The 454,393-nt window shown below is 72.0% G+C and carries 394 protein-coding genes, 3 tRNA genes, 12 pseudogenes and 1 riboswitch (2 of these 410 only partly in view); of the genes and pseudogenes, 176 read left to right on the top strand and 233 right to left on the bottom strand.

All coding sequences use genetic code 11. The features are described from left to right. Both AC0665_RS11530 and AC0665_RS11525 read right to left on the bottom strand, forming a co-directional pair. On the bottom strand, nt 1-819 hold the 5' portion of the coding sequence (locus AC0665_RS11530) for an ABC transporter permease (protein WP_468404147.1). The gene continues 258 nt to the left of window position 1, outside the view; the window shows 819 of its 1,077 coding nt (coding positions 1-819); its start codon is at nt 817-819; its stop codon lies beyond the left edge, outside the window. Then, nucleotides 819-1,838 carry a sugar ABC transporter substrate-binding protein gene (locus AC0665_RS11525; protein ID WP_468404145.1) on the bottom strand — a complete coding sequence of 340 codons (1,020 nt, stop codon included), beginning with the start codon at nt 1,836-1,838 and terminating at the stop codon, nt 819-821. The genes AC0665_RS11530 and AC0665_RS11525 overlap by 1 nt, the downstream gene beginning before the upstream one ends. Nucleotides 1,839-2,160: 322 nt before the next feature. Here AC0665_RS11525 and iolC point away from each other — a divergent pair, with 322 nt between their 5' ends. The 8 genes from iolC to AC0665_RS11485 all read left to right on the top strand — a co-directional run bounded on the left by iolC (nt 2,161) and on the right by AC0665_RS11485 (nt 13,541). After that, nucleotides 2,161-3,138 carry a 5-dehydro-2-deoxygluconokinase gene (gene iolC / locus AC0665_RS11520; RefSeq protein WP_478704886.1) on the top strand — a complete coding sequence of 326 codons (978 nt, stop codon included), beginning with the start codon at nt 2,161-2,163 and terminating at the stop codon, nt 3,136-3,138. 39 nt (nt 3,139-3,177) lie between these two features. Then, on the top strand, nt 3,178-4,056 hold the full coding sequence (locus AC0665_RS11515; protein WP_366049683.1) for a Cgl0159 family (beta/alpha)8-fold protein: 879 nt from the start codon (nt 3,178-3,180) through the stop codon (nt 4,054-4,056). A gap of 13 nt (nt 4,057-4,069) precedes the next feature. After that, complete coding sequence (gene iolB / locus AC0665_RS11510; RefSeq protein WP_363116716.1) at nt 4,070-4,963, top strand: 5-deoxy-glucuronate isomerase; 894 nt, start codon at nt 4,070-4,072, stop codon at nt 4,961-4,963. After that, nucleotides 4,960-6,834, top strand: a complete 1,875-nt coding sequence (gene iolD, locus AC0665_RS11505) for a 3D-(3,5/4)-trihydroxycyclohexane-1,2-dione acylhydrolase (decyclizing) (protein WP_478704885.1) — start codon at nt 4,960-4,962, stop codon at nt 6,832-6,834. The genes iolB and iolD overlap by 4 nt, the downstream gene beginning before the upstream one ends. Before the next feature lie 43 nt (nt 6,835-6,877). Next, complete coding sequence (locus AC0665_RS11500) at nt 6,878-8,371, top strand: CoA-acylating methylmalonate-semialdehyde dehydrogenase (RefSeq protein WP_468632577.1); 1,494 nt, start codon at nt 6,878-6,880, stop codon at nt 8,369-8,371. A gap of 21 nt (nt 8,372-8,392) precedes the next feature. Further along, the gene (locus AC0665_RS11495; RefSeq protein ID WP_478605939.1) at nt 8,393-9,181 is read left to right on the top strand and encodes a GntR family transcriptional regulator; all 789 of its coding nucleotides are present in this window, start codon (nt 8,393-8,395) and stop codon (nt 9,179-9,181) included. Nucleotides 9,182-9,258: 77 nt separating this feature from the next. Further along, nucleotides 9,259-10,359: a UDP-glucose 4-epimerase GalE gene (gene galE / locus AC0665_RS11490; RefSeq protein WP_478605942.1), complete on the top strand. Its 1,101-nt coding sequence runs from the start codon at nt 9,259-9,261 to the stop codon at nt 10,357-10,359. A 5-nt stretch (nt 10,360-10,364) separates the two neighbouring features. Further along, nucleotides 10,365-13,541 carry a putative bifunctional diguanylate cyclase/phosphodiesterase gene (locus AC0665_RS11485; protein WP_478704884.1) on the top strand — a complete coding sequence of 1,059 codons (3,177 nt, stop codon included), beginning with the start codon at nt 10,365-10,367 and terminating at the stop codon, nt 13,539-13,541. An 18-nt stretch (nt 13,542-13,559) separates the two neighbouring features. Here AC0665_RS11485 and AC0665_RS11480 read toward each other — a convergent pair whose 3' ends face one another. Beyond that, nucleotides 13,560-15,368, bottom strand: a complete 1,809-nt coding sequence (locus AC0665_RS11480; protein WP_478605947.1) for a glycoside hydrolase family 15 protein — start codon at nt 15,366-15,368, stop codon at nt 13,560-13,562. A gap of 187 nt (nt 15,369-15,555) precedes the next feature. Between AC0665_RS11480 and AC0665_RS11475 the strand changes: the two genes are divergently transcribed. Genes AC0665_RS11475 through AC0665_RS11455 form a run of 5 tightly spaced genes read left to right on the top strand, consistent with a single transcriptional unit; the run spans nt 15,556 to nt 20,847 of the window. Continuing rightward, nucleotides 15,556-16,380 (top strand): glycosyltransferase family 2 protein, encoded by an 825-nt coding sequence (locus AC0665_RS11475; RefSeq protein WP_478605950.1) that lies wholly within the window; start codon nt 15,556-15,558, stop codon nt 16,378-16,380. Further along, on the top strand, nt 16,377-17,663 hold the full coding sequence (locus AC0665_RS11470) for a glycosyltransferase family 2 protein (RefSeq protein ID WP_478605952.1): 1,287 nt from the start codon (nt 16,377-16,379) through the stop codon (nt 17,661-17,663). Before AC0665_RS11475 ends, AC0665_RS11470 begins: the two co-directional genes overlap by 4 nt. 30 nt (nt 17,664-17,693) lie before the next feature. After that, nucleotides 17,694-19,058: a lipopolysaccharide biosynthesis protein gene (locus tag AC0665_RS11465; RefSeq protein ID WP_478704883.1), complete on the top strand. Its 1,365-nt coding sequence runs from the start codon at nt 17,694-17,696 to the stop codon at nt 19,056-19,058. Next, a complete protein-coding gene (locus AC0665_RS11460; RefSeq protein ID WP_478605956.1) occupies nt 19,055-20,026 on the top strand; it encodes a glycosyltransferase family 2 protein in 972 nt (323 codons plus the stop codon). Before AC0665_RS11465 ends, AC0665_RS11460 begins: the two co-directional genes overlap by 4 nt. After that, nucleotides 20,023-20,847, top strand: coding sequence for a polysaccharide deacetylase family protein (locus AC0665_RS11455; RefSeq protein ID WP_478605958.1), 825 nt, complete (start codon nt 20,023-20,025; stop codon nt 20,845-20,847). Before AC0665_RS11460 ends, AC0665_RS11455 begins: the two co-directional genes overlap by 4 nt. Nucleotides 20,848-20,854: 7 nt before the next feature. Here AC0665_RS11455 and AC0665_RS11450 read toward each other — a convergent pair whose 3' ends face one another. The 3 genes from AC0665_RS11450 to AC0665_RS11440 are packed head-to-tail and all read right to left on the bottom strand — an operon-like array spanning nt 20,855 to nt 25,231. After that, nucleotides 20,855-21,670, bottom strand: a complete 816-nt coding sequence (locus tag AC0665_RS11450; protein WP_478704882.1) for a glycoside hydrolase family 16 protein — start codon at nt 21,668-21,670, stop codon at nt 20,855-20,857. A gap of 4 nt (nt 21,671-21,674) precedes the next feature. Further along, on the bottom strand, nt 21,675-23,405 hold the full coding sequence (locus AC0665_RS11445; protein WP_478704881.1) for an FAD-dependent oxidoreductase: 1,731 nt from the start codon (nt 23,403-23,405) through the stop codon (nt 21,675-21,677). Beyond that, a complete protein-coding gene (locus AC0665_RS11440) occupies nt 23,402-25,231 on the bottom strand; it encodes a glycosyltransferase (protein ID WP_478704880.1) in 1,830 nt (609 codons plus the stop codon). Before AC0665_RS11440 ends, AC0665_RS11445 begins: the two co-directional genes overlap by 4 nt. Nucleotides 25,232-25,452: 221 nt before the next feature. Between AC0665_RS11440 and AC0665_RS11435 the strand changes: the two genes are divergently transcribed. After that, the gene (locus tag AC0665_RS11435) at nt 25,453-26,298 is read left to right on the top strand and encodes an alkaline phosphatase family protein (protein WP_478704879.1); all 846 of its coding nucleotides are present in this window, start codon (nt 25,453-25,455) and stop codon (nt 26,296-26,298) included. Between the two features lie 9 nt (nt 26,299-26,307). On the opposite strand, the gene AC0665_RS11430 is transcribed toward AC0665_RS11435, so the two are convergent. Both AC0665_RS11430 and AC0665_RS11425 read right to left on the bottom strand, forming a co-directional pair. Continuing rightward, entirely contained in the window at nt 26,308-27,393 is a 1,086-nt protein-coding gene (locus tag AC0665_RS11430; protein WP_468632552.1) for a GNAT family N-acetyltransferase, read from the bottom strand. Next, nucleotides 27,377-28,498 carry a phosphotransferase family protein gene (locus AC0665_RS11425; protein ID WP_468632550.1) on the bottom strand — a complete coding sequence of 374 codons (1,122 nt, stop codon included), beginning with the start codon at nt 28,496-28,498 and terminating at the stop codon, nt 27,377-27,379. Before AC0665_RS11425 ends, AC0665_RS11430 begins: the two co-directional genes overlap by 17 nt. 161 nt (nt 28,499-28,659) lie before the next feature. Here AC0665_RS11425 and AC0665_RS11420 point away from each other — a divergent pair, with 161 nt between their 5' ends. Then, a complete protein-coding gene (locus tag AC0665_RS11420) occupies nt 28,660-29,388 on the top strand; it encodes a TetR/AcrR family transcriptional regulator (RefSeq protein ID WP_478605972.1) in 729 nt (242 codons plus the stop codon). 27 nt (nt 29,389-29,415) lie between these two features. Here AC0665_RS11420 and AC0665_RS11415 read toward each other — a convergent pair. The 5 genes and pseudogenes from AC0665_RS11415 to AC0665_RS11395 form a co-directional block, all read right to left on the bottom strand. Then, nucleotides 29,416-30,398 (bottom strand): annotated as a pseudogene (locus AC0665_RS11415) (aldo/keto reductase). Between the two features lie 108 nt (nt 30,399-30,506). Next, on the bottom strand, nt 30,507-31,349 hold the full coding sequence (locus AC0665_RS11410; protein ID WP_468632544.1) for an RNA polymerase sigma factor SigF: 843 nt from the start codon (nt 31,347-31,349) through the stop codon (nt 30,507-30,509). A gap of 114 nt (nt 31,350-31,463) precedes the next feature. Then, nucleotides 31,464-33,227 carry a thiamine pyrophosphate-dependent enzyme gene (locus AC0665_RS11405; protein WP_478605974.1) on the bottom strand — a complete coding sequence of 588 codons (1,764 nt, stop codon included), beginning with the start codon at nt 33,225-33,227 and terminating at the stop codon, nt 31,464-31,466. A gap of 14 nt (nt 33,228-33,241) precedes the next feature. Beyond that, nucleotides 33,242-34,825: an FMN-binding glutamate synthase family protein gene (locus AC0665_RS11400; protein ID WP_478704878.1), complete on the bottom strand. Its 1,584-nt coding sequence runs from the start codon at nt 34,823-34,825 to the stop codon at nt 33,242-33,244. 164 nt (nt 34,826-34,989) lie between these two features. After that, nucleotides 34,990-35,063, bottom strand: a tRNA-Pro gene (locus tag AC0665_RS11395). Between the two features lie 98 nt (nt 35,064-35,161). Here AC0665_RS11395 and AC0665_RS11390 point away from each other — a divergent pair. The 3 genes and pseudogenes from AC0665_RS11390 to AC0665_RS11380 all read left to right on the top strand — a co-directional run. Continuing rightward, nucleotides 35,162-35,701, top strand: a complete 540-nt coding sequence (locus AC0665_RS11390) for a DUF309 domain-containing protein (protein ID WP_478605979.1) — start codon at nt 35,162-35,164, stop codon at nt 35,699-35,701. A gap of 111 nt (nt 35,702-35,812) precedes the next feature. After that, nucleotides 35,813-36,583, top strand: a complete 771-nt coding sequence (gene cobF / locus AC0665_RS11385; protein WP_478605982.1) for a precorrin-6A synthase (deacetylating) — start codon at nt 35,813-35,815, stop codon at nt 36,581-36,583. Between the two features lie 232 nt (nt 36,584-36,815). After that, nucleotides 36,816-38,276, top strand: a pseudogene (locus AC0665_RS11380) (MFS transporter); the annotation flags it as partial. Nucleotides 38,277-38,281: 5 nt separating this feature from the next. Here the strand turns inward: AC0665_RS11380 and AC0665_RS11375 are convergent. After that, nucleotides 38,282-39,022: a cobalt-precorrin-6A reductase gene (locus AC0665_RS11375; protein WP_478704877.1), complete on the bottom strand. Its 741-nt coding sequence runs from the start codon at nt 39,020-39,022 to the stop codon at nt 38,282-38,284. A gap of 86 nt (nt 39,023-39,108) precedes the next feature. Between AC0665_RS11375 and AC0665_RS11370 the strand changes: the two genes are divergently transcribed. Continuing rightward, nucleotides 39,109-39,909 carry an HAD-IIA family hydrolase gene (locus AC0665_RS11370; RefSeq protein WP_478605990.1) on the top strand — a complete coding sequence of 267 codons (801 nt, stop codon included), beginning with the start codon at nt 39,109-39,111 and terminating at the stop codon, nt 39,907-39,909. 2 nt (nt 39,910-39,911) lie between these two features. Here the strand turns inward: AC0665_RS11370 and AC0665_RS11365 are convergent, their stop codons facing one another. Next, nucleotides 39,912-40,685, bottom strand: a complete 774-nt coding sequence (locus AC0665_RS11365; RefSeq protein ID WP_478704876.1) for a sulfite exporter TauE/SafE family protein — start codon at nt 40,683-40,685, stop codon at nt 39,912-39,914. A 77-nt stretch (nt 40,686-40,762) separates the two neighbouring features. Further along, nucleotides 40,763-41,950, bottom strand: a complete 1,188-nt coding sequence (locus AC0665_RS11360) for a thiolase family protein (RefSeq protein ID WP_468632532.1) — start codon at nt 41,948-41,950, stop codon at nt 40,763-40,765. A 173-nt stretch (nt 41,951-42,123) separates the two neighbouring features. On the opposite strand from AC0665_RS11360, the gene AC0665_RS11355 reads away from it, so the two are divergent. Genes AC0665_RS11355 through AC0665_RS11340 form a run of 4 tightly spaced genes read left to right on the top strand, consistent with a single transcriptional unit; the run spans nt 42,124 to nt 43,901 of the window. Then, nucleotides 42,124-42,381: a WhiB family transcriptional regulator gene (locus AC0665_RS11355; RefSeq protein ID WP_468404084.1), complete on the top strand. Its 258-nt coding sequence runs from the start codon at nt 42,124-42,126 to the stop codon at nt 42,379-42,381. Next, complete coding sequence (locus tag AC0665_RS11350; protein ID WP_478704875.1) at nt 42,378-42,854, top strand: Dps family protein; 477 nt, start codon at nt 42,378-42,380, stop codon at nt 42,852-42,854. The genes AC0665_RS11355 and AC0665_RS11350 overlap by 4 nt, the downstream gene beginning before the upstream one ends. Nucleotides 42,855-42,905: 51 nt before the next feature. Continuing rightward, nucleotides 42,906-43,250, top strand: coding sequence for a DUF3140 domain-containing protein (locus AC0665_RS11345; protein WP_363116748.1), 345 nt, complete (start codon nt 42,906-42,908; stop codon nt 43,248-43,250). Between the two features lie 3 nt (nt 43,251-43,253). Then, nucleotides 43,254-43,901 (top strand): endonuclease, encoded by a 648-nt coding sequence (locus AC0665_RS11340; protein ID WP_478704874.1) that lies wholly within the window; start codon nt 43,254-43,256, stop codon nt 43,899-43,901. Nucleotides 43,902-43,929: 28 nt separating this feature from the next. Here AC0665_RS11340 and AC0665_RS11335 read toward each other — a convergent pair whose 3' ends face one another. Genes AC0665_RS11335 through AC0665_RS11305 form a run of 7 tightly spaced genes read right to left on the bottom strand, consistent with a single transcriptional unit; the run spans nt 43,930 to nt 50,963 of the window. Next, nucleotides 43,930-44,619 (bottom strand): SDR family oxidoreductase, encoded by a 690-nt coding sequence (locus AC0665_RS11335; RefSeq protein WP_468404078.1) that lies wholly within the window; start codon nt 44,617-44,619, stop codon nt 43,930-43,932. Further along, nucleotides 44,616-45,497: a cupin domain-containing protein gene (locus tag AC0665_RS11330; protein ID WP_478704873.1), complete on the bottom strand. Its 882-nt coding sequence runs from the start codon at nt 45,495-45,497 to the stop codon at nt 44,616-44,618. Before AC0665_RS11330 ends, AC0665_RS11335 begins: the two co-directional genes overlap by 4 nt. Beyond that, on the bottom strand, nt 45,494-46,864 hold the full coding sequence (locus tag AC0665_RS11325; RefSeq protein WP_478704872.1) for an amidohydrolase family protein: 1,371 nt from the start codon (nt 46,862-46,864) through the stop codon (nt 45,494-45,496). The genes AC0665_RS11330 and AC0665_RS11325 overlap by 4 nt, the downstream gene beginning before the upstream one ends. A 41-nt stretch (nt 46,865-46,905) precedes the next feature. Then, nucleotides 46,906-47,886 carry an alpha-ketoacid dehydrogenase subunit beta gene (locus AC0665_RS11320; protein ID WP_468632524.1) on the bottom strand — a complete coding sequence of 327 codons (981 nt, stop codon included), beginning with the start codon at nt 47,884-47,886 and terminating at the stop codon, nt 46,906-46,908. After that, nucleotides 47,874-48,851 carry a thiamine pyrophosphate-dependent dehydrogenase E1 component subunit alpha gene (locus AC0665_RS11315; protein ID WP_478606008.1) on the bottom strand — a complete coding sequence of 326 codons (978 nt, stop codon included), beginning with the start codon at nt 48,849-48,851 and terminating at the stop codon, nt 47,874-47,876. The genes AC0665_RS11320 and AC0665_RS11315 overlap by 13 nt, the downstream gene beginning before the upstream one ends. Further along, a complete protein-coding gene (locus AC0665_RS11310) occupies nt 48,851-50,176 on the bottom strand; it encodes a M24 family metallopeptidase (protein WP_478606011.1) in 1,326 nt (441 codons plus the stop codon). The genes AC0665_RS11315 and AC0665_RS11310 overlap by 1 nt, the downstream gene beginning before the upstream one ends. A 52-nt stretch (nt 50,177-50,228) precedes the next feature. Beyond that, nucleotides 50,229-50,963, bottom strand: coding sequence for a helix-turn-helix domain-containing protein (locus tag AC0665_RS11305; protein WP_478606015.1), 735 nt, complete (start codon nt 50,961-50,963; stop codon nt 50,229-50,231). A gap of 182 nt (nt 50,964-51,145) precedes the next feature. Between AC0665_RS11305 and AC0665_RS11300 the strand changes: the two genes are divergently transcribed. The 5 genes from AC0665_RS11300 (at nt 51,146) to AC0665_RS11280 (ending at nt 56,120) form a co-directional block, all read left to right on the top strand. Further along, entirely contained in the window at nt 51,146-51,964 is an 819-nt protein-coding gene (locus tag AC0665_RS11300) for a hypothetical protein (RefSeq protein WP_478704871.1), read from the top strand. Nucleotides 51,965-52,115: 151 nt separating this feature from the next. Continuing rightward, complete coding sequence (locus AC0665_RS11295) at nt 52,116-52,928, top strand: SAM-dependent methyltransferase (RefSeq protein WP_366049715.1); 813 nt, start codon at nt 52,116-52,118, stop codon at nt 52,926-52,928. A gap of 46 nt (nt 52,929-52,974) precedes the next feature. After that, on the top strand, nt 52,975-54,378 hold the full coding sequence (locus AC0665_RS11290; RefSeq protein ID WP_478704870.1) for a glutamine synthetase family protein: 1,404 nt from the start codon (nt 52,975-52,977) through the stop codon (nt 54,376-54,378). Between the two features lies 1 nt (nt 54,379). After that, nucleotides 54,380-55,507 carry an amidohydrolase family protein gene (locus AC0665_RS11285; RefSeq protein ID WP_478704869.1) on the top strand — a complete coding sequence of 376 codons (1,128 nt, stop codon included), beginning with the start codon at nt 54,380-54,382 and terminating at the stop codon, nt 55,505-55,507. 85 nt (nt 55,508-55,592) lie between these two features. Then, complete coding sequence (locus tag AC0665_RS11280; RefSeq protein ID WP_363117016.1) at nt 55,593-56,120, top strand: NUDIX hydrolase family protein; 528 nt, start codon at nt 55,593-55,595, stop codon at nt 56,118-56,120. A 134-nt stretch (nt 56,121-56,254) separates the two neighbouring features. Here the strand turns inward: AC0665_RS11280 and AC0665_RS11275 are convergent. The 13 genes from AC0665_RS11275 to AC0665_RS11215 all read right to left on the bottom strand — a co-directional run bounded on the left by AC0665_RS11275 (nt 56,255) and on the right by AC0665_RS11215 (nt 67,800). After that, nucleotides 56,255-56,328, bottom strand: a tRNA-Pro gene (locus AC0665_RS11275). A 159-nt stretch (nt 56,329-56,487) separates the two neighbouring features. Beyond that, nucleotides 56,488-56,844: an MmcQ/YjbR family DNA-binding protein gene (locus tag AC0665_RS11270; RefSeq protein ID WP_366049718.1), complete on the bottom strand. Its 357-nt coding sequence runs from the start codon at nt 56,842-56,844 to the stop codon at nt 56,488-56,490. 30 nt (nt 56,845-56,874) lie between these two features. Then, the gene (locus tag AC0665_RS11265; protein ID WP_468404062.1) at nt 56,875-57,402 is read right to left on the bottom strand and encodes a GNAT family N-acetyltransferase; all 528 of its coding nucleotides are present in this window, start codon (nt 57,400-57,402) and stop codon (nt 56,875-56,877) included. Beyond that, a complete protein-coding gene (locus AC0665_RS11260; RefSeq protein ID WP_478606025.1) occupies nt 57,399-57,971 on the bottom strand; it encodes a helix-turn-helix domain-containing protein in 573 nt (190 codons plus the stop codon). Before AC0665_RS11260 ends, AC0665_RS11265 begins: the two co-directional genes overlap by 4 nt. A 46-nt stretch (nt 57,972-58,017) precedes the next feature. After that, nucleotides 58,018-58,920 carry a LysR family transcriptional regulator gene (locus AC0665_RS11255; RefSeq protein ID WP_468404058.1) on the bottom strand — a complete coding sequence of 301 codons (903 nt, stop codon included), beginning with the start codon at nt 58,918-58,920 and terminating at the stop codon, nt 58,018-58,020. A gap of 35 nt (nt 58,921-58,955) precedes the next feature. Further along, nucleotides 58,956-60,149, bottom strand: a complete 1,194-nt coding sequence (locus tag AC0665_RS11250; protein ID WP_363116767.1) for a glycine C-acetyltransferase — start codon at nt 60,147-60,149, stop codon at nt 58,956-58,958. A gap of 36 nt (nt 60,150-60,185) precedes the next feature. Further along, the gene (tdh, locus tag AC0665_RS11245; RefSeq protein WP_468404056.1) at nt 60,186-61,214 is read right to left on the bottom strand and encodes an L-threonine 3-dehydrogenase; all 1,029 of its coding nucleotides are present in this window, start codon (nt 61,212-61,214) and stop codon (nt 60,186-60,188) included. A gap of 179 nt (nt 61,215-61,393) precedes the next feature. Continuing rightward, a complete protein-coding gene (locus AC0665_RS11240) occupies nt 61,394-61,966 on the bottom strand; it encodes a GAF domain-containing protein (RefSeq protein ID WP_468632511.1) in 573 nt (190 codons plus the stop codon). Between the two features lie 61 nt (nt 61,967-62,027). Continuing rightward, complete coding sequence (locus AC0665_RS11235) at nt 62,028-62,657, bottom strand: GTP-binding protein (protein ID WP_468404052.1); 630 nt, start codon at nt 62,655-62,657, stop codon at nt 62,028-62,030. Next, nucleotides 62,635-63,006 carry a DUF742 domain-containing protein gene (locus AC0665_RS11230; protein WP_062930368.1) on the bottom strand — a complete coding sequence of 124 codons (372 nt, stop codon included), beginning with the start codon at nt 63,004-63,006 and terminating at the stop codon, nt 62,635-62,637. Before AC0665_RS11230 ends, AC0665_RS11235 begins: the two co-directional genes overlap by 23 nt. Before the next feature lie 2 nt (nt 63,007-63,008). Further along, nucleotides 63,009-63,440 (bottom strand): roadblock/LC7 domain-containing protein, encoded by a 432-nt coding sequence (locus tag AC0665_RS11225; protein ID WP_053671618.1) that lies wholly within the window; start codon nt 63,438-63,440, stop codon nt 63,009-63,011. Nucleotides 63,441-63,508: 68 nt separating this feature from the next. Further along, complete coding sequence (locus AC0665_RS11220; protein ID WP_478704868.1) at nt 63,509-65,845, bottom strand: sensor histidine kinase; 2,337 nt, start codon at nt 65,843-65,845, stop codon at nt 63,509-63,511. Between the two features lie 689 nt (nt 65,846-66,534). Next, nucleotides 66,535-67,800, bottom strand: coding sequence for an MBL fold metallo-hydrolase (locus AC0665_RS11215; protein WP_478704867.1), 1,266 nt, complete (start codon nt 67,798-67,800; stop codon nt 66,535-66,537). A gap of 128 nt (nt 67,801-67,928) precedes the next feature. Here AC0665_RS11215 and AC0665_RS11210 point away from each other — a divergent pair, with 128 nt between their 5' ends. Together AC0665_RS11210 and AC0665_RS11205 are read left to right on the top strand one after the other, a co-directional pair. After that, entirely contained in the window at nt 67,929-69,107 is a 1,179-nt protein-coding gene (locus AC0665_RS11210) for a glutamate dehydrogenase (protein WP_478704866.1), read from the top strand. 97 nt (nt 69,108-69,204) lie between these two features. Beyond that, entirely contained in the window at nt 69,205-69,819 is a 615-nt protein-coding gene (locus AC0665_RS11205) for a TetR/AcrR family transcriptional regulator (protein WP_468404044.1), read from the top strand. Between the two features lie 132 nt (nt 69,820-69,951). On the opposite strand, the gene AC0665_RS11200 is transcribed toward AC0665_RS11205, so the two are convergent. The 4 genes from AC0665_RS11200 to AC0665_RS11185 form a co-directional block, all read right to left on the bottom strand. Beyond that, the gene (locus AC0665_RS11200; protein ID WP_468404851.1) at nt 69,952-70,737 is read right to left on the bottom strand and encodes an SGNH/GDSL hydrolase family protein; all 786 of its coding nucleotides are present in this window, start codon (nt 70,735-70,737) and stop codon (nt 69,952-69,954) included. 145 nt (nt 70,738-70,882) lie between these two features. Further along, nucleotides 70,883-71,596 (bottom strand): DUF6250 domain-containing protein, encoded by a 714-nt coding sequence (locus AC0665_RS11195; RefSeq protein WP_478606035.1) that lies wholly within the window; start codon nt 71,594-71,596, stop codon nt 70,883-70,885. A 194-nt stretch (nt 71,597-71,790) separates the two neighbouring features. Beyond that, nucleotides 71,791-72,705, bottom strand: coding sequence for a M23 family metallopeptidase (locus tag AC0665_RS11190; RefSeq protein WP_478606037.1), 915 nt, complete (start codon nt 72,703-72,705; stop codon nt 71,791-71,793). Nucleotides 72,706-72,709: 4 nt separating this feature from the next. Next, a riboswitch (cyclic di-AMP (ydaO/yuaA leader) is annotated at nt 72,710-72,864 on the bottom strand. Between the two features lie 317 nt (nt 72,865-73,181). Beyond that, entirely contained in the window at nt 73,182-75,257 is a 2,076-nt protein-coding gene (locus AC0665_RS11185) for an alpha-galactosidase (protein WP_468404849.1), read from the bottom strand. A 179-nt stretch (nt 75,258-75,436) separates the two neighbouring features. On the opposite strand from AC0665_RS11185, the gene AC0665_RS11180 reads away from it, so the two are divergent. Next, nucleotides 75,437-76,234, top strand: a complete 798-nt coding sequence (locus AC0665_RS11180) for a tyrosine-protein phosphatase (protein WP_478606040.1) — start codon at nt 75,437-75,439, stop codon at nt 76,232-76,234. A gap of 21 nt (nt 76,235-76,255) precedes the next feature. Here AC0665_RS11180 and AC0665_RS11175 read toward each other — a convergent pair whose 3' ends face one another. From AC0665_RS11175 to AC0665_RS11080, 20 genes are all read right to left on the bottom strand, one after another. Next, entirely contained in the window at nt 76,256-76,375 is a 120-nt protein-coding gene (locus AC0665_RS11175) for a DUF6126 family protein (protein WP_361300521.1), read from the bottom strand. Then, nucleotides 76,372-77,016: a helix-turn-helix domain-containing protein gene (locus AC0665_RS11170; protein WP_478606043.1), complete on the bottom strand. Its 645-nt coding sequence runs from the start codon at nt 77,014-77,016 to the stop codon at nt 76,372-76,374. Before AC0665_RS11170 ends, AC0665_RS11175 begins: the two co-directional genes overlap by 4 nt. A 67-nt stretch (nt 77,017-77,083) precedes the next feature. Beyond that, on the bottom strand, nt 77,084-78,499 hold the full coding sequence (locus AC0665_RS11165) for an aspartate aminotransferase family protein (protein WP_478704865.1): 1,416 nt from the start codon (nt 78,497-78,499) through the stop codon (nt 77,084-77,086). Continuing rightward, the gene (gene dxs / locus AC0665_RS11160; protein WP_478704864.1) at nt 78,496-80,391 is read right to left on the bottom strand and encodes a 1-deoxy-D-xylulose-5-phosphate synthase; all 1,896 of its coding nucleotides are present in this window, start codon (nt 80,389-80,391) and stop codon (nt 78,496-78,498) included. Before dxs ends, AC0665_RS11165 begins: the two co-directional genes overlap by 4 nt. A 29-nt stretch (nt 80,392-80,420) precedes the next feature. Continuing rightward, the gene (gene ispG, locus AC0665_RS11155) at nt 80,421-81,578 is read right to left on the bottom strand and encodes a flavodoxin-dependent (E)-4-hydroxy-3-methylbut-2-enyl-diphosphate synthase (RefSeq protein ID WP_468632491.1); all 1,158 of its coding nucleotides are present in this window, start codon (nt 81,576-81,578) and stop codon (nt 80,421-80,423) included. Nucleotides 81,579-81,582: 4 nt separating this feature from the next. Continuing rightward, a complete protein-coding gene (gene hpnH, locus AC0665_RS11150; RefSeq protein ID WP_468632489.1) occupies nt 81,583-82,605 on the bottom strand; it encodes an adenosyl-hopene transferase HpnH in 1,023 nt (340 codons plus the stop codon). 5 nt (nt 82,606-82,610) lie between these two features. Continuing rightward, nucleotides 82,611-83,252: a phosphorylase family protein gene (locus AC0665_RS11145; RefSeq protein ID WP_478606051.1), complete on the bottom strand. Its 642-nt coding sequence runs from the start codon at nt 83,250-83,252 to the stop codon at nt 82,611-82,613. Then, nucleotides 83,249-85,393: a squalene--hopene cyclase gene (gene shc, locus AC0665_RS11140; protein ID WP_478606053.1), complete on the bottom strand. Its 2,145-nt coding sequence runs from the start codon at nt 85,391-85,393 to the stop codon at nt 83,249-83,251. Before shc ends, AC0665_RS11145 begins: the two co-directional genes overlap by 4 nt. Nucleotides 85,394-85,515: 122 nt before the next feature. Next, nucleotides 85,516-86,583, bottom strand: coding sequence for a polyprenyl synthetase family protein (locus tag AC0665_RS11135; protein WP_478606055.1), 1,068 nt, complete (start codon nt 86,581-86,583; stop codon nt 85,516-85,518). Between the two features lie 65 nt (nt 86,584-86,648). Then, entirely contained in the window at nt 86,649-88,061 is a 1,413-nt protein-coding gene (hpnE, locus tag AC0665_RS11130; protein ID WP_478704863.1) for a hydroxysqualene dehydroxylase HpnE, read from the bottom strand. Next, nucleotides 88,058-88,276 carry a DUF6380 family protein gene (locus AC0665_RS11125; protein WP_478705034.1) on the bottom strand — a complete coding sequence of 73 codons (219 nt, stop codon included), beginning with the start codon at nt 88,274-88,276 and terminating at the stop codon, nt 88,058-88,060. The genes hpnE and AC0665_RS11125 overlap by 4 nt, the downstream gene beginning before the upstream one ends. A gap of 89 nt (nt 88,277-88,365) precedes the next feature. Continuing rightward, complete coding sequence (gene hpnD / locus AC0665_RS11120; protein ID WP_468632481.1) at nt 88,366-89,316, bottom strand: presqualene diphosphate synthase HpnD; 951 nt, start codon at nt 89,314-89,316, stop codon at nt 88,366-88,368. Continuing rightward, the gene (gene hpnC, locus AC0665_RS11115; protein WP_468404015.1) at nt 89,313-90,215 is read right to left on the bottom strand and encodes a squalene synthase HpnC; all 903 of its coding nucleotides are present in this window, start codon (nt 90,213-90,215) and stop codon (nt 89,313-89,315) included. The genes hpnD and hpnC overlap by 4 nt, the downstream gene beginning before the upstream one ends. 360 nt (nt 90,216-90,575) lie before the next feature. Continuing rightward, the gene (locus tag AC0665_RS11110) at nt 90,576-91,364 is read right to left on the bottom strand and encodes an ABC transporter ATP-binding protein (RefSeq protein ID WP_363116791.1); all 789 of its coding nucleotides are present in this window, start codon (nt 91,362-91,364) and stop codon (nt 90,576-90,578) included. Further along, on the bottom strand, nt 91,357-92,286 hold the full coding sequence (locus tag AC0665_RS11105) for an ABC transporter permease (RefSeq protein ID WP_363116792.1): 930 nt from the start codon (nt 92,284-92,286) through the stop codon (nt 91,357-91,359). Before AC0665_RS11105 ends, AC0665_RS11110 begins: the two co-directional genes overlap by 8 nt. Nucleotides 92,287-92,392: 106 nt before the next feature. Beyond that, on the bottom strand, nt 92,393-93,265 hold the full coding sequence (locus AC0665_RS11100) for a glycosyltransferase family 2 protein (RefSeq protein WP_468404845.1): 873 nt from the start codon (nt 93,263-93,265) through the stop codon (nt 92,393-92,395). 5 nt (nt 93,266-93,270) lie between these two features. Further along, nucleotides 93,271-94,050, bottom strand: a complete 780-nt coding sequence (locus AC0665_RS11095) for a CDP-alcohol phosphatidyltransferase family protein (RefSeq protein WP_478606068.1) — start codon at nt 94,048-94,050, stop codon at nt 93,271-93,273. Beyond that, a complete protein-coding gene (locus AC0665_RS11090) occupies nt 94,028-95,089 on the bottom strand; it encodes an iron-containing alcohol dehydrogenase family protein (RefSeq protein WP_468404010.1) in 1,062 nt (353 codons plus the stop codon). The genes AC0665_RS11095 and AC0665_RS11090 overlap by 23 nt, the downstream gene beginning before the upstream one ends. After that, nucleotides 95,077-95,829: a phosphocholine cytidylyltransferase family protein gene (locus tag AC0665_RS11085; RefSeq protein WP_363116795.1), complete on the bottom strand. Its 753-nt coding sequence runs from the start codon at nt 95,827-95,829 to the stop codon at nt 95,077-95,079. Before AC0665_RS11085 ends, AC0665_RS11090 begins: the two co-directional genes overlap by 13 nt. Further along, the gene (locus AC0665_RS11080) at nt 95,826-97,640 is read right to left on the bottom strand and encodes a DUF5941 domain-containing protein (protein WP_478606071.1); all 1,815 of its coding nucleotides are present in this window, start codon (nt 97,638-97,640) and stop codon (nt 95,826-95,828) included. The genes AC0665_RS11085 and AC0665_RS11080 overlap by 4 nt, the downstream gene beginning before the upstream one ends. 277 nt (nt 97,641-97,917) lie before the next feature. Between AC0665_RS11080 and galE (AC0665_RS11075) the strand changes: the two genes are divergently transcribed. The 3 genes from galE (AC0665_RS11075) (at nt 97,918) to idi (ending at nt 100,832) form a co-directional block, all read left to right on the top strand. Next, entirely contained in the window at nt 97,918-98,889 is a 972-nt protein-coding gene (gene galE, locus AC0665_RS11075) for a UDP-glucose 4-epimerase GalE (RefSeq protein ID WP_468404006.1), read from the top strand. 148 nt (nt 98,890-99,037) lie between these two features. Beyond that, on the top strand, nt 99,038-99,973 hold the full coding sequence (locus tag AC0665_RS11070; protein WP_478704862.1) for a cation diffusion facilitator family transporter: 936 nt from the start codon (nt 99,038-99,040) through the stop codon (nt 99,971-99,973). 265 nt (nt 99,974-100,238) lie between these two features. After that, a complete protein-coding gene (gene idi / locus AC0665_RS11065) occupies nt 100,239-100,832 on the top strand; it encodes an isopentenyl-diphosphate Delta-isomerase (protein ID WP_363116799.1) in 594 nt (197 codons plus the stop codon). Nucleotides 100,833-100,853: 21 nt separating this feature from the next. On the opposite strand, the gene AC0665_RS11060 is transcribed toward idi, so the two are convergent. Next, nucleotides 100,854-101,357, bottom strand: coding sequence for an ATP-binding protein (locus AC0665_RS11060; protein ID WP_468404843.1), 504 nt, complete (start codon nt 101,355-101,357; stop codon nt 100,854-100,856). Nucleotides 101,358-101,575: 218 nt separating this feature from the next. Here AC0665_RS11060 and AC0665_RS11055 point away from each other — a divergent pair, with 218 nt between their 5' ends. Next, a complete protein-coding gene (locus tag AC0665_RS11055; RefSeq protein ID WP_478704861.1) occupies nt 101,576-102,331 on the top strand; it encodes an enoyl-CoA hydratase/isomerase family protein in 756 nt (251 codons plus the stop codon). On the opposite strand, the gene AC0665_RS11050 is transcribed toward AC0665_RS11055, so the two are convergent. Further along, the gene (locus AC0665_RS11050; protein ID WP_478704860.1) at nt 102,318-102,953 is read right to left on the bottom strand and encodes a DJ-1/PfpI family protein; all 636 of its coding nucleotides are present in this window, start codon (nt 102,951-102,953) and stop codon (nt 102,318-102,320) included. The two genes, AC0665_RS11055 and AC0665_RS11050, sit on opposite strands and share 14 nt — an antisense overlap. 33 nt (nt 102,954-102,986) lie before the next feature. Next, nucleotides 102,987-103,946, bottom strand: coding sequence for a GlxA family transcriptional regulator (locus AC0665_RS11045; RefSeq protein WP_478704859.1), 960 nt, complete (start codon nt 103,944-103,946; stop codon nt 102,987-102,989). Between the two features lie 114 nt (nt 103,947-104,060). Here AC0665_RS11045 and AC0665_RS11040 point away from each other — a divergent pair, with 114 nt between their 5' ends. The 4 genes from AC0665_RS11040 to AC0665_RS11025 all read left to right on the top strand — a co-directional run bounded on the left by AC0665_RS11040 (nt 104,061) and on the right by AC0665_RS11025 (nt 108,264). Beyond that, nucleotides 104,061-104,936 (top strand): SCO6745 family protein, encoded by an 876-nt coding sequence (locus tag AC0665_RS11040; protein ID WP_478508826.1) that lies wholly within the window; start codon nt 104,061-104,063, stop codon nt 104,934-104,936. Nucleotides 104,937-105,002: 66 nt separating this feature from the next. Continuing rightward, entirely contained in the window at nt 105,003-105,128 is a 126-nt protein-coding gene (locus AC0665_RS11035) for an LPFR motif small protein (RefSeq protein ID WP_346010761.1), read from the top strand. Nucleotides 105,129-105,225: 97 nt separating this feature from the next. After that, nucleotides 105,226-107,634 carry a Tex family protein gene (locus tag AC0665_RS11030; protein WP_478606085.1) on the top strand — a complete coding sequence of 803 codons (2,409 nt, stop codon included), beginning with the start codon at nt 105,226-105,228 and terminating at the stop codon, nt 107,632-107,634. Between the two features lie 81 nt (nt 107,635-107,715). Continuing rightward, nucleotides 107,716-108,264 (top strand): putative glycolipid-binding domain-containing protein, encoded by a 549-nt coding sequence (locus AC0665_RS11025; RefSeq protein ID WP_468403992.1) that lies wholly within the window; start codon nt 107,716-107,718, stop codon nt 108,262-108,264. Here AC0665_RS11025 and AC0665_RS11020 read toward each other — a convergent pair. Beyond that, on the bottom strand, nt 108,261-109,901 hold the full coding sequence (locus AC0665_RS11020; RefSeq protein ID WP_478704858.1) for an ABC-F family ATP-binding cassette domain-containing protein: 1,641 nt from the start codon (nt 109,899-109,901) through the stop codon (nt 108,261-108,263). The genes AC0665_RS11025 and AC0665_RS11020 overlap by 4 nt on opposite strands. A gap of 28 nt (nt 109,902-109,929) precedes the next feature. Beyond that, nucleotides 109,930-110,952, bottom strand: a complete 1,023-nt coding sequence (locus AC0665_RS11015; RefSeq protein WP_478704857.1) for an oxidoreductase — start codon at nt 110,950-110,952, stop codon at nt 109,930-109,932. Nucleotides 110,953-111,018: 66 nt separating this feature from the next. On the opposite strand from AC0665_RS11015, the gene AC0665_RS11010 reads away from it, so the two are divergent. Next, on the top strand, nt 111,019-111,969 hold the full coding sequence (locus AC0665_RS11010) for an FAD-dependent oxidoreductase (protein ID WP_478704856.1): 951 nt from the start codon (nt 111,019-111,021) through the stop codon (nt 111,967-111,969). Between the two features lie 110 nt (nt 111,970-112,079). Here AC0665_RS11010 and AC0665_RS11005 read toward each other — a convergent pair whose 3' ends face one another. From AC0665_RS11005 to AC0665_RS10995, 3 genes are all read right to left on the bottom strand, one after another. Beyond that, nucleotides 112,080-113,804: a BCCT family transporter gene (locus AC0665_RS11005; protein ID WP_478704855.1), complete on the bottom strand. Its 1,725-nt coding sequence runs from the start codon at nt 113,802-113,804 to the stop codon at nt 112,080-112,082. 84 nt (nt 113,805-113,888) lie between these two features. Then, nucleotides 113,889-115,163, bottom strand: a complete 1,275-nt coding sequence (locus tag AC0665_RS11000; protein WP_478704854.1) for a M14 family metallopeptidase — start codon at nt 115,161-115,163, stop codon at nt 113,889-113,891. Next, the gene (locus tag AC0665_RS10995; protein WP_478606101.1) at nt 115,160-117,115 is read right to left on the bottom strand and encodes a Xaa-Pro dipeptidyl-peptidase; all 1,956 of its coding nucleotides are present in this window, start codon (nt 117,113-117,115) and stop codon (nt 115,160-115,162) included. The genes AC0665_RS11000 and AC0665_RS10995 overlap by 4 nt, the downstream gene beginning before the upstream one ends. Nucleotides 117,116-117,326: 211 nt before the next feature. Between AC0665_RS10995 and AC0665_RS10990 the strand changes: the two genes are divergently transcribed. Together AC0665_RS10990 and AC0665_RS10985 are read left to right on the top strand one after the other, a co-directional pair. Next, complete coding sequence (locus AC0665_RS10990) at nt 117,327-118,841, top strand: M1 family metallopeptidase (RefSeq protein ID WP_478606103.1); 1,515 nt, start codon at nt 117,327-117,329, stop codon at nt 118,839-118,841. A 144-nt stretch (nt 118,842-118,985) separates the two neighbouring features. After that, entirely contained in the window at nt 118,986-119,927 is a 942-nt protein-coding gene (locus tag AC0665_RS10985) for an arginase family protein (protein ID WP_478508835.1), read from the top strand. 118 nt (nt 119,928-120,045) lie between these two features. Here AC0665_RS10985 and AC0665_RS10980 read toward each other — a convergent pair. Both AC0665_RS10980 and AC0665_RS10975 read right to left on the bottom strand, forming a co-directional pair. Continuing rightward, a pseudogene (locus AC0665_RS10980) lies at nt 120,046-120,117 on the bottom strand (Appr-1-p processing protein); the annotation flags it as partial. A gap of 44 nt (nt 120,118-120,161) precedes the next feature. Then, the gene (locus AC0665_RS10975) at nt 120,162-121,628 is read right to left on the bottom strand and encodes an amino acid permease (protein WP_468403972.1); all 1,467 of its coding nucleotides are present in this window, start codon (nt 121,626-121,628) and stop codon (nt 120,162-120,164) included. A gap of 272 nt (nt 121,629-121,900) precedes the next feature. On the opposite strand from AC0665_RS10975, the gene AC0665_RS10970 reads away from it, so the two are divergent. Beyond that, nucleotides 121,901-122,623, top strand: coding sequence for a MerR family transcriptional regulator (locus AC0665_RS10970; protein WP_468632446.1), 723 nt, complete (start codon nt 121,901-121,903; stop codon nt 122,621-122,623). Here AC0665_RS10970 and AC0665_RS10965 read toward each other — a convergent pair. The 4 genes from AC0665_RS10965 to AC0665_RS10950 form a co-directional block, all read right to left on the bottom strand. Beyond that, nucleotides 122,609-124,795 carry a 3-hydroxyacyl-CoA dehydrogenase NAD-binding domain-containing protein gene (locus AC0665_RS10965; protein WP_478704853.1) on the bottom strand — a complete coding sequence of 729 codons (2,187 nt, stop codon included), beginning with the start codon at nt 124,793-124,795 and terminating at the stop codon, nt 122,609-122,611. The genes AC0665_RS10970 and AC0665_RS10965 overlap by 15 nt on opposite strands. Before the next feature lie 35 nt (nt 124,796-124,830). Then, nucleotides 124,831-126,045 (bottom strand): acetyl-CoA C-acetyltransferase, encoded by a 1,215-nt coding sequence (locus tag AC0665_RS10960; protein WP_478704852.1) that lies wholly within the window; start codon nt 126,043-126,045, stop codon nt 124,831-124,833. Between the two features lie 11 nt (nt 126,046-126,056). Then, nucleotides 126,057-127,202, bottom strand: a complete 1,146-nt coding sequence (locus tag AC0665_RS10955) for a CaiB/BaiF CoA transferase family protein (RefSeq protein WP_478606111.1) — start codon at nt 127,200-127,202, stop codon at nt 126,057-126,059. A gap of 109 nt (nt 127,203-127,311) precedes the next feature. Then, nucleotides 127,312-127,692 carry an MmcQ/YjbR family DNA-binding protein gene (locus tag AC0665_RS10950; RefSeq protein WP_478704851.1) on the bottom strand — a complete coding sequence of 127 codons (381 nt, stop codon included), beginning with the start codon at nt 127,690-127,692 and terminating at the stop codon, nt 127,312-127,314. 91 nt (nt 127,693-127,783) lie between these two features. On the opposite strand from AC0665_RS10950, the gene AC0665_RS10945 reads away from it, so the two are divergent. Further along, a complete protein-coding gene (locus AC0665_RS10945; RefSeq protein WP_478704850.1) occupies nt 127,784-128,962 on the top strand; it encodes a saccharopine dehydrogenase family protein in 1,179 nt (392 codons plus the stop codon). A 17-nt stretch (nt 128,963-128,979) separates the two neighbouring features. Here the strand turns inward: AC0665_RS10945 and mmpA are convergent, their stop codons facing one another. Next, complete coding sequence (mmpA, locus tag AC0665_RS10940) at nt 128,980-129,126, bottom strand: morphogenic membrane protein MmpA (protein WP_478606115.1); 147 nt, start codon at nt 129,124-129,126, stop codon at nt 128,980-128,982. A gap of 180 nt (nt 129,127-129,306) precedes the next feature. On the opposite strand from mmpA, the gene AC0665_RS10935 reads away from it, so the two are divergent. Next, the gene (locus AC0665_RS10935; protein WP_478704849.1) at nt 129,307-129,501 is read left to right on the top strand and encodes a hypothetical protein; all 195 of its coding nucleotides are present in this window, start codon (nt 129,307-129,309) and stop codon (nt 129,499-129,501) included. Here the strand turns inward: AC0665_RS10935 and AC0665_RS10930 are convergent. Next, nucleotides 129,489-130,181: an endonuclease V gene (locus tag AC0665_RS10930; RefSeq protein WP_468632434.1), complete on the bottom strand. Its 693-nt coding sequence runs from the start codon at nt 130,179-130,181 to the stop codon at nt 129,489-129,491. The genes AC0665_RS10935 and AC0665_RS10930 overlap by 13 nt on opposite strands. A 60-nt stretch (nt 130,182-130,241) precedes the next feature. Here AC0665_RS10930 and AC0665_RS10925 point away from each other — a divergent pair, with 60 nt between their 5' ends. Continuing rightward, nucleotides 130,242-130,535: a YciI family protein gene (locus AC0665_RS10925; protein WP_366049765.1), complete on the top strand. Its 294-nt coding sequence runs from the start codon at nt 130,242-130,244 to the stop codon at nt 130,533-130,535. 10 nt (nt 130,536-130,545) lie between these two features. On the opposite strand, the gene AC0665_RS10920 is transcribed toward AC0665_RS10925, so the two are convergent. Both AC0665_RS10920 and AC0665_RS10915 read right to left on the bottom strand, forming a co-directional pair. Then, nucleotides 130,546-130,869, bottom strand: a complete 324-nt coding sequence (locus AC0665_RS10920) for a plasmid stabilization protein (RefSeq protein WP_366049766.1) — start codon at nt 130,867-130,869, stop codon at nt 130,546-130,548. 70 nt (nt 130,870-130,939) lie between these two features. Beyond that, nucleotides 130,940-131,986, bottom strand: coding sequence for a WD40/YVTN/BNR-like repeat-containing protein (locus tag AC0665_RS10915; protein WP_478606123.1), 1,047 nt, complete (start codon nt 131,984-131,986; stop codon nt 130,940-130,942). A gap of 306 nt (nt 131,987-132,292) precedes the next feature. Between AC0665_RS10915 and ssgD the strand changes: the two genes are divergently transcribed. Next, nucleotides 132,293-132,709 carry a spore wall synthesis regulator SsgD gene (ssgD, locus tag AC0665_RS10910; RefSeq protein ID WP_104780339.1) on the top strand — a complete coding sequence of 139 codons (417 nt, stop codon included), beginning with the start codon at nt 132,293-132,295 and terminating at the stop codon, nt 132,707-132,709. 1 nt (nt 132,710) lies between these two features. Here ssgD and AC0665_RS10905 read toward each other — a convergent pair whose 3' ends face one another. Then, the gene (locus AC0665_RS10905) at nt 132,711-133,541 is read right to left on the bottom strand and encodes an isocitrate lyase/PEP mutase family protein (protein WP_478704848.1); all 831 of its coding nucleotides are present in this window, start codon (nt 133,539-133,541) and stop codon (nt 132,711-132,713) included. Between the two features lie 176 nt (nt 133,542-133,717). After that, complete coding sequence (locus tag AC0665_RS10900; protein ID WP_478704847.1) at nt 133,718-134,377, bottom strand: GOLPH3/VPS74 family protein; 660 nt, start codon at nt 134,375-134,377, stop codon at nt 133,718-133,720. Nucleotides 134,378-134,681: 304 nt separating this feature from the next. Here AC0665_RS10900 and AC0665_RS10895 point away from each other — a divergent pair, with 304 nt between their 5' ends. Together AC0665_RS10895 and AC0665_RS10890 are read left to right on the top strand one after the other, a co-directional pair. Then, entirely contained in the window at nt 134,682-136,307 is a 1,626-nt protein-coding gene (locus AC0665_RS10895; protein ID WP_478508845.1) for an ABC-F family ATP-binding cassette domain-containing protein, read from the top strand. A 10-nt stretch (nt 136,308-136,317) separates the two neighbouring features. Next, nucleotides 136,318-138,606, top strand: a complete 2,289-nt coding sequence (locus AC0665_RS10890; RefSeq protein ID WP_478704846.1) for an ATP-binding cassette domain-containing protein — start codon at nt 136,318-136,320, stop codon at nt 138,604-138,606. On the opposite strand, the gene AC0665_RS10885 is transcribed toward AC0665_RS10890, so the two are convergent. Beyond that, complete coding sequence (locus AC0665_RS10885) at nt 138,590-139,786, bottom strand: ABC transporter substrate-binding protein (protein ID WP_478704845.1); 1,197 nt, start codon at nt 139,784-139,786, stop codon at nt 138,590-138,592. The genes AC0665_RS10890 and AC0665_RS10885 overlap by 17 nt on opposite strands. Nucleotides 139,787-139,817: 31 nt before the next feature. After that, nucleotides 139,818-140,195 (bottom strand): hypothetical protein, encoded by a 378-nt coding sequence (locus AC0665_RS10880; protein ID WP_468632420.1) that lies wholly within the window; start codon nt 140,193-140,195, stop codon nt 139,818-139,820. 285 nt (nt 140,196-140,480) lie between these two features. On the opposite strand from AC0665_RS10880, the gene AC0665_RS10875 reads away from it, so the two are divergent. The 3 genes from AC0665_RS10875 to AC0665_RS10865 all read left to right on the top strand — a co-directional run bounded on the left by AC0665_RS10875 (nt 140,481) and on the right by AC0665_RS10865 (nt 145,090). Further along, on the top strand, nt 140,481-142,862 hold the full coding sequence (locus AC0665_RS10875; protein ID WP_478704844.1) for an Orn/Lys/Arg family decarboxylase: 2,382 nt from the start codon (nt 140,481-140,483) through the stop codon (nt 142,860-142,862). Between the two features lie 288 nt (nt 142,863-143,150). Beyond that, nucleotides 143,151-143,927 carry a dimethylargininase gene (gene ddaH, locus AC0665_RS10870; RefSeq protein WP_468403936.1) on the top strand — a complete coding sequence of 259 codons (777 nt, stop codon included), beginning with the start codon at nt 143,151-143,153 and terminating at the stop codon, nt 143,925-143,927. A 191-nt stretch (nt 143,928-144,118) separates the two neighbouring features. Further along, nucleotides 144,119-145,090: an acyl-ACP desaturase gene (locus AC0665_RS10865; protein ID WP_468403934.1), complete on the top strand. Its 972-nt coding sequence runs from the start codon at nt 144,119-144,121 to the stop codon at nt 145,088-145,090. A gap of 129 nt (nt 145,091-145,219) precedes the next feature. On the opposite strand, the gene AC0665_RS10860 is transcribed toward AC0665_RS10865, so the two are convergent. Next, the gene (locus AC0665_RS10860) at nt 145,220-145,465 is read right to left on the bottom strand and encodes a WhiB family transcriptional regulator (protein ID WP_468403932.1); all 246 of its coding nucleotides are present in this window, start codon (nt 145,463-145,465) and stop codon (nt 145,220-145,222) included. A gap of 221 nt (nt 145,466-145,686) precedes the next feature. Between AC0665_RS10860 and AC0665_RS10855 the strand changes: the two genes are divergently transcribed. Then, nucleotides 145,687-146,472: a VOC family protein gene (locus tag AC0665_RS10855; protein WP_478704843.1), complete on the top strand. Its 786-nt coding sequence runs from the start codon at nt 145,687-145,689 to the stop codon at nt 146,470-146,472. 253 nt (nt 146,473-146,725) lie between these two features. On the opposite strand, the gene AC0665_RS10850 is transcribed toward AC0665_RS10855, so the two are convergent. Continuing rightward, nucleotides 146,726-147,763 carry a LacI family DNA-binding transcriptional regulator gene (locus AC0665_RS10850; protein WP_478704842.1) on the bottom strand — a complete coding sequence of 346 codons (1,038 nt, stop codon included), beginning with the start codon at nt 147,761-147,763 and terminating at the stop codon, nt 146,726-146,728. A 96-nt stretch (nt 147,764-147,859) separates the two neighbouring features. Further along, a complete protein-coding gene (locus tag AC0665_RS10845) occupies nt 147,860-148,837 on the bottom strand; it encodes a multicopper oxidase domain-containing protein (RefSeq protein WP_478704841.1) in 978 nt (325 codons plus the stop codon). A 189-nt stretch (nt 148,838-149,026) separates the two neighbouring features. Between AC0665_RS10845 and AC0665_RS10840 the strand changes: the two genes are divergently transcribed. Both AC0665_RS10840 and AC0665_RS10835 read left to right on the top strand, forming a co-directional pair. Then, nucleotides 149,027-151,507 (top strand): ThuA domain-containing protein, encoded by a 2,481-nt coding sequence (locus AC0665_RS10840; RefSeq protein WP_478704840.1) that lies wholly within the window; start codon nt 149,027-149,029, stop codon nt 151,505-151,507. A gap of 56 nt (nt 151,508-151,563) precedes the next feature. Further along, nucleotides 151,564-153,705: an OmpL47-type beta-barrel domain-containing protein gene (locus AC0665_RS10835; RefSeq protein ID WP_478705033.1), complete on the top strand. Its 2,142-nt coding sequence runs from the start codon at nt 151,564-151,566 to the stop codon at nt 153,703-153,705. On the opposite strand, the gene ligD (AC0665_RS10830) is transcribed toward AC0665_RS10835, so the two are convergent. Both ligD (AC0665_RS10830) and AC0665_RS10825 read right to left on the bottom strand, forming a co-directional pair. Next, entirely contained in the window at nt 153,692-154,720 is a 1,029-nt protein-coding gene (gene ligD, locus AC0665_RS10830) for a non-homologous end-joining DNA ligase (RefSeq protein WP_478508851.1), read from the bottom strand. The two genes, AC0665_RS10835 and ligD (AC0665_RS10830), sit on opposite strands and share 14 nt — an antisense overlap. Before the next feature lie 523 nt (nt 154,721-155,243). Beyond that, nucleotides 155,244-155,636: a peptidoglycan-binding domain-containing protein gene (locus AC0665_RS10825; RefSeq protein ID WP_478705032.1), complete on the bottom strand. Its 393-nt coding sequence runs from the start codon at nt 155,634-155,636 to the stop codon at nt 155,244-155,246. A 180-nt stretch (nt 155,637-155,816) separates the two neighbouring features. On the opposite strand from AC0665_RS10825, the gene AC0665_RS10820 reads away from it, so the two are divergent. After that, complete coding sequence (locus AC0665_RS10820; RefSeq protein ID WP_478606149.1) at nt 155,817-156,881, top strand: ATP-dependent DNA ligase; 1,065 nt, start codon at nt 155,817-155,819, stop codon at nt 156,879-156,881. A gap of 6 nt (nt 156,882-156,887) precedes the next feature. On the opposite strand, the gene AC0665_RS10815 is transcribed toward AC0665_RS10820, so the two are convergent. After that, entirely contained in the window at nt 156,888-158,078 is a 1,191-nt protein-coding gene (locus AC0665_RS10815; RefSeq protein ID WP_468403916.1) for a zinc-dependent alcohol dehydrogenase, read from the bottom strand. Nucleotides 158,079-158,299: 221 nt separating this feature from the next. Between AC0665_RS10815 and AC0665_RS10810 the strand changes: the two genes are divergently transcribed. Then, nucleotides 158,300-159,292 (top strand): DUF3048 domain-containing protein, encoded by a 993-nt coding sequence (locus AC0665_RS10810; protein ID WP_478704839.1) that lies wholly within the window; start codon nt 158,300-158,302, stop codon nt 159,290-159,292. A 19-nt stretch (nt 159,293-159,311) separates the two neighbouring features. On the opposite strand, the gene AC0665_RS10805 is transcribed toward AC0665_RS10810, so the two are convergent. Further along, on the bottom strand, nt 159,312-159,776 hold the full coding sequence (locus AC0665_RS10805; RefSeq protein WP_478606154.1) for a MarR family winged helix-turn-helix transcriptional regulator: 465 nt from the start codon (nt 159,774-159,776) through the stop codon (nt 159,312-159,314). A 207-nt stretch (nt 159,777-159,983) separates the two neighbouring features. Here AC0665_RS10805 and AC0665_RS10800 point away from each other — a divergent pair, with 207 nt between their 5' ends. From AC0665_RS10800 to pcaDC, 7 genes are read left to right on the top strand one after another with little or no spacing between them, the layout of a single operon-like run. Further along, entirely contained in the window at nt 159,984-160,739 is a 756-nt protein-coding gene (locus AC0665_RS10800) for a CoA transferase subunit A (RefSeq protein WP_363116845.1), read from the top strand. Then, nucleotides 160,739-161,383 carry a 3-oxoacid CoA-transferase subunit B gene (locus AC0665_RS10795; RefSeq protein ID WP_478508853.1) on the top strand — a complete coding sequence of 215 codons (645 nt, stop codon included), beginning with the start codon at nt 160,739-160,741 and terminating at the stop codon, nt 161,381-161,383. The genes AC0665_RS10800 and AC0665_RS10795 overlap by 1 nt, the downstream gene beginning before the upstream one ends. After that, nucleotides 161,380-162,582 (top strand): thiolase family protein, encoded by a 1,203-nt coding sequence (locus AC0665_RS10790; protein ID WP_478704838.1) that lies wholly within the window; start codon nt 161,380-161,382, stop codon nt 162,580-162,582. Before AC0665_RS10795 ends, AC0665_RS10790 begins: the two co-directional genes overlap by 4 nt. 16 nt (nt 162,583-162,598) lie before the next feature. Beyond that, a complete protein-coding gene (gene pcaH / locus AC0665_RS10785; RefSeq protein ID WP_468403905.1) occupies nt 162,599-163,372 on the top strand; it encodes a protocatechuate 3,4-dioxygenase subunit beta in 774 nt (257 codons plus the stop codon). Nucleotides 163,373-163,378: 6 nt separating this feature from the next. Then, on the top strand, nt 163,379-163,984 hold the full coding sequence (gene pcaG / locus AC0665_RS10780) for a protocatechuate 3,4-dioxygenase subunit alpha (protein WP_468632393.1): 606 nt from the start codon (nt 163,379-163,381) through the stop codon (nt 163,982-163,984). Continuing rightward, nucleotides 163,981-165,276, top strand: a complete 1,296-nt coding sequence (pcaB, locus tag AC0665_RS10775) for a 3-carboxy-cis,cis-muconate cycloisomerase (RefSeq protein WP_478704837.1) — start codon at nt 163,981-163,983, stop codon at nt 165,274-165,276. The genes pcaG and pcaB overlap by 4 nt, the downstream gene beginning before the upstream one ends. After that, nucleotides 165,273-166,391: a bifunctional 3-oxoadipate enol-lactonase/4-carboxymuconolactone decarboxylase PcaDC gene (gene pcaDC, locus AC0665_RS10770; protein WP_478606171.1), complete on the top strand. Its 1,119-nt coding sequence runs from the start codon at nt 165,273-165,275 to the stop codon at nt 166,389-166,391. The genes pcaB and pcaDC overlap by 4 nt, the downstream gene beginning before the upstream one ends. Before the next feature lie 43 nt (nt 166,392-166,434). Here the strand turns inward: pcaDC and AC0665_RS10765 are convergent, their stop codons facing one another. Further along, entirely contained in the window at nt 166,435-169,119 is a 2,685-nt protein-coding gene (locus AC0665_RS10765) for an ATP-binding protein (protein WP_478606173.1), read from the bottom strand. Between the two features lie 631 nt (nt 169,120-169,750). Between AC0665_RS10765 and AC0665_RS10760 the strand changes: the two are divergent. Beyond that, nucleotides 169,751-169,867, top strand: a pseudogene (locus tag AC0665_RS10760) (DUF2510 domain-containing protein); the annotation flags it as partial. 375 nt (nt 169,868-170,242) lie between these two features. Further along, a pseudogene (locus tag AC0665_RS10755) lies at nt 170,243-171,247 on the top strand (hypothetical protein); the annotation flags it as partial. Nucleotides 171,248-171,400: 153 nt separating this feature from the next. Here the strand turns inward: AC0665_RS10755 and AC0665_RS10750 are convergent. After that, nucleotides 171,401-172,009 carry a TetR/AcrR family transcriptional regulator gene (locus tag AC0665_RS10750; RefSeq protein ID WP_468632385.1) on the bottom strand — a complete coding sequence of 203 codons (609 nt, stop codon included), beginning with the start codon at nt 172,007-172,009 and terminating at the stop codon, nt 171,401-171,403. 167 nt (nt 172,010-172,176) lie between these two features. Here AC0665_RS10750 and AC0665_RS10745 point away from each other — a divergent pair, with 167 nt between their 5' ends. Then, nucleotides 172,177-172,980 carry a phosphatase PAP2 family protein gene (locus AC0665_RS10745; protein WP_478704836.1) on the top strand — a complete coding sequence of 268 codons (804 nt, stop codon included), beginning with the start codon at nt 172,177-172,179 and terminating at the stop codon, nt 172,978-172,980. Then, nucleotides 172,977-173,924: a DMT family protein gene (locus AC0665_RS10740; RefSeq protein WP_478606180.1), complete on the top strand. Its 948-nt coding sequence runs from the start codon at nt 172,977-172,979 to the stop codon at nt 173,922-173,924. Before AC0665_RS10745 ends, AC0665_RS10740 begins: the two co-directional genes overlap by 4 nt. On the opposite strand, the gene AC0665_RS10735 is transcribed toward AC0665_RS10740, so the two are convergent. Beyond that, on the bottom strand, nt 173,914-175,965 hold the full coding sequence (locus AC0665_RS10735; RefSeq protein ID WP_478704835.1) for a phosphocholine-specific phospholipase C: 2,052 nt from the start codon (nt 175,963-175,965) through the stop codon (nt 173,914-173,916). The two genes, AC0665_RS10740 and AC0665_RS10735, sit on opposite strands and share 11 nt — an antisense overlap. 169 nt (nt 175,966-176,134) lie before the next feature. Here AC0665_RS10735 and AC0665_RS10730 point away from each other — a divergent pair, with 169 nt between their 5' ends. After that, complete coding sequence (locus tag AC0665_RS10730; RefSeq protein ID WP_478508863.1) at nt 176,135-177,418, top strand: MFS transporter; 1,284 nt, start codon at nt 176,135-176,137, stop codon at nt 177,416-177,418. A 20-nt stretch (nt 177,419-177,438) separates the two neighbouring features. Here AC0665_RS10730 and AC0665_RS10725 read toward each other — a convergent pair whose 3' ends face one another. From AC0665_RS10725 to AC0665_RS10715, 3 genes are all read right to left on the bottom strand, one after another. Then, nucleotides 177,439-178,476, bottom strand: coding sequence for a hypothetical protein (locus AC0665_RS10725; protein ID WP_478606184.1), 1,038 nt, complete (start codon nt 178,474-178,476; stop codon nt 177,439-177,441). A gap of 137 nt (nt 178,477-178,613) precedes the next feature. Beyond that, nucleotides 178,614-179,042 carry a peptidoglycan-binding protein gene (locus tag AC0665_RS10720; protein WP_478606186.1) on the bottom strand — a complete coding sequence of 143 codons (429 nt, stop codon included), beginning with the start codon at nt 179,040-179,042 and terminating at the stop codon, nt 178,614-178,616. 180 nt (nt 179,043-179,222) lie between these two features. Next, on the bottom strand, nt 179,223-179,429 hold the full coding sequence (locus tag AC0665_RS10715) for a LysM peptidoglycan-binding domain-containing protein (RefSeq protein WP_478606188.1): 207 nt from the start codon (nt 179,427-179,429) through the stop codon (nt 179,223-179,225). A gap of 178 nt (nt 179,430-179,607) precedes the next feature. On the opposite strand from AC0665_RS10715, the gene AC0665_RS10710 reads away from it, so the two are divergent. From AC0665_RS10710 to AC0665_RS10700, 3 genes are read left to right on the top strand one after another with little or no spacing between them, the layout of a single operon-like run. Then, nucleotides 179,608-180,678 (top strand): Rieske 2Fe-2S domain-containing protein, encoded by a 1,071-nt coding sequence (locus AC0665_RS10710; RefSeq protein WP_478704834.1) that lies wholly within the window; start codon nt 179,608-179,610, stop codon nt 180,676-180,678. After that, complete coding sequence (locus AC0665_RS10705) at nt 180,675-180,854, top strand: hypothetical protein (protein WP_381211823.1); 180 nt, start codon at nt 180,675-180,677, stop codon at nt 180,852-180,854. The genes AC0665_RS10710 and AC0665_RS10705 overlap by 4 nt, the downstream gene beginning before the upstream one ends. Next, a complete protein-coding gene (locus tag AC0665_RS10700; RefSeq protein WP_478704833.1) occupies nt 180,851-181,786 on the top strand; it encodes a PDR/VanB family oxidoreductase in 936 nt (311 codons plus the stop codon). Before AC0665_RS10705 ends, AC0665_RS10700 begins: the two co-directional genes overlap by 4 nt. A gap of 27 nt (nt 181,787-181,813) precedes the next feature. Here the strand turns inward: AC0665_RS10700 and AC0665_RS10695 are convergent, their stop codons facing one another. The 7 genes from AC0665_RS10695 to AC0665_RS10665 all read right to left on the bottom strand — a co-directional run bounded on the left by AC0665_RS10695 (nt 181,814) and on the right by AC0665_RS10665 (nt 187,989). Further along, nucleotides 181,814-182,485, bottom strand: a complete 672-nt coding sequence (locus AC0665_RS10695) for a GntR family transcriptional regulator (RefSeq protein WP_363116863.1) — start codon at nt 182,483-182,485, stop codon at nt 181,814-181,816. 58 nt (nt 182,486-182,543) lie between these two features. Further along, nucleotides 182,544-183,545, bottom strand: a complete 1,002-nt coding sequence (locus tag AC0665_RS10690; RefSeq protein ID WP_468632364.1) for a proline racemase family protein — start codon at nt 183,543-183,545, stop codon at nt 182,544-182,546. Between the two features lie 5 nt (nt 183,546-183,550). Next, nucleotides 183,551-184,441: a dihydrodipicolinate synthase family protein gene (locus tag AC0665_RS10685; protein ID WP_478704832.1), complete on the bottom strand. Its 891-nt coding sequence runs from the start codon at nt 184,439-184,441 to the stop codon at nt 183,551-183,553. Next, nucleotides 184,438-185,802: an FAD/NAD(P)-dependent oxidoreductase gene (locus tag AC0665_RS10680; RefSeq protein ID WP_478704831.1), complete on the bottom strand. Its 1,365-nt coding sequence runs from the start codon at nt 185,800-185,802 to the stop codon at nt 184,438-184,440. Before AC0665_RS10680 ends, AC0665_RS10685 begins: the two co-directional genes overlap by 4 nt. Next, the gene (locus AC0665_RS10675) at nt 185,792-186,106 is read right to left on the bottom strand and encodes a (2Fe-2S)-binding protein (protein WP_478704830.1); all 315 of its coding nucleotides are present in this window, start codon (nt 186,104-186,106) and stop codon (nt 185,792-185,794) included. The genes AC0665_RS10680 and AC0665_RS10675 overlap by 11 nt, the downstream gene beginning before the upstream one ends. Further along, complete coding sequence (locus tag AC0665_RS10670) at nt 186,103-187,257, bottom strand: NAD(P)/FAD-dependent oxidoreductase (protein WP_478704829.1); 1,155 nt, start codon at nt 187,255-187,257, stop codon at nt 186,103-186,105. Before AC0665_RS10670 ends, AC0665_RS10675 begins: the two co-directional genes overlap by 4 nt. 72 nt (nt 187,258-187,329) lie before the next feature. Then, nucleotides 187,330-187,989 (bottom strand): MmyB family transcriptional regulator, encoded by a 660-nt coding sequence (locus tag AC0665_RS10665; RefSeq protein ID WP_468403864.1) that lies wholly within the window; start codon nt 187,987-187,989, stop codon nt 187,330-187,332. A gap of 238 nt (nt 187,990-188,227) precedes the next feature. On the opposite strand from AC0665_RS10665, the gene AC0665_RS10660 reads away from it, so the two are divergent. The 3 genes from AC0665_RS10660 to AC0665_RS10650 all read left to right on the top strand — a co-directional run bounded on the left by AC0665_RS10660 (nt 188,228) and on the right by AC0665_RS10650 (nt 189,837). Then, nucleotides 188,228-188,887, top strand: a complete 660-nt coding sequence (locus AC0665_RS10660) for a helix-turn-helix domain-containing protein (RefSeq protein ID WP_363116870.1) — start codon at nt 188,228-188,230, stop codon at nt 188,885-188,887. Between the two features lie 32 nt (nt 188,888-188,919). Next, nucleotides 188,920-189,450 (top strand): toxin-antitoxin system, toxin component, encoded by a 531-nt coding sequence (locus AC0665_RS10655; protein WP_363117023.1) that lies wholly within the window; start codon nt 188,920-188,922, stop codon nt 189,448-189,450. A 162-nt stretch (nt 189,451-189,612) separates the two neighbouring features. After that, on the top strand, nt 189,613-189,837 hold the full coding sequence (locus AC0665_RS10650) for a hypothetical protein (protein WP_478704828.1): 225 nt from the start codon (nt 189,613-189,615) through the stop codon (nt 189,835-189,837). A 419-nt stretch (nt 189,838-190,256) separates the two neighbouring features. On the opposite strand, the gene AC0665_RS10645 is transcribed toward AC0665_RS10650, so the two are convergent. Next, nucleotides 190,257-190,916, bottom strand: coding sequence for a 4'-phosphopantetheinyl transferase family protein (locus tag AC0665_RS10645; RefSeq protein ID WP_478704827.1), 660 nt, complete (start codon nt 190,914-190,916; stop codon nt 190,257-190,259). Further along, nucleotides 190,913-191,773, bottom strand: a complete 861-nt coding sequence (locus AC0665_RS10640; RefSeq protein ID WP_478704826.1) for a metallophosphoesterase family protein — start codon at nt 191,771-191,773, stop codon at nt 190,913-190,915. The genes AC0665_RS10645 and AC0665_RS10640 overlap by 4 nt, the downstream gene beginning before the upstream one ends. A 255-nt stretch (nt 191,774-192,028) precedes the next feature. Here AC0665_RS10640 and AC0665_RS10635 point away from each other — a divergent pair, with 255 nt between their 5' ends. After that, on the top strand, nt 192,029-193,168 hold the full coding sequence (locus AC0665_RS10635; protein ID WP_468403856.1) for an ATP-grasp domain-containing protein: 1,140 nt from the start codon (nt 192,029-192,031) through the stop codon (nt 193,166-193,168). 4 nt (nt 193,169-193,172) lie between these two features. On the opposite strand, the gene AC0665_RS10630 is transcribed toward AC0665_RS10635, so the two are convergent. The 5 genes and pseudogenes from AC0665_RS10630 to AC0665_RS10610 all read right to left on the bottom strand — a co-directional run bounded on the left by AC0665_RS10630 (nt 193,173) and on the right by AC0665_RS10610 (nt 199,412). Further along, nucleotides 193,173-193,691, bottom strand: coding sequence for a cupin domain-containing protein (locus tag AC0665_RS10630; protein WP_478606280.1), 519 nt, complete (start codon nt 193,689-193,691; stop codon nt 193,173-193,175). A 100-nt stretch (nt 193,692-193,791) separates the two neighbouring features. Then, a pseudogene (locus tag AC0665_RS10625) lies at nt 193,792-194,004 on the bottom strand (alpha-L-fucosidase); the annotation flags it as partial. Then, nucleotides 194,005-197,046, bottom strand: coding sequence for an alpha-mannosidase (locus tag AC0665_RS10620; protein WP_478704825.1), 3,042 nt, complete (start codon nt 197,044-197,046; stop codon nt 194,005-194,007). Between the two features lie 70 nt (nt 197,047-197,116). Beyond that, nucleotides 197,117-198,457, bottom strand: a complete 1,341-nt coding sequence (locus AC0665_RS10615) for a 6-phospho-beta-glucosidase (RefSeq protein ID WP_468632345.1) — start codon at nt 198,455-198,457, stop codon at nt 197,117-197,119. A 190-nt stretch (nt 198,458-198,647) separates the two neighbouring features. Next, on the bottom strand, nt 198,648-199,412 hold the full coding sequence (locus tag AC0665_RS10610; protein ID WP_478606281.1) for a DeoR/GlpR family DNA-binding transcription regulator: 765 nt from the start codon (nt 199,410-199,412) through the stop codon (nt 198,648-198,650). 149 nt (nt 199,413-199,561) lie between these two features. On the opposite strand from AC0665_RS10610, the gene AC0665_RS10605 reads away from it, so the two are divergent. The 9 genes and pseudogenes from AC0665_RS10605 to AC0665_RS10565 all read left to right on the top strand — a co-directional run bounded on the left by AC0665_RS10605 (nt 199,562) and on the right by AC0665_RS10565 (nt 210,984). Beyond that, nucleotides 199,562-200,614, top strand: a complete 1,053-nt coding sequence (locus tag AC0665_RS10605) for a carbohydrate kinase family protein (RefSeq protein WP_478606221.1) — start codon at nt 199,562-199,564, stop codon at nt 200,612-200,614. A gap of 45 nt (nt 200,615-200,659) precedes the next feature. Beyond that, complete coding sequence (locus AC0665_RS10600; protein WP_478704824.1) at nt 200,660-201,937, top strand: ABC transporter substrate-binding protein; 1,278 nt, start codon at nt 200,660-200,662, stop codon at nt 201,935-201,937. Between the two features lie 126 nt (nt 201,938-202,063). Next, nucleotides 202,064-202,948, top strand: coding sequence for a carbohydrate ABC transporter permease (locus AC0665_RS10595; protein WP_468633137.1), 885 nt, complete (start codon nt 202,064-202,066; stop codon nt 202,946-202,948). After that, entirely contained in the window at nt 202,945-203,793 is an 849-nt protein-coding gene (locus AC0665_RS10590) for a carbohydrate ABC transporter permease (protein WP_468632339.1), read from the top strand. The genes AC0665_RS10595 and AC0665_RS10590 overlap by 4 nt, the downstream gene beginning before the upstream one ends. Nucleotides 203,794-203,972: 179 nt before the next feature. After that, nucleotides 203,973-204,842 carry an alkaline phosphatase family protein gene (locus AC0665_RS10585; RefSeq protein ID WP_478705031.1) on the top strand — a complete coding sequence of 290 codons (870 nt, stop codon included), beginning with the start codon at nt 203,973-203,975 and terminating at the stop codon, nt 204,840-204,842. Beyond that, nucleotides 204,839-207,811, top strand: coding sequence for a glycoside hydrolase family 2 TIM barrel-domain containing protein (locus AC0665_RS10580; RefSeq protein WP_478704823.1), 2,973 nt, complete (start codon nt 204,839-204,841; stop codon nt 207,809-207,811). The genes AC0665_RS10585 and AC0665_RS10580 overlap by 4 nt, the downstream gene beginning before the upstream one ends. 34 nt (nt 207,812-207,845) lie before the next feature. Continuing rightward, nucleotides 207,846-209,669: a LamG-like jellyroll fold domain-containing protein gene (locus AC0665_RS10575; RefSeq protein WP_478704822.1), complete on the top strand. Its 1,824-nt coding sequence runs from the start codon at nt 207,846-207,848 to the stop codon at nt 209,667-209,669. Between the two features lie 106 nt (nt 209,670-209,775). Continuing rightward, nucleotides 209,776-210,099 (top strand): annotated as a pseudogene (locus tag AC0665_RS10570) (histidinol-phosphatase); the annotation flags it as partial. Between the two features lie 93 nt (nt 210,100-210,192). Further along, nucleotides 210,193-210,984, top strand: a complete 792-nt coding sequence (locus AC0665_RS10565; protein ID WP_478508944.1) for a PaaX family transcriptional regulator — start codon at nt 210,193-210,195, stop codon at nt 210,982-210,984. Here AC0665_RS10565 and AC0665_RS10560 read toward each other — a convergent pair. Genes AC0665_RS10560 through AC0665_RS10545 form a run of 4 tightly spaced genes read right to left on the bottom strand, consistent with a single transcriptional unit; the run spans nt 210,975 to nt 214,757 of the window. Next, nucleotides 210,975-211,430, bottom strand: a complete 456-nt coding sequence (locus AC0665_RS10560) for a MaoC family dehydratase (protein WP_363116884.1) — start codon at nt 211,428-211,430, stop codon at nt 210,975-210,977. The genes AC0665_RS10565 and AC0665_RS10560 overlap by 10 nt on opposite strands. A 9-nt stretch (nt 211,431-211,439) precedes the next feature. Further along, nucleotides 211,440-212,942 carry an acyl-CoA synthetase gene (locus AC0665_RS10555; protein ID WP_478704821.1) on the bottom strand — a complete coding sequence of 501 codons (1,503 nt, stop codon included), beginning with the start codon at nt 212,940-212,942 and terminating at the stop codon, nt 211,440-211,442. Between the two features lie 10 nt (nt 212,943-212,952). Then, complete coding sequence (locus AC0665_RS10550) at nt 212,953-213,828, bottom strand: amidohydrolase family protein (RefSeq protein ID WP_478606234.1); 876 nt, start codon at nt 213,826-213,828, stop codon at nt 212,953-212,955. An 11-nt stretch (nt 213,829-213,839) separates the two neighbouring features. Beyond that, nucleotides 213,840-214,757 carry an SDR family NAD(P)-dependent oxidoreductase gene (locus AC0665_RS10545; RefSeq protein WP_478606236.1) on the bottom strand — a complete coding sequence of 306 codons (918 nt, stop codon included), beginning with the start codon at nt 214,755-214,757 and terminating at the stop codon, nt 213,840-213,842. Between the two features lie 215 nt (nt 214,758-214,972). On the opposite strand from AC0665_RS10545, the gene AC0665_RS10540 reads away from it, so the two are divergent. From AC0665_RS10540 to AC0665_RS10525, 4 genes are all read left to right on the top strand, one after another. Beyond that, the gene (locus AC0665_RS10540; protein WP_366049904.1) at nt 214,973-215,398 is read left to right on the top strand and encodes a MarR family transcriptional regulator; all 426 of its coding nucleotides are present in this window, start codon (nt 214,973-214,975) and stop codon (nt 215,396-215,398) included. Nucleotides 215,399-215,478: 80 nt separating this feature from the next. Further along, entirely contained in the window at nt 215,479-216,825 is a 1,347-nt protein-coding gene (locus tag AC0665_RS10535) for an MFS transporter (protein ID WP_478704820.1), read from the top strand. Beyond that, nucleotides 216,822-218,192, top strand: coding sequence for a DUF6351 family protein (locus AC0665_RS10530; protein WP_478704819.1), 1,371 nt, complete (start codon nt 216,822-216,824; stop codon nt 218,190-218,192). Before AC0665_RS10535 ends, AC0665_RS10530 begins: the two co-directional genes overlap by 4 nt. Further along, nucleotides 218,189-218,932: an IclR family transcriptional regulator gene (locus tag AC0665_RS10525; RefSeq protein WP_478606243.1), complete on the top strand. Its 744-nt coding sequence runs from the start codon at nt 218,189-218,191 to the stop codon at nt 218,930-218,932. The genes AC0665_RS10530 and AC0665_RS10525 overlap by 4 nt, the downstream gene beginning before the upstream one ends. A gap of 446 nt (nt 218,933-219,378) precedes the next feature. Here the strand turns inward: AC0665_RS10525 and AC0665_RS10520 are convergent, their stop codons facing one another. The 4 genes from AC0665_RS10520 to AC0665_RS10505 form a co-directional block, all read right to left on the bottom strand. Further along, nucleotides 219,379-220,230 (bottom strand): oxygenase MpaB family protein, encoded by an 852-nt coding sequence (locus AC0665_RS10520; protein ID WP_478704818.1) that lies wholly within the window; start codon nt 220,228-220,230, stop codon nt 219,379-219,381. Between the two features lie 74 nt (nt 220,231-220,304). Further along, nucleotides 220,305-221,186: an SDR family oxidoreductase gene (locus tag AC0665_RS10515; protein WP_478704817.1), complete on the bottom strand. Its 882-nt coding sequence runs from the start codon at nt 221,184-221,186 to the stop codon at nt 220,305-220,307. Between the two features lie 45 nt (nt 221,187-221,231). Next, nucleotides 221,232-222,851, bottom strand: a complete 1,620-nt coding sequence (locus tag AC0665_RS10510; protein WP_478609205.1) for a phytoene desaturase family protein — start codon at nt 222,849-222,851, stop codon at nt 221,232-221,234. Next, complete coding sequence (locus tag AC0665_RS10505; protein WP_468632320.1) at nt 222,844-223,353, bottom strand: SRPBCC family protein; 510 nt, start codon at nt 223,351-223,353, stop codon at nt 222,844-222,846. Before AC0665_RS10505 ends, AC0665_RS10510 begins: the two co-directional genes overlap by 8 nt. 175 nt (nt 223,354-223,528) lie before the next feature. Here AC0665_RS10505 and AC0665_RS10500 point away from each other — a divergent pair, with 175 nt between their 5' ends. Next, the gene (locus AC0665_RS10500; protein WP_478704816.1) at nt 223,529-223,804 is read left to right on the top strand and encodes a hypothetical protein; all 276 of its coding nucleotides are present in this window, start codon (nt 223,529-223,531) and stop codon (nt 223,802-223,804) included. 141 nt (nt 223,805-223,945) lie between these two features. Further along, nucleotides 223,946-225,340, top strand: a complete 1,395-nt coding sequence (locus tag AC0665_RS10495; protein WP_478704815.1) for a glycoside hydrolase family 16 protein — start codon at nt 223,946-223,948, stop codon at nt 225,338-225,340. A gap of 52 nt (nt 225,341-225,392) precedes the next feature. Here the strand turns inward: AC0665_RS10495 and AC0665_RS10490 are convergent, their stop codons facing one another. Continuing rightward, the gene (locus AC0665_RS10490; RefSeq protein ID WP_478704814.1) at nt 225,393-226,280 is read right to left on the bottom strand and encodes a helix-turn-helix domain-containing protein; all 888 of its coding nucleotides are present in this window, start codon (nt 226,278-226,280) and stop codon (nt 225,393-225,395) included. 157 nt (nt 226,281-226,437) lie between these two features. Between AC0665_RS10490 and tkt the strand changes: the two genes are divergently transcribed. From tkt to AC0665_RS10440, 10 genes are all read left to right on the top strand, one after another. After that, nucleotides 226,438-228,513 carry a transketolase gene (gene tkt / locus AC0665_RS10485; RefSeq protein WP_478704813.1) on the top strand — a complete coding sequence of 692 codons (2,076 nt, stop codon included), beginning with the start codon at nt 226,438-226,440 and terminating at the stop codon, nt 228,511-228,513. Between the two features lie 19 nt (nt 228,514-228,532). After that, complete coding sequence (tal, locus tag AC0665_RS10480) at nt 228,533-229,678, top strand: transaldolase (protein WP_468403813.1); 1,146 nt, start codon at nt 228,533-228,535, stop codon at nt 229,676-229,678. Continuing rightward, the gene (gene zwf / locus AC0665_RS10475) at nt 229,675-231,357 is read left to right on the top strand and encodes a glucose-6-phosphate dehydrogenase (protein ID WP_478704812.1); all 1,683 of its coding nucleotides are present in this window, start codon (nt 229,675-229,677) and stop codon (nt 231,355-231,357) included. Before tal ends, zwf begins: the two co-directional genes overlap by 4 nt. Beyond that, complete coding sequence (gene opcA, locus AC0665_RS10470; RefSeq protein ID WP_468403809.1) at nt 231,354-232,289, top strand: glucose-6-phosphate dehydrogenase assembly protein OpcA; 936 nt, start codon at nt 231,354-231,356, stop codon at nt 232,287-232,289. Before zwf ends, opcA begins: the two co-directional genes overlap by 4 nt. Then, nucleotides 232,282-233,946, top strand: coding sequence for a glucose-6-phosphate isomerase (pgi, locus tag AC0665_RS10465; RefSeq protein WP_478609226.1), 1,665 nt, complete (start codon nt 232,282-232,284; stop codon nt 233,944-233,946). The genes opcA and pgi overlap by 8 nt, the downstream gene beginning before the upstream one ends. 1 nt (nt 233,947) lies before the next feature. Further along, on the top strand, nt 233,948-234,832 hold the full coding sequence (gene gnd, locus AC0665_RS10460; protein ID WP_478704811.1) for a phosphogluconate dehydrogenase (NAD(+)-dependent, decarboxylating): 885 nt from the start codon (nt 233,948-233,950) through the stop codon (nt 234,830-234,832). A 3-nt stretch (nt 234,833-234,835) separates the two neighbouring features. Beyond that, nucleotides 234,836-235,423: a histidine phosphatase family protein gene (locus AC0665_RS10455; protein ID WP_478508895.1), complete on the top strand. Its 588-nt coding sequence runs from the start codon at nt 234,836-234,838 to the stop codon at nt 235,421-235,423. A 59-nt stretch (nt 235,424-235,482) separates the two neighbouring features. Further along, entirely contained in the window at nt 235,483-236,949 is a 1,467-nt protein-coding gene (locus tag AC0665_RS10450; RefSeq protein ID WP_478704810.1) for a membrane-associated oxidoreductase, read from the top strand. A 145-nt stretch (nt 236,950-237,094) separates the two neighbouring features. Further along, a complete protein-coding gene (locus tag AC0665_RS10445) occupies nt 237,095-237,757 on the top strand; it encodes a TetR family transcriptional regulator (protein WP_478609230.1) in 663 nt (220 codons plus the stop codon). A gap of 250 nt (nt 237,758-238,007) precedes the next feature. Then, nucleotides 238,008-239,240 (top strand): serine hydrolase domain-containing protein, encoded by a 1,233-nt coding sequence (locus tag AC0665_RS10440; protein ID WP_478704809.1) that lies wholly within the window; start codon nt 238,008-238,010, stop codon nt 239,238-239,240. Between the two features lie 117 nt (nt 239,241-239,357). On the opposite strand, the gene AC0665_RS10435 is transcribed toward AC0665_RS10440, so the two are convergent. Both AC0665_RS10435 and ribA read right to left on the bottom strand, forming a co-directional pair. Beyond that, nucleotides 239,358-240,425 (bottom strand): saccharopine dehydrogenase, encoded by a 1,068-nt coding sequence (locus AC0665_RS10435; protein WP_478704808.1) that lies wholly within the window; start codon nt 240,423-240,425, stop codon nt 239,358-239,360. A 77-nt stretch (nt 240,426-240,502) separates the two neighbouring features. After that, nucleotides 240,503-241,162: a GTP cyclohydrolase II gene (gene ribA, locus AC0665_RS10430; RefSeq protein WP_468403796.1), complete on the bottom strand. Its 660-nt coding sequence runs from the start codon at nt 241,160-241,162 to the stop codon at nt 240,503-240,505. A gap of 41 nt (nt 241,163-241,203) precedes the next feature. Here ribA and AC0665_RS10425 point away from each other — a divergent pair, with 41 nt between their 5' ends. Beyond that, the gene (locus tag AC0665_RS10425) at nt 241,204-241,932 is read left to right on the top strand and encodes a creatininase family protein (RefSeq protein WP_363116912.1); all 729 of its coding nucleotides are present in this window, start codon (nt 241,204-241,206) and stop codon (nt 241,930-241,932) included. A 146-nt stretch (nt 241,933-242,078) separates the two neighbouring features. On the opposite strand, the pseudogene AC0665_RS10420 reads toward AC0665_RS10425, so the two are convergent. From AC0665_RS10420 to AC0665_RS10400, 5 genes and pseudogenes are all read right to left on the bottom strand, one after another. Next, a pseudogene (locus AC0665_RS10420) lies at nt 242,079-243,011 on the bottom strand (lysylphosphatidylglycerol synthase transmembrane domain-containing protein); the annotation flags it as partial. 221 nt (nt 243,012-243,232) lie between these two features. Further along, nucleotides 243,233-244,426, bottom strand: coding sequence for a methyltransferase domain-containing protein (locus AC0665_RS10415; protein WP_478704807.1), 1,194 nt, complete (start codon nt 244,424-244,426; stop codon nt 243,233-243,235). Next, on the bottom strand, nt 244,423-245,628 hold the full coding sequence (locus AC0665_RS10410; RefSeq protein WP_478704806.1) for a glycosyltransferase family 4 protein: 1,206 nt from the start codon (nt 245,626-245,628) through the stop codon (nt 244,423-244,425). The genes AC0665_RS10415 and AC0665_RS10410 overlap by 4 nt, the downstream gene beginning before the upstream one ends. Continuing rightward, entirely contained in the window at nt 245,625-246,023 is a 399-nt protein-coding gene (locus tag AC0665_RS10405) for a 6-pyruvoyl trahydropterin synthase family protein (protein ID WP_062930213.1), read from the bottom strand. Before AC0665_RS10405 ends, AC0665_RS10410 begins: the two co-directional genes overlap by 4 nt. 112 nt (nt 246,024-246,135) lie before the next feature. Beyond that, entirely contained in the window at nt 246,136-247,116 is a 981-nt protein-coding gene (locus tag AC0665_RS10400) for a zinc-dependent alcohol dehydrogenase (RefSeq protein ID WP_478704805.1), read from the bottom strand. A 108-nt stretch (nt 247,117-247,224) separates the two neighbouring features. Here AC0665_RS10400 and AC0665_RS10395 point away from each other — a divergent pair, with 108 nt between their 5' ends. Further along, nucleotides 247,225-247,986, top strand: coding sequence for a CDP-alcohol phosphatidyltransferase family protein (locus tag AC0665_RS10395; RefSeq protein WP_478704804.1), 762 nt, complete (start codon nt 247,225-247,227; stop codon nt 247,984-247,986). Nucleotides 247,987-248,105: 119 nt separating this feature from the next. On the opposite strand, the pseudogene AC0665_RS10390 reads toward AC0665_RS10395, so the two are convergent. Further along, a pseudogene (locus AC0665_RS10390) lies at nt 248,106-248,346 on the bottom strand (ABC transporter substrate-binding protein); the annotation flags it as partial. Between the two features lie 70 nt (nt 248,347-248,416). Here AC0665_RS10390 and AC0665_RS10385 point away from each other — a divergent pair. Then, the gene (locus AC0665_RS10385) at nt 248,417-249,376 is read left to right on the top strand and encodes an ATP-binding protein (RefSeq protein WP_478609247.1); all 960 of its coding nucleotides are present in this window, start codon (nt 248,417-248,419) and stop codon (nt 249,374-249,376) included. Here the strand turns inward: AC0665_RS10385 and AC0665_RS10380 are convergent. Together AC0665_RS10380 and AC0665_RS10375 are read right to left on the bottom strand one after the other, a co-directional pair. Then, a complete protein-coding gene (locus AC0665_RS10380) occupies nt 249,346-250,212 on the bottom strand; it encodes an alpha/beta fold hydrolase (RefSeq protein ID WP_478609250.1) in 867 nt (288 codons plus the stop codon). The genes AC0665_RS10385 and AC0665_RS10380 overlap by 31 nt on opposite strands. Nucleotides 250,213-250,289: 77 nt before the next feature. Beyond that, a complete protein-coding gene (locus tag AC0665_RS10375) occupies nt 250,290-250,832 on the bottom strand; it encodes a hypothetical protein (protein WP_468403781.1) in 543 nt (180 codons plus the stop codon). Nucleotides 250,833-251,006: 174 nt separating this feature from the next. Between AC0665_RS10375 and AC0665_RS10370 the strand changes: the two genes are divergently transcribed. Then, entirely contained in the window at nt 251,007-251,630 is a 624-nt protein-coding gene (locus AC0665_RS10370) for an HD domain-containing protein (RefSeq protein WP_478704803.1), read from the top strand. A 249-nt stretch (nt 251,631-251,879) separates the two neighbouring features. Here the strand turns inward: AC0665_RS10370 and AC0665_RS10365 are convergent, their stop codons facing one another. After that, nucleotides 251,880-253,805, bottom strand: a complete 1,926-nt coding sequence (locus tag AC0665_RS10365) for a GmrSD restriction endonuclease domain-containing protein (RefSeq protein ID WP_478609253.1) — start codon at nt 253,803-253,805, stop codon at nt 251,880-251,882. 257 nt (nt 253,806-254,062) lie between these two features. On the opposite strand from AC0665_RS10365, the gene AC0665_RS10360 reads away from it, so the two are divergent. Both AC0665_RS10360 and AC0665_RS10355 read left to right on the top strand, forming a co-directional pair. Then, nucleotides 254,063-254,704 (top strand): hypothetical protein, encoded by a 642-nt coding sequence (locus AC0665_RS10360; RefSeq protein ID WP_478704802.1) that lies wholly within the window; start codon nt 254,063-254,065, stop codon nt 254,702-254,704. Nucleotides 254,705-254,732: 28 nt separating this feature from the next. Beyond that, nucleotides 254,733-255,119 (top strand): hypothetical protein, encoded by a 387-nt coding sequence (locus tag AC0665_RS10355; protein ID WP_468403773.1) that lies wholly within the window; start codon nt 254,733-254,735, stop codon nt 255,117-255,119. A gap of 74 nt (nt 255,120-255,193) precedes the next feature. On the opposite strand, the gene AC0665_RS10350 is transcribed toward AC0665_RS10355, so the two are convergent. From AC0665_RS10350 to AC0665_RS10335, 4 genes are read right to left on the bottom strand one after another with little or no spacing between them, the layout of a single operon-like run. Continuing rightward, nucleotides 255,194-256,552: a GH1 family beta-glucosidase gene (locus tag AC0665_RS10350; RefSeq protein ID WP_478704801.1), complete on the bottom strand. Its 1,359-nt coding sequence runs from the start codon at nt 256,550-256,552 to the stop codon at nt 255,194-255,196. Between the two features lie 29 nt (nt 256,553-256,581). Next, nucleotides 256,582-257,421, bottom strand: a complete 840-nt coding sequence (locus AC0665_RS10345; RefSeq protein ID WP_363117029.1) for a carbohydrate ABC transporter permease — start codon at nt 257,419-257,421, stop codon at nt 256,582-256,584. Nucleotides 257,422-257,462: 41 nt separating this feature from the next. Then, nucleotides 257,463-258,452 (bottom strand): carbohydrate ABC transporter permease, encoded by a 990-nt coding sequence (locus AC0665_RS10340; protein ID WP_468403768.1) that lies wholly within the window; start codon nt 258,450-258,452, stop codon nt 257,463-257,465. Nucleotides 258,453-258,457: 5 nt separating this feature from the next. Next, nucleotides 258,458-259,774, bottom strand: coding sequence for an ABC transporter substrate-binding protein (locus tag AC0665_RS10335; protein WP_478704800.1), 1,317 nt, complete (start codon nt 259,772-259,774; stop codon nt 258,458-258,460). A gap of 241 nt (nt 259,775-260,015) precedes the next feature. On the opposite strand from AC0665_RS10335, the gene AC0665_RS10330 reads away from it, so the two are divergent. Then, nucleotides 260,016-261,845 (top strand): coagulation factor 5/8 type domain-containing protein, encoded by a 1,830-nt coding sequence (locus tag AC0665_RS10330; protein WP_478609262.1) that lies wholly within the window; start codon nt 260,016-260,018, stop codon nt 261,843-261,845. Nucleotides 261,846-262,141: 296 nt separating this feature from the next. Here AC0665_RS10330 and fusA read toward each other — a convergent pair whose 3' ends face one another. Continuing rightward, on the bottom strand, nt 262,142-264,184 hold the full coding sequence (fusA, locus tag AC0665_RS10325; protein ID WP_478704799.1) for an elongation factor G: 2,043 nt from the start codon (nt 264,182-264,184) through the stop codon (nt 262,142-262,144). Nucleotides 264,185-264,592: 408 nt separating this feature from the next. On the opposite strand from fusA, the gene AC0665_RS10320 reads away from it, so the two are divergent. Then, entirely contained in the window at nt 264,593-264,739 is a 147-nt protein-coding gene (locus tag AC0665_RS10320; protein ID WP_478609266.1) for a DUF6083 domain-containing protein, read from the top strand. A 33-nt stretch (nt 264,740-264,772) separates the two neighbouring features. Here the strand turns inward: AC0665_RS10320 and AC0665_RS10315 are convergent, their stop codons facing one another. The 8 genes from AC0665_RS10315 to AC0665_RS10280 all read right to left on the bottom strand — a co-directional run bounded on the left by AC0665_RS10315 (nt 264,773) and on the right by AC0665_RS10280 (nt 274,980). Continuing rightward, nucleotides 264,773-265,687: a YceI family protein gene (locus tag AC0665_RS10315; RefSeq protein ID WP_478609268.1), complete on the bottom strand. Its 915-nt coding sequence runs from the start codon at nt 265,685-265,687 to the stop codon at nt 264,773-264,775. A 139-nt stretch (nt 265,688-265,826) separates the two neighbouring features. Continuing rightward, nucleotides 265,827-266,669, bottom strand: a complete 843-nt coding sequence (locus tag AC0665_RS10310) for an NmrA family NAD(P)-binding protein (protein WP_478609270.1) — start codon at nt 266,667-266,669, stop codon at nt 265,827-265,829. 87 nt (nt 266,670-266,756) lie between these two features. Further along, nucleotides 266,757-268,037, bottom strand: a complete 1,281-nt coding sequence (locus AC0665_RS10305) for a patatin-like phospholipase family protein (protein ID WP_478609272.1) — start codon at nt 268,035-268,037, stop codon at nt 266,757-266,759. Then, nucleotides 268,034-269,113: a ComEC/Rec2 family competence protein gene (locus AC0665_RS10300; protein WP_478609274.1), complete on the bottom strand. Its 1,080-nt coding sequence runs from the start codon at nt 269,111-269,113 to the stop codon at nt 268,034-268,036. Before AC0665_RS10300 ends, AC0665_RS10305 begins: the two co-directional genes overlap by 4 nt. 28 nt (nt 269,114-269,141) lie before the next feature. Then, nucleotides 269,142-270,935: a S8 family serine peptidase gene (locus AC0665_RS10295; protein ID WP_468403752.1), complete on the bottom strand. Its 1,794-nt coding sequence runs from the start codon at nt 270,933-270,935 to the stop codon at nt 269,142-269,144. Between the two features lie 290 nt (nt 270,936-271,225). Further along, nucleotides 271,226-272,302: a maleylacetate reductase gene (locus AC0665_RS10290; RefSeq protein ID WP_478609278.1), complete on the bottom strand. Its 1,077-nt coding sequence runs from the start codon at nt 272,300-272,302 to the stop codon at nt 271,226-271,228. Next, complete coding sequence (locus AC0665_RS10285; RefSeq protein WP_478609280.1) at nt 272,299-273,168, bottom strand: dioxygenase family protein; 870 nt, start codon at nt 273,166-273,168, stop codon at nt 272,299-272,301. The genes AC0665_RS10290 and AC0665_RS10285 overlap by 4 nt, the downstream gene beginning before the upstream one ends. A 63-nt stretch (nt 273,169-273,231) precedes the next feature. After that, nucleotides 273,232-274,980: an FAD-dependent oxidoreductase gene (locus AC0665_RS10280; protein WP_478609283.1), complete on the bottom strand. Its 1,749-nt coding sequence runs from the start codon at nt 274,978-274,980 to the stop codon at nt 273,232-273,234. A gap of 268 nt (nt 274,981-275,248) precedes the next feature. On the opposite strand from AC0665_RS10280, the gene AC0665_RS10275 reads away from it, so the two are divergent. Then, nucleotides 275,249-276,967, top strand: a complete 1,719-nt coding sequence (locus AC0665_RS10275) for a sigma-54-dependent Fis family transcriptional regulator (protein ID WP_478609285.1) — start codon at nt 275,249-275,251, stop codon at nt 276,965-276,967. A 64-nt stretch (nt 276,968-277,031) separates the two neighbouring features. Here AC0665_RS10275 and AC0665_RS10270 read toward each other — a convergent pair. Further along, a tRNA-Leu gene (locus AC0665_RS10270) sits at nt 277,032-277,116 on the bottom strand. A 142-nt stretch (nt 277,117-277,258) separates the two neighbouring features. On the opposite strand from AC0665_RS10270, the gene AC0665_RS10265 reads away from it, so the two are divergent. Next, a complete protein-coding gene (locus AC0665_RS10265) occupies nt 277,259-278,590 on the top strand; it encodes a DUF2254 domain-containing protein (protein WP_478609287.1) in 1,332 nt (443 codons plus the stop codon). A gap of 206 nt (nt 278,591-278,796) precedes the next feature. On the opposite strand, the gene AC0665_RS10260 is transcribed toward AC0665_RS10265, so the two are convergent. The 3 genes from AC0665_RS10260 to sucC all read right to left on the bottom strand — a co-directional run bounded on the left by AC0665_RS10260 (nt 278,797) and on the right by sucC (nt 282,556). Next, on the bottom strand, nt 278,797-280,338 hold the full coding sequence (locus AC0665_RS10260; RefSeq protein ID WP_478704798.1) for an aldehyde dehydrogenase family protein: 1,542 nt from the start codon (nt 280,336-280,338) through the stop codon (nt 278,797-278,799). Between the two features lie 192 nt (nt 280,339-280,530). Next, a complete protein-coding gene (gene sucD, locus AC0665_RS10255; protein WP_478704797.1) occupies nt 280,531-281,412 on the bottom strand; it encodes a succinate--CoA ligase subunit alpha in 882 nt (293 codons plus the stop codon). 13 nt (nt 281,413-281,425) lie between these two features. Further along, nucleotides 281,426-282,556 carry an ADP-forming succinate--CoA ligase subunit beta gene (gene sucC, locus AC0665_RS10250; protein WP_478704796.1) on the bottom strand — a complete coding sequence of 377 codons (1,131 nt, stop codon included), beginning with the start codon at nt 282,554-282,556 and terminating at the stop codon, nt 281,426-281,428. Between the two features lie 142 nt (nt 282,557-282,698). Here sucC and AC0665_RS10245 point away from each other — a divergent pair, with 142 nt between their 5' ends. From AC0665_RS10245 to AC0665_RS10225, 5 genes are all read left to right on the top strand, one after another. Then, nucleotides 282,699-284,381, top strand: coding sequence for a thiamine pyrophosphate-binding protein (locus AC0665_RS10245; RefSeq protein ID WP_468403733.1), 1,683 nt, complete (start codon nt 282,699-282,701; stop codon nt 284,379-284,381). 10 nt (nt 284,382-284,391) lie between these two features. After that, complete coding sequence (gene frc, locus AC0665_RS10240) at nt 284,392-285,633, top strand: formyl-CoA transferase (RefSeq protein ID WP_468403730.1); 1,242 nt, start codon at nt 284,392-284,394, stop codon at nt 285,631-285,633. Between the two features lie 4 nt (nt 285,634-285,637). Continuing rightward, nucleotides 285,638-287,782, top strand: coding sequence for an acetate--CoA ligase family protein (locus tag AC0665_RS10235; RefSeq protein WP_478705030.1), 2,145 nt, complete (start codon nt 285,638-285,640; stop codon nt 287,780-287,782). Nucleotides 287,783-287,904: 122 nt separating this feature from the next. Beyond that, nucleotides 287,905-289,293 carry an OFA family MFS transporter gene (locus tag AC0665_RS10230; RefSeq protein WP_478609294.1) on the top strand — a complete coding sequence of 463 codons (1,389 nt, stop codon included), beginning with the start codon at nt 287,905-287,907 and terminating at the stop codon, nt 289,291-289,293. Between the two features lies 1 nt (nt 289,294). After that, a complete protein-coding gene (locus AC0665_RS10225) occupies nt 289,295-290,686 on the top strand; it encodes an OFA family MFS transporter (protein ID WP_478704795.1) in 1,392 nt (463 codons plus the stop codon). Between the two features lie 67 nt (nt 290,687-290,753). On the opposite strand, the gene AC0665_RS10220 is transcribed toward AC0665_RS10225, so the two are convergent. The 20 genes from AC0665_RS10220 to AC0665_RS10125 form a co-directional block, all read right to left on the bottom strand. Beyond that, entirely contained in the window at nt 290,754-291,827 is a 1,074-nt protein-coding gene (locus AC0665_RS10220; RefSeq protein WP_478704794.1) for a sugar phosphate isomerase/epimerase family protein, read from the bottom strand. A gap of 80 nt (nt 291,828-291,907) precedes the next feature. Further along, complete coding sequence (locus AC0665_RS10215) at nt 291,908-293,356, bottom strand: alkaline phosphatase family protein (protein WP_478704793.1); 1,449 nt, start codon at nt 293,354-293,356, stop codon at nt 291,908-291,910. Next, nucleotides 293,353-294,522, bottom strand: a complete 1,170-nt coding sequence (gene eboE / locus AC0665_RS10210) for a metabolite traffic protein EboE (protein WP_478704792.1) — start codon at nt 294,520-294,522, stop codon at nt 293,353-293,355. The genes AC0665_RS10215 and eboE overlap by 4 nt, the downstream gene beginning before the upstream one ends. Before the next feature lie 3 nt (nt 294,523-294,525). Continuing rightward, nucleotides 294,526-295,437, bottom strand: a complete 912-nt coding sequence (locus AC0665_RS10205) for a TatD family hydrolase (RefSeq protein WP_478609317.1) — start codon at nt 295,435-295,437, stop codon at nt 294,526-294,528. Then, nucleotides 295,437-296,225 carry an EboA domain-containing protein gene (locus AC0665_RS10200; RefSeq protein WP_478704791.1) on the bottom strand — a complete coding sequence of 263 codons (789 nt, stop codon included), beginning with the start codon at nt 296,223-296,225 and terminating at the stop codon, nt 295,437-295,439. Before AC0665_RS10200 ends, AC0665_RS10205 begins: the two co-directional genes overlap by 1 nt. Further along, complete coding sequence (locus AC0665_RS10195) at nt 296,222-297,283, bottom strand: sugar phosphate isomerase/epimerase family protein (RefSeq protein ID WP_478704790.1); 1,062 nt, start codon at nt 297,281-297,283, stop codon at nt 296,222-296,224. Before AC0665_RS10195 ends, AC0665_RS10200 begins: the two co-directional genes overlap by 4 nt. Next, nucleotides 297,280-298,311: an SCO3242 family prenyltransferase gene (locus AC0665_RS10190; protein WP_478609584.1), complete on the bottom strand. Its 1,032-nt coding sequence runs from the start codon at nt 298,309-298,311 to the stop codon at nt 297,280-297,282. Before AC0665_RS10190 ends, AC0665_RS10195 begins: the two co-directional genes overlap by 4 nt. A 2-nt stretch (nt 298,312-298,313) precedes the next feature. Beyond that, nucleotides 298,314-299,666: an inositol-3-phosphate synthase gene (locus AC0665_RS10185; protein WP_478609322.1), complete on the bottom strand. Its 1,353-nt coding sequence runs from the start codon at nt 299,664-299,666 to the stop codon at nt 298,314-298,316. Nucleotides 299,667-299,748: 82 nt separating this feature from the next. Then, nucleotides 299,749-303,471, bottom strand: a complete 3,723-nt coding sequence (locus AC0665_RS10180) for a ThuA domain-containing protein (protein ID WP_478704789.1) — start codon at nt 303,469-303,471, stop codon at nt 299,749-299,751. A gap of 142 nt (nt 303,472-303,613) precedes the next feature. Beyond that, nucleotides 303,614-304,612, bottom strand: coding sequence for a sugar phosphate isomerase/epimerase family protein (locus tag AC0665_RS10175; protein ID WP_478609327.1), 999 nt, complete (start codon nt 304,610-304,612; stop codon nt 303,614-303,616). A gap of 13 nt (nt 304,613-304,625) precedes the next feature. Beyond that, complete coding sequence (locus AC0665_RS10170; protein WP_478609330.1) at nt 304,626-305,837, bottom strand: Gfo/Idh/MocA family protein; 1,212 nt, start codon at nt 305,835-305,837, stop codon at nt 304,626-304,628. 55 nt (nt 305,838-305,892) lie between these two features. After that, the gene (locus AC0665_RS10165; protein WP_478609333.1) at nt 305,893-306,939 is read right to left on the bottom strand and encodes a substrate-binding domain-containing protein; all 1,047 of its coding nucleotides are present in this window, start codon (nt 306,937-306,939) and stop codon (nt 305,893-305,895) included. Between the two features lie 17 nt (nt 306,940-306,956). Beyond that, nucleotides 306,957-307,973 carry an ABC transporter permease gene (locus tag AC0665_RS10160; protein ID WP_366054053.1) on the bottom strand — a complete coding sequence of 339 codons (1,017 nt, stop codon included), beginning with the start codon at nt 307,971-307,973 and terminating at the stop codon, nt 306,957-306,959. Next, a complete protein-coding gene (locus AC0665_RS10155) occupies nt 307,970-309,487 on the bottom strand; it encodes a sugar ABC transporter ATP-binding protein (protein WP_478704788.1) in 1,518 nt (505 codons plus the stop codon). The genes AC0665_RS10160 and AC0665_RS10155 overlap by 4 nt, the downstream gene beginning before the upstream one ends. A gap of 85 nt (nt 309,488-309,572) precedes the next feature. After that, entirely contained in the window at nt 309,573-310,754 is a 1,182-nt protein-coding gene (locus AC0665_RS10150; protein WP_468403698.1) for an ROK family transcriptional regulator, read from the bottom strand. Between the two features lie 228 nt (nt 310,755-310,982). Continuing rightward, nucleotides 310,983-311,900 (bottom strand): DUF6891 domain-containing protein, encoded by a 918-nt coding sequence (locus AC0665_RS10145; protein WP_478609340.1) that lies wholly within the window; start codon nt 311,898-311,900, stop codon nt 310,983-310,985. Nucleotides 311,901-312,021: 121 nt separating this feature from the next. Beyond that, nucleotides 312,022-312,699, bottom strand: coding sequence for a GntR family transcriptional regulator (locus tag AC0665_RS10140; protein ID WP_363116962.1), 678 nt, complete (start codon nt 312,697-312,699; stop codon nt 312,022-312,024). A gap of 147 nt (nt 312,700-312,846) precedes the next feature. Continuing rightward, a complete protein-coding gene (locus AC0665_RS10135; protein ID WP_478704787.1) occupies nt 312,847-313,785 on the bottom strand; it encodes a beta-ketoacyl-ACP synthase III in 939 nt (312 codons plus the stop codon). A 168-nt stretch (nt 313,786-313,953) separates the two neighbouring features. Then, nucleotides 313,954-314,094 (bottom strand): MFS transporter small subunit, encoded by a 141-nt coding sequence (locus AC0665_RS10130; RefSeq protein ID WP_478609346.1) that lies wholly within the window; start codon nt 314,092-314,094, stop codon nt 313,954-313,956. After that, complete coding sequence (locus AC0665_RS10125; protein ID WP_478704786.1) at nt 314,063-315,394, bottom strand: OFA family MFS transporter; 1,332 nt, start codon at nt 315,392-315,394, stop codon at nt 314,063-314,065. The genes AC0665_RS10130 and AC0665_RS10125 overlap by 32 nt, the downstream gene beginning before the upstream one ends. A gap of 233 nt (nt 315,395-315,627) precedes the next feature. Here AC0665_RS10125 and AC0665_RS10120 point away from each other — a divergent pair, with 233 nt between their 5' ends. Genes AC0665_RS10120 through fdhD form a run of 5 tightly spaced genes read left to right on the top strand, consistent with a single transcriptional unit; the run spans nt 315,628 to nt 322,073 of the window. After that, nucleotides 315,628-316,599, top strand: coding sequence for a 2-dehydropantoate 2-reductase (locus tag AC0665_RS10120; RefSeq protein ID WP_468632226.1), 972 nt, complete (start codon nt 315,628-315,630; stop codon nt 316,597-316,599). Continuing rightward, entirely contained in the window at nt 316,596-318,521 is a 1,926-nt protein-coding gene (locus AC0665_RS10115; RefSeq protein WP_478704785.1) for a molybdopterin oxidoreductase family protein, read from the top strand. Before AC0665_RS10120 ends, AC0665_RS10115 begins: the two co-directional genes overlap by 4 nt. Before the next feature lie 6 nt (nt 318,522-318,527). Next, complete coding sequence (locus tag AC0665_RS10110; RefSeq protein ID WP_478704784.1) at nt 318,528-320,360, top strand: NAD(P)H-dependent oxidoreductase subunit E; 1,833 nt, start codon at nt 318,528-318,530, stop codon at nt 320,358-320,360. Further along, nucleotides 320,357-321,217, top strand: a complete 861-nt coding sequence (locus AC0665_RS10105; protein ID WP_468632220.1) for a 2Fe-2S iron-sulfur cluster-binding protein — start codon at nt 320,357-320,359, stop codon at nt 321,215-321,217. Before AC0665_RS10110 ends, AC0665_RS10105 begins: the two co-directional genes overlap by 4 nt. Nucleotides 321,218-321,224: 7 nt before the next feature. Continuing rightward, nucleotides 321,225-322,073: a formate dehydrogenase accessory sulfurtransferase FdhD gene (fdhD, locus tag AC0665_RS10100; protein ID WP_478704783.1), complete on the top strand. Its 849-nt coding sequence runs from the start codon at nt 321,225-321,227 to the stop codon at nt 322,071-322,073. 111 nt (nt 322,074-322,184) lie between these two features. On the opposite strand, the gene AC0665_RS10095 is transcribed toward fdhD, so the two are convergent. Further along, nucleotides 322,185-322,622, bottom strand: coding sequence for a MarR family winged helix-turn-helix transcriptional regulator (locus tag AC0665_RS10095; protein ID WP_468403677.1), 438 nt, complete (start codon nt 322,620-322,622; stop codon nt 322,185-322,187). 103 nt (nt 322,623-322,725) lie between these two features. Between AC0665_RS10095 and AC0665_RS10090 the strand changes: the two genes are divergently transcribed. From AC0665_RS10090 to AC0665_RS10080, 3 genes are all read left to right on the top strand, one after another. After that, nucleotides 322,726-323,643 carry a quinone oxidoreductase family protein gene (locus tag AC0665_RS10090; RefSeq protein ID WP_478704782.1) on the top strand — a complete coding sequence of 306 codons (918 nt, stop codon included), beginning with the start codon at nt 322,726-322,728 and terminating at the stop codon, nt 323,641-323,643. 141 nt (nt 323,644-323,784) lie between these two features. Next, entirely contained in the window at nt 323,785-325,656 is a 1,872-nt protein-coding gene (locus AC0665_RS10085) for an exo-alpha-sialidase (protein ID WP_478704781.1), read from the top strand. Between the two features lie 11 nt (nt 325,657-325,667). Then, on the top strand, nt 325,668-326,903 hold the full coding sequence (locus AC0665_RS10080; protein WP_478704780.1) for a DUF4185 domain-containing protein: 1,236 nt from the start codon (nt 325,668-325,670) through the stop codon (nt 326,901-326,903). On the opposite strand, the gene AC0665_RS10075 is transcribed toward AC0665_RS10080, so the two are convergent. Then, a complete protein-coding gene (locus AC0665_RS10075; protein ID WP_478705029.1) occupies nt 326,839-327,846 on the bottom strand; it encodes a bile acid:sodium symporter family protein in 1,008 nt (335 codons plus the stop codon). The genes AC0665_RS10080 and AC0665_RS10075 overlap by 65 nt on opposite strands. A gap of 161 nt (nt 327,847-328,007) precedes the next feature. Between AC0665_RS10075 and AC0665_RS10070 the strand changes: the two genes are divergently transcribed. The 3 genes from AC0665_RS10070 to AC0665_RS10060 all read left to right on the top strand — a co-directional run bounded on the left by AC0665_RS10070 (nt 328,008) and on the right by AC0665_RS10060 (nt 331,996). Beyond that, nucleotides 328,008-328,886, top strand: a complete 879-nt coding sequence (locus AC0665_RS10070) for a LysR substrate-binding domain-containing protein (RefSeq protein WP_468403669.1) — start codon at nt 328,008-328,010, stop codon at nt 328,884-328,886. Between the two features lie 335 nt (nt 328,887-329,221). After that, nucleotides 329,222-331,048 (top strand): AMP-dependent synthetase/ligase, encoded by a 1,827-nt coding sequence (locus AC0665_RS10065; protein WP_468403667.1) that lies wholly within the window; start codon nt 329,222-329,224, stop codon nt 331,046-331,048. A gap of 156 nt (nt 331,049-331,204) precedes the next feature. Continuing rightward, a complete protein-coding gene (locus tag AC0665_RS10060) occupies nt 331,205-331,996 on the top strand; it encodes an aldo/keto reductase (protein ID WP_468404821.1) in 792 nt (263 codons plus the stop codon). Between the two features lie 150 nt (nt 331,997-332,146). On the opposite strand, the gene AC0665_RS10055 is transcribed toward AC0665_RS10060, so the two are convergent. Next, nucleotides 332,147-333,040 (bottom strand): class I SAM-dependent methyltransferase, encoded by an 894-nt coding sequence (locus AC0665_RS10055; RefSeq protein ID WP_478704779.1) that lies wholly within the window; start codon nt 333,038-333,040, stop codon nt 332,147-332,149. Between the two features lie 130 nt (nt 333,041-333,170). After that, nucleotides 333,171-334,889, bottom strand: coding sequence for a glycoside hydrolase family 6 protein (locus AC0665_RS10050; RefSeq protein WP_478609366.1), 1,719 nt, complete (start codon nt 334,887-334,889; stop codon nt 333,171-333,173). Between the two features lie 451 nt (nt 334,890-335,340). On the opposite strand from AC0665_RS10050, the gene AC0665_RS10045 reads away from it, so the two are divergent. From AC0665_RS10045 to AC0665_RS10035, 3 genes are all read left to right on the top strand, one after another. Next, nucleotides 335,341-338,259 (top strand): glycoside hydrolase family 48 protein, encoded by a 2,919-nt coding sequence (locus AC0665_RS10045; protein ID WP_478704778.1) that lies wholly within the window; start codon nt 335,341-335,343, stop codon nt 338,257-338,259. Between the two features lie 214 nt (nt 338,260-338,473). Continuing rightward, a complete protein-coding gene (locus AC0665_RS10040; protein WP_478704777.1) occupies nt 338,474-341,125 on the top strand; it encodes a cellulose binding domain-containing protein in 2,652 nt (883 codons plus the stop codon). A 77-nt stretch (nt 341,126-341,202) separates the two neighbouring features. After that, nucleotides 341,203-341,583, top strand: coding sequence for a hypothetical protein (locus tag AC0665_RS10035; RefSeq protein ID WP_478704776.1), 381 nt, complete (start codon nt 341,203-341,205; stop codon nt 341,581-341,583). A 24-nt stretch (nt 341,584-341,607) separates the two neighbouring features. Here AC0665_RS10035 and AC0665_RS10030 read toward each other — a convergent pair whose 3' ends face one another. Further along, nucleotides 341,608-341,826, bottom strand: coding sequence for a WCX domain-containing protein (locus AC0665_RS10030; protein WP_478704775.1), 219 nt, complete (start codon nt 341,824-341,826; stop codon nt 341,608-341,610). A 27-nt stretch (nt 341,827-341,853) separates the two neighbouring features. After that, nucleotides 341,854-341,998 (bottom strand): annotated as a pseudogene (locus AC0665_RS10025) (helix-turn-helix transcriptional regulator); the annotation flags it as partial. A 39-nt stretch (nt 341,999-342,037) separates the two neighbouring features. Here AC0665_RS10025 and AC0665_RS10020 point away from each other — a divergent pair. Further along, nucleotides 342,038-342,517 carry a hypothetical protein gene (locus AC0665_RS10020; RefSeq protein WP_478704774.1) on the top strand — a complete coding sequence of 160 codons (480 nt, stop codon included), beginning with the start codon at nt 342,038-342,040 and terminating at the stop codon, nt 342,515-342,517. 94 nt (nt 342,518-342,611) lie between these two features. Here the strand turns inward: AC0665_RS10020 and AC0665_RS10015 are convergent, their stop codons facing one another. Together AC0665_RS10015 and AC0665_RS10010 are read right to left on the bottom strand one after the other, a co-directional pair. After that, nucleotides 342,612-343,355, bottom strand: a complete 744-nt coding sequence (locus AC0665_RS10015; RefSeq protein WP_478609374.1) for a class I SAM-dependent methyltransferase — start codon at nt 343,353-343,355, stop codon at nt 342,612-342,614. Between the two features lie 4 nt (nt 343,356-343,359). Then, nucleotides 343,360-343,665, bottom strand: coding sequence for a 4a-hydroxytetrahydrobiopterin dehydratase (locus tag AC0665_RS10010; RefSeq protein ID WP_478510109.1), 306 nt, complete (start codon nt 343,663-343,665; stop codon nt 343,360-343,362). A gap of 154 nt (nt 343,666-343,819) precedes the next feature. On the opposite strand from AC0665_RS10010, the gene AC0665_RS10005 reads away from it, so the two are divergent. Next, complete coding sequence (locus tag AC0665_RS10005) at nt 343,820-344,626, top strand: helix-turn-helix domain-containing protein (RefSeq protein WP_478609377.1); 807 nt, start codon at nt 343,820-343,822, stop codon at nt 344,624-344,626. Here the strand turns inward: AC0665_RS10005 and AC0665_RS10000 are convergent. Further along, complete coding sequence (locus AC0665_RS10000) at nt 344,608-345,033, bottom strand: hypothetical protein (protein ID WP_468403653.1); 426 nt, start codon at nt 345,031-345,033, stop codon at nt 344,608-344,610. The two genes, AC0665_RS10005 and AC0665_RS10000, sit on opposite strands and share 19 nt — an antisense overlap. Before the next feature lie 242 nt (nt 345,034-345,275). Here AC0665_RS10000 and AC0665_RS09995 point away from each other — a divergent pair, with 242 nt between their 5' ends. Then, a complete protein-coding gene (locus AC0665_RS09995; RefSeq protein ID WP_468403649.1) occupies nt 345,276-346,139 on the top strand; it encodes a helix-turn-helix domain-containing protein in 864 nt (287 codons plus the stop codon). Nucleotides 346,140-346,270: 131 nt separating this feature from the next. Beyond that, nucleotides 346,271-346,738, top strand: coding sequence for a nitrate reductase molybdenum cofactor assembly chaperone (locus AC0665_RS09990; protein ID WP_478704773.1), 468 nt, complete (start codon nt 346,271-346,273; stop codon nt 346,736-346,738). An 18-nt stretch (nt 346,739-346,756) separates the two neighbouring features. On the opposite strand, the gene dnaK is transcribed toward AC0665_RS09990, so the two are convergent. The 5 genes from dnaK to AC0665_RS09965 form a co-directional block, all read right to left on the bottom strand. After that, entirely contained in the window at nt 346,757-348,637 is a 1,881-nt protein-coding gene (dnaK, locus tag AC0665_RS09985; protein WP_468632193.1) for a molecular chaperone DnaK, read from the bottom strand. A gap of 63 nt (nt 348,638-348,700) precedes the next feature. Next, entirely contained in the window at nt 348,701-349,441 is a 741-nt protein-coding gene (locus AC0665_RS09980; protein WP_468403643.1) for a glycerophosphodiester phosphodiesterase family protein, read from the bottom strand. 217 nt (nt 349,442-349,658) lie between these two features. Then, nucleotides 349,659-350,087, bottom strand: coding sequence for an OsmC family peroxiredoxin (locus AC0665_RS09975; RefSeq protein WP_363116990.1), 429 nt, complete (start codon nt 350,085-350,087; stop codon nt 349,659-349,661). Nucleotides 350,088-350,235: 148 nt separating this feature from the next. After that, nucleotides 350,236-352,314, bottom strand: a complete 2,079-nt coding sequence (locus AC0665_RS09970; RefSeq protein ID WP_478704772.1) for a phage holin family protein — start codon at nt 352,312-352,314, stop codon at nt 350,236-350,238. Nucleotides 352,315-352,413: 99 nt separating this feature from the next. After that, a complete protein-coding gene (locus AC0665_RS09965; RefSeq protein WP_468403638.1) occupies nt 352,414-352,815 on the bottom strand; it encodes a hypothetical protein in 402 nt (133 codons plus the stop codon). Between the two features lie 83 nt (nt 352,816-352,898). Here AC0665_RS09965 and AC0665_RS09960 point away from each other — a divergent pair, with 83 nt between their 5' ends. Continuing rightward, nucleotides 352,899-353,672, top strand: coding sequence for an MBL fold metallo-hydrolase (locus AC0665_RS09960; RefSeq protein WP_468403636.1), 774 nt, complete (start codon nt 352,899-352,901; stop codon nt 353,670-353,672). Nucleotides 353,673-353,701: 29 nt separating this feature from the next. Next, on the top strand, nt 353,702-354,316 hold the full coding sequence (locus AC0665_RS09955; RefSeq protein ID WP_468404819.1) for a DedA family protein: 615 nt from the start codon (nt 353,702-353,704) through the stop codon (nt 354,314-354,316). Nucleotides 354,317-354,395: 79 nt separating this feature from the next. Here the strand turns inward: AC0665_RS09955 and AC0665_RS09950 are convergent, their stop codons facing one another. The 5 genes from AC0665_RS09950 to AC0665_RS09930 all read right to left on the bottom strand — a co-directional run bounded on the left by AC0665_RS09950 (nt 354,396) and on the right by AC0665_RS09930 (nt 358,866). After that, nucleotides 354,396-355,448 (bottom strand): MBL fold metallo-hydrolase, encoded by a 1,053-nt coding sequence (locus AC0665_RS09950; protein ID WP_468403634.1) that lies wholly within the window; start codon nt 355,446-355,448, stop codon nt 354,396-354,398. Beyond that, complete coding sequence (locus AC0665_RS09945) at nt 355,445-356,692, bottom strand: aminotransferase class I/II-fold pyridoxal phosphate-dependent enzyme (protein WP_478609382.1); 1,248 nt, start codon at nt 356,690-356,692, stop codon at nt 355,445-355,447. Before AC0665_RS09945 ends, AC0665_RS09950 begins: the two co-directional genes overlap by 4 nt. 194 nt (nt 356,693-356,886) lie before the next feature. Beyond that, nucleotides 356,887-357,564: a hypothetical protein gene (locus tag AC0665_RS09940; RefSeq protein ID WP_478609384.1), complete on the bottom strand. Its 678-nt coding sequence runs from the start codon at nt 357,562-357,564 to the stop codon at nt 356,887-356,889. A gap of 128 nt (nt 357,565-357,692) precedes the next feature. Beyond that, nucleotides 357,693-358,487, bottom strand: coding sequence for an RNA polymerase sigma factor SigF (locus tag AC0665_RS09935; RefSeq protein WP_478609386.1), 795 nt, complete (start codon nt 358,485-358,487; stop codon nt 357,693-357,695). A gap of 196 nt (nt 358,488-358,683) precedes the next feature. Continuing rightward, complete coding sequence (locus AC0665_RS09930) at nt 358,684-358,866, bottom strand: hypothetical protein (protein ID WP_478704771.1); 183 nt, start codon at nt 358,864-358,866, stop codon at nt 358,684-358,686. Nucleotides 358,867-359,023: 157 nt separating this feature from the next. On the opposite strand from AC0665_RS09930, the gene AC0665_RS09925 reads away from it, so the two are divergent. From AC0665_RS09925 to AC0665_RS09915, 3 genes are all read left to right on the top strand, one after another. After that, the gene (locus tag AC0665_RS09925) at nt 359,024-359,425 is read left to right on the top strand and encodes a DUF2795 domain-containing protein (protein ID WP_468403624.1); all 402 of its coding nucleotides are present in this window, start codon (nt 359,024-359,026) and stop codon (nt 359,423-359,425) included. A gap of 73 nt (nt 359,426-359,498) precedes the next feature. Next, nucleotides 359,499-359,927, top strand: a complete 429-nt coding sequence (locus tag AC0665_RS09920) for a CBS domain-containing protein (protein ID WP_478609388.1) — start codon at nt 359,499-359,501, stop codon at nt 359,925-359,927. A 124-nt stretch (nt 359,928-360,051) separates the two neighbouring features. Further along, nucleotides 360,052-360,594: a type 1 glutamine amidotransferase domain-containing protein gene (locus AC0665_RS09915; RefSeq protein WP_478704770.1), complete on the top strand. Its 543-nt coding sequence runs from the start codon at nt 360,052-360,054 to the stop codon at nt 360,592-360,594. Nucleotides 360,595-360,645: 51 nt separating this feature from the next. On the opposite strand, the gene AC0665_RS09910 is transcribed toward AC0665_RS09915, so the two are convergent. Next, nucleotides 360,646-360,933, bottom strand: coding sequence for a DUF6158 family protein (locus tag AC0665_RS09910; protein WP_468403620.1), 288 nt, complete (start codon nt 360,931-360,933; stop codon nt 360,646-360,648). A gap of 63 nt (nt 360,934-360,996) precedes the next feature. On the opposite strand from AC0665_RS09910, the gene AC0665_RS09905 reads away from it, so the two are divergent. Next, a complete protein-coding gene (locus AC0665_RS09905; RefSeq protein WP_478609393.1) occupies nt 360,997-362,097 on the top strand; it encodes a baeRF2 domain-containing protein in 1,101 nt (366 codons plus the stop codon). A gap of 124 nt (nt 362,098-362,221) precedes the next feature. Here the strand turns inward: AC0665_RS09905 and AC0665_RS09900 are convergent, their stop codons facing one another. Next, nucleotides 362,222-363,841, bottom strand: coding sequence for an ATP-binding cassette domain-containing protein (locus tag AC0665_RS09900; RefSeq protein WP_468403616.1), 1,620 nt, complete (start codon nt 363,839-363,841; stop codon nt 362,222-362,224). 63 nt (nt 363,842-363,904) lie between these two features. After that, complete coding sequence (locus AC0665_RS09895) at nt 363,905-364,447, bottom strand: MOSC domain-containing protein (protein ID WP_468403614.1); 543 nt, start codon at nt 364,445-364,447, stop codon at nt 363,905-363,907. A gap of 242 nt (nt 364,448-364,689) precedes the next feature. On the opposite strand from AC0665_RS09895, the gene AC0665_RS09890 reads away from it, so the two are divergent. Together AC0665_RS09890 and AC0665_RS09885 are read left to right on the top strand one after the other, a co-directional pair. Further along, entirely contained in the window at nt 364,690-365,511 is an 822-nt protein-coding gene (locus AC0665_RS09890) for a methyltransferase domain-containing protein (protein WP_478704769.1), read from the top strand. A 41-nt stretch (nt 365,512-365,552) separates the two neighbouring features. Further along, the gene (locus AC0665_RS09885) at nt 365,553-365,723 is read left to right on the top strand and encodes a hydrophobic protein (protein ID WP_363122702.1); all 171 of its coding nucleotides are present in this window, start codon (nt 365,553-365,555) and stop codon (nt 365,721-365,723) included. Between the two features lie 74 nt (nt 365,724-365,797). Here AC0665_RS09885 and AC0665_RS09880 read toward each other — a convergent pair whose 3' ends face one another. From AC0665_RS09880 to AC0665_RS09820, 13 genes are all read right to left on the bottom strand, one after another. Further along, nucleotides 365,798-366,061 carry a gas vesicle protein K gene (locus tag AC0665_RS09880; protein WP_468633121.1) on the bottom strand — a complete coding sequence of 88 codons (264 nt, stop codon included), beginning with the start codon at nt 366,059-366,061 and terminating at the stop codon, nt 365,798-365,800. Nucleotides 366,062-366,096: 35 nt separating this feature from the next. Then, nucleotides 366,097-366,285 (bottom strand): gas vesicle protein, encoded by a 189-nt coding sequence (locus AC0665_RS09875; RefSeq protein WP_003994122.1) that lies wholly within the window; start codon nt 366,283-366,285, stop codon nt 366,097-366,099. Between the two features lie 16 nt (nt 366,286-366,301). Continuing rightward, nucleotides 366,302-367,057, bottom strand: coding sequence for a GvpL/GvpF family gas vesicle protein (locus tag AC0665_RS09870; protein ID WP_478609397.1), 756 nt, complete (start codon nt 367,055-367,057; stop codon nt 366,302-366,304). After that, nucleotides 367,054-367,392, bottom strand: coding sequence for a gas vesicle protein (locus tag AC0665_RS09865; RefSeq protein ID WP_031108661.1), 339 nt, complete (start codon nt 367,390-367,392; stop codon nt 367,054-367,056). Before AC0665_RS09865 ends, AC0665_RS09870 begins: the two co-directional genes overlap by 4 nt. After that, complete coding sequence (locus AC0665_RS09860; RefSeq protein WP_478609400.1) at nt 367,389-368,576, bottom strand: SRPBCC family protein; 1,188 nt, start codon at nt 368,574-368,576, stop codon at nt 367,389-367,391. The genes AC0665_RS09865 and AC0665_RS09860 overlap by 4 nt, the downstream gene beginning before the upstream one ends. Continuing rightward, on the bottom strand, nt 368,573-369,397 hold the full coding sequence (locus AC0665_RS09855; protein WP_478704768.1) for a DNA primase: 825 nt from the start codon (nt 369,395-369,397) through the stop codon (nt 368,573-368,575). Before AC0665_RS09855 ends, AC0665_RS09860 begins: the two co-directional genes overlap by 4 nt. Then, entirely contained in the window at nt 369,394-369,657 is a 264-nt protein-coding gene (locus AC0665_RS09850; RefSeq protein WP_478704767.1) for a gas vesicle protein GvpG, read from the bottom strand. Before AC0665_RS09850 ends, AC0665_RS09855 begins: the two co-directional genes overlap by 4 nt. 4 nt (nt 369,658-369,661) lie before the next feature. Beyond that, nucleotides 369,662-370,435: a GvpL/GvpF family gas vesicle protein gene (locus AC0665_RS09845; protein WP_478704766.1), complete on the bottom strand. Its 774-nt coding sequence runs from the start codon at nt 370,433-370,435 to the stop codon at nt 369,662-369,664. Further along, nucleotides 370,432-370,857 carry a gas vesicle structural protein GvpA gene (locus AC0665_RS09840; RefSeq protein WP_234850331.1) on the bottom strand — a complete coding sequence of 142 codons (426 nt, stop codon included), beginning with the start codon at nt 370,855-370,857 and terminating at the stop codon, nt 370,432-370,434. The genes AC0665_RS09845 and AC0665_RS09840 overlap by 4 nt, the downstream gene beginning before the upstream one ends. 46 nt (nt 370,858-370,903) lie before the next feature. Further along, a complete protein-coding gene (locus tag AC0665_RS09835) occupies nt 370,904-371,272 on the bottom strand; it encodes a gas vesicle protein GvpO (RefSeq protein ID WP_468403602.1) in 369 nt (122 codons plus the stop codon). 93 nt (nt 371,273-371,365) lie between these two features. Further along, a complete protein-coding gene (gene ligD, locus AC0665_RS09830; protein WP_478704765.1) occupies nt 371,366-372,316 on the bottom strand; it encodes a non-homologous end-joining DNA ligase in 951 nt (316 codons plus the stop codon). Further along, entirely contained in the window at nt 372,313-374,160 is a 1,848-nt protein-coding gene (locus AC0665_RS09825; RefSeq protein ID WP_478704764.1) for a transketolase, read from the bottom strand. The genes ligD (AC0665_RS09830) and AC0665_RS09825 overlap by 4 nt, the downstream gene beginning before the upstream one ends. Continuing rightward, entirely contained in the window at nt 374,157-376,256 is a 2,100-nt protein-coding gene (locus tag AC0665_RS09820; protein ID WP_478704763.1) for an NAD(P)/FAD-dependent oxidoreductase, read from the bottom strand. Before AC0665_RS09820 ends, AC0665_RS09825 begins: the two co-directional genes overlap by 4 nt. 170 nt (nt 376,257-376,426) lie before the next feature. Here AC0665_RS09820 and AC0665_RS09815 point away from each other — a divergent pair, with 170 nt between their 5' ends. Both AC0665_RS09815 and AC0665_RS09810 read left to right on the top strand, forming a co-directional pair. Further along, nucleotides 376,427-377,380, top strand: coding sequence for an LLM class F420-dependent oxidoreductase (locus AC0665_RS09815; RefSeq protein WP_366054016.1), 954 nt, complete (start codon nt 376,427-376,429; stop codon nt 377,378-377,380). 195 nt (nt 377,381-377,575) lie between these two features. After that, nucleotides 377,576-377,965, top strand: a complete 390-nt coding sequence (locus AC0665_RS09810; RefSeq protein WP_478705028.1) for a GatB/YqeY domain-containing protein — start codon at nt 377,576-377,578, stop codon at nt 377,963-377,965. On the opposite strand, the gene AC0665_RS09805 is transcribed toward AC0665_RS09810, so the two are convergent. Further along, complete coding sequence (locus tag AC0665_RS09805) at nt 377,962-378,993, bottom strand: SDR family oxidoreductase (RefSeq protein ID WP_478704762.1); 1,032 nt, start codon at nt 378,991-378,993, stop codon at nt 377,962-377,964. The two genes, AC0665_RS09810 and AC0665_RS09805, sit on opposite strands and share 4 nt — an antisense overlap. 6 nt (nt 378,994-378,999) lie before the next feature. Further along, nucleotides 379,000-379,479, bottom strand: a complete 480-nt coding sequence (locus tag AC0665_RS09800; RefSeq protein ID WP_478609418.1) for a phage holin family protein — start codon at nt 379,477-379,479, stop codon at nt 379,000-379,002. A 48-nt stretch (nt 379,480-379,527) separates the two neighbouring features. On the opposite strand from AC0665_RS09800, the gene AC0665_RS09795 reads away from it, so the two are divergent. Continuing rightward, nucleotides 379,528-379,875, top strand: a complete 348-nt coding sequence (locus tag AC0665_RS09795) for a VOC family protein (RefSeq protein WP_363122171.1) — start codon at nt 379,528-379,530, stop codon at nt 379,873-379,875. A 14-nt stretch (nt 379,876-379,889) separates the two neighbouring features. Here the strand turns inward: AC0665_RS09795 and AC0665_RS09790 are convergent, their stop codons facing one another. The 11 genes from AC0665_RS09790 to AC0665_RS09740 form a co-directional block, all read right to left on the bottom strand. Further along, nucleotides 379,890-380,450, bottom strand: coding sequence for a GNAT family N-acetyltransferase (locus tag AC0665_RS09790; RefSeq protein WP_478609424.1), 561 nt, complete (start codon nt 380,448-380,450; stop codon nt 379,890-379,892). A 31-nt stretch (nt 380,451-380,481) separates the two neighbouring features. Then, a complete protein-coding gene (locus tag AC0665_RS09785; RefSeq protein WP_478704761.1) occupies nt 380,482-382,260 on the bottom strand; it encodes a CocE/NonD family hydrolase in 1,779 nt (592 codons plus the stop codon). Nucleotides 382,261-382,408: 148 nt separating this feature from the next. Further along, nucleotides 382,409-383,341, bottom strand: a complete 933-nt coding sequence (locus AC0665_RS09780) for a S66 peptidase family protein (protein ID WP_478609426.1) — start codon at nt 383,339-383,341, stop codon at nt 382,409-382,411. Further along, a complete protein-coding gene (locus tag AC0665_RS09775) occupies nt 383,338-385,302 on the bottom strand; it encodes a S9 family peptidase (protein ID WP_478704760.1) in 1,965 nt (654 codons plus the stop codon). Before AC0665_RS09775 ends, AC0665_RS09780 begins: the two co-directional genes overlap by 4 nt. 4 nt (nt 385,303-385,306) lie before the next feature. After that, complete coding sequence (locus AC0665_RS09770) at nt 385,307-386,620, bottom strand: M20/M25/M40 family metallo-hydrolase (protein WP_478704759.1); 1,314 nt, start codon at nt 386,618-386,620, stop codon at nt 385,307-385,309. Beyond that, the gene (locus AC0665_RS09765; protein ID WP_468403578.1) at nt 386,613-387,446 is read right to left on the bottom strand and encodes a M55 family metallopeptidase; all 834 of its coding nucleotides are present in this window, start codon (nt 387,444-387,446) and stop codon (nt 386,613-386,615) included. The genes AC0665_RS09770 and AC0665_RS09765 overlap by 8 nt, the downstream gene beginning before the upstream one ends. Nucleotides 387,447-387,520: 74 nt before the next feature. Further along, the gene (locus tag AC0665_RS09760; RefSeq protein WP_478609432.1) at nt 387,521-388,618 is read right to left on the bottom strand and encodes an SGNH/GDSL hydrolase family protein; all 1,098 of its coding nucleotides are present in this window, start codon (nt 388,616-388,618) and stop codon (nt 387,521-387,523) included. Between the two features lie 131 nt (nt 388,619-388,749). Further along, nucleotides 388,750-389,475 (bottom strand): class I SAM-dependent methyltransferase, encoded by a 726-nt coding sequence (locus AC0665_RS09755; RefSeq protein ID WP_478704758.1) that lies wholly within the window; start codon nt 389,473-389,475, stop codon nt 388,750-388,752. Nucleotides 389,476-389,597: 122 nt separating this feature from the next. Next, a complete protein-coding gene (locus AC0665_RS09750; RefSeq protein ID WP_478609437.1) occupies nt 389,598-392,036 on the bottom strand; it encodes an ATP-binding SpoIIE family protein phosphatase in 2,439 nt (812 codons plus the stop codon). Between the two features lie 136 nt (nt 392,037-392,172). Continuing rightward, nucleotides 392,173-394,557, bottom strand: a complete 2,385-nt coding sequence (locus AC0665_RS09745) for an MFS transporter (RefSeq protein WP_478609439.1) — start codon at nt 394,555-394,557, stop codon at nt 392,173-392,175. A 156-nt stretch (nt 394,558-394,713) separates the two neighbouring features. Continuing rightward, nucleotides 394,714-395,157, bottom strand: coding sequence for an SRPBCC family protein (locus AC0665_RS09740; RefSeq protein WP_363122161.1), 444 nt, complete (start codon nt 395,155-395,157; stop codon nt 394,714-394,716). A 170-nt stretch (nt 395,158-395,327) separates the two neighbouring features. On the opposite strand from AC0665_RS09740, the gene AC0665_RS09735 reads away from it, so the two are divergent. The 4 genes from AC0665_RS09735 (at nt 395,328) to AC0665_RS09720 (ending at nt 399,132) form a co-directional block, all read left to right on the top strand. Continuing rightward, nucleotides 395,328-396,371: an Rv2578c family radical SAM protein gene (locus tag AC0665_RS09735; RefSeq protein ID WP_478704757.1), complete on the top strand. Its 1,044-nt coding sequence runs from the start codon at nt 395,328-395,330 to the stop codon at nt 396,369-396,371. A 181-nt stretch (nt 396,372-396,552) separates the two neighbouring features. After that, nucleotides 396,553-398,151: an alpha/beta hydrolase gene (locus AC0665_RS09730; protein WP_478704756.1), complete on the top strand. Its 1,599-nt coding sequence runs from the start codon at nt 396,553-396,555 to the stop codon at nt 398,149-398,151. Between the two features lie 58 nt (nt 398,152-398,209). Beyond that, on the top strand, nt 398,210-398,608 hold the full coding sequence (locus AC0665_RS09725) for a RidA family protein (protein WP_478704755.1): 399 nt from the start codon (nt 398,210-398,212) through the stop codon (nt 398,606-398,608). A gap of 20 nt (nt 398,609-398,628) precedes the next feature. Beyond that, the gene (locus AC0665_RS09720; RefSeq protein WP_478609450.1) at nt 398,629-399,132 is read left to right on the top strand and encodes an N-acetyltransferase family protein; all 504 of its coding nucleotides are present in this window, start codon (nt 398,629-398,631) and stop codon (nt 399,130-399,132) included. 122 nt (nt 399,133-399,254) lie between these two features. On the opposite strand, the gene AC0665_RS09715 is transcribed toward AC0665_RS09720, so the two are convergent. Continuing rightward, a complete protein-coding gene (locus AC0665_RS09715; protein WP_363122156.1) occupies nt 399,255-399,830 on the bottom strand; it encodes an adenylosuccinate lyase in 576 nt (191 codons plus the stop codon). A gap of 394 nt (nt 399,831-400,224) precedes the next feature. Here AC0665_RS09715 and AC0665_RS09710 point away from each other — a divergent pair, with 394 nt between their 5' ends. The 10 genes from AC0665_RS09710 to AC0665_RS09665 all read left to right on the top strand — a co-directional run bounded on the left by AC0665_RS09710 (nt 400,225) and on the right by AC0665_RS09665 (nt 412,546). Beyond that, the gene (locus AC0665_RS09710; protein WP_468403562.1) at nt 400,225-402,030 is read left to right on the top strand and encodes a 3-hydroxyacyl-CoA dehydrogenase family protein; all 1,806 of its coding nucleotides are present in this window, start codon (nt 400,225-400,227) and stop codon (nt 402,028-402,030) included. Between the two features lie 142 nt (nt 402,031-402,172). Next, entirely contained in the window at nt 402,173-403,000 is an 828-nt protein-coding gene (locus AC0665_RS09705) for a TetR family transcriptional regulator (protein ID WP_366050264.1), read from the top strand. Nucleotides 403,001-403,382: 382 nt separating this feature from the next. Further along, nucleotides 403,383-404,726: a crotonyl-CoA carboxylase/reductase gene (ccrA, locus tag AC0665_RS09700; protein ID WP_468403559.1), complete on the top strand. Its 1,344-nt coding sequence runs from the start codon at nt 403,383-403,385 to the stop codon at nt 404,724-404,726. 17 nt (nt 404,727-404,743) lie between these two features. Next, a complete protein-coding gene (locus AC0665_RS09695; RefSeq protein ID WP_478704754.1) occupies nt 404,744-406,771 on the top strand; it encodes a protein meaA in 2,028 nt (675 codons plus the stop codon). Further along, a complete protein-coding gene (locus AC0665_RS09690) occupies nt 406,768-407,730 on the top strand; it encodes an HpcH/HpaI aldolase/citrate lyase family protein (protein WP_133930709.1) in 963 nt (320 codons plus the stop codon). Before AC0665_RS09695 ends, AC0665_RS09690 begins: the two co-directional genes overlap by 4 nt. A gap of 5 nt (nt 407,731-407,735) precedes the next feature. Further along, the gene (locus AC0665_RS09685; protein WP_062930087.1) at nt 407,736-408,248 is read left to right on the top strand and encodes a MaoC family dehydratase; all 513 of its coding nucleotides are present in this window, start codon (nt 407,736-407,738) and stop codon (nt 408,246-408,248) included. 2 nt (nt 408,249-408,250) lie between these two features. Next, the gene (locus AC0665_RS09680; RefSeq protein ID WP_468632126.1) at nt 408,251-409,456 is read left to right on the top strand and encodes an acyl-CoA dehydrogenase family protein; all 1,206 of its coding nucleotides are present in this window, start codon (nt 408,251-408,253) and stop codon (nt 409,454-409,456) included. A gap of 170 nt (nt 409,457-409,626) precedes the next feature. After that, nucleotides 409,627-410,283 carry a phosphatidylserine decarboxylase gene (locus AC0665_RS09675; protein WP_363122180.1) on the top strand — a complete coding sequence of 219 codons (657 nt, stop codon included), beginning with the start codon at nt 409,627-409,629 and terminating at the stop codon, nt 410,281-410,283. A gap of 58 nt (nt 410,284-410,341) precedes the next feature. Next, a complete protein-coding gene (gene pssA / locus AC0665_RS09670) occupies nt 410,342-411,124 on the top strand; it encodes a CDP-diacylglycerol--serine O-phosphatidyltransferase (RefSeq protein ID WP_363122179.1) in 783 nt (260 codons plus the stop codon). A gap of 201 nt (nt 411,125-411,325) precedes the next feature. After that, entirely contained in the window at nt 411,326-412,546 is a 1,221-nt protein-coding gene (locus AC0665_RS09665; RefSeq protein WP_478510143.1) for an alpha/beta fold hydrolase, read from the top strand. A gap of 4 nt (nt 412,547-412,550) precedes the next feature. Here the strand turns inward: AC0665_RS09665 and AC0665_RS09660 are convergent, their stop codons facing one another. Next, complete coding sequence (locus AC0665_RS09660; protein ID WP_478609591.1) at nt 412,551-413,669, bottom strand: glycerate kinase; 1,119 nt, start codon at nt 413,667-413,669, stop codon at nt 412,551-412,553. Nucleotides 413,670-413,873: 204 nt separating this feature from the next. Here AC0665_RS09660 and AC0665_RS09655 point away from each other — a divergent pair, with 204 nt between their 5' ends. From AC0665_RS09655 to AC0665_RS09645, 3 genes are all read left to right on the top strand, one after another. Then, nucleotides 413,874-414,959, top strand: a complete 1,086-nt coding sequence (locus AC0665_RS09655; RefSeq protein ID WP_478704753.1) for an ADP-ribosylglycohydrolase family protein — start codon at nt 413,874-413,876, stop codon at nt 414,957-414,959. 28 nt (nt 414,960-414,987) lie between these two features. Continuing rightward, nucleotides 414,988-415,482, top strand: a complete 495-nt coding sequence (locus AC0665_RS09650; protein WP_468403548.1) for an NUDIX domain-containing protein — start codon at nt 414,988-414,990, stop codon at nt 415,480-415,482. Between the two features lie 79 nt (nt 415,483-415,561). Next, the gene (locus AC0665_RS09645; protein WP_478704752.1) at nt 415,562-416,317 is read left to right on the top strand and encodes an SIR2 family NAD-dependent protein deacylase; all 756 of its coding nucleotides are present in this window, start codon (nt 415,562-415,564) and stop codon (nt 416,315-416,317) included. On the opposite strand, the pseudogene AC0665_RS09640 reads toward AC0665_RS09645, so the two are convergent. The 3 genes and pseudogenes from AC0665_RS09640 to AC0665_RS09630 all read right to left on the bottom strand — a co-directional run. Further along, nucleotides 416,277-416,598 (bottom strand): annotated as a pseudogene (locus AC0665_RS09640) (VOC family protein); the annotation flags it as partial. The gene AC0665_RS09645 and the pseudogene AC0665_RS09640 sit on opposite strands and share 41 nt — an antisense overlap. A gap of 13 nt (nt 416,599-416,611) precedes the next feature. Beyond that, the gene (locus tag AC0665_RS09635) at nt 416,612-417,094 is read right to left on the bottom strand and encodes a methylated-DNA--[protein]-cysteine S-methyltransferase (RefSeq protein ID WP_468403543.1); all 483 of its coding nucleotides are present in this window, start codon (nt 417,092-417,094) and stop codon (nt 416,612-416,614) included. Nucleotides 417,095-417,103: 9 nt separating this feature from the next. After that, complete coding sequence (locus AC0665_RS09630; RefSeq protein WP_478705027.1) at nt 417,104-418,573, bottom strand: AlkA N-terminal domain-containing protein; 1,470 nt, start codon at nt 418,571-418,573, stop codon at nt 417,104-417,106. A 143-nt stretch (nt 418,574-418,716) separates the two neighbouring features. Between AC0665_RS09630 and AC0665_RS09625 the strand changes: the two genes are divergently transcribed. Beyond that, a complete protein-coding gene (locus AC0665_RS09625) occupies nt 418,717-419,079 on the top strand; it encodes an ArsR/SmtB family transcription factor (protein ID WP_478609465.1) in 363 nt (120 codons plus the stop codon). A 27-nt stretch (nt 419,080-419,106) separates the two neighbouring features. Here the strand turns inward: AC0665_RS09625 and AC0665_RS09620 are convergent, their stop codons facing one another. Further along, the gene (locus AC0665_RS09620) at nt 419,107-423,009 is read right to left on the bottom strand and encodes a glycoside hydrolase family 2 TIM barrel-domain containing protein (RefSeq protein ID WP_478704751.1); all 3,903 of its coding nucleotides are present in this window, start codon (nt 423,007-423,009) and stop codon (nt 419,107-419,109) included. Nucleotides 423,010-423,645: 636 nt separating this feature from the next. On the opposite strand from AC0665_RS09620, the gene AC0665_RS09615 reads away from it, so the two are divergent. Beyond that, complete coding sequence (locus AC0665_RS09615; RefSeq protein ID WP_478609471.1) at nt 423,646-425,691, top strand: SpoIIE family protein phosphatase; 2,046 nt, start codon at nt 423,646-423,648, stop codon at nt 425,689-425,691. A gap of 11 nt (nt 425,692-425,702) precedes the next feature. Here AC0665_RS09615 and AC0665_RS09610 read toward each other — a convergent pair whose 3' ends face one another. Both AC0665_RS09610 and AC0665_RS09605 read right to left on the bottom strand, forming a co-directional pair. After that, nucleotides 425,703-426,119: a DUF7144 family membrane protein gene (locus tag AC0665_RS09610; protein WP_363122142.1), complete on the bottom strand. Its 417-nt coding sequence runs from the start codon at nt 426,117-426,119 to the stop codon at nt 425,703-425,705. A 32-nt stretch (nt 426,120-426,151) separates the two neighbouring features. Then, a complete protein-coding gene (locus AC0665_RS09605) occupies nt 426,152-426,622 on the bottom strand; it encodes an SHOCT domain-containing protein (RefSeq protein WP_478609474.1) in 471 nt (156 codons plus the stop codon). 185 nt (nt 426,623-426,807) lie between these two features. Between AC0665_RS09605 and AC0665_RS09600 the strand changes: the two genes are divergently transcribed. From AC0665_RS09600 to AC0665_RS09590, 3 genes are all read left to right on the top strand, one after another. Further along, complete coding sequence (locus AC0665_RS09600) at nt 426,808-427,383, top strand: potassium channel family protein (protein WP_478609477.1); 576 nt, start codon at nt 426,808-426,810, stop codon at nt 427,381-427,383. 3 nt (nt 427,384-427,386) lie between these two features. Continuing rightward, nucleotides 427,387-428,796, top strand: a complete 1,410-nt coding sequence (locus AC0665_RS09595) for a DUF2252 domain-containing protein (protein WP_478704750.1) — start codon at nt 427,387-427,389, stop codon at nt 428,794-428,796. A 977-nt stretch (nt 428,797-429,773) separates the two neighbouring features. Further along, entirely contained in the window at nt 429,774-430,607 is an 834-nt protein-coding gene (locus AC0665_RS09590) for a class II glutamine amidotransferase (RefSeq protein ID WP_363122138.1), read from the top strand. Nucleotides 430,608-430,625: 18 nt separating this feature from the next. Here AC0665_RS09590 and AC0665_RS09585 read toward each other — a convergent pair whose 3' ends face one another. From AC0665_RS09585 to AC0665_RS09570, 4 genes are all read right to left on the bottom strand, one after another. Beyond that, entirely contained in the window at nt 430,626-431,135 is a 510-nt protein-coding gene (locus AC0665_RS09585; RefSeq protein ID WP_478510158.1) for an O-acetyl-ADP-ribose deacetylase, read from the bottom strand. After that, nucleotides 431,132-432,541: a phytoene desaturase family protein gene (locus AC0665_RS09580; protein ID WP_478704749.1), complete on the bottom strand. Its 1,410-nt coding sequence runs from the start codon at nt 432,539-432,541 to the stop codon at nt 431,132-431,134. The genes AC0665_RS09585 and AC0665_RS09580 overlap by 4 nt, the downstream gene beginning before the upstream one ends. Nucleotides 432,542-432,721: 180 nt before the next feature. Further along, nucleotides 432,722-433,567 carry an inositol monophosphatase family protein gene (locus tag AC0665_RS09575; RefSeq protein ID WP_478705026.1) on the bottom strand — a complete coding sequence of 282 codons (846 nt, stop codon included), beginning with the start codon at nt 433,565-433,567 and terminating at the stop codon, nt 432,722-432,724. 86 nt (nt 433,568-433,653) lie between these two features. After that, nucleotides 433,654-435,480 carry a gamma-glutamyltransferase family protein gene (locus AC0665_RS09570; RefSeq protein ID WP_478510159.1) on the bottom strand — a complete coding sequence of 609 codons (1,827 nt, stop codon included), beginning with the start codon at nt 435,478-435,480 and terminating at the stop codon, nt 433,654-433,656. A 472-nt stretch (nt 435,481-435,952) separates the two neighbouring features. Between AC0665_RS09570 and AC0665_RS09565 the strand changes: the two genes are divergently transcribed. The 4 genes and pseudogenes from AC0665_RS09565 to AC0665_RS09550 all read left to right on the top strand — a co-directional run. Further along, nucleotides 435,953-436,624, top strand: a complete 672-nt coding sequence (locus AC0665_RS09565) for a lytic polysaccharide monooxygenase auxiliary activity family 9 protein (protein ID WP_468403520.1) — start codon at nt 435,953-435,955, stop codon at nt 436,622-436,624. Between the two features lie 446 nt (nt 436,625-437,070). After that, nucleotides 437,071-438,009, top strand: coding sequence for a MerR family transcriptional regulator (locus tag AC0665_RS09560; RefSeq protein ID WP_468403518.1), 939 nt, complete (start codon nt 437,071-437,073; stop codon nt 438,007-438,009). A 74-nt stretch (nt 438,010-438,083) separates the two neighbouring features. Beyond that, complete coding sequence (locus AC0665_RS09555; protein WP_478704748.1) at nt 438,084-438,650, top strand: GNAT family N-acetyltransferase; 567 nt, start codon at nt 438,084-438,086, stop codon at nt 438,648-438,650. Between the two features lie 98 nt (nt 438,651-438,748). Continuing rightward, nucleotides 438,749-439,121 (top strand): annotated as a pseudogene (locus AC0665_RS09550) (transposase family protein); the annotation flags it as partial. Nucleotides 439,122-439,193: 72 nt separating this feature from the next. Here AC0665_RS09550 and AC0665_RS09545 read toward each other — a convergent pair. Further along, complete coding sequence (locus AC0665_RS09545) at nt 439,194-439,766, bottom strand: dihydrofolate reductase family protein (RefSeq protein WP_468403514.1); 573 nt, start codon at nt 439,764-439,766, stop codon at nt 439,194-439,196. 536 nt (nt 439,767-440,302) lie between these two features. Here AC0665_RS09545 and AC0665_RS09540 point away from each other — a divergent pair. From AC0665_RS09540 to AC0665_RS09520, 5 genes are all read left to right on the top strand, one after another. Further along, nucleotides 440,303-442,006, top strand: a complete 1,704-nt coding sequence (locus AC0665_RS09540; RefSeq protein ID WP_478609491.1) for an NAD-dependent malic enzyme — start codon at nt 440,303-440,305, stop codon at nt 442,004-442,006. Between the two features lie 125 nt (nt 442,007-442,131). Then, nucleotides 442,132-443,190, top strand: coding sequence for an AEC family transporter (locus AC0665_RS09535; RefSeq protein WP_478609494.1), 1,059 nt, complete (start codon nt 442,132-442,134; stop codon nt 443,188-443,190). A gap of 86 nt (nt 443,191-443,276) precedes the next feature. Beyond that, complete coding sequence (locus tag AC0665_RS09530; protein WP_478609496.1) at nt 443,277-445,016, top strand: FUSC family protein; 1,740 nt, start codon at nt 443,277-443,279, stop codon at nt 445,014-445,016. 231 nt (nt 445,017-445,247) lie between these two features. After that, nucleotides 445,248-446,138: a LysR family transcriptional regulator gene (locus tag AC0665_RS09525; protein WP_468632094.1), complete on the top strand. Its 891-nt coding sequence runs from the start codon at nt 445,248-445,250 to the stop codon at nt 446,136-446,138. Nucleotides 446,139-446,358: 220 nt separating this feature from the next. Further along, nucleotides 446,359-447,027 carry a hypothetical protein gene (locus tag AC0665_RS09520; RefSeq protein ID WP_478704747.1) on the top strand — a complete coding sequence of 223 codons (669 nt, stop codon included), beginning with the start codon at nt 446,359-446,361 and terminating at the stop codon, nt 447,025-447,027. Nucleotides 447,028-447,057: 30 nt separating this feature from the next. On the opposite strand, the gene AC0665_RS09515 is transcribed toward AC0665_RS09520, so the two are convergent. From AC0665_RS09515 to AC0665_RS09490, 6 genes are all read right to left on the bottom strand, one after another. Beyond that, nucleotides 447,058-448,584, bottom strand: a complete 1,527-nt coding sequence (locus AC0665_RS09515) for an NCS1 family nucleobase:cation symporter-1 (protein ID WP_478609502.1) — start codon at nt 448,582-448,584, stop codon at nt 447,058-447,060. 146 nt (nt 448,585-448,730) lie between these two features. After that, on the bottom strand, nt 448,731-449,750 hold the full coding sequence (locus AC0665_RS09510; RefSeq protein ID WP_478704746.1) for a TIGR03842 family LLM class F420-dependent oxidoreductase: 1,020 nt from the start codon (nt 449,748-449,750) through the stop codon (nt 448,731-448,733). An 11-nt stretch (nt 449,751-449,761) separates the two neighbouring features. Then, complete coding sequence (gene hydA / locus AC0665_RS09505) at nt 449,762-451,165, bottom strand: dihydropyrimidinase (protein ID WP_478704745.1); 1,404 nt, start codon at nt 451,163-451,165, stop codon at nt 449,762-449,764. Between the two features lie 106 nt (nt 451,166-451,271). Then, a complete protein-coding gene (locus tag AC0665_RS09500) occupies nt 451,272-452,114 on the bottom strand; it encodes a nitrilase-related carbon-nitrogen hydrolase (RefSeq protein ID WP_468632084.1) in 843 nt (280 codons plus the stop codon). Nucleotides 452,115-452,269: 155 nt separating this feature from the next. Beyond that, nucleotides 452,270-453,835, bottom strand: a complete 1,566-nt coding sequence (locus tag AC0665_RS09495; RefSeq protein WP_468403494.1) for a PucR family transcriptional regulator — start codon at nt 453,833-453,835, stop codon at nt 452,270-452,272. A 62-nt stretch (nt 453,836-453,897) separates the two neighbouring features. Next, on the bottom strand, nt 453,898-454,393 hold the 3' end of the coding sequence (locus tag AC0665_RS09490) for an aspartate aminotransferase family protein (protein ID WP_478609510.1). Its footprint extends 794 nt past the window's final position; only the last 496 of its 1,290 coding nucleotides appear in the window; its start codon lies off the right edge, out of view — the gene reads right to left on this strand; it ends in the stop codon at nt 453,898-453,900.

Genomic DNA, 454,393 nt, shown 5'->3' with positions numbered 1-454,393 from the left:
GAAGGAGAACAGCTGGTGCATGCCGACGAACCAGGCGCCGAAGCCGACCAGCATGAACAGGGAGATCTTCGTGAAGGTCACGGGCACGCCGACGGCCCGCGCGGAGTCCTTGTTGCCGCCGACGGCGAAGATCCAGTTGCCGTACTTGGTGCGCAGCAGCACCCAGGTCGCCAGGGCCGCGAAGACCAGCCACCACACGACGGTGATCTTGACGTTGACCCCGCCGACGGTGAAGGTCGAGGCGAAGAGCTTCTGCGCCTGTGTGAAGCCGTCCATGTCGCTGATGTCGTCGGTGGCGACGTTGCCCGTGACCAGCTTGGTGATCGCGAGGTTGACACCCTGGAGGATCAGGAAGGTACCCAGGGTGACCAGGAAGCTCGGCAGGCCGGTCTTGACCAGCAGCCAGCCGTTGAAGGCGCCGATCGCGAGCGAGACGAGCAGGGCGACGATCACGCCGACCCAGACGTTCATGGTCAGCTGGTAGCTGAGCATCGACGCGGTCAGCGCCGAGGTGACCACGGCGACACCGGCGGACAGGTCGAACTCGCCGCCGATCATCAGCAGGGCCACGGGCAGCGCCATGATCCCGATGGTCGACGACTGGTACAGGATGTTCGCCATCGAGCTGCCGTCGCGTACCGGCGGCGCGGCGAACAGGAAGAACACGAGGACGGCGACGGCACCGAGGAAGACGCCGACCTCGGGCCGGGCGAGCAGCCGCAGCGCCAGCGGGCGCTGCCGCGTCCGGCCGTCGGACTGCTTCGGGCCGGGGGCCGGCGGTGTTCCCACCGCCGGCGTGGCCTGCTGGGTCATGCTCATCACCGGGTGCCCTTCGCGGCGAACTCCCCGATCTTGTCGACGTTGGCCTTGTCGACGAAGGCCGGGCCGGTCAGCACGGGCTGCTCGCCGCCGCCGCTGTAGTTGCCGTTGTTCTTGTAGAGCCACAGGCCGTCGACGGCCAGGTAGCCCTGCAGGTACGGCTGCTGGTCCACGGCGAACTGGATGTCGCCGCCCTTGATGGCCTTGATGAGGTCCTTGTTGAGGTCGAACGTGGCGACCTTCGCCTTGCTGCCGGCGTCGCCGACCGACTGCACCGCGGTCAGCGCGAAGGGCGCGCCGAGCGTGACGACGTAGTCGATGGACGGGTCCTGCTTCAGCTTGGCGGTGATCGTCGACTTCACGGACGGCATGTCGGTGCCGTTGACGTTCTGCGGGTCGACCTTGCCGTCGAAGGTCTTGGCGACGCCGTCGCAGCGCTGGGTGAGTCCGACGTTGCCCTGCTCCTGCATGACGCACAGGACGTGCTTGGCGCCGACGTCGTTGAGCTTCTTGCCGAAGGCCTCGCCCGCGACGGACTCGTCCTGGCCGAAGAACTCCAGCAGGTTGAGCTTCTTCCAGTCGCTCAGGCCGGAGTTGAGGCCGACCACGGGTATGCCGGACTTCTCGGCCTTGCCTATGACGCCCTTGAGCGCGTCCGGCTTGGCGAGGGTGACGGCGATGCCGTCGACCTTCTGGTCGATCGCGTTCTGGACCAGGTTGGCCTGGTTGCCCGCGTTCGGGTCGGCGGAGTAGATGAGCTTGATGTTGTCCTTGGCGGCCGCGGCCTCGGCACCCTTGCGGACGGTGTCCCAGAAGGTGTCGCCGGGTGCCTGGTGGGTGACCAGGGCGACGGTCATGCGGGGAGTGGTCGCCTTGCCGGCGGAGGCGTTCGCGGCGCCTTCCTCGGACTTCTTGCCTCCGGAACTGCTGGAGCAGCCGGCGAGGGTCAGGGCCGCTGCCGCGGCCACGGCGACGACGGGCGCGAACCTGCGAGAGCGGGGGTGAGAAGAGCGGTCCATCTTTCCTGGCACCTCACTGTGCTACTGCGGGGGAAAGGAAGGGATCACGAAGGGATCCGTGGTCCCGGAGCCTTACGGAGTCCGGATCATGATGCCGCAAACCGACTGTTGCGATGGCACGGGATACAAGTCCCTGCCGGGCCCGCTGTCAATACTTTGTTAAGACATCATTTCACGTGCAGGTCCGAATGTAAGTACAAACTATTGACAGCACCGGCCTCCGCGACCTACACCTGTGAGGCGGCAGGTCCCGTCCCTTCACGCCCCCACCGTGTCAGGGCGCCTGGGGACCCGCATCCCCAGCTTCCCGAGGAGGTCGCGCATGGCCGAGCCAGCCCAGTATTTCGATGTGATCACGATGGGCCGCATCGGGGTCGACCTCTATCCCCTCCAGACCGGCGTCCCCCTGGCCCAGGTGGAGACCTTCGGGAAGTTTCTGGGAGGTTCGGCGGCCAATGTGGCGGTCGCGGCGGCCCGCCTGGGACGCCGCACGGCGGTGATCACACGCACCGGCGACGACCCCTTCGGCATCTACCTGCACCAGGAGCTGAAGGGCTTCGGCGTCGACGACCGCTGGGTCACCCCGGTCGCGGCCCACCCGACGCCGATCACCTTCTGCGAGATCTTCCCGCCGGACGACTTCCCGCTGTACTTCTACCGCCGGCCCAAGGCCCCCGACCTGGAGATCCACACCGACGAGCTGGACTTCTTCGCGATCCGCGGGGCCCGCGTCTTCTGGATCACCGGCACCGGCCTGAGCGAGGAACCCAGCCGCTCCGCCACGCTCGCCGCCCTCAAGGCCCGCGACAAGTCCGGCGTCACCGTCTTCGACCTCGACTGGCGCCCGATGTTCTGGCGCGACCCCGAGGAGGCCCGCCCGTACTACCGCGAGGCCCTGCGCCACGCCACGGTCGCGGTCGGCAACCTCGACGAGTGCGAGATCGCCACCGGCGTGCGCGAGCCGCGGGCCTGCGCCGACGCGCTGCTGGAGGCGGGCGTGGAACTGGCCGTGGTCAAGCAGGGCCCGAAGGGCGTCCTGGCCGTGCACCGCGACGGCAGCCGGGCCGAGGTGCCGCCCGTGCCGGTCGAGGTGGTCAACGGCCTGGGCGCGGGCGACGCCTTCGGCGGCTCGCTCTGCCACGGTCTGCTCGCCGGCTGGGACCTGGAACGGACCATGCGTCACGCCAACGCCGCCGGCGCCCTCGTCGCCTCGCGCCTGGCCTGCTCCTCCGCGATGCCCACCGAGTCCGAGGTCGCCGACCTCCTCGCCGTGGCCCCGTCGCCGAGCACGAGCCACTGACGCCGTCGCCGAGCACGAGCCACTGAAACGGAGCCTTCCTTGAACATCGGCATCCCCGACCTCACCACGGTCAGAGCCCGCACCCCCGAGGCCGTCGCCGAGGCGGCGGCCCGCCGGGTGCGTCGCCCGCTGATCGGCGACAGCGGCCGGCTGATGATCGTGGCCGCCGACCACCCGGCGCGCGGCGCCCTCGGGGTCGGCGACCGGCGCCTGGCCATGGCCGACCGCGCGGACCTGCTGGAGCGGCTGTGCACCGCGCTGTCGCGGCCCGGCGTCGACGGGGTGCTCGCCACCGCCGACATCCTGGAGGACCTGCTCCTGCTCGGGGTGCTGGAGAACAAGGTCGTCATGGGCTCGATGAACCGCGGGGGCCTCGCCGGCGCCTCCTTCGAGATGGACGACCGCTTCACCGGCCACCGGGCCGAGGACATCGCCCGGCTCCGCTTCGACGCCGGCAAGCTCCTGGTCCGCATCGACTACGACGACCCGGGCTCGCTGACCACCCTGGAGTCCACCGCGCGGGCGATCGACGCCATGGCCGCCCACCGGCTGCCCCTGTTCGTCGAGCCGTTCCTGTCCCGGCGCGTGGAGGGCAAGGTCCGCAACGACCTGTCCGCCGAGGCCGTCACCAAGTCGATCGCGATCGCCTCGGGTCTGGGCGGCACCTCCGCCTACACCTGGCTGAAGCTCCCCGTCACCGACGACCCGGACGACATGGCCGAGGTCCTGGAGACCTCCACGCTGCCGGTGGTGCTGCTCGGCGGCGAGGTCGGCGACGATCAGGAGGGCGCCTACGAACGCTGGCGCAAAGCCCTGCGACTGCCCACCGTGCAGGGCATGGTCGTGGGGAGGTCGCTGCTCTACCCGGCCGGGGGCAGCGTGGAAGAGGCCGTGGACACGGCCGTCGGTCTGCTGTGATCCGGAGGACGCAATGACGTACCACCTTCCCGCCGGCAAGGCCCTCGGCGGCCCCTACACCGTCGACATCACGCCCGAGAAGGCCGGCTGGGGCCACTCCGCCCTGCGGGTCCTGGAGCTGCCGCCGGGCGGCGCGCACTCCTTCGACAGCGGCGACAGCGAGTGGATCGTCGTCCCGCTGAGCGGCGGCTGCGCGGTCGCCGTGACGGACGACTTCGGCCAGGACACCTTCGAACTGCGGGGACGGCCCGACGTGTTCAGCGGGGTCAGCGACTTCGCGTACGTCCCGCGCGACGCCCGCGCGAGCGTGACGTCCGCCGGCGGCGGCCGGTTCGCGCTGACCGGCGCGCGCTGCACCCGCCGGCTGCCCGCGCGCTACGGGCCGGCCTCCGAGGTGCCGGTGGAGCTGCGGGGCACCGGCTCCTGCTCCCGGCAGGTGAACAACTTCGGCGCGGCCGGGGTCTTCGAGTGCGACAAGCTCATCGCGGTCGAGGTGATCACCCCGGGCGGCAACTGGTCGTCGTTCCCGCCGCACAAGCACGACGAGCACCGGCCGGGCGAGGAGTCCGTGCTGGAGGAGATCTACTACTTCGAGTTCGCCGGGCACGACGGCGTCCCCGGCCTCGGCTACCAGCGCGTCTCCCCGTCCGGCCCCGGCCGCGACACCGACGTGCTCGCCGAGGTCCGTGACGGTGACGTCGTCCTCATCCCGGACGGCTGGCACGGGCCGTCGATGGCCACGCCCGGCCACCACATGTACTACCTCAACGTCATGGCGGGCCCGGAGGCCGAGCGCGCCTGGCTGATCTGCGACCACCCCGACCACGCCTGGATCCGCGACACCTGGCCGGACCAGCCGGTCGACCCCCGCCTCCCCCTCTACACCGCCCCGGAGACGTCCCGATGAGCGCCCCGACCCGCCGACTGACGACCGCCCAGGCCCTGGTGCGGTTCCTGTCCGCCCAGTACACCGAGCGGGACGGCGTGCGCCGCCGGCTCATCGCCGGGACCTGGGGCATCTTCGGCCACGGCAACGTCGCCGGGATCGGCCAGGCCCTCCTGGAGGCGGGCGAGGAGGCCATGCCGTTCCACCAGGGCCGCAACGAGCAGTCCATGGTGCACGCCGCGGTCGGGTACGCCCGGCAGCTCAACCGCCTGTCCGCGCAGGCGGTGACGACCTCCATCGGCCCGGGCGCCACCAACCTGGTCACCGGCGCGGCCCTGGCGACGATCAACCGGCTGCCGGTGCTGCTCCTGCCCGGCGACTACTTCGCCTCGCACGCCCCCGACCCGCTCCTCCAGCAGCTGGAGCACCCGGTCGAGGCCGACGTCTCGGTCAACGACACGCTGCGTCCGGTGTCGAGGTACTTCGACCGGATCACCCGCCCCGAGGCGCTGATCCCGTCGGCGCTGAACGCGATGCGCGTGCTGGCCGACCCGGCCGAGACCGGCGCCGTCACCCTGGCCCTGCCGCAGGACGTGCAGGCGGAGGCGTACGACTGGCCGGAGGAGTTCTTCGCCGAGCGCGTCTGGTCCGTACGCCGTCCCGCGCCGGACCCGGTGGAGCTGGCCGCCGCGATCGAGGCGATCCGGGCGGCCGGGCGGCCGCTGATCGTGGCGGGCGGCGGCGTCCACCACAGCGAGGCCGAGGCGGCGCTGAAGGCATTCGTGGAGGCCACGGGCATCCCGGTCGCCTCCACCCAGGCCGGCAAGGGCTCGCTGCGCCACGACCACCCCGCCGACCTCGGCGGCATCGGCCACACCGGCACGGCCGTCAGCGACGACCTCGCCCGCACCGCCGACCTGGTGATCGGCGTCGGCACCCGCTACACGGACTTCACCACCGCCTCCGGCACGCTCTTCCAGAACCCGGACGTGCGGTTCCTCAACCTCAACATCACCGGCTTCGACGCGCACAAGCTGGCCGCCCGAACGCTGGTGTGCGACGCGCGGTCCGGTCTGGAGAAGCTGGCCGAGGGCCTGGCCGGGCACCGCGTCGCGGAGGCCTACGAGACCGAGTACCGCGCCGGCAAGCAGCGCTGGGACGAGGTCGTCGAGGCCGCCTACCGGGCCGACGACGACAGCGCTGTCCCGACCCAGACCCAGGTGCTCGGCGCGCTCGACGCGGCCGTCGGCGACGACGACGTGGTCATCAACGCGGCCGGATCGCTCCCCGGCGACCTGCACAAGCTGTGGCGCTCGCGCAGCCCGCGCCAGTACCACCTGGAGTACGGCTACTCCTGCATGGGCTACGAGATCCCGGCCGCCATCGGCGTCCAGCAGGCCGCCCCGGGCACCCCGGTGTGGGCGCTCGTCGGCGACGGCACCTACCTGATGATGCCGACGGAGATCGTCACGGCCGTCCAGGAGGGACTGCCGGTCAACCTGGTCCTGATCCAGAACCACGGCTACGCCTCCATCGGCGGACTGTCGGAGGAGACCGGCGGCGAGCGCTTCGGCACCGCGTATCGCCACCGCGCCGCCGACGGCGCCTTCACCGGCGCCCCGCTGCCGGTCGACCTCGCCGCCAACGCGGCCAGCCTCGGCATGGAGGTGCTGCGCGCCAAGACCGTGCGCGAGCTGCGCGACGCCCTCGCCGCGGCCCGCGCCGGCGACCGGCCGACGTGCGTCTACGTCGAGACCGATCCGGCCCCGACCGCTCCCCCGGCCGAGGCCTGGTGGGACGTGCCGGTGGCCGAGACCGCCTCCCGGGAGGCGGCCGTCGCGGCCCGCGAGCGCTACGACCGCCAGGTGGCCGGACGCCGCCGCCACCTCTGACCCCCGCCGCTGCCCCAGGCTCCACGAAAGGCCCTTGCGCACCATGAAGACCATCACCCACTGGATCGACGGCAAGCCCGTCGAGGGCACCTCCGGCCGGTTCGGCCCCGTCTACAACCCGGCGACCGGCGCCCAGGAGAAGCAGGTCGCGTTCGCCACCGTCGACGAGGTCGACGCCGCGGTCGCCTCCGCCAGGGCCGCCTTCGACAGCTGGGGCGAGTCCTCCCTGGCCAAGCGCACGGCGATCCTGTTCAAGTACCGCGAGCTGCTGGACGCCCACCGCGACGAGATCGCCGAGCTGATCACGGCCGAGCACGGCAAGGTGCACTCCGACGCGCTCGGCGAGGTCGCGCGCGGCATGGAGATCGTGGAGCTCGCCTGCGGGATCTCCGTCCAGCTCAAGGGCGAGCTGTCCACCCAGGTCTCCACGCGGGTCGACGTCGCCTCGATCCGCCAGCCGCTGGGCGTCGTCGCGGGCATCACGCCGTTCAACTTCCCGGCCATGGTGCCGATGTGGATGTTCCCGCTGGCCATCGCGTGCGGCAACACCTTCGTGCTGAAGCCGTCCGAGAAGGACCCGTCGGCGTCCCTCCGGCTCGCCGAACTGGCCACCGAGGCCGGTCTGCCCGAGGGCGTCCTGAACATCGTGCAGGGCGACAAGACGGCCGTGGACCGCCTCCTGGAGCACCCGGACGTCGAGGCGGTGTCCTTCGTCGGCTCGACGCCGATCGCCAAGTACATCCAGTTGAAGGCCGTCGAGCACGGCAAGCGGGTGCAGGCCCTGGGCGGCGCCAAGAACCACATGCTGGTGCTGCCCGACGCCGACCTGGAACTCGCCGCCGACCAGGCCATCAACGCCGCGTACGGCTCGGCCGGCGAGCGCTGCATGGCCGTGTCGGTGGTCGTGGCCGTCGGTGACATCGGCGACGAGCTGGTCGGCAAGATCGCCGAGCGCGCGAGGAACCTCAAGATCGGTCCGGGCGACGACCCGGCCTCCGAGATGGGTCCGTTGATCACCCGCGAGCACCGCGACAAGGTGGCCTCCTACGTGGCGTCGGCCGCCGAGCAGGGCGCCGAGGTCGTGGTCGACGGCACCGGCCTGTCGGTCGACGGGCACGAGAACGGCTTCTTCCTCGGCGTCTGTCTGCTGGACCGGGTGCCGGTGACGGCGGACGCGTACCGGGACGAGATCTTCGGCCCGGTGCTGGCGGTCGTACGGGCGCAGACGTACGAGGAGGCCATCCAGCTGATCAACTCCTCCCGCTGGGGCAACGGCACCGCGATCTTCACCCGGGACGGCGGCGCGGCCCGCCGCTTCCAGCTGGAGGTCAAGGCGGGCATGGTCGGCGTCAACGTGCCGATCCCGGTCCCGGTCGGCTACCACTCCTTCGGCGGCTGGAAGGACTCCCTCTTCGGCGACCTGCACGTCTACGGCAACGACGGCATCGCCTTCTACACCCAGGGCAAGGTCATCACCACCCGCTGGCCGGACCCCTCCGACGGCGGTATCAACCTCGGTTTCCCGAGCAACTCCTGACATCGAGAGGGGGGTTCATCCATGGCGAGGACCGGTGACCGGGCCCGCACCACGGCGGCCGCCTCCGCGCTCGGTTCGCTGGACTTCGCCCTGGACCGGGGCAGTCCCGTGCCGCTGTACCACCAGCTCGCGCGGCAGCTGGAGGCGGCGATCGAGCACGGGGCCCTCGCCCCGGGCGACCTCCTGGGCAACGAGGTCGACCTGTCCGCGCGCCTGGGCCTGTCCCGCCCCACGGTCCGTCAGGCCCTCCAGTCGCTGGTCGACAAGGGCCTGCTGGTCCGGCGGCGCGGGGTGGGCACGCAGGTGGTGCACAGCCAGGTCAGGCGCCCCCTGGAACTGAGCAGTCTCTACGACGACCTGGAGACGGCCGGGCAGGCGCCGACCACGGAGGTCGTGCGCCACGAGGTCGTCCCGGCGTCCTGCGAGGTCGCCGCCGCCCTCGGGGTGCCTGAGGGCAGCGAGGTGACGGTCCTGGAACGGGTGCGCCGGACCCACGGCACGCCCGTGGCGCTGCTGTGCAACCATCTGCCCGCGGCCCTGCTGGACCTCGACAGCGCCCGCCTGGAGTCGACCGGCCTGTACAGGATGATGCGCTCGGCGGGCATCACCCTGCACAGCGCCCGCCAGACGATCGGCGCCCGCGCGGCCACGGCCCAGGAGGCGACCCGCCTGGACGAGCGGGAGGGTGCGGCGCTGCTCACCATGCAGCGCACGGCGTACGACGACACGGGGCGCCCGGTCGAGTACGGGACGCACATCTACCGGGCTTCGCGCTATTCGTTTGACTTCCAGCTGCTGGTGAGACCTTGACCCGACCCCGACCTCGGGTGCAAGGTCGTACATATACACCGTAAACATACGGTGCCACCCGACGCGAGAGTGCTGGTATGGCTCGCAGGAGACAGTCGACGACCGCACGAGGAGCCGGCTCCTCGTGGGCGCCCTCGACTGTCCTCGTCACCGGCGGGGCCGGTTTCATCGGCAGCCACACCTGCGTGGAACTGCTGGACCACGGCTACGAAGTGATCGCGGTCGACAACTACTCCAACAGCACACCGCAGGTCTTCGCCCGGGTGGAACGGATCGCCGGCCGCTTCGTCGGTGCCGTCTACGAGCTGGACATCCGTGATCGGCGCGCCCTCTCGGCCGTCTTCGACCGACACTCCGTGGACGCCGTCGTGCACTTTGCCTCGCACAAGGCCGGGGGCCTGTCGACACGGATGCCCGTTTCGTACTACGACACCAACGTCGGCGGCACCACCGCCCTGCTGCGGACCATGCACGAGCACGGGGTGCACCGGCTGCTCTACGCGTCCTCCTGCTCGCTCTACGGAGACGCCGGTGGCGGCCCGCTCGACGAGAGCACCCCGATCCGGCCCGGGACGCCGTACGCGTCCTCGAAGTGGATCTGCGAACAGATCCTCGCGGACGTGTGCCGCCGCCATCCCGAGTACTCCGTGCTGTGCCTGCGCTACCCCGTCCCGGCCGGGGCCCATCCCAGTGGACTCATCGGCGAGGACCCGCGCCACACGCCCCAGAACCTGCTGCCGTACCTGGCCCAGGTGGCCGTGGGCCGGCGCGACAAGCTCTCCGTCTACGGTGACGACTACCCCACCCGCGACGGCACCGGAATCCGGGACTACCTGCACGTCATGGACGCCGTCGAGGCGCACCGCGTCGCGCTGGAGCACTTGGCCGGCCCGCCAGGCATGGAGGTGTACAACCTGGGTGCGGGTGCGGGGAGTTCGGTTCTCGAGGTCATCACGGCGTTCTCCCGGGCCAGCGGCAGGTCGATTCCGTACGACATCGCGCCGCGCCGGCCCGGAGACGTCGCCGAGCTGGTCGCCGACGCGACGGCCGTGGGACGTGCCTGGGGCTGGCATCCCACCCGGGACCTCTCCGACGTGTGCCTGGACGCCTGGCGTTTCCAGCGGCTCAACCCGCACGGTTACGAGGACACCGCGCGGGGGCCGGAGAAGAAGGAGTAGCCGCCATGCGGCCCCCGGCTTTCCGCGCGACCCGTACGGTGAGCCGCATCCGGCGTCCGAGGACGTCATCGGCCCGCAGGCTGATGGCCGCCCACCTCGTGCCGGTCGGCATCCTCACCGTGCTCGGTATGAGCGTCCCGGTGCTGCGGACGCCGCTGTGGGCCCTCATCGGTCTGTCGGGGGTGACCGCCGTCGTCGTCGGGGTGCGGGTCCACCGGCCCCCGCACCGCCGGCCGTGGCTGGTGCTCGCCGCCGGGCTGCTGGCCTTCACCGCGGGCGCCACCTACTGCGACGTACAGCAGGCGTACCTCTCCGCGCCGCTCCCGTTCCCCTCCCCGGCGGACGCCGGCTACCTCGTCGCGTACGGCCTTTTCGCCGTGGGCCTGTCAGGTCTGGTGCGCCGGAGGGGCCGTGACCTGCCCGCTCTTCTCGACGCCCTGGTCATCACGGCCGGCCTCGCACTGCCGGTGTGGGTGTACCTGCTGCAGCCGCTGGCCCGGCAGGAGGGACTCACGTGGCAGCAGCGTCTGGTCAGCGTCGCCTCCCCGCTCGGGGACATCCTGCTGCTCGCCCTCCTCACCCGGCTCCTCGCCCGCGGCGGCCCCGGGCCGGGCACCCGGCCGTCCGTCCAGCTGCTCGTCCTGGGCTTCTGCGCCCTGTTCGGCTTCGACACCGCCCGCGGCGTCCTCCAGCTGAACGGCACCTGGCAGGCGGGCACGCCGCTCGACGTCGGCCGGATCGTGTTCTGTACGGCGTGCGGCCTCGCCGCGCTGCATCCCTCCATGGCGCGGCTGACCGCCCCGGCCTCCCTGTCGCCGTCCCTGCTGCCACCCCGGTGGCGGCTGATGCTGCTCGCCGCCGCGACCCTGATCCCGCCCGCGATCCTCGTTCATGAGGAGAGCCTGGGTCTGGGCTACGACGCCACCGTGCTGGCCGCGTTCTCCGGGGCGCTGTTCCTTCTGGTGATCCTCCGGCTCGCCCTGATGGTCGTCGCGCACCGCCGGGCCATGACGCGAGAGCTGGCCCTGCGCACCGCGGCCGCGTCCCTGGTCGGGGCCTTCTGGCCGACGGAGGTCGAGCGGGTGTGCGATGACGCGGTCACCGCCCTCTTCGGGCCGCAGGGCCGGCACGTGACCCTGCTGCTGTCGGCCGGGGAGGCCCGGGACCTCTGCGCGCGCCTGGCGCGCCGCCCCGCCTGGGAGGACGGCCCCGGTGCCATGCGAGACGGGGCTGCTGAGGTGGCCCTGGGCCGCACCGTCATGGTTACGGTCGACGCACTCGGGCCCGAGATCGCCGCCCGGCTCGGCGCGCTGCCGACCGCCCTGCTCTGCCCCATGGTCCCGTCCGAGCGGCCGGCCGGCAGCGAGCTCCCGGGCGCGCTGCTGGCGGCCGGGTCCGAACGCGAGCTCAGCGAGATGCGCGGCTCGCTGGAGCTGCTCGCCTCGCATGTGGGGCTCGCGACAGAACGCATCGCTCTGCGGCGGGAGGTGATCCGCAAGGAGAACGAGGCGTACTTCCGCACGCTCGTGCACAACGCCTCGGACGTCATCCTCATCGTCGACGACGACACCACCGTCCGCTACGCCAGTCCGTCCGCGCCGAGCGTGTTCGGCAGCACCGAACTCACCGGCATCCGGCTGCCGGACCTGGTGGACCCCCGGGAACAGGACCGGGTCGTCCGGAGCCTGGCGGCCACGAGCGACATCGGCCCGCAGGAAGTGCAGGACAGCTGGTGGGTGCTCCGGGACACGGACCGCATCGAGGTGGAGGTGCGCTGTCGCGACCTGCGCCGGGACCCGACCGTGGGCGGCCTGGTCGTCACCCTGCGGGACGTCACCGAGCAGCGGCAGCTGGAGCACGAACTGACCCGGAGGGCCTTCCACGACTCCCTGACCGGCCTGCCCAACCGCGCCCTGCTGCTGGAGCGGACCGAACGCGCGCTGCGCCGGGGCCATCGGGAGTCGACGACCACCTGCCTGCTCTTCGTCGACCTGGACGACTTCAAGATCGTCAACGACACGCTCGGCCATTCGGTCGGCGACCGGCTGCTGTGCGCCGTGGCCGAGCGCCTGTCGGGGACGCTGCGCCGTACCGACACCGCGGCGCGGCTGGGCGGCGATGAGTTCGCCGTGCTGGTCGAGGACGCGGAGCAGCCCCTCGACGCCGAAGTACTGGCCGCCCACGTCGTCCGGGCGCTGAGCCGGCCGTTCCATCTCGATGTGGAGACGGTGAGCGTCTCGGCCAGCGTGGGCGTGGCCACGACGGAGGACAGCACGGACGCCGGGGACCTGCTGGCACTGGCCGACCTGGCCCTCTACGCGGCCAAGACGTCCGGCAAGCGCACCTGGCGCCGGTTCCGGCCCCAGCAGCGGATTCGTGTGGTGGAGCGGCACGACCTGCAGGCACGGCTCGACCAGGCTGTGAGGAAGGAGCAGTTCGGCATGCGCTATCAGCCGGTGGTGGACATCGTGGGGGGCGATGTCGTGGGCTTCGAGGCTCTCGTCCGCTGGCCGGAACTCGGGCCCGATCCGGTCCCACCGGGGCAGTTCATCCCGCTCGCCGAGGAGACCGGGCACATCTCGGCGCTGGGCGCCTGGGTGCTGCGCAGGGCCACGGCCGACCTCGCCCGGCTCCAGCACCGCACGCCGGGGTTCGATCCGCCGTACCTCAGCGTCAATGTGTCCGCCCGGCAGTGGCGGGACACCACCTTCCTGAACGAGGTGTGCAGCGCCCTGGACACCACCGGCCTCGCCGCGGGCACGCTGCAGCTGGAACTCACCGAGTCGGTGCTCATGCGGCGGACCGCGCAGATCGATGCGCAGATCCAGGCACTGAAGGACCGCGGGGTGCGCATCGCGGTCGACGACTTCGGCACCGGGTTCTCCTCGCTGCGCTATCTCCGGGACTTCCCCATCGACGTACTGAAGATCGACAAGTCGTTCATCGACGGTATCCCGCACGATCCCCGGCAGGTCGCCCTGGTCGAGGGCATCGTCCATCTCGCCGACACCCTGGGCCTCCAGGTGATCGCCGAGGGCATCGAGGAGGAGCCGCAGCAGGAACTGCTGGCGGGCATCGGATGCCGGTACGGGCAGGGCTTCCTGTTCGCCCGGCCCCTGACGCTGGAACAGGGCGAGGCCGTGCTGCGGCAGCGCAACGACGGTCACCGGGTGGCCGGTTGAGGGCGAGGACCGCCGGCTTCACCACCGGGCCCGCGGATTTCGCCGGCTCCACGGGGACGCCGGTGACAGTCCGAACGCCGTCTCCACCAGCGCGATGTGACTGAACGCCTTCGGCGCGTTGCCCAGTTGGCGGCCCGCGACCGGGTCCCACTGCTCGGCCAGCAGACCGACGTCATTACGGGTGGCGAGGACCCGTTCGAAAGCTTCTTGGGCCTGCCTGCGGTGCCCTGTGGCGGCGAGGGCGTCGGCGTACCAGAGGGAGCAGGAGACGAAAGTGCCCTCGGTGTCGTCCGGTTCATCCGGCCCGGCGCCCTGCGTGTACCGCCGGACGAACCCGCCGTGATCGAGCCGGCTCAGGGCGCGCACGGTGGCGCACACCCGCTCGTCGCCGGCGGGCAGGAACCCCACCCGGGGGATGAGCAGCGCCGAGGCGTCCAGGCCGGGTGCTCCGTAGGACTGCACGAAGGACTGCTGGGTGGCGTCCCAACCCTCCCGGCAGACCTCCCGGTGCACCTCCTCGCGCATGGCCCGCCACTGCCCGGAGGAGCCATTGCGCCCGAGCAACTCGCCCATGCGCACGGCGCGGTCGGCGGCCACCCACGTCATGACCTTGGAGTGCACGAACTGGCGTCGCCGGCCGCCGACCTGCCACAGGCCCTGGTCCGGTTCGCGCCAGTGCCGCAGCAGGAAACCCATGAGCGACTCGACCAGCTCCCACACATGGGCCGGCATCGGGATCCCCGCGCGCAGCGACAGCCACAGCGTGTCCATGACTTCGCCGTAAAGGTCCAGTTGGAAGCAGCTGACCGCCGAGGTCCCGAACCGCACGGGCTGGGAGCCCTCGTAACCGGGCAGCCAGGGCGCCTCGGTCTCGGGCAGCAGCCGCTGCCCCTTGACGCCGTAGACCGTCTGCAGGTCGGCGGGGTCCCCCGCGATGGCCCGCACCAGCCAGTCGAGCCAGGCCGTGGCCTCGTCCCGGTATCCGCTGCGCAGCAGGCAGGACAGGGTCCGGCTGGAGTCGCGCAGCCAGCAGAACCGGTAGTCCCAGTTGCTCTCGCCGCCGATGCGTCCGGGCAGCGAGGTGGTGGGGGCGGCGACGATGCCGCCCGTGGGGGCGTAGGTGAGGGCCTTGAGGGTGATGAGGGAACGCACCACGGCGTCCCGCCACGGTCCCTGGTAGCGGCACCGGGCGGCCCAGCGACGCCAGAAGTCGGCGGTCTCCTTCAGGGCGGTCTCCGCGGGGACGGACATGGGCGTCGGAGGGGCGGGGCGGTGCGAGGGGGTCCATCCCAGGGTGAGGGCCAGCCGGCGCCCGGCCGTGACGGTGAATTCCCAGACCGTGGCGTCCTGGTCGCCCCGGTCCCGCACATGGCCGTCGGCGCCGAGCCAGACGGCGTCCGGGCCGGCGACCGCGACGGTGCAGTGGCCGACCTCCCGGACCCAGGGCACGACCCGGCCCTGGTGGAAGCGGAGCCGCAGGTCGCTGCGCAGGTCCACGGTGCCCGAGAGGCCCTCGACGAGCCGGACGATGCACGGCACGTCGGCCCGCGGAGGCATCAGGTCGGTCACGCGCACCGTCCCCGTGGGGGTTTCCCATACGGAGTCGAGGATCAGCGTGTCGGCGCGATAGGAGCGGCGGGCGCAGAGGCCACCGGAGACCGGGGCCAGGCGCCAGTGTCCGTTGTCCTCGGTGCCCAGCAGGGCCGCCAGGCAGGCCGGGGAGTCGAAACGGGGCAGGCAGAGCCAGTCGACCGACCCGTCCCGGCCGACCATGGCGGCCGTCTCCAGATCGCTGATGAGGGCGTAATCCTCGATGGGTGAGTTCATGATCGGGGGCTACGCCGTCGTGCACTTCGCCGCTTTCCACGATACGCCGCACAAAGCGCCCGGCACAGGCGTTCTCAGCTGCGGAAAACACACCACCCTTGACCTCTGGAACAAAAGGGGCAAGATGTACGTATACGACGTAAATATATGGCGTCCTCGGGGGCGCCTGACCGGGAGATCCGGCATCATGAACAACACGCATCGTCTGACCGAACACCCCTCCTTCACCCAGGCCGACGGCAACGGTTCGCTCCACCCGGACCGCGCCGCCCACCCGCTGCGCCGGGCCGGGGACCGTCCCCCACCCCGCGCCACCGTGAGCCTGGTCGTCCCCGCCCGCAACGAGGCGCGCAACATCCCCTGGGTCTTCGAGCAGATCCCGGACTGCGTCGACGAGGTCATCCTGGTCGACGGAGACTCCGCCGACTGCACGGTGCACATGGCGACCCGGTGCCTGCCGACCGTCCGCCACGTCGAGCAGAGCGGCCCGGGCAAGGGCAACGCCCTGCGCACCGGCTTCCTCTCGGCGACCGGCGACCACATCGTGATGATGGACGCCGACGGCAGCATGCTCCCCGGGGAGATCCCGCACTACCTGCACTTCCTCGACAACGGCTTCGACTTCGTCAAGGGCTCGCGGTTCATCGCGGGCGGCGGCTCCCTCGACATCACCCGCATCCGGCGGCTCGGCAACCAGGTCCTGCTGGCCGCCCTGAACCACCTCTACGACGCCAAGCTGACGGACCTCTGCTACGGGTTCTGCGCCTTCCGCCGTGCCTTCCTCGACGACCTCGACCTGCACTCCTCCGGGTTCGAGATCGAGACCGAGATGATCGCCCACGCCCTGCGCTCAGGGCTGCGCATCGCCGAGGTCCCGAGCCTCGAACTGCCCCGCCGCAGCGGGCGTTCCAACCTGCACGCCGTATCCGACGGCCGTCGGGTGCTGCATACGCTGCTGTCAGAACGGCCCGGCGCTCGCTCCCCCGGGCGTGCCGGAGGGAGCGCGGCATGAGCGCCACCCGGCGACCTGCGGTCGTTTTCCGTTCCCCGGCGACGGATCCCGGTCCGGCCGAGTCCGTGTACACGCCGGTCCGGGTCGTCGACGTCGATCTGACACGGCCGTACGACTTCCGTCCGCCCGCAGGCCCGGGCCCGGTCCGTCCGGTGACGCCGGTGCTGGCCCTGGTACGACTGCGCGGCCGCCCTCTGGGTCTGGTCGCGGCGGACGGCCGCCAGGAAGGCACGCCCGAGGAGCTGTGGCGGTCCGTGGCCGACACGGCCCGGCGGCGATTCCTGCTTCCGCGCACGGGAAACCCCGCCCGGGCCACCTCGCTCGTCCCGCCGCCCATCAGCGTGATCATCGCGACGCACAACCGGCCGGAGATGCTCCGGGCGTGCCTGGACTCCCTCCTGCGGGTCGAGTACCAGGACTTCGAAGTGATCGTCGTGGACAACGCCCCGGCCGACGACGGGGCCGAGCGGCTGGTCCGCGACGCGTACGGGGGCCGGGTGCGCTACGTCCGGGAGCCGACGGCGGGCCTGGCCCACGCGCACAACCGGGGCCTGGCCGCCGCCCGTGGCGAGATCGCCGCCTTCACCGACGACGACACCCTGGTCGACCCGGGCTGGCTCACCGCGATCGCGGAGGGCTTCGCCCAGGATCCCGGTGTCGGCTGTGTCACCGGACTCATAGTCCCGGCCGAGTTGGAGACCGCTGCCCAGGCGGCGCTGGAGCACCATGGCGGTTTCGCCAAGGGGTACGCACCGCGCACCTGGTCCCTGCGCGACCCGCCGAAGGACCCCCTGTTCCCGTTCACGGCGGGGCGCTTCGGCTCCGGCACCAACATGGCCTTCCGCATGTCCGCGCTGCGGGCGCTGGGCGGCTTCGACCCGGCCACGGGCACCGGGACCCCGGCCCACGGCGGTGACGACCTGCTCGCCTTCTTCCGGGTCCTGACGGCCGGTCACACCCTGGCCTACCAGCCGGACGCGATCGTCTGGCACCGCCACCGCCGCACGCACGACGCCCTGGCTGCCCAGGCATTCGGCTACGGGGCCGGTCTCGGCGCGTACCTCACCGGCGCCCTGGTGAACGAGCCCCGCATGCTTCCGGCTTTGCTGCGCAGGCTGCCCCGGGGCATCCGGTACGCCCTGGCACACGCGCACCGCGCAGCGCACGCGGACGACACCCGGACACGACGGCTCGCCCACCTGGAACTGCGCGGCCTGCTGTACGGGCCGGTCGGCTATCTGCGCAGCCGCCGCCGGAACCACACCTGCGGCGCCGGGGCCTGAGGAGAGATTGTGTACACGACGCCGGACACCATGCCCGAGGAGACAACCGACGGACCCGAGGCCACGAACATCCCCGGCCCGGGGCGGTCTCTGGCCACGGCGGTGCGCGCCGGGATCGCCCGCGTCCTGCCCAGTGAGCCGCTGGTGCGCAATGGGCATCTGCTGGCGATCAGTTCCCTGGTCAACGCGGGAGTCGGCGCGATCTTCTGGCTGTTCGCCACCCACTGGTACGACGACGAGGTCGTGGGCGTGAGTTACTCCGCCCTGTCCGCGTCCCTGCTCCTGGCCAACATCGGCCAGCTCAACCTCAACGACTTCCTGATCCGGTTCCTGCCGTGCTCCGGACGCCAGACCCGCAGACTGCTGCTCACCTGCTACGCGGTGACTGCCTCGTGGAGCGCCGTGGTCTGCCTCGTCTTCGTCCTCCTCGTGCCCGCCCTCTCGCCCGAACTGGCCTTTCTGCGGGACCCCTTGGTCGCGGTCTGGTTCGTGGCGGCGACCGCCGCGTACACCATCTTCGTGCTGCAGGACGGGGCGCTGACGGCGATGCGCCGCCCTGGCTGGGTGGTGGCGGAGAACATGGTCTTCGCGTTCGTAAAGATCGCGCTGCTCGCCGGTGGCGCGCTCCTGGTCCTGAAGACCGGGATCCTGCTGTCCTGGGCGGGAGCCCTGCTCGTCTCCCTTATCGTGGCCAACTACCTCCTGCTGCGACGGGCGGTGCCGCGCCACGAACGGGAGAACCCGGACGCCGTGCGCCCGCCGCGGCTGCTCAGCTACGCCGCGGCCGACTACACGGGCTCCCTGTTCCGCATGGCCGCCTACACGCTCGTGCCCCTGATGGTGCTGAGCGCCCTCGGGGCGGCGCAGAGCGCCTACTTCTCACTCGCGTGGATCATCGGCTACGTGCTGTTCCTGGTGGTGCGCAACATGGGCAGCTCGCTGGTCGTCGAGGCGGTGCGCCGCCCCGAACGGCTGGCGGAACACGGGCTGCGGGTGCTGCGCCACTCCGGGATGATGCTGGCCGCCGGTGTCGCCGTGATCGTCGCGGCTGCCCCGTGGATCCTGAAGCTGTTCGGGCCCGGATACGCCGAGAACGGCACCACCCTGCTGCGTCTGCTCGCCCTCTCCGCACTGCCCAACCTGGTGTTCAGCGTGGCCGTGGACGTGTTGCGTGCCCGGCGGCGCATGCGCCTGGTGGTCGGGCTGCAGATCGCCCTGTGCGTGCTGGTGCTGGGGCTGGTGCATCTGCTGCTGCCGGTGCTCGGGGTGACGGGCGCGGGTGTCGCCTGGCTGATGGCGGAGTGCCTCATCGCAACGCCCTTGCTGATCTGGCGGTCCCGCTGGCTGACGGCCCCTTCCCGGCAGGACGCCATGAGCTCCGGGAGTACCTCATGAACGCCGCACCGAGCCTCTCCGTCATCGTGTGCGCCTACACGCTCGGCCGCTGGGAGGACATCCAGGCCGCCATCGCCTCGGTCCAGTCCCAGCGCCGTCCGCCGGACGAGGTCCTGCTGGTCGTCGACCACTGCCCGGAACTCCACCGCCTCGCCACCCGCATGCTGCACGACGTCCGGGTGTTGCCCAACCGGCAGCACAAGGGCCTGTCCGGCGCCAGGAACACCGGCGTCGAGGCGGCCGTCGGAGACGTGGTGGCCTTCCTCGACGACGACGCCACCGCACATCCGTCATGGACGGCCCGCCTCCTCGCGAACCACCGCGATCCGCGGGTCGCCGGGGTCGGCGGGCTCGTCGTGCCCTGGTGGGAGACGGACCGGCCGCCCTGGTTCCCCCCGGAGTTCGACTGGGTGGTGGGCTGCTCGTACCGCGGACTGCCCGAAGAGCCCGCACCGATCCGCAACTTCATCGGGGCCAACATGTCCTTCCGCAGGGATGTGCTCCGCGCGGCCGGCGGCTTCCGCACGGACCTGGGCCGGGTGGGGACGCGGCCCCTCGGGTGCGAGGAGACCGAACTGTGCCTGCGCATCAGGTCCCGCCGCCCGGACGCCGTGCTGCTCTACGACCCCTCGGCCGCCGTCCGCCACCGCGTCCCCGCCGCACGCGCCACATGGTCGTACTTCCGGGCGCGCTGCTACGCCGAGGGGCTCTCCAAAGCACTGGTGGCGAGGTACAGCGAAGGCGCCGCCGCCCTGTCCAGCGAGCGCGCCTACCTCGCGTCGACCATCCCCCACGCCTACCGCGAGGCCCTCCGCCGCGCCCGGCCCGCCCCGGCGCGGACGGTCCTCGCCCTGACCCTCGGTGTCGGCGCCACCGCCGCGGGGTACGCCGTGGGCTCGGTGCGCACCCGGCGCTCTACGCCCGCTGAACCGGCCCACCGCGTTCCGGCGAGGGAGCGGGCGGCATGACACACCAGCCCGTCCCCGTCTTCCTGTACCACTCGGTGTCCGCCGACCCTCCGTCGTGGATCGCCCCGTTCACGGTGCGCCCGCGGGTCTTCGCCGAGCAACTCGATCTCCTCACGGACACCGGTCTCGAGATCGTCCCGCTGCGGCGTCTGGTCGCGGCGCTGCGCGGCGGTCCGCCGCTGCCGCCCCGCTCTGCCGTGCTGACCTTCGACGACGGGTTCGCGGACTTCCACTCCACCGTGGCACCACTGCTCGCCGCTCGGGGGCTGCCGGCGACCCTCTACGTCACGACGGGCGCGCTGGGTGGACCGTCCTGGCCGCCGGAGAGGGGCAGTCTCCTCCCGCCCGCACCGATGCTGACCTGGCGTCAGGTGCAGGAACTGGACCCGCTCGTCGAGATCGGGGGGCACACCCGGAGCCACCCGCAGCTGGACACTCTCCTGCGGCAGGACGCCCGAGAGGAGGTCGAGGGCTGCAAGGCCCGTCTGGAAGACACCCTCGGGCATCGTGTCGACGCCTTCGCCTACCCCCATGGCTACTCCAGCCGCTCGGTCCGCCGGCTGGTGGACGAGGCGGGCTGGACCTCGGCCACGGCCGTCCGGTACGGCTTCAGCTCCGGCGCGGACGAACGCTTGCGCATCGCCCGGCTGATGGTGCGCGCCGACACCACACGGGACCGCTTCCTGGCCTGGGCACACGGCGCGGGCGCGCCCGTGGCCCCGTTCCCCGAGCGGGCCAGGACCAAGGCCTGGCGCGGCTACCGGCGCCTGCTGGCCGGCATCGACCACCCCTACCGGTCGCTGCCCACGCTCGCCGGGTGAGGATCCTTCACTCCTGCCAGACGCGCACCCAGTCCACCGTCATCCGGGCGGAGTCCACCGAAGGGGGCGGCGACCGCGGCACTCCGACCGCGAGGTTGACCAGGACCTCCATCGGCACGTGCGGGATCCGCTCGGGCTCGGTCACCCGGAAGCGCCGGATCCCGTCGACGTACCAGCTCACCTCCTCGGGGGTCCAGAGCATGCCGAAGACGTGGTACTTGTCCGGGAAGGGAACGGGCCCGTAGGTGCCACGTGCCCGCTGGTCGCCCTCCGGGCTGCGCCAGTGCGCGTACATGAAGACCTGCTCGGTGCCTCCGAGGAACTCCATGATGTCGAGTTCGGGGGGCGTGAACTTGGACGCCGGCATCATCCAGAACGCCGGGAACATGCCCGCCTCCTCGGGGATGCGGATGGAGGCCTCGAAGTATCCGTAGGTGAAGACGTGCCGGGGGTCGCCGTACCAGTCGTCCCTGCCGGTCGAGATCATGCCGGACCGCCAGGGGTACGTCTTGTCGTCACTGCCGCGCGTGCTGCGCCGCTCGGCGTCCAGGCTCAGCTCACCGTCCCCGACGGAAACCTGGCCGGGCAGGTACCACTGCTCCTCGTCGTTGCCGCTGTTCGTGCACCCGTCCTTGTTCCAGTCGTAGCAGGTCGCCCAGCGGTCGGTATCGAGGTCCGAGCCGTCGAACTCGTCGTGGAACGTCAGTTCCCAGTCCTGCGGCACGGGCTTCGGCCGGGCCACGTCCGGCTCGGTGGCACCGCAGCCGAAGGCCAGCACCAGTGCCAGCGCGGCCAGGGCGGGGCGCAGCCGTCGCGCGCGCACGGGGCTACCGCCGTTTCCCGGCCGTCACGGCGGCGGTGAGGCGGCGGGCGGCGAAGCCGGTGCCGGTGACGAACCGCAGCAGTGGCCCGAAGCTCGGGGCCGCACCGAGCCCGGTGAAGTACAGGCCGGGCGTCGACGACTCGAACCCGGAGGTCAGCACCGGCGCTCCGGCGAAGACGCGCAGCGACTGCCGCAGGTCCGGATCGAGAAGGTCCAGGCGACGAAGATCGACCCGGTAGCCCGTGGCGGCCAGGACGTGGTCGACCACGATGTCCTCCGGCCAGCCGTGCTCGTCGAGCAGCCGCAGCCGGACGACCCCGTCCCTCGGTTCGGCGGCGAGCAGGGTACGGCCGCACAGCACCGGGAACCGGCCCGCGGCCCGCTCCTTCAGCCACCAGGCGCCGGACGGTCGCGGTACGGCGCGCAGCAACTCCATGCGCAGCGGTGCGGGGAGGCGGCGGTAGGCCGCCCCGCTCCGGCAGACGGCGCCCAGCACCGGGCGCCCGCTGCCGAGGGGTGAGCCTGGCCCCGGCGGCCGGGAACGGTCGCCCGCGCCGTTCGGCGGCGGGGGGTCGAAGACCACGGCCGGCGTGCGGGCGACGACGGTGGGGTGGGCCTGCGCCTCGTGCAGCAGGGTCGCGCACTCGAGGGCGGACTGCCCGGCCCCCAGGACGGCCACACGCTCCCCTGTGAAGCGGCGCAGATCTCGGTGCCGGCTGGTGTGTGAGGCGAGCCCTTCCTCGGCGCACGCCCGCAACGCCCGGGGGACGTAGGCGTAGGGCACCGCGCCGGTGGCGAGCACCACGGAGGCGGCGAGCGGTTCCTCACCTGTGTCGAGGAGCAGCCGGAAGCCGCCCTCGGCGGAGCGGATCCGGCGCACCCGGCGCGGCTCCAGTTCGGGCACCAGGTGCTCCTGGAACCAGCGTCCGTTGTCGATGTACTCGGCGAGCGGCACCGGGCGGTGATCGTCGGCCCCGTCGGGGCCCCGTGCGGCGCGGAAGTCCGCGAGGGCGTAACCGTGCCGTGGGGCGGCGATCGCCGAGGCGGCCGGGACCGTCCGCAGGAGCATGCCGTCGGGCATGTGGGCACGCCACGACTCCATGGTCTGCCCGAAGACCCGCAGCCGTACGCGGGCCGCTCGCAAGTGGCAGGCGGTGGCCAGGCCGTAGGGTCCGGCTCCGACGACGGCGATGCCGACCCGGTCGCTCGGCGGGCCGGGGCCCCGTGGCCGCGCGGGCCGTTCGCCGGGTGTCGTCGGTGCCGTGGCGCCCGGCTCGTGCGGTGTGGCCGGCGCGGGCCGGGCGCCGGGGGACGGCGGTGCGTCGTGCGGGGCGGTGGGCCGCGGTCGGGGTCGTCGGCCGCCCGGTGAGGGCAGCAGGGCCAAGAGCGACGTCATGGCCGCGAGGGTGACGATCACACGTGTGGTGGTGAAGGATTCGCTGAGGTAGAACGGCTCCACCGCGAGGACACCCAGGCACAGGCTGAGCGCCACGGCCAGGAACGCGGTCTCCACGGCCAACGGCCATCCACGCTCGTGCCAGGGCGTGGGCCTGGCCCACCGCGTGGCCGCGGACCCCGGGCACAGCAGCAGGAACACACAGATGATCAGAAGCCGCGGGACGCTCCCGTCCGGCAGGGCCAGGGTCGCTGCGAGGGCGAGCCAGCCGGACAGCGCGAGCGCGATGCGCAGCGGCCATCTCCAGCGCGGCGGAAGCGTCGTGGAGAGGGTGGTCATGACGCCTCTCCCGCGTCGGGGTTCTGGTAGCGGAAGACCACGGCGTCCTGGTTGCGGAACACACGTACGAATCCCCAGGTGTCCGACATCGCCCGGTCCATGCGCTGCATGGTGTCGGCGGGCAGGCTGCCATTGAGGTAGCACTCCGCGGCTTGGGCGCGGCTCAGCACGATGTACGCCGGTTCGCGCACGGTGGCACCGTCGATGAACGGCTCCAGCCCCTCGATCGGGTCCTCCACCAACCGTTGCCGGACCTTCAGGTCCTGTTCGTTGAGCTGGATCCGCGGATGCTTGTCGTAGTTCATCTCCAGGCCCGGCACGTCCGACGTGAGGGAGACGATGAGGGACCCGGGAGGCGTGGTGGCCGTGACGAAGTGGGTGGCCGCCACCTCCTCCTCGGTGAAGTAGTTGGCCGACTCCTTGCCGTAGTAGCCGAAGAGCAGCCCTCCGAGCATCGCCAGCAGCAGTGGGGCGACCAGGAAGACGCGCAGCCGCGGATGTCGTCGTGACTCGAACAGCAGGGCCGAGATCAGCAGGGCGGCGGCGGGCAGCGCGAACAGATAGGCCCGGAAGATCATCTCGCCGCCGTAGGAGTTGGCGATCAGGACGGGCAGCGGGGCCAGGACGAGCAGCGGCAAACCGGTACGGCGGGTCCAGCGGCGCCTGACGAAGGCGAGGGCCGCCAGCAGGAAGACCGCGGCGGACAGGCTCCGGTCGATCCAGGAGACCTGCACCTGCCCGGGAGCGGCGCTGCCCAGGGTCGCCAGCCCGGAGACCACGTTGGAGTCCGGCTCCAGCAGCGCGCTGACGAACTCGCTCAGATTGGCCGAAACGAAGGGGCGCGCGACGGTGAAGTCCCAGATCACGGTCAGCAGCACCCCGGCACCCAGCACCGGCAGCAGCACACGCCGGTTGCGGCGGGGAAGCGACAGTGCGACCAGGGCGCTGACCATCATCAGCGGGCTCAGTGGGTGCGAGCAGACGATCACGGCCATGACCAGTACGACGAGCAGGTATCGGCCGACGGGCCACGCCCTGGCCCTGTCACCCGGTGGCCGCTCGGCGGAGGCCCGCAGCTGCCCCATCACGAGAGCGATGAGCGTGACGAAGAGCAGGAACGCGAACGCCTGGGGCGCGAAGTAGTCCTGCCCGACCCACGAGCACGAGTAGAAGATCCAGACGGCTCCCCAGACGAGCCTACGGTTCGTGGTCACGGCCCGGTAGATCAGGAGCAGTGGGGCGAGCAGCAGGACGTTGTTGACGGGCGGAGCCCACACCGCGTAGCCCAGCGACGACTCCAGGCCGGTGGCCTGCACCACCAGGGCGTTGAGGTGGAAGAAGCCCGGCCACTGGTCGTAGACGTCGAGTTTCTCCGCGCCGGGAACACTGCCGCCGTTGCGGATCATGGCGTCCACGACCGCGACGTGCTTCCACGCCCAGCCGTAGCGCAGGGTGGGGTACAGCAACGCGGGAGAGGCGTGCAGGATCGCGATCAGGCCGAGGACATAGGCGGCGAACCAGCCGCCCCGGGTCCGCCGGTCGGACAGGGCCACGCAGAAGCCGGCGGCGAGCAGACCGAGAGCGACCCAGAAGAGCACCGGAAGCACCTGGAGCAGACCCAGGTCCGTCATGGCGTTCAGGTTCACGTGGCGCAGGGAGAGCAGCCACAGGACGAGCGCGACGGGCAGGGCCGTACGCGCCACCCACCGCCATGCCGTGGTGTGCCGGCGCCCGGGCGGCGGCATCGGTGTCCCGCCGGGCCGCCGCGTCTCCAGGGGAGCACGCGGCGCCCACTGACCCATCGTCAGCGGCGAACGCTTGCCCATGGATATGCCTCCCGCACACCGGGTGCGACGACCAGGCCGGGGAGCGCCGTCTGCGGCGCTCCCTCCATCGGCACACCAGCGATCCATACCGACCAAAACGCGGCATAAATGCTAAAAATTACGTTACTGCCCTTTACTGCGACCGGCAGCGCGGATGGACCGACCGTCAGGGGAAAGCAGTGACACCACGAGTGATGAGGCCGTCCAGCCCGGTGGACCGCATGCGGACGTCGCTCGTCGCCGCGTCCACCGCCCTGGGGGTGCTCCTGCCGGTCGCGGGCTGCGGCTCCCCCGACAAGGGCAGCGGCGTCCCCCGGCCGGACCACGTCGTGGTGGTCGTCGAGGAGAACCGGGGCTACGAGGACATCATCGGCTCGCCCGAGGCCCCGTTCATCAACGAACTGGCCCGCGAGGGCGCCAATCTCACCCAGTTCTTCGCCATCACCTATCCGAGCCAGCCGAACTATCTGGCCCTGTTCTCCGGTTCCACGCAGGGCGTCGACAACGACTGCCCGAACGACTTCTCGTCCCGCAACCTCGCCTCCCAGCTGATACAGGACGACCTGACGTTCGCCGGCTACGCGGAGAGCCTGCCGAGCGTCGGCTTCAAGGGCTGCACCAGCGGCCCCTACGTACGCCGGCACACGCCGTGGGTGAACTTCACCAACCTGCCGGACTCCGTCAACCGCCCCTGGACGGACTTCCCGAAGGACTACTCGGACCTGCCGGACGTGTCCTTCGTCATCCCCAACCTGGACAACGACATGCACGACGGGGGCATCAAGCAGGGCGACGCCTGGCTCCGGGAGAACCTCGGGGACTACGCGAAGTGGGCGATGACCAACAACAGCCTCCTCGTCGTCACATGGGACGAGGACGAGGGCGGCGAGGACGAGGACAACCACATCCCGACGGTCGTCGTCGGAGAGCGGGTGAAGCCGGGCGACCACGACCAGCCCAACAACCTGTACGGACTGTTGCGCACCATCCTGGACGCCTACGGTCTGGATCCGCTCGGCCACAGCGCCGAGGCCGAGCCCCTGGACATCTGGAAGGGCGACGGCTGACCCGTGCCGTCAGGCGTCCTGGAACCGGATCACGCGTTTGACGGCCGTACGCAGTGCGCGCTCGGCCGAGGAGACGGGCAGCCGTTCCCGCCAGTAGCGGGGGGAGGGGCGTCCCACCGCTCCGAAGCCGGCCTTGAAGTGCTCCAGCGAGGAGCCCGGGGCCGACTCCCCCAGGTCGAAGATCCGGCAGCCCTGCTCGCACGCCTCCTCCATGGCCAGCCGGTACAGCAGCGGGGTGGCCCGGACGGGATGGGCGACCTCCCGGTTCATGGCCGCGCGCCAGAACTTGGCGTGCGGGCCGTGCCGCAGGACGACGATGGCGGCGGCCGGCTCTCCGGCATTCCAGGCCACCCAGATCGCGCAGGCCGCGCCGAACCGGGCGGCCACCGCGGCAAGCCGCCCGGGGGGGAACTCCCGCCTCCTGCGCCACCGGGCCAGCGCCAGCGGTTCGTGCTGTTGTGCGGCCCAGCGCTCGATGGACTGGTCGTACAGCTCCTGGAAGACGGGCACGAGGCGGCCGGAGTGGTCCACCTCCACGTCGAGCTGCGCCTTCTCGGCGCGCTTGACGTCCCGCCTGACCCGCGCGTGGAAGCGGTCGCGCCACACGGCGCCGAAGCCGCCGGCGAGATTCACCGCCTGCGTCATGTGGGGTTCCATCCGGAAGGCTCCCGGGGCGGCCCGCTGCCACAGCTCGGCACCCTGCGGCCGGAAGCGCACACCGACGCGCAGGGCCGGCCGGCACGCCATGTCGTCGAAGACCGCCCGAGCCTGTTCGGGCCCCACCCTCCCGGGTGTCACCGGGCCGCCGATCCCCCAGCCGGCCGGCCAGGACTCCTCCGCGTCGAGCCGGTGGGGACGCCTCACCCTGCCGACGAGCGGCAGCACGATCCGGCTGCCGTCGGGAAACCGGTACAGCCGGCTGGCGTCTCGGTACGGTCCGGTCGCACACAGGCAGTCGAGCCAGGTGGGCGTCTGGGTGACGCACAGGTCCGGGTCCCGCGCGGCCAGTTCCCACCAGCCGGCGCGCGGAGCCGGGGTGGTGACGAGCGCGGGACCGGCCGCGGTGTCGATCAGGAGCTCAGCGGGCGCGTGCACGGCGTTCTCCCGTGGAGGCGGTGTCCTGCGCGGTCGTGCCCGCCGCCCCTCGGCTGACGCGGGTCTGCGCCTCTCCCTCGTGCGCGAGCACCTCTCCGAGCACGGACACGACGTTGTCGGCGACCCATCGGTTGCTGCGCGCGTAGCGGGCCGACTTCTCCAGGTTCCCCGCGACATGCCACAACCAGGTCAGCAGCGTCACCGCCGTCTCCGCCCCGGGGCCGGGGAGCAGCGCCCGCGCCCCGGCGAGCAGGCGCCGGTCCTCGGGCATGAGGGAGGCACCTCGCACCGCGTCGGCGACGACACTCCCGAACTCCCGTCCGGTGAGCTGGTGCCGCACGGTCAGCACGAAGGTGTGGCAGTCGAGCAAGGAGGGGCCGTCCGGCACCGCGCCCGCCCAGTCGATCACCCCGGAGAGGTCTGCCCGGCCCTCCGCCAGCAGCACGTTGCCGGGGTGGAAGTCTCCGTGGGTCCAGCCCACCAGCAGCCGGCGCCCGGCCAGCTCGCGTTCCAGCAGGTCTCGCACGGCCGCCAAGGCCCGTGCGCCCTCCCCGTGGCGGCACCAGCGGACCTCTTCGGCGAGGACGGCCAGCCGGGGTTCCACCCAACCGGCCAGCCGGGCCGTCGCCTCCTCCGTCCGCCCGGTGGCGCGGTGCAGTTCACGGATCGCCGCGAGGGCGGACTCGGTGACCTCGCGGGCCAGTCGCGGGGAGCGCCGGAGCACCGCATCGGCCTCGGCGCCGGGCAGGCAGTTCTCCACCACCAGCGGCGACGGCCCCTCCAGGCGGCGCTCCTCCACCACCGGAAGCAGTCGCCGCCAGGCGCCGAGCCGCTCGTCGCGGGCCAGTCGCCGCACGGCCTCGCACTCGTGCGCCAGCGAGGCGGTCGCGCGTGCGCTGCGGGGATGCTTGACGACGGCGTGCCGGTCGCCGTCGTCGAGCTGGAAGACCAGGAGATCGGAGAAGGTCCGCCGGGGCCGGTGCGGGGGGCCGTCGGCGCCGAGCGAGTCCGTGAGCCTGCGTGCCGCCCGCGCGTCGGCGGGACGCGTCAGGAAACCGGCCGGCCGCAGCGGCAGGAGACCTCTCAGCTCCTCTGTGAACGTCATCCGGCACTCCCTTCCGCCAGATGCTCACAAATGCCTCATATCGTCTCTTTTCATCTTCGATGCACCTCGGCTGAGGTGCGACTCGGCATCGATCGTGTATGTGTACGTCGTAGAAGAGCCGGTTCCACCGGCTCCGACCATCCGCACGACGAGGAGGCGGCATGGCGAACGGCCGTGAGCCGAGCGAGGCCCGGCGCGCCAGCGACCGCGGCCGGTACGGCCGGCTGAACCGGGAACGCGTGCTCGCCAGCGCCCTGGAGCTGGTGGATCGTGAGGGGCTGTCGGCGCTCAGCATGCGCCGCCTCGGCACGGAGCTCGGTGTGGAGGCCATGGCGCTCTACCGGTACGCGTCGAGCAAGGACTCCCTGCTCGACGGGCTGGTGGAGGCCCTGTACCTGGAGTTGGAGGAGCGGCTGGCCGCCGACGCGGACGAGGATCCCGACTGGCGGGCCGGGCTGCACCGGATCGCCCGCGAGACCTACACCGTGTGTCTCACGCACCCGCAGGCGGTGCCGCTGATCGCCACACGTCTGCTGGCGGTCCCGCTGGTCCGGCGGCCCCCCGCGGTGCTGCGCGATCACGAGCGGGTGCTCGTCCTGCTGCGGAAGGCCGGTTTCGACGAGGCGGTCGCGGCCGATGTGTTCCGCGCCTTCACCTCCTGGCTGCTGGGCTATGTCTCCGTGGAGCTGCGCCCGGTGGTGGACAACCCGGACGAGACGGATCCGGCCTTCCGTCTCGGGCTGCACCGGCTGTCCGCGAAGGAGCTGCCGACGCTGCGGGAGACGGCGTCCGCGCTCGCCGAGCGGGGCGGTCCGCAGGGCCTGGCGGCCGGTCTGGACGCCCTGCTCGACAGCTTCACGAGCCGGTCCGCCTCCGCGCCATCCGGCTGAAGGGCGTCTGCGGGCGGTCGCCCGGTGTCAGTGCGCCGCGTCCAGCCGGGCCCGCTGCTCCGGAGTGAGCTCCAGTTCCACCGCCGCCAGGTTCTCCTCCAGCTGCGCCACCGAGGAGACACCGGCCAGCGGTACGACGGGCAGTTCGCCGCCGATCTGCCATGCGAGCACGACCTGGTTGACGCTCGCGCCGGTTTCGCGGGCCACGTCACCCAGTGCCGCCAGCCGGGCCGGGGTGCCGGGGTGGTCGAAGTCGGCCGGCAGCCGCTCCGGCCGGCCGTAGGCGCCCTTCAGCAGGGGCGAGTAGGCGACGAGGGTCAGGCCGGGCTCGGTCCTCAGGTAGTCGAGCAGGTCGGGACCCGCGTGGCCGAGGCTGCCGTACGGGAACAGGGCGTCGGGGACGTCGGTGCGGGGGCGCAGGTGGGTGTGCGCGTACTGGAGGATCTCGTAACCGGGGAGTCCGGCGCGGGCGGCGAGGGCCCGGGCCCGCTCGACGCGCCAGACGGCGTGGTTGCTCACGCCGAGCAGTCCGACGGTGCCCTCGGCGACCAGTTCCGCGAAGGCCTCGACCGTCTCCTGGAGCGGGACGGTCCGGTCCTCTATGTGCGCGTACAGCAGGTCCAGCTTCTCCAGGCCGAGCCGCTCGCGGCTGCGCTCCGCGGACTCGCGGATCACCTTCGCGGATAGGCCCTCGGCGTTGTCCACGTAGCCGGTGCCGGGGGCGAGGGGGCGGGCCCCCAGCTTGGTCGCGATGACGATCTCGTCCCCGATGCCGCGACTGCGCCGCCAGCGGCCGAGGAGCTCCTCGCTCTGGCCGCCCTGACCGCCGTCGGCCCAGAAGGCGTAGTTGTCGGAGGTGTCGATGAAGTTGCCGCCGGCTTCGACGTAGCGGTCGAGCACCGCGAAGGAGGTCTCCTCGTCCGTCACGGAGCCGACAGCATCGCGCCGAGCGCGAGGACGCTCACGTCGCGGCGGGTGGTGGGGTCGGTGCCGATCGTGCGGTACTTCATGGGTCTCGCTCCCTCCTTGGCCCCGGGATTCGGGGTACGGAGGGAGTCTTCAGCCTGGAGTGCTCTCGAAGGCAAGGGCGCACCCTGCCGGCCGGAGGCTCCGGGGCTTCACTGGGTGGTGAGCATTCCTTCGCGCAGGCGGGTCAGGAGGCGGGTGATCAGGCGGGAGACATGCATCTGGGAGACCCCGAGGTGTTCGGCGATCTGGGCCTGGGTCAGCTCCTCGACGAAGCGCCAGTGAATGATCTTGCGGTCGCGCTCGTCGAGTTCGGCGATCATCGGCGCGAGGGCGTGGAAGTCCTCGACCAGGTCGAGCGCCGCGTCCTCGCCTCCGATGAAGTCCGCGAGGGCGGCCTCACCGTCCTCGCTGCCACTGATCGTGGCGTCGAGGGAGGCGGACGTGTAGCCGTTGGAGGCGAGCTGGGCCTCGACGATCTCCCTCTCGGGCAGGCTCATGAGCTCGGACAGTTCCTTGGTGGTCGGTGTCCGGCCCAGACGGCTGCGCAGTTCCTCGTTGGCCCGGGCCAGCTGGACGCGGGCCTCCTGAAGCCGCCGGGGGACGTGCACGGCCCAGGACGTGTCGCGGAAGAACCGCTTGATCTCCCCCACGATGTAGGGGACGGCGAAGGAGGTGAACTCCACCTCGCGCGACAGCTCGAACCGGTCGATGGCCTTGATCAGGCCGATCATGCCGACCTGGACGATGTCCTCCATCTCCTCCGGCCCCCGGCTGCGGAACCGGCCGGCCGCGTAGCGGACCAGGGACATGTTCATCTCGATCAGCGTGTTGCGCGCGTACTGGTACTCGGGCGTCCCCTCCTCCAGCATCGTGAGCTGCTGGAAGAACAGCTTCGACAGCTCCCGCGCGTCCCTGGGCGCGACCTGGGAAGGGTCGGCGATCTCCGGCACGTCCACTGCCTGCGCGGCGTTCCGCACGGTCGTCGTCCCCATGATGCGCCCCTCCCCTTGGCCGCCCTCCTGCCGGGCGGCTCACTCACCGACGTCCGCCCGCTTACCCCGGCCCACGGCATACATGCCTGGGCTTGGAAAATCTGTGCGACTGCGTCACGGCGTGCTGTCGTCCCCGTGGCTGCGCACGATCTCCTTGACCTTGGCCACGGCGAACCCCCACCCCTGCTCGACGGTCGGCTTGGCCGGCACCGCGATCTCGTCCGGGTTCGTGAGCACGTCGAGCAGGACCGGCCCGGGGGTGTCGAAGGCGCGCCGTACGGCCTGCTCCACGTCGGCGGGATCGGTCACGCGGATCCCGGTGATGCCCATGGCCGTGGCGACCGCCGCGAAGTCGGGGTTGTCCAGGACCGTGCCGAACTCCGGGAGCCCGGCCTGTTCCTGTTCCAGCTTGACCATGCCCAGCCGGCGGTTGTCGAAGACGACGAGTTTCACGGGGAGGCGATGCGTCTTCAGGGTCATGAGGTCGCCGAGGAGCATGCTCAGCCCGCCGTCCCCGCAGAAGGCCACGACCTGCCGCTCGCGATCCAGGCACTGGGCGCCCAGCGCCTGCGGCATGGCGTTGGCCATGGAGCCGAGGTTGTAGGAGCCGATGAGCCGCCGCTCGCCGCGCATCTCGACGAATCGCGAGAGCCACACCGTCGCCATGCCCGTGTCGGAGGTGAAGACGGCGTCGTCGTCGGCCAGCCGGTCCACCACGGCGGCCAGGGCCTCCGGCCGGATGTCGTGGGTGCGGTTGTCCAGCGAGGAGCGCACGCGGCCGATCAGGCCCTTGTCGTGGGCCGGGTCGGCCAGCCGCGCCTGGCCCTCGCGCCACTGCTCGAAGCGCTCGCGTGCCTTCTCCAGGTGCGAGCGGTCACGGCCGCCCTCCGTTTCACCGGGCGCGGCGGCGAGGTGGGTGAGGAGGTCGCGGACGGTCACTCCCGTGTCACCGACGAGGCCGACGTCGACGGGTACCCGCCGCCCGATGTGGGCGGCCTCGGTGTCGACCTGGATGACGGTCTTCCCCTGCGGATACCAGTCCCGGTAGGGGAAGTCGGTCCCCAGGAGCAGCAAGGTGTCCGCGTCGTGCAGGGCGGACGCGGCGGCCGGGTTGCCGATCAGCCCGGTCTGGCCGACCTGGAACGGGTTGCCGTCGCCTTCGAAGCCTTCCTTGGCCTTGAGCGTGAGCACCATGGGCGCGGCAAGCCGGTCGGCCAGGGCCAGCACGTCCTCGCGCGCCCCGCGTGCGCCTCGTCCGACGAGCAGCGTGACCCGCTCGGACCGGTCCAGGAGCCCGGCGGCCCGCCGCACGGCGGATTCCTCCGGCCGACTGAGCGGCGCGTTCAGGGAGAACCGGGCCGGGCGGTCCGGCTCCAGTTCGCGCTCACCCAGGTCGCCGGGCACGGTCAGGACGGCGACGCCCTTGCGGCCCAGGGCGTGGCGCACGGCCGTCTCGAGCATCTGCGGCAGCTGGCCGGGAGAGGTGACGGTCGCGCGGAACACGGCCACGTCGTGGAAGAGGGCGTCGTTGTCGACTTCCTGGAAGTAGTCGGTGCCGAGTTCGGCGAGCGGTACCTGACCGGCGATGGCCAGGACGGGGGTGTGACTCTTGGCGGCGTCGTACAGCCCGTTGAGCAGGTGGACGGAACCGGGTCCGACCGTGCCCATGCAGACGCCGAGGGTGTCGGAGAGCTGCGACTGGGCGCTCGCGGCGAACGCCGCCGCCTCTTCGTGCCGGCAGCCCACCCACTCCAGGCCCTCGGTGGTGCGGATGGCGTCCGTCAGGGGATTCAGCGCGTCTCCCACCACGCCGAACACCTGGCGCACGCCGAGTTCGCTGAGTGCGTCCACGATGACGCGGGCGACGGTGCGGGCCACTTGAGTCCTCCAGGTCAGACGGTGAATCGGTCGGGGTCGGCGGCCTGCCAGTCGGCCGCCCAGGCAGCGGGTGGTTCAGCGAGCAATTGTCCCGGTTCGAGCCATTCGTACAACTCCTCGTAGGAACGCTCGGTGTGCGGATCGATGCGTCGGCGGAGCATGTGCGGGCGCAGCCCGGCGGGGTCGGTGACACCCATGGACGCCATGATCTGCAGGGCGCTGGCCACGGTCGCCTCCTGGAAGCGCTGGACGCGCGGCGTCTTGTCGCGGACGTCGAGGGCGCGGGCACGCCGGGGGTCCTGGGTGGTCACGCCGGTGGGGCAGGTGTTCGTGTGGCACCGCTGAGCCTGGATGCAGCCGACGGCGAACATCATCGCCCGCGCCGCGTTGCCGTAGTCGGCGCCCTGCGCCAGGCGTTTCACCAGATCGGTCCCGGTGGCGATCTTGCCGCTCGCCCCGATCCTGACGTGGTCGCGCAGGCCCGCGCCGACGAGGGCGTTGTGCACGGTGAGCAGGCCCTCGGTCAGCGGGGCCCCCACGTGGTCGGCGAACTCCAGCGGGGCGGCTCCGGTGCCGCCCTCCCCGCCGTCCACCACGATGAAGTCGGGGGCCGTGCCCTCCGCCAGCATGGCCTTGCACACGGCGAGGAACTGCCGGCGCGAGCCCACGCACAGTTTGAATCCGGTGGGCTTGCCGCCGGACAGCTCCCGCATCCGGGCGATGAAGCGGACCAGTTCGCGCGGGGTGGAGAAGACCCTGTGATACGGCGGTGAGATCACCGTCCGGCCCTCGGGCACCTCTCGCACCTTCGCTATCTCGGCATTGACCTTCGCACCGGGCAGGACACCGCCGATGCCCGGTTTGGCCCCCTGGGAGAGCTTCAGGGACACGCACTTGACGTGATCGTGCGCCGCCTTGTCGGCGAACTCGGCAGGGTCGAAGTCGCCGTCCCGGGTGCGGCAGCCGAAGTATCCGGTGCCGATCTCCCAGATCAGGTCCCCTCCGGGCCTCAGGTGGTACTCCGAAAGGCCGCCCTCACCGGTGTCGTGGGCGAAGCCACCGGCCGCCGCTCCGCCGTTGAGCGCCAGAATCGCGTTGGCCGACAGGGAGCCGAAGCTCATCGCCGATACGTTGAGCAGCGCCATGTCGTACGGGCGGCGGCAGTCGGGGCCGCCGACGGGCACCCGCGGAGGTGTCTTCGGTACCGGGCACGGCGCCATCGAGGGCACCAGGAACTCGTAGCCGGGCTCGTACACGTCCCGTTCGGTGCCGTAGGGCTGCTCGGCGTCCGTGCCCTTCGCCCGTTCGTAGACGATGGTGCGGACATCCCGGTCGAAGGGGCGCCCGTCGTAGTTCCGCTCGATGAAGTACTGCTGGAGCTCAGGGCGGATCTTCTCCAGAAGAAAGCGCGCGTGCCCCAGAACGGGATAGTTGCGCAGCACCGAATGCCGGCGCTGGATCAGGTCCGCCGCACCCAGCAGACCCAGCAGGACGAGCGGTACGGCGGCCAGGCACCACCAGGGCGACGCAGCGGCCGCGGCACAGGCCGCCAGGATGCCGGCCGCCAGAGTCAGGGCGACGATCACCATACGAGTCACCTCTGGCGCATTGCCCCGAGGTGGTCTTCCACTCCCGCGCTTTCGTCAAGAAAGCGCAAGGTGCGGCAGGGTGCCGGGACGCCGATCGCCCTTCGTCCCGCGAAACGCCGAAGGCCGGTCCCGGACGTGTCCGAGACCGGCCTCGATCTGCCGACTGTCTCCAGTCGGGACGACAGGATTTGAACCTGCGACCCCTTGACCCCCAGTCAAGTGCGCTACCAAGCTGCGCCACGTCCCGGTGCGCGCCACCGGCGGTGAGCCGTGTGATCGCGCGAACAGCACTTTACCCCACACCCCTGGCCAAGCCGAAAGCGGGCCGGGCGGGACAATCGGCGTATGGGCAGCACAGGAGAGACGCACTCGGACCGGGCGGGCGGCGCACGTGACCGCGACAGCGAGGGACGGGCCCGCAACGCCCGGCCCCGGGACGGCCTCGGGCGGCCCCTGCCGTACGGCAGTGACGGGGTGCCCCGGCAGCCCGAGGGCGTGATCCGCCGCCCCGAGGAGACCGTCACCGAGGCGCAGCGGCTGCTGGACGAGGGCAAGCCGTTCCACGCGCACGAGGTCTTCGAGGACGCGTGGAAGTCGGGTCCCGACCAGGAGCGCGGGCTGTGGCGCGGACTCGCCCAGCTCGCCGTGGGGCTCACGCACGCAGCCCGGGGGAACCTGACCGGCGGGGCCCGGCTGCTGAGGCGCGGGGCGGGCGCGGCCGAGGAGTGGGTGACCGGCTCCGGGCAGGCGCTGCCGCACGGGATCGACGTCGCGGGCGTGGCGGCGTGGGCGCGGGAGCTGGCGGGGGACGTGGAGCGCACCGGCCGCCCGGTGGACGCGGCGACCCGGGCCCCCCGGCTGCGGGGCGCGGCAGTCGGCCGCTGAGGGCGACGCCGCCCAGCACGGTCCGGGCCCCTGACGGCCCCTCGAAGGCCGCCGGCCCCCGACCCCGACCGCGGTGAAGCCGCCCCCAGTGCCGTGCGGCACACTCGGGGCGTGCGAAAGATTCATGTCATCGGTATCGGCGCGGGCGACCCCGACCAGCTCACCCTCCAGGCCGTCAAGGCGCTGCGCGGCACGGACGTGTTCTTCATCCTGGAGAAGGGCGAGGTGAAGGCGGACCTCACGGGGCTGCGCCGGGACATGCTCGACGCGCACGTACCCCAGGGGACGTACCGCGTGGTCGAGGCGCGTGACCCGGAGCGGGACCGCAGCGCCGGGGGCGCGGCCTACTCCCCCGCCGTCGGCGACTGGCGCAGCGCCCGGGCCGACATCTACGAGCGGCTGATCGCCGAGGAACTCGGCGAGGAGGAGACCGGGGCGTTCCTGGTGTGGGGGGACCCGTCGCTGTACGACAGCACGCTGGGGATCCTGGAAGAGGTGCTGGAGCGGGGCGCCGTGACGTTCGCGTACGACGTCGTGCCCGGCATCAGCAGTGTCTCGGCGCTCGTCGCGCGGCACCGCACGGGCCTCAACCGGGTCGCCCGGCCGGTGCAGATCACCACCGGCCGACGGCTGGCGGAGGGTTTCCCGGAGGGCGTGGACGACGTCGTGGTGATGCTCGACGCCCACCAGACCTTCCAGCGGTACGCGCGGGAGGACATGGACATCTACTGGGGCGCCTACATCGGCACCCCGGACGAGATCCTCGTCTCCGGCCCGATCGCCGAGGCCGCTCCCCGCATCGAGCGGTTGCGGGCCGAGGCCCGTGAGCGCAAGGGCTGGATCATGGACACGTATCTGCTGCGCCGCAACCCCCGCGACTGACGTGACCGGCGGGCGCGGCACCGGGCACCCGTGCGGACGTTCTGGCATGCGCACGTAGCCCACAGCTGTGAAGGTGACGACGTGACCGTCGTGGAGGAAACCGCACCGCCCGCCTCCCAGCCGCCGGTGCTGGACACCCGTCGACGCAATGTCGTCTTCGTGACGATCATGCTGGGGATGCTGCTCGCGGCCCTCGACCAGACCATCGTCGGCACGGCCCTGCCGACGACCCCGGCCCGTCGTCGACTACCTGGGCATCGCGCTCGTCGCGGTCGGTGCCGGCGCCCTGATCCTGGCGACGAGTTGGGGCGGCAACGAGTACGCGTGGGGCTCGGGCGTGATCATCGGGCTGTTCGTGGGCGGCGTCCTCGCCCTCGCCCTGTTCTGCCGTGTGGAGACGCGGGCGCGCGAACCGATGCTGCCCATGCGGCTGTTCACGAACCCGGTGTTCACCGTCTGCTCGGTGCTGAGCTTCGTCGTCGGCTTCGCGATGCTCGGCGCGCTGACGTACCTGCCGACCTACCTCCAGTACGTCGACGGTGACTCGGCCACGATCTCGGGCGTGCGGACGCTGCCGATGGTGGCGGGACTGCTCATCGCGTCGGTCTTCAGCGGCAACGTGGTCAGCAAGACGGGGCGGTACCGCATCTTCCCGATCGTCGGCGCGCTGGTCATGGGCGTCGGCCTGTTCCTGATGTCGCTCATGGGACCGGGCACGGGCTCGGGGCTGGAGTCCCTGTACATGTTCGTGCTGGGCAGCGGCATCGGTCTGTGCATGCAGGTGCTGACGATCGCGGTGCAGAACACCGTCGACTACGCCGACCTGGGCACCGCGACCTCCGGCGTGACCTTCTTCCGCACGCTGGGCAGCTCGTTCGGCACGGCTGTCTTCGGCACGATCTACACCAACGCGCTGGCGCCCAACCTCCGCGACGGCGTGGCACAGGCGGCCCGGGCCGGTGACCTGGATCCGGCCGTCCTGAGCCGGGCGGCCACCAGCCCGGAAGGCGTGCACGAGCTGCCGTCGGCCGCGGCCGCCCCGATCGTCGGTGCCTACGCCGACACGCTCCAGACCGTGTTCCTGTGGACGGTGCCGGTCGCCGCACTGGGCTTCCTGGTCGCCCTGTTCCTCAAGGAGGTCCGGCTGCGGGACACGGCACGCACGGGGTCGACCGACCTGGGCGAGGGGTTCGGATCGCCGAGCGGCGCGGACTCCCGGCGGGTGCTGGAGACCGCCGTCGGCAAGATCATCGGCAGTACCGACCTGGACACCGCGCGGCGGATCGTCCAGGAGTCCGACACCCGGCTCGACGTGGCCGGGGCGTGGGCGGTGATGCAGGTCGAGCTGTTCACCCGCATGGTGGGCCACGCTAGTCTGGGGCTGATCGCCGCGCGGCGCCGGCTGCCGCCGGAGGTGCTGCTGCCGGTGTTCGAGCGGATGGTCGAGGAGGGCTTCCTGACCCGCGCGGGTTCCCTGCTGTCCCACACCGAGGCGGGCGCGCGCGAGGCCGCCGTCCTCACCCGGGCCTGGGCCGACTGGCTGGAGGAGCGGCTGGGGCGGGACATCGGCCGCCCCTCGGACAGCGACCTGCGCGTCGCCGTCGACGCGATCGCGAAACGACTGCTGGTGGAGGACCTGAGCCACGGACTGCCGGGCAGCCCCGAGAAGTCCCTCACGGCCCACTCGGTCTGACCGGGCTACGCCAGTCCGAGCCGTTCCACCACACCCTCCACGTCGGGTACGGCCGTCACACCGTCCGGCAGCGGCGGCCGCCGTACGACCACGACCGGCACCCCGAGGTCCCGGGCCGCCGTCAGTTTGGCCGCCGTCGCCGCTCCCCCGCTGTCCTTGGTCACCACGACGTCGACGCGGTGCTCGCGCAGCAGGGCCGTCTCACCCGCGACGGTGAACGGACCGCGGGCCAGGAGCACGTGGGTGTCGGGCGGCATCGGCGGCTCGGGGGGATCCACGGACCGTACGACGAAGTGGAGTCCCGCCAGGTGCGCGAAGGAGGCCAGGCCCAGGCGTCCGGTGGTGAGCAGCACCCGGCGGCCCAGCCGCGGAAGCAGGTCGGCGGCCGCGTCCAGTGAGGGGACCTGGTGCCATCGGTCCCCCGGTCCCGGCCGCCACCCGGGGCGGCGGAGCACCACCGCGGGTACGCCGGTCTCGGCCGCGGCGCGGGCCGCGTTGGCCGTGATCGACTCGGCGAAGGGGTGCGTGGCGTCGACGAGCGCGTCCACGCCCTCGGCCCGCAGCCACCCGGCCAGTCCCCGGGCCCCGCCGAAGCCCCCGACGCGCACCTCCCCGTCGAGCGACCCCGGTTCGGCGACACGCCCCGCGAGGGAGGTCGTGACGCGGACGCCGGGGCGGGACGCCAGCACGGCGGCCAGCGCACGGGCCTCGGTCGTGCCGCCGAGGATCAGGACGTGAGGGGACACGGCGTCGAGCGTACGAGGTCCCGTTCCGCCGGGGTCCTGCCGGGTGCCGACCGGCGATCACGCCCCCCGGTCGTTATCGTCCTGCCATGGAGTCCGTGCGTGCCGTGCTCGTGGACATCGACGGGGTGCTGACCGTGTCCTGGCGGCCGTTGCCCGGGGCCGTCGAGGCGTTGCGGGAGATCCGGGAAGCCGGGCTCGGCGTCCTGCTGGTCACCAACACCACCTCCCGCACCCGGGCGTCGATCGCCGAGGCGCTGGCGGACGCGGGGTTCGCGGTGTCCGCCGAGGACATCCTCACCGCGCCCGCCGCCACCGCCGCGTACCTCGCCGAGCACTGCCCCGGCGCCCGGTGCGCGCTGCTGAACAGCGGTGACATCGCGGAGGACCTCGACGGTGTCACCGTCGTCGGGGCAGGCGACACCGGCAGCGCGCCGGACGTCGTCCTGGTCGGCGGGGCAGGTCCCGAGTTCGGTTACGAGGCGCTCGACCGGGTCTTCGGGCATCTCCAGCGCGGCGCCCGGCTGGTGGCGATGCACCGCAACCTGTACTGGCGTACGGCGGAGGGTCTGCGGCTGGACTCCGGGGCGTTCCTGGCCGGGCTGGAGCGTGCCGCCCGGGTGGAGGCGGAGATCACCGGCAAACCCGCGCGGGCGTTCTTCGCGTCGGCGCTCACCCGGCTGGGTACGGACGCGGACCGGACGGTGATGGTGGGGGACGACGTGGAGTCCGATGTGCTGGCGGCGCAGCGGGCCGGCATCACCGGGGTGCTCGTGCGGACCGGGAAGTTCCAGCCGGAGACGCTGCGGGCCGCCGACGGCACGCCCGACCACGTGATCGACTCCTTCGCGGACCTTCCGGCGCTGCTGCGGGAGTCGGCGCGGCGGTAGTTTCAGCGCAGCAGCAGTTGCAGACCGCCCACGACGGTCGCCGCGATGACGAGCTGCTCGAACAGCCGCTGGTTGATCCGGTGCACCGCCCATGTGCCGAGCAGCGCGCCGGGCACGACGAAGATCACCAGGGCCAGGTCCAGGAGCAGCGAGCGGCCGTCGATCAGGCCGAGGCCCGCGCTGAAGGGCAGCTTGGAGACGTTGACGATCAGGAAGAAGAAGGCCGAGGTGCCGAGGAAGCCGAGCTTGCGGAAGCCCGCGGAGAGCAGGTACATCGACATCACGGGGCCGCCCGCGTTGGCGACCATGGTGGTGAAGCCGCCCAGGACGCCGTAGGAGCGGGCCTTGAGCCGGCCCGAGCGGGTGGTGACCGACTCCGGCTCCTGTTCCTTGCCGTCGGTGCGGCGGCGCCACACCGTCACGGCCGCCATCAGCAGCAGGATCGCGCCGATCGAGGTCCGCACGACGGCGTCGTCCGCCCAGAGCAGGAACACCGTGCCGACGACGACGCCCGCGGCGACCGCCGGGAACAGCCGCCACAGCGTCGGCCAGTGGGCGTGCCGCCGGTAGGTGGCGACGGCCAGGAGGTCCCCGGCGATCAGGATGGGCAGCAGGACGCCGGTGGAGGCGCGGGCGGGCAGCACCGCGGCGAAGACGGCGAGGCTGACCGTGTTGGCCCCGCTCACGGCGGTCTTCGAGAAGCCGACGAGCAGGGCCGCGAAGGCGAGGGCGGCGAACTCCCAGCCGGTGATGTGCCAGAGCGTCATGGTGTTCATGCGAACACCGATGCTATGTGCGACGAACATGGCCCGTGAGCGCTGTCTCGCCTGGTGGGCGGCCGCGCCCGGTTCCGCTAGGGCCGTTCGACGAGGATCGCGCTCCCCTGTCCCACTCCCACGCACATGGTGGCGAGTCCCCGTCCCGCTCCGGTACGCCGCATCCGGTGGAGCAGTGTCGTCAGGATGCGGGCGCCCGAGCAGCCCAGGGGGTGGCCGAGGGCGATGGCGCCCCCGCTGGGGTTGACCAGGTCGGGGTCGATGCCGAGCTGGTCCACGCAGGCCAGGGCCTGGGCGGCGAAGGCCTCGTTGAACTCGGCCTCCTCCAGGTCGCCGACACTCCAGCCGGCGCGGGCCAGGACCTTGCGGGTGGCGGGGACCGGGCCGATGCCCATGACGTCGGGGTGGACTCCGGCCGAGGCCCCGGCGACGTAGCGGCCCAGGGACTCCAGCCCCAGTTCGTTCAGGGCCTCCTCGCTGACCAGGAGCAGGCCGGCGGCCCCGTCGTTCATCGGCGAGGCGTTGCCGGCGGTGACCGTGCCGCCGTCGCGGAAGACCGGCTTCAGCCGGGCCAGCTTCTCGTAGGAGGTGTCCTCGCGGACGCATTCGTCGGTGTCGACGACCATGCCGTCGGGGCGTTCCACGGGGAGGAGTTCGTCGTCGAAGTGGCCGTTCTTGCGGGCCAGGGCGGCTCGCCGGTGGCTGCGCAGTGCGAAGTCGTCCTGCCGTTCACGCGGGATGCCGTACCGCGTGGCGACCTCCTCGGCCGTCTCGCCCATGGCCAGCAGGCCGTGCAGTTCGCGCATCGCCGGGTTGACCAGGCGCCAGCCGAGGCGGGTGTCGACGGTCTCCATGCGGTGCGGGAGGGCCTCGTCGGGGCGGGGCAGGACGAAAGGGGCGCGGCTCATCGACTCGGAGCCGCCCGCGATCACGACGTCGGCCTCGCCGGCGGCGATGGTGCGGGCCGCCGTGGTCACGGCCTCGAGACCCGAGGCGCACAGGCGGTTGACGGTGGCGCCGGGCACGGAGTCGGGCAGGCCCGCGAGCAGGGCGGCCATGCGGGCCACGTTGCGGTTGTCCTCACCGGCCTGGTTGGCGGCGCCCCAGTAGACGTCGTCGATGCGGGCCGGGTCGAGCGCGGGCACTCCGGTGACCAGGGCGCGGACGACGGTGGCGGCCAGGTCGTCGGGCCGTACCGGGGAGAGGGATCCCCGCAGCTTGCCGATGGGGGTGCGGCGGGCGGCCGCGAAGTGGACGGGACGCACGAGAGGCTCCTCACACGGCGCATTAATTAGCACTGCTAGTTTCGGACTATAGACCCTCGACCCGCCGCCTGTGAAGATTCTGCGCCTTACGGCGCTCCCGGCGGATCGAATCGCAGGCCGGACGACCTCATGCGTCGCGTTTGCACCAGTGCGCCCGGGGCACCCGCGCGTTCATGGAGTGGTTGCGGAGCGCCGCCTGCGTGGACGAGGACCCCGAGCTGTTCTTTCCCGTCGGCAGCGCGGGCCCCGCCCTGCGCGACGTGAGCGCCGCCAAGCGCATCTGCGCGCGCTGCCCGGTGACCGACCCGTGCCTGAGCTTCGCGCTGGGCAGCGGTCAGGCCTCGGGCGTGTGGGGCGGCACCTGCGAGGAGGAGCGCGACGCACTGCTCCGGACGACCAGGAACGACGCGAGAAGGAGAAGTGCCCCATGACGGCTGTGAGGAGCACACTGCCCGACGACGCCCGCAAGGTCTCCTGCGAGGCGCTCCAGGACACCCTGGTGGATCTGCTCGGGCTCTCGCTCGTCGGGAAGCAGGCGCACTGGAACGTCGTCGGACCCCGGTTCCGGTCCATCCACCTCCAGCTCGACGAGGTGGTGACCACGGCGCGGGACTTCGCCGACACCGTGGCGGAGCGGTCCGCCGCGCTGGGCGTCCCGCCGGACGGCCGCCCGGAGACCGTCGCCAAGGCCTTCACGCTGCCCGCCCCTCAGGAGGGCTGGGTGCGCGACTCGGACGCCGTGCAGGTCATGGTGGACGCGTTGCGGGAGGCCGTGGGCCGGCTGCGTGAGCGCATCGACACGACCGAGAAGGCGGACCCGGTCACCCAGGATCTGCTGATCGGCATCACCGCGGAGCTGGAGAAGCAGCGGTGGATGTTCGACGCCGAAAACTTCCCCCGCTGACCGGCGGGAGAACGGCACCGAGCATCGACCTACGCACGGAAGGGGCAGACGATGACCGACGCCCTCGAACTCGACGCGCTGTGGGAGGACTTCCACCGCGTGGTGAACATGACCTCGCAGGAGCTCGCGGCCTGGCTGCGGGTGCGTGACGCCGGCGAGGCCACCGAGCCGCTGCCGGACCAGGCGGGTTCGGCCACCGGGCAGCATGTGCTGGCCATCCTCCAGAAGCGGCGCACCGACCTGACCGAGGACGACCTGCGCGTGATGCGGAAGGTCGTGGACACGGTCACCGACCAGGTGGACCTGGAGAACGAGCCCGAGCCCGAGGTGACGGCCGAGGACACCCGCCGCCGGCACCGGCTGATGACGGTCGGGCACGACCCGCTCAAGGGATAGGCGTTGGGCCGCCAGGAGCGCGTGGTACGGGAACTCGTCGGCGCGCACGGCCGGACCTACGCCGCCGAGGCCGGCATCGAGCTGAAGGACACCCCGCAGCCGTTGTACCGGCTGCTGGTGCTGTCCCAGCTGCTCGGTGCCCGCATCCGCGGCTCGATCGCGCTGGCCACCGCCCGTGCCCTGCACGAGGCGGGGCTGCGCGATCCGCGGCGCATGGCGCGATCCGGGCGGCGGGAACGGATCGACGCGCTGGGCCGGGGCGGCTACCGGCGCTACGACGAACGCACGGCCACCCAACTCGGGGACGGCGCCGTGCTCTTGAACGAGCGGTGGGCCGGCGACCTGCGGCGGCTGCGCCGCGAGGCGGACGGCGAGGTCTCCGAACTGCTCCGCCTGCTCCAGGAGTTCCCCGGCGTGGGGCCGGCCGGAGCCGGCATCTTCCTGCGCGAGGCACAGGGCGTCTGGCCGGAGGTGGCGCCCTACCTGGACGCCAAGGCCCTCGACGGCGCCGAACGGCTGAATCTGCCGAGGGACCCCGAGCGCCTGACCCAACTGGCCGGGGACACCGGCCCGGCCGTCCTCGCCGCCGCGTTGGTGCGGGCGGCGATGGACGGGAAAGTCGTGGAAGACACTCTGCGGCGCGCCGGGTGACAGCCGGCTTCCCCGCACCGGCAGGCCCTCACCCGAGCAACCACCCCCCGTCCACCGTCAGTTCCACCGCGTTGACCGACCGGTTGCGCAGCAGGAAGTCCACCGCGTCGACCACGTCCGCCATCGCGGCGAGCCGCCCCGTCGGTGTCTCGGTGCGCAGCGCGGCGAGCACCTTCTCCGGCTTGGCCTGCCAGTACGGGCTGTCGCCCACGACACCGGGGTGCACGGCGTTGACCCGGAGGGGAGCGAGTTCCACGGCCAGGGAGTTCATCAGCCCCCGCACCCCCGCGTTGACCGTCGCCACCGTCGTCGCGCCCGGGTAGGGGCGCTCCTTGGCCTGGCCGCCGAACAGCACGATGGCGCTGTCCTCGTGCAGCCGGCCGCGCAGCGTGTGCACGACCTCGGTGTAGCCGACGAGTTTGAGGGTGACCAGGCGCAGGGCGGCGTCGATGTCGTACTCGCTCACCTTGTTGTCGTCGCGGGAGACGCCCGCGATGACCAGATGGTCCACGCGCCCCAGGCCGGCCAGGGCCGCCGCGATCTCCAGCGGCCGGGCCAGGTCGAGGGCGAGTCCACGGGCGCCCACCTCTTCGGCGACCGCTTCGGCCCGCCGGGTGTCGCGGCCGGTGAGGACGACGTCGTCTCCGTTTCCGGCCCGCGACCGGGCGAACTCCAGCCCGATCCCGGACGTTCCGCCGACGACCAGCACACTGCTCATGATGTCTCCTCCAGTGCCGCGCGCAGGTAGTCCCAGTCCCGCGTGAACCGGTACGAGTGCCGGGCCGGAGGTTGCGGCGCCTGGGTTTCCAGCCAGCGCAGCGGCCCCTGCCCCGCGTTGACGAAACCGTGCACACATCCGGCGCCCGCCCAGGCCAGATCGCCGGGCTCCAGCCGATACCGTTCTTCGTCGAGACTCGCCTCGGCCACACCCTCCAGGATCAGATAGGTCTCCTCGAAGGGGTGGTCGTGGGTGCCGATGACCCCGTCGGACGCGTACTGCACCATGAACATCGTCGAGGCGACCGCGCCCAGATCGCCGTCGATCATCATCTTCACCGTGATCCCGCTGTAGACCAGCAGCGCGGTCCGCATGCTCGCCGTGACGGCCAGCAGGTCCTGCGACTGCTTGCCGGGGTCCATCTGGGCGGGTTCGAAATGGCCGAAGGAACGGGTGCGCGGGTCGCGGACGTCCACCCGGACCGGCTCGCGCGCGGGCAGGTCCGGCACGGCCTGGGTGTCGTGTCCGTAGCGGGCGCGCGGCACCGGCGCCAGCATGTCGGCCCAGCGGCCGCCGGTGCCCCCGGCCCCGCGCCAGGAGTGCGGAACACCCGTCGGCAGCAGGCCGTAGTCGCCTTCCACCAGCAGGTACGAGCCCTCGGGCACATCGAGGACCACGGCCCCGTCGAGAACGAGGAAGGTCTCCTCGTAGGAGTGCACATGGGCGGGTATCCGGCCGTCCGGGAGCAGCTCGCACAGGCCGAAGCCGGTGTGGACGCTGCCGTCCTCCTCGCCGACCAGGGCCCGGCGCCGGTGTCCCAGGCCGTCGTGGGGCGTCTCCGGCAGCTCGGCGGCGCGGCGCACCAGGTGATGCGTCATGCCGGTGCCTTCGCCCCCTCGGCCCCCTTGGCCTCCTTCGCCGCGAGGAGCCGGTCGCGGGACTCGCCGACGAGCCGCAGGGCGCGTGCGGTGTCACCGAGGAGCCTGCCGTCGCGCTTGCGGAGGACGCCGTCGACGAGGACGGTGTCCACGTTGGACACATCGGCGCACAGGGTCACGGCGGCCGTCGCGTCGTGCACGGGGGTGACGTTCGGGGCGGTGGCGTCGATCGCGACGACGTCGGCGCGCTTGCCGGGGGTCAGGGAGCCGGTGACGTCCTCGAGACCGGCGACGTGGGCGCCGTTGACCGTGGCCATCTCCAGCATCTGACGCGCCGTCAGCATGGTGTCGGGGGCCGGCATGTTGGCCTGCCAGCAGTCGGCGTTGACACGGGCGCGTTCGGCGCCGAAGGCCGCGCGGATCTGGGTGAACATGTCGCCGGGCACCGTGGTGACGACATCGACGCTGAGCGAGGGCCGCAGACCGTGCTCGATCGCCTGCATCACGGGCGGCCAGCCGTGCCCCATCTGGAGTTCCACCTGCGGCGCCACCGACACCGTGCCACCGCTGTCGGCGACCATCCGCCACTCCTCGCCGCTGAGGTAGCAGCTGTGGACGTAGGTGGTGTCCGGTCCGAGCAGCCCCAGGTCGTGCAGTCGCCGCACCATGCCGAAGCGGCCGGCCAGCCGTCCCATGGCCACGTGCACGGTGATCGGCAGGCCCAGTTCGCGCGCCATGGCCCACTCCGCCGTGACGACCTCGTCGACGCAGAAGCCGGGGCCGCGGGTGGCCAGCCCCATGGTCAGCAGGCCGTCGTCGGAGGCGAAGTGCGCCGACCGGATCCGCCGTACGTCGTCCGCCGGAAGGGCGATCGTGCTGTCGAACCAGTAGTCCGCCAGGGAGGTGTTGGCGCTGCCGTACGCGTACCGCGCCCGGATGCCGGACTCCGCCAGGCCCTGGATCGCCGCGTCGGGGTGTTCGGGGGTGTTGTTGATGTGCGACCAGTCGACGAGGGTGGTGATGCCGGCGTTCAGGCACTCCAGCGCGCCCGCGAGGTTGCCGGCGTAGACGTCCTCGGGCGTGTACAGCGGGGCGAAGGTGTCGAGGATGTCGACGAAGTAGTCGTCGAGGGTGGCGTCGGGGGCGACGCCCCGGATGGGGGCCTCCCAGGTGTGGCGGTGGGTGTCGACGAAGCCGGGGATCACGATGCGGCCGGTCATGTCGAGGATCTCGGCGTCGGCGCTGATCTCGGGCTCGACGGCCGCGATCCTGCCGTCCTCGACGAGGACGTCCCCCTGGGGCATGTCCCCGATGTCCGGGTCCATCGAGATCACGTGACCGGAGCGCAGCAGTGTCCTGGTGGTCATCGCGCTTCCTCCCATGGGGTGTGCGGTGGCGGATGTGCAGCTCAGTAGGCGGCGAGGCGGCGGACCTCCGTGACGAGCTTGTCGACGGTGGGGACCACCTGCTCCTCCAGCGCGTCGGCGAAGGGCAGCGGGACGCACTCCCCCGCCACCCGCCGCACGGGTGCGTCCAGCAGGCCGAATCCCTCGTCGGCGGCGATCGAGACGACGGTGGCGCCCCAGCCGCCCTGGTACGGGTTCTCCTCGACGGTGACGAGCCGGGACGTCCTGCGCAGCGAGCCGAGGACGGTCGCGGCGTCCAACGGGACCAGACAGCGCAGGTCGACCACCTCCGCCTCGATGCCCTCCTGCGCCAGCACCCCGGCGGCCGACAGGGCCAGGGGCACCGTCGAGGCGAGCGCGACGAGCGTGACGTCGGCGCCCTCGCGGACGACCGCGGCCCGGCCCAGATCGACGAGGTGACCGGGCGGCGGCGGTGGGCCCTTGGTCGCGAGCAGTGCCTTGTGCTCGAAGAAGACCACCGGGTCGTCGCTGCGGATCGCCGCCGCCATCATGCCGATGACGTCGGCGGGTGTCGCCGGCGCCGCGATCTTCAGCCCCGGGACGGTCAGCGCCCAGTTCTCGGTGGCCTGACTGTGCTGCGCACCGAAGCCGAGCCCGCCGCCGTTGGCGGTGCGTACGACGAGGGGCACGGTCACCTGACCACCGGTCATGTAGCGGACCTTGGGGATCTCGTTGGCGAGGTAGTCCCAGCAGCAGGCCAGGAAGTCGGAGAACATGATCTCGACGACGGGCCGCATGCCGGTCATGGCGGCGCCCATCGCGGCGCCCATGATGGCCTGTTCGGAGATGGGCGTGTCCCGGACGCGCTCGGGACCGAACTCCTCCCACAGCCCGGTCGTCGTCTTGAACACCCCGCCGGCCGCCCCGATGTCCTCGCCCAGGCACACCACCGACGCGTCCCGGCGCATCTCGCGCGCGATGCCCTCGGCGACCGCTTCCCGGTAGGTGATCACGTCCGCCATGTGGCACCTCCGTCCGCCCACACGTCGGTCAGTGCCGAGCGCGGATCCGGCGGCGGCGCCGCCTTCGCCGCCTCCACGGCCCGCTCCACCACGGCCCGGGCCCGCTCGTCGGCCTCGGCGAGCGTCTCCTCGGCCACGCCCAGTTCGGCCAGGCGTCCCCGCGCGAGGTCCAGCGGGTCGTGCTTGAGCCACCGTTCGACCTCCTCGGCCGGACGGTAGGCCGCCGGGTCGGCGCGGCTGTGCCCGAAGTGCCGGTAGGTCTCGGCCTCCAGCACGGCGGGCCCGTCTCCCGCCCTGGCCCGCCGCGCGAGCCGCCCCACCGCCTCCTCGACCGCCACGACGTCGTTGCCGTCGACGACCTCGCCCGGGATGCCGTGGGCGGGGGCCCGGTCGGCCGCGGGACGGGGCACGGAGGTGACGTCGGCGATCGGCGTGTATTCCATGTACAGGTTGTTCTCGCACACGAACAGCACCGGCAGTCTCCACACGGCGGCCAGGTTGAGCGACTCGTGGAAGACGCCGATGTTGGTCGCGCCGTCACCGAAGAAGGCCACCGCGAGTTGCCCGGTGCCGCGCAGCCGGGCCGACCAGGCCGCTCCCACCGCCATCGGCAGGTGGGAGCCGACGATGGCGTACGAGCCGAGCATGTGGGTCGTCGCCTTGGTCAGGTGCATGGAGCCGCCCTTGGCCTTGCACAGGCCGGTCGCCCGGCTCATCAGCTCGGCGAGGCACTCCTCGGGCGTGGCGCCCCGGGCCAGGGCGTGGTGGTGGCCCCTGTAGGTGGCGAACACATAGTCGTCCGGGCACAGCGCGGCACTCGCGCCCACGGCGATCGCCTCCTGCCCGGCGGCCAGATGCGTGGTGCCCTTCACCAGACCTCGCAGGAACAGGTCGTGGGCGGCCTTTTCCGTCCGGCGGATGACGTTCATCCGCTCGTACCGGTCGAGAAGGGCGGTGGCGTCCATCAGCGTTCCTTGGTGTTGAGGTGGGACTGCGCTTCGCGCCGCGTGTTCAGCTCGCCGCCCACGGTCCAGTACTTGCGGCCCGCGACGAGCAGTTCCTCCGCCGGGAACTTGGTGATGACCTCGCACCCGTCGGCGGTGACGACCAGCTCCTCCTCGATGCGGGCGGCGGACCAGCCGTCGGCGGCCGGCCAGTACGTCTCCAGGGCGAACACCATGCCCTCTTCGAGGACTTCGGGGTGGTCGAGGGAGACCAGGCGGCTGAAGATCGGCTTCTCCCAGATGGACAGGCCGACGCCGTGGCCGTACTGGAGGGCGAAGGCGGCGGTCTCGTCGGCGAAGCCGAACTCCTCGGCGCGCGGCCAGACCCGCACGATGTCGGCGGTGGTGGCGCCCGGCCGGACCAGGGCGATCGCCTCGTCCATGTACTCCCGGCAGCGCACGTAGGCGTCCCGCTGCGCGGGCGAGGCGCTGCCCACGGCGAAGGTGCGGTAGTAGCAGGTGCGGTAGCCGAGGTGGCTGTGCAGGATGTCGAAGAAGGCCGGGTCGCCGGGGCGGATCAACCGGTCGCTGTAGACATGCGGGTGCGGTGAACAGCGCTCGCCCGAGATGGCGTTGACGCCTTCGACGTACTCGCTGCCGAGGTCGTACAGCACCTTGCTGACCAGGCCGACGCACTCGTTCTCACGCACCCCCGGGCGCAGATGCCCGTACAGCTCCTCGTAGGCCGCGTCGACCATGGCGCAGGCCTGGGTGAGCAGGGCGATCTCGTCGCCGGTCTTGACGCGGCGGGCTTCCAGGAAGACCTGCTGCCCGTCGACGACGTCGATGCCCTCGGCGCGCAGCGCTGCCAGGACCGGCATCTCGGCGACATCGACCCCGAGGGGTTCGTCCGCCAGGCCGTGGTCGCGCAGCTCGGCGGCGATCCTGGCGGCCACGTCCTCGGCGATGCCCGCCTCCGGGTGGAAGGCCCCGCGCAGGGTGGAGATGCCGGCGCGGGCGCCGGTGGGCGGGCCGCCCTTGCCGTCGCTGTAGTCGAGCCACGGGTTGTACAGCTGGTGGTGGCGGGCGGCGGAGCCGAAGTCCCAGACGACCGGTTCGCCGTCGCGTACCAGCAGGGCGAAGCGGATCAGCTTGTCCATCGCCCAGGTGCCGATGTGCGTGGCCGTCATGTAGCGGATGTTGGCGAAGTCGAAGCCGAGCACCGCGCCGAGCTCCGAACGGTTCAGCGACTCGTGCAGCCGGGCCAGCCGCTGTCCGCGCAGCCGGTCCAGGTCGACGCGCTCTTCCCAGTCGACGGCGTTGGGGCCATATGTGCGGATCGCCATGGCGACCACCCCCACTTCGGAGTGAACGCCCGAGTGCGGTGGGTGTCAAGTGTCACTGAACATCATGGGAGACGAACCAGACGCCCACGGCCGGTACCTCTCCATCGTTGCGGTAGCGGTGGGGGGTCGTCGACTCGAAGCAGACGGCGTCGCCCGGCCGCAGCGTGTACTCCTCGAAGGCGAGGGTGAGGATCAGCTCGCCGGAGGTCAGATAGCCGTACTCGGTACCGGGGTGCCGCATCAGCGCGCCCGAGCCGGAGGACGAGCCGCCGGGCCGGTACGTCACCAGCAGGAAGTCGGCCTCCGCGCCCGGGACCCGCCCGAGCCGCTCCCACACGACCCCCGAGTCCAGCTCCAGCGTCTCGCGCCCGCCGGCGCCGACCAGGGGCCCGATCCGCCGCCCCGGATCGGCGGCGAAGGCGGCCAGGGCGTGCGGCACGGCGGCGGGGACGCGCCGCAGGACGGCGGGGGACGTGTCGGCGGGAGAGGCCCCGGCTCCCGCCCGGACCGGCTCGGCGGCCCTCCGGCCCGCTCGCTCACCGGCCGCCTGGCCGAGACCCTCCCCGGCATCCTCGCGCGCGTCGAAGAGCGACTCCACGGAGATCCCCAGCGCCGTGGTGATCCCATACAGCGTGCTGACGGACGGCTGGCTCTTGCCGGTCTCGATCTGCGACACCAGACTCGCCGACACACCGACCTCCCGGGCCAGCGCGCGCAGACTCGTGCCGCGCTCCAGGCGCGCCTGCCGGATGCGCGCGCCGACGGGCGGCACGACGGCGGATGACACGGGCGGCTCCTCGGCTCGGGCGACTGTGCAGCTCCATTGAACAGCGCGTGTGAGCGCTCGCGCCAGGAGCCGGTGGGGTCCGTGCCGTGGCGACCTCACCCGAACGGTCCGACGCCGGTGGTGGGCCATGGGCGGCGGTGATGCCCTGAGGGCACGCGTCACGCTCTCAGGAGGCACTCCCGATGACCCGTCGTCCGGCCAGGCTCGTCCGCGTTCTCTCCTCCACCCTGGCGGCGGGCACGCTGCTCTCCACCGCCGCCTGCTCGGACGACGCAGGGACGGAGGGCACGCGCGTCCAGGGCGTCACCGCGTCCCGGGCCGCAGCGCAACGGCAGACCCCCTCCCCCACCGCCACGCTCTCCACGGACGGCGCCCGGACCGCGCTGATCACCGAGGCGGACATCGAGGACGACTGGACCCAGGTGAAGGACACGGAGGCGAAGAGCTGGCACGACAGCCTGCTCATCGGCACGGTCGACGTCTCCGACTTCCTCACCGCCAAGGCCCAGGCGTCCGACTGCCGGCGGCTCCTCGACTCCCTGTTCGACGACGATCTGCTGGGCAGGCCGTCGGGCGCGTCCGAGCTGCGCGGCTTCCGGCAGGGCGACTCGCGCCTGCTGTACCAGGTGGCCTCCTACGACCGGACCGACCCGCAGGACTCCCTGAACTGGATGGCGACCCTGCCGGAGAAGTGCGACCAGTTCACCGTGACCGACGGCAAGGAGCGGCGCACCGTCCAGGTCGTCGAGATCTCGCTGCCCCAGGTGGGCGACGCCCGTCAGGGCCTGCGCGTGACGGTGCAGGGCTCGACCGGTGGTGAGGAGGCCACGCTGACCCTGGACGTCGCGGCCGTCCGGGTCGGCGACGACGCGATCACCGTCACGGCGGGCGGACTCGACGGCGACGAGAACGACTCGGCCCAGCAGGCGGTGCGGCAGGGCACCCAGCGTCTGAAGGACGTCCTGGCCGGGAAGTCGCCCGCCGCGAGCCCCACCGACTGACGCGGCTGGAACGGCAATCCACCGTTCCCGCACCCGCACCGACCTCCGGGTCCGCTCCGCCGATTCGCGGGACAGCGTGATCAATGGAGCGGCACAATGGCGGCGATGACCGGTTTCGGTCGTTCGTGCGAGTGCGAGGAGAGGACGAGTCGTGAGTGATGGCCACACCCCTTCAGGCGGGTCGGCGAGGCTGAACACCGGTGTGGCGCACAACGCGCGCGTGTGGAACTACTGGATCGGCGGCAAGGACAACTACGAGGTCGACCAGCGGGTCGGCGAGCAGGTCGCCGGCATGTTCCCGATCATCCGGGACATCGCCCGCGCCGACCGGGACTTCCTCGGCCGGGCCGTGTCGTTCCTCGCCGGTGAGCGCGGTGTGCGGCAGTTCCTCGACATCGGCACGGGACTGCCGACGGCGGACAACACCCACGAGATCGCCCAGCGCCTCGCCCCCGACTCGCGCATCGTCTACGTGGACAACGACCCGATCGTGCTGGTGCACGCCCGCACCCTGCTGACCGGCACCCACGACGGCGTCACCTCCTACATCGACGCCGATGTGCACGACCCCGAAGCCATCCTCGAACGGGCGGGAAAGACCCTCGACTTCACGCAGCCCGTCGCCGTGATGATGCTGGGCATCCTCAACTTCGTCCTGGACGCCGACAAGGCCCGGGACATCGTGCGCCGGTTGATGGCCGCGGTGCCCTCCGGCAGCTTCCTGGTCCTGACCCATCCGACCTTCGACGACGAGCTGGGCGGCGCGGGCCAGATCCCGGCCATGAAGTTCTGGAACGAGAACGCCACTCCCCCGATCACCGCCCGCTCCGGCACGGACATCGCCGCCTTCTTCGAGGGGCTGGAGGTGCTGGAGCCGGGCATGGTGTCGTGCGGGCAGTGGCGCGCCGAGCCCGGTTCGGCCGTGCTGGTGCCGCAGTACGGAGCGGTGGCCGTGAAGCCCTGACGCACGCCGCCCCCACCGCAGGAACCACGAGAACCGCGGAGGACGCATGACGACCCTGGCCGATCCCGTGCCCGGCGGCAGGCCCGGCGACGTCGAGCGTGCCACCGCGCTCGGCGGCGAACTGGCCGGCCGGGGTGTGCACGGCGTCGTCCTGGCCTACGTCGACACCGCGGGCATCTCCCGGGTGAAGACCGTCCCGACGGCCCGGCTGGCCTCCGCCGCGGCCTGGGGCGTCGGCATGTCACCGGTGTTCGACACCTTCCTGGCGAACGACTTGGTCGTCACCACCGACGTCCTCGGCTCTCCCGACGGCGACCTGCGCCTCTACCCGGACCTGGACCGGCTCGTCGTCCTGGCCGGGCAGCCCGGCTGGGCGTGGGCGCCGGTGGACCGGATCACCCAGGACGGCGCGCGGCACCCCGGCTGCACCCGCACGTTCCTGCGCCGGATCGTCACCGAGGCGGCCGAGCGGCACGGGCTCACCTTCAAGGCGGCCGTCGAGATCGAGTGGACCGTGGCCCGGGGCGACGCCCCCGGCGACACGTTCGTGCCCGCCACGACCGGACCCGCGTACGGGGCGGCCCGGCAGATCGAGCTCGGCGACTTCACCGCCGGCCTGCTGGCGGCGTGCGCGGCCCAGGGCATCGACGTCGAGCAGGTCCATCCCGAGTACGCGGCCGGGCAGTTCGAGATCTCGGTGGGTGCCCTCGATCCGGTGGCGGCGGCCGACCTCAGCGTGCTGGTCCGGCAGACCGTCCGGGCGGTCGCGGGCCGGCACGGGCTGAAGGTCTCCTTCGCCCCGGCCGTCGTGGACCAAGGCGTCGGGAACGGCGGGCACGTCCACCTGTCCGCCTGGCGCGACGGGGTCAATCTGCACTCCGGCGGCGCGGGCCGGCACGGCATGACGGCCCGGGCGGAGTCGTTCACGGCCGGCGTCCTCGCCCACCTGCCCGCCCTCACCGCCGTCACCGCCCCGAGCCCCGCCAGCTACCTGCGGCTCAGGCCCTCGCAGTGGGCCGGGGTGTTCACCGCCTGGGGCCTGGAGACGCGGGAGACCGCGCTGCGCGTCGTCAAGGGCACCACGGGCCTGCGCGACCGGGCGGCCAACCTGGAGATCAAGCCCGTCGACCTGGCCGCCAACCCCTATCTCGCCATCGGCTCACTGATCGCCGCCGGGCTGGACGGCCTGACGTCGTCCGCCGCCCTGCCCGAGGAGACCACCGGGGACCCGGCGCGCCTGGGTGAGGCGGAGGCGGCGGCCCGGGGCGTGCGGCGGCTGCCGGACTCCCTGGAGCGGGCCGTCGAGGAGTTCCGCGCGGACGACGTCCTGCGGACGGCCCTCGGCCCGGTCCTGGCCGACGCGGTGATCGCCGTCCGCCTCGCGGAAGCGGCGTCCGTCGCCGGGCTGGACGACGACCGGGTGGCGGCGGCGTACCGCTGGAAGTACTGAGATGAGTACCGTCCGCGAGGCGCTCGACTCGCTGCGGCTGGTCGACCACCACTGCCACGGCACGGTGACGGCCGACCTCGGCCGGGAGGCCTTCGAGTCCCTCCTCACGGAGGGCGAGGCGTGGCCGGGCGTCTCGCCCTTCGACAGCCCCGTGGGGGTGGCCGTGCGCCGCCACTGCGCTCCCCTGCTGGACCTGCCCCGGCACGCCCCCGCCGAGGAGTACCTCGCCCGGCGCCGGGACCTCGGCTGGCGCGAGGTGCAGCGCCGCTTCCTGCGGGCCTCGGGCACGGGCGTCTTCTGCGTCGACACGGGCTACGCCCCCGAGCACATCACCACGCCGCGGGAGATCTCCGAGGCGGCGGGCGGGACGTCGTACGAGGTCGTACGGCTGGAAGGCGTCGCGGAGTCGGTGCGGGCCGCGGGCGTCGAACCGGACGCGTACGCGGAGGTGTTCCGTGCGGCCGCGCAGGACGCCGTGCGGCGGCCCGGCGTGGTGGCCGTGAAGTCGGTGGCGGCCTACCGCACCGGCTTCGACCTGGACCCGGCCCGTCCTTCGCGGGCGGAGGTCGCCGGGGCGGCGCGGTCCTGGCTCGCGCGCGGCGGCCGCCTGGACGACCCGGTCCTCATGCGGCACCTGCTGTGGACCGCCGTCGACCTCGGCCTGCCGCTCCAGCTGCACACCGGGTTCGGCGACAACGACATCCGGCTGCACCGGGTCGACCCGGCCCACCTCACGGACTGGCTGCACCTCACCGCCGGCACGATCCCGGTCCTGCTCCTGCACTGCTGGCCCTACCAGCGGCAGGCGGCCTATCTCGCGGCGGTCTTCGAGCAGGTGTACCTCGACGTCGGCCTCACCCTCCACCACGTGGGCCCCGCCCGGGCCGGTGCGGTCCTCGCCGAGGCCCTGGAGATCACACCGTTCCGCAAACTCCTGTACAGCTCCGACGCCTACGGTGTGCCCGAGTTCCACCACCTCGGGGCGCTCGCGTTCCGGCAGGGGCTGGCCGAGCTGCTCCAGCAGCGGGTGGACGCCGACGAGCTGGCCCCGGCCGACGCGCTGCGGATCGTGCGCTGGACCGGGCGGGAGAACGCCCTGCGGCTCTACGGACTGCCGGAGGACGATTGAACGGGCGTGTGGCCGGTCACAGTTCTCCTGAAGCGGCTACCCAGGAAGTCCGAACGGCTGAAAGTATGATCAAGCAATGTCAGACATGACCGAAACCACGCCCGGCTGGCTGTCCTCCGACGAACTGGAGATGACACGCGCCCGCATGCCGATCCTGTACGTCGAGGCCGTCCCGGTCCGCGTCGACGACAGCGGCGAAGTCACCAGCGTCGGCCTGCTGCTGCGCATCGGCCCCGACGGCACGGTCAGCCGGACACTCGTCTCCGGCCGTGTGCTGCACCACGAACGCGTCCGCGACGCCCTCCTGCGCCACCTGGAGAAGGACCTCGGCCCGGTCGCGCTGCCCCGCGTCCCGGCGTCGCTCCAGCCGTTCACGGTCGCGGAGTACTTCCCGACGCAGGGCATCACGCCCTACCACGACCCGCGCCAGCACGCGGTGTCCCTCGCCTACATCGTGCCGGTCACGGGCGACTGCCGGCCCCGGCAGGACGCGCTCGACCTGGTGTGGTTCAGCCCGCAGGAAGCCGTCTCGGAAGCGGTGCAGAGCGAGATGCCGGGCGGGCACGGAGTCCTGCTGAAGCAGGCGCTGGCGCACGCGGGCTGCGTGGGCTGACCCGCCGCACCTGACGCTGATCGTCCACCGACCCTTCGGCGACACCCGGGGCCGGCTGGACGAGATGCGGCTCGAGCGCCCCGGAACGCGACCAGCGGGTCTGCCGATATCGGCAGACCCGCTGGTCGACTCTGTCGGGACGACAGGATTTGAACCTGCGACCCCTTGACCCCCAGTCAAGTGCGCTACCAAGCTGCGCCACGTCCCGTTGCCCGTCTGACCTGGGGATTCCCCCGGCCCAACGTGCAGGGAAACAATACCGCACTCGCGCCGGTGATCGCGCACCCGTTTTCCGGCGGCGCCGACCGGCTGCACACCGTCGTCGTCGACAACGCCTCGGCGGCCCGGGGGTGAGCGCGCGAAGGCGTCACCGGGCCGGCACGCCGAGCCGGGGATGGGCCTCCAGGAGCCGGGTCGGGGCCGCCTGACGCCAGGAGTCGGCGAGGATGTCGCGCAGTTCGGCCTCGTCCTCGATGGCGTCGATCCGGGCCCGCACCCAGGCGAACTGCGACTCATGGTCGGCGATCCAGAACTTGTCCGGCTCGGCGAGCACCAGTTCGTTCCGCTCCTCCTTGGGACAGCGCACGGCGAGGGAGGTCTCGTCCTCCGGCAGCGTGGCGAACATCTTGCCCGCGACCCGGAACGTGGGCATGTTCCAGGCGATCTTCTCCGTGGTGTCCGGCAGGGACAGGGCGATCCGTCGTACGTCTTCGGCATCCGGCATGGCAGGCACCGTATCGGCTCCCGCTGACATTCACCTGGTGGGAGCGGTCGCCGGGAGGCGCTTGTAGTAGATCGTCGTGGGCCGCAGCTCCCCGTGGGGCGTCGACGCGTAGTCGGGGATCGCGCCGATCGGGGTCCAGCCGGTGGAGCGGTACAGACGCTCGGCGGGGCTGCCGGTCTCGGTGTCCAGGTGCAGGAGGGTGATCCCGGCCGCCGCCGCCGCGGCCTCAGCCGTGGCCAGCAGCTCGCGGGCCAGACCGCGTCCACGGGCGTCCGGGTGGACCATCAGCTTCACGAGCTCGGCGCGGTGCCGGCTGTTGGCCTTGCCGGGGAAGGCCAGGCTCACGGTGCCGAGCACGCGCTCCCCGTCGTGGGCCGCCCATACGGCGAGCCGGCCCGCGGCGACGTCGGCGGCCCGCTCCTCCCACCAGGCCAGGGCCTGCGCATGGCCGAGCGGGGCGAGGAAACCGACGGAGGCGCCCGCGTCGACGGTGGCGACCAGCAGCTCCGCCAACCCGGACGCGCACGCCGGCAGCCGGGCGGCGTCAAGGCGGATCACGGCCGCACCACCGCCAGCAGATACCGGACGCCCTCGGCGGCCGTGCACCTGAACCGGGTCGGCCCCCACACCCGCATCCGCAGGCAGTCACCGGCGTCCAGACGGTGCCGGGTGTCCTGCGACGTCACCTCCAGGGCACCCTCCAGGACCCAGATGTGCTGTTCCAGGCCGGTCACGGGTGGACGGTCGTAGGCCAGGTCGGCGCCGGACGGCAGACGGGCCTCGACGAGCTCGCCGCGCAGGGCGGGGTGCGGAGGCGACACGGACCGGCGTACGAAGCCGGAGGACCGGTCCTGCCAGACGGGCTGGGCGGCGGAGCGGACGACGGCCTCCGGTTCGGCCTCGACCTCGCTGAGGAGCTGGGACATCGTGCGCCCGTAGACGGCGCACAGGCGGTTCATCAGGGCCGCCGTGGGGCTGATCTCGGCCCGCTCGGCCCGGGAGAGGGTGGACCGGCTCACCCCGCTGCGGTCGGCCAACTCGCCCAGGGACCAGCCGTGTTCGGCCCGCAGCTCGGCCAGGCGCGCGCCCAGCCGGGCGTCGACCGGGTCCACCTCGTCGCGTCTCATATGCGGGACGCTATCCCGGATATGAGACGACCGTGTTACCGACCGCTCACACCCGGGCCGCCACGGCGAGTGCCTCCAGCACCGGGCGGATCAAGGGGTGCTCCTCGGCGCCCCGCCGTACGGCGGCGAAGACCCGGCGGGTGGGCGCCGTCCCGTCCACCGGGCGGACGACCACCCCGGTGAGGTCCATGCCACGCAGCGCCGAGCGCGGCACCAGGGCGACGCCCGCGTCGGCCGAGGCGAGGGCGACGACCGCGCGGAAGTCGTCCGAGGAGTGCTCCACGCGGGGCTGGAAACCGGCGCTCTCGCAGGCCAGGACCACCACGTCGTGGCAGGGGTTGCCGGGGTACGGGCCGATCCACACGTCCTTGGCCAGTTCGGCGAGCGGCACCTCGGCGGCGTCGGCCAGACGGTGGGTGACCGGGACGACCGCGTCGAAGGGCTCGGCGTACAGCGGTACGTGGGCCAGACGGGGATCATCGGCGGGCGGCGCCCCGCGGTACTCGACGGCGACCGCGACATCGACCTGCCGGTCCAGGACCATCGGCAGGCTGGCGTCGCCCTCGGCGTCCTGGACGCGGATGCGGATCCCGGGCGAGGACCGGGCCAGACCGGCCACGGCCGGCGCCACGACCAGGGCGATACCGGTCGCGAAGGAGGCGACCGTGACGGTGCCGGCCGCTCCCGAGCTGTACGCGGCGAGTTCTGCCTCCGCCCGCTCCAGCTGGGCGAGGACCGCGTTGGTGTGGTTCAGCAGAATCTCGCCGGCGGGGGTGAGCCGTACCCCCTTGGCACCACGCTCGACGAGCCGGTGTCCGGTCTCCTGCTCCAGGGCGGCGAGCTGCTGGGAGACGGCCGACGGGGTGAGGTACAGCGCGGCGGCAGCCGCCGTCACCGTACGGTGGTCGGCCACCGCCCGGAGGATGTGGAGCCGCCGCGCTTCGATCATGCGATCGATTGTCTCAAATGCGCCGGTGCCCGCGGTCAGCCTTCCAGCTCGGCCCGTGCCGCGACGAAGGCGTCGACCGCGCGGTTGACGTCGTCCGTGGAGTGCGCGGCCGACAGCTGGACGCGGATCCGGGCCTGGCCCTGCGGCACCACCGGGTACGAGAAGCCGATGACGTAGACGCCGCGCTCCAGCAGCAGCTCCGCCATGCGGCCGGCGACCGCCGCGTCGCCGATCATCACGGGGGCGATGGCGTGGTCGCCGGGGAGGACGTCGAAGCCCTCCTCGGTCATCCGGCCGCGGAAGAGGGCGGTGTTCTCGGCCAGCCGGATCCGCAGGTCGTCCGCCGACTCCAGCAGGTCGAGGACCTTGAGCGAGGCCGCCGCGATCACCGGGGCGAGCGTGTTCGAGAACAGGTACGGCCGGGAGCGCTGGCGCAGCAGGGCGACGATCTCGGCGCGGGCCGCCACATAGCCGCCGGACGCGCCACCGAGGGCCTTGCCGAGGGTGCCGGTGATGATGTCGACGCGGTCCATCACGCCGTGCAGCTCGGGCGTGCCGCGGCCGCCGGGGCCGACGAAGCCGACCGCGTGGGAGTCGTCGACCATGACCATCGCGTCGTACCGGTCCGCCAGGTCGCAGATCTCGCGCAGCGGGGCGACGTAGCCGTCCATGGAGAAGACGCCGTCGGTGACGATCAGACGGCGGCGTGCGTCGGAGGCCTCCTTGAGCCGGGCCTCCAGCTCGGCCAGGTCGCGGTTGGCGTAGCGCAGGCGGCGGGCCTTGGACAGCCGGATGCCGTCGATGATCGACGCGTGGTTGAGCGCGTCGGAGATGACCGCGTCCTCCGGGCCGAGCAGTGTCTCGAACACGCCGCCGTTGGCGTCGAAGCAGGAGGAGTAGAGGATCGTGTCCTCCTGGCCGAGGAACGCGGACAGGCGTGCCTCCAGCTCCTTGTGGACTTCCTGGGTGCCGCAGATGAAACGGACGGAGGCCATGCCGTAGCCCCAGCGGTCCAGGGCCTCGTGGGCGGCCGCGACGACCTCGGGGTGGTCGGCGAGGCCGAGGTAGTTGTTGGCGCAGAAGTTGAGGACCTCGCCGGGGCGGCCGCCCGCGGTGACGTTCACGGTGGCGGACTGCGGGGTGCCGATCACGCGCTCGGGCTTGTGCAGACCGGCGGCGCGGATCTCGTCGAGGGTGACGCGCAGGTCGTCGCGCACGGAGTCGAACATCGGGAAAGCTCCTAAGGTGCTCGCGGAGAAGGGGGGTTACGCGGTCCAGTCGAGGATGACCTTGCCGCCGCGGCCGCTCGCCGCGTCCTCGAACGCCGCCTCGAAGTCGCGGTGGCCGTACCGGCCGGTGATGACGGGCGCGAGGTCGAGGCCGGCCTCCAGCAGGACCGACATGGCGTACCAGGTCTCGAACATCTCGCGGCCGTAGATGCCCTTGATGGTGATCATCGAGGTGACGACGCGGGCCCAGTCGACGGGGAACTCCTGCGCGGGCAGGCCGAGCATCGCGATCCGGCCGCCGTGCGTCATGTTGGCGATCATGTCGCGCATGGCCTCGGGGCGGCCGGACATCTCCAGACCGATGTCGAAGCCCTCGCGCAGTCCGAGGGTGCGCTGGCCTTCGGCGATGGTGGCGCCGGAGACGTTCAGCGCCAGGCTGACACCGATCTTGCGGGCCAGTTCCAGCCGCTCCTCGCTGACGTCGGTGATCACGACGTTGCGGGCGCCTGCGTGCTTGGCCACGGCGGCGGCCATCAGGCCGATCGGGCCGGCGCCGGTGATCAGGACGTCCTCGCCGACCAGCGGGAACGACAGGGCGGTGTGCACGGCGTTGCCGAACGGGTCGAAGATCGCGGCCACGTCGAGGTCGACGGGGACCCGGTGCACCCAGACGTTGGCCGCGGGCAGCGCGACGTACTCGGCGAACGCCCCGTCCCGGCCCACCCCGAGTCCCACGGTGGCCCGGCACAGGTGGCGGCGGCCGGCCAGACAGTTGCGGCACTTGCCGCACACCAGGTGGCCCTCGCCGCTGACCCGGTCGCCGATGGCGATGTCGGTGACGTCGCGCCCGGTCTCGACGACCTCGCCGACGAACTCGTGCCCGAGCACGAGCGGGGCGCTGATCGCCTGCTGCGCCCAGCCGTCCCAGGCCCGGATGTGCAGGTCGGTGCCGCAGATCCCGGTGCGCAGCACCTTGATGAGCACATCGCCGGGCCCGACGGTGGGCTCGGGGACGTCCGCGAGCCACAGCCCGGGTTCCGCCTTCTGCTTGACCAGCGCCTTCACCGCTACGGCTCCTGAGGATGAGTCCCGGCTCCGGGCATGCCGAAGGAACCCCTGGACCGGGAGAGGAGTGGGATCGCACTGCAATCTGCCGTACGACGGGCGGGCCGGTCCATCGAGGTTTTCTTAAGCGCCGCCTCAGCTTTCCTTCACGCCCTCGGGGTCCGAAGCGATCCGGGGCGTCAGTAGGGCGGCAGGCCGTCCCGGGACTCCAGCTCGATGACGAGCCGCGCGGCGTGCTCCTTGATCGCCGTCAGGCCGGGCTTCCCCCACGGCCGCGGCCGGACGTCGGCGACACTGACGGTGCCCAGCACCAGTCCCGTGCCGTCGATGAGCGGTGCCCCCAGGTAGGAGCGGATGCCGAACTCGTCGACCACCGGGTTGCCCGCGAACCGCGGGTAGTCGCCGACGTCCTCCAGGGCGAGGGCCTTACGACGTGCCACCACATGGGGGCAGAAGCCGTGGTCGCGGGGCAGGACACGGCCGAGGCGCGGGCTGGTGCCGTCGCTGCGCACGACCGGGGCGACCGCCGGCACATACAGGCCCGCGTAGAACTGCCCCTGCTCGTCCGGGAGGTTGACCATGGCGTACGGCGTCCCGGTGAGCTCGGCGAGGCGGTGTGCGAAGGCGTCGAGTCCGGGTTCGGGGCGCTCCCCCAGGCCCAGCCGGCGCAGTCGGCGGGTTCGGGCGGGTGCCTCCTTGTCCTCGGGTGTGAGCAGCAGACGACCGGCCGGACGCGGCGGGTCGTAGGTCATGGGCATGCTCCTGTGCTGTGGACTCGCGTCATATACGGGCTCCCGGGCGGGTGTGAGGGGGTCACATGTGGGCGCCGTACCCCGTCGCGGGGGCCGGCGTGTGGGCGATGAGATGACGCACCAGGGTCAGCAGGGTCTGGACTCCGGAGCTGGAGATCCGCGCGTCGCAGCGCACGACGGGGACGTCGTCGGACAGGTCGAGTGCCCCTCGCACCTCCTCGGGGGCGTAACGGTAGGCGCCGTCGAACTCGTTGACGGCGATGATGAATCCGAGGCCGCGCTGTTCGAAGAAGTCGACGGCGGCGAAACACTCCTGGAGCCTGCGGGTGTCGGCGAGGATGACCGCGCCGAGCGCGCCCTCGCACAACTCGTCCCACATGAACCAGAACCGCTCCTGTCCGGGCGTGCCGAACAGGTACAACACGTGTTCCGGGTCGAGGGTGATGCGGCCGAAGTCCATGGCCACGGTCGTCTCGACCTTGTTCTCGATGCCGTCGAGGTTGTCGGTCGCCGCGCTCACGGTGGTGAGCAGCTCCTCCGTGCTGAGCGGGGCGATCTCGCTGACCGCGCCGACGAAGGTGGTCTTGCCCACGCCGAACCCGCCCGCGACCAGGATCTTGAGCGCGGTGGGGAACGGGTCGGCGCCGAGGCCCGGTCCGTCGGTGTAGTCAGAGCTGTCGTCGTAGTCCATCGAGCACTGCCTCCAGAAGGGCCCGGTCCGTCGGGTTGTGGTGGAACGCGGGGGGCTTGGTGGTCAGCGCCCCGCAGTCGACGAGGTCCGCCAGCAGCACCTTGGTGACGGCCACCGGCAGTTTGAGATGGGCGGCGACCTCGGCGACGGCGACGGGCACCCGGCACCGCTCGAGTGCCTGCGCGTGTTCGGGGCCGAGATAGCCGAGGGGGGTCGCCCCGGTGGCCATCACCTGCGACACGAGGTCGAGCGCGACGGTGGGACGGGTGCGGCCGTTGCTGACCGTGAACGGCCGCACCAGCCGCCCGGCCGCGTCGTCGAGCCAGGGCCCGTCACCGGCCGCCGTCACGCTCAAGGCCTCATCGCCGGGGAATCGACGGACTGCCGGGGAGCGGTGACCAGGTAGGGGCGGACACTCTTGACCAGCATCGCCATCTCGTAGCCCAGTACGGCCGCGTCGGCCTCCCGGCCGGCCAGCACGGCCAGGCAGGTGCCGGAGCCCGCGGTGGTGACGAACAGCAGGGTGGAGGCGAGTTCGACGACGACCTGCCGCACGTCGCCGCCGTCACCGAAGCGGACACCGGCGCTGCGGCCGAGGGAGTACAGGCCGGAGGCCAGGGCGGCCATGTGGTCGGCGCTGTCCGGGTCGAGGCCGTGCACGGATTTCACGAGCCCGTCGCAGGACAGCAGCACCGCGGCGGTCGTGTGCGGCACACGTTGCACGAGGCCGCTCATCAGCCAGTCGAGGTCGGAAACATGGGCGGTCGGCGCATCGCTCGCCATGGTGGATCGACTCCTTGGGGTACGAAGGTCTGCGGGAGCGCTGGGGGTGGGGGTGGAAAGGGGGGTGGTCATCCGGCGGGTGCGCTCCCGTCCTGCCGGGTGGTGGGGTGGTCGGTGGAGGCCGGGGGCCCCGAGGGGCCCGTGTGGCCTGGTTCGGAGGAAGGGGAGGGCCCGGTGGAGAACGAGTCGAGGTGCACCGGCCGCATGGCGGTGGGGCCCGGGTAGGCGGACTCCATGGGGGCTGACTCTGTGTGAGCCGACCCCATGTGAGGGCTGTGCGGCGGCTCCATGGATGTCACGTCCGTGTGCCACGGCTCCATGGGTCGTGGCTCCATGGGGCGTGGGTCCATAGGAGCTGACCCCATGTGAGCCCTGTCCGGGGGCTCCATGGATGTCGCGTCCGTGTGCCGCGGCTCCATGTGCCGTGGCTCCACGTGCCGGGCTTCCATGCGCTGCGGCCTCATGGCCAACGGCTCCATGCGAGCCGCCTCCTCCGTGGGGGCCGCCTCCCTATGGGCCGCCTCCGTGTCGTCCCACTCCGTGGTGTCCGCCTCCAGGTGCTGTTGGGCCTCGGCGAGGCTGATGCCGCGCTGGAAGGCCGCCATCAGACCGGGGTCGTGGCCCACGAGGTGCTCGGAATCCTGGCGCGGCGCCGGGCCGTCGCGCAGCTGGGGGGCGATGTGCTCCTGCGCGCGGCGGCGGGGCAGTTGGGGCTTGCCCATGGTGCCGCGCACGGCGCCGTTGCGGGGGGTGGGCGGCGCGGTCCCGTTCTCGGCCAGGACGCGCCGGTCTTCGGGAGTGATACCGGGCCGCGCCTCGGCCGGGGTGGGCCGCTCCCTTCGTGCCCCGCGCACGGGCAGGGGCGCGGGTCGGCCGCTCTGCGGGCTCCCGTCCGAAGCCGTTCGGGCTTCCTGCCCATGCCCTTGAGCCGTGGCCTCGTGCCCCTGAGGCGCGGCGGCTGGGGTGAGCGGCGGGGCCGACGGCCCTGATCCGGACGCGGGCAGCGGCACGGAGGAGACCCCGAACGCACCGTCCGCGACCGAGGAACGCCCCACCGCCACGCCGTCGACACCAACACCGGCGATGGCACCACCGGCACCGGCACCGGCACCGGCACCGGGGCCAACCTGTCCGTGCTGCCCGGTCGCGCCCTCCGCCTGCCCCGCGCCACCGGGCGCCCCGGCCCCCGGCTCCGCTCCCAGCAGCGCCTGCGGCACGACGAGCACCGCCTGCACTCCGCCGTAGATGTTGGACTGGAGGCGGACGGTGATGCCGTGCCGCCGAGCCAGCTGGGAGACGACGAACAGGCCGATCCGGCCGTCCGCGAGAAGACGGGCGACGTTCACCTGGTCGGGGTCGGCGAGCAGGGCGTTCATCCGCGTCTGCTCCTCCAGGGGCATGCCGAGTCCGCGGTCCTCGACCTCGACGGCGAGCCCGGAGGTGACGAGGTTGGCGCGCAGCAGCACCTGGGTGTGCGGGGCGGAGAAGACCGTGGCGTTCTCGACGAGTTCGGCCAGGAGGTGGATGACGTCGGCGACGGCGTGGCCGCGCAGTTGCCCGTCGATCGGCGGCACGAGCTTGACCCGTGAGTACTGCTCGACCTCGGCGATGGCCGAGCGCAGTACCTCGGTCATGGAGACCGGGTTGCTCCACTGGCGGCGGGAGACGGCCCCGCCGAGCACGGCGAGGTTCTCGGCGTGACGGCGGATGCGGGTGGCGAGGTGGTCGACGTGGAAGAGCCCCTTGAGCAGGTCGGGGTCCTCCATCTCGTTCTCCAGCTCGTCGAGGATGGAGATCTCGCGGTGCACCAGGGACTGCAGACGCCGGGCGAGGTTGACGAACACCTCGAGCTTCTGTTCGCTCCCGGCCTGGCTGGACAGCTGGGAGGCCTGCACGACGGCGGTGACGGCGCCGTCGTGCGCGCGGGACAGGTCGGCGGCCAGGAGGTCGAAGTCGTCGGCGCCCTCGGCGGGGCCGCCGGCCCGGCTCTGCGGGGCGAGCTGCGGCGGGCCGTCGCCACGGCGCAGTGTCTCGACGAGGGTGCGCAGGTCGGCCTCGCGCCGCGCTGTGCTGCGGCGCAGCATGCCGATGCGGTTGTTCACCGACCGGGCGGCCCGGCCGGCGGCGATCGCGGCGACGGCGATGCCGACGAGCGCCACGAAGACCGCGCCTCCGAGCACGGCCCACAGGGTGGGGCCCGGCCGCGCTCCGGTGGAGCGGACGGTGAAGAGGACGGCGGCGCAGCCGCTGAGGGCGACGGCGACGGGCGGCAGCACCGCGATGCGCAGCAGCTGGGGCCGTATGTGGGTCTCGGGCAACGCGGGTGCGGTGCGGACGGCGGGCCGTCCGTGCCGCCCGCCCTCACGGCGGTCTGCGCGTGCGGCCGGGACGCGGAGGTGAGACATCGGTGTCCTCGTGCTGGTCCGTCGGGCCTGGGTTCCGGGGGCGCTTGCGGGGGTGCGACCGGGTTCGCGTGGCCGCTTGTGCGCGCTCCGGCTCGCGCGCCCGGCCGCCGCCGGATCGCGCACGCCCCCGCCGGGACCCGCGTGCCGGGCGGGGCCGGACACCCCGGCGGCACCGGCACCGTCACCCGCACGGGCGCCTTCACCGGCACCGGCATGCGCACCCGCACCCGACCCGGGACGCGAACCCGCACGTGCACTCGGATTCGAAACCGGACTCGAAGCCGGACTCGAAGCCGAGCTCGAAACCGGACGCGAGCCCGCCCGGGCGTCCGCCCCCGGGCCGGCGTCGGTGGTGCGCGGGCAGCGGGGATCCCCGTCGCGTCGACTCCCTCGTCCGCCCTGCGCCTGCACGTCCCGGTCCCCCGCTCCCCTGATCCGTCGTGTTTCCCGACGGCCACTGACAGTAGTCGTCAGCGCATCATGTGCGGTGGGCAGTTGACAAACTCATACGGTGAGCGTCCCGCTCTGGTATGAGGTCTCGTACGACAGACCGATAACCCCCCTCCGCATCCGGCCATGAACGACAAGACTTCGATCCGACCTGGTCAGAAGCGGTCACACACAGACGGCGAGGGCCGGGGGAGCCTCTCGCTCCCCCGGCCCTCGCCGTCCGTCCGCGTACTCCCCGATCAGCCCGCCGGGAGCGTCTCGGGGTCCTCGGTGCCCTTGCCGGCCCGACGGTCGCCGTCACTCACCGTGTCAGCCTGGGCCACGGCTGCGGCGTCCGACGCCACCTTGATGCCGGCTCCGGTGAGGGCCTCCGCAGCCGGACGGCCGCCCCTCGGAGCGAGCGCCACCCCACGCCACCACGGCTCGGACGGGACGCTCTCGGCCGTGGGCTCGAAGGGCTCCCCGGGCCGGGGCAGGGCGACACCGGCGCCCACGGCGCGGGCGGCCGCGAGTGTCCCCTCGCCGGGGTCCTCCCACGGGTGGGTCGCCAGATTGAAGGTCGCCCAGTGGATCGGCAGCATCGGGCCGTGCTCCGGGCCGCCCTGAAGATCGAGGTGGGCTCGCACGCCTTCCTCGGGGGTCATGTGGATGTCGGGCCAGAAGTCGGAGTACGCCCCGATCTGGATCATCGTGGCGTCGAACGGCCCGTGCCCGGCGCCGATCTCCTTGAAGCCGTCGAAGTAACCGGTGTCACCGCTGTGGTAGATCCGGTGCTCCTCGCCGGCGACGACCCAGGAGGCCCACAGCGTGTGCTGGGTGTTGCGCAGACCGCGGCCGCAGAAGTGCCGGGCGGGGGTGGCGGTCAGGGTCAGGCCGCCGACCTCGGTGGACTCGTGCCAGTCCAGCTCGCGCAGGCGGCCGGGGGACACACCCCAGTGCTCCAGGTGCGCGCCGACACCGAGGGGCACCGCGAACAGCGTGTCCGTACCGGCGAGCGCCTTGATGGTGGGCATGTCGAGATGGTCGTAGTGGTCGTGCGAGATGACCACGACGTCGACCGGGCCGAGCGCGGCCAGCGGCACGGGCACGGGGTGCAGCCGCTTGGGGCCGGCGAAGGGAAAGGGGGAGCAGCGCTCGCCCCACACCGGGTCGAACAGGACACGCCGGCCGCCGATCTCGGCGAGCACACTGGAGTGCCCCATCCAGGTCAGCCGCAGCCCGGTGGCCGGGGGCCGGGCGATGTCGGCCAGGGTCGTGGCGTGCACCGGGACGGTGCCCCCCGGGGCGCGGCGGGGCCGGGTGTCCTTGTCGAAGAAGACCTTCGCGAAATCCAGGGCCGAACCCGAGGGCCGGGTCCGCGCGGGGCCACCGGGATTCCGGAACACCCCGTCCTCGAAGTGCGGGGATCTGCGGATGCGCGCCATGCGCTCACCGCTCGGGTCCGCGCCGAACGCCCCGGGCCGCAGCGCGCGGAGCCCGGAGCTGAGGGTACGGAAACCGGCCACGGTACCTCCAGGTGGAGTCGGTCAGGCTTTCCATTATGGTCGGCCCCTCCGGCATCACCGGGCCACAGGGGCCCCATCGAAGGGGATACTGACCGATGATTCAGTAACCCTCCGGTGAAGGAGCCCGTATGGCCACCCCCCTGCTGTCCCTGACCTGGACCGATCACCTCACGGGTCGGCAGGGCTTCCTGGTCGTCGACCGGCTGGTGCGCGGGGTCGCCAGCGGCGGACTGCGGATGCGCGCGGGCTGCACCCTGGAGGAGGTCGAGGGCCTCGCCCGCGGCATGACCATGAAGGAGGCCCTGCACTACGACCCCGAGAGCCGCTACGTCCCGCTCGGCGGCGCCAAGGGCGGCATCGACTGCGACCCGCGGGACCCGGAGGCGTACCCGCTGCTGGTGCGGTACCTGCGCGCCATGCGGCCGTACATAGAGAGCTGCTGGACGACGGGCGAGGATCTGGGGCTCACCCAGGACCTGGTGGACCGGGCCGTCGTCGAGGCGGGGCTGGTCTCCTCGATCCAGGCCGTGTATCCGCTGCTGGACGACGAGGCCGGGGCACGCCGGCGGCTGCGGGACGCGTTCGCGGTCGAGGTCGACGGCATCGGGCTGGACGAGCTGACCGGCGGCTGCGGCGTGGCGGAGGCGACCCTGACCGCCCTGGACCGGGCCGGTGTGCCGTACGCGGGAACGCGGGTCGCGCTCCAGGGACTGGGCACCATGGGCGGGGCCACCGCGCGGTTCCTGGCGCGCGCGGGGTGCACGGTCGTGGCCGTCGCCGACCTCAAGGGCACGATCGTCAACCCGTCGGGCCTCGACGTCGAAGCACTGCTCGTCGCGCGGGACACCCACGGCACGGTGGACCGCACGGCGCTGCGGCCCGGCGACCGCGAACTGCCGGGCGACGCCTGGCTGTCGGCCGACGCGGACGTCCTGGTGCCGGCGGCGGTGTCGTACGCGATCGACACCGGCAACCAGGAGCGGATCACCGCCCGCTGGGTCGTCGAGGCGGCCAACATGCCCGTACGGCCCGAGGCGGAGCTGCTGCTGGCCGAGCGCGGGGTGAGCGTGCTGCCGGACGTCGTGGTCAACTCGGGCACGAACGCCTGGTGGTGGTGGACGCTGTTCGGGGACATCGGCGCCGACGCCGAGGAGGCGTTCGCGTACACACGCCGCTCGATGCGGGCACTGGTCGAGCGGATGCTGTCCCGCGCGCAGGCGGACGGGACGACTCCGCGGGCCGCCGCCCACGCGATCGCGGCCGACCGGCTGCCGCTGATCGCCGAGCGATTCGGCTGGTACCGGTGAGGCGGCCACCGGCCCCTCGGCGGCCGTCTCCCGGCCCGGACCGGACAGGCCGAAAGGCGACGTCGAGGGGGCACGGGCGCCTGGGTAGGGTGACGGCGTGACGAGAGTCCGGTTGAGCGTGGCGGAGCGGCGCGGGGATCTGCTGCGGGCGGCCATCGAGCAGATCGAGGCACGGGGCGTGGCGGCGGTCAGGATCGCCGACGTCGCCTCGGCGCTCGGCGTGAGCAACGCCCTGGTCCTCTACCACTTCTCCTCGAAGGAACAGTTGGTCGCCGCCGCGTTCCGGCACGCGGCGGAGGGCGACCTCGCGCATCTGCGCAAACTGACCGGCCGCCGCTCCCCCGCGCTGCGCCGGCTGCGGTCGGCCGTACGGTGGTACGCCCCGACCGGGCAGGCCAAGGGCTGGCGGCTGTGGATCGAGGGCTGGGCGGCGGCGCTGCGCGACCCGGTGCTGCGGGAGGTCGCCCAGGATCTCGACCGGCAGTGGAAGGCGGCCCTCGTCGAGGTCATCGCCGAGGGCGTGGCGGCCGGTGAGTTCCGCTGCCCGGACCCGCAGGGCACGGCCCTGCGCCTCACCGCCCTCCTCGACGGCCTGGCCGTCCAGCTGACGTCGTACGCCGGCGCGGTGCCGCGGGTCCGGGCCCAGGAGTGGGTGGAGGAGGCGCTGGCCCGCGAGTTGGGCTTGGCGGAGGTGGAGCGGACGGCGCCCTGACGCCTGCCCCCGACACCCCCCGACGACGGCCCACCGCACCTACGCCCGCTCAACCGCCCGATCGCTCCCACGAACGCGTGCGGGCCGCGCCGGTGTTCCACCCGGCACGGCCCGCACGCGCAGGAGCCGCTCTCACGCCACCGGGGCGATCCGCATCCTGATGTCGTCCGGCGACAGCGCCCCCTTGGCCGTCACATGGTCGCCCGAGGACTCCCCGCGCAACCGGCGCCCGATCCACGGCACCAGGAACTCGCGCGCCCAGGCGACGTTGTCCCGCCGCACATCGAGCACGCCGCGCGGGGGCAGCGGAGGCCACGGCTGCTCGGGGTCGGCCGGCACGTCGAGGCCGAGCACCTGGCCGGCGCGCAGCGCCACGCGCGTGTGGCCCTCCGGAGACAGGTGCAGCCGGTCGGCGTCCCAGGCCCTGCGGTCCTGCACACTGCGCAGGGACCACAGGTCGAGCACCGGGCAGCCGTACCGGTCGGCGATGGCCCGGACATGGCCGTTGTAGGTGGCGATCTTGCCGCGCAGGTGCTTGAGCACCGGCACGCCACGGGTGTCGAACCCGGTCGTCACCATCACCGTGCCGGACACGGCGATGAGCTGGACCAGGGCACGCTCGAAACGCTCGGCCACCTCGTCGGGATCGGTGCCGGGCCGGATGATGTCATTTCCCCCGGCACAGAACGAGACGAGGTCCGGGGCCATGTCGACGGCCCGCGGAACCTGGTCCGCCACGATCTGGTCGAGGAGCTTCCCGCGTACGGCGAGATTGGTGTACCGGAAGTCGCCCTCGGGCCTGCGGTCGGCGAGCAGGACGGCGAACCGGTCGGCCCAGCCGACGAATGCCCCGTCGGGGCCGGGATCGCCGACGCCCTCGGTGAAGCTGTCCCCCAGCGCCACGTACGACCCGATCACTGCTCTGCTGTCACTCTTCGAATCGTCTGCCACAACGGTCCATGATTCACCCTTGAATGTGACTTACGCGACCGTAGGAAGGGGTTGACTGGCGGTGAGATAAGCCACTCCCAAAGTGTTCGCCAACTCCGGAATACACCGCTTGTCAGGGATGTTTCGGGGTGAACCGCCAGACCCGGAATCCGCTGATCCGGAAATGGCTCCAGACGGTCCGGAAGGCGAAGTGCCCGCCCGTGTAGGGCTGCGGGTCGGTGTGGTCGAAGACGAGCCGCCCGTTGTTCCACCATTGGACCGTGGAGCCGTCGGAGACGATCCGGACCCGGTTCGGCTCGTTCGCGGCCAGCAGCGGCTCGGTGTAGTCGAGGACCAGGGGCCGCACGCCGGGCTCGCCGACGTAACGGCGCAGCCGGGTCGTGGTGTTGTAGTTGGCGCCGTAGCCCGCGTAGTAGGTCGTGAGGTGGTCGTACTCGTCGAGGGCGCCGCCGCGCCGGGTCGCGAAGAGGTCGTGCGGGGAGCGGACGTCGGTCGCGTTCCAGAAGTTGTTGAGGTCCGAGACCCGGTCGTTGGCCCCGCCCTCGGAGACCGGGGTCGCGGTGTACTCGAGCAGGTACGGCCCTTCGAGCCGCCGCCTGAACCACACGGTGGCACCGCTCGGCACGTCGATCTCCAGGACGCCGCGGGAGGCGGTGACCGTGCCGCCGTCCTGGAGTTCGGTCACCCACTGCCCGAGGCCGTGGCAGAAGTCGTCGCGGGCGACGAGGCGGCGGCGGGGCGCGGCCTGCGCGGGCGCCGTCGGCGAGAGGGCCGCGTATGCGGCTCCGGCCGCCAGGGCCGCGAACGCTCTGCGGGTGGTCGGCACGGGACACAGCTCCTCGGGATCCGCCGGGAAGGCTCTGGAAAGCGCTTGCACTCCGGATGGGATCACTCTGTCCCAACTGCCGCCGTCTGTCGATCCCTTGATGCGACGTCGGCCCGCGCACACCGAAGGCCGGACCCGGGATCGATCGGGGTCCGGCCTTCGGAGGCGTGTCAGGCAGGTGGTCGTGCGGTCGGTCAGCCGACGGAGACGCCGTGCGAGCGCAGGTAGGCGACCGGGTCCACGTCCGAGCCGTAGTCCGGCGTGGTGCGGATCTCGAAGTGCAGGTGCGGTCCGGTGACGTTGCCGGTCGCGCCCGACAGGCCGACCTGCTGCCCGGCGGTCACGGTCTGGCCGGCCGAGACGGACAGCTGGGACAGGTGGGCGTACTGGGCGTAGAAGCCGTCGGCGAGCTTGATGACGACCTGGTTGCCGTAGGCGCCGCCCCAGCCGGCGGAGACGACCGTGCCCGCGCCGACGGCCTTCAGGGAGGTGCCGGTCGGGACGACGAAGTCGACACCGGTGTGGTAGCCGCTGGACCACATGCTGCCGGACATGTGGTACGGGGTGCCGATGGTGGCGCCGTCCACCGGGAGGGTGTAGCCGCTGGAGTTGCTCTGCGCGGCGGGCTGGGCGGCGGCCGGCTTGGCGGCGGTCTCCGCCTTCGGCGCCGGGTCGGCGGCGGACTGCTCGGGGGCCGAGGCCTTGGGCGTCGCGGGGGCGGACGGCTTCGGCGCGCTCGCCGCCTTCTTGCCGATCGACAGCTTCAGGCCCGGGTGGATCAGCGACGGGTCGGAACCGACGGCGTCACGGTTGTCGGCGTAGAGCTTCTTCCAGCCGCCGCTGACGTGCTGGTCGGCCGCGATCTTCGCGAGGTAGTCGCCGGCCTTCACGGTGTAGACGCGGGAGCCGGTGGCGTTTTCGGCGGCCTTCTTCTGAGCGGCCGGGGCCGACTGGACGGCCTTTTCCGGAGCCGACTGCGGGGTGGCGGCGTGGGCGCCGGCGGCCCCCATGAGCGGGAGGGCGAGGGCGGCCCCGCCGGTTCCGGCGACGGCGATGGAGCGGGTGAAACGCTGAGTCTTGGGGCGGCGGTGCTTACCCTTCGCGGGCATGACGAATTCCTCTCCGTCGCCTGCGAGGTGAGCTGTCGGGTGCGAGCTGGAGATGCCCGGCCGCGCCGAGGCGTGGCTTAACCCCAAGCCGTTCCGGGAACCGGAACAGGCGTCTTACCTGTGGGTCCCCCGCTCCTGCCGTACGTCGGGTCAGTGTGTGGGGCTCCGGGCGGCGGCAGGATTAGGCGTCCGTCCGGATTGGTGTGGAACGTAAGCGACCAAGACGCAATAGGACAAGCTTGCGGTTGCCCGCGACGGTGTTTCCCTCACCGCGTCGACACATTCCGCCGTCACCGAGCGTGGATTACCGATCTCCCGCTTTGCTCAATAACCCTGCGCATTGCCGGAATTACGTGAACATGGCAACAACACATCGTCACGAATATGACGATGGTCACGCGCCCCGACCTCATCTCCTTTACGATCGGGGCACGTTATCCCCTTAACTATCTAAGCGCCCTATTCGGACAGAAGGGCTACTTCCGCTTAAGACGGACGACGGTGGCGTCGAGATCCCCGCCCAGGCCGACCCGCAGTCCGTGATGGAGCAGCAGGGCACCTCGGTGAACTTCGCCCGTTTCGAGGCATTCGTACTCCGCCGCCGGGTCGAGGCCGCGCAGCCGGAGTGCCGGGACGGGCTCGCCGTAGCGCTGCGCCTGGAGCCAGGCGAGTACGACGGTCTCCTCGCCGAGGACGTACTGCACGGCGCTCAGCCCGCCCTCCGGGGGGCGCAGCCGGTACAGGTCGCCGCGCTGCACCACGGGCCGGATCTCCTTGTAGAGCCCGACCCACTCCGCCGCCTCGGCCAGCTCCTCGGCCGTCCACTTCGTGAGGTCGCCGCCGACCCCGAGCACCCCGGCCATGGCACTGACGAACCGGAACCGCAGCGAGCTGGCCCGGTGGTTGAGCATGGCGTTCGGACTGTCGGTGACCCAGGCGGCCATGACCCGGGCCGGATGGATCTGGCTGAAGCCGTGCTGGATGGCGAGCCGGTCCAGGGGGTCGGTGTTGTCGGAGGTCCACACCTGGTCCGTGCGGCTCAGTACGCCGAGGTCGATCCGGCCGCCGCCGCCCGAGCAGGACTCGAAGGCCACGCCCGGGTGGGCGGCCCGCAGCCGGTCCAGCAGGGCGTACAGGCCGCGCACGTGGTCGACCCACAGCCGCTGCGGATAGGGGTCGTCGGGCCAGCCGGCATCGGTGAAGCAGCGGTTGAAGTCCCACTTCACGTAGTCGATCGGCGCGCTGGACAGGAGCCCGTCGAGCTGCTCCCACAGATACTCCCGGACATCCTCACGCGCGAGGTTGAGGACGAGCTGATTGCGGAACTCCGTCCGCTTTCGTCCTGTTTGGTACTGCACCCAGTCGGGGTGCGCGCGGTACAGATCGCTGTCCGGGTTGACCATCTCGGGCTCGACCCAGATGCCGAACCGCATGCCGAGTCCGCGCACATGATCGGCGAGCGGCTTCAGCCCGCCCGGGAAGCGGTCGGGGTTGGGAGTCCAGTCGCCGAGCCCGGCCCGGTCGCTGGTGCGCGCCCCGAACCAGCCGTCGTCGACCACGAACAGCTCGACGCCCATGGCGGCGGCCCGCTCGGCGAGCGCCCGCTGCTGCTCCTCGGAGATGTCGAACTCGGTGGCCTCCCAGGAGTTGAACAGCACCGGCCGGTCCTGCCCGGCGTCCGGGATCACGTACGCGCGCTGGTAGGCGTGCCAGGCCCGGCTCGCCCCGCCGAAGCCGCCGTCGCTCCAGAGCCCGGCGAAGACGGGGGTGGTGTACGACTCACCCGCGTCCAGCGTCAGCAGGCCCGAGTCGTCGTAGCCGGCGCCGCCGGTGATCTGCACGCGCGCGTCGGGGAGCTGGGCGACGGCGATCCGCCAGGAGCCGGACCAGCCCAGGGCGCAGCCGTACACCTCGCCGTGCTCCTCGGTGGCGTCGGTGTCGAGGGCGACCCAGGGCAGGTGCTGGTGGGAGGTGTGGCCGCGGCGGCTGCCGATGACCTTCTCGCCGTGGGTGAGGGGCGAGCGCGTCAGCCGGGACTCGGCACCCCATCGGCCGTGCAGCTGGGAGAGCCGCCAGGCGTCACGGTCGGGCAGCGTCCAGGTCGCGGAGTCGGCGCGCAGCAGCTCCAGTGCCGGTCCCCGGTTGTCCAGGGTCACCCAGCGCTCGACGACGTCCGTCGAGGCACGCATGCGGTAGTGCAGCGTCACGGTCAGGCCGTCGTCGCGGAACCGGAGCCGCAGCTCGTCGTCCTGGGTGTCGTGTCCCTCGAAGGTCCACTCGGTGCCGCGGCGCCCGGCCGTGCGCACGGACAGGGCGGGGCGCGCGAAACGGGGGCCGCCCTCGACCGGGTACTCCTCCCGTCCGTCGAGCGGGGACTCGAAGGGCCAGTACTCGGGCAGCGGCCGCACGGTGAGGGCCTCGGCGTCGGCGAGGCCGATCCTGGGGCCCCAGTGCAGGTGCAGCAGCTCGTCCCGTTCGGTGACATGGACGGCATAGCTGCTGGCCGGCCCGGAGAGTACCCATGTACGACCGTCTTCGGAGATGTCCAGCATCATGGCCTCACAGATTCGAACAAGCCCGACCAGGGGCGACCAGGCGGCAACATCATCGAGTGCCGCGGGGGCTCCGGGCAACGCCTGTGGACAACTCATTGCCCCAGGCAGGCATGTCGTATCGTCGAGTGACGCCCGTCGACGAGCCGCGCCGGCGGCGCCGAAGGGGAGGAGCCCTCGTGACACAGCAGGTCCCGTCGACCGAGCCCGAGCTGGCCGGAGTGCGCAACTTCCGTGATCTGGGCGGTCTTCCGACCGTGGACGGCCGGCGGGTACGGCAGGGCGTGCTGTTCCGCAGCGGCCATCTCGCCCACGCGACCGGGCAGGACGCCGCCTTCCTGGCCACTCTGGGCCTGCACACGATCTTCGACTTCCGCAACGCCGCCGACCAGAAGCTCGAGGGGCCGGACGTCGAACTGCCCGGCGTGCGCAATGTGAACCTGCCGCTGAGCGACCCGGCCGACGGCGCCGAGTTCTGGAAGATGGTCCGCGACGGCGACCTGGAGCAGCTGCGCGCGATCCTCGCGGACGGCAAGGGCGCGGACCGGATGATCGCCTCGTACCGCATGATCATCAAGGAGCGTACGGGCGAGCACGCGCAGGTTTTGCACGCGCTCGCGCGGGACAGCGTGCCCGCGCTGATGCACTGCGCGGCCGGCAAGGACCGCGCGGGTCTGTCCGTCGCGGTGACGCTGCTGGCGGTGGGCGTGGAGCGCGAGGCGATCGTCGACGACTACCTGAAGTCGAACGCCAAGCACCGCCGCTACAAGGTGCACCGCAGCAGCTCCGCCGCCTCGGCCTACTCCCCCGAGGTCATGGAGCTGCTCAGCCCCCTCTTCGACGCGCGCGCCGAGTATCTGACGGCGGCCTTCGACACCATCGAGGAGACCTGGGGCGGTGTCGACGCCTATCTGGAGAAGGGGCTGAGCCTCACCCCGGAGCTCCGGGAGCGGCTGCGCGAGCGGCTCCTCGACTGAGGCGCCCCGCCCGGCCCGGGGCTACTTCGCCCCGACCTCGAACAGCAGGTACACGAAGGCGGCGAAGATGTGGCCGGCGATGAGGTAGACGAACAGCCTCACCCACAGGGCACGGGGGAACTTCTCCTCCATGTCGCTCATGACGCCTCTCCAGGGGTGGGGCCCAGGCACAGGGCGGCCGTGGGGCTCTGCAGCAGGGTGTGGACGAAGAGCAGGTCGACGCCGTCGTGGTCCTCGGCGGCGATCCGGTGCGGGGTGAGCGAGTCGAAGTGGGCGCTGTCGCCGGCGGCCAGCCGGTGGGTGGTGTCGCCGAGACGCAGCCGCAGCCGGCCGCGCAGCACGTGCAGCCATTCCTCACCGGGGTGGACGCGCACGACGTCGCCCTGGGATCCGTGCGGCACGTGCACCCGCAGGGCCTGCATCCCGCGGCCGGGGGCACCGGCCTGCCAGTACGTCCAGCCGCCCGCCGCGGTCGCTTCCATGTCGGCCGCGCGGATGACGGAGTCCCGTTCGGCGACCGTCTCGCCGAGCAGTTCGGAGACCGTCGTACCGTAGATGCGGGCGAGGGCCAGCAGCATCGGCAGCGAGGGCTGGCGCTGCCCGGTCTCCAATCGGGAGAGGTGGGCCGGCGACAGCCCGGCGGAGCGGGCCGCGGCCTCCAGGGTGAGCGAGGCCCGGCGCCTCAGGGCCCGCAACTGGGGGGCGACGGCGGGCAGCGCTTCGGCCGCCGGTTCGCCCGGCGAGCCGGCCCCGTGGGGCCGCTCGGTCTCGGAGGAGCTCATGCCTCCATTCAGCCGGAGCTTTGCCTCAGCGGCAAATTTCTTGCCTCTGAGGCAAAAAGCTTCGGTGTCAGCGGTTGGCGACCGCCTGCTTGACAAGAGTCTTGCCGAAGTCCCACACCAGTCCGCCCTCGTGCGCGTCGTCCATCACGGCCGTGAAGGCGTCGACGAACCGGTCCACCTCCCGCTCGCCGACGATCAGCGGCGGGATCAGCTTGATCACTTCCATGTGGTCGCCGGAGACCTGGGTGAGGATCCGGTGCTTTCGGAGCAGCGGCACGACGACCATCTGCGCGAAGAGTCCCTTGCGCGCGGCCTGGAGCATGGTCCAGCGGCTGCGCAGTTTCAGCGACTTCGGCCGGCCGAACTCGATGCCGATCATCAGCCCCCGGCCGCGCACGTCGGCGAGCATCTCGTACCGGTCCGTCAGCGCCGCGAGCCGGGAGCGGAGCTGTTCCCCGGTGGCCCGGACGTTCGCGACGATCTGCTCGTTCTCCATGACCGACAGCACCGCGAGCCCCGCCGCCATGGCTTGGGCGTTGGACCCGAAGCTCGCCGAGTGGACCAGCACCCGGTCCATGGACGAGTAGACCTTCTTGAAGATCCAGTCCTTGCCGATCGTGGCGCCGACGGGCACGTAGCCGCCCGAGAGCGCCTTGGCGACGCACACCAGGTCGGGCTCCACACCGTCCTCGTGCTGGTAGCCGTAGAAGTCGCCGGTGCGGCCGAGGCCCGTCTGCACCTCGTCGGCGATGAGCAGGGCCTTGTGCCGGTGCAGCAGGTCCTGCGCGGCCCCCATCCAGCCGGGCGGCCCCTCCAGCACGCCCTTGCCCTGGATCGGCTCCACGATCAGGGCGGCGACATCGCCCTTCTTCAGCTCCTTCTCCAGCGCGTCGAGGTCACCGAGCGGGACGGCCGTGTCGGGCAGCAGCGGGGCGAAGCCGTCGCGGAAGGCGGGCTCGCCGTTCACGGACAGGGAGCCGGTGGTCAGTCCGTGGAAGGCGTGCGCGCAGTACAGGACCCTGGGCCTGCCGGTGACGAACCGGGCGAACTTCAGCGCCCCTTCGACCGCCTCGGTGCCGCTGTTGCCGAAGAACACCCGGTCCAGGTGCGGGCTGTGCGCGAGCAGCTTCTCGGCCAGCAGCCCGGGCAGTGGCTGGCAGTCGAAGCGGGTGAGGTCGGCGAGGGAGGCGTCCATCACGTCGTGCAGCGCCTTGCGGACCACGGGGTGGTGGCGGCCCAGGCCCATCACCCCGAACCCGGCGAGCATGTCCAGGTAGTCGTTGCCGTCCTCGTCCCAGAAGTAGGCGCCCTCGGCGCGCTCGTAGACCTTGTCGAAGCCGATGGTGTGCAGCATGCGCGGGAGCTGGTGGTTGAGGTACCGGGTGTGCAGCTCGTAGCGCTCGGCCCCGCGCTCGGCCAGCAGCTTGCCGAGGTCGAACTCCCCGGCCTGCGACGACTCCGGCGCGGACTCGGCGGTTGTCATTCCTGTGGCTCCTTGGACAGCTCTTCCTTGACGGTCAGACTCGCGCTGATCCGTCCGGCGATCTCGACGGGCGTCAGGCCGATGTCGGCGAGCACCTCGGCGCGCTTGCCGTGTGCGAGGAACTGCTCGGGGATGCCGAACCGCCGCACCGGTACGTCGACCTCGGCGTCACCCAGGGCGAGCGCCACGGCCGATCCGACCCCGGCGGCGCGGCTGTTGTCCTCGACGACGGCGACCAGGCGGTGCTCGGCGGCGAGAGCGGGCAGCGCCGGGTCGACGGGCTTGACCCAGCGGGGGTCGACGACGGTGCAGCCGATGCCGCGCGCTTCGAGCAGCTCGGCGGCCTGGAGGCAGACCGGCGCCATCACGCCGACGGCCACCAGGAGAACCCGCGGCCGCGGGGACCGGTGCAGCACGTCGAGTCCGCCCACCCGGTCCACGGCCGGGATCGCCGGGCCGACGGACTCCTTCGGGAATCGCAGCAGCGTCGGCGCGTCGTCGACGGCGACCGCCTCGCGCAGCTGGGCGCGCAGCTGGTCGGCGTCCCGGGGCGCGGCGATCCTGAGCCCGGGCACGACCTGGAGGACGGACAGGTCCCACATGCCGTTGTGGGAGGCCCCGTCGACCCCGGTGACACCGGCCCGGTCCAGGACGAAGGTCACCCCGCAGCGGTGCAGGGCCACGTCCATGAGGAGCTGGTCGAAGGCGCGGTTGAGGAAGGTGGCGTAGACGGCGACGACCGGGTGCAGGCCGCCCGTCGCCAGTCCCGCGGCTGACACGGCCGCGTGCTGCTCGGCGATGCCGACGTCCCACACCCGGTCCGGGAACCGCTCGGCGAAGGCACCGAGGCCGACCGGGTGCAGCATGGCGGCGGTGATCGCCACCACGTCGTCGCGTTCCTCGCCGATACGCACGATCTCCTCGCCGAACACGGAGGTCCAGGAGGGTCCGCCCGCCGGGGACAGCGGTGCGCAGGTCAGCGGGTCCATGACGCCGACGGTGTGGAAGTGGTCCTCCTCGTGGGCGAGGGCGGGTTCGTAGCCGCGGCCCTTCTCCGTGAGGCAGTGCACGAGGACCGGCCCGTGGAAGCGTTTCGCGCGCCGCAGCGCGGACTCCACGGCCCCGATGTCGTGCCCGTCGATCGGGCCGACGTACTTCAGGCCCAGGTCTTCGAAGAGCCCCTGCGGGGCGAACGCGTCCTTGAAGCCCTTCTTGGCGCCGTGCAGGGCCTCGTAGAGGGTGTTGCCGACCAGGGGCGTGCCCTGGAGCAGGTCCTTGCCCCAGGCCAGGACCCGCTCGTAGCCGTCGGTCGTGCGCAGCGTGGCGAGGTGGTTGGCGAGGCCGCCGATGGTGGGGGCGTAGGAGCGTTCGTTGTCGTTGACGACGATGATCAGCGGCCGGTCCTTGGCGGCGGCGATGTTGTTCAGGGCCTCCCAGGCCATGCCGCCGGTGAGGGCGCCGTCGCCGATGACCGCGACGACGTGGCCCTTCTCCCCCTGCACCTGGCGGGCCTTGGCGAGCCCGTCGGCCCAGCCGAGCGCCGTGGAGGCGTGGCTGTTCTCGATGACGTCGTGCTCGGACTCCTCACGTGAGGGGTAGCCCGACAGGCCGCCCTTGCCGCGCAGCTTGGAGAAGTCCTGGCGTCCGGTCAGCAGTTTGTGGACGTAGCTCTGGTGGCCGGTGTCCCACAGGATGCGGTCGGCCGGCGACTCGAAGACCCGGTGCAGGGCGACGGTCAGCTCCACCACGCCCAGGTTGGGTCCCAGATGGCCCCCGGTCCTGGCGACCGCGTGCACCAGGAACTCCCGAATCTCTTCGGACAGTTCCCCCAGTTCCGTCTCGGACAGCGCCTTCAGGTCACGTGGTCCCCGGATGCTCTCCAGAATCGTCACGCTCGGGCCCCCTTCGCATTGCGTGCTGCTCAGCTCACGGTGACGGCGGGCTCCCCCGGCCCCACGCCGTCCTGCTCCATCTGCTCGGCGATCTTCATCGCCTCTTCGATCAGCGTCTCGACGATCCTGGACTCGGGGACGGTCTTGACGACCTCGCCCTTGACGAAGATCTGGCCCTTGCCGTTGCCCGAGGCGACCCCCAGGTCGGCCTCCCGTGCCTCGCCGGGGCCGTTGACCACGCACCCCATGACGGCGACCCGCAGCGGCACCTCCATGCCCTCCAGACCCGCCGTGACCTCCTCGGCCAGCTTGTAGACATCGACCTGGGCGCGACCGCAGGACGGACACGACACGATCTCCAGCCGGCGTTCCTTGAGCCCGAGGGCCTGGAGGATCTGGATGCCGACCTTGACCTCCTCGGCGGGCGGCGCGGAGAGCGAGACGCGGATCGTGTCGCCGATGCCCTGGGAGAGGAGCGCCCCGAACGCCACCGCCGACTTGATCGTGCCCTGGAAGGCCGGGCCCGCCTCCGTCACGCCCAGGTGCAGCGGGTAGTCGCACTGCTCGGCAAGCTGCCGGTAGGCCTCGATCATCACGACCGGGTCGTTGTGCTTGACGGAGATCTTGATGTCGCGGAAACCGTGCTCCTCGAACAGGGACGCCTCCCACAGCGCGCTCTCCACGAGCGCCTCCGGGGTGGCCCTGCCGTACTTCTGGAGCAGGCGCCGGTCCAGCGACCCCGCGTTGACGCCGATGCGGATCGGGGTGCCGTGGTCCTTCGCCGCCCGGGCGATCTCCTTGACCCGGTCGTCGAACTGCTTGATGTTGCCGGGGTTGACGCGGACGGCCGCACAGCCCGCCTCAATCGCGGCGAACACGTACTTGGGCTGGAAGTGGATGTCCGCGATCACCGGGATCTGCGACTTGCGGGCGATGGTCGCGAGCGCGTCCGCGTCGTCCTGCGTGGGGCAGGCGACCCGGACGATCTGGCAGCCGGACGCGGTCAGCTCCGCGATCTGCTGCAAGGTGGCGCCGATGTCCGACGTGCGGGTCGTCGTCATCGACTGCACCGACACCGGGGCCCCGCCCCCGACCGCCACCGGACCGACCTGGATCCGGCGCGAGACGCGCCGCTCGGCGATCGGCCGGACCGGCACCTCGGGGACACCCAGTGAGACAGCCGTCATGACCTCACTCCCGGTTCCCGGAGACCGTCTCGCGCATGGCGCGCAGCGACTCCTTCAGCGATCCCATGGTGGCGAGGACGGCGGTGGGCTCGTAGCCGCAGTGCGCCATGCAGTTGGCACAGCGCGGGTCCTTGCCGCGGCCGTACTTGTCCCAGTCGGTGTCCTCGACGAGCTCCCGGTACGTCGGCACGTACCCGTCGCTCATCAGGTAGCAGGGGCGCTGCCAGCCGAAGAGCGAGTAGTTCGGGATCGCCCACGCCGTGCAGGGGAAGTCGACCTTGCCCTCCAGGAAGTCCAGGAAGAGCGGGGAGTGGTTGAGCCGCCAGCGCCGCCGGTTGCCGCCCGCGAAGGCCTTCTTGAACAGCTCGCGGGTCTGCTCGACGCCGAGGAAGTGCTCCTGGTCGGGGGCCTTCTCGTAGGCGTAGGCGGGCGAGATCATCATCTCGTCGACCTCGAGGTCGTCGTTGAGGAAGTTCAGCACCTCGATGATGGTCTGCGGGGTGTCGGTGTTGAAGAAGGTCGAGTTGGTGGTGACGCGGAAGCCGCGCCGCTTGGCCTCCTTGATCGCCTCCACGGCCTCGTCGAACACGCCCTCCTTGGCCACCGACTCGTCGTGCCGCTCACGCAGTCCGTCGATGTGCACCGCGAAGGCGAAGTAGGGCGACGGCGTGAACTTTTCCATCTTCTTGCGCAGCAGCATGGCGTTGGTGCAGAGGAAGACGTATTTGCGCTTGGCCACGAGCTGACGCACGATCTCGTCGATCTGCGGGTGCATCAGCGGCTCGCCGCCGGCGATGGACACCATCGGGGCGCCGGACTCCATGACGGCGCCCACGGCCTGGGCGACCGGCATCCGCTGCTTGAGCACTCCGGCCGGATGCTGGATCTTGCCGCACCCCTCGCACTTGAGGTTGCAGGCGAACAGCGGCTCCAGCTCGACGATCAGCGGGAACTTGTCGCGACGGCGGATCTTCTGTTCGGCCAAGTATGTAGCGACCTTGATGGACTGTCGGAGCGGCATGGCCATCTGGCTCACCTCCTGGGGAGCAGCAAGGAACGGTGCCATTCGAAAAAAGCGGGAAGGACGGAACGAAGAACACGGAAAGCTGATATTCCACCGCGCACCGTGCCGATCCGGACGAGTTCATGTTCAGGAGCGTCCACGACCACCCGGACGGCCGCAACCGGGCGCTCGCCCGCACGCACGGCGCTCAGGAGCGTGACGGCGGACTCCATGTCGACCGCGATCGCGCCGGTGGCGCGCAGGGCGGTCCGCTCGGGACCGCGTACGACGTGGTCGGAGCCGGTCAGCGGCCCGGTGTGCACGGTCCGGCCGGGCAGCGCGCGGGCCAGCTCCTCGACCAGCAGTTCGGTCCCGACGCACGGTGTCGTGCCGCGCGGGTCGCGGGTCTCCTCGGCGACGACCAGATCGCCGGGGTGCATGCCCGGCGCGAGCCCGGCGCAGAAGCCGGTGGCCAGCACGGCCGCGTCGCGCAGGGCCGGGTCGGCGAGCACGCGCGTGACGGCCCGCTCGGCCGCCGCCGGCCCCATGCCCGTCCGCAGCACCGTGACCGGCCCGTCGGCCCCGCCCCGGCCGCCCGCGCGCAGGGCGAACTGCTCGATGCCGAGCGCGCAGGCGATCAGCAGCGGGGCGGGGACGGGCTGTGCGCTCATCCGCTCCCCTTGGCCCCGGCGAGCGGCTCGCCGCCCCCGCTCCCCGCAAGCCCGGCGGCCTCGCCGGTGCCCCGCGGCTGTCCGGCCTGTGCGCTCCCCGGACGGTTCTCCGCCTCTCCGCGGCCCCGGAGCCCATCGGCCGTCCCGCTCCCGTGCAGTTTTTCGGCGAAGGGCTCCCCGTGCAGATACCTGCCGAGCGCGGTGAGCGGGAACACCTGCCGGTAGAGGTGGTAGTTGATCGAGAAGTCCCACGGGAAGCCCGTCCCCGTGAAGTACGGCTCGTCCCAGGAGCCGTCCTCCCGCTGCGTCGCGGCGAGCCACTCGACCCCGCGTTCGACGGCCTTGGAGTCCCGTTCCCCCGCGGCGAGCAGGGCCATCAGCGCCCATGCCGTCTGCGAGGCGGTCGAGGCGCCCCGGCCGCTCCATCGCCTGACGTACTTGTAGGAGCGCAGGTCCTCGCCCCAGCCGCCGTCGTCGTTCTGGACCGACTCCAGCCAGGCCACGGCCCGCCGGATCGCCGGGTGCGCGGCGGGGATGCCGGCGGCGGTCAGGGCGGGCACCACGGACCCGGTGCCGTACACGTAGTTGACGCCCCAGCGCCCGAACCACGAGCCGTCCGGCTCCTGCTCGGCGAGCAGCCACTCGATGCCGCGCCGGGTGCGCGGGTCGTGCGCGAGCCCCTCGACGGCCAGCATCTCCACGACATGCGCGGTGACGTCGGCGGAGGGCGGGTCGATGACCTCGCCGAAGTCGCAGAACGGCAGCCGGTTCGGGAAGGGGCTGGTGTTGTCGACGTCGAAGGCGGCCCAGGCGCCGTTCTTCGACTGCATGCCGAGGGTCCAGCGGACACCGCGCCCGATGGCCCCCTCGACCCGCTCCGGGTCGTGATGGGCGATCCGGCGCAGGGCCAGGATCACCTCGGCGGTGTCGTCGATGTCGGGGTAGTTGTCGTTGTGGAACTCGAACGCCCATCCCCCGGGCGGAAGTTGGGGCCGCTTCACGGACCAGTCACCGGGCCGGACGATCTCCTCGCCCAGCATCCAGTCGGCCGCCTTCACCAACTGCGGGTGATCGGCGGGCAGTCCGGCGTCGACGAGGGCGATGGCGGCCAGGCAGGTGTCCCACACCGGCGACTGGCAGGCCTCGATCATCCGGGCCCCGTCCTCGCGCCACACGGCGAACCGGTCCAGGGACGCAAGTCCCTCGCGCATCACGGGGTGTTCCAGGTCGTAGCCGAGCAGGTGCAGGGCGATGATCGAGTACACGGCCGGGGGCTGGATGCCGCCCCAGCAGCCGTCGTTCTCCTGCCGTTCGATGATCCAGCGGGCGGCGCTGTTCATGGCGGCTCTGCGCAGTGCGCGCGGGGCGACCTTCCGCAGGGCGTGCAGGCCCTTGTCCATCCGCTGGAAGGCCCCGTCCCAACTGAACGGCGGCGCGAGGGGCTTGGCCGGGTTCGGATCGGCGGGGTCGGTGTGCAGCTCGTCGAGAGGGAAGGGCGCGGGGCGTACCGGCCGCTTCGCGGAGACGATCGTCAGCGGGACGATGGTCTGCCGCGCCCAGCAGCCGAAGTCGTAGATGTTGAGCGGCACCCACTTCGGGAGGAACACGAGCTCCGGCGGGAGTTCGGGCAGGTCCTCCCACTTCCACCAGCCGAACAGGGCCAGCCAGATCCGGGTGAAGACCCGGGCGGCGGCGATGCCGCCCTGCGCGCGGATCCAGGCGGAGGCCTTCGCCATGTGCGGGGCGTCGGGCGCATCACCGGCCAGGCGCAGGGCGACGTACGCCTCGATGGTGGCGGACAGTTCGCTCGGCCCGCCGTAGAAGGTGGCCCACGTGCCGTCCTCGCCCTGTTCGCCGCGGATGAAGAGGGCGGCTGCCCGGGTGGTCTTCTCGTCGCGGATGCCGAGGAACTGACGGAGCAGCAGGTCCTCGGCGTCCATCGTGACGTTGGTCTCGAGGTCGCCCTTCCACCAGCCCTGGGCGTCCTGGCGGGAGAGCAGGTAGTCGGTGGCGCGCCGGGCGGCGCGGGCGGCGGCTTGCGGTACCCCGGCCGCCGCCGCGGGGTTGTCGGTGTCGGTGTCGCTGGCCGCGGCGGCCCGGGGTGACAGGGCCCCGGTGCTTCCGTCGGTCGTCGCTGTCATGGCTTCCCCTTCGTGCAGTGGTGCAAGGTGTGCAGCTGCTGTGGGTCCGCCGTCGGCCGGTGCTCCGTGCTGGCTCGCGGCACCGGCCGGCGACTACGCGAGGGTTATTCGGCCGATAGTGATCATCTCTTTCGTACGACGACGAAGTCCGCGAGCGCCGTGAACTGCTCCCGCACCCGGTCGGGCATGTCGACGGAGTCGAGGGCTTCGATGGCGATGGTGTGCTGACGGCGTGCCTCGTCGGCGGTCCACTCGCGGCCGCCGGCCTGTTCGATGAGGGCGGCGCGGGCGGCGAACTCCTCCTCCGAGAAGTTCTCCACGTCGCTGCTCTTGGCGTCGGCCGCGAGGATCTCGCCGAGCCGCTCGGAGGCGGAGCCGCCCGCGGCGAGGGCGGCCACGACCGGCAGGGACTTCTTGCGCTGGCGCAGGTCGCTCCAGGTCTGCTTGCCGGTGGAGACCGGGTCGCCCCAGATGCCGAGCAGGTCGTCGACCGCCTGGAAGGCCAGACCCAGGTGGTAGCCGTACTTCTCCAGGGTGTCGGCGGTGCGGTCGTCGGCGCCGCCGAGCACCGCGCCGATGGAGCTGGCGCAGGCGAGCAGCGCGCCGGTCTTGTTGCCCTCCATCTCCAGGCACTCCTCCACGCTGACGCGGTCGCGGTGCTCGTAGGAGATGTCCTGGGCCTGGCCGTCGATCAGGGCGCGGCTGGCGGTGGTCAGACGGCGGGTGGCACGGCCGGCCTCTACGGTGCCGAGTTCGAGGAGCACCTCGTTGGCGAGAGCGAACAGGGCGTCCCCGACCAGGATGGCCTGGGCGGGGCCGTGCACTTTCCAGACGGTGTCACGGTGACGGCGCTGCTCGTCGCCGTCCATGAGGTCGTCGTGCAGGAGGGAGAAGTTGTGGACGAGTTCCACGGCGACGGCGCCGGGGACGCCGATCTCGGGGGCGGCGGACATCACCTCGGCGGACATGACCGCGAGGGCGGGGCGCACGGCCTTGCCGCCGTCGCCCTCCGCGGGCCTGCCCTGGGCGTCGATCCAGCCGAAGTGGTAGGCGGCAACAGTGTCCATGGGAGGTGCCAGGCGGTCGATCGCCGCCCGCAGTACCGGTGTGGCCAGGGTTCGGCCGCGCTCCAGCAGCGCGGTCACGTCCACCGCCTCGGCAGTCTTAGAGGCCGGGGGCACAGTGGGCACAGTCTCTCCTCTTGTCGCGGTACCGGGGGTGCGGGGGCCGTCTGCCGCTTCGGCCTGAGCAGGCATCATGCCGCCTCCTCGAAGACGAAGAGGTGCTGCGGACGGGGCCGGCCCAGGGCGCCCAGCACGGCGTCCGCCGCGCTCACACCACTGCGGACCGCACTCTCCATGGTCGCGGGCCACCCGGTGGCGGTCCACGCTCCGGCCAGGTAGAGGCCGGATGCCTTGGTGCGGGCGCCGGGCCTGAGGCGCCCGACGCCGGGGGTGGGAGCGAACGTCGCGGTGCGCTCCCGGGTGACGAAGAAGTCCTTCACTTCGGCGCCGCGGGCCGGCGGCAGCAGCCGCTCCAGCTCGGGCAGGTACCGCTCGCGCAGCACGGCCACGGGCGCGTCGATCTCGTCCTGCGCGACCGACTGCGACAGGGCGAGGTACTGGCCCTCGCGCAGCCCGGAGGCGTCGGTGCGGTCGAAGACCCACTGCACGGGGCTGCCCAGGGCGGCGAAGAACGGCCGTGCGAGGACCTTGCGGTCGTACACCACATGGACGTTGAGGATCGGCGCGGTGCCGATCTCCAGGAGCCGGTCGGGTGCGTCGAGGGCGCCCGCCGGCAGCAGGGCGTGCGCCTCGCGCTGGGGTACGGCGAGAACCACCGCGTCGGCCTCCAGCGTCTCGCCGGGGACCTCGACGCTCCACCGCCCGTCCCCCCGCGGGGAGACGGAGGTGACGCGGGTGCGGACCTCGGTGCGCACGCCCGCGGAGTCGAGGGCCGTGCGGGCCAGCCGGTCGTGCAGATCGCCCAGCGGGACGCGGGCCCAGCCGATGTCGGCCGCGCCCGGCTCGGACAGCAGACCGGTCTTGAACACCATCGCGGCGAGTGCCAGGGAGGCGTCCGAGGCGACCGCGTTGAGGGTGGCGATCCCGACGAGGTCCCACAGCGCCTCGACGGCGCGTGCCGACTGGCCGTGCGCGGCGAGCCAGCTGCCGAAGTCCTGCGTGTCCAGCGCCGGGTCGGCGAGATCGAGTCCCTTGAGCGCGAGTGCGGCGCGGCCGACCTTGGCACGGTCGGCGAGCGACAGGTGCGGATAGGTGGCGAGGCTGCGCCCCAGGTGCAGCGGCACGGGCAGGGCGTCCCGCCGCAGCCTGCCCAGCCGGCGTCCCTCGGGCCGCGCGAGGTCCACCACGGGTACGTCGAGCCGGTCCTGGAGCGGGGCGAGCGCCGCGCCCTCGATGCGGTCGAGGAACCAGCGGTAGGCGGTGCAGCACCGCAGGTAGACGTGCTGGCCGTTGTCGACGGTGAGGTCACCGCGCCGGAAGGAGAAGGCGAGACCGCCGAGCCGCGGCCTGCCCTCCAGCAGGGTGACGCGCACCCCGGCGTCGGCGAGCGCGAGCGCGGTGGTGACACCGGCGAGCCCGCCGCCCACCACGACGGCGTGCCGCCCCGGTGTGACCGGTCCCCTGGACCGTGTGCCGTGGGTCATCGCGCACCCTCCCCTGCGGCCGGGTCCCGGTGCTCGAACGGTGTACGGCCGGCCGTCTGTGTCAGGGACGCGACGGTGGGCCGCGGGGTTGCTCGCCGGTGGTCCGCGACGGTCCGTCCGGCTGGGGCGTCGTGGCCGCGCCCGGCCGTCGAGATGGTGTGAGTGCGGTGGCCGGGCCGTCCGCCGGCGACCGCGGCCCGCCCGCGTCGGAGCACGGGAGTACGCACCGGCTCGGTGGCACGGCAGGCCTGCGCGGCGCGCGCCGCTGCGCCCCGCACCGCACCGCGTCCGTCCGGCCGGGCCGTCACGCACGCCTCCTGACGGTCCGTCGGCTCACGTGCCGGGCGTCGAGGCCGGACAGGCCGCGCACGGCGACGTAGGCCTTCTCACGGCCGGGCAGGGAGACCCGGCCGCGCAGCACGGCCTCCGGGTCGCGTTCGATGCGGTCGAGGAGGCGGCGGTAGATGCCGGCCATGGCGGCGACGCAGGCACCGCTGCGCCGGTCGAGCATGGGCAGCAGCCGGTAGCCCTCGGCGAACAGAGCGCGGGCTCGTCGCACTTCGAAGTGCACGAGGCCCGCGAAGTCGGAGCCCTCCGGTGGCCGTGGCCCGCTGAAGCCGGCCGAGCAGCCGAACTTGGCGAGGTCGTCGGCCGGCAGATAGGTCCGGCCGCCCACGGCGTCCTCGCGGACGTCTCTGAGGATGTTGGTCAACTGGAGCGCGAGACCGAGTGTGTCCGCATACTCCGGCGCGCGGTCGACGCCGCGCGCCCCGGGTTCCGTGCCGAACACGCCCAGCGAGAGACGCCCGATCGCCCCCGCGACACAGCGGCAGTAGACCTTCAGGTCGTCCCAGGTCTCGTAGGTCTCGCCGCGCACGTCCATCTGGACGCCGTCGATCAGTTCGTCCAGGCCGCCGAGCGGGATCGGGAAGTGCCCGGCCGCGTGCGAGAGGGCGACGGCGACCGGGTCCGTGTCGTCCTCGTCGACCCCGTCCCGGCGGATACGGGTGAGCAGCGAGCGGGTCTCCTCCAGCCGGGCCACCTTGACGTCGTCGGCCAGCGCGCCGTCGCCGATGTCGTCGACCCGCCGCGAGAACGCGTACAGCGCCGACATCGCACGGCGCTGCGGCGTCGGCAGCAGCCGGATGCCGTAGGCGAAGTTGCGCGCCTGCCGCCCGGTGACGGCCTCGCAGTAGCTGTAGGCGGCGAGTACCGGTGGGGACGCGTGTGGTTCCGGCTCCACGGTCCGGATCACCCCTCTCCTCGCAGAGTCACGCCCGCCTCACGCAGCAACCGGACCTTGCCGGGCTTGGGCGGACCGGGAAGTACGTCGAATTCGGCGGCGGCGATCGCGTGGAGGGCCGCCCTTCCCCCCGCCACGAACCCTGCGAGCAGCAGCTTCAGCCTGCCGTGGACGCTACCCACCAAAGGGGCGCCTTCATTCAGCAGATCCCGGGCCCTTTGCGCTTCGTATGCGATCAGCGCGCGGACCGACGCCCCGGCCGACTCAGCGGCGAGATCGGCTTCCTGGACGTGGAAGCGCTTCATGTCGGCCGCGGGCAGGTACACCCGGTCGCGGGCGAGGTCCTCCGCCACGTCCTGGAGATGCTCGACGATCTGCAGGGCCGTGCAGATCATGTCGGAGCGGCGGACGCGCTCGGGCGTCGAGGCGCCGGTGACGGCGAGGACGAGACGGCCGACGGGGTTGGCGGACAGCTCGCAGTACGCGAGCAGGTCCTCGTAGGTCTCGTAGCGGCCGACGAGCTGGTCCTGGCGGTTGGCGGCGATCAGGCCGAGGAACGGCTCGGGGGTCAGCGAGCGGCGGCGCACGGTCGGCTGGAGACGGCGCAGCAGGGGGTGGCGCGGCGTCGAGTCGAAGACCCGGCGCAGGTCGGCCTCGAAGGCGTCCAGCAGGACCAGCCGGTCCTCGGCTTCCTCCGGGGACAGCCCGAGCAGGCGGGCGTCGGCGCCGCCGGGGGCCAGGTCGCCGTCGCCGATGTCGTCGACCAGGCGGGCGAAGCCGTAGACGGCCATGAGGTCGGTGCGCCAGGCGCGGGGCAGGAAGAAGGGAGCCACCGGGAAGTTCTCGCCGGCGGCCTTGTCGAGCGTGCCGCGCTCCGGATCGAGGGCGCGCGCCGTGCCGGTTCCCGTCACCGCCGGCTGCCCTGCGCGGGGACGGCACGTGCTGCGTGGAGCTGGGGGATTTCCGTAGCCATCGCCGTCACATCTCCCGTTCTACACTGCCGACCCAATACACACTATTTCGGACACGCCGCCCGGCCGTCCGCACGGTGGTCCGACGGGCGGTGTCGCGCATTATCGCCCTGATTGCCGTGTTTCGGGACCGGTACAGCTTACGTTGTACAACGCGACACGGTTCGTCAGGGTGTCCCGCGCATCACGAGAACGCACCGATTGGCCCCAAGATTCCTGCCACGGGCCGGAGTTGACGCTTCCTTTGCAGACGCCGGGCCCCGCCGGAACAGTTCCGCCGGGGCCCGGTCCGCTGTGGTGCTACTTGCCCGTGAACTTCTCGTACTCCTTGAGCACCTCGTCGGTCGGGCCGTCCATGCGCAGCTCGCCGCGTTCCAGCCACAGGACGCGGTTGCAGGTGTCGCGGATGGACTTGTTGTTGTGGCTGACCAGAAACACCGTGCCGGCTTCCTTGCGCAGCTCCCGGATGCGGTCCTCGGAGCGCTTCTGGAACTTGCGGTCGCCGGTGGCGAGGGCCTCGTCGATCATCAGGACGTCGTGGTCCTTGGCCGCGGCGATGGAGAAGCGGAGCCGGGCCGCCATGCCGGAGGAGTAGGTGCGCATGGGCAGGGTGATGAAGTCGCCCTTCTCGTTGATGCCGGAGAAGTCGACGATGTCCTGGTAGCGCTCCTTGATCTCCTCGCGGGACATGCCCATGGCGAGCCCGCCCAATATGACGTTCCGTTCGCCCGTGAGGTCGTTCATCAGGGCCGCGTTGACGCCGAGGAGCGAGGGCTGGCCGTCGGTGTAGACCTTGCCCTGCTCGGCGGGGAGCAGGCCGGCGATGGCGCGCAGCAGGGTCGACTTGCCGGAGCCGTTGGAGCCGATCAGGCCGACGGCCTCGCCGCGGTAGGCGACGAAGGAGACGCCGCGCACCGCGTGCACCTTGCGCACACCGCGCTCCGCGTCGTCGGAGCCCCTCTTGAGGATGCGGCTGAGGGCGGCGGTGGCGCTGCCCTTGCCGGACTTGGCGCCGTTGACGCGGTAGACGATGTGCAGGTCGTCCGCGATGACGGTCGGGATCCGCTCGTCCTGCTTCTGCTCAGCCACGGCCGTACCTCTCCTCCGCCTTCCAGAAGTACACGAAACCGCCGATGGCGAACAGCACGGCCCAGGCGCCCGCGGCCGCCCAGACGTGGTCGGGCAGGTACTTCGCGTCGTACTCGTCGATGAGCGAGAAGCGCATCAGGTCCATGTAGATCGCGGCCGGGTTCCACTGCAGGACGTTCGCGATCCAGGACGGCTTGTCCGCCAGGAAGATCGGGATGGAGAACATCACGCCCGACGCGTACATCCAGGTCCGCATCACGAACGGCATCAGCTGCGCGAGGTCCGGGGTCTTGGCGCCCGCCCGGGCCATGATCATCGCCAGGCCGGTGTTGAAGCAGAACTGCAGGGCGAGCACCGGCACGATCAGCAGCCAGGACAGATCCGGGTAGTGGCCGAAGCCGATCGTGACCGCGAACAGCACGATCATCGAGAAGAGCAGCTGCTGGAGCTGCTGGAGCGCGAAGGAGATCGGCAGCGAGGCGCGCGGGAAGTGCAGGGCGCGCACCAGGCCGAGGTTGCCGGAGATCGCGCGCACGCCCGCCATCACCGAGCTCTGCGTGAAGGTGAACACGAACACGCCGGTGACCAGGAACGGGATGTACACCTCGCGGGGCAGACCGCGGTCGGCCTCCAGGAGCAGGCCGAAGATGAAGAAGTACACGGCCGCGTTCAGCAGCGGTGTGGCCACCTGCCACAGCTGGCCGAGCTTGGCCTGGCTGTACTGGGCGGTCAGCTTCGCCCGGGAGAAGGCGAGGATGAAGTGCCGCCGGTCCCAGAGCTGACGGACGTACTCGATGAGGGACGGCCGGGCGCCGCTCACGCTCAGCCCGTGCTTGGCGGCGAGTTCACTCGCCGTGAGGCCCTCGTCGGGCGCCGCGGGCGCGCTCACCGCGACCGTGGCGTCGTGCGTTGTCTCACTCACTAGTGGAAACTTTCGTCTTCGAGATGCGCGGCCTGTGCCGGCCTGGCATGAACCGGGGCCAGGGTACGGCCCGGAGGGCTCCCGGGGGTTCCCGGATACGAGCTTGTCAGATGACGGGGGGCCGGCCCAGCCGGGTCAGCCGCCACACGGTACGCCACTTCATGGGCCGGCGAGGTCCGCAGGAGGTGGTCCAGCCCTCGCGGAATCCGCCGAACCAGGCCCGCAGCGCGCTGCGGGAGGGGCGGCGCAGGAGAGTGAGCAGCAGCCACACGCCGAGGTAGACGGGCACGAGCGGCATGGGCAGGTTGCGGCGGGCCAGCCAGACGCGGTTGCGGGCGACCATGCGGTGGTAGACCGCGTGCCGCGAGGGGGCGGTCGTCGGGTGGTGGAGCACCATGTCGGACCGGTAGTCGATCATCCAGCCCGCGTCGAGGGCCCGCCAGGCCAGGTCGGTCTCCTCGTGGGCGTAGAAGAACTCGTCGGGGAGTCCGCCGACGTCGGCGAAGACGCGGGTGCGCACGGCGTTGGCGCCGCCGAGGAAGGTGGTGACGCGGGAGGAGCGCATCGGGTCGGCGGCGCGCAGCCGGGGGACGTGGCGGCGCTGGGTGACGCCCGTCTCGGGGTCGGCTATGCGGAAACTCACGATGCCGAGCTTCGGATCGGCCTCGAACGCCTCGCGGCACAGCTCGGCGGTGTCGTGGCCCGCGAGCAGCCCGTCGTCGTCCAGGAAGAGCAGGATGTCGACGTCCCGGCCGGCCGGTCCGAAGGCCTCGATGCCGACGTTGCGGCCACCGGGGATGCCGAGGTTCTCGGGCAGCTCGATGGTGCGGACGCCCTCGGGGACGTCCGGGACGGGCGAGCCGTTGCCGACGACGACCACCTCGACCGGGTCGCCGTCCTGCTTGGCGACGGAGTCGAGCAGGGCCCGCAGCTCCTCGGGCCGGTTGCCCATGGTGATGATGACGGCGCCGACCTTCATGCCGCTCACTTGAGCCTGCTCGACGCGAGGATGGACACGAGGTGCAGCAGGGTCTGCACCAGGGCGATGCCGGCCATCACCGCCACGCCGAGCCGGGAGAAGAACAGGTCGCCGCGGGCCTGGTCGACGATCGCCAGCACCAGGATCACCAGGGACGCCTCGATGCCGAGGATCAGCCGGTGGAACTTCAGGGCGGCGGCGGCCTTGCGGGCCAGCGCCATGCCGGAGGAGCGCATCTCGGCGGCGGCCTCCTTGACCGGCGGCTTGCCGGCCTGGTGCCGGGCGACGCCGACGAGGTCGGTCTCCGCCTTGATCAGGATGGCGCCGAGGGCGGCCAGGGTGCCGAGGAAGGCCCACAGCCAGTCGATCCGGCCGCTGCCCCACAGGTCGGCGGCGCGCAGGCCGAAGCCGGTGAGCACCGCGGCGTCGGTGAGGTAGGCACCGACCCGGTCCAGGTAGACGCCGTTGAGGGAGTACTGCTTCTTCCAGCGCGCGATCTCGCCGTCGACGCAGTCCAGCAGCAGGTACATCTGGACGCACACCACGCCCAGCACGGCGCCCGCGATCCCCGGCACGAGCAGTGCCGGGGCCGCGAGCACACCGAAGACGGTCATCAGGTACGTGAGCTGGTTGGGCGTGACCCTGGTGTTGACCAGGTAGCGGTCGACCCGCAGGGACACCTCGCGCATGTAGAGGCGTCCCATCCAGTGCTCACCGCTGCGCCGGTCCTTCACCCCTGCGGGGTGAACGACGGGGCGTAGTTCAGCTACCGATGGCCTTGACATAGTCGGTGTAGGTGTCCTTGATCTGTTCGGTGTTCAGGTCGAGGTGTTCGAGGATGGTGTAGCGACCGGGCCGGGTCTCCGGGGCGAACTCGACGGCCTTGACGAACTCGTCCGTCGTGAAGCCGATCTCGTCCGGCAGCACGGGCAGGCCGTGCCGGCGCAGCACCTCGGCCATGTACGCCGATTCCTCGTGTGCTCCGCGCAGCCACATCGCGAAGGCCGCGCCGAGACCGCACTGTTCGCCGTGGGCGGCGGCGCGCTTGGGGTAGAGCAGGTCGAAGGCGTGGTTGATCTCGTGGCACGCCCCGGAGGACGGCCGCGAGTCACCCGACACCGACATGGCGATGCCGCTGAGGACCAGCGCCTCGGCCAGCACCTGGAGGAAGTCGTTGTCCCCGATGCCGCCCGGGTGGCGCAGCACGGCCTCGCCCGCCTGGCGGGCCATGGCCGCGGCGAGGCCGTCGATCCGCTCGCCCTTGACGCGGTTGGCCAGCTCCCAGTCCGCGATCGCGGAGATGTTGGAGACGGCGTCGCCGATGCCGGCGCGGACGTACCGGACCGGGGCCTCACGGATGACGTCCAGGTCGATGACGACCGCGATCGGGTTCGGCACACCGTAGGAGCCGCGGCCCGCGTCGTTGTCGAGGGTGGCGACCGGCGAGCACAGGCCGTCGTGCGCGAGGTTCGTGGGCACGGCGACCAGGGGCAGGCCGACGCGCGCCGCGGCGAACTTGGCGCAGTCGATGATCTTGCCGCCGCCGAGGCCGACGACCGCGTCGAAGTGGCCGGCCTTTATGTCGCTCGCCAGCCGGACCGCGTCGTCGAGGGTGCCGCCGCCGACCTCGTACCAGGTGGCGCCGGGCATGCTCGGCGTGATGCGCTCGCGCAGCTTGGCGCCCGAGCCGCCGCTGACGGCGACGGCGAGGCGGCCGGAGTGCGAGATGCGCTCGTCGGCCAGGACGCACGCCAGGTCGTCGAGGGCACCCGGGCGGATGTCGACGACGAGCGGCGAGGGGATGAGCCGGGTCAGTACTGGCACGCGATCTCCCGTCCACGGGCGAGGTCGTCGTGGTTGTCGATCTCCACCCACTTGACGTCGCCGATCGGCGCCACGTCGATGCGGAAGCCGCGGTTGACCAGCTCCTGGTAGCCGTGCTCGTAGAACTGCTGCGGGTCGGTCTCCCACACGGCCTTGAGCGCGTCGGCCAGCTCGGGGGCGGCGTCGCCCTCGATCAGGGTGACGCCGATGTACTCGCCGGTGGCCTCGGCGGGGTCCATCAGCTTGGTGATCTTCGTCATGCCCTTCTCGGGGTCGACGACGACCTTCATCTCCTCGTCCGCGAGCTGCTTGACCGTGTCGAGGGCGAGGATGATCTTCTTGCCCTCGCCGCGGGCGGCGAGCAGGGTCTTCTCGACGGAGACCGGGTGGACGGTGTCGCCGTTGGCGAGGATCACCCCGTCCTTGAGGGCGTCACGCCCGCACCACAGGGAGTAGGCGTTGTTCCACTCCTCGGCCTTGTCGTTGTCGATGAGGGTGAGCTTGAGGCCGTACTTCTGCTCAAGGGCTTCCTTGCGCGCGTACACGGCCTCCTTGCGGTAGCCGACGATGACCGCGACCTCGGTCAGACCGATCTCGGCGAAGTTGCCGAGGGTCAGGTCGAGAACCGTGGGCTCGCCTTCTATGCCCGCGGGACCCACCGGAACCAGCGCCTTGGGGAGGCTGTCGGTGTAGGGGCGCAGACGCCGTCCGGCGCCGGCCGCGAGCACGAGGCCGATCATGCGGTTTCTCCTTCATCGTGTACGGCGGGTGCGCCGCCCTGATGGGCGCCGACCCAGAAGCGGATGCTCTCGACGAGCACCACCAGGGCCACGACCACGGCCAGTGCCGTGAGCGCGACCTTGAACTGCGAGGCGGTGAGCAGCGCGGCGAGGACGGTGACGAGCAGCGTCCGCCCCTCGTGCCCCCCGATGGAGCGCACGAGCCAGGCCGGAGGCGCTCCGGCGTCGCCGCGGATGCGGTAGACCGTGTCGTAGTGATGGTAGGCGACCGCGGCCACCAGCCCGAAGGCCGCGGGAAGGGCCCCGTGCACGTCCGCTTTCGCCGCCAGGACCAGGACGGTGCCGTACTCGGCGGCCCGCAGGAACGGGGGGACGAGCCAGTCGAGGGCGCCCTTGAGGGGGCGGGCGACGGCGAGGCCGGAGGTCAGGGCGTAGCCGAGAGCCGCGACGACCGGCCAGGGGCCGCCGAAGTCCGTCAGGGCCGCGGTGAGGACGACGGCGAGACCGCCGAGCAGGGCGACGGCGGGAGCGGTGAAGCCCGGCAGCTTGCGGGCGGCCTTCTTGAACGCCTCGGCGATGCCCTGCACGAGCGGGCCGCTGTCGGCGAGGTCGGCCAGGGCACCGGCCGCGCGGTCGGTCCGCTTGGCCTTGCGCGTCAGCGACCGCAGCACCCGTCCGGCCGTCGTGTAGGTCGCGGCGAAGGCGCAGCCGATGAGTAGCGCGTAGAAGGTGATGCGGGGCGTGGTGAGCGCCGTGAGCACCGCGATCATCGCCCAGCGCTCACCGATGGGCAGGACGATCATCCGCCGGACCCAGACCGTCCAGCCGACGCTGTCGAGCTTGTCGGAGAGGGCGGCGGTGGGGCTGGTGTTGGCGGTGGCGTCGTGGTTGGCCTCGTTGAAGGAGAAGTCCACGACGTGCCGGCAGGTCTGCAGGACCATGGCGCCGAGCGCGAGGGCCCAGACGTCGTCCCCGCCGCGGGCGGCGCCCAGGGCGAGGCCGGCGTAGTAGGCGTACTCCTTGGCCCGGTCGAAGGTGGCGTCCAGCCAGGCGCCGAGCGTGGAGTACTGGAGGGAGTAGCGGGCGAGCTGGCCGTCGGTGCAGTCCAGCACGAAGGACGCGATCAGCAGGACGCCGGCCGCGACGAAGCCGCCGCGGGTGCCGGTGGCCGCGCAGGCCGCCGCTATGAGGGCGGTCAGCAGGGAGGCGGTGGTGACCTGGTTCGGGGTCAGCCCCCGGCGGGCGCACCAGCGGGCGATGTAGCGGGAGTAGGGGCTGATGCAGTACGTGGTGAAGAAGCCGTCGCGGGCCTTCACGGCGGACTTCAGGCGGATGGCCTCGTCGTCGATGTCGGCCACCGCCTGCCGTGCCTCGTTGCGGGCCTGCGGGTCGGCGGGGACGGCGGCGACGAGGCTGCCCAGCTCGGGGCGGTGCACGGCGGTGCCGTCGGCGTCGAGGGCGGTGAGGATGCGGTCGGCGAGGCTGCCGACCAGGGTGGTGCCGCCGCCGGCGGAGTTCTCGCGGGCCATGGCCCGGGTCAGGGCCTGGCGCCCGGCGGGCTGTGCCGTGACGGCGCCGGGGATCGCCGCGAGCGGGAAGCGGGGGTCGGTGAGGCCGAGGCGCAGCGCGTGCACGTGGCCCACGAACCGGGCGTCGACCAGGGCGACCCGCTCGTCGCCCGGCACCTCGGCGAGCAGCGTCTCGGCCTCGGCGGCGTCACTCGCGGTCCGCAGGTCGAACCCGAGGGATCGCAGGTCGGCCTCGATCGACGATCCGGGGACCGGCTGGCCGGTGAGGATGGCGGTCGACAACCGAATTCACTCCCTGGGTACCGACGCGTCCGCGCGGTGACGTACATGATGGGGGCGCCCTCTCCGGTGGCTCCCGGGCGGCGTGTCGGCAGAGGCTATCGGATGCCGGGAAGGCCGCGTTCACCGCCCGTTCGGCGGATGGATCGACGCGGTTCGCCCAGGCCCCTGCCTCGATCATCATCGTGGATCCGGGGCCCGCCCCACAAACCGCCCATGCCAGAGCGGACATCGGGGACATTGCGCTGGGCGCGGCCGGGTCCGCATAGGGTGGGCGACCATGACGTGGCTGATCACCGGCGGTGCCGGCTATATCGGAGCACATGTGGCCAGGGCCATGACCGAGGCCGGGGAACGCGTCCTCGCCCTGGACGACCTCTCGGCCGGAGTGCCCGCCCGGCTCCCGGCGGGCGTCCCGCTGGTGCGGGGCTCCTCGCTGGACGGGGACCTGCTGAAGCGGGTCCTCGCCGAGCACGAGGTGACCGGGGTGGTGCATCTCGCGGCGCGCAAGCAGGTCGCCGAGTCCGTGGCGCAGCCCACGCGCTACTACCGGGAGAACGTCGGCGGTCTGGTGACCTTGCTGGACGCGGTCGCCGAAGCCGGGATCGGGCGTTTCGTGTTCTCCTCGTCGGCCGCCGTCTACGGTGACCCGGGGGTGGACCTGATCACCGAGGACACCCCGTGCGCGCCGGTGAACCCGTACGGCGAGACCAAGCTCGCCGGTGAGTGGCTGGTGCGGGCGGCGGGACGGGCCCACGGGATCTCCACCGTATGTCTGCGCTATTTCAACGTGGCGGGCGCCGCCGCGCCGGAGCTGGCGGACACCGGTGTCTTCAACATCGTCCCGATGGTCTTCGACCGGCTGACGCGCGACGAGGCGCCCAGGATCTTCGGCGACGACTACCCGACCCCGGACGGCACCTGCGTCCGGGACTACATCCACGTGGCCGACCTGGCCGAGGCCCATCTGGCGGCGGCCCGGCGGCTGGCCGAGGGCGGCATCACCGGCGACCTGACGGTCAACATCGGCCGCGGCGAGGGTGTCTCGGTGCGTGAACTCATCACGGTCATCGGTGAGGTCACCGGCGACCGCCGGCCCCCTCTCGTGGAGGACCGCCGTCCCGGAGACGCCCCGCGGGCGGTGGCGTCGGCCGCCCGGGCGGCCGACGAACTCGGCTGGCGGGCCCGGCGCGGAGTGCGCGAGATGACCGAGTCGGCCTGGCGGGGCTGGCAGCTGCACCACGGCTCCTGAGCGAGACGGCACGCCCCTGACCTGCGTATCGTTTGCGCAGGTCAGGGCACATGACAACGGTGTTCAGTGCCGCGTTGCGCATACCCCCTCCCCGTAGTTCACTGGGGTGCCCGAGCACGATCGGACGGACACGGGAGGCTGACTTCTCATGGGGGCTGGGCACGATCACGGCCACGCGCACGGCGCGGTCGGCGGTACGGCGACCTCGGCGTACCGCGGCAGGCTGCGCATCGCGCTGGGCATCACGCTCGGCATCGTGGTCGTGCAGATCGTCGGGGGCGCCCTGGCCGACTCGCTCGCCCTGGTCGCGGACTCGGCGCACATGGCGACGGACGCCCTCGGCCTCGGCATGGCGCTGCTCGCGATCCACTTCGCCAACCGCCCGCCCAGCGAGCGGGCCACCTTCGGCTACGCCCGGGCCGAGATCCTCGCCGCCCTGGCCAACTGCCTGCTCCTGCTCGGGGCCGGCGGGTACGTGGTGTACGAGTCGGTCCAGCGCTTCCTGACGCCGGCGCAGACCGAGGGCCGGCTGGCGCTGCTGTTCGGTGTGATCGGCCTGGTCGCGAATCTGGTGTCGCTGTCCCTGCTGATGCGCGGGCAGAAGGAGAGCCTGAACGTGCGCGGCGCGTTCCTGGAGGTGGCCGCGGACGCCCTGGGGTCGGTCACGGTGATCGTCTCCTCCGTGGTGATCATGCTCACGGGCTGGCAGGCCGCCGACCCGATCGCCTCGCTCGTCATCGCGCTGATGATCGCGCCCCGGACGTGGAAGCTGCTGAGCGAGACGCTCTCGGTGCTGCTGGAGGCCGCTCCCAAGGGCGTCGACATGGCGGAGGTGCGGTCGCACATCCTGGCGACGGAGGGTGTGGAGGACGTCCACGACCTGCACGCGTGGACGATCACGTCCGGCATGCCGGTGCTGTCGGCGCACGTGGTCGTCAGCTCGGAGGCGCTGAACGCGATAGGGCACGAGAAGATGCTGCACGAGCTCCAGGGCTGCCTCGGTGACCACTTCGACGTGGAGCACTGCACCTTCCAGCTGGAACCCGTCGGGCACGCGGAACACGAGGCGCGGCTCTGCCACTGAGAGGGGCGCGTTCCGCCGCGAGCGCGCTGGGGGACGCAACCCCGCGCCACCTGGCCGCGTCCTGAGCCCCATATCGGGCAGAGGGACGATTTTCCGTCTGCCTGTCCGGGCACGATCATCTACCGGGTCCCTTTTCCCCGGCGTCCGACCGGTGCCGGTCGCGGTCCGCGCCGCCGCGCGGGACATGCGGGCGTGCCGCGAAGTGCCGGGAGTGCCGGATTCGTACGGCAGACTTGGGGCGCGAAGACCGATGTGAAGGATGGGTATGCCGATCACACCTGCCACCGCGACGCACACCCCGTCGAACGGCACCGCAGACGCGATTTTGCTGGAACTGGTCGACGAGGACGGCGTGACGATCGGCACCGCGGAGAAGCTCGCCGCCCACCAGCCGCCCGGCCGGCTGCACCGGGCGTTCTCGGTGTTCCTCTTCGACGAGTACGGGCGGCTGCTGCTCCAGCAGCGCGCCCTGGGCAAGTACCACTCCCCCGGTGTGTGGTCCAACACCTGCTGCGGCCACCCCTACCCCGGTGAGGCGCCCTTCGCGGCGGCTGCGCGGCGCACCTTCGAGGAGCTCGGCGCCTCCCCGTCCCTGCTGGCCGAGGCGGGCACGGTCCGCTACAACCACCCCGACCCGGAGTCCGGGCTGGTGGAGCAGGAGTACAACCACCTCTTCGTCGGCATGGTGCAGGCCGTGGTGCGGCCCGACCCGCAGGAGGTGGCGTCGACGGTCTTCGTGACCCCGCCGGAGCTGGCGGAGCGGCACGCCAAGGACACCTTCTCGGCCTGGTTCATGACCGTCCTGGACGCGGCCCGGCCCGCCATCAGGGAACTGACGGGCCCGTCGGCCGGCTGGTGACCGGGGCCCCGGCGACGGGGCCTAGAAGCGCGCGGGTTTGAGCGGCAGGGCGACCCAGATCACCTTGCCGCCGCTCGCCGTGTGGTCCACCTCGCACACCCCGCCCGCCTCCCGGGTCACCTCACGCACCAGAAGCAGCCCACGCCCGCCGGTGCGGCCGTGGTCGGTCTCCAGGGCGGTGGGCCGGTAGGGGTGGTTGTCCTCCACGGACACCCGGAGCCATTCGGCGCCGACGGCCAGCTCGACGGCGATCGTCGGCGACAGCACCGCCGCGTGCTTCACGGCGTTCGTCACCAGCTCCGAGACGATCAGCAGCAGTCCCTGGGCCAGGTCGTCCGAGACGGGCACCCCCTGACGCAGCAGCAGGTCCCGTACGGCGTGCCGCGCCTGGGGGACCGAGGCCTCGACCGCCGGTGCGGTGAACCTCCAGACCCCTTCGTACGGCAGCGGATCCGCGGGCCCGGGGCCGAGGGGCGCCGCGCCGCCCTCTGGGCGCGGACCGAACCCACGCCCGTCGTTGTCCATCGTCCGGTCGCCACCCTCGCGCTCGATTGTCGCCACACCCCGAGTGTTGGTAACGCTGCGCCTCCTACCCCGGGACTGAACACAAGTCAGCAACTATCGAGCACTTCTGACCGTTGGCGTATGACACGGTCAGTTGTGGGACTGGTCCTGTCCCTGTTGTGCCGTCTCGGCGAACTATTCGGGTTGTACGGGTTTGCTCTCCGGATAGCATCCGGCGCATGGAGCCGCAGCTGGAGCACCGCGTGACCGACTCGGTCGCGACGGTCGTCATCCGTCATCCCGAGAAGCGCAACGCCATGACGGCCGCGATGTGGCGCTCCGTGCCCATCCTGCTGGAGGGGCTCGCGGGGGACCCCGCGGTGCGGGCGCTGGTGCTGACCGGCGAGGGCGGGACGTTCTGCGCCGGGGCCGACATCTCGACGCTGCGGGGTTCCGCCGAGGAGGCGCAGGGGCTGGCCGTGCGGGCCGAGGAGGCGCTGGCCGCGTTCCCGAAGCCGACGCTGGCCGTGATCCGGGGGCACTGCGTGGGCGGCGGGGCCCAGCTGGCGGCCGCCTGTGATCTGCGGTTCGCCGAGGACGGGGCGCTGTTCGGTGTGACGCCCGCGAAGCTCGGCATCGTCTACCCGGCGTCCTCGACCCGGCGGCTGGTGTCGCTGGTCGGGCCGGCCACCGCCAAGTACCTGTTGTTCTCCGGTGAGTTGATCGACGCGTCGCGGGCGCTGCGCACCGGGCTGGTGGACGAGGTGCTGCCCGGAGGCGAACTCGGCCGGCGGGTCACCGAGTTCACCCGGATCCTGGCGTCCCGTTCGCAGCTGACCCAGGCGGCGGCCAAGGAGTTCGCGGACGGGCGCACGGACCGGGACGCGCACTGGGCCGGGCAGGCGCGCGGGAGCGGCGACACCGCGGAGGGCGTCGCCGCGTTCCTGGAGCGCCGCCCGCCGCACTTCGGCTGGAGCGTGCCTACGTCAGGATGACGCCGGAGTGCGCGCGGACGAGTTCGACGAGGTGGGCGGGGGCCTTCTCGGGCGATCCGGCGTCGTAGGGCGGCTGCGGGTCGTACTCGGTGGCGAGCTGGACGATCCGGGCGTGGTCGTCGCCCGCGATCCGGCCGAGCAGGGTCAGTCCCATGTCGATGCCGGAGGAGACGCCGGCCGCGGTGACGTACTTGCCGTCGGTGACGACCCGCTCCCCCGTCGGCTCGGCGCCGTGGCGCTTCAGCTCCTCGAGGGCCAGCCAGTGGGACGTGGCGCGGCGTCCCTTGAGGAGTCCGGCGGCGGCGAGCAGCAGGGAGCCGGTGCACACGGACGTGGTCCAGGTGCTGGTCTCGTCGGCGGTGCGCAGCCAGGTGAGCAGGGGGCCGTCCGGCTCCAGCGGGAGGGGGCCCGGACCGCCCGGGACCACGATGATGTCCGGGTGGGGCACGTCGGCCAGCGCGCGGTCGGCGGTGATCGCGAGGTTCCCCGAGTCGTTCCGTAAGGGGCCGGGTTGCGCCGCGACGAAGACGGTCTCCGCGTCCGGGAGCCGGCCGAGGGTCTCGTAGGGGCCGACGGCGTCGAGGGCGGTGAAGCGGTCGTAGAGGACGATGGCGATCTGCATGGGGTCCCTTCGGTCGGCTGATGTGCGGGTCGGTCAGGGTGTGGTGGCGGGGCGGAAGCGGCGGCGGTACTCGGCCGGGGGCGTTCCCAGGGTCCTGACGAAGGCCCGGCGCATGGCCTCGGGCGTGCCGTAGCCGCTGGCGCGGGCGATCTCCTCGATGCCGTCGGCGGTCTCCTCCAGGAGGCGCCGGGCGTGCTCCAGGCGGACGCGGTCCACGTAGCGGCCCGGTGTCATGCCGGTCTCGGCGCGGAAGGCGCGGGCGAAGTGGCGGGGCGAGAGACGGGCGCGGGCGGCGAGGGTGCCGACGCAGAGGTCCGCGTCCGGGTGGTCGGTGATCCAGCGCTGGACGTCCCGCAGCGGCTCACGGTGTGCGGTCTGGGCGGCGAGCTGGGCGCTGAACTGGGCCTGGTTGCCCGGGCGGCGCAGGAACACCACCAGATGCCGGGCGACGGTCAGGGCGGCGTCCCGGCCGAGGTCCTCCTCGACCAGGGCGAGGGCGAGGTCGATGCCGGCGGTGACACCGGCCGAGGTGGCGATGTGCCCGTCGCGTACGTAGACGGGGTCGGGGTCGATCTCGACGGCCGGGTGCTCGCGGGCGAGCCGGTCGCAGTACGCCCAGTGGGTCGTGGCGCGGCGGCCGTCCAGGAGACCGGCCCGGGCGAGCACGGCCGCGCCGGTGCAGACCGAGACCAGGCGCCCGGCGCGCGGTCCGTGCTCGCGCACCCAGTCGACCAGCCGGGCATCCGGGCGCAGGCTGCCTGTCCCGCCGGGGACCAGCAGGATGTCCGGGTCGGAGGCGGTGGCCAGGGACTCGTCGGGGACGAGGGCCAGGCCGCTGGTGCTCCGCACGGGAGCGCCGTCCAGGGACGCGGTGCGGATGCGGTACGCGCCCGGGGAGAGCAGCTCCGCGCCCGCGAAGACCTCCACGGGCCCGGTTACGTCGAGACTCTGCAGGCCGTCGAAGAGGACGACGAGAACCGTGCGCTGGGCCATGCCGTCGATTGTTCTCGGGGCCGAGGCAGGGCCACAAGGTCGAGTACCCCACCTTTCCTGCCATGAGGCGCAGGACCGTGGAGGGCATACCAAGCGGTTGGTAACCTGCCGGGCATGACGACTGCCGCCCTGGAGCCGCGCGCCGGCCGACGCTGCCACAACATGCTCAACTCCCTGCACGCCACGCACTACTTCTCCCCCGACCTCGGGCGCGAACTGGGCGCCGTCGGGGTCACCGATCCGCGAGCCGTGAACTTCGCCGTGCGCTCCGCCGCACTCGGAGCCGTCGGGGCCGGGGTCGTGACGGCCGCCTTCTACAACTACAAGCACGAGCTCGTCGCCCGGCACGTGCCGGGCGTGTGGGAGACCGCCTCCCCCGGGCAGGTCCTGGCCGCACGCGCGCGTGCCGTCGACGCGACGCTGCGCCGTCTGCTCGGCGAGGAGGTCTGCGCCTCCGCCGAGATGGCCGAGGCCGCTCGCCTCGCCCTGCGCGCCGCCGAGGCCTGCTCGCGCGAGGCACGGCCGCTGTACGCGGCCCACGCCGACCTGCCCGTCCCCGAGGAGCCGCACCTCGCCTACTGGCACGCGGCGACCCTGCTGCGCGAGCACCGGGGCGACGGGCACCTGGCCGTCCTGATGTCCGCGGGTCTGAACGGGCTGGAGGCGTTGGTGACCCACACCGCGACGGGCAAGGGCATGAGCCCGAAGTGGGTGTTCGGCACCCGGGGCTGGAACCGGGAGGAGTGGGACGCGGCCGCGCAGCGGCTGCGCGAGCGCGGGCTGCTGGAGGCGTCCGGCGACCTCACCGAGCAGGGTGTCGCGCTGCGCCGGGAGATCGAGCACGAGACGGACCGTCTGGACCGCGCCCCCTACGCGCACCTGGGCCCGGAGGGAGTGGCCCGTCTGACGGAGCTGGGCGGGGCGTTCGCGCACGCGGCGCTCGTGGCCGGGGCGTTCCCGGCGGACCTGATCGGCAAGGGTGACGCATAGTGACGCGTCGATGAGGTACCCGCTCTCCACCGGCCGGCGCGGCCGGGAGTGAGAAAGGGGAATTCCGTGTTCCGTGCTATCGCAGACGTGTTGCGCCAGATCGGCGGGGCCATCGCCACCGTCGTGACGCTGCCCTTCCGGGCACTCGCCCGGCTCTTCGGCGGCGCCTCGTCCTCCGCCCGCAGGGCCTGACCGGAATTCCGGCCCGCCGGGCCGACCTGATCCCCAGGAGTCCGTGCCACCTGCCACAATTGCCGCGCAACCTCAGCGGAGAAGGCGGTACGGGATCGTGACGACACCCGGGTCCAACGGGTCCATCAGCCCAGGGTCCATCGAAGGCAGGATCGCCGAGGAACTCGGCGTACGGGAGCGGCAGGTCAGGGCCGCCGTGGAACTGCTCGACGGCGGTTCCACGGTGCCCTTCATCGCCCGCTACCGCAAGGAAGCGACCGAGATGCTCGACGACGCGCAGCTGCGCACCGTCGAGGAGCGGCTGCGCTATCTGCGGGAGCTGGAGGAGCGCCGCACGGCGATCCTGGAGTCGGTGCGCGAGCAGGGCAAGCTCACCGAGGAGCTCGAGGCGAGCATCCGGGGCGCCGAGACGAAGGCGCGCCTGGAGGACATCTACCTCCCGTACAAGCCCAAGCGGCGCACCAAGGCGCAGATCGCCCGCGAGGCGGGCCTGGAGCCGCTGGCGGAGGGGCTGCTCGGCGATCCTTCCGTCGAGCCCCTCGCCGCCGCGGCCGCGTTCGTCGACGCCGACAAGGGCGTCGCCGATCCGCAGGCCGCCCTGGACGGTGCCCGCGCCATCCTCACCGAGCGTTTCGCGGAGGACGCCGACCTGATCGGCGAACTGCGCGAGCGTATGTGGGTGCGTGGGCGGCTCGCCGCCAAGGTGCGGGAGGGCAAGGAGGAGGCGGGCGCGAAGTTCGCCGACTACTTCGACTTCGCCGAGCCGTTCACGGAGCTGCCCTCGCACCGCGTCCTCGCGATGCTGCGCGGCGAGAAGGAGGAGGTCCTCGACCTCGTCCTGGAGCCCGAGGAGCAGACGGACGGCCCCTCCTCCTACGAGGGGATCGTCGCCCACAGGTTCGGCATCGCCGACCGGGGCCGCCCCGGTGACAAGTGGCTGAAGGACACGGTCCGCTGGGCGTGGCGCACCCGCATCCTCGTCCACCTCGGTATCGACCTCAGGCTGCGGCTGCGCACGGCCGCCGAGGACGAGGCGGTGCGGGTCTTCGCGGCGAACCTGCGCGACCTGCTGCTCGCCGCCCCGGCGGGCACGCGCGCGACGCTCGGCCTGGACCCCGGCTTCCGTACGGGCGTGAAGGTCGCCGTGGTCGACGCCACCGGCAAGGTCGTCGCCACGGACGTCATCCACCCGCACGTCCCGGCCAACCGCTGGGACGAGGCCATCGCGAAGCTCGCCCGGCTGGCGAAGGAGCACGCGGTCGAGCTGATCGCCATCGGCAACGGCACGGCCTCCCGCGAGACGGACAAGCTCGCCGGGGAACTCATCGCCAAGCACCCGGAGTTGAACCTCACCAAGGTGATGGTCTCCGAGGCCGGCGCTTCCGTGTACTCGGCGTCCGCTTTCGCCTCGCAGGAGCTGCCCGACATGGACGTGTCGCTGCGCGGCGCCGTGTCGATCGCCCGGCGGCTCCAGGACCCGCTGGCCGAGCTGGTCAAGATCGACCCGAAGTCGATCGGCGTCGGCCAGTATCAGCACGACCTGTCCGAGGTGAAGCTGTCGCGTTCGCTGGACGCGGTGGTGGAGGACTGTGTGAACGGCGTGGGCGTGGACGTCAACACGGCCTCGGCCCCGCTGCTGGCCCGGGTCTCCGGCATCACCTCCGGGCTCGCCGAGAACATCGTGGCGCACCGCGACCAGAACGGGCCGTTCAAGGCCCGTGGCGAGCTGAAGAAGGTGGCGCGGCTCGGGCCGAAGGCGTACGAGCAGTGCGCGGGCTTCCTGCGCATCCGCGGCGGCGACGACCCGCTGGACGCCTCCAGCGTGCACCCCGAGGCGTACCCGGTGGTGCGGCGCATGGTGAAGACCGCCGGGCAGGAGGTCGCCTCGCTCATCGGCAACACCGCGGTGCTGCGCTCGCTGAGGCCGCAGGACTTCGTGGACGAGACGTTCGGTCTGCCGACGGTCACCGACATCCTGAAGGAGCTGGAGAAGCCCGGCCGCGACCCGCGGCCCGCCTTCAAGACGGCCGCCTTCAAGGAGGGCGTGGAGAAGATCTCCGACCTGTCGTCCGGCATGATCCTGGAGGGCGTGGTCACCAACGTCGCCGCGTTCGGGGCGTTCGTGGACATCGGTGTCCACCAGGACGGCCTGGTGCACGTCTCCGCGATGTCGAAGACGTTCGTCAAGGACCCGCGGGAGGTCGTCAAGCCCGGCGACATCGTGAAGGTGAAGGTCCTCGACATCGACATCCCGCGCAAGCGGATCTCGCTGACGCTGCGGCTGGACGACGAGGCGGCCCGGCCGGGCCAGCAGGGCGGCGGCCAGGGTGAGCGCCGGCAGCGTGGTGGGCGTCCGCCGCAGCAGCGCCAGGGTGGTGGCCGTGGGGGCCAGGGCGGCGGCGGTCGCGGCGGTCAGCAGCGGCAGGCTCCGGCACCGGCCAACAGCGCGATGGCCGACGCCTTGCGTCGGGCGGGGCTGGCCGATCCGAAGAACGGGCGCCGCTGACGGCCCGTGTCGTGGGGAGCTGCGGGTCCGTTGTGGCCGGTCGCGCAGTTCCCCGCGTCCCTTCGGACCTACAGTGAGGGTATGTCCGCCATCACCTGGGAAGTGTGCGCAAGCCGGGGGTTCGAGACCGTCTGGCCCGAGCGCGGGGAAGGCGTGTTGCGGGCCCGCGGACGGGCCGTCGGGACCGAACCCGAGCCGTACTGGGTCACGTACGAACTCGACACGGCCGACGGGTTCGTGACCCGTGGGCTGCGGGTGACGACCGAGACCGGGGCCGGGACCCGCACCCTCGACCTGCGGCACGACGGCCACGGCCGGTGGACCGCGGACGGCGAGCCGCTGCCCGCGGTCGACGGAGCGCTCGACTGCGATCTCGGGCTGTGCCCGCTCACCAACACCATGCCGGTGCTCCGGCACGGGCTGCACCGGACGCCCGGTGAGCGGGACTTCCTGATGGCCTGGGTGTCGGTGCCGGACCTGACGGTGCGGCCGTCGCGGCAGACGTACACGCATCTGCGGCCCGGACACGTCCGCTACTCCTCCGGCGACTTCCGCAGCGACCTGGAGTTCGACGAGGACGGGTACGTCCTCGACTACCCGCGACTCGCCTCGCGCCTGACGGGCCGTTAGCGCTCGGTCACCTTGCCGTCCGTCACCTCCAGGCGGCGGGTGACGTGCACGGCGTCGAGCATGCGGCGGTCGTGGGTGACCAGCAGCAGGGTGCCCTCGTAGGCGTCGAGGGCCGACTCCAACTGCTCGATGGCCGGCAGGTCGAGGTGGTTGGTCGGCTCGTCGAGGACCAGCAGGTTGACGCCCCGGCCCTGGAGCAGCGCCAGGGCGGCCCGGGTGCGCTCGCCCGGGGAGAGGCTCCCCGCGGGGCGCAGGACATGGTGCCCCTTGAGTCCGAACTTGGCCAGCAGGGTACGGATCTCGACCGGTTCGGTGTCCGGGACGGCGGTGCGGAAGGCGTCGAGCAGGGGCTCCTCGCCGTGGAACAGCTTGCGGGCCTGGTCGACCTCGCCGAGCAGGACGCCGGAGCCGAGCGTGGCGTGCCCGGCGTCCAGCGGGACACGGCCGAGGAGGGCGGCGAGCAGCGTGGACTTCCCGGCGCCGTTCGCGCCCGTCACGGCCACCCGGTCCGCCCAGTCGATCTGGAGGGACACCGGGCCGAGGACGAAGCCGCCGCGGCGCACCTCGGCGTCCCGCAGGGTCGCGACGACGGCACCCGAGCGCGGGGCCGACGCGATCTCCATGCGCAGTTCCCACTCCTTGCGGGGCTCCTCCACGACGTCCAGGCGCTCGATCATGCGCTGGGTCTGGCGGGCCTTCGCCGCCTGTTTCTCGCTGGCCTCGCTGCGGAACTTGCGGCCGATCTTGTCGTTGTCGTTGTTCGCCTTGCGGCGCGCGTTCTTCACGCCCTTGTCCATCCAGGAGCGCTGCATCTGCGCGCGGTCCTGGAGGGCCGCCTTCTTGTCGGCGTACTCCTCGAAATCGTCGCGGGCGTGCCGGCGGGCGACCTCGCGTTCCTCCAGGTAGGCCTCGTAGCCGCCGCCGAAGAGGTTGATCTGCCGCTGGGCGAGGTCGAGTTCGAGGACCTTGGTGACGGTGCGGGTGAGGAACTCGCGGTCGTGGCTGACGACCACCGTCCCGGCGCGCAGACCGCCGACGAAGCGTTCGAGGCGCTCCAGGCCGTCCAGGTCGAGGTCGTTGGTCGGCTCGTCGAGGAGGAAGACGTCGTAGCGGGACAGCAGCAGGGAGGCGAGTCCGGCGCGGGCGGCCTGGCCGCCGGACAGGGACGTCATCGGCTGGTCCAGGTCGACCGTGAGGCCGAGGGAGTCGGCGACCTCCTCGGCGCGCTCGTCGAGGTCGGCGCCGCCGAGGCCGAGCCAGCGCTCCAGGCCGGTGGCGTAGGCGTCGTCGGCACCGGGTGCCGCGTCGACCAGGGCCTGGGTCGCCTCGTCCATGGCGCGCTGGGCCTCGGCGACGCCGGTGCGGCGGGCGAGGAACTCCCGCACGGTCTCGCCGGGGCGGCGGTCCGGCTCCTGCGGGAGGTGGCCGACGGTGGCGGTCGGCGGGGACAGGCGCAGTTCGCCCTGCTCGGGTGCGGTCAGTCCGGCGAGCATCCTGAGCAGGGTGGACTTGCCGGCGCCGTTGGCGCCGACCAGACCGATCACGTCGCCGGGCGCGACGACGAGGTCGAGGCCGGTGAACAGGGAGCGGTCGCCGTGGCCGGCGGCGAGGTTCTTGGCGACGAGGGTGGCAGTCATCAGAGCGCCGATCCTAACGGCGGGCCGCTCAGTGGTGCACGGCCGTCACCAGGACGCTTCCGGAGGTGCGTGCCACGACGAACGACCGGCCCCTGACCGCTTTCGGGTCGAGGGCGACGCGGTGGCGGCCCGTTTCGAGGACGCCGTCGAAGATCTCACGGGTGTGGGGGCGGGAGAGCCGGTCGAGGCGGTAGGCGGTGAGGGTGACGCGGCAGGCGGAGGTGACCTCGACGTCGGCCCCTTCGCCGGTGGCGGCGAGGCCGGTGAGGCGGCGCTGTTCGACGGGGCTGCGGTCGAGGGCGTGTTCGATCTGGGCGACGAGGAGCGGCACGATCGGGGCGAGGCCGTCGACGTGGGCGACCGGGACCCCGGCCTGCGCGAAGGCGCGGCGGACGGCGGCACATTCCTGCTCGGTCGCCGCGTGGCCGAGGACGACGGCGCCGTAGCCGCGCAGTTCGTCGGGAGGGACACCGTGGACGTCGTGGGCGATGTCGGCGCCCACGCCGATGGTGCGCAGGGCCGCGGCCAGTCGGGCGAGGACGGCGACGCGGGCGCCGATCAGCAGGACGCGGCGGCGGGGGCCGGGCGCGCGGCCCTCGAGCAGGGCGTTCAGCGCCGTCCGGTACTCGGCGCCGCGGAAGCGGAACGGGCCGATGCCGTGATAGCCGTTGAGCTCCAGGTCGGCGTGTTCGTCGGTCTGCCAGGCGAAGTCCTGCCAGATGAAGTCCTCGCCGTCGCCGCGGATGACCGCGGTGACGGCGCCGCAGGCCAGGTCCTGGCACTCGGGGCAGCCGTAGACGACGTACCGGCCGCCGGGTAACGGGGCCGCGCTCTCCAGGAGCAGGCTGCGCACCTGTGCGGTGAAGATCGCGGGTGGGACGTCGGAGGCGAGCGGGGAGACCGCGTCGAGGTCGGAGAGCCGGAACAGCAGGGGGCGTCCGTCGACGATGAAGTCCACGAAGTCCCGGTGAACCTGGTAACCGCCGTCGTTGAGGACTCCCCCGGCCCGCATCGCGGGTGCCAGGCCGAAGGTCGCGTACTCGGCACACATACGGTGAGTATCCCCACACTGCGCGTGATGTGAGCACGGCATGGCGCATTCCGCTACGGTCCGGGCATGGTGAGCGAGTCGAGTGGCGAAGTCGTGGTGGTCGGCGGCGGAGTGGTGGGGCTGACGACCGCACTGGTTCTCGCGGAGCGGGGCCGCCGGGTGCGGGTGTGGACGCGGGACCCCGTGGAGGCGACCACCTCGGTCGTCGCGGGGGCCCTGTGGTGGCCGTACCGGATCGAGCCGGTCGCGACGGCGCGCGTGTGGGCGCTGCGGTCGCTGGAGGTGTACGAGGAGCTCGCGGCGCGAGCCGAGCACACGGGCGTACGCATGGTCGAAGGGGTACAGGGCGAGACCCCGCTCGACGAGGCCGAGGGGTGGCTGGCGGGCCGGGTGCCGGGGCTGCGGGCGGCCACGGCCCGGGAGTACGCGGGCACGGGCGTCGTGGCACGGCTGCCGCTCATCGACATGCCGGCTCATCTGCCGTGGCTGCGGGAGCGGTTCCTTGCGGCGGGCGGCGTGATCGAGACGCGTACGGTGTCCGCCTTCGCGGAGGCGGACGCGCCGGTCGTGGTCAACTGCACCGGGCTCGCCGCGCGGGAGCTCGTGCCGGACCCCTCCGTACGGCCGGTGCGCGGGCAGCTGGTCGTCGTGGAGAACCCGGGGATCGATACCTGGCTGGTCTCCACCGACGCGGCGGGCGAGCACACGTACATGTTCCCGCAGCCGGGCGGGCTCGTCCTCGGCGGTACCTCCGAGGAGGACGTCTGGTCACTGGAGCCCGACCCGGCGACGGCCGAGGCGATCGTGCGCCGCTGCGCCGCCCTGCGGCCCGGGATCGAGGGGGCCCGGGTGCTGGCGCACCGGGTCGGGCTGCGGCCCACCCGGCCGTCGGTCCGGCTGGAGCGCGAGACCCTGCCGGACGGCCGGCTGCTGGTGCACAACTACGGCCACGGCGGCGCGGGTGTCACCGTGGCCTGGGGGTGTGCGCACGAGGCGGCCCGGCTGGTCGCCGGCTGAGAGCGTTCGCCGCCGTCCAGACGGCCCCGAGGATCGCCGCCGCGACCAGTGGCCGGGCACAACGAGGGCGGCCCGGGGCACGCACCCCGGGCCGCCCGCCACCGTTGCGGTCAGTGCTTGCCGATCGGGTCTCCCTCGACGTCCGGGCCGCGGCCCGGGCCGACGCGGAACTCGAACTCCCCGTCGTACTTCTTGTGGCCTTCCATCACGGCCATCTCCACGGCCTCGGAGCCCATCTGCTCACGCACGATGACCGGGTCGCGGCGAAGGTCGCGCATGAGGGCGACGCACATGAAGATCATCACGATCACGAACGGCGCCGCCGCGAGGATCGTGAGGTTCTGCAGACCGGTCAGCGCGTCGCCCTGGCCGCTGCCGACGAGCAGCATGATCGCGGCCACCGCGCCGGTGAGCACGCCCCAGAACACCACCACGAAGCGGCCCGGTTCGAGGGCGCCCTTCTGCGACAGGGTGCCCATGACGATCGAGGCCGCGTCGGCGCCCGAGACGAAGAAGATGCCGACCAGGACCATCACGAGCAGGCTCGTGACGGTGGCGATGGGGAACTGCTGGAGCACGCCGAAGAGCCGGCCCTCCGGAGTCGCCTCCTTGGCGAGCTGCCCCTGTTCCTGCATCTTCATCGCGGAGCCGCCGAAGATCGCGAACCAGATCAGGCTGACCGTGCTGGGCACGAGGATCACACCGCCGACGAACTGGCGGATCGTGCGGCCCCGGCTGATGCGGGCGATGAACATGCCGACGAACGGCGTCCAGGAGATCCACCACGCCCAGTAGAAGACCGTCCAGCTGCCCAGCCAGTCGGCGACGCCCTCGCCGCCGCTGGCCTCGGTCCGGCCGGCCAGCTGGGGCAGGTCGCCGAGGTAGGCGAAGACGGACGTGGGCAGCAGGTCGAGAACGATGATGGTCGGGCCCGCCACGAAGACGAACAAAGCGAGGATCAGCGCCAGCACCATGTTTGTGTTGGACAGCCACTGGATGCCCTTCTCCACACCGGAGATCGCGGACGCGACGAAGGCCAGGGTCAGCACCGCGATGATCGTGACGAGCAGCCCGGTGCTCACCTTGTCCATCCACTTCAGCTCCTGCACACCGGAGCCGATCTGGAGCGCGCCGAGCCCCAGGGAGGCGGCGGAGCCGAAGACGGTCGCGATGATCGCGAGGACGTCGATGGCCCGGCCGATGCCGCCGTTGGCGTTCTTCTTGCCGATCAGCGGGGTGAAGACGGCGCTGATGGTCTGCCGGCGCCGCCTGCGGAAGGTGCTGTAGGCGATGGCCAGGCCCACCACGGCGTAGATCGCCCAGGGGTGCAGCGTCCAGTGGAACAGGGTGGTGGCCATGGCCGTCTCCATGCGTTCGCCGGAGTCGGCCGGGTTCGAGCCCGGCGGGGGCGTGCCGTAGTGCGACAGCGGCTCGCTCACGCCGTAGAACATCAGGCCGATGCCCATGCCCGCGCTGAACATCATCGCGACCCAGGACACCGTGCGGAACTCGGGCTCCTCGCCCTCCGCGCCCAGGTGGATACGGCCGTAGCGGCTGATGGCGAGCCACAGGGCGAAGACGACGAAGCCGGAGGCGGCGAGCATGAACGCCCAGCCGCCGTTGTGCATCAGCCCGCCGAGCAGAGTGGTGGAGACGTCTTCGAGCGAGTCGGTCGCCGCCGCTCCCCAGACCACGAAGGCGAGGGTGAGCACCGCCGTGACGCCGAAGACGATGCGGTCGGTCTGCGGCCGGTCCTGACCGGGCAGACCCGCTTCCGACCCCGGCAGCGCGGCTCCCTCCGGGGAGCCCTTGTCGCTTGGTCGTTCTTGCGTCACAGGCGGCACCTTTCATGGGACAGCAGGGGAGGTGGAGGACCTCCGTAAAACGCTGCTACCACGTGTGGCGGAATTTCACCCCTCTCAACATGCGTTTTCGGGTGAACCTCCGGTCAGGTGGTACCCGGCCCGGTCGTCGAGCAGCAGCGGCACCAGCGCCCGCAGCGACTGGCGCAGGGGCACGAGCACGCCCTCGCCGTCCTTGCGCACCCGCACTCCGTGCAGGGCGAGCTCGTCGCCCACCTCGGCGTACTGGGCGGCGGAGAGCCGGTAGCCGCAGGGCGGATCCGCGATGGTCTCGGCCGGTTCGGGCGGGTCGTTGTCGGCGCCCCCGGTGTAGACGGGGCCGGTGGCGGACCCGCCCGCGAGCCGGGCCCTGGCCGTCGCCGACTCGATCCGGCTGCGGCGCTCGTCGGTGTAGCCGAACAGCCCCTTGAGTGCGTCGAGTTGGGAGGTGACCCGACGACGGTTGTTCAGGGCCGGGTCCGCCTTCTCCGCCTCGGTGAGCGGGTCCACGCGGCTCTCGATGAGCAGCCCGACGGAGTGCTTCACACCGGACATGTTGCGCAGGATGCGCTCCTGCCCGTCCCCGGCGACCTGCTTGACCGGCTCACCGGTGACCGGGTCGGTCCAGATGCCGTAGGTGCCGGTCGAGTGGCCGGCCCGCTCGGCTGCGGGACGGACGTACGCCTCGGACAGGGTTTGTGCCTCCTCGTGGACCGCGTCGTCGGTGTTGGGGTTGCGCGGCCACAGGTCGAAGAGGTCCTTGTCGTAGAACCGGGGGGTGGCGCCGTACTCGTGCAGGTCGTAGACGACGTCGGGGCGCTGGTCACGGATGAGGGCGGCCAGCGCGCGGCCCTCGGCGGTTCTCAGGGCCAGGTGGTCGCGGTTGATGTCGACGCCGTCGCTGTTGCCGCGCGTGTTCGCGCCCCGGCCGTCGGGGTTGGCGGTGGGCACGCCCAGGACCGTGGTGCGGTCCAGGAAGCGCCGGGTGCGCTGGTCGCGGGCGTGGGCGAGGTCGCGGACGGTGGTCAGACAGGCCTCGCGGCCGGAGGGCTCGTCGCCGTGCTGGCTGCACACGAGGAGCACCTTGTTGCCGCTCGGGCGGTTGCCGATCCGCACCAGCCGCAGGGGACGGTCCTGCTTCGTCGTGCCGATGCGGGTCACGGAGACCCGGCCACTGGCCCGGTCGACGGCTTCGAGGAAGTCCCCTTCCTCGGGCTGGGTGGTCCAGCGGGCGCCGTGCGACTGCTCGAAGCCGGTGCGGGGCGGGGAGTCACCGGCCGCCCGGGCCGGTGCGGCGACCAGGGAGGCCGTGAGGGCCGCGGCGGTCAGGACCAGGGCGCCGGCGCGGGTCACCGGGTCTCCCCCGGGACGCGGTGCGTGGTGCGCGGCTCCCGTACGCCGTCCAGGTAGGTGGCGCCGGGGCCGGGGGACGCGGCATGCGGGGTGGCGCGTGCGAAGGCGGTGGCCCCGCCGACGAACGGGACGCGCGCCGAGGTGCGGGCCAGGTCGAGCGTGAGCGTGGGCTTGTCGGCGGGAGGGTCGATCAGGCCCTGGTCGGTGCCGGCGACGATCAGCGCCAGGCGGTGCCCCGCGGGGACCACGTGGTCGGTGGCCGCCAGGTCGACGGTGATGGTGTACCGCTTGCCCGGGGTGAGCGGGCCGCCCCGGTGGTCGGAGGCGTGGTTGCCGAGGTCGGCCCAGCCGCGGCTGACGACCGTGTGATCGACGTCGGCGGTCTTGGCCTTCGTCTCCTTGAAGCAGGCGCTGTCCTCCGGGGTGCTCGCGCCCCAGCAGGTGCGGTGCGTGAGGGTGGTGATGCCTTCACCGGCGTCGGCGTAGTCGCGGACGGTGGCGGGGCCGACGTCCACGAGGACGGCGGAGAGGTGGGCCGTCGGAGTGCTGGGGGTCGCGGTGACCGTGACCTCGGAGGAGCCGGACAGGCGCAGGTCGCGGGTGAGCGGCCCGGTGACGAACCCGGCCTTCTCCGGTGTCGGCGCGTCGATCCGCGCGGCCCAGTCGGTCTCGCTCAGCTTCGGGTCGTCGGTGAAGGTCTCGGTGCCGTGGCCGCGGCGCAGCCCGAGGGTGCCGACGCCGGCCTCGGCGCCACGGCCGGGGCGCAGGGTGGCCGCCCGGGTGCCGCTCGGCGGCCAGGTCCTGGAGGTCTCCCACCGGTCGGGCGCGCGCTCGATGTCGGCCATGGGCTCACGGTCGATGCCGTTGTCGATGCCCATGAGTTCGTGGTCGAACCAGCGGTGCAGCGTCTCGACCCAGGCGCCGCGCCGGAAGTCGAAGGGGTCGACGTGGCCGGTCTGCGACAGCCAGATCTTGCGCTCGACGCCGTTCTTCGCGAGGGCGTCCCACCACGGGCCGACGTGCTTCATGCGGACGTTGAGGTCCTGCATGCCGTGGACGAGGAAGACGCTGGCCTTCACCTTGCGCGCGGCCTTCACGTAGTCGCGCTCGCTCCACAGCGGGGTCCAGTCGCCGGTGCGCGGGGCGCCGTCGACGAGCTTTCGCTGGACGGCACCGCACTTGGCGCGGGCGTCGGGGCTGTCGACGTAGTCCGACAGCCACTCGGGGCCGGAGTCGTAGAGGGGCGCTCCCTGCTGGAAGTAGTAGTCGTACCAGGAGGAGATGGCGCTGATCGGGACGATGGTCTTCAGGCCTTTGACGCCGGTGGCGGCGACGCCGTTGGCGATGGTGCCGTCCCAGCTCTTGCCGATCATGCCGGTGCGGCCGTTGGTCCAGCCCGCCTCGGCGCGGGTCGTGCCGGTACGGGTCGTGTAGGCCTTGGCGCGGCCGTTCAGCCAGTCGACGACGGCCTTCGCGGACTGGATGTCGGAGCGCCCGCCGACGTCGACGCAGCCGTCGGACCGATTGGTTCCGGCCAGGTCCACGCCGACGAAGGCGTAGCCGCGCGGGACGAAGTAGTTGTCGTAGAAGAGCGGCATCCGGGCGACACGGCCCTGCGCGTCGTAGGTCTTCTTCTGGCTCTCGTTGCCGCGCCCGCAGCAGGAGTAGTACGGGCTGGCGTCCATGATGACGGGCACCTTGCGGCCCTGCCGGGCGGTTTCGCGGGGGCGGACGATGTCGACGGCGACCCGGTCGGTCCTGCCGTCGCGGTCACCGTCCAGTCCCGTGTCCACCCAGACGGCCTCGCGGATGGCGTTCTCGTAGGAGTGGACGGGTTCGCTCCCGCGCGGTGCGGCCTGCGCGGTGGCCGGGGTGAGCAGGGTGGCCATGAGGGCGGCCGTGGCCGCCGTCGCGAGCGGTCTCCAGGTCGTGAAGCGCGTGCGTTTCGGCATGGGCCGGACGGTACATCGGTGAACTCCCGTCCAGAAGGGGGCATCTGACGGACCGGCGTGTCCCGGGCGGGCCGTCGCGACGGGTGTTCCATGTCGGCCGAATGGCGATCGTGTGACAGCGGGGGCCATGGACATGATCAGGGGCACAGGGAGTGAATAGGCTCCGCACAGATTCCAGAAGACCTCGGGACCCTACGACTTGGAGCCTTGCGTGCACCGCAGAATCATCGCGCCGGGAGCCCTGGCAGCGGCCTCTCTCCTGCTGGCGATCCCGGCATCGGCCGCTCCCCGCTCCCCCGGCGCGCCGGGCATCGGCGATCCCTATTACCCGGCCTACGGCAACGGCGGATACGACGTCTCCCACTACGACCTGCGGCTGAAATACCAGCCGTCCACCGACGTACTGGAGGGCACCGCGACCCTGCTGGCCCGCGCCACGCAGGACCTGGCGAGCTTCAACCTGGACTTCCTGCTGGACGTCGACGAGGTGCGCGTCAACGGGGCCAAGGCGTCGCTGCGGACCTCGGGCGAGCAGGAGCTGGAGATCACGCCGAAGACGCCGTTGACCAAGGGCGCGCCCGTCACGGTGGTCGTGCGCTACCGCGGGGTGCCGTCGTCGAAGCAGGCGTTCGGCTTCACCAGCTGGCACCGCACCCCCGACGGAGGCGTCGCGGCGAACGAGCCCGAGGCGGCGGCGTGGTGGTTCCCGAGCAACGACCATCCGCTGGACAAGGCGACCTACGACGTGTCCGTGCTGGTCCCGGACGGCACCCAGGCCATCTCCAACGGCACGCTGCGGTCGACGAGTTCGAAGCTCGGCTGGACGCGCTGGAACTGGCGGTCCGACAAGCCCCAGGCCACGTACCTCGCCACGCTCGCGGTCGGGAAGTTCGACATCACGACCGGCACGACCGAGAGCGGCGTCCCGGTCCTCAACGCCTACAGCGCGAATCTGGGCGCCGATGCCGGGGCGGCGCGGGCGAGCGTCGAACGGACCGGGGAGATCGCGGACTGGCTGGCCGGGTACTTCGGGCCGTACCCCTACGACGCGCTCGGCGGATACGTGCCGAACACGAACACCGGGTACGCGCTGGAGACCCAGACCCGGCCGTTCTACAGCCCGCGCCAGTTCGCGAACGGGTCGAACGTGTCGGTCGTCGTCCATGAGCTGGCCCACCAGTGGTACGGCGACGCGGTGTCGCTCAAGGGCTGGAAGGACATCTGGATCAACGAGGGCTTCGCACGGTACGCGCAGTGGCTGTGGTCGGAGCACGAGGGCGAGGGCACGGCGCAGGAACTCGCCGACTACGTGTACGCCTCGCATCCCGCCGACGATCCGTTCTGGACGGTGAGGCCCGGGGATCCCGGCCCCGACCACCAGTTCGACATCGCGGTCTACGACCGGGGTGCGCTGGCCGTCCAGGCGTTGCGCAACGCGATCGGCGACGAGGCGTTCTTCGCGATCCTGAAGGGCTGGCCCGCGAAGTACGCCCACGGCAACGCGTCGGTGGCGGACTTCCAGCGGTACGCGGAGGAGGTCTCGGGCAAACCCCTGGCCGCGCTCTTCGACACATGGCTGTTCCAGCCGTCGAAGCCGGCGGCGCCGGCGGCCCGGGCCGCGGCGGTCACCGGGACGGGGAAGGACGTGGCGCAGCCCAGGTCGTGGAAGAGGATCGCGGCGACCAACGGAGTGCACGGGCACGGCGGCCACGAGCACAGCCACTGACCGACCGGGCCGGGCGGGCCGGCCGGGGGTGTTCGAACGCCGGGGGGCAGCGGCCGGCAGGGTCTCTGCCCCCCCGCCCCCGTCCCTCCGCCCGATCGCCCGCGGGAGCGCGCCACCCGCCGGTCCTCGCACTACCGTGGGTCCGTGTGCCGGGCGCGTCGGTCCGGCATCGTTGTCGGGCTGACCTGGGAGCCGGACGTGCGGAAGCTGGCGATCGTCGAGGCACCGTCCGTGCTCGGGCTGCGCCCCACGGGGGTCGAGGAACTGCCCGCGGCGCTCCTCGGGGCCGGGCTGGCCGAAGGGCTCGGGGCGTGGCACGCGGGGCGGGTGGAGCCGCCGCCGTACGACCCGGAACGGGACCCGGCGACGGGCCTGCTGAACGCGGACGGCATCGCCGCGTACTCCGTGGCGCTGGCCGACGCCGTGGGCGGGGTCCTAGGCCGGGGCCGGTTCCCCGTCGTGCTCGGCGGCGATTGCAGCGTGCTGCTCGGCGCGCTGCTGGCCCTGAGCCGCCGCGACCGGCACGGTCTGCTCTTCCTCGACGGGCACAGCGACTTCTACCAGCCGGCGGCGGAACCGGCCGGCGAGGTGGCCTCGATGGAACTCGCCCTGGCCACCGGGCGCGGCCCGCGCGTGCTGGCCGATCTGGAGGGCCGGGGTCCCCTCGTGAGGGACGAGGACGTCGTCGCCCTGGGATTCCGGGACGCCGAGGAGTCCGCGGCGTACGGGATGCAGCCGCTGCCGTCCGCGCTGCACGCGATGGAGCTGGACATGGTGCGCGCCCTGGGGGCGGCCGAGGCGGCCCGGCGCGCCGTGCGGCTGCTGGACGGGGACCGGGCGGGCGGCGGGTACTGGGTGCATCTCGACGTCGACGTGCTGGACGACGCGCTCATGCCCGCCGTCGACTACCGGCAGCCGGACGGTCTGACCTGGCAGGAGCTGGAGAGTGTGCTGCGCACGGCGCTGGCCGGCGACGGTGCCGCCGGCCTCACCGTCGCGATCTTCAACCCCCGGCTGGACCCGGACGGCTCCCTCGCGCGGGACCTCGCCGACTGTCTGGTGCGGGCGTTCGACAGCGAGGGCTGAGCCGATGGCCCGGGCGGGGTCACCGACCGTGGTCGTACACCGTCACCGGTATCCCCCGACGAACCAGCCGCTCCTCGATCAGCGGCTCCACGCACGAACGCCCTTGCGGCCGGTCCTGGTGGGCGATGATCTTGACGCCCTTCACCGACGGAACGGTGGCGTCACCCCGGACGTATGTGATCCCCGGCATGACGCCACCGTGGACGCGGCCACTGACAACGGCCCCGGTCGGCCTTACTTCGTCAGCTGCGACAGCTCCTGGTCCGCGGTCTGCGAGACCCTGCGGCGCACGCCGTACCAGCCGGCCACCAGCATGAGGGCGATCAGCGGGATCAGCAGCAGGGTCTTGCGGCCGACCTCGGGGTCGTTCCACATCATGCCGAGGCAGGCCAGCAGGAAGACGACCGTGGTGATCTCCGTGACCGGGCTGAAGGGGAGCCGGAAGGACGGGCGGGTGAGGAGGCCCGCCTTGGCGCGGCGGACGAACACCAGGTGGCAGATCATGATGATCACCCAGGTGCTGATGATGCCCAGGGAGGCCACGTTCAGCACGATCTCGAAGGCCTGGGCCGGCACGAGGAAGTTCAGGCCGACGCCCAGCACACAGACCCCGCAGGTCAGCAGGATGCCGCCGTAGGGCACCTGGCTGCGGTTCATGCGGGCGGTGAACTTCGGGGCGGAGCCCGCCATCGCCATGGAGCGCAGGATGCGGCCCGTGGAGTACAGGCCGGAGTTCAGGGAGGACATGGCGGCCGTCAGGACGACCAGGTTCATCACGTCGCCCGCGGCCGGGACGCCGATCTTCGACAGCACCGTGACGAACGGGCTCTGGTCGGCCGAGTAGACCGAACCCGGCAGCAGCAGGGCCAGCAGGACGACCGAGCCGACGTAGAAGAGGCCGACGCGCCACATGATGGAGTTCACCGCGCGCGGGACGACCTTCTCCGGCTCGGCGGTCTCGCCGGCGGCGACACCGACCAGCTCCAGCGCGGCGTAGGCGAAGATCACGCCCTGCATCACCAGGACCACGGGCATCATGCCGTGCGGGAAGACGCCGCCGTTGTCGGTGATGACGCTCATGCCGGGCGTCTGGCCGCCCACCTCGTGCTGTGTGGCGAGCAGGAAGATGCCGATGAGCATGAAGCCGACCAGCGTCGCGACCTTGATGATCGCGAACCAGAACTCCATCTCGCCGAAGTACTTCACCGAGATCAGGTTCACGGCCAGCACCACCGCGAGGGCGACCAGCGCGAGCACCCACTGCGGGATGTCGGTGAACATGCTCCAGTAGTGCGTGTAGAGCGCGATCGCGGTGATGTCGGCGATGCCGGTGGTCGACCAGTTCAGGAAGTACATCCAGCCGGCGACGTAGGCGCCCTTCTCCCCGAGGAACTCGCGCGCGTACGACACGAAGGAACCCGACGAGGGGCGGTAGAGCACGAGCTCACCGAGGGCCCGGACCACGAAGAAGGCGAAGATGCCGCAGACCAGGTAGGCGATGGCCAGCGCCGGGCCCGCGTTGTGGAGGCGCCCGCCCGCACCCAGGAAGAGTCCGGTGCCGATCGCGCCTCCGATGGCGATCATGTTGACGTGGCGGGCCTTGAGGTCCTTGCTGTAGCCGGCGTCGCCCGCGTCCGCGGGCGCTGCGGCCGCATCGGTACGCGGCGTGGCCGCAGCCGTGTTCACGGCGTCCTTGCTCACGGGTGGTTCCACTCTCTGGATCGCCCCGGACCTCGTGGGTCCGGGGTCCGTACAGTGCGCTGGCCCGCACCACCCTTGTGACGCGGCACAGACCAAGGCAGCACCTTCCCACACGGATCCCGGCCCATACGGTGGCCCACGTCACAGAGCGTCACTTCTCACAAGGTCCACTGCCGCCGTGCACAGCGGCCACGACCCGTTCACCGCACGGCCACGCGGGGGTGAGGCGGGTGCGGTGTCACAGCACTGGTGAGACAGCGATACTGCTGCATATGACGACCGACACCGAGGAGCCGACCCTCACGATCGACGAGCTGGCCGCCCGAGCCGGTGTCACGGTGCGCACGGTCCGCTTCTACGGCACGAAGGGGCTGCTGCCCCCGCCGGTGCTCGGTCCGCGACGGGTGGGGCACTACGGCCGCGGGCATCTGGCCCGGCTGGCCCTGATCGAGGAGTTGCGGCGGCAGGGCATGACGCTGGCCGGCATCGAGCGCTACCTGCGGCAGCTGCCGCCGGACCTGAGCGCGCACGACCTCGCCATCCACCGGGCCGTGGTGGCGTCCTGGGCGCCGGAGTCCGTCGAGACGGTCACGCGCGCGGAGCTGGAGCGGCGGGCCGGACGGCCGCTGGGCGAGGAGGACGTCGAGCGGCTCGTCGCCATGGGCGTGGTCCGGCCCGCGGACGGCGGGTACGAGGCCGACCTGGGTCTGCTGCGGCTCGGCGCCGGGCTGCTGGACGTGCCGCTGTCGCAGGAGGCGATCTTCGCGGCGCGCAAGGTCCTCATCGAGCACACGCGCGCCGCGGCCCGGGAGCTGTCCCAGCTCTTCCGCGGTGAGGTGGCGGAGCGTGACGCGCGGGACGTGCGGTCCCTGTCGGCGCACATGCACCCGCTGGTGGTGCAGGCGCTCCTCACCGCCTTTCAGCGGTCGCTGAAGGAAGAGCTGGGCGAGTGGCTCACCGGGCCTTCGGGCTCCGGCGGGTCAGACGCGGGGTGAGTCGGCGAACCGCTCCCCCTTGTCCGCCTTCTCCAACAGCAGCGCGGGCGGGGCGAAGCGCTCCCCGTAGCGCTCGGCGAGTTCCCGGGCGCGGGCCACGAAGCCGGGCAGGCCGCCCTCGTAGCCGTCGATGTACTGGAGCACACCGCCGGTCCAGCCGGGGAAGCCGATGCCGAAGATCGAGCCGATGTTGGCGTCGGCGACGGAGGTCAGCACGCCCTCCTCCAGCAGCCGGACGGTGTCCAGCGCTTCGGAGAACAGCATCCGCTCCTGCATGTCCCGGAACGGGATCCGGTGGCCGGGCCGGGTGAAGTGCTCGCGCAGCCCGGGCCAGAGGCCGGCGCGCCTGCCGTCGTCGCCGTAGTCGTAGAAACCGGCGCCGCCGCTGCGGCCGGTGCGGCCGAACTCGTCGACCATGCGGTCGATGACGGCCTCGGCCGGGTGGACGGTCCAGGTGCCGCCCGCCTCCTCGACCGCGCGCCGGGACTCGGCACGGATCTTGCGGGGCAGGGTCAGCGTCAGCTCGTCCATCAGCGACAGCACCTTGGCCGGGTAGCCCGCCTGGGCCGCGGCCTGCTCGACCGACGCGGGCTCGATGCCCTCGCCGACCATGGCGACGCCCTCGTTGATGAAGTGGCCGATGACGCGGGAGGTGAAGAAGCCGCGCGAGTCGTTGACGACGATCGGCGTCTTGTTGATCTGCCGGACCAGGTCGAAGGCGCGGGCGAGGGCCTCCTCGCCGGTGCGCTCGCCCTTGATGATCTCGACGAGCGGCATCTTGTCGACCGGCGAGAAGAAGTGCAGTCCGATGAAGTCGCCCTGGCGTTCCACGCCTTCGGCGAGCGCGGTGATGGGCAGGGTGGAGGTGTTGGAGCACAGCAGCGCGTCGGGCTCGACGACGTGTTGGATCTCCTGGAACACCTTGTGCTTGAGGGAGGTGTCCTCGAAGACGGCCTCGATGACGGCGTCGCAGCCCGTCAGGTCCTGGACCTCGGCGGTGGGGGTGATGCGGGCGAGCAGCGCGTCGGCCTTCTCCTGGGTCGTACGGCCCTTGGCGACGGCCTTGGCGCACAGCTTCTCGGAGTAGCCCTTGCCCTTGAGGGCCGCCTCCAGGGAGACGTCCTTGAGGACCACCTCGATGCCGGCGCGGGCGCAGGAGTAGGCGATGCCGGCGCCCATCATGCCGGCGCCGAGCACGGCGACCTTGCGGACCTGGCGGGGCTCGACGCCCTGCGGGCGGTTGGCGCCGGAGTTGACGGCCTGGAGGTCGAAGAAGAAGGCCTGGATCATGTTCTTCGAGGTCTGCCCGGCGGCCAGTTCGACGAAGTAGCGGGCCTCGATGACCTGGGCGGTCTCGAAGTCGACCTGGGCGCCTTCGACGGCGGCGGCCAGGATGTTGCGCGGCGCCGGGTAGGGGGCGCCGCCCGTCTGCTTGCGCAAGGTGGCGGGGAAGGCCGGGAGGTTCGCGGCGAACTTCGGGTTCGCCGGGGTGCCGCCCGGGATGCGGTAGCCGGGCTTGTCCCAGGGCTGCCGGGACTCGGGGTTGGCGTCGATGAAGGCGCGCGCCTTGGCGAGCATGTCCTCCTGGCTGTCGGCGACCTCGTCGACGAGTCCGTTGTCCAGGGCGCGGCGCGGGCTGTACTGGGTGCCCTGGAGGAGGACCTTCAGCAGGGCGTCGGCGATGCCCAGCAGGCGGACGGTGCGGACCACGCCGCCGCCTCCGGGCAGCAGGCCGAGGGTGACCTCGGGGCAGCCGATCTTCGAGCCGGGCGCGTCCAGGGCGACGCGGTGGTGGCAGGCCAGGGCGATCTCGTAACCGCCGCCCAGGGCAGCGCCGTTGAGGGCGGCGACGACGGGCTTGCCGAGGGTCTCGATGCGGCGCAGGTTCCGCTTGATCGCCATGCCGCCGTCGAACAGCTCCTGGGCGGTCTCGGGCGTGACGCGGATGAGGTCGCGCAGGTCGCCGCCGGCGAAGAAGGTCTTCTTGGCGGAGGTGATGATGACGCCCCGGATGGAGTCCTTCTCGGCCTCCAGGCGGTCGGTGACGGCGGCGAGGGAGTCGCGGAACGCCTGGTTCATGGTGTTCGCGGACTGGTTCGGGTCGTCGATGACGAGGGTGACGAGGCCCGTGCGGTCCTGCTCCCAGCGGATGGTGGTGGGCTCAGTGCTCATGTGGAGGTGCTCCGTGTGATCCGTCGGGAGGGGGGTCAGATGCGCTCGACGATGGTGGCGACGCCCATGCCGCCGCCGACGCACAGCGCGGCGAGGCCGTAGCGCTTGTCCTGGCGCTCCAGTTCGTCGACGAGCGTGCCGAGGATCATCGCGCCGGTGGCGCCCAGGGGGTGGCCGAGGGCGATGGCGCCGCCGTTGACGTTGACCTTGTCCAGGGACAGGCCCATGTCCCGCACGAAGCGCAGCACGACCGCCGCGAACGCCTCGTTGATCTCGACGAGGTCGATGTCGTCGATGGTCAGCCCGGCCTTGGCCAGGGCCTTGCGGGTGGCGGGGGCGGGGCCGGTGAGCATGATGGTCGGCTCGGAGCCGGAGACGGCGGCGGAGACGATGCGCGCGCGGGGGGTGAGGCCGTAGCGCTCGCCGACCTCCTTCGAGCCGATCGCGACGAGCGAGGCGCCGTCCACGATGCCGGAGGAGTTGCCCGCGTGGTGGACGTGGTCGATCTTCTCGACCCAGTGGTACTGCTGGAGCGCCACGGCGTCGAAGCCGCCGAGTTCGCCGATGTCCGCGAAGGACGGCTTGAGCCCGGCGAGGGAGTCGGCGGTGGTGCCGGGGCGCGGGAACTCGTCGCGGTCGAGGACGACGAGCCCGTTGCGGTCCTTCACGGGCACCACGGACCTCTCGAAGCGGCCGTCCTTCATGGCGGTGGCGGCCCGCTCCTGGGAGAGCGCCGCGTACTCGTCGACGTCGCGCCGGGAGAAGCCCTCGATGGTGGCGATGAGGTCGGCGCCGATGCCCTGCGGCACGAAGTTGACCTGGAGGTTGGTCATCGGGTCGTTGAACCAGGCGCCGCCGTCGGAGGCCATCGGCACGCGGGACATCGACTCGACGCCACCGGCCAGGACGAGGTCCTCCCATCCGGAACGGACCTTGGCGGCGGCCAGGTTGACGGCCTCCAGGCCGGAGGCACAGAAGCGGTTCTCCTGGACGCCGGCGACGGTGTCGGGCAGTCCGGCGGCGATGGCCGCGATGCGCGCGATGTCGGAGCCCTGGTCGCCGACCGGGCCGACGACGCCGAGGACGATGTCGTCGACGGCGGCCGGGTCGAGGTCCGGGAAGCGGGCGCGGATCTCGTGGATGAGTCCGACGACCAGGTCGATGGGCTTGGTGCCGTGCAGGGCGCCGTTGGCCTTGCCGCGCCCGCGCGGGGTGCGGATCGCGTCGTACACGTACGCTTCGGTGCTCACGAGGAGGCCTTTCACTGAGGGTTTCGGGACGACGGGAGCAGCCCGGGGACGTCCCAGTCCCGGGCGACGTCCGCCGTGTCGGCGCCCGGCCGGGCCGGGCCGCCGCGGACGGTGGTCGGGGTCGCGGAGAAGCGGGGGGCGGGGGCGGGCTGGGTGATGCCGCCGTGGTCGGTGAAGGTGCCGCGGGCGGCCAGGTGCGGGTGGTGCGGGGCCTCGCGCAGTGACAGCACGGGGGCCACGCACGCGTCGGTGCCGTCGAAGACGGCCGTCCACTCGTCCCGGGTACGGCTCTTGAAGCGGGCGGCGACCTCGTCGCGCAGGGTGTCCCAGCTGGCGACGTCCTTGCGGGCCGCGGCCCGGTCGCCGAGGCCGAGGAGGGCGAGGAACTCCGCGTAGAACTGCGGCTCCAGGGCGCCGACGGCCATGTGGCGGCCGTCGGCCGTCTCGTAGGTGCCGTAGTAGGGGCAGCCGCCGTCCAGGAGGTTGGCGCCGCGGCGGTCCTGCCAGCCGCCGGCGGCGAGCATGCCGTGGATCATCGTGGCGAGGTGGGCCGCGCCGTCGACGATCGCCGCGTCGACGACCTGGCCGGTGCCGGTCGCGCGGGCGTGGTGGAGGGCGGCGAGGACGCCGACGACCAGGTAGAGGGAGCCGCCCGCGTAGTCGCCGAGCAGGTTGGCGGGGACGGCGGGCGGCCGGTCCGGGTCGCCGATCAGGCCGAGGGTGCCGGTGGGGGCGAGGTAGGTGATGTCGTGCCCGGCGCGCCGGGCGAGCGGGCCGTCCTGGCCCCAGCCGGTCATCCGGCCGTAGACGAGCCGCGGGTTGCGTGCGTGGCAGGCCTCGGGGCCGACGCCGAGGCGCTCCGCGACGCCGGGGCGGTAGCCCTCGACCAGGACGTCGGCACGGGCCACGAGGCCGAGCACCTGCTCCGGGCCGTCCGGGGCCTTCAGGTCGACGACCACCGAGCGCTTGTTGCGGTTGGTGACGTCGTAGGCCGGGTCGATCGCGAGCCCGGGGCCGCCCGGACGGTCCACCCGTACGACGTCGGCGCCGAGGTCGGCCAGGAGCATGGCGGCGAACGGGCCGGGCCCGATGCCGGCCAGCTCGACGACGCGCACACCGGCGAGCGGGCCGTGCCCTGGCGTCCTTGCCGTGGTCATCCAGCCCCCAGTGCTGTGACACAACTGATGTAACACCAGTGATGCTAAGAACGTGTTCCACTCGGCACAAGCCCCGAACGAGCAAGCGCTTAGCAATCTGCCGTACGGGTCAGCCCGCGTCCAGTTCCGCCGTGAGCCGCTTCGGCGCGATCACCCGGTAGCTCTCCTCCACCCAGTCGCACAGCAGCTCCGCCGCCGGGGCGCCCTGCTCCTCCAGCGGAACGCTCACCCAGCCCGCCTTGCCCAGTCCGTAGCCGGCGGGCTCGGCTCCGGGGCAGGCCAGCGCGTGGGCGTGGGCCGTCTCGTCGGTGAGCTTCACCGTCACTCCCAGGCGGTAACTGCCGTCGCCGACGCCGAGGAAGACGAACACCTTCTTGTTGACCTTCGCGACGGACTCGCCCCAGGGGAACTCCTCGACGGCGCCCGGCAGCCCCAGCGCGAACGCGCGCACCTTCTCCCGCTTCTTCAGGGCATTTCTGGGCACGGCCATCGCGTTCCTCCGGGCTCGTCGTCGGGCTCCGCACCCCTCACGCTAGCCTCGGCCACCGACAGCGGCACGGGCTGCGCGACCAAGGGGTGTCATGAGCAGGCAAAGCAGGACGGACCGTCCGTACGACATCGTGCTCTTCGGAGCCACGAGTTTCGCCGGTGTGCTCACCGCCGAGTACCTCGCCGCGCACGCGCCCGAGGGGCTGCGCTGGGCGATCGCCGGCCGCAGCGCCGAGAAGCTGGAGCGCCTGCGCGAGCGGCTGCCCGCCGACGCGGAGATCGGTGTGCTGCGGGCGGACGTCTCCGACGCGGCCTCGCTGCGCGCCCTGGCGGAGCAGGCGCGCGTGGTGGCCACGACGGTCGGCCCGTACGTGACGTACGGCGAGGAACTCGTCGCCGCCTGCGCGGACGCCGGGACCGACTACCTGGACCTGTGCGGCGAGCCCGAGTTCGTGGATCTGATGTACGTCCGGCACGACGCGCGGGCGCGGGAGACCGGGGCCCGGCTGGTGCACGCCGCCGGGTTCGACTCGATCCCGCACGACCTGGGCGTGTACTTCACCGTCCAGCAGCTGCCCGAGAACGTGCCGCTGACCGTGGAGGGCTTCGTCACCGCGGACGCGGCCTTCTCCGGCGGCACCTTCGCCTCCGCGCTGGGCCAGTTCGCCCGGCAGCGGGAGATGGCGGCCGCCGCGCGGGACCGGCGGCGGCACGAACCGCGACTGGTCGGCCGTCGGGTGTCGGCGCCGCTGGGCGGTCCGCGGTTCGCCAAGGAGGTGGGCGCCTGGGCGCTGCCCATGCCGACCATCGACCCACAGATCGTGCGGCGCTCGGCGTCGGCGCTCGACCGGTACGGGCCCGACTTCCGCTACCGGCAGTACGCGGCCGTCCGGCACCTGCCCGTCGCGGTGGGCGGGGTCGCGGCCGTCGGCGCGCTGGTCGCGGCGGCCCAGGTGCCGCCGGCGCGCCGCTGGTTGTCGGACCGGCTCAAGCCCGGCGACGGGCCCGGCCCCGAGAAGCGGGCGAAGAGCTGGTTCTCCGTGCGCTTCGTGGGCGAGGGCGGCGGCAAGCGGGTCTGCACGGAGGTCTCCGGCGGGGACCCGGGCTACGACGAGACGGCCAAGATGCTGGCCGAGTCCGCTCTGTGCCTGGCCCTCGACGACCTTCCGAAGACGGCGGGCCAGGTCACCACGGCCGTGGCGATGGGCGACGCCCTGATCGGCCGGCTGCGCGCGGCGGGCATCCGCTTCCGCGTCGCGTCGGCCCGCTGAGAGCCCGCCGAGGCGGCCTACAGCGGCCACTCGGCGATGGTGTAGATCATCCCGGCGATCCAGCCGAGTCCCGCCAGCACGGCGAGGATCAGCCCTAGGGTGACGGCCCGCTCGATGCTCTGGGTCGGGCCGGCAACAGGCTTGGGGGCGCGGTGCGTTGTCATGCGCCCCAGCCTGTCGGCCCGGCCACCGCCGGGCATCCGTACGGGTACTCAGGGCCGGTACTCAGATTCGCTCGCCGCGCCCGGCCCGCGCCTGTTCCCCCCGCTTGAGACTTTCGGCGTTCCCTCCCCGGCAAAGGCTCGGAAAGTCCCAACAAGGAGTTCAATGAAACCCTTGAAGGCATGAGATTTCTTCTGGAAGTTTCCCTGGACGACGCGGCGTTGACGAAGGACCCGGTGGGCGAGCTGGGCCGGATCCTCAGGTACTGGGGCGGCAATCTGCGCCACTACGAACTCGCCCCCGGGGACGATGCGGCGATCTACGACTCCGAGTACCGCGAGGTGGGCCGCTGGCGGGTGGACGGTCAGGCCGAGTAGGTGTCCCGCAGCGCCTTGCGGCACAGCGCGTCCGCCCTGCGAGTGGTCTCCGGGAGACGGTAGGCGCGGGTCAGCGCGAGGGTGTGCGCGCAGGCGTTGTCCAGTGTCACCCGGTGTCCGACGGAGACGAAGACGGGCTTGACGCCGTCCCGCGTGCGCAGGGCGCGGCCGACCTCCTCGGCCCCGGCGAGCAGCGGCGCGCTGCTGCCGCGCGGGGTGTCCGGGTCGTCGTAGGAGAAGGTGAACGGGTTCTTCGCGACGCCGATGGTGGGCAGGCCGGTCAGGACGCCGAGGTGGCTGGCCAGGCCGAAGCGGCGGGGGTGGGCGAGGCCGTAGCCGTCGCAGACGACCGGGCCGGGCGGGCAGGGCAGGGCCTCCAGGGCGGCGAGGACCGTGGGGATCTCGCGGAAGGCGAGCAGCCCCGGCACGTAGGGGAAGGAGACCCTGCCCACCGCGGTGGCCTCGGCGACCACGTCGAGACTCGACGCGTCCAGCACCACCGCCGCGGCCGCGACGACGTCCCGTTCGTCGTCGTACGCGACGTCGACCCCCGTCACATGTCCCGTGCCGGGCGGCGGCCCGGGTTCGTCGAGGATCACACGTGCGCGCAGTGCGTCCTGGACGGCGCGTGCCTGCTCCTCGGTGGTGGGCCAGTCCTCGGGGACGCGTACGGTCGTCATGGTGCCCAGAGCCTACGGCCGCCGGCGGCCTGACGGGGGCCCGGGGGTACGCTGCCGATCATGTTCGTGCTGGAACTGACCTACACCGCCCCGCTGGAAGCCGTCGACGCCGTGCTGGAGGAGCACGTGGCCTGGCTCGACGAGCAGTACCGGCAGGGACTCTTCCTCGCGTCCGGACGCAAGAACCCCCGCGACGGCGGGGTGATCATCGCCGTCGCGGGGGATCGCGCGCGCATCGAGGCGATCACCGCACAGGACCCGTTCGTCGTCGCGGGCGTGTGCGCGTACCGCGTCACCGAGTTCACGGCGACGAAGACGGCGCCCGCGCTGGAGGCCTACCGGGAGAGCCTGTGAGGCGTCCGTCTCACTTGCCCAGGGCGCGCTGCAACTGGCTCTTGTTCATGCTGGAGCGGCCCTCGACGCCCTTGCGCCTGGCCTCCTGGTACAGCTGGTCGTAGGTCGGGCCCTGCGAGCCCTGCCCCGACCGCTGACCGCCCCGCTTACCGGAGGACATGTCCTTGGTGGAGGTGCGGCTGGCGGTCTTGGACTCACCGGAGCGGGCGCGTTCCTTGTTCACCGTCCGGGCGGCGATCTCCTTGGCGCGGCCGGTGCTTTCGCCCCGGTCCTTCGCGCTCTCCTTGATGTGCTCGTACTGACGCTCCCGCTTGGAGCTCGAACCGCGTGGCATTCTCGCTCACTTCCTTTCACGATCAGTGAACGAGTACCCACCCTGCCAACGAACACGGCATGCCGCATGCTCAGTGCTCCAGGCGGGCAACCCGGCCCTTCTCTCCGGCGGCCCAGCACCCGTGGTCCGGGGCGCAGTCGACCGTGTCGTAGGAGCCGGTGTCGACGGTCCGCCAGGTGCGGCCGGCGTCCGTGGTGAGGTCGGTGCCGGTCGGGCCGACGGCCAGGGCCGCGGTGCGGCTGTACGGGAGCCAGGCGACGCCGGAGCGGTAGGCGGACGGTGCGGTGGCGGCCGGGCGCCAGGTGCGGCCGCCGTCGGAGGTACGCGCCGCGGCGCTCGGTGAGGGCTGGTCGGGGCGGTAGTCGCCGCCCACGGCGAGGCCTCGGGCCCGGTCGCGGAAGGCGAGCGCGAACACGCCGCGGGCCGGGTCACCGGCCGGCAGGGGCGTGTCGGCCGCCGTCCAGGTGAGGCCCCGGTCGGCGGAGTGCAGCACCCGCGCGCGTGCCGCCCCGCCGGTGGCGAGCCAGACGTCCTTCGGCCCGGACGTCACCAGGCACTGGCCGCTCGCCGCGAATCCGGCCTCGCCCTCCTGCGCCGCCGGCATGCCCCGGTCCGGCAGCACCTTCCAGGTCCGGCCGCCGTCGCCGGTCGACAGGATGCGGAACCTGCCGTCCACCGGGTCGCTCATCGCGAGGCCGTGGCGGTGGTCGAAGAAGGCCATGCAGTCGTAGAAGGCCTTCGGGTCGGTGTTGCGGAAGGACTCCGTCCAGGTGGCTCCGCCGTCGTCGGTGCGGTAGACGCGGGAGGCCTCCCCCTCGCCGATGGCCAGGACCACGGCCCGGCGCCCGTCGAACGCCTCGACGTCCCGGAACTGCAACTCCCCCGCGCCGGGCGGAGAGACGTTCCGCCAAGTCGCCCCGCCGTCGGTGGTGCGCAGCACGGTGCCGCCCGTCCCGGCGACCCAGGCGGTGTTGCGGCCGACCGCCGCGAGGCCCCGGAAGCGGACCTCCGGAGCGCCGGTGTCCTTGAGCTCCCAGTGCGGCACCCGGTGCTGCGGGTGGTGCGCCTGCGCCGGTACGGCGGTCAGGGCCGCCAGTGCCGCCACGCAGGCCGCCATCGCGGTCGCCCTGCCCCGAGTTCGTCCCGTCCGTCGCGTGCTCCCCATGCGCCTCATGGCCGGGGAAGCTAGCCCACCGCCCGGGTGCCGTCCAGATGGCCTCCCGGTGGTCCGGGTGAGGGGCTGGGGGTGCCACAAGTGCCCTTCTGGGCACGGGAGGAGAGTCACGTCACTTGGGTGCATGAACGCGGTGACAGAGGTCACTCGCATTTCGTGTGCACGGAATGGCTGATTCCGTCGTCTCTTCCAGTGCCCGGCCTCACCCGCCCGGAAGTGTCCGTCCAGCCGTCACAAGGGAGCAAGGCGTTGTCCATCGTCATCGAGCAGCCCGTGGAGGCCCGCCTCGTCGCCGCCGCGCCGCGTATGCCGAGCATTCCCGCGACGCTGCACTACGACCGGCGTGATCCCTTCGCCGTCCGCATGACCTTCCCCGCCCCGGCGACGCTGGAGGGCGTCGAGGTCTGCTGGACCTTCTCCCGCGAACTGCTCGCCGCGGGCCAGAGAAGCGCCGAGGGCCACGGCGACGTACGCGTGCGGCCCTACGGCTACGACCGCACCGTCCTGGAGTTCCACGCCCCCGAGGGCACCGCCGTCGTGCACGTCCGGTCGAGCGAGATCCGCAGATTCCTGGAGGCGACGAGCGAACTCGTGCCGGTCGGTCTGGAGCACCTCCAGCTGGATCTGGACCACGGTCTCGCCGAGCTGATGCGCGACGCGTGCTGAGCTAACGGGCCCGGTCGAGGAGGGCGTTGACCTCGCCGTAGCCCAGCGCGTCGGTCAGTGCCCCGTAGGTTCCCCGGTCCAGCAGCTCCCGCGCGGCCCGGCGGACCAGGGCGTGGGCGGCCTGGGCGATGCCCGAGCCGACGCTGATCCGGGCGACGCCCAGGGCGGCCAGTTCGGCGACCGGGGGTGCCCCGGGTCCGGCCATGACGTTCAGCGGCCCGTCGACGCCTTCCACGAGTTCCTTCACCGTCCCCGGGTCGACGGCCCCGGGGACGAAGATCCCGTCGGCGCCCGCGGCGCGGAAGGCCGCCGCCCGCTCCAGGGTGAGGTCCACTCCCCCGGCGCCGCCGAGGTAGGTGTCGATCCGGGCGTTGACGAACAGCGGCACACCCGCCGCGTCGGCCGCCTCACGGGCGGCGGCGATCCGCTCGGCCTGCTCGGCGACGTCCCGCAGCGGGCCGCCGGGCCCGGCGTCGTGCGGCGTGTCCTCGATGTTCACGCCCACCGCTCCCGCGGCGAGGAAGGCCCGGACGGTCCCGGCGACGCCCTCGGCGTCCCCGGCGTAGCCGCCCTCGATGTCCGCGGTCACGGGGACGGTCACCGCGTCGGCGATCCGCGCGACGGCGGCGACGACCGCGTCACGGCCCACCCGCTCGCCGTCCGGCGCACCGAGCGCCCAGACGAGCCCGGCGCTGGTGGTGGCCACGGCGCCGGCACCCGCGTCCTCGACGACCCGGGCGCTGACGGCGTCCCAGGCGTTCGGCAGGACCAGTGGGGTCCCGGGGAGATGAAGGGCACGGAAGGCCGAGGCGAGGTCGCTCTGCTGGGTCATGCGGGCAACTGAAGCAGGGGCCGGGACGGTCGGTCCGGCGGAAATCCGACGTGACGGTGGGACGGGCGGCCGGCCGCGAGAACGACATGAGGGCGGGACGGCGGGAGGCTGTACGCGGGCGTCATGGAACCGGCGCCGGCCCCGTGCGCACGACGCCCTCATCGGGCGGGGCGGGCTCAGCCTCCTGCCGTCGGCGCGGGGGCTGCCCTGGTCCTCCTCGTCACCGCCGCGCTCACCTCCCGCAGCGCCCTCCCGGACCCGGGGTCGGCGGCCCCAGCGCGTTCGAGCAGGTCCTCGGCCCACCGCTCGTGGTCGCGCACGTCCCGGTCCGGCAGCAGCCCCCCGGCGGCGGCGAGCGCGGTGACCGCCGCCTCGCGCTCGAAGACGTCGACGGCCCGGCCCCGGAGGATCTCCAGCACCTCCTCCCGCAGCGCCTCGACGGCGGCGGGCCGCTCCAGCGCGTACTCCACGGTCGGGAACACCCCGAGCACCCGGCGCTTCTCCGCCCGCAGGAACCCCTGTGCCACCAGCTGCTCCCGCACGGCGTCGAAGGTCACCCGCGCCCGCAGCGTCACCCAGGTCCGCCAGGGGTGCGGGCGTGACTCGCGGACGAGCTCCAGCAGTCCGTCGAGCACCGCGTCGCCCGCGCTCGTGTCCAGGTCGACCGGCGTGGCGATGCCGTCCTCGTCGGTCAGCAGGCCGCGCTGGGCCAGCTCGACGAGGGCACCGGCCCGCACCAGGTCCGGCCGGTGGGCGGTGCCGCCGGTCGCCCGCCGGGCGGGGTCCCACGCCAGCAGACAGAGCCGGGCCGGCAGCGTGAGCGGGCCGTTGGGCACGGGGGCCTCCTCGGGGCGGGGATGTCGCGTCGCGCTTAATGCGTTGACAGGCTCAGGGCGCCCTCCTACGGTGTAGAACGCCTCTGTTGCCGCCGATTGGAGTAGGACGTTGCTCGTCTGAGGTCCTGAGACACCGCGTCACACACCACCGGTGTGTGCGCTGCGTGCGACCTCGGCGTTCGAGCCGTCCTCCGGTACGGGGCGTTTTTCATGCCCGTGGTGTGCCATGGAGCCTCCCCTGGTCGCAGGTGTCTCGACACGCGTGTGCCCCTGACCGCTTCGAGCAACCGCGAGCGAGGCCCCCATGTCCGGTTCCATCACTGTCACCTCCCTCTCGTTCACCTGGCCCGACGGCACCCCCGTCTTCGAGGACCTGGATGTCGCGTTCGGCCCCGGCCGCACCGGCCTGGTCGGCGTCAACGGGTCGGGAAAGTCCACCCTGTTGAAGCTGATCGCCGGTGCGCTCGCACCGGTCGACGGCACCGTCCGGGTGGCCGGCGAGGTCGGATACCTGCCGCAGAACGTCACGCTCGACACCACCCTGCGCGTCGACGAGGCCCTCGGCATCGCCGACCGCCGCGCCGCCCTGCACGCCATCGAGTCCGGTGACGTCGGCGAAGCGCACTTCGAGACCGTCGGCGACGACTGGGACGTCGAGGAGCGCGCCCTGGCCACCCTCGGTGAACTGGGCCTGGGCCATGTCGACCTGGACCGCACCGTCGGCGAGGTGTCCGGAGGCGAGTCCGTCCTGCTGCGGCTGGCAGCGCTGCTCCTGCGCCGCCCCGACGTGCTGCTGCTGGACGAGCCGACCAACAACCTCGACCTGTACGCCCGCAGACGGCTGTACACGGCCGTCCAGTCCTGGCCGGGCGTGATGATCGTCGTCAGCCACGACCGTGAACTGCTGGACCTCGTCGACCAGATCGCCGATCTGCGCTCCGGTTCGATCACCTGGTACGGCGGCAACTACTCCGCATACGAGGAGGCCCTGGAGGTCGAACAGGAGGCGGCCGAGCGCATGGTGCGCGTGGCGGAGTCCGACTTCCGCAAACAGAAGCGCGAACTGGCCGACGCCCAGGTCAAACTGGCACGCCGCAAGCGGTACGGGCAGAAGATGTGGGACAGCAAGCGCGAGCCCAAGATCGTCATGGGGGCGCGCAAGCGGGCGGCGCAGGAGTCCGCCGGCAAGCACCGCATCATGCACGAGGAGAAACTCGCCGAGGCCAGGGAGCGGCTCGACGACGCGGTGGAGGCCGTACGGGACGACGACGAGATCCGCGTCGACCTGCCGTACACGGCCGTGCCGCCGGGGCGTACCGTCCTCACCCTCCAGGATCTGGGGCTCCGGTACGGCGCCCGGGTCCAGGGCGGCTTCGAGCTGCGGGGACCGGAGCGGGTCGCGCTGATCGGGCGCAACGGCGCGGGCAAGACGACGCTGCTGCGCACGATCAGCGGGGAGCTCGCGCCGGAGTCGGGCGAGGTGCGGGCGCACGTCCCGCTGCGATTCCTGCCGCAGCGGCTCGACGTCCTGGACGGGGAGCTGACCGTCGCCGAGAACGTGGCCCGGTTCGCGCCGGACGCCACCAACAACCGGATCCGGGCGCGGCTGGCGCGCTTCCTGTTCCGGGGCGCCCGGGCCGACCAGCAGGCGGCGACGCTGTCCGGCGGCGAGCGCTTCCGCGCGGCGCTGGCCGCGCTGATGCTGGCCGAGCCCGCACCGCAGCTGCTCATGCTGGACGAGCCGACCAACAACCTCGACATGGCCAGTGTCCGGCAGCTCACCACGGCACTGGAGTCGTACGAGGGAGCGCTGATCGTGGCCAGCCACGACCTGCCGTTCCTGGAGTCGGTCGGCATCACCCGCTGGCTGCTGCTGGAGGAGGGAGAACTGAAGGAAATCACGCCAGAGGCTGTCCGGTTTTCCTTCTAGCGTCGTCGGCATGACCGACTTCACGCACGATGCCATCACCCTGACCGGAGCTCGCGAGAACAACCTCAAGGACGTCACCCTGCGTATCCCGAAAGGCCGGCTGACCGTGTTCACCGGCGTTTCGGGGTCGGGGAAGTCGTCCGTCGTCTTCGACACGATCGCGGTGGAGTCGCAGCGCCAGCTGAACGAGACGTACCCCTGGTTCGTCCGCAACCGGCTGCCCAAGTTCGAACGGCCGCACGCGGACGGCCTGGAGCACCTCACGCCCGTCATCGTCGTGGACCAGCGGCAGGTCGGCGGGCACTCCCGGTCGACCGTGGGCACCATGACGGACGTCTACTCGGTGATCCGGGTGCTGTTCTCCCGGTACGGCAGCCCCAGCGCCGGACCCGCGACGGCGTATTCGTTCAACGACCCGTCGGGCATGTGCCCCGAGTGCGACGGCCTCGGGCGCACGGTCCGCCCGGACTGGGACCGCATCCTGGACCCCGACCGCTCCCTCGCCGACGGTGCGGTCCGCTTCCCGCCGTTCGCCGCCGGCACCTGGCAGGGGCAGACCTACACCAACAGCACCGATCTCGACCCGCACAAGCCGGTGGGGCGGTTCACCGCCGCCGAGCGGGAGTTCCTGATGCGCGGGCGGCCCGGCAGCACGGTCACCGTCAAGGGCAGCGGCGGCACCTGGACCACCGAGTACGAGGGGCTGGCCGTCCGCTTCGAGCGGCTGTATCTGAAGCGGGACCTCTCGGCCATGAGCCAGAAGACCCGCGACCTGGTCCGCGCGTTCCTGGTGGAGGGCTCCTGCCCGGTCTGCCGTGGGGCCCGTCTGAACGCGGCGGCGCTCGCGACCCGGATCAACGGCCTGTCGATCGCCGACTGCACCCGGATGCAGGTCACGGACCTGATCACCGTGCTGAAGGAGATCGACGACCCGGTGGCCGGGCCGATCGCCTCGGCCGCCGTCGCCGCGCTGGAGCGCATCGAGGCGATCGGCCTCGGCTACCTCAGCCTCGACCGGGAGACGGCCACGCTCAGCGGCGGGGAGGGGCAGCGGTTGAAGACGGTGCGGCATCTCGGCTCCAGCCTGACCGGGATGACGTACGTCTTCGACGAGCCGAGCGTCGGACTCCACCCGCGTGACGTGGGCCGTCTCGGCGACCTGCTGCTGCGGCTGCGCGACAAGGGCAACACCGTGCTGGTGGTCGAGCACGACCCGGACGTGATCGCGCTGGCCGATCACGTCGTCGACATGGGGCCGGGCGCCGGCGCCGGGGGCGGCACCGTGGTGTTCGAGGGGACGCCCCGGGAGCTGGCCGGGTCGGGCACCCTCACCGGGCGCTGCCTGCGCACCCGTACGGCGGTGAAGGACCAGGTGCGCCGGCCGACCGGGGAGCTGTGGGTCAAGGGCGCCGACCGGCACAACCTGCGGGACCTGACCGTACGGTTCCCGGCCGGTGTGCTCACGGCGGTGACCGGGGTCGCCGGGTCCGGTAAGAGCACCCTGGCCGGGGAGTTCGCCGCCGCCCACGACGAGGCCGTGGTCGTCGACCAGTCGTCCATCGGCATCTCGGGCCGCTCCACCCCGGCGACGTACCTGGGGATCATGGACACGGTCCGCAAGATCTTCGCCCGCGAGACGGGGACCGAGGCGGGCCTGTTCAGCTTCAACTCCGGCGGGGCGTGCGGCACGTGTGAGGGCCGGGGCATCCTCTACACCGACCTGGCCTTCATGGACCCGGTGACGACGACCTGCCACGCCTGCGAGGGGCGGCGTTTCAAGGAGGAGGTGCTGCGGCTGACCGTGCGGGGCCGTTCCGTCGCCGACGTCCTGGAGATGACCGCCGAGCAGGCACTCGGCTTCTTCGACGACACGGGCGTACGGCGCCGGCTGGACGCGCTGCGGGACGTCGGCCTCACCTATCTCACGCTCGGGCAGCCGCTCTCCACGCTCTCCGGCGGTGAACGGCAGCGCATCAAGCTCGCCACCCGGCTGCACCGCACCGGAGCGGTCTACGTGCTCGACGAACCGACGACCGGCCTGCACATGGCGGACGTGGAGGGCCTTGTCGCGCTGCTCGACCGGCTGGTCGACTCGGGCAACACGGTCGTCGTCGTCGAGCACAACCTCGACGTGATCGCCCGGGCCGACTGGGTGATCGACCTCGGCCCGGACGGCGGCCGGGACGGCGGCGAGATCGTCTTCGAGGGAACCCCGCGGCAACTCCTGGAAACCCAGGGGTCCTTCACAGGGGAGCATCTGCGACGGGCGGTCCGCTCGGAGGTCACCGGGCCGGTGTGAGCTCCCCGGTCAGCGGTACGTCCGGGTGGGCGCTGTTGCTGACGACGGCGAGTCGGGGGCCTTGCGGGCCGGGGTGCCACTGTCCGCCGACCAGCGGGAGGAGGGCGATCCCGGGCGTGGGCCCGCGCGTCCAGTCGAGGTGTCCGGCGATGGTGTCGAGGCGGGTGCCGGCGAGGGCTCGCGCGACGGACGCCCGGTCGGTGGGGTCGTCCGCGGTGGTGAGGGCGTGGTGGGCCGTCTCCACCAGGGCGTGGGCCAGCCCCAGCGGCTGGAGCCAGGCGGCGCCGGTGTCCCGACGGTAGGCGCGGGCGAGCTCGGCGCACGAGGTGCCGTCCAGGCCTGAGCGGTAGGGGTGGCCGGGGCTCCAGTAGACGAGGGTGGCCACCCGGGCGTCGGCCAGTTCGTCGTGGACGGCGGGGGCTGGGGTGGTGTGGGTGTGGGGGTAGGTCAGCCAGCGCGAGCAGGTGATCAGCCGCGGACGCACCCCCGCCTCACGGGCCTGGCGGTGGAAGAGGGCGAGGTCGGTGGCGGTGGCGGCGCTGGTGACCAGGTCGACGCCTTGCTCCCGCATCCGCCCGACCTGCGCCTGGAAGCCGCCGGCCGGTTCGCCGTAGGCGCCGAGGTCGACCAGGGTGTGCCCGCGCGGGGACGTCACCGGGGCGAAGCCGTGGCGGTCGTGACGCAGCAGGGAGCCCTGGAGGTCGTCGTTCCAGAGGCACCCGACGGCGCCCCCGCCGCCGGCCAGCTCCCACAGGTCCGCGAAGACGGCGGCGATGTCGTCCAGCCCCCACGCGAAGTGGTACGTCCACCGGAAGCGGTGCCCGGGCCCGGCGCCGCGTGTGTGGAGGCACGCCTGCCAGGGGAACGTGGTCGACACACAGGGCACCCGCAGCTCCTCGCAGGCCGCGGTGACGGCGGGCAGGACCCGGGTGCCGGCCATGGTGATCACGATGTGCGCGCCGTCGGGTCCGGCCAGCTCCCGCACGGCCTGCCGGGCCGCGTCGGGATCCGACCGGCTGTCCCGCACGACGACGTTCACGTCACGGCGGCGCGCGCCGCCGCGCAGGTGCGCCAGGCGGGGCGCGAGCCTGCGCAGCACGTACGACAGCGGTGACCCGAGAGGGGCCAGTCGGCCCGTCAGAGGGGCCACCACGCCCACGCACAGGGAGGACGACGACATGACGGCCCCTCTCCGGGCTGTAGCGGTGCGGTCAGTGGCCGGAGCGGTCCGCGGTGACGCAGGTGGTCCTGCTGAACACCGCGACGGTCTCGTTGCCGCAGTTGTTGCTGTGGCCCGAGGCGTTGCGGGCGAAGAGCAGGTTGGACAGGACACCGCCGCTGGGGCCCGCCTGGTCTCCGCCGCCCCTGCCGTCGTCCTCGGCCACACAGGTGCGCTCCTTGAAGAGCGCCACCTTGCCCGTCCCGCAGAGGTTGGCGTGTCCGGAGGAGTTCCGGCCGGAGAGGTTGGACAGCACCCCGCCCGCCCCCGCGTCGCCGTCTGCGGCATGGGCGGTCACCATGCCGGCCGGAACAGCCATGAGCATCCCCACGATCGAGGCCGTCACCGCGATACGCCGCGCGCCGTACATCTCTTTCGGTTTCCTTCCGTCGGGTCGGTCCCGGCCGTACCGGCCGGGAGCACTACGCCTAACGACGGGCCGGAAGATCGGCACGGTCCCGGTGCGGTGAATCATCTGCAAGACGGTTGATCGGCTCCTCCTACGGGATGCCGGGCGCACCGTCGTTGACACGTCAAGGCGGCGGACCGCGCCATGCATCGATGGGGTGGTTTGACCGGACGCCGGCCGGTCTCGCCCGGGGGCCCGCGAACACTGGAGGAAGGGGTGGCGCGGGCCACCGACGAGGGGGGCGGCATGGCCGAGGGCACGGTTCTGGTGGCGGTGGCGGAGCGGCCGGAGGACGAGGGCGCCGCCGCGGGGCAGCTGGCGCGCATCGCCGAGGGGATCCGGGCGCGCGGCTTACAGGTGCGGTGGGTGGTGGGCGTCGCCGACGCCGAGGCGGTGCTCAGGACCGAGGCCGGTCTGGCCGCCGCGGTGGTCGCCTGGGACCTTCCCCCCGCCGCCGGGGACGCGCCGGGCGGGGCGGCGGTGCTGCGCCGGATCGGGCGCAGGTTCCAGAACCTGCCGGTGTTCCTGGTCATGGCCGACGAGGGGCTGTGCGAGCTTCCGCTCTGGGTGTCCCAGTCGGTGGTGGGCTATGTGTGGCCGCTGGAGGACACACCGTCGTTCATCGCCGGGCGGATCACCACCGCCGCGCGCGGCTACCTGGACGCGCTGCTCCCGCCCTTCTTCAAGGCGCTGCGGCGCTTCGACGACGCGCACGAGTACTCGTGGCACACCCCGGCGCACTCCGGGGGCGTCGCTTTCCTCAAGTCTCCGGTGGGCCGGGCGTTCCACGACTACTTCGGTGAGCGGCTGCTGCGCAGCGACCTGTCGATCTCGGTGGAGGAACTCGGCTCGCTGTTCGAGCACACCGGCCCGATCGGCGAGGCGGAGCGCAACGCCGCACGGGTCTTCGGCTCCGCGCACACGTACTTCGTGCTGCACGGCGACTCCACCTGCAACCGGCTGGTCGGCCACTTCAGCGTGACCCGTGACGAGATCGCCCTGGTGGACCGCAACTGCCACAAGTCCGTGCTGCACGGCCTGGTCGTCTCCGGCGCGCGACCGGTGTATCTGGTGCCCACCCGCAACGGCTACGGTCTCGCCGGGCCCCTGCCGCCGGCCGAGATCGCGGCGGACTCGGTGGCTGCCCGGATCGCCGCGAACCCGCTGACGGCGGACGCCGTGTCCGCGCGCGCCCAGTACGCCGTGTTCACCAACTCCACCTACGACGGGCTGTGCTACGACGCCGTGGCGGCCGCCCGGGCGTTCGCCGACGGCACGCCCCGGCTGCACTTCGACGAGGCGTGGTTCGCGTACGCCCGCTTCCATCCGCTCTACGCCGGGCGCTACGGCATGTCGGTGGACGAGGAGAGCTTCCCCGGACCGGACCGGCCGACGGTCTTCGCGACCCAGTCCACCCACAAGCTGCTGGCGGCGCTGTCGCAGGGCGCCATGGTGCACGTCCGGCCCGCGCCACGGGCGCCGGTGGAGCACGACCGGTTCAACGAGGCACTGATGATGCACGGCACCACGTCGCCGCTGTACCCGATGATCGCGTCGCTGGACGTGGCCACGGCGATGATGGACGGCCCGCAGGGGCAGTGGCTCGTCGACGAGGCGGTGACCGAGGCGGTCCGGTTCCGGCAGGAGATGGTGCGCATCGGGCGCCGCATCGAAGCGGCCGGGGACCGGCCGCCCTGGTTCTTCGGGGTGTGGCAGCCGGCCGAGGTGACGGACCCCGCGAGCGGGGAGCGTGTGCCCTTCGACGAGGCGCCGGCGGACCTGCTGCGGACCGAGCCGTCCTGCTGGCACCTCACGCCCGGCGCGGACTGGCACGGCTTCCCCGGGCTGACCGACGGCTACTGCATGCTCGACCCGATCAAGGTCACCCTGACCTGCCCGGGGCTCGACGCGACCGGGGTGATGTCCGACCGGGGCATCCCGGCGCGGGTGCTGACCGCCTATCTGACGACGCGTGGCATCGTCGTGGAGAAGACCGACAGCTACACGACCCTCGTGCTGTTCTCCATGGGCATCACCAAGGGCAAGTGGGGCACCCTGCTGGACGCCCTGATGGACTTCAAGGACCTCTACGACGGCGACACCCCGCTCGACCGTGTGCTGCCCGCGCTGGTCGCGGAACACCCCCGGCGGTACGCCGGGCTGACGCTGCGCGAGCTGTGCCAGGGGATGCACGACCATCTGCGGCGGGCGCGTCTGGTCGAACTCCTCGACACCGCCTTCCAGCAGCTCCCGGAGCCCGTCGCCCCGCCCCAGGCGTGTTACCAGCGCCTGATCCGCGGCGGCACGGAACGGATCCGCCTGGCGGACGCGCCGGGCCGGACCGCCGCCGCGATGGTCACGGTGACGCCGCCCGGCATCCCGGTCCTCATGCCGGGCGAGAGCGTCGGCGAGGCGGACGGCCCCCTGCTGCGCTACCTCGGCGCCCTGGAGTCCTTCGACCGCCGCTTCCCCGGCTTCGGCAGCGAGACCCACGGCGTGACCCGCGACCCCGACACCGGGGACTACCTGATCGAGTGCCTGCGTCCGGCCGGGCAGGAGGAGACGGTCGCCGGTACGGTGACGCCGGCACAGCGGCGGGGGGTGGAGGGGGCCGGGTCGGTGGTGTGACGGCGGGGCCGGGGCCGAGGTTGCCGGAGGCGGGACGGGCCGGTGGGGTGACGCCGGTGTCGCGAGGCGGGTGGGACGGGCCCGGCCGGTGGGGTGAGTTCGAGAGGACGTGGGCGGGGTACCTGGCGGGCGGTGGATCAGCCTCCACCCCCTCCGCGCCTCCCGGGGCTGTCCTCTCCCCCGTTCGCCCTGCATGATGGTCGGCCGATGCCCGATGGGTTCCGGTCGACCCCGGAGGTTCCTGTCGGTGCGGTCCCGACACGTCCCATCCCATACGGAGTCACCCTCGTGCCCAGCAAGAAGGCCCTGGTCCGCCGCCCCAGCCCGCGTCTCGCCGAAGGGCTGGTGACGCACATCGAGCGGGAGCAGGCCGACGCCGGCCTCGCCGCCGAGCAGTGGGAGGCGTACGTGGAGGCACTGCGCACGCACGGCTGGGAGACGATCGAGGTGGACCCGGCCGACGACTGCCCGGACTCGGTGTTCGTCGAGGACACGGTCGTGATGTACAAGAACGTCGCCCTGATCGCGCGCCCGGGGGCGGACTCCCGGCGTGCGGAGACCGCCGGTGTCGAGGAGGCCGTGGCCGGTCTGGGCTGCTCGGTGAACTGGATCTGGGAGCCGGGCACGCTGGACGGCGGGGACGTCCTGAAGATCGGTGACACGGTCTACGTGGGCCGCGGCGGCCGTACCAACGCCGCCGGTGTCCAGCAGCTGCGTGCCGCGTTCGAGCCGCTCGGCGCGCGCGTCGTCGCCGTGCCGGTGAGCAAGGTCCTGCACCTGAAGTCGGCGGTGACGGCGCTGCCGGACGGCACGGTCATCGGGCACATCCCCAAGATGGACGCGCCGTCGCTGTTCGAGCGCTTCCTGCCGGTGCCGGAGGAGGCCGGGGCGCACGTCGTGCTGCTCGGCGGCGCCAAGCTGCTGATGGCGGCGAGCGCGCCGAAGACCGCCGAGCTGTTCGCCGACCTCGGGTACGAACCGGTCGTCGTGGACATCAGCGAGTTCGAGAAGCTCGAGGGATGTGTGACGTGCCTCTCGGTCCGGCTGCGGGAGCTGTACGTCTGACCGGACGTGCGGCCCGCTCTCCGGTGTCCCGGCCTGCGGGTCCGCAGAGCTGACGCGCGTCCGGGTGATCCTCGCTGATCAGCGAGCCTTTACGGCGCCCTTAATCTACGGCTTCGTAACCTACGGGAACGTAGCCTACGATGCCGTAGGTTACTGATCACCGCTCGTACGCATGTCCCCCTGGAGAGTCCATGACGATCACCACTCCCCCTCTCGGCAGCCCCGCCGGCACCTGGACCGACGCTCAGCTGCTGTACGCACTGGAGGAAGTGGTCGAGAAGGAGCTCAACCGGCATTTGCAGGTCGCCAAGGACTGGATGCCGCACGAGTACGTGCCCTGGAGCGACGGGCGCAACTTCCCCGGCCTCTTCGAGGACGGCGAGGCGTGGGAGAAGGAGCAGTCCAAGGTCACCGAGATCGGCCGCATCGCGCTGGTGGTCAACCTCCTGACCGAGGACAACCTGCCCAGCTACCACCACGAGATCGCCTCGCTGTTCGGCCGCGACGGCGCCTGGGGCACCTGGGTGCACCGCTGGACCGCGGAGGAGGGCCGGCACGGCATCGTGATGCGTGACTACCTGCTCACCTCGCGCGCGGTGGACCCGGACAAGCTGGAGCAGTTCCGGATGTCCCACATGAGCGAGGGCTTCGAGTCGGACAACCGGCACTCGATGCTGCACTCGGTTGCCTACGTCGCCTTCCAGGAGCTCGCGACCCGTATCTCGCACCGCAACACCGGCCACCAGTCCGGCGACCCGGTCTGCGACCGCATGCTGTCGCGCATCGCGACCGACGAGAACCTGCACATGGTGTTCTACCGGAACCTGCTGCGGGCCGCCTTCGAGCTCGCCCCCGACCTGACGATGCAGGCCGTGCGGGACGTGGTCGTGAACTTCCGGATGCCCGGCCACGGCATCCCCGGCTTCGAGCGGGCCGCCGCGCAGATGGCGATCGGCGAGGTCTACAACATCCGCATCCACCACGACGACGTGCTCCAGCCCGTGCTGCGCTTCCTGAAGATCATGGAGATCGACGGCCTGGGCCCCGAGGGCCGCAAGGCGCAGGAGGAGCTCGGCCTGTTCATGGGCGGTCTGGACGCCGAGGCGTCGAAGTTCGACGAGAAGCTGGCCGCCCGCAAGGCGCGCATGGCGGCACGCGCCTGACGCCGCCCCGTACGCGGGGCCACAGGGCCCCGGCCGCCACGAGCGGCCGGGGCCCTGTGCCGTACCGGACGACGGCCTGCGGCGCCCGGGCGAAGTCCGGGCGGGGCGAGCCGGATTCGGGGGGCGCGGTCACCGGGACAGCCGCCGCAGTTCCAGCCGCTCCTTCTCCGACAGGCCGCCCCAGACCCCAAAACGCTCGTCGTGGTCCAGCGCGTACTCGAGGCAGGCCGTGCGGATCGGGCACATACCGCAGATCCGCTTCGCCTCCCGCACCGAACTGCCCGGCTCGGGGAAGAAGAAGTCGGCTCCGGTCTGCGCGCACAACGCCTCCTGCTGCCAGGTGGGTTCGGGCGGGGTGATCGTGTCGATGTGCATGACCGGAAGCGTTGCGGGCGGCGAAAAACGTCCGATCAACGCGAGATCAACAGCGCGTTCACCGGCCCCGGCCGCTCGACGGCCGCCCGCCGGGGGGCGGTGCACGGCGGCGCGGGGAACCGGCGGACACCCTCGCCCCGGCCGCGCCCGGGCGGCGGCCGGCACCGGGCGGTGCCAGACTCGGCAGTGCAGGCAACGGGACCCTGTGCGAGGAGTGGACGATGCTCACCACCCGTTACGTCACCGGCTCTCCGAACTGGATCGACCTCGGTACCCCCGACATCGACGGCGCGGCGTCCTTCTACGGCGAGCTGTTCGGCTGGCGGTTCCAGCCGGGTGGCCCGGAGGTCGGCGGGTACGGCCTCTTCCGGCTGGACGGCAGGACGGCCGCCGGGGGCATGCGGACCACGCCGGAGCAGGGCCCGCCCTCCTGGACGGTGTACTTCCGGACATCGGACGCGGACGCCACGGCCCGGGCCGCCGAGCAGGCGCGGGGCTCGGTGACGGTGCGGCCGATGGACGTCCAGGACCTGGGCCGGATGGCGATCCTCGCCGACCGGGCCGGGGTGCCGTTCGCTCTGTGGCAGCCGGGGAGCAACAAGGGCCTGGAGGTCGTCCAGGAGCCCGGCTCGCTGTGCTGGGTCGAGCTGTACACGGTGGACGTCCCGGCCTCGGCGGCCTTCTACCACTCGGTGCTCGGCCTGGAGACCTTCGGCGCGGACTTCGCGGGCGGCACGTACACCACCTTCCATCCCGCCGGGGAGAGCGAGGACGCCATGTTCGGCGGTGTGGTGCCCCTGGCCGACGCCCCGGGCGAGGAGGAGGCGTACTGGCTGCCGTACTTCGAGGTCACCGACCCGGACGTCACGGTCGCCCGGGCGCGGGAACTGGGCGGCACCGTCCGCCTGCCCGCGACGGACGTCCCCTCCGTCGGCCGCCTGGCCAAGCTCCGTGACCCGTACGGCGCCCGCTTCGCGGTGATCCGCAGCGAGCCGCGGCAGGACTGACGCCGGCACCCCACGCCTCGGCCCGACCCTCTAGGGCCTGTCGTTTGGATCAAGCCGGCCGAGAGTGACTGCGCCTTTCGGCCGACCCGAGCGGGGCGTGGTGCGTGCAGATGCAAGGCGGAGGAGGGCGTCAACGCGATGGGGGTCCCTCCCGCGCGAGCGCAGCCGAGCGTGGGGGAGTTGACAACCGACGACAACGCCGCAGATGTGCGTGCCACGCCCCGCGACGCCGGCGTGTTCCAAACGACAGGCCCTAGGCGGAGCCCCGCCGCACCAGCGTCGTCGGCAGCACCACGCTCGACTGCGGCGCCCCGACGCCCTCGCTCGGAGCGCCCCGGTCCAGGCCGCGCAGCAGCAGGCGGGCCATCAGACGGCCCATCTCCTCGATGTCCTGACGGACCGTCGTGAGCGGCGGGTCGGTCTGCTCCGCGACGGGCAGCATGTCGTCGAAGCCGATCACGGCGACGTCGTCGGGGACCCGGCGGCCGGATGCGCGCAGCACGCGCAGGGCCCCGGAGGCCATGAGGTCGTTGGCGGCGAACACCGCGTCGACGTCCGGGCAGCGCTCCAGGAGCTCGCGCATCGCCCGTTCGCCGCCGGCCGGCGTGAAGTCGGCCTCGGCGATCAGCCGCGGGTCGGCGTCCACCATGACGTCCCGGTAGCCGTCGAGGCGGTCCGCGGCGGAGGTCTGGTCGAGGGCGCCGGTGAGGTGCGCGATCCGGGTGCGGCCGAGGCCGGCCAGGTGGCGGACGGCGTCGCGGGCGCCGCCGCGGTTGTCGCTGTCGACGTAGACCACCGCCCGCCGGTCGCCGCTCCAGCCGGGCCGCCCGCCGAAGACGGTGGGAATCCCGGCCCGCTGAATCAGCTCCGGCAGCGGGTCGTCGAGGTGCAGGGAGAAGACGAGTGCCCCGTCGACATGTCCGCCGGCGAGGTACCGGCCGACCCGGGCGTGGTCGTCCCGGCCCTCCGTGAGCAGCAGCACGAGCTGGTTGTCGTGGGCGGTGAGCTCCTTGCTGATGCCGCGCAGCTGGAGCGCGAAGAACGGGTCGGCGAAGACCCGGGTCTCCGGTTCGGCGACGACGACCGCGATCGCGTCGTGCCGCCTGGTGACCAGGGAGCGGGCGGCCTGGTTGGGCACGTAACCGAGCTCGTCCACGGCCTTGCGGACCCGCTCCACGAGGACGTCCCGCACCCCGTCCCCACCGTTGACCACGCGGGACACGGTGGCCCGCGAGACCCCGGCCCGGGCGGCCACGGCCTCCAGGGTGGGGCGCGGCGCTGTGTCGGTCACTTCGGGGCTCCTCACCTGCGGCTGCGGATCAGGATAGCCCCGGTCACGCCACGTGGTGAGAGCGCTCTCGCGCGCGCCGCGGAGCGCGGCCGCCCCTCAGTGCTCGTGTCCGCCGCTCGGCGGTTCCTGCCCGTGCTGGTGCGGCTCGTACCCGGGGATCGTCCCGTCCGGCTTCTTCACCAGGAACAACCCCACCATCCCCATGTCGGAGTGGCTCTGGACGTGGCAGTGGTACATCCACGCCCCGGCGCCGACCCCCTCCCCCGCGATCACCTGGAAGCCGAACGAGTCGGCCGGGCCGGTGATCTTGTTGTCGATGACCTGACTGGGGTCGTCGGGGCCGGTCAGCATGCCGGTGCGGTTGTCCGCCCAGCGGTGACCGTGCATATGGAAGGTGTGGTAGAACTCGCCGTGCGTGATCACGACGAATTCGACGCGATCCCCCACCGTGGCCTCGAAGTCCGGCCCGGAGTGCGGTGGCTTGTTGTTGATGCGCATGTCGTTGAAGACGACCGTGTGCGTCCGGTCCGGCAGGACGTCGCCCTTGCGGCGGACGATGACCGCGCCGAAGAGGCCCTTCTGGAGCCCCACGGTGCCGTGTTCGGTGCCGACGACGTGATCGTGGTAGTGCCAGTAGCCGGCGCTGCCCGACCGCCAGGTGCCGTCCCCCCGGCGGCCGGGGGCGTGGGTGCGCCAGGTGTAGGTGCGGGTGCCGCCCGGCTCGACATGACTGCGGTTGAGTTTCGTGCCGTCGCTGGTGATCTCGTAGTCCAGGCCGTGGACGTGCAGGCTCACGTCCACGTCCATGGTGTTCTCGAACTCGACGTGCAGCGTGTCGCCCTCGTTGAGCTCGATCAGCGGGCCCGGGACGCTCGCCTTGCCCTTCTCCAGGCCGTAGCCCATCTGCCCGTCGGGGAGCTTCTCGGCGTAGAGCTTGATGCGCTTCACCTCGCCCCCGGCGGGCGCCGTCCTCGCGGGTCCGGCGGCGCTCACGGCCTCCGGTGCCACGGACAGCGAGGTCGCGACGGCCGCGCCGCCCAGCAGGACCCGCCGGTTGAAGCTGCGTCTGTCCATGCGGAACTCCCCACCCTGGTAAGGCTTTGACGGAGGCGTACCTGTGATGAACCTGTGCGACGGTACCGGCCGCGCTTCCGTTTATCCACAGTCAAGACAAAGTTGGTGGCATCACGGTCATAGGTATTGGCGGGACATGCAAAGGGGTCTAGCTTCCTTGGCGGTGTCGCTGTGACCGAGGAGGTGCCCATGCACTTACGAGGGTTGAGCAAGGAAAGACGCGTCTGGGCGGCGTCCGTCGCCGCCGGGGTCGTGACCGCCGGGCTGCTGTCGGGTCCGGCCGCGAGTGCCCGCCCTTTCCCCGAGCCCCCGCTGACAACGATGTCGATCAAGTCGCCGCCGGGCGGCGCGAACGTACGGGTGCTGATCTTCCACGGTTCGGCGGCGGCCGGGGAGGAGCCGCCGGTCGTGAACGCCGGGATCGAGGCCATCGAGGACATCGGCCTGTCGGGCCCGGCGAACCGCCGCTTCAAGGTCCAGGCCACCGACGACCCCTCGGTGTTCACGGACGGGACGAGGCTCGGCCGCTTCAACGCGATCGTCTTCCTGACCGGCGGGGGCGACGTCCTCGACGCGGAGCAGGAGGCGGGTCTCGAGGCGTACATGGAGGCCGGCGGTGGGTTCGTCGGCATCCATGACGCGGCGCGCGCGGAGCCGTACTCGGACTGGTTCACCGGCCTGGTGGGTGCCCGCCCGGCCGCGTCGAGCCCGACGGCCGTGCAGCGTGCGACCGTGGAGGTGGGCGACCGCCGGCACCCCGCCACCAAGGACCTGCCCGTGCAGTGGAAACGCCCGGACCAGTGGCTGAACTGGGTGAAGAACCCCTCGGGCGCGGTGCACACCGTGGCGCGGGTGCGCGAGTCGACGTACCGGCCGGGCACCGGTTCCAACGGCTGGGACCATCCGGTCAGTTGGTGCCGGGACTACGACGGCGGCCGTTCCTTCTACACGGGCATGGGCGGCACGGTGTCGTCGTACGACGAGGCCGACTTCCGCGACCATCTGCGCGGTGCCCTGATGTGGACGACCCGGCTGGAGCAGGCCGACTGCAAGGCGACCATCACCGCCAACTACGCGGCGGAGCGGCTGACCAAGCCCAACCAGCCCGGGCAGAACGACCAGATCGGCGAGCCGCACGGGCTGGTCACCGCGCCCGACGGCCGGGTCTTCTCCATCGGCCGAGGCGGTGCCGACTCCTCGCAGCCTGTGATCACCGACTGGAACAACCCCGACATCGGCAAGGGCAGGGGCGAGATCCACGTCTGGGACCCGAGGACCAAGCAGGTCACGCTCGCCGGTGCGCTCACCGTCTTCGGCAACAAGGGCGGCGGCGACGAGCTGGTCAAGGTCGAGGAGGGACTGCTCGGCATCGAGCTGGACCCGAAGTTCGCGCAGAACGGGTGGGTGTACCTGCACTACACGCCGCACGAGCGGATCAACCGCGAGACGCGGATGGCCGAGCGGCGCGTCTCCCGCTTCACGCTCGACCAGGCCACGAACAAGCTGGACCTGTCCAGCGAGAAGGTGCTGCTGAAGTGGCCGGTGCAGATTCACAGTTGCTGCCACGCGGGCGGCGGGATGACCTGGGATTCCCAGGGCAACCTGTACATCGCCACCGGTGACAACAACTCCAGTGGCTTCAGTGGCGGTTACTCCGGCAACAACCCGGAGCCGAACTACAAGGGCGTGTCCTTCGCGGACGCGCGCCGCACCGCGGGCAACACCAACAACCTCAACGGCAAGATCCTGCGCATCCACCCGGAGCCGGACGGCACGTACACGCTGCCCGAGGACAACCTCTTCACCGGCAAGGAGAGCGACGAGGGCGGCGGCAAGACGCGCGGCGAGATCTATGTGATGGGTGTCCGCAACCCCGCGCGCATCTTCGTCGACACGTCGACCGACGTGCTCTACGCGGGCTGGGTCGGACCGGACGCGAGCGCTCCCTCGACGACCTGGGGTCCGGCCAAGTACGACACGTTCGCCGCCATCACCGAGGCGGGCAACCGCGGCTGGCCGTACTGCATGGGCAACAAGCAGCCCTACCGGGACCGCAATCTGCCGGATCCGTCCAAGCCGCTGGGCTGGTACGACTGCGACCACCCGAAGAACGAGTCGCCGAACAACGACGGCCTGGTCAATTTGCCGCCGGTGACGGGCAACAACATCTGGTACTCGCCCTCGGGCGGCGCCCCGGACTATCCGCGCGACGCGAACGGCGTCCCGTCGTACAAGGCGGAGGAGGCCACCTACAAGCTGCCCTGGCTCAAGGGTGGCGGACAGGCGGCGATGAACGGCCCCGTCTACCGGTATGACAAGGCCGCGGCCGACAGTGCCGTGAAGTGGCCGGCGTACTGGGACGGAAAGTGGTTCGTCGGTGACTTCTACGACGCCGACCAGCCGCGCAACGCGGTGATCATGGACCCGAAGACGCAGGGCGACGGCGGTCTGCCGGTGCACTCGGAGTCACTGAAGAAGATCGTGCCGGTCGGCAACGACGGCATCAGGAACCTGATGGACTGGAAGTTCGGTCCGGACGGCGCGCTGTACGTCCTCGACTACGGGCGCGGCTTCTTCACCTCGGACTCCAAGTCGGCCCTGTGGCGGGTCACCTACAAGGGCGGCGGGCCGACCCCGGCCGCCGGTCTGCTGGCGAGGGGGACCGAGTGACACGGCATCCACGGCACCGAAGGATCTGGGCCGCCCTGCTGGCCGCCCTGCTGGTGATGCTCGGCGTGCAGGCGATGCCCGCGGCCGGGCAGCCCGGGGCGCCGGCCGCCGAACAGGTGCTCACCTGGACGGCCGGGAACGACATCGACAAGTACCTCTCGGCGCCGAAGACGGCGGTCGCCGGCACGGCCACGATCGTGTTCGAGAACAGCGCGGCCACCGGCAACACCACGGGCATGCCGCACACGCTGACGTTCGTGACCAGCGATCCCGAGTTCAACAGCGATGTGCAGCTCAACATCCTGGCCAACCCCAACGACGCCCAGGGCGGCAAGCACACCGCCCAGGTCACGCTCACGCCCGGCCGGTACTTCTACCACTGCACGATCCCCGGCCACGGCCAGATGCAGGGCATCCTGACGGTGACCGAGGGCACCGGCGAGGACACCACCGCGCCCGACGCGTCCGCGCACGTGAGCGGCACGCGGAACACGCAGGGCCAGTACGTGGGCTCCGCGAGCGTGGCGCTGCACGCCACCGACGAGGGCGGTTCCGGTGTGGACAGAATCGAGTACGCACTCGGGGACACCGGTGTCTGGCAGCCGTACACCGCGCCGGTCGTGGTCGACCGGGTCGGTGATCACACGGTGCGCTACCGGGCGTTCGACAAGGCGGGGAACGTCTCCGCCGAGAAGAGCACCGCGTTCACGGTGGTGGCGCCCCCGTCGGACGACAGCACCGCACCGGAGACCTCGGCGACCGTCAGCGGTGAACGCGACGCGGACGGCGCGTACATCGACATGGCGACGGTCACCGTCTCCGCCTCAGACACCGGTTCCGGGGTCAACACCATCGAGTACGCGATCGGCTCCGGGGCCTGGCAGCCGTACACCGCGCCCGTGATGGTGCACCAGGCGGGCGAGCACACCGTCCGCTACCGCGCCACCGACAAGGCGGGCAACGTCGCGGCGGACAAGAGCGTGCGGTTCACCGTCGTCGCGGCGCCGCCGCAGGACACCACCCCGCCGGTGACGGGCGTGAGCGTGGAGGGCACGAAGAACTCCGCGGGAGCGTACGTCAACAGCGCCCGGGTGACCGTCACGGCGACCGACGCGCACGGCTCGGGCGTCGACAGGATCGAGTACTCGCTCGACGGCGGGCCGTACCTCGCCTACACGGCGCCGGTGGTCGTCGACCGGGCCGGTGCGCACACCGTGGCCTACCGGGCCACGGACAAGGCCGGCAACACCGCGGCGGCCCGCACGGTGTCCTTCACGGTCGTCTCCGGGCAGGTCCCGGCGCCCGACTGCCCCGAGTACGACGAGCGGCTGACGGTGATCGTCGGCACGGTCGACTCCGGGGTGCGCAACCGGGTGACCGACAACCGGTGCCGGATCGGCGAGCTGATCGAGGACGAGAAGGAGTGGACGTCCCACGCGCTGTTCCTCAAGCACGTCACGTCCGTCCTCGACGCGCTGCTGAAGGAAGGCGTGATCGACCAGCGCGAGTACGACGCGATCCGCAAGGCGGCCCGGCAGTCGGGCATCGGCAAGCCCGGGCAGACCGAGGGCTACCGTGCGCTCTTCGACGGCACGGCCGAGTCCCTCGCCAAGTGGCAGCAGGTGGGCGGCGGTTCGTTCGGGCTGAACGCGGACGGGACGATCACCTCCGGCACCACCACCCCCGGCATGGGCATGCTGTGGTTCCCGCAGCGCAAGTACGGCGACTTCTCGCTCAAGCTCCAGTGGCGTGACGACGTGCCCGGCACCGGCAACGCCAACTCCGGTGTGTTCGTGCGCTTCCCGTGGGTTCACGACCACCCGGAGGAGTCCCGGCCCGAGTGGGTCGCCATCAAGTACGGGCATGAGGTGCAGGTGTTCGACCGGCCCGACGGCGACATGTACAAGACCGGGTCGATCTACGGTTTCGACCGCGTGGGTCTGGCCGGCGCGGGCGTGACGCAGAAGGGCACCTGGAACGACTACGAGATCCGGGTGGAGGGCCAGCACTACTCGGTCTTCCGCAACGGCGTGCTGATCAACGAGTTCGACAACACCGGCGGCCAGGAGTTCACTCCCCCGCGCGCCGACGACCCGGGCACGGGCGGGCGGCGCTTCGCCTCCGGCTACATCGGGCTCCAGGTGCACGGCACGACGGACGTGGTCTCGTACCGCGACATCCGGATCAAGGAGCTGTAGGAGGCGCCTGTTTGCGGGCCCTGCTCGGCTGTACCCGTCTGGGTTCCCCCGGCATCTTCGGATACTCGGGCGGGTACGGCAGGTCGCCAAGACCGTGGTCGTGCTCGTCGCGGCGGGCGAGGTCGAGCAGGGCCTCCAGCGAGTAACGGTGGTCGTCCATGTCCGCGTGCACATCGCCGAGTTCGGCGAAGCGCGCGGGCATGGTCGCGAGGTCGAAGTCCTGCGGGTGGGCGACGCCGACCTCCTCCCAGCGCAGGGGTGCGGAGACGGGGGCGTGCGGGCGGGGGCGCACCGAGTAGGCGGAGGCGATCGTGCGGTCGCGGGCCGTCTGGTTGTAGTCGATGAAGATCCGCTCGCCGCGTTCCTCCTTCCACCACTTGATGGTGACCTGCTCCGGCATCCGGCGTTCCATCTCCCGGCCGACGGCGATGGCGGCGCGCCGCACCTGGGTGAAGCTCCAGCGCGGTTCGATGGGCACGAACACGTGCAGGCCCCGGCCGCCGGAGGTCTTGGGGAAGCCGCGCAGTCCGCCGAACTCGTCGAGCACCGCCCGCAGTTCGTGGGCGGCGCGGGCGGCGTCGTCGTAGTCGGTGCCGGGCTGCGGGTCGAGGTCGATGCGCAGTTCGTCGGGGCGGTCGACGTCGTCGCGGCGGACCGGCCAGGGGTGGAAGGTGAGCGTACCGAACTGGGCGGCCCACACCACCGCGCCGACCTCGGTGGGGCACATCTCGTCGGCGCTGCGGCCGCTGGGGAAGGTGATGTGCGCGGTCGGGATCCAGTCGGGCATGTTCTTCGGCGCCCGCTTCTGGAAGAAGTTCTCCCCGCTCACGCCCTCCGGGTAGCGCTCCAGGGTGGTCGGCCGGTCCCGCAGGGCGCGCAGGATGCCGGGTCCGACGGCGATGTAGTAGCGGGCGAGGTCGAGCTTGGTGAAACCGCGCTCGGGAAAGAAGACCTTGTCCGGGCTGGACAGCCGCACGGTCCGGCCGCCGACCTCCAGTTCCACCGCGTCACCCATGCGAGCCACGGTAGGCGCAGCCCGCATACCTCGCACATCGGGCACGGGGTGGGATCCGGCGCGGAACCGACACTCAGGTCCGCCGATCGCTATGCCTTCGGAATCGCCCACTCTGTGGGGTCACCGGATTCAGGCTCGTAGACGAGACGCTCGGGCCGCTGCTTGCCGTCGACCGGGAAGGCGATGAGCCCGGCCGCGCAGCGACCTGGCAGAACCCTCTTGCCCATCGGGAACTCCGGCTTCGGCATGTCGCCGCCCGAGGACCCTGTGACCTCGACGCTCGTGCGGGGCGGTGATCGTCCTGGTGACGGTGACGGTGGGCGCGGGCTTGCCGCTGCCACTGCTGCCGCACGCTGTGGCGGTTGCGCCGAGCATCACGGTTGCGGCGATGGCTGTACGTGTGCGCATGGTCCCCCCGGGGTGCTGTGTATCGACAGGGCATGATGCACCCCGTGAAGGCTGAGTGCGACCGGTACGGCAGTGCCGTAATCCGCTCGAGGCGCACCCGGGCGTCCCCGTGTGATCAGCAGAAGGGCGCGTTCGGATCGTTGGCCCAGAAGGAGAGGAACGACCAGGTCTGAGCACCGACGCGCCCGTCGGCGACGATCTCGGCGCAACGTTGGAAGTACCTCACTGCCCGGCGCGTCTCCTGACCGAAGTCCCCGTCCTCGGCAAGGTCGGCGCCAGTGGCCTCGTTCAGATAGCACTGAGCTTGCCGCACGGCAGCCCCGGAAGACCCGCGTTGCAAGTTCGGCCGACGGTCGGTGTAGTCGCAGATGTCCGTCGGCCCCCCTTGGGCCGGGAGGACCCTGGCGCTTTGGGACGGGGGAGTGCCTTGCGGTGTTGCGGCGGCCGGGCCTGCCGCAAAGGCGAGCGGAAGAGCCAGGGCCGCAGCGGCGGCGCACGCACGTCGCATCCTCATCACCTCCAGAGGGCGCTTCTGTCCCATCGTCCCCCTGCGTCACCCCCGTTGCATCTGGCGGGGAACGCCCAGCCGTCGCTGCACTCAGGGCGCGCGGAAACCGCAGATGACGTGCCGCTCTACGGACGCCACGCACAACAGGCGGGCCCCGTGGACCACTCGTAAGGTCGATCCATGGATCTGCCCGTGATGCCCCCTGTCCTGCCGATGCTCGCCAAGTCGGTGGCGGCGATCCCCGTGGGCATGCAGTACGAGGCGAAGTGGGACGGGTTTCGGGCGATCGTGTTCCGTGACGGGGACGAGGTCGAGTTGGGCAGCCGGACCGGCAAGCCGCTGACCAGGTACTTTCCCGAGCTGGTGACGGCCGTGCGGGAGCGGTTGCCGGAGCGGTGCGTGGTGGACGGGGAGATCGTGATCGCGCGGGAGGGTCATCTGGACTTCGACGCGCTGACCGAGCGGATCCATCCGGCGGACTCCCGGGTGCGGACGCTGGCCGAGCGGACGCCGGCCTCGCTCGTCGTGTTCGACGTGCTGGCCCTGGGCGACGAGTCGCTGATGGACGTTCCGCTGACCGGGCGGCGTGAGCGGCTGCTCGGGGCGTTGTCGGGGGTGGCGGCGCCGGTGCACCTGGCGCCGGCGACCACCGACATCGAGGTGGCGCGGCAGTGGTTCGAGGAGTACGAGGGGGCGGGTCTCGACGGGGTGATCGCCAAGCCGCTGACCGTGCGGTACCGGCCGGACGAGCGTGCCATGTTCAAGATCAAGCACGAGCGGACCGCGGATGTCGTGGTCGCCGGGTACCGCCTGCACAAGAGCGGCCCGGTGGTGGGCTCGCTGCTCCTCGGGCTGTACGACGAAGGGGGCACGCTCCAGCACGTGGGGGTGTCCGCCGCGTTCACGATGAAGCGGCGCGCCGAGCTGGTGGAGGAGCTGGAGCCGCTGCGCATGGACGACGTGTCGGGGCATCCGTGGGCGGCCTGGTCGCAGGAGTCCGCCCATGAGAAGGCCCGGCTGCCGGGGGCGCCGAGCCGCTGGTCGGGCCGCAAGGACCTGTCGTGGGTGCCGCTCCGGCCGGACCGGGTCGCCGAGGTGGCGTACGACCACATGGAGAACGGGCAGCGCTTCAGGCACACGGCCCGTTTCCGCCGCTGGCGCCCGGACCGGACTCCTGAGAGCTGCACCTACGCGCAGCTGGAGGAGCCGGTCCGTTACGACCTCGCCGAGATCCTCGGCACCTGAGGGTGCTCAGGGCTGCATCAGCACCTTGACCGCGCCGTCCTGCTTGCGCTGGAACATCTCGTAGGCGTGCGGCGCGTCCGACAGCGACACGCGGTGCGTGGCGAAGTCGTCGACGCCGAGCGGGTCCTCGTCGGTGAGGTACGGGATGATGTCGTCGGCCCAGCGCCGGACGTTGGCCTGGCCCATCCGCAGCTGGATCTGCTTGTCGAACATGGTCAGCATCGGGAGCGGGTCCGCCATGCCGCCGTAGACACCGGAGAGCGAGATGGTGCCGCCGCGGCGCACGAGCTCGATGGCGGTGTACAGGGCGGCGAGCCGGTCGACGCTGAACCGCTCGGACATCGGGCCGCTCAGCTTGCGCGGCATCACGGCGGCGGCGTTCTGCACCAGCTTGGCGATCGCGCTGCCGTGGGCCTCCGTGCCGACGGCGTCGATGACGGCGTCGGGGCCGCGGCCGTCGGTCTGGTCGCGGATGGCCTCGACGAGTTCCTTCTCGTTGTCGAAGGAGCGCAGGTCGAAGGTCTCCACGCCCCGGGCCTTGGCCCGGCGCAGCCGCTCCGGCACAAGGTCCACGCCGAAGACGCGTCCGGCGCCCCGTACCTGGGCGACGCGGCAGGCCATGTCGCCGATCGGCCCGAGGCCGAGCACGGCGATGCTCCCGCCTTGGGGCACGTCCGCGTAGGCGACCGCCTGCCAGGCGGTGGGCAGTACGTCGGACAGGTAGACGAACCGGTCGTCGGCCGGCCCCTCGGGCACCTTGATGGGGCCGAACTGGGCCTGCGGGACGCGCAGGTACTCGGCCTGGGCGCCCGGCACCGCGCCGTACAGGCGGGTGTAGCCGAACAGGGGCGCGCCCATGCCCTCGCTCTTGACCTGGGTGGTCTCGCACTGGGTGGGCAGGCCGGTCAGGCACATCCAGCAGGTGCCGCAGGCGATCTGGAACGGGACCACCACCCGGTCCCCGACCTGGAGGTCCGGGACGCCCGCGCCCACCTCCTCGACGATGCCCATGGGCTCATGGCCGAGGATGTCCCCGGGGGTCATGAACGGTGTGAGCACCTCGTACAGGTGCAGGTCGGATCCGCACAGCCCCGAGGAGGTGATGCGGATGATCGCGTCCGTGGGCTCCTCGATCCTGGGATCGGGCACCTCTTCCACCCGCACGTCCCGCTTGCCCTGCCAGGTCACTGCCTTCATCGCCTCGGGCTCCCTCCGTCGGCTGCGCGTCGGTCGGTCGGCGCCGCCCGGGTACCCCTGCCGCCCGGACCGAACCCCGGGCCGGTCCGCCCCGCCGCCGGGTCGGACCGTGGGCCGATCGGCGGACACCGGGGAGACACCGACTTGCCAAAACCGCTCGACGATGGGCGTCGATGGTCAGATAAGCGCACAATCTAGACACATCGATGACATGAGGCGCGATGACGACGGTGGGCAGAGGACGGGGCGTGCGCGGTCGGCGCACCGCGACGACGGCGGCGCTGCTGGCCGCCCTGACGACGGCCGCCGCGGCGGGCTGCACGGGCGGGAGCGGACCGGGCGACGACGGGCGGGGAACGGACCGGGAGAATCATCGGACGGCTTCGCCGCGAGCCACGGGTCCGTCCGTACTGGCCGTGAAGATCGACAACACGAGCCCGGCCCGTCCGCACAGCGGTGTCGGCGCCGCGGACGTGGTCTACGCCGAGCAGGTCGAGGGCGGGCTCAGCCGGCTGATGGCGGTCTACGCCACCCGGCTGCCCGAGGCGGTCGGGCCGGTGCGCAGCGCACGCGAGTCGGATCTCGAACTGCTGCGCCAGTTCGACCGACCGGCCCTCGCCTTCTCCGGCGCGCAGACGAAGCTCCTGCCGCTGATCGGCCGGGCTCCGCTGCGGGCCGAGACCCCGTCCGACGCCGCCGACGCCTACTTCCGCGGCGACGACCGGCCCGCCCCGCACAACCTCTACCTCCGGCCGGGGCGGCTGCTGCCCGAGGCCCCGGGCAGGGCGGCCCTGACCACCGGCTTCCATTACGGCCCGGCGCCCTCCGGCGGCACGGCGACGGACTCCCGGACGGTGCGCTACCCGGCGGCCCGCTTCACCTTCACCTGGTCGGACTCGCGCGATCGCTGGCTGGTCGGCATGGACGGCGGCTCCGCGGCGACGTCCGACGGCAAGCCGCTGGCACCGGCCACGGTCGTGGTGCAGCACGTGAAGGTGCGCGAGTCCGCCTTCCGCGACTTCCTCGGCAACAACACCCCCTACACCGAGACGGTCGGCTCCGGGAAGGCGGAGGTGCTGCGCGACGGGCGGTCCTGGGAGGTGAACTGGAAGCGCGAGAAGGCCGCGGACGGCACCTCGTTCACCACCGGTGACGGCCAGCCGGTGAACTTCGCGAAGGGCCAGGTGTGGGTGGTGTTCGCCAAGGCGTCCTGACCGGCCCGGGCCGCGTCGGTCAGCGGGGCGCCGCCAGGGGCTCCTCGGGGTGGCGCAGCCCCTCCGCCGCGTCCGCGACACGGCGGATGAGGTCGAAGAACACCGTCCGCTCGTCGGCGGTCAGCGGGGCGAGGAACACCTGGTTCATCCGGGCGGTGCGCACGGTCAGCCTGCGATGCGTGCGCACCCCCTCGTCCGTGAGGCGCAGCAGGAAACGGCGGCCGTCCTGGGGGTCGCGGACCTTGTCGAGCAGACCGCGCCTGCCGAGCCGGCTGATCACCTCGGCGACGGTGGACCGGTCGAGCCCCACCCGCTCCCCCGCCGTGCGCTGGTCCAGGCCGGGTTCGGCGACGAGGGCGTTGAGGACCGCGAACTGGGGCGAGGTGATCTCCTCGGAGACCATCGCGTTCCACAGCAGGTAGTGCGCCTGCTGGAGTCGCCGGGCCAGGTGCCCCGGGTGGGTGGTGAGGTCCGCGGCCGCCATGTGCACCCCTCGGTCGTTTTCGTCGGTGCACTGAACAATACGCAACGTGCCGAGCCCTGTCTGCCTCCTGCGCACCGGTCGCCCAGTCTATTCACCGAGGTCTTGACGCCTTCCTGTCCCGGTGGCAGCGTGAGGGGCAGCTCGCGGAAATAGTCAGTGCCCTGATTAATCTGGTCGGGTCGCGCGGAAGAGATGGGGGCCTCTCGGATGGACAAGGTGGTCGCCACAGCCCTGGAGGCGGTGGCCGACGTGCCGGACGGCGCGTCGCTCGCGGTGGGCGGTTTCGGGCTGAGCGGCGTGCCGAACGTGCTGATCGAGGCGCTGCACGAGCGCGGCGTGGCCGGTCTCTCGGTGGTGTCCAACAACTGCGGAGCGATGGAGTCGGGCCTGGCCGTCCTGCTCGCCGCCGGCCGGATCGCCCGGGTCACGGGCTCCTACATCGGCGCCAACAAGGAGTTCGCCCGGCAGTACCTGGCCGGGGAGCTGGAGGTCGAGCTGATCCCGCAGGGCACGCTGGCCGAGCGGCTCCGGGCCGGCGGCGCCGGGATCCCCGCCTTCTACACCCCGGCCGGCGTGGGCACCCAGGTCGCCGACGGCGGGCTGCCCTGGCGCTACGACGGTGAGGGCGGCGTCGCGCTCGCCTCGCCACCGAAGGAGGTCCGGGAGTTCGACGGCACCGAGTACGTGCTGGAGCGCGCCATCCGCACCGACTTCGCCCTGGTCCGGGCCTGGAAGGGCGACCGGCACGGCAACCTGGTCTTCAACAAGTCCTCCCGGAACTTCAACCCGCTGGCCGCGATGGCCGGGCGGATCACGATCGCCGAGGTGGAGGAACTGGTGGAGCCCGGGGAGATCGACCCGGACGCGGTGCACCTGCCGGGCGTCTTCGTGCAGCGGGTGCTCGCGCTCACCCCGGAGCAGGCGGCGGACAAGAAGATCGAGCAGCGGACGGTGAGGTCCTGATGGCCTGGACGCGCGAGGAGATGGCCGCCCGGGCGGCACGGGAGCTGCGGGACGGGCAGTACGTCAATCTCGGCATCGGCCTGCCGACGCTCATCCCGAACCACCTTCCCGAAGGTGTCGAGGTCGTCCTGGAGTCGGAGAACGGCATCCTGGGCACCGGCCCCTACCCAACCGAGGAGCAGGTCGACCCGGATCTGATCAACGCCGGCAAGGAGACCGTCACGGTCCTGCCGGGCGCCTCCTTCTTCGACTCGTCGCTGTCCTTCTCGATGATCCGGGGCGGGCACATCGACGTGGCCGTGCTCGGCGCCATGCAGGTCTCCGAGCGGGGCGACCTGGCCAACTGGGCCGTTCCCGGCAAGCTGATCACCGGCATCGGCGGGGCGATGGACCTGGTGCACGGCGCCCGTACGGTCGTGGTCGTCATGACGCACACCGCAAAGGACGGCTCGCCGAAGATCGTGGCCGAGTGCTCGCTGCCGCTGACCGGCAAGGCCTGCGTCGACCGGATCATCACCGACCTCGGCGTCCTGGACGTCACCGACGACGGTCTCGTCCTGGTCGAGACCGCGCCGGGCGTCGGCGCCGACGAGATCGTCGCCGGGACCGGCGCCGAACTGACCGTTCCGGAGGGCCTGAAGTGAAGGACGTCTACCTCGTCGACGCGGTCCGCACACCGATCGGCCGCTACAACGGAGCGCTGGCGGGTGTGCGCCCGGACGACCTGGCCGCGCACGCCGTGCGTGAACTCCTCGCCCGTACACCGGAGCTGGACCCGGAGCGGATCGACGACGTGTATGTCGGCAATGCCAACGGGGCCGGTGAGGAGAACCGCAACGTGGGCCGGATGGCCGCGCTGCTCGCGGGCCTGCCCACGTCCGTGCCGGGTGTGACGGTCAACCGGCTGTGCGCCTCGGGGCTGGAGGCCGTGATCCAGGCGGCCCGCGCCATCGCGCTCGGCGACGCGTCCATCGCGCTGGCCGGCGGCGTCGAGTCCATGACCCGGGCGCCGTACGTGCTGCCGAAGAGCGACAAGCCCTTCCCGGCCGCGCACACCGAGCTGTACTCGACGACCCTCGGCTGGCGGATGGTCAACCCGCGGATGGAGCCGCAGTGGACGATCCCGCTGGGCGAGTCGGCCGAACTCATCGCGGACAAGCACCGGATCGGCCGCGAGCAGCAGGACGAGTTCGCCCTGCGCAGCCACGAGAAGGCCGCACGGGCCCAGGCCGAGGGCCTGTTCGACGCCGAGACGGTGCCCGTGACAATTCCGCAGCGCAAGGGCGAGCCGGTGCTCTTCGCCGCCGACGAGTGCGTCCGGCCCGATGCCTCCCTGGCCGCGATGGCCGGGCTGAGACCGTCCTTCCGCACCGAGGGCGGCACCGTGACGGCCGGCAACGCCTCCCCGCTGAACGACGGCGCGGCGGCGCTCCTCCTCGTGGACGACGAAGGGTTGCGGGCCACGGGCCGCGAGCCGCTCGCCCGGGTCCGCGCGACGGGTGTGTCCGCGACCGACCCGCACTACTTCGGGCTGGCGCCCGTGGAAGCGGTCAACCGGGCGCTGGCCAAGGCGGGCAGGGGCTTCGGCGACCTGTCCGTACTGGAGCTGAACGAGGCGTTCGCCGCGCAGGTGCTGGGATGCGTGGCCGAGTGGCCCGAGTTCGATCCCGCGATCCTCAATCCGCAGGGCGGCGCGATCGCCCTGGGCCATCCGCTGGGTGCGTCCGGGGCCCGGCTGGCCGGCACCGTGGCCCACCAACTGGCCCGGCGGGGTGGCGGCGTCGGTGTCGCCGCGCTGTGCATCGGGGTGGGCCAGGGGCTCGCCCTTGTCCTCGAACGTTGACGAAACGCGGAGTCCCATGACGCTCACTCAGCACGACATCGACCAGGAGATCGCGGCCGCGCACGCCGCGTACGAGAAGCGGCTCGCCGACGGGGGACCCGTCGAGCACCAGCCGCGGCGGGACTACGCGCCGTACCGTTCGTCGGTCCTGCGTCATCCCAAGCAGCCGCCGGTCACCATCGACGTCGGCAAGGACCCGGAGCTGGTGGAGCTGTCCTCCCCCGCCTTCGGGGAGCGGGACATCACCGAGATCGACAACGACCTCACCCGGCAGCACCACGGCGAGCCGATCGGGGAGCGCATCACCGTGTCCGGACGGCTGCTGGACCGCGACGGACGCCCGGTGCGCGGCCAGCTCGTGGAGATCTGGCAGGCCAACTCGGCGGGCCGCTACGCCCACCAGCGCGAGCAGCACGACGCCCCGCTGGACCCCAACTTCACCGGGGTGGGCCGCACTCTGACCGACGCGGACGGCCGTTACCACTTCACCACCGTCCAGCCCGGCCCCTACCCCTGGCGCCAGCACCTCAACGCCTGGCGGCCGGCCCACATCCACTTCTCGCTCTTCGGCACGGCGTTCACGCAGCGGCTCGTGACGCAGATGTACTTCCCGAGCGACCCGCTGTTCCCCCACGACCCGATCATCCAGTCCGTGACGGACGACGCGGCCCGGCAGCGGCTGGTCGCGACGTACGACCACAGCCTGTCGGTGCCGGAGTTCTCGATGGGCTACCACTGGGACATCGTGCTCGACGGCCCGCACGCCACCTGGATCGAAGAAGGGCGCTGACCAGCCATGACGAAGATCGACCCCAGCCGCCCGGAGAGCGTGCTGCCCACCCCCTCGCACACCGTGGGCCCGTTCTACGGCCACGCCCTGCCGTTTCGCGGCGGCGAGGACATCGCACCCCTCGGCCACCCCGGCACGATCACCGTGCACGGCTACGTCACCGACGGCGAGGGCACGCCGCTGCCCGACGCCCTGATCGAGCTGTGGGGGCCGGACCCCGACGGCAACCTGCCCACCGCCGACGGCTCTATGCGGCGCGATGCGGCCTCCGGCGGCTTCCTCGGGCGCAACGGCGTGGAGTTCACCGGCTGGGGCCGCATCCAGACGGATGCGAACGGCCACTGGTACGCCCGCACCCTGCGGCCCGGCGCTCGCGGCCAAAGCGCCCCTTACATCAGTGTGTGCGTCTTCGCGCGGGGACTGCTCGTGCACCTGTACACCCGGATCTATCTGCCGGGCGACACGGCGGCGCTCACCGCCGATCCTCTGCTGTCCGGGCTCGAGGACACGCGCCGCGACACGCTGATCGCCGCCGAGGAGGGGGACGGCACGTACCGTTTCGACATCCGCCTTCAGGGCGAAGGCGAGACGGTCTTCCTGGAGTTCCAGTGACATCTCCCTCGGGCGACACCGGCCTGCTCGCCCCCGGATGGGCCGGCTCGACGGCCGCGGCCACCACCGGCGACCGGGCGTATCTGCGGGCGCTGCTCGACGCGGAGGCCGCTCTGACCCGCGCCCAGGCCGCCACGGGGCTGGCCCCCGCCGAGGCGGCGACGGCGGTGACCGAGGCGGCCGGCGCCGCCGCCTTCGACGTACGCTCCCTCGCCGAGCGGGCCCGCGCGGGCGGCAACCCGGTCATCCCCCTGGTCGCCGAGCTGACGAAGGCCGTGGGTGAGCCCTACGGGCCCTACGTCCACCGGGGCGCGACCAGCCAGGACATCATGGACACGGCGACGATGCTGGTCGCCGTGCGGACCCTCGACCCGGTCCTCGACGACCTGGACCGCACCGAACGGGCCCTTGCCCGGCTGGCCGCCGAGCACCGCGACACCGCGATGCCGGGGCGGACCCTCACCCAGCACGCCGTGCCGACCACGTTCGGGCTGAAGGCGGCCGGGTGGCGGTCGCTGGTGCTGGACGCGCGGGACCGGGTGCGGGCCGTGCGGGAGTCGCTGCCGGCCCAACTCGGCGGCGCGGCGGGGACGCTGGCGGCCTTCGGGGCGTACGGCGCGAGTGATCCGGCAGGGCTGCCGGAGGTCTACGCCCGCGAACTCGGCCTCCGCGCGCCCGAGCTGCCCTGGCACACCCTGCGGACACCCATCGCCGATCTCGCCGGGTGCCTCGCCTTCACGGCGGGCGCCCTGGGCAAACTCGCCGTGGACGTCCTCACCCTGACGCGCACCGAGATCGGCGAAGTCGTGGAGGGCACCGGCGGCGGATCGTCCGCCATGCCGCACAAGTCCAACCCCGTGCGGTCCACCCTGATCGCCTCCGCCGCGCGCCGCGCACCGCAACTGGCGGCCACGCTGTACGGCGCCATGGCCGCGGAGGACGAACGTCCGGCCGGGGCCTGGCACGCCGAGTGGGAGCCGCTGCGGGATCTGCTGCGGCTGGTCGGCGGAGCCGCCCGGGACGCGGCCGGCCTGGCGGAGGGGCTGCGGGTCAGGCCAGAGGCCATGCGCGAACACCTGGACCTCACGGGCGGGTTGATCGTCTCGGAGCGGCTGTCCGCCGAGCTGACCCCGGTGCTGGGCCGGGCCCGGGCCAAGGAACTCCTCACCCGCCTGGCGGCACAGGGGCAACCGCTCGCCGACGCACCTGAGTTGGCGGACTCCGATCTCGACCCCACCCACTACACGGGGTCCGCCGGGACCCTCACCGACCGTGCCCTGGAGCGACGTTGACCCTCCTCGACCACCACGCCGAAGGCCCGGCTTCCGCTCCCCCGCTGCTGCTCGGTCCCTCCCTCGGCACCTCGTACGCCCTGTGGGACGAGGTGGCGCCCGAACTGTCGATCACCCATCGGGTGGTGCGCTGGGACCTGCCGGGGCACGGCAATTCGGCGGCCGGACTCATCGAGGAGGGCGCGACCGTCGGTGACCTCGCCGGGCTGGTGCTGGCGCTCGCCGACTCGCTCGGCATCGAACGGTTCGCGTACGCGGGGGTGTCGCTGGGCGGGGCCGTGGGACTGCATCTCGCCGTGCACCACCCGCGGCGCCTGTCGTCGCTGGCCGTGATCTGCTCGTCCGCGCACTTCAACGGTGCCGGGCCGTGGCAGGAGCGGGCCGCTCTGGTACGCCGGGAGGGGCTGGACGGACTGGCGGACGGCGCCGACGCACGCTGGTTCGCCGGGGACTTCACCGTGCCGCGCCTGGTCCGGGACCACCGGGAAGCCGACCCGGCCGCGTACGCCGCCTGTTGTGACGCGCTCGCCGCGTTCGACCTGCGGGACCGGCTGGACGGCATCACCGTGCCGACCCTGCTGATCGCCGGCCGCGAGGACCCCGCGACCCCGCCTCCGCATCTGCGGGAGATCGCCGACGCCGTGCCGGGCGCGACGCTCGTGGAGTTGCCGGGCGCCTCGCACCTGGCGCCCGCGCAGTGCCCGGAGGCCGTGCTGACCGCGTTGCGCGCCCACTTCGGCCAGGGGGCCCCGCGGGGCATGGCCGTACGGCGTGAGGTGCTGGGCGACGCGCACGTGGACCGGGCGCAGGCCCGGCAGAGCCCCTTCACCGCCCGCTTCCAGGACTTCATCTCGCGCTACGCCTGGGGGGAGATCTGGACCGATCCGACCCTGTCGCGCCGTGAACGCAGCATGATCACCCTCACCGCGCTGGTCGCGCACGGCCACTACGACGAGCTGGCCATGCACGTCCGCGCGGCCCGTCGCAACGGGCTCACTCCGCAGGAGATCGGCGCGGTGCTGCTCCAGACGGCGGTGTACTGCGGGGTGCCGGCGGCGAACTCGGCGTTCGCGACGGCCCAGCGGGTGCTGGCGGACGAGGACGGCTCCTGCTGACCCGGCCCTTCAGGACGCGGCCCTGAAGGGCTCGGCGCCGCGACTACGCCGGTCCGGCGCCGGACGCGATCGCCGCCCGGGCTCGCTCTGCCAGTCCGTCGGCCCCGCACGAGACCGCCAGGTCCAGGCCGCGGTGCAGGTCGGCCGCCGAGCGGGCGGCGATGCCGTACTCGATGCGGGCCGCCGCGTGCTCGTACTGGCAGGGCGAGGCCTCCAGGTAGGTGACGGCCTGGGCGAGGAGCCGGACCGCGCGCTGGCCGGTCTCCAGGACCGCGGCACAGCGCAGGGCTTCCCCTATGGCGGTGTCCGTGCCGAAGCGCTCGGCCCGGCGCCGGACGTCGACCGCGAGCCGGGCGGCCCGGTCCGGGTCCTCGGTGCTGAGGGCGCGGGCCAGGTCGGTCGCCCAGGGGACGAGCACCGGGTTGTGGTGTCCGCGGGCCGCCGCCGCCTTCTCGGCGGCCTCCAGTTCGTTGATGCCGTCCTTGGTGCGGCCCACGGCCAGCAGCAGCCGGCCACGCACCGAGCGCGGGTCGGGCAGGACGATGGTCGACGGGTAGGGCGGGGCGAAGCCGTGGCGTTCGGCGACGTCCCAGGCCTGCTCGACCTGGCCGCGGGCGAGCAGGGTGTCGACGAGGCTGCATGTGGCGGACCAGTACAGGGGCAGGCCACGGCCGACCCGCTCGGCGAGGCGCAGCGACTCGCGCAGGGACGCCTCCGCCTCCCGCAGCCGGCCCCGCCTGCGGTGGCCGATCCCGACGTAGGCGTGGGCCAGGGCGAGGTGGCCGCCGCTCCAGCCGGCGGTCTCGTAGGCGCGCAGCCCTTCGTTGTAGAGGGTCTCGGCGCGGTCGAGGCGGTCGGTGAAGGCGTACGCGTTGGCCAGCATCAGCAGCAGTTCGATGCCCCACTCGGTGTCGGTCCAGCCGAGTCCGGGCGCCAGGCGGCCGTTGACGAGGGCGCGGTCGCACAGCTCGGCGACCTCCTCGGCGTTCTCGCCGTGCATCAGGGCGTCGAAGCCGCGCAGGATGAGCAAGGCACGTTCGGAGTTGTCCCGGCCGGTGCAGGTGCTCGCGAGGTCGGCGAGCCGCTGGGAGCGGCCGGGTGAGGTGGCCTCTCCGGCGTACAGGCCCTCCCACATGAAGTGCACGGCTTGCAGCCGCATGCGCGCGGGGCCCGGCTGGAGCCGGGCGGCCTCCGCCTCCACCGTGCGGACGGCCTCCTCCAGTTGGTCGTTGTGCAGGAGCGCCTGGGAGAGCCGGAAGACGGCGTCCACCCGCTGGTCGCCGTCGAGACCGGGCATGGCGAGCGCGGTCCGCAGATGGCCGATGGTGCGGGCGGGCGCGGTGAGGAAGGTCGCCTCGGCGAGTTCGTAGAGGACGTGCGGGTGGGACTCGGGCCGGGGCGGTTCCTCCAGAGCCCGCTCCAGGCAGCGGCGGGCGGCGTCGGGGGCGCCGACGGCGAGGTGCTCGCGGGCGGCTTCCCGCAGTTGCCCGACGAGTTCCTCGTCGTCGTCCGGGTGGACCTCCAGGAGGTGGCGGGCTGCGGCCGCCGCGCCGTGCCCCTCGTCGGAGACGATCCGGGCGGCGATGCCGTGCATGGCGGTGCGCAGGGCGTCGGGGATGGAGTTGTAGACGGCGGTGGCGATCAGCGGGTGGACGAACTCCAAATCACCGTCGGCGCTGCGGCCTGTCGCCGGGTCGGGCGCGGTGAGGATGCGGGCGGTGCGCAGGAGTTCGGCGCAGCGGCGGGCGTCGTCCGGGCGCAGGGTGGCGAGTTTGGCGACCAGGTCGACGGAGATGCCGGTGCCGAGGATGGCGGCGGCCCAGGCGAACCTGGTGGCGTCGATGCCGAGTTCCTCCAGGCGGGCGACGAGGCCGCCGCCGCGGGCCGAGCGGTTCAGCTCGCGCAGCTCGCCGGCCCGGGCCTCGATGGGTTCCAGCTCGCTGTCCTGGACCTTGGCGAGGAGTTCGACGGTCTCGTAGGGGTTGCCGGCGGTGACGGCCCAGACCTCTCGGCAGAACGCGGCGTCGGCGTGCTCGCCCAGGGTGGCGCGGGTGAGTCCGGCCGTGGCGTCCGGGGTGAGGGCGCTCAGCGTCGTGACGGGACCGTCCGCGGCGGCGCCGACGGCGTCGAGGTGGCGGGCGCTCGCACCGGAGACCTCCTCCTGGCGGCGGGTGACGACGACCAGGACGGACATCTCGTCCAGGCGATCGGCGAGTGCCGCGAGCCAGTGCAGGGTCTCCTGGTCGGCCCAGTGGGCGTCGTCGATCAGCAGGACCAGCGGCCAGTCCCGGCGGGCGAGCCGGCGCACCGCCGCCACGAGGCCGTCGCACACGCCCTGCGGGTCGGCCTGCCGGTCCCCCGGCTCCGCTATGCCGAGCGCGGGTCCGGCGATGTCGTACCAGTCGCCGAGGTACTCGCGGGCCTCCTCCGGCAGCATCGACACCAGCGCCGGCTGGAGCAACTGCCGTACCACGTTGAAGGGGACCGACCTGAGGGTCTCGCCGCCGCGCGCCGACCACACCTGGCACCCGCGGGCCTCGGCGATGCGGCGGGTTTCGGCCAGCAGCGCGGTCTTGCCGAGCCCGGCCTCGCCCCGGAAGACCAGCAGTCCGCCGGACGAGGAACGGTCCGCGCACAGGCGGTCGACCGCCCGCGTCACGGCGGCGACCTCCTCGTCGCGCTCCCACAGGGAAGCCGAGGCGGCGGCCCTGGGCCGTACCTCCGTCATCCCGTTACCTCCCCAAGTCGCCCGAACGACGTACAGACGTCGAGCGTAGCCGTCCGATTGCCGGAGTGGAGGGTGGTCGGGGCACCTCTTGCCGTGACGGGTGACACCGGGTGCGGCCGGGCGACGCACCCGGCCCGTCACCAGCCGTCTTCAGGTCAACGACGGGCAAAGACACGGGAAGTGACGCTCATTCAGCGACGACGGGCACACACGCTGCGGTCGTCGGGGAGTTGATCGCGGGGCCGGTGGGCGGCCTCGCCGGGGGGTACCGGTCCGGCGTCCACGGCTGCCTTCGCGACGGTCGTCGCGGCGCGAGTACGCATCGTTCGGGCTCGCGTTCTTCCTCCGGCCCGCGGGGGCGGCGCTTTCCGGCCGACCGGGCGTCCGGGGGCGGCGTCCGGTGCCGGTCCCGGTGATCACGCTGAGGACGGTGGCGACGACGCCGATCGGGGGCTGTCTGCGGGTGGGGAGGCGGGCGACGGGACGCCCGACCCGGTGCTGGGGGGGCGATGCTCGCGGAGTCGCCGCGCGGGATGCCCTCGCGCACGCCGCACGAGCTGGGGCTGCCGCTGGAACAGCCGGTTCCGACTCCTCTCATGCCTCTTTCACCGACGCCTCATACGGTGGGGGCATGACGCAGGAGACTCCTCCCGGGTGGTACGCCGATCCCGGACAGACAAGTGACGGGCCCGCCACGGAGCGCTGGTGGGACGGCAAGGCCTGGACGGACCGCATCCGCCCGGCCCGGCCGCCCGCGACCTGGGGTCCCCCGCCGGGCCCGGCGTCCGCCGACTCCATACCGACGCGGCAGCCGGCACCGGAGACGCCGCCCGCCGGGACACCGGATTCCGGTCCGGCCGGTACGGCGACACCGGCTGCCGCCGGGCAGGCCGCCGGTGCCGGTGCACCTGCTGCCGCCGATCCGCAGGGAGCCGGACAGCCGACCGGGGCCGAAGCCCCGGGAGCGGCCGGGCAGACGGACGCCCCCGGGCAGACGGCCGACGGCGGTGCACCGGCTGCCGCCCAAGGGCCCGGGGCCGGGCAGGCGGATGGTGCCGCGGGCCGGCCGAATGCCCCCGGGCACGCCGGAACCGGGCACACCGCGGGCGCCTTCGGCTCAGGTGCCGCCGGGCAGGCCGCGCAGGGCTGGGGTCCCGGCGCCGCCGGGCAGGCGGGAGCCGGACAGCACCCGGGGGTCTGGGGTCCCTCGGCCGCCGGCTATGCGGGGGCTGCCGGGCAGCCGGGGAGCGGCGCGTATCCGGGGGCTGCCGGATACGCCGCCTACCCCGCCCCTCCCGCCGCGCCTCCCGGTGGGAAGGGGCGACGGCTGCGCATCGGTGCCGCCGTCGCCGCCGCCGTGGTCGTCCTCACCTGCATCGGCGTGGGCGTCTACGCGTTGACGGACAACGGCGGCGGGGGCGGTTCGCCCACCTCGCAGGGACCTGGCGGGCCGGGCGCCCCCGGGGGCCAGGGCGGCCCGTTCGGCGGGCCGGGCGGATCCGGCGGCTCGGGTGGATCCGGAGGGTCCGGAGGCAACGGCGGCGACGGCGGGCCCGGCGGGCCGAGTCCGCGGCCCGAGCAGTCCGAGCCGCCGAAGATCAGGAGCGGTTCGGTGACCGACACGGTCAGCGGGATCAGTCTGCCGATCCCGAAGGGCTGGTACGGCCAGCAGGCCAGGGCCGGCGCGCAGGTGACCTCCGAGGCTTCCTACAAGTGCCCGGGCGACACCTCCTCGACCTGCACCAAGGGCGGCGCCTACTCGGCCCCGGCCCTGGCCCTCCGCACCAAGGGCACCACCGCCGAGGAGATCGCCAAGGCGGACATCGCGGCGAACGCCGAGGAGTCCTACGGCGGCAAGTCCTACGGCGGGATCACCTCCCACGACGTGCTGGAGTCCAAGGCCGTGACCGTGGCCGGGCAGAAGGGCTACCTGGTGCGCTGGAAGGCCGTCACGAGCAAGGGCGCCGACGGCATCGTGGAGTCCCTCGCGTTCCCCTCCCCCGCGAACGCGAAGCGCATGGTCGTGGTGCGCTTCGGTGTCGACGCGGACCAGACGGAGAGCGTGCTGGACGACATCACCAAGGGCATCAAGGTGTCGACGGGCGGCGGCAACGGCCAGGACGTCTGACGCCCGGCCTCCCGGACGCCTGTCGGCCGGGTGGGGCGCCCCCGCCGCTCACAGGGGAACCCCACCCGGCCGGGGGGTGCGCGCCGCCCCCGTCCCCACGGGTCGGCGCGGTCGGGTCACCGTCCGGTCATCCGACGGACGGCGGCCCGGGTCTCAGGTCAGGCCCAGTGCCGGCAGCACGGCGGCCTCCACGAACCGGACCAGGTAGTCGGGGTCCGCGTACTCGCCCTCCAGAACGGGCCGGATGCGCAGGACGCCGAACATCTGCGCCGGGATGTACTCCAGCGCCGGGTGATCGGCCGGCACTTCTCCCCGCTCGATCCCGCGCCGGATGATCTCCTTGAGCGCGGCGATCTCCGGTTCGACCAGCGCCTCGCGCAGCGCGCGCTGCAACTCCGGGTCCTGGGGGGCCGCGTGGACGAGCGCCTGGAGCAGCTTGGTGTCCCGGCCCGACAGCTCTCCCGCCGCCCGGGCCGCCTCGCGCAGGTCGTCCGCGAGCGAGCCGGTGTCGATGCAGCGTGTGCGCCGGTGTGAGCGCAGCGCCGCCGCGACGAGCTGCGGCTTGGTCTTCCACTGCCGGTAGAGCGTGGACTTGCTGCACCGGGTGCTGGCGGCGATCCCCTCCATGGTGACGGCGTCGTAGCCGCACTCCCGCAGCTGCTCCAGCACGGCGTCGTAGAACTCCTGCTCACGCTCGGGCGTGATCTTGGAGCGGCGCGTGACACCGACCGGCTCGGGCCGGTCCGCAGCCTGCGACGTCATGGGCGGTGCTCCTGGCTTTCGTCGGGCGGCCGGAAAATTCCAGGCCGGCGATGTGTCCTTCGTCTATCGATACGCCAGTGTACCGGTACGCAGCCGTATCGGTACACTGGCGTATCGGTACGCTCTCGTACCGATAACAGCACCACCGTCACCGAAGGGGCCGGGGGATGAATGCCCGCACCGAGCCTGCGCCGGCGGGGTCCGACGCGATAGCGCGACCGCCGCTCGTCCGGGAGCTCCTGCTCGTCGCAGGGCTCTTCCTCGTCTACAAGTTCGGCCGGCAGCTGGCCACGGGCCACACCGGCGAGGCCTTCCACAACGCGGGGCGCGTGTGGGACTTCGAGCGAGCGGTCCGGCTGCCCGGTGAGGGGGCGGTGCAGTCGCTGCTGCTGCACGGTGACGGACTGGTGCACGTGGCGAACACCTACTACGCGAGCGTCCACTTCCCGGCCACCGCCGCCTTCCTGGTCTGGCTCTACCTGCGCCGCCCGGCCCACTACGTCTGGGCCCGCCGGGTGCTGGCGGTGGTCACGGCCGCCGCGCTGGTGCTTCACCTGCTGTTCCCGCTCGCACCGCCGCGCATGCTGGCGGCGGCCGGCCTGGTGGACACGGCGCAGGTGTACGGGCCGTCGGTCTACGGCAATCCCGCGACGGACTCCCTGTCCAACCAGTTCGCCGCGATGCCGTCGCTGCACTTCGGCTGGGCGCTGATGGTGGCGATCGGCCTGATCGTCACGACCCGCTCGCGGTGGCGCCGGCTCTGGTCGGCACATCCCTTGCTGACCCTGCTGGTGATCGTCGGCACCGCCAACCACTACTGGCTCGACGCGATCGTGGCGGCGGCCCTGCTCGGCCTCGCGCTCGTGTTCATTCCACTGCCGCACCGCACGGCCACCACGCCCGGCCGCACCCACGGCGGCCTCGTGCCGGTCCGGCGGGACGAGCGGACACTCGTGGGAGCCGGCCGATGAACGCCGTGCTGATCGCCGTCGCCCTGTCCCTGGTCTCCGCCGTCGCCTACGCGGCCGCCGCGGTCGCCCAGGAGCGGCTGGCCTCCCGCTCTCCCGGCGCGCGCACGACGGGCCTGCTCGGCAGCGGCGCCTGGTGGTGGTCGGTCGGGCTGAACGCGTCGGCCGCGCTGCTGCACGTCGTCGCCCTCCGGTACGGGCCGCTGACCGTGGTCCAGCCGCTCGGCGCGCTCACCCTGGTCGCGGCGGTGCCCATGGGGGCACGGATGGCGGGACGGCGGGTCAGCGCGAGCGAGTGGAAGGGCACCGCGCTGACCCTGCTGGGGCTCGGCGCGATCCTGGTCACGGCGTCCGGCCCGGCGCCGGACGGCGTGCTGAGCGTTCCTGAGGCGCTGGCCGTGGCGGGCGCCACCGCGGCGCTCATCGGGATGCTGTCCCGGCCGGGCACCCGGCCCGGGCTGCGGCACGCGTCCGCGTCCGGTCTCGCCTCCGGGGTCGCCTCGGCCCTCACCCAGACCGTGACGGTGGCAGCGACGGACCGGTCCGGGCCGGTGCTGAGCGTCCAGGTGGTCGGGGTGGCCCTGCTCGTGGCGGCCTTCGCGGCCGGCGGGCTGCTGCTGTCGCAGACGGCGTACCGGGGCGGTCTGGGCGGCCCGCTGGCGATGGTGACCCTGGCCAACCCGCTGGCCGCTGCGGTGATCGGTCTGTCGTTGCTCGGGGAGCGGCTCCAGGGCGGCCCGGCGGGCGTGCTGCTCGCGCTCGCCGGGTCCGGCCTCTCCGCCTGGGGCGTGGTGCTGCTCAGCCGTGCGGCGCCGGCGGCCGCCGCCGTGGACGACGACCACCCGGTGGCCGCCGTCCTGGCCCTGGAACCCGGTTCGGCCACTGCCGAACCGGCGCTGACGCCCCGGCCGCACGACCCGGGACGGCTCACCACGGCTACACGGTGATGACGGCGGGGTCGCTCACCCCCGGCCGCCCGTTCTCGACATGTCCCGCGAACCGCCGCAGGAACGCTTTGTCGCCCTCGACGGTGACGGTCAGGTCGTACCAGCGGCGGCTCGCGGCGAGTTCCACGGTCCGGCACACCCGCGCGCCCGGGCGGACGGTGACGGTCACGGGCCGGCCGCCATAGCCGTCGGCGACCTTCAGACGGGCCGTGCCGGAGCCCTGGTTGGTGAAGGTCAGCCGGATGTCGTCACCGGTGTGGCGGGCCGTGACCTCGCAGCCGGCCGTCCCGTTCGTGCCCTTGAAGACGCGCACGAAGCCGTTCGGGCCGTGCACGGTCAGGTCGTAGGAGCCCTGGGAGTACGCCGAGTTCCAGGTGTCGGAGAGCGTCATGCCGGCCTCGGTGGTGTACATCCAGGGGCCGTCGGTGCGGTTGCCGGAGGTCACGTGGAAGGCGCCGCCGGCCTTCGCGCCGGAGGCGAAGGTGAGGGTCAGCTTCCCGGCCGCCGCGTCGACCGAGGCGTCCACGTGCGGGGCGTACTTCAGCGGCCGGGAGCGGCGCAGACCGCGTTCCTGCCGGGGCATGCGCGGGTCGGCGGGCGGGACCGGCTTGTAGTCGGGGTGGCGTTCGCGGTCCTGCGGCTCGTACGCGTCGGTGCCGGGCAGCGGAGCGGGGCGCGTGTCCTTGCGGGAGAAGTCGAAAGCGGACGTCAGATCGCCGCAGACGGCGCGACGCCAGGGCGAGATGTTCGTCTCGCGCACACCGAAGCGGCGTTCCATGAACCGCAGGATCGAGGTGTGGTCGAGGGTCTCGGAGCACACGTAGCCGCCCTTGCTCCACGGGGAGACCACCAGCATCGGGACCCGGGGGCCGAGGCCGTAGGGTCCCGCCGTGTTCTTGCCGTCTCCCGGGAAGAGGTCGAGGGAGACGTCGACGGTGGACAGGCCGCGGGAGGCGTCCTTCGGCGGCAGCGGCGGCACCACGTGGTCGAAGAAGCCGTCGTTCTCGTCGTAGGTGATGAACAGGGCTGTCCTGGACCAGACCTCCGGGTTGGAGGTGAGGGCGTCGAGGACCTGCGCGATGTACCAGGCGCCGTAGTTCGAGGGCCAGTTGGAGTGCTCGGAGAAGGCCTCGGGGGCGGCGATCCAGGAGATCTGCGGCAGCCTGCCGGCCTTGACGTCGGCCTTCAGCAGGTCGAAGTAGCCCTCGCCCGCCTTGGCGTTCGTGCCGGTGCGGGCCTTGTCGTACCAGGGGTCGCCGGGCTTCGCGTCGCGGTACCTGTCGAAGTACAGCAGCGAGTTGTCGCCGTAGTTGCCGCGGTAGGCGTCCTGGATCCAGCCCCAGGAGCCCTTCGCGTCGAGGCCGTCGCCGATGTCCTGGTAGACCTTCCAGGAGATGCCGGCCTGCTCCAGGCGCTCGGGGTAGGTCGTCCAGCCGTAGCCGAGTTCGTCGTTGCCGAGGACCGGGCCGCCTCCGGAGCCGTCGTTGCCGGTGTGGCCGGACCACATGTAGTAGCGGTTCGGGTCGGTGGAGCCGATGAACGAGCAGTGGTAGGCGTCGCAGACGGTGAAGGCGTCGGCGAGGGCGTAGTGGAAGGGGATGTCCTCGCGGGTCAGGTAGGCCATGGTGGTGCTGCCCTTGGCCGGCACCCACCGGTCGTACTTCCCGCCGTTGTAGGCCTGGTGGCCGTCGGGCCAGGAGTGCGGCAGGCCCTCCAGGAACTGCATGCCGAGGTCGTCGGCGTCGGGGTGGAAGGGCAGGATCTCCTTGCCGTCCTTCTCCTGGTGCCAGACCGGCTTGCCGTTGTCGAGGGTGACCGGACGCGGGTCGCCGAAGCCGCGGACGCCTCTCAGGGTGCCGAAGTAATGGTCGAAGGAACGGTTCTCCTGCATGAGGACGACGATGTGCTCGACGTCCTCGATCGACCCGGTGCGGTGGTTCGCCGGAAGGGCGGCGGCGCGCTGGATGCTGGCGGACAGGGCACTGAAGGCCGTGGTGGCACCCGCGAGTTGAAGAAAACGGCGCCGGTTGACTTCGGACATGAAGGACAGACCTCTCATCCTGAGGTGCTGGATGGCCGGAACGTGACGGAATCTGCGCGGAAGGAGTGTTTCAGGGACACCAAACGCCAAGGAAGGGGCACGTGACACTCGTGTGAAAGTCGCCGGTACGGACGGTGCGCCGGGGCATCGCCGGGGGAGGGTGAGAGGCGTGACGCAGACGCAGACGGTTGCCCCGCCGACGAAACGGCCCGTTCGCCAGCTCCTCGCCGCCTCGGTGGGCAATGCCGTGGAGTGGTACGACTGGTACGCCTACACGTTTCTGGCCACCTACATCGCCGGCCAGGTCTTCCCCAAGAGCGCGGACAACTCCCTGGTGCCGCTGCTGTCCACCTTCGCGGTGTTCGCGGTCGGGTTCTTCATGCGGCCGGTGGGCGGGCTGCTGATGGGCGCGGTCGCGGACCGGCACGGGCGGCGGGCCGCCCTCACGGTCACCATCCTGCTGATGGGCGGCAGCAGCCTGCTGGTCGGGCTCACGCCGACCTACGCGGCCGTGGGTGTCCTGGCGCCGGTGGTCCTCGTCCTCGCCCGGCTGTTGCAGGGACTCTCCGTGGGCGGCGAGTTCGCGGCCTCGACGACGTTCCTGGTCGAGTCGGCGGGGCCCGGACGGCGCGGGCTGTTCTCCAGCTTCCAGTACGTGTCGACGACGGTGGGGCAGCTCGTCGCCTCCGGCATCGCGACCCTGCTGGTGGACACGCTGAGCGACGGGCAGATGAACGGCTGGGGCTGGCGCGTGCCGTTCGTGCTCGGCGCCGTGCTGAGCCTGGTCGGCTTCTGGATCCGTCAGGGCGCGCAGGAGACCCGCAGCGCCGAGCAGCAGCAGGCGCCGCGCCCGGGCCTGTTCGAGGCGCTGCGCCGGCATCCGCGCGAGTCGCTGCTCATCGGCGGCATCACGGCGGGCGGCACCATCGCCTACTACACGTGGACGTCGTACCTGCCGACCTACGCCGAACTCAACGCGGGCATCGAGAAGTCGGACGCGCTGCTCGCGGGCACCATCTCACTGGCCTTCTTCGCCCTGCTGCAACCGCTGGGCGGGCTGCTGTCGGACCGCTTCGGCCGTCGCCCCCTGCTGCTCTTCTTCGGACTGGGCTTCGCCCTGCTCGCGGTGCCCCTGCTGCACGCCCTGCGGGACTCCTTCGCCGTGCTGCTGCTCGTGCAGTGCGCGGGCATGGTGCTGCTGACCGGGTTCACCTCGATCAGCGCGGCCGTGAACGCGGAGCTCTTCCCGCCCCGGGTGCGCGCGGCGGGCATCGGCTTTCCCTACTCCCTGACGGTGGCGCTCTTCGGCGGCACGGCCCCGTACGTGGGCACGCTGTTCAAGGAGCAGGGGCACGCGGGGCTGTTCCCCTGGTACGTCGCGGTGATCTGCCTGGTGTCGTCGGTGGTGTACCTGCGGCTTCCGGAGACGGCTCACGCACCGCTGCGGCGGTGAGCGGGCGGCCTGACGACGGGTCAGGGCCTGGCTCGTGGGCGAGCCCCGTCCGTCCCCTCCTGTGCCCCCTGGCGCGGTCCCTCGCCGTCCTGGAAGGCGGCCGGCGGTTCGGGCCCTCCGGCCTCTCCCGGCACGTTGCCCTCCTTGACGGCGGCTCTCTCGGGGTCGACGACGGCCTCGGTCGTCCGCCCCACCTCCGCCAGCGTCATCTGGGCGCGGTCGTCGACCAGACGGGTCACCAGGTGCTGGGCGGCGCCGAAGGCCGCGGCCCAGCCGAGGACCTGCGCCCTGCTGTCGAGATCGCTGAGCCCGGGGACGAAGGCGCCCCGGATCAGCAGCAGTCCGAGGAAGGCGGACAGGGCGCCGGTGGGGAACTTCAGCACCGCCGACGCCAACGGCAGCATGTAGGGCGAGTCGGTGCCCCGGATGCGGCGCAGTGAGGCGATGACGGTGAGTGCCGCGCCGGCGAGCCCGGCGATCTCGACGGTGAGGATGTCCCTCGGCTCGGCCCGCTCGCTGGCGGGGGTGCCCGCGGGCACGTCGGGATGCTCCGCGGTGGGGCACACGACGGTGACCCCGCTCGCCTCCCCGGGGTCGACCTTGGGCGTGAAGCAGATGCTCAGCGACTGCGGGAAGAACGAGCCGTAGACGGCGAGGCCCGCCACACCGAGCAGGACGAGGAACGTCGCCGTCCACAGGATGTTGCGCAGGCTGCGCACCCGGGCCAGCTCGTCGTCCAGGGCGTTGTACGCGGCGTCGAGCGCCCGGACCATGAGGTCACGGTCGCTCGGTGAGATCTCGCCGGAGATGATGGAACGCAGCCGCCGGCCCAGACGGACGCGTCGGGGGTCATCCGCTTCCAGATGATCCTTGACCAGGGCCATGACCTCGCTGGCACGTCCGGCGGCTTCCTCGTCGGAGACCAGTTGCAGGAGCGTCACCTCCGCGCTGCGTATGTTCGACCAGACGCCCTCACGCGCGGCCGATCCGGACCAGGCACGCCGCCATCCGAAATCCTCGTCGGCAGCCGCTCCGGCCTTTTTCAGATGGCTCCGCATTCCCTCGACGAGTGTCGTGCGGTCCTCGGAGCACGGCTTGACACGCTCGCGTTCCAGCTGGGCTTCGAGATAGGCGATCCGGGTTTTCGCCCGTGCGCGCCAAGCGGTCCGCGGTGGCCGTCCCGGAGCGGTTCCGGTCACTCGTAGACGGCGGGTACGCGCAGCCTGTCCCACGACTTCCGGCCCGGTATGCCGTCAGCGTCCTGGCCTCTGAATCCGAGCTTCCGCTGCCAATTCGCGTACGACTTCCGGTCCGCTTCGCTCCACCGCATGTCGGGCCCGTCGGCGTACACCCCGCAGTCCTCGTCGATGAGGCGATAGCCCATGGCCTCGATGACCGGGCTGCTCACGGAGGGCTGGAAGAAGTCCGCTCCCGGAAATCGTTCGAACTCATCCTCCGTTTCCGGGGGAGCCACGCGGACCCGCAGTCCGGGTCGAATGACATCCGGATCCGTGATCTGGGGGTTCCACTCCAGAATCTGGTCCAGCGTCACGCGGTGCATAACCGCGATCTCACTGAGCGTGTCGCCACGTTTCACTGTGTAGAACTCTCTCGTCTTTTCCATGTGTCCACACTAATCGCATCACCCGGCATGGAAAAGTCGAGAACTCCGTTTCAGTTTCACTTTTTGACGCGGAAACGGCTTCCGCTGAAATCGCAACCGGCGTTTTTCGCGCGCGCGGCGGCCCGTTACGCAGGCCTGTCATTCGGCTGCGCGTACGGGCCGACCGGCTTTCTGTTCTGGTCATTCGCTCTCGTACTCACCGTCCTCTCCGCCCGATTCCCGGGGCGGGGCCACACGAATCCGATCGCCGGGGTGGATGAGGTCCGGATCCTCGATCTGCGGGTTCCACTCCAGAAGCTGATCCAGACTCACGTGGTGCATCCGCGCGATCTTGGTGAGATTGTCACCGCGTTTCACTACGTAGAACTGCGTTTTCACCTTTTCCATGCATCCAGCCTAAGACAATTCCCCGCGAGAGCAAAGTGCGGAATTCCGTTTCGATTTCACTTTTTGATTCGGAAACCGCTTCTGCCGAAGGTGACTTCCGCCTGGCGGAAGGGCCGTTGCGGCGCCCGGTGGGCCGCCCCGACGATGACGGCACGACCAGAGACGGGAGCCAGCCCCCATGCCTCACATGACCGCCTTCGCCAGGAACCAGTGGTACGTCGCCGCCTACAGCCACGAGGTCGGGCGGGAGTTGCTCGGCCGGACGATCCTCGGTGAGACGCTCGTGCTCTACCGCACCGAGGAGGAGGGCACGCCGGTCGTCCTGCACGACCGGTGCGTGCACCGCCGATACCCGCTGTCGGAGGCGCCGACGCGGCTGGACGGGGACCGGATCGTGTGCGGCTACCACGGCTTCACGTACGACACGTCCGGTACCTGCGTGTACGTGCCGGGGCAGAAGCGGGTGCCGCGCACCGCCCGGATCGCCTCCTACCCCGTCGTCGAGCAGGACTCGCTGATCTGGGTGTGGATCGGCGACCCGGCGCTCGCCGACCCGCGGGCCATCCCCCGCGCCCGGCATCTCGATGCCCCCGGCTGGGTCACCGTGCGCGGCATGGAGCCCATCGACTGCGACTACGGCCTGCTCGTCGACAACCTCCTCGACCTGTCCCACGAGACGTATCTGCACGGCGGTTACATCGGCACCCCCGAGGTCGCGGAGACCCCGATCACCACGGAGGTCGACGAGGGTGCCGGGATCGTCCGCGTGAGCCGGCACATGGACGACGCCGAGTGCCCGCCCTTCTACGCCCGATCCACCGGCATCGAGGGCCGGATCACCCGCTGGCAGGACATCGAGTACCACGCCCCGTGCCTGTATCTGCTGCACAGCCGCATCGCCCCGGTCGGGGTGCTGCCCGAGGCGGACGGCAGCGACCCGAACGGCTTCCACACCGAGATCACGTACGCGATCACCCCGTCCGGCGACGGCACGGTGTACGACTTCTGGGCCGTCTCGCGTGACTGGGCGACGGACGACGCCGAGGTCACCGAGTTCCTGCGGGGCAACAACCACACGGTGGTGATGCAGGACGTCACCGCGCTCAACCTGCTCCAGAAGACGCTCGGCACCGAACACACCGGCTACCAGGAGCTCAGCATCAACATCGACACCGGCGGTCTGGCCGCCCGCCGTATCCTCGCCCGGCTGGTGGAGCAGGGCGAGAAGCCCGTGGAGAAGCTCCGGTGACCGCTCCGACCGGTGAGATCTACCGCATCGCCTGGCTGCCCGGCACCGACACCCTGCACGGCACCTGCCACTGCGGCCGTGAGCACACCGCGCAGGACCCGGTCGAGATGTGGGAGTGGATGCTCGCCCATCCGCGGGGGCACAGCGTCGACGAGCCGCGAGGGAACAGCTCATGAGCGTGTACGAGTCCGAACTGGTCGTCGAACGGCGGCAGTCGGCGGCGGACGGGGTGCTGGTCCTCACCCTGCGGCATCCGCGGGGCGAGCCGCTTCCGGTCTGGGAGCCGGGCGCCCATGTCGACCTCCTGCTGGAGCCCGGTCTGGAGCGGCAGTACTCGCTGTGCGGCGACCCGGCGGACCGCTCGTCCTGGCGGGTCGCGGTGCTGCGGGAAAGCGCCGGGCGGGGCGGCTCGGCCCATGTGCACGAGAAACTGAGCGAGGGCACGGTGGTGCGGGTGCGCGGGCCCCGGAACAACTTCGGCCTGGAGCCCGCTCCCCGGTACCGCTTCGTCGCCGGCGGCATCGGCATCACCCCCATCCTGCCGATGCTCGCGGCGGCCGACGCGGCGGGCGCCGAGTGGACCCTGCTCTACGGCGGCCGCACCCGCCGGTCCATGGCGTTCGCCGGTGAACTGGACCGTTACGGGGACCGTGTGACGATCGCTCCCGAGGACGAGGCGGGCCTGCTGGACCTGCCCGCCGTGCTGGACGATCTGCCCGAGGGCACGCTCGTCTACTGCTGCGGTCCCGGGCCGCTGCTGGACGCGGTCGAGGCCCGGTGCCCGTCCGGGAGGCTGCGCGTCGAGCGGTTCCGGCCGAAGGAACAGGAGAGCCGCGCCGACACCGCGTTCGAAGTGGAGCTCGCGCGGAGCGGCCGAACGCTCACCGTCGCGCCGGACGTGACCGTGCTGGACGCCGTGCGCGCCGCCGGGGTCGAGGTGCTGTACTCCTGCACGGAGGGGACGTGCGGCACCTGTGAGACCGATGTCCTCGACGGCGAGCCGGACCACCGGGACTCGGTGCTGACGGAGGACGAGCGCGCGGCCGGGGAGACCATGATGATCTGCGTGTCCCGCTGCCGCGGGAGGCGGCTCGTCCTGGATCTGTGAAGCGCCCGGCCTGTCCGCCCGGCCTGTTCAGGGCGCGGCCCACAGCCCCCGGACATGCCCGAGGTGCCGGCTCATCACGGCCCGCACGGCTTCCTCGTCGCGCGCGAGCAGGGCGTCGAGGATCTCCAGGTGCTCCTCGGCCGACGCCTCCAGCCGCCCCTGTTCCACCAGGGCCGTCAGCCCGTAGAGCCGGGACCGGCGTCGCAGGTCGCGCACGACGTCGACGAGATGGCCGTTGCCCGCCAGGGCCAGCAGCCCGAGGTGGAAGCGCAGGTCGGCCTCGACATAGGCGATGAGGTCGCCAGCCGCGGCCGAGGTGACGATCTCCTCGGCGACCGGGCGGAGCGCCTCCAGGGCCACCGGGTCGGCGGTGCGGGCCAGTTCGACCGTGGTGGGGATCTCGATCAGGGCCCGGATGTGGGTGTAGTCGTCGAGCTGCCGCTCGGAGACGGCGGTGACGCGGAAGCCCTTGTTGGGCACGGTGTCGACCAGGCCCTCCTTGGCCAGGTCGAGCATCGCCTCGCGCACGGGAGTGGCGGAGACGCCGAAGCGGGCGGCGAGGCCGGGGGCCGAGTAGACCTCACCGGGCCGCAGTTCGCCGGCGATCAGGGCGGCCCGCAGCGCGTCCGCGACCCGCTCCCGGTGGCTGGGCTTCCTGCTGCCCAGCACGGGCAGGGCGGGGGTGTGCCGCGGGGACATGACGGTTCGGGGTTCCTCTCGTGGTCTGCTCGTGCTCGGTGGTCTGCTCGTACGCGGTCTACAGGACGAAGCCCGCGGGGAACGGGTCCTCGGGGTCCAGCAGGTACTGGGCGGTGCCGGTGATCCAGGCGCGTCCGGTGAAGCTGGGCAGCACGGCCGGGCGGCCGGCGACCTCGGTCGTGCCGAGCAGTCTGCCGGTGAAGCGGGTGCCGATGAAGGACTCGTTCACGAACTCGGTGCGCAGCGGGAGTTCGCCGCGCGCGTGCAGTTGTGCCATGCGGGCACTGGTGCCGGTGCCGCAGGGCGAGCGGTCGAACCAGCCGGGGTGGATGGCCATGGCGTGCCGGGAGTGGCGGGCGGTCGAGCCGGGGGCGGCCAGGTAGACGTGGTGGAGGCCGTGGATGGACGGGTCCTCCGGGTGGACGGGCGGGTCCTCGGCGTTGACGGCGGCCATGAGCGACAGGCCCGCCGCGAGGATCTCGTCCTTGCGGGTGCGGTCGAAGGGCAGGCCGAACCGCTCCAGGGGCAGGATGGCGTAGAAGTTGCCGCCGAAGGCGAGGTCGTAGGTCACCGTCCGGCCGTCGGCGAGGGTCGCCTCGCGGTCGAGGCCGACGGCGAAGGAGGGGACGTTGCGCAGGGTGACCTCCTTGGCGGCCCCGTCCTCGACGGCCACCTCGGCGACGACCGGGCCCGCCGGGGTGTCGAGCCGGATGGTGGTGACGGGCTCGACGACCTCGACCATGCCCGTCTCCACCAGCACGGTCGCCACGCCGATGGTGCCGTGCCCGCACATCGGCAGATAGCCGGAGACCTCGATGTAGAGCACGCCCCAGTCGCAGTCGGGCCGGGTCGGCGGCTGGAGGATCGCACCGCTCATCGCGGAGTGGCCGCGCGGCTCGTTCATCAGCAACCGCTTGATGTCGTCGCGGTGTTCGCGGAAATACAGCCGCCGTTCGTTCATGGTGGCGCCGGGGACGGTGCCGATGCCGCCGGTGACGACACGGGTCGGCATGCCCTCGGTGTGCGAGTCGACGGCGTGCAGGACGAGTCTGCTGCGCATGGTCCTCAGCTCAATCCGGCCGCTACGGCCTTCTCCGTGGCGGCGCGCACCGCCGCCTCCTGCTCGGGCAGCAGTGCCGCACGGGGCGGGCGGCAGGGACCGCCGTGGCGGCCGACGAGGTCCATGGACAACTTGATGGCCTGCACGAACTCCACCCGTGAGTCCCAGCGCAGCAGCGGGTGCAGTTGCCGGTACAGGGGCAGCGCGCTGTCCAGGTCGCCGCCGACGGCAGCGCGGTAGAGCTCGACACAGGCCCGGGGCAGCGCGTTCGGGTAGCCCGCCACCCAGCCCTTGGCGCCCGCGACGGCCAGTTCCAGCAGCACGTCGTCCGCGCCGATCAGCAGGTCCAGTTCCGGGGCCAGTTCGGCGATCCGGTAGGCCCTGCGCACGTCTCCGGAGAACTCCTTCACGCCCTGGATGTGCCCTTCGCCGTGCAGCCGGGCGAGCAGTTCGGGCACGAGGTCGACCTTGGTGTCGATCGGGTTGTTGTACGCGACGACCGGCAGGCCCGACCGGGCGACCTCGGCGTAGTGGGCGACGACGGAGCGCTCGTCGGCGCGGTAGGCGTTCGGCGGCAGCAGCATCACCGCCCGGCAGCCCGCCTCACCGGCCTGTTCGGCCCAGCGCCGGGACTCGGCGGACCCGTACGCGGCGACGCCGGGCATCACGCGCTCCCCGCCGATCGCGGCGACGGCCGTCTCGACGACCCGGGCCCGCTCCTCGGGGGTGAGCACCTGGTACTCGCCGAGGGAGCCGTTCGGTACGACGCCGTCGCAGCCGTTGTCGACCAGCCAGGCGCAGTGCTCGGCGTATTGGTCGTGGTTCACCGAGAGGTCGTCGTCGAGCGGGAGCGCGGTGGCGACGAGGACGCCGCGCCAGGGGCGGTGTGCGGTCATGACGGTTCCTCCTGGGAGTGTTGACGTGCCAGGACGCCGAGCGGCACGGGGCGGGCGAAGGGGCGCTTGGCGGGGGTGGGCGCGCAGCCGGCCAGTCCGGCGACCGCGGTGCCGCACATCCGGCCCTGGCACCAGCCCATCCCGGCCCGGGTGAACAGCTTCACGGTCCGTTCGTCGCCCGCGCCGAGCTCCAGGGCCTCGCGCACGGCCCCGGCGGTGACCTCCTCGCAGCGGCAGACGACGGTGTCGTCGGTGATCCGCTCGGGCCAGTACGCGGGCGGCGCGTAGGCGGAGTCGAGGGCGGCGGCGGAACTCCGCAGCCGGGTACGGGCCTTCAGGGCCGCGGGGGCGGGATCGGGCGCGGTGCCCCGCAGGTGCGCGGCGGCGCAGCGGCCGGCGATGTGCCCCTCGGCGAGGGCGAGCGGGGCGCCGCCGATGCCGGTGGTCTCCCCTGCCGCCCAGATGCCCGGCACGTCCGTGCGCTGCTCGGTGTCGACGGCCACGGCGAGCCCGTCGAGGCGGCAGCCGAGGCTCTCGGCGAGGTCGGTGTGCGGGAGCATGCCGTGGCCGACGGCGAGGGTGTCGCAGGGCAGGTGCCGCTCGCTGCCGGGCCGGACGCGCCCGTCGGTGCCGAGGGCGGCGACGGTGACGCCGGTCAGCCGGTCGTCGCCGTGGGCGCGCAGGACGGTGTGCCGTGTCAGGACCGGGACGCGGTGGCGCAGCAGCCGGGCGGCGTGTCCGGCGCCCTCCGGGAGCTTGCCGGCCAGGGCCGGGCCGTGGCGCAGGAGACGCCCGGGGTCGGCGGACTCGACGAGCGCGGCGACCTCGCAGCCGGCGGCCGCCAGTCCGGCCGCCACGGGCAGCAGCAGCGGCCCGGTCCCGGCCACGACCGCCCGGCGTCCGGGCACCACGAGCCCGCCCTTGAGCATGGCCTGGGCTCCCCCGGCCGTGACCACGCCGGGCAGGGTCCAGCCGGGGAAGGGCAGCGCCTGCTCGTAGCCGCCGGTGGCCAGGAGGACGGCGCGGGCGTGCACTTCGGCGGGCTCCTGCTGTTCCGGCCCGAGCAGCGCGTGCACGGTGAAGCCGTCCGGTGTGCGCTCCACGCTCCAGACGTGGTGATCCGTCAGGACGCGTACGGCACTGGCGGCGAGCCCGTCGCGCAGCCGCTCCCAGGTCCGCCACCGGTGGTGCAACGCCTCGGGCCGCCCGGCGCCCAGTGCGGCGGCCGGCTGCCGGTAGAACTGCCCGCCGGGCCGCGGGGCGGCGTCGACGAGCGTGACCCGTACGCTCCGCGCCGAGGCGGCCAGGGCGGCGGCGAGCCCGGCCGGTCCGGCGCCGATCACGGCGAGGTCAGTCCGCACGGCGCGCCTCCTCGTGGCCCGTCCCGTCCTGCGTGACGATCACGTGCCCCGGCCGCGCCGGTACCAGGCAGGCCCGCTGGTTGGGGCGGCCGTTGACGCTCACCAGGCAGTCGAAGCAGACGCCGATCCCGCAGAACACCCCGCGGGGACGGCCCTCGCCGCGGGTGGTACGCCAGGAGGTGATGCCCGCGGTCCACAGCGCGGCGGCGACCGTCTGCCCGGGCAGCGCCTCGACGGGCCGCCCGTCGAACGTGACGGTGAAGGCGGGTCCGGGCCTGGCCCCGGCGAGCTTCAGCGGGTTCACCCGGCCTCCTCGGTGAAGCGGTCGGGCCGGAAGGGGACGAGGTCCAGATCGGGTGTGCGCCCGGTCAGCACCTGCGCGAGGAGATGCCCGGTGCCGGTGGCCAGACCGATGCCCGCGCCCTCGTGCCCGCAGGCGTGGAACAGCCCTGGGGCCCTCGGGTCGGCGCCGATGGCGGGCAGGTGGTCGGGCAGGTACGGCCGGAAGCCGGCGTAGGTCCGCAGGGCCCGGACGTCGGCGAGGAACGGGAAGAGCCCGGTCGCCCCGGCCGCCAGCGCGCGCAGCGCCGGGAGGGACAACGACCGGTCGAAGCCGACCCGTTCGCGGCTGGCGCCGATGAGAACCGGGCCTGCCGGGGTGCCCTCCACCACCGGGGAGGTCTGGAGGGCCGCCGAGTCGCTGGCGACGTCGGCCACGTAGTCGGCGGCGTACACCTTGTGCCGGATGCGCGGCGGCAGCGGTTCGGTGACCAGGACGAAACCGCGCCGGGGCAGTACCGGCAGGGACACCCCGGCGCGGGCCGCCACCTCGCCGCCCCAGGTTCCGGCCGCGTTGACGACCGCGGGCGCGTGCAGGTCGCCCCGGCCGGTGCGCACGCCGCGCACCGCGCCGCCGGGGCCGCGCAGGACCCCTATCACCTCCCGGCCGGTGAGCACCCGGGCCTTCGAGGCGCGCAGCAGGTGCGCCGCCGCGAGGGCGGGCATCACCTGGGCGTCCTGCGGGTAGTGGACGCCGCCCGCCAGGCCGGGGGTCAGATACGGCTCCAGGTCGGTGAGCCGGTCGGAGGGCACCGGGACCGCCTCGACCCCGGCGGCGCGCTGCCCGGCGGCCAGTTTCTCCAGCCCGGCCAGGGCCCGTTCCGTGCCGGCGACGACGACACCGCCCTTGGCCTCGTACTCGACGGCCTCGCCGAGTCCCTCCCGGGCCAGCTCGGACCAGAGCCGGGCGGACAGCAGGGCCAGGTCGAGCTCCGGTCCGGGTTCCTTGTCGGAGACGAGGAGGTTCCCCTCCCCCGCCCCGGTCGTCCCGCCGGCCACCGGGCCCCGGTCCACCACGACGGTGTCCAGGCCCGCGCGGCCCGCGTACAGTGCGGCGGCGGCGCCGACCACACCGGCTCCCACCACCACGACATCGCAGGTCAGCGACTCGGCCACGCCAGTACTATGTCACACACCACAGGAGCCGGGAAGGGTGCCGACAAGGGTGGACCGGACGCGCGGGAGCGGTCAGTCGGCCGCGGGGACGACCCTCAAGTGGGAGGCGGCACGGCGGGTGCGGCGCTCGCGTGCCGGGGCGCGGCGCGCCTCGCGCAGGACGAACGTCACGCGAGTGCAGCCCAGTTCCTCGAGCGTCCTGGACGTCTCGACGACGACCCGGCACTCGGTGGCGCCCCGGCGCGGGTCCGGGTGCAGCAGCGGCCGTACGGCACCGTCCGGCTCGACGGCGTCCTCGCCGACCACGCGGATCCAGTGCGGCAGGCCGTGCCGGTAGGCGGCCTCCATGATCGGGTCCTGGGCGATGTCGCGGCGGATGGCCTGCAGACCGGCGTCGGGGCCGTACGTCTCCACGGTCCGCGCGAACTGCGCGAGCATCGGCAGGCACCAGCTCGCCTCGTGTTCGCCGAGCACCGTGGGGGCGTCGGGGTGGAACAGCACGAACCTGAGGAAGTTGTCGTCCGGCATGGCCGTGGGGTGAGGACCCACTTCGCGGAAAAGTGACCGGAAGGCGCCGTTGGTCAGGACCACGTCCCAGCAGTGGTCGACGACCAGGGAGGGGAAGGAGACACCCTCCAGGAGCCCGGCGTAGTCCTCCAGGTAGGCCTGGGCCTCGGGAGTCTCGGGGACGGGCCGCGGTGCCGGCCGCTGCCCTCCTGCCTGATATGCCATCGGGAGGTCACCCCTCTTGCCTGTGCGGCCTTGACGCGGCGCCCCGATCCTGCTGCCCCGGGCTGAGGCGTGTCAACTATCGTGGCATTCCATGCCTGTTGACGGCTGAAATTGGCCACAGTTGTGGCGAGACCTGGATGTGAGTTCGAACCACCGGCTACGCTCCGGGAAGTTCACGCCGGGGTAGGTCACGGCATCCACTTGTGAGAAGCCTGTGAGAGACGTAGGAGATCTGTCGGTGACGGGTGGCTTCGTCGAGGGTCCGGGCGCCACGCCGACGGCCGTGCTATCGGCCGTCGTCTCCCGCGTCGGCGCGCTCGCCGACCGGCTCGGCGTGCCGCACGCCGAGGTCTTCGACACCGGCCGGCTGTCCGTGGCGTCCGGCGTCCCGGAGCCCGTGGTCAAGGCCCTGCTCTGCGGCCGGCCGGCGGGCGAGCCCGATGTGCAGGCCCGCTTCCTCCAGCGTCTGGACCTGCTGCGCCGGACCCGGCTCAAGCCCAACGGCCGCAAGTACACCCAGCAGGAGATCGCCGACGGGGCCGGCATGTCCCGCCAGCAGGCCGGCGCGCTCATCAACGGCGACCGGCGGCCGACGATGGAGCACTGCGACGCCCTTCAGCGGTTCTTCCGGGTCCACGCCGGTTTCCTCACGGCCGAGGACCCCGAGGCCCTGGTCAGCGCCCTCCAGCACACCGAGCAGGAGCTGCTGCAGAAGCTCGCCGACCGCGAGCGGGAGGCGGCCGCGGCGGCGGACGACCCGCTGGAGCGCCTGTTGCAGGACCACGGCGTGCGCGGCATCGCCTGGCGTGCCGCGCAACTGCCCACCGACCAGCACCGCGACAAGGTCGCGGAGTGGCTGGACATGCTCCTGGAGAGCGTCAAGCGGCCCGAGTCGTGACCGTGGGGAGAACTGTGGGAACCGGTAGGGAAATGCGCCGTCTGTGCGGCGAGCTGGTGGCGGAGCTGACCCTCCCCGCGCCGGCGCGGCCCGAGGAGCTGTACGCCGCCCTGTGCGACGGCATGAGCAGACGCCGTGGCCGCCCTGTCCGCTTCCGCACGGCCGCCTTCCCGCCCGGAACCGCCAGCGGGCTCTGGCTGGACATGGCCGAGCAGGACCTCGTCGTCATCGAGGAACGCACCGCTCCCGATCACCAGTTGGTGATCCTGGGCCACGAGCTGTGGCACATGAAGGCCGGGCACTGCTCCCACCACGTGGAGGGCGCCGCCGTCGCCGCCCGGCTGCTGGACGACGGTGCCGACCTCCAGGCGACCGTGCTGAAGGTCGCCGCGCGCACGCGTTTCGACCTCGACGACGAGCGGGAGGCCGAGAGCTTCGGGCTGCTGCTCGCCAGCAAGTGCCGGGCGTGGCTGGCCGGTTCGTCCGTGCGGGGCCCGGTGCAGCGGGACCATCTGGCCGGGCGGATCGAGGCGTCGCTGGGGTATCGAGGGCCGCAGGGCTGACCTGCCGTCCGCCACGGCGACGTGGTGCGGTCCGCCTGCGCCGAGCGGGCGAACCGGAGGGCGACGGGACCGGATTGTCAGTGGTGGACGGCAAGCTGGAGGTGTGCCACCGCTGTCGCGAGGGCGCACGACCGACGACGCCGACACGGGGAGAGCCGACCGATGCCCACCGCCGTTCTGACCGATCGTGAACGCACCGCCGTCCAGGCCTATCTGCGGCTGCTGCACACCGTCCGGGCCGCGTTCGACCTGGAGGGCGGCCCGCCGCTCGTGCCTCCGGCGGTGCTCGCGGAGGCGGAACAGGCCCTGGAGCGGGCCGGCCTGGCCGGCAACGAGGAGGCGTTCTTCCGCCTCCTGGCGAACTGGTGCCCGGAGCCGGCTCCCTGACCGAGCGGACCAGCAGGCCCGGGCCGTCGGCGGAGTTCGAGTGGGGTTCCCCCGCCCTCCGTCGGCGGCGGCCCGGGCCTGCACAGGGGCCTTCCGGCTGTGGGAGGGGAGCGTCTGCGCGGGGGCTCGGAGCCCGACGGCCCGCCCGCCCGGGCCGCGGCCCGGGATCTCGGCCCACAGCGGGCCACACCGGCCCCACAGCGGCACACGGCGGTCCGCAGCGGCGCACGACCCGTGCCCTGGAGCGGGATCAGGCGTGGGGGCGGCGGCTCACAGCGGCCCGCACCAGCCCACAGCGGCCCGCAACGACGCACGCCCCATGCCCTGGAGCGAGGTCAGGCGTGGGGCGGCGGCCCACAGCGGCCCGCACCAGCCCACAGCGGCCCGCAACGACGCACGACCCATGCCCCGGAGCGAGGTCAGGCGTGGGGGACCACTACGGCGGTTGCGATAAGCCCCCGCGCCGTGGTCCAGCGGCCGTCGAAGTGGGTGAGGCGGCGGGCGCCCACGCGCGGGCCGGGGACGAGCAGGGCCGCGCGGAAAGTGCCGTCCGCGGTGAACTCGACGTCCGCTTCCATGAAGTCCAGCCACTTCCCGGTGAGAGGGAACCACGCCTTGTAGACGGACTCCTTCGCGCTGAACAGCAGCCGGTCCCCGTGGATGTCGGGGCGTTCGGCCGCGAGCCGTCGCAGCCGGCCGGCCTCGGCCGGCAGGGACACGGACGGCAGGACGCCCTCGGGCAGCGGCCCGTGGATCTCGGCGTCGATGCCGAGGGAGGCAAGGTCGGTGTCACGGACCAGGGCGGCGGCGCAGTAGCCCTCGCAGTGGGTCATGCTGCCGGTCAGCCCGGCCGGCCAGCCGGGGGCGCCGCGTTCCCCGGGCAGGATCGGCTGCGGCGGCACGCCGAGCTTCTCCATGGCGCTGCGGGCGCAGGAGCGCACGACGGCGAACTCCCGGCGCCGTTTGGCGACCGCCCGGGCCACCAGCGCCGCCTCCTCGGGGTAGAGCGGCGTGGCCGCGTCCTCGTGGCCGTACGCCTCCACGGTGACCACGGTCCGCGGCAGCAGTTCCTCGATCACCGCTCCTCGCTCTCCCCCGGCAGGATGCGCCGCAACCGCCCCGGCGGCACGGACCGCTTGCGCCACTCGCGCGGGTAGCCCACCGACACCTCCTCGAAGCGCACCCCTTCGTGCCAGGTGGTACGGGGGATGTGCAGATGGCCGTAGACCATCGTGTCGACGCGGAACCTGCGGTGCCAGTCGGCGGTCAGCTCGGTGCCGCACCACATGGCGAACTCGGGGTGCCACAGGACGTCCATCGGGTGCCGGTGCAGCGGGTAGTGGTTGACGGGGATCACCGGCAAATCGGCGGGCAGGGCGGCGAGTCTGCGTTCGGTCGCGGCGACCCGGGCGCGGCACCAGGCCTCCCGGCTCGGGTACGGGTCGGGGTGCAGCAGGTACTCGTCGGTGCACACGATCCCGGTGCCCCGCGCGTACTCCAGGCCCTGCTCCTTGGTGGTGCAGCCGGCGGGCAGGAACGAGTAGTCGTACAGCAGGAACAACGGCGCGACGGCCACCGGCCCGCCGGGGCCGTCCCAGACGGGGTAGGGGTCCTCGGGTGTCGTCACGCCCAGTTCCCGGCACAGTCCGACCAGGTGGTCATAGCGGGCGGCGCCGCGCAGGGTCACGGAGTCGCTCGGGTGGGTCCACAACTCGTGGTTGCCGGGCACCCAGACGACTTTGCGGAACCGGCCGGCCAGCGTCTCCAGGGCCCAGCGGATGTCCGCCACGGTCTCCGCGACGTCACCGGCCACGAGCAGCCAGTCGTCGTCCGACCCGGGCCGCATGTCCTCCACCAGGGCGCGGTTCTCCGCGTAACCGATGTGGAGATCGCTGATGGCCAGCAGTTGTGCGGCACCACCGGCCGTCGATGTCACCTCTCGCCCCCTTCGCGCACCCGGACTTCATCAAGAGATCACATCCGTGCGACCGGGACAAGAGCGGCCCGGGGGCCGTGGCCCCGGGATTCCTTCACACGCGCGTTGCACGACGGGGCTCGCCGAAGCCGTATGATCTGGCCCAACACCACCGCTACGAACTTCCCTTTCACAGGGGCGGTTTGGTGTCCCTCCCTTTTCCTGCCCGGGCACGGGCTGCTCCGCCCTGCCCGCGAACCGTGAAAGGCGGCCTGCATGGTCTCTCGCGTACGCGTCTGGCTCAACCGCACGTACGCGGAGAACGTGTTCTTCATGGATCAGCTGCGGCGAAATCCCAGCGACCGGGCCGTCGAGATCCACGCCACCCACGGCGACCCCGACTCGCCGGTGCTGGCCGCCGCCGACACCGCCGAGCTGGAGCCCGAGAACCTGTCCCCCGCCGGGTACGTCGAGTACGCGCTGGACCAGTGCGCGCGGCGCGGCATCGACGTGTTCGTGCCCCGGCTGCACCAGGCGGCGATCGTGACGCACCGCGCCGAGTTCGAGGCGGCCGGCACCGTGGTGCTGGCGCCGCCGCCCGAGGCCGTGGCCGTCTTCCACGACAAGGTGATCGCCTACCAGGCGGTCCAGGCGATCGGCGTGCCGGTGCCGCCGTGGTACCGGGTCCGCACGGAGGACGAACTCGTCGAAGCTGTCGAGGAGTTGGAGGGCAGGGGGCACAGGGCGTGCTTCAAGCCGGCGTCCGGGGCCGGTGGCGTGGGGTTCCGGGTGATCACGCGGACGCCCTTCTCGATGATGCATCTGAGCGGTTTCCCGAGCCCGTACGTGCCGCTGGATCTGGTGCTGGAGGCGCTGCGGGGCGCCGAGGAGCCGGTGGACTGGCTGGTGATGCCGCGTCTGGAGCAGCCGGAGGTCTCCGTGGACTGCCTGACCGGACCGGACAACCTGGTCCGGCTGGCGGTGGGCCGCACCAAGAACGGCCGCCGCCGGGGCTTCACGCTGCACGAGCAGTGGCTGGAACCGGCCCGGCGGATCGCGGAGGGCTTCGGTCTGCACTACCTGTCCAACATCCAGTTCCGGATGTTCGGCGACCGGCCGGTGCTGATGGACGTCAACACCCGCCCGGCCGGCGGGCTGCACCAGCTGTCCCTGTGCGGGGTCAACGCCCCCTGGGCCGCGGTGCAGCTGGCCCTCGGCGAGGACCCGGGCGAGATGGTGCCGCCGTTCCTCGGCCAGGACTACACGGTGGTGTCGGGGGCGCGTCCGCTGCGGCCGGTGCCCCTGCCGCAGCAGCCCCTGGAGGTGACGGATCCGCTGCCCGCGGTGCCCGCGCCCGCCACGGCCGAACCGGTCGGCTCCGTCGGAGCGGCGGCGGCCCAGGCGCTGCCCTTCTAGTTCCTCAGGCCCTGGCCGCGAGCGCCTCGCGCCACACGGGGCTGTCGACGTAGTGGTTGTCGAAGCGTTCGGAGGAGTCCTTGATCTCCTGCGGGTCGGCCTCGCCGCGCATCACCCGGCCCAGCAGCCGCAGATAGTCGAAGCGTCCGGCGCCCGGGGTGAAGACGAACAGCACGTCGGCCGTCGCACCGGGCGCGGCGGCGAAGGCGTGCGGGGTGTGCGGTGGTACGAGGAGGAAGTCTCCGGCTCGCAGCACGGTGATCTCCTCGCCCACCAGCACCTGGAGTGCGCCGTCGATCACGTAGAACATCTCGGACGCCTCGGTGTGCAGGTGGGCGGGCGCGCCGACCGCGCCCTCCGCGAAGGTCGACCGGTAGCTGGTGAGCCGCCCGCCGGTGTTCCCGGAGTCGGCGAGGAGGGTCATCACGCTGCTGGGGTCGCGCGTCGTCTCGGCCTCGGCGGCGCGCGTGAGGACCGGAGCGAAGCCGCTGCCGCTTGCCGTCCGGTGACGTGTCGTCGTCATGCCGTCTTCGTTCTGCGTCGTCGTCATGACATCGACTCTAGGGAGCCGGGCGACCCATGGCACGGGGCATTCGAGCGCCATGATCGTGGGTCAATCAGGAGAGGGTGCTCGGGTCGTGGCGGCGGATGAGTTCGCGGACCTGGCCGTCCCGGTAGGCGAGCAACCTCTCCCAGGCGTCCAGGTCCTCGAACTCGGCGGCGGCCGTGAACCGGCCGGGCCGGGACATCTACCGCTCGTGCGGGACGACGCCGTCGTGGAACGACCAGGACTCCTGGACGCCTCCGACGGCGTAGCTGCCCCGGTGGACGAAGAGTCAGCCCCTTCGCAGGCGCAGGGTCAGGATCTGGAAGGGCCGCAGTGCGACGGCGACGGCCCCGTCCGTGATCTCCGCATCCTCCAGCGGGCGTTCCAGCAGGTCGGTGATCTGCGCGCCGGCGAGCGCGAACCCGGTGCGCAGGGTGCCGGTGGCGCGGCCGCCGCGGGACTCGTAGAGCCGTACGACGACATCGCCGGAGGTGTCGTCGGCCAGCTTGACCGCTTCCACGGTGATGCCCTCGCCCTCGGCCGAGACCACGGGTGCGGGGGCGCCAGCCGCGTCGGCCACCCGGAGCGGCAGATTGAGGGCGTAGCCCTCCGCGACGGCGTCCTCGATGGTCGCGCCGGGCAGCAGCGCGTAGGTGAAGCGGTGGCGGCCCTGGTCGGCCTCGGGGTCGGGGATGCGCGGGGCGCGCACCAGGCTGAGGCGGACGGTGGTCGTGGTGCCGCCGTCCTCGCGGACCGTGCGGGAGACGTCGTGGCCGTAGGTCGAGTCGTTGATGACGGCGACGCCGTAGCCGGGTTCGCCGAGGTGCACCCAGCGGTGGCCGGAGACCTCGAAGCGGGCCGCTTCCCAGCTGGTGTTGGTGTGGGTCGGGCGCTGGATGTGGCCGAACTGGATCTCGGCGGAGGAGTGCGGCGCGCGGATGTCGACCGGGAAGGCCGCCTTGAGGATCTTCTCGGTCTCGTGCCAGTCGATGTCCGTCTCGATGTCGATGCGGGGGCTGCCGGCGCGGACGCTGATCGTCTGGGTGATCGTGGAGCCCTTGCCGAAGGACCGCTCGACGCGGATGGCGCCGATCAGCGGGTCCTGCTCGACGACGGTGACGGACGAGGCGTCCAGCAGGTCCGTGTAGCGGTTCTTGTAGTGCTTGTCGATGTCCCAGGCGTCCCAGTAGTTGGGCAGGTCGGTGTGCAGGCGGAGCAGGTTGCCCGGCTCGGCGAGGACCTCGCGGCCGGCGCGCAGGTCGCGGACGGAGGACAGGGTGCCGTCCTCGGCGACCTCCACGCGGACCAGTCCGTTGTCGAGGACCCGGCCGGTCACCGTCACGGGCTGCGGGGGCGCGGTGTCGGTGAGGGGCGCGGAGCCGCTCGCGGGCACCTGCGCGTACACCGGTGCGCCGTCGGCGGTGCGGATCACTTCGGCGCGGTCATAGGGGCTGGTGTTGAAGACGCGGGTCCGGCCGGTGCCCAGCGCGGCCACCGCCTCCGCGGTCAGCGCGTGCAGTTCCCGGGCGACGCGGGCGTACTCGGCCTCGGCCTCGCGGTGCACCCAGGCGATGGAGGAGCCGGGCAGGATGTCGTGGAACTGGTGCAGCAGCACCGTCTTCCAGAGCCGGTCCAGCTTCTCGTACGGGTAGGCGTAGTCCGGTGCGTGCAGGGCGGCCGTGGTCGCCCACAGCTCCGCCTCGCGCAGGAGGTGCTCGGAGCGGCGGTTGCCCTGCTTGGTGCGGGCCTGGGAGGTGTAGGTGGCGCGGTGCAGCTCCAGGTAGAGCTCGCCGACCCACACGGGCGCGTCCGGGTACTCCTCGCGGGCCTTGGCGAAGAACGCGTCGGGGTGTTCGACGACGACCTTCGGGGAGCCCTCCAGGTCGGCCAGCCGGCGGGCCCGTTCCATGATCTCGCGGGTGGGGCCGCCGCCGCCGTCGCCCCAGCCGAAGGGGGCCAGGGAGCGGGAGGCGCCGCCCTTCTCGGAGTAGTTGCGCACCGCGCGGGACATCTCCTCGCCGCTGAAGCGGGCGTTGTAGGTGTCGACCGGCGGGAAGTGGGTGAAGATGCGGGTGCCGTCGATGCCCTCCCACCAGAAGGTGTGGTGAGGGAACTTGTTGGTCTGGTTCCAGGAGATCTTCTGGGTGAGGAACCACTCGTTCCCGGCGAGCTTGGCGAGCTGCGGGTAGGCCGCGTTGTAGCCGAAGGAGTCCGGCAGCCACACGCCCTTGGTCTCGATGCCGAAGTGCTCGATGAAGAAGCGCTTGCCGTGGATGAACTGGCGGGCGACGGCCTCACCGCCGGGCAGGTTGCCGTCGGCCTCGACCCACATGCCGCCGACCGGGGCCCACTGGCCGTTCTTGACCGACTCCTGGATGCGGGCCCACACCTTGGGGTAGTGGTCGCGCACCCACTCGTACTGCTGGGCCTGGGAGCAGGCGAAGATGAAGTCGTCGTACTCGTCGGCGAGCGAGGTGACGTTGGAGAAGGTGCGGGACGTCTTGCGCTTGGTCTCGCGGATCGGCCAGAGCCAGGCGGAGTCGATGTGGGCGTGGCCGACTCCGGAGATCGTGTGCGCGCTGGCGTGCGCGGGCTTGGACAGCACGGGCTTGAGCGCCGCGCGCACCGCGGTGGCCGAGCCGGAGACGTCGTCCAGGTCGAGAAGGTCCATCGCCCGGTCCAGGGCGTGGGCGATCTCGTGGCGGCGCGGGTCGTGCGCGCCGAGCTCCAGCATCAGCTCGCGCAGCACCTGCACGTCGAGGTCGAGGTGCCAGACCTCCTCGTCGAGGACGGCGAGGTCGGCGGCGCGGAAGGTGTAGAGCGGCTTGTCGCCGGCGGTGAGCTTGTCTCCGAGGGGCGTGGGCCGGGAGAAGTCGTTCGCGAGGATGTCCGGGTTGGAGGCGGCCTCGACCAGGTAGTCGACCCTCTCGCCGCCCTGGGCGGGGTTGGCGATCGCCACGTACTGGTTGAGCGGGTTGACGGCCTTCAGCGGGGTGCCGTCCGTGAGGTGGACGAGGGCCTCGGCCTGGTTGCCCGGCCAGTCGCCGGTGAAGCCGAGGTCGATGACGGCCTCGACGCGGCGGCCCGCCCACTCCTCGGGCACCTGTCCGCGCATGCGGAACCAGGTGGTGCCCCAGGGCGGGCCCCAGGGCGTCCCCATGGTGAAGGGCTCGTAGGAGGCGGCGGCGGCCTCCTCGAACGGGACCGGCTCCCCCGGCGCCTGCCAGGCCTCCACCTCGAAGGGGACGGTGGCCGCGTAGATCGCGGTCTTGATGCGCTGGTCGTGGAGGCGCTGCACGCGCTCCTCGATGCGGCGGCTTTCGTCGTGCATGGGATGTCTCCAGAAGCGGGAAGAGCGAGCAGGCGGGAAGCGGTGGGGGAAAGCGCTTACCGAGCGGCGTTCACCTAAGGTACGCCAACCCCGGGTGGACCTCGGTGTAGCCCTCGACCAGCTTGCGGGCCACATTGACCGAGTCGACGAGCGGGTGCAGGGCGAAGGCCTTGACGGCCGTCGCGCGGGAGCCGGAGTCGGCGGCGGCCAGCACCTCGCGCTCCACGGCCTTGACCGCGCAGACCAGCCCGGTGGCGTGGCCGGGCAGCGGGTCGACGGTGACGGGGTGGGCGCCGTTGGCGTCGACCAGGCAGGGGACCTCGATCACGGCGTCGGTGTCCAGGACCGACAGCGTGCGCTGGTTGCGGACGTTGAGGATCAGGGTGGTGCGCTCGTCCCGGGCGATCGCCCGCATCAGGGCGAGGGCGACCTTCTCGTAGCCGCCCGACAGGTCGTCCTCGTCGCGTTCGCCGGCGCCGGCGCTCTCGCGGTTCTCGGCCATGTACGTGGCCTCGCGTTCGGCACGGGTGCGGTCCCAGACGGTGAGGGCGGGGGCGTCCGGGTTGCGCATCTCGGCGTAGAAGCGGGCCTGCTGGTCGTGCAGGAAGGCGCCGCGGGTCTTCTCGGCCTGCTGGTAGGCGCGCACGGTTTCGCGGTTGAAGTAGTAGTAGTGCAGGTATTCGTTGGGGATCGCGCCGAGGGAGCGGAGCCAGTCCGGGCCGAAGAGCTTGCCCTCCTCGAACGAACCGAGCAGGTCGGGGTCGGCGAGCAGGCGCGGCAGCTCGTCACGGCCGGCGACGCGCAGGCCGCGCACCCAGCCGAGGTGGTTGAGGCCCACGTAGTCGATCCACGCCTCGCCCGGGTTCTTCACGCCGAGCACCCGGGCGATGCGGCGGCCGAGGCCGACCGGGGAGTCGCAGATGCCGATGACCCGGTCGCCGAGGTGACGGGACATGGCCTCGGTGACCAGTCCGGCCGGGTTGGTGAAGTTGATGACCCAGGCGTCGGGAGCGAGCCGGGCCACCCGCCGGGCGATGCCGACGGCGACCGGGACCGTGCGCAGGCCGTAGGCGATGCCGCCCGCGCCGACGGTTTCCTGGCCCAGCACCCCTTCGGCGAGGGCCACGCGCTCGTCGTTCGCGCGGCCTTCGAGACCGCCCACGCGGATCGCGGAGAACACGAAGTCGGCGCCGCGCAGGGCCTCGTCGAGGTCGGTCGTGGCGCTGACCTCGGGCGCGTCGGGCACACCGGCCGCCTGTTCGGCGAGGACCCGGGTCACCGCCGACAGCCGCGCGGCGTCCAGGTCGTGCAGGACGACGTGGGTCACCCGGCCCTCGGCGTGGTCCTGGAGGAGCGCCCCGTACACCAGCGGCACGCGGAATCCTCCGCCGCCCAGAATCGTCAGCTTCACCGGCTTCCTCCGCTTCGGCAGGCCGCACGGAGCGCGTTGCGGGAACCGAGCACGCGCCACCTCCTTGAACTCGCTCGGGTACCTCGGACCGGTTCCGGTCCACAGGGCTCAGAGGGGCTGGAACCTCGCTGATCGCCGACGGGTGGGGCGGCCGGTGCCGGCGGTCCCCCCACCGCGGCCGGGGAAGGGTTCACGGTTGCCCCTTTCCCGCCACGACCACCTCGACGCCCGCCTCCTGGAAGGAGGCCCGCGTCACCGGGTCGACCGGGTCGTTCGTCACCACCGCGTCCAGGTCCTCGGGACCGCAGACCTTGGCCATCCCGTGCCCGGGGAACTTCGCCGCGTCGGCGAGGAGCACCACCTTCTCACCGGCCCTGATCATGGCGCGCTTGACCGGCACCTCCACGACCGTGGTGTCCATGACCTGGCCACCGGGCCGCACGCCGCTGGTGCCGAGGAAGAGCCAGTCGGCGTGCAGCTGGCGCAGGTTGTCCTCGGTGAGGAAGCCGACCAGGGAGCGGTACTCGCGGCGGACCATGCCGCCGAGCAGGACCAGCTCGATGCCCTCGTCGTCGGCGAGTTCCTCGTAGACCACCAGATTGCTGGTGATCACGGTGAGCCGCCGCCCGTGCAGCTGCCGGGCCAGGCGGTAGGCCGTCGTCCCGATGTCCAGCAGCACCGACTGGCCGTCCCCGATCATCGCGGCGGCGCGTTCGGCTATGGCGTCCTTCTCGGCGACGCGCACCTCGGCGACCTCGGCGAAGGGCTGATCGCCCTCCTCCACGACGGCGCCGCCGTGCACCCGCGTGAGCAGTCCGTCCTCCTCCAGTTTGACCAGGTCGCGCCTGATCGTGGCGGGACTCACTCCCAGTTGCTCCGAGAGGTCGGTCACGGCCGCGGGCCCGCCGGCGCGCAGGGCCCGCAGGATGAGTTGGTGTCGTCGTTCTGCCAGCACGGCCGGAACACTACTCGTCATCTTCAATCATTTCTATGCTCAGTTCTGCTCGGGTATTGACCAATCTCTCTGAGCAGCGCACGATTCCGGCCAGAGAAATGACGAGTTTTGACGATCTCCGTTGAAGCCCTGAGCGAGAGGACACATCCGTGGGCGATGACCGGCCCGATGTGCTGCTGACCGGGCTGCTCTTCTACGACCTCGTCCTCACCGGGCTCGGCAAGCCGCCGACCCCGGGCGAGGAGATCTGGACCCGGGGCATGGGCTGCGGCCCGGGCGGCATCGCGAACCTCGCGGTGGCCGCCTCCCGCTTCGGCCTCAGCACCTGTCTGGCCACGGTGTTCGGCGACGACTTCTACGGCGCGTACTGCCGGGACGTCCTGGGCGGTCAGGAAGGCGTCGACCTCTCGCTCTCCCGTACGGCGGACGGCTGGCCTACTCCGGTCACGGTCTCCGTCGCGCACGGCGGCGACCGGGCCCTGCTCACCCACGGCACGGAGCCGCCGTACTCGCAGGACGTGCTGATGGGCGACCCGCCCGGCGCCCGGACCGCCCTGGTGCACCTGGAGGCCGAGCCGCGCGAGTGGCTCGCCAAGGCCGCCGCCAACGGCACGCGGATCTATGCGGACGTCGGCTGGGACCCCGCTCAGGAGTGGCCGAGGGCCCTCCTGGACCAGCTGGCCCTGTGCCACGCCTTCCTCCCCAACGAGACCGAGGCGATGGCCTACACCCGCACCGACAGCGCGGTGGCCGCGCTCGGCACGCTCTCCGAGCTGGTGCCGGTCGCCGTGGTCACCCGCGGCGGGGACGGCGCCCTCGCCGTCGACCAGATCACCGGCGAGTACGCCGAGGTGCCGGCCCTGGACACCGACGTCCTGGACGCGACGGGCGCGGGGGACGTGTTCGGGGCGAGCTTCGTCGCGGCCTCCCTCGGCGGCTGGCCGCTCGCGGAGCGGCTGCGCTTCGCGGTGCTCGCGGCCGGGCTGTCCGTGCGGCACCACTCGGGCGCCCTCGCGGCCCCCGGCTGGTACGGCGTCGCACGCTGGTGGCGTGCCCAGAGGGACCCGGACGTGCGGCGCGCCTACGGCTTCCTGACCGACCGCGTCCCGGCCGATCCCGGCCCGCCCGTGTGCCACGCCCCCGTCACCCCGCCGAGCCCTCACACCCCCGTCGGTCCGCGCGCCCGTGAGGAGCGGCACTGACGCTCCACCCCTCTGCACGTCGAACAGGAACAACAGGAGTCACCCGTGGACCTTTCCCGTAGAGGCTTCCTCCAGGCCGCCGCGCTGACCGCGGCCGCCTCCGGTCTGACCGTCGCCTGCGGTGGCGGATCCGGATCGGCCGACAGCAAGAACGGCAAGAACCTCACCATGTGGTACTGGGGAGGCGCCCTCAGCGACAAGGTGGTCGCCGAGGCGAAGACGCACTTCAGCGGCCAGGTGAAGCTGACCGCCGCCTCCATCGGCGGCGACTTCAAGCAGAAGCTCACCACCACCCTCGCGGCGGGCGCCTCCGTGCCCGACATCACGGGCATCAAGGGCGAGGACATGGCGTCCTTCCTGCCCAACGCGAACCGCTTCCTGGATCTGAACGACCTCGGCTTCAAGAAGATCGCCTCCCGGTACCTGGACTGGAAGACCAAGCTCGCCCGGACCGAGGACGGCCGGCAGATCGGCTTCCCGATCGACATCGGCCCCACCGCGCTCTTCTACCGCGCGGACCTGTTCGACAAGGCCGGACTGCCCACCGACCCCGACAAGGTCGCCGCCCGGGCCGGGACCTGGGAGGAGTACTTCGCCCTCGGCACCGAGCTGCGCGGGAAGGTGCCGGGCACCTACCTCGTCAACAACATCGGCTCGGTCTTCACCATGGCGGTCGGGCAGGGCACCGAGCGGTTCATCGACAAGGACAACCGCTTCATCGGCGACCAGGACCACATCCGCAAGGCGTGGACCACGGCGGTCCGCCCCTACACCCTCGGTCTCGACGCCAAGATCAACGACAACACCTGGAACGCCGCCGTCGGCAAGAGCCTGACCACCGAACTCGGTGCCGCCTGGCACGCCCTGGACATCGAGCAGGCGGCCCCGAAGACCAAGGGCAAGTGGCGGGTCTGCGCGATGCCCGGCGGACCGGCCAACCAGGGCGGCTCCTACCTGGCCCTGCCCAGGCAGTGCCGGAACCCCGAAGAGGCGTTCAAGATCATCAGCTGGATCCTCAGCCCGGAGAACGACGCCCGCGGCTTCACCGATGCCGCCATCTTCCCCGCCGCGCCGGCGGCCTACTCCATGCCGGCCATGACGGGAGGTGACCCGTTCTTCGGCGGGCAGAAGATCATCGAGGTCTTCGGTCCGGCCGCCAAGGCCATCCCCTCCAGCTACGAGGCACCCGCCGACGCCGCCGTCATGGCGCCTTTCATGACCGAGCTGTCCAGCATCGAGGCCAAGGGCAAGAAGCCCGACGACGCCTGGAAGGACGCGGTGGCCCAGGCCAAGCAGATCGCCCGGCGGCAGGGGGTGAGCTGAGCGATGACCTCACCTCCGGTCACCGGTTCCGCCACGGTGCCCCGGCACCACGGCGGGCCCGGCCCGGCCCGCTTCCGCCCGCGGCGCACGCCTCCCGCGGACGCCGTGCGGCCGGCGCGTCGCGGGGTGCTGTCGCACTGGCGGCAGTACCTGGCGATCTCACCCTTCTTCCTGATCTTCGGCGTCTTCTCGTTCTTCCCGGTCTTCTATTCGCTCTACCTCGCCTTCCAGCGCTGGGACGGCCTGGGCACCGTGCAGTTCGTGGGACTGCAGCAGTTCCGGTTCCTGTGGGACGACCCGGTCTTCTGGCTGTCCATCCGCAACACCCTGGTGATCTGGGTGCTGTCCACCGTCCCCACCCTGTTCGGCGCCCTGGTGCTGGCGACGCTGCTGCACTCGGTGCGACGCTTCAAGGGCTTCTACCGCATCGCCCTGTACGTACCGAACGTGACCTCGATCGTCGCCGTGTCGATCTTCTTCGGCGCGGTGTTCAGCAACAACTTCGGTCTGGTCAACGCGATCCTCGGCACGGTCGGCATCCCGCCCGTGCCGTGGCTGAGCAACCCGTGGCTGATCAAGCTGGTCATCGCGCTGCTGATGACCTGGATGTGGACCGGCTACAACATGATCATCTACTTGGCGGGCCTCCAGGCCATCCCCGCCCAGATCTACGAGGCGGCCCGGCTGGACGGCGCCGGGCCGGTCCGCACGTTCTTCCGGATCACCATGCCGATCATGCGGCCCATCATCCTGTTCACGGTCATCATCTCGACGATCAACGGCCTGCAGAGCTTCAGCGAACCCCAGGTCCTGTTCGGCAGCAACGCCGCCAACCCCAACCTCGGCGGTCCCGGCCAGGCCGGCCTGACCACGCTGCTGTACTTCTACCAGTCGGCCTTCGTCAACAACGACTACGGCTACGGCGCGGCCATCGTGTGGGCCTTCTTCGTACTGATCATGGTGCTGGTCGTCGTCAACTGGCGGATCGTCCAGCGCGGGAGGAAGTCATGACCGCAGTGGTTCCGAGGCGGTCACGGCGCCCCAGGGGCCTGACCGCACACATCGTCCTCGTCCTGGCCGTCCTGATCTCGGTCTTCCCGTTCGTGTGGACGATCGTCATGGCGACGAACACCACCGAGGACATCTACAAGAGCCCGCCGAAGCTGACGTTCGGCTCCCACCTGCTGGAGAACGTCCGGCACGTGCTGGACACCATCGACTTCTTCGGGTCGATGCTGAACACCCTGGTCGTCGCGACCGTCACCACCGTCCTGGTCCTGTTCGTCGACTCCCTGGCGGCGTACGTCTTCGCCAAGTTCGACTTCCCCGGCCGCAAGACGCTGTTCGCCCTGCTGGTGGGGTTCATGATGCTGCCGCTCCAGCTGGCCGTGCTCCCGCAGTTCATCCTCATGTCCGACATCGGCTGGGTCGGCACGCTCAAGGCCCTGGTCCTGCCCGCCCTCGCCAACGCCTTCGGCATCTTCTGGCTGCGCCAGTACATCGAGAACGGCGTGCCGGACGAGCTGCTCGACGCCGCGCGCATCGACGGCGCGGGATTCTTCCGCACGTACTGGAACATCGTGCTGCCGATGATCAGGCCCGCGCTGTCCTTCCTCGCCATCTACGCCTTCGTCGGCGCCTGGAACGACTACATCTGGCCCCTGGTCGTGCTCAACGACCCCACCCACCTGACCCTCCAGGTGGCCCTGGCCCAGCTCCACGTCGGCCACACGACCGACTACAGCATGGTCATGGCCGGCGTGCTCATGGCGTCCGTGCCACTGGTCGTGGTCTTCACGATCTTCGCCCGCGGGTTCATCGCGGGCGCCACGGAGGGGGCGGTGCAGGGCAGTTGACCCCCCTCGCCCCGTCAGGGCAGCGCCCCGAAGGGGCGCGGGGAACTGCGCGACCAGCCACAGCGGAGGCGCAGCCAAGAACCGGCAGTCGGTCCCGAGCTCGTAGGACCACAGCGGAGAGGCACCCAGTGACGGACGTCAACACCCAGAGCCGACGCCCCAAGGTACTCGTCGTCGGCATGGACGGCCTGCGCCACGACCGGCTGACCCGCTCGCCGGCCAACGCCCCGGTGCTGCACGCGCTGATGGCCGCGGGCGCCGTCGGCACGAGCCTGCTGCCGTACGGCCGAGCCGACGACGAGCCCGCGTCCGGCACGGCCTGCACCGACTCCGGACCCGGCTGGTCGAGCATCCTCACCGGGGTCTGGCCCGACCGCCACGGCGTCACCGGCAACGACTTCAAAGGCGCCGACTACGCCCGCTACCCCGACTTCCTCACCCGCGCCGCCCGCGCCCGGCCCGGTCTGCGCACGGCGGCTGCCGTGTCCTGGCCGGCCCTGGTGCGCCGGGGCACCCTCGGCCGGGCCATCGGCCGGCGGGTGCGCCACAACGGCGAACGCAAGGGCTACGAAACCGCGGACCGCCGCGTCACCCGCACCGTTCTGCGCTGGCTCACCGAGGGCGACCCGGACGCCCTGTTCGTGTACTTCGGCGCCACCGACGAGGCCGGCCACGCCACGGGCCCCCTCTCCCCCGCCTACGACCGGGCCCTGCTCGACCAGGACGCCCACCTCGGGCGGCTGCTGGAGGCGATCAACGCCCGGCGCGCGGACCCGGGGCGCGCCGAGGAGCAGTGGACCGTGCTGGTCACCACCGACCACGGGCACCTCGACTCCGGTGGCCACGGCGGCGACTCGTCTGCCGAACGGGAGGTCTTCGTCGTCCTCGCAGGACCCGGCGTGCCCGCGGGCTCCCGGCTCGACACACCCCGCCTCATCGACATCGCCCCCACCGTCCTGGACCGTCTCGGCATCCCCGTCGACCCCGCCTGGGGCCTTCAGGGGCGCGTCCTGCTCCGGTCCGGCCCACGATCCCCGGAACGGCCATGACCGACGCACCCCCCGACCCCCTGCTCGCCCTGCGCCCCTGGGAAGCCCCGGAGGTGACCTCGTGGCGACGGCTGCCGATGAACGCCGTCGACCGGCGTGCCGGAGCCGTCCGCCTGGACGGCGACTGGCGCTTCCAGCTCCTGCCCTCGCCGGACGCCCCGCTCGGGGAGGCCTGGTCGTCGTCGTACGTCCCCGGTGTGTGGACCATGCAGGACACCCGCGATCTCCCCCGGTACCTCAACGTCCGCATGCCGTTCGCGCAGTACCCGCCACACGTGCCCGCCGCCAACCCGACCGGGGTGTACGAGCGTTCCGTGGACGTGCCGGCCGAGTGGTCCGGGCGGCGGATCGTGCTCCAGGTCGGGGCCGCCGAGAGCGTGCTGCTGGTCCATGTGGACGGGCGGCCCGCCGGGATCTCCAAGGACTCGCACCTGGCCGCCGAGTTCGACCTGACGGGCCTGGTGCGCCCCGGCGAGCGAAGCGAGATGGGGGTCCCCCCGGCCGAAGGCTGGGGGAGGGCCACCGTCCGCCTGACCGTGGTGAAGTGGTCGGACGCCTCGCACATCGAGGACCAGGACCAGTGGTGGCACGGCGGGATCACCCGCTCGGTGCTGCTGTACGCGGTCGACCCGCTGCACTTCGCGGACGTGACCGTGCGGGCCCGGCGGGACGGCGACCTGCTGGTGGAGTGCCGGGTGCGGGACGCGGGCGGGGCGCTGCCCGAGGGCTGGTACGTGAGCGGGGAGCTGGACGGGCGCCCGCTGACCCGGGACGCGGAGTTCGACCGGGCCAACGCCGAGGACGAGCGCGTCTCCGGCTTCCTCGGCGAGGCCCGGCTGCGCACCGTCGTACCGGAGGTGCGCACCTGGAACGCCGAGACGCCCGAGCTGTACGGCCTGACCGTCCGCCTGCACCGCGCCGACGGCACCGTGGCCGACACCTCCCGGCACCGGGTCGGCTTCCGCGACGTCGAGATCGCCGGCCGGGACCTGCTGGTCAACGGCGAGCGCGTGTTCGTCCGGGGCGTCAACCGGCACGACTTCCACCCGCTGACCGGGCGGACGGTGACCTGCGACGACATGCGCGCCGACCTCGTCCTGCTGAAGCGGTTCGGCTTCAACGCGATCCGCACCGCGCACTACCCGAACGATCCGGCCCTGTACGACCTGGCCGACGAGCTCGGCTTCTACGTCGTCGACGAGGCGGACATCGAGTCGCACGACCACGCGCACGAGATCGCCGACGACCCGCGCTATCTGAACGCCTTCGTGGACCGGGTCGCGCGGATGGTGCTGCGCGACAGGAACCACCCCTCGGTCATCGTCTGGTCGCTGGGCAACGAGTCCGACTACGGCGCGAACCACGACGCGGCGGCGGGCTGGGTGCGCCGGTACGACCCGACCCGCCCGGTGCAGTACGAGGGCGCGGCCAAGCGCGGCTGGGCCGACCCGGACCTGGCCTCCGACATCGCCTGCCCCATGTACGCCTCGCTGGAGGAGTGCCTGGCCCACGCCCTGTCCGGCACCCAGACCAAGCCGCTCATCCAGTGCGAGTACTCGCACGCCATGGGCAACAGCAACGGCACGCTGGCGGACCACTGGGCGGCCATCGAGGCCACGCCGGGTCTTCAGGGCGGGTTCATCTGGGAGTTCTGGGACCACGGCATCCTCCAGCGTGTGAACGACGGCAGACCGGCCGGGCGTGGGGGCGCCGGGCTCTGTGACAACGGTGTCGCCGCGCCCGGCCACCGCTGGGCGTACGGCGGCGACTTCGGCGAGACGGACCACGACGGTGCCTTCATCGCCGACGGGGTCGTCTTCCCCGACCGCACCCCCAAGCCGGTGCTGTTCGAGCACCGGGAGATCGCCGCCCCGGTGCGCATCGAGTGTTTCCGGCACGAGGGCGTCGTGCTGGGCAACCATCAGCACTTCCGTGGCCTGGACTGGCTGGCGGGCGTGTGGGAGCTGTCCCTCGCCGACGGCACGACCCTGACGGCTCCGGCCGAACTGCCCGCTCTGCTGCCGGGTGAGACGGCCGCGGTGCCGCTGCCGTTCGCGCTGCCCGAGGACGGCGGCGAGGCCTGGCTGACCCTGCGGGTCACGACGGCCGGGGACGAGCCCTGGGCGCCGCGCGGCACGGTCGTCTGCCTGCCGCGGGTACGGCTGCGGGCGGCACCGCCGGTGACGCACACCCGGGTCCCGGGCGGTCCGGTCGAGGTCGACGGGGACGGGCTGCTGGTCCATCCGCTGCTGACGGCCGCGCCCACGCTGTCCCTGTGGCGGGCGCCCACCGACAACGACGAACTGGGCGGCATGGCGGCCCGCTGGCGGGACTCGGGGCTCCAGGCGCCCGTCCGCGAGGTCGTCTCCGTACGGCGTGACCCGGGCCGGGTGGCGGTGGTGTCCGACTACCTCTGCGCGGGCGGGACGGTTCGGCACGAGCAGGTGCTGACGGCCGTGCAGGCCGGGCTGCTCGTGGAGGAGTGCGCCGAGCTGCCCGAGACGCTGCACGACGTGGCCCGGGTGGGGACCGTGTTCGAGACGGTCGCCGGGCTGAACCTGCTGGAGTGGTTCGGACAGGGGCCCTGGGAGTCGTACCCGGACCGGGCCGCGGGCGCGCCCGTCGGCCACCACCGTCTCCCGGTGGACGAGCTGTTCACGCCGTATCTGCGGCCGCAGGAGAGCGGCGGACGGCACGGGGTACGGCGGTTCACGCTGTCCGCGCCCGACGCCACCGGTCTCGCGGTGCGGCTGGACCGGCCCCGCCAGGTCTCCGTCACCCGGCATCGCGCGGCGGACCTCGCCGCCGTCGCGCATCACGACGAACTGGTGCCGCGGTCCGGGTGCGTGGTGCACATCGACGCGGCGCACCGCGGGCTGGGCACGGCCTCGTGCGGGCCCGACACGTTCGCCTCCTACCTCGTCGCGGCCGGTGTCCATCGCTGGAGCTGGACCCTGCGCGTCCTGTGATCTCCTCCCCTCTCAGTCACCTCTTGGAGCACCCGTGTGCACTTCGCATGACCACGACCCGGGCGAGGCGCCCCAGGCCGGCGCCGGACGACGCGGTTTCCTGCGGGCGACGGCGCTGCTCGGCGCGACCGCGGCGGCCGTGACCGCGTTGCCCGCCGTCACCGCGCAGGCGGCCCCGGCGTGGCGCCCCGACCCGGACAGCCGCCGGTTCACGCTCGCCGTGATGCCGGACACGCAGTACCTCTTCGACGGTCCGAGCATCGACAAGGCGCCGGTCGAGGCCTCGCTGCGCTATCTGCTGGAGCACGGCCGGGAGGAGAACATCGTCTTCCTCTCCCATCTGGGTGACCTCACGCAGAACGGCGCGGAGGCGGAATTCGCCGCGATCGGGGAGGCGTTCCGGCTGCTGGACCGGCGCGGCGCCGGCTACAGCGTCCTGGCGGGCAACCACGACGTGAAGTCGTCGACGACCGACCAGCGGGGAGCCACCGCGTACCTGGGCGCCTTCGGGCCGCGGCGGTTCAAGGGGCTGCGGACGTTCGGCGGGGCCTCCCCGGACGGTTACAACACCTTCCACCGGTTCACCGCGGGCGGCCGGGAGTGGCTGGTGCTGGCCCTGGACTGGCGGCTGTCGCCGCAGGGCTTCGCCTGGGCGAAGGACGTGCTGGCCCGGCACCCGAGGACGCCGGTGATCCTCACGACCCACGAACTGGTCGTCGAGGACGACACGTTGTCCGACTACGGGCAGCAGCTGTGGGACCGGCTGATCGAGGACCACGACCAGATCTTCCTCGCCCTGGGCGGCCACTACTGGCCGGCCGCCCGCGCCATCCGGAAGAACGCGGCCGGGCACGAGGTGCACCTGCATCTGACCAACTACCAGAACCGCTACTTCGGCGGCGCCGCGATGATCCGCCTGTACCGCTTCGACCTGGACCGGGGTGTCATCGACGTGGAGACGGTGTCGCCCTGGGTCCTCGGCCGGGCGGGGAAGGGGCTCAACGAGCTGGAGCGGCAGGAGATGGAACTCAGCGGTGACGCCGACCGGTTCTCCGTCGAGATCGACTTCGAGCAGCGCTTCTCCGGCTTCGCGCCCGTGCCCGCCCGTGCCGCGCGTCCCGCCGCGAAGCTGCTCGTCCCGGGCACGGTGGCGTACTGGCGCTTCGATAAGCCGGTGGACGGCACGGTCCGCGACCTGTCGGGGCGGGGGAACGACCTCTCCCTCGTCACGGTCGGCGGCGGCGCGCTGGGCTGGTCGGCGGACCACCACCCCGACCAGCCGGGCCACGGCAGCCTGGAGTTCCAGGGCTTCAAGTCCCCGCTGAAGGGCGCCTACCTGCGCACGGTCGACGCCGCCCCGCTCAACCGGGCCACCTTCGAGGACGGCTACACCATCGAGGCGTTCTACCGGCTGCCCGCCGACTGGGACCCGCACCACCACGCCTGGTCGGGTCTGGTCTCCCGCACGGGCACGGGCGGCGCCGCCGGGAAGAGCGCCGACGACCCGGACGAGCCGCTGGCCACGCTGTCGCTGTCCAACGACCGGGAACCGCAGTGGGCGATGCGCCCGCTCAACCAGCAGGGCATCGCCACCAACTGGGGCCAGGAGACCCCGCTGGAGACCTGGTGGCACCTGGCGGTCGTCAACGACGGCCGGCACACCACGCTGTACGTCGAGGGCTGTCCGGTGGTCCGCAACCCCAAGGCGCCCTCGGTCGGCATCGCTTCCGTGGGTCTGCCGTGGCTGCTCGGCGGCTACGAGTACGGCGGGAAGATCGACCAGATCCTCCACGGCCGGCTCGGCGACGTCCGGATCGTCGCCCGGGCCCTGCCCGTCACCTCCTTCATGAATCACTGAGATCCCGAAGGGCCTGCCGATCCGCGCAGCAGCTGCCCAGCCGGGCCGATCCGTCCGTGTCCTCCGCCGCTCTCGATCCGCAAGGCCTGTCCCGCCGCGGGCTGCCGAGTTGGCGCACGTGGACGTCATCCGCGGCGCGGTGCGCGGGCCGGTCACCGACCGCGACACCTGGAAGGTCCCGGACACCCGGGTCGTCCGGACGCAGGACGTGTCCGGCCGCACGGGCACCTACACCCTGCGCGTCCCGCTGACCGCCGGCGAGGAGTCCTTCCACGTCCGGCTGCGCGGCGGCGACGGAAACCGCAACGGCACCGGCTTCCTCGGCGCGTCGGTCGACCCGCACGGGCCGGTTCCGCACCCGCCCGGGGACGGTGGCCCGTGGGCGGACACCTGGTTCTGCTCGAACCCGGTGTTCGTCGACGTCGAGGGTTCCCGACCCCGCGTACCAGCAGGTCACCGACGGATCGAGCGGAGGTACGGTGGCCGCGTGACCGGTGAAGAGCCGCTGCGGCCCCAGTCCCTCATGCTGACGTTCCTGGGCGACCAGGTGCTCGGCCGTGACGTGTGCGTGTATTCGGGCAGCGTCATCGACGTGTTCGCCCGGGCCGGGGTCGGCGAGCAGGCGACCCGCTCGACCCTGGCCCGCATGGCCGGGCGTGATCTGCTGCGCCGCCAGCGCGAGGGCCGCCGGGTGTACTTCGGGCTGACCGGCCGCTCGGAGGCGGTGCTGCGCGACGGCGAGCGGCGCATCTGGGAGACCGGCGCCGTCAACCGGCGGTGGGACGGCAGCTGGACCCTGCTCGGCTTCTCCCTGCCCGAGTCCTGGCAGCGCCAGCGCCACGACCTGCGCTCCCGGCTGACCTGGAGCGGCTTCGGGCCGCTGTTCAACGGCCTGTGGATCGCCCCGGGGGCGGTGGAGGTGTCGGCCCTGGTGGCCGAGCTCGGTCTGTCCGCGCATGTGAAGGTCTTCCGGGCGCACGCGGACGCCGGGATGGACATCGGGCGGATGATCGAGGAGACCTGGGAGCTGTCCGACCTGGCCGGGAGCTACGCGGGCTTCGCGCGGCGCTGGCACCCCTGGGAGGACGAGCTGCCGGACCCCGGCGACGCCCTCGTGCTGCGGCTGCGCCTCCAGACGGAGTGGCTTCAGATCGTCCGGCGCGACCCGCGGCTGCCCGTGGAGCACCTGCCCGACGACTGGCCGGCGGAACAAGCCGAGAAGACGTTCCGGGTCGTGCACGAACGGCTCTCGCCCCTCGCGCGCGAGGCCTCGGAACGCCTTCTGGACCTGGTGCCCGCACGTCCTCAGGCGTAGAACCGCGACAGGCTCTGCAGCACCGCGGCGGGCTTGGTGCCGCCCTCGATCTCGATGGCACCCTCGACGGTGATCTGCACACCGCCCGGCACCTCCTCGACCTCGGCGAGCTTCGCGACCAGCCGTATGCGGGATCCGGCCTTCACCGGGGAGGGGAAACGCACCTTGTTGAGGCCGTAGTTGACCTTCGTCGTCACTCCCTGGACGTCCAGCAGCTCGGTGAACAGGGGGATGAAGAGGGAGAGCGTGAGGTAGCCGTGCGCGATGGGGGCGCCGAAGGGGCCGTCCTTGGCGCGCTCGGGGTCCACGTGGATCCACTGGTGGTCGCCCGTGGCGTCCGCGAAGGTGTCGATGCGTTCCTGGGTGACCTCGATCCACTCACTGGTGCCGAGGTCGCTGCCGGCGAGCTTCTTGAGTTCGTCGAGGCCGTTGACGGTGAGGCTCATGCGGTTCCTTCACTGCTTGCCGTAGCGCGTACGGACACGGGACTTGAGGAGCTTTCCGGAGGCGGTGCGCGGGAGTTCGTCCGCGAGGACCACCGATTTGGGGATCTTGTACTTGGCGAGGCGGCCCGCGAGTGAGGCGAGCACCTCGTCGGGGTCGAGGGCCACGCCCTCGCGGGGCACGACGACCGCGCGCGGCACCTCGCCCCACTTGTCGTCCGGCACCCCGATCACCGCGCACTCGGCGATGCCGGGGTGGGCGAGGAGCCGGTCCTCGATCTCGGCGGGGTAGATGTTCTCCCCACCGGAGATGATCATGTCCTTGATGCGGTCGACGATGTGCACGTAGCCGTCCTCGTCGACCTGGGCGGCGTCGCCGCTGCGGAACCAGCCGTCCACGAAGGACGCGGCCGTCTCCTCGGGCAGCCCCCAGTAGCCGGGCATGACGTGCGGCCCGCGCACCACGATCTCGCCCACCTCGCCGACGTCGACGGGCGTCAGGTCGGGCCGGACGACGCGGACGTCGCTGAAGAAGTGCGGGACGCCCGCCGAGCCCGCCTTGTCGACGGCGTGTTCGGCGTCGAGGAAGAGCGTGCCGGGAGCGGCCTCGGTCATGCCGTAGCCCTGGAGGAAGGTCAGGCCGCGTTCCTGGTACGCGGCGATCAGCGGGGTGGGGACCGGGGAACCGCCGCAGGTGAGGATGCGCAGCGAGGACAGGTCCGCGTCCGGCCAGCGGGGGTGGCGGGCCACCTGGTCGAACATCGTGGGCACGCCGAACATGAAGGTGATCCGGTGCCGTTCGATCAGGTCGAAGGTGGCGTCAGGGTCGAAGGCGTCGACCAGGACGCAGGTGCCGCCCTTCAGCAGGACCGGCAGGGTCAGCATGTTCAGTCCCGCGGTGTGGAACAGCGGGGCGGAGACCAGGGCGCGTTCGTCGGCGATCAGATCGGTGTCCACGAGGACGTTGATCGCGTTCCAGGTGAGGTTGCCGTGACTGAGCATGGCGCCCTTGGGCCGGCCGGTGGTGCCCGAGGTGTACATGATGATGCAGGTGTCGTCGGGGCCGACCGGTTCGTCGATGGGCTCCCCGGAGGCCTCGGCAACGGCCGCCTCGTACTCGGTGCCGGCCTCCAGGTAGACGCGTACGTCGGTGCTGCCGGGCAGGCCCGCGACCAGACCCGCGTAGGACGGGCCGTAGACGAGGGCCCGGGCGCCGGAGTCGGCGAGCTGGTAGGCGATCTCCGGTCCTGCGAGCCGGATGTTCAGCGGGACGAAGACCGCGCCGAGTGTGCCGGCCGCGAACAGGGTCTCCAGGTAGGAGGGGTGGTTGGGGCCGAGGTAGGCGATGCGGTCGCCGCGGCGCACGCCCCGGGCGCGCAGGGCGTGGGCCAGGCGGGTGGTGCGGGCGTACAGGGTGGCGTAGTCGGCGGACGTGTCGCCGTGGATCAGGGCGGTGCGGTGCGGGGTCTTGCGGGCCCGGCGTGCGGGCCACGACCCCAGTCCCTCGTTGCGCATGTCACGCCCCTTACGGTGTCGTCAGCCCGAGAAGACGGGCCGCGTTCTCCTTGAGGATCTTCGGCCGGACCTCGTCCTTGATCGTCAGCTTGCCGAAGTCGGCGAGCCAGCGGTCGGGGGTGAGGACGGGGAAGTCGGAGCCGAAGAGGACCTTGTCCTTCAGCAGTGTGTTCGCGTACTGCACGAGCTGCGGCGGGAAGTACTTCGGCGACCAGCCGGACAGGTCGATGTGCACGCCCGGCTTGTGGGTGGCGACGGCCAGGGCCTCGTCCTGCCAGGGGAAGGACGGATGCGCCAGGATGATCTTCAGGTGCGGGAAGTCGGCCGCCACGTCGTCCACGTGGAGGGGGTTGGAGTACTTCAGCCTGATCCCGCCGCCGCCGGGGACGCCGGCGCCGATGCCCGTCTGACCGGTGTGGAAGAGGGCGATCGCGCCGGTCTCCTCGATCACCTCGTACAGGTCGTACGCGACCGCGCGGTCGTTGGGGAAGAAGCCCTGGATGCTGGGGTGGAACTTGAAGCCCTTCACCCCGTACTCCTCGACCAGACGGCGGGCCTGCTTGACGCCCGCCTTCCCCCGGAAGGGGTCGATGGAGGCGAAGGGGATGAGGACGTCGGCGTTGGCGGCGGCCGCCTCGGCGACCTCCTCGTTCGGGACGGGCGGGGTGCCGGTGGCGGACTCGGCGTCGACCGTGAAGATCACGGCGGCCATGTTCCGCTCGCGGTAGTAGGCGGCCGTCTCCTCAAGGGTCGGCTTGCGGTTGCCCTCGACCTTGAAGTAGGCCGAGGAGGCGTCGTGCAGGTCGTCGTCCAGGGAGGAGTGGCCCCGGGAGGACACCTCGGCGTGGGTGTGGACGTCGATCGCGACCAGGTCGTCGACGTTCATAGAGGGGTCCATCACGCCTCCGGGAACTTCGGCGCCGGGATGCCGACCGACTGGAGCTCGGCACCGACCGAGGTGGGCCAGGCGTCGGCCAGTGTGTCCGGGGTCCAGCCGCCGTCGGCGTAGGCCGCCCTGATCTCCTGCGGATGCGACCAGAGTGCCACCTTGTCGCCGCCGATGCCGATGGCCTGCCCGGTGATGCCGCGCGCCGCCTCGGAGGCGAGGAAGGGGACGAGCGCGGCGCAGTCCTCGGGGGTGCCGAAGCCCTCGCCCTTGCGCAGGAAGTCCGGCAGCGGCTCGCCGCCCTTCATGGCCTCGATGTAGGGCGCGAAGGCCGGGATGGTCTCGGTCATCGCGGTGGCGGCGACCGGCACGATCGCGTTGACCGTGATGTTCGCGCGGCCCAGCTCCATCGACCAGGTGCGGGCCATGGCGGCGATGCCGGCCTTGGCGGCGGCGTAGTTCGTCTGGCCGAAGTTGCCGCGCTGCCCGGCCGGGGAGCCGACCAGGATCAGCGAGCCGCCCTCGCCCTGCTCGCGCATCCGGACGGCGGCGGCGCGGGCGCAGGTGAAGGTGCCCTTGAGGTGGGTGGTGATCACCGCGTCGAAGTCCTCGTCGGTCATCTTCCACAGGACCTTGTCGCGCAGGATGCCCGCGTTGGTGACGAGCACGTCCAGCCGGCCGAACTCCTCGACCGCGCGGTTCACCAGCCGTTCGGCGGCCTCGGCGGTGCCGACCGGGACGACCTCGGCGACGGCCCTGCCGCCCGCTTCCACGAGGGACTTCACGGCCGCCTCGGCCACCGCCTCGTCGACGTCGTTGACCACCACGGACGCGCCGTGTGCGGCCAGGGCGTGGGCGTAGGCGAGGCCGAGGCCGCGACCGCTGCCGGTGACGACGGCGGCCTTGCCGGAGAGATCGATGGTGGGCACGGGCGGGTCCCTTCGCACGGGTGACACGGGTTCGACTGCGAGATCGAAGCTAAGAGCAATAATTGTTGTCGTCAATAGTTGTTGGTGACCTTTGGGTGCGGGATGCTGGAATCTCCAGGACGCAGCACCGAGCACGCCGCAGCACCGAGCACAGGGAGCCCGCCATCACACGCCAGAACGTCTCCGCGAAGCCCATCGACGCCCACGAGCCGTGGATGCGCGGACTGCACTCCGACACGGGCTATCTGTTGTACCGCCTGGGCCTGCGCTCGGGGCAGCTCTTCAACGCCTGCCTCCAGGAGTCGGGCCTGCGCCTGCGCCACTACGCGGTGCTGCGCTTCCTCGCCGGCACCGAAGGCGCCCTGCAGCGCGAACTGAGCGCGCGCCTCGGGTACGACCCGAGCGCGATCGTCGGCCTGGTCGACGACCTGGAGAAGCTCGGCTTCGCCGAGCGCCGGCCCTCCCCCGACGACCGCCGCAGCCGGATCGTCGTCCTGACCGCCGACGGGCGCGACTTCCTCCGCGACACCGACGAGGCCGGCCTGCGGGTGACCGGCGAACTGCTGGGCCCGCTGGACCCGGCCGAGCGGGACACCCTGCACGCGCTGCTGCTGCGGATCGCGGAGGACGGCCTGAACTGATGTTGTGCAAATGATTGACGGCTGCACGATAGATGCATAACTTCACGGACCAACCGCGCCCCGTCCCCAGGGAGCCCACCGTGCAGCCATCCCCGTCAGCCGCCCAACCCTCCCCCGACCAGTGCCAGTTGCGCCGTGTCGCCCTCTCCGGCCTGCTCGGCACCACCGTCGAGTTCTACGACTTCCTCGTCTACGGCACCGTCGCCGCGCTCGTCTTCGGCGAGCTGTTCTTCCCGCGGGCCGACCCGGCGGTCGGCACCGTCGCGGCGTTCGGCACCTTCGCCGCGGGCTATCTCGCCCGTCCCCTCGGCGGCATCGTCTTCGGGCACTTCGGAGACCGCGTCGGCCGCAAGTCGATGATGCTGCTGACCATGGTCCTGATGGGGTCGGGCAGCTTCCTCATCGGCCTGCTGCCGACGTACGACACCATCGGCGTCTGGGCTCCGGTGCTGCTGGTCGCCCTGCGCGTGGTGCAGGGCATCGCCATCGGCGGCGAGTGGGGCGGCGCGATGCTGATGGTGGTGGAGCACGCCGAGCACGCGCGGGGATCCCGGCGCGGCCTGTGGTCCAGCTTCACCCAGCTCGGCGCACCGCTCGGATCGGTGCTGTCCGCCGGGGTGGTCACGCTCGTCGCCACCCTGCCGGACGAGCAGTTCCGCTCCTGGGGCTGGCGGGTGCCGTTCCTGCTGAGCATCGTGCTGCTGGCCGTCGGCCTGTTCGTGCGGCTGAAGGTCGCCGAGAGCCCCCTGTTCGCCCAGGCGCGGCGGGAGCCCGTGGACAAGCCGCCGATCCTGGAGGTGCTGCGCCGCCCCAAGCCGGTGCTGCTGGCCGCCTGCGTCGGCATCGGCGCGTTCACCGCCCAGTCGCTGCTGACCAGCTTCATGATCTCCTACGCCGTCGACGAGGGGTACACCCGCCCGCAGGTGCTCACCGCGGTCACCGTCGCCTCCTGCGTGGCCCTCGTCGTCCTGCCCACCGCGTCCGCGCTGTCGGACCGGGTCGGGCGCCGGCCCGTCGTCCTCGCCGGAGCCGTCGCCTCCGCTGCGCTGGCCTTCCCGGTGCTGGCCCTGGTCGACTCCGGCTCGCCCGGGCTGCTGATCCTCGCCCTGGCCCTCGGTCACGGGGTGGCGCAGTCCACGATGTACGGGCCGCTGGGCGCCCTGCTGACCGAGATGTTCGGCACCCGCGTCCGCTACACCGGCGCCTCCCTCGGCTACCAGGGGGCGACGCTGATCGGCGCCGGGTTCTCCCCGCTGATCGCCGGCAGCCTCCTGGCGTCCTTCGGCGGCGGCAGCGCCCCGGTGTCGCTGCTGCTGTGCGCGGGCGCGGCGATCACCGCGGTCACCGTGTGGCGGCTGCGCGAGACGCACACCGATGCCCTGGACTCCCCCACCCCCTCCCCCGCCCTGGAAGGAACGCCGCGTTGAGGATCCGCCTGGCCTTACTGACCGCCTGCCTCTCCCTGGCGGCGACCGCCCTGCCCGCGCGGGCCTCGACCACCGGCACCCACCTGGAGGGCCGGCTGTCCTCCGGCGCCGCGTACGTGATGGACGTCCCCGCGTCCTGGAACGGCACGGTGCTGCTCTACAGCCACGGCTACAGCCCGGCCGGAGCCCCCAACCCGGCCCAGAACACGCCCGGTCCGGCCGTCCGCGACACGCTGCTGGCCGAGGGCTACGCCCTGATCGGCTCCTCGTACGCCACGAACGGCTGGGCGATCACCGAGGCGGTGCCCGACCAGCTCGCCACACTGGACCTGTTCACGCAGAGGTTCGGCCCGGCACGGCGGACGCTCGCCTGGGGCACCTCCTACGGCGGCTTCGTCACCAGCGTGCTCGCCGAGCGGCACCCCGGCCGCTTCGACGGGTCGCTGTCGATGTGCGGTCTGGTGCAGGGCGGCGTCGCCAACTGGAACAGCACCCTGGACCCGGTGTTCGCGCTGCGCACCCTGCTCGCGCCGGACTCCGGGGTACGGCTCACGGGGTTCGCGGACCAGGCCGAGGCGGTCGCCGCCGGGAAGGCGCTCACCTCGAAGGTCGACGCGGCCCAGCAGACCCCCGGGGGCCGGGCCCGGATCGCCCTGGCGGCCGCCCTGCACAACATCCCGGGCCACAACGACGCCTCGCAGAGCGAACCGGGCCCCACCGACTGGAGGACCGCGCAGGCCAACCAGTACGCCGCCGTCCGGGGCATGCTCCAGCTGCCCGCGTTCGCCTGGCGGCAGGAGGCCGAGAGCCGGGCGGGCGGCAACCCGTCCTGGAACACGGGCGTCGACCACTCCTCGATGCTCGCCCGGTCCCCGCTGTACAAAGAGGTGACGGAGCTCTACAAGGAGGCGGGGCTGTCCTTGCGCACGGACCTCTCGGCCCTGGCCCGGGCACCCAGGATCTCCGCCGACCCGGCGGCGGTGCGGTGGATGCGCCACACCAGCGTGCTCTCCGGCCGGCTCACCGACCCGCAGTTGAACATCCACACCACCGGCGACGCCCTGATCCCGGTGCAGGCGGAGAGCGCCTACCGGCGGGCCGTCACGGCGGCGGGCTCCGCCGGGCTGCTCCGCCAGGCGTACGTCGACGCGCCGGGCCACTGCACCTTCACGCCGGGCGAGACCCTGGCAGCCCTGCACACCGTCGACAAGCGCCTGGACACCGGCCGCTGGGACGCCTCGCCGGGCGCCCTCAACTCCCGCGCGAGGGCGGCGGACCCGGGAACCGAGCCCCGCTACCTCCCGTACCGCCCGGCCGCCTACCCCCGCCCCTACGACCTCGCCCACCCGGGGGACGTCCGGTCATGACCGCTCCCACCGCGCCCGGTCGGCTGCTGTCCGTGCTCGCGGCCTTCGACCACGAGCATCCGGCGCTGTGCCTGACGGACATCAGCCGGCGGGCCGGACTGAGCCTGACCACCACGCACCGCCTGGTGGGGGCGCTCACCGAATGGGGCGCCCTGGAGCGGGACGATTCCGGCGTCTACCACGTCGGGCTGCGGCTGTGGGAGCTCGCGGCACTGGCCCCCCGGGGCCTCGCCCTGCGGCAGATCGCGCTGCCGTATCTGGAGGACCTGTACGAGGCGACGCACGAGAACGTGCAACTGGCCGTGCGCGACGGCCGGGACGTCGTCTACACCGAGTGGCTGTCGGGGCGGTCGGCGGTCGGCGTGCACATCCGCGTCGGCGCCCGCTGGCCGCTGCACGCCACCGGCGTCGGACTCGCCCTGCTGGCCCACGGCGACCCGGTGTTCCAGAAGGAGTACTGCGCGGGCGACCTCGCGTCCTTCACCCCGTACACGATCACCGACCCGGAGCGGCTGCGCCGGGCGCTCGCCGAAGTGCGCAGGTCGGGCGTGGCGGTGAGCGACCGTCAGATCACCGAGGACGCCCTGTCGGTGGCCGCGCCCGTACGCGCCGCTGACGGCACGGTGACCGCCGCCGTGTCCATCGTGGTGCCGCACGCGAACGCGCAGGTGCCGGTGCTGGGCCCGGCGGTACGGATGGCTGCGCGCGGCATCTCACGGGCGCTGGGGTGGCGGCCGTGAGCGGTACGGGGCCCTGACCGGGGGCCGGGGGTGGCTGCCTGGACGGTGCCGAGGGCGGCCCCTGCCCGGTGCCGGGGGTGGCTGCCTGGGCGGTGCCGGGGGGTGGTGTTGGGTGCGTCGGAGGACTCCAGCCCTGAGCAGTTCCCGAAGGGCGGCAGCCCCGACCGGTGCCCGAGGACGCAGCCCTGGCCCATGCGGAGGGCGCCAACCCTGGGCGGTGCCGGGTGGGGCGGTCCTGGGCACGCCTGACGCCGGCCGTGAGCGATTCCAGGAGGGCGCCGGCCCTGACCGGCACCGAGGACGCAGCCCTGACCGGCGCCTAGGGGCGGCGGCCCTGGGCGTGCCGGACAGCGTCGGCCCTGAGCAGTTCCCGGGGACGGTAGCCCTCAGCGGGGCGGAGAGTGGGGGCCCTGGGCGAGCCCGGGACTCGGCCGGTCCGGCGTCGCTCAGGTCTCCCTGGACGGGGACATGGCCCAGCGGATGGTCCGGGTCAGCGCTCGGCCCGTGGGGCGTACCGCGAGGTCCTCGACGACCGGCACCCGGGGCAGCCACAGCATGCCGCGCGCCCAGGGCGGGAGCAGGGTGACGGCGTTGGCCGCCAGGCCCCCGTAGAAGGGCCGGACGGCGAGCGGCAGGGGCGGCTGGAACAGCAGGAAGCGGGCCGCCGCCCGTGCCTCGGGCGTGGCCCGCAGCTCGGGCAGGTAGGCGCTCAGGCGCTCGGCCAGTTCACGACGGTCCCGCGGCGGGTCCTGCACCCCCAGCGCCTCGGCGACCCGCGCGGTGTCGGCCACGTAGCCGTCGTAGCCGGCGGCGTCCAGCGGCAGGGCCCCGTAGCGTGCGTGGGCGCGCAGGAAGCTGTCCGTCTCGGCGGCGTGCACCCAGCCGAGCAGACGCGGGTCGGCGGCGTGGTACGGCACCCCGTCGGCCGTCCTGCCGCGGATCCGCTCGTGGATGCCGCGCACCCGGTCGACGGCCTCCTGGGCGTCCGCGGCGGTGCCGTACGTCGTCACGGCCAGGAAGGTGCTGGTGCGCTGCAACCGTCCCCACGGATCGCCCCGGAAGCCGGAGTGCCCGGCGACCGCCGCCATGGCGAGCGGGTGCAGCGACTGCAGGAGCAGGGCGGTCAGCCCGCCGATGAACATCGAGGCGTCACCGTGGACCGCGCGGATCGGCCGGTCGGGCCCGAACCAGCGGGGGCCGGGGGTGTGGTGGATACGGTCACGGGTGGCGGGGCCGCCGGGGCCCGCGACGCGGCGGAACAGGGCCTGGCCCAGCTGTTCTCGGACTCCGGTCAGCACGGTCGGCCTCCCTTCTCCTGCTGACCAGTGTCCGGCATGGCGGTGCCGCCGCGGAGCGTGCCGGACCGCCCGCGTCAGGTCCCGGGCCCGGCCGCCGCGCGGTCGGCCAGTCCCCCGGCTCCGAGCGGTCCGGTGGAGCGGACCGGACCGGAGGCCTCCAGGCGGGGCAGTTCGCGGCGCGCCACGCGCAGGACCACCGGGGGCATGGCCGGGCGTATCGGCTGGGCCAGCCGCAGCCAGGGCGGTGCGTACACGGCCGTGCGGCGGCGTTCCATGCCCCGGACCATGTGGGCGGCGACCGTGTCCACGGGGTACACGCGGCGGACCGGCCCAGGCATGTGCCGGCGCAGTTCCCGCAGGACGGCGTACCGGTCCGCGTCGCGGATCATGTCGGTGTCCGTCCAGTTGAGGTAGGCGATGCCCACCCCGACCCCGCAGTGCGCCACCTCCGCGCGCAGGGAGTGGGCGAAGGCCTCGACCCCGGCCTTGGAGGCGCAGTACGCGCTCATCAGCGGGGCGGCGCCGATCGACGCCAGGGAAGCGACCTGGAGGAAGTAGCCCGCCGTGCCGAACAGGTCCGGCAGGAAGACCCGGGCGGTGTGGGAGCTGCCGGTGAGGTTGACGTCGATCACGCGACGCCAGGCGGCCGGGTCCGAGTCGAGGAGCGCGCCCCCCTCGGCGATGCCGGCGTTCGCCACCACGGCCGAGGGGCGGCCGAGGCGGGCCCGCACGGTGTCCGCCGCGGCCTCCAGCGCGGACAGGTCGGTGACGTCGGCCTCGAGGGCGAGGGCCGGGCCCGGGAGGGTGGCGGCCACCGCCTCCAGGACGGGTCCCTCATGGCCGAGCAGCGCCACCCGGGCGCCGCGCCGGGCGACCTCCCGGGCGAGTGCCGCGCCGACGCCGCGGGCGGCTCCGGTGATGACGATGGTGCGGTCGGCAAGTGGGCTGCTGCTCATGGCTGCCCTTCCTTCCGGTGCCCGACCCGTGCCCGCGGGGCCGGGTCAGCGCCTGGCTCCGGTGCGGTCGCGGTGGGCGAGGAGCCGCTGGGCACGGGCGAGGCCCGGGGGCCGGTTGCGGCGCAGGGCGGCCCGTGCGGCGTTGGCTCCCGGCGCTCCGTGCACGCCGCCGCCCGGGTGGGCTCCCGAGGAGGCGAGGTACAGGCCCGGCACCGGGGTCTCCGGCCGGCCGGTGCCGGGCAGCGGGCGGAAGACGAGTTGCTGGTGTATCGCGGTGGTGCCGCCGTTGATGGCACCCCCGGCGAGATTGCCGTCGAGTGCCTCCAGGGTCGGGGGCGCCAGGATGCGGCGGCCGCGGATCAGGGAGCGGAAGCCGGGCGCGAAGCGCTCCACCTGGCGTTCCATGCGGTCGGCCATGAGCTCCTGGTCCTTGGTGTCCCAGCTTCCGGAGATGCCCTCGTCGGCGGCATCGGCGCGGATCTCGTGCGGGAGGTGGGTGTAGGCCCAGGCCGATTCGGTGCCCTGCGGGGAACGGGTGGCGTCGGAGGTGGTCATCTGGCCGAAGATCAGGAACGGCCGGTCCGGGACCTGCCGCATGGCGATCTGCGCGGTGAAGCGGGTCAGCTCGTCCATGCCGTCGGCGAGGTGCACGGTGCCGGCCCGGGACGCCTGTTCGGCCTGCCAGGGCACCGGCCCGTCGAGCGCCCAGTCGACCTTGAACGTGGCGAAGTCCCACTGGAACCGCCGCAGGTCCTCGAGGGTCTGGGCGGGCAGGTGCGCGGGGTCGACCAGCTCGCCGTACAGGGCGGGCACCGACACGTCCGCCAGTACCGCCTTGCGGGCCGCGACCGCGTCACCGGTCGCCGTCCGCACGCCGACGGCCCGCCCGCCGCGGACGACGACCTGCTCGACGCGCTGCCCGCAGCGCACCCGTCCGCCCAGGGACTCCAGACGCCGGACCAGGGCCGAGGTCAGCGCGCCGGAGCCACCGACCGGGACCGGGAAGCCGTAGGTCTGGCCGAGCATCGCCATCAGCCAGCCGAAGCCGCCGCTGCCCGCCGACTCGGGGGCCAGGTCGGCGTGCAGGGCGTTGCCGGCGAGCAGCAGGCGTCCGCCCTGGCCGCGGAACTCCTCCTCGCCCAGACGCCGCACCGGCAGCACCAGGGAGCGGGCCATGCGCAGTCCGCCCGCCGCGCGCAGCCGCAGCGCCAGCCGGGCCGTGGCGCGCACGGGCGGGAAGGGGGTGAACAGGGCGTCCAGGAGGCCGGGGCGCAGGCTCTCCCACACCTCGTGCAGGCGCTGCCAGGCGGCTCCGTCGCCCGGTTCGAAGGCGTCGAGGGACGCGGCGGTGGTGTGCACGTTCCGGTCCAGGACGGCGCAGCTGCCGTCGGTGAGCGGGTGGGCGACCACGCTGGGCGCGTGGCTCCAGCGCAGCCCGTGTTCCTCGGGGCGCAGGGCCGCCAGGACCGGTGAGGCGGCCGCGAGCGGGTAGAAGGAGCTGAACAGGTCGTTGACGAAGGCGGCGTCGACGCCCCGGTCGTGGCGCACCGCACCCCCCGGTTCGGGCTGTTCCTCCAGCACCTCGACGTGCCACCCGGCGCTCGCGAGGACGTTGGCGGCGACCAGCCCGTTGGGGCCCGCGCCGATCACGACGGCGTCAGGCATGGCCGGCCCCGCCGGTGTCGGACCCCACGGTCACCTGGCCCAGGGCGCGCCGCGCACCTCCCGTCTGTTCCGTGCCGGCCTCGCACAGTCTGGCCAGCCGGGCCAGCATGGTCCGGTGGCGCAGCTGGATCAGCGCCTCGAATCCGACGTTGTGCAGCCGGCCGCCCGCGCCGCGCAGGGGATGCTCGTCCACGATCACCAGGCAGTGCTCGCCCCAGGGCCGCAGCTCGATCGCGACGCGTGCGGTGCCCAGGACTCCGGCGTGGGCCTCCAGCTCCAGCCGGGCGCCTTGCTCGCAGTGGCGGACGACGGTCTCGTTGTCCAGGTGCACCGGGCCGAGCCTGACCTCGTAGCGGATCGCCGCGCCGGTACGGGGCCACTGTCCGCGCACGGGGTGGGACTCGGAGGTCCCCACCACCCATTCGGCGTAGCGGTTGCCGTCGGCGAGGACGTCCCACACGGCGGCCGGGGGGACTCGGACCAGGTGATGGCGAACGGCCACGGATGCCTCCTGCTGCCTCGACCGGATGATGCCTCCCGAGTGCCCCGCCCGGGCCGGTTCAACAGCCCGGGGCGTCCTGGGCGCGGCGCGAGACGGCCCGGGCAACCGTCCGGCCCCACGCGAGACGCCCGGGCAACCGTCCGGGCCCGGCGCGAGTCGAATCCCTGGGAGGCGCGTGACGGGGGGACCGGGGATGGCGCGGCAGGGCAGGGCGCGGCGGTGGGCACGGTGGCTGGCGGCGCACCGCGGGTGGCAGCACGGGCTGCGGTGGCTGCTGATGGCCGCCCTGGCGATGGCCGTCGTCTCCGTCGTCCACTTCGCCGGGCTTCCCGAGTGGACGACGGTGGCCGGCATCGTCGTACTGCTGGCCACGGACGACGTGGCGGCCTGGTACGTGAAGCGGTGGTCCGCCGAGCCGGAGCAGCCGGGCGGCGAGCAGGCCTCCGGCTGACCCGGTTCGTTCCCTTCAGGGTCTGCAGCCGGCCGTCGCCGCGCGCTTTTCTTGGCTTCATCCCTTGACGGCACGAGTGCGGTGGAGCACATTGGCGGAACTTTGAGAGCGCTCTCATCCCCCTTTCCCGAGAGGCCCCACATGAGCGGAACCTCAAGCACCCCCCGCAGATCCCGTAGCTTCCGGCGGGCGTTGGCCGCCGTCGTCTCCACGCTCGGCCTGGCGGCGGCCGCCTCCGCCGTCGCCACCCCGTCCGCGACCGCTTCCGCGCCGACACCCCCGTCGGGCTGGACGCAGGTGTTCGTGGACGACTTCGACGGCGCCGCCGGCTCCGGCGTCAACACCTCCGCCTGGCAGTACGCGACCGGCAAGGGCTACCCCGGCGGCCCCGCCAACTGGGGCACCGGCGAGATCGAGACGATGACGAACAGCAGGGACAACGTCTCGCTCGACGGCAACGGCAACCTGCGCATCACACCCCGGCGGGACTCCGCCGGGAACTGGACCTCCGGCCGGATCGAGACCAACCGCACCGACTTCCGGCCCCCCGCCGGCGGCACCCTCCGCGTCGAGTCGCGGATCCAGGTGCCGAACGTCACCGGCGCCGCGGCCAAGGGCTACTGGCCGGCGTTCTGGATGCTGGGCTCCCCCTACCGCGGCAACTACTGGAACTGGCCGGCGGTCGGCGAGCTGGACATCATGGAGAACACCCAGGGCATGAACACGGTGTTCGCCACCATGCACTGCGGCACCTCGCCCGGCGGCCCCTGCAACGAGACCAGCGGCATCGGCGGTTCGACCACCTGTCAGGGCACCTCCTGCCAGGCCGGTTTCCACACGTACCGGATGGAGTGGGACCGCTCGAGGAGCGTCGAGGAGATCCGCTTCTCCCTCGACGGCGTCACCTACCACACGGTGCGCGCCGACCAGGTCGACGCGACGACCTGGAAGAACGCCACGGACCACGGCTTCTTCATCATCCTGAACGTCGCGATGGGCGGCGGCTTCCCCGACGCGTTCGGCGGCGGCCCGGACGCCGGGACACAGCCGGGCCACGCGATGGTCGTCGACTATGTGCAGGTGCTGTCGTCCGGCGGCGGCACCACGCCTCCCCCGACCGGCGGCCGTGACGCCTACGGCACCATCCAGGCCGAGTCGTACGACGGTCAGTCCGGTGTGATCACCGAGACCACGTCCGACTCGGGCGGCGGCCAGAACGTCGGCGCGCTCGCCAACGGCGACTGGCTGCACTACAAGGGCGTCGACTTCGGCTCCTCGGCGGCCCGGCAGTTCAGCGCCCGGGTCGCGAGCGGAGCGGCGGGCGGCGTCAGCGGGCTGGTCGAGGTGCGCCTGGACAGCCGCAGCAGCGCGCCCGTCGGGAGTTTCGCGGTGGGCAGCACCGGGGGCTGGCAGTCGTGGCGGACCGTCCCGGCCAACATCGCTGCCGTGACGGGCACGCACGACGTCTATCTGACCTTCACCAGTGGGCAGCCGGCCGACTTCGTGAACGTCAACTGGTTCACCTTCGGGCATTGATCCCTGCCCGAAAGGGGGCTCCACGCACGCGTGGAGCCCCCTTTCGCCGTGTTCAGCGCAGCTCCGCCCGGAAGGCCGCCGGGGTCTGGTCCGTGTGCTGGTGGAAGAACTTGGAGAAGTTCGCGGCGTCCGGGAAGCCGACCGCCACGCCGACCCGGCCGATCGGCAACTCGGTGTGGGCGAGGAGCCGTTTGGCTTCCAGGACCACGCGCTTGTCGATGAAGGCCTTGGGGGTCTCGCCGGTGGCCGCTCGCACCGCCCGGACCAGGGTGCGGCGGGAGTAGCCGAGCGCGTCGGCGTAGGCGCTGACGCTGTGGTTGGTGGCGAAGTCCCGCTCCACGGCGTCCCGGAAGAGGGTGAAGGTGGAGTCGGAGCGCTGCCGCAGGGCCTGCGCCGAACTCGCCGCGAGATGGGCCAGCCGCAGCAGGAACGCCGTCAGGGAGTGGCGCAGAACGGCGGTGTGCAGGCTGAGCGGGAGCGTCTCGGTGTCCTCGTACTCGCGGTGCAGCTGGGCGAGCGCGGCCTGGAGACCGGCGAGTTGGGCCGCGTCGGGGCGCAGCAGCGGCGGCAGGTCGTAGCGGTAGAGGCCGGTGGCCTCCACCGTCGAGCGGGGCAGGAAGCCCGGTTGCATGGTCAGGACGGTTCCGCGGTACTCGCTGGAGCGCGAGAAGCGGTGGACCTGCCCCGGGCGGATCCACAGCAGGTCCCCGGCCATGGCCTCGTACTCGGTGAAGTCGACCATGTGCCGGACCGGGCCCGCTCCGAACAGCAGGACGATGTGGAAGTCGATGCGGTGCACGCGCCCCAGCGGCGCGTCGGTGTGCCAGGTACGGCCTGTGCTCATCGGGCCGACCTGCATGCCGACGCCGCCGACACTGAGCTCGACCGGGAAGGGGAACGTATCGATCCCGCCGCCGCCTTGGATGGTTCTGTCCGCCATGTCCGCCTCGTACCGCCCCGCTCGCGTGCCGTGTCGCCGATGGGTGTCCCACTTTCACCACAGGCTGGCACACGACGACCTTCCGCCGTAAAAGTCAGACTTTTAATTTTGAACACGTCAGACCAGCACCTTCGCTCCTATCGAGGACTTCTTGAAGATGAGCACGCAGACAGCGGACCGCTTCGAATGGACCGAACTCGACCGGCGTGCCGTCGACACCGCCCGCCTTCTGGCGGCGGATGCCGTCCAGCGGGTCGGCAACGGCCATCCCGGCACCGCGATGAGCCTGGCACCGGCCGCCTACACGATCTTTCAGAAGGTGATGCGCCACGATCCCGCCGATCCCGAGTGGACCGGCCGTGACCGCTTCGTCCTGTCCCCCGGCCACACCTCGCTCACCCTCTACACACAGCTCTACCTCGCGGGCTACGAGCTGGGGCTGGACGACCTGAAGGCGTTCCGCACCCACGGCTCCAAGACCCCCGGCCACCCCGAGTACGGGCACACCGCGGGCGTGGAGACCACCACCGGTCCGCTGGGCCAGGGGGTCGCGAACGCCGTCGGCATGGCCATGGCCGCCCGCTACGAGCGCGGCCTGTTCGACCCGGACGCCCCCGAGGGCGAGTCCCCCTTCGACCACACGGTCTGGGCGATCGTCTCCGACGGCGACCTCCAGGAGGGCGTCTCCGCCGAGGCCTCCTCGCTCGCCGGCCACCAGCGGCTCGGCAACCTGGTCTTCCTCTACGACGACAACCACATCTCCATCGAGGGCGACACCGCGACCGCGTTCTCCGAGGACGTGCTCAAGCGCTACGAGGCCTACGGCTGGCACGTGCAGCGGATCGAGCCGCTGGAGGACGGCGACGTCGACGTGCTCGCGCTGTACGCGGCGCTGAAGGCGGCACAGGCCGAGACCGCGCGGCCGTCGATCATCGCGATGCGCACGATCATCGCCTGGCCAGCCCCCAACGCCCGGGACACCGAGGCCGCGCACGGCTCGGCGCTCGGCGAGGACGAGGTCGCGGCCACCAAGCGCCTCCTCGGCTTCGACCCGGAGCGTTCCTTCGAGGTCGCCGACGAGGTGCTGGCCCACACCCGCCGGGCCCTGGACCGCGGCGCCGAGGCGCACACCGCCTGGGACAAGTCGATCGCCGCCTGGCGGAGCGAGAACCCGGAGCGGGCCGCCACGTTCGACCGCGTCAGCAAGGGCGAGCTGCCCGAGGGCTGGCAGGACGCCCTGCCGGTGTTCGAGCCGGGCAAGGCGGTCGCCACCCGGGCCGCCTCCGGCAAGGTCCTCCAGGCGCTCGGCCCGGTCGTCCCGGAGCTGTGGGGCGGTTCGGCCGACCTGGCCGGCTCCAACAACACCACCATCGACAAGACCAGCTCCTTCCTCCCGGCGGACAACCCGCTGCCGGAGGCCGACCCGTACGGCCGCACGATCCACTTCGGCATCCGCGAGTTCTCCATGGCCGCGGAGATGAACGGCATCGCCCTGCACGGCAACACGCGCGTCTACGGCGGCACCTTCCTGGTCTTCTCCGACTACATGCGCAACGCGGTGCGGATGTCGGCCCTGATGCAGCTGCCGGTGACGTACGTGTGGACGCACGACTCCATCGGCCTGGGCGAGGACGGCCCCACCCACCAGCCGGTCGAGCACCTGGCGTCGCTGCGGGCCATCCCCGGCCTGAACGTCGTACGCCCCGCCGACGCCAACGAGACCGCCCTCGTCTGGGCGGAGATCCTCGAGCGGCACTCCACCGCCCCGGCCCCGCACGGTCTCGCGCTGACCCGTCAGGGCGTGCCGACGTACGCCCCCGACCCGGACGCCGCGCGCGGCGGGTACGTGCGGTTCGAGGCGGAGGGCGGCGAGCCGCAGGTGATCCTCATCGCCACCGGTTCCGAGGTCCACGTCGCCGCCGAGGCACGCGAGCGCCTCCAGGAGGCGGGCGTGCCCACCCGTGTCGTGTCGATGCCGTCGGTGGAGTGGTTCGAGGAACAGCCGCGCTCGTACCGCGACCGCGTCCTCCCGCCCACCGTGAAGGCCCGGGTCGCCGTCGAGGCCGGCATCGGACTCACCTGGTACCGGTTCGTCGGGGACGCGGGACGCATCGTCTCCCTGGAGCACTTCGGTGCCTCCGCCGACGCCGGAACCCTGTTCGCCGAGTACGGCTTCACCCCCGAGAACGTCGTCGCCGCCGCGCGGGAATCCCTGTCCGCGGTGCGCGGCTGACCGCACCACCCGAAAGAAGATGATCACTGTGACCGAAGCGACCGCGCACGCGGGAGCACTCGAGCGCCTGTCCGACGAGGGCGTGTCGATCTGGCTGGACGACCTGTCGCGCCGGCGGATCGAGTCCGGCAACCTGGCCGAGCTCGTCGCCACGAGGCATGTCGTCGGCGTCACCACCAACCCGTCCATCTTCCAGGCCGCCATCGGCTCCGGGGCGGGCTACGAGGAGCAGCTCGCCGACCTGGCGGTACGGGGTGTGACCGTCGACGAGGCCGTCCGGATGCTGACCACCGCCGACGTGCGGGCCGCCGCCGACGTCCTGCGGCCGGTGTACGACAGGACCGGCGGCCGGGACGGCCGGGTCTCCATCGAGGTCGACCCCCGGCTGGCCCACGACACGACGGCGACCGTCGCCGAGGCCGAGCAGCTCGCCTGGCTGGTGGACCGCCCCAACGTGATGATCAAGATCCCGGCGACGAAGGCGGGCCTGCCGGCGATCACGGAAGTGATCGGAGCGGGTATCAGTGTCAACGTGACGCTGATCTTCTCGCTGGAGCGCTACCGCGAGGTGATGGACGCCTACCTCGCCGGCCTGGAGCGGGCGCGGGAGGCGGGCCTGGACCTGTCGGAGATCCACTCGGTCGCCTCGTTCTTCGTCTCCCGGGTGGACGCCGAGATCGACAAGCGCCTGACGCTGCTGGGCACCGACGAGGCCCTGGCGCTGAAGGGCAGGGCGGCCCTGGCCAACGCGCGGCTCGCCCACGAGGCGTACGAACACGTCTTCGAGGGGGAGCGCTGGTTGTCCCTGGAAGGCGCCGGAGCCAACCGGCAGCGCCCCCTTTGGGCCTCCACCGGTGTGAAGGACCCCGCCTACAAGGACACCCTGTACGTGGACGAGCTGGTCGCCCCCGGCACGGTGAACACCATGCCGGAGGCCACGCTGAACGCCGTCGCCGACCACGGTGACGTCCGGGGCGACACCGTCACCGGCGGTTACGACCGGGCCCGGGCGGACCTGGCGGCCGTCGAACGGCTCGGCATTGCATACGACGAGGTGGTGCGGCAACTGGAGGACGAGGGAGTGGCCAAGTTCGAGGTGGCCTGGCAGGACCTGCTGGACGCGGTCACCAAGTCCTTGAACAGCAAGGGAGTTGACGCGGAATGAGCGAGGACATCCCCCAGACGGCCGAGCAGGAGACGAAGGGGACCAAGGAGGACAAGGAGGCCCGGCTGGCCCAGGAGGCGGCCGGAGTCGAGGAGACCGGGGTGCACGGCGAGACGGAGGCCGCCCCGGCCCCGCCCACGGACCACGCCGCCGACCCGGACTTCAGCAACCCGCTGCGCGACCCGCGCGACCGCCGTCTGCCCAGGATCGCGGGCCCCTCCGGGCTCGTCATCTTCGGTGTCACCGGTGACCTGTCCCGCAAGAAGCTGATGCCCGCGGTCTACGACCTGGCCAACCGGGGTCTGCTGCCACCAGGCTTCTCCCTGGTGGGCTTCGCCCGCCGGGACTGGGAGGACCAGGACTTCGCGCAGGTGGTGCACGACGCGGTACGCGAGCACGCGCGGACCCCGTTCCGCGAGGAGGTCTGGCAGCAGCTCGCCGAGGGCATGCGGTTCATCCCGGGCGACTTCGACGACGACACGGCGTTCAAGCAGCTGCGCTCCGCGGTCGAGGAGCTGGACGCCTCCCGGGGCACCAGCGGCAACTACGCCTTCTACCTCTCGGTGCCGCCGAAGTTCTTCCCCAAGGTCGTCCAGCAGCTGAAGAAGCACAAGCTGGCCAGCGCTCCCGAGGGCGCATGGCGCCGGGCGGTCATCGAGAAGCCGTTCGGGCACGACCTGAGGTCGGCCGAGGAGCTCAACCGGATCGTGCACGACGTGTTCGACCCGGAGCAGGTCTTCCGGATCGACCACTACCTGGGCAAGGAGACCGTCCAGAACCTTCTGGCGCTGCGCTTCGCCAACCAGATGTTCGAGCCGATCTGGAACCGGTCGTACGTGGACCACATCCAGATCACCATGGCCGAGGACATCGGCATCGGCGGGCGGGCCGGCTACTACGACGGCATCGGCGCCGCCCGTGACGTCATCCAGAACCACCTGCTCCAGCTGATGGCGCTCACCGCGATGGAGGAGCCGGCCGCCTTCGACGCCGCCTCGCTGCTCACCGAGAAGCTGAAGGTTCTCAAGGCCGTGCGGCTGCCGCAGGACCTCGGGCAGGGCACCGTGCGCGGTCAGTACGCGGCGGCCTGGCAGGGCGGTACCAAGGTGCGCGGCTATCTGGAGGAGGACGGCATCGACCAGTCCTCCACGACCGACACCTACGCCGCGGTCAGGCTCCAGGTGGACAACCGGCGCTGGGCCGGCGTCCCGTTCTATCTGCGCACCGGCAAGCGGCTGGGCCGCCGGGTGACGGAGATCGCGGTCGTCTTCCAGCGGGCCCCGCACTCCCCCTTCGACTCCACCGCCACCGAAGAGCTCGGCTCCAACGCCATCGTCATCCGCGTCCAGCCGGACGAGGGCATGACGGTCCGCTTCGGCTCCAAGGTGCCGGGTACCTCGATGGAGATCCGGGACGTGACCATGGACTTCGCCTACGGCGAGTCCTTCACCGAGTCGAGCCCCGAGGCGTACGAACGGCTGATCCTCGACGTCCTCCTGGGCGACGCCAACCTGTTCCCCCGTCACCAGGAAGTGGAAGAGTCCTGGAAGATCCTCGACCCGATCGAGCAGTACTGGGCCACGCACGGCCGGCCCGCGCAGTACGCCTCGGGCAGCTGGGGACCCGAGGAAGCCGACGAGATGCTCGCACGAGACGGACGGAGCTGGCGCAGGCCATGAAGATCGACCTGACCGACACCACGGCAAGCAAGATCAACAAGGCGCTGGTGCAGGGCCGCCGCGCCATCGGCACGCCCGCCGTGGGCATGGTCCTGACGATGGTGATCGTCACGGACGAGGAGAACGCCTACGACGCGATCAGGGCGGCCGAGGAGGCCTCGCACGAGCACCCCTCGCGCACCCTGGTCGTCATCAAGCGGCACGCCCGCACCCCGCGCGACCGTCAGGCCTCCCGCCTGGACGCCGAGGTCCGGGTGGGCGCCGACGCGGGCACCGGCGAGACGGTGATCCTGCGGACCTACGGCGAGGTGTCCGACCACGCCGACTCGGTGGTGCTGCCGCTGCTGCTGCCGGACGCGCCGGTGGTGGTGTGGTGGCCGATGGACGCCCCGGAAGTGCCCTCGAAGGACCCGCTCGGAGCACTGGCCCAGCGCCGGATCACCGACCTGTACGCCGTCGCCAACCCCCTGGAGGTGCTGGAGAGCCGGGTCCGCGCCTACGCGCCCGGTGACACCGACCTCGCCTGGACCAGGCTGACGCCCTGGCGTTCGATGCTGGCGGCGGCGCTGGACCAGGCCCGGGCGCGGATCACCTCGGCGGCCGTGGAGGCCGAGGCCGACAACCCGGCCGCCGAGCTGCTGGCCCGCTGGCTGGAGGCACGGCTGCACGTACGCGTCGACCGGGTGGTCACCGCCGGGCCGGTCGTCACGGCCGTGCGCCTGGGCACCGAGAACGGCGAGATCGTCATCGACCGCCCCGAGGGGCCGCTGGCCACGCTGACCCTGCCAGGCCAGCCGTCGCGCACCCTCGCCCTGAAGGTCCGTGCCACCTCCGAACTCATCGCCGAGGAGCTGCGGCGCCTCGACGCGGACGAGATGTACGCCATCGCCCTGAACGGCGAGGCAACCGAGGAGACCCCTGCTCATGTCTGACTCCCCCACCGGCTCCCCGCGGCTCGACCGGCGTCCCGAGTGGACCGCCCTGGAGGACCACCGCGCGGACGCCCTGCCCCGGCCCGATCTGCGGGAACTGTTCGCCGCCGATCCGGGGCGCGCCGAGCGCTACGTCGTGCACGTGGGCGATCTGCGCATCGACTACTCCAAGCACCTGGTCACCGACGAGACGCTGGCCCTGCTCCGGGAACTGGCCGCCGCCACCGACGTGTTCGGCCTGCGCGACGCCATGTTCCGCGGCGAGCGGATCAACATCACCGAGGACCGGGCCGTGCTGCACACCGCGCTGCGCGCCCCGCGGGACGCCGTCATCGAGGTCGACGGCGAGAACGTCGTCCCGGGTGTGCACGCCGTGCTCGACAAGATGGCCGCCTTCGCGGACCGGGTGCGCTCCGGGGAGTGGACCGGTCACACCGGCAAGCGCATCCGCAACGTCGTCAACATCGGCATCGGCGGCTCGGACCTCGGCCCGGCGATGGCCTACGAGGCGCTGCGGCCGTTCACGGCTCGCGAGCTGACGTTCCGTTTCGTGTCGAACGTGGACGGCTCCGACCTGCACGAGGCCATCCGCGACCTGGACCCGGCGGAGACGCTGTTCATCGTCGCGTCCAAGACGTTCACCACGATCGAGACCATCACCAACGCGACCTCGGCGCGCTCCTGGCTGCTCAGCGGCCTCGGCGGCGACGAGAAGGCGGTGGCCAGGCACTTCGTCGCGCTGTCGACCAACGCGGAGAAGGTGGCCGACTTCGGTATCGACGTCGACAACATGTTCGAGTTCTGGGACTGGGTCGGCGGCCGCTACTCGTACGACTCCGCGATCGGGCTGTCCCTGATGATCGCGATCGGCCCCGACCGCTTCCGGGAGATGCTCGACGGTTTCCGCATCGTCGACGAGCACTTCCGCAACGCCCCCGCCGAGGCCAACGCCCCGCTCATCATGGGCCTGCTGGGCATCTGGTACGGCAACTTCCACGACGCCCAGTCGCACGCCGTCCTGCCCTACAGCCACTATCTGTCGAAGTTCACCGCCTATCTCCAGCAGCTCGACATGGAGTCCAACGGCAAGTCGGTGGACCGCGACGGGAACCCGGTCCGGTGGCAGACCGGACCGGTGGTGTGGGGCACGCCCGGCACCAACGGGCAGCACGCCTACTACCAGTTGATCCACCAGGGCACCAAGCTCATCCCGGCCGACCTGATCGGCTTCGCCCGGCCCGTCGCCGAACTGAGCGACGAACTGAAGGCCCAGCACGACCTGTTGATGGCCAACCTGCTCGCCCAGGGCCAGGCACTCGCCTTCGGCAAGACCGCCGAGGAGGTCCGCGCGGAGGGCGTGCCCGAGGAGCAGGTGCCGCACCGCACGTTCCTGGGCAACCACCCGACCACGACGATCCTGGCCACCGAGCTGACCCCGTCGGTCCTCGGCCAGCTGGTCGCCCTCTACGAGCACAAGGTGTTCGTGCAGGGCGCCGTGTGGAACATCGACTCCTTCGACCAGTGGGGCGTCGAACTCGGCAAGGTGCTCGCCAAGCGCGTCGAGCCCGCCCTGACCGAGGGCGCGGACGTCCCCGGTCTCGACCCGTCCACGGCCGCGCTGGTGGCCACCTACCGCAACCTCCGGGAAGTGAACTGACATGCAGATCGGTCTTGTGGGTCTCGGCAAGATGGGCGGCAACATGCGCGAGCGCCTGCGCAACGCCGGCCACACCGTCATCGGCTACGACACCGACCCCGAGAAGTCCGACGCCAGCAGTCTGGCCGACCTCGTCAACCAGCTGGAAGCGCCCCGCACGGTCTGGATCATGGTCCCGGCCGGCGAGCCCACCCAGCACGTCATCGACCAGCTCGCGGGCCTGCTGAAGCCGTACGACACGGTGGTCGACGGCGGCAACTCCCGCTGGACGGACGACGAGCGGCACGCCGAGGAGCTCGGCAAGCGCGGCATCGGTTTCGTCGACGCGGGTGTCTCCGGCGGCGTGTGGGGCCTGAAGAACGGCTATGCCCTGATGGTCGGCGGTGAGAAGGAGTACGTCGACCGGCTGCGGCCGATCTTCGAGGCGCTCAAGCCGGAGGGCCCCTACGGCTTCGTCCACGCGGGCAGGGTCGGCGCCGGGCACTTCGCGAAGATGGTCCACAACGGCATCGAGTACGCGATGATGCAGGCCTACGCCGAGGGCTGGGAGCTGCTGGAGGCCGTGGATTCGGTGGACAACGTCCGCGAGGTGTTCCGCTCCTGGCAGGACGGCACCGTCATCCGCTCCTGGCTGCTGGACCTGGCGGTGGACGCCCTCGACGAGGACGAGCACCTGGAGGAGCTCCGGGGTTACGCCCAGGACTCCGGCGAGGGACGCTGGACCGTGGAGGCCGCGATCGACAACTCCGTGCCGCTGCCCGCGATCACCGCCTCCCTCTACTCCCGGTTCGCCTCCCGGCAGGACGACTCGCCGCAGATGAAGATGATCGCCGCGCTGCGCAACCAGTTCGGCGGCCACGCCGTCGAGTCCGCGAAGAAGGCGTAGGACGTGGGTGATCTGCTGCTGGTCCGCCACGGCGAGACGGAGTGGAGCCGGAGCGGACAGCACACCAGCTTCACCGACCTGCCCCTCACCCCGAACGGTGAGGAGCAGGCCACGTCGCTCGCTCCGCTCCTCGCGGACCGCTCCTTCGCGCTGGTCCTCACCAGCCCGCTCGCCCGTGCGGTGCGCACGGCCGAACTCGCGGGCCTGACGGGGGCCGTGCGGGAGGCGGACCTGCACGAGTGGTACTACGGCGCCTACGAGGGCGTCACCACCGAGGAGATACACCGCACCCGCCCCGACTGGGACCTGTGGACCGACGGGAATCCGCCCGGCCCCGACGGCGAGCCGGGCGAATCCCCGCGGGAGGTCGGCGAACGGGCGGACCGGGTGCTGGCCCGGGCGGCGAAGGCGCTGCCCGAGGGCGATGTGCTGCTGGTGGCCCACGGCCACTTCCTGCGCGTCGTGACCGCCCGCCGGCTGGGTCTGTCCCCGGCGGAGGGACGGTTGTTCCGGCTGGAGACCGGCACGGTCTGCCGGCTGTCGACCGAGCACGGCAGACCCGTGATCGCGGAGTGGAACACCAGGGCGTAACCGGCCCCGGCCGGAGGTGAGTTGACAGCCTCCGGCCGGGCGCGCCAGAGTCCCGGCTGATGGAGACCGACCACCGGACACCCGCCGAGGAGCGGGTGTGGCGTGCCTTCGCACGGGGGCAGGACGTCGATTTCCGGGGCCCGGCGGACGAGGACCCGGCGCGGGGCGCCGACTGGGGCCCCGAGCGGACCCTGCGGGCGTCCGTGGTGCGGGCACTGCTGCTGAGCGCCCCGCAGGAGGACGGGGAGACTGCGGCGCTCCGTGTGGCGGGCGCGCGCATCACCGGGGTGCTCAACCTCCAGTACGGCGAGATCGGCCACGCCGTGCGCCTGAGCGACTGCTTCTTCGAGGAGGTGCCCGTCCTGTACGCGGCGCGGCTGCGCCAGTTGAACCTGCGCCGCTCGGTCCTGCCCGGCCTGGACGCCGCCACCCTGCGCGTGGACGGTGTCCTGCGCCTGTCGGGCTGTTCGTTCGGGGGGCCCGTGCGGCTCGGCGGCGCGCAGCTGTCCGGTGCGCTGTTCCTGGACGGCGCCGCCGTCGGCGAACCGCCCCCCGGCCAGCCGGCGCTCCAGCTCAACCACATGAGCGTCGGTGACGGCCTGTCGGCGCCGGGTCTGCGGACACGCGGTGAGGTGCGGCTGACCGGCACGTCGGTCGCCGGCACCGTCGACCTCAACGGGGCGCGGCTGGCGGCCGGTGCAGGAGAGGTCGCCCTCGACGCCGAGACGCTCACGGTGGACGGCGACGCCCTGCTGCGCGAGGCGGACGTGCTGGGCTGGATCGGTCTGCGCGGCGCCCGGATCGCGGGCCGGCTCGACCTGTCGCACGCGCGCCTGGCGAACCCGGGTGACGCGGCCCTGCGGGCCAGCAGCTGCACCATCGGGGAGCTCTGGCTGCGCAGGAGTCCGCCCATGGCGGGCACGCTCAACCTGCGCCGCGCCCAGCTGGACGTGCTGTTCCTGGAGCCGGAGGTCGTCCCCGAGGAGGTCCTGCTCAACAGCCTCGTCTACACCTCCCTCACCCCGCACGAGCCCGCCGAGCGGCGTCTGGCGATGCTGGAGCGCGACGGCGAGGGCTATGTCCCGCACGCCTACGAGCAGTTGACCGCGGCCTACCGCCGGATCGGGGACGACGACGCCGCCCGCGTCGTCCAGCTCGCCAAGCAGCGCCGCCGGCGCGCCACCCTGCCCTGGTACGGCCGGCTGTGGGGCCATGTGCAGGATGCCACCGTCGGTTACGGCTTCCGCCCCCTGCGCGCCGCGGGCTGGCTGGTGTCACTGCTGGTGATCGGTTCCCTCGCCTACGCGCTGCACCACCCCGAGCCGCTGAAGGCGGACGAGGCGCCGCAGTTCAACCCGGTCTTCTACACCCTCGACCTGCTGCTGCCGGTGATCTCCTTCGGGCAGGAGGCCGCGTTCGCCCCGACCGGCGGATACCAGTGGCTCGCCTACGCCCTGGTGCTCACGGGCTGGATCCTCGCCACCACCGTCGTCACCGGCATCACCCGGACCGTCAGCCGCCAGTGAGCACCCGCACCGCGTGCTGCGCGGCCAGCCGCACCGGGGCGCTGGCGGCGTGTTGAGCCCGTCGAAGCCCAGGTCGCGGGCGGACCGCAGCAGTTCGCCCACCCCTAGAATCACCGGCACCGGCACCTCCGCCCGAAGGAACCAGATGACCAGCGTCGACGAACCGGCACGGCCTGGCGAGCGCATCCGTGACGCCGCCCGCACCCGGGCCGAGATCCTCGACGTCGCCACCGAGGAGTTCGCGCGGGCCGGCTACGACGGGGCCCGGGTGGACGAGATCGCCGCCCGCACCCGCACCACGAAACGGATGATCTACTACTACTTCGGCGGCAAGGAACAGCTGTTCACCGCCGTGCTGGAGCGGGCCTACGGCGTGATCCGGGAGGCCGAGCAGCGGCTCGACGTCGACCACTTGGACCCGGTGGCCGCCATCCGGCGCCTGGCCGAGCTGACCTTCGACCACCACGAGCAACACCCGGACTTCATCCGCCTGGTGAGCATCGAGAACATCCACGAGGCGCAGCACATCGCCGCCTCGGAGAAGCTCGGGAAGATCGGCTCCCCCGCCCTGGACGTGATCCGCCGCATCCTGGCGTCGGGCCAGGAGTCAGGTCTGTTCACGGCCGACGTCGACGCCGTCGACCTGCACGCGATGATCTCCTCGTTCTGCTTCTTCCGGGTCTCCAACCGGCACACCTTCGGCGCGCTGTTCGGCCGCGACCTGCTCGACCGGGCGCAGCGGGCCCACTACCGGGCGATGCTGGGCGACATGGTGATCGCCTACCTGACGGCGGAGCGCTCTGGTTAGCCGCGATCCGGCACGTCCCCTCTGCTCGTCCAATGCCCCGCTCCGCCGCTGGCCTACGCCACCGGCGACGCGGTCGGCATGTCGCGCACGGCCATGCTGTGAGTGGGCGCCCTGGCCATTGGATGCTCCAGCGCCCTCGCTCACGTGTTCTTACCCGATCATGAACCGTTCCTGCACCACGATGGGGTCTCGGGCGGCCCGGGCGGGGTATGCCCGATCTCACCTCGACGAGTGCGACGGGAGAAGAGCCATGGCACAGCTGCGACAAGAGGTCGATCCGGGTGAGGCGGGGCTGGATCCGCGGGTGCTGGACCGCATGGACCGGCACTTCGCGGCGCTGGTCGACGGCGGGCGGCTGCCGGGCTTCCTCGTGTCCGTCGCCCGGGCCGGACGTGTCGCCCACCTCGCCACCCACGGACTGCGCGACATCGCGGCCGGGCTGCCGGTCGAGCCCGACACGCTGTGGCGGGTCTACTCCATGACCAAGCCGGTCACCGCGGTCGCCGCGCTGCTCCTGATGGAGGAGGGCAGGCTGTCCCCGGACGACCCGGTCGCCGTCCATCTGCCCTCGTTCGCCGACCCGAGGGTCTACGTCGCGGGCTCCGGGCCCGACGTCGAGACCCGCCCGGCCGAGGGCCCGATCCTGGTCCGGCATCTGCTGACCCACACCTCGGGCCTGACCTTCGGCTTCTACCACGCCCACCCCGTCGACGCCCTGTACCGCGAGGCCGGTCTGGAGTCGTCGGTGCCGCGGGGCGCGGACCTGGCCGAGACCATCGAGGTCTACGCCGGCCTGCCGCTCCAGTTCGAGCCGGGCACCGAGTGGAACTACTCGGTGGCCAGCAACGTCCTGGGCCGGATCATCGAGGTCGTGTCCGGGCAGCCCCTCGACGTGTTCTGCGCGGAGCGGATCTTCGGGCCGCTCGGCATGACGGACGCGGGCTTCCACGTCACGGACGCGCAGGCGCCCCGGCTGTCCGAGATGTACGGGGAGAAGGAGGGCGGCGGCATCGAGCCGATTCCGGGGCTCCCGCTGCGCGGCCGGCCGCGGTTCCTGTCGGGCAGCGGCGGCATGGTCTGCTCCGCCCACGACTACCACCGCTTCATGGAGATGCTGCGCCGCCGGGGCGAACTGGACGGCGTGCGGCTGCTCGAACCCCGGACGGTGGACCTGATGACCCGCAACCACCTGCCCGGCGGCTCCGACCTGCGGGCCTTCGGCAGCCGCCCCGCCCATGACGAGCCCGGCAACGAGGGGCTCGGCTTCGGCTTCAACTGCTCGGTGGTGATCGACCCGTCCCGCACCCTGGCCCCGTCGGGGCTGGGCGCCTTCGGCTGGAGCGGCGTGGCCACGACGACGTTCTGGGTCGACCCGGGCCGTGACCTGACGGTGCAGTTCATGACACAGGTACGGCCCAGAACGTCCCACACGGTCTTCAAGGACCTCAAGCGGATGGTCCACGAGGCCCTGACGCAGCCATGACCGCTACCTGTCGACGCGGAGGGTGAACTCCACCCCATCCCGGGCGAGTTCCGGCACCACCGCTCGGGCCGGGCGGCCGTCCGGGCGGCGTGGACGGTGCCGCTCGCGGCCGCCGGTTCAGCGCTCACGGGGCTTGCCCTCGACCTCGTCGAGGCCGTGGGCGCGGGACGCCTCATGGAACCGGTCCAGACAGCGTCCCCAGGGTCCCCCGACGCCGAAGTCGAGCAGGTGGGGCAGCAGGGCGGCCGAGAAGTCGGTGCTGGACTCCAGCGGCAGCAGGGAGGGCAGGTTGTCGATGGCGATCAGGTCGAGCGGCGGTGCGTCGCGCAGCCGCCGTACGGGCTCGTCCCAGGAGGTGGTCTCGTCGTACACCGGCAGGACGTTGAGCGGGGAGCCGACGTCGCAGGTCACGTCGCACAGGGTGCGCAGCCGGCGGCCCGGGGCGTCGAGGTCCCGCTCACGGACGAAGGGCGGGACGGGGGTGGTGGCGAGCACCGCGTTGACCATGACCTCGTGCTCCAGCAGGGCGCGGCGGTCCAGGTCCCGGGTCTCGGCGAGGTCCCAGCAGGTCGGTTCGATCCCGGCGGCGGCGAAGGCGGAGCGGGCACCGCGGCCGCTGCGGCCCAGCGCGCCGACGACGAGTCCGGCGATGTCGTGGTCACCGGCGACGGGCTTCAGCGTCTCGTCCAGGTCTTCCTTGGTGGTCGGCGTCAGCGGTGCCCGCAGCCGGCCTTGGTGACTGAGGACCGCCAGCGCCGCCCCCAGGTAGCCGGCCCAGAATCCGAAGGCGGCGAGGCGTCGTCCGCTGTCGTCCACCAGGTACTCCAGGTCGAACAGCGCCCCGCCCCCGGCGGCGAACCGGCCCAGCAGGTCCGCCGCGCCCGGCTGGCTCTTGTAGGCGTGGCCGAAGAAGATGTGCCGGTGCGCCAGTTCGGCGGGCTCGTCCGGCAGTTCCTTCAGGCCGAGCACGACGGCGTCGCGCGGTGCCGTCGCCCAGGAGCCGGCGGGCACGACACGGCAGCCGGCCGCCTCGTACTCCTCGGTCGGGAAGACCCGCTGCGGGGACTCCTCGACGGTCAGTCGCACTCCGTTCCCGACGAGCCGCCGGGCGTCGTCGGGAACGATCGGAGTGCGTCGCTCGGTCGTGCGGGCCTCGTGGCGCAGCCACAGATGGAGCTCGGTCATCGCAGGTGGGCCTCCGGCGTGAGGCGTCGGCCGCGAGGACCGACGCTCAAGGGGCGGACGTCCACGAAGCGTACGCGTCAGGAGGAGCTGACCACGGCGTCCAGGTGGGGCAGGTGGTGGTCGAGGCGTTCCCGCTTGGTGCGCAGGTAGGTGATGTTGTTCTCGCACGGCGGGATCAGCAGCGGCACCTGCTCGGCGACCGTGATGCCGTGGTCCACCAGCGCCTCGCGCTTGCGCGGGTTGTTCGACATCAGACGCACCGACCGCACGCCCAGGTCGTCCAGGATCCGCGCGGCGACGCCGTAGTCGCGGGAGTCGACCGGCAGGCCGAGGGCCAGATTGGCCTCGACGGTGTCCAGGCCCTCCGCCTGCAGGGCCATGGCGCGCAGCTTGGCGAGCAGGCCGATGCCACGGCCCTCGTGCCCTCTGAGGTAGACGACGATGCCCGCGCCCTCGTTGACGACCGCGCGCAGCGCGGCGTCGAGCTGGTCACCGCACTCGCAGTGCTGGGAGCCGAAGGCGTCGCCGGTCAGGCACTCCGAATGCAGCCGTATGAGGACGTCGTCCGTGCCGATCTCTCCGTAGACCAGCGCCACCTGTTCGTCACCGCGGTCATGGTCCAGGTAACCGACCGCCTGGAATTTCCCGTACACGGTGGGCAAGGGCGCATTCACGACGCGTTCCACGCCGGTCCGCTGCGCCGACTTCTTGCCGAGTACGCCAATTTTTTCTGTCATGATTCTCGAGTTCCTAAGCAGAGACGAAAGGCCGTGACGTTATGAGTGATCTGGTGCCGGCGGACACCACGGAAGACGTACGGACGCGGGGCTCCGGTGTCTCACGGCAGGTCGCGGTGCTTCCCGTGGGGAGCTTCGAGCAACACGGCCCGTACCTCCCGCTGGCGACCGACACGCTCGTCGCCTGTGCCGTCGCGCGGGAGATAGCCGGCGCGTACCCGGTGCACCTCCTTCCTCCGGTGACGATCTCGTGCTCGCACGAGCACGCGGCCTGGCCGGGGACCGTCAGCATCTCCTCGGTGACCCTTCATGCGGTGGTACGGGACATCGCGGCGTCGCTGCGCCGGTCCGGCGTCGAGGCCCTGGTGGTGGTCAACGGGCACGGCGGCAACTACGTACTGGGCAACGTGGTGCAGGAGTCCTCCGCGCGCGGCGAGCGGATGGCGCTCTTCCCGGCCGCGGAGGACTGGGAGGCGGCGCGCGAGCGGGCGGGTGTGGTCACCTCGCTGCTCACCGACATGCACGCGGGGGAAATCGAGACCTCCATCCTTCTGCATGCTCATCCCGAAATGCTCCGACCCGGTTACGAGACATCCGATTTCGTCGCTGACGACCGGCGTCATCTGCTCACCCTCGGCATGTCCGGCTATACCGATTCCGGTGTCATCGGGCGTCCTTCACTGGGTTCGGCGGAAAAGGGGAAGGAACTCCTGGCGAGCCTCGCGGATTCCTTCGGGGCGTATTTCTCGATCCTGACCTCCGACGCGTAGTCGCCCTGGGGCTCCGGGGCCTCGGGAGCGACCCGGGCCCCGGCCCGCAGGCCCGCGTACCAGCGGGCCACGAGCACGATCAGGCCGGGCAGGCTGGCCACGAGGCTGAGCACCCCGTAGACGACCGCGACGGCCAGGCCCCGGCCGGCTCCCAGGCCGGCGGCGCCGAACGCCCAGGCGGTGACGCCCTCTCGGGGGCCCCAGCCGCCGACGTTCAGCGGCAGGCCCATCGCCAGCAGGGCGAGGACCGCGAGGGGGAGCAGGACGGCCACGGAGGCGGCGGTCCCGGCGACCCGGGCGGCGAGTACGAACATCGCGACGTAACCTGCCAGCACCACCACGGAGGAGACAACCACCGCGGGCCCGTTCTCCCGTGACAGCAGCCCCTCACGGGCTTCGGTGAGGACGGCGCGCAGCCTGCGACCGCGGGCAGAGGGTGCCGAACGGTTCATGCGCAGGGCCAGGACGACGGCGAGCGCGCCCAGGGCGGCCAGGCCCACGGGCACCGCGATGTGCCGCGCCTGGGTCAGCACCGGGGACGGCATGGTCAGCAGGACCACGGCCCCGACGGCGAACAACGCCAGCTGGCCCGCGGCCCGTTCGAGGACGACGGCCTTCACGCCCCGCCGCAGGTCGCCCTCGCTCCGCCCATGGCGCACGGCCCGGTGCACATCGCCGAGGACGCCTCCGGGCAGGGCCGCGTTCAGGAACAGCGCGCGGTAGTAGTCGGCGACGGCCGGCCCGAACGGCAGCCGGATCCTGAGCCCCCGGGCCACGATCGCCCACCGCCACGCGCTGCACACGGTGGTGACGAGACCGATCCCGAGCGCGAGCAGCACCGACATCCCGTCGATCCGCCGCAGCCCGTCCAGGAACACACCGGTCCCGAGCCGCCAGAACAGCACGCTGAGGATGGCGACACCGGCGAGGGTTCCCAGGTGCGTACGGACCCGGGCGGAACCTAGGCGAGCCAGGGCCGTACGGATCGGGCGGGGCGAGGAGGCAGCGGGGGCGGCCGGCTCGGTCAGGACGGCCGAGGAGGCAGCGGGGGCGGTCGGCTCGGTCAGGACGGCGCCCATCGGCCCGGCGCCGTCAGAGCCGTTGCCCTCCGGGGCCGAGTCCGGTGTGGGGGTTGCGGACAGCCGGCCGGGGGCGGCGGGACCGCTTGTGCCGTCCGGGGCCGGGAGCGGCACGATCACCCCGGCCCGGACCGTAACCGCCGCTCCGGCCGCCGCGGCCGCACCCGCGCCGGTGGTGGACGGCCGGAGCGTGCGCGGACGCGGTCCCGTCGCCTGGAGGCTCATGACGCTCCGCCCGCCGGGCGGGACAGGGCGAGGAGGTCGACGTGGTGAACGATGACGCGCAACTCGCCCGCGGCGCACTGGGCCACACGGTCGGACAGGTAGGCGTCGGCTTCGGCCCGCAGTTCGGGCCGCTCCTCGACGGCCGCGCCGACCCAGCCGCGCAGCCACTGCTCGGTGAGCGCGGCCTGGTCCGGGCCGAGCCGCCAGGGGCTGGGATGCAGCCGTACCGTCGCGCCGTGCTCGGAGAACGCCTCGGCCGCCACCGTGACCGCGTCGGGCCCGAGCAGGCCGTCGCGGCGCTGGTGGGCGTTGAACGCCTCGGCGATCTCCGCGTCCAGCGGGTGGGGCGGGGTCAGTTCCACCCGCCCGGCGACGGACAGCGTCAGCAGGGCGGGGCAGCCGGCTCCGGCGCACGCGGCCGCGAAGGTGTCGATCTCCTCGCGGGTGAGGACGTCCAGCAGGGCGGACGCCGTGACCAGGGACGCGCCGTGCAGGGCGTCCGGGGTGAGGCGGGCGATGTCACCACGCCGCGTCTCCACCGTGACCCGGCTGCCGTCGGCGGCCGAGCGCGGGGAGGCGACGGCGGCGAAGTGCAGCAGGTAGGGGTCACGGTCGTGCAGCACCCAGTGCTGGGCGCCGTCGAGGCGGGGCGCGAGCCAGCGGCCCATCGAGCCGGTGCCGCAGCCCAGGTCGTGGATGACGACGCCACCGGACTTGCCCGGCAGGTTGGCGAGCCGGATCCGCAGCGGGTCGAGCAGGTCGTGCGCCCGGGCGGCGGCATCGGCCGGCTCCCGCAACTCCAGCCACTCCGGCGCGTACCGGGGCGGATCCTCGGGGTCGGCCTCGCGCAGCTTCACGGTCGGCCGCGCGCCGGGCCTGCCGCTCGGACCGGCACCGGGGATGACCGCGCCGGAGACCTGACCGGGGGTGGACGCGGCACCGGAGCCCGGTCCCGGCCTCACGGCGTCACCGGCCTGCCCCGGCCCGGGCCTGCCGCCCGGGAGCACGGCGTCCGCGGCCCGCACCCGCGCGTCCGGCCCACCGGGGACCGTGCCCGGCCTGCCCGCCGCGGCCCGCACCGGTCCCGGGTGCGCGCCCGGTATCGCACCCTGTGCCATCGTGGCCTCCCTCGGCCCGGGTTGCGCCGGAATCGCCCCGCCCTGCTGAGTCGTCGTCGCCGGGTTGGTCATGCGGCCCTCCGGGGTTCGGTGGTGAGCCGGCGCAGGACCGCCGCCAGGCTCTGTGCGGTCGTCGCCCAGCCGCCGAGGGCGGCGCGGCGCCCGCGGGCGGCGGCCTTCAGCCGGCGTCGTACGTCCGCCTCGCCGAACCAGCCGCGCAGTTCGGCGGCGATGGCGGCGGGGTTCTCCGGCGGGACGAGGATGCCGGGCACTCCGCCGTCGGGCGCGCGGCCGACCGCTTCCGGCACCCCGCCGACGTCGGTGGCCAGCACCGGGATGCCCCGTGCCAGGGCCTCGGTCACCGCCATGCCGTACGTCTCGGCGTAGGAGGTGAGGACCATCAGGTCGGCGGTGGCGTAGCTGGCGTCCAGCGCGGCGCCGGACTTGGGCCCGGCCAGCTCCAGCCGGTCCTGGAGTCCGTGCTCGGCGATGAGCGACCGCAGATGGGCGACGTATTCGGGGTCCTGGGTCAGCCCGCCGACGCACACGCAGCTCCACGGCAGGTCGGCCACCCTGGCCAGCGCCTCGACCAGCCGGTGCTGGCCCTTGCGCGGGGTCACGGCGGCCACGCACAGCAGGCGCGACACGCCGTCGGTGCCGGGGGCGAGCGGCGCGATGTCGGCGCCGGGGGCGGCGACATGGACCCGCTCGGGGGGCAGGCCGTGGTGGGAGACCAGACGGCGGACCGCCCAGTCGCTGGTGGCGATCACCGCCGGCACCGCGCGCAGCACCGTCCGTTCCCTGGCGTCCAGTTCGGCGGCCACGGCCGCGTCGAGGCCGGTCTCGTCGCCGAGCGGCAGGTGGACGAGGACGGCCATCCGCAGCCGTTCCGCCTCGGGCACCACGACCTCCGGCACACCGCAGGCCACCAGTCCGTCGAGCAGGACCACGGCCCCGTCGGGCAGGGCGCTCAGGGTGCGGGCGAGTTCCGTTCGGGCGGCTGTGCCCGGCCGGGGCCAGTCACCGGCCACGGCGTGCTTGGTCACCTGCCAGCCGAAGCCGGGCAGGTCCAGGCACACGCGCCGGTCGTAGGCGTTGCCACCGCTGGGTGCCGCCGGGTCGTCGACGCCGCCCGGCAGCACGAAGTGCACGGTGCGCAGGGACATGGGGATGATCTCGGCGTTCTTCAGAGAGGCGTGCTGCACGGGAACATAATTCAGCCGTGCCGGCGCCGGCCCGGGCTGCCCGGGCCGTTCGATCGTCGTGTCGGTCACAGCGCACGCTCGTAACTCGCCCAGGCGATGTGCGACTCGTGCAGGGTGACCGTGAGGCCCGCGATGCCCTTGGCGCCCTCGCCCAGCGCCCCCTTGTGGATGCGCTCGGCGAGCCGGTCGGCGATGACCTTGGCGAGGAACTCCGTGGAGGTGTTGACTCCGGCGAAGTCGGGCTCGTTGTCGAGGTTGCGGTAGTTCAGCTCGCTGACGACCGCGCCCAGTTCCTGGGTGGCCAGCCCGATGTCGACGACGATGTTGTCGTCGTCCAGCTGTTCGCGCCGGAACGTGGCGTCCACCAGGAACGTGGCGCCGTGGAGGCGCTGGGCAGGTCCGAAGACGTCGCCACGGAAGCTGTGGGCGATCATGATGTGATCGCGGACGGTGATGCTGAACAACGGACGACCCTCCAGGTGCGGCGCGTCTGCTCCCCGCTCCGGGTGCCGGGGATGCCGAGTAGTACGGCTCCTTCCCTTCCCTTGTTCAGCCTTCCGTACGTCTTTTCTCAGGTCAGGCGCTCTCGTCGTAACGGACGCGGTGGCACAGTGCGGGGATGTCGCCCGAGACGAGCCTGGGCAGCACGTCCGGCAGGTCCTCGAAGGGGGACTCACCGGTGATGAGGGCGTCGAGCGCGGGATCGGCGAGCAGGTCCAGGGCGACCGCGAGCCGGTCGGCGTAGGTGCGGTGGGGGCGGGCCGGGGAGACGGTGCCGACCTGGCTGCTGCGGATGACCAGCCGCCGGGAGTGGAAGGCCTCGCCGAGCGGAAGGCTGACCTTCCGGTCGCCGTACCAGCTCAGTTCGAGGACGGTGCCCTCGGCGGTGAGGAGTTCGAGGGACCGTGCGAGTCCCGCCTCCGTGGCGCTGGCGTGCACGACCAGGTCGCGGTCCCCGTCGGCGTCCTGGGGGGTGGCGAAGCCGACACCGAGCGCCTCGGCGATCTTCGCGCGGGACGGGTCGGCGTCGACGAGCTGGACGTGGACGCCGGGGAAGCGGGCGAGGAGGGCGGCGACCGAGCAGCCGACCATGCCGCCGCCGACCACGGCGATGCGGTCGCCGATCAGGGGCGCGGCGTCCCACAGGGCGTTCACGGCGGTCTCCACGGTCCCGGCGAGCACGGCCCGTTCGGCGGGCACGGTGTCCGGGACGGGGGTGACCGCTGAGGCCGGGACGACGTAGCGGGTCTGGTGCGGGTAGAGGCAGAACACCGTGCGGCCGGTGAGCTCCCGGGGCCCCTCCTCCACCACGCCGACGTTGAGGTAGCCGTACTTCACGGGGCCCGGGAAGTCGCCTTCCTGGAACGGCGCGCGCATGGCCGTGTGCTGGCTGACGGGCACACCGCCGCGGAAGACGAGCGTCTCGGTGCCGCGGCTGACGCCGGAGAACAGCGTGCGGACCAGCACCTCGTCCGCGCCGGGCACCGGCAGGTCGACGTCCCGGACGGCGCCCTGCCCGGGCGAGTCGATCCAGAACGCACGTGCCGTGTCCTTCATCGAAGTCCTCCTGAACGATCGGGAAGCCGCTTGCGTACCGAGGGGTGCACAGGCCGCGCACAACGTAGCGGCGTTGATCGACTCTGTCACACGGCCGGAGGGTGTTCGGTGGCCCTGAACAACACGTACGACGCGAGGCTCGTCCAGCAGGAGACCGCCCTGGGGGCGGGCGTGCAGCTGCTGCTGCTGGCCCTGATCGGCACGGCGATCGGGATGGGGCCGGCGGGCTGGCTGACCGGCCTCGCGTTCGCGTTCGCCACCTGGGCGGTGCTCTCCCGGGCCCTGCACCGCTCCCGGTCGCGCTCCTTCGGGCCGGCGAACCGGGTCACCCTCGGCCGGGCCACCCTGGTCGGCGGGGTCACCGCGCTGGTCGCCGACTCCTTCCAGAGCTCACCGCCCGTGTCGCTGTTCGTCGGCCTGACGGCGGTGGCGCTGATCCTCGACGGCGTCGACGGCAAGGTGGCCCGCCGCACCGGCACCTCGACCCCGCTCGGGGCGCGCTTCGACATGGAGGTCGACGCGTTCCTCATCCTGGTGCTGAGCGTGTACGTGTCGATGGCCCTGGGCCCGTGGGTGCTGCTGATCGGCGGCATGCGGTACGTCTTCGTGGCCGCCGCCCGCGTCTGGCCCTGGCTGACGGCCGCGCTCCCGCCGAGCACCGCCCGCAAGACCGTCGCCGCGCTCCAGGGCGTGCTGCTGCTCCTCGCGGGCGCCGATCTCCTGCCGTACGCCGCCAACTTCGGGGTCGCGACCCTGGCACTGGGTCTGCTGGTGTGGTCGTTCGGGCGGGACGTGCTGTGGCTGTACCGCACCTCGCGGGTCGTGAAGACCCCGGTCGCACGGCAGGTGCGGGAACTCGTCGCGGGCTGACGCCTCCTGCGGGACGGGGGCCGGTGAGCAGCCTTGGCGTTCGGCGACTACGACCGTCAACGCGCCCGGTACCACTGGAGCTGACGGATCGGCCGGACAGCACGGCCGGTCGAGGTCACAGACGCGGTAGCCGCCGTCGCAGGTGTAGTCGCCGGCGAGGATGCCGACGGGGTCGCCGGTGTCCAGGAGGCTGTTGCGGGCGCCGATGAACGCGTGGAACGTCCCGGCGAGCGCGTCCCTCTCCAGCCGCGCGTACTCACGCACCTCCAGTCGCACCCTGAAGCCCGCCCTCTCGAGCTGCTGTTGCACGACCTGGGCGACCTCGGGCAGCTCGGGCCGGTTCCCGTACGGAGTAAGCGATTTGACACCGGTGGGGAGCACTCCCTAAACCTAGCCACATGACATCCATTTTCAAAAAGGTGGAGCGGTCGTGAGGGTCGCGTTCGTCGGCAAGGGCGGCAGCGGCAAGACCACCTTGTCGGCGCTCTTCTCCCGCCACCTGGCATGCTCCGGCGCCCCGGTCCTCGCCATCGACGGCGACATCAACCAGCACCTCGCCGAGGCGCTCGGCGGTGCGGAGGTGTCCGCGCCTCCCCTGGGCGCGCACCTGGCCGACATCAAGGCCTGCCTTCGCGGCACGAACCCCCGCATCGCCTCCCCCGAGGCGATGATCAAGACGACCCCGCCGGGCCGCGGTTCCCGCCTGCTCCGACCGCTGGGCGACGACGAGCTGCACGCGCGGCACGTCGGCCGGGCGGGCGGCGTCCCGCTGATGGTCACGGGCGAGTTCGACGAGTCGGACCTGGGCGTGGCCTGCTACCACTCCAAGCTCGGCGCGGTGGAGCTCTACCTCGGGCACCTGCTGGACGGCCCCGGCGAGTACGTCGTGGTCGACATGACGGCGGGCGCGGACGCCTTCGCCTCGGGGCTGTTCACCCGCTTCGACATCACGTTCCTGGTGGCCGAACCCACCCGCAAGGGCGTCTCGGTGTACCGCCAGTACCGTGACCACGCCGAGCAGTTCGGCATCCGTGTCGCGGTCGTCGGCAACAAGGTCACCTGCGAGGACGACCTGCTCTTCCTCAAGGAGCAGGTGGGCGACGACCTGCTGACCCACCTGGTGCACTCCCCCTGGGTGCGCGCGGCCGAGCAGGGCCGTACCGAGTCCGGCCCGGACGCGCTGGCGTCGCTGGAGCCGCACAACCGCCACGCCCTCACGGTCCTGCGCGACACGGTCGACTCCCTGCCGCGCGACTGGGACCGGCTCCACCGCCACGCGGTCGAGTTCCACCTGCGCAACGTCCACGCCTGGGCGGACGCGCGGACGAGCCAGGACCTCGCGGCGCAGGTGGACCCGGATTACATCCCGGGCAGCGGATCGGGCACCTGATCCGAGAACCCCGCCAGGGCCGTCACGAACGCCTGCGCCCCGTCCCGCCACGGGAAGTGCCCCGCCCCGCTCAGCACGACGAGTTCGGCGCGCCGGAACAACCCGGCGTACTCCTTCATCACGCGCACCGGCGCGGCGATGTCGTACTCCCCCGCGACGACGAGCACCGACGAGGGCGACGCGGCGAGAGCGGCACGCGTCGCGCCGGGGTCGAAGGCACCCTCCGAGGCGTACAGGGCCGCGGCCTCGCCGTTGCGCTGCTCCTGCTCCGCGGCGCGGAACGCCCGGGCCTCCTCGTCCCAGCGGCCGAACCAGAAGGGCGCGACGGCGTCCCAGTCGGTGGGGGCGGCACGGCCGGAGGTGATCGCCTCCAGGGACGCGTACGCCGGTGCGAACCACGGTTCGTCCCGGCGCAGTCGGGCCGTCTCCAGCCGGTCCTCGGCCGTGATGTCGAGGCCGACGGCGAACACGCTGGGCGTGACGAGCGCGAGCCGCCCCACCCGCTGGGGATGGCGGGCCGCGTACAGCACGGCCAAATTCGCCCCGGCGGAGTGACCGAGCAGGTCCATCCGCTCCAGGCCCAGTTCCGCCCGCAGCGCCTCGACATCGCCGACCAGCCGGTCGCAGCGGTAGGACGCCGTGTCACTCGGCACCGCGGACCGCCCCGTGCCCCGCAGATCCAGCCGGATCAGGGTGCGGTGCGCCGTCAGCCCACCCAGGTCCCCCAGATAGACGGAGTCCTGCATGGGCCCACCGGGCAGGCAGACCAGCGGTGGCCCCTCCCCCGTGACGTGGTAGGCGAGGGTGGTGCCGTCAGGAGCGGAGAAGGCGGGCATGCGCGCGACCCTGTCAGCCGACGGCGCCCCGGACAACCGGATTTCCACCGCCGGAGGCCGGTGACCGGTCTCTCCGGCTACTCGATCCCCGTGGCGTCGAGCAGCCGGACCACGTCCTTGCGCCCGTAACCGAGCAGTCTGGCGCGGTCGGCCGCCATCAGCACCAGGTGTGCCGCGATCTTCGCCGCGTGACCGTCCTTGTTCTCCGCGTCGAACCATTCCTGGGGCCTCTCGACACCCAGGCTGTTCATCACCAGCCCGTGCTCCCGGCGGACCTCCGCGACGGTACCGGCGACCGCGTCCATGAGCGTCTTCCCCGGCCGCTCGCACTCCAGGACGAAGCACCCCCGGTCGACCGGCACGCACCCCCGAGGGGGACGCGCCCGCACCCCCGCATACCTCTCGTCCCCGAACCCCATGGCCCGGAACTCCTCGTGCACCAGGGAGAACCGATGGAACCCGGGCGGAACCGGAGGCGGTGGGGGCGTGTACTCCCATCCGGCGTCCTCGTACAACTGCCGCTTGACCTCTTCCGCGTCGGCGAGCGTCACGGTGAAGCCGTTGGCCTCGTTGCGCCCGGTCGTCGTGCCGTCGGGGTTGCGATGGAAGTGCAGGCCCATGGTGTGCTCCGATGAAGTCGTAAGGGTGGTGGGACGAGAAGTCCCCGTCACCAGCTCGAACGGCCCGCGCAGCCGGCCCGTGCCCGCTGCTCGGCGGCACCACCCCATCGCGTGAAAACCGGCAATGCGGGAACTGGCCGACCGAGCGGGACGGGCGGTTGTTACGCTCCTGCGGTGAGCATTCCGGGCCCCGCAGAGATCCAAGCGCTGCACGAGAAGTACGCGCCCACCCCGGAGGCGTTCAGCCTCGTCCACACGCACTGCGAGATCGTCTGGGGAATCGCCGAGCAGCTTCTCGCGGCACCCGGTCTCGCCCACCTCGACGCCGACCTGGTCCGCGCCGGCTGCCTCCTGCACGACATCGGCGTCTACCGCCTCTACGACGACGCCGGACACCTGGACCACCGCAACTACATCCGGCACGGCCTGCTCGGCCACGAGATCCTCCAGGCGGAGGGTTTCCCCGAGACCCTCCGCCGCTTCTGCTCCCACCACACCGGAGTGGGGCTCACACGGCAGGACATCGTGAGCCAGGGGCTGCCCCTGCCGCCCGCCGACTACGTGGCGGTGACGGAGGAGGAGAGGCTGGTGATGTACGCGGACAAGTTCCACACCAAGTCCCGGCCGTCGGTGTACCTCACCCCCGACGAGTACGCCGCCCACGTCCGCCGCTTCGGTGCGGACAAGGTGACCGCCTTCCAGGCCCTGCGCGCGGAGTTCGGGGACCCGGACCTCACCGGGCCCGTGCCGGGCTTCGGAGCGGGAGAAGACCCCACGACGGCCGCCGTTCAGGCGTAGCAGCCGGGAATCACCTGGTCCGCGTGAAGACCCAGGGCGTTCCACCCGCACCAGCACCCTGGGCCTGAGCACCACCCTCGCCACCGGACTGTTCGCGTACCGAGCGGGCACGGGGCCCTGCGGTCACAGGGGTCTCCACTTCATCGGCTCAGGCGCGTGGTTCTCCGCCCTGGAATGCACGCACTGGTACGCAGCACCTTTACGCTGCGATCCCGCAGAGCCTGTAAGGCGTCCGGCCCGCTTCCACTGTTACCGGATACTCTGCAGCAACTGCCCCGTGGCCGTGACAGTCCAGAACGACCAGCCGTTGCGGTTCGGATTCACCTGTGGGTTGAGGGCGTGCACCACAGCGACCGCCGCCCCGCTCGGAGTCTCGTACTCGCCACGCCCCGGACCGGAGGGGATTCTCACGACGCGGGACGAGGGGTCGTAGTAGGCGTCGACGCGCCGGCCTTCGTAGATCGCATGGACCTCGACACCCTGCTCCGTGCGGAGTTCCTGGATCTCCGCTCCGACGAGCGTGGGCGCGGCCGGGTCCTCCGCGATCAGCTCCTCGTCGGCAGGCAGCTCGTCGGTGTCCCGGTGCGCGGCCTGCGTGCCGTAGCGGGGAAGCCCCAGCAGCTCGTTGAGGACGTTGGCCAGCAAGCGCCGGCGTGCGGCCAGGAAGTCGGGGAAGCGGTCGAGGGACCACAGCTCCGGCTCTTCGGGGATCCACTGTTCCGCCAGGCGTTCCGAGGCGATCTCCGCCATGTACTCGGCGGGCAGCCGTGAGGAGATCATCTTGTTGGTCTGGCCCGTGATGAAGGCCAGGTTGGCGAGGCTGTTCCACTCCTCCTTCGCGTACGTTCCCTGCACCCGGGCACGCGGGAACACGTGGTGGAACTCGATGTTGGCTCCGGTGTTCATCGGCTGGTCACTGATGGCGATGTTGGTCGCCCAGTCTCGTGCCGTGCCCCGCAGCGCGGCGATGTAAAGGAGCTTGAAGAAGGGGTGCGTGGAGTACTTCTGCTCCAGATCCCTCGGGTGCAGGGCGCTGTCCAACGACCTGGTGCCGGAGGCCCGTCGGATGAGCTCGGCGAACAGGCCCTCACCCTCGCGTGACTTGACCAGTCTGGCCTCGGCGTCGAGCTTGCCCTCCACCTGGAGGGAGTAGTGGCTGAACGCCATCGCCGTGTAGACCCAGCGGCGCAACAGCTGGGCCTCTCCCGGACGCAGCTTGCCGTCCCGGTGGTGCAGCAGCAGTGCGGGCACGATCGCGACGTTCGGCGACGACAGGATTTCGGACCGGGGGATCGAGCACTCACCCTTCAGGAAGTCGATGGCGAAGCGCAGGGCCCTTTCGGTGTCCTGCCAGGCCTCCTTCAGCGCGGCTTCGTCCACCTCGGCTCCGATGAGCTTGATGTGATGGGCTCCGGTTCCCGCGAGCAGGCTCATGAGACGCAGGACGGCTTCCCTGTTGAGTGCGAAGTTGCTGTCCCGCAGTTCCTGGTGGAAGGAGTCCATGGTGTCCAGGCCGTCGGCCCAGCGGGCCGCGATGGCGCTGTACACGAGATCGCCCTTGGACAGCCGTCGGCCGCCCTTGTTCAGACGGGCGAAGAGCTCGGCGACCTCTTCGTAGTCGTCGGACTCATAGGTGATGACCGCGATCTGGTGATGCCGGATGTTGTTCACCTTCTGCATCCGCTGCGTCCACGTGTCGAAGTCCGGATCGTCGAACGGCACCCCCGCCTTGTGCAGGACCTGGTAGAACTGCACGTTTTCCTGCAGCAGCGTCGATACCGGGATCAGGAGCGGGTCCTTGCGCTGTACGGCGCTCGGATTGACGAACTCCTCGGTGCGCACGTCGAAGCGCAGATCGATGAGCCGGCCGTCAGCCTTGGACTCAGGCCGGTACACCCAGGCGAGCGAGGTCAACCGCTGCTGCCCGTCCAGCAGATAGAGAGGCTGGTGCATCGACTTGTCGGTCTGGACGACGGCAGCGGTCTTGAAGGGGACGGTCAGACTGGTCTTCCACAACAGCAGGGCACCGACCGGGTAGCCGCGGTAGAGGGAATCGAAGAGGTCGCGTACATCGGGCCTCATCCAGACGAAGTCGCGCTGGATGGAAGGAATGACGACACTTCCCCGCAGCAGGTTCTCGACCTGAGAGATGATCTTGTCGTTTGCCAGCCCCATGCTGCCGCCCCCACCGTGCGAGTGATCTACAGCACACACGATAACTGTCGTCTCCGTCTGCCGTCCCGCGCCCGGGAGAGGCGCCCTTTGACCTCCCTCAGATCTCCCTCAAGAGAATTGCCTGAAGCGCGCGACCCTCTGCATGATCTTGCGGTCGCACCGACCGCACCGGCCGCCTGACCAGCGGACGGCGCCGCCGTGTGGCCCGCGCACCCGACCGGTGCGCCGAACAACTGCACAGCAAACAGGGGGAAGACGTGACCACGTCATCCATAGTCGAAGACCGCCCGGCCAAGGGGACCGGCCGGTGGAACACCAGGCTGCGCGATATCGCCGCGCTGACGGCGGCAGCCGTCGCGTTGGGCGTGGCGGCGCCGCTGGCCTCCGCCTCGGCTGCTGAGCGCAGCGCGTTGCCCGCGCCGGGAGTGAGCGCCGTCGCAGACGCGGACACCGGGCTCGAGGTCCTGGAAGGCCTTGATGAGGATGCGGCTTTCGCGGGTCTGGAGGAGGCTCTCCAACTCATCAGCGAGATCCCGGACGATGTGCTCGCTCAAGGGCAGGAAGCGAGCGAGCAGTGGCTTCAGGCCCGTCTGGGAGACACGGCGGGCAAGGGGCAGATCCGGCTGATGAAGTTCAGTGCCGGCGGTTGTGCCCGCGGGATCCTGCTGGCCGTCGGCTCGAACGTTCTGGCCATCGGCAAGGTCTACAAGGTCAAGAAGGCGATCGACAAGCTCGGCGGCATCAAGAAGGTCGTCAAGAAGATCCAGGACAAGAAGAAGCGCGGCAAGAAGAGCTTCAAAAAGGCGATCATGGAGGTCTTCGAGGAGAGCGGAACCGGCCTCGGCGCGATCGCCGCGGAGATCCTGGGTGTGGACCAGGTCATCGAGCACTGCTGGTGAACCCGGCCCTGAGACAAGGAGGCACAGCATGCACACCGTTGCCTTGATTCTGCAGTGGACGTTCCTCGTCGTCGGGTTCGTCGTCCTCGGGGCGGCCGCGGTGAGTTCGGCACGGATGAAACGCGCCGGGGCAGGCTTCTCAGGAGTCGTCGAGCATCTTGAACGGCGGTGGTTCGGAGCTGGGTCGGTCCTTCTCGCGCTCCTCGCCGGTGCCGCCGCCATGGTGGGGGCAGGACGCCTCACGGGGGGAGGCGTCGGCATCGACGAGGCGGCACTCACCGTGTTCCCGCTCGCCCTGGTCGCATCCTTCGGGGTGCGCAGACTCACCACCCGGAGGGGCCATGAGACAGCGACCCGGGTATCGGGCCTCGTCCTCGTTCCCGCGCTGCTCGGGGCAGTGATGTCCGCGGGCTGACACCGGTTTCGCCGCCGGACGGCAACGACGGGCCGCCGGAGCTCCGGGCAGGGGCTCCGGCGGCCGGTCGCCCCTCAGGCCGCCTCGCGCGCCTGACTCCGGTGGGCCCGGACGACATCGGCGTACCGGTGGCCCGACCCCTTGATCGTGCGCTTCTGCGTCGCGTAGTCCACGTGCACGAGCCCGAACCGCTTCTCGTAGCCGTACGCCCACTCGAAGTTGTCCAGCAGTGACCAGGCGAAGTAGCCGGCCAGCGGGGCCCCCTTGCGGGCGGCGGACGCGCAGGCCGCGAGGTGGCCCAGCAGGTAGTCCTGCCGCTCGGGGTCGTCGACCGTGCCGTCGGGGCGGACGGTGTCGGGGTGGGCCGAGCCGTTCTCCGTGACGTACAGCCGCCGGGCCCCGTAGTCGTCGGTGAGCCGCAGCAGCAGGGCCTCGATGCCGCTCGCGTCGATCTCCCAGTCCATGCCGGTGCGCGGGACGCCGTCGCGGCGGACGGCCCGGGCGTACGGAGCCGGGCCTTGGGGATCGTCGGTGACGGTCTGCGGAAAGTAGTAGTTCAGGCCCAGCCAGTCCAGCGGGGCGGCGATGGCCGCCGAGTCGCCCTGCCGCTCCGGGAGTTCGACGCCGTAGAGCTCGCGCATGTCCGCCGGGAAGCCCCTGCCGTGCACCGGGTCGAGCCACCAGCGGTTGGTGTGGCCGTCCATGCGGTGGGCGGCGGTGATGTCCTCGGGGCGGTCGGTGGCGGGGTGGATGGTGGAGAGGTTGTTGACGATGCCGACCTGTGCCGCCGGGGCCGCCGCGCGGATCGCACGGGTTGCCAGCCCGTGGCCGAGCAGCAGGTGGTAGGAGGCGCGGACGGCGGCGGTGAGGTCCGTCAGGCCGGGGGCCATCTTGCCCTCGAGGTGGCCGATCCACGCCGAGCACAGGGGCTCGTTGAGGGTGGCCCAGTGGGTGGCGCGGTCGCCGAGACGCTCGGCGACGACCGAGGCGTACTCGGCGAACGCGTGGGCCGTGTCGCGCTCGGGCCAGCCGCCCCGGTCCTGGAGCGCCTGCGGCAGGTCCCAGTGGTAGAGGGTGACGGACGGGGTGATGCCCGCCTCCAGCAGGCCGTCGATCAACTTGTCGTAGAAGGCGAGGCCCTTGGGGTTGACGGGGCCGTCGCCGCCCGGGACGACGCGCGGCCAGGCCACCGAGAGGCGGTAGGCGTTCACGCCGAGCCGGCGCATCAGGCCGATGTCCTCGCGCCAGCGGTGGTAGTGGTCGCAGGCGACATCGCCGTGGTCGCCGCCGGCGGTCTTCCCGGGGGTGTGCGAGAACGTGTCCCAGATCGACGGCGAGCGGCCGTCCTCCGCCACGGCTCCCTCGATCTGGTACGCCGAGGTGGCCGTGCCCCACAGGAAGTCGTGCGGGAGTGCGGCGAGGTCGATGGTCACGGAAGTCCCTTCGAGAACGGGCGAGTCGGTCACTTGACGGCACCCGCCGTCAGGCCGGCCACGAGGTAGCGCTGGAGCAGCAGGAAGCCCGCGACCACGGGGACGCTGACGACCAGCGAGGCGGCCATGATCTGGTTCCAGTACACGTCGTTGAGGGTGGAGTAGCCCTGGAGTCCGACGGCGAGGGTGCGGGTGGTGTCGTTGGTCATCACCGACGCGAACAGCACCTCGCCCCAGGCGGTCATGAAGGCGTAGACCGCGACCGCGATGATGCCGGGCACGGCCGCCGGGACGACGACCCGGAACAGCGCGCCGAGCGGGCCGCAGCCGTCGACCAGGGCCGCCTCGTCCAGGTCGCGCGGCACCGAGTCGAAGTAGCCGATCAGCATCCAGATCGAGAACGGCAGGGAGAAGGTGAGGTAGGTGAGGATCAGGCCGCCGCGCGAGCCGAACAGGGCGATGCCCGTCGCGTTGCCGATGTTGACGTAGATAAGGAAGAGCGGGAGCAGGAAGAGGATGCCCGGGAACATCTGCGTCGACAGCACGGTGACGGTGAAGACGCGTTTGCCCCTGAAGTCGTAACGGCTGACGGCGTAGGCCGAGAAGACCGCGATGACGACCGAGCAGACCGTCGCCGCGCCCGCCACCACCAGGGAGTTGACGAAGTAGCGCGCCAGCGGGACCGTCGACCAGATGTCGATGTACGGGCGGAGGGTCAGCTCGCTCGGCAGCCAGCGGAACGTGCCGGTCACGTCGGCCAGGGGCTTCAGCGAGCTGGAGACCATGACGTACACCGGGACCAGCACGAAGCCCGTCAGCAGGGTGAGGAAGATCCGCCGGGACCACAGGAACGAGCGGGGCGGGGCCATGGGGGACGTGGTCGTGGAGGACGTGGTCATGGGGGACGTGGTCATGGGGCGGTCCTCCGTCCGCGCGAGGTGAGGGCGAGGTACGCGCCCGTGACCAGCAGCAGGAACAGCAGCAGCAGGACGGACATCGCGGAACCGGTGCCGAAGTTCCAGGTGACGAACGACGCCTGGTAGATGTGCACCGAGATGAGGTCGGCGGCCTCCGGCGCGGTCCTGCCGAACAGCACGAACGGCGTGTTGAAGTCGTTGAACGTCCACAGGAACAGGACGAGGACCAGGACCTGGTTGACCGGGCGCAGCGACGGCAGGGTGATGCGGCGGATCTGCTGCCACACACCGGCGCCGTCCAGGGCGGCGGCCTCGTACAGCTCGCGCGGGATGTTCTGCAGGCCCGCCATGACGATGAGGAAGGCGAAGGGCCAGCCCTTCCACACCGACACCGTCAGCAGGGCGATGAAGCTGTTGTCGCCGATCAGCCAGAAGGACCGCTTGTCGGTCAGGCCCAGCTGGTCGTGCAGCACGTGGTTCACCAGGCCGTTGTCGTGCTGGAACATGAACACCCAGGTGATGACGGCCGCGTAGACCGGCAGCGCGTACGGGACGAGGAACAGCGCCCTCAGCAGGCCCCGGCCCCGGAAGGTGTCCTGCATGAACACCGCCGCGGCCGTGCCGATCAGCCAGCACAGGCCGACCGACAGCAGGGTGAAGGCCACGGTGACGAGGAACGAGTGGAGCAGCGCCTCCCCGACCGGGGCGTCGAAGTCCACCGAGACCTTGTAGTTGTCGAGGGCGGACCAGGGGGCGGCGCCCCAGTCGCGGATGTAGAACTGCGTGAGCTCCTTGAAGCTCATGACGATGCCGATCACCATCGGCACCAGGTGGACGAGGAGTTCGAGGAGCAGGGCGGGCAGGAGCAGCAGGTAGGGCAGGCCCGCGCGGCGGATCCGCCCGGTGGGGCGGCGGGGGCCGCGCGCCGTGCCGGGCGGGCTCTTGCGGACCGCCGGCCTCTCGGCCTGGGCAGTGGTCGTCATGTCGGTCAGGCCGCCGGCATCTGCTGCTGGGCCTTCTCCAGGGCCGCCTTGACCGAAGCCGTGGTGACCGGGCGCCCGGCGGCCGCGTCGGCGAACAGGCTCTTGACGGCCGTGCCGACCGCCGTCTCGAACTGGGACTCGTCGGCGACCTGCGGCAGTGCCACGGCGCTCTTCGCGAGGGTGTCCTTGAGGACGGTGTTGGCCGGGGTGGCGAAGGCGGCGTCCGTCTGGGCCGACTTGACCGGCGGGATCGTGCTGTAGGCCTTGTTGAGGATCTTCTGCTCGGTGTCGCTCGTCATGAACTTCACGAACTTCGTGGCGCCGTCGGTGTTGTCGGTGTTCTTGAAGACGGCGAGGTTGATGCCCGCGACCATCGAGTTGACCTGCTTGCCGGTGCCGGGGGTGCCGGACCGCACGGGCACGGGGGCGATGCCGTAGTCGTCCTTGCTCATGCCCTGCGACTCGAGGTTGGCGGAGGCGGACTGCCACAGCAGCATCGCCGTCCTGCCCTTGGCGAAGTCGCTGACGGACTGGTTCTGCGCGTATTCGGCGTTGCCCGGCGCGATGACCTTGTCCTTGGCCATCAGGTCGACGTACTGCTTGACCGCGGCGACGGTCCCGTCGCTCGTGAAGTCGGCCTTGCCGTCGGCGGTGAAGAAGTCGGCGCCGTGCTGCTTGGCGAAGACGAAGGCGTGGTGGATGTTCTCCGACGGGTTCGAGCCCTCCATGCCCAGGGCCCACTTGCCGTCCCTGGACAGCTTCTTGCCGTCGGCGACGAGCTCGTCCCAGGTGGCCGGCGGCTTCGAGATGCCCGCGTCGGCGAACATCTTCTTGTTGTAGTAGAGCGCGTAGGCCATCGAGTACAGCGGCACCGCCGCCGGGTCCTCGCCCTCGGCGCCCGTGGAGCCGAGCGCCGAGTCGACGAACCGGTCCCTGCCGCCGATCTTGTCGAAGTTCTCGGCGTCCCAGGGCAGCAGCGCACCGGTGGCCTGGAGCGAGGCGCTCCAGGTGTTGCCTATGTTGAGCACGTCCGGGCCCTGGCCGGAGGTGGTGGCGGTGAGGATCCGGTTCAGCAGGTCCGACCAGGGGACGACCTCCAGCTTCACCTTGATGCCGGTCTGCTGCTCGAACTTGTCGAGTTCGGGCTGGAGGACCTTCTTGTCGACCTCGATGCCGGCGCCCTGGTTGGACGCCCAGTAGGTGAGTGTCCTGGGCGAGTCGTTCGATCCGCCGCCGGTCGCGGAGCCGCCTCCGCAGGCCGTGGCCGCGAGGGCGAGTGACAGTGTGACGGCGCCTGCCGCCGCGGCTCGGATGCTGCGCATGGCTGCTCCTGGCCCTTCCGGGAGTACGGGAGTACGCCTCCCCCGTCGCGAGGGAGCCGTCATGGCTTAATTTAGGACGTGAGTTAATCCCCGGAAGGCAGTCCCGTCAAGGGTTTGGACACACTCTTGGAACTCTCGCCGGACCCCTTGACGCATCTGTTCCACGGATGAACCATTCAGCGGCGAGAGAGCGCTCCCCGCACCCCACTCCGTTCACTTCCTGAACCAGGAGAGCCGCCCCATGCCTGCTGACTCCCCGTCATCCCGCCTGCCCGGGCCCGGCCGCCGGGCCGTGCTCGGTGCCGCCGCAACCGCCGCCGCCACGGCCTCCGCGCTCGCGGCGCTGCCCGGCACGGCCTCGGCCGCCCCCAACCCGGCCACCACGCCCGGCGGCACGCGGCCCGTGCGCAAGAGGCCCCGCGCCCTGCCCGGCGGTGGCGACCTCGGCCCGAACGTGGTGGTCTTCGACCCGTCCACGCCCAACATCCAGGGCAGACTCGACGAGATCTTCCGGCAGCAGGAATCGGCCCAGTTCGGCACCGGCCGCTACCAACTGCTGTTCAAGCCCGGCACCTACCACGGTCTCAACGCGCAGATCGGCTTCTACACCTCGATCTCCGGCCTCGGCCTCTCCCCCGACGACACCACCATCAACGGCGACATCACCGTTGACGCGGGCTGGTTCGGCGGCAACGCCACGCAGAACTTCTGGCGTTCGGCGGAGAACCTCGCGGTCGTCCCCGTCAACGGCACCAACCGCTGGGCGGTCTCACAGGCGGCCCCGTTCCGCCGGATGCACGTCCGCGGCAACCTGAACCTCGCCCCGAGCGGTTACGGCTGGTCCAGCGGAGGTTACATCGCCGACAGCCGGATCGACGGCCAGGTGCAGCCCTACTCGCAGCAGCAGTGGTACACCCGGGACAGCGCGATCGGCGGCTGGCTCAACGGCGTGTGGAACATGGTGTTCTCCGGCGTCGAGGGCGCCCCCGCGCAGGGCTTCCCGAACCCGCCGTACACCACGCTGGCCACGACTCCGGTCTCCCGTGAGAAGCCCTTCCTCCACCTCAGCGGCGGGGAGTACCGCGTCTTCTTGCCCGAGAAGCGGACCGACGCCCGGGGCGTCACCTGGAGCAACGGCACCCCGCGGGGCACGTCGCTGCCGCTGTCGCGCTTCTACGTCGCCAAGCCGGGGGTCTCCGCGGCCACGCTCAACCAGGCCCTGGCCCAGGGGCTCCACCTGCTGCTCACCCCCGGCATCTACCACCTCGACCAACCGGTGCGGGTCGACCGCGCCGGCACCGTCGTGCTCGGCCTCGGCTACGCCACCCTCATTCCCGACAACGGCGTCACCGCGCTGAAGGTCGCCGACGTCGACGGCGTCCGTCTGGCCGGGTTCCTCGTCGACGCCGGGCCGGCCAACTCCGCCACCCTGCTGGAGATCGGCCCGCGCGGCGCCTCCCGGGACCACTCCGCCAACCCCACCACCGTCCAGGACGTGTTCGTCCGCATCGGCGGCGCGGGCCCCGGCAAGGCCACCACCAGCATGGTCGTCAACAGCCGTCACACCATCGTCGACCACACCTGGGTCTGGCGCGCCGACCACGGCGACGGCGTCGGCTGGGAGACCAACCGCGCGGACTACGGCGTGGTCGTCAACGGCCACGACGTGCTGGCGACCGGGCTGTTCGTGGAGCACTTCAACAAGTACGACGTGCAGTGGTTCGGCGAGCGCGGCCGCACGATCTTCTACCAGAACGAGAAGGCGTACGACGCCCCGAACCAGGCCGCGATCCAGAACGGTTCGGTCAAGGGGTACGCGGCCTACCGGGTCGGGGACGGCGTCACGGCCCACGAGGGCTGGGGCCTGGGCAGCTACTGCTACTACAACGTCGACCCGACCATCGTGCAGCACCACGGCTTCTCGGCGCCCGACCGGCCGGGGGTGCGCTTCCACGACCTGCTCGTGGTCTCACTCGGCGGCAACGGGCAGTACGAGCGGGTCATCAACGACACGGGGGCGCCGACGTCGGGGACGTCCACGGTGCCGTCGACGGTGGTGTCGTACCCGTAGCGGCGCGGGCACGGAGCCGGTGGCCGGGGCCGTGAGGGCGTCCCCTCCCCGGCGACGGGCCCGGTCCCTCGTGACGGTCGGGCCAGGCAGGGGCTGATGCCCCTCCCGTCGGGCGGGGACGAGCCGATGCCGTGCACCGGCAGACCGGCGTCACCCCCACCCCAGGCGCGGAGTTGGGGGCAGCCATGACCGGGCCATGGATGCCGCTCCGGCCACCGGAACCGGCGGCCGGAGCGGCGGCAGTGACCGGCCCGGTCCCTCCCCTCGGGCATAGCGGGGAGGGACCGGTGCCGGCACTACCGCGTCGGTGCCGCGACCGGCGCCGGTGCGTAACCGGTGGGACGGGCCGTGAAGGTGCCCCGGCCCTGGGTTCGGCTGCGCAACCGGGTCGCGTAGCCGAACAGTTCGGCCAGCGGGACCGTGGCGGTGACGACCGCCGCGCCCGCGCGGGTGACCGAGCCGGTCACCCGGCCGCGCCGGGCGGCGAGATCGCCCAGCACACCGCCGACCGCGTCCTCGGGCACGGTGACCGTGACCTCGACCACCGGCTCCAGCAGAACCATCGCGCAGGCGCGCAGGGCCTCGCGGAGACCGAGTCGGCCGGCCGTGCGGAACGCCGTGTCCGAGGAGTCCTTCACATGGGTCGCCCCGTCGGTCAGGGTGACCCGCAGCCCGGTCACCGGGTGCCCGCCGAGCGGCCCCTCGGTGAGGGCGTCCCGGCAACCCGACTCGACCGCCCGGACGTACTCCTGCGGCACGCGTCCGCCGACCACGACCGAGCGGAACTCGAAACCTCCCTCCTCGTACGGCTCCACGTCGAGGACGACATGGGCGAACTGCCCCGCCCCGCCGTCCTGCTTGACATGCCGGAACACCAGACCGGACACGCCCCGCCCGACGGTCTCGCGGTAACTGACGCGGGGGCGGCCGACGTTGACCTCCAGCCCCAGCTCGCGCCGGAGCTTCTCCACCGCCACCTCCAGATGCAGCTCCCCCATGCCGGACAGCACGGTCTGCCCGGTCTCCGGGTCGGTCCGCACGACCAGCGAGGGGTCCTCCTCGGTCAGCCGCGCCAGCCCCGACGCCAGCCGGTCGGTGTCAACGGCACGGCGGGACTCCACCGCGACCGACACCACCGGCTCGGGCACACCGGGCGGCTCCAGGGCGAGCGGCGCACCCGGTGCGCACAGGGTCGAACCGGCGCGGGCCGACTTCAGCCCGACGACGGCCACGATGTCCCCGGCGACGGCCCGGTCCAGCGGGGCGTGCCGGTCGGCCTGGACGCGCAGGATGCGCCCGACCCGTTCGGTGCGCCGCGCGCTCGCGTCCCACAGGGTGTCTCCCTTCTCGATGGTGCCCGAGTAGATCCGCAGGTAGGTCAGCCGTCCCGTGGAGGTGGCGTGCACCTTGAACGCGAGGGCGGATGCCGGTGCGTCCGGGTCGGCGGGCCGTTCCTGTTCCTCGCCCTGGTGCGTGCCGCGCACCGGCGGCACGTCCAGGGGCGACGGCAGGTAGGCCACGACCGCGTCGAGCAGTGGCTCGACACCGCGGTTGCGGTACGCCGAGCCGCACAGCACGACCACGCCGTCACCGTCCCGGGTCAGGTCGCGCAGCGCCGAGGAGAACGTCCCCTCGGACAGCGTGCCCGTGTCGCAGAACTCCTCCAGCGCGCCCGGGTGCAGCTCAGCCACAGCCTCCTCCAGCGCCCGGCGGCGCGCGACGGCCTCGTCCCGCAGCCCGTCCGGTACGGCCGTGTCCTCCAGGTCGCCACCGTCCGCCCACCGCAGTGCGCGCATGCGCACCAGGTCGACGACGCCGGTGAAGGTGTCCTCCGTACCGATCGGCATCTGCACGACCAGCGGCGCCGGGTGCAGTCGATGCCGGATCGACGCCACGGCCGCGTCGAGGTCGGCACCGGCGCGGTCCATCTTGTTGACGAACGCGATCCTCGGCACGCCGTGCCGGTCGGCCTGCCGCCACACCGACTCGCTCTGCGGCTCCACCCCGGCCACCGCGTCGAACACGGCCACGGCACCGTCGAGCACGCGCAGGGCCCGCTCCACCTCGTCGGCGAAGTCGACGTGCCCGGGGGTGTCGATGAGGTTGATCCGGTGCCCGTCCCAGGCGCAGCTGACCGCCGCGGCGAAGATGGTGATGCCGCGGTCGCGCTCCTGCGGGTCGAAGTCGGTGACGGTCGTGCCGTCGTGGACCTCGCCGCGCTTGTGGGTGGTTCCGGTGGCGAACAGGATCCGTTCGGTGACGGTGGTCTTGCCGGCGTCGACGTGGGCGAGGATGCCGAGGTTGCGGACGACGGCGAGCGGATTGACATGGGTGCGCACGGCCCAGGGCCTTTCGGTGCGATCAGGAAGGGGCAGCGCGATGCGTGGGACGAGACGTGCGGACAGCCTTCGGCCCTGACGTCACGTCAGGGCCGTGGATGAATCAGGCGTCCGTCCCGGACAGCCGGTACCGCCGCGCAGCGGGCACCGGGGCGACGAGAGACACGAGGATCACCTCGTAGCGCGGCAGGGAGACGACGACAGCGGTGTGGTCACGCATGACGGTCTCCCTTCGTTCGTCCCCTCGGTGCACCGCCCTGATCGTGGGCGGCGCGGGTATGGGCGTGAGTGTAGGGAGAGCGGAGGGGCGGGGGCCACGGATTTATCGAGCGTGTCGCCGCGGGGGCGGGGCGTCGGTGGCCCGGTCGCGTCACGCCGGTACCGCGGCGGTCCGCCGCTCCACCGCCCGTGTCGGCCGGCCGGGACACGGCGTACGGCGTGTGCCCGCCGGACAGATCTCAGCGATGCCGGATCGAGCACCGGCTGACGTGCCCGAAGCAGCCGCTGCCGGGCCTGTGGCCTTGGCTCACGGCCCTGTGGGAGGGGAACGCGTGACCTGGGCCTTTCCGCAAGGCCCAGGCCGGGGGACTACTCCGGCGGGGTCGGCGTGTCGTGGGTGCGGTACATCGCCTGGACGTCGAGTTCCAGTTGGACCGTCGGGCCCACCACCGCGATGCCCCGGGCCAGCATCGAGCGCCAGTTCAGCGTGTAGTCCTCCCGGTGGAGTTCCGCCGTCGCCAGGGCCGCGCAGCGCAGTTCCTGTCCGTAGCCGCCGTTCACCGTGCCCAGGTACGTCGTGTCCAGGGCCACCGAGCGGCTGACGCCGTGCATCGTGAGGGAGCCCTGCAGGGTCCACTTGCTTCCGCCCCGGTAGGCGAAGCGTGAGCTCGTGAAGTCGATGTGCGGGAAGCGCTCGACGTCGAGGAAGTCGGCGGACCGCAGATGGTTGTCGCGCGTGGTGTTGCCGGTGGTGATGCTGGAGGCGTCGATGCGGACGTGCACGCGGGAGTCGGTCATGTCCGGGGCGATCCGGATGCCGCCCTCGAAACGTTCGAAGCGGCCGTGCACATGGGCCATGCCGACGTGCTTGGCGATGAACCGGATCGCGGTGTGCGGCGGGTCGAAGAGCCAGGTCCCGGCCGTCGGCAGCTGGAGCGCCTCGGCGGGCTGGAGCCAGACGCGTTCGGTGGCCGCCGGGGCGCCCGGGCCCGTCTCGATGGTCTCGCGGTGCGGCCGCAGGCCCTCCGCCGAGATGAGCAGGCTGTACCGGCCGGGCGGCAGCGCCGCGAGGAAGTAGCCGTAGGGGTCGGTCGTGCCGCGGGCGGCGACGCGGTGCGTGTCCAGGGCGGTGACGGTGACGTCCGCGGCCGCCAGGGGTGAGCCCATCGGGTCGACGACCTCGCGGGCGACGGCGCCCGCGCCGGAGGGGAGGGGGAGGGCTAGGCCCGCCGCCGCGGCGGGGGTGTTCTTGAGCCACCGGCGCCGGAGCAGTGCGAGGGCCATGGTGGTCACCTTTCTTCGGGTGTGCGGCCGCGCGGGCAGCGAACTCAGCGCATGCCGACGGCCGCACCTTGCTGCGGTCACACCCCCTTGTCGATCTTGACGGACCGGTGGCCGGTCCGGGTGTCTCAATACGAGACAGTCAGGACTTCCCGGTGAAGGCGTCCACGTGTTCGGCCGCCCACTGGGCGAACGTGCGCGCCGGGCGTCCGGTGGCCTTCTCGACGGTGCCGGAGACCGTCCGGCCCACCTCGGGGGTGTCCCCGTACGCCATGAGCAGGAAGCCGATGACGTCCTCCGGGAGGCCCGCCGCCCGCCACCGCTCGACGGCCTGCTCCTCGGTCAGTTCCACCAGTGCGATCTCGCGGCCGGCGGCGGTGGCGACGGTCTTCACCTTGTCGGCGACGGTGAGCACCTCGGGGCCCGTGATGACGTACTCCCGGCCGCCGTGCCCCTCCTGCGTGAGGGCGACGGCCGCGACGGCGCCGATGTCCGCCTCGTGGACCATGGCACTCAGCCGGTCCACGAACGGCTCCCGCACCTCCCCGGAGGTCACGATGCCGTCCGCCCACTCCAGCGCGTTGGCCATGAACTCGACCGGCATGAGCACGGTCCAGTCCACACCGTCGTCGGCGCGCACCGCGTCCTCCAGCGGGGTGGGGCCGCCGCCGTGCAGCACGGTGACCCGGCGGACCCCGGCCTCACGGGCGAGTTCCAGGATCCGGGGGCCGGTCTCCAGCGGGCTGAAGGCGGCGCCGCCGAAGGTGATCAGGTGGAGGCCGGTGACGCCCTCCAGGGCCGGGGCCAGGCCGTCCGGCTCGGTCAGGTCGCCCTCGACGACCTCGACCCCGGCCGGGAAGACGGCCTTGGCGGCGTCGCGTGTCAGGGCACGCACCTGGTGCCCCCGGGTGAGCAGTTCGGCGACGACCTGACGGCCGACGGTTCCGGTGGCTCCGGTGACGAGGATTCTCCGGGTCTGAGTCATGTCACGACCCTAGGAAGGCTTGCGGTCACCTTCTGTCCGCGGAAACCGGGCGGGCCGGATCCACGCTTGGGGTCGTCGTCTGGAAGGTCAGCGTCGCGGCGGGCGCAGCGCCGTCAGGTCGCCCGGAAGCAGCTCGGGGTGGTACGCCGCCAGAGCCGCGCCGCCCAGCCACCAGCCGCGGTGGACCAGGGCCCGGCAGAGGCCGGGGTCGAGGCGGTCGAACACGGTCGGGACGAGGGCGAGATGGCGGCCGTCGAAGGCCGGATTCTCGGGGAAGGCGGCGCGCCAGCGGCGCAGGGCGTCCGGGCCGTTCGCCGGGAAGTCGGTGGAGAGCTGGACGAGGATGCCGCGTCGGGCACCGCGCGGAAGTGCGCCGTCCGGGCCCGAGGCCCTCGCCTGCTCGAAGCGTTCGACGACGGCACGGGTCCGCAGCGTGGTGCTCTGCCGGTACAGCAGCGAGTTCGCCCGGGCCAGGTCCCGGACCACCGGCACGCGCCCGTACACGCCGGGGCGCAGCAGCCCTCCGGCGTTGAGTACGCACAGGAAGGTGTGCCGGTAGCGGTCCGAGTCGATGGCCTCCAGGCCGGTGTTGTCGTACGTACCGCCGTCGAGCAGGGCGGGTGGCTGGGCGGCGCACGGGAAGGGGGCCCGGTCGAGAACGACGGGCGGGAACGCGCCGGGGACCGCGGCGGAGGCCGACACGGCCCGGCTCAGCCGCAGCCGCGTGCCGGCTGTGGGGGCCAGGCCGATGGTGTAGTCGCCGTACACGTCGCGCTCGAAGGTGAAGCGGGCACCGGTGGTGAGGTTGGCGGCGTTGACGATCCAGCGCACCTCCGGGTCCAGGCGCTCCAGTTCGGTCCCCCGCAGGAACCACTCGTCCAGACGCCCGGCCAGGAGGTCCGTCCGCGTCGAGGGGCCGAGGGTTCGCCACAGGCCGCGGACGAGGGCGCGCTTGAGGGAGCGGGAGGAGACGCGGTCGACGACCGGCGCGATGACCAGCTCGTCGACGGCGCCGGTGGTGAAGTCCTCCCGCCGCAGCGCGGGCCAGGCGGTGGCCAGGCAGCCGTTGGCGATCGAACCGCCGGACACGGACGAGGAGTACCGCAGCCGGGAGAGCAGCCCGGTGTCGGCCAGCAGCCGCACGAAGCCCAGGGCGGCGAGGGTGGCGCGGAACCCGCCGCCGGACAGGGCGAGCGCGACCGGGTGCGCGGTGGCCGGTGGTTCGGCCGGGCGGAGGGCGTCACCGCAGGGACGCGCCGTGAGGCCGGTGCCGGTGGCAGGCGAGTCCACGGCCCACTGCGGCCCGGCGTCCGGTGCGGCGCCGGCCGGGGGCGCGGGAGCGGCGGGGGCCTGCCGGGAGGTGGTCATGGCCGGTCTCCGATCGTGATGAGGAGCGCTTGGTCGGCGGGCGCCCGGACGTCGACGCCGAAGGCGCGGCCCTCGCCCAGTCGCGTCAGTTCCTCCTCGGCGAACGGGATGTGGTTGGTCAGGTGGACGACGTACTCGTCGTCCGGTGCCCGGGACTCGACGAGCCAGCGCAGGGTGGCCTCGCCGGGGTGGTGGTGGCGGACGCCATCGGCGGATATCACGTAGTGGTCGGCCCGCACCTGCTCGAAGAAGTCCGCCTCCACGTTGCGGTCGCTGCCGTGGTGCGGCAGTTTGAGCAGGTCGACGTGGAGGGGTTCCGAGTCGTCGAGCAGGCCCAGTTCGCGCAGCCCGCTCAGGACGCGGTCGCCACGGGCGTCACCGGTGAGCAGGGCGGTGCGGCCCTCGTGGCGCAGCAGCAGGACGATGCTGGAGAGGTTCGGCACCGACCCGTCGGTGTAGCCCGCGGTGATGACGTCGGGGTCGCCGCGCTGTTTCGCCGTGCGCCACCGCTCCTCCAGCTCCGCCAACGCCTCCTGGTCCGGTGCGACGACCGTGACGTCCAGGTCGTCCAGGACGGCCTCGGCGCCTTCGGTGAGCGGTCCGCCGAACGGGGCGTTGCCGTCCAGGCTCAGCGCGGTCGCCGCGTTGCGGATGTCGCGGCCCTGGTTGTAGCTCGCCCCGACCGCCGCGTCGTCGGCGGCGCGTTCGAGGAGCGGCCGGACGGAGGCGCTCAGCCCGGGGGCGCGCCGGTCGACGAGTTCCTCCACGGAGTTGAACCACAGGGCGTCCACCGCGTACGGCAGGGCATCCCCGTCCTGCTGGGCCTGCCTCATGTCGCGGAAGAGCCGGACGAGCCCGCCGGCGTGGTCGTCGTCGACGTGGGACAGGCACACGACGTCGAGGTGCGGACGGTCACCGCCGTCCGGTCCGCCGAGCTCCCGCAGCCGGCCGCGGAGTGTGGCCCGGTAGACGTCGCCGGGTCCGCCGTCGACGAGCATGACCCGCTCATGGGGTGTGCCCCAGTGGACGAGGAAGCAGTCGCCGTGGCGCGCGTCGAGGAAATCGAAGGTGAGCATGTCGGCTCCTGGCTGGTGGACCGTTCCGTCAGACGGACTGGATGGCACGCAGCACGTCGACGAGGCCGTGGCCCTGGAAGTGGCGTTCACGAGCCAGGTCCGTCGCCGTGGCGCACAGGATCTCCTTCACCCGTTCCGGGCGGCCGAGCAACTCGCGGTTGCGGGCCAGCAGCATGGCCGCGGCCCCGCTGACATGGGCCGCCGCCTGGCTGGTGCCGTGCATGGCGGCGATTCCCTCGCCGGGGATGGGGCCGTCGATGTCCTCCCCCGGTGCCACCAGGTCGGGCTTGGGCCGCCCGTCGCCGGTGGGCCCCCGGCCGGAGAAGTAGCTGACGCCGTGGCGGTGCGGGTTGCTGCGGTGGGTGGAGCCGACGGTGATGACGGACTCCGCGTTCCCGGGGTCGGAGATGCTGATGGCCCGGTAGTCGGCGCCCACGGTCCGCGCGGTGCCGGTGAACCCCGCGTTGCCCGCAGCGGTGACGACGACGACGCCCGACCGTGTCAGGCGGTCGCACTCGACGCACACGGGTGTCCACCCGGTGGCGTGACTGGCGACGTCGTGCGGGACCGACAGGCTGATGTTGACCCCGGCGACGATGAACCGCCCCGCCTGCTCGTTGATGTGACGGATCGCCTGCAGTGCGGTGACGATGGAGAACTCGTCGCCCCCTCCCTCGTCGTCGAGGACTCGGAAGTCGTAGAGCCGGATGCGCGGGCAGATGCCGCGGAAGTCCAGCTCCGGCCACCAGCCGCCGATGATGCCGGCGATGTGGGTGCCGTGCTGGTCGCCGGGCGGCGGCCGTGCGGGCTGCTCCCGGGACGGGGTGGTCTCGACGGTCGGCAGGGCGGCCGCCCAGTTGACGAGGCCGCCCACGAGCACGTCGGCGGAGAGTTTCTCCCGTACGCCGGTGAAGTCGAAGGAACGGGCGATACGCGTCTCCAGTCGCTGCGGCGCCGGGCCGGTGGTGTCCCAGTCGTGGAAGGCCGGGTGCCGTGGATCGATGCCGCTGTCGACGACGGCCCAGCCGATGGAGGCGGTGTCGACCGAGAAGACCTGCTCCGCCGCGTCGGCCTTGATGGTCCGGCGGGACCGTACGACCGCTCCGGTCGCGGGCCTGTTCGTCGTCACGGAGACCACCGGATACTTCTGTCTGCGGTCGGCCACCCGCCCTGCGGGCGCGTGCGGCCGGCGTGCGGGGCCGGTGTCCACGAGGACGGCGTCCAGCATCTCGACGAGCACCGCGGTCACCGCCTGTTCCCGCGTTTCACCCCCGCCCAGGTCGGGCCTCGCGTGCCGCACGATGCGGTGCAGGAGCCTCAACAGCCAGGTGACGTGGCGGCCGCGCTCCTGCCGACGCTCCATGCTGTCGTGGATCTCGCTGGTGGCCGGGGTCCTGACGTGTCCGGCGAGAGCTGCTTCGACGCCTTCGGCCCCGCCGAACCGAGCGAGTTCGTGGGCGACACGCACCGCACCGGCCAGACTGGTCAGGGGCAGGACGTCGGCGACGAGCTCCTTCAGGGTCAGCTGGGCCGCCACGAAGCTGCCGGCGGCGATCGGACGGCACTTCTCCATCAGCCCGCGGTTCTGGAAACGCTCCAGCACCTGCTCGACGCCGTACTCCTCGCGGATCGCGAGAATCAGGTCCTGCCGGCCCCGCTCTGCCGTCCGGGCCACGGCTCCGGAACCGTGGGCCTCCCCCCGCGGGGCCGGCGGCTGGGCGAACGCCAGCCACACGTCGAAGTGCACGGGGCAGTGGGTGGCCCACAGCACGGGGACCGGGCCGTCCCCGTAGAACACCGATGAGAGGTCGGCTCGGTCCATGGGGACTCCCGGTGCGCGTGGGTTCGGCCCTGCGCGAGGCGGTGGGAGGCGCTGACAGCGGCCGGAGGGCCTGCCTTCATCCTCCGCCCCGGTCAGGGGCGCTGCAACCGCACGCCCGCCCGTGCCGACGCCTCCGGCCGGACCACGTCCAGGAGGCCCGTGGATCCCTGGCCTTCTCGCGTTGCGGGATCCACGGGCGCGGGGCTCCGGCGGCACGCTGACGTCGCATCAGGCACGGGCCGTGAGGACGCGGTCACGGAAGGTGCGGGCGGGTCGGCTGAAGGCGGCGCCTATGCCGTCGAGGGCGGCCCTCCCCCGTACGCCGCGAGCAGCACGCCCCGCACCCCCTCCGCCGTCACCTCGCGCGGGTTGGCGTACGGCTCGCCCGCGGCCCGGGCCGCAGCCGGTGTCACGTCGGCCTGTGCCAGGCCGAGTTCGGCGAGGGAACGCGGTGCGCCCAGGCGTCCGGCCAGGTCCCACAGGGCGCGGGGCACGTCGTCGCCGCCGAGGACGCGGCGCAGAACCGTCAACGCCTGCGGTGCGGCGGGGGCGTTGTACGCCAGGGCGTGGGGCAGGACCACGGTGTGGGTCTCGGCGTGCGGCAGGCCGTAGGTGCCGCCCAGGACGTGGCACAGCTTGTGGTGCAGCCCCATCGTGGTCGCGCCGAGGCACGCCCCGCACAGCCACGCCCCGTACAGGGCCCGGCTGCGCGCGTCGAGGTCGCCCGGGTCGTCGGCCAGCCGTGGCAGCGCCTCGGTCATCGCCCGGACCCCCTCCTCGGCCATGACCGTCACCAGCGGGGAGACGTCCGGGGCGTACAGCGCCTCGACGGCGTGCGCGAGCGCGTTGATCCCGCTGGTCACGGTGAGCGGCACGGGCAGGGAGAGGGTGAGCAGGGGGTCGTAGACGACGCTGCGGGGCTGGACGGCAGGGTCGCGGCCGGTGCGTTTGGCGCCGTGCTCGGTCAGGCCCCAGACCGGGGTCATCTCGGAGCCCGAGTACGTCGACGGCACGGCGATCAGGGGCAGTCCGGTGCGCAGGGCGATCGCCTTGCCGAGCCCGATCGCGGAACCGCCGCCGACGGCGACGCAGCCGTCCGCCCCGGCCGCCCGTACCACCGCGACGGCCCGGTCGGCGTCCTCGACGGGCACGTGCATCCGGGCCTCGGGGTGCAGCCCCGCGCACCTGTCGCCGAGGGCGTCCGCGACGGTGCGGGCCACGTCCGCGCCCCGGCCGCCGCACACCACGAGCAGCCGTCGCAGGCCCAGGCGCGCCGCCTCGCCCGGGGTCGCGGTGACGGCCGCGCCGGGCCGGAAGACGACCCGCACGGGCCGCGTCTCGTAGGTGAACTCCTCCTGGAACGTCATGCGGTGCGTTCCAGCACGAGGTCGAAGCGGGCGTGCCGGAAGGGATTGGCCACGCCGAACTCCCGGGCCAGCGAGGGGTCGTCGGTCTGCGCGAAGTCCTGGATGAGGCTCGGCTTCACCGCGAACACCGCGTCGGAGTCGAGGTGGTCGCCGCCGGCCACGAAGATGTGCGTGGTGACGGGCGCGTGGCCCTCGGCCGAGGCGATGAAGTGGATGTGCGCGGGGCGGTAGGGATGCCGCCCGGTGGCCCGCAGCAGCCCACCGACGGGGCCGTCGGTGGGGATGGGATACGCGGCCGGGACGCAGGTGCGGAACCAGAAGCGCCCCTCGGTGTCGGCGGTGAACAGTCCGCGTCCGTTGCCGGCGGGCTGGACGCCGGGCTGCTGGACGTCGTAGTAGCCCTTGTCGTCGGCCTGCCAGACGTCGACGACGGCGCCGGGCAGCGGGGTGCCGTCGGCGGACCGCACCCGGCCGCTGACCACGCACTTCTCGCCGCCGCCCACCAGGTCGATGTCGTCGCCGAGCGCCCGGACCGGTGACTCGGTCAGGTGGAAGGGGCCCAGCACGGTCGACTCGGTGGCCCCGGCCGTGTTATCGCCGTTCAGCGTCTCCACCAGCATGGACAGGCCCAGCACGTCCGACAGCAGGATGAACTCCTGCCGGGTCTCGGTGCAGGTCTGGCCGGTCGCGGTCAGGAAGGCGATCGCCCGCTCCCACTCCTGCCGGGTCGGACGGGTCTCGCGCGCGAAGTCGTGCAGGTGGCGGACGAGGCCGGTGAGCAGTTCACGCAGCCGCGGGTCGGCTGTCCCGCGCAGGCTGGCCAGAGCCTGCGCGGTGACGTCGGGCCCGGTCGCATCGGTGGTCATCCCGGCTCCTCGTTCTGGACGTCCGCTTCTTCCGTCTGTCGCCTCGCTTCCATGATGGCGCGCTCAGGCATGTCCGAGGATCCGCCGCAGCGCGTCCGCGAGCAGTTCTCCGGCGTCCGGGCCTGCGAAGGCGTGCCGGAAGGCGACGAAACCGTCCGGTCGTACCAGGAGGGCGCCCGCGTCCGGGATCTCGCGCAGCCGCGCCCAGTCGCCGTAGGGATCCTCGTACTCCTGCCCGGGTCCGATCACGACGGTGGCGATCTCCGCCTTCTGCGCCTCGGCCGCCCGCACCCAGGCCTCTCCCCCGATGCCGGTCAGCAGGGTGAAGCGGCCCCGCCCCACCGTGTCGAGGGTGGAGAGCGTGCGGGTGCCCGAGGTGATCCACGCGTGCGGGATCCTGGCGCCGGGCCGGGAGGACGGCTGGTGGTACAGCTCCGGGTCGCGGGGGAAGCCGGGGTCGGGTGTGCCGTCCGGGACGATCGCCGCGGAAGTCCCGTCGCCGTAGCGCTGGTTGAGGTCGACGCCGTGGGCGTTGAACTCGTAGGTCTTGAAGGCGATGGCCTCGCGCAGCCTCGCCCGCTGTTTCTCGGCGGCCTCGGTGGCCTCCTTGCGGGCGGCGATGTTGGCCCACAGCTGCTCGGGGGTCTGCGGGGAGAGCCCGTCGAGGGCTTCGAAGACCGGAGCCGTCTCCCGGATGGACCGGTTGGCGCGGGTGACGATCTGCCGGCCGACCGGGGCGCGTTCGGCGGTGTAGCTGTCGAGCAGCCGGGGGTGGGCGGTGCCGTCGAGGACGAGCTTGAGCTTCCAGGCGAGGTTGTAGGCGTCCTGGATGGAGGTGTTGGAGCCGAGGCCGTTGGACGGCGGATGACGGTGCACGGCGTCACCGGCGCAGAAGACCCGGCCGTTGGCGTAGGACCGCGCGTACATCTCGTTGACGGTCCAGGCGGAGGACGACGTGACGGTCACCGGGATGTCGTCGTCACCGATGAGCTTGCGGACGATCGACTCGGCGTACGCGGTGCTCAGATCGGGCGCGCCGGCGTTCACGTCGTAGCCCCAGACGATCAGCCACTCGTTCCAGGGGCGTACGCAGCGCACCAGGCCCGCGCCGATGCCCCCGACCGTCGCGCCCGGGGCGAGGACCCAGTAGAGGGTGGACGGGCGGTGGGCGGTGTACTTGGCCAGGTCCGCCTCGAAGACGATGTTGATGCTGCCGGCGACGCCCATCCGGCCGCCCATCGGCAGCCCGGCGTCCGCGGCGACCTTCGACCGGCCGCCGTCGGCTCCGATGAGGTACGCGGCGCGGATCTCGTAGGTGTCCCCGCGCAGCCGGTCGCGGACGGTGGCGGTGACGCCGTCGGCGTCCTGGGTGTGGGAGAGGTACTCGTTCTGGAAGCGGAGCCGGGTGCCGCGGGCGACGGCCGCGTCGACGAGGACCGGTTCCATGAGGTGCTGCGGCATGTCGCACATGCGCGTGGGGCTGGCGAGCTCGTGCTCGGCCTGCACGAGCGGGTCGTTGCCCCAGGAGCGCACCCGGCCCAGCTCCTCGCCCGCCAGGCTGGTGCAGAAGGTCGTGTTGCCCATCAGGTGCTGCGGGGTGGCCCGCGCGACGACGTCCCGCTCGACGCCGAGGTCGCGCAGCACCTCCATGGTGCGCTGGTTGGTGATGTGCGCGCGCGGGGTGTCGGCGAGGCTCGCGTGGCGGGTCACGACGATGTTGGGCACGCCGTAGGTGCTCAGGGCGAGCGCGGCCGTGGCACCGGCCGGGCCGCTGCCGACGATCAGGACGTCGGTCTCGACGACGGTGGACACGGGCGCTCCTGCGGAAGGGGGTTGGGGCGGGGGGGGTGGGGCGGCGGGGGTTGGGGCGGCCGGACGCGGGACGGCCCGGGCACGCGGCGGCCCGGTGGCCGCGGCCCCCCGCAGCCGGGGCGGCCCTACGGCCGGACGTGCCTGATCATGCGGGTGCACGGCCGGGTACGGGTGTCTCATTACGAGACACCGGAGAGCCGGGCGAAGGACGGCGCGGCCACCCGCAGTTGTTTCCCGTTCAACCGAACCCGTTACGGTGGACGGTGCCGTGACCACCACAGACCCCTCCCCCGCAGCCACCGCCCGGCCCTCGCTCCGTGTCGCCCGCGAGCGGTTCCTTTCGGGGCGCCCGCTGCCCGCGGGCGTTCCGGAGGACGTCGTCGCGGCGTGGCGGCGAGCCCGGTTCTTCGGCGTGCCGCACGACTTGGAGGTATCGCCGTCCCGTCCGTCCCGCCCCGGCGCGTCGGAACTGCTCACCGCCGCCCGGCCGGTGCTCGACCGGATCGTCCCGGCCCTGGGGCCGGGCGGGTCGCTGCTCGTCCTGACCGACGAGCGGCTGCGCGTGCTGTGGACGGCGGGAAACGCGCCCGGCTTCGAGGTGTGCACCGTCCTGTCGGAGCAGGAGGTCGGTCACAACAGCGCGGCCCTCGCCCTGCGCAGCCGGAGCCGGGCCGAGGTGCACGGCCCCGAGCACTTCCTCGACCGGTGGCAGGAGGTGTCCGCGGTCAGCGTCCCGGTCCTCGGTCCGGAGAGCGGGCAGGTGCTGGGCACCCTGACGGTCGCGTCCCGGCTGTGTGCCGCGGGCCCGCCGCACCCCCAGGCGGCGTTCGCCGAGGCGACGGTCACGGCGGTCGAGACGCAGCTGCGGGCGCGGGCCGGCCGGGCCGAGCGGGTGCTGCTGGACGCCTATGTGAGGGCGGCGCGCGGGCGGGACCGGGCGGTCGCGGCCCTCGACGGCCGCAACCGGCTGGTCAGCGACGCGGCACAACGATTGCTGACGCCCGAGGTGCTCGCCGCGCTGGAGCGCACGGCGGCCGCCCCGCGGGAGAGGGACGGCACGGGCCGCGCGGAGCTGCCGGAGGGGGCCGGGTGCACCGCGAGCGTTACTCCGGTGTGTCTGGACGGCACGGCCATCGGGATCGTGGCCGTCCTGGAACCGCTCGACGACCCTGCGCCCCCGGCGGTGTCACCGCCTTGCCCGCCGGCCGCCCTGACCGGCTCCTCGGTGCCCTGGCGGCACGCCGTCGGGCGTGCCGTGGAGCTGGCCCGCTCCCGGGAGCCGCTGCTGCTGAACGGCGAGCGCGGCACGGGCAAGTCCGCGCTGGCGCGGGAGCTGCTCGGCGCGGACACCGCTCAGGTGGCCGACGCGGCGCAGGACGCCGGACTCGACCGGACCCTGCCCGCGTGGCGGCCCGGCCACCCCCTCCTGCTCCGCCACGCCGAACGCCTCACCCAGCCCGGCGTGGCCGCGCTCAACTCCCTGCTGGACCAGCACCCGGACGCCCGGCTGCTGATCACCTACACGCCCGGCACGCCCGTCGGCCCCTGCCTCCAGCGCCTGCTGGACAAGCTGTCCGCCCGCTCGGTGACCCTTCCGCCCCTACGGGAACGGACCGAGGACATACGGGACCTGCTGCCGGCCCTCACCCCCCGCCCGGCGTCCGGGCAGCCGCCCCTGACCTGGACTCTGGACGCCCTGCGGGCGCTGGAGCGGTACCCCTGGCCGGGCAACGTCACCGAGCTGGCCCATGTCGTCCGGGCTCTGGCCGAGCACCGGCGGGTGACGGGTCCGGTGCGCCGGGCCGAGCTGCCGGACGCCGTCCGGGAGGGGCCGGCCGCGCGCCCGCTCAGCCCGATGGAGCACGCCGAGCGCGCCGCGATCCTGGAGGCGCTGCGCCGCCACGGCGGCAACAAGGCCCGCACGGCCAGCGCGCTGGGGATCGGCCGGGCGACGCTGTACCGCAAGCTGCGGGAGTACCGGCACTGAGGCACCGGGAAGCACAACAGCTCGGGCGGGCCGAGAAAGATCTCGACCCGCTCGAGCTGATCTGTGTCCGAGGGGGGACTTGAACCCCCACGCCCGATAAAGGGCACTAGCACCTCAAGCTAGCGCGTCTGCCATTCCGCCACCCGGACCAGGTGTCCGCCGCCTTGCCAGGGGTGTTCCCCGCGGCGACATGGACAACAATACCAAGCTTTCGGAGTGCCTTTCACCTGCGTTTCCGTCCGCCTGGCGGGGGTCCGGGACCTCGCGCCCCGATGCCTCTAGGGTCACACCATGAGTGACTGGATGGTTACGCGGAGCGCTTCGGCGGGACGCCGCCCGCGGGCCCTGTCGCCGCTCAGGGAGCATCTGCGCGACACGTTCTGGTTCGCCCCCACCGCGGCGATGGCGGGCGTCTTCGTGGTCTGGGTGGGGGCGAACCTGCTCGACACGGCCGTCGTCGACGCCCTCCGGGAGGACCGGGACTTCGAGACGCTCGAGGAGCTGCTGCGGTTCGCGGACGACGCGAAGGCCGTGGTGAGCGCGGTCGGCTCGGCGATGATGACCTTCATCGGGGTGGTCTTCAGCATCTCGCTGGTCGCCGTGCAGATGGCGAGCGGGCAGTTCACCCCGCGCGTGGTGCGGCTCTTCGTGCGCAGCCGGATCACCAAGGCGACCTTCGCGGTCTTCCTGGCGACGTTCGTGCTGACCCTGCTGGTCCTGACGAGCTTCGACACGGTCGACGACCCCCGTGCCGTCACGTCGGTGCCGCTGGTGCAGTCGGTCCTCACCCTGTGCATGGTCGGGCTGAGCCTGCTGCTCTTCGTGCTGTACGTGAACGCCACCCTGCGGCTGATGCGGATCAGCCATGTGATCGCGCGGATCGCCTCGGAGTCGTTCCGCGTGGCCGCCTCGATGCCCGTGCCGGTGAGCGGGCCGGACGCCGCCGGTCTCGGTCCCGAGACCGCGTGGGTGCCGCACGAGGGCCCGGCGGGGGTGCTGCGCGACGTGCACATCGCCCGGCTGGTGCGGGTGGCGCGCAAACACGGGGTGGTGTTGCGGCTGATCCCGCGGATCGGGGACTTCGTGGTGCCCGGGATGCCCGTACTGGCGGTGCACGGCGGGCCGGTCCCGCCCCGCAGGAGGCTGCGCCACGCGATCTCGGTGGGCGTGGAGCGGACCTACCACCAGGATCTCGGTTTCGGGCTGCGGCAGTTGTCCGACATCGCGTTGCGCGCCCTGTCGTCCGCGATCAACGATCCGACGACCGCGGTGCAGGCGCTGGACCGGATCGTCCAGTTTCTGGCCGCGCTGAGCCGGCGGCCGCTGGACGCCGCCCTGCACCGGGACCGGGCCGGTGCGGTACGGCTGGTGCAGCCCGTGCCGGGGTGGACCGACCTGGTGGATCTCGGGTGCACCGAGGTGCGGCTGTGCGCCGCCGAGAGCCCGCAGGTCTCCCGGCGGATGCTGGCCGGTCTGGACGATCTGCTCCTGCTCGCGCCCCCGGACCGCCGCGAGCCGCTGCTGCGCCATCGCGAACTGCTCCGCCAAGCCGTCGACCTGGCCGCGCCGACCCCGTCGGACCGGGAGTTCGCCCTGCGCCCGGACCGGCAGGGCATCGGCTGAGCGGCGGGTCGGGGCAAAGGCCGCTGAGGGACCGCGCGGCGCGAGCCGTGGGGCGGGCGGACTCTTCACGAGGGCCGGTCAGACCGAGCCGGGCGGGGAAGATGCCTGGCCCTTGCCGCAAGCCGGGCAGCGGCGCAGGCCTGACAGCGGCGTAAGCCGGGTCGGCACGACGAGCACGGCCCGGCGCCGGCCGCGCCCGCCTTCTCTCAAGGCAGCAACTGGTACTCCGGGAAGTTCCCCGGCAGCCGCTCCCCCTCAGGGCCCCGTGTCACCGCGCGCACCAGCAGGTCACCGCCGACGAACGCACCGCGCCAGGACGCGCCGAGCCCGCCGAACAGCTCGTCGCGGTCTCCCCGGGAACGGGGCGTGCCGTGACCGACCTTGAAGGCGCGGATCTGCGGGGCGAGACGGTCGTAGGTCGCCCGGTCGTCCGTGGACAGCGTGGCGACCAGCGCGCCGTTGGAGGCGTTCATCGCGGCCAGCAGCTCCGCCTCCGTGTCGACCAGGACGATCGTGTCGACCGGGCCGAACGGCTCCGCGTGGTGCAGCGGAGAGGACGGGGGCGGATCGAGGAGCGTGACCGGCTGGACGTAGGCGGAGGTGTCCTGGCCGTGCAGGAACCGGGCCTCGTCGGGCCTGGCACGGTGCAGCGGCACGGCGCCGCGTTCGATCGCCTCGGCGACCTGGTCGTGCAGCTCCTTCGCCTTGGCCGCGTTGATCACCGGCCCGAAGTCCAGTTGCGGAAACGGGTCGTCCGGCTGCTCCACGGCGAGCGGATGCCCGACCTGAAGCGTGCGCACCGCCGGGAGGTACGCCGCGAGGAACGAGTCGAACAGTTTCCGCTGGACGACGAAGCGCGGGTACGCCGTACAACGCTGCTTGCCGTAGTCGAAGAGCTTGGGGATCACCGCGGTCAGGGTGTCCCAGTCCGAGTAGTTCCAGATGCCCCAGGTGTTGAGCCCCTCCTGTTCGAGGACGTGTCGTTTGCCGAGGTCGGCGACGGCCGTGGCGACGGCGGCACCGGTGTCACGGCCGCCGACGAAGGAGACGCAGCCGATCTCGGGCGCCCGCACCAGCGCCTGGGACAGCTCGCCTCCGCTGCCGCTGACGAGGGTGACGGGAATTCCCTCGCGGGCGGCGAGGGCGCAGGCCAGGGTCAGGCAGGCGACACCGCCGTCGGTCGGGGTCTTGGCGATGACCGCGTTGCCTGCCAGTGCCTGGACCAGCACTGCGTGAACGAGCACGCTCATCGGGTAGTTCCAGCTGGCGATGTTGGAGACGGGCCCGTCCAGCGGGGAGCGGCCGGCGAGCATGGGTTCGATGCCGTCGACGTACCAGCGGACCCCGTCGATGGCGCGGTCGACGTCCGCCTGGGCGAGCCGCCAGGGCTTGCCGATCTCCCAGACGAGCAGCAGCGCGAGCAGGCCGCGGTGTTCGGCGAGGGCGTCGAGGGTGGCGGCGACCCGGCCCCGGCGCTCCTCCAGGGGGAGGTGCCGCCAGGCGCGGTGCTGGTCGAGTGCCGCGCGGACGGCCCGGTGGGCGGTAGTTCCGTCCAGGCGGGGCGGGCCGGCGATCGGGCTGCCGTCGACGGGGCTGACGGCGGGCAGGACCCGGCCGTCCTCCTGCCAGGCGCCGCTCCAGAGGTTGAGGACCCTGTCGTCACGGAAGGCCTCGGGCGCGACGGCGATACACCGCCGCCACGCGTCGGGCCAGGACGTGCCGGTCTTGAGGGTGAGGGTGGGTGCCATGGGATTGCTCCGCTCTCGGTGCACGGTCGGGGGCGGGGAATGCGGGGTGGGTGGCCCGGCGATCGGCCGGGGAACACCGGTGCGGGTGGGCCGTGATCGGCCGGGAAACCGGCGCGGTGGCCCGGCGATCGGCCGCCGGGAACCGGCGCGGCCAGCCCGGCGACCGGCAGGAAACTGGGGCGGCCGGCCCGGCTATCGTCCGTCGAGTCGCGCGAGCACCAGCTTCGCCGTCTCCGTAGGCGTGCTGCCCACACTCACCCCGACCGCCTCCAGCGCCTCCTTCTTCGCGGCGGCCGTACCGGACGAGCCGGACACGATCGCGCCCGCGTGTCCCATGGTCTTGCCCTCGGGTGCGGTGAACCCGGCGATGTAGCCGACGACCGGCTTGGTGACGTGCTCGCGGATGTACGCCGCCGCGCGTTCCTCCGCGTCGCCGCCGATCTCCCCGATGAGGACGATCAGTTCGGTGTCGGGGTCGTCCTGGAAGGCGGCGAGGCAGTCGATGTGCGTGGTGCCGACAACGGGGTCGCCGCCGATGCCTACGCAGGTGGAGAAGCCGATGTCGCGCAGCTCGTACATGAGCTGGTACGTCAGCGTGCCCGACTTGGAGACCAGCCCGATACGGCCGGGTTTGGTGATGTCGGCCGGGATGATGCCGGCGTTGGACTGGCCGGGGGTGATGAGGCCCGGGCAGTTGGGGCCGACGATGCGGGTGCCCTTGCCCTGGGTGTAGGCGGTGAAAGCCACGGAGTCGTGGACGGGGATGCCCTCGGTGATGACGACCGCGAGGCCGATGCCGGCGTCGGCGGCTTCGACGACGGCCGCCTTGGCGAAGGCGGGCGGCACGAAGACCACGGTGACGTCCGCCCCGGTGGCGCGCATCCCGTCGGCGACCGAGCCGAATACGGGCACGGCCCGCTCGTCGAAGTCGACCGTGCGGCCGGCCTTGCGCGGGTTGACGCCGCCGACGACATTCGTGCCGGCCGCGAGCATCCGCCGGGTGTGCTTCATGCCTTCGCCGCCGGTCATGCCCTGGACGAGGACCTTGCTCTCCTTGTTGAGGTAGATGGCCATGGCGTTCCTCTCCTCAGGCCGTGGCGGCGAGTTCGGCGGCACGGGCGGCGGCGCCGTCCATGGTGGTGACCTGCTGGACCAGCGGATGCGCGTGCTCGTCGAGGATGGCCCGGCCCCGGGCCGCGTTGTTGCCGTCGAGGCGCACGACGAGCGGCTTGGTCAACCGGACGGCTTCCAGGGCCCGCACGATGCCGTCGGCGACGGCGTCGCAGGCGGTGATCCCGCCGAAGACGTTGACGAAGACGGACTTCACGGCCGGGTCGGAGAGGATGACCGACAGTCCGTCCGCCATCACCTCGGCACTGGCACCGCCGCCGATGTCGAGGAAGTCGGCCGGTCGCGCGCCGCACCCCGCGACCACGTCGAGGGTCGACATGACGAGGCCGGCGCCGTTGCCGATGATGCCGACCTCGCCGTCGAGCTTGACGTAGTTGAGGCCCTTCGCCGCGGCGGCCGCCTCCAGCGGGTCGTCGTGCCCGGTGTCGTCCGCGCCCCAGCGTGCCTGCCGGAAACGGGCGTTGTCGTCAAGAGTGACCTTGCCGTCGAGGGCCAGGATCCGGCCCTCCTTGGTGCGGACGAGCGGGTTCACCTCGACGAGCAGGGCGTCCTCGCGGACCAGGACGTCCCAGAGGCGTACGAGGACCTCGACGGCCTGCGGCGGCAGTCCGGCCGCGTTGGCGATCTCGGTGGCCTTGGCCGAGGTCACGCCCTCGGCCGGGTCGACGGGGATACGGGCGACCGCCTCCGGCCGCGTGGCGGCGACCTCCTCGATGTCCATGCCGCCCTCGGCCGAGGCGATCGCGAGGAAGCGGCCCGCCGCGCGGTCGAGTACGTAGGACACGTAGAACTCGCTCTCGATGTCCACGGGCTGGGCCAGCATGACCTTTCCGACGGTGTGGCCCTTGATGTCCATGCCGAGGATCTGGCGCGCGGTCAGCTCGGCGGCGGACGGATCGGCGGCGAGCCTCACCCCACCCGCCTTGCCGCGCCCACCGGTCTTCACCTGGGCTTTCACCACGACTCGGCCGTCGAGCCGGCGGGCGATCTCGCGCGCTTCCTTGGGCGAGTCGGTCACCTCGGCCCGCGGGACCGGGATGCCGTGTTCTTCGAAGAGTTCCCTTGCCTGGTGTTCGTACAGGTCCATTTCGGCTCCTGACTGAAAGTGCCGCACGCCCCCTGGACACCACCCACCGGATGCGGGATAACAAGCTTCATACAGTATTCGTCGACTGTATGCAATGTACTGCGAGCCGCTCCAACCCCCTACGAAGGGACAGGACTTCGCCATGCCCGACGACACCCAGGACTTGATTTCCGGTGGTCATCTCGTAGCCAAGGCGCTGAAGGCCGAGGGGGTCGACCGCATCTACACGCTGTGCGGCGGCCACATCATCGACATCTACGACGGCTGCGTCGACGAGGGCATCGAGGTCGTCGACGTACGCCACGAGCAGGTCGCCGCCCACGCCGCCGACGGATACGCCCGCATCACCGGCAAGCCCGGCTGCGCGGTGGTCACCGCGGGACCGGGCACGACCGACGCCGTCACCGGTGTCGCCAACGCCTTCCGCGCGGAGTCCCCGATGCTGCTGATCGGCGGTCAGGGAGCCCTCACCCAGCACAAGATGGGGTCGCTCCAGGACCTTCCGCACGTCGACATGATGAACCCCATCACCAAGTTCGCGGCGACCGTGCCCGACACCGCCCGCGCGGCGGACATGGTCTCCATGGCGTTCCGCGAGTGCTACCACGGCGCGCCCGGCCCCTCCTTCCTGGAGATCCCGCGCGACGTGCTGGACGCCAAGGTCCCGGCCGCCAAGGCGCGCGTGCCCCAGGAAGGCGCCTACCGCGCCTCGACCCGCTCGGCCGGCGACCCCGAGGCGATCGAGAAGCTCGCCGACCTGCTGGTGCACGCCGAGAAGCCGGCCATCCTGCTCGGCAGCCAGGTGTGGACGACCCGGGGCACCGCGTCGGCCATCGAACTCGTCAGGACCCTCAACATCCCCGCCTATATGAACGGAGCGGGACGCGGCACCCTCCCGCCCGGCGACCCGCACCACTTCCAGCTCTCGCGCCGGTACGCCTTCTCGAACGCCGACGTCATCGTCATCGTCGGCACGCCCTTCGACTTCCGCATGGGCTACGGCAAGCGCCTGTCCCCCGACGCGACCGTCGTGCAGATCGACCTCGACTACCGCACCGTCGGCAAGAACCGCGACATCGACCTCGGCATCGTGGGCGACGCCGGGCTGGTGCTGAAGTCGGTGACCGAGGCGGCCTCCGGGCGCGTCAACGGCGGTGCGTCCCGGCGCAAGGAGTGGCTGGACGAACTGCGGGCGGCCGAGCAGACCGCCCTGGAGAAGCGGCTGCCGAACCTGAAGTCCGATGCCTCACCCATCCACCCCTACCGCCTGGTCAGCGAGATCAACGACTTCCTCACCGAGGACTCCGTCTACATCGGCGACGGCGGCGACATCGTCACCTTCTCCGGGCAGGTCGTCCAGCCCAAATCCCCCGGGCACTGGATGGATCCGGGTCCCCTCGGCACGCTCGGCGTCGGTGTCCCCTTCGTGCTCGCGGCCAAGCAGGCGCGGCCCGACAAGGAGGTCGTCGCGCTCTTCGGCGACGGGGCGTTCTCCCTGACCGGCTGGGACTTCGAGACGCTCGTCCGCTACGACCTCCCGTTCGTCGGCATCGTCGGCAACAACTCCTCCATGAACCAGATCCGCTACGGCCAGGCCGCCAAGTACGGCAAGGACCGCGACCGGGTCGGCAACACGCTCGGCGACGTCCACTACGACAAGTTCGCCCAGATGCTGGGCGGTTACGGCGAGGAGGTCCGCGACCCCGCCGACATCGGCCCGGCGCTGCGACGCGCCCGCGAGTCCGGCAAGCCGTCGCTGATCAACGTCTGGGTCGACCCCGACGCGTACGCCCCCGGAACCATGAACCAGACCATGTACAAGTGAGGTGCCCCCGATGACCCCTCCGTCCACCAAGGCCCTCGAAGGCATCCGCGTCCTGGACATGACCCACGTCCAGTCCGGGCCGTCAGCGACCCAGCTGCTCGCCTGGCTCGGCGCGGACGTCGTCAAGCTGGAGGCGCCGACCGGCGACATCACGCGCAAGCAGCTGCGTGACCTGCCGGACGTCGACTCCCTCTACTTCACGATGCTCAACTGCAACAAGCGGAGCATCACCCTCAACACCAAGACCGAGCGCGGCAAGGAGATCCTCACCGAGCTGATCCGGCGCTCCGACGTCATGGTCGAGAACTTCGGCCCGGGCGCGGTGGACCGGATGGGCTTCACCTGGGAGCGCATCCAGGAGATCAATCCACGGATCGTCTATGCCTCCATCAAGGGGTTCGGCGAGGGCCCGTACACCAACTTCAAGGCGTACGAGGTCGTCGCGCAGGCCATGGGCGGGTCGATGGCGACCACCGGTTTCGAGGACGGGCCGCCGCTGGCGACGGGGGCCCAGATCGGGGACTCGGGGACGGGTGTGCACGCCGTGGCGGGCATCCTCGCCGCGCTCTACCAACGGGAGCGCACCGGGCGCGGGCAGCGGGTCAACGTGGCCATGCAGCACGCCGTACTCAACCTGTGCCGGGTGAAGCTGCGGGACCAGCAACGCCTGGCACACGGGCCGCTCGCTGAATATCCCAACGAGGACTTCGGCGACGAGGTTCCCAGGTCCGGAAACGCCTCCGGCGGCGGCCAGCCCGGCTGGGCGGTCAAGTGCGCGCCGGGCGGTCCGAACGACTACGTGTACGTCATCGTGCAGCCCGTCGGCTGGCAGCCGATCAGCGAGCTCATCGGCCGGCCCGAGCTGGCCGCCGACCCCGAGTGGGCCACACCTGAGGCCCGGCTGCCCAAGCTCGGCAAGATGTTCCAGCTGATCGAGGAGTGGTCCTCGACGCTTCCCAAGTGGGAGGTGCTGGAGCGGCTCAACGCGCACAACATCCCGTGCGGGCCGATCCTGTCGACCCGGGAGATCATCGAGGACCGTTCGCTGGTCGCCAACGAGATGGTCGTCACCGTCCCGCACCCCGAGCGCGGCGACTTCGTGACCGTCGGCAGCCCGCTCAAGCTGTCCGACTCCCCCGTCGAGGTGACCAGTTCACCCCTGCTCGGCGAGCACAACGAAGAGGTCTACATCGGCGAACTCGGCCTCGGGGACGAAGAAGTGCGCCTGCTCAAGTCGAACGGAGTGATCTGACGTGATGGCCGAAGACCGGGTCCTGCGGGTGCGGTCCCTCCTGGAGGCCGTGCGGGCCGAGGGGCGGACCGCGCTGACCGCGCCCGAGGGCAAGGTGATCGCCGACGCGTACGGGATCGCCGTACCGGGCGAGGAGCTGGCGACGGACGTCGAGGAGGCCGTGGCGTTCGCGGCGCGCTTCGGCGGGCCCGTCGTAATGAAGATCGTCTCGCCGGACATCCTGCACAAGACCGACGCCGGCGGAGTGATCGTCGGGGTCGAGGGCGCGGCCGGCGTACGGGCCGCGTTTCACAAGATCATCGACAATGCGCGCGCCTACGACACCGATGCCCGGATCTCGGGTGTGCAGGTGCAGGAGCTGCTGCCGAAGGGGCAGGAGGTCATCGTCGGCGCGGTCACGGACCCGACGTTCGGGAAAGTGGTCGCCTTCGGGCTCGGCGGGATCCTCGTCGAGGTGCTGAAGGACGTGACGTTCCGGCTCGCTCCGGTGAGCGCCGACGAGGCGCTGTCGATGCTGGACTCGATCCGGTCGGCGGAGATCCTTCGCGGGGTGCGCGGCCAGGCGGGCGTGGACCGGTGGGCCGTCGCCGAGCAGATCCGCCGGGTGTCCCAACTCGTGGCGGACTTCCCCGAGATCGCCGAAGTGGACCTCAACCCGGTGATCGCGACGGCGGAGGGGGCCGTCGCGGCCGACATCCGGGTGATCCTCGCCGAGTCGCAGCCCACCCCGCGCCGGAAGTACTCGCGCGAGGAGATCCTCACCTCGATGCGGCGGCTGATGCAGCCGGGCTCGGTCGCCGTGATCGGTGCCTCCAACGAGCAGGGCAAGATCGGCAATTCCGTGATGCGCAACCTCGTCGACGGGGGCTTCGCCGGGGAGATCCACCCGGTGAATCCCAAGGCCGATGACATCCTGGGCCGCAAGGCGTACAAGAGTGTCACGGACGTTCCCGGTGAGGTGGATGTGGCGGTCTTCGCGATCCCCGCCAAGTTCGTGGCCGCGGCCCTGGAGGAGGTGGGACGCAAGAAGATCCCCAACGCCGTGCTGATCCCGTCCGGGTTCGCGGAGACCGGTGAGCACGAACTCCAGGCGGAGATCGTGGAGATCGCCGAGCGGCACGGCGTACGGCTGCTGGGGCCGAACATCTACGGCTACTACTCCACCTGGCAGGACCTGTGCGCCACGTTCTGCACGCCGTACGACGTCAAGGGCGGGGTGGCGCTGACCTCACAGTCGGGCGGCATCGGGATGGCCATCCTGGGCTTCGCCCGCACCACCAAGACGGGCGTGTCCGCGATCGTCGGGCTCGGCAACAAGTCGGACCTGGACGAGGACGACCTGCTGACCTGGTTCGGCGAGGACCCGCACACCGACTGCATCGCGATGCACCTGGAGGATCTCAAGGACGGCCGCGCCTTCGTGGAGGCCGCCCGGGCGACGGTGCCGAAGAAGCCGGTGGTCGTGCTGAAGGCCGGGCGGACGGCGGCGGGCGCCAAGGCGGCCGGTTCGCACACCGGTGCCCTGGCCGGTGACGACGCCGTGTACGACGACATCCTGCGGCAGGCCGGCGTGATCCGGGCGCCGGGCCTGAACGACATGCTGGAGTACGCGCGCGCGTTGCCGGTGCTGCCCGCTCCCAAGGGCGACAACGTCGTGATCATCACGGGCGCCGGCGGCAGCGGGGTGCTGCTCTCCGACGCGGTGACGGACAACGGCCTGTCCCTGATGGAGATCCCGCCGGATCTGGACGAGGCGTTCCGGAAGTTCATCCCGCCCTTCGGGGCCGCGGGCAACCCGGTGGACATCACCGGGGGCGAGCCGCCGTCGACGTACGAGGCGACGATCCGGCTGGGTCTGGAGGACCCGCGCATCCACGCGCTGGTCCTCGGCTACTGGCACACCATCGTCACTCCCCCGATGGTCTTCGCCGAGCTCACCGCGCGTGTGGTGGCCGAGTTCCGGGAGCGCGGGATAGAGAAGCCCGTGGTGGCGTCGCTCGCGGGGGACGTGGAGGTCGAGGAGGCCTGCCAGTACCTCTTCGAGCACGGGGTCGTGGCGTACCCGTACACGACCGAGAAGCCGGTGGCCGTGCTCGGCGCGAAGTACCGCTGGGCGCGGGAGGCGGGGCGGCTGGGGGGCGGTACATGAGGTGAGTGAGCGGGGGGCCGGCCGACGGTGCGCGTCGGCCGGCCCCGGGACCCGCGCGCGCACGAAAGGCATGGGACAGGGGGCGCTGGCCAGATCTTTCGACGCAAGGGGTGCGACACGACATGACAACGACCGATCTGCCCACCACGGTTCCCTACCGGGAGGTCACCGACGCGAACGGTCGCGTCTACCGCCTCGGTGAGACCGACATCGACATCATGGGGCGCAAGCGCAAGTGGATGGTGATCCTGCCCTGGATCGGCATGATGGGCATCTCCTCCGCCGAGTACGCGTTCGCGTCCGCCGAGGACACCCTGCACACGGCGCACAGCTGGAACAGCATGCACATCTTCTGGATGATGACCGTCTGGGTCTTCTTCCAGGCCGCGGTGGCCTTCCCCGCGGGCAAGCTGCGGGAGAGCGGGAAACTGCCGGCCCGCTGGGCCATGATGCTGGGCGCGACGGGCACCCTGCTGGGCTACCTGTCCCTCGCCTTCGCACCGCACGTGGTCTTCGCCTACATCGGCTTCAGCATGTTCAGCGGCATGGGCGCGGGCATGGTCTACGCGACCTGCGTCAACATGGTCGGCAAGTGGTATCCGGAGCGCAAGGGCGGCAAGACCGGTTTCGTCAACGGCGGTTTCGCCTACGGCTCGGTGCCCTTCGTCTTCCTCTTCAACGGCTACATGGACCTGACCAACTTCCGCTGGGTGCTGGTCTCGGTGGGTGTGTTCCTGGCCGGGATGGTCGCCTGCTCCGGCTACTTCTTCAAGGACCCGCCGAAGAACTGGTGGCCCGCCACGATCGACCCGCTGAACCCGCCGGACGACCCGCGCGCGGCCCGCTCGATGCGGATGAACCCCCCGGCGGTGCGCCAGTACTCCCCCAAGGAGGCCTGGAAGACCGGCCGTGTGGCCCTGATGTGGTTCTGCCTGGCCTGTACGTCCGGCGTGAACATCTTCGGTATCGCCTTTCAGGTGGACATCGGCGAGGAGGCCGGATTCGCCGGCGGGATCGTGGCCACGGCCATGTCCCTGAAGGCGGTCGTCAACGGCACCGGCCGCGGTGTCATCGGCTGGCTCTCCGACCTCTACGGCCGCAAGCGGTGCCTGCTCGTGGTCTGCCTCATCCTGGGCCTCGCCCAGTACGGCATCCTCTGGTCGGCCGAGAGCGAGAACCTGACCCTGTTCCTGATCTTCTCCGCGATCTCCGGGTTCGGCGGCGGCGCCATCTTCCCGATGTTCGCCGCGCTCACCGCCGACTACTTCGGTGAGAACAACAACGCGTCTAACTACGGCATGGTCTACAGCGCCAAGCTCGTCTCCGGCCTGGGCGCCGGCATGGGTGCGGTGGTCGTCGGCGCCTGGGGGCACTCCGGTGCCTTCATCCTGGCCGGCTCGATCTCGCTGTTCGCCGGCTGTGTGGCGCTGTTCCTCACCCCGCCGGGACGCGACAAGGAAACGCGCCGCATCTCTCCCAACCCGCAACCGCTCGGCGAGGACACAGCCTGACATGACGGCAGATCCGTACGAAGCAAGCACCTCCCCCTTACCCTCCGACGCCGCACACCCTCCCTACCGCGAGGTGACCGATCCGCACGGCCGCGTCTACCGCCTCGGCGAGACCGACCGCGACATCCTCGGCCACTCCCGCAAGATCATGGTGTATCTGCCGTGGATCGCCATGATGGCCATCAGCGTCTTCGAGTACGCGTACGGCTCCGCGGAGGACACCCTGTCCCACGCGCACGGCTGGACGCAGAGCAACACCTTCTGGATCCTCAGCGTCTGGGTGTTCTTCCAGGCCGGCATCGCCTTCCCGGCGGGCTGGCTGCGGGAGAAGGGCCATCTGTCGGCCCGCTCGGCCATGTACATCGGGTCGGGCCTGTGCCTGCTGGGGTTCCTGGCCCTGTCGCACCTGAGCGACGTGCTGCCGGCCATCCTCGGCTTCGGCGTGGTCGGCGGGATCGGCGCCGGGCTCGTCTACGCCACCTGCATCAACATGGTCGGCAAGTGGTTCCCGGAGCGGCGCGGCGCCCGTACCGGGTTCGTCAACGGAGGGTTCGCGTACGGGTCTCTGCCGTTCATCTTCATCTTCAACTACGGCTTCGACACGGCGAACTACCACCGGGTCCTGGACCTCATCGGCTGCTACGTGATGATCGTGGTCGTGGCCTGCGCGTTCTTCTTCAAGGACCCGCCGAAGAACTGGTGGCCCGCGGACATCGACCCGCTGGCCTTCTCCGGCGACCGGAAGAACGCCGCGAGCCTGGCCAAGAACCCCCCGGCGGTACGGCAGTACACCCCGAAGGAGGCCATCCGCACGGGCATGCTGCCGCTGATGTGGATCTCGGTGGTGATGACCGCCGGCGTGTCGATCTTCGGCATCTCGTTCCAGGTCGACTTCGCCAGGGACGTCGGCTTCGGCCCGCTGGTGGCGGCGTCGTCGATGGGCGTGATGGCCGTCGTCAACGGCGTCGGCCGGGGCGTGGTGGGCTGGCTGTCCGACCGGTGGGGCCGCAAGCCGACGCTGGTGTTCGTCATCGTCGTGCTGGGCCTCGCCCAGTTCGGCGTCATCTGGGCGGGCGACCTGAGGAGCGAGTGGCTGTTCCTGTTCTTCGCGTTCCTGTCCGGCTTCGGCGGCGGCGCGTTCTACCCGCTGTTCGCGGCGCTCACCCCGGACTACTTCGGGGAGAACTACAACGCCACCAATTACGGGCTGGTCTACAGCGGCAAGCTGATCAGCGGCCTGTTCGGCGGTGGGCTGGGCTCGATGGTGGTCGCGGCCTGGGGCTACAACGGCGCGTACGCGCTCGCCGGGGGCGTGTCGATGCTCGCGGCGGTGGTCGCGCTGCTGCTGCGCCAGCCGGGACGCGCGCCGGCACGGCCGCAGACGGTGGGCTGAGGCCCGGCCCACCCATGAGGAGGCCCCTCCCCGCCCGGGGAGGGGCCTCCTCATGTCCGTACGACCGTCAGCACTTCTCCCTCAGGGAGTGCAGGTGCGCGCTGGAGCGGCGGGCGAACGAGAAGGAGTCGGCCGGGTTGTCGTGCTCGGCCTGCCAGTGGTGGGCCAGACGGTGGCCCCGCAGGCGGGTCACGGCGGAGATGAACCGCCGGTAGTCGATGTCGCCGTCGCCGACGTCCGTCATGCGGTAGCCGTACGGGTTCGACGGGTCGCTCTCGCCGTCCTTGACGTGGAACAGCGGGTAGCGGTCGGGCTGTCGCAGGACGTAGTCCAGCGGCTCGAACGGCGCGGGGGTGCCGTCGGGCCGCTTGGAGAAGCGGAACTGGCCGACGTACGCCCAGTAGATGTCCATCTCCAGGTGGACCAGGTCCGGGTCGGTCTCCTTGAGCAGGATGTCGTAGAGGCGGACCTTGGGGTTGTCGGTGGCGAAGGAGAACTCCTCGGAGTGGTTGTGCTGGTAGAACTTCATGCCGCGTGCCCTCGCCGCCGCGCCGTAGGTGTTGAACTCCTCGGCGGCGCGCTTCCAGGCGTCGACGGTCGAGCCGTAGCGGAACGGGCCGGAGGCCGTGCCGATGTGCTTGAGGCCGAGGGCCTGGGCGTCGTCGAGGACCTTGGTGAGGTTCTGGGCGAAGGTGTAGGCGTTCGGGTCGTCGGAGTAGTAGCCGACGTGGCTGCCGATCGGGTTCAGCCCGTGGTCGCGGGCCAGCCGCTTGAGCTGGGCGAGCGTGATGGGACCGGCCGACCCCTGGGTGTACCCGGCGAACTCCACCTCGTCGTAGCCGTACCGCTCCAGTTCGGCGAAGACGGGGCCGAAGCCGAGGGTGGAGACCTTGTCGCGCAGGCTGTAGAGCTGGATGCCGAGGCGGCCGGGCGGCAGCACGGGGCGGCCACGCCCCTTGGTGCCGGACGCGGTGGCGGGCGTGGCGCTGCCGTCCGCGGCGGTGGTGTCACCGGGGGCTGCGTGCGCCGGGGTCGCGGCGCCGAGCAGGGCGGCGGCGGTGGCACCGGCGGCCACGCCGAGCATGCCTCGTCTGCTCAGGCGCAGGCCGAGCTCGGCGTCGGGCCGGGAGAAGCGGCTCATGCGGGAACTCCTCGTGATCGCGGGGCGTTGTCGGTGGTGAGTGCTTCACTTGTGACCAGTCGGTGCCGAGGGCTGTGACCTCAGGCGAGACCGGCGAGTCGGAGCAGCAGTGACTTCACATCGGTGGCCGCGACGCGGTCGCCGACAGCACGGGGGGTGGAGCAGATGAGGAGCGGACCGTCGTCGTCGCTCTGCGGAAGGCGGCCGTGGCTGCCTCGAATAGGTGAGGGGTCCAGGGGCACGACCGCCATGCGGTAGCGCAGGCCGAGCTTCTTGCGCGCCAGTGCGGTGGCCGCCTTGACCTTGACGTAGGGGTCGAGGGGATCCATGAAGAGTTCGACCGGGTCGTAGCCGGGTTTGCGGTGGATCTCGACCAGTTGCGCGAAGTCGGGCGCGCGGTCGTCGTCGAGCCAGTAGTAGTACGTGAACCAGGCGTCGGGTTCCGCCACGGCGACGAGTTCGCCCGCGCGCGGATGGTCGAGGTGATGGCTCTTCTTGCCCTCGTCGTCGAGGAGTTGGGCGACGCCGGGAAGGCCGTCGAGTGCCGCTCGTGTGGCGTCGAGGTCCTCGGGGCGGCGCACGTAGACATGAGCGATCTGGTGGTCGGCGACCGCGAAGGCACGGGACGTCATCGGGTCGAGGTACTCCATGCCGTCCTGCGTGTGCACCTCCAGCAGCCCGGCCCGGCGCAGGACACGGTTGATGTCGACGTGCCGGTTCACGCGGGTGATGCCGTACTCGGACAGGGCGACGACGGTACGGCCCTCGGCGCGGGCGTCGTCCAGCAGCGGGGCGAGGGCGGCGTCCAGGTCGGTGGCCGCCTGCAGGGAGCGCGGGTCGTCGGGGCCGAAGCGCTGCAGGTCGTAGTCGAGGTGGGGGAGGTAGCAGAGCGTGAGGTCGGGGTGGCGGGTGCGGTTGATGTGGCGGGTCGCGTCGATGATCCACCGGCTGGAGACGAGGTCGGCTCCCGGGCCCCAGAAGTGGAAGAGGGGGAACGTGCCGAACCGCTCGGTGAGTTCGTCGTGGAGGGCGGCCGGCCGGGTGTAGCAGTCGGGTTCCTTGCGGCCGTCCGCGTAGTAGACGGGACGGGGGGTGACGGTGATGTCGGTGTCGGCGCCCATGGCGTACCACCAGCAGACGTTGGCGACGGTGTAGCCGGGGTGGGCGCGGCGGGCGGCGTCCCAGATCTTGTCGCCGGCCACCAGACCGTTGTGCTGGCGCCACAGCAGGACGTCGCCGAGTTCGCGGAAGTACCAGCCGTTGCCGACGATGCCGTGCTCCGAGGGCATGGTGCCGGTGAGGAAGGTGGACTGGGCGGCGCAGGTGACGGCGGGCAGGACGGTCCCGAGCGGGGCGCGGGAGCCGTTCTGGCCCAGCGCCTTGAGGTGGGGCATGTGGTCGAGGAGACGGGGGGTGAGGCCCACGACGTCGAGGACGAGGAGCGGTGTGGGGCGGTCCGTGGTGGCCGGAAGCGGGGAGGCCGGGTCAGCGGCGGCCGGGTCCGGGTGCTCCTGGGGGCCGGTGCTCATGGCAGCTCCTTCAGGCCGAGGTCCGTCAGCAGGTCGCGGGCGAGGGCGAGTTCGGCGGCGATGCCCTCGGCGAGCTGGGCGCGGCCCTTGGGGCGCAGCTCGGGTGGGAGGGCCTGCCAGGTGTAGGTCTCGACCTCCAGGTGGCGGGTGAGCGGGGCCGGGCCGCCGACGAGCCGGGTGAGTGCGGATTTCAGGACCGGGAGGGTGGAGGTGAGGGGCGCGGCGGGCGCCGCGTGCAGCGGGACGTGGAAGTGCGCCCGCCAGGGCGAGGCGTCCGGCAGGGCGTGACCGGCGAGGGCCTCGTCGAGGTCGTCGGTGGCGCGCAGACCGGCGGCGGTGGCCGTGCGGGTCTGGTGCAGGAAGCGGGGTTCGGCGAAGGCGGCGAGCGCCTCACGCACCTCGGGGAGGTGGGGGTGTTCGGCGTGCAGGGCGGCGGAGAGCTGGGCCTTGACGACGGGGACGCGGGCTGTGGTGAGCGCGTCCAGGGCGGTGTGCGGATCTTCGAAGGAGGTGGCGAGATGGCAGGTGTCGACACAGATGCCGATGCGGTCGTGGCCGATCGCGGTGAGCGGGGCGATGGCGTCGTCGGTGGTCTCGACGACGCAGCCCGGCTCCGGTTCCAGGCCGACGCGGATGGAGCGGCCGGTCAGCTCCTCCAGGGCGTCGAGGCGTTCGGCGAGAGCGCGCAGCGCGGTGTGGGCGGTCCGCGCGCGCTCGTCGTCGTACGCGGTGCGCCAGGCGAGGGGCAGGGTGGAGATGGTCCCGTCGGTGACGTCCTCGGGGAGCAGCCCGGCGAGGACACGGGCGAGGGCGGCGGTGTGGTCGAGGCGTTCCGGGTCGGCCCAGTCCGGCTTGTAGACGCGGTACTTGACCTCCTCGGCGCCGAAGCCCTCATAGGGGAAGCCGTTGAGGGTGACGACCTCGAGGCCGCGCCGATCGAGTTCGGTGCGCAGCCCGCGCAGTGCGGACGGGTCGGTGACGAGGGCGTGGGCGGCGTCCCTGGCGAGCCACAGCCCGATACCGAGCCGGTCGCGGCCCAGGCGCCGCCGGACGGGTTCGCAGTGGTCGCGGAGCTGGGCGAGGACGCCGTCCAGGGTTTCGGCCGGGTGGACGTTGGTGCAGTAGGCGAGGTGGACGGTGGAGCCGTCGGGGTGGCGGAAGCGCATGGCTCACGCCTCCGCGGCGGGGACGCGGAGGCGGGTGCCGGGGTCCGTCTCCGGCGCGTGCGGCTCCTTGGGGACGCCGCGGAGGATGGAGTTGCCCTGATGGGTGGCCTCCGTGCCGGTGACGTCGAGGCGCAGCCGGCCGCTGAGCCCGTAGAAGGCGACGGGGTTGCGCCACAGCACCTGGTCGACGTCGTCCTCGTCGAAGCCCTCGGCCAGCATCAGGTCTCCGACCTTGCGGGTCTTGAGGGGGTCGCTCTTTCCCCAGTCGGCGGCGGAGTTCACCAGGATTCGCTCGGTTCCGTGGGCGCGCAGGATCGCGACCATGCGCGCCTCGTCCATCTTGGTGTCCGGATAGACGGAGAAGCCCAGCCAGCAGCCGCTGTCCCTGGCCTCCTTGACGGTGGTCTCGTTGAGGTGGTCGACCAGCACCCGGTCCGTGGCAAGGGCGGACTCCCGGACGACGTCGAGGGTGCGGCGCAGCCCGGCGAGCTTGTCGCGGTGCGGGGTGTGCACGAGGGCCGGCAGGCCGTGGTCGGCGGCGAGCTGGAGCTGCGCGGCGAGGGCGGTGTCCTCGGCGGGGGTCATGGAGTCGTAGCCGATCTCCCCGACCGCCACCACGTTGTCCTTGACGAGATACCGGGGCAGCTCGTCGAGGACGGGCGCGCAGCGCGGGTCGTTCGCCTCCTTGGGGTTGAGGGCGATGGTGCAGTGGTGGGCGATGCCGTACTGGGCGGCGCGGAAGGGCTCCCAGCCGAGAAGGGCATCGAAGTAGTCACGGAAGGAGGCGGGCGAGGTGCGCGGCTGGCCGAGCCAGAAGGACGGCTCGACGACGGCGCGGACACCGGCGGCGTACATGGCCTCGTAGTCGTCGGTGGTCCGGGACGTCATGTGGATGTGGGGGTCGAAGATGCGCATCAGGACTCCTTGCCGTGGGGGTGGTCCGGGCCCGGGGCGGGGGTCTCGGACTCGGTCAGGTCCAGGACGCGGTACAGGTCCTCGGGGACGGGCCGGCCGGCGGCGGTGCGCTCGGCGGCGTAGTCGCCCAGCATGCGGGCCAGTTCACCGTCGCCACGGGCCCGTCGGGGCAGGTCAGCGACGTGGTCGACGGACACGCCGGTGAACAGGCACTTCAGCACGGCGTGACGCCAGGCGTGCGCGTCGAGGTGCCGGGCGGCGTAGGGGCCGACGGCGGTGCTGAGGAGGCGGGTGTCGTTGGTGCGCAGGGCGTCCTCGACGAGTGGGAGCGCGTCCGGGCCGGACACCAGGTGGGGCAGGGCGTGCAGCACGGCTCGGCGTTCGTCGGCGGTGCCCTGGAAGTAGACGCGGGTCAGGGCGTCGGTGCCGGCGCGGGCCGCGTCGAGGATGAGCACGCGTGCGGCGTCGGCGTGCGCGGGCCCGCAGTGCCGGCCGGCTTCGGCCAGGCGCAGCTCCCACACGGAGATGGGCCCGTGGAGGCCGGGATGGGAGGCGGCCTCGTCGAGGGCGTGGTCGAGCCAGGTGCGGGCGGCCGGGTCGAGGTGGGTGGCGAGGTGGTGGCGGAGGTCCGTGAGCGAGGGGGTGGGGCTGGTGTCCGGGAGGGAGGTGCGGGGCTGGGTCCCGCTCTGGGCCCGGGCGGTCCGGCCGGGGTCCTGGAGGTGGTGGGCGCTCTGGCTGCTGTCGGTGTGTTCCGTGCTCGCCGCTGGTGTGGTGCGGGGTCGGGTCATCTGGTGCTGCTCCCCTCATGGGTGGCGGAGGGAGCGCCGTGGGGTGGCGCGGCCTGCTGGAGGGCCGGAGCGGGGTGGGGCGGCTCGGCGGCCGCGGTCCGCTCGGCGTGGCGGAGGAACGGGAGGGAGTGTTCGGCGAAGCGGGGGCCGGCGTGGGAGTGACGGGGCAGTTCGACGACGGTCAGGCCCTGGTAGCCGGTGGCGGCGAGGGCCGCCAGGACCGGCGGGAAGTCGATCTCGCCGTCCCCGAAGGGGAGGTGCTCGTGGACGCCGCGCCGCATGTCCTCGATCTGGACGTGCCGCAGCCAGGGTGCGGCGGCGCGCACGCAGTCGGCGGGCGGGAGGGGTTCGAGGCACTGACAGTGGCCGATGTCCAGGGTGAGGCCGAGGGGTTCGGGGTCGCCGAGGGCGCCGCGGAGCCGGTGGAAGTCGGCCAGGGTGGCCAGGAGGTGGCCCGGCTCGGGTTCGACAGCGAGCGGGATGCCCGCACGAGCGGCGGCTTCCAGGACGGGGGTGAGGGTCTCGGCGAGACGCTTCCACGCGGTGTCCGTGTCGGTGGCCTCGGGGACGACTCCGCTGAAGCAGTGGACGGCGTGGGCCCCCAGGTCGGCGGCGATCCGGACGGCCCGGACGAGGAGGTCGACGCGGCGGGCCCGGTCGTCGGGGTCCCGGTCCAGCAGGGAGGGTCCGTGCTTGCGGCGCGGGTCGAGTACATAGCGGGCGCCCGTCTCGACCGTGACGCCGAGTCCGAGCGCTTCCAGCCGGTGCGCGACACGGCGGGTGCGGGCGGCGAGGTCGGGGGCCAGCGGGTCGAGGTGCATGTGGTCGAGGGTCAGTCCCACCCCGTCGTAGCCGAGGTCGGCGAGGAGGGAGAGCGCGTCGTCGAGCCGGAGATCGGCAAGGCCGTTGGTGCCGTAGCCGAAGCGCAGGGAGGGGAGGGCGCCGGGTGAAGCGGAGGCGGGGTGCGGGGAGGCGGTGTGGGGTGAGGCGGTGGACTGGGATCCGGGTGCGGGAGCGCCCCCGCTTCGGCTCTCGGCGGCACGGGCGGCGGGGCTCATGTAATGCTCACCTTCTTCGCGAACCGGGCTCCGAGCGGGGCGAGGGCGGCGATGAGGAGGGCGGACGCCGTTGCCCGGGACCGTGCGGCGAGAGCGGCCTGGAGGGGGACGGTGGCACGGACGCCGGCGCCGACGGCGTGCTGGGTGAGAGGAGGTGAGGGGTTCAGGGCGGCGTGGAAGCAGGGACGGGCGGTCGTGGCGGCGTAGGCGGTCGCCAGGGCGGCGGTGAGCAGTGCTGCCGGGTCCTGCCCGGGGTGTCCGGCGGCTCTGGGGCGCGTCGGCCCCTGGGCGATGGCCTGCCGATGGTTTGTCGTGGCAGGGCTGGGGTGACGTGTCACCAGCCGGCTCAGCAGCGCGGTCGTCGCGAGGGCCGCCAGGGGAGGCAGGGGTGAGCCGCCCTGTGCCTCCTGGCGGGAGACCGTCGTGACGGCCAGGGTGTGGGTGCCGAGCAGGGCGGCGGAAGGCAGGGCCTCCCGGGTGCGGCCTGCGGTGGCGGCGGCCCCCAGGAGCAGATCGAGACCCCGGGCCGCGCCCATGGCCACGGGTCCGGCGGGCGTGTGCTTCAGACCTAGGTCGTACGCCCACACGGCCACCGCCAGGGGTGTGGCGACGGCCAGGGCCGGGCGGCCCGCGCGGGCGGCCAGGGCCAGTCCGGCCGTGGTGAGGGCGCTGGCCGCCGTGAGGGCGGCGGCGGGACGGACTCGGCCGGAGGGCAGGGGGCGGTGGGGACGTTCGACGGCGTCGACGTCGCGATCGGCCCAGTCGTTGAGGGCCATTCCGGCTTCGTACAGGCAGAGGGAGGAGGCGATGGCGTACAGCGTGCGCGAGTTGGGGGGCGCGCCGGTCACGGCCGCGCCCGCCAGGGCGTCTCCTGGGACACTGAACAGGGCCGGCAGGCGCAGGAGTTCGGCCCAGGCTCTGCCTCGGTGCGAGCGAGGGGTGTTCGGGCGGGCGGCCGTGTCCGTCGCGGTGTCCTCAGGGGAGGTTGTGGACGCCCCGGTTGAGTCTCCGCACCTGCTCCGGCGCAGCGTCACAGGGCCTCTCCTGTCTCCTCGTCGCCCCGGGCCGACCGCGTGCGCCTGCCTTCGGCGCTCCTCACCGACCGGGTGCGCCTGCGCTCGGCGTCCTCCACCTCCCCGTTGCGCCTGCCTTCGGCGTCCCGCACCGACCCGTCGCGCCTGTCTTCGGCGTCCTCCACCGCCCCCGCGCCCCTCCCCTCGGCGGCATCCCCCACCGACCCCGCGTCCCTGCCGTCACCGTCGGTGTCCCCGAGGCTCCGTCCGAACCGGAGCAGCGCCTGGTACTGCTCGGACAGACCCGAGGGGCCCTCACCCACCGGGTCCTTGAAGTAGAAGCCGAGGGCGTCGAGGGGGCCGGACCGGCCCGTCGCGTGGGCGCGGGCGGTCAGGCGGGCCAGGTCGAGCACCAGGGGTGCCGCGAGCGCCGAGTCGCAGCCCTGCCAGATGGTCTGGAGGATCATGCGGGTGCCGAGGAAGCCGTCGAAGGCGATGTGGTCCCAGGCGGTCTTCCAGTCGCCGAGGGCTGGGACGTCGTCGATGTGCACCTCGCCCTCGGGGACGGTGCCGAGGGTGTCGGCGAGGACGCGTTCCTTGCCGGCGTTCTTGGCCGCGGCGGCGGCCGGGTCGGCGAGAGCGGCGCCGTCTCCGCCGCCGAGCAGGTTCGTGCCGGACCAGGCCCGGACGTTCAGCGCCCGCTGGGCGAACATCGGGCCCAGCACGGCCCGCAGCAGGGTCTGCCCGGTCTTGCCGTCCCGGCCGGCGTGCGGCAGGCCGCTGTGCTCGGCCTCGCGGGCGGCGACGGGGTGGTGCATGCCTTCGGAGGGGGTGAAGTTGACGTAGGGACAGCCCGCGCGCAGGGCGGCCAGGGCGTAGAGGGTGCTGGCCGGGAGCGGCGCGCCGGGGCCTTGGGAGGCGGGTTCGGTCGAGGCGACGTTCACCACCACGGCCCGCTCCAGTGCGTGGCGGCGGACGAAGTCGCGGATGTCGTGGGCGAAGGCCGCGATCAGGTCGGCCTCGCTCCTGGTGTCCCCGGGTGTGGGGCCGCCGGGCCGGATCTCCCGGTCCGCTGCCGCGAGTTCGGCGGTGACGGCGGTGGCGAGGCCGGGGGGAAGGACGCCCCCGGCGGTCAGCGTCTCGGCGCGTTTGGGCAGCGGGCAGTCGAGGGTGTCGTGGCCGCCGAAGACGAGATCGGACAGGGCGGGCAGACCGCTGTCGGTGAACGCCGGGGTCTCGGTCACCATGCCGGTGGGCGGGTGCAGCCCCGCGGCGACGGCAGCGCACCCCGTGACGACGGTGGTGGCGACGGAGCCTCGGGCTCCGATCAGCCACACCCCCACACGCGGTCGGGGAAGGGACGCGGACATGGGCAGCCTCCTGGTCGTGCGCGAACCCGGGGGGAGGGGGGAGACGGCGGGCGGGGGTCCGGCGTCCCCCGCCCGCCGCCGTTCACTGGCCCTGGACGGGCAGTTCCTTGAGCTGGATGTTGCGGAAGGAGACCTGGTCGTCGGCGCCGTGGTTCTGCAGGCCGATGTAGCCGTCGGTCAGGCTCCGCTGGGGGTCCTTGTTGGTGAAGTCGTTGATCTTGACTCCGTTGAGGAACACCTGGAGGCGTTCGCCCTGGACCTTGATCTCGTAGGAGTTCCACTGGCCGGGCGGCCGCAGAACCTGGTCACGGGCCTTGATGTCGGCCGACTTGAAGGAGTAGACGGAGCCCGTGGTGCGGTCGGGCGCGTCCGTGGCGTCGATCTGGATCTCGTAGCCCTTGTTCACCGCGGACCAGGGGTCGTCGGAGGCCGGGAAGCCCACGAAGATTCCGGAGTTGTCGTCGCCCCGCATCTTCCAGTCGAGCTTGAGCGAATACGACTTCAGCTCCTTGGCCTGGTACCAGAGCAGGCCCATGCCGCCCTCGGACTCCATCACGCCGTCCTTGACGACGAACCTGCCGGGTCCGGCCTGCTTCCAGCCGTCCAGCGTCCGGCCGTTGAAGATCTTCCGGTAGTCCTTGCTCGGCTTGCAGTCCGCCTTCACCTGGCCGGTGGCGTACCGCAGGCCGCCGAGCAGGTGGGCGCGGAAGGCCTCGTCGGCGTAGGACTCCTTGGTGTGGCCGCCGCCGGTGTAGAAGGAGCGGCCGCCGCCGTAGCTCTGGCACCAGGCGATCGGGTGGTCGCCCTTCATGGTGCCGCCCTGGTAGGTGGTCTCGTCCAGGGTGGCGAGGACCTTGGCCTGCTCACGGGGGTTGGTGCGGTAGTTGTACCACTCGTCGGTGCGCTCCCAGGTGTCGCCCAGGTGCGCGGTGGACGGGTGGTCGTGGTCCTCGACGCGGACGGTGGCCTTCTGGATGGCCGGGTGCGAGTGGAAGTAGGCGCCGACGAGACCGCCGTAGAACTCCCAGTCGTACTCGGTGTCGGCCGCCGCGTGGATGCCCATGTACCCGCCGCCGCCCGCCACGTAGTCCTCGAACGCCTTCTGCTGCTCGGCGTCGAGCACGTCGCCGGTGGTGGACAGGAAGGCGACCGCGTCGTACTTGGCGAGGTTGGTGGTGGTGAACTGGCGGGCCTCCTCGGTGGCGTCGACCGTGATGCCGGCCGGGCCGCCGAGCTCCTTCAGGGCGGCGATGCCGGCCGGGATGGAGTCGTGCCGGAAGCCTGCGGTCCTGGAGAAGACCAGGACCTTCTTGCCGCCCTTGAACGGTTCCTTGGAGAACTCGAAGTCGTCCACGTCGAACAGCGCGCCCTCGCCGCCTTTGAAGACCAGGTAGATGTCGGTGGTCTTCTTCGGCAGCGACCTCAGCGGCACGTCGACGTTCTGGAAGGTCTCCCAGCCGCCGGTCGGCGGGATGTACGCCGAGCCGTGCAGCGGTCCCTCGGGCGAGCCGGTGCGCAGCTCGACGAAGCCGCCCGAGCCGCCGGAGGAAGCCCGTACGGTCAGCTTCTTCTGCCCGTCGAACCGGTAGGGGGTGAAGGAGATCCAGTCGCCGTCGTTGATGTCGCCGACGGTCTTGCCGCCGTGGGCGCCGGTCTTGTCGATGACGGACACGCCGGACTGGGTGGTGAAGTGCTCGCCCTGGCGGTGCAGCGGCTGCAGGACGGTGCGGGCGGTGCCCGTCAGCTCCTCCTGGCCGTTCGCGCCCCCGTCGGTGTAACTGGCGCCGACGACACCGTAGATGTTGGCGTTGGGGTCGTGGCCGCCGTCACCGGCGGGCGGCTTCAGGGTGCCCTCGCAGCCCATCTCGCTGGTCAGCTCGTGGGCGTGGGAGTCGTGGCCGAGGCTGTAGGTGACCTTGACCTTGGAGCAGTCGACGCTCTCCTCGGGGTCGGTGACCTTCACCTTGAACGGGACGGGCTGTCCGAAGGCGGCCAGGGTGCCGTTGCCCGGGGTCTCGATCGTCACCTTGGGCTCGGTGTTGCCGACCACGATCCGGACGCTGGCGTTGCCGGTGTTGCCCTCGGGGTCCTTGGCCGTGAAGGTGGCGCCGTAGGTGCCGATCTTCTTGTACCGGTGGGTGGGGTTGAGGCCCTCGCCCGTGGTGCCGTCGCCGAAGTCCCAGCTGTAGGTGAGGTTCGGGGAGTCGGCGTCCTTCGCGGAGGCGGTGAACGTGACCTTCAGGCCCGCAGCTCCGGACGTCTTGTCGGCGCTCACCTCGGCGATCGGGGAGAAGCCGTCCTCGGCGTTCTCGACGCGGTACAGCGCGGAGTGCTCGTCGCCCTGGAACCAGGAGACGCCGTAGTCGAGGACGTAGAGCGCGCCGTCGGGGCCGAACTCCATGTCCATGATCTGGGTGCCGGTCCACGGGAAGTCGTTGATCTTCGCGACCGTCCCGTCCTCGGTCTGCTCGATCCGCTTGATCCAGCGGCGGCCGAACTCACCGGCGAAGAAGTCACCGTCGTAGGCCTCGGGGAACTTCACGCCGGAGTTCAGTTCGGGGTCGTAGCGGTAGACCGGGCCGGCCATCGGGGACTCGGAGCCGCTGCCGAACTCGGGCAAGGAGCCGCCGTCGTAGGGGATCCAGGCGGCCTGCGCGGGCGGCAGGTCGACCAGGCCCGTGTTGTGCGGCGAGGTGTTCTTCGGAGCGGCGCAGTCGAACGTCTCGCCGGACTCCTTGGTGGCGAAGTCGTAGTCGACATAGGGGTCGTTGTCGCCGGTACAGAACGGCCAGCCGAAGTTGGCGGGCCTGGTCACCTTGGCGAACTCGACCTGTCCGGCCGGTCCGCGCTTGGGGTCGGCGGCGCCCGCGTCGGGGCCGTAGTCGCCGACGTAGACGATGCCGGTCTTGTCGTCGACGCTCATCCGGAACGGGTTGCGAAAGCCCATCGCGTAGATCTCGGGACGGGTCTTGTCGGTGCCCGGGGCGAAGAGGTTGCCCTCCGGGATCGTGTAGGAGCCGTCCTCGGCGACCTTGATGCGCAGGATCTTGCCGCGCAGGTCGTTGGTGTTGGCCGAGCTGCGGCGGGCGTCGAAGGCCGGGTTGCGGCCCGGCCGGTCGTCGATCGGGGTGTAGCCGTCGGAGGCGAAGGGGTTGGTGTCGTCGCCGGTCGACAGGTACAGGTTGCCGTCCGCGTCGAAGTCGATGTCGCCGCCGACGTGGCAGCAGGTGCCGCGGGAGGCCGCGACGTCCAGCACCTTCTTCTCGCTGGACATGTTCAGCGTGCCGTTGGCGTTCAGGACGAAGCGCGAGAGGCGGTTGACGCCGTCGAACTTCTTGAAGTCGTCGGCGGTCCCGGTCTCGGGGGCGTCGCCCACGGGGGTGTCGAGCGGCGGCGCGTAGTAGAGGTAGATCGCCCGGTTGTTCTTGAAGTCCGGGTCGACGCCGACGCCCTGGAGGCCCTCCTCGTCGTGGTTGTAGACGTCGAGTCGGCCGGCGACCTTGGTGACACCGCCCTGGTCGGTCAGACGCAGTGTGCCGTCGCGCGAGGTGTGCAGGACGCTGCGGTCCGGGAGCACGGCGAGCGACATCGGCTCGCCCATCTCGGGCTCGCCCTTGGCGAGCGGCACCTGCTGGAACTGGCCCTCGGCGGCTGCCGGTTCGTCGTGTCCGGGATGCCCGGGGTGGGCGCCGGCGACGGTGGCGGGGGTACCGACGGCGAGAAGCAGGCCGGTGAACAGGGCGACGGTGGTGCGAAGTCCGCTGCGCCTGGGGGTGCGGGTGCTTCTGGGTCTGGTTCTGTGCACGAAGTCCCTCCGGGAACGGGGTGGGCCGTACGGGGTGGGTGCGTGGACGTGCGGTGCGGGCGCCGGGGTGCGCCGTCACCCCGGAGGTGTGTGTCCTGGACGCATCACGACAGGGTGGTCGCGTCCCGGGGAAAGCCGTGGGTCAGCTGTTGAACGCGGCGTCGAAGGACGCGCTGGGCGGATCGAAGTCGAAGCCCTTGAGCCGGGCCAGCGCCTCGGGGGCTCCTTGCAGCCGGTCCATGCCGGCGTCCTCCCACTCGACCGAGATCGGGCCCTGGTAGTCGATGGAGCGCAGCATCCGGAAGACGTCCTCCCAGGGGACGTCTCCGTGCCCGGCGGAGACGAAGTCCCAGCCGCGCCGCGGGTCGCCCCAGGGCAGATGGGAGCCGAGCCGGCCGTTGCGCCCGTCCAGGCGCTTGCGGGCCTCCTTGCAGTCGACGTGGTAGATCCGGTCGCGGAAGTCCCAGAGGAAGCCGACCGGGTCGAGGTCCTGCCACACGAAGTGCGACGGGTCGAAGTTCAGGCCGAAGGCGGGGCGCCGGCCGACTGCTTCGAGGGCGCGCTGCGTCGTCCAGTAGTCGTAGGCGATCTCGCTGGGGTGCACCTCGTGCGCGAATCGCACACCCTCGGCGTCGAAGACGTCCAGGATCGGGTTCCAGCGGTCGGCGAAGTCCTGGTAGCCGCGTTCGATCATCGCCTCGGGCGCGGGCGGGAACATGGCGACCAGGTGCCAGATGGCGGAGCCGGTGAAGCCGATGACGGTGTCGACGCCGAAGGCGGCCGCGGCCCGCGCGGTGTCCTTCATGCGCTCGGCGGCCCGCTGCCGGACCCCTTCCGGGTCTCCGTCGCCCCAGATCGCCTCCGGCAGGATCGCCTGGTGACGTTCGTCGATGATGGCGTCGCAGACGGCCTGGCCCGCCAGGTGGTTGGAGATCGCCCAGCACTTCAAGCCGTACTTGTCGAGGAGCTGGTGCCTGGAGTCCACATAGGACGGATCGCTCAGCGCCTTGTCGACTTCGAAGTGGTCCCCCCAGCAGGCGAGTTCGAGGCCGTCGTAGCCGAAGTCACGGGCCAGGCGGCAGACCTCCTCCAGTGGCAGGTCCGCCCACTGGCCGGTGAACAGGGTGAAGGTGCGCGGCATCCTCATGGCCTCCTCAGACCGCGATCGGCGTGTAGACGGAGTTCTTCTCGGCGCTCTCCTCGACCGCCGCGAGCACGCGCTGCACCTGGAGCCCGTCGGCGAAGGACGGTTCGGGGCGGCGGCCCTCGGCGATGGCGTGGACGAGGTCGCGGGCCTGGTGCACGAAGGTGTGCTCGTAGCCGAGGCCGTGCCCCGGCGGCCACCAGGCGTCCAGGTAGGGGTGGTCGGGTTCGGTGACGAGGATCCGCCGGAACCCGGCCTCCGCCCCGGGCTCGGTGGCGTCGTGGAAGGACAGCTCGTTGAGGCGCTCCAGGTCGAAGGCGAGCGAGCCGCGCTCCCCGTTGAGTTCGATGCGCAGGGCGTTCTTGCGGCCGGTGGCGTAGCGGGTGGCCTCGAAGGAGGCGAGCGCGCCGGAGGGGAAGCGGGCCGTGAACAGGGCGGCGTCGTCGACGGTGACCGGGCCCGTGCCCGCGGAGCTGACGGCGGACAGTCCACTGGTCGCGCCGGTGGGCAGGGGCCGTTCCCGCACGAAGGTCTCTGTCAGCGCCGAGACGCCCGCCAGCGGTTCCCCTACCAGGTACTGCGCCAGGTCGACGATGTGCGCGCCCAGGTCGCCGAGCGAGCCCGAGCCGGCCTGTTCCCTGCGCAGCCGCCAGGTCAGCGGGAACGCCGGGTCGACCAGCCAGTCCTGGAGGTACGTCACGCGCACGTGCCGCAGCCTGCCCAGGCGGCCCTCGGCGACCATGCGGCGGGCCTGGGCGGTGGCGGGCACCCGGCGGTAGTTGAAGCCGACCATCGCCAACTGGCCGCGGGCGTGGGCCTGCTCGGCGGCCAGTGCCATCGTGGCGGCTTCCTCCACGCTGTTGGCCAGCGGCTTCTCGCACAGCACGTGCTTGCCCGCGGCCAGGGCGGCGAGCGCGATCTCGGCGTGGCTGTCGCCGGGGGTGCAGATGTCGACGAGGTCGACGTCGTCCCGTTCGACGAGGGCCCGCCAGTCGGTCTCGGTGGACTCCCAGCCGTGCCGGTCGGCCGCCGCCCGGACGGCGGTGGCGTCCCGGCCGCAGATCACCGCCTGCACCGGGTTCAGCGGCAGGTCGAAGACGCGGCCCGCGGTGCGCCAGCCCTGGGAGTGGGCGGCGCCCATGAAGGCGTAGCCCACCATCCCGACGCGCAAGGGCGGCTTGCCTTTCTCGGTCCCTTCCGACGGCTGCTGCGGCTGTCCCATACGGGTGTCCTCCTCGTCCTGGTCGGGATGGCGCACGTGGGGGGTGCGGGGCGGCTCACTTGAAGCCGGTGGACATGTACTGGTCGACGTTGGTCTTGTCGACGACGGCCGAGTAGAGCGTGAGCGACGACGGGATCTCGAACTCGGCGAGGCCGCCGATGCCCTTGCTCTGGCCGAGGGCGCGGGCCAGGTCGATCGCGGAGGCCGCCATGGTCGGCGGGTAGAGCACGGTCGCCTTGAGGACGCCGTCGTCCTGCTTGATGGCCTGGAACGCGGACAGCGCGCCCGCGCCGCCGACCATCAGGAAGTCGTCGCGTCCGGCCTGCTCGATGGCGCGCAGCGCGCCCACGCCCTGGTCGTCGTCGTGGTTCCACAGCGCGTCGAACTTCGACTGCGCCTGGAGCAGCTGGGCCATCTTGGCCTGGCCGGACTCGACGGTGAACTCGGCGGCCTGGCGGGCGACCTTCTTGATGTTGGGATAGTTCTTCAGGGCGTCGTCGAAGCCCTGGGTGCGCTGCTTGGTGAGCTCCAGGTTGTCCAGGCCCGCGAGTTCGATGACGCGGGCGCCGGACTTGCCCTTGAGCTTCTCGCCGATGTAGTGCCCGGCGTTCAGGCCCATGCCGTAGTTGTCGCCGCCGATCCAGCAGCGGTACGCCTGCGGGGTGTTGAAGATGCGGTCGAGGTTGACGACCGGGATGCCGGCGCGCATCGCCTTCAGACCGACCTGGGTGAGGGCCTTGCCGTCGGCGGGGAGCACGACCAGCACGTCGACCTTCTTGTTGATGAGGGTCTCGATCTGGCCGATCTGCTGGGCGGTGTCGTTGGAGCCCTCGGTGATCTCCAGGGTGACGTCGGAGTACTTCTCGGCGCGGCTCTTGGCGTTGTCGTTGATGGCGTTCAGCCAGCCGTGGTCGGCCTGCGGACCGGCGAAGCCGATGGTGACCTGCTTGCCGGGCCTGTCGTCGGCGGCCGGCTGATCGCTGCCGGCCGGCTCGTCCTTCGACTCCGACGGCTCGTTGCTCGTGCACCCCGTGAGGAGGGCACCGGCGGAGACGGCTGCGGCCCCGAAGAGCAGTCCTCTGCGGCTCGTGTTCTCTGGCATGGCGGGGAACCCTTTCCTCAGGTCGTGCTCGCGGTACGGCGCTGGACCAGCACGGCGGCGACGATGATCGCGCCCTTGGCGATCTGCTGGACGTCGCTCTGCAGGTTGTTCAGGGCGAAGATGTTGGTGATCGTGAAGAAGATCAGGACGCCGAGCACGGAGCCGGTGATGGTGCCGCGGCCGCCGGTGAGCAGGGTGCCGCCGATGATCGCGGCGGCGATGGCGTCGAGTTCGTAGAGGTTGCCGTTGGTGTTCTGGCCGGAGCCGGACAGGACGATCAGCAGGAAGGCCGCGATGCCGCAGCACAGCCCGGACAGCAGGTAGAGGTAGAGCCGCTGGCGGCGCACGTCGATGCCGGCGAGCCGGGCCGCCTCCGGGTTGCCGCCGACGGCGACCGTGCGGCGGCCGAAGGTGGTGCGGTTGAGCACCAGCCAGCCGATGACCGTCACGACGGCGAACACCAGGACCAGGGGCGGGACGCCGAGGACGTAGGCGTCGCGCTCCCCCAGGTCCAGGACGGACGGCACGGTGACGATCTGTGTCTTGCCGTCGGTGATCTGCAGGGCGAGTCCGCGGGCGGAGGCCAGCATGGCGAGGGTGGCGATGAACGGCACCATCGAGCCGTAGGCGATGAGCACGCCGTTGACCAGGCCGCAGCCGACTCCGACGACGATCGCCGTGAAGAGGATGCCGGCGAAGCCGTACTCCTGGGTGGCGACGGTGGTCGCCCACACCGAGGCGAGGGCGACGATCGCGCCGACCGACAGGTCGATGCCGCCGGAGATGATGACGAAGGTCATGCCGACGGTGACGACACCGACCACGGAGGCCTGGGTGAGGACCAGTTGCAGGTTGCGGGTGTCGAGGAACTCGTCGGGCTTGGTGATGCCGCCGACGAGGATCAGCGCGGCGAGCACGCCGAGCAGGGAGAGGGTGCGGACGTCGGCGCGGGCCAGCAGGCCGCGCCAGGCCGGGGGCTGGGCCTCGGGCACCTTGGCGGTGCTGTCCCGCGGCGGGGAGACGGGCTGCGTCATGACGCCGGGCTTCCTTCCATGACCAGGTCGAGTACGCGGTGTTCGTCGAGTTCGCGCGCGCGTGCCGTGTGGACGACACGGCCCTCGCGCAGCACCAGGACGCGGTCGGCGAGGCCGAGCACCTCGGGCACCTCGCTGGAGACGAGCAGCACGGCCAAACCCTCGTCGGCCAGCCGGCGGATCACCGCGTAGAGCTCGGCGCGGGCACCGACGTCGACGCCGCGGGTGGGTTCGTCGAGCAGCAGCACCTTGCAGCCGCGCAGCAGCCAACGGGCCAGGACGGCCTTCTGCTGGTTGCCGCCGGACAGGGTGCGCACGGGCACGGACGGGTTGTCCGGCCGCAGCGACAGCTCACGGGTCGCGGCCCGGGCGGCACCCAGTTCGGCGCCCCGGTCGATCCAGCCGCCGCGTGCGAAGCGGGAGATGGAGGACACCGACACGTTGCGGGTGACGGACTCCAGCATCAGCAGGGCCTGCGCCTTGCGTTCCTCGGGGGCGAGCCCGAGTCCGGCCCGTACGGCGGCCCGGACACTGCCCGGCTTCAACACCCGCCCTTCGACCAGCACCTGACCGGCCGTCGGTTTGCGGGCGCCGTAGACGGTCTCCAGGATCTCGGAGCGGCCCGAGCCGACGAGTCCGGCGAGGCCGACGATCTCGCCGGGCCGCACCTCCAGGTCGAACGGCTCGAACTCCCCGTGCCTGGACAGCCCCTGGACCCTCAGCACCGGCTCGCCGGGCGGCGGGGCGGCTGGGCGGCCGGGGAAGACGTACTCGACGTTGCGGCCCGTCATCAGCGCGACGACCTCGCGCGTCGGGGTCGACTTCGCCGGGAGCCCGTTCGCCACGGCCCGGCCGTCCTTCAGGACGGTGACCCGGTCGCCGATGCGGCGGATCTCCTCCAGCCGGTGGGAGATGTAGACGACGGCGACGCCGGCGGCGGTGAGGTCGCCGACGATACGGAAGAGGTTGTCCACCTCGTCCGGGTCGAGCGCGGCGGACGGTTCGTCCATCACGATGAGCCGCACGTCGTGGGAGAGCGCCCGGGCCATGGACACGATCTGCTGCTGTGCCGCCGACAGTTCCCCGACGAGCCGGGCCGGATCGATCTCGGGATGACCGAGTCGCTTGAGGATGACCGCCGTCGACGCCCTCGCGGCCTTGCCGCGGACGACGAAGCCGGCGGCGGTCGGCTCGTGCCCGAGGTGGACGTTCTCGGCGACGGAGAGGTGCTCCACCAGGTCGAGTTCCTGGTAGATGGTGGCAATGCCGAGGCGCATGGCGGCGATCGGCGAGCGGAGCGTGACCTCCTCCCCGCGCCAGCGGAGCCGGCCGGTGTCGGGCTGGTGGGCGCCGGCCAGGACTTTGATGAGGGTCGATTTGCCGGCCCCGTTCTGGCCGAGCAGACAGTGCACCTCGCCGGCCTGGACGTCGAGGTCGACGCCGTCGAGGGCCCGGACTCCGGGGAACGACTTGGTGATGCCGGATATGCTGAGCAGCGGTGGTTCTGGTGCCATGAGGTCCCCTTGGCGGGCGTGCGGGCCGGTTTCAGGGCAGGGCGAAGCAGAGCGCGGTGCTGGTAGGCCGTACTGAACTCAGTGCTCAGGCGGGAGAGAACAGGTGGTCGCTGATGAGCCGGGCCGCGCCGATGACTCCCGCGGTGGGGCCCAACTCGCCCAGGACGATGGGCAGGTTGCGGGTCGCCAGCGGAAGCGACTGGCGGTAGACCTGGGTGCGGATCGCGGCGAGCAAGGTGTGGCCGAGGCCGGTCACCCCGCCGCCGATCACCACGAGCCCCGGGTTGAAAAAGCTGACCAGGCCGGCGATGACCTGGCCGGTGCGGTTGCCGCCCTCGCGGATCAGATCGAGAGCGGTGGCGTCCCCGGCGGAGGCCGCGGCGGCGACGTCGACGGCGGTGAGGCCGCCGTTCATCTCCAGCCGCGAGGCCAGTTCGGCCGAGCGGCCCTGCTGGGCGGCCTCCAGGGCGTCGCGGGCCAGGGCCGCCCCGCTGAAGTGGGCCTCCAGGCAGCCCCGGTTGCCGCAGGCGCACGGGCGGCCGTCGGGGACGGCCTGGATGTGCCCGATGTCGCCGGCGCTGCCCGTCGTACCGCGGTAGACCTCACCGCCGACGACGATGCCGCAGCCGATGCCGGTGCCGATCTTGACGCAGAGGAAGTCGGCGACGGTACGGGCGACGCCCGCGTGCTGCTCCCCCATCGCCATGAGGTTCACGTCGTTGTCGACCATGACCGGGCAGCCGAGTTCCTGGCTGAGCGCCTCCCGTACGGGGAAGCCGTCCCAGCCGGGCATGATCGGCGGTGCCACCGGGACGCCCTCGGGGAAGCGGACCGGGCCGGGGACGCCGATGCCGGCGCCGTCGAACCCCTCCGCGAGCCCGGAGGCCCTCAGTTTCGCGGCCATGGCGAGGGCCTGCTCGAAGACCGCGACCGGGCCCTCGCGCACGTCCATGGGGTGGTTGAGGTGCCCGAGCGTCTCCAGTTCGGCGTTGGTGACGGCGACGTCGATGGAGGTCGCGCCGATGTCGACGCCGAGGAAGCGCAGGTCGGGGTTGAGCCGGATGTTGTGGGAACGGCGGCCACCGCGCGAGGCGGCGAGTCCGTCGGCCACGATCAGCCCCGTCTCCAGCAGCCGGTCCACCTCCACGGCCAGCTTGGACCGCGAGAGGTCGACCTGGTCGCCGAGCTGTGCCCGGGAGTTGGGGCCGCCGTCACGCAACAGCTTGAGCAGCCGGGCCTGGTGAGCGTTCGCGGGTCGTGCGGTCATACGTCTCACGAGCCCCTCCCCGCCTCGATCGGCCTGTGCGCGCCGGTTTTCCGCCACCTCGGTGGCGTGCTTTCGGAGGGAACGTAGCAGTGGCTGCCGGAGGTGGGAAGAAGTCGCGCAGGAATTGGCCCCGACTTCTTCCACTCACAGGACAAAGCCGGTCGGCCCACGTGATCGGTGACAAGGGCTACCGCTCCAAGGCGATCCGCATGGTCCGACGGCCGGTCCCTAGCCGATCAGGCGCCGGCGCCAGTCCAGGGGGGTGACGGTAATGGCCTGGCCGGGGTCATGGTCCCACTCGGCGTGGAGACCGACTGCCTCGAGCGCCGCCACGACCTCGTGACCAATGGCCGCGGTGGTCTCCGACGAGCCGTCGAAACCGCCGTACAGGAGCGTCAGTCCGTGGCCGGCCGCGGCGGAATCCGTGCACTGGGTGTGGAAGTAGACGAAGCCGCGGGCGTCGGGCCCGCCTTCACCACCGATCTCGGACTGGCCGCAGGTACGGCAACAGGTGAAGTTCTCGCGGGCCGTGATACCGGCATCCCGCAGGGCGGTGAACGCGCGGGTCAGCCGCTCGGGGTCCGTCTCGCCCTGCCACGTGGCCTGCTCCGCGACCCGCTCCAGCCACAGCCGGTCGGCCAGCCACTGTGCCTGCTCGCGCGAGACGGGCCGGCGGTCATCGGTGACCAAGTACTCCTCGGCGAGCTCGGCCAGTTCGGCGCGAGAGGCGTAGCCGCCGACCAGCACCTGCCGGACGCGCTTCTCCAACTCCTCGCGCTCGTCTTCGCCGAGGTCGAGCGGCGGCACCTCCCGGGCGGGGCCCATGTCCAGCGACGACCAGGCCAGACCACCGTCCCATCCGGCCTCCTGGCGTGCCCACCCGGTGAGCGCCGCGATCACGACCCCGGGCCCGTCGACCATCGCCTGGAACTGCCGGTCGGCGGCACCGTCGCGGTACTCCAGCGTGTAGTCGCCACCGGTCTCGTGCCACACCTGGGCGAAGACGTCAGGCAGGTCGGGTATCCGCTGGACCACCAGGAACCGGTCACCGTCACCACCGATCCGCCGGACCAGCCCTCCCAGCTCCTCGGCGGATACACGGACGTGCCGCTCCCAGTTCTCCGTCTTCACCACGATCTCGAGCATGCGCAGACTCTGACATGCCCCACTGACCGCGGACCGCCCGGGACCGCGACGCAGCGGCTGCCGCGACGGCTCGATCAGCCCTGGGACCGGGCGGTCTTCAGCCGAGGTGTGACGACAGTCCCTAGGCGCGTGCCCGCGCGTGGTACGACCGGCGCGTGTGCTCCGTGTGGGCGCGCATCAGTTCGGTGGCGCGCTGTTCGTCCCGGTCGGAGACCGCGGCAATGAGTTCGCGGTGCTCGATCCAGGACTGGTGGCCACGGCGGCGGGCCACCGGCGTGTAGTACCAGCGCACCCGCCGGTCGACCTGGGCGGCGAGTTCGGCGAGGACCGCGTTGCCGGCCAGCTCCATGATCTTGGCGTGGAACCGGGCGTTCATCGCGACGGCCCCGTCCACGTCGTCGGCCTCGACGGCGTTCTCGCCCTCCGCGCACAGTGCTTCCAGGGCGGCGATGCCCGCGCTGGTCGCATTGGCCGCCGCGAGCCGGGCCGCCTCGGCCTCCAGGAGCGTACGGACCGTGAGGAGCTGGTCGGCCTCCTCCTCCGTCGGCTCGTGCACGAACGCGCCCTGGGCGGGCCGCAGATCGACCCACCCCTCGGTGTTGAGCCGCTGCAACGCCTCGCGCACCGGCTGCCGGGAGACGCCGAGATGCCCGGCGAGTTCGCTCTCGACGAGATGCTGGCCGGGCTGGAGCGCACGCGTGGTGATGAGTTCGAGCAGTGCCTCGTAGACACGGTCGCGCAGCGGACCCGGGCGTTCCAGCTTGGGTACCGCCCCCTGGGGCAGGCCTGTCGACAGCATCGCGGTCCCCCTCCTCGGCAGGGCCGTGCAGAGCGCGGCGCGAGCCGGTATCGCCGCAGAGTCAGTATTGATTGTCTTTCGTCTACAGTCTACGGCGCACAACAGCCAGGCTTTCGGGGAGTTGACCGCGTCACATCGCGGTGGTGCTCACGGGCAGCGCACGACCTGCCCCGCGTACGAGAGGTTCCCGCCGAAGCCGAACAGCAGCACCGGGTCGTCCGTGGTGAGCGCTCCCCGCTCGACCAGCTTCGAGAAGGCCAGCGGGATGCTCGCGGCCGAGGTGTTGCCGGACTCGGTGACATCGCGGGCCACGACCGCGTTGACGGCGCCGATCTTCGCCGCGAGGGGTTCGATGATGCGCAGGTTCGCCTGGTGCAGCACGACCCCGGCGAGGTCGGCCGGCTCCAGCCCGGCCCGCCGGCAGGCGCGGCGCGCGATGGGCGGGAGCTGCGTGGTGGCCCAGCGGTAGACGCTCTGCCCCTCCTGGGCGAAGCGCGGCGGGGTGCCCTCGATGCGGACCGCGTTGCCCATCTCGGGCACCGAGCCCCACAGCACCGGCCCGATCGCCGGCTCGCCCGCGGCCTCCACCACCGCGGCCCCGGCCCCGTCCCCGACGAGCACGCAGGTGGTGCGGTCGCTCCAGTCGGTCACCTCGGACATCTTGTCGGCCCCGATGACCAGCACCCGGCTCGCGCCGCCCGCGCGAACGGCGTGGTCGGCGGTGGCCAGGGCGTGGGTGAAGCCGGCGCACACGACGTTGAGGTCCATGGTGGCGGCCTGCGGGATGCCCAGGCGGGCCGCGACCCTGGCCGCCATGTTGGGCGAGCGGTCGACGGCCGTGGAGGTGGCGACCAGCACCAGGTCGATGTCCGCCGGGGTCAGTCCGGCGGCGGCGAGCGCCTTGGCCGCGGCGTGGGCGGCCAGCTCGTCGACCGGCTCGTCGGGTCCGGCGATGTGACGCGTGCGGATGCCCACCCGGCTCCTGATCCACTCGTCACTGGTGTCCACCAGGCCCGCCAGGTCCTCGTTGGTGAGCACCTGGGCAGGCTGGTAGTGGCCGACGGCGGCGATGCGCGAGCCGTTCATTGGGTGGGTCCCCCTCGTTGCCTTGGGTAGCGGATCCACCAGTCTGATCAGTGACTCACGGGTACGAGGACAGCCAAGGTGACAGGAAACCGGCGCCGGGGTTGTCAGCTTCGGTCAGGAGCCTGGACGCCCGGACTCCTGACGAACGCCCGCCCGGCGCGGTGCCGCCTATCCGGTGAACAACTGCGTCGCCTTGCGGACGAGCTCGTACAGCCCGTAGGCGAGCGGTCCGCCCACCCACACCCAGGCGAGGGTGATCAGCCACCGCCGGTCCGGGCTAGGCGGACTCTGACTGCTGGCGCCGGACATGGGCGGCCTCCTCCGGGGCGGGGACGTGGTGGCGGGGGTCGACGGGCCGGACCAGTTCGTTGGCGACGAGGCCGACGACGAGCAGCCCGATCATGATGACGAAGGACAGCCCGTACAGGGACGCGCCGCGCCGGCCCGCCTCCTCCTGCCGGTCGGCGATCCAGTTGACGATCAGCGGGCCGAGCACCCCGGCCGTGGACCAGGCGGTGAGCAGCCGTCCGTGGATGGCACCGACCTGGTAGGTGCCGAAGAGGTCCTTCAGATAGGCGGGGAGCGTGGCGAAACCGCCGCCGTAGAAGGAGAGGATGACCAGGGCGCACAGGATGAACAGCGGTTTGGAGGAGTCGCCGAACAGGGCGATGAGGGCGTACATCAGGGCGCCGACGCCCAGGTACAGGCGGTAGATGTTCTTGCGGCCGATGAGGTCGGACGTCGACGACCAGCCGATGCGGCCCGCCATGTTCGCCGCCGACAGCAGCGCGACGAATCCGGCGGCGGCCGTCACCGACACCGGTGTGGAGGTGTCCGCGAAGAAGTCCGTGATCATCGGCGCGGCCTTCTCCAGGATGCCGATGCCGGCGGTGACGTTCATGCAGAGCACGAGCCACAGGAGCCAGAACTGCGGCGTGCGGATGGCCCGGTTCGCGGAGACCTGCGGGCCGGCGAGGACACTCGGCCCGCTCGCCACGGGCTTCTCGTGGCGAGGCACCCGGACCAGCAGCACGCCCAGCAGCATGAACACGGCGTACGACAGCCCGTGCACGAGGAAGGCGAGCGCGATGCCGGAGCTGTCGCCGCCGAACGACTCCAGCATCTGGGCCGACCACGGGGAGGCGATGAGCGCGCCGCCGCCGAAGCCCATGATGGCGATGCCGGTGGCCATGCCCGGCCGGTCGGGGAACCACTTGATGAGCGTGGAGACGGGCGAGATGTAGCCGATGCCGAGGCCGATGCCGCCGACGAAGCCGTAGCCGAGGACGATCAGCCAGTACTGCTCCAGGGACGCGCCCAGCGCGGAGAGCAGGAAGCCGGAGGAGAAGCAGAGCAGCGCGACGGTCATCGCCCAGCGCGGGCCGTTGCGCTCCACGAGCGTGCCGCCGAACGCGGCGGACAGGCCCAGCATGACGATGCCCAGCTGGAAGGGCAGGGCGCTCTGGGTGCCGCTGAGGCCGAGCGCGGACTCGAGGGGTGGTTTGAACACGCTCCAGGCGTAGGCCTGGCCGATGGAGAGGTGTACGGAGAGAGCGGCGGGCGGAACGAGCCAGCGGCTCCAGCCCGGGGGCGCGACTGGGGGACTCATGAACCCCGGACGGTAGGGATCCGCACGGGAGTTGGAAAGACGCGGCGTCGACCGTATGCGGTGAACGGTATCCGGCATGCGCCGAACGGTCGGCGCGCAGACCCTTGCCGCCCCAACCTCCATACTGTAGACAATATTTCGTCGACACAAGCCGTCCACGCGTCCCGCGCCACCCACGGGCGGTGGGCGGCAGCTACCTCCGCGGTATCCCTCAAACCGAACGGAGTGTTCCCGTGAAAGTCGCAGTTCTCGGCGCCGGTGCCATCGGCGCCTACGTCGGCGCCGCGCTCCACCGCGCGGGCGCCGAGGTGCATCTCATCGCCCGTGGACCGCATCTGGCGGCCATGAGGCAGCACGGAGTCCGGGTGCGCAGCCCACGCGGTGACTACACCGCGCACCCCCACGCCACCGACGACCCGGCCGAAGTGGGCCCGGTCGACCATGTCTTCCTGGGTCTGAAAGCGAACGCGTACGCGGCGTGCGGGCCGCTGATCGCACCTTTGCTGCACGAGACGACCTCGGTCGTCGCCGCCCAGAACGGCATCCCCTGGTGGTACTTCCACCGGCACGGCGGCCCGTACGACGGTCATCGTGTCGAGAGTGTCGACCCGGGCGGCGCGGTCAGTGCGGTGCTCGCGCCCGAACGGGCCGTCGGATGCGTGGTCTACGCGGCGACCGAGCTCGAAGGCCCGGGAATCGTACGGCACTTGGAAGGCACGCGGTTCTCCATCGGGGAGCCCGACCGTAGTCGCTCCGCGCGCTGCCTCGCCTTCAGCGAGGCCATGCAGGCGGGCGGTCTGAAGTGCCCGGTCGAACCGGACCTGCGCAGCGACATCTGGGTCAAGCTGCTCGGCAACATCTCCTTCAACCCGATCAGCGCGCTGGCCCGCGCGACCATGCGGCAGATGTGCCTGCACGGAGGCACCCGCAGGGTCATCGAGATCATGATGACCGAGACGCTGGCGGTCGCCGAGGCCCTCGGCTGCGAGGTCGGCGTCTCCATCGAGCGCCGGCTCGCCGGTGCCGAGCGGGTCGGCGACCACCGCACCTCCACGCTCCAGGACCTGGAGCGCGGCAAGCCGCTCGAACTCGACGTGCTGCTGGCGGCGGTCGTCGAGCTCGCGGAGATCACCGGCGTGCCGGTGCCCACCCTGCGCACCGTGCACGCCATCTCGGACCTGCTCGCGCTGAGGAGCGCCGCATGAGGAAACGCGACCGGACCCCCAAGACCTACACCCGGCTCACCCACCCGCTCGTGCGGGACTCCCGCGACGAGCCGTTCCGGCAGGCCACCTGGGAGGAGGCCCTGGACCGGGCCGCCGCCGGCCTCGGGCGCCACCGCGACGCCTTCGGCATGTTCAGCTGCGCCCGCGCCACCAACGAGATGAACTACGTGGCGCAGAAGTTCGCCCGGGTCGTCATGGGCACCAACAACGTCGACTCCTGCAACCGCACCTGTCACGCCCCGAGCGTGGCGGGCCTGTCGGCGGCGTTCGGCTCGGGCGGCGGCACGTCGTCGTACGAGGAGATCGAGCACACCGACGTCATCGTGATGTGGGGCTCCAACGCCCGGTTCGCGCACCCGATCTTCTTCCAGCACGTGCTGAAGGGGATCAGGAACGGCGCCCGGATGTACGCGGTCGATCCGCGCCGGACGTCGACCGCCGAGTGGGCGGAGAGCTGGATGGGGCTCAACGTCGGCACGGACATCCCGATGGCGCACGCGATCGGCCGCGAGATCATCCACGCGGGGCTCGCGAACGAGGCGTTCATCGCGCGGGCGACCACCGGCTTCGAGGAGTACAAGGCCCTGGTCGAGCCGTGGACGCTGTCGCTCGCCGAGAAGGTGACGGGCGTACCGGCCGCCGCGATCCGCGAGCTGGCGCACGCCTACGCCCGGGCCGAACGGGCCCAGTTGTGCTGGACCCTCGGCATCACCGAGCACCACAACGGCACCGACAACGTCCGCGCGTTGATCAACCTGTCCCTGCTCACCGGGCACGTCGGCCGCTACGGCTCGGGCCTTCAGCCGCTGCGCGGGCAGAACAACGTGCAGGGCGGCGGCGACATGGGCGCGATCCCCAACCGGCTGCCCGGGTTCCAGGACATTCTCGACCCCGACGCCCGGCTCAAGTTCGAGTCGGCCTGGGACACCGTGATCCAGCCGCACTACGGCCTGAACCTCACGGAGATGTTCGAGGCCATGGAGGACGGCACGCTCGAGGCCGTCTACTGCATCGGCGAGAACCCGGCCCAGTCGGAGGCCGACAGCGAGCAGGCCGTACGGCGGCTGAAGGCCCTGGACTTCCTGGTCGTGCAGGACATCTTCCTGACGAAGACGGCCGAGCTCGCGGACGTCGTCCTGCCGGCGACCGCCGGCTGGGCGGAGACCGACGGCACCACCACCAACAGCGAGCGGCGCGTCCAGCGTGTCCGCAAGGCCGTCACCCCGCCCGGCGAGGCCCGCGAGGACATCGACATCATCTGCGACCTCGCGGCCCGCCTCGGCCACGACTGGAAGTACGCCGACGCCGAGAGCGTGTGGAACGAGCTGCGGTCCGTCTCTCCCGACCACTACGGCATGACGTACGAGCGCCTGGAGGAGCACCAGGGCATCCAGTGGCCCTGCCCGAGCACGGACGGCATCGAACCGACCTATCTGCACGGCCGGTTGTGGGAGGCCGATCCCGCCCGGCGCGGCCCCCTCGCGCCCTTCGGGATCGTGCGGCACGACCCGCCCGTGGACCTCACCGACGAGCGGTACCCGATCCGGCTCACCACCGGCCGGCGCCTCGACTCGTACAACACCGGTGTGCAGAGCGGCGGTTACGCCTCACCGCTCCGGCGCGGCGAGTTCATCGAGCTGAGCCCGGAGGACGCCGAGCGCTACGGGGTCGTGGTCGGCGAGCCCGTCCAGGTGACCTCGCGGCGCGGGTCGGTGACGGCCCCGGTGTGGGTGGACCCCGCGCTGCGGCCCGGGCTCGCCTTCATGACCATGCACTTCCCCGACGAGGTGGACACCAACGCCCTGACGATCGAGGCGAACTGCCCCATCGCGGGGACGGCGGAGTTCAAGGCGTCGGCGATCCGGATCGAGAAGCTGCCCATCGCGACCATCGTGGGGTGAACGTACGTGGACCTGCACTTCGGTGACAGCAAACCGACGGACGAGGAACGGGCGGCCGTCGACGCCCTCCTCGGGCCTCCCGAGTCCTCCTGGGAGGGCGCCGCCCGCGACGAGATGCGAGCCGCCGATCTGAGGTGGGCGCGTGGCGGGCGTGAGGCCCGGGACCGCCGCGAGATGCTGCTGCCGGGGCTGCACGCCGTCAACGACCGGATCGGCTGGATCAGCGAGGGCGCCCTCGACTACCTGTGCCGGCGGCTGACGGTACCGCCGGCGGAGGCCTACGGGGTCGCCACCTTCTACGCCATGTTCTCGGTCAAGCCGCGTCCGGCGACCGTGCTCCACGTGTGCACGGACCTGGCGTGCGCGGCGGCCGGTGCGCCCGAGCTGTGCGCCGGGATCGAGACGCGGCTGGGCCTCGGCAGCGGGGTGAGTGTCGAGCGCAGCCCCTGTCTGGGCCTGTGCGAACGCGCCCCGGCCGCGCTCGCGATCAGGGCCGGGGACCCCGTGCGTACGGCGGTCTCGGCGCCGGCGACCGTCGAGGAGGCCGTGCTCGCCGCGAGCGCGCCCGACTCGGCACCCGAGGAACCGCCCGCCGCGCTGGCGGTGCCCCAGGCCGGGCGGGACGGTCTGATGCTGCTGCACCGCGTGGGCGTGGTCGACCCGTCGTCCCTCGACGACTACCGCGCCCACGGCGGCTACACCGCCCTGCGCCGGGCCTTCGAGCTGGGCCCGGCCGGGGTCATCCGCGAGGTCACCGACTCGGGCCTGGTCGGGCGCGGCGGCGCCGCCTTCCCCACCGGCCGCAAGTGGCAGGCCACGGCGTCCCAGCCGGACCGTCCGCACTACCTCGTCTGCAACGCCGACGAATCGGAGCCGGGCACCTTCAAGGACCGGGTGCTCATGGAGGGCGACCCGTACGCGCTCGTCGAGGCGATGACGATTGCCGGGTACGCGACCGGCGCCCACCAGGGCTACCTGTATCTGCGCGGCGAGTACCCGCGCGCCCTGCGCCTGCTGGAGCACGCCATCACGCAGGCCCGCGCGCGCGGGCTGCTCGGTGACGACGTCCTCGGCCAGGGCTACGCCTTCGACATCGAGATCCGGCGCGGCGCGGGCGCCTACATCTGCGGTGAGGAGACGGCCCTGTTCAACTCCATCGAGGGCTACCGCGGCGAGCCGCGCTCCAAGCCGCCGTTCCCGGTGGAGAAGGGCCTGTTCGGCAAGCCGACGGTCGAGAACAACGTGGAGACGCTGGTCAACGTCCTGTCGATCCTGACGATGGGCGCCCCGGCGTACGCGGCGATCGGCACGGAGCGCTCCACCGGACCGAAGCTGTTCTGCGTGTCCGGGAGCGTGGAGCGGCCCGGTGTCTACGAGGTGCCGTTCGGGGCGACGCTGGGCGAGCTGCTCGCGCTGGCCGGGGTGCGCGAGGGGCTGCGGGCGGTGCTGCTCGGCGGGGCGGCGGGCGGTTTCGTCCGGGCCGACGAGCTGGACGTGCCGCTCACGTTCGAAGGGACGCGGGAGGCGGGCACGACGCTCGGCTCGGGGGTCGTCATGGCCTTCGACGACAGCGTGCCCCTGCCGCGGTTGCTGCTGCGCATCGCGGAGTTCTTCCGGGACGAGTCGTGCGGGCAGTGCGTGCCGTGCCGGGTCGGGACGGTGCGGCAGGAGGAGGCGCTGCACCGGATCGTGGAGCGCACCGGAGCCGACGCCGCCGGGGACATCGCGCTGCTGCGGGAGGTCGGCCGCGCCATGCGGGACGCCTCCATCTGCGGTCTGGGCCAGACCGCGTGGAACGCCGTGGAATCCGCCATCGACCGTCTGGGGGCGTACGAATGACCGTCACACCGCTGGGGATCCCGCGCCGCATGCTGGAGTTCACCCTCGACGGCGAGGAGGCGCGGGTCCCGGAGGGCTCGACGATCCTCGACGCCTGCCGGGCGGCCGGGAAGGACGTCCCGACCCTGTGCGAGGGCGACACGCTGCGGCCGAAGAACGCCTGCCGGGTGTGCGTCGTCGAGGTCGAGGGGGCCCGCACCCTCGTCCCGGCGTGCTCCCGCAAGGCCGAGCCGGGCATGGAGGTGCGCACCGACACCGAGCGCGCCCGGCACAGCCGCAAGGTCGTGCTGGAACTGCTCGCGTCCTCGGTCGACCTGTCGACGACCCCGAAGGTCGCCGGGTGGCTCAAGGAGTACGAGGCGAAGCCGGACCGCTTCGGCCCGGACGCGGCGCGGCTGAACGAGGAGCCGAAGGTCGACAACGACCTGTATGTCCGCGACTACGACAAGTGCATCCTCTGCTACAAGTGCGTCGACGCCTGCGGCGACCAGTGGCAGAACTCGTTCGCGATCTCGGTCGCGGGACGCGGCTTCGGCGCCCGGATCGCGGTGGAGCACGACGCGCCGCTGACCGATTCGGCGTGTGTGTACTGCGGGAACTGCATCGAGGTGTGCCCCACGGGAGCGCTGTCCTTCAAATCCGAGTTCGACATGCGGGCGGCGGGTACCTGGGACGCGTCGCGGCAGACGGAGACGACCACGGTGTGCGCGTACTGCGGAGTGGGCTGCAACCTGACGCTGCACGTACAGGACAATGAGATCGTCAAGGTCACCTCGCCGCACGACAACCCGGTGACCCACGGCAACCTCTGCATCAAGGGCCGCTTCGGCTACCAGCACGTACAGAACCGGGACTGATCAGGACATGGGACGAGTCACGGAACGACGCAAGGTGATCCGCATCCGGGACGGGGCGGTCTCCAGCCGCCCGGACACGCTCGTCGCCGAGGAACCGCTGGAGATCAGGCTGAACGGCAAGCCCCTGGCGATCACCATGCGCACCCCCGGCGACGACTTCGCGCTGGCGGCGGGGTTCCTGGTGAGCGAGGGGGTGCTGGCCGGGCAGGAGGACCTGCAGAACATCGTCTACTGCGCCGGGGCGACGGCCGAGGGCTCGAACACGTACAACGTGGTCGACGTGAGGACGGCCCCGGGCGTGGTGATCCCGGACGTCACGCTGGAGCGCAACGTCTACACCACCTCCTCCTGCGGGCTGTGCGGCAAGGCCTCGCTGGACGCGGTGCGCACCACCGCCCGGTGGCCGATCGCCGACACTCCCCCGGTGCGGATCTCCCCCGAGCTGCTCGCGACCCTCCCGGACCGGCTGCGCGCGGCCCAGCGGGTCTTCGACCGGACCGGGGGCCTGCACGCGGCGGCCCTGTTCTCCGAAGAGGGCGAGCTGCTGGACGTCCGGGAGGACGTGGGCCGGCACAACGCGGTCGACAAGCTGGTCGGCCGGGCCCTGCAGAGCGGGGAGCTGCCGCTGTCCCGGGCGGTCCTGCTGGTGTCGGGCCGGGCCTCCTTCGAGCTGGCGCAGAAGGCCGTGATGGCCGGCATCCCCGTCCTGGCGGCCGTGTCGGCCCCCTCCTCGCTGGCGGTGGACCTCGCCGCCGAGACGGGTCTGACGCTGGTGGGCTTCCTGCGGGGCAGCTCCATGAACGTGTACGCGGGGGAGGACAGGATCGCCCTGCGGGCCGCGGCCGCCCAGGGCTGACCCGGTTCCTCCGCGGCACGGCGGCGGGGCCCCGACCGGCGGGGAGCGCCCCCTGCGCCGCAGGGGCCCCGTCTCGGCCTGCCCCGTCTCGGCCTGCCCCGGGCGCGACGCCTAGTCGGCCGTGCCGGATATCCGCAGCAGCATCGCCGTGAACTGCTCCCGCTCGGCGGCCGACAGCGGGGCGAGCAGTTCGTCGTTGGCCGCGCGGGCGGCTTCCTCGCAGCGCTTGAGCAGCCGGGCTCCCCGCGGGGTGAGGGACACCGCGTTCTTGCGGCGGTCCCGGGGGTCCGGCTCGCGCACCACCAGGCCGGCCGACTGAAGGTCGTTGAGCACTCCGACCAGGTCTTTGGGGTCCAGCCCGACACCGCGTCCGAGGTCGGCCTGGGCGACGGGTGCCAGGTCGCGGACGGCGGACAGGACGACGTGGTGCCACATCCGCATGTCCTGAGCGGCCAGCGCCTCGGCCACCAGGGCCCGGCCGCGGGCGGCGGCACGGCCGAGCAGCCAGCTGGGCAGGGAGCGGATCGCGGGCAAGGGGGCTTCCGACATGGCCGCAGCCTAACCAAGAAATCGTTGGTTCTCCCTATGATCCTCTTATACCGTTGGGCTCCCCAACGGATTCGTTGGGACCACCCATGACCCCGGAGGTGTGATGCGTCGCGTCCGCTACGAATCCCGAGGCGGCCCCCTCTTCCTGGAGGAGGCCCCGGTCCCAGAACCCGGCCCCGGAGAGCTGCTCGTGCGCGCGGAGGCCATCGGCGTGACGCTCCCGGTGGTCCGCAAGGTCACCGAGGCGGCCGAGCCGGGCCCGCTCGGCGGGGAGATCGCCGGTGAGGTCATGGCCGTCGGTGAGGGCGTCACCCGCTTCGGCACCGGCGACCGGGTGACCGGGCTCTGTCTCGGCCACGGCTACGCCGACTTCTCGCTGCTGCACGAGGCCATGACCTCACCGATCCCCGCCGACGCCGGCGCCGTCGACGCGGTCGCCCTGGTCCGCAGCGGCCTGGTGGCGCTGGGCGCCCTGGAGGCGGCCCGCCCCGAGCCGGGCGAGGCGGCCCTGGTCACCGCCGCCGCGAGCGGCGTCGGCCATCTGGCCGTGCAGCTGGCCAGGACACGCGGCGCCGGACGGGTCGTGGGAGCGGTCTCCGACCCGGTCAAGGCCGACTTCGTCCGGGCCCTCGGCGCCGACCACGTCATCTCCTACGGCGACGGCAGCTGGGGCACCCCGGTCGACTACGTGCTGGACGCGGTCGGCGGGGAGCTGCTCACCCGCGCCCTGCACGCGCTCGTCCCCGGGGGGCGGCTGGTGGCCTACAGCTCGGGCGGCGGCACCATCCAGGCCTACGACCTGCTGGTGGACGCCAAGTCGGTGACCGGCTTCCAGATGGCCCGTATCGCCCGCGGGAAGCCGGAGTTGTACGAGCAGTGGCGCGAGGAACTGTGGCGGCTGTTCGGGGCGGGAGAGCTCCGGCCCGTCGTGCACGGCCGGTTCGCCCTGGAGGACGCGACCAAGGCACACGCGGAGATCGAGGGGCGGTCCAACCTGGGCAAGGTCATCCTGATCCCCTGACGCACGATCCTTGTGGGGGGTCCGAGAAGCCAAGTACCGTCTGTGGCTCCACAGATGGGACGTGGGATGTCCGAATGACCGGATGTCCGTTCCCATGCCCCGGTGGTCCAGCCGACAGACGCATGAAGGGCAGGTCGCACCATGCCGTCAAGTCTTCGCGCACGTCTGAGAACCACCCTGACCGCCACGGCCACCGCCGGAGCGCTGCTCGCCCCCACCGCTCCGGCGCACGGTCAACCCGGCAGCGCCGCACCGGAGTTCGACCAGCAGGTCCTCTTCAAGGCGTCCCAGGACCCGGGTTACGCCTGCTTCCGGATCCCGGCGATCGTGCGCACCACCAGCGGCGCGCTGCTGGCGTTCGCCGAGGGCCGCGTCCTCAACTGCGGCGACGCGGCCGACATCGACATCGTCGTCAAGCGCTCCACCGACGGCGGCCGCACCTGGGGGCCGCTCCAGGTCGTCACCGAGGGCGCGGGCGACACGCACGGCAACCCGGCACCGGTCGTGGACCGCGAGACCGGCCGGATCCTGCTGGCCGAGACGTTCAACACCGGCCGCACGGACGCCGGCAACTGCACTGTCCCCTGCGACCGCACCCCGCATCTGCAGTACAGCGACGACGACGGCCAAACCTGGTCGGAGCCCCGCGACCTGAGCGACGACATCCTGCCCGGCCACTGGAACTCCTGGTACGCGACCGGCCCCGTGCACAGCGTCCAGCTGACCCGCGGCAAGCACGCCGGGCGGCTCGTCCTCGGCGTCAACACCGAGACGTGGAACGGCAGCCGCGTCTCCGCCAACCATGCCGCGCTCGTCGTCAGCGACGACGGTGGCGACACCTGGAAGGTCGGCGCCACGGACAGCTGGCCCATAGCGCAGGACGGCACGTTCCGGCAGAAGCCGTCCGAGGTGACGCTCACCGAACGCGCGGACGGCGTCCTGCTCGTCAGCGGCCGGGAACAGGACGGCACCGACCTGGGCCACCGCTCCCAGACGCTCAGCCTGGACGGCGGGGACAGCTTCGCCACGCCCTTCCGCGCCCTGCCGGACCTGTACACCCCGCAGGTCCAGGGCGCGACCCTGCGCCTCGGCGACCGGATGCTGCTGTCCGCGCCGGCCGACCCCGACCGCCGCCGCACCATGATGGTCCGCTCCTCCTACGACGGCGGGCGCACCTGGGAGAGCGTGGACCGGGGCACGGTCGTCACCACGGACTGGTCCGGCTACTCCGACATGGCGGCGGTCGACCGCACGACGGTGGGCCTGCTGTACGAGGGCGGCGCGGTCGACGCACGCGACGAGATCCGCTTCGCCCGCTTCACCGAGGACTGGCTGAAGCCGCGCCGGGGCGCCGACCCGACCACCCGCGACGCGGCGGCGGGCGCCCCGCCCGCGGCCGTGCTCGGCGGCGCCGGGCGGACGGCCGGTGTCCGAGGCGGCGCGCTCTCCTTCGACGGTTCCGACGACGCCGTACGGCTGCCCTACCGGTCCCGGCTCCCGCTCGGCGAGGGGGACTTCACGGTCTCGCTGCACTTCCGCTACACGGCCACGACCGGCGAGCAGCCCTTCCTGTGGATGGGCGGCATCGGCACCACCCAGCCGCAGATCTGGCTGCGTGGGGAACCGGCGAGCGACCGGGTCCGGGGACTGATCACCACCCGGTCCGGCGCGACGACCGTCACGTCGGCCTCGGTGTCCGCCGACGGCGCCCGCAACGACGGCCGCTGGCACCACCTCGCGCTGCGCCGCGGCGGGGGCGAGCTGACCCTCGTCCTCGACGGCGAGGCGATCGGCACCGCGGACGTGCCGGGTTCAGTCAGCCGCAACTCCCCCTTCGGGGTGCACATCGGCCAGCGCATGGACAGCCGGGCGTTCCTCAGCGGCGCGATCGACGACGTCCGTGTGTGGAACCGGGCCCTGAGCGACAAGGAGCTGGCCTCCGGCGCCTCGGGCGCGGCCTCCCGGGGCACCGTGCTGTGGCTGCCCATGGACCAGGTGAGCGGCACCCACTAACGTCACGCGACGTGCCCGACGACTCAGGAGCAGCACGAGCACGACAGCGCGCGGGAACCGGGATCGGCCTGTTGCTGGTCCTGGTCCTCGGCGCCGCGCTGCTCATCGCCCTGCCGGGCGACCGCGGTCCGGACTACGACGCCTGTCGGGCCCTCACGGTCGGCTCCTGGAAGGCGGACGACGGCCTCACCGCCGAGTTCGCCCGCTACGGGGACGACGCGAGCCGCGCCGACGACTGGACCGGCGGCGACGGCACCCACTCGGTGCGACTGCCCGACGGCCGGGTGCTGTGGCTGTTCTCGGACACCTATCTGGGCCGGGTGTACGGGCCGCCCAACCCGCACGGCGAGTCGTACGCCTGGCGGGACACGACCGCGCCCCTGGTGCGCAACTCGGCCGTGCTGATGCGCGACGGACGGCTCGAATCCACCCTGCCCGCCCCGCTGTTCGCCGACCCGGGGCCCGGCCGGTGGCGCTGGCCCGTCGCCGCCCGGGTCGAACCCCGCTCCCCCGGCTCCCCGGAGCAGGTCGTCCGGGTGCTGCTGTGGGTGCGCACGGCGGGGCAGGCCCCCTGGATCTACGGTGTGCCCACCGCCACCGAGGTCGCCACCCTGTCGCTGCCCGGGCTGCGTCTGGAGTCGATCACCCAGGTGCTCGACCAGCGGTCGGTCGCCGACCCGTCGCGACGCGTGCTGTTCGGTACGACGCTGGTCGAGGAGGACGGCTGGACGTACGTGTTCGGCGGTGACGACGGCCGGGCCGCCTCCCGCCCCGCGTCGCACGCCTACGCGGCCCGGGTGCCGGCGGGCGGGCTCGCGGATCCGGACGCCTGGCAGTACTGGAGCGGCTCGGCGTGGGTGCCCGGCGCCCGCCCCCGGCCGGTGCTCGGGGACGGGCGGCGCAAGGGCGTGGGCAGCGCGTTCACGGTCGTCCGGGAAGGCGGCACCTACGTGCTGTTCACGATGGCCGCCGGCGCCAAGGGGCTGACGACCGTGGCGTCCTACTGGGCCTGCTCCCCGGCCGGGCCGTGGCACGGTCCGGCGAAGGAGTTCAGCCCGGCGCTGCCGCCGGGGCAGGTGGCCGCCTACAACCCGCAAGCGCATCCGGTGCTGAGCGGCGGGGGACGGCTCGTGCTGAGCTACGACGTCAACTGGCTGGAGACGACGGGCGCCGCCGCGCAGCTCAGCCGGAACGTGTCCCTGTACCGACCGCGGTTCGTGTCGCTGCGGCTGGCTGCGGCGCGCTGACCTCCGCCGTCTCCCGCGCGCGCCGCTTGGCGATCACCGCGCACACGATGAGCTGCAACTGGTGGAAGAGCATCAGCGGCAGCACGGCGAGCGCCGCCTGCGCGCCGAACAGGACGCTCGCCATGGGCAGCCCGGCGGCCAGGGACTTCTTCGAGCCGGCGAACTGGATCGCGATCCGGTCCGCCCGGCCGAAGCCCAGCGCCTTGCCGCCGTACCAGGTGACGAGCAGCATCACGGCGAGGATCACCGCCTCGACGACGAACAGACCGCCGAGCCGCGCGGGGCTGACCTGGTGCCAGATGCCCTGGACCATGCCCGCGCTGAACGCGGTGTAGACGACGAGCAGGATCGAGCCGCGGTCCACCAGGGCGAGGACCTTCTTGCGGCGGGTGACGAAGCCGCCGATCCAGCGGCGCAGCAGCTGTCCGGCGAGGAACGGCACCAGCAGTTGCAGCACGATCTTCAGCAGCGAGCCGGCGGAGAAGCCGCCGTCGCCGCCGAGCAGCGAGGCGGCGAGCAGGGGGGTGGCGACGATGCCGACGAGGGAGGAGAAGGAGCCCGCGCAGATCGCGGCGGGCACGTTGCCGCGGGCCATCGAGGTGAAGGCGATCGACGACTGGACGGTCGACGGGACGAGCGTGAGGAAGAGCAGGCCCTGGTAGAGCGGGTGGGTCAGGATCACCGGCACCAGCCCGCGGGCCGCGAGCCCGAGCAGCGGGAAGACGGCGAAGGTGCACGCGAGGACCGTGACGTGCAGCCGCCAGTGGCGCAGTCCGTCGAGTGCCTCCCGGGTGGAGAGCCGGGCGCCGTACAGGAAGAACAGGAGGGCGACGGCCGCCGTGGAGGCACCGGAGGCGACGTCCGCGGCCGATCCGCGCGCCGGGATCAGAGCGGCGAGGCCCACGGTCCCGAGGAGAAGCAGGATGTAGGGGTCGATCGGCATCCGATGCGGCCGGCGCAGGTGTTTCACGGTGCTCCACTTGCCTGGTACTTCGGTCGGTCCGGGGCCGGAGCGGCCCCCTTCCATCCTGCTCCCCCGAGCGGCGATCGGGAATCCCGTACACCGCTCTCACTGTCATCACGTTTCGCGATAACGTGCCAGGCATGTACGACCCCGCCCATCTGCGCACGTTCCTGTCGGTGGCGCAGACGCTCAGCTTCACGCAGGCCGCGCGGCGGCTCGGGCTGCGGCAGTCGACGGTCAGCCAGCACGTGCGGCGGCTGGAGGACGCCACCGGGCGGACGCTGTTCACGCGGGACACCCACTCGGTGGAGCTGACGGAGGACGGCGAGGCCATGCTCGGCTTCGCGCGCCGGATCCTGGAGGTGCACGAGCAGGCGGCGTCCTTCTTCACGGGCACGCGGCTGCGCGGCCGGCTGCGCTTCGGCGCCTCGGAGGACTTCGTGCTCACCCGGTTGCCGGAGATCCTGGAGGGCTTCCGGCACGAGCACCCCGAGGTCGACCTGGAGCTGACGGTGGAGCTGTCGGGCACGCTGCACGAGCAGCTGGCCGCCGGGAAGCTGGACCTCGTCCTGGCCAAGCGGCGGCCCGAGGACCCGCGCGGCGAGCTGGTCCGGCACGACCGGCTGGTGTGGATCGGCGCGGAGCGCCTCCGGCTCGACCCCGACCGCCCGGTGCCGCTCATCGTGTATCCGCCGCCGGGCATCACCCGCGCGCTCGCCCTGGAGGCGCTGGAGCGGCAGGGCCGCCCGTGGCGCGTGGTGTGCACCAGCGGCAGCCTCAACGGCCTCGTCGCGGCGGCCCGGGCCGGTCTCGGCGTGATGGCCCATTCCCGCGGCCTCATCCCGCCGGGACTAGTCCGGGTCCCGGACCGGGCGGGGCTGCCGGAACTGGGCCAGGTCGACTTCGTCCTGGTGCACGGCCGGCGCCGGCCCTCCGCCCAGGGGGCGGCGGACGCCCTCGCGGCGGCGGTCCTCGCGGGCGGGGACCGGCTGCACCGCAGCGAGCGCGAGGGGCTGTGACCTGCTCCGTCCCGCAGCGCCCGACACAAGCGGAGTGACACTGTCCGCGCCGGGCACGCTGTGGGAAGGGGACACTTGTGCGGCCCGGACGGATGTATGCCGAACCGTGGCAGGGTCGTACAGATTCGGTGGAGATTACGGCACCGAAACTTACTCAACCGTCAGGTTTGTGTCCGACCCTTCCCCATGTGAGCGTATTTTCCCTCGCTGACCTGCCCCGGCCGAAGCCGCGCCCGCCTTCGTACCCCCTCCCGCCCCCTGGCCGGGTGGGGTAGCTTTCACGGCGCTGTGCGGGGCGTCACTCGACAGGAGCGCTGAGGAGCGGGGAGCGGGGTTTGCGCGAGTTCACCAACCCTCCGTTGGCGTTGGCACCTCCGGTGGGCGGTCTGGCCGACGTGGTCTTCGAGCATGCCCAGGAGGACCCGCTGCACATCGCTCTGGGCCGCAAGGACGACTCCGGCCGGTGGCGGGACGTCACCAGCGCCGAGTTCCGCGACGAGGTGCTCGCCCTGGCCAAGGGCCTGCTGGCCAGCGGCATCCGGTTCGGCGACCGGGTCGCGATCATGTCCCGTACGCGCTACGAGTGGACCCTGTTCGACTACGCCCTGTGGACGATCGGCGCCCAGGTCGTCCCGGTCTATCCCACGTCGTCGGCCGAGCAGTGCTTCTGGATGCTGTACGACGCCGAGGTGACGGCCGCGGTCGTGGAGCACGAGGACCACGCCATGACGATCGCCACCGTCATCGACCGGCTGCCCCAGCTGCGCCGGCTGTGGCAGCTCGACTCCGGCGCCGTGCACGAGCTGTACGACATGGGCGCGCACCTCGACGACGAGGTGGTCCACCGCCACCGCCAGGCCGTCACCCCCGACTCGGTCGCCACGATCATCTACACCTCGGGCACCACCGGCCGCCCCAAGGGCTGCGTCATCACGCACGGCAACTTCATGTACGAGGCGGACACCGTCATCGAGCGCTGGGAGCCGGTGTTCCACTCCAAGCGCGGCGACGAGGCGGCGACCCTGCTGTTCCTGCCGCTCGCGCACGTCTTCGGGCGGATGGTCCAGGTCGCCGGCATCCGCGGCAAGGTGAAGTTCGGCCACCAGCCGCAGCTGAACGCGGCGGCCCTGCTGCCGGACCTGGCCGCGTTCCGGCCGACGTTCTTCCTGGCCGTGCCGTACATCTTCGAAAAGGTGTTCAACGCGGCCCGCCGCAAGGCCGAGAGGGAGGGCCGCTCCGGCCCCTTCGAGAAGGCCGTCGACATCGCCATCAAGTACGCCGACGCGATGGAGGCCAAGGCCTGGGGCATCGGTCCGGGCCCCTCCGCCGGCCTGCGCATGCAGCACCAGCTGTTCGACAAGCTCGTCTACGCCAAGATCCGCGGCGCGATGGGCGGCCGCATCAAGCACGCCATGTCCGGCGGCTCGGCGATGGACCGCCGGCTCGGGCTGTTCTTCGCCGGTGCCGGTGTGCACATCTACGAGGGGTACGGCCTGACGGAGTCGACCGCCGCCGCCACCGCCAACCCGCCCGGGCGCACCCGGTTCGGCACGGTGGGGCAGCCCATCCCGGGCATGACCGTGCACATCGCGGACGACGGCGAGATCTGGCTACGCGGCGAGAACGTCTTCCAGGGGTACCTCAACAACCAGAAGGCCACCGACGAGACGCTGCACGAGGGCTGGCTCGCCACCGGCGACCTCGGCGCACTGGACGAGGACGGCTTCCTCACCATCACCGGCCGCAAGAAGGAGATCCTGGTCACGTCCGGGGGCAAGAGCGTCTCGCCCGGTGTGCTGGAGGAACGGGTCCGGGACCATCCGCTGGTCAACCAGTGCATCGTCGTCGGCAACGACCGCCCGTACATCGCCGCCCTGGTGACCCTGGACCAGGAGGCCGTGGAGCACTGGCTGACGATGCGGAACAAGCCGCGGATGTCCCCCGCGGAGCTGGTGCGCGACGCGGATCTGGAGACGGAGGTGCGGCGCGCGGTGGTCGCCGCCAACACCCTGGTCTCGCAGGCCGAGTCCATCCGCACCTTCCGCATCCTGGCCCAGCCGTTCACCGAGGAGCACGGCCTACTCACGCCGTCCCTGAAGCTCAAGCGCAAGGCGATCGAGAAGGCGTACGAGAAAGAGGTCGAGGCGCTCTACCGGGCGTGAGCGCCGCCCCACGGGGCAGGTGTGGCTCCGGAATCTCCCGTCAGGAATGCATCACCGCCCGTGATCGTTGACGATGGGAGCACACCTGACCACTTACCGAAGGATCGAGAGCTCGTGAGCAAGGTCCCCCCGATCATCCTGAACAACGGCGTCGAGATGCCCCAGCTGGGCTTCGGCGTCTGGCAGGTGCCGGACGACGAGGCCGAGACGGCCGTCTCGACGGCGCTGGAGGCCGGGTACCGCAGCATCGACACCGCGGCGATCTACGGCAACGAGCAGGGCACCGGCAAGGCCATCGCCTCGTCCGGCATCCCCCGCGAGGAGCTCTTCGTCACCACGAAGCTCTGGAACGCCGACCAGGGGTACGACTCCACGCTGCGCGCCTTCGACACGTCGCTGGACAAGCTCGGTCTGGACCACGTCGACCTGTACCTGATCCACTGGCCGACGCCGGAGCGCGATCTGTACGTCGATACCTACAAGGCGTTCGAGAAGCTGCACGCCGACGGCCGGATCCGGGCCATCGGCGTCTCCAACTTCCTGCCCGAGCACCTGGAGCGGCTGATCGGCGAGACGTCGGTGGTCCCGGCGGTCAACCAGATCGAGCTGCACCCCCACCTCCAGCAGCAGGCCTCCCGTGAGTACCACGCGCGGCAGGGCATCGCCACGGAGGCCTGGTCGCCGCTCGGCCAGGGCAAGGGCCTGCTGGAGGTCCCGGCGATCGTGGCCATCGCCCGCAAGCACGAGCGCACCCCGGCCCAGATCGTGCTGCGCTGGCACCTCCAGCTGGGCAATGTGGTGATCCCGAAGTCCGTGACGCCGTCGCGGATCAAGGAGAACATCGACGTCTTCGACTTCAGCCTCGACGACGAGGACCTGGCCGCGATCAGCGCCCTGAACGAGGACCGGCGCATCGGCCCGGACCCGGCGGAGTTCAACGGCGCCTGAACCGCACCACCAGCGCCCCGGCCCGGGCCCCGCGAGGGGGCTCCGGCCCGGGGCGCTGTCGTGCTCGGCGTCTCGGACCGCCCGAACGCCTTGAGGGTGCCGTCCACCGCCGGCCGGACGTCGTCTCCTGCCGAAGTCGAGGTCCTCGGATCAGGCGGGCCGGACCGCCGTGTGCACCGTGTGGGCCTCCAGGACGAACACGTCCGGGCGGCGGTGCAGGCTCGCCTCGTCGTCCGGGTCGAGCAGACGGTCGACGGTCGCGAGGTCCTCGGCGTCCAGTCCCTCGGCGAGCTTGTCGCGCATGTGCGACAGGGAGGCCACGACATACGCGCGCGCCCGGTCCGAGGCGGGGGCCGGCAGGTCGAGCAGGAAGCTGTGCGTCCTGGTGTGCTTGAGGCCCGCGGCGGCCAGCAGGGCCGGCCAGTGCTCCGTCTCGGCGACGTGTCCGGGCAGGTCGGTGCGCATCCGGTCGAACCATTCCGCCTCCACCGCGTCGATCCGCGCCTGGAGACCGGGCCGGCCCATGCCGATGTCACGCGGCAGGAACCGCAGGGGCAGACCGCCCTCCATGAGGGCGAGCGTGCCGCCCGGCGCCAGCCGCTGGGCGAAGGCGGCCAGCGCGGCCCGCTGGTCACCGAGGTGGTGCAGGCTGCGGCTCGCCCAGAGCAGGTCGGCGGGGTAGTCCAGCTCGCCGAGCACCTCGGGCAGGTCCCCGGCGAGCGTGCCGAAGCGGTCGGCGACGCCCTGCCGCTCGGCCCGCGCCCGCGCCCGCTCCAGCAGCGCTTCGGAGCCGTCCACCGCCTCGATCCGCGCCCCCGGGAACGTCTCCGCGAACAGGCACGCCACGACGCCCGGACCGCTGCCCGCGTCGACGATCAGGCCCGGCTCGGTCACCTCCTGCGCGAGCCAGCCCAGCGCCCGCTCGTACAAGGACGCGAACAGTTCGGCCGAGGACTCCAGCATCGGGCCCATCTCGGCCCAGTCGAGGTCCGTGTGGTCGTGGTGATGGCCAGGCTTGTGCTCGTGGCCGTGCTGGTGCGCCATGGTGGTCAGCCTCTCGCTCGGATGCGGTCAGCGTGCGCCGACGCACCGATCGGAGGCCACTGGTGTTGCCGGTGCGGCAAATCCGCCGGGGCACGGGGCCCCGGCGGATCAGCCGGTCGGCGGAGAGGGTTCAGGACAGCGGCGGGTACGCGTTCTGCATCAGCTGCCGGAACTGGGCGGAGAACCAGTGCCCGGACAACGGCGCGTCCGGCAGTGCGCCGGAGGGGTTGTTGCCGTTGCGCGGGTTGCCCTTGTACGCCGGGTCGCACATTCCGTCGGCGCCCTTGCCCTCGTCGTTCGGGATGAGCTTGCTCGACCCGTCCGACTCGCCCGGCGGCTTCATCCACACGTACGCGTCGATCCCGGCGGCCGGGTTGGCCTGCGGGCGTTCGCCGAGGCCGGCTCCGGACTGGTTGCACCAGTTGCCGGGGTTGATGCGCCGGTCGTAGCGCCCGCCGTCGACGTACGTGTCGACGCTGGTCGTCGCGCCCGGTCCGGTGGGCCGGGCGGTGCCGCCCCAGCCGTTGCGGGAGGTGTCGATCAGCATGCCGATGTTCGAGTTGAAGCCCACCGAGACCAACTGGTTGCGGAACGCCTGGGCGAAGGACAGCTCGTCGACGTAGCGGTTCCAGTCGACCCACTTCGACTCGCGGACGGACTTGCCGGCCACGTTGTCGCTGATGGAGAAGTTGTTCTCCTTCAGGGCGCTGTAGTTGGCCGTGTTGGTGATGAACCCGTGGACGTCGTTGACGGTGGCGCCCTCCGTGGTGGCCGCCTCCTTGAACAGGGTGGCGCTGGGGCCGAAGTTGTCGTCCCAGCCGATCCATCCGTGGTGGCCGGCGTCGATGTAGTTGTAGACGTTGGGGACGTCACCGAGCTTGTTCAGCGCGTAGCCGATGCCCTTCTGGTAGTTGCCGTTGGCCTTCATCACGTCGCACTGCGGGGTGGCCGTCACGCGGCTGCCGGTGTTGGTGACGAGGTTCGGCAGCGAGTCGATCTCGACCGTGGTGACGATCCGCAGCGAGGAGTACTTCGGGTCGGCGAGGATCGTCTTGATCGGGTCGATGTACTGCGTCTTGTACTTGTCGATCTCCGTCGGGCCGAGTTCGCCGTTGGAGGCGAGGGCGGCGCAGTCCCGGCCGGGCAGGTTGTAGATCACGAACTGGACGACGAGTTCGCCGGAGCCCTTCTGGCGCAGTGCCTCGTCGAGGTGGGCACGCAGGCCCATCTTCCCGTTCGCGCCGTTGATCGCGGCGATCCGGTCCAGCCAGACACCCGTGGGCTGGTTGGCGACGCGGCTGCCGCCCGGCTCGGCGGCGGCGTTCGCGGACCACTCCGGGTTCACGTACACCTTCGCGCCCTCATAGGGGTTGTTCACCCGGTTCCCCGGGCCGCCCGGGTCCGGCGGATCCGTGGGGCCGCCGGGACCGCCGTCGACGTTGCAGGTGACGCCGTCGAGGGTGAAGGTCGCCGGGATCGCGTTGCTGCCGCTGTAGCTGCCCTGGAAGCCGAAGCTGACCGAACCGCCGGTCGCCAGCTGCCCGTTGTAGGACTCGTTGGCGGCGGTGACGGCCGCGCCGCTCTGGCTGATCTTGGCGTTCCAGCCGCTGGTGACCTTCTGGTTGCCGGCGTACGACCACTTCAGCGACCACGAGGACTTGGCGGCGAGGTTGTTGGTGACGGTCACGGCGGCGGTGAAGCCGGTGCTCCACTCGTTCTGGATCTTGTAGTCGACGGTGCAGGGGACGGCGGCGACGCCGGCTCCACCGGGGTCGACGGCGAAGGCGGTGCCGGTCACACCGCCGACCAGGGCCATGGCGGCCAGTAACGCGGTTCTCGTACGGCTCATGAGTGGGGGTCCCTCTTCCGTTGGGTTCCTTGCCATACCGCGGATCCGTGGGGGGTTCGTCGGGCGCGGTGAGGTGTCGCGGGCAGGGCGGAGCGAGTGCGGCGCCGTTCGCGACCGACGCGGGAGAGCAACTGTCGTACGCACGCGGGCGTCTCGCGCCGGCGGCGGCTCAAAGTACTGAACGCGGGGGGTGTCGCATGAGCGACTCCTTGCAGGTCGGGCGCGCCGTGACGGACGCGTCGACTGATGGAACCGCTCCCACTGGTGCCAAGGAAGGTAGCGCCAAGTGACAGTAAAAAACAGGGGAGTCACTGACTTTTGCTCAAGGCGGGGCATCGAATCTTTTCGACTCTTCGAGAACCTTGACCGGTACCTGACGTATCCGCACTATGGGAGCGCTCCCACTGGTTCAAGCCTTGACTTCTCCGAGCCGCAAGGAGGAACCAGCACCATGCATCCCCCACCCCGGAGACGCGGAGCGGTACGGCTGTTGTGGACCGCCGCACTCGCAGCTCTCGCGCTTCCGTTGACGATGCTCTCCTCGGGGTCGAGCCCCGCGCAGGCAGCAGCACTTCAGTGCAGTGTCGACTACAAGACGAACGACTGGGGCTCCGGTTTCACGGTGGACCTGACCCTCACCAACCGCGGCACGGACGTCATCGACGGCTGGACGCTGACCTACGCCTACTCGGGCAACCAGAAGCTCGGCAACGGCTGGAACGGCACCTGGTCGCAGTCCGGCCAGAACATCACCGTGAAGAACGCCGCCCACAACGCGCGCGTCGCCGCGGGCGCCGCCGTGTCCACCGGCGCCCAGTTCTCCTACAGCGGCGCCAACACCGCACCGACGTCCTTCTCGGTCAACGGCACCGCCTGCACCGGCGCGCACCAGCCGCCGATCGCCGTGCTGACCAGCCCGAGCGCGGGCGCCACCTACACCCAGGGACAGGCGGTGCCCCTGGCGGCCACCGCCGCCGCCGCGGACAACGCCTCGATCAGCAAGGTGGAGTTCTACGACGACACCAAGCTGCTGGGCACGGACACGAGCGCGCCCTACACGCTCTCCGTCTCCGACTTGGCCGTGGGCAGTCATTCGCTGGTGGCGAAGGCGTACGACAGCATGGGCGCCTCCGCCGACTCCACACCGGTCGGCATCACCGTCGCCTCCGGTCCGACCGTCGTCGCCTCACCGCTCCAACTGGGCGTCCAGTCGGGCAAGTCGGGCACGTACGAGGTGAAGCTGTCCAAGCAGCCCACCGGGAACGTGACGGTGACCTCGGCCCGCGCGAGCGGCAACTCGGGGCTGTCGGTCACCGGCGGCGCCTCGCTCACCTTCACGCCGCAGAACTGGAACACCGCGCAGAAGGTGACCGTGACGGCCGCGGGCTCCGGTTCCGGCTCGGCGGTGTTCGAGTCGACGGCCGCGGGCCACGCGAAGGCCTCCGTCACCGTCACCCAGCTGGCGGCGGCGAAGGTCTACGACGCCCGCTTCCTCGAGCTCTACGGGAAGATCACCAACCCGGCGAACGGCTACTTCTCCCCCGAGGGCATCCCGTACCACTCGGTGGAGACGCTGATCGTCGAGGCGCCGGACCACGGCCACGAGACCACCTCGGAGGCGTACAGCTACCTCCTGTGGCTCCAGGCCATGTACGGCAAGGTGACGGGTGACTGGTCGAAGTTCAACGGCGCGTGGGACCTCATGGAGAAGTACATGATCCCCACCAAGGCCGACCAGCCGACCAACTCCTTCTACAACCCCTCGAAGCCGGCCACCTACGCGCCCGAACTGGACACGCCGAACGAGTATCCGGCCAAGCTCGACACCGGTGTCTCGGTCGGCACGGACCCGATCGCGGGCGAACTGAAGAGCGCCTACGGCACGGACGACGTCTACGGCATGCACTGGCTCCAGGACGTCGACAACGTCTACGGCTACGGCAACTCGCCCGGCAAGTGCGAGGCGGGCCCGTCGGACACCGGCCCGTCGTACATCAACACCTTCCAGCGCGGCGCGCAGGAGTCGGTGTGGGAGACCGTGCCGCAGCCGACGTGTGACGCCTTCAAGTTCGGCGGCAAGAACGGCTATCTGGACCTGTTCACCGGTGACGCCTCCTACGCCAAGCAGTGGAAGTTCACCAACGCGCCGGACGCCGACGCGCGGGCCGTGCAGGCCGCCTACTGGGCGGATCTGTGGGCGAAGGAGCAGGGCAAGGGCTCGGCCGTCTCCGCGACGGTCGGCAAGGCCGCCAAGATGGGCGACTACCTGCGCTACTCGATGTTCGACAAGTACTTCAAGAAGGTCGGCAACTGCGTCGGTCCCTCGGCCTGCCCCGCGGGCACCGGCAAGGACGCCTCGTTCTACCTGATGTCCTGGTACTACGCCTGGGGCGGCGCCACGGACACGAGTGCCGGCTGGGCCTGGCGCATCGGCTCCAGCCACGCCCACGGCGGCTACCAGAACCCCCTCGCCGCCTACGCCCTCGCCAACTACGCCCCGCTGAAGCCCAAGTCGGCGACCGGCGCGGCGGACTGGGCCAAGTCCATGGACCGGCAGCTGGAGTTCTACCGCTGGCTCCAGTCCAGCGAGGGTGCCATCGCCGGTGGCGCGACCAACAGCTGGGCGGGCCGGTACGCGACCCCGCCTTCGGGCAAGTCGACGTTCTACGGCATGTACTACGACGAGGCGCCCGTGTACCACGACCCGCCGTCCAACCAGTGGTTCGGCTTCCAGGCGTGGTCCATGGAGCGGGTCGCCGAGCTGTACCAGCAGACGGGCAACGCGAAGGCCAAGGCGGTCCTCGACAAGTGGGTCGACTGGGCGCTGTCCAAGACCACGTTCAACCCGGACGGCACCTTCCGCATCCCGTCGACGCTGCAGTGGTCGGGCCAGCCCGACACCTGGAACGCCTCCAGCCCCGGCTCCAACAGCGGGCTGCGCGTCACCGTCGCCGATTACACCAACGACGTCGGTGTGGCCGGTTCGTACGCCAAGACCTTGACGTACTACGCGGACCGCTCCGGTGACACGGAGGCGGCGACGGCGGCGAAGAAGCTGCTGGACGGCATGTGGGACAACCACCAGGACGCCCTCGGCATCGCCGTCCCGGAAAGCCGGGCCGACTACAACCGGTTCGACGACCCGGTACACATCCCCAGTGGCTGGACGGGCACGATGCCGAACGGTGACGCGATCAACTCGTCGTCGACGTTCGACTCGATCCGGTCCTTCTACAAGGACGACCCGGCCTGGTCGAAGATCGAGAGCTATCTCGCCGGCGGCGCGGTGCCCTCGTTCACGTACCACCGGTTCTGGGCTCAGGCGGACATCGCCTTGGCCATGGGCGCGTACGCGGAGCTTCTCGAATAGCCCCCGCCGGGCGCTCCGCGGGTGGGCGGGGTCTGGGCTGCGGGACCGTCGTGACCGGTCGCGCAGCTCCCCGCGCCCCTGAAACAGCAGGTGCGTCCGAAGCTCCGCGTACACGGCCCCGCACCTGACGCGGGGCCACCACGGCCGGGCGGCTCCCCCGCACGGGAGCCGCCCGGCCCTCGCACGTTCCCCCTCCCGCGGAAGGAACCCCACCGTGCGAAGAACCCGTATCCTCACGGCCGTGCTGGCACTGGCGGCCGGCCTGCTCTCGGGTGCCCCCGCCGCGCTGGCCGCCGATCCCCCGGCGACCAAGCTCGCCGCGGACACGTACACCTGGAAGAACGCCCGGATCGACGGCGGTGGCTTCGTCCCCGGCATCGTCTTCAACCGCTCCGAGAAGAACCTGGCCTACGCCCGCACGGACATCGGCGGCGCCTACCGCTGGCAGGAGTCCTCGAAGACCTGGACGCCGCTGCTGGACTCGGTCGGCTGGGACGACTGGGGGCACACGGGCGTCGTCGGCCTCGCCTCCGACTCCGTCGACCCGAACCGGGTGTACGCGGCGGTGGGCACGTACACCAACGACTGGGACCCCAAGAACGGCGCGGTCATGCGCTCCACCGACCGGGGCGCGAGCTGGAAGAAGACCAGCCTGCCGTTCAAGCTGGGCGGCAACATGCCGGGACGGGGCATGGGCGAGCGGCTGGCCGTGGACCCCCACCGCAACAGCGTGCTGTACCTGGGCGCGCCCAGCGGCAAGGGACTGTGGCGGTCGACGGACTCGGGCGTGACCTGGTCCCAGGTCGCCAACTTCCCCAACGTGGGCAACTACGTGGCCGATCCGAGTGACACCTCCGGCTACTCCAGCGACAACCAGGGCATCGTCTGGGTCACCTTCGACGAGTCCACCGGCACGGCCGGGAACGCCACGAAGACGATCTACGTCGGCGTCGCCGACAAGGACAACGCGGTGTACCGGTCGACGGACGCGGGTGCCACCTGGCAGCGGCTGGCCGGGCAGCCCACCGGCTACCTCGCCCACAAGGGCGTGCTGGACGCGAAGAAGGGCTTCCTCTACCTCGCCTACAGCGACAAGGGCGGCCCGTACGACGGCGGCAAGGGCCGGCTGTGGCGGTACGCGACGGGCACGGGAGCCTGGACGGACATCAGCCCGGTCGCGGAGGCCGACACCTCGTACGGCTTCAGCGGACTGACCGTGGACCGGCAGAAGCCGGGCACGCTGATGGCGACCGCGTACAGCGCCTGGTGGCCCGACACGCAGATCTTCCGTTCCACGGACAGCGGCGCGACCTGGACCAAGGCGTGGGACTACACCTCGTACCCGAACCGCCAGAACCGCTACACGATGGACGTCTCGTCCGTGCCGTGGCTGACCTGGAGCGCGAATCCGCAGCCGCCCGAGCAGACGCCGAAGCTGGGCTGGATGACCGAGGCCCTGGAGATCGACCCGTTCGACTCGAACCGCATGATGTACGGCACGGGTGCGACGATCTACGGCACGGAGAACCTCGGGAACTGGGACAGCGGCGGCACGTTCACCGTCAAGCCGATGGTCCGGGGACTGGAGGAGACGGCGGTCAACGACCTCGCCTCTCCCCCGTCGGGCGCCCCGCTGCTGAGCGCGCTCGGTGACATCGGCGGCTTCCGGCACACGGACCTGACGAAGGTGCCGTCGATGATGTTCACGCAGCCGAACTTCACGACGACGACGAGCCTGGACTTCGCCGAGTCGAACCCGAACACCGTGGTCCGGGTGGGCAACCTGGACTCGGGCCCGCACATCGCCTTCTCGACGGACAACGGGGCCAACTGGTTCGCGGGGACCGACCCTTCGGGCGTGAGCGGCGGCGGCACGGTCGCGTCGGCGGCCGACGGCGGCCGGTTCGTGTGGAGCCCCCAGGGCGCGGGCGTGCACCACACGACCGGCTTCGGCACCTCGTGGCAGGCGTCGGAGGGCATCCCCGCCGGGGCGCTCGTCGAGTCGGACCGCGTCGACCCGAAGACCTTCTACGGCTTCAAGTCCGGGAAGTTCTACGTCAGTACGGACGGCGGGGCGACCTTCAAGGAGTCCCCGGCCACCGGCCTGCCGAGCGGCGACAGCGTCCGCTTCAAGGCGCTGCCCGGCGGGAAGGGCGACGTGTGGCTGGCGGGCGGCGAGGCCGGCGGCACGTACGGGCTGTGGCACTCCACGGACGGCGGAACGAGCTTCACCAAGCTCTCCGGCGTCGAACAGGCCGACACCATCGGCTTCGGCAAGGCGGCGCCCGGCGCTTCCTACCAGACGCTGTACACCAGCGCGAAGATCGGCGGCGTGCGGGGGATCTTCCGCTCGACGGACAAGGGCGCGAGCTGGACGCGCATCAACGACGACGCCCACCAGTGGGGCTGGACGGGCGCCGCGATCACCGGCGACCCGCGGGTCTACGGCCGCGTCTACGTCTCCACGAACGGCCGCGGCGTCGTCTACGGCGACAGCGCGGACGGCGGCACGGACCCGGGCCCCGGCCCCGATCCGACACCGACGGGCACCTGCAAGGTGACGTACAGGATCACCAGCCAGTGGACGGACGGCTTCCAGGCGGACGTCCAGCTCGCCAACACCGGTACGAGCGCCTGGAACGGCTGGTCGCTCGGCTGGACCTTCGCCGACGGCCAGAAGCTGAACCAGGCGTGGAACGCCGAGGCCGCGCAGTCGGGTTCGGCGGTGACGGCGAAGAACGTCGGCTGGAACGCCAACGTGGCGGCGGGGTCGTCGGTGGCCTTCGGCTTCACGGCGCACCGGACGGGCGCGAACACGAAACCGGCCGCGTTCACCCTGGGCGGCCAGACCTGCGCGATCGGCTGACCGGACGGTCCGAGGGCGTGTACCGGAGCCGCGGTACACGCCCTCTCCGCACACCGGGGCCGATCACGGCTCCCACGGTGACCGTCACCAAGACCGCCACGGCGAAGGCCAAGGCCGATCCCGAGCCCGAACGCGAGCCCGAGGCGGAGACCGCCGAGGCCGCCGAGGCCGCCGAGGGCAAGGCGGTGTTCAAGGCGTGGGGCTCCGCCCCCTCTGGTGTCGACATCACCTACGGCAACGACGGCACCAATCTCCAGGGCAAGGGCCTGCCGATGAGGAAGACCCTGACCGTCGAGGACGACGCCCTCTACTACCAGGTGACCGCGCAGCTCATGGGCGGTGGCGACATCCGGTGCTCCCTCACCATCGACGGCCGGACGAAGGCGGGCCGGGCCCAGGGCGGCTACAACATCTGCTCCGCCCAGCTCAACAGCGACTTCAGCGGCGGCTTCGGCTAGACACGCGCCGGCGCCGGGCGGCCGTCACCGCCCGGCGCGCGGTGGTCCGTACCGTTGCGCCAGTTCGGCCGCGGTCCGGGCGATGCGGTCGCGCAGTTCGGGAGGTTCGAGCACCTCGATGTCACTGCCCAGGCGCAGGAAAGCGGCGTGGGCGCGGTCGACGGACTCGATGGCGACGGTGACACGGGTCCAGCCGTCCTCCTCCACGCACGCGTCGCTCCGCGCCGGGCCGGGGAGCCGCACCCCCGGCGCCAGCCGGACCACGGCCCGCCCGGACACCGGCCGCGCTCAGCGCCTCGACGTCCCGGTACACCGTGCGCACCGACACGTCCAGCTCCTCGGCGAGCCGGGCGGCGGTCATCCGGCCGCGGGTCTGGAGCAGCAGGAGGATGGAGACGAGCCGGCTGGACTTCACTGCCACAGGATGTCAGGGGAGCGGCTCTAGCGTCCCGGCATGACCTTCACCGAGAAACTGCTGACCGTGCCCCCACCCGTCGAGATGGCCGGGCGCCGCATCAAGCGGTACCACGTCACCTCCGACCCCGGGGGCATCGAACCCGCCGTGGAGAAGGCGGCGTACGCGATCCTGCCGGAGCTGCTGCCGGAGCCGGACGGTACTCCCCCGGCGACCTTCGTCGTCCTGCACCGGGGCGGTGACGACGGCGCCTACCTGAACGCGTACAGCTGGGTGTGGGACAACGTGCTGCACTTCAAGGGCGCGGTGGCGGGGCAGCCCGTGCTGGGTTGCCCGGACCGCGATCCGGCCCACTTCATCACTCCCGGGCGGCCGTGGATCGGCTGTGTCTGGGAGCTGCCGCCGATCCTGCACGAGCGGGACGCCTGGGTGCGGCACCTGCTCGCGCCACACGTTCCTGACCTCGAGGCCTACGTGGCCGACTCCCTGCCCGAAGGGACCACGGGAGACCGCGCATGAGCGGCCTCCACGACGTCGACGCGTCGGCCCGCCGGGAGGAGGCGTTCTCCGTGGACGGCGGGGACACCTGGCTCACCAGCCGGAATCTTGGAGTTCACCCCGTCTTCCGGAACGCCCGCAGGCTGAACACCGGGTCGGGGCGGGGCCGGTCCTGATCGGGGAGGCGGGCGAGCCGGGTGGTGAAATCGTCGGCGAGCGGGTCGCCCGGTGGCAGGGTGACGAACCAGCCGCGGCGCAGGTCGGCGATGGTGCGGCGGGGGCTGCGGCCCTGGCCGTGACCGGTGAAGCGGGTCTGCCCGGCCGGGACGAGACCGTGGGCGGCGGCGCAGGACTCGACGTCCGCCGCCGCGTCCCGGACGGGGCTGGGCGGCCGGGAGGCCAGCACGACATCGATGTCACTGCCCACGTTGTGGGCGGCGGCCTTGTCGACCGTCGTGACGTAGACGCCACCTGGTCGCAGCACCCGGGCGCACTCGCCGACGATGGTCCGCACCTCGGCGGGCCCGGCGGCCAGGTGCAGCAGCCACACGCTGCACACGGCGTCGAACTGCCCGTCGCCAAAGGGCAGTCGGCGGCTGTCGGCGCGTACGACGGCGCCGGGCAGCCGGGTGGAGGCCTGCCGGGCCATCGCGGGGGCGAGGTCGACACCGGTCACCCGCATGCCGTCGCGGGCGGCCGCGAGCCGGCGGGTCACGATGCCGGTTCCGCACGCCACGTCGAGGAGGTCACGCGTAGCGGGAGGCAGCAGGCTCAGCACCGCCTCCGCGGCGGCCGCGGCCCGGGGCTCGCCGCCGCGCGAGGCGTCGTACCGCTCCGCTTCCTTGTCGTAGTCGAGCACCCCGTCAGTGTGCCCCGTGGGCGGGGGCGAGGTCGTCCACCCTGCGGGCGAGCTCGAAGTCCTTCTCGGTGACGGCGCCGCCCGCGCTGTGCGTGTGGACGGCCAGGGAGACGGTGTCGTAGCCCAGCGTCAGGTCGGAGTGGTGGTCGAGTTCCTCCTGGACCCCGGCGATGTGCACGACCATCGCCGCCGCCGCGACGTGCGAGCCCAGCCGGTAGGAGCGGATGAGACGGTCCTGGTCGAGGGACCAGCCCGGCAGCTCGGCCAGCCGGTCCTCGATCTCCTTCTGCGACAGCGGTTGCACGGGCATGGGCTGCGCTCCTTGTCCTGCTCCGGAGTCCCGGGGGTGCCCGGGGGCGGGATGGTCGGGATGTTCACTCAGCCTGCCACAGGATCACCGCCGAGACCCTGGCCGGAACGGGTGTGCCTGTCCGGCACGACCGGTTCTCGACTACGGTCCTGACATGACCACTCACGCGTCCACCGCCGAGAAGGGTGTGGGTCCGCTGCTGCGGGCCTGGCGGGAGCAGCGGCGGGTCAGCCAGCTGGAACTGGCCCTGCGCGCGGACTCCTCGGCCCGGCACATCAGCTTCGTCGAGACCGGGCGCTCCCGGCCCAGCGAGGAGATGGTGCTGCGGCTGGCCGAGCACCTGGAGGTCCCCGTGCGGGAGCGCAACGCCCTGCTGCTGGCGGCCGGTTACGCCCCGCGCTACCCGGAGACACCGCTGGACGACCCGGCGCTGGGCGCGCTGCGAGAGGGCATCGAGCGGCTGATCGGCGGCTACGAGCCGTATCCGGCGCTGGTGGTCGACGCGCTGTACGACGTCGTGGCCGCCAATCGGGGGGTCATGGCGCTGGTCGACGGTGTCGGCGAGGCCCTGCTGGAGCCGCCGCTGAACGCGATGCGGCTCGCTCTGCACCCCGAGGGTCTGGCTCCCCGCATCCGCAATCTGCGCGCCTGGCGTGGCCATCTGCTGGAGCAGATGGAACGGCAGATCGCGCTGCACCGCTCGGAGCCGCTGCGGGCACTGTACGAGGAGGTGTCGGCCTATCCCGTGCCCGACTCCGATCCGGTGGACGAGCCCTCGGAGCCGGTGCCGTACTTCGCGCTGCCGCTGCGGATCGAGCACGAGGGGCGGACCCTGTCGTTCATCTCCTCGATCGCCACGTTCAACACGCCCATGGACGTGACGGTCGCCGAGCTGGCCATCGAGACGCTGCTTCCGGCCGACCCGGCGACGGCCAAGTACCTTCAGTCCTCCGCGCTCTGACGGGCCTTCAGCGCCGTGTGCTGGAGGACGGCGAAGGCGGCCACCACCAGGGCCTGGAGCACCGTCCACACGGCGCCCGCGGTGCTCGGCGTGAGCCACAGCGCCAGGGCCGCGAGGCTGACCGCCGCCCAGGCGAGGTTGGCCTCCACGACGGCCCGCACCCCGAGCGCCGGGGGGTGCCTTCGGGCGGCCAGCAGGGCCACTCCCACGGTGTAGAGGGCGAGGAACGCGCCCAGGGCGCGCAGCAGGGCGGCGTCCACGCCGAGGAACCGTCCGAGCGGGCCGGCCAGCGCCAGGTAGGCGAGCGCGTTGACGCCGGTCACCACGGCGTCCAGGGCGAGGAAGCGACGGAGCATCGACTGCGGCTCGGAGGTCCGGGCGAGTGCGGCGAGCTGGAACGCGGACATGGGGATCACCCTCCGTCGGGTCGTGGTGCGGCGGCTGGGGCCGGGTCCCGGACCGGAGTGCGCCGGCCCGGAACCCGGTGCCCTCACGATCCCGTCCGGGCGGCGTCGGGTCGATTACCCGCGGGGTCATGCCCGGGGCCCCTCCCTCCGCTTCCGGCGATCTTCTCGGTGCGAGCCCTGTCACGGGGCCCGCCGGACGTGACAGACTGATCACAGGCTTGGGCACGTTGGGGAGGCGTGGCGTGAGTGAACGACGGGCCGCACCCACGGTGGGCCAGGTGGTCCTGGGCAAGCGGCTGCAGGAGCTGCGCGAGGCCGCGGGTCTCAGCCGTGACGAGGCCGCCCGGGTGCTGCGGGTCGCCCCCGCGACCGTCCGGCGGATGGAGACCGCCGACGTCGCGCTGAAGATCCCCTACGTGCAGATCCTGCTGACCGCGTACGGGGTGGCCGAGGACGAGGTGGCCGCGTTCGTCGACCTGGCCGAGGAGGCGAACCGGCCGGGCTGGTGGCAGCGGTTCCACGACGTGCTGCCGGAATGGTTCAGCCTGTACGTGAGCCTGGAGGGCGCCGCGCGGATCATCCGGTCCTACGAGCCGCACTTCGTGCCGGGGCTGCTGCAGACCGAGGGGTACGCGCGCGCCGTGATGGAGGCCGGCACCATCGCGAACGCCGGGCCGGAGGCCATCGAGCGGCATGTGTCGCTGCGCATGGAGCGCCAGCGGCTCCTGGACCGCCCGGACCCGCCGCACCTGTGGGTCATCATGGACGAGACGGTGCTGCGGCGCCCGGTGAGCGTCGACGGCCGGGTGATGCGCGACCAGCTGGACAAGCTGCTGGAGTTCTCCTGCCGCGACCGGGTCACCCTTCAGGTGGCCGAGTTCGCCGACGGCCCCCACCCGGGGACGTACGCACCGTTCTCGCTGTTCCGCTTCGCCGAGCCGGAGCTGCCCGACATGGTCTTCACCGAGTACCTGACCGGCGCGCTGTACCTGGACTCCCGCAAGGAGGTCTCCGCGCATCTGGAGGTGCTGGACCACATGACGGCCGGGGCGGGCTCCGCGCAGCGCACGCAGGAGCTGCTGCGGGAGTACCGCGAGCGCTACTGACCTCCTCGCCCCGCCCGACGTCATGGCACGGGTTCTGACCCGTACGGGCGCCGTCGGCAGGTGTGCTCCCCGGCCCGCCCCTAGCGTCGGGATGACGGGGCCGGCGAGCAAACGCACGCGAAGGAGGTCCGATGCCCGGATTCGAGGTGCTGTACCAGGCGGCGGCGCTGTGCCTGATGTACCCCGACGACGACTTCCGCGCCCGGCTGCCGCTGCTGCGTGAAGCCGCGCCGCAGCTGCGGGAGTTCGCCGACCACGCGGCCCTCACCCCGCCGATGGAACTGGCCGCGCACTACGTCGAGGTGTTCGAGTCCGGGCAGGACCACAGCCTGTATCTGAGCGCCTGGCGCGAGGCGGCCCCGGCCCCCTCCGAGGAGATGTACCGCGCGCACGGCCTGGAGACCACCGGCGAGGAGCCGCCGGACTTCCTCCCGGCGGTCCTGGAGTGCGCGGCCCGCACCGGCGACACCGAACTGCTGGCGGAGCACCGCGACGGCCTGGACCGGCTCCGGATGGGACTCACCGACTTCGGCACGCCGTACGCGACGGTGCTGGACGCGGTGTGCGCGACGCTGCCGCCGGCGGCCACGGGACCCTAGCCCCCGACCGTCAGCGGTTCAGTCCGGGGCGGACCCGCGCTTGTCGTCGTGCCGGCCTCCCTGGTCCTTGTCGTCGTCCACGATCTCCGCGTCGACCACGCCCTCCTCGTCCCGCGGGGTGGCCGAGGGTTCCTCGGTGGGCGTCTGCTGGGTCTGGGCGTACATCGCCTGGCCCATCTTCTGGCTGACCGAGGCGAGCTTCTCGACGCCGGCGCGCAGGGTGGCGGTGTCCGCCTGGCGTTCCAGTTGCTCCTTCACCTCGGTGACGGCCGACTCGACCTCGGACTTCGTGTCCGCCGGGATCCGGTCGCCGTTCTCGCGGAGGAAGTTCTCGGTCTGGTAGACGAGTTGCTCCGCCTGGTTGCGGGTCTCGGCGGCCTCGCGGCGCCGCCGGTCCTCCTCGGCGTACTGCTCGGCCTCGCGCATCATGCGGTCGATGTCGTCCTTGGGCAGGGCCGAGCCACCGGTCACGGTCATCTTCTGCTCACGGCCGGTCGCCAGGTCCTTCGCGGAGACGTGCATGATGCCGTTGGCGTCGATGTCGAAGGCCACCTCGATCTGCGGCACACCGCGCGGCGCCGGCGGCAGGCCGGTCAGGTCGAAGACGCCGAGCTTCTTGTTGTACGCGGCGATCTCCCGTTCGCCCTGGTAGACCTGGATGCCGACGGAGGGCTGGTTGTCCGCCGCCGTCGTGAAGATCTCCGAACGCCGCGTCGGGATGGTGGTGTTGCGCTCGATGAGCTTGGTCATGATGCCGCCCTTGGTCTCGATGCCCAGGGACAGCGGGGTGACGTCCAGGAGCAGCACGTCCTTGACGTCGCCGCGGATGACGCCCGCCTGGAGCGCGGCGCCCACCGCCACGACCTCGTCGGGGTTGACGCCCTTGTGCGGGTCCTTTCCGGTCAGCTCCTTGACCAGGTCGGTGACCGCGGGCATCCGGGTCGAGCCGCCGACGAGGATCACGTGGTCGATCGCCGAGAGCTTCACACCGGCGTCCTTGACGGCCTGGTGGAACGGGGCCTTGCAGCGGTCCAGCAGATCGGCGGTGAGCTCCTGGAACTGGGCCCGGGTCAGCTTCTCGTCGAGATGCAGGGGGCCCTCGGCGGAGGCCGTGATGTAGGGCAGGTTGATCGTCGTCTCGGTCGAGCTGGACAGCTCGATCTTGGCCCGCTCGGCGCCCTCGCGCAGCCGCTGCACCGCCATCTTGTCGGTTCCGAGGTCGATGCCGTTCTGGCCCTTGAACCGCTTGATCAGGTGGTCGACGACCCGCTGGTCCCAGTCGTCGCCGCCCAGGTGGGTGTCACCGTTGGTGGCCTTCACCTCGATGACGCCCTCGCCCATCTCCAGCAGCGACACGTCGAAGGTGCCGCCGCCTAGGTCGAAGACGAGCACCGTCTGGTCGTTCTCCTTGTCCAGGCCGTAGGCGAGGGCCGCGGCCGTCGGCTCGTTGATGATCCGCAGGACCTTCAGGCCCGCGACCTCACCAGCCTCCTTGGTCGCCTGCCGCTGGGAGTCGTCGAAGTAGGCGGGCACGGTGATCACGGCGTCGGTGACGTCCTCGCCGAGATAGGACTCCGCGTCCCGCTTCAGCTTCTGGAGCACCCGCGCGGACAGCTCCTGCGCTCGGTAACGGGTGCCGTCCACGTCGCCCTCGGCGGGAAAGCGCCAGTGCGCGTCGCCCATGTAGCGCTTGACCGAGCGGGCGGTGCGCTCCACGTTCGTCACGGCCTGCCGCTTGGCGACCTCCCCGACCAGCACCTCGCCGTTCTTGGCGAATGCCACGACCGAGGGCGTGGTCCTGGCCCCCTCCGCGTTGGCGATGACGGTGGGCTCACCGCCCTCCAGCACGGCGACCACCGAGTTCGTGGTTCCGAGGTCGATCCCGACCGCACGTCCCATCGCTGTCCCCTTTCGCCAGGGCGCTCCTCATACTCTCCAGCACAAAACTTGAGTGCGCTGTTGTCAATGCCGCGAGGGGGTGATCGGTCCGCGCAGGGCCACGGCGTGCCGGGGGCGGTCGGTGACGAGGACGTCGACGTGCGGGTGGGCGAGGAAGGTGCGCAGGAGAGGGTCGTCGTTGACGGTCCACACCATGGTGAACAGGCCGTGCCGGGTCGCCTGGCGCAGCACCCCGGCCCGGGCCAGCCGGTGGTGCACCGCGACGCCGTGCGCCCCGCAGGCCCGGATGCGGCGGACGGGGAACAGCTCGCTCAGGCGGGTGCCGGGCAGCCGGGCCAGGGCCAGCTCCCCGCGGTCGCGCCCGAGGGACAGGGCGGTGCGCACACCGGGGTGGTCCCGGGTGACGGCGGCGACGGAACGGTCCTCCAGGGTCGTCACGACGAGCCCGTCGGTGCCGAGCAGGGCGACCGCCCGGTCGACCACCTCCCGCTCGTAACCGGTCTCCTTGAGGTCCAGGTGGGCCACGAGCTTCCCGGCGATCAGCGCCATGACCTCGTCCACGACGGGTACGGCGTATCCGGCCCGCTCGCTCAGCTCGGCGTGGGTCAGCGCGGACAGCGGCGGCCCGGCGGGGCCGACCCGGGCGTCGTGGTGGACGACGAGGACTCCGTCCCTCGTGCGGCGGATGTCGAACTCGACGTACTCCGCGCCGGACCGGATCGCGTCCTGGTACGCCTCCCAGGTGGCGGGGCCGGCGTGCTCGGAACCGCCCCGGTGGGCGGAGACGGCGGGGCGGGGTGTCATGGTCGTCGGCTCCCTGAGGGCGAGCGGGGAGGCGGCACGGGGGCGAGGGCGTCGTCGGGCGCGGGAAGCAGCGAGCCGGAGCGGGCGCCGGCCCGTCGTTCCTTCCGGACCGGCGGTTCGAGGCGCCTGGTCGACACCCGGGCCGGTGGTGGTGAACCGACGGCGACGCGCGGGCCGCCTTCGTGGGGCGGACCCGCGCGGTGCGTGAGGGAGCGGGTCAGGCGAGCTTGGCGGTCAGCGTGATGGGCGTGGCCTTGAGGGCCTGGCTGACCGGGCAGCCGACCTTGGCCTCGTCGGCGGCGGCCTGGAAGGCCGCCTCGTCGATGCCGGGGACGGTGCCCTCGACGGTGAGGTGGATGCCGGTGATGCCCTCGCCCGGCTGGAAGGTGACGTCGGCCGAGGTGATGAGCTTGGTGGGCGGCGTCCCGGCCTTGTTGAGGATGTTGGAGAAGGCCATCGAGAAGCAGCTGGAGTGGGCGGCCGCGATCAGCTCCTCGGGGCTGGTCTTGCCGTTCGCCTCCTGGGCGCGCGAGGCCCACGTGACCGGCTGCTCGCCGATGGCGCCGGAGGAGTCGAAGGTGACGACGCCGTTGCCCTCGAGGAGGTTGCCTTCCCAGACCGTGTGTGCGGAGCGCGTGGTAGCCACGGGTTCTTCCTTTCGCATGCGGACTCGCCTGCGGGCCCGTTTCCGGGCCCTGTGTCCCCCATCCGATCACATTACGCTCAACTCACGCGCGCGACCTGTCCTCTGCTGTGCGCGGGTCCGGTGGCGGCCCGGTGGACACCGCCGGATGTCAGGCGGCGTGCTCCTCCTCGGCCGCCGCCAGCGGCACCTGCGGCCCGTTCGCCTCGCGCAGCCAGCGCCGCAGCACCCGGTGCACCTGTTCGGCGCCCACGAGTTCCTCCCCCACCGCGACGGGTGCGGAAAGACCGAGCGGCGACAGCAGGAAGGGCCTGCCCTGGGCGCCGCCGAGGCCGCCGTGGGAGCCGATCTGCTCCTCGAAGGCGAGGACTTCACCGTCGGCCGGGTCGTGGAAGGAGTTGACCATGATGTCGGCGGTGTGCGGGAACGCGTGCGTGCGGCGCACCGCCTCGGCGGCGCCCGGGCCGAACGGTGCGAGCGGGCCCGGGTTGTCGTCGAGGTCGGCCAGCGGGATCTCGGCGCCGTACGCGCCGAGGACGACACCGCCGTGCTCGTCGCTGCGGACCAGCAGGAAGCCGATGCCGGGGTGGTTGGCGAGGGTCGGCAGCAGCGCGGGGTGGCGGGCGTCGATCTCCTCCTTGCTCATCCGGTGCGGCACGTCCGGGAAGGAGACCAGGCCGAGGTTGCCGGAGGCCAGCACGATCGGCTCCTCGCGGTGCTCGGGGCGGTGCTGGTCACCGGTCTCCGCGACGGGGATGCGCAGGGCGGCGCGGACGGCGGCGCGTGCCTCCGCCCCGCTGCGGGTGCGCTCCGCCTTGCGCGGTACGGGCAGGCCGCAGCCGGCCCGCACCAGGTCGCCGAGCGTGAGGCCGTAGCGGGAGCGGAAGGTCTCACCCGGGCTCTGGCCGTGGTCGGACAGCACCACGATCCGGTAGGGGCGCGGGGCGTGCTCGGCGACGTTCTCGATCAGGGCGAGGGAGCGGTCGAGGCTTTCGAGGACCTTCTGCGCGTCGCGGCTCGCCGGGCCGGAGTGGTGGGCGACCTCGTCGTAGGCCACGAGGTCGGCGAAGACGGCCGTGCGGCCGACGAGCATGTCGCCCGTCACCGCGGAGACGACGACGTCCCGTTCGACGACGGTCGCGAAGGCCCGCACGAGGGGGTAGAGGCCGCCGCGCGAGACGCGGGGGCGTTGCTTGCGCAGGCGCGCCCGGGTGGACTGGCCGATCTCCCGGCCCACTTCGGCGACGAAGGAGAGCGCGGTGCGCACGGCGTTGGCCGGGTCGGAGAAGTAGGCGAAGTAGCCGGCGCGGGAGCGGTTCTCCCGGCTGCGGCGGCGGGCGGCGATGGACAGCACGAGGGCCTGCTGTTCGGCGCCCCCGCTGAACAGGTTGCCGCGGCTGGCGCCGTCGACGGTGAGCAGCCCGCCGTGCCCCGCGTACTCGACGGCGCGGCGCTGGAGTTCGGCCGCGCTGGTCGGGCGGTTGCAGACGACCACCTCGCGGGTGTCCTTCTCGTACCAGCGGAAGGCGGGGACGTCGTGGTTGCTGCCGTGCAGGATGCCCAGCTGGCTGGCACCGGTCTGGCTGGACCAGTCGGTGCGCCAGGGGGTGAGCCGGTGGCTGGGGCGTCCGCCGTCGCCTATGTCGAGCCAGCGGGCGACGGTGGGCATCAGGCCCTTGCCCACGGCGTCGAGCAGGGTGTCGTGGCCGACGCCGTCGAGCTGCACGAAGACCGTGCCCGGGGTGGCGGGGCAGGGCGGTCCGAAGCGGCGTCTGCGACGGTCTGAGAGGCGGTACAGCCTGCGGCGGTAGGCGTCGTCGTCCCGTACGGCCAGGGCGGCGCCGGTCGCGGAGGCCACGGCGGACATCACGGCGGCGACCACGACGGCGGTCTCCGGCGCCGCTGCGCCCTGTTCGGCCGGGTTGAGGCGCAGCGCGAGCAAGAGCAGGGCGCCGTTGAGGAAGAACACCAGCAGCCCCAGCACGAGCGCCGGTACGAGGAGCAGCAGCCGGACGAGCAGCGGCCACACCACGGCCGACAGCAGGCCGAACGCCCCGGCGCCCAGGGCCGCCGTGACGGCGATGTCGGTGGCGCTGTCGCCGTCCTCCGAACGGAGCCGGAAGTCCGGGAGGATCCCCGCGAGCACGAGCAGGGTGAGGGTGGAGACCGCCCATACGGCGACGCTCCGCCCGACCCGACTGGCGATCCGCCGCCACCGCACGCCCCGCACCCGTCACCTCACGTCCCGGCCCGCAGCGGACCCTCCCCGACAGTGTCTCAACGCCCGGCCGGGGCCTTTCGTCCCCGGGCCGCGGCCCGGTGAGGGACGTCAGCGCCCGTCGTAACCGGCCGTCGGCATCGACAGCCGCCGGTGCACACACGCCTTCATCGCGGCGTCGTACGCCGGTTCCGCATGCCCCACGGTCTCGACACGTACACCCCGCCGCACACACTCGGCGGTGAACTCCTCGACGGAGGCGAGCGCGCTCTCCAGCACCCTCCGGCTGGGCGCGACGAACAGGTCGAGGCCGGGCCGCACGCCGTCCCACAGCGCGCCGTGGTCGGACCGCAGCCCACGCACCAGTAACTCCCGGCTGACCACGTAGCCGCGTTCGGCCGCCCAGCGGGCGCACATCGCGTGCTGACTGCGGGAGTCGACCAGGAACGGATCGTCGTCCAGTTCCTCCAGCGGCGTCAGACTCGCGATCGCCGTGACCCGCACCGGCACCATGGCGTCCCCCTCACCTCCGGTTTCGCCGCCGACCCTACTCCTGCACGTAGGCTTCGGGGGAGTCGCGCGAAGGAGGCAAAGAAGTGCCGGTGGAGATCACCTGGTGGGGTCACGCCACTTGCACCGTCGAGGACTCGAACGTGCGCGTGCTCACGGATCCCCTGTTCGCGCGCCGGCTCGCACACCTGCGCCGCCGGCGCGGGGCCCTGCCGCCGCCGGGCGCCCCGCGCGCGGACGTGGCCCTGGTCTCGCACCTGCACGCCGACCATCTGCACGTGCCGTCGCTGATGCGGCTCGCCGAGGGCACGCGCCTGCTCGTGCCCCGGGGCGCGCGCCGGGCGGTGCCCGGACTGCGCCGGCTCACACACCTGCGGGTGAGCGAGGTGGCCCCCGGGGACGAGATTCCGGTCGGCGACCTCGTCGTACGGGCCGTGCCCGCGCTGCACGACGGGCGGCGGCTGCCGTTCGGGCCGCAGCGCGCCCCCGCCCTCGGCTACGTCATAGCCGGCGAGGCCCGGACGTACTTCGCCGGGGACACCGGGCTGTTCGACGACATGGCCAAGGAGGTCGGGCCGGTCGAGGTGGCGCTGCTGCCGGTGGGCGGCTGGGGGCCGTACCTGGGCGAGGGGCACCTGGACGCGGGCCGGGCGGCGCAGGCGCTGGAACGGCTGGCCCCGCGCAGTGCGGTGCCGGTGCACTACGGCACGTACTGGCCGATCGGCATGGACGCCGTGCGCCCCCACGAGTTCCACGCGCCGGGGGACGAGTTCGTCCGGCTGGCGGCCCGGCACGCGCCGGACGTGGCGGTGCACCGGCTCGGGCACGGCGAGAGCGTGCGCTGGGAGGCCGCGCGGTGAACTGGTCCGCGCCCCTGGCGTTCACGCCCCTGTTCGCGGCGTCGGCCCTGACACCGGCGGCCCTGCTCCCGGAGAGCACGCAGCAGGCGATCGGCTATCCGACGCTCTTTGTGCTGGTGCTGGCCGGGGCGCTGGTGCCGGTGATTCCGACGGGGGCGCTGGTGAGTTCGGCGGCGGTGGTCGCCGTGCACCGGACGACGCCGTTCTCACTGGTGCTGGTGTTCGTGACGGCGTCGCTGGCGGCGTTCCTCGGCGATGCGGCACTGTACTGGCTGGGGCGGCGCGGGCTGAAGTCGAAGAACGGGTCGCGGTGGCTGGAGGCGCTGCGTTCACGGGCGCCGGAGGACCGGCTGGAGCAGGCGCAGGAGAAGCTCGCCGCGCACGGGGTGGCGGTGCTGGTGCTCTCGCGGCTGGTGCCGGCGGGGCGCATCCCGGTGATGCTGGCCTGTCTGCTGGCCCAGTGGCCGATGCGGAGGTTCTCCCGGGGGAACCTCCCGGCGTGTCTGGCCTGGGCCGTGACGTATCAGCTCATCGGGATCCTCGGGGGGTCGCTGTTCGCCGAGCCGTGGCAGGGAGTGGTGGCGGCGATCGCGCTGACCGTGCTGATCAGCGTGGTGCCGACGGTGGTGCGGCGGGTGCGGTAGCGCCATGGGGGTCATGGTCGATTCCGGGGCGCGGGTGCGTCGTGGTTCTTCGCGCGGTTCCCCGCGCCCCTGATCTCACCTACAGCACCTTCGACGCGCCCACCGGCATGTCCCACAGGTTCTCCCGGGGAAGTCCCGCCTTCTCCCAGGCCGCTCGCACCCGCGTCAGGGGCTCCATGACCGGTTCCGCGGACAGGACGAACGTCGCCCAGTGCATGGGGGCCATCCTCGCCGCGCCCAGGTCCTGCGCCGCGCGCACCGCCTCCTCCGGGTCGCAGTGCACGTCGCGCAGCCACCAGCGGGGATCGTAGGCGCCGATGGGCAGCAGGGCCAGGTCGATGCCGGGGTAGCGGTGGCCGATGCGGGAGAACCAGTGGCCGTAGCCCGTGTCGCCCGCGAAGTAGACGCGTTGGCCGTCCCGGTCGGTGAGGACCCAGCCGCCCCACAGGGTGCGGCAGGTGTCGGTGAGGCTGCGCTTGGACCAGTGGTGGGACGGGACGAAGTCGAAGCGGACGCCGTCCAGTTCGGCGGCCTCCCACCAGTCGAGCTCCGTCACGCGCGTGAACCGGCGGCGGTGGAACCAGCGGGCGAGCCCGGCCGGCACGAACACCGGGGTGTCACGCGGGAGTCGGCGCAGCGTGGGGGCGTCCAGGTGGTCGTAGTGGTTGTGGCTGATGACGACGGCGTCGACGCGCGGCAGGTCCTCCCAGGGGACGCCCACCGGGGTGATCCGGGCCGGGGTGCCGAGGATGCGGCGGGACCACACCGGGTCGGTGAGGACGGTCAGCCCGCCGATGCGCAGTACCCAACTGGCGTGCCCGGCCCAGGTGACGGCGACGGTGCGGGCGTCGACGCGGGGCAGCGGGGCCGGGGCGTAGGGCAGCCGGGGGATGTCGGCGAGGCCCTCCGGGCCCGGTCTCACCGCGCCCTCCCGGGCGAAGCGGGCCATGGCCTTCAGGCCCGGGAGCGGCGCGGTCAGCCGGTCGTGGAAGCTGCGCGGCCACACCCGCCGTTCGGCCGGCGGCCGGGGTTCTGCCAGGGGCGGGGAGGGGGGCGCGAGGGGCGACGGGGGCGCGGGCTCGGCGGGCTCCTGGGTGGTCGTGCCGGTGGTCGACTCGGACTGCTGCGTCATCGAGGAGGCTCCCATCGCTGAGCGTCGTCGCGGAGATCGTCGAAGGCCGACTTCAGTCGGATCAACGCGCGGTGCACGTGCGGCAGTTCCAACGGCGTGGGTGAGGTGAGGCATTCCACGCGTTCCGTGTCGGAACCGGCCACCAGCGCACCGGTGGAGAGCCGCACGCGCGGCGCTTCGAGGTCGTCGCCGAAGCGGTGCCCGCCCGGGGCGGGCATCCCGAGGCGGGCGGTGAGGAAGTCCTCGAGTTCCTGAGCGTCCGCGACGCCGTGCGCGCTGAGCGCGGGCCGCAGCGGGGCCAGGTCGACGTACAGGTGGCGGCCGGAGCGCGGGGGCCGGGCGAGAGCACCCGCGGCGACGACGGCGGAGTGCGCCTCGGCGGCCAGGAGCGCGTGCAGGCGCACGGCGCCCGCCACGCGCGCCCGGACGGGCTCCGGTTCCCCGAGGGCGTACGCCGCCGCCGTGGCGACGGGCGCGGCGACACGGGCGTCGAGGGCGGTGAGCACGTCGAGCACGCGTGCGTGCAGGCCGTCACCCTCCTCACCGGCCGGGAAGCGGGCCACGGCGGCCGGCCAGCCGGGCGGGAGCAGTGCGCCGGCCAGGTCGGTGACGACGGTGACCCGGTCGGGCACCATCTCGGCGGGGCTGAGCAGCACGGTGTCGTGCGGGTCGTGCACGGTGTCGCGCCAGGTCTCGTCGCTGACCAGGTGCAGGCCCTCCCCCTGGGCGGCCTCGACGGTCTCATGCAGCAGTTCGGGCGGGGCGACGGTCGCGGTGGGGTCGTCGGCGACGGACAGCACCAGCAGCCGGGGGTCGCCGCCCTCGGCGCGGACCCGGCGCACGGTCTCCAGCAGCGCGTACGGGTCGGGGACGCCACCGCTCTCCGGCGGGGTCGGCACCTGGAAGGCGGGGCGGCCCAGCAGCCGTGCGTAGGGCGCCCACCAGGCGGCGCAGGGTCTGGGGACGAGGACGTCGCCGCCGAGGGCGGCGGTCAGGGCGAGCAGCAGCGCGGGGGAGCCGGGCGCCGCGGCCACGCGCTCCGGGTGGCAGTGCAGTCCGCGCCGGTCCCAGTAGCCGCAGGCGGCCTCACGCAGGGCCGGGCCGCCGCCGACCGGCTCGTGGTCCCCCCGGGACGCGGCGGCGGCGAGCACCGCGGACAGCTCGGGCAGAACCGGCAGTCCGTCCTCGGGGAGCGGCGGCCCGAACCGGACGGGACCGTGACCTTCCGGGGCCGTCCGCCGCATCCGTACCTCCGCAGTGCCTGGTGCCGCCGTGTCTGTGTCACCCTCGGCGCGTGCGCCGTCCGCTGCCCTGGGTCACCGAGTACCCGCTGTGGCGCCGCCCCATGGCCGCCCGGCCGGGTTGTGACGATCACAGCATGAGCGGGCCCGGGCCGGGGAAGCGGGCCCGTTCCGGACGGTGGGACCGGCCCGGCGGGTCAGCGGTGGGGGCCGGGCTCCCGGTTGCGCAGCCGGTGCACGGCGGCCGCGCAGGCGCCCGCGATGAGCAGTCCGCCCGCGACCATGGCCGGCACGGAGTCGGTGAAGGCACCGCCGTCACCGGCGCGCACCCCGCGCCCGATCACCGCCGCCTCGCATGCCGTGGGGCGCGGTTCGCCGTGGTGCCCGGGTTCGGGGCAGGGCTCGTGGGTGGGGTGGTGCGTGGGCTTGTACGTCGGCGTGTGGGGCCCGGAGCCGTGCGTCACGGTGAACGTGGCGCTCCACGGCTTGCCCTCGCCGCCGGGGGCGGCCGGGCAGTCACCGTCGACGGTCCACGCGGAGTCCTCCCCCGCGGCGTCCGGATCGCCCTCGAAGTTCTCGGCGGAGGCGATACGGGCCGTGCCCCGGTAGGCGGGGCCGGAGACCTCGTCGTCGTTGCCGGTGACGCGGCGCAGTGCCACCGTGCCCTCGTCGAAGGCCTGCGAGGTGGCGTCGATGCTGTCGGGCGGCGGCCCGCCGGTCGGATCACAGCTGACCGAGACGGTGAGCGTGCCGCCGGGCTGGACGGCGGCGGGACTGACCTCGGCGGCCGGTTCGGCGGACACGGCCGGCGCGAAGCCCACCAGGGCTGAGCCGGCCAGGGCGGCGGCGGACAGGGCGTGCAGGCTGCGGCGCATCGAGGGGACTCCTTCGGTAGTCATACCCCTCTGCCATGACAGCCCGCCCGCACCGGGCCCGCGCGGGGCCGGGCCCCATTAGCGGGACGGCGCCCGCCGTCCGGGTGACGGCGCGGCGGCCGGGTGTCTCAGGCCACGTCCCGCATGACCTGTTCCCGCACCCGGCCGCAGCAGCGGCTGATCAGCCGGGACACGTGCATCTGCGAGATTCCGAGCTCCTCGGCGATCCGGCTCTGCGTCATGTCGCCGAAGAACCTCATGTAGAGGATCGTCCGCTCCCGCTCCGGCAGCGCCGCCAGCCCCGCCTTCACCGCCTCGCGGTCGACGACCGTGTCCAGCGCCGCGTCGCAGGAGCCCAGTGCGTCGCTCAGGGAGTATCCGTCCTCGCTGCCGGACAGCTCCGCGTCCAGGGAGAGCGCGGAGAAGCTCTCCAGCGCCTCCATGCCGGCCCGGACGTCCTCCTCGCTCAGGTCGGCGTGCTCGGCGATCTCGGCCACGGTGGGGCGGCGGCCGGAGATGGTCTGGGACAGGTCCTGGCCGGCGACCCGGACACGGTTGCGCAGGTCCTGGACGCGGCGGGGTACGTGCAGGGTCCACATGTGGTCCCGGAAGTGCCGCTTGATCTCGCCGGTGATGGTCGGCACGGCGTAGCTCTCGAAGGCGTTGCCGCGCTCGGGGTCGTACCGGTCGACGGCCTTGACCAGGCCGAGGGCGGCGACCTGGCGCAGGTCCTCGGCGTTCTCGCCGCGGCTGCGGAACCGTCCGGCGAGGCGGTTCGCCATGGGCAGCCAGGCCTCGACGATCTCGTCGCGGAGCGCGTCGCGCTCCGGTCCGGCGGGCGACGCGGCGAGCCTGCGGAAGGCTTCGGCGGTGTCGGGGGCGTCGTCGTGGGGGTGCTGCTTCGCGCTGATTCGGGTCGGCATGATGCGTCGCAATCCCTTGAACATCTGGCGGGCCGGACGGTCACCGTGAGAGCGCATCCGCTGTGGGACAGGGCCTCGGTGGCGGCGCGCGACGCCGCTCCCACGGACGTGCCTCCTGTCCGAAGCACTGTCGGGCGCCTGCCCCCCGCCCCCACCCCCAAACCCGGAGAGGTCGCGGCGGGGCTCGAGTGAGGCCTCAGGGCGAAGGCGCGGGAGTCCCTGCCGGGGTGGGAGAAGAGGTGGCGGCGGCCGCGGGGGACGCGCCGGCCGGTTCGCGCCGGACGGTGTCCTCCTGTGCCAGCAGCAGTTCCTCGTAACGGCCCAGAACCAGCACCACACCGAGCATGACCAGCGGGATGAGCACAGCGAGCATCGCCATGACGGGTCCTTCCCCAAAGAGGTGTGGGGGGTGCGATCCGGGTCTCCCGCAGGACATGGCGCAAACCGGTGGGTGACGGCGATCGGGTCCGCGCACCCGGTGTCGGCTCCGGGTGTTCGGGTACGCGGTGCGGGCCCCCGAACGTCTGGAGGGAGACATGCAGCGAGGCAGCGACCGGCTGAGCGTCCACCGGGACGACGAGATGAAGCACGAGCTCCAGGGTCTGCTCAGGTCCGGGCATCCCACCCGCAGTGAGGAGTGGCACGACCCGGAGCCTGCCGCCGAGGACGACCCAGAGGTCGCCCACGGGCCGGTGACGCCGAGCCGTGCGCCGACGTCCCTGGAGTCGGTGCGACTGGAGCTGGCCCGGATGCTGGGCCGCAGGGCGTTCCCCGCGGGTCCGCGCGAGCTGACCCGCGAGCTGCGCGGCCACCAGGCGCCCGACGCCCTGGTCGAGGCCCTGGAGGGGCTGCCGCGCCAGGAGCGCTACGGCAACGTCCAGGAACTGGCCCAGGCCCTGGTCCGGGCCCGTGAGACCGGGCCGGAGGAATACGCCTGAGAGAACCGCGTCGGGGGCATCGCGGTCCGCCGTGGTGCCCTCACCGACCCGGGACGGGAGGGAAGGCCCAGAGATGGCCGAGTACGTCAAGGACGTGATGACAGCGGGCGTGGTCGCCGTGCGCCCGGACGCCTCGCTCGTCGAGGCGGCGCAGTTGATGCGTACGCAGAACATCGGCGACGTGGTGGTGGCCGAAGGGCAGGACGTGATCGGTGTGCTCACCGATCGTGACATCACGGTGCGGGCGGTCGCCGACGGGGCCGACCCCATGACGGTCAGCGCGCAGACCGTGTGCACGCGGAACCCGGTGACGGTCACGCCGGACGACCGGGTGTCGACCGCCGTGACGCTGATGCGCGAGCACGCGGTGCGCCGGCTGCCGGTGGTGGAGAACGGGCTGCCGGTGGGGATCGTGAGCCTCGGCGACGTGGCCGAGGCCGAGGACCCCGCGTCGGCGCTCGCCGACATCAGCCGGGCCGAGCCGGACGCGCAGGGCACCTGAGCAGGCGCGCGAAGACCGAGAGACCCAGAACAAGCACGAGAACAAGCACGAGAACGACGAGAACGAGCGCGGAGCGACGCGGCGCACTGGCGTGCCGCTCGCTCCGGGAAGGACGTTGAGCATCATGCGCATCGCGTTTCTGGTGGCACCGGAGGGCGTCGAGCAGGTCGAGCTGACCGATCCGTGGCAGGCCGCGAAGGACGCGGGACACGAGCCCGTGCTGGTGTCGACGCAGCAGGGCGAGATCCAGGCCTTCCACCACCTCGACAAGGCGGACACGTTCCCCGTGGACGAGGTCGTGGGCGACGCCTCGCCGGACTCCTTCGGAGGCCTGGTGCTGCCGGGCGGCGTCGCCAACCCGGACTTCCTGCGGATGGACGACAAGGCCGTCGCGTTCGTCCGGGACTTCTTCGAGCAGGGCCGGCCCGTGGCGGCGATCTGTCACGCGCCGTGGACGCTGGTCGAGGCGGACGTCGTCCGCGGCCGGGAGCTCACCTCCTGGCCGAGCCTGCGGACGGACATCCGCAACGCCGGCGGGACCTGGGTCGACCAGCAGGTCAAGGTCTGCGACCACGGGGCCGGCAAGCTGGTCACCAGCCGCAAGCCGGACGATCTGAAGGCGTTCTGCGACACCTTCCTCGAGGTGTTCGCGCAGCAGGCCGGCTGATCACCCGGGACCGTCCGCGCCGTCCCGTACCGGCCGGGTCCTCGCAGGGGCTCAGGTGCCGGGGGTCGTGGGAGTCGCCGACTCCCCGCTCCCCCGCTCCCGGGCCCCTTCGCGTGTGCGGCCCGCGGCCACCGGGCGGCGCGGGTTGCGGCGCAGGTACTCGCCCTCCAGCTGTGCCATGCGCTCGTTGTGGACGCGCAGCGCGTCGTTCGAGCCGTACAGCAGCGTGTCGTGGCGCGTGCGGTGGATGGTCTCCAGCTCCTTCATGAGCTGCTGGTCGTCCAGCCGGTCAGGGTTCACTCCGGTCATCGTGTCGCCCCGCTCGTCGTGTTCGTTCATGAGGGCCGGGTACCCGCCCGCGGAGCAGCTGAGCACGACCCCGAGCGGCATCCGGGAGGAACCATGGATCTCGCTTTTCTGCACCCACTGTACGAACACCCCGGGCCTTGGGCCTCCGTGTACGTCGACACCTCACGGCACTCGGAGAGCACTGCTCACGAGCGGGGGCTGACGGCCCAGGCGATGGCCGGGGACCTGTCGGCGCAGGGGGCGGACGAGGCGACCTGCCGGGCGGTGCGGGGCGCGATCGAGGATCTGCGGCACTCCTCGGAGCCGCACGGCCGGGCCCTGTTCGCCCGGGACGGCGAGGTCGTGCTCGACCCGCCGCTGGTCCGTCCCCCGCAGGGCGGCGACTGGGCCGCATGGGGGACGCTGCCGCGGGTCGCGCCACTGTTGGAGCTGGCAGGCGAGGACCCGGTGTGCGTGGTGGCGTACGTCGACCGCAGGGGCGCGGACTTCGAGCTGCGCAGCGCGCTGGGCCGCGAGGACGCCGGGAGCGTCACCGGGCGGCGGTGGCCGGTGCACCGGACGAGTTCGGCGGAGTGGTCCGAGCGCCGTTTCCAGCTGCGGGTGGAGAACACCTGGGAGCACAACGCGGCGGAGATCGCCGACGCGCTCGCCGTGTGCCAGGAGGAGACCCGGGCCGACCTGCTGATCCTCGTCGGTGACGACCGGGAACGGCGGTCCGTGCGCGAGCGGCTGCCCAAGCGGCTGCACGACCTGGTGGTCGAGGCGCCGCACGGCACCGCCGGCCGGCTGCTGGACGAGGACGTGGAACGGGCCCGGGCCGAGCACGTGGCGCGGCAGGCGGAGGCGGAACTGGACCGCTTCCGCGCCGCCCGCACCCCGGACGACGAGGGCCGGGCCGGGGCCGTGGAGGGTGTGCCCGCGCTGGTCGAGGCGGCCCGGGAACACCGTATCGACGAGCTGCTGATCAGGGTCGACGGGCCCGACGCGCACCGTGAGGTGTGGATCGGCGAGGACCCGGATCAGCTCGCGGTGCGCCGCACGGACCTGAAGGTCCTCGGCGAGCGGCACGCCTGGCCGGCCCGGGCCGACGACGCGCTGATCCGTTCGGCGGTGGCCACGGACGCGCCCGCGCTGTCCGTTTCCGAGCGGGAGGTTCCCGTGGGGGGCCTCGGAGCGCTGCTGCGCTGGAAGTGACGGTGAGCCGCACCCCGGCCCCGCCGGGTCCTCGCGGGTGCGCTCGGCCCTCCCACGTGCGGGTCCGCGGTGGCCGCCCCGCGGTTCCCCGCGCCCCTGGGGACCGCGGCCCCCGGGGTGCGGCTCAACGGGCCCGTTCCACCCTGCGCTCGTCCCAGACCGCCTCCGGGGTCTCCCGGACCCGGCCGTCGCTGCCGAAGACCAGGAAGCGGTCGAAGGAGCGGGCGAACCAGCGGTCGTGGGTGACCGCGAGGACCGTGCCGTCGAAGGCCTCCAGGCCCTCCTGGAGCGCCTCGGCGGATTCCAGGTCCAGGTTGTCGGTCGGCTCGTCCAGCAGCAGTGCCGTCACGCCCTGGAGCTCCAGCAGCAGGATCTGGAAGCGGGCCTGCTGGCCGCCGGAGAGGCGTTCGAACGCCTGCTCCGCCTGGTGGGTGAGCTCGTAGCGGCGCAGGCGGGACATCGCCGCACCGCGGTCCTGTGCGTGCTCCTTCCACAGGATGTCGAGGAGCGTGCGGCCCTCCAGCTCCGGATGGGCGTGCGTCTGCGCGAAGTGTCCGGGCACGACCCGCGCGCCCAGTTTCCAGTCGCCCGTGTGCGCCACGTCGTCGCCGGCCAGCAGACGCAGGAAGTGGGACTTGCCGGAGCCGTTGGAGCCGAGGACGGCGACGCGCTCGCCGTAGAAGACCTCCAGGTCGAAGGGCTTCATCAGGCCGGTGAGCTCCAGGTTCGCGCAGGTGAACGCGCGCACACCGGTGCGTCCGCCCTTGATCCGCATCGTGATGTCCTGCTCCCGCGGCGGCTCCGGCGGCGGGCCGGCCTCCTCGAACTTGCGCAGACGGGTCTGCGCGGCCGCGTAGCGGGAGGCCATCTCATGGCTGACGGCCGCCGCCTGGCGCAGGGTCAGTACCAGCTTCTTCAGCTGTGCGTGCTTCTCGTCCCAGCGCCTGCGCAGCTCCTCGAAGCGGGCGAAGCGCTCGCGCCGGGCGTCGTGGAAGGTGGCGAAGCCACCGCCGTGCACCCAGGCGTCCGCCCCCGCGGGCCCGGGCTCCAGGGAGATGATCTTCTCGGCGGCGCGGGCGAGGAGTTCACGGTCGTGGGAGACGAACAGCACCGTCTTGCGGGTCTCCTTCAACCGCTCCTCCAGCCACCGCTTGCCGGGGACGTCGAGGTAGTTGTCGGGTTCGTCGAGGAGCAGCACCTCGTCGGTGCCGCGCAGCAGCGCCTCCAGGACGAGCCGTTTCTGCTCACCGCCGGAGAGGGTGCGGACCTCCCGGAACTGCGCCTTGTCGTACGGCACCCCGAGCGCGGCCGTGGTGCACATGTCCCACAGCGTCTCGGCCTCGTAGCCGCGGGCCTCGGCCCAGTCGGCGAGGGCCTGTGCGTAGCCCAGCTGCGCGGCCTCGTCGTCCACGGTCATGATGGCGTGCTCGGCGACGTCCACGGCGCGGGCCGCCTCGCGGATGCGGGGCGGCGCGACGGACACGAGCAGGTCCCGCACGGTCGTCTCGTCGCGTACGGATCCCACGAACTGGCGCATGACCCCGAGCCCGCCGCCCACGACCACGGACCCGCCGTGCGGCTTGAGTTCTCCGGCGAGCATCCGCAGCAGGGTGGTCTTCCCCGCGCCGTTGGGTCCCACGAGGGCCACGACGGCCCCCTCCCCCACCCGGAACGACACGTCACCCAGCAGCGCCCTTCCGTCGGGCAGGTAGTACTCCAGGTGCGCGGCTTCGAGGTGTCCCATGGGCGCGATTGTGCGGGGGCGCGGGGGTCCGCGGCAAACGGATTCGGATGCCGCGGGTGCCTTTCAGACCCGTTCCAGCGGCCGATGGGGTCCGCTGGGGAGTTCCGTCTCGATCGGGTCGCCGGGTCGCACCACGCCTCCCTCGCGCACCACGGTCATGATCCCGGCCTTGCGCACGACGTTCCCCGCTTCGTCCCGCCCGACGACCCGCTTCAGCAGCCCGTCCTGGAAGTGGTCGATCTGGACGCAGGGGTTGCGCAGCCCGGTGACCTCCAGGACCGCGCCGTCGCCGATGCGCAGCAGGGTGCCGGTGGGCAGTCCGAGCAGGTCGATGCCGCGCGTGGTGATGTTCTCGCCGAGTTCGCCGGGCGCCACCTCGAAGCCGTCCTCGCCGACCTCGGCGAAGAGCTCCTCGTGGATGAGGTGGACCTGGCGCAGATTCGGCTGGGTGGGGTCCTGAGCCATGCGTGAGCGGTGCTTGACCGTCACCCCGGCGTGCACGTCCCCTTCCACCCCGAGCCCGGCGAGCAGCGTGATGCTCTCCCGGTTCGGCTTGGTGAACGTGTACTCCCCGTTGCTGCTGACCGCCGTCACATGGCCGCTCATCGGTCGTTTCCCCCTGTTTCGGTCGTGGTGATCAACCGTCGTGATCCACCACGAGCCTGCCCGCCGGCCCCCGGCGTGTCCAGCCCCGCCGAGGCGCTCGCACCGCGGGGCGCCCGGCGGACCGCTCCACCACCGGGTCCTGACACAGCGTCAGTCCGAATGACGGGATGGGGGTCTCATCATACGGGCGGACTGCGTACCGTGATCTCACGCCGACCCGACCGGAAGGGGTGGGATCCGCCATGCCGGAACCCCGGGAGACCGCCGTCTACACCCACGGGCACCACGAGTCCGTGCTGCGTTCGCACACCTGGCGGACCGCCGCCAACTCCGCCGCCTACCTGCTGCCTTCGCTCGAGCCCCACATGAGGATCCTGGACATCGGCTGCGGCCCTGGGACGATCACCGCCGACCTGGCCGGGCTCGTGCCGGACGGGCGGGTCACCGGCGTCGACCGGGTGCCGGAGATCCTGGAGCAGGCACGTGCCACGGCGGCCGCACAGGGACGGGACAACGTCGACTTCGCGGTCGCCGACGTCCACGCCCTGGACTACCCGGACGACACCTTCTGCGTGGTCCACGCCCACCAGGTGCTCCAGCACGTGGGCGACCCGGTGCGGGCGCTGCGCGAGATGCGACGGGTCGTCCGGCCCGGCGGCCTCGTCGCCGTACGGGACGCCGACTACGAGGCCATGACCTGGTATCCGGCGTCCGAGGGGCTCGACACCTGGCTGGATCTGTACCGTCGGGTCGCCCGGGCCAACGGCGGTGAACCGGACGCCGGGCGCCGGCTGAGGTCCTGGGCCCTGCGGGCCGGGTTCACCGACATCACGGCGACCTCCGGCACCTGGACCTTCGCCACGGCCGAAGAGCGGGCCTGGTGGAGCGGACTGTGGGCCGACCGCACCCTGGCGTCGGCCTATGCCGACCGGGCCCGCGAGGGCGGACACACCGACGAGGCGGGACTGCGGGACGTGGCCAGGGCCTGGCGGGAGTGGAGTACCCGGGAGGACGGGTGGTTCAGCGTCCTGCACGGAGAGATCCTCTGCCGCAAGGAAGCCTGAAACGCCGATTCCGGGACACTCTGGAAGCAGGAGGTTCGATTATGGTTCCCATCCTGCTTGTGCTGCTTCTGGCCTTGATTCTTTTCGGCGCCGGATTCGCAGTGAAGATTCTCTGGTGGATCGCACTCGCGGTTCTCGTCGTGTGGCTGTTGGGATTCCTTGTCCGTGGCACCTCGGCATCCGGCGGCCGGGGTCGCTGGTACAGGTGGTGAATGCGGACGCGCGTCCCCGGTCCTGAGGTCAGGGCCGGGGACGCGCGTGTCTCGTCGCGTGTTCCGTCCGCCTGTCAGTCCCGCGGAAGCAGCGGTCCGAGCGGCCCGAGGTCCAGGTTGAGGTCCTCGGGCCGCAGGCCGTAGCGGTCGCGCAGTTCCGTCATCCGCTCGTCGAGCAGCATGAGGGTCAGCCCGATGCGCTCCTCCTGCTCCTCGCTGAGATCACCCACGTCGAACCGGCGCACCGCCTGGCGCTCCATGAGCTGGCGCAGCAGCTCCACCACCGTCAGCACGAGTTTGACCAGGTCGCGCTCGACCGTGTCGGGCTCCAGTTCCATCCGGCGGGAACGCGGCCGGGGCTGGTCGGGGGTGGTCACAGCAACTCCTCGAACGGTGAGGGCACCTGGGCGTTCACCGAGCTGATCAGCGCGTTGAGATCGATACGGACGAGGTCGACGTCGGCGATGCGCAGTGTGATGTCCCCCGTGATCACGACGCCGCCGGCCAGCAGCCGGTCGAGCAGGTCCACGAGGGCGACCTCACGGCGTTCCACTACGGTCACGTCTTGTCTCCGTCGTTCATGTGGTCTCCCCGGCGAAGGAATAGGCCGCCCAGGGGCCGGTGAGTTCGATGCGCATTCCGGGAACCTCACCCTTCGTGCGGTCCACCAGTTCCACGAACTCCTCGGAATGCGCACGCGGCACGAGATAGGCGGCGTTCAGCACGTTCCGTCCGGTCGCCTTGGAGAGCGCGGGATTCTGCGGGGGGTGCAGCCGGGAATCCTCGGCGAAAGCGGAAAGCTCCTCGTGCAATTGCGTGGAGAAGGCCTCGGCCTTCTGCCACATCTCCTCCTGGGAGCGGGACTGCATGCGCCGCTGCCGCAGGTAGTCCCGGCCCGACGCGGGCTTCTGCGCGGGCCGGGCGCTCTCCTGGGCTTCGGGCTCGGCGTACACCTTCACGCCCCACTCGACCCTGCCCTCCAGCCGGTCGAGGGTGCGCCGGAAGTCCTCCTCACGGGCCTCGATCATCGTCCGCACGCCGCTGTCGTCGTGGAAGACGGTGCCCAGCCGCAGCGGCAGCGGGGTCGTGACGGTGGTGAGCGCGTCGATGACGCCCTGGTGGGCGCGGGCGGTCTCGGTGAGCCAGTCCAGGTCCTCCAGATGGGCGCGGAGCGGCTCCTCGGCGAAGTCCCGCTCCGGCACGTGGCTCACCACGGCCACCAGGCCGTGGTGAGCCAGTGCCCTGGGCGGGTCACCCGCCACACCCGTCAACTGGGCCTGGAGCGGGGTACCGAAGGGGCGGCAGACGGCGTAGACGTACCGCAGTCCGGTCACGGTGCCTCCTTCTTCTCCGCGCGGCCGGGCTCCAGTTCCTCCAGCCGGGCCAGCCTCTCGCGCAACTCGGCGTTCTCCCGGGTCAGTTCGTCACGGCGGGCCCGTGAGCTCAGGGCCGGGTCGGTCTCCCACCAGTCGATGCCCATCTCCTTCGCCTTGTCCACCGAGGCGACGATCAACCGCAGTTTGATCGTGAGGAGTTCGATGTCGAGCAGGTTGATCCGGATGTCGCCCGCGATGACGATGCCCTTGTCCAGCACCCGTTCAAGGATGTCGGCGAGGTTGGCACCGCTTCCCTGACCGTAGGGTTCGGGCATCCTGCTGGGCGTCGTCATCGCCGGCTCCCTGCCTCGACTTCCTGGTCCTCGTCCTCGTCCTCCTCGTACTCACCCTCGGGCTCTTCCTCCTCCTCGGGCTCTTCCTCCTCGTCGTACTCGGCCTCGGATTCCTTCTCGTCCCCGGGCTCTTCCTCGTCCTCGTCGTACTCGGCCTCGGAGTCCTCGTCGTACTCGCCCTCGGGCTCCTCTTCGCCCTCCGGCTGCTCCTCGTCCTCGTCGTACTCGGCCTCGGCGTCCTCGGAGTCCTCGTCCTCGGAGCCCTCCTGGCCGGACTCCTCCTCGGATTCCTCCTCGGATTCCTCCTCGGCGAGCGCGTCCTCGTGGCTCTGCACGACCTCGCCGTCGCGGATCTCACCGCGCCAGCCGTCCTCCGCCTCGCCCTTGATGGTGATGAAGCGGACGAAGTTCTTGAGGTCGAGCCGGGCCCGCCGGCCCTGGGCGCGCCAGATGTTGCCGGTCTTCTCGAAGAACCCGGAGGGGTAGTACTCGATGACCAGCAGGACCCGGGTCAGGTTGTCGGTGAGCCGGTGGAAGGAGACGACGCCCTTCGTGGTGCCCTTGGCACCCTCCGAGGTCCAGGCGATGCGGTCGTCGGGAACCTGCTCGGTGGTCTTCGCCTTCCAACTGCGGTTGGACCACCAGATCTTCGCCTGCCAGTCGGAGTGGGTGTCGTCGTCGCGGCTCGCGCTCTTGACACCCTTGGCGAAGGTGCTGAAGTCCTGGTACTTCGTCCACTGGTCGTAGGCGGTGCGCAGCGGCACGCCCACGTCGATGTGCTCGATGATGACGGTGGGCTTGTTGCCGGAACGGCCCTTGCCCTTCTTGCCCTTGCCGCCACCGCCCAGGTTCTTGAAGGCGCCTGTGACCTTGTCCTTGAGGCTGGAACCGCCGACCTCCAGTGCGGAGCGCAACGGGCCCTTGCCCTCGGCGATCTTGCGGCCGCCGTCGAGGGCGAGCTTGGCGAAACCGGGGCTGTTGCCTTCGGCTATGTCGTTCAGCTTGCCGGTGGTCTCGCCGAGCTTGCGGCCGACGCCGGTCAGCATGCGGGTGGCCTGGGCGGCCAGATACTCCTGCACTTCGGCCTTGAGCCGGTCCGCGGCCTCGCTGTGGGCCAGGTCGGTGAGCGGGTTCTTCGCCGCTCCGTCGGCGGCGGACTTCGCCGAGCCGAGTGTCTCGCTCATCCCTCACCGCCTCCCTTCGGCAGTCGGGAGCGGGCACTGCCGCCTCTGCTCCCGGAGGTCGCCTTCTTGGCGGCCGTGGTCTTCTTCGCCGCCGTCTTGCGGCCCGCTGCGGTCTTCTTCGCCGGGGCCTTCTTGGCGGTCTTCTTGGCGGGGGCCTTCTTGGCCGTCTTCTTCGCGGGGGCCCTCTTGGCGGGGGCCTTCTTCGCGGCCGGCTCGGATTCCTCGTCCTGCTGCGAGGCGGAGTCGCCGGACTCGTCGTCCTCCTGTTCCTCGTCCTCGGCCTCTTCGTCCTCGTCCTCGGCGTCGGCCTCGGGCTCTTCGTCCTCGCCCTCTTCGTCCTCGGCTTCGGCCTCGGGCTCTTCGTCCTCGCCCTCTTCGTCCTCGGCTTCGGCCTCGGGCTCTTCCTCGGTCTCTTCCTCGGACTCGGGCTCTTCCTCGGCCGCCTCGTCCTCGGGCTCGGCGTCCTCGTCGTCCTCCTCGCCGTCCCGGCTCTTGCCGGGCACCACGCCCGTCAGCTGGTCACGTACCTGGGCGGTACGGCCGTGCAGCCGGTCGGCGAGGGCGTCGATCTGCCGCTCGACCATGGCACCGGAGGCCGCTTTCCCGACACCACGCAGATCCTCGCGCAGCTGGTCCCCGATCTCCTTGAACTGCGGGTTGTTCCGCAGCTGCTGCTGAAGCAGATCCCCGACCATGCGCGGGCTCAGATTCAGCTTCTTCCCGGCGACCAGGCCACCGACGGCCACCGCCATCTTCAGTTTCTTGGTCCGTCCCAGGAGGTATCCGGCCCCCACGGCGAGGCCCAGTCCCACTCGGTTCATGGTGTTGTCCCGTTGCCTGTTCCCGCGCTCCCGCGCGAAGCGGTCTCCAACCGGTCGAGGAGGTCGTCCTCAAGACGGTCGAACTCCTCCTCGGTGATCTCTCCGGCCTCCATCTGTTCCTCGAGGCGAGCCAGCTCGGCCCGTATGGTGGCGGGGTCGTAGTAGATCCGCTCGGCCTCCTGGACTACCTGTTTGACGGCCCAGGCGCTGCCGCGTACCGGTGCGAACGGCAGCAGCAGCACCTCGGAGATCAAGCCCACGTCGTCACCCCGCTCCGGCGTCCGTGCCGCTCGCCACCTTGCCCGCGGGCTCGGCGGGGCCGGGCTCGACGAAGCTGTACGGCGGGAGCGGACCGTTGACCCGCACCTCCAGGTGCGGCATGTCCTTGCGGACCTGTTCGACCGCGGCCAGGAACGACTCGGCCGAGTCCCGGTCCACCAGGAACGACACGTTGGCCAGCCAGCCCGTGGACTCGGGGCCCACGCTCGTGTCGTCGGCGGCCCCTTCCAGGGCGCGCTGCACCGCGGCGCCGTCGTCGGCCTCCTTGGCCTTCACCGCGGCGGCGACCATCTCGCCGAGCCGGATCTTGTCGTCGTAACTGCCGCCGCCGGCCTGTCGGTTGGCCTCCGCGAGTGCGCGGATGTCGGGGCTCTCGGCCATCACCTGGTGCAGGACGGCCTCCTCGACGTGGTTGGCCTTGACGTTGTACTCGACCCGGTTGTCCAGCGCCCGCAGCCGCTCCTGGTAATGCTCGGCGCGCTCGGCGAGCACCGTGGTGATGGAGGTGTCGTCCGGAGCGACACTGCCGAAGCGCATGGGCAGCACGCAGCCGGCCGCACCGGCCTCGCTGAGCACGTTCTGGTGGGCGAGCAGTTCCTTCCTCTTGGGCCGCAGCCCGTCGGGCGCCTCACTGACGATCGCCGCGAGGTCACCTTCGCGCAGGATGCGCACCGGGTGGGGCGGATCGCCGACGCCACTCATGCCCTCGGGCAGCCCGGGGTGCGAACCGGCGGCGATGCCGTAGACGTACGTGCTCACTCCTGCTCCTCCTTACGGCGCGACGACGTGCTCTTGCGGGCTCGCGGACGCGACTCGGTCTCGCCCTCGCTCCGCGCCTGCTTGAAGGCGTCGGAGATGGTCTCGGCGGCGCCGGAGAGGGCCCCCTTGGACTTGCCGCGGGCGCCGGACTCGGTCATCTCCCCGACCAGGTCGGGCAGGCCCGGGTCCTTGCGCGGGCCGGCCTCCAGGTCGAGGCGGTTGCACGCCTCGGCGAAGCGCAGATAGGTGTCGACGCTGGCCACGACGACGCGGACGTCGATCTTGAGGATCTCGATGCCGACCAGGGAGACACGGACGAACGCGTCGATCACGAGCCCCCTGTCCAGAACCAGTTCGAGCACGTCGTAGAGACCGCTGCTGCCGCCTCCGCCGCCGGACTGCTGTGCCGGAACGACTGTCATGCCGGGTGTTCCTCCTCGTGTGTGGGTGCGGGTCCGGTCAGGGGGCTCAGTGGCCGCCCCTGCGCGCGTCGGATCGACCGCGTTCATAGCGTCGGACGCGCCGGTAACCCGTCAGCTGCCCTTCGGGGTCGAGCTCGACCTGGTAGCTCGCCATCAGGCTCATCGTGTCGGGCACGCGCTCGAGTTCGAGGACCTCGACCTCCAGCGCCCAGCCCTCCTCCGTCTGCTCGAAGGACGACACGGACTCGGCTTCCATGCCGGTGAGTTCCGCGAGCTGGCCGCGCGCCTGGCGCAGCACCTCCATCGGGCTCGGCCGCTTCCGGGCCGCTCGGTTGTCGTTCGTTTTGCTCGAATTCTGAGAGTCCTGTGACTTCTGTGAACTCTGTGACTCTTGCGTGTTGTTTGTGTTCGACATGGCCACCTCCCCCTCCGTGTGGCCGCAAGCGTGTTCGCCAAACCTCTGCGGACCCATGCATCTGCCACCCGCCGGACTTGAGGCAGGGGCGGTTCAGCCGCGCAGGGCGTTCAGCCGCCGCCTGGCGGGGCCCAGCGCCCGGCCCCGGTTGAGCAGGCCTGACCAGGGGTTGGTGCGCGCCTGCTCGACGGCGTCGGCGACGGTCCAGCGGCGGGCGTGCAGCTCCGGGTCGTCCAGCTGGTCCCAGGTGATGGGGGTGGCCACCGGCGCGCCCGGGCGGGATCGGACCGTGTAGGGCGCGACGGCGGTCTGTGCGTAGGCGTTGCGCTGGATGTCGAGGTAGAGCCGCTCCCCGCGTTCCTTCTTGCGGGCGGCGGTGGTGAGCCGGTCGGGGTGGCCGGCGGCGAGCACGTCGGCGACGTCCCGGGCGAAGGCGCGCACCTCCTCGAAGTCGTGCCGGCCGTTCAGCGGCACGATCACGTGCAGTCCGCGCGAGCCGGTGGTCATCAGCGCCGAGGGCAGTTCCAGCTCGTCGAGCAGCTCCCCGAGCAGCCGGGCGGCCTCGCGCACGGCCTCGAATTCGTCCCTGGGGGTCCCTCCGGGCACGGGGGAAGGGTCGAGGTCGAAGATCAGCCGGTCGGGGTGATCCACGGCGTCGGCGCGCGACAGCCAGCGGTGCAGGGTGATGCTCGCCTGGTCGGCCAGATAGAGGAGGGTGGCGGTGTCGTCGCACACGGTGTGGCAGACCGTGCCGCCCTCCTTGGCCAGCTCGACGCGGGTGATCCAGTCCGGGTAGTGGGCCGGGGTGTTCTTCTGCATGAATGTGGGCCCGTCGATGCCGTCCGGGTGCCGTTCCAGCATCAGCGGGCGGCCGCGCAGGTGCGGCAGCATGAAGGGCGCGACGGCCCGGTGGTAGTCCACCAGGTCGCCCTTGGTGTACTCCTTGGCGTCGCCGCCGCCGGGGAAGAGCACCTTGTCCGGCCGGTGCACCTCCACCGTGCGGCGGCCCGCCCGCACCCTGCGCGTGCCGTCGGCGCCGCTCACCGCACGACCGCCTCCTCCACAAGCAGCCGTCCGGCCGCCGCGATGGACTCCGCGTCGATGCCCGAGGCCCGCAGCTGCTCCTCCGGGGAGGCCGAGCCCGGCATCGTGCGGACGCCGAGCCGCACCAGGCGCGGTACGGGGCGTCCGTCGGTGAAGGCGTCGAGGACCGCGTCCCCGATGCCGCCCTCGGGGTGGTGGTCCTCCACGGTCACCAGGCAGCCGGTCTCCTCGGCGGCGCGGCGCAGCGTGGCCCGGTCGACGGGCTTCACGGAGTACAGGTCGATCACCCGCACCGGGATGTCCTCCTGCTCCAGCGCCTCGGCGGCGGCCAGCACCTCGTGCACGGTGACGCCCGCCGCGACGAGGGTGAGCCGGTCGCTGCCGGAGGAGCGCAGCACCTTGCTGCCGCCCACCGGGAACTCCTCGTCGGGGCCGTAGATCACCGGGCTCTCGCCACGCGAGGTGCGCAGGTAGCGGACGCCCTCCAGGCCGGCCATCGCGGAGACGAGCCGGGCGGTCTGGTTGGCGTCGCACGGGTACAGCACGGTCGAGCCGTGCACGGCCCGCATCATCGCCAGGTCCTCCAGGCCCATCTGGCTGGGCCCGTCCTGGCCGATGGCGACACCCGCGTGGGAGCCGACGAGATTGACGCCGGAGCCGCTGATGGACGCCATGCGGATGAAGTCGTACGCCCGGGTCAGGAAGGCCGCGAACGTGGTGGCGTACGGCACCCAGCCGCGGGCCGCCAGCCCGACCGCCGAGGCGACCAGCTGCTGCTCGGCGATGTAGCACTCGAAGTAGCGCTCGGGGTGCTCCTTGGCGAAGAACTCGGCGCGGGTGGAGTCGCCGACCTCGCCGTCCAGGGCGACGATGTCGCCGCGGCCGGTGCCGAGGGCGGCGAGCGCCTCGCCGAAGGCGTTGCGGGTGGCGACCTCCTCGCCCTTGTCCCAGGTGGGGAGTTCGAAGGCACCGGTGTGGACGGAGTGCAGCATGCGGGCGGCGGCCGGTTCGCGCACCTGGACGCGGATGTCGCGCGGGCCGCCCAGCTCGGTGATGGCCTCCTCGGCCTCCGGAAGCGGCTTGCCGTGCAGGCCCTCGCGGTCCTGGACGCCCTCGACGCCCTTGCCCTTGAGGGTGCGGGCGAGGATCGCGGTGGGCTGGCCCTTGGTGGACGCGGCCTCCCCGTAGGCGCGGTCGAGGGCGTCCACGTCGTGGCCGTCGACCTCGACGGTGTGCCAGCCGAATGCCTGGAAGCGGCGGGCGTAGGCGTCCAGGTCGTGGCCGTGCCGGGTGGGGCCGCGCTGGCCGAGCCGGTTGACGTCGACGATCACGGTGAGGTTGTCCAGGTGCTCGTACCCGGCGTGCTCGGCGGCCTCCCAGACGGATCCCTCGGCCAGCTCGCTGTCGCCGCACAGCACCCAGGTGCGGTAGTCGGCGCGGTCGAGCCGCTTGCCGGCCAGCGCGATGCCGACCCCGACGGGCAGGCCCTGGCCGAGCGAGCCGGTGGCCGTCTCGACCCACGGCAGGCGCTGCGGGGTGGGGTGTCCTTCGAGGCGGCTGCCCAGCTTGCGGAAGGTGAGCAGCTCTTCGTCGTCGATGGCGCCGGCCGCCTTGTACGCGGCGTACAGCAGCGGCGAGGCGTGGCCCTTGGACAGGACGAAGCGGTCGTTGCCGGGGTGGGCGGGGCGATCGAAGTCGTAGCGGAGATGGTGTGCGAACAGGACGGCCATCAGGTCGGCGGCGGACATCGAGGACGTCGGGTGCCCGGAACCCGCCGCGGCGGCGGCGCGGACACTGTCCACCCGCAGCTGCTGTCCGAGGTCGGTGAGTTCACCGGTGATCATGAGTCTCCTTTCGCGGAGTCGTCCGGGGCGTCGGTTCGTTTGACGGGGCCGGGGGCCGGGTGCCCCGCGGCCGACCCGCCGGGCGAAGGCCCGGCCGCGGGCCGATTCCCGGCGGGCTCTCCACCGGGTTGATTCTTGGCGGGCTCACCGCCGGGCTGGTTCCTGGCGGGCTCACCACCCGGCTGGCTCCTGGCGGGCTCACCGCGCGGCTGGTTCCTGGCGGGCGCGCCACCCGGCTGGCTCCTTGCGGGCTCACCGCGCGGCTGGTTCTTGGCAGACTCACCGCCGGGCTGCCTCTTGGCGGGCTCGCCACCCGGCTGGTTCCGGGCCGGTTCAGCGCCGGACTGGTTCCTGGCGGGCTCACCGCCCGGCTGGCTCTTGGCGGGCTCGCCACCCGGCTGGTTCCGGGCCGGTTCAGCGCCGGGCTGGCTCGGGGCCGGTTCAGCGCCGCGCTGATTCCCGGCAGGCTCGCCGCCCCGGCGGTTTCCGGCCGGTTCGGCGGAGGTGGGTGTGGGCGTGGGTGGGGCCGGGCGGCCTTTCGGGGTGTCCGCCTCCGTACGCCACTGCGCGTGCCCGGTGCGGGGTCCGCCCGGGGCCGGGCGGCCCTTGGCCGTTTCGGACTCGGACCGGAGCTCCACGGCTCCGGATCCGGGCCGTACCGGCGTCGCCCCGGACCCGGGCTGCCCCTTCGCGGGCTCGCCGGGGGTGCCGGAGCCCCCGTCCTCCGTGTCGGCGGCGAGCGCCGCGCCCGGGCCCGAACGGGCGCTCTCCTCCTGCCGTCGCCCGGGCCCGCCCGGCACCCGGGCCACCTCGGGCGAGGCCGTGTCCAACGGCACCGACCAGGACCGCACGAGCCCCAACTGCACGGCCTGGCGCGGCAGTACGGCGTCCAGCAGCCAGTCGGCCGCCACCCGGACCCGGTTCCCGGGCATCGCGGCGAGGTGGTAGCCCCGCGTCACGGCGCCCGCCGGAACACCGGAGAGGGGCACGCCGAGCGGGTTGGCGGCGGCCTTCGCCCCGCCCAGGTCGACGACGAAGCCCAGGTCGCGGTGGCGGTACGGCTTGCGCGCACCGCCGAGGCCGAGCGAGGCGGCGACGTTCTCCGCCGCGACCTTGCCGTGCCGCCAGGCGTGCTGCGCGGTCATCGGCGTGTAGCTGCCCGGGTTCTCCAGATCGGGTACCGCGGCCACGTCGCCGCAGGCGAACAGCTCCGCCCGGCCCGGCACCTGCAGATGCGGATCGACGAGCAGCCGGCCCCGCTCCATGGGCAGCCCGAGGGACTCCACCAGCGGATCGGGGCGGACGCCCACGCACCACACCAGCGTCCGGGTCGCGACGAACTCGCCGTCGGTCAGCACGACACCCTCAGGGGTGGCCTCCCGCACGGAGGTCCCCATGCGCACGTCCACACCCCGCTGCCGCAGCACCCGGCCGGCGGTGGCGGAGAGCTTCTCGTCCATCTCGGGCAGCACTCGCGGCGCCACGTCGAGCAGCATCCAGCGCGGCCGCATGCCCTGCCGCAGCGGGTGCTTGCGGACCTGCGCGTCGGTGAACATCTGCCCGTGCGCGGCGACCTCGGTGCCGGTGTATCCCGCCCCGACCACGACGAAGGTGCACCGCGCGGCACACGTCGCGGCGTCGTCAGTGGCGGCCGCCAGCTCCACCTGCCGGGTGACGTGATCGCGCAGGTACAGCGCCTCGGGCAGCCCGCGGAAACCGTGCGCGTGCTCGGCGACGCCCGGGATGGGCAGCAGCTTGTTGACGCTGCCGGCGGCGAGCACCAGCCGGTCGTAGGAGAGCGTGCCTTCCTCGCCCTCGGGACCCGTGTAGCGCAGGGTGCGGTCGTCGAGGTCGATGCGCTCGGCCTCGCCGAGCACCAGTCGTACGTCCGGCAGCGAGTGCGAGAGGGAGACCGTGACCCGGCGCGGCTCCAGGATGCCGGCGGCGACCTGGGGCAGCAGGGGCAGGTACAGGAAGTAGTCGGTCGGGTTCAGCACGGTGATGTGGGCCCGCCCCCGGGTGAGCCGGGACAGGGTGCGGGCCGTGCGGTACCCGGCGAAGCCGGCACCGATGATCACGATGCGGGGTCGACTCACGGTCGCTCGCCTCCGGCACTGTCGGTGGCTCGGGAACCTTCCGCGTCCCCTTGGCCTGGACACCCAAACGTCGGCGCCGCCCGCCCGTCCGGCACACCGCCGGTTTCCGGCCCCGCCGCCGGGTACCCGGTGCGGGATACGGACCGCCGACGTCGCGGAGGCACTCCCCCATGCCCGAGTACGGTTACTTCCTCTCGTGCGAGCAGTACGGACCCGCCGAGCTGATCGAGCAGGCGCGGATGGCCGAGCAGGCCGGATTCCAGGCGCTGTGGATCTCGGACCATTACCACCCGTGGAACGACGAGCAGGGTCAGAGCCCGTTCGTGTGGTCGGTGATCGGCGCGCTGTCGGAGGCGGTGTCCCTGCCGATCGAGACGGCGGTGACCTGCCCGACCGTGCGGATGCACCCGGCGGTGGTGGCACAGGCGGCGGCGACCAGCGCGGTGATGACGAACAACCGTTTCCGCCTCGGTGTCGGCTCGGGCGAGGCGCTCAACGAGCACATCCTGGGTGATCACTGGCCCCCGGCCCACGTCCGCCTGGACATGCTGGAGGAGGCCATCCAGGTGATGCGCCGGCTGTTCACGGGTGAGGAGGTCAACCACCACGGCCCGCACTACACCGTGGAGAACGCCCGCCTGTACACGGTCCCGGACGAGCCGATCCCGATCGACATCTCCGGCTTCGGCCCGGCGGCGACGCAGCTCGCCTCCCGCGTCGGCGACGGCTACATCACCGTCGTGCCCGACGAGACGATGGTCGAGCAGTACCGCAAGGGCGGAGGCGGCGGAAAGCTGGTCAGCGGCGGCACCAAGGTCTGCTACGGCACCGACAAGGACGAGGCCGTGCGGACCGTCCACCGGCTCTGGGCCAACGAGCAGCTGCCGGGCGAGCTGGCCCAGGTGCTGCCCTCCCCCAAGCACTTCGAGCAGGCGCAGCAGCTCGTCACCGAGGACATGGTGCGTGAGAACCGGGTCTGCGGGGACGTGGTGGACGAGCATGTGGCGGAGCTGAGGCAGTTCGCCGACGCGGGCTTCGACCGGGTGTACGTGAACCAGATCGGCCCGGACCTGCGCGGCTTCTTCGACTTCTACCGCACGAAGGTGCTGCCGCAGCTTCAGTGATCCGCCCGGGCCGCAGGGGAGAAGGCACCACGATTCAGGCGTCCTCTTCCTCTTCCGCGGTGTCCTCTTCCTCGCGAATTCCTCGGCGGCCCCCTTCCTCTTCCTCGCGGAATCACGAGGTGGCAGAGCGCCGAGTCACCTAGGGTCGCCCGTATGTCTGTTCGTCTTCGCATGCGTGAGGCCCTGCCGGAAGCGATGCGGGCCAGGGACAGGGCCGCCGTGAGCGCCCTGCGCAGCGCCCTGGCCGCGCTCGACAACGCCGAGGCGGTGGCCCCGGACGATTCCGCGCCCCGGGCCGGCGCACTCGAGCAGTCGCCGGTCGGTGCCGGAGCCACCGAAGCCGCGCGCCGGGAACTCGGCGAGCGGGACGAGATGGACATCGTGCGGGCCGAGGCCACCGAACGACTGGCGGCGGCCGCGCAGTTGACCTCCCCCGCGCACGCCGACCGGGCCGGACGGCTGCGCGCGGAGGCGGCCGTGCTGCTCCGCTTCCTCGACGGTGCCGAGGACGTCACGGCGGACGACACCGAGGCCGCGGGGGGACACGCGGCCGACGGCGGCGATCTGCCGGCACCGGCCGTCTAGCGGCGGGCCAGACCGGCCAGTTTGCGGGCCGCGAGGGCGCCGGCGCCGGCGGTGAGGGCCGCGCCCATCCAGCCGCGGTTGCGCGACAGCCACTGCTGGGGACTGGTGCCGGTGGATTCGTCGTCGAAGCGGCCGTGTGCGCCGAAGTCCCGCCCGTGCGGCCCGTCGGCCGGGGCCCAGAGGTTCGCCGGCCCCTCGGGACGGCCGTCCTCCTGCTGGGCGTCGACGTTGGTGCGCGCCAGGTAGCGGTCGAGCAGCCCGGGCACGACCGCGTTGGCGAGGAGGGTGGCGGCCGTGGAGCCGCCCACCCAGTACTCCCGGCGCCGCGGGTGCGACGCGGCGTGCACGATCGCCCGGGCCGCGACCTCCGGCTGGTAGACGGGCGCGACGGGCCGTGCCCGTCCCGGCATGCGGTTCAGCACCCAGTCGAACTGCGGGGTGTTGAGGCCCGGCAGCTGCACCATGGTGGTGTGCACCCCGCTGCGCGCGTGCAGCAGCTCGCAGCGCAGCGACTCGTTGAACCCCTGGATCGCGTGCTTGGCCCCGCAGTACGCGGACTGCAGCGGGATGCCCCGGTAGGCCAGCGCGGAGCCGACCTGCACGATGGTGCCGCGGTCGCGCGGCAGCATATGCCGCAGGGCGGCCCGGGTGCCGAACACGTAGCCCAGGTAGGTCACTTCGGTCACGCGCCGGAATTCGTCCGGGGTGACCTCCGTGAACGGCGCGAACACTCCGGTGAAGGCGTTGTTGACCCAGACGTCGATGTGGCCGAACGCGTCGACGACCTGCTGGGCGGCGTCGTCGACGGCCTTGGCGTCGGAGACGTCCGCACCGACGACGAGCGCCTCGCCGCCGGCGCGTTCCACCTCGTCCGCGGCGGCGGCCAGTCCCTCACGCCCGCGGGCGAGCAGGGCGACCTTGTCGCCGCGGGCGGCGAAGGCCCGGACCGTGGCCCGGCCGACTCCGCCGCTGGCGCCGGTCACCACGACCACCCGCCCGCTCCGATGCGATGTCGCTGCCTCGCGCACCCGGCATCACACCCCGCGCTGGGGTACGTGCGGTGCGTCCGCCGGCCGCGGGGGCACGGCGCCCGGGGCGGTCGTCCCACCGGGCGGGGCCGGCGGCACCGGCGGATACGGCATGCCGCCGACCGTCCCGGCGGCGGTGCGACGGGCGTCGTCCCCGCCCGGTGCCGCGTGGGCCGCGTGCCCCGGACCCGGCCGGGACGGCCGGGCCATGCCGCGCAGCACGAAGGCGAGGGCGCCGAGGATCACGGCGGTGATCAGCGCGGCGGCCCAGCCGGGCAGGCCGAGGGCGAGAGCCAGCCCCACGGCGAGTGCGAGGGCCGCGCCCGCGTACAGGGCGAGCGCCCCGGACGCGGCGTACAGCGCGGCCTTGCGGCGCTGCTTGCGCGTCTGCTCGCGCAGCTCCTCCCGTACGGTCTCGCGCGCCACCTGTGCCAGCTCGTCGACCAGATGCTTGTCCAGATGCTCCAGGTGATCCAACGGCTTCATGCCCGGCCGGGTACCCTCGCGCCCCCGCGCGTAACTAGGCTCAGCCGCATGGAGATTCTGGGTGCCACACTGCGCGTCTGCGTCGACGACCTCGAGACCGCGATCCCCTTCTACGAGCGCCTGGCGGGCGGCAGAGCCCAGCGCTTCGAGCGGGGAGGTGTCCAGGTGGCGGCGGTCGGCTGCTTCCTGCTGATGAGCGGTCCCCCGGCCGAACTGGAGGTGCTGCGCAAGGTCGCCGCGACGATCGCCGTGACGGACGTCGAGGAGACCCACAAGGTGCTCACCGGCCTGGGGGCCCACATCGTGGCGGGCCCGATCGCCTCGCCGGCGGGCCGCAACCTGATCGCCCTGCACCCGGACGGGTCGGTCTACGAGTACGTGGACCGCCACGTGTAGGCATCGCGGTGGGCTCAGCGCTGCCCCGGTCGGGTGACCATCTCGGCGGTGAGCGCCCAGCGTTCGTGGTCGCGCCAGGCCCCGTCGACGAAGAGCATCTTCGGCGAGAAACCCTCCCGTCGGAACCCGCAGCGGCGGGCCAGGGCGATCGACGCGGCGTTGCCCGGCTGGACGTTGATCTCCAGCCGGTGCAGCCGCATCGGGCCGAACGCGTAGCGCACGACGAGGTCGAGTCCTTCGCGCATCAGTCCGCGCCCGGCGGCGTGCCGGAAGGCGCCGTAGCCGAGCGCGCCGGACTGGAAGCCGCCCTCGACGATGTTGTTGATGTTGATGAACCCGCCGATGGCCCCGTCGTTCCTGTCGCACACCAGGAACCCGGCCTTGGACGGATCCTCGATCAGCCGGCCCGCGTAGGCGGTGTAGGCCTGTGCGGTGGTGGGCGGGAAGAGCCACGGGTGGTGCAGGTCCTCGCTCTCCCGGGCGCGGGCGGTGAACTCGGCGCCGTCCTCCAGGGTGAAGGGGCGTATGCCCACTCGTGGGCCCTCGGCGAGGTGGCGGGATGCGTGGTGCGGCACCCTGCCACAGTAACCTCGCCCGCGGTGTCCTTCAGGATCCGGCGACGGGCAGCCGGAGCGTCCCGGTGGTGCGCGGCCCGCTGGCCACGGTGACCGGCTTGATCCCGCGGTTGCCGAAGTACGCGTCGTCGCTCGCCGCGATCACGAACCGCAGCCGGTGCCCTGTCTCGTAGCGGTGCACGAGGGCGGGCAGGGTGACGGTGAAGCTCCGGGTGACGTCCGGGACGCGCACCGGCGCGACCAGGCGGCGCACCAGGGTGCGGGTGCCGTCGGGGGCGATGTCGTAGAGCTTGGCGAAGAGGACGAGCTTGTCGGCCGCGTCGGCGGAGTCCTGGGTGCGCTCGGCCTTCGGGGAGACGACCTTCAGCGTGGCCCGGGGTGCGCCGACGACGTCGAGGGGCCGCTTCAGCGGTGCGGTCGTCCAGTCGAGGTGGGTGCCCTCGGTGTCGCGCGGCGGCGAGTCCGGCAGTCCGAGGAGACCCGCCAGTGAGCTCTCCGAATGGCTCGTGGGGATCAGAGCGTTGGTGTAGCGGCGGCTGCCGCGGGCCACTTCGCCAGGGTGGTCGACGAGGGCGCCGTCGCCGGAGAGGTACAGCGTGCGGCTGAGGGCGGGGAGGTGGTCGGCGGTGGCGTAGGCGCGCTCGGGGTCGTCGATCCAGTCGCGGTGGTAGGCGAAGGCCGGTCCGGTGTCGGCGTGGGCCCGCTCGCGCAGGTGCCGGTCGAACCAGGCGAGGACACGCAGGCCGACGTAGCTGGTCTCCAGGTTGCCCTTGGACAGGTCGAGTTCACCGGCGGCCGGCCGGGTGAGTCCGCCGCTGTGGCCCCAGGACTGCCAGATCATCTTGACGGGTGTGCCCTGGGACTTCAGCGCCCGGTAGGTCGCCGTCGCCTCGTTGAGGTTGAACAGGGTGTCGGCCTGCCCCTGGACCAGCAGGGTCGGGGTGTCGACGCGGTGCAGGTACGACACCGGGGAGACGCGGCGTGCGAAGGCGAGCAGTTCGGCGGTCGGGCCGGCCGGGTAGCTCCCGGAGTTGAGGGTGTGGACGGTCCGGCAGGCCTCGGTGACGAAGTGCAGGCAGGCCAGGAAGTTGATGCGGGACGGGTCCAGGCTGGGTTCGAGCAGCGGACGGCTCTCGCCGATGAGGTAGAAGCCGTTGGTCCACTGCCATTTGAAGACGCCGGGGACGCTTTTGCCGCCGACGGCGTTGTTCGGGGCGAGCGAGTACGCCAGGTCGTTCCAGGTGATCATCGGGACGAGTGCGTCGAGGCGGTGGTCGACGGCCGCGGTGGCGAGCTGGACGGCGCCGCCGTAGGAGCCGCCGAACATGCCGACGCGCGGGTCGCCCGGTGCGTCGCGGGTGACGAAGTCGGCGGTCGTGCCGTCGTCGGCGGCGCGGGTGCCGCCCAGGAAGTCGACCAGCCGGGAGGCGGCGGCGCCGTCGATGTCCGGGTCGTCGAGGGAGATCAGGCAGCCACTGCGGCCGAAGCCGAGCCCGGAGTAGACGAGGGAGACGTAGCCGCGCTGGGCGAAGGCCTTGCCGATGGTGTCCGTGGAACCGTCCGACTTGCTGCCGCCGAAGCCGTTCGTGCCGAGCACGGCGGGCGCCGGGTGGTCGCGGTCCACCCCGACGGGCCGGTACAGGTCGGCGTCGACCGGGCAGGAGCGGCCGCCCGCCTGGACGGTGAACCTCAGCGGTGTGACGGTGTAGGCGCCGGCCGCCGTGGCGGGCGGGGTGAGGGTGAGGGGCACGGCCAGGGCGGCGCCCAGAACGAGAGCGAGTGCGCGGGATCTGGGCACGCGGCGGGACACACGGACCTCCACGGTGGGGGCGACCACGACGTCGGGGACACTCCGGATACCGACCAGTAGGTACCGGCCGTTGTCATGGTGTGGCACGTGTCAGGTGCCGTCAATCACCGGAACGGGGGTTCTTGACGGCGTTTCAGCAGCGGCCGGATCAGCTCAGTGCGGGCTCGTCGAACGTCAAGGTGGCCTCCCCTGTGTCCAGTTCGGCCGTGAGCCCGAGGGGGATCGTCAGCGCGCCCGTGCCGTGGCCGAACCCGAACTCCTCCACGACCGGGACGCCCAGGCCGCCCAGCCGGTCGGCCAGGACCGCGCGTACCTCCTCGTAGGGGCCGCACCCCTCCCAGGACCCGAGCGCGATCCCGGCGACCCCGTCGAGCCGTCCGCTGCGCAGGAGTTGGGTCAGGTACCGGTCCAGGCGGTAGGGGCTCTCCCCCACGTCCTCCATCAGCAGCAGCCCGCCCCGCGCCCCGGGGTGGGCGTGCGGGGTGCCGAGGTCGGACGCGAGCAGGCTCAGGCAGCCGCCCAGCGTGACGCCCCGGGCCCGGCCCGGGACCAGGACGGCGCCGCCCGGGGGCGTGGCCCTGACGGTCCTAACGGACTCCGGCTCGAAGAGGGTGGCCCGCAGATGGTCCTGGGCCCGGGCGTTCTTGAGGAAGTCGACGCCGGCGGCCGCGGGCCCGTACAGGGTGACCAGGCCCAGCCGGGTGGCGAAGGCCTGGTGCAGGACGGTGACGTCGCTGAACCCGGCGAGCACCTTGGGGCCGGCCGCCCGCATCGCCGTCCAGTCGAGCAGGTCGACCATCCGCTGCGCCCCGTAGCCGCCCCGGGCGCACAGCACGGCCGCGACGGACGGATCGCACCAGGCGTTCTGAAGGTCGGCGGCCCGTTGCGCGTCCGTGCCGGCGAGGTAGCCCAACTCCCGGTGGCGGCCCAGCACGTGCGGTGTCACCACCGGGTCGAGGTCCCAGCCGCGCAGGATGTCGAGCCCGGCCTGGAGCCGCTCCTCGGGCACCGGCCCGCTCGGTGCGACGACGGCGACCCGGGCCCCCGGGGTGAGCCGGGGCGGTCGTACCAGCGGCTTCACCGCGCGAGCTCCAGGGTCGGGACGCCGGGCGGGTTCAGCCCGAACACCTGGGCGTAGAGGGACAGTTCGGCTTCCAGGGCGCGCACCATGGTCTCCGCCTTCCGGAAGCCGTGCCCCTCCCCCTCGAAGGCGAGATACGCGTGCGGCACCGTCCGGCCCTCCAGCCGGGCCAGGAACCGCTCGCACTGGGCGGGCGGGCAGATCACGTCGTCCAGGCCTTGGAGCAGCAGGAACGGCACGGCGAGGCGGTCGGCGTGGGCGGCGGGCGAGCGCTCCGCGTACCGGGCGGGCACGTCGGCGAGCGGCCCGATCAGGCTCTCCAGGTACCGGGACTCGAAGTCGTGGGTCTCCCCCGTCCCCCAGCCGGTCAGGTCGAGGATCGGGTACTTGATGGTGCCGCAGGCGTAGACGTCGGTGGTGGTGAGCGAGGCGGCCGCGGTCCAGCCGCCCGCGCTGCCGCCCCGGACGGCGAGCCGGGCCCGGTCGGCGGTGCCCTCGTCGGCGAGGGCCAGGGCGACGGCGGCGCAGTCCTCGACGTCCACCACGCCCCACTGCTCGCGCAGCCGCTCCCGGTACGGGCGGCCGTACCCCGTGGAGCCGCCGTAGTTCACCTCGACGACGCCGATGCCGCGCGAGGTGAAGTAGGCGATCTCCAGGTCCAGGACCAGCGGCGCGCGGCCGGTGGGCCCGCCGTGCGCCCAGACGACGTAGGGCGGCGGTTCGTCGTCGGGCGCGACGCAGCCGGGGTGGTGGGGCGGGTAGACGTGCGCGTGGATGTCGCGTCCGTCAGGGCCGGTGAAGGTGCGGATCTGCGGCTCGGGGTAGTACGCGGGGTCCACGGCGTCGTCGTGCTCGGCGCCGACCACCCGGGCCCGGCCGGTGCGGGCGTCCAGTTCGACGACCTCGTAGGCGCTGCGCGGGCTGGCTCCGACGGCGACGACCCGTTCGCCGTGGGCGGCGAGGGTGGGGGCGAACTCGGTCCAGGGGCCGGCCGCGTCCACGACCTCGCCCGTCTCAGGGTCGAGGATGCCGAGGGCGGTGGCGCCCCGGCCGTGCACGACGGCGATCAGCCCGCTCGACAGCGGTGTGAACCATCGCGACCCGAGCTTCCACAGCGCTCCGCCGAACTCCTCCTCGCGCGGGCACAGCGGCTGTCCGTCGAGATGGAGGTTCCACCAGCCCGTGCGGTCGCTCGCGTACAGCAGCCGGCCGTCGTGGGTCCAGTCGGCCTGGGCGATCGACTCACCGGGTCCGCCGGCCACGGCCCCGCTCCCGCGCAGCGTGCCGTCGGGGGCGACGTCGGCGACCAGCAGCTCGGTGCCGTCCCAGGGCATGCGCGGATGGTCCCAGGCGAGCCAGGCGGCCCGTCGCCCGTCGGGCGAGAGCTTCGGCCCGGTGACGAACCGGTGCCGGTCGTCGGTGAGTTCGCGTACGGCGTGCCGGTCCTCGGCAGCGGAGCCGTCCAGCGGGACGGCGGCCAGGACGCGGCGCACGTCGGCGGGCCCCTCGCCGGTGTACTCCTCCAGCACGCACCACACCTCACCCCGTGCGGGCAGCGGCAGCGGCTCGGCCCAGCGCAGGCCGCCGCCCACGGTGGACACGGGGGTCAGCGGGCGGGGCTCGCCGCCCGGCTCGCAGCGGTACAGCCGCTGGTCGGCGAAGTTCACGAACACGACCAGCGGCCCGTCGTCGCCTTCGAGGGCGGCCCACGGGTGCCCGCCGTACTCGTGGACCCGGCTGCGCACGTTCCACGGCGGGGGCAGCAGCGACTCCTCCCGGCCGTCGGGGTGCCGCCGCACGAGGGTGCGCCGGCCGCCCTCGGCGGGACGCGGCTCGGTCCACCACACCTCGTCGCCGACGAAGCCCACGTACTCCGGGTGCCCGTCGTGCGCGGCGGTCAGGGCCGCGTCGATGGGCGAGGGCCACGCCCCGTAGGCCAGCGTCCGCACCGTCTCCCCCACTCTCCTAGGCCGTCCGCAGGAACCGGTCGAGTACGCGGACACCGAAGTGCAGCGCCTCGATCGGTACCCGCTCGTCGACCCCGTGGAACATGGCCGCGTAGTCGTAGCCGTCCGGCAGCCTCAGCGGGGTGAAGCCGTAGCCGGTGACGCCGAGGCGGGAGAACTGCTTGGCGTCGGTGCCGCCGGACATGCAGAACGGCACCACGTGCCCCTCGGGCGCGAACTCCTCGACGGCGGCCCGCATGCCCGCGAAGGTCTCCGAGTCCACCGGCGACTCCAGGGCGACCTCGCGGTGGTGGAACTCCCAGTCCACGTCCGGCCCGGTGAGCCGGTCGAGGGTGCTGCGGAACTCCTCCTCGCCGCCGGGCATGTAGCGGCCGTCCACGTGCGCCACGGCCTCGCCGGGAATGACGTTGACCTTGTAACCGGCGTCCAGCATGGTCGGGTTGGCGCTGTTGCGCAGGGTCGGTTCGACGAGCTTCGCGGCCGGGCCGAGCTTCTCCAGCAGCGCCTCGACATCGGTGAGGTCGGTCTCGATGCCGTAGAGCGCGGCGAGTTCGCTGAGCGCGGCGCGCACGGTCGGAGTCAGCCTGAGCGGCCACTCGTACGCGCCGATCCTGGCGATCGCGCCCGCGAGGCGGGTCACCGCGTTGTCCCGGTTGACCTTGGAGCCGTGCCCGGCGCGTCCGCGAGCGGTGAGCTTCAGCCAGGCGGTGCCCCGCTCCCCGGCCGCGATCGGGTAGATCTGCCGCCCGTCGCCGTCGTGGAAGGTGAAGGCACCCGACTCGCCGACGGCTTCGGTGCAGCCCTCGAACAGGCCGGGGTGCCGGTCGGCGAGGAACCCGGCACCGTCCACGGCGCTGGCCTCCTCGTCCGCGGTGAAGGCGATGACGATGTCCCGGCGGGGCCGGACGCCCTGACGTGCCCAGCCGCGCACGACGGCCAGGATCATCGCGTCCATGTTCTTCATGTCGACGGCGCCGCGCCCCCAGACGACCCCGTCGCGGATCTCCCCGGAGAACGGGTGCACGCTCCAGTCGGCGGCCTGCGCGGGCACGACGTCCAGGTGGCCGTGGAGGAGCAGGGCCGGGGCCGAGGGGTCGGTGCCCTCGATCCGGGCGACGACGTTGGTCCGCCCCTTCGTGCGCTCCAGGAGGGCCGGTTCGATGCCGGCGTCGGCGAGCCGTGCGGCGGCGTACTCGGCGGCGGGCCGCTCCCGGCAGTCGCCCCCGCCCCGGTTGGTGGTGTCGATCCGGATGAGGTCGGACGTGAAGGTCACGACCTCGTCCAGCGCGGGTGCGTCGACCTGGTCAGCCATACTGCTCCTCCACCGCGGCCGAGACGATCGTGGTGACCGCCTTGAAGGCGCGGATGCCCTCGTACATGGTCTCGCTCGTGTACGCCACCTTCCGCTCCGCGATCCGCTCCACCCCCGGGACGACGGTGGCGGCCATCGCCAGGTGCTCCGCGTCGAACTCCACGGCCACGGTGAACGGTCCGGCGTGCACGGGTTCGTGACGCACCGCCAGCGCGGCCGCCTCCTTGGCCGCCGCCCGGATGTCGGCCGCGGTGCGGGCGGGGGTGCGGCACACCGCCGCGTAGCGCGACACGTGGTCCTTCACCGCGACCTTCAGCGCCTCGGGCGCGTAGCCGAGCGCGTCCTCGCAGGCGATGTCGTCCCCGGTGACCAGCACCACCGGCACCCCGTACTCGGCGACGACGTGGGCGTTGAGCAGTCCCTCGCTCGCCCGGACGTCGTTCAGCCACACGCCCGTGATGGAGTTGGCGAGGTAGGTGTGCGCGAGGACGCCCTCCATGCCGGCGCCCGCGTGGTAGCCGACGAACGCGATGCCGTCGACGTCGCCGTGCTGCACGCCCTCCACCATGGACAGCGCCTTGTGCCGGCCGGTGAGCAGCAGGGCGCGGTCGTCGAGCTGCTCCAGCAGCAGATTGCGCATCGTGGAGTGCGCCTCGTTGATGATCACCTCGTCGGCGCCGCCGTCGTGGAAGCCGAGGACGGCGGCGTTGACGTCGGAGGTGAACAGCGCGCGGCAGCGCTCCCACTGCGAGGCGCCCGGCATCACGTCGTCGGGCCAGGTGACGCCGGTGGCGCCCTCCATGTCGGCGCTGATGAGGATTCTCATGACGAACCGTCCAGGGCGGAGATCTTCATGGTTCGTCACGTTACGCGCTGTGGGCGCAACCGGCTACGAAGCGCTCACCAACGGATCGGCAGGCCGGCGACGACCGCGGAGAGCCGGTCGGCGAGCAGCCGGTGGTCGCGCGCCGAGTAGTGCCAGTGGCAGCCCGCGAGGTCCAGGCCGGTGGTGTCGAGGGGCCAGTACCGCACTCCCCGGTCCCCCGCGCCGGTGCGCTGCCGGACGGCGTGTTCGACATGGCCGGCGAACGGGCCGGTGCCCGCTGCCAGGATGGTGGTCGCGGCCCCGTAGCGCTTGCGCAGCTTCTCCAGGAAGCCCGTGTAGGCGCTGCGGTAGGCGGCGGCGAGGCTCTCGTCCGTCCAGGGCTCGCCGGGGTTGATCGGGGTCGAGAAGTCGTTCGTGCCGAGGTTGACCACCACCAGCTGCGGCCGCCAGGTGCCCGGGTTCTGCCAGACGTCGCCCGGCACGTTCAGCAGCGCGCGGTCGTAGAAGGTGCGGTAGTTCACCTCCGGGGAGCCTCCGTTGTAGTTGCGCACCATGCCCTGGCCCGAATACGCGTTGACCTGGTAGTCGGCGTGCAGCCTCCGGGCGGTGAGGGCGCCGTAGCTCACGTCGGCGTTGGTGGTGCGCTTGACCTGCTCGCCGTCGCAGTCGCGGGAGGTGGAGAGGTTTCCGTAGCCGGCGGTGAGGGAGTCGCCGATGAACTCGATCTGGCGGCTGCGCGCGGCCGGCCGGGCCAGGACGGCACCGCCGGGGGCGGCGACGAAACCGCCGAAGGAACTGGTGCTCCACGGGGTGTCGTTGCGTTTGACGAGCCGGACGGTGTGCGTGCCGTCGCGCAGGCCCCTGACCCAGTGGGTGGTCCTGCCCGGCGTGACGAGGGTCGCGACGGTGCTCCCGTCGACCTGGACGTCGTAGTCGGCGGCCGGGTCGTCGAGCACGACGCCCACGCCGGTGCCCCGGATCCGCCCCTCGAAGTAGATCCCGGGCCAGCTGTACTGGAGCACGTCCCCGGCGGCCTTGACCCGCCCGGCGGTGTGCACGCTGTCCCGTACCGCGCGGTGGTCCGGCGCGGCGGCGCTCGTGACGGCGCTCGTGCCGATCAGTACCGTCGAGACCGCCGACGCGGCCAGCATCCGTAACCAGGGCATGGGCATGGCTGTCCTCCGCGGGGGCGAGGGGGGCACATGGACGGGAGCGGAGTGACCGTACACCGACAAATGCCCCGCCGCCAGACCACACCCACCCCGGCACGCTCCCCGCGGAACCGGGTTCCTGACCGCCCGGCTCAGGCCGTGCGCCCCGCCACCAGCCAGATCGACGGCAGTTCGACACGCGTGCCGTCGGGGCGGTATTCCGTGCTCTTCAGCGGCGCCCGGCCGCTCGCCAGGACGGTGAGACCGGCCGAACGCACCAGTTCGGGCACGGCCTCGTCCGCGACCTCGCCGGGCGCCAGGCCGTGCCGGAAGACGGGCGCCAGCTTGGGCGGCGGACCCTCGGGGTCGCCCGCCAGGCCCGCCAGCACCGGTTTGGCGGCGGCCGAGAGCTCCACCAGGCAGGCCCGGCCGCGGTCGCCGACCAGCGTGGCGATGCCGTCGATCAGCGACTGCCGGTCGTCCGGCTCGCACTGGTGCAGGACGCCCCGCATGTAGACGTTGGTGTCGCCGAGTTCCGCGTGCAGGGCCTGGACCTCGTCCTTCTCGGCGGCGTCCAGCTGCCGGTAGGTGGCCTGCCCCGCCGGATCGGCCCGGCGCGCGTGCTCGAGGGCCGCTGCGGACAGGTCGACCCCCAGGACGTGCGGGAAACGGTCGGCGAGGTAGCGGGTCTGGGTGCCGTTGCCGCAGCCGAGGTCCACCAGGGGCAGGGCGTGATCCGCCAGGTACGGTTCGAACAGGGCGAGATGGGGGCCCACGGTCAGGACCGGTTCCGCGTCCCAGAACACCGCCCCCGGTTCGGCGGGTGCCTCCCGCCAGAACCCCTCCCGGGCCTCCCGGTACCGACGCGTCACGCTCATGGCCCACTCCCAGGGTGCGAACGATTCCCGCCGTACGGCGGGCGAGTACGGTGTACCGCGCGCCGGTCGGGCCCACAAGAACGCGGGAGCCCGGCTTCCCACCGCGTTCGGCCCGGGCGTGCTCAGCGGCGCGGCAGCGTCAGTTCGAACCAGACCGTCTTGCCGGTCCTGGTCCGGCTGGTCCCCCACGCGTGGGCCAGGGTGCTGACCACGCGCAGCCCACGTCCACGGTCGTCGAGCGGCCCCGCGTCGATCAGTGTCGGCAGCTCGTGGTCGTCGTCGTCCACCTCGCACAGCAGGGTGTCCCCGCGGACCAGGCGCAGCGCGACCGGCCCGGTTCGGGAGTGCCGTACGGCGTTGGTGACGAGTTCGCAGGCCATCAGCTCCGCGGGGCCGACGAGCTTCGGCAGGCCCCACTCGTGCAGTTGCTCGCGCACCATGGCACGGGCCCGGCCGACCTCGGCCGGGTCCGGGGCGAGGCGCCATTCGGCCACGTCGTCCGGCTCGATGCCGTTGAGGCGGGCCATCAGCAGCGCCACGTCGTCCTTGCGGCCGCCGCGTCCCGCTGCCGAGAAGGTCGCGGCGAGGGCCCTGATGATGGTGTCGCAGGCGTCGTCCATCGACGCGGCCGGGTGTGCGGCCGACTCGCAGAGGGTGGCGAGCCCCACCCCGATGTCCTCGCCCCGCATCTCGACGAGCCCGTCGGTGCACATCACCAGCCGGTCACCGGGCTCCACCCGCACCGAGACGGCCCGGAAGGGCACCCCGCCGACACCGATGGGCGCGCCCGTGGGCAGGTCGAGCAGTTCACTGCGGCCGTCGTCGGCCCGGACCAGGACGGGCGGGATGTGACCGGCGTTGGCGAGGTGGAGCTCGCTCGCGATGGGGTCGTAGACGGCGTAGAGGCAGGTCGCGAGGTAGGTGTCGCCGAGGCGCTGGGCGAGGTCGTCGAGGTTGCGCAGCAGCTGGGCGGGCGGCAGGTCGAGCCCGGCCATGGTCTGCACGGCCGTGCGCAACTGGCCCATCATGGCGGCCGAGTTGAGGCCGTGCCCCATGACGTCGCCGACGACGAACGCCGTGCGCCCGCCGTGCAGTTTCACCGCGTCGAACCAGTCGCCGCCGACCCTGCCGAGCAGCGTGCCCGGCAGATAGCGGGTGGCGATGTCGCAGCCCGCCATCCGGGGCGGGATGTGCGGCAGCATGCTGTCCTGAAGCGTCTCGGCGACGTTCTCCTGGAAGGTGTACATGCGCGCGTTGTCCAGCACCAGGCCCGCGCGGGCGGCGAGTTCGGCGCCGGTGACGCGGTCCATGTCGTTGAAGACGGGCCGCTCGGGATGGCGCAGCAGGATCATGAACCCGAGGACGACGTCACGTGCCTTCAGGGGCACGACCAGCATCGAGCGGCCGGTGATGAGCGGCCGGATGTCGCGCTTTTCGAACTGCGCGGCGATGGCGTGCCCCATCTCCTCGCTGATGCGCGGTACGAGGACGGGTTCGCCGCTGGTCATGCACTGGAAGAACGGCGTGTGCGCCGGGAACGGCATGGCCTCGCCGACGGGGACGACGTCGTCCCAGCGGCCGGGTTCGTCGGTGTGCTCGACGGCGACCCGGTGCCACAGGGTGGTCGTGTCGGGCACGCCGTCCGCGAACTGCTCACCGGCGACGACCTGTTCCCGCAGGTAGGTCCCGGCCACGTCCGTGAAGCGGGGCACGACGGCCTTGCTGACCTCGACGATCGTGCGGGACAGGTCGAGGGAGGTGCCGATGCGGCCGCTGACCTCGTTGAGGAACTCCAGCCGCTCGCGGACGGCGGCGTACTCCAGGTCCTCCCCCTCGTCCCGCAGCTCCTCCGGCACGGGTTCGCCCGCGGCAAGGGCCCGCGCGGCCAGGGCGCGGCGCACCTTGCGCTCGGCGCGCCGGGCCACGCCCCAGTCGGGGGTGACGGGCACCCGGTCGTTCTGACTGAACTCCAGGACAGGGTAGCCGAGTTCGAGGATCTGGGCGACGATCCGGGTGCTCTCGCCGACACTCATGCCGGGCAGGATCTCGGGGAGTCCGCGGGCGAGGTTCTCCGCCCCGGGGAGGTCGGTGTGCGGTGCGAAGCCGGGCCCGATCCGCTCGAACGCCCCGTCGTCCGCGCTCAGTCCTCCGGCGTCGGTGGCCAGGACGAGCAGCCGCTCGGGCCCTGGTCCGACCAGCGGGTAGGCCCACCACAGGACGTCGACCCGGCCGTCCCCGGGCGTGGTGAGCCGGGCGCGGCCCGCCGCCGGGTAGGAGAGCCCGCCGGCGAGGGTGGAGCCGAGGCCCGGGCCGAGGCCGTCGCCGGCGGCGTCCGCGAGGGTGTCCCGTTCCTCGGGCAGGGCGCCGGAGACGGGGAGCAGGTCGAGGGCCGTGCGGCCGATCGCCTCTTGCCTGGGGACGCCGAACAGGCGCCGTGCGCCGCGGCTCCAGTGGGACACCAGTCCGTCGCGGTCGACCACGACGACGGCGAGGGGGACGCGGCCGGGCTCGGCGGGTTCCGTCACCGGGTCCTGCCCGGCCCTGTCGGTGCCATGGTCCATGGCCCAGGCCCTCTCTGGACGCAAGATCTGTGCCGGTGTCACCACCGTACGGCGCGGGCCGGTGGCCATGTGAGGCAATGCGGTAATTGGCCGCGCGGGGCGCGCACCGGCGTGCGACCCCGCGCGCCGGTGCCGTTCAGTCCTCGTGGCTCAGCTGGAGATCCCGCTCGGTACGGCCTCCTCCGGCCACCTGGAGCACGGTGGCCACGGGCGGGTAGCCGGCGGCGATGACGGTGTACTCGCCGGAGGACAGGTCGACGAAGCGGAACGTGCCGTCGGGGCCGGTGGTGAGGGTGTCGACGACGTTGCCCGCCACGTCGAGCAGGGTCACGCGCGCGTCCTCCACGGGCCGTCCGCCGCCCGCCCGCACGGTGCCGCGCAGCACGGCCCCACCGGCCAGTTCGATGTCCCGGCGGGTCTCGCGGGCGGCCTGGACGGTGACGGGGAGCGCCGCCGGGCGGAAGGCGGGCGCGCTGGCGGCGAGGGTGTACTCGCCCGCGACGAGGTCGGTGATGACGTAACCGCCCTCCCGGCCGCTGCGGGTGGTGGCCACCACCTCGCCGTGCACGTTGGTGAGTGTGACGGTGGCGTCCCGTACGGGCGTGCCGTCGGCGGTGACCACGCTGCCGCTCAGGTTTCCGGCGCCGCCGAGGACGATGTCGAGTTCGACGGGGCGCTCGCCGACGGTCACGGTGACCGCCTGCGGCTGGTGGCCGCCGGCGGCGGCGATCAGGACGTACGAGCCGGGGCCCGGGGTGGCCAGCGCGTAGCGCCCGTCCTCGCCGCTCGCGCCGCGCCCGGTCTGCTGCCCGGTGACGTCGATGAGGGTGAGGGCCGCGCGGGGCACGACGGTCCCGTCGGGGTGCTGCACCGAGCCGCACACGGGGACGCCGGGCGCGTACCCGGCGCGCGCCTGCGGGACGGAGGCGGTCCCGGGCGCCGTGTCCGGGTCGGTGGCGGGGGCGTGGTGGGACACCAGGGGTTTCTCCTTGAGGAAGAGGGCGAGGACCAGTCCGAGGACCAGCACCGGCACCAGGTAGAGGAAGATCCGCGGCATGGCGTCGGCGTACGCCCGGATGTAGTCGTCGCGCAGGGCCGGGGGCAGCGCGTGCACGAGCTGCGGGGTGAGGGACTCGGGGTCCGGCAGCCCGGTGCGCGCGGGAAGCCGGTCGGCGAGGGCGTCGGCGAGCCGGTCGGCGAAGAGCGTGCCGAAGACGGCGGCGCCGACACTGCCCCCGATCTGCCGGAAGTAGTTGTTGGCGCTGGTGGCGGTGCCCAGGTCGGCGGGCCGCACCGAGTTCTGCACAGCGAGGATCAGCACCGGCATCACCATGCCGATGCCGGCGCCGAGGACGGCCATCCAGATGCTGTAGTGCAGCCGGGGCGTGCCGGCCTCCAGGCGCGACAGCAGCCACATGCCGGTGGCCGAGAGGGCGCCGCCGAGGATCGGGTAGGCCTTGTAGCGGCCGGTGTGGCTGATGAGCTGGCCGACGACGACCGAGGCGCCGACGATGCCGGCCATCATCGGCAGCATGAGCAGGCCCGACTCGGTGGCCGAGGCCCCGTCGACCATCTGCAGGTACGTCGGCAGATAGCTGGCGGCGCCGAACAGGCCCACCCCGATCACCAGGCCGACCAGGCCGGTGACGTTGAAGACGGAGTCCCTGAACAGCCTGAGCGGCATGAGGGGTTCGGCGGCGAAGTGCTCGGTCACGAGGAAGAGGACGGTGGCCGCCGCCGCTCCGGCCGCGAGCCCCAGGATCGTCCGGGAGTCCCAGGCGTGCTCGGTGCCGCCCCAACTGGTCAGCAGGACGAGGCAGGTGGAGGCGGCGGTCAGCAGCAGCGCGCCGAGGACGTCAAGCCGGGCCCTGGCGGCCGGCCTGGGCAGCTTCAGCGCCACGGCGACCACGGCGAGGGTGAGCAGGCCGAAGGGGACGTTGATGTAGAAGCACCAGCGCCAGGAGAGGTGGTCGGTGAAGTAGCCGCCGAGCAGCGGTCCGGCGACGGAGGCGAGTCCGAAGGCGGCCCCGATCAGGCCCATGTGGCGGCCGCGCTGCCGGGGCGGCACGATGTCCGCGATGATCGCCTGGACGCCGATCATGAGACCGCCCGCGCCGACGCCCTGCACCGCGCGGAAGGCGATCAGCTGGTCCATGGTCTGCGCCCGGCCCGCGAGCGCGGAACCGGCGACGAAGACGACGATCGCGAACTGGAAGACGCCCTTGCGGCCGAGGAGATCACCGAGCTTGCCGTAGATCGGCAGACCGACCGTGGCGGTGAGGAGGTAGGCGGTGATCGCCCAGGACATACGGTCCAGGCCGTGCAGCTCACCGACGATCTTCGGGAGCGCCGTGGCGACGATCATCTGCTCAAGGGCGGCCAGGAGCAGGGCCGGCATGAGCGCGAAGAAGACCAGCCGCACCCGGCGGGGGCTCGGCCCGGTGTCCGGCTCCGGCGGTGGTGCGGGAGTGCCGGGAGGCGCCACCGCCGGTTCGTCCTGCGCCAGAGTGATCCCGCCCACTCACCGCTCCCCTCGTCGCGCTGCCGCACCATTCCCGCGTAAAAGCGACAACTTCGAGCAAGCGCGACGAGTTACGGCACAGGAGCGAGCCGTACGGAGATCACCCGAACCGGTGAGGGGGGCAACGCCCCCCGGATGTCCGGGCCTTGAGGCGGGTTACTTCTCGACCTCGGCGGCGAGCCTGGTGAGCATCGCGTCGTAGATCCGGCCGAGGCCCTTGGGCGCGAAAGTCTTCTCGAAGAAGCCGCCGATGCCGCCGGCGCCGGTCCAGGTGGTGGTCACCACGACCCGGGACGTGCCCTCGCCGGCCGGGGTGACGCGCCAGGTGGTGACCATGGAGGAGTTGCGGTCCTTCTCCACCAGCTCGCCGTCGGTGGGCTCGGTGACCTCCAGGAGGCAGTCGCGCACGCGCTTGCTGGTGGCCTGGAGCTTCCAGTGGACGAGAGTGCCCTCGCCGTCGCCGCCCTCCCGGACCTCGTACTCGCTGAACTGCTCGGGCAGCAGCTTCGCGCGGGTGCCGCTGTAGTCGGCGAGGGCGTCGAACACCGTCTCCGCGTCCGCCGCGACGATCCGCTCCGTAGTGGCCTCGACCTGCGCCATCGCTTTCCTCCAGGACCTGGTTGCTCGGGGGTCGGGGCAAGCCAACCACCCCGCCGCCCGGCCCCCCAAATCGGGGTGCCCCAACCCGGTCGAACGCGTTCGGAAAACGACCTCGCACGATCAAGGGAACATGTGTTCTATTCTGTGGTCAGTGCTACCGAGGAGGCGTCATGCGCTGGGAGAACCTCACCGTGGACTCCGAACACAGCCGGGCCGATGCCGCGCTGTTCGGCGCGGACGCGGTGGTCACACGGACCTTCGACACGCCGGAGTTCCGCGGGATCACCTTCCACGAGATCCGGGCCCGCTCGATCATCAACCGGGTCCCGGCGGTCTCGCGGATGTCGTTCCAGTGGACGGTCAACCCCTACCGGGGCTGTTCGCACGCGTGCGTGTACTGCTTCGCGCGCAAGACGCACAGCTACCTCGACCTCGACACGGGCCTCGGCTTCGACAGCCAGATCGTGGTCAAGACCAACGCGCCGGAGCTGCTGCGGCGGCAGCTCGGCTCGCGCCGCTGGCAGGGCGAGCACATCGCCATGGGCACCAACGTCGACTGCTACCAGCGCGCCGAGGGCCGCTACCGGCTGATGCCGGGCATCATCGCGGCACTGCGCGATCACGCGAACCCCTTCTCGATCCTGACCAAGGGCACGCTCGTCCTGCGCGACCTGGAGCTGATCAAGCAGGCGGCACAGGTGACCGACGTCGGCATCTCCGTGTCGGTCGGCTTCACCGACCAGGAGCTCTGGCGCACCGTCGAGCCGGGCACGCCCGCGCCCGAGCGGCGCCTGGAGGTGGTGCGCACCCTGGGCAAACACGGCATCGGCTGCGGGGTGCTGATGGCGCCGGTGATCCCGTTCCTGAGCGACACGCCCGCCCAGCTCCGGGCCACCGTGCGGTCGATCGCGGCGTCCGGCGCCACCTCCGTGACGCCGCTGGTGCTGCACCTGCGGCCCGGCGCCCGCGAGTGGTTCATGTCCTGGCTAGAACAGCACCATCCGCACCTGGTCGCCCGCTACGAGCGGATGTACGCGGAGGGCTCCTACGCCCCCAAGTGGTACCAGCGCCAGATCACCCGTCAGGTGCACGAACTGGCCGAGGAGTACGGCATCGGGCCCACGCGCGCGGGGACGCGGCGCACGATCCGGCCGGCCGAACCGGCAGCCGAGGAGCCGCCGGTGACGGGTCCGACGCAACTCACCCTCCTCTAGAGAGGGTGCGACACCCTTCGGGGAGGCCCCCTGCGCCCGTGGGCGAGCATTCGAGCGCATATGAAGATCCAATCGGGTCATGAGCTTGACGGAATGAGTTCTTCTGGGACCGGCTTCCGGGACGATGCGGCGAGGACGGTGACCCTCGCGGTCCGACATCCCGCCGTCCTGGGAGGACTCCATGAAGAAACGCGCAGCCGCGCTGTGCGGCGCCGCCGTCGTCATGGCCGGGACCTTCACGGCCGTTCCCGCCGAGGCGAGCGCACCCCGTACCGCGAACACGACCACGCAGACCGCGAAGCTCACCTGGAAGAGCTGCGCCACCGAGGGCTACCCGACGCTCCAGTGCGCCTCCCTGAAGGTGCCGCTCGACCACCGCAAGCCGCACGGGGAGAAGATCACCCTCGCCCTGTCCCGCGTCCCGCACACCGCCCGGACCCACCAGGGCCCCCTGCTGGTCAACCCCGGCGGTCCCGGAGGCAGCGGCCTGAGGCTCGCCGGGTTCGTCGCGTCGTCGCTGCCCGCGAAGGTCGCGGCCCAGTACGACGTCATCGGCTTCGACCCGCGCGGCGTGGGAGCGAGCAGGCCCGCACTGGACTGCAGGCCGGACCACTTCGGCCCGGTCCGCCCGAACTCGCTGCCCGCGACACCCGCGCTCGAGAAGGCCAACCTCGAGCGCGCCAAGTCCTTCGCCGCCGCCTGCGGCAAGAAGTACGGGCACCTCCTGCCGTACATCAACACCACCAGCGCCGTTCGCGACATGGACGCCATCCGGCGGGCCCTGGGCGCGAAGAAGATCAACTACTTGGGCTACTCGTACGGCACCTACCTGGGAGCGGTCTACGCCCGCTTCTTCCCCGAGCGGGTCCGGCGCCTGGTCCTGGATTCCGTCGTCGACCCGACCGACGTCTGGCACGAGGCCAACCTCAACCAGGACGTGGCCTTCAACGACCGCCACCGCGCCTTCCTGGCCTGGGTCGCCAAGCACGACGCCACGTACGGCCTCGGCACCGACCCGGAGAGGATCGAGGCCAGGTGGTACGCGATGCGCGCGGCCCTGGCCGAGAAGCCCGCGGGCGGCACGGTCGGCGCCTCGGAGCTGGAGGACACCTTCATCCCGGGCGGTTACTACAACGGCTACTGGCCGCGCCTGGCCGAGGCGTTCGCGGCGTACGCGCACGACAAGGACCCCGGGCCCCTGGTCGAGGCGTACGAGAACCTCGGCGCGGTGGACGCCTCCGGCGACAACGGCTACAGCGTCTACACCTCGGTGCAGTGCCGGGACGCCGACTGGCCGCGCGACTGGCGGCAGTGGCGCGAGGACAACTGGGCGGTGTACGCGAAGGCGCCGTTCATGACCTGGAACAACGCCTGGTACAACGCGCCGTGTGCGTTCTGGCCGGCCGGCTCGCTGCGTCCGGTGAACGTCGCCAACGGTGAACTCCCGCCGGCCCTGCTGTTCCAGGCGACCGGTGACGCGGCCACCCCGTACGAGGGCGGCGTCACCATGCATCGGCTGCTGGCCCGTTCCAGCCTGGTGGTCGAGGAGGGCGGCGGCAACCACGGCATCACGCTGAGCGGCAACGCCTGCCTGGACGAGCACCTGGCGGCGTACCTCACGGACGGCACCGTGCCGCGCGGCCACGGCCGGGCGGACGCGGTGTGCGAGGCGCTGCCCGACCCGAAGCCCGCGGGGGCCGCGGCATCCACTGCCAGGAGGAGGGCCTCGGCCTCCTCGAACGGCTCGACGCTGCACGGCCTGCTCGGCTTCCGCCACTAAGCGGCTGACGATCCGTCAGGGGCGGGCCGTCGTCAGTCCCATGGTCCACCATGGACCCATGAGTGAGCTGACGAGGATCCCCGCCCCCGACGGCGTCGCGGCGGCGCCCCAGTACAGCCATGTCGTCCTGGGCACCGGCCGGTTCGTGGCGATCGCCGGCCAGCTGGCGCTCGACGAGCGTGGCGGGCTGGTCGGCGAGGGCGACGCGGCCGCGCAGGCGCGCCAGGTCTTCGAGAACCTCCGGCGCTGCCTGGCCGCCGCCGGCGCGACCTTCGACGACGTCGTCAAACTCACCTACTTCGTCACGGACATGGCGCACATGCCGGCCCTCCGCGCGGCCCGCGCCGAGCACATACCCGACGACCGGCTGCCGGCCGCTTCGGCGGTACAGGTCGCCGCGCTGGTCCGGCCGGAGTTCCTGATGGAAGTAGAGGCGTTCGCCGTGGTCGCGTCTTGAGCCGCATCCGGATACGGGAGATGACGCTCGCCGACTGCGACGGCGTCGCGGAGATCCGCGTCCGCGGCTGGCAGCGCGCCTACCGGGGCATGTTGCCGCAGTCGTACCTGGACGGACTCGGCGTCCGGGAGGACGCCGAGCGTCGTCGCGCCCACCTGTCGCGGGGCGACGGCAGCGTGGTGAACCTGGTGGCCGAGGACCACCACGGCGACCTTGTCGGCTGGGCCTGCCACGGACCGTACCGGGAGGGCGAAGTCCGCACCGGGGGCGCCGAGTTGTACGCCCTCTACGCACATCCCGACCGGATCGGGCAGGGTGTGGGCCGGGCGCTGCTCACGGAGTCCGTCGCGCGCTGCTCCGCCGCGGGCCACGGCCGTCTCCTGCTGTGGGTGCTCAAGGAGAACGTCCGGGCCCGCCGCTTCTACGAACGGGCCGGCTTCGGCGCGGACGGCGCGGAGGAGCCCTTCGAGGTGGAGGGTGTCGTGGTGCCGGAGGTCCGGTACGCGAGGACGCTTCCCGGCTGACACGGCACACCCCAAGCGCCTGGCAGGCGCCTGGAAGACGCCGGGGAGACGCCCACGCAGCATCGGCGTGCCGGGAGACGCCCCGGCCTGTGCGGCAGGTAGCGACGGCTCGCCCGCCGCGCTCACCTCTGCCGGGGAATCCGCCCGAGCGCCCGCACCGCCGCCTCCGCCAGCACCGGATGTGCGAGCGCCTCGTTCAGCACGGGCCGGGCGCGGGCGTCGCCCAGCGTGCCGAGCCCGTCCACGCAGGCGAGGGCCACGCGGCGGTACGGATCGTGCGGGCGCAGGCGCCGCTGGAGCGTGGTGATCAGCGCGGGAACCGCCTCCGGCGCGCGCAACTCGACCAGCAGCCGCACCGGGTGCAGGGCGTAGGCGACCCGCAGTTCGTTGGTGGCCAGGGCGGCCGCCGCCCGGGCGGTCCGGGGATCGCCGAGCCGGGCCAGGGCGTAGGCGGCGGAGGCGCAGCGCGGCGGGTCACGGTGGTTGAGCAGCAGCACCAGGGCCTCGAAGGCCCGCCGGTCCCGCGCGAGCCCCAGCCGGAACGCGGCCAGCTCCCTCGCCCACAGCTGCCGGCCGGGTTCGGTCAGCACCGCCGCCAGGGCGTCGAGGTCGTCGGTCGCCACGAGTCGCTCGAAGGCGGGCGGCGCCCCCGACTCCTGCCGTAAGCGCTCCGTGAGTGATCGCAACTCTTCGTCCATGACTCAGAGGTTAGGGGCGCCACGAGCCGCGCGGGACGTACATCACAAAGACGGGGGCTGGCGCGCTCGTTACCCGCCAGTTAAGCTCAGACGAGCGAGTTACCCACTCGTTTTTCCTCGTGGCGGTCTGGTGACGCGGCCGTCGCGAGAGCAGTCGGTTCGGTGCCTCAGGTACCGCAGTACGACTCGGCCCCGGGACAGGGCCGGTCGGACCCGCCGTCTCCCCGGGCGTGTGCACGCCCGTGGCGCGGCACCGGGCGTGTGCGCTTCGCGGCCCGGCCAACACCCGCACTTCATCACGCACCCGGTGCGCCCGTGGTCCGGCTTCCGCCGGGCCGCCCTCGGCGCACCCGGAGCGCGTTCCCCGTCGTCACCCTCATCCTGGAGTCCCGCGATGGCCACTCCCCTGCCCGACCCGTCCCAGTCCCCGTTGCAGACCATCGCCGTCGTCGGCCTCGGCACGATGGGCACCGGCATCGCCGAGGTCCTCGCCAAGGCCGGCCGCACGGTCGTCGGCATCGACATCAGCGAGGCCCAGGCCGCGAAGTGCGTCGCCGCCCTGGAGGCCTCCACCGCCCGCGGCGTGCAGCGCGGGCGGCTGACCGAGCAGGAGCGTGCCGAGATCCTCGGCCGCGTCCGCACCTCCGCCGACCTGACCTCCGCGGCCGACGCCGACCTGGTCATCGAGGTGGCCCCGGAGTCCTACGAGGTCAAGCACCAGATCTTCCGTGAGCTGGACGGGATCGTGCGCCCCGAGACGATCCTGGCGACCGGCACCAACGCCCTGTCCGTGACCCGTCTGGCCGCCGACTCCTCCCGCCCCGAGCGGGTGCTGGGCCTGCACTTCTTCAACCCGGCGCCGGCCATGAAGCTGGTCGAGGTGGTCTCCTCGGTGCTGACCGCGCCGGCCGCCGTCACGGCGGTCACCGGTCTCGCGCTCGACCTCGGCAAGGAGCCCGTCGCGGTCGGCGACCGCCCCGGATTCGTCGCGGACGGCCTGCTGTTCGGCTACCTCAACCAGGCGGCCGCGATGTACGAGGCGAAGTACGCCTCCCGCGAGGACATCGACGCCGCGATGCGGCTCGGCTGCGGGCTGCCCATGGGCCCGCTGGCGCTGCTCGACCTGATCGGCGTGGACACCGCGCGCACGGTCCTGGAGGCCATGTACGCCGCCTCCCGCGACCGGCTGCACGCCCCGGCCCCGATCCTCAAGCAGCTGAGCGAGGCGGGCCTGACCGGCCGCAAGGCGGGGCGCGGCTTCTACACGTACGAGGCGCCGGGCAGCGGCACCGTCGTGCGGGACGCGCTGACGCCGCCGGAGGGCGGCGACCCGGGCCCCGGCCGGGAGATCCGCTCGGTCGGTGTCGCGGGCTCGGGCACCATGGCCTCCGGCATCGCCGAGGTCTTCGCCAAGGCCGGCTACGAGGTGGTCATCGCCGCCCGCAGCGAGGAGAAGGCACAGACCGCGAAGGCCCGGATCGGCAAGTCCCTGACCCGCTCGGTCGACAAGGGCCGGATGACCGCCGAGGCGGCCGCCGAGACCCTGGACCGCATCACCGCCACGGGCACCTACGACGACTTCGCCGACGTGGACCTGGCCCTCGAGGCGGTCGCCGAGGACCTGGAGGTCAAGCGGCAGCTGTTCGCGGCCCTGGACAAGGTCTGCAAGCCGGGGGCGATCCTGGCCACCACCACCTCGTCGCTTCCGGTCGTCGCCTGTGCCCGGGCCACCTCCCGCCCGCAGGACGTCATCGGGATGCACTTCTTCAACCCGGCCCCGGCCATGAAGCTGGTCGAGGTCGTCCGGACGGTGCTGACCGCCGACGACGTCCACGCCACGGTCCGCCAGGTGTGCGCGCGGATCCGCAAGCACCCGGTCGACTGCGGCGACCGGGCCGGTTTCATCGTGAACGCGCTGCTGTTCCCGTACCTGAACAACGCGATCAAGATGGTGCAGGAGCACTACGCGACGCTCGACGACATCGACGCGGCGATGAAGCTGGGCGGCGGTTACCCGATGGGCCCCTTCGAGCTGCTGGACGTCGTCGGTCTCGACGTCTCGCTCGCCATCGAGAAGGTCCTGCACCGCGAGTTCCGCGACCCGGGGCTCGCTCCGGCGCCGCTGCTGGAGCACCTGGTGGCCGCGGGCTGCCTCGGCCGCAAGACCGGCCGTGGCTTCCGCGAATATGCCAAGCGCTGAGCGTCCCGGCGACTGGTTCCGGTCCGGCGCGGAGTGGGGCGGCCTGCTCGGCCCGGACCGGTTCCACCCGGCCGGCCGGGCCGCCCCTCCCCCGCCCTCCTGCGATGGGGGGGAACCAGGTCACGCGCACCGAGCTGCGCACATGCAGTACGTTCAGGGCATGCCCCAGCCCGCCAAGTCCTCACGTACACCCGCCGCGACCGACGCGCCGGAGAGTGCCGCCGGTTCTCGCGCCGCCGCCCAGCGGCTCAAGATGCGCCGGGAACTGGCGGCCGCCGCGATGGAACTGTTCGCGACGAAGGGGTACGAGGCGACCACCGTCGACGAGATCGCGGCCCAGGCCGGTGTCGCCCGCCGCACCTTCTTCCGCCACTTCCGCTCCAAGGAAGAGGCGATCTTCCCCGACCACGACGACACCCTGATCCGCGCCGAGGCGGTCCTCAACGCCGCGCCCGCCCATGAGCATCCCCTCGACACGGTGTGCCGCGGCATCAAGGAAGTCATGCGGATGTACGCGGCCCGGCCGGAGATCTCGGTCGCCCGCTACAAGCTGACGCGCGAGGTACCCACCCTGCGCGAGGCGGAGATCGCGTCGGTGGCCCGCTACGAGCGGCTGTTCACCCGCTACCTCCTCGGCCACTTCGACGAGCGCGCGCACGCCGACGACGCCAACGACGACCCGCTGCTGGCGGAGGTCGCCGCGTCCGCGGTCGTCACCGCCCACAACCACGTCCTGCGGCGCTGGCTGAGGGCCGGCGCGCAGGGGGACGTGGAGGCGCAGCTGGACCACGCCTTCGCGATCGTGCGCAAGACCTTCGGCTCGGGCATCGGTGCCGGGCGCTCCACGGAACCGCAGCCGGCCGTCGCCACGGCCTCGGCGCAGGGTGAGGTGCTGGTGACGGTCGCCCGCACCGACGCCCCCCTCGACGAGGTCATGCGGACCATCGAGCAGGCCCTCAAGGAGCGCTGAGCGACCCTTCAGGCGTGTGATGACGGCCACCCCACGGGGTGGCCGTTTTGGCATGTCAGGGGCCGTTTTGCAGGCCCTCGGAGGGCCCGTTCGATCGATCATCGCTCATGTGTTACGTAAAGATTTCATCTGAGAGCAAGTTCTGGCACTCAGTGCCTTGCGGGGTGACACGCGGTGTCATACGTTGAAGGAGTCCGGACGACGTCCCGGCAGGCCCACCCGCCTGCACGCCCGGACGCCTGCGTCACAGGCAACCTCCCGCGCCACCATGCGCTGCCGAACAGCACCACCGCCGAACCGACGGCACCCCCTCAACCCTCAGCAGCACCGACGTAACCATCGGCGCCCCTCCCTCAGGGCGCTCACCGCCGGAGGCAACACCGTGACCGTGAAGGACATCCTGGCCGCGATCCAGTCGCCCGACTCCACGTCGGAGGACTTCGCCGCCCTCCCGCTCCCCGAGTCGTACCGCGCGATCACCGTGCACAAGGACGAGACGGAGATGTTCGCCGGGCTCGCCACGCGCGACAAGGACCCCCGCAAGTCGATCCACCTGGACGAGGTGCCGCTGCCCGAGCTCGGCCCGGGCGAGGCGCTGGTGGCCGTCATGGCCTCGTCGGTCAACTACAACTCGGTGTGGACGTCGATCTTCGAGCCGCTGTCGACGTTCGGCTTCCTGGAGCGCTACGGCCGCACCAACGAGCTGGCCAAGCGCCACGACCTGCCGTACCACATCATCGGCTCCGACCTCGCGGGCGTCGTCCTGCGCACCGGCCCGGGCGTCAACGCCTGGCGCCCCGGTGACGAGGTCGTCGCGCACTGTCTGTCCGTCGAGCTGGAGTCCAGCGACGGCCACAACGACACGATGCTCGACCCGGAGCAGCGCATCTGGGGCTTCGAGACCAACTTCGGCGGCCTCGCCGAGATCGCCCTGGTCAAGTCCAACCAGCTGATGCCCAAGCCCGACCACCTCAGCTGGGAGGAGGCCGCCGCCCCCGGTCTGGTCAACTCCACCGCCTACCGCCAGCTGGTCTCCCGCAACGGCGCCGGCATGAAGCAGGGCGACAACGTCCTGATCTGGGGCGCGAGCGGCGGACTCGGCTCCTACGCCACCCAGTTCGCGCTGGCCGGCGGCGCCAACCCGATCTGTGTCGTCTCCAGCGACCAGAAGGCGGACATCTGCCGCTCGATGGGCGCCGAGGCGATCATCGACCGCAACGCCGAGGGCTACAAGTTCTGGAAGGACGAGAACACCCAGGACCCCAAGGAGTGGAAGCGCTTCGGCAAGCGCATCCGCGAGCTCACCGGCGGCGAGGACATCGACATCGTCTTCGAGCACCCCGGCCGCGAGACCTTCGGCGCGTCCGTCTACGTCACCCGCAAGGGCGGCACCATCACCACCTGCGCCTCCACCTCGGGCTACATGCACGAGTACGACAACCGCTACCTGTGGATGTCCCTGAAGCGCATCATCGGCTCCCACTTCGCCAACTACCGCGAGGCCTGGGAGGCCAACCGCCTCATCGCCAAGGGCAAGATCCACCCGACCCTGTCCAAGGTGTACTCCCTCGAGGACACCGGCCAGGCCGCCTACGACGTGCACCGCAACCTGCACCAGGGCAAGGTCGGCGTGCTGTGCATGTCCCCCGAGGAGGGCCTGGGCGTGCGCGACCACGAAAAGCGCGCCCGGCACATCGACGCCATCAACCGCTTCCGCAACATCTGAGACGTACGGGGGCACAGATGACTGAGCGTCAGAAGGACCGGCCGTGGCTCATGCGCACGTACGCCGGTCACTCCACGGCCGAGGCGTCCAACGAGCTGTACCGGCGCAACCTCGCCAAGGGCCAGACGGGTCTGTCGGTGGCGTTCGACCTGCCGACGCAGACCGGCTACGACTCCGACCACATCCTCGCCCGCGGCGAGGTGGGCCGGGTCGGCGTGCCCATCGCGCACGTCGGTGACATGCGCCGGCTGTTCCAGGACATCCCCCTGGAGCAGATGAACACCTCGATGACCATCAACGCCACGGCCATGTGGCTGCTGGCGCTCTACCAGGTCGTCGCCGAGGAGCAGGGTGCCGACATCACCAAGCTCCAGGGCACGACCCAGAACGACATCGTCAAGGAGTACCTCTCCCGCGGCACGCACGTCTTCCCGCCGGGGCCGAGCCTGCGCCTGACGACGGACATGATCGCGTACACGGTCTCCCACATGCCGAAGTGGAACCCCATCAACATCTGCAGCTACCACCTGCAGGAGGCGGGCGCCACACCGGTCCAGGAGATCGCGTACGCGATGTCCACCGCGATCGCCGTCCTCGACGCCGTGCGCGACTCCGGCCAGGTGCCGCAGGACCGCATGGGCGACGTCGTGGCCCGCATCTCCTTCTTCGTCAACGCGGGCGTCCGCTTCGTCGAGGAGATGTGCAAGATGCGGGCGTTCGGCCGCATCTGGGACCGCATCACCCGCGAGCGGTACGGCATCGAGAACCCTAAGCAGCGCCGCTTCCGCTACGGCGTCCAGGTCAACTCCCTGGGCCTGACGGAGGCGCAGCCGGAGAACAACGTCCAGCGGATCGTGCTGGAGATGCTGGCCGTCACCCTCTCCAAGGACGCCCGCGCGCGTGCCGTGCAGCTGCCCGCCTGGAACGAGGCCCTGGGCCTGCCCCGGCCGTGGGACCAGCAGTGGTCGCTGCGCATCCAGCAGGTGCTGGCCTACGAGAGCGACCTGCTGGAGTACGAGGACATCTTCGAGGGCTCGAAGGTGATCGAGGCGAAGGTGGACCGGCTGGTCGAGGAGGCGTTCGCCGAGATCGACCGCATCCAGGAGATGGGCGGCGCGATGGCGGCCGTCGAGTCCGGCTACCTGAAGTCGCAGCTGGTCGCCTCGCACGCCGAGCGGCGGGGCCGGATCGAGTCCGGCCAGGAGAAGATCATCGGCGTCAACATCTTCGAGGGCACCGAGCCCAACCCGCTGACCGCCGACCTGGACACCGCGATCCAGACGGTGGACCCGGCGGTCGAGGCCCGTGTCATCGCCGGGCTCCAGCAGTGGCGTGACAGCCGCTACCAGCCGCCCTTCAACCACCCGCGGCCCTGCAAGGCCCTGGAGCGGCTGAAGGAGGCCGCGCGCGGCAACGAGAACCTCATGGAGGCCACCCTGGAGTGCGCGCGCGCCGGGGCGACGACCGGCGAGTGGGCCGGGGCCCTGCGCGAGGTGTTCGGCGAGTTCCGGGCGCCCACGGGCGTCTCCTCGGCGCCGGTGGCCGTCCCCGTCGAGGAGGGCAGCGCGCTCGCCCTGGTCCGCCGCAAGGTCGAGCTCACGGCCAAGGACCTGAACGTGGGCAAGCTGCGCTTCCTGGTCGGCAAGCCGGGCCTGGACGGCCACTCCAACGGCGCCGAGCAGATCGCGGTGCGCGCGCGGGACGCCGGCTTCGAGGTGGTCTACCAGGGCATCCGGCTGACGCCCGAGCAGATCGTGGACGCGGCCCTCGCCGAGGACGTGCACGCGGTCGGCCTGTCGATCCTGTCCGGATCGCACGCCCAGCTGGTCCCGGACGTCCTCGAACGGCTGCGTGTGGCCGGTGCCACAGACATCCCGGTGATCGCCGGTGGCATCATCCCGAACGGTGATGCCGAGCAGCTCAGGGCAGCCGGAGTGGCCGCGGTCTTCACCCCGAAGGACTTCGACATCACCGGAATCATCGGCCGCATCGTCGATGAGATCCGGAAAGCGAACAAGCTCGACCCCCTGGAGGTCCCCGTATGACGACCGTCAACCGCCTTCGCCCGCGGCGTTCCTGTCTGGCGGTGCCGGGCTCGAACCCGCGCTTCCTGGAGAAGGCCCAGGGCCTCCCGGCGGACCAGGTCTTCCTCGACCTGGAGGACGCCTGCGCCCCGCTGGCCAAGCCCGAGGCGCGGCACACCATCGTCAAGTTCCTCAACGAGGGCGACTGGACGGGCAAGACGCGGGTGGTGCGCGTCAACGACTGGACGACCGAGTGGACGTACCGCGATGTCGTGACCGTCGTCGAGGGCGCCGGCCAGAACCTCGACTGCATCATGCTGCCGAAGGTCCAGGACGCCCAGCAGATCGTCGCCCTGGACCTGCTCCTGACGCAGATCGAGAAGACCATGGGCTTCGAGGTCGGCAAGATCGGCATCGAGGCGCAGATCGAAAACGCGCAGGGCCTGAACAACGTCAACGAGATCGCGACGGCCTCCCAGCGCGTCGAGACGATCATTTTCGGCCCGGCCGACTTCATGGCGTCCATCAACATGAAGTCGCTGGTCGTGGGCGAGCAGCCGCCCGGCTACCCGGCGGACGCCTACCACTACATCCTGATGAAGATCCTGATGGCCGCCCGTGCCAACAACCTCCAGGCGATCGACGGCCCCTACCTGCAGATCCGCAACATCGACGGCTACCGCGAGGTCGCCCAGCGTGCCGCGGCCCTCGGTTTCGACGGCAAGTGGGTGCTGCACCCGGGCCAGGTCGAGGCGTCCAACGAGATCTTCTCGCCGTCGCAGGAGGACTACGACCACGCCGAGCTGATCCTGGACGCCTACGACTACTACACGTCCGAGGCCGGCGGCAAGAAGGGCTCGGCGATGCTCGGCGACGAGATGATCGACGAGGCCAGCCGCAAGATGGCCCTGGTCATCTCCGGCAAGGGCCGCGCCGCCGGCATGCAGCGCACGAGCAAGTTCGAGATCCCGGAGGCGTGACGGCGATGCAGTTCGGACGCACCTACGAGGAGTTCGAGGTCGGGGCGACGTACAAGCACTGGCCGGGGAAGACGGTCACGGAGTACGACGACCACCTCTTCTGTCTCCTCACCATGAACCACCACCCCCTCCACATGGACACGAACTATGCGGAGAAGACGACGGACTTCGGCAAGAACGTCGTGGTGGGCAACTACATCTACTCGCTGCTGCTCGGCATGTCCGTGCCGGACATCTCCGGCAAGGCCATCGCCAACCTGGAGATCGAGTCGCTGAAGCACGTGGCGCCGACCTTCCACGGCGACACGGTCTACGGCCAGACGACGGTGCTGGACAAGTGGCCGTCGAAGTCGAAGAACGACCGCGGAATCGTCTACGTCGAGACCAAGGGCTACAAGCAGGACGGCACGCTGGTCTGCGTGTTCCGCCGCAAGGTGATGGTGCCGACCGAGACGTACATCAAGGAGCGCGGCGGCGAGCAGCCCGGCCGCCCGGAGCTGCGAGAGCAGGAGAAGTAGTCATGGCGCGACTCGCCCAGACCGCCGGTCTGACCGACGTCCAGCAGGAGATCCTGTCCACCGTCCGCGACTTCGTGGACAAGGAGATCATCCCGGTCGCGACCGAGCTGGAGCACCGCGACGAGTACCCGCAGCAGATCGTCGACGGGCTGAAGGAGTTGGGCCTGTTCGGCCTGATGATCCCCGAGGAGTACGGGGGTCTGGGCGAGTCGCTCCTGACCTACGCGCTGTGCGTGGAGGAGATCGCCCGCGGGTGGATGTCGGTGTCCGGCATCATCAACACCCACTTCATCGTGGCGTACATGCTCAAGCAGCACGGCACGCAGGAGCAGAAGGACCACTTCCTGCCGCGGATGGCGGCGGGCGACATCCGGGGCGCGTTCTCGATGTCGGAGCCGGGCCTCGGCTCGGACGTGTCGGCGATCACGTCCAAGGCGGTGAAGGACGGCGAGGAGTACGTCCTGAACGGTCAGAAGATGTGGCTCACGAACGGCGGAACGTCGTCTCTGGTGGCCGTTCTGGTCAGAAGTGACGAAGGTCACCCCGAGGGCACGGCGCCCCACAAGTCGATGACCACCTTCCTGGTCGAGAAGGAGCCCGGTTTCGGCGAGGTGCGCCCCGGCCTCACGATCCCCGGCAAGATCGACAAGATGGGCTACAAGGGGGTCGACACCACCGAGCTCATCATGGATGGCCTGCGGATTCCCGCCGATCGTGTGCTCGGCGGGGTCACCGGCCGCGGTTTCTACCAGATGATGGACGGGGTCGAGGTCGGCCGGGTCAACGTGGCGGCCCGTGGTTGCGGCGTCGCGCAGCGTGCGTTCGAACTGGGCGTCCAGTACGCGCAGCAGCGTCACACCTTCGGCAAGCCGATCGCCCAGCACCAGGCGATCCAGTTCAAGCTGGCCGAGATGGCTACCAAGGTCGAGGCCGCGCATGCGATGATGGTGAACGCAGCACGCAAAAAGGACTCCGGGGAGCGAAACGACCTCGAGGCTGGGATGGCGAAATACCTCGCCTCCGAGTACTGCAAGGAGGTCGTCGAAGACTCCTTCCGGATCCACGGCGGCTACGGCTTCTCCAAGGAGTACGAGATCGAGCGCCTCTACCGCGAGGCTCCGATGCTGCTCATCGGTGAAGGTACCGCCGAGATCCAGAAAATGATCATCGGCAGGCGGCTGCTCGAAGAGTATCGATTCCAGGGCTAGATGTCCGGATACGGGGTGTTTTCTTGGAGAAGAAGATCACACCCCGTCAGCACCCTTCTGCCGCCGACTCGGCTGCCTGGCTTACCCAGTTCGGGCCCCGAGCCGCTACGATCGCCGGAAAGCCGCCGTCCCCCGTCAGAGTGCGGCATCATCCGCTACGAAGGTCATCCATGCCCCACAGCCAAACCTCTGCATCTCGCGACAGCCGGGCCGGCGTACGCCTCGCGCGCGGAGCATCGCCGTGGCTCCTTCCGACCGTCGCCACCGCAGCACTCAGCCTGGTCCGGGCGCGCCGTTCGGGCGCCGCCAAGGCCGTCGCCGTTCCCGCCACCGCGCTGGCGGCGGGGATGCTGTGGTTCTTCCGCGACCCCGAGCGCGAGATCACCCAGGGCCGGGTCATCTCGCCCGCCGACGGTGTGGTGCAGAGCATCATGCCGTGGAAGGACGGCCGCACCCGCGTCGCGATCTTCATGAGCCCGCTGAACGTCCACGTCAACCGCGCGCCGCTGGCCGGCACGGTGACGTCGGTCGAGCACATCCCCGGTGGCTTCGTTCCCGCCTTCAACAAGGAGAGCGAGAACAACGAGCGTGTCGTCTGGCACTTCGACACCGAGCTCGGCGACATCGAGATGATCCAGATCGCCGGCGCCGTCGCCCGCCGCATCGTTCCGTACCTGCCTCAGGGCACCAAGGTCGAGCAGGGCGAGCGGATCGGTCTGATCCGCTTCGGCTCGCGCGTCGACCTCTACCTGCCCGAGGGCGTGGAGGTCGCGGTCGAGGTGGGACAGAAGACCGTGGCTGGGGTGACTCGCATTGACCGTGATTGATCCTGATACCAAGGCCGGCTGGGTCCCGGAGGCCGACGAGGTGGACGAAGAAGAGGAGATGCCCCTCTCTCTTCGCCTGTCGATAGCGGACACGCTGACGCTCGGCAACGCCACGTGCGGCTTCATGGCGGTGTACTTCACCACCACCGGCATCCTGATCCCCGACCTCATGGGCAGCCAGGAGACCGGCATGGCGCGCAACAGCGCGGCCACCGCGGTCATCCTGATGCTGTGCGCGGCGGTCTTCGACCTGTTCGACGGCCTGGTGGCGCGCAAGCTGCGCTCCTCCCCCATGGGCGCCGAGCTGGACAACCTGTCCGACCTGATCAGCTTCGGCCTGGCACCGGCGTACTTCGTCCTCGTCTACGGCATGGTGGCCGACGGCGCGTACCAGCGGGTCGCGGCGGTCGGGGCGATCGTGGTGCTGCTGGCGGTGGTGCTACGGCTTGCGCGGTTCTCGTGCGTCACGGTCAAGGACGGCACCTTCCAGGGCATGCCGTCACCGTTCGGCGCACTGACGGTGGTGTCCATCGTGCTGCTGGAGCTGCCCTTCGTGGCGACGCTGCTGGCGATCCTGGGGACGGCGTGGCTGATGGTGAGCCGCGTGGAGTACCCGAAGCCGCGCGGCCGGCTCGCGGTGGCGATGCTGTCGTGGATCGTGGTGGGCATGGGCATGATGGCGGCCTGGGCGTTCGACGCCCCGAGCGGCCAGCTGCTGCTCCAGACGGGCTGTGCGCTCCAGCTGGTCATGGGGGCGGTGATCCCGCTGTTCGCGACGGCCCGGCGGGTGAACAACTTCCGCGACAACCGACGGGAAGCACGCGCGGCACAGCTGCCGTGACCTCGTCCCTCCGCTGACGGGTGTGGCCCGGGCCTCAAGGCCCGGGCCACACCCGTTCCGCGTTCAAGGGCGTCCTTCTGCTGCCCTTGACCGGTCAACTACCTCTGCTTGAGGCCGATTTGCCAGAAAAGTGCAGGAAGGGGAGGGTGGAAAGAGGGGGGTTTCAGACAGTTTCCCCCACTTCCCCCCTGGGAGGCGGCCATGCCCGCACCCATCCTCAAAGAGCACAACGTCACGCTGCAATCCCGGATCCCCGCCAACGTCGGCGACACGGTGACGCTGCCCGTACGGGAGTACGACGGCACCAAGCCGAACCATCCGCACCAGCCGGTGCTGATGCTGCACGGCAGAAGCGTGCCGGCGCTGGCGGGCTTCGATCTCGCGCCGGTGCCCGGCGGCCCCGCCACCCGGTACAGCTGGGCGCAGGAACTCGCGGACGACGGCTACGACGTCTTCATCATGGACCTCCAGGGCTCGGGCCGGTCGCCGCGCCCCAGGATGGACGATCCGTGCAACGCCAACCCGGCCCAGCAGCGGGTCCTCGTCCCCAACCCTCTCCAGGAGCCCTGCCCTCCCCCTCCCCCGTACCCGCACCAGCTGGGCAACTCGGAGAGCGAGTGGGCGGAACTGGACGCGGTGGTCCAGTACATCCGGGACCTGCCCGGCAGGAAGAAGCCGATCCGCTTCATCGGCTGGTCCCTGGGCGCGGCCATCATGGGTCCCTACACCCTCCAGAACCCCGGCAACGTCGAGAGCCTGCTCCTGCTCGCCCCGGTCTTCCCGCCCAAGGGGCGGTGGTCGGGCAAGCCCGAGGACCCCTTCGGACGCCCGCCCGAGGCGCAGACCCTGCCCCTGTCCCAACCGGCCGTCACCTTCGGTTTCCCCATGTTCGTCGGCACCAGGACGGGGTTCAGGACGGGGCTGGACGGCAACCCCGACCTGCGCGAGCCCGGCGTCGTGGAGCTCGCCTGGGAAGCCTGCATGCAGAGCGACCCCCTCGGCAGCAAGTGGGGCCCCGAGGTGGCCCCGGGTGAGTACGAGGGCATCCTGCGGTACCGGAACACCTACTGGTGGGGCTGGAACGACAAGACGGTGCCGCACGAGAACCCGGCCGGCACAGCCGTGCTCGGGGGACGGGTTCCCGTGCTCATCATCTACGGGGAACTCGACCGCGCCGCCAACAGCCCCGCGACCTTCCCCGACCCCACCCGCTTCTCCGTGCCGGACCTCTACGCGGCCGTCAAGGGATCCAACAAGCTGATGTTCTGCCTCGCCGGCGCCGGTCACTCGCTGGTGTGGGAGCTGACCGCGAAGACGGTGCACCACATGTCGAAGCAGTGGTTCAAGAACGGCGAGGTGGAGGGCCAGAGGACCGGCAGCTACTTCAGGGACTCGGACGGTGCGCTGACCCCCCTGCCGTGACGGCTCAGGTCAGGAAGTCCCGCGCGATCCGTTCCGCGACCCGTTCCAGGATCGGGCCCGCCTCGGCGATGCACTTCGCCACGTCCGGCTCCGCGTCCGTCAGGGGGTAGGCCCGGCGGAAGCCGGCGCGGCCCAGGACCTGGGGTGGCAGGGCGAGGCGGCCGCAGACGGCCACGACGTCCTTGTCCGCGGCGCGGGCCGCCGCGGCGACGCCCGCCGGGGCCTTGCCGTGCAGGGTCTGCTCGTCGAGGGAGCCCTCGCCGGTGATGACCAGGTCGGCGCGGTCCAGGGCGGGGGCGAAGCCCAGGACGTCGAGCATCACCTCGATGCCGGGGCGGAACCGGGCGCCCAGCAGCAGGGCGCCGTAGCCGATGCCGCCCGCCGCGCCCGCACCGGGCGAGGCCGCGTACTCGGCGGCCTTCGGTCCGGCCGGCCCCTCCAGCACCTTCGCGAAGTGCGCGAGGGCGGCGTCCAGGGCCTCCACGTCGTCCGGTGAGGCGCCCTTCTGCGGGCCGTAGACGGCGGGTGCGCCCTTCGGGCCGGTCAGCGGGTTGTCGACATCGCTCGCGAGGACCAGCTCGACCTCGGCGAGACGCGGGTCGAGTCCCGACAGGTCGGCGGTGACCAGCTCGGCGAGTCCGCCGCCGCCCGGGGGCACCGGCTCCCCGTGGGCGTCCAGGAACCGGGCGCCCAGCGCGGACAGCATCCCGGCGCCGCCGTCGGTGGTGGCACTGCCGCCGACCCCGAAGACGATCGTGCGGGCGCCCGCGTCCAGGGCGGCCCGCAGCAGCTCGCCGGAGCCGTACGTGGACGCCGTGAGCGGGGCGAAGACCCCGGCGGGAAGCCGTTGCAGCCCGCTCGCCTCGGCCATCTCCACGACCGCGGTGCCCTCGCGCAGCGCGAACGCCGCCGTGACCTCCTCGCCGAGGGGGCCGGCGACCCGTGCCTCCCGGCGTTCGAAGCCCGCCGCGACCGCCGCGGCCACGGTGCCGTCGCCGCCGTCGGCCACGGGCAGCGCCTCGACGTCGAGGTCCGGCAGGACCCGGCGCAGCCCGGCCGTGATCCGCTCGGCGACCTCCACGGCCGTCAGCGACCCCTTGAACTTGTCCGCGGCGACGAGCACTCGCTGTGTCCTGCGGGTGTCGCTCACTGCAGCTTCCGCCACTTGCTCTCCCCTTGCTCTCCGGGCCCTCACGCATGTCAAGGCCAGTCGCGCCGCTGTGACCTTAACCGGAGGACGCCCCGGTCGTCAGCACGTGCCCACCTCCTGGACGGGTGGTTCCCGCTCGCGAACGGGTGGATCGCGGGAAACGGGTAGACCGTAACCATGGCCCTTGCGCACACCGAGACGGACCTGGCCGACCGCGTCCTCGGCGGATGGACGGGGCGCGTCGCGGGCAACATGCTCGGCAAGCCCGTCGAACAGGGCGAGGTCTGGTCGCGCGACCGCATCGACCGCTACCTCAGACGGGCAGCCGCCCTCCCGCTGACCGACTACCTGCCCGAGCCCACCGGCGACGAGGCGACCGCGCTGCGCCCCGAGTGGCGCCAGTGCGTCCGTGGCCGCATCCACGGCAGCTGCCGCGACGACGACGTCGACTACGCGATCCTCGGCCTGGACCTGCTGGAGACGCACGGCTTCGGCTTCAGCACCGAGCAGGTCGGCGACCTGTGGCTGCTGCGGCTGCCGTATCTGCAGACGTTCACCGCCGAGCGGGCCGCCTACCGCAACCTCGCCACCGGGCTGAAGCCGCCGCTGACCGCGACGTACGACAACCCCTACCAGGAGTGGATCGGCGCCCTCATCCGCGCCGACATCTTCGGCTGGACCTGCCCGGGCGAGCCGCGCCGGGCCGCTTCCCTCGCCCGGCGCGACGCGGTGCTCTCGCACACCGGCAACGGGGTCTACGGGGCGATGTGGGCGGCGGCCCTGATCGCGGCGGCGTTCACGGCGCCCACGGTGCGCCAAGCCGTCGACGAGGCCCTGACCGTGATCCCGGCGAGCAGCCGGCTCGCCCGCACGGTGCGCCGGGTGGCCTCGCTGCACGACACCCGCATGCCGTGGGAGGACACGCTCACCACGGTCGCCGAGGAGACCGCGGGGATGGGCTGGATCCACACCGTGCCGAACGCGGCCGTCCTGACCGCTGGCCTGCTCTACGGTGACGGCGACTTCACACGCACCATCACCCTGACCGTCCGGGGCGGCCTGGACACCGACTCCAACGGCGCGACGGCGGGTTCGGTGGCCGGTGTGTTCGGCGGGGCGGGGGCCATCCCCGACCAGTGGAAGGCCCCGCTGGAGGACACGGTCCGCAGTGCGGTGTTCGGCTTCGACGGGGTGCGGATCAGCGAGCTGGCGAAGCGGACGCTGCGGCTGGCGCAGCCGGCCGCCCCGGGGGCCGGGGGATGAGCCGTGGCCCGGTGGTTACCCTGCACCGATGACGTCTTTCCCTGATTTCGCCGCCTACATCGCCTCCCTGCCCCGCGTGCTGGCCGGCGCCGCCGCGCTGTTCCGGGACGCCGAGGGCCGGGTGCTGCTGGTCGAGCCCAACTACCGGGAGGGCTGGGCGCTGCCCGGCGGCACCGTGGAGTCCGACGACGGCGAGACACCGCGGCAGGGCGCGCGGCGCGAGACGGCCGAGGAGATCGGTCTCGACCGTGAGCTCGGCCGGCTGCTGGCGGTGGACTGGGTGCAGGGCCCGGGCCGCCCGCCCCTGGTGGCGTACCTGTACGACGGCGGGGTGCTGAGCGAGGACGAGTTCAAGGCGATCCGCCTCCAGGAGGAGGAGCTGCTGTCCTGGCGGCTGGTCCCGCGCGAGGACCTGACCCGGTACCTGCCGGGCGCCCTCGGCGGCCGTGTCCTGGCGGCCCTCGACGTGCTGGCGGAGGGTGCGGGGACGGCGGAGCTGGAGAACGGGCGGCGGGTGCACTGACGGGGCCGGCCGCTCCCCCCTGCGCGGACCGGCGATATCCGCTCGCGGCCGTGCCGCGGCCCCGCCTACCCTCGGTGCCATGGCCAAGCCCCTCGTCGCCCTGCTCACCGGTGCCGGTATCAGCACCGACTCCGGGATTCCGGACTACCGCGGGCCCCAGGGGCTGTGGCGGCGGGATCCCGAGGCCGAGAAGCTCGTCACGTACGAGTACTACATGGGTGATCCGGAGATCCGCCGCCGGTCGTGGCGCATGCGGCTGGAGAACCACGCGCTGCGCCCCGAGCCCAACGCCGGGCACCGGGCGGTGGCGGAGCTGGAGCGGTCCGGGGTGCCGGTGCGGGTGATCACGCAGAACGTGGACGGGCTGCACCAGCTCGCCGGGATGCCCGACCGCAAGGTGCTCGAACTGCACGGCACGGCACGGCGTTTCGTGTGCACCGGCTGCCCTGCCCGCGGCCCGATGCCGGACGTGCTCGCCCGGGTCGAGGCCGGGGAGGGCGACCCGCCCTGCCGGGAGTGCGGCGGGATCCTGAAGCCGGCGACGGTGATGTTCGGCGAGCGGCTCGACCCTGTCGTGCTCGGCGAGGCGGCCGCCATCAGCAAGGCCTGCCAGGTGTTCATCGCGGTCGGCACCAGTCTCCAGGTCCAGCCCGCGGCGGGGCTGGCCGAAGTCGCCGCCGACCACGGCGCCCGCCTGATCATCGCCAACGCGGAACCGACCCCGTACGACGACCGGGCCGACGAGATCGTCCGCGACCCGATCGGCACGGCGCTGCCGAGGCTGCTGCGCCGCCTCACGGACGCGTCGAGTCCCGCAGGTCCGCCAGGCGCGTGAGCGCGGCACGCCCCCGGTCGCGCTCGGCTTCGGTGAGGTCCAGCGCCGCGGCCCGGGCCAGGGCGGTCGCGGTCGTCTCCTCGTCGCCTTGCCGCCGCGCGACGTCCGCGCGCAGGACGAGGAGCTGAAGCAGTTGCCTCCGGGGTCCGTGATGAGGAACTGCTGCACGCCGTACGCCATGTCCTTGAGCGGCCCGACGCGGGGCAGCCCCCGGGTGGGTTCCTGCCGTGCGCCGCCTTGAGCCCGGCGCGGAACGCCCCGTACAGGCCGTCGGCCTCGTCCAGAACCGAGGGGTCAGAACAGCGCGGCCCCGCGTTCGAAGTCCAGCAGCCGCCGCTTGCGCTCCAGTCCGCCCCCGTATCCGGTGAGGCCGCCGTTCGCGCCGATGACGCGGTGGCACGGGACGATGATGCCGATGGGGTTGCGGCCGTTGGCGAGGCCGACCGCGCGGGAGGCCGCGGGGGCGCCGAGGGCGTCGGCGAGCCGGCCGTAGGTGCGGGTCTCGCCGTAGGGGATGCGGCGCAGCTCGTCCCAGACGGCGCGCTGGAACGGGGTGCCGGTCAGACGCAGGGCGACGGTGAAGTCCTCGAGTTCCCCCGCGAAGTAGGCCTTCAGCTGCTGCTCCGCCTCGGCGAAGAGGGTGTCGTCGCGGGTGCCGAAGGTCTCCTCCGGCGGGCGGTGGCGCTGGTCGGTCATGTAGAGCCCGCACAGGACGCCGTCGTCGGCGACGAGGGTCAGGGGGCCGTACGGGCTGTCGGTCACGGTGTGCTGCTTCATCGGACGTCCCTATACCGGAAGGAAGTTGATCGGGTGGCTGTCGGTCGCCCAGAGGTACTGGACCGCGTAGGCCCGCCAGGGGCGCCAGGCCGCCGCCCGGGCGGTGAGCGCGGCCGGGGTGGAGGGCAGGCCCAGCTCCCGGGCGGCGCGGCGGATGCCGAGGTCGGTGGGGAGGAAGGCGTCGGGGTCGCCGAGGGCGCGCATGGCGATGACGTCGACCGTCCAGGGGCCGAAGCCGGGCAGGGCAAGGAGCTGGGCGCGGGTGCGCGGCCAGTCGCTCTCCACACCCAGGTGGAGAGCGCCGTCGGCGAGGCCACGGACCAGGGTGGTGAAGGTCGCCCGGCGGGTGCGCGGCATGGCGAGGGTCTGCGGGTCGAGCGCCGCGAGGGCCCCGGGGGCCGGGAAGAGGTGGGTGAGGCCGCCCTCGGGGTCCTCGATCGGTTCGCCGTGCGCCGCGACCAGGCGGGCCGCGTGGGTACGGGCGGCGGCGGTGGAGACCTGCTGGCCGAGCACCGCCCGGACGGCGAACTCGGCCTCGTCGACCGTGCGCGGCACGCGCCGGCCGGGCGCCTTGTCGACCAGGGGCGCCAGGACCGGGTCCGTGCGCAACTGGTCGTCGATGGCGACGGGATCGGCGTCCAGGTCGAGCAGGCGACGGCAGCGGCTGATGGCGACGGTCAGATCGCGCAGGTCGCTGAGGGTGAGGCGGCAGGCGATGTGGTCCGGGCCGGGGGTCAGCGCCACGATGCCGTGGCCGTACGGCAGGCGCAGGGTGCGGCGGTAGGAGCCGTCGCGCCACTCCTCCACTCCGGGTACGGCCGTCGCCGCCAGGTGGCCGAAGAGGTTGTCGGGGTTGAGCGGGGCGCGGAACGGCAGCCGCAGCGACAGCACACCGGGGGTGCTCGCGCCCTGCCGCTTCGGGGCGCGGGCGCGCAGCTCGCTCGGGGCCAGGGCGAAGACCTCACGGACCGTGTCGTTGAAGGTGCGGATCGAGGCGAATCCGGCGGCGAAGGCGATCTGCGCCATGGGCAGGGCGGTCGTCTCGATGAGCAGCCGGGCCGTCTGGGCGCGCTGGGCGCGGGCGAGCGCGAGGGGGCCCGCGCCGAGCTCGGCGAGGAGCTGCCGCTCGACCTGCCGGGTGCTGTAGCCGAGCCGGCCGGCGAGGCCGGGCACGCCCTCGCGGTCCACGACTCCGTCGGCGATCAGCCGCATGGCGCGGGCCACGAGGTCGGCACGCTGGTTCCACTCCGGCGAGCCGGGGCTGGTGTCGGGGCGGCAGCGCTTGCAGGCCCGGAACCCGGCCTGCTGACAGGCCGCCGCGCTCGGGTGGAAGACCATGTTCTCCGGCTTGGGCGGCACCACCGGACAGCTGGGACGGCAGTAGATGCCGGTGGTCAGGACGGCCGTGAAGAACCAGCCGTCGAACCGCGCGTCCTTGGACCGGACGGCGCGTACGCAGCGCTCGGTGTCGGTGTGCATCCCCATCTGCATGCGTCCAGCATCCGGCACCGGGCGGCGCGGGGCTGGCGAGAATCCGACATCGACGTGCCGGTGCCGCACCACCTCACCGGCACAGATGAAGATTCATTCATGTGTTCGTGCGAGCCCGGTACGATGACGTCATGGGTCATGGAGCCGTCACCCCCGCGCAGGACGCCGGCGAGCGCGTACGCCTGGACGCCGACAACGTCGCGAAGGTCGCCACCACGCTCCAGGCCCTGTCCACGCCCTCCCGGCTGCTGATCCTGGCGCGGCTGCGCGAAGGCCCGCTGCCGGCCACGGAGTTGGCCGCCGAGGTGGGAATGGAGCAGTCGGCCTGCTCGCACCAGCTGCGGCTGCTGCGCAATCTGGGCCTGGTCGTGGGTGAGCGGCGGGGCCGTTCGGTGGTCTACGCGTTGCACGACCACCATGTCGCCGAGCTGCTCGACCAGGCCGTCTTCCACGTGGAGCATCTGCGCCTGGGCATCAGCGACGCCGCCGACTGAGGCGACGCCGCTGAGCCCCCGGTCGTGCTATTCGGTGGCGGTCGGCCGGCGCGAGGCCTCCATCGCCTCGCTCACCCGCGTCAGCGGACGCAGCCGGTAGGTGTAGGCGTAGTCGCGGTTCGCGAACAGCTTGAACTCGTCGTGCGTGTGCGCTCCCCAGCTGTTGTCGCCGCCCACGCCCATCTGGCGGTGGTTGACCCGCAGGACCACCGCGTCCCGGGGGGTGAGCTGGTAGTCGTGGCGCGCCCCGACGGACAGGTCCTCGGGGGTGAAGCGCGATGCGTTCACCTCCAGCAGCGGCTCACCGGACACCAGCAGCCCGCGCCCCCTGCCGTCGGTCAGCGCGGCCCAGCGGACATCGGTCTTGTTGCCGTTCTCCTGGGGGCGCAGATAGGAGGTCCACTGCCCGGAGACGCTGCCGGAGTACAGGCCCACGTCGGTGGCGTTGTTGCGGTCCCACATGTTCTCCTCGGGGCCCCGGCCGTAGTAGTGCAGCCGGTCCAGGCTCCGCGGCAGGAACAGCAGATTGCCCACCTCCGGGATGTATGGCAGGTTCGCCGCGCCCGGGTGCAACGTGTTGTCGACCTTGATCTCCCCGTTGCCGAACACCGTGTACGTCGTGCTGTAGGTGGACTCGGTGCCGGTGGGCAGGGTGCCGGTGACGGTGATCTCCACGGCCCGGTCGTCCAGGGGCCGGACCCGTACGCCGGTCACCTTCCGCCTGGCTCCGGCGTCGCGCCACACCTGGTTGCGGGTGTGCTGGCCGTTGCCGCGGTCGTTGTCGGTGGGCGCCCGCCAGAAGTTGGGAACGGGGCCGGAGGTGATGAGCGGGGTGCCGCCCGCCTCGTACGAGGTGATGGTGCCGCTGCTCTTGTCGACGGTGACGGCGAAGCCCTTGCCCTTGACGGTGACCGTCTCGTCCCCGTCGGTGTGGCGCAGGGTGGGCACGCCGCGCAGCGGTGCGGGCTTCACGGCGGGGCTGTTCGCGTCGAGGGCGAGCTGCTGCTTGGCCACCTCGAAACCGGCCTTGGCCCACCGGGTGGCTTCCCTGGTGGTGAAGGAGAGCTGGAGGAAGTACTCCGTGCCGGGCTCGGGCCTGGCGGGCAGCCGCACCGGGATCTTGATGTCCTTGCTGCTCAGCGGTGCCACGTTCAGCTGGTCGCGGGTCAGCCGGCCGCGTTGGACGACCTCACCGTCGGCGACCAGGGACCAACGGCCGTCGAACTCACGGAGGTTGGTGAACAGGTACTCGTTGGTGAGGGTGACCGCGCCGGGACCGCCCGAGGTCGCAGTGGCGTTGATCGCCTGGTAGATCTGCTTGACCTCGGCGGACTTGCCGGTGAGGCCGCGGTCGGCGGTGACGATGCCGTCGCCGGAGAAGGCGCCGTCGTTGGGGTTGTCGCCCCAGTCGCCGCCGTAGGCGTAGAACGTCTTGTCGCGCGGGCGCTTCTCGGTGAAACCGGCGGTGGCGGCGTCGAACCAGAAGCGCACGCCCTCGTCGTCCGGCTTGCGGCTGTCCGAGGCCAGCTCGGCGGCGCTCAGCGCGCGGGCGTACACCCGGGCCCGGCGGATGGTGCCGCTGAACTCGCGGGTCGGGTTGTCGACGTCGGTGCCGAGGGACAGGGAGGCGGTGTTCACGCCGGGGCGCCTGGTCGTGGTCTTGCTGCCGCGCGCCTGGCCGTCGACGTACAGGGTGAGCGTGCCCGCGTCCGCGTCGAAGACGCCGGCGATGTGGTGCTCCTTGCCGGTCCAGTCCTCGGGCAGGGCCCAGCTCGCGGTGACCCACTGGCCGCCGCCGTGGATGAAGAACTCCAGGTTCCTGTCGCTCTGCTTGAGGGCGTACTGGGTGTCGCCCTTGGCGAGGATCGGCTGGTGGAAGCCGGTCACGCGCGGGGTGACCCAGGCCTCCAGCGTGAGGGAGCCGGTGAGGTCGAGGCGGGAGTCGCGGGCGAAGACGGTGCCGCCGGAGACGCCCTTGGCGCGGTCGAAGGTGCCGCTGGGGTTGATGACCTCGCCGTGGATCCCACCGGGCCCGGTCTCCGTGAGCAGCTTGCGCGTCGGCGTCGGCCAGGCCAGGGCCTGGTCGACGAAGTCCCAGATCCAGCCGCCCTGGAGGACGTCGTAGCGGCGGACGATGTCCCAGTACTTCTTGAAGTTGCCGCTGGAGTTCCCCATCGCGTGGGAGTACTCGATCATCACGTAAGGCCGGGTGTCGCCGGTGTCCTTGGCGCGCTGCTCGACGCGCTGCGGGCTGTCGTACATCTCGGAGCGGATGTCGCTGATGCCCGGGCGGTCGTCGCCCTCGTACTGGATGACACGGGTGGAGTCGTAGGAGCGGATCCAGTCGTGCATGGCGTTGAAGGTGGTGCCACCGCCCGCCTCGTTGCCGAGGGACCAGATGACCACGCTGGCGTGGTTCTTGTCGCGGTGGACCATGTTCTGGGCGCGGACCACGCACGCCTCGGTCCACTCGGGGTGGCCGCTGCCCGGGAACCTGTCGCGGATGCCGTGGGTTTCGAGGTTGGTCTCGTCGACGAGGTACAGGCCGTACTCATCGGCCAGTTCGAGCCACAGGGGGTTGTTGGGGTAGTGCGAGGTGCGGACGCTGTTGATGTTGAGCCGCTTGATGATCTCGATGTCCTGGACCATCTGCGCGCGGGTGAGCGCCGAGCCGGTGACGGGGTGCATCTCGTGCCGGTTGGTGCCGCGCAGGGAGACCGGCTTGCCGTTGATGCGCATCAGGCCGTCCTTGAGCGCGAACTCGCGGAAGCCGACCCGGTGCGAGAGCGTCTCGACCACCTTGCCCGCCGGGTCGCGCAGGCGGAGCACGGCGGTGTAGAGGTTCGGGTGCTCGGCCGACCAGAGTCTCGGCGCGGGGACGGCCCTGGACACCTCGACGGACGTCTCGTCGCCGTCCGGGACGTCGGCGGTCCCGTTCAGGGGCCGGGACCACACGGCGTGGCCGCGCTCGTCGTACAGCTGGGTCTCGACGGTGTAGCGGCCCCCGCCCTCACCGCCGTAGTCGCGCACCTGCGCGGTGACCTTGAGCTCGGCGGAGGTGTAGCCGTCGCCGAGCGGGGTGTCCAGGCGGAAGTCGCGCAGGTGCACGCTCGGCGTGGAGTACAGGTGGACCGAGCGGAAGATGCCGCTCAGCCGGATCATGTCCTGGTCCTCCAGCCACTCCGCGTCGGAGTAGCGGTACACCTCGACGGCGATCTGGTTGGTGCCCGGCTTGAGGTGCGGCGTGATGTCGTACTCGGCGGAGGTGTAGGAGTCCTCGTGGTAGCCCACCAGTTCGCCGTTGATCCACACGTAGTGGGCGGACTTGACGCCCTCGAAGTGCAGGAAGGTGCGCCGACCCTTCCAGCCGCGGGGCACGGTGAACGTACGGCGGTACTGGCCGACGGGGTTGTAGCGGGTCGGGGCGGCCGGCGGCTGGGCGTCCTCGCCGCCGCCGTTGGGGCCCCACCAGGGGTAGGTGATGTTGACGTAGATCGGGAAGTCGTAGCCGTGCAGCTGCCAGGCCGAGGGCACGGGGATGGTGTCCCAGCCGGAGTCGTCGACGTCCGTGCGGTAGAAGTCGGTGTCCCGGTCGTCGGGGCGGTCCACGTAGGCGAACTTCCACGTGCCGTCCAGGCTCAGGCGGTAGGGCGAGCGCTCACGGTCGCCTTTCAGCGCCTGTCCGAGATCCGCGTACGGCATGAGGGTGGTGTGCGGCGGCTCGGTGCCGATCCGGTACGTGGCCAGGCCGTCGTTCCACTCCGGCGGGGCGTCCGCCGCCGGGCGCCGGCCGGCCGCGTGCGCCGCGCCGGGCGCCCCGGCCAGGGCGAGCGCGCCGAGCACGGCGGCTCCGCCCTCCAGCAGTCGGCGGCGGCTGACGACCGGCCGGTCGGCGGGAGAGGGGTGGGTGTGCGGGTGCGGGTGCGGCATGACCGTGGCCTTCCTCGGTTCGACAGGGTGCTGCACGGACTGAGGGCATGTCAGATGCGATTCCCAACCGCCCATCCGTGATGGGTGTTTCTGTTGGTACGCGTGCAACTCACGGTGACGGAGCAACTGCTGAGCAGGCACACCCTAGAACTCGAACACAACCGAAGCAATGATCCCGTCGGACTTTGTGCGTTCCTGATGGTTACGCGGGGTCACACGGCCGGGCCCCGGCCGGATGCGGCCCGCGACAGGGGGCGGGACGGCCTGCTGGACAGTCGGCCGGACAGGCGGCTGGAGAGTCTGAGGGACAGTCGGCGGGGGTCCTGATCGGCGTCCCGTGCGGCGGCACCCCCGACCCACACCCGGCTCACCCTCTGCTCGCCCCCCGGCTCACCCTCTGCTCGTCCCCGACTCGCCGGGCCGGTTCCGGCGGCCCCGTCCGCCGCGGTGACCGGCCTCTCCGCGGCATCCGGTCCCCCACGGCACCGCTCCTCCCACCCCGCACGCCCACCCGCGGCTTTTTGTCATTTCGGCGCGACAGTGCTGCTGCTCCGACCGTAATGTGACCTCATCGGACAGCCCGCGCAACAGATCTTGGCGGTACCTTTTGCCGCGCCGGAAGAAGGAGCGGCTCGCATGAACGGGTATGCGACCTCGGACCCCGACGCCGTCACGGCCGCGCCCGGCGGACTGCTGGATCTGTTGAAGGTCGCGGCCGTGGTCCTGGACGCGGGCGGGCACATCGCGCTGTGGAGCCCCGAGATCGAACAGCTGCTCGGCTGGACCGCGCAGGAGGCCCTGCGGCAGCGCGCCGACACCCTCCTGGTCTCCCCCGCGAACCGCACCCGGGGCAGGGAACTGTTCGCCCAGGTCAGCACGGGTGCGCGATGGGCGGGAGTGTTCCCGCTGCGGCATCGCGACGGCACGGAACGTGCCGTGGAGTTCCGCACGATGCGCCTGCTCGACCCCGACGGGCAGCCCCACCTGCTGGGGCTCGCCACGGACGCCACGACCGTGCGGAAGGTGGAGCGGGACCTGGCTCTCTCGCACAGCCTCGTCAACCAGACCCCGCTCGGCATCGCCGTCTTCGACAACGACCTGCGCTGGGTCGGGGTCAACCCCGCGCTGGAGCGGATCAACGGCGTGCCCGAGGAGGCCGTGCTGGGGCGCCGGATCGGCGAGGTGCTGCCGGACCTGGACGTGCCGACCATCGAGGCCCGGATGCGGCACGTCCTGGAGACCGGCAGGCCGCTGCTCGACCAGCAGACCGTCGGCCGGACGGCGGCGGACGACCAGGACCGCGCCTACTCCGAGTCGTACCACCGCATCGAGGACACCGACGGCCGGGTGCTCGGACTGGCGATGGCCGTGCTGGACGTCACCGAGCGCCAGCAGGCCGCCGCCGAGGTCGCACAGGCCCGCCAGCACCTGTCGGTGATCGCCGACGCGGGGGTGAGGATCGGCACCACGCTCGACCTCCAGCAGACCGCCAGGGAACTGGCCGACGTGGTCGTGCCGCACCTCGCGGACCTGGCCGCCGTGGACGTGCTGGAGTCCGTCGTCGCCGGCGGCACCATCGTGCCCGTGTCGGGCGGCGCCCCGGCCGAGTTCCGGGCACTGGCCGTCGCGGCCGGCTACCCCACCGACGCCATCCACGCCGCCGACCCGGTGGGCGAGCTGGCCACGTACGGCTCGTCACGGATCATCACTCAGTGCGTCCGCCATGCCCGCCCGGTCCTGGTCGAGCACGTGGACGGCAGGATGCTGCGGCGTCTGGCGCGGGACGCGCGGGCCGCCCAGGCCCTGCACGAGGCCGGGGCCCACTCCTACCTGGCGCTGCCGCTGATGGCCCGCGGCAAGGTGCTCGGCACGCTGTCGCTGTTCCGCACGGTCAACGAGCGCCCCTTCGACGACCGGGACCGGGTGCTCGCCTCGGAACTCTCCGCCCGCGCCGCGATCTGCATGGACAACGCCCGCCTCTACGGCCGCGAACGCGGCACCGCCCTGACCCTCCAGCGCAGCCTGCTGCCCAGCACGCCCGCCGAGCGGGAGGGACTGGACATCGCCGCCCGCTACCGCCCGGCCCTCAGCGAGGTCGGCGGCGACTGGTACGACGTCCTGCCGCTGGGCCCGGGCCGCACCGGGCTGGTCGTGGGGGACGTCATGGGCAAGGGCGTGCAGGCCGCGGCGATCATGGGACAGCTGAGCACGGCGACCCGGGCTCTGGCCCGGCTGGATCTGCCGCCCGCCGAGCTGCTGCGGCACCTGGACGACATCGCCGGCTCCCTCGGGGACGCGATCGCCACCTGCGTGTACGCGGTGTGCGACCTGCGGCGCGGCACCTGTGAGCTGTCCAGCGCGGGGCATCTGCCGCCGGTGCTGGTCGGGGCGGACGGCGAGGCGCGGCTCATCGACGTACCGGGCGGTGTGCCGCTCGGGGTCGGCGGTGTGGAGTTCGGCACGGTGGAGGTGGACCTCGCCCCCGGCTCGCTGCTCGCCCTGTACACGGACGGGCTGGTGGAGAACCGCGTGGAGCCGATCGACGCCGGCATCGACACCCTGACCCGGCTGCTCCGGACGGCCGGGCCCAGCCTTCAGCGCGCGAGCGACAGTCTGCTCGGCGCGCTGAGTCCGGAACCGGACGACGATGTGGCCCTGCTGCTGGTCCGCACGCGGGCCTGAACAGCGACGGCTCAGGCATCACCCCTGCGGGGAGCGCACAGGGCCCAGATGATGAACGCGGACATCGCGATCATGACCACGGACCAGACCGGGTAGGCTGGCAGGGACAGGAAGTTGGCGATGATGACGAGTCCCGCGATGCCCACGCCGGTGGCACGCGCCCAGCCCGCCCCCTGGAACAGGCCCAGGCTGACGAGGACGGCGACCACGCCCAGGATGAGGTGGATCCAGCCCCAGCCGGTGAGATCGAACGCGAAGATGTAGTTCCGGGTCGAGACGAAGACCTCGTCCTCGGCGATCGCCGCGATGCCGCGGAAGACGGCCAGGATCCCGGCGATCATCAGCATGACGGCCGCGAAGACCATCATTCCGGTGGCCAGGCCGTGCCTCGCCGACGTGTGCCCGTGCGTGGGGTGAGTGGCGGTCATCTGCTGCCTCGTTTCTGCCGGGTCCGGCGCGGTCAGCGACCGGAGGTGGGGGTACCGGGGGCGGAGGCCCCCGAGGTTCCGGAGCCGCTCAGCACCAGCTCCTTGGCCCTGCGGAACTCCTCGTCCGTGATGTCACCGCGGGAGCGGATCTCGGACAGCCGGGCGAGCTCGTCGACGCTGCTGGGCCGGTCCTCGCCGCTCCGGGCGGTCTCCCTGATGTGGCTGTCGAAGGCCTGCTGCTGCGCGCGGGCCCGGTCCGTCTCCCGGCGGCCCATGTTCCGGCCGCGGGCGAGGACGTACACGAAGACGCCCAGGAAGGGCAGGACGACACAGAAGACCAGCCAGCCGGCCTTGGCCCCGCCGCTCAGGGAGTCGTCGCGGAAGATGTCGAGGATCACCCGGAAGAGCAGGACGAACCACATGATCCAGAGGAAGAACCACAGCATCGACCAGAAGGCGCTCAGCAGGGGGAAGTCGTACGCCAGGTAGGTCTGCGCACTCATGTCCGTCCTCCGATCCGGGGGCACGCCCGACGGCCGTCCCCGTCGATCCCAGCCTGCCGGGGGTCCGGGCCGGGCTGCCTCACCCGTGGCGGGTGATCCCCGCGCGGCGCCAGGGCGCTGGAGTGGTGGGGCAGGCCTTGTGGGGTGTCCGGGTGCCGGGCAGGACCGAGACCGAGAGTCACGCGATGGACCGACCAGCGAAGGTGCCGTACCGGCGGCGGCCGGGGCACCGGCGTGCGGCGGTCTCGGCCCTCGTGCGGACCCTCCTGATCGCGGCCGGGCTCGTCGCCGTCTACTACGTGCTGCCGCTGGACGGGCGCGCCACGAGCGGCGACTCGGTGGTGCTGGTCTGCGGTCTGCTGCTCGTGACCGTGGTCTTCTGGTGGGAGGTGCGGGCCATCGTGACCTCGTCCCACCCCCGGCTGAAGGCCGTCGAGGCCCTGGGGACGACGCTGGCGCTGTTCCTGCTGCTCTTCGCCGGCGCCTACTACCTGCTGGAGCACAACACCCCGGGCTCGTTCAGCGAGCCGCTGACCAAGACGGACTCCCTGTATTTCACGCTCACCACCTTCACCACCGTCGGCTACGGAGACATCGCGGCCCGGTCCCAGACGGGGCGGGTGCTGACGATGGTGCAGATGACCGGCGGGCTGCTGCTGGTGGGCGTGGCGGCACGGATCCTGGCGGGCGCGGTGCAGGCGGGACTGCGCCGGCAGGGCCGGGATCCCTCGGACGACTTCCCCTCGCGGCCGGAGCGCTGAGCCATGACCGAACCGAGCCCCTTCTCGACCTTCCTGTCACCGGCCGAACGGGCGGCCACGGGCCGGGACGCGCGCAAGCGCGTGCCGCGCTCGTCGCAGGCCGGGTTCGAGGCGGGCCCGGACCGGTTCGACCCGGTCGAGGTGGTGGAGCGCCAGTCGGCCACCCGCGTACCGGAGTTGGTGCCGCTGCGCTACGGCCGCATGCTCCAGTCGCCGTTCCGGTTCTACCGAGGCGCGGCGGCGATCATGGCGGCCGACCTCGGGGCCACCACCGACACCGGGCTGCGGGTACAGCTGTGCGGGGACGCCCATCTGCTGAACTTCCGGCTGCTGGCCTCGCCGGAGCGCCATCTGGTCTTCGACATCAACGACTTCGACGAGACGCTGGCCGGGCCCTTCGAGTGGGACGTCAAACGGCTCGCGGCCAGTTTCGCCATCGCCGGCCGGGCCAACGGCTTCTCGGCGGCACAGCAGAACAGCGCGGTGGAGACATGTGTCCGGACCTACCGGCGGCGGATGCGGGAGTTCGCCCGGATGCGCACGCTGGACATCTGGTACGCCCAGGACGACGCCGACCGCATGCGCGAACTGATGGCCGCGTCGCTGTCCAAGGAGGCCCGGCGACGCACCGCCCGGGCCACGGCGAGCGCCCGGACCCGCACCCATACGCAGGCCTACGAGAAGCTCACCCGGGCCACGGCCCAGGGGCGGCGGATCACACCGGACCCACCGCTGATCACCCCGTTGCGGGACCTGGTGACCGACAGCTCGCCGCACGGCCAGGAGCAGGAGCTGCGCGCCGTCCTGGACGGCTACGCCCGGTCCCTGTCCTCGGAGCGCCGGCATCTGCTGCGCCGCTACCGGCTGGTCGACATCGCCCGCAAGGTGGTCGGGGTCGGCAGCGTCGGCACCCGGTGCTGGATCGTGCTGCTCCTCGGCCGGGACGACGACGATCCGCTGCTGCTCCAGGCCAAGGAGGCCCAGGAGTCGGTGCTCGCCGCCCACAGCGGTGGTGGCCGCTGGGACAACCAGGGCCGGCGCGTTGTGGCGGGACAGCGGCTGATCCAGACGACCAGCGACATCCTGCTGGGCTGGACCCACGCGGTGGGGCTCGACGGGCACGAGCGGGACTTCTACGTACGGCAGTTGCGGGACTGGAAGGGCATCGCCCGGCCGGAGACCATGGACCCCGGCCTGCTCCGGCTGTTCGGGCAGCTGTGCGGCGCGAGCCTGGCGCGGGCCCACGCCCGCTCGGGCGATCCCGTCGCCATCGCGGCCTACCTGGGCCGCGGCGACCGCTTCGACCGCGCGCTCACCGCGTTCGCGCAGGCGTACGCCGATCAGAACGAGCGGGATTTCGAGGCCCTGGGCGCGGCGGTCCGCTCGGGCCGTATCTCCGCAGCGACGGAGTGACCGCCCGGCCCCCTCCGGCACGGGAGGGTGCGCGGGGCGGTGCTGTCTCCGTCTCCGTCTCCGTCTGCGTCGACCGGGGCCGGGCCGCTCGGCGCCCGACGGGCGGGACCGGGAGCGAGCCGCGCCGGGCCAGGCCGGCGGTTTCGGCGCAGGACAACCCACGGGCCCGCCTCCGGCGACGGCCGGCACAGCCGCTCGCGACGACCGTGCCTGAAGCAGGCGGACGGTCACCCGTGGGGGCGGTCACCGGCCCCGTGGGCGGCCAGGGCGGCACGGGCGGTCACCGTCGGTCCGGGCGGGCAGTTCTCCCCCGGGACGGGCTGCGCGGCCGGCCCCGGAGGACGCGGACGGCCACCCGTGCGGGCGGTCACCGGCCCCGTGGGCGGCCAAGGCGGCGCGGACGGTCACCGTCGGTCCGGCCAGGCAGTTCTTCCCCGGGACGGACCACCCCGCCGTCCCGGACCATGCGGACGGCCACCCGTGCGGGCGGTCACCGGTCCCGTGAGGGTCAGGGCGGCGCCGACGTCCACCGTCGGTCCGGCCAGGCAGTTCTCCCCCGAGACGGGCTGCGCGGCCAGCCCCGGAGCATGCGGACGGCCACCCGTGCGGGCGGTAGTCGGTCCCGTGAGGGTCAGGATGGCGCGGGCGGTCACCGTCGGCCCGGCCAGGCAGTTCTCCCCCGGGACTGGCCGCGCACGCGGGCAGCCACCCGTGCGGGCGGTTGCCGGTCCCGTGGGCGGCCAGGGCGGTGCGGGCGGTCACCGTCGGGCCGGCTGGGCGGTTCTTCCCGGAACGGGCCGCGGCCGACGGTGGCCGGGGCGAGGCGGGCAGTCCTGCCCGGGGCGGTGGGCGGGGAAGCAGAACCACCCGTGGCGGGCGATGCGGGGCGGGCGCGGGAGGGGTTCGCTGGGGTGCACGCACCTCGCCTACGGAGCCGTGCGGCCCTGCCCAGGCGGCTCGGAACGGGGGTATCGGCCATGTGCCGCTGGCTCGCCTACTCGGGCACTCCCGTGCTGCTCGACGACGTCCTCTACCGCCCGGAGCACTCCCTGATCGACCAGAGCCTGCACGCGCGGATGGGGGTGGAGACCACCAACGGCGACGGTTTCGGCGTGGGCTGGTACGCGTGGCACCTGCGCACCCCCGCCGTCATCCGGGACACCGGACCGGCCTGGAGCAACCGCAACCTGCGCGAGATCGCCGACCACGTCCGCTCGCCCCTGTTCTTCGCGCATGTGCGTGCCTCCACCGGCTCGGCCGTGCAGCAGACGAACTGCCATCCGTTCCGCCACGGGCGCTGGATGTGGATGCACAACGGGGCGATCGACGGGTTCCGCGCACTGCGCCGGGACCTGATGCTGGCCGTGGACCCGGGGCTGTTCCCGTCGCTGGAGGGCACGACGGACTCCGAGGTGATGTTCCACGTGGCGCTCACCTTCGGGCTGGACGGTGATCCGCCGGGCGCGGTGGCCCGGATGACGGGGCTGATCGAGCGGCTGGGCCGGGAGCACGGGGTGCCGCAGCCGCTGCAGATGACCGTCGCGGTCACCGACGGGGAGCGGGTGTGGTTCTTCCGGTACTCCAGCGCCGGCACGTCACGGTCGCTGTACTACAGCAGCAGGGTGGAGGACGTCCGGGCTCTCCACCCCGACCTGGGGTTCCTCAACCATCTCTCCGACGAGACGCGGCTGGTCGTGTCGGAGCCGCTGGGCGATCTCCCGGGCGTGTGGAACGCCGTACCGGAGAGCACGTACGGCGTCGTGCAGCCCGGCCGGTACCTGCTGCGGCACTTCGAGCCCGAGCCCGTCTGATCGCTGAGGTCCTCCGCCTCAGCGCAGGTGCGCGGCGAACGCCTCGTAGGCGGGCTGGTCGAAGAGGACGAACCTGACCTCCTCGACGGTGGTGTCCGCCGCCCGTACGGTCGCCAGCGCGATACGGGCGCCGTCGTCCATGGGCCAGCCGTAGACGCCGGTGGAGATCGCGGGGAAGGCGACGCTGCGGGCGCCGAGTTCGCCGGCGACGCGCAGCGACTCGCGGTAGCAGGAGGCGAGGAGGCCGGAGCGGTCCTCGCCGGTGCTGAACACCGGGCCGACGGTGTGGATGACCCAGCGGGCGTCGAGGTCGCCCGCGGTGGTGGCGACGGCCTGTCCGGTGGGCAGGCCCTTGCCGAGGTGCGCCGCGCGGAGCCTGCGGCAGTCCTCCAGGATGGCGGGGCCGCCGCGGCGGTGGATGGCCCCGTCGACCCCTCCCCCGCCCAGCAGTGAGGAGTTGGCGGCGTTGACGATCGCGTCGACGCTCTCGCGGGTGATGTCGCCCCGGACCAGTTCGATGGTGGTCATGTCTGCCTCAGTCGCTTCCATACGGCCTTGGCCGCGTTGTGCCCCGACATGCCGTGCACTCCAGGGCCCGGCGGGGTCGCCGACGAGCAGATGAACACGGCCGGATGAGGGGTGTGGTAGGGGAACAGGGTGGGCTTGGGGCGCAGCAGGAGCTGGAGGCCGGAGGCCGCGCCGGAGGCGATGTCCCCGCCGACGTAGTTGGCGTTGCGGGCGGCGAGTTCGGGCGGGCCGGCCGTGGCCCGGGCCAGGACGCGGTCGCGGAACCCCGGGGCGAAGCGCTCCAGTTGACGCTCGATGGTGTCGGTGAGGTCGCCGGTCCAGCCGTGCGGGACGTGCCCGTAGGCCCAGAAGACGTGCTTGCCGGCCGGGGCCCGGGTGGGGTCGACGACGCTCGGCTGCACCGTGATCAGGAACGGCTTGTCGGGGGCCCTGCACTCCCGGGACACCGCGCGCAGGGCGGCGCCGATCTCCGCGCTGTCCGCGCCGACCTGCACCGTGCCGGCGACGCGGGCCTCCTTCGCGGTCCACGGCACGGGGCCGTCCAGGGCGTAGTCGATTTTGAAGGCGCCCGGTCCGTAGCGGTAGTCGCCGTAGTGGTTGCCGAGGCCGGCGATGCGGGCCAGGGCGGTGGGCGAGGTGTCGAAGACGTACGCCCGGGCCGGTGGCAGGTCGTCGAGGCGCTTGACCTCGTAGTCGGTGTGGACGCTGCCGCCGAGGTCGCGCAGGTAGGCGGCGAGGGCGTCGGAGAGGGACTGGGAGCCGCCGCGGGCGACGGGCCAGCCGCGGGCGTGGGCCGCAAGGGCGAAGACCAGGCCGACGGCGCCGGTGCCGAGGCCGCCGAGGGGTGCCATGACGTGGGCGACGAGCCCGGAGAAGAGGGCCTTGGCCGGTTCGTCGCGGAAGCGGCGCATCAGCAGCGTCGACGGGGGCAGCCCGGTCAGGCCGAAGCGGGCGAGGGTGACCGGGTCGCGGGGCAGCGCGGTCAGCGGCAGGGACATGAAGTCCCGGGCGAGGGTGTCCCACTTGGGCAGGAACGGCGCGACGAGCTTGCGGTACGCGCCAGCGTCGCGCGGGCCGAAGGAGGCGGCCGTCTCACCGACCGTCCGGGCCAGCACGGCCGCCCTGCCGTCGGGGAAGGGATGCGCCATGGGCAGCTCGGCATGCAGCCACTCCAGGCCGTAGCGCTCGAGCGGCAGGGCGCGGAACGCCGGTGAGTTGACGGCGAGCGGATGGGCCGCGGAGCACGGGTCGTGCCGGAAGCCGGGGAGGGTGAGCTCCTCGGTGCGGGCCCCGCCGCCCACGGTGCCCTTGGCCTCGAAGACGGCGACGGAGAAGCCGCGGCGGGCCAGTTCCACGGCCGCGGTCAGTCCGTTCGGCCCCGCACCCACTACGACGGCATCGAGCATCGACTGCACTGTCGGACCCCTTCGTCAGCCGACGGCCACTGAGGATCAGGATAGGCCCGGGGACTGTCCGTCACCGGACGCGGGCTGTTTCGGCCGGGAAAGGCCGGTTTGCTCCGGCCGGAGACCTCGTCGGCGCACGCTGGGTGTCCGTTCGTGTGCGCCGGGCGACCGGCCGGGTGCTCAGGCACCGCCCGCGAGCAGGCCCGCCACCTTGCGGGCCGTGGCCGCGTCCCGGGCCGCGGTGAAGGGCAGGACATTGCCGCCCGTGATGCGGAACGGCTCGCCCGAGCGGGTCAGATGAGCGCCGCCCGCCTCTTCGACCAGGAGCAGACCGGCCGCGTGGTCCCAGGCGGCTTCCCACGAGAACGCGACCGCGTCCAACTCGCCGCGGGCGATGGCGAGATACTCCAGTCCGGCCGAGCCGCACGGGCGCGATTCCACTCCGTCGGTGCGCAGGCTGAGCAGGGCCTGCTTCTCCTGGTCCGTCGTGTAGTCCGGGTGGGAGGTGGCCACGCGCAGGTCGCGGCCGGGCTCCGGCACTCCGGCGAACAGCCGCTCCCCGTCGAGGTGGGCGCCCTTGCCCCGCTGGGCGGTGGCGAGCCGGTCACGGGCGGGCGCGTACGTCCAGGACGCGAGCAGGGTGCCGCCGCGTGCCAGCGCGACCAGGGTGCAGAACCCGGCCTCGCCGCGCACGAACTGCCGGGTCCCGTCGACCGGGTCGACGATCCAGACCGGGGCGTCGCCCTGGATCGCCTCGTAGGACGCGGGGTTGGCGTGGACCGCCTCCTCGCCGACCACGACCGAGCCGGGCAGCAGGGCCGTCAGCACCCCGGTCAGGTACAGCTCGGCCTTGCGGTCGGCGTCGGTCACCAGGTCGTGCGGGCCGCTCTTCTGGTCGACCTCGTGCGCGGCGAGCCGGCGCCAGCGCGGCATGATCTCGGTGGCGGCCGCCGTGCGGATCGCCTCTTCGACGTCGGGGGCGTGCTCTGCGAGAAACTCTTCGATGGTTTCGGTCATGTCGATCACATCTCCCATGACACCACGCGCCACTGACAGGGCGCCCCCGGCGGGTGCACTCCGGGTGGCATCGCGATGAACAGCCCTCCGCCCGGTCAGCGACCCACCGCGTATCCCTGCATCCCGCGCGGGTTCGCCGCCGCCGACAGCACGCCGGTCTCCGGGTCCCGTGCGACCACGCACAGCCGGCCCTCCGACCAGGGTCCGCCGACGGTCACGTCGTGGCCGCGGCGCCGCAGTTCCGCGACGACGGCCGGGTCGGTGCGGGACTCCACGGTCACGCTGCCGGGGCGCATGCCGCGCGGGTAGAAGGAGCCGGGAAAGCTGTCGTTGTGCCAGTTCGGGGCGTCGATCGCGCCCTGGAGGTCGAGGCCGCCGCGCACGGGCGGGCGCAGCGCGACCGCGAGGAAGAAGTGCAACTGCCACTGGTCCTGCTGGTCCCCGCCGGGCGTGCCGAACGCCATGACGGGCACGCCGTCGCGCAGGGCGATCGAGGGCGTCAGGGTGGTGCGGGGGCGGCGTCCGGGGGTCAGGGAGTTGGGCAGCCCCTCCTCCAGCCAGGTCATCTGGAGCCGGGTGCCGAGCGGGAAGCCGAGTTCGGGCACGACAGGGTTGGACTGGAGCCAGCCGCCGCTGGGGGTGGCCGAGACCATGTTGCCCCAGCGGTCGACGACGTCGAGGTGGCAGGTGTCGCCGCGGGTGGTCCCGTCGGCGAGGATCTCCGGCTCGCCCGGCACAGGGGACGCCGGGCTCTTGGCGACGGTCGGTTCGCCGACGCCCAGGGCGTCGAAGCCTTCCTGTGCGGCGGCCGCCACGCGCGCGTGCGCGCACAGCCTGGGCGTGCGTCCGCCGGGACTGCCGGGCCGCAGGTCGTTCTCGGCACGCTCGCCGACGAGGGCGCGGCGGGCGGTGTTGTACGCGTCGGACAGCAGGTCGTCGAGCGGCACGTGGGCGGCGTCCCCGTACCAGGCCTCCCGGTCGGCCATGGCGAGCTTGCAGTTCTCGACCAGGAGGTGGACGTGATCGGCCGAGCCGGGACGGGGCAGGTCGGGCGGGAGCAGGGCGAGTTGCTGGAGCAGGACGGGGCCCTGGCTCCACGGGCCGGGCTTGCACAGGGTCCAGCCGTTCCAGTCGTACGTCACCGGGGTCTCGTAGGTCGCGGACCAGCCGGCGAGATCGGCGGCCGTGAGGGTGCCGGTATGGCGCTCCCCGCTGGTGTCCCTGGTGGGGCGCCCGGCCTGCCGGACGAGGGCGTCGGCGATGAACCCGGTGCGCCACACCCGCCGGGCCGCCTCGATCCGCGCCTCCCGGTCACCCGCGCCGGCGGTCTCGGCGAGCAGCCGCTTCCAGGTGGCGGCGAGCGCGGGGTTGGCGAAGAGCTCGCCGGGGCGCGGCGCCTTGCCGCCGGGGAGGTAGACGTCCGCCGAGGAGGTCCACTCCGTCTCGAACAGCTCGCGCACGGTCTCGACGGTCTCGCCGACGCGCTCCACCGGCGCGTGGCCGTGCTCGGCGTAGCCGATGGCGTACTTCAGGACCTCGTCGAGGGACCTGGTGCCGTGGTCGCGCAGCAGCAGCATCCAGGCGTCGAACGCGCCGGGCACGGCCGCGGCGAGCGGGCCGGTGCCGGGGACGAGGTCGAGGCCGAGTCCCCGGTAGTGCGCGATAGTCGCTCCGGCCGGTGCGACGCCCTGGCCGCACAGCACCCGCACCTCCCCGCCGGCCGGTGCGAGCAGGATCGGCACCTCGCCGGCCGGGCCGTTGAGGTGCGGCTCGACGACGTGCAGCACGAAGGCGCCCGCCACGGCCGCGTCGTAGGCGTTGCCGCCGCCCTCCAGCACGGCCATCGCGGACTGCGAGGCGAGCCAGTGGGTGGAGGAGACCATGCCGAAGGTGCCCTGGAGGGTGGGGCGGGTCGTGAACATACGGCCTCTCACCTCGCTGTTTACGCGTTCCGGCCCGGACGACGGGCACTCAGGATGGACCCTGGGGAGAATCTGGGGAGTCTGCGCCAGGGACCTCCCCCTCCCGCTCCCCCAGAAGGCTATCGATCGCCCTGCGCCCCTTCTTCCCCGCCTCCGGCCTGAAGTGTTGTGACATCGCAGGTCGTCAGCGTGTAGCCAGGTGTTCAGGCACCTGGGCGCACCCCGAAAGCAACAACGACGAGTGGATCTCACACGCCAGGACAGGACGGCATCGCCGGCCAGGCACACCGGTCCAAGCCGCATCCTCGCTTTCCGGTCCCGGGAACGGTTGTGACTCCCGGCTCACGGCAGATTCCCTGCCGGCCGCCCATCCCTGTAATCAACTCCGTTTGTTTCATTGACATCTCACTCGAAATACCTACCGTTGGGAGCGCTCCCACTACAGCCTTGCAACCGGAAGGAGTCCCCCCACATGCGCAAACACAGTCCGTTAGCCGGACGTTTGTCGCCCCTCCGCCGGCCTCTCCAGGCGTTCGTCATGCTGTTCGCCGTGGTCGTCGGCGCACTCACCTGGTCGGCCCCCGCCCAGGCTCACGGCACCGTCGTCGGCCCCGCCACCCGCGCGTACCAGTGCTGGAAGACGTGGGGCAGCAACCACACGAACCCGGCCATGCAGACCCAAGACCCCATGTGTTGGCAGGCCTTCCAGGCCAACCCCGACACCATGTGGAACTGGATGAGCGCGCTCCGCGACGGCCTCGGTGGCCAGTTCCAGGCGCGGACCCCCGACGGGACGCTCTGCAGCAACAACCTCTCGAGGAACGCCAGCCTGAACAAGCCCGGACCGTGGAAGACCACCACCGTCGGCAACAACTTCTCGGTCCACCTGTACGACCAGGCGTCCCACGGTGCCGACTACTTCAAGGTCTACGTGAGCAAGCAGGGCTTCAACCCCAAGACGCAGACCCTGGGCTGGAGCAACCTCGACTTCATCACGCAGACCGGCCGCTTCGCCCCGGCGCAGAACATCACGTTCCCTGTCCAGACCTCCGGCTACACCGGACACCACATCCTGTTCGTGATCTGGCAGGCCTCGCACCTCGACCAAGCCTATATGTGGTGCAGTGACGTGAACTTCGGCTGAGCCGCGAAGCACGGACACGACATCGGCCTCGGCCGGGCGCCGGTAACCCGCCGTCCGGCCGACCGAGCCCCGTCGGGGCAGGGGCCCCATTTGGTCACCCTGCCCCGACGGGGCTTCCCGCGTTCCTCACGTGACTCTGTCGGGGATCTTGGATGGTCGGACTCAACTGCCGAGGACCGGCCGGACTTCGACCGGGGGGTCTCGATCTGGTCCAGGAAGGTCTGGAAGGCGGTTGACGGACTCGGCGAAGAGGGCTTCTCGTCACTGAGAAACCGTTTTCTCTCGCTGTAGGCGATCGGGACGCTGGACACGATCCTCTCTGTGGCGACACGTGGCCGCACCTGGCGGCAGCGAGGAATTGTCAAGACTTGTGGATGAGGAGTGGTTGCCTGCTGGCAGGCGAAGGGACTTGAGTCTCCAGTAGGGGGAGACGCAAAGGTGGGGGCATGGACGGCGACACGCTCTACTCGATCGGCGAACTCGCTCGACGGACCGGTCTCACAGTCAAGACCATTCGGTTCTACTCCGATCGCGGAATCGTGGCGCCGACGGACCGCAGCCCGGCCGGCTACCGCCTCTACAACATCGACGCCGTCGCACGCCTGGACCTCGTGCGGACCCTGCGCGAGCTGGGACTGGACCTTCCCACGATCCGCAAGGTCGTGGACCGCGAGCTCTCGCTTCCCGAGGTGGCCGCGGCGCACGCCGAAGCACTGGCAGTGCAGATCCGCGTCCTGCGCCTGCGGCGCGCGGTGCTGACAGCGGTGGCCGAGCGCGGGTCCACACCTGAGGAGACGGAACTCATGCACCGGCTGGCCCAGCTTTCCGAGGACGAACGCCGACGTCTGATCGGCGATTTCCTCGACGCCGTCTTCGGCGGTCTTGACGCCGCCCCCGCATTCGCGGGGGTCATGCGCTCGATGACCCCCGAGTTGCCCGACAACCCGGAGGCAGAGCAGGTCCAGGCGTGGGTGGAGTTGGCCGAAATATCCCTGGACCCGGATTTCCGCGCCAGGCTGCGGCGGATGGCCGAGGACCAGGCAGCCGAGCAGACCCGTAGCGACATGATGGGCCCGCGCCGCGACATTGCCGCAGCCGTCCGTGACCAGGCCGGCCCGGCCCTGACCGCCGGCATCGACCCGGCCTCGCCCCAGGCCGATCCGATCGTCGCGGCGTTCACGGCGCACTACGCGCACCTCCTCGGCCGCCCCGACGACGTCGAGCTTCGCCGTCGGCTGGCGACTCGGCTGGAGAGCGTGAACGACCCCCGCAGGGAGCGGTACCTCCAGCTGCTCGCAGTGGTCAACGGCTGGCCGGCCCCGGAGAGCCTGGCTCCAGTGTTCGACTGGTCCGTCCAGGCTCTGCGTGTCCGGACACATCAATGACGGGGCGGTCGCCAGGCGGCATGGGGCGGACGCGGCTGGCGTCGGGAGGAAACGCCGCCACATATGATCGGTTGATGAGTGCCCCGGTCGTACTTCAGGTGGCCGCGTCGCCGGTCTCTCCCGCTCTCGTTCTTCGCCCCTGGCGCATGGAGGACGTTGCCGCATTGGTCGAGGTGAGCCGGGATCCCGCACTGCGCCAGTGGGCGAACTCCGTCGTGGACAACGATGCCGACGGGGCACGCTGGGTGCAGGCTCAGCAGCAGGGCTGGGCAGTGGGGGACCGGTTCGGTTTCGCCGTCCTTGAGACACAACCCGGTTCAGTTCGCGAACAGTTGGTGGGCAACGTGGTCCTCAAAGAAGTCACCTCCGGCAAACCGGCGGCCGAAGTGGGCTACTGGACCGCGGCGCACGCTCGCGGGCGGGGAGTGGCCTCCCGCGCTCTGGAGGCACTCACCAGCTGGGCCTTCGACACCTTCGAAGCCGACGGGCTGGAGCGTCTCGAACTCCTGCACCAGGTGGACAACCTGGCATCGTGCCGGGTTGCACAGAAGAGCCGCTACGACTTCGACACCATCCTGCCCGCGGCACCGCCCTCCTTCCCCCGCGATGGCCACCTGCACATACGGCGCACGAGGGCCTGAGATCCTCCCGGCGTCTTGCTCGGTGACCTATCGATCAATCGCCCGGGAAGGTACGTCCTCCCGGGGCCGACCCACAGGATCTGAGCATTGCTCGGCGGCAGCTGCCGCCGGTGTTCGGCCCGAGCCGGCAGACAGTCTGTCGCCGGTTCGCTCAGTGGAGCCGGGACCGGGTCTGGGCCCGGCTCCACCGCGTGATCCCCGACGAACTCGGAGCGCTGGGCGAGCTGAACTGGTCGCGCTGCGCGATCGAATCCATCAGCCTGCGGGCCGCGACAGGGGGCCACTGACCGGACCGAATCCGACCGACCGCGGCAAACTGGGATCGAAGATCCACCTGATCACCGACCGGAACGGCTTGCCGCTGTCCTCGGGTATCTCCCGCGCGAACATGCACGACAGCCAGTGCATGGAACCGCTCGTGCGCGGCACCCCGCCCATCCGTTCCCCCGCGGTCCCCGGCGCCGACGGCCAGCCTGATCGTTGATCGCGTATTCGTGCTGATTACGGACGATTGCCCACGCTCAAGATCGTCTGTCCGTGCGCTCAGCGACGGACGCGGTAGCGGATGTGGGTGGCCTGCGGTGTGTCGATCACCTGGACGATCTCCAACTCAATCTCTGACGGCAACACGTCGAACAGTCGACGGCCACGCCCGAGAAGCACCGGGATCTGATGGATCTGCACCTCATCCAGCACCCCAGCCTCAAGCGCCCGCTGCGCCGTGTACGCGCCACGCACCTGCACGTCTTTGCCTCCGGCTGCGGCCTTGGCCTGTGCCATCGCGCTCTCGATCCCATCGGTCACATACGTCACCAGTGGGTAGCTCCAGCGGGCGGCCGGGCCGGGCGGGCGGTGGCTGGGCACGAAGATCGGGAGACCGCCGTGATCACCACCCCAGTGATCCATGAGCTCGGCAGTCCGCCGTCCCGCGAGCACCGCACCGGCCGCATTCCATTCGTCCTGAAATTGCGCAGCCGGCCCGGACGGCCGGCCGGACTCCGCGTCAGCGTCGGCCCACTTATGCAGCCGCTCGCCGTCGTCGCCGCCGAGGAAATCGTCGGTGTCGGCGACGTACCCGTCGACTGACACCGACATGTCGAGCACTGATCTAGACACTTCGGCCTCCTTTGGTCTTCCTCCAGGCTGGTTTCACTGCATGTAGACCTGGCGTGGCGGCAATACTCATCGGCCTGACAGACGACCCACTCCTTCATGACCCGCTCGGGGAAGACGGCGTCGAGCGCGCCGCCCGGCTCCACGCCCTGTTCGTCACACACGTACGCGTACTCCGCCGTGATCCTCTCGACCACCGACTCGGGGGTGCGCTCCTCCGCGTCGAGGAACCAGGATCTGTCCCCGGTGACCGGCGCGGACGAGGGAGATCGGCGTACGGAAGTTGAGCGAGGCGGGGTATCGCCTGACGGACCGGGAGCCGGAGCCGTCGGGTCCGGGGCCCCCTCCCCTTCGCTGCCCCCGCCCGGGCGACGTCGATCACAGTCGGCGGCGCGCCCGATGTCGTGCCCCCGGAAAACCGCAGGTCAACGCTCGAATGTCCTGTGGTTATGGATCTCCGTCATGTCAGGCATTGGACGCATGCCACGCAGCGTCACAGGGTGGAACGAACCCCGGTACCGACCTTGTGAGGAGTCATCATGGGCACAGAGAGGAGCACCGTCGACGGTGCCATCCGGACGAGCGCGCGCGGACACGCCGTCCTGAACAGTCCGCGTCTGAACCGGGGTACGGCCTTCACCCGGCGGGAGCGGCAGGAGCTCGGGCTGACCGGTCTGGTGCCGCCGCAGGTCCTGACGCAGGATCAGCAGGCCGCCCGCGCCTACGCACAGTTCCGGTCCCAGCCGGACGACCTCGCCAAGAACGTCTATCTGACGGCGCTGCGCGACCGCAACGAGGTGCTGTTCCACCGGCTCCTCGGCGACCACCTCTCCGAGATGCTGCCGATCGTCTACACCCCGACCGTGGGCACGGCGATCGAGCGCTACAGCTACGAGTACCGCCGCCCGCGCGGCGTGTACCTCTCGGTCGACGACCCCGAGTCCATCGAGAGCTCCCTGCGCGCCTCCGGGCTGGGCGCCGACGACGTCGACCTGATCGTGGCGACGGACGGCGAGGCGATCCTCGGCATCGGTGACTGGGGTGTGGGCGGCATCGACATCGCCGTCGGCAAGCTCGCCGTCTACACGGCCGCCGCGGGCGTGGACCCGTCCCGGACCCTGGCGGTGATGCTGGACGTCGGCACGGACCGGCAGGAACTGCTGGACGACCCGCTGTACCTGGGCAACCGGCACCCGCGCGTGGACCGGGACCGCTACGACGCGTTCGTCGACGCCTACGTCACCGCGGCCACGAAGCTGTTCCCCGACGCGCTGCTGCACTGGGAGGACTTCGGCTCGTCCAACGCCCGCCGGATCCTCGACCGCTACCGCGAGAAGACGCTCACGTTCAACGACGACATCCAGGGCACCGGCGCCGTCAATCTGGCCGCCGTGCTCTCCGGCGTGCGCGCCGGCGGTGCCGCACTGCGCGACCACCGGGTGGTGCTCTTCGGCGCCGGCACCGCCGGCATCGGGATCGCCGAGCAGCTCCGTGACGCGATGATCGCCGACGGACTCACGCCGCGGGAGGCCGCGGAGCGCATCTGGGCCGTGGACCGCCACGGCCTGCTGGCCGAGGGCCAGCAGGGGCTGCGGGACTTCCAGCTGCCCTACGCCCGCCGCCGCGCCGAGGTCGCCGACTGGCGGCACGACGAGGACCTCGGCGGGGTGCCGCTGGCCGAGGTCGTCGACCGGGTGCGTCCGAGTGTCCTGATCGGCACCTCGGGGCAGGGCGGCGCCTTCACCGAGGACATCGTCCGTGCCATGGCCGCGCACACCGACCGTCCGGTCATCCTGCCCCTGTCCAACCCCACGCGGCTGGCCGAGGCCGTCCCCGCCGACCTGCTCGCCTGGACCGGCGGCCGGGCCCTGATCGCCACCGGCAGTCCCTTCGAGCCGGTGGAGACGGACGGCGTCACCCATCACATCGGACAGGCCAACAACGCGCTGGTCTTCCCCGGGCTGGGTCTGGGCACGGCCGTCGCCCGGGCCGAGCGGATCACCGACGGCATGCTGGTGGCCGCGGCCCGCGCCATCGCTGACCAGACCGACCCCACGGCGCCGGGCGCGCCGATCCTGCCCCCGATCGACCGGCTGCGCGAGACCTCCGTGGCGGTGGCCGTGGCGGTGGCCCGCGCCGCGGCCGCCGACGGCGTCGCCCGGGAGAGCGCCGACGACACGATCGAGGAGCGGGTCCGCGCGGCCATGTGGCATCCGGTGTACCCGCCGATCGAGGCCGTCTGACGGACCTTCGCCCGGCTATCGCTCCTCCCCCGAGGGGGCGCCGACCGAAGCTCCCGGCTCTCTGACGTACCGTCACCGGCCCGCGCGGTCGCGCCCCCGCCTTGCTCCTAAGGATTGACGCAGTCATGTCTTTCGCCGAGATCTTCACCGTCGTGGTGCCGGTCTTCCTCCTCATCCTGGTCGGCTACGGCACCGGCCGCCGGGCGCTCTTCGACGCGGGCGGTGCCCAGGCACTGCGCGAGCTGACCATGCAACTCGCGCTGCCCGCCGCCCTGTTGCTGAGTATCTGGCAGACACCTCGGCACGTGCTGATCGAGCAACTGCCCCTGGTGGGCCTGCTGGCGTTCGGGTTCCTCGCCGTCTACGCCGTCCTGCTGGGCGTGCTGCGCCTCGCGGCCCGCCGGCCGCTGAGGCGGGCGGCCCTGTTCGCGCTCGCCTGCGTCCAGCCGCAGTACGCCTTCATGGGCACGTCCATCCTGGGAGGCCTGTTCGGGACCGCGCAGGCCGCGGTCCCGATCGCCGTCGCGGGCATCATCGTCAACGTCGTGCTCGACCCGGTCGTCCTGATCCTCCTCGGCATGCCGGACCACCCGGAGCGCCGGACGGTCACCGCCGGGGCGGCGGACCCCGCACGGCGGCCCGTCCTGGCCACCGTCGGCGGACGCGCGCCCGAGGCGGCCGTCCGGCCGGCCCTCGCCGGGTCCGGGGCACCGGACCCGCGCCCCTCCGTACCGCGCACCGTCGGGCACGCGCTGCGCGAACCGTTCTGCTGGGGCCCCGTCCTGGGCCTGGTGCTGTCCATCGCCGGGGTGGGCGTGCCGGAGATCGCCGATGCCACGCTGAGTCTGCTGGCGGGCGCCGCCTCGGCGACGGCCCTGCTGTACGTCGGCGTCTCCGTCGCCCGGATCGGCCGGCCCGCGCTGTCCCCCGCCGTGTGGGCCGTCTCGCTCACCAGCGTGGTCGTCCTGCCCCTGCTCGTCTACGGCACGGGGCTGCTTCTGGCCTCCGAGGCGGTCGCCGCCCAAGCCGCGCTGATCCTCGCGTTCCCCGTCTCGCCCGTCCCCCTGATGTTCGCCGCCCGGCACGGCTCGGCCGAGGACGTGCGGACCATCGGCTCCGCCGTCGTGGTGAGCCTGCTCCTCTCCTTCGTCACCCTGCCCCTGCTCATCGAGCTGGTCGGCTGACCTCGACGGGAGCACGGATGCCGGGGCCGCGCCTCGCACACTCCGCGCCCGCCGTCCGCCCGACCTCTGCGAAAGGACACGGCCTCATGACACCCGCCGCCGTCACGCGACCGGGCCGCCCGCGCCGCCCCTCGCGGCCGTGGTGGCCGCGCTCCGTTCTCGGCCGGCTGCCCGGATCCCTGCCGTTCGCCGCGGCGGCCCGGGGGGCCGTCGCGCTCGCGCTGCCCCTGCTCGCCGGGCTCGCCACCGGGTGGGTCGTGCTCTCGGCCATCGCCGCCATCGGCGCCCTGTGGGGGGTGAGCCAGGACGGCTCCGACCCGTACCGGGTCCGGGTACGGCGGCTGGGCTGGACCGGGGTGTCCAGTGCGCTCGGCCTGCTGGCCGGTGAAGTCGCCCTGCGCAGCGGGGAGTCCGTGGCCGTGGCGGGGTGCCTGGTGGCCGCCGCGCTCGTGGCGGGCGGTGTCGGCCTGCGCGGGCGGATCGCGTCCGTGTCGGGCATGCATCTGCTGCTCGGCGTCACGATCGGCAGCGGCATCCCCGTACCGGGGCCGTGGTGGCAGCCGCCGCTGGCGCTGCTGGCCGGTGTCGCGCTCGTCCTCGTGCTGTCCGCGGCGCCCTGGCTGTGGCGCCGGCACCACCTCGAACGGGACGCCGTACTGGCCGTGTACCGCAGCGCGGGCGAGGCCCTGGCCGCGGCGGGCACCGAGGCCGCCGAGGAGGCCCGCCTGCGCATGACGCTGGCCCTGAACCACGCCCACGAGGTGATGGCCCCCCACCTCGCCCCGCGCGGGCGGCGGCAGCGGGACGACACCGGGGACCTCGTCCGGGCGTTCCACCACGCCGTGCGGCTGGGCGAGGCCGTGACGGCGGTGGTGTGGGAGGGCCGCGCGCTGCCGCCCGCCCTGACTCGCATACCGCGGCACCTGGCCGGACGCCTGCTGCCGGGGCACCTCGCGGCCCCGGAGGACCGTGTGGCGCAGCCGGTACCGGCGACCGGCTCGCCGGGCAGGCGCGCCCTGGCCGAACTGGTCGCCGCCGTGGACGGTGAACCGGACGGGCCAGACCTTCAGTTGCGTCTTCCGGCGCACTCCGGGCCCGGACGGGCGGCCCGGGTGCGGTACGCCTTGCTGCTGGCCGGGTGCGTGCTCGCCGCCCATGTGCTCGCGGAGGTGCTGCACCGGCCTCGCGGCTACTGGCTGCCCATGACGGTGGCCTTCGTGTACAAGCCCGACTTCGGGCCGCTGTTCCCCCGGGCCCTGCACCGGTGCGTCGGCACGATCGTCGGGGTGGCCGCCATCGGGGCGGTGTCCGCGGCGGCCACCGGTACGTACGCCGTGGTGGGTGTCGTGGCCGTGTTCGGCGCGCTCATGGCCATCGGCGTGCGGCACCACTACGCGCTCGCCACGCTGGGCCTGACCGCCGTCGTGTTCGTGCTGCTGGACCTGCTGGGCGACCATCGTCCGCTGTACGGCGCGCGGGTGGTGGACACGGCGCTGGCGTCCGCGCTGGTGCTCGTCGCGCACTTCGCGGTGTGGCCGGACTCGGCCGCCCACCGCGCCGAGGCACAGACCGAGGCCGCCGTCGCCGCCGCGCGGCGCTACCGCGACGCCGCTTCGCAGGCGGGCCCGGTCCAGCGGCAGGCGCTGCGCCGCGCCGCCTACCACCAGCTGGCCGAGGCCCGCCGCACGGTCGCTCACGCCCGTCGGGAACCGGCCCGCCGCGGGCGGCCGCTGCCCGACTGGGAGAGCGCGATCACGGCGGCCGAACAGCTCTGCGACCAGGTGACGGGACACGTGGTCGCGGGTGCGGCGAGCCCGGCCCGGTAGCGGGTCCCGGCCGGGACGGCAGCCTCCGGCCCGGACGGCAGACACCGGCCCGACAGCAGGTCCCGACCCGGACGGCAGACACCGGCCCGACAGCAGGTCCCGACCCGGACGGCAGACACCGGCCCGACAGCGGGCCCCGACCCGGACGGCAGGCTCCGGCCCGCGCGCTGATGTGATCCACGCTGCCGTCGCCCGGGTCACCGACGACCCGTGACGGGGAAGAATGGCGGCATGGATCTTCAGGTGCTGCGTTCCTTCCAGTCCGTCGCGGAGGGGACGACGGTGACCGACGCCGCGACGGACGCCGGCATCACCCAGCCCGCCCTGTCCCGCGCCCTGGCCCGGCTGGAGGACGAGGTCGGCGCCGAGCTCCTCCAGCGCGTCGGGCGCGTGCTGCGCCTGACCCCGGCGGGCCGGGTGTTCAAGGAGTACGTCGACGGGGTGCTCGACAACTACGACCGGGGCCGGCGGGCCGTGGCCGAGATGGTCCACCCCGACGCGGGCGTGGTGTCGCTCGCCTTCCTGCACACCCTGGGCACCTGGCTGGTCCCCCGGCTCGTCACCGACTTCCGGCGGACCTTCCCGCAGGCGCAGTTCGAACTGCACCAGGACGGCGAGATGGGCCTGACACGGCACCTCCTCGAAGCGACCGCGGATCTGGTCATCACCAGCAGCGACCCCGGCCACCCCCTGATCACCTGGCGGCGCCTGCTGGTGGAACCGCTGCGGCTGGCCGTACCGTCCCGGCACCGGCTGGCCAAGCGCCGCCGGATCCGCCTGGCCGAGGTGGCCGAGGAGCGGTTCATCCTGCTCAAACAGGGATACGGGCTGCGCGACATCACCGCGGGGCTGTGCCGCGAGGCCGGCTTCGCGCCGGTCATCGCCTTCGAGGGCGAAGAGGTGGAGACCCTGCGCGGCCTGGTCGCCGCGGGCCTCGGGGTGTCCCTGATCCCGTCGTCGCCGGACACCACGGCGGCCTCCGATTCCCCGATCCGCTACCTGGAGATCACCGACGTACGGGGCGCCCGGGACATCGGCATCGCCTGGCTGAGCTCCCGCTCCGTGCCGCCGATCACCCGGCGCTTCCTCGACCACGCGCTGCGGGCGTCGGCCGGGGAGTGAATGTCCCTTCCTGTCATGGGAAGTTGAGGCATGTCCGGCCTTGTCCAGGGCGACACGGGCAGGTTTCACCGGGCGCAGCGCGACGGCGCCGACACGCACGGTGGTGCACGGAACATGGGAGGGAGACCGCACTTCCGCCGCACAGGGACGCATGTGACACTGTCGTCCCGTCCGCCGTGCGGACCCGTTCCGCACCGCCGTCCCCCACGAGAAGGGCGCCGTGCGTTCTCTACCCCTGCCCCTCGCCCTGACCGCCCGTCTGTCCCCGGTGGTGGTGCTCGCCTCGCTGGGCTGGGCCCTGTCGTCCGGTCCCCTCGCCGCGCCGCAGGCCGCCGGGCCCAAGCCGGCCGAGGAGAAGACCGAGACACGGTCCGCGTCGGCGCCGTCCAGGTCGACGGTGTCGAAGACGTACGCGGCCGCGCCCGCCCCGTGCGAGAGCGTCGCCAAGAAGACGATCGAGTCGCTGGTGCCGGGCGCCAAAACGGGCGGCAAGGAAATCCCGTCCACGGACACGAAACTGCGCCGCACCTGCTCCTGGAACGCGCTCAAGGGCTACGACTACCGCTGGCTCGACGTGTCCTACGAGATCATGGAGTCGGACGAGGCGGCCCGCGGTTCCTACGAGGTACACACCGGGAAGAAGAGCGGCGGCGGGGCCGTCCCCGGCCTGGGAGACAGTGCCTACTCCGTCGTGAACCTCACCACCGAGGACAAGCAGGAGACCCGCGAGGGCGTCGTGATCGCCCGCGCCGCCAACGCGCTGGTGACGGTCACCTACAACGGCAGCGACTTCGAGTCGAAGAAGGCGCCCGGCACGGACACCATCAACAAGGGCGCCATCAAGGCGGCGAAGGAAGCGGTGGCCGCGCTGGAGGCCGGCAAGGGCTGATCGCCGGCCTCCAGCGCCGGTCCGCGTCCATCAGACAGCCGTGCGGTCACGGCCTCGCAGGGCCATCAGCAGCAGGTACAGCACCATGGACGTCCCCAGGCCGACGGCCCAGCCGTAGTCGGCCAGATCGGCCAGCGCCGGGATCGGACGGCCGTCGATCAGCGGCTTGAAGTTCGCGCCGCCGACGGCGAGGACACCCCCGACCGCGAAGGCGACGACCGCCCGCCAGTTCCAGCCGCCCTCGTACCAGTACCGGCCGCCGGGCCGGTACAGGTCGGCGAGGTCGAGCCGGGAGCGGCGCAGGATCCAGTAGTCGGCGATGAGGATGCCCGCGACGGTGCCGAGCAGGCCGCCGACCAGGCCGAGCCAGGTGAAGATGTAGCCCTGTGGGTCGGAGTACAGCTTCCACGGGAAGATCAGCACGCCGAGGACGCAGGTGGCGAGGGCGCCTGCCCGGAAACTGATGCGCCGGGGCGCGATGTTGGAGAAGTCGAACGCCGGGGAGACCAGGTTGGCGGCCACGTTGACGGAGAGCGTCGCCACCAGGACGGTGACCAGGGCGAAGAGCAGGCCCACCGTGTTGTCGGTCTTGGCGGCGAGCTGTACCGGGTCCCAGATGGCCTCCCCGTAGACGGCCTGGGAGCCGGAGGTGACCATCACCGACAGGAACGCGAACAGGGTCATGGTGGTCGGCAGGCCGAGCGCCTGGCCCCGGGTCTGCGCCTTCTGGCTCCTGCCGTAGCGGGTGAAGTCGGGGATGTTCAGCGACAGGGTGGACCAGAAGCCGATCATGCCCATGAGGGCGGGCGCGAACAGCTTCCAGAAGTCGGCGCCCCAGCCCAGCTTCGACGGCTGGTCGAACAGCGGGCCGAAGCCACCCGCCTTGTCGCTCATCCACCACAGCATCACGAACGCGCCGACGAGCACGAAGGGCGCCGCCCAGTTCTCGAAGCGGCGGATCGTCTCCATGCCCCGGTAGATGATGACGACCTGCAACGCCCAGAAGATCGCGAACGACAACCACATGGTCCAGGCGTAGCCCCCGACCTTCGCGGCGTCCGTCCAGCCGGTGCCGACGAGCTTGCCGGCGAGGAAGTAGATGGCCTCGCCGCCGATCCAGGTCTGGATGCCGAACCAGCCGCACGCCACCAACGCCCGTACGACAGCGGGCAGGTTGGCGCCGCGGATGCCGAAGGAGGCCCGGGCGAAGACCGGGAAGGGTATGCCGTACTTGGGCCCGGCGTGCCCGGTGAGCAGCATCGGTATCAGCACGATGACGTTGGCCAGGGCGATGGTGAGCACCGCCTGCTTCCAGTCCATGCCGACGGCGATGAGCCCGGAGGCCAGGGTCCAGGAGGCCGTGTTGTGGGCCATGCCGACCCACAGCGCGGAGAAGTTGTACGTCGTCCAGGTGCGCTTGTCGACCGGGACCGGCAGCAGGTCCTCGTTGGCGTAGGGGCCGGTCGGCACGGGGGCGCCCGGGGCGATCTCCACCCGGCCGTCGGCGAGGGTGACTTGGGTGGTCGGCGGTGGGGCCGTGGGAGCGGTATCGGTCATGGGCCGGGCCAATCAGGGGAGGTGGGACGGGAAAGGCCGTGCGGTGACGCCGATGGGGGGTGCGCTCCGGGTGCGGCGGGGAGCGTCCTGGCCCCCTTCCCGAGCCGCCGGGAAGGGGGAGTTCACAGGGGGTGGGGCGGCGGAGGTCAGCCGTTGAGGGCCGGGATCACCCGCGATCCGTAGGCCTCGATCACGGCCTCCTGCGCGTCGTGCATGTCGTAGACGGCGAACTGGTCCACGCCGAGGGCGCGCAGTGCCTCCAGCTTCTCGATGTGCTTCTCGACCGGGCCGATGAGGCAGAACCGGTCGACGATCTCGTCGGGCACGAACTGGGTGTCCGGATTGCCGGCGCGGCCGTGGTGGGAGTAGTCGTAGCCCTCGCGGGCCTTGATGTAGTCGGTGAGTGCGTCGGGGACGGCGGCCGAGTGCTCGCCGTACTTGGAGACAAGGTCGGCGACGTGGTTGCCGACCATGCCGCCGAACCAGCGGCACTGCTCGCGCGCGTGAGCGAGCGCCTCGGGCGAGTCGTCCTCGGTGACGTAGGCCGGGGCGGCCACGCAGACGGTCACCTCGGCGGGGTCCCGGCCGGCCGCGACGGCCGCGTCCTTCACGGCCTTGACCATGTACTCGGTGAGATACAGATCGGCCAGCTGGAGGATGAACCCGTCGGCCTCCTCACCGGCCATCTTCAGGGCCTTGGGCCCGTAGGCGGCCATCCACACGGGCAGTTCGGCGTCCGGCTTGGTCCACGGGAACCGGACGACGGTGCCGCCGAGGTCGGCCTCCCGTCCGCTGCCGAGCTCCCTGATGACCTTCATGGCCTCGCTGATCCGGGCCAGGGTGTTGGGCTTGCGGCCGGCCACGCGCATCGCGGAGTCGCCGCGGCCGATGCCGCAGACCGTGCGGTTGCCGAACATGTCGTTGAGGGTGGCGAAGGTGGAGGCGGTGACCTCCCAGGTGCGGGTGCCCGGGTTGGTCACCATCGGGCCGACCTTCAGCTTCGTGGTGTTGGCCAGGATCTGGCTGTAGATCACGAACGGCTCCTGCCACAGCACGGCGGAGTCGAAGGTCCAGCCGTACGAGAAGCCGTTGCGTTCCGCCCGCTTCATCAGGCTGATCACCCGCGAGGCCGGCGGGTCGGTCTGCAGGACGAGTCCGAAGTCCATCTGCGCCACTCCTAGGTGAGGTACTGACAGGTGGATCGCGGGGTGAACACGCCGTGCCCGGCACGCCCGGTGTACTCCCGCTCGGTGATGACGGGTTCGCCGCGCGAGAGGACCGTCTCCACCCGGCCGGTGGTGCGTTTGCCCTCGTACGCCGAGTAGTCGACGTTCATGTGGTGCGTCTCGGCGGACATGACCTGCTCGGCGTGCGGGTCGTAGATGACGACGTCGGCGTCGGCGCCCGGCGCGATGGTGCCCTTCTTCGGGTAGAGGCCGAACATGCGGGCCGGGGTGGCGCAGGCGATCTCGATCCAGCGGCGGCGCGAGATGTGCCCGTCGACGACCGCCTGGTGGAGGAGGTCCATACGGTTCTCCACGCCGGGAAGGCCGTTGGGGATCTTGGAGAAGTCGCCGCGGCCGAGTTCCTTCTGGCCGGTGAAGCAGAAGGGGCAGTGGTCGGTGGAGACGACCTGGAGGTCGTTCGTGCGCAGGCCCCGCCACAGCGCGGCCTGGTGTTCCTTCGGCCGCAGGGGCGTGCTGCACACGTACTTGGCGCCCTCGAAGTCCGGCTCGGCGAGGTTGTCGGTGGACAGGAACAGGTATTGCGGGCAGGTCTCGCCGAACACGTTCAGTCCCTCGTCGCGGGCCCGGGCCAGCTCGGCGACCGCCTCCGTCGCCGAGACGTGCACGACGTACAGGGGCGCGCCGGCCACCTGCGCGAGTTTGATGGCGCGGTGGGTGGCCTCGGCCTCCAGCAGCGCCTTGCGGACCTCGCCGTGGTAGCGCGGGTCGGTCTCGCCGCGGGCGAGCGCCTGCTCGACCAGGACGTCGATGGCGATGCCGTTCTCGGCGTGCATCATGATCAGGCCGCCGTTGCCGGCGGAGCGCTGCATGGCGCGCAGGATCTGGCCGTCGTCGCTGTAGAAGACGCCCGGGTAGGCCATGAACTGCTTGAAGGAGGTGACGCCCTCCTCTACCAGGTGGTCCATCTCCTTGAGCGTGTGCTCGTTGACGTCGGAGACGATCATGTGGAAGCCGTAGTCGACGGCGCAGTTGCCGTCGGCCTTGGCGTGCCAGGTGTCGAGGCCCTGGCGCAGGGTGTGGCCGACGCTCTGCACGGCGAAGTCGATGATCGTCGTGGTGCCGCCCCAGGCGGCGGCGCGGGTGCCGGTCTCGAAGGTGTCGGAGGCGAAGGTGCCGCCGAAGGGCAGCTCCATGTGGGTGTGGGCGTCGACGCCGCCGGGGATGACGTACTTTCCGGTGGCGTCGATGGTCCGGTCCGCGGTGAAGGACTCCGCGGTCGGGGTGTGGGAGGTGGCGAGGGCGGCGATGCGGCCGTCCTCGATCAGGACGTCGGCGTGGATCTCGTCGGATGCGGTGATGACGAGGCCGCCGCGGATGACGGTTCGGGTGCTCATGATCTGTCGCTCCTCGCCGTGTGAACGTGCCGGTTGACTGTGGCTGCTCGGGCCCGCGCGGCGGTGGCCGCCCATCGCAAACGGCCCCGCGCCCCTGCCGTGGCGCTTACGGAGCCGTCAGTGGCCCGTACGCACCCGGCGCCCGGTCCCGGTAGAACTGCCAGCGGTCGCGGACCTCCCTGAGCTTGGCCATGTCGAGGTCCCTCACCACCAGTTCGGGCTCCTTGTCGCTCGCCACCTCGCCGACGAACTGGGCCTGAGGGTCCACGAAGTACGACGTGCCGTAGAAGTCGTTGTCGCCGTACTCCTCGACCCCGACCCGGTTGATCGCGCCGACGAAGTACTCGTTGGCCACGGCCGCCGCCGGCTGCTCCAGCTGCCAGAGGTAGCCGGACAGGCCGCGGGACGTCGCCGAGGGGTTGAAGACGATCTCGGCGCCCGCCAGGCCCAGCGCCCGCCAGCCCTCCGGGAAGTGGCGGTCGTAGCAGATGTAGACGCCGACCCGGCCGGCCTTCGTGTCGAAGACGGGCCAGCCGCTGTTGCCCGGGCGGAAGTAGAACTTCTCCCAGAATCCCCGCACTTGGGGGATGTGGGTCTTGCGGTACTTGCCGAGGTAGGAACCGTCCGCGTCGATCACGGCGGCGGTGTTGTAGAGGACGCCGGGCTGCTCCTCCTCGTACATCGGCAGCACCAGGACGATGCCCAGCTCCTTCGCCAGGGCCTGGAAGCGGCGCACGATCGGGCCCTCGGGGATCTGTTCGGCGTACTCGTAGAAGGCCGGGTCCTGGACCTGGCAGAAGTACGGCCCGTAGAACAGCTCCTGGAAGCAGAGGACTTGGGCGCCCTGCGCGGCGGCGTCGCGGGCCGCCTGCTCGTGGACCTGGATCATCGACTCCTTGTCGCCCGTCCAGGCGGTCTGGAAGACGGCGGCACGGATCACTCGGCTCATCGGGACCTCCGGTCGCTCGGTGTGCCGTGAGCCTAGGGAGGGCGAGAGGCGTCGTTGAGTTGCACCGTGTCACGTCCCGGGGCGTGCGGCGTGCCACCGTGTCACTCTGCCGTGGACCCATGTTTCACCGCCGTTTTCGCAGGTGGTCACGTGTTTCACTGGTGTTGCGCGTCATGCGCGAGGAGTGCGATGTGCACCGAGGCGGCCTGCTCGAAGTCGTCGAGGTCCACCCCGAGGCGGACCTGTATCGCCTCCAGTCGGCGGTAGAGGGCCGGCCGGGAGACGTGGTGGAGCTGGGCCGTGCGGGACTTGTTGCGACCGGTGGCGAGGTAGGTGCGCAGGACCGCCAGCAGGTCCTCGTCGGTCTCGCCGAGCAGGCCGTCCAGCTCCCGTTCCGCGAAGGACTGCACATGCGGGTCGTCGCGCAGCAGCCGTATGAGGCCCCGCAGATGGACGTCCTTCAGGCGCACGACCGGCGGCAGGGCGAGGACGGCGCAGGAGTCGGCCACGGCGTCCGCGACGTGCTGGGCCTCCCGCAGTCCGGTGGGTACGTCGTCCCAGCCCGCCCGGGGTTCGGCCGCCGCCACAACGGTGTGGTCCCGCCCGGACTCCGTGCGCAGCCGGGCCGCGAAGTGCGCGGCGAGGGCGCCCGCGTCCTGGTCCCTGGGCACGCTGAGCAGTACGGCCGTGGCCCCGTCGGGCAGTTCGGCGACCAGCCCGGGCAGGCCGAGCAGCCGCAGCAGCCGTTCGAGCCGGGCGGGGTCGGCGTCGCGCACGGCCAGCGGCACGAAGGTGCGCCGGTTGACGGGCAGCCCGGCCGCGCGCGCCCGGGGCAGCAGCTGCCGCGCCGGTACGACACCGCTGACCAGGTCGGTGAGCAGGCTCTGCGCGGACTGCTCCTCCCAGCTGCGGGCGGCGGCGCCGGCGAGCATGCGGTGCAGGACGAGTGCCTCGGCGGCACGGTCGGCCAGCAGCCGTCCGGTGGCGGTGTCGCCCCGGTAACCGCACAGCACGATCCGGCCCCAGCGCTCGCCGCGTCCGCCCAGTTCGGCGCGGATCCAGCCGTCGCCCTCGGTGCCTCCGGCCTGCCGCGCGATGCGCTCCCAGTCGCGCAGTACGTCGTCCACCGCGGGCCGCTCCCCCGCCGTGCCGAGGACGCGGTGGGCGAGGTTGGTGACGACGACCGGGCAGGCGCTGTGCCGGGCGACCTCGTCGAGCAGGCGTTGCAGCGGGGCGCCCGCGGTGATGAGGGCGGTGAGTTCGGTGCGCACGGCCTCGGAGAGGCTGACGGCGGCGAACTTGCGCCGCACGAGCCGGGACTGGACCTCCTCGGTCAGCTCGGCGAAGGGGAACGGCCGGTGCAGGACGACCATCGGCAGCCCGCACCGCTCGGCCGCCCTGCGCATCACGTCCGGCGCCGCCGGGAAGGCCCGGCCCAGTCCGAGGACGACGGCGGCGGCCTCCGCGCGGTGCAGGGAGCGGACGTATTCGGCCTGCTTGCCCTCGTCACCGGCGAGCAGCACGCCGGTGGTGAGGACCATCTCGCCGCCGCTGAGCATGACGCCGACATCGGCGGCCTCGGCGACGTGCACCCAGCGCACGGGCCGGTCGAGGTGGCTCGCACCGGCCACCACCTCGGGCTGCCCGGCGAGGACCCGCTCCAGCGTGAGGACCTGCCGGACCGACAGGGCCGGTTCCGGGGAATCCGAGGTGATGGTCATGGTGACGGGTCCCTTGTTCGGTCCACCGCTACGGGATGTGCGCTATGCGCGCTACTGGGGGCTCACTGCCCGATGCTCCGCAGAGCGTTCTCGAGGATCGCGGCGCCCTCCTCGGCCTCCGCGACGTTGAGGGACAGCGGCGGGGCCACGCGCAGGGCGCTGGTGTTGTGCCCGCCGCCCTTGCCGATCAGCAGACCGCCCTCGCGGGCCGCCTCCAAGACGGCAGCGGCGGCCTGCGGATCGGCTTCGTCGGTCCCGGGCCTGGTGATCTCGATGCCGATCATCAGCCCGCGGCCGCGTACCTCCCGGACGGCCGGGACCTGCGCGGCGACCGCCCGCAGCCGCTCGATGAGCAGACCGCCGACCCGCCGGGCGTTGCCCTGGAGGTCGTGTTCCAGCAGGTAGGTGAGGTTGGCGAGGCCGGCCGCCATGGTGATCTGGGTGCCGCCGAAGGTGGAGATGCTGTTGGAGTCCAGGCAGTTCATGATCTCGGAGCGGGCGACGACCCCGCCGATGGACATGCCGTTGCCGATGCCCTTGGCGAAGGTCATGAGGTCC

It is taken from the genome of Streptomyces sp. NPDC043685 (genome assembly GCF_056436585.1).
Note: the sequence above shows the minus strand (reverse complement) of the source record. Positions and strands in the feature narration are given on the sequence as shown.

Coding starts and splice junctions, on each gene's coding strand:
- AC0665_RS11525 (WP_468404145.1), bottom strand. CDS start 1,838: ATGGACCGCTCTTCTCACCCCCGCTCTCGCAGGTTCGCGCCCGTCGTC.
- iolC (WP_478704886.1), top strand. CDS start 2,161: ATGGCCGAGCCAGCCCAGTATTTCGATGTGATCACGATGGGCCGCATC.
- iolB (WP_363116716.1), top strand. CDS start 4,070: ATGACGTACCACCTTCCCGCCGGCAAGGCCCTCGGCGGCCCCTACACC.
- iolD (WP_478704885.1), top strand. CDS start 4,960: ATGAGCGCCCCGACCCGCCGACTGACGACCGCCCAGGCCCTGGTGCGG.
- AC0665_RS11500 (WP_468632577.1), top strand. CDS start 6,878: ATGAAGACCATCACCCACTGGATCGACGGCAAGCCCGTCGAGGGCACC.
- AC0665_RS11495 (WP_478605939.1), top strand. CDS start 8,393: ATGGCGAGGACCGGTGACCGGGCCCGCACCACGGCGGCCGCCTCCGCG.
- galE (WP_478605942.1), top strand. CDS start 9,259: ATGGCTCGCAGGAGACAGTCGACGACCGCACGAGGAGCCGGCTCCTCG.
- AC0665_RS11485 (WP_478704884.1), top strand. CDS start 10,365: ATGCGGCCCCCGGCTTTCCGCGCGACCCGTACGGTGAGCCGCATCCGG.
- AC0665_RS11480 (WP_478605947.1), bottom strand. CDS start 15,368: ATGAACTCACCCATCGAGGATTACGCCCTCATCAGCGATCTGGAGACG.
- AC0665_RS11475 (WP_478605950.1), top strand. CDS start 15,556: ATGAACAACACGCATCGTCTGACCGAACACCCCTCCTTCACCCAGGCC.
- AC0665_RS11470 (WP_478605952.1), top strand. CDS start 16,377: ATGAGCGCCACCCGGCGACCTGCGGTCGTTTTCCGTTCCCCGGCGACG.
- AC0665_RS11465 (WP_478704883.1), top strand. CDS start 17,694: ATGCCCGAGGAGACAACCGACGGACCCGAGGCCACGAACATCCCCGGC.
- AC0665_RS11460 (WP_478605956.1), top strand. CDS start 19,055: ATGAACGCCGCACCGAGCCTCTCCGTCATCGTGTGCGCCTACACGCTC.
- AC0665_RS11455 (WP_478605958.1), top strand. CDS start 20,023: ATGACACACCAGCCCGTCCCCGTCTTCCTGTACCACTCGGTGTCCGCC.
- AC0665_RS11445 (WP_478704881.1), bottom strand. CDS start 23,405: ATGACCACCCTCTCCACGACGCTTCCGCCGCGCTGGAGATGGCCGCTG.
- AC0665_RS11440 (WP_478704880.1), bottom strand. CDS start 25,231: ATGGGCAAGCGTTCGCCGCTGACGATGGGTCAGTGGGCGCCGCGTGCT.
- AC0665_RS11435 (WP_478704879.1), top strand. CDS start 25,453: ATGCGGACGTCGCTCGTCGCCGCGTCCACCGCCCTGGGGGTGCTCCTG.
- AC0665_RS11425 (WP_468632550.1), bottom strand. CDS start 28,498: ATGACGTTCACAGAGGAGCTGAGAGGTCTCCTGCCGCTGCGGCCGGCC.
- AC0665_RS11420 (WP_478605972.1), top strand. CDS start 28,660: ATGGCGAACGGCCGTGAGCCGAGCGAGGCCCGGCGCGCCAGCGACCGC.
- AC0665_RS11410 (WP_468632544.1), bottom strand. CDS start 31,349: ATGGGGACGACGACCGTGCGGAACGCCGCGCAGGCAGTGGACGTGCCG.
- AC0665_RS11390 (WP_478605979.1), top strand. CDS start 35,162: ATGGGCAGCACAGGAGAGACGCACTCGGACCGGGCGGGCGGCGCACGT.
- AC0665_RS11370 (WP_478605990.1), top strand. CDS start 39,109: ATGGAGTCCGTGCGTGCCGTGCTCGTGGACATCGACGGGGTGCTGACC.
- AC0665_RS11365 (WP_478704876.1), bottom strand. CDS start 40,685: ATGAACACCATGACGCTCTGGCACATCACCGGCTGGGAGTTCGCCGCC.
- AC0665_RS11355 (WP_468404084.1), top strand. CDS start 42,124: ATGGAGTGGTTGCGGAGCGCCGCCTGCGTGGACGAGGACCCCGAGCTG.
- AC0665_RS11350 (WP_478704875.1), top strand. CDS start 42,378: ATGACGGCTGTGAGGAGCACACTGCCCGACGACGCCCGCAAGGTCTCC.
- AC0665_RS11345 (WP_363116748.1), top strand. CDS start 42,906: ATGACCGACGCCCTCGAACTCGACGCGCTGTGGGAGGACTTCCACCGC.
- AC0665_RS11335 (WP_468404078.1), bottom strand. CDS start 44,619: ATGAGCAGTGTGCTGGTCGTCGGCGGAACGTCCGGGATCGGGCTGGAG.
- AC0665_RS11330 (WP_478704873.1), bottom strand. CDS start 45,497: ATGACGCATCACCTGGTGCGCCGCGCCGCCGAGCTGCCGGAGACGCCC.
- AC0665_RS11325 (WP_478704872.1), bottom strand. CDS start 46,864: ATGACCACCAGGACACTGCTGCGCTCCGGTCACGTGATCTCGATGGAC.
- AC0665_RS11320 (WP_468632524.1), bottom strand. CDS start 47,886: ATGGCGGACGTGATCACCTACCGGGAAGCGGTCGCCGAGGGCATCGCG.
- AC0665_RS11315 (WP_478606008.1), bottom strand. CDS start 48,851: ATGGACGCCACCGCCCTTCTCGACCGGTACGAGCGGATGAACGTCATC.
- AC0665_RS11310 (WP_478606011.1), bottom strand. CDS start 50,176: ATGGCGATCCGCACATATGGCCCCAACGCCGTCGACTGGGAAGAGCGC.
- AC0665_RS11300 (WP_478704871.1), top strand. CDS start 51,146: ATGACCCGTCGTCCGGCCAGGCTCGTCCGCGTTCTCTCCTCCACCCTG.
- AC0665_RS11290 (WP_478704870.1), top strand. CDS start 52,975: ATGACGACCCTGGCCGATCCCGTGCCCGGCGGCAGGCCCGGCGACGTC.
- AC0665_RS11285 (WP_478704869.1), top strand. CDS start 54,380: ATGAGTACCGTCCGCGAGGCGCTCGACTCGCTGCGGCTGGTCGACCAC.
- AC0665_RS11280 (WP_363117016.1), top strand. CDS start 55,593: ATGACCGAAACCACGCCCGGCTGGCTGTCCTCCGACGAACTGGAGATG.
- AC0665_RS11270 (WP_366049718.1), bottom strand. CDS start 56,844: ATGCCGGATGCCGAAGACGTACGACGGATCGCCCTGTCCCTGCCGGAC.
- AC0665_RS11260 (WP_478606025.1), bottom strand. CDS start 57,971: ATGAGACGCGACGAGGTGGACCCGGTCGACGCCCGGCTGGGCGCGCGC.
- AC0665_RS11255 (WP_468404058.1), bottom strand. CDS start 58,920: ATGATCGAAGCGCGGCGGCTCCACATCCTCCGGGCGGTGGCCGACCAC.
- AC0665_RS11250 (WP_363116767.1), bottom strand. CDS start 60,149: ATGTTCGACTCCGTGCGCGACGACCTGCGCGTCACCCTCGACGAGATC.
- AC0665_RS11240 (WP_468632511.1), bottom strand. CDS start 61,966: ATGACCTACGACCCGCCGCGTCCGGCCGGTCGTCTGCTGCTCACACCC.
- AC0665_RS11235 (WP_468404052.1), bottom strand. CDS start 62,657: ATGGACTACGACGACAGCTCTGACTACACCGACGGACCGGGCCTCGGC.
- AC0665_RS11225 (WP_053671618.1), bottom strand. CDS start 63,440: ATGGCGAGCGATGCGCCGACCGCCCATGTTTCCGACCTCGACTGGCTG.
- AC0665_RS11220 (WP_478704868.1), bottom strand. CDS start 65,845: ATGTCTCACCTCCGCGTCCCGGCCGCACGCGCAGACCGCCGTGAGGGC.
- AC0665_RS11210 (WP_478704866.1), top strand. CDS start 67,929: ATGGCCACCCCCCTGCTGTCCCTGACCTGGACCGATCACCTCACGGGT.
- AC0665_RS11190 (WP_478606037.1), bottom strand. CDS start 72,705: ATGCCCGCGAAGGGTAAGCACCGCCGCCCCAAGACTCAGCGTTTCACC.
- AC0665_RS11185 (WP_468404849.1), bottom strand. CDS start 75,257: ATGCTGGACATCTCCGAAGACGGTCGTACATGGGTACTCTCCGGGCCG.
- AC0665_RS11175 (WP_361300521.1), bottom strand. CDS start 76,375: ATGAGCGACATGGAGGAGAAGTTCCCCCGTGCCCTGTGGGTGAGGCTG.
- AC0665_RS11170 (WP_478606043.1), bottom strand. CDS start 77,016: ATGAGCTCCTCCGAGACCGAGCGGCCCCACGGGGCCGGCTCGCCGGGC.
- AC0665_RS11165 (WP_478704865.1), bottom strand. CDS start 78,499: ATGACAACCGCCGAGTCCGCGCCGGAGTCGTCGCAGGCCGGGGAGTTC.
- ispG (WP_468632491.1), bottom strand. CDS start 81,578: ATGACGGCTGTCTCACTGGGTGTCCCCGAGGTGCCGGTCCGGCCGATC.
- hpnH (WP_468632489.1), bottom strand. CDS start 82,605: ATGGCCATGCCGCTCCGACAGTCCATCAAGGTCGCTACATACTTGGCC.
- AC0665_RS11145 (WP_478606051.1), bottom strand. CDS start 83,252: ATGAGCGCACAGCCCGTCCCCGCCCCGCTGCTGATCGCCTGCGCGCTC.
- shc (WP_478606053.1), bottom strand. CDS start 85,393: ATGACAGCGACGACCGACGGAAGCACCGGGGCCCTGTCACCCCGGGCC.
- hpnE (WP_478704863.1), bottom strand. CDS start 88,061: ATGACCCACGGCACACGGTCCAGGGGACCGGTCACACCGGGGCGGCAC.
- AC0665_RS11100 (WP_468404845.1), bottom strand. CDS start 93,265: ATGAAGGTCGGCGCCGTCATCATCACCATGGGCAACCGGCCCGAGGAG.
- AC0665_RS11095 (WP_478606068.1), bottom strand. CDS start 94,050: ATGTCAAGGCCATCGGTAGCTGAACTACGCCCCGTCGTTCACCCCGCA.
- AC0665_RS11085 (WP_363116795.1), bottom strand. CDS start 95,829: ATGATCGGCCTCGTGCTCGCGGCCGGCGCCGGACGGCGTCTGCGCCCC.
- galE (WP_468404006.1), top strand. CDS start 97,918: ATGACGTGGCTGATCACCGGCGGTGCCGGCTATATCGGAGCACATGTG.
- AC0665_RS11070 (WP_478704862.1), top strand. CDS start 99,038: ATGGGGGCTGGGCACGATCACGGCCACGCGCACGGCGCGGTCGGCGGT.
- idi (WP_363116799.1), top strand. CDS start 100,239: ATGCCGATCACACCTGCCACCGCGACGCACACCCCGTCGAACGGCACC.
- AC0665_RS11060 (WP_468404843.1), bottom strand. CDS start 101,357: ATGGACAACGACGGGCGTGGGTTCGGTCCGCGCCCAGAGGGCGGCGCG.
- AC0665_RS11055 (WP_478704861.1), top strand. CDS start 101,576: ATGGAGCCGCAGCTGGAGCACCGCGTGACCGACTCGGTCGCGACGGTC.
- AC0665_RS11050 (WP_478704860.1), bottom strand. CDS start 102,953: ATGCAGATCGCCATCGTCCTCTACGACCGCTTCACCGCCCTCGACGCC.
- AC0665_RS11045 (WP_478704859.1), bottom strand. CDS start 103,946: ATGGCCCAGCGCACGGTTCTCGTCGTCCTCTTCGACGGCCTGCAGAGT.
- AC0665_RS11040 (WP_478508826.1), top strand. CDS start 104,061: ATGACGACTGCCGCCCTGGAGCCGCGCGCCGGCCGACGCTGCCACAAC.
- AC0665_RS11025 (WP_468403992.1), top strand. CDS start 107,716: ATGTCCGCCATCACCTGGGAAGTGTGCGCAAGCCGGGGGTTCGAGACC.
- AC0665_RS11020 (WP_478704858.1), bottom strand. CDS start 109,901: ATGACTGCCACCCTCGTCGCCAAGAACCTCGCCGCCGGCCACGGCGAC.
- AC0665_RS11015 (WP_478704857.1), bottom strand. CDS start 110,952: ATGTGTGCCGAGTACGCGACCTTCGGCCTGGCACCCGCGATGCGGGCC.
- AC0665_RS11010 (WP_478704856.1), top strand. CDS start 111,019: ATGGTGAGCGAGTCGAGTGGCGAAGTCGTGGTGGTCGGCGGCGGAGTG.
- AC0665_RS10995 (WP_478606101.1), bottom strand. CDS start 117,115: ATGCCGAAACGCACGCGCTTCACGACCTGGAGACCGCTCGCGACGGCG.
- AC0665_RS10970 (WP_468632446.1), top strand. CDS start 121,901: ATGACGACCGACACCGAGGAGCCGACCCTCACGATCGACGAGCTGGCC.
- AC0665_RS10965 (WP_478704853.1), bottom strand. CDS start 124,795: ATGAGCACTGAGCCCACCACCATCCGCTGGGAGCAGGACCGCACGGGC.
- AC0665_RS10955 (WP_478606111.1), bottom strand. CDS start 127,202: ATGACCACGGCAAGGACGCCAGGGCACGGCCCGCTCGCCGGTGTGCGC.
- AC0665_RS10950 (WP_478704851.1), bottom strand. CDS start 127,692: ATGGCCGTGCCCAGAAATGCCCTGAAGAAGCGGGAGAAGGTGCGCGCG.
- AC0665_RS10945 (WP_478704850.1), top strand. CDS start 127,784: ATGAGCAGGCAAAGCAGGACGGACCGTCCGTACGACATCGTGCTCTTC.
- mmpA (WP_478606115.1), bottom strand. CDS start 129,126: ATGACAACGCACCGCGCCCCCAAGCCTGTTGCCGGCCCGACCCAGAGC.
- AC0665_RS10935 (WP_478704849.1), top strand. CDS start 129,307: ATGAGATTTCTTCTGGAAGTTTCCCTGGACGACGCGGCGTTGACGAAG.
- AC0665_RS10930 (WP_468632434.1), bottom strand. CDS start 130,181: ATGACGACCGTACGCGTCCCCGAGGACTGGCCCACCACCGAGGAGCAG.
- AC0665_RS10925 (WP_366049765.1), top strand. CDS start 130,242: ATGTTCGTGCTGGAACTGACCTACACCGCCCCGCTGGAAGCCGTCGAC.
- AC0665_RS10920 (WP_366049766.1), bottom strand. CDS start 130,869: ATGCCACGCGGTTCGAGCTCCAAGCGGGAGCGTCAGTACGAGCACATC.
- AC0665_RS10915 (WP_478606123.1), bottom strand. CDS start 131,986: ATGGCGGCCTGCGTGGCGGCACTGGCGGCCCTGACCGCCGTACCGGCG.
- AC0665_RS10905 (WP_478704848.1), bottom strand. CDS start 133,541: ATGACCCAGCAGAGCGACCTCGCCTCGGCCTTCCGTGCCCTTCATCTC.
- AC0665_RS10895 (WP_478508845.1), top strand. CDS start 134,682: ATGTCCGGTTCCATCACTGTCACCTCCCTCTCGTTCACCTGGCCCGAC.
- AC0665_RS10890 (WP_478704846.1), top strand. CDS start 136,318: ATGACCGACTTCACGCACGATGCCATCACCCTGACCGGAGCTCGCGAG.
- AC0665_RS10885 (WP_478704845.1), bottom strand. CDS start 139,786: ATGTCGTCGTCCTCCCTGTGCGTGGGCGTGGTGGCCCCTCTGACGGGC.
- AC0665_RS10880 (WP_468632420.1), bottom strand. CDS start 140,195: ATGTACGGCGCGCGGCGTATCGCGGTGACGGCCTCGATCGTGGGGATG.
- AC0665_RS10875 (WP_478704844.1), top strand. CDS start 140,481: ATGGCCGAGGGCACGGTTCTGGTGGCGGTGGCGGAGCGGCCGGAGGAC.
- AC0665_RS10865 (WP_468403934.1), top strand. CDS start 144,119: ATGACGATCACCACTCCCCCTCTCGGCAGCCCCGCCGGCACCTGGACC.
- AC0665_RS10860 (WP_468403932.1), bottom strand. CDS start 145,465: ATGCACATCGACACGATCACCCCGCCCGAACCCACCTGGCAGCAGGAG.
- AC0665_RS10855 (WP_478704843.1), top strand. CDS start 145,687: ATGCTCACCACCCGTTACGTCACCGGCTCTCCGAACTGGATCGACCTC.
- AC0665_RS10845 (WP_478704841.1), bottom strand. CDS start 148,837: ATGGACAGACGCAGCTTCAACCGGCGGGTCCTGCTGGGCGGCGCGGCC.
- AC0665_RS10840 (WP_478704840.1), top strand. CDS start 149,027: ATGCACTTACGAGGGTTGAGCAAGGAAAGACGCGTCTGGGCGGCGTCC.
- AC0665_RS10835 (WP_478705033.1), top strand. CDS start 151,564: ATGCTCGGCGTGCAGGCGATGCCCGCGGCCGGGCAGCCCGGGGCGCCG.
- ligD (WP_478508851.1), bottom strand. CDS start 154,720: ATGGGTGACGCGGTGGAACTGGAGGTCGGCGGCCGGACCGTGCGGCTG.
- AC0665_RS10825 (WP_478705032.1), bottom strand. CDS start 155,636: ATGCGACGTGCGTGCGCCGCCGCTGCGGCCCTGGCTCTTCCGCTCGCC.
- AC0665_RS10820 (WP_478606149.1), top strand. CDS start 155,817: ATGGATCTGCCCGTGATGCCCCCTGTCCTGCCGATGCTCGCCAAGTCG.
- AC0665_RS10815 (WP_468403916.1), bottom strand. CDS start 158,078: ATGAAGGCAGTGACCTGGCAGGGCAAGCGGGACGTGCGGGTGGAAGAG.
- AC0665_RS10810 (WP_478704839.1), top strand. CDS start 158,300: ATGACGACGGTGGGCAGAGGACGGGGCGTGCGCGGTCGGCGCACCGCG.
- AC0665_RS10805 (WP_478606154.1), bottom strand. CDS start 159,776: ATGGCGGCCGCGGACCTCACCACCCACCCGGGGCACCTGGCCCGGCGA.
- AC0665_RS10800 (WP_363116845.1), top strand. CDS start 159,984: ATGGACAAGGTGGTCGCCACAGCCCTGGAGGCGGTGGCCGACGTGCCG.
- AC0665_RS10795 (WP_478508853.1), top strand. CDS start 160,739: ATGGCCTGGACGCGCGAGGAGATGGCCGCCCGGGCGGCACGGGAGCTG.
- pcaH (WP_468403905.1), top strand. CDS start 162,599: ATGACGCTCACTCAGCACGACATCGACCAGGAGATCGCGGCCGCGCAC.
- pcaG (WP_468632393.1), top strand. CDS start 163,379: ATGACGAAGATCGACCCCAGCCGCCCGGAGAGCGTGCTGCCCACCCCC.
- AC0665_RS10765 (WP_478606173.1), bottom strand. CDS start 169,119: ATGACGGAGGTACGGCCCAGGGCCGCCGCCTCGGCTTCCCTGTGGGAG.
- AC0665_RS10750 (WP_468632385.1), bottom strand. CDS start 172,009: ATGACGTCGCAGGCTGCGGACCGGCCCGAGCCGGTCGGTGTCACGCGC.
- AC0665_RS10745 (WP_478704836.1), top strand. CDS start 172,177: ATGAATGCCCGCACCGAGCCTGCGCCGGCGGGGTCCGACGCGATAGCG.
- AC0665_RS10740 (WP_478606180.1), top strand. CDS start 172,977: ATGAACGCCGTGCTGATCGCCGTCGCCCTGTCCCTGGTCTCCGCCGTC.
- AC0665_RS10735 (WP_478704835.1), bottom strand. CDS start 175,965: ATGTCCGAAGTCAACCGGCGCCGTTTTCTTCAACTCGCGGGTGCCACC.
- AC0665_RS10725 (WP_478606184.1), bottom strand. CDS start 178,476: ATGCGGAGCCATCTGAAAAAGGCCGGAGCGGCTGCCGACGAGGATTTC.
- AC0665_RS10720 (WP_478606186.1), bottom strand. CDS start 179,042: ATGGAAAAGACGAGAGAGTTCTACACAGTGAAACGTGGCGACACGCTC.
- AC0665_RS10715 (WP_478606188.1), bottom strand. CDS start 179,429: ATGGAAAAGGTGAAAACGCAGTTCTACGTAGTGAAACGCGGTGACAAT.
- AC0665_RS10710 (WP_478704834.1), top strand. CDS start 179,608: ATGCCTCACATGACCGCCTTCGCCAGGAACCAGTGGTACGTCGCCGCC.
- AC0665_RS10700 (WP_478704833.1), top strand. CDS start 180,851: ATGAGCGTGTACGAGTCCGAACTGGTCGTCGAACGGCGGCAGTCGGCG.
- AC0665_RS10695 (WP_363116863.1), bottom strand. CDS start 182,485: ATGTCCCCGCGGCACACCCCCGCCCTGCCCGTGCTGGGCAGCAGGAAG.
- AC0665_RS10690 (WP_468632364.1), bottom strand. CDS start 183,545: ATGCGCAGCAGACTCGTCCTGCACGCCGTCGACTCGCACACCGAGGGC.
- AC0665_RS10685 (WP_478704832.1), bottom strand. CDS start 184,441: ATGACCGCACACCGCCCCTGGCGCGGCGTCCTCGTCGCCACCGCGCTC.
- AC0665_RS10665 (WP_468403864.1), bottom strand. CDS start 187,989: ATGGCATATCAGGCAGGAGGGCAGCGGCCGGCACCGCGGCCCGTCCCC.
- AC0665_RS10655 (WP_363117023.1), top strand. CDS start 188,920: ATGCGCCGTCTGTGCGGCGAGCTGGTGGCGGAGCTGACCCTCCCCGCG.
- AC0665_RS10650 (WP_478704828.1), top strand. CDS start 189,613: ATGCCCACCGCCGTTCTGACCGATCGTGAACGCACCGCCGTCCAGGCC.
- AC0665_RS10635 (WP_468403856.1), top strand. CDS start 192,029: ATGGTCTCTCGCGTACGCGTCTGGCTCAACCGCACGTACGCGGAGAAC.
- AC0665_RS10630 (WP_478606280.1), bottom strand. CDS start 193,691: ATGACGACGACACGTCACCGGACGGCAAGCGGCAGCGGCTTCGCTCCG.
- AC0665_RS10620 (WP_478704825.1), bottom strand. CDS start 197,046: ATGCACGACGAAAGCCGCCGCATCGAGGAGCGCGTGCAGCGCCTCCAC.
- AC0665_RS10590 (WP_468632339.1), top strand. CDS start 202,945: ATGACCGCAGTGGTTCCGAGGCGGTCACGGCGCCCCAGGGGCCTGACC.
- AC0665_RS10585 (WP_478705031.1), top strand. CDS start 203,973: ATGGACGGCCTGCGCCACGACCGGCTGACCCGCTCGCCGGCCAACGCC.
- AC0665_RS10580 (WP_478704823.1), top strand. CDS start 204,839: ATGACCGACGCACCCCCCGACCCCCTGCTCGCCCTGCGCCCCTGGGAA.
- AC0665_RS10565 (WP_478508944.1), top strand. CDS start 210,193: ATGCTGACGTTCCTGGGCGACCAGGTGCTCGGCCGTGACGTGTGCGTG.
- AC0665_RS10560 (WP_363116884.1), bottom strand. CDS start 211,430: ATGAGCCTCACCGTCAACGGCCTCGACGAACTCAAGAAGCTCGCCGGC.
- AC0665_RS10555 (WP_478704821.1), bottom strand. CDS start 212,942: ATGCGCAACGAGGGACTGGGGTCGTGGCCCGCACGCCGGGCCCGCAAG.
- AC0665_RS10550 (WP_478606234.1), bottom strand. CDS start 213,828: ATGAACGTCGACGACCTGGTCGCGATCGACGTCCACACCCACGCCGAG.
- AC0665_RS10540 (WP_366049904.1), top strand. CDS start 214,973: ATGCGCGGACTGCACTCCGACACGGGCTATCTGTTGTACCGCCTGGGC.
- AC0665_RS10525 (WP_478606243.1), top strand. CDS start 218,189: ATGACCGCTCCCACCGCGCCCGGTCGGCTGCTGTCCGTGCTCGCGGCC.
- AC0665_RS10515 (WP_478704817.1), bottom strand. CDS start 221,186: ATGAGCAGCAGCCCACTTGCCGACCGCACCATCGTCATCACCGGAGCC.
- AC0665_RS10510 (WP_478609205.1), bottom strand. CDS start 222,851: ATGCCTGACGCCGTCGTGATCGGCGCGGGCCCCAACGGGCTGGTCGCC.
- AC0665_RS10495 (WP_478704815.1), top strand. CDS start 223,946: ATGAGCGGAACCTCAAGCACCCCCCGCAGATCCCGTAGCTTCCGGCGG.
- AC0665_RS10490 (WP_478704814.1), bottom strand. CDS start 226,280: ATGGCGGACAGAACCATCCAAGGCGGCGGCGGGATCGATACGTTCCCC.
- tkt (WP_478704813.1), top strand. CDS start 226,438: ATGAGCACGCAGACAGCGGACCGCTTCGAATGGACCGAACTCGACCGG.
- tal (WP_468403813.1), top strand. CDS start 228,533: ATGATCACTGTGACCGAAGCGACCGCGCACGCGGGAGCACTCGAGCGC.
- zwf (WP_478704812.1), top strand. CDS start 229,675: ATGAGCGAGGACATCCCCCAGACGGCCGAGCAGGAGACGAAGGGGACC.
- opcA (WP_468403809.1), top strand. CDS start 231,354: ATGAAGATCGACCTGACCGACACCACGGCAAGCAAGATCAACAAGGCG.
- pgi (WP_478609226.1), top strand. CDS start 232,282: ATGTCTGACTCCCCCACCGGCTCCCCGCGGCTCGACCGGCGTCCCGAG.
- gnd (WP_478704811.1), top strand. CDS start 233,948: ATGCAGATCGGTCTTGTGGGTCTCGGCAAGATGGGCGGCAACATGCGC.
- AC0665_RS10450 (WP_478704810.1), top strand. CDS start 235,483: ATGGAGACCGACCACCGGACACCCGCCGAGGAGCGGGTGTGGCGTGCC.
- AC0665_RS10445 (WP_478609230.1), top strand. CDS start 237,095: ATGACCAGCGTCGACGAACCGGCACGGCCTGGCGAGCGCATCCGTGAC.
- AC0665_RS10440 (WP_478704809.1), top strand. CDS start 238,008: ATGGCACAGCTGCGACAAGAGGTCGATCCGGGTGAGGCGGGGCTGGAT.
- AC0665_RS10435 (WP_478704808.1), bottom strand. CDS start 240,425: ATGACCGAGCTCCATCTGTGGCTGCGCCACGAGGCCCGCACGACCGAG.
- ribA (WP_468403796.1), bottom strand. CDS start 241,162: ATGACAGAAAAAATTGGCGTACTCGGCAAGAAGTCGGCGCAGCGGACC.
- AC0665_RS10425 (WP_363116912.1), top strand. CDS start 241,204: ATGAGTGATCTGGTGCCGGCGGACACCACGGAAGACGTACGGACGCGG.
- AC0665_RS10415 (WP_478704807.1), bottom strand. CDS start 244,426: ATGACCAACCCGGCGACGACGACTCAGCAGGGCGGGGCGATTCCGGCG.
- AC0665_RS10400 (WP_478704805.1), bottom strand. CDS start 247,116: ATGAAGGACACGGCACGTGCGTTCTGGATCGACTCGCCCGGGCAGGGC.
- AC0665_RS10380 (WP_478609250.1), bottom strand. CDS start 250,212: ATGCCCGCCTTCTCCGCTCCTGACGGCACCACCCTCGCCTACCACGTC.
- AC0665_RS10375 (WP_468403781.1), bottom strand. CDS start 250,832: ATGGGCCTGCACTTCCATCGCAACCCCGACGGCACGACGACCGGGCGC.
- AC0665_RS10365 (WP_478609253.1), bottom strand. CDS start 253,805: ATGGGGCTGGCAAACGACAAGATCATCTCTCAGGTCGAGAACCTGCTG.
- AC0665_RS10355 (WP_468403773.1), top strand. CDS start 254,733: ATGCACACCGTTGCCTTGATTCTGCAGTGGACGTTCCTCGTCGTCGGG.
- AC0665_RS10345 (WP_363117029.1), bottom strand. CDS start 257,421: ATGGCCCCGCCCCGCTCGTTCCTGTGGTCCCGGCGGATCTTCCTCACC.
- AC0665_RS10340 (WP_468403768.1), bottom strand. CDS start 258,452: ATGACGACCACTGCCCAGGCCGAGAGGCCGGCGGTCCGCAAGAGCCCG.
- AC0665_RS10335 (WP_478704800.1), bottom strand. CDS start 259,774: ATGCGCAGCATCCGAGCCGCGGCGGCAGGCGCCGTCACACTGTCACTC.
- AC0665_RS10330 (WP_478609262.1), top strand. CDS start 260,016: ATGCCTGCTGACTCCCCGTCATCCCGCCTGCCCGGGCCCGGCCGCCGG.
- AC0665_RS10315 (WP_478609268.1), bottom strand. CDS start 265,687: ATGGCCCTCGCACTGCTCCGGCGCCGGTGGCTCAAGAACACCCCCGCC.
- AC0665_RS10310 (WP_478609270.1), bottom strand. CDS start 266,669: ATGACTCAGACCCGGAGAATCCTCGTCACCGGAGCCACCGGAACCGTC.
- AC0665_RS10305 (WP_478609272.1), bottom strand. CDS start 268,037: ATGACCACCTCCCGGCAGGCCCCCGCCGCTCCCGCGCCCCCGGCCGGC.
- AC0665_RS10300 (WP_478609274.1), bottom strand. CDS start 269,113: ATGCTCACCTTCGATTTCCTCGACGCGCGCCACGGCGACTGCTTCCTC.
- AC0665_RS10295 (WP_468403752.1), bottom strand. CDS start 270,935: ATGGACCGAGCCGACCTCTCATCGGTGTTCTACGGGGACGGCCCGGTC.
- AC0665_RS10290 (WP_478609278.1), bottom strand. CDS start 272,302: ATGACGTTCCAGGAGGAGTTCACCTACGAGACGCGGCCCGTGCGGGTC.
- AC0665_RS10285 (WP_478609280.1), bottom strand. CDS start 273,168: ATGACCACCGATGCGACCGGGCCCGACGTCACCGCGCAGGCTCTGGCC.
- AC0665_RS10265 (WP_478609287.1), top strand. CDS start 277,259: ATGAGTGACTGGATGGTTACGCGGAGCGCTTCGGCGGGACGCCGCCCG.
- AC0665_RS10260 (WP_478704798.1), bottom strand. CDS start 280,338: ATGGCACCCACCCTCACCCTCAAGACCGGCACGTCCTGGCCCGACGCG.
- sucD (WP_478704797.1), bottom strand. CDS start 281,412: ATGGCCATCTACCTCAACAAGGAGAGCAAGGTCCTCGTCCAGGGCATG.
- sucC (WP_478704796.1), bottom strand. CDS start 282,556: ATGGACCTGTACGAACACCAGGCAAGGGAACTCTTCGAAGAACACGGC.
- AC0665_RS10245 (WP_468403733.1), top strand. CDS start 282,699: ATGCCCGACGACACCCAGGACTTGATTTCCGGTGGTCATCTCGTAGCC.
- frc (WP_468403730.1), top strand. CDS start 284,392: ATGACCCCTCCGTCCACCAAGGCCCTCGAAGGCATCCGCGTCCTGGAC.
- AC0665_RS10235 (WP_478705030.1), top strand. CDS start 285,638: ATGGCCGAAGACCGGGTCCTGCGGGTGCGGTCCCTCCTGGAGGCCGTG.
- AC0665_RS10230 (WP_478609294.1), top strand. CDS start 287,905: ATGACAACGACCGATCTGCCCACCACGGTTCCCTACCGGGAGGTCACC.
- AC0665_RS10225 (WP_478704795.1), top strand. CDS start 289,295: ATGACGGCAGATCCGTACGAAGCAAGCACCTCCCCCTTACCCTCCGAC.
- AC0665_RS10220 (WP_478704794.1), bottom strand. CDS start 291,827: ATGAGCCGCTTCTCCCGGCCCGACGCCGAGCTCGGCCTGCGCCTGAGC.
- AC0665_RS10215 (WP_478704793.1), bottom strand. CDS start 293,356: ATGAGCACCGGCCCCCAGGAGCACCCGGACCCGGCCGCCGCTGACCCG.
- eboE (WP_478704792.1), bottom strand. CDS start 294,522: ATGCGCTTCCGCCACCCCGACGGCTCCACCGTCCACCTCGCCTACTGC.
- AC0665_RS10205 (WP_478609317.1), bottom strand. CDS start 295,437: ATGCGCATCTTCGACCCCCACATCCACATGACGTCCCGGACCACCGAC.
- AC0665_RS10200 (WP_478704791.1), bottom strand. CDS start 296,225: ATGACCCGACCCCGCACCACACCAGCGGCGAGCACGGAACACACCGAC.
- AC0665_RS10195 (WP_478704790.1), bottom strand. CDS start 297,283: ATGAGCCCCGCCGCCCGTGCCGCCGAGAGCCGAAGCGGGGGCGCTCCC.
- AC0665_RS10185 (WP_478609322.1), bottom strand. CDS start 299,666: ATGTCCGCGTCCCTTCCCCGACCGCGTGTGGGGGTGTGGCTGATCGGA.
- AC0665_RS10175 (WP_478609327.1), bottom strand. CDS start 304,612: ATGCCGCGCACCTTCACCCTGTTCACCGGCCAGTGGGCGGACCTGCCA.
- AC0665_RS10170 (WP_478609330.1), bottom strand. CDS start 305,837: ATGGGACAGCCGCAGCAGCCGTCGGAAGGGACCGAGAAAGGCAAGCCG.
- AC0665_RS10165 (WP_478609333.1), bottom strand. CDS start 306,939: ATGCCAGAGAACACGAGCCGCAGAGGACTGCTCTTCGGGGCCGCAGCC.
- AC0665_RS10160 (WP_366054053.1), bottom strand. CDS start 307,973: ATGACGCAGCCCGTCTCCCCGCCGCGGGACAGCACCGCCAAGGTGCCC.
- AC0665_RS10155 (WP_478704788.1), bottom strand. CDS start 309,487: ATGGCACCAGAACCACCGCTGCTCAGCATATCCGGCATCACCAAGTCG.
- AC0665_RS10150 (WP_468403698.1), bottom strand. CDS start 310,754: ATGACCGCACGACCCGCGAACGCTCACCAGGCCCGGCTGCTCAAGCTG.
- AC0665_RS10145 (WP_478609340.1), bottom strand. CDS start 311,900: ATGCTCGAGATCGTGGTGAAGACGGAGAACTGGGAGCGGCACGTCCGT.
- AC0665_RS10140 (WP_363116962.1), bottom strand. CDS start 312,699: ATGCTGTCGACAGGCCTGCCCCAGGGGGCGGTACCCAAGCTGGAACGC.
- AC0665_RS10135 (WP_478704787.1), bottom strand. CDS start 313,785: ATGAACGGCTCGCGCATCGCCGCCGTCGGCCACTACCAGCCTGCCCAG.
- AC0665_RS10130 (WP_478609346.1), bottom strand. CDS start 314,094: ATGTCCGGCGCCAGCAGTCAGAGTCCGCCTAGCCCGGACCGGCGGTGG.
- AC0665_RS10125 (WP_478704786.1), bottom strand. CDS start 315,394: ATGAGTCCCCCAGTCGCGCCCCCGGGCTGGAGCCGCTGGCTCGTTCCG.
- AC0665_RS10115 (WP_478704785.1), top strand. CDS start 316,596: ATGAGGAAACGCGACCGGACCCCCAAGACCTACACCCGGCTCACCCAC.
- AC0665_RS10105 (WP_468632220.1), top strand. CDS start 320,357: ATGACCGTCACACCGCTGGGGATCCCGCGCCGCATGCTGGAGTTCACC.
- fdhD (WP_478704783.1), top strand. CDS start 321,225: ATGGGACGAGTCACGGAACGACGCAAGGTGATCCGCATCCGGGACGGG.
- AC0665_RS10095 (WP_468403677.1), bottom strand. CDS start 322,622: ATGTCGGAAGCCCCCTTGCCCGCGATCCGCTCCCTGCCCAGCTGGCTG.
- AC0665_RS10090 (WP_478704782.1), top strand. CDS start 322,726: ATGCGTCGCGTCCGCTACGAATCCCGAGGCGGCCCCCTCTTCCTGGAG.
- AC0665_RS10085 (WP_478704781.1), top strand. CDS start 323,785: ATGCCGTCAAGTCTTCGCGCACGTCTGAGAACCACCCTGACCGCCACG.
- AC0665_RS10075 (WP_478705029.1), bottom strand. CDS start 327,846: ATGCCGATCGACCCCTACATCCTGCTTCTCCTCGGGACCGTGGGCCTC.
- AC0665_RS10070 (WP_468403669.1), top strand. CDS start 328,008: ATGTACGACCCCGCCCATCTGCGCACGTTCCTGTCGGTGGCGCAGACG.
- AC0665_RS10060 (WP_468404821.1), top strand. CDS start 331,205: ATGCCCCAGCTGGGCTTCGGCGTCTGGCAGGTGCCGGACGACGAGGCC.
- AC0665_RS10055 (WP_478704779.1), bottom strand. CDS start 333,040: ATGGCGCACCAGCACGGCCACGAGCACAAGCCTGGCCATCACCACGAC.
- AC0665_RS10050 (WP_478609366.1), bottom strand. CDS start 334,889: ATGAGCCGTACGAGAACCGCGTTACTGGCCGCCATGGCCCTGGTCGGC.
- AC0665_RS10045 (WP_478704778.1), top strand. CDS start 335,341: ATGCATCCCCCACCCCGGAGACGCGGAGCGGTACGGCTGTTGTGGACC.
- AC0665_RS10020 (WP_478704774.1), top strand. CDS start 342,038: ATGACCTTCACCGAGAAACTGCTGACCGTGCCCCCACCCGTCGAGATG.
- AC0665_RS10010 (WP_478510109.1), bottom strand. CDS start 343,665: ATGCCCGTGCAACCGCTGTCGCAGAAGGAGATCGAGGACCGGCTGGCC.
- AC0665_RS10005 (WP_478609377.1), top strand. CDS start 343,820: ATGACCACTCACGCGTCCACCGCCGAGAAGGGTGTGGGTCCGCTGCTG.
- AC0665_RS10000 (WP_468403653.1), bottom strand. CDS start 345,033: ATGTCCGCGTTCCAGCTCGCCGCACTCGCCCGGACCTCCGAGCCGCAG.
- AC0665_RS09990 (WP_478704773.1), top strand. CDS start 346,271: ATGCCCGGATTCGAGGTGCTGTACCAGGCGGCGGCGCTGTGCCTGATG.
- dnaK (WP_468632193.1), bottom strand. CDS start 348,637: ATGGGACGTGCGGTCGGGATCGACCTCGGAACCACGAACTCGGTGGTC.
- AC0665_RS09980 (WP_468403643.1), bottom strand. CDS start 349,441: ATGACACCCCGCCCCGCCGTCTCCGCCCACCGGGGCGGTTCCGAGCAC.
- AC0665_RS09965 (WP_468403638.1), bottom strand. CDS start 352,815: ATGGTGCCGGTGCGGGTCACGGCGATCGCGAGTCTGACGCCGCTGGAG.
- AC0665_RS09950 (WP_468403634.1), bottom strand. CDS start 355,448: ATGACGCAGCAGTCCGAGTCGACCACCGGCACGACCACCCAGGAGCCC.
- AC0665_RS09945 (WP_478609382.1), bottom strand. CDS start 356,692: ATGCGGCGGACGGCCCCGGAAGGTCACGGTCCCGTCCGGTTCGGGCCG.
- AC0665_RS09940 (WP_478609384.1), bottom strand. CDS start 357,564: ATGCGCCGCAGCCTGCACGCCCTGTCCGCCGCCGCCCTGGCCGGCTCA.
- AC0665_RS09935 (WP_478609386.1), bottom strand. CDS start 358,487: ATGCCGACCCGAATCAGCGCGAAGCAGCACCCCCACGACGACGCCCCC.
- AC0665_RS09930 (WP_478704771.1), bottom strand. CDS start 358,866: ATGGCGATGCTCGCTGTGCTCATCCCGCTGGTCATGCTCGGTGTGGTG.
- AC0665_RS09925 (WP_468403624.1), top strand. CDS start 359,024: ATGCAGCGAGGCAGCGACCGGCTGAGCGTCCACCGGGACGACGAGATG.
- AC0665_RS09920 (WP_478609388.1), top strand. CDS start 359,499: ATGGCCGAGTACGTCAAGGACGTGATGACAGCGGGCGTGGTCGCCGTG.
- AC0665_RS09915 (WP_478704770.1), top strand. CDS start 360,052: ATGCGCATCGCGTTTCTGGTGGCACCGGAGGGCGTCGAGCAGGTCGAG.
- AC0665_RS09910 (WP_468403620.1), bottom strand. CDS start 360,933: ATGAACGAACACGACGAGCGGGGCGACACGATGACCGGAGTGAACCCT.
- AC0665_RS09905 (WP_478609393.1), top strand. CDS start 360,997: ATGGATCTCGCTTTTCTGCACCCACTGTACGAACACCCCGGGCCTTGG.
- AC0665_RS09900 (WP_468403616.1), bottom strand. CDS start 363,841: ATGGGACACCTCGAAGCCGCGCACCTGGAGTACTACCTGCCCGACGGA.
- AC0665_RS09895 (WP_468403614.1), bottom strand. CDS start 364,447: ATGAGCGGCCATGTGACGGCGGTCAGCAGCAACGGGGAGTACACGTTC.
- AC0665_RS09890 (WP_478704769.1), top strand. CDS start 364,690: ATGCCGGAACCCCGGGAGACCGCCGTCTACACCCACGGGCACCACGAG.
- AC0665_RS09885 (WP_363122702.1), top strand. CDS start 365,553: ATGGTTCCCATCCTGCTTGTGCTGCTTCTGGCCTTGATTCTTTTCGGC.
- AC0665_RS09880 (WP_468633121.1), bottom strand. CDS start 366,061: ATGGAACTGGAGCCCGACACGGTCGAGCGCGACCTGGTCAAACTCGTG.
- AC0665_RS09865 (WP_031108661.1), bottom strand. CDS start 367,392: ATGACGACGCCCAGCAGGATGCCCGAACCCTACGGTCAGGGAAGCGGT.
- AC0665_RS09860 (WP_478609400.1), bottom strand. CDS start 368,576: ATGAGCGAGACACTCGGCTCGGCGAAGTCCGCCGCCGACGGAGCGGCG.
- AC0665_RS09855 (WP_478704768.1), bottom strand. CDS start 369,397: ATGAACCGAGTGGGACTGGGCCTCGCCGTGGGGGCCGGATACCTCCTG.
- AC0665_RS09840 (WP_234850331.1), bottom strand. CDS start 370,857: ATGACAGTCGTTCCGGCACAGCAGTCCGGCGGCGGAGGCGGCAGCAGC.
- AC0665_RS09835 (WP_468403602.1), bottom strand. CDS start 371,272: ATGTCGAACACAAACAACACGCAAGAGTCACAGAGTTCACAGAAGTCA.
- AC0665_RS09825 (WP_478704764.1), bottom strand. CDS start 374,160: ATGATCACCGGTGAACTCACCGACCTCGGACAGCAGCTGCGGGTGGAC.
- AC0665_RS09815 (WP_366054016.1), top strand. CDS start 376,427: ATGCCCGAGTACGGTTACTTCCTCTCGTGCGAGCAGTACGGACCCGCC.
- AC0665_RS09810 (WP_478705028.1), top strand. CDS start 377,576: ATGCGGGCCAGGGACAGGGCCGCCGTGAGCGCCCTGCGCAGCGCCCTG.
- AC0665_RS09800 (WP_478609418.1), bottom strand. CDS start 379,479: ATGAAGCCGTTGGATCACCTGGAGCATCTGGACAAGCATCTGGTCGAC.
- AC0665_RS09795 (WP_363122171.1), top strand. CDS start 379,528: ATGGAGATTCTGGGTGCCACACTGCGCGTCTGCGTCGACGACCTCGAG.
- AC0665_RS09770 (WP_478704759.1), bottom strand. CDS start 386,620: ATGGCTGACCAGGTCGACGCACCCGCGCTGGACGAGGTCGTGACCTTC.
- AC0665_RS09765 (WP_468403578.1), bottom strand. CDS start 387,446: ATGAGAATCCTCATCAGCGCCGACATGGAGGGCGCCACCGGCGTCACC.
- AC0665_RS09760 (WP_478609432.1), bottom strand. CDS start 388,618: ATGCCCATGCCCTGGTTACGGATGCTGGCCGCGTCGGCGGTCTCGACG.
- AC0665_RS09755 (WP_478704758.1), bottom strand. CDS start 389,475: ATGAGCGTGACGCGTCGGTACCGGGAGGCCCGGGAGGGGTTCTGGCGG.
- AC0665_RS09750 (WP_478609437.1), bottom strand. CDS start 392,036: ATGGACCATGGCACCGACAGGGCCGGGCAGGACCCGGTGACGGAACCC.
- AC0665_RS09740 (WP_363122161.1), bottom strand. CDS start 395,157: ATGGCGCAGGTCGAGGCCACTACGGAGCGGATCGTCGCGGCGGACGCG.
- AC0665_RS09735 (WP_478704757.1), top strand. CDS start 395,328: ATGCGCTGGGAGAACCTCACCGTGGACTCCGAACACAGCCGGGCCGAT.
- AC0665_RS09730 (WP_478704756.1), top strand. CDS start 396,553: ATGAAGAAACGCGCAGCCGCGCTGTGCGGCGCCGCCGTCGTCATGGCC.
- AC0665_RS09725 (WP_478704755.1), top strand. CDS start 398,210: ATGAGTGAGCTGACGAGGATCCCCGCCCCCGACGGCGTCGCGGCGGCG.
- AC0665_RS09720 (WP_478609450.1), top strand. CDS start 398,629: ATGACGCTCGCCGACTGCGACGGCGTCGCGGAGATCCGCGTCCGCGGC.
- AC0665_RS09715 (WP_363122156.1), bottom strand. CDS start 399,830: ATGGACGAAGAGTTGCGATCACTCACGGAGCGCTTACGGCAGGAGTCG.
- AC0665_RS09710 (WP_468403562.1), top strand. CDS start 400,225: ATGGCCACTCCCCTGCCCGACCCGTCCCAGTCCCCGTTGCAGACCATC.
- AC0665_RS09705 (WP_366050264.1), top strand. CDS start 402,173: ATGCAGTACGTTCAGGGCATGCCCCAGCCCGCCAAGTCCTCACGTACA.
- AC0665_RS09695 (WP_478704754.1), top strand. CDS start 404,744: ATGACTGAGCGTCAGAAGGACCGGCCGTGGCTCATGCGCACGTACGCC.
- AC0665_RS09690 (WP_133930709.1), top strand. CDS start 406,768: ATGACGACCGTCAACCGCCTTCGCCCGCGGCGTTCCTGTCTGGCGGTG.
- AC0665_RS09685 (WP_062930087.1), top strand. CDS start 407,736: ATGCAGTTCGGACGCACCTACGAGGAGTTCGAGGTCGGGGCGACGTAC.
- AC0665_RS09680 (WP_468632126.1), top strand. CDS start 408,251: ATGGCGCGACTCGCCCAGACCGCCGGTCTGACCGACGTCCAGCAGGAG.
- AC0665_RS09675 (WP_363122180.1), top strand. CDS start 409,627: ATGCCCCACAGCCAAACCTCTGCATCTCGCGACAGCCGGGCCGGCGTA.
- pssA (WP_363122179.1), top strand. CDS start 410,342: ATGCCCCTCTCTCTTCGCCTGTCGATAGCGGACACGCTGACGCTCGGC.
- AC0665_RS09665 (WP_478510143.1), top strand. CDS start 411,326: ATGCCCGCACCCATCCTCAAAGAGCACAACGTCACGCTGCAATCCCGG.
- AC0665_RS09655 (WP_478704753.1), top strand. CDS start 413,874: ATGGCCCTTGCGCACACCGAGACGGACCTGGCCGACCGCGTCCTCGGC.
- AC0665_RS09650 (WP_468403548.1), top strand. CDS start 414,988: ATGACGTCTTTCCCTGATTTCGCCGCCTACATCGCCTCCCTGCCCCGC.
- AC0665_RS09645 (WP_478704752.1), top strand. CDS start 415,562: ATGGCCAAGCCCCTCGTCGCCCTGCTCACCGGTGCCGGTATCAGCACC.
- AC0665_RS09635 (WP_468403543.1), bottom strand. CDS start 417,094: ATGAAGCAGCACACCGTGACCGACAGCCCGTACGGCCCCCTGACCCTC.
- AC0665_RS09630 (WP_478705027.1), bottom strand. CDS start 418,573: ATGCACACCGACACCGAGCGCTGCGTACGCGCCGTCCGGTCCAAGGAC.
- AC0665_RS09625 (WP_478609465.1), top strand. CDS start 418,717: ATGGGTCATGGAGCCGTCACCCCCGCGCAGGACGCCGGCGAGCGCGTA.
- AC0665_RS09620 (WP_478704751.1), bottom strand. CDS start 423,009: ATGCCGCACCCGCACCCGCACACCCACCCCTCTCCCGCCGACCGGCCG.
- AC0665_RS09615 (WP_478609471.1), top strand. CDS start 423,646: ATGAACGGGTATGCGACCTCGGACCCCGACGCCGTCACGGCCGCGCCC.
- AC0665_RS09610 (WP_363122142.1), bottom strand. CDS start 426,119: ATGACCGCCACTCACCCCACGCACGGGCACACGTCGGCGAGGCACGGC.
- AC0665_RS09605 (WP_478609474.1), bottom strand. CDS start 426,622: ATGAGTGCGCAGACCTACCTGGCGTACGACTTCCCCCTGCTGAGCGCC.
- AC0665_RS09600 (WP_478609477.1), top strand. CDS start 426,808: ATGGACCGACCAGCGAAGGTGCCGTACCGGCGGCGGCCGGGGCACCGG.
- AC0665_RS09595 (WP_478704750.1), top strand. CDS start 427,387: ATGACCGAACCGAGCCCCTTCTCGACCTTCCTGTCACCGGCCGAACGG.
- AC0665_RS09590 (WP_363122138.1), top strand. CDS start 429,774: ATGTGCCGCTGGCTCGCCTACTCGGGCACTCCCGTGCTGCTCGACGAC.
- AC0665_RS09585 (WP_478510158.1), bottom strand. CDS start 431,135: ATGACCACCATCGAACTGGTCCGGGGCGACATCACCCGCGAGAGCGTC.
- AC0665_RS09580 (WP_478704749.1), bottom strand. CDS start 432,541: ATGCTCGATGCCGTCGTAGTGGGTGCGGGGCCGAACGGACTGACCGCG.
- AC0665_RS09570 (WP_478510159.1), bottom strand. CDS start 435,480: ATGTTCACGACCCGCCCCACCCTCCAGGGCACCTTCGGCATGGTCTCC.
- AC0665_RS09565 (WP_468403520.1), top strand. CDS start 435,953: ATGCGCAAACACAGTCCGTTAGCCGGACGTTTGTCGCCCCTCCGCCGG.
- AC0665_RS09560 (WP_468403518.1), top strand. CDS start 437,071: ATGGACGGCGACACGCTCTACTCGATCGGCGAACTCGCTCGACGGACC.
- AC0665_RS09555 (WP_478704748.1), top strand. CDS start 438,084: ATGAGTGCCCCGGTCGTACTTCAGGTGGCCGCGTCGCCGGTCTCTCCC.
- AC0665_RS09540 (WP_478609491.1), top strand. CDS start 440,303: ATGGGCACAGAGAGGAGCACCGTCGACGGTGCCATCCGGACGAGCGCG.
- AC0665_RS09535 (WP_478609494.1), top strand. CDS start 442,132: ATGTCTTTCGCCGAGATCTTCACCGTCGTGGTGCCGGTCTTCCTCCTC.
- AC0665_RS09530 (WP_478609496.1), top strand. CDS start 443,277: ATGACACCCGCCGCCGTCACGCGACCGGGCCGCCCGCGCCGCCCCTCG.
- AC0665_RS09525 (WP_468632094.1), top strand. CDS start 445,248: ATGGATCTTCAGGTGCTGCGTTCCTTCCAGTCCGTCGCGGAGGGGACG.
- AC0665_RS09515 (WP_478609502.1), bottom strand. CDS start 448,584: ATGACCGATACCGCTCCCACGGCCCCACCGCCGACCACCCAAGTCACC.
- AC0665_RS09510 (WP_478704746.1), bottom strand. CDS start 449,750: ATGGACTTCGGACTCGTCCTGCAGACCGACCCGCCGGCCTCGCGGGTG.
- hydA (WP_478704745.1), bottom strand. CDS start 451,165: ATGAGCACCCGAACCGTCATCCGCGGCGGCCTCGTCATCACCGCATCC.
- AC0665_RS09500 (WP_468632084.1), bottom strand. CDS start 452,114: ATGAGCCGAGTGATCCGTGCCGCCGTCTTCCAGACCGCCTGGACGGGC.
- AC0665_RS09495 (WP_468403494.1), bottom strand. CDS start 453,835: ATGACCATCACCTCGGATTCCCCGGAACCGGCCCTGTCGGTCCGGCAG.